The organism is Streptomyces sp. NPDC016309 (assembly GCF_043077235.1).
Lineage (GTDB): Bacteria > Actinomycetota > Actinomycetes > Streptomycetales > Streptomycetaceae > Streptomyces.
Genome location: NZ_JBIBSG010000005.1, coordinates 114,296 through 489,859, shown reverse-complemented (window position 1 = coordinate 489,859; position 375,564 = coordinate 114,296). Strand labels below are relative to the sequence as shown.

The 375,564-nt window shown below is 72.4% G+C and carries 348 protein-coding genes, 8 tRNA genes and 5 pseudogenes (1 of these 361 running past the window's edge); 200 read left to right on the top strand and 161 right to left on the bottom strand.

Annotation, left to right across the window (positions count from 1 at the left end; genetic code table 11):
* From ACF068_RS15825 to ACF068_RS15810, 4 genes and pseudogenes are all read right to left on the bottom strand, one after another.
* Positions 1–598: pseudogene (locus tag ACF068_RS15825) on the bottom strand (ribonuclease E/G); the annotation flags it as partial.
* A 183-nt stretch (positions 599–781) separates the two neighbouring features.
* Complete coding sequence (locus ACF068_RS15820; RefSeq protein ID WP_392274792.1) at positions 782–1,564, bottom strand: TIGR03936 family radical SAM-associated protein; 783 nt, start codon at positions 1,562–1,564, stop codon at positions 782–784.
* 123 nt (positions 1,565–1,687) lie between these two features.
* Entirely contained in the window at positions 1,688–2,740 is a 1,053-nt protein-coding gene (locus tag ACF068_RS15815) for a hypothetical protein (RefSeq protein WP_392274791.1), read from the bottom strand.
* A gap of 126 nt (positions 2,741–2,866) precedes the next feature.
* Positions 2,867–3,694: an SAVMC3_10250 family protein gene (locus tag ACF068_RS15810; RefSeq protein ID WP_392274790.1), complete on the bottom strand. Its 828-nt coding sequence runs from the start codon at positions 3,692–3,694 to the stop codon at positions 2,867–2,869.
* A 174-nt stretch (positions 3,695–3,868) separates the two neighbouring features.
* Here ACF068_RS15810 and ACF068_RS15805 point away from each other — a divergent pair, with 174 nt between their 5' ends.
* The gene (locus ACF068_RS15805; RefSeq protein WP_392274789.1) at positions 3,869–5,443 is read left to right on the top strand and encodes a recombinase family protein; all 1,575 of its coding nucleotides are present in this window, start codon (positions 3,869–3,871) and stop codon (positions 5,441–5,443) included.
* On the opposite strand, the gene ACF068_RS15800 is transcribed toward ACF068_RS15805, so the two are convergent.
* The 14 genes and pseudogenes from ACF068_RS15800 to ACF068_RS15735 all read right to left on the bottom strand — a co-directional run bounded on the left by ACF068_RS15800 (position 5,412) and on the right by ACF068_RS15735 (position 22,346).
* Positions 5,412–5,930 (bottom strand): Scr1 family TA system antitoxin-like transcriptional regulator, encoded by a 519-nt coding sequence (locus ACF068_RS15800; protein ID WP_392274788.1) that lies wholly within the window; start codon positions 5,928–5,930, stop codon positions 5,412–5,414. The genes ACF068_RS15805 and ACF068_RS15800 overlap by 32 nt on opposite strands.
* A gap of 434 nt (positions 5,931–6,364) precedes the next feature.
* Positions 6,365–6,742 (bottom strand): annotated as a pseudogene (locus tag ACF068_RS15795) (DUF6879 family protein); the annotation flags it as partial.
* Between the two features lie 254 nt (positions 6,743–6,996).
* A complete protein-coding gene (locus ACF068_RS15790; protein WP_392274787.1) occupies positions 6,997–7,158 on the bottom strand; it encodes a hypothetical protein in 162 nt (53 codons plus the stop codon).
* 29 nt (positions 7,159–7,187) lie between these two features.
* Positions 7,188–9,113 (bottom strand): TIGR03960 family B12-binding radical SAM protein, encoded by a 1,926-nt coding sequence (locus ACF068_RS15785; protein WP_392274786.1) that lies wholly within the window; start codon positions 9,111–9,113, stop codon positions 7,188–7,190.
* Positions 9,114–9,230: 117 nt separating this feature from the next.
* Positions 9,231–10,736, bottom strand: a complete 1,506-nt coding sequence (locus ACF068_RS15780) for a CHAD domain-containing protein (RefSeq protein ID WP_392274880.1) — start codon at positions 10,734–10,736, stop codon at positions 9,231–9,233.
* Positions 10,737–10,768: 32 nt separating this feature from the next.
* Positions 10,769–11,968 carry a rod shape-determining protein RodA gene (gene rodA, locus ACF068_RS15775; RefSeq protein ID WP_392274785.1) on the bottom strand — a complete coding sequence of 400 codons (1,200 nt, stop codon included), beginning with the start codon at positions 11,966–11,968 and terminating at the stop codon, positions 10,769–10,771.
* 6 nt (positions 11,969–11,974) lie between these two features.
* The gene (gene mrdA / locus ACF068_RS15770; RefSeq protein WP_392274784.1) at positions 11,975–14,161 is read right to left on the bottom strand and encodes a penicillin-binding protein 2; all 2,187 of its coding nucleotides are present in this window, start codon (positions 14,159–14,161) and stop codon (positions 11,975–11,977) included.
* A 19-nt stretch (positions 14,162–14,180) separates the two neighbouring features.
* A complete protein-coding gene (gene mreD / locus ACF068_RS15765) occupies positions 14,181–14,846 on the bottom strand; it encodes a rod shape-determining protein MreD (protein WP_392274783.1) in 666 nt (221 codons plus the stop codon).
* 2 nt (positions 14,847–14,848) lie between these two features.
* On the bottom strand, positions 14,849–15,799 hold the full coding sequence (gene mreC, locus ACF068_RS15760) for a rod shape-determining protein MreC (RefSeq protein ID WP_392274782.1): 951 nt from the start codon (positions 15,797–15,799) through the stop codon (positions 14,849–14,851).
* Positions 15,800–15,931: 132 nt separating this feature from the next.
* Positions 15,932–16,951: a rod shape-determining protein gene (locus tag ACF068_RS15755; protein ID WP_064069523.1), complete on the bottom strand. Its 1,020-nt coding sequence runs from the start codon at positions 16,949–16,951 to the stop codon at positions 15,932–15,934.
* Positions 16,952–17,214: 263 nt separating this feature from the next.
* Positions 17,215–17,628, bottom strand: coding sequence for a nucleoside-diphosphate kinase (ndk, locus tag ACF068_RS15750; RefSeq protein WP_392274781.1), 414 nt, complete (start codon positions 17,626–17,628; stop codon positions 17,215–17,217).
* Between the two features lie 150 nt (positions 17,629–17,778).
* The gene (locus ACF068_RS15745; protein ID WP_392274780.1) at positions 17,779–18,114 is read right to left on the bottom strand and encodes a DUF4233 domain-containing protein; all 336 of its coding nucleotides are present in this window, start codon (positions 18,112–18,114) and stop codon (positions 17,779–17,781) included.
* 8 nt (positions 18,115–18,122) lie between these two features.
* Positions 18,123–19,631 carry a bifunctional folylpolyglutamate synthase/dihydrofolate synthase gene (locus ACF068_RS15740; protein WP_392274779.1) on the bottom strand — a complete coding sequence of 503 codons (1,509 nt, stop codon included), beginning with the start codon at positions 19,629–19,631 and terminating at the stop codon, positions 18,123–18,125.
* A gap of 93 nt (positions 19,632–19,724) precedes the next feature.
* Entirely contained in the window at positions 19,725–22,346 is a 2,622-nt protein-coding gene (locus tag ACF068_RS15735; protein WP_392274778.1) for a valine--tRNA ligase, read from the bottom strand.
* Positions 22,347–22,485: 139 nt separating this feature from the next.
* Between ACF068_RS15735 and ACF068_RS15730 the strand changes: the two genes are divergently transcribed.
* On the top strand, positions 22,486–23,415 hold the full coding sequence (locus ACF068_RS15730; protein ID WP_392274777.1) for a hypothetical protein: 930 nt from the start codon (positions 22,486–22,488) through the stop codon (positions 23,413–23,415).
* A gap of 72 nt (positions 23,416–23,487) precedes the next feature.
* On the opposite strand, the gene clpX is transcribed toward ACF068_RS15730, so the two are convergent.
* From clpX to ACF068_RS15705, 5 genes are all read right to left on the bottom strand, one after another.
* Positions 23,488–24,771: an ATP-dependent Clp protease ATP-binding subunit ClpX gene (clpX, locus tag ACF068_RS15725; RefSeq protein ID WP_073751205.1), complete on the bottom strand. Its 1,284-nt coding sequence runs from the start codon at positions 24,769–24,771 to the stop codon at positions 23,488–23,490.
* Positions 24,772–24,907: 136 nt separating this feature from the next.
* Complete coding sequence (locus ACF068_RS15720) at positions 24,908–25,582, bottom strand: ATP-dependent Clp protease proteolytic subunit (protein ID WP_031070475.1); 675 nt, start codon at positions 25,580–25,582, stop codon at positions 24,908–24,910.
* Positions 25,583–25,626: 44 nt separating this feature from the next.
* On the bottom strand, positions 25,627–26,244 hold the full coding sequence (locus tag ACF068_RS15715; protein ID WP_079137019.1) for an ATP-dependent Clp protease proteolytic subunit: 618 nt from the start codon (positions 26,242–26,244) through the stop codon (positions 25,627–25,629).
* Between the two features lie 251 nt (positions 26,245–26,495).
* Entirely contained in the window at positions 26,496–27,890 is a 1,395-nt protein-coding gene (tig, locus tag ACF068_RS15710; RefSeq protein WP_392274776.1) for a trigger factor, read from the bottom strand.
* Positions 27,891–28,064: 174 nt separating this feature from the next.
* Positions 28,065–28,141, bottom strand: a tRNA-Pro gene (locus ACF068_RS15705).
* Positions 28,142–28,277: 136 nt separating this feature from the next.
* On the opposite strand from ACF068_RS15705, the gene ACF068_RS15700 reads away from it, so the two are divergent.
* Positions 28,278–28,348, top strand: a tRNA-Gly gene (locus tag ACF068_RS15700).
* Between the two features lie 83 nt (positions 28,349–28,431).
* On the opposite strand, the gene ACF068_RS15695 is transcribed toward ACF068_RS15700, so the two are convergent.
* Entirely contained in the window at positions 28,432–28,797 is a 366-nt protein-coding gene (locus ACF068_RS15695; protein ID WP_392274775.1) for a hypothetical protein, read from the bottom strand.
* Between the two features lie 71 nt (positions 28,798–28,868).
* Entirely contained in the window at positions 28,869–29,063 is a 195-nt protein-coding gene (locus ACF068_RS15690; RefSeq protein WP_064069514.1) for a hypothetical protein, read from the bottom strand.
* 420 nt (positions 29,064–29,483) lie between these two features.
* Here ACF068_RS15690 and ACF068_RS15685 point away from each other — a divergent pair, with 420 nt between their 5' ends.
* A complete protein-coding gene (locus ACF068_RS15685) occupies positions 29,484–30,596 on the top strand; it encodes an acyltransferase family protein (protein WP_392274774.1) in 1,113 nt (370 codons plus the stop codon).
* Between the two features lie 13 nt (positions 30,597–30,609).
* Here the strand turns inward: ACF068_RS15685 and ACF068_RS15680 are convergent, their stop codons facing one another.
* Together ACF068_RS15680 and ACF068_RS15675 are read right to left on the bottom strand one after the other, a co-directional pair.
* On the bottom strand, positions 30,610–31,065 hold the full coding sequence (locus ACF068_RS15680) for an HD domain-containing protein (protein WP_392274773.1): 456 nt from the start codon (positions 31,063–31,065) through the stop codon (positions 30,610–30,612).
* A 9-nt stretch (positions 31,066–31,074) separates the two neighbouring features.
* A complete protein-coding gene (locus tag ACF068_RS15675) occupies positions 31,075–32,220 on the bottom strand; it encodes a PP2C family protein-serine/threonine phosphatase (RefSeq protein WP_392274772.1) in 1,146 nt (381 codons plus the stop codon).
* Between the two features lie 106 nt (positions 32,221–32,326).
* Between ACF068_RS15675 and ACF068_RS15670 the strand changes: the two genes are divergently transcribed.
* Entirely contained in the window at positions 32,327–33,556 is a 1,230-nt protein-coding gene (locus ACF068_RS15670) for a GNAT family N-acetyltransferase (RefSeq protein ID WP_392274771.1), read from the top strand.
* Here ACF068_RS15670 and ACF068_RS15665 read toward each other — a convergent pair.
* Positions 33,544–34,353: an Fpg/Nei family DNA glycosylase gene (locus ACF068_RS15665; RefSeq protein WP_392274770.1), complete on the bottom strand. Its 810-nt coding sequence runs from the start codon at positions 34,351–34,353 to the stop codon at positions 33,544–33,546. The genes ACF068_RS15670 and ACF068_RS15665 overlap by 13 nt on opposite strands.
* 229 nt (positions 34,354–34,582) lie before the next feature.
* Complete coding sequence (locus tag ACF068_RS15660) at positions 34,583–35,071, bottom strand: ribose-5-phosphate isomerase (protein ID WP_392274769.1); 489 nt, start codon at positions 35,069–35,071, stop codon at positions 34,583–34,585.
* Between the two features lie 149 nt (positions 35,072–35,220).
* On the opposite strand from ACF068_RS15660, the gene ACF068_RS15655 reads away from it, so the two are divergent.
* Positions 35,221–36,654: an amino acid permease gene (locus tag ACF068_RS15655; RefSeq protein WP_392274768.1), complete on the top strand. Its 1,434-nt coding sequence runs from the start codon at positions 35,221–35,223 to the stop codon at positions 36,652–36,654.
* A 154-nt stretch (positions 36,655–36,808) separates the two neighbouring features.
* Here ACF068_RS15655 and ACF068_RS15650 read toward each other — a convergent pair whose 3' ends face one another.
* Positions 36,809–37,399: a biotin transporter BioY gene (locus tag ACF068_RS15650; RefSeq protein WP_392274767.1), complete on the bottom strand. Its 591-nt coding sequence runs from the start codon at positions 37,397–37,399 to the stop codon at positions 36,809–36,811.
* A 252-nt stretch (positions 37,400–37,651) separates the two neighbouring features.
* Here ACF068_RS15650 and ACF068_RS15645 point away from each other — a divergent pair, with 252 nt between their 5' ends.
* The 4 genes from ACF068_RS15645 (at position 37,652) to ACF068_RS15630 (ending at position 42,550) form a co-directional block, all read left to right on the top strand.
* Positions 37,652–39,037, top strand: coding sequence for an amino acid permease (locus tag ACF068_RS15645; RefSeq protein WP_392274766.1), 1,386 nt, complete (start codon positions 37,652–37,654; stop codon positions 39,035–39,037).
* Between the two features lie 163 nt (positions 39,038–39,200).
* Positions 39,201–40,610, top strand: a complete 1,410-nt coding sequence (locus tag ACF068_RS15640; protein ID WP_392274765.1) for an amino acid permease — start codon at positions 39,201–39,203, stop codon at positions 40,608–40,610.
* A 170-nt stretch (positions 40,611–40,780) separates the two neighbouring features.
* The gene (locus tag ACF068_RS15635) at positions 40,781–41,830 is read left to right on the top strand and encodes a glycerophosphodiester phosphodiesterase family protein (protein ID WP_392274764.1); all 1,050 of its coding nucleotides are present in this window, start codon (positions 40,781–40,783) and stop codon (positions 41,828–41,830) included.
* Positions 41,831–41,905: 75 nt separating this feature from the next.
* Positions 41,906–42,550: a superoxide dismutase gene (locus ACF068_RS15630; protein ID WP_392274879.1), complete on the top strand. Its 645-nt coding sequence runs from the start codon at positions 41,906–41,908 to the stop codon at positions 42,548–42,550.
* Positions 42,551–42,767: 217 nt separating this feature from the next.
* Here ACF068_RS15630 and ACF068_RS15625 read toward each other — a convergent pair whose 3' ends face one another.
* Positions 42,768–43,403 (bottom strand): DsbA family protein, encoded by a 636-nt coding sequence (locus tag ACF068_RS15625; protein WP_392274763.1) that lies wholly within the window; start codon positions 43,401–43,403, stop codon positions 42,768–42,770.
* Between the two features lie 139 nt (positions 43,404–43,542).
* Between ACF068_RS15625 and pepN (ACF068_RS15620) the strand changes: the two genes are divergently transcribed.
* Together pepN (ACF068_RS15620) and ACF068_RS15615 are read left to right on the top strand one after the other, a co-directional pair.
* Positions 43,543–46,092 (top strand): aminopeptidase N, encoded by a 2,550-nt coding sequence (gene pepN, locus ACF068_RS15620; protein WP_392274762.1) that lies wholly within the window; start codon positions 43,543–43,545, stop codon positions 46,090–46,092.
* Positions 46,093–46,390: 298 nt separating this feature from the next.
* A complete protein-coding gene (locus ACF068_RS15615; RefSeq protein ID WP_392274761.1) occupies positions 46,391–47,377 on the top strand; it encodes a hypothetical protein in 987 nt (328 codons plus the stop codon).
* A 32-nt stretch (positions 47,378–47,409) separates the two neighbouring features.
* Here ACF068_RS15615 and ACF068_RS15610 read toward each other — a convergent pair whose 3' ends face one another.
* Positions 47,410–48,561 carry a serine hydrolase domain-containing protein gene (locus ACF068_RS15610; protein WP_392274760.1) on the bottom strand — a complete coding sequence of 384 codons (1,152 nt, stop codon included), beginning with the start codon at positions 48,559–48,561 and terminating at the stop codon, positions 47,410–47,412.
* A 93-nt stretch (positions 48,562–48,654) separates the two neighbouring features.
* Positions 48,655–49,110 carry an NUDIX hydrolase gene (locus ACF068_RS15605; RefSeq protein WP_392274759.1) on the bottom strand — a complete coding sequence of 152 codons (456 nt, stop codon included), beginning with the start codon at positions 49,108–49,110 and terminating at the stop codon, positions 48,655–48,657.
* A 245-nt stretch (positions 49,111–49,355) separates the two neighbouring features.
* On the opposite strand from ACF068_RS15605, the gene ACF068_RS15600 reads away from it, so the two are divergent.
* Positions 49,356–52,676, top strand: coding sequence for a S8 family serine peptidase (locus ACF068_RS15600; RefSeq protein WP_392274758.1), 3,321 nt, complete (start codon positions 49,356–49,358; stop codon positions 52,674–52,676).
* A 176-nt stretch (positions 52,677–52,852) separates the two neighbouring features.
* A complete protein-coding gene (locus tag ACF068_RS15595; protein WP_392274757.1) occupies positions 52,853–53,872 on the top strand; it encodes an aspartate-semialdehyde dehydrogenase in 1,020 nt (339 codons plus the stop codon).
* A gap of 130 nt (positions 53,873–54,002) precedes the next feature.
* On the opposite strand, the gene ACF068_RS15590 is transcribed toward ACF068_RS15595, so the two are convergent.
* A complete protein-coding gene (locus ACF068_RS15590) occupies positions 54,003–54,554 on the bottom strand; it encodes a DUF1203 domain-containing protein (RefSeq protein WP_392274756.1) in 552 nt (183 codons plus the stop codon).
* Positions 54,555–54,666: 112 nt separating this feature from the next.
* Between ACF068_RS15590 and pepN (ACF068_RS15585) the strand changes: the two genes are divergently transcribed.
* From pepN (ACF068_RS15585) to ACF068_RS15565, 5 genes are all read left to right on the top strand, one after another.
* Positions 54,667–57,228, top strand: coding sequence for an aminopeptidase N (gene pepN / locus ACF068_RS15585; RefSeq protein ID WP_392274755.1), 2,562 nt, complete (start codon positions 54,667–54,669; stop codon positions 57,226–57,228).
* A 318-nt stretch (positions 57,229–57,546) separates the two neighbouring features.
* Positions 57,547–59,202 (top strand): sensor histidine kinase, encoded by a 1,656-nt coding sequence (locus ACF068_RS15580; protein ID WP_392274754.1) that lies wholly within the window; start codon positions 57,547–57,549, stop codon positions 59,200–59,202.
* On the top strand, positions 59,199–59,606 hold the full coding sequence (locus ACF068_RS15575; RefSeq protein ID WP_073751149.1) for a roadblock/LC7 domain-containing protein: 408 nt from the start codon (positions 59,199–59,201) through the stop codon (positions 59,604–59,606). The genes ACF068_RS15580 and ACF068_RS15575 overlap by 4 nt, the downstream gene beginning before the upstream one ends.
* Complete coding sequence (locus ACF068_RS15570) at positions 59,603–59,980, top strand: DUF742 domain-containing protein (RefSeq protein WP_392274753.1); 378 nt, start codon at positions 59,603–59,605, stop codon at positions 59,978–59,980. Before ACF068_RS15575 ends, ACF068_RS15570 begins: the two co-directional genes overlap by 4 nt.
* The gene (locus ACF068_RS15565; protein WP_392274752.1) at positions 59,961–60,581 is read left to right on the top strand and encodes an ATP/GTP-binding protein; all 621 of its coding nucleotides are present in this window, start codon (positions 59,961–59,963) and stop codon (positions 60,579–60,581) included. The genes ACF068_RS15570 and ACF068_RS15565 overlap by 20 nt, the downstream gene beginning before the upstream one ends.
* Positions 60,582–60,611: 30 nt before the next feature.
* On the opposite strand, the pseudogene ACF068_RS15560 reads toward ACF068_RS15565, so the two are convergent.
* Both ACF068_RS15560 and wrbA read right to left on the bottom strand, forming a co-directional pair.
* Positions 60,612–60,767 (bottom strand): annotated as a pseudogene (locus ACF068_RS15560) (allantoicase); the annotation flags it as partial.
* A gap of 53 nt (positions 60,768–60,820) precedes the next feature.
* Positions 60,821–61,435 carry an NAD(P)H:quinone oxidoreductase gene (wrbA, locus tag ACF068_RS15555; RefSeq protein WP_392274751.1) on the bottom strand — a complete coding sequence of 205 codons (615 nt, stop codon included), beginning with the start codon at positions 61,433–61,435 and terminating at the stop codon, positions 60,821–60,823.
* 140 nt (positions 61,436–61,575) lie between these two features.
* Between wrbA and ACF068_RS15550 the strand changes: the two genes are divergently transcribed.
* A complete protein-coding gene (locus tag ACF068_RS15550) occupies positions 61,576–62,208 on the top strand; it encodes a TetR/AcrR family transcriptional regulator (protein ID WP_392274750.1) in 633 nt (210 codons plus the stop codon).
* A gap of 41 nt (positions 62,209–62,249) precedes the next feature.
* Here ACF068_RS15550 and ACF068_RS15545 read toward each other — a convergent pair.
* The 3 genes and pseudogenes from ACF068_RS15545 to ACF068_RS15535 all read right to left on the bottom strand — a co-directional run bounded on the left by ACF068_RS15545 (position 62,250) and on the right by ACF068_RS15535 (position 65,082).
* Positions 62,250–63,151: pseudogene (locus ACF068_RS15545) on the bottom strand (LysR substrate-binding domain-containing protein).
* Between the two features lie 26 nt (positions 63,152–63,177).
* The gene (locus ACF068_RS15540; RefSeq protein WP_392274749.1) at positions 63,178–64,107 is read right to left on the bottom strand and encodes a DMT family transporter; all 930 of its coding nucleotides are present in this window, start codon (positions 64,105–64,107) and stop codon (positions 63,178–63,180) included.
* Positions 64,108–64,155: 48 nt separating this feature from the next.
* Positions 64,156–65,082, bottom strand: a complete 927-nt coding sequence (locus tag ACF068_RS15535; RefSeq protein ID WP_392274748.1) for an EamA family transporter — start codon at positions 65,080–65,082, stop codon at positions 64,156–64,158.
* Between the two features lie 105 nt (positions 65,083–65,187).
* On the opposite strand from ACF068_RS15535, the gene ACF068_RS15530 reads away from it, so the two are divergent.
* Positions 65,188–65,703: a MarR family winged helix-turn-helix transcriptional regulator gene (locus tag ACF068_RS15530; protein ID WP_392274747.1), complete on the top strand. Its 516-nt coding sequence runs from the start codon at positions 65,188–65,190 to the stop codon at positions 65,701–65,703.
* Between the two features lie 124 nt (positions 65,704–65,827).
* On the opposite strand, the gene ACF068_RS15525 is transcribed toward ACF068_RS15530, so the two are convergent.
* From ACF068_RS15525 to ACF068_RS15515, 3 genes are read right to left on the bottom strand one after another with little or no spacing between them, the layout of a single operon-like run.
* Entirely contained in the window at positions 65,828–66,055 is a 228-nt protein-coding gene (locus ACF068_RS15525; RefSeq protein ID WP_392274746.1) for a hypothetical protein, read from the bottom strand.
* Between the two features lie 20 nt (positions 66,056–66,075).
* Positions 66,076–68,187: a 4-alpha-glucanotransferase gene (gene malQ / locus ACF068_RS15520; RefSeq protein ID WP_392274745.1), complete on the bottom strand. Its 2,112-nt coding sequence runs from the start codon at positions 68,185–68,187 to the stop codon at positions 66,076–66,078.
* Positions 68,188–68,457, bottom strand: coding sequence for a hypothetical protein (locus tag ACF068_RS15515; protein ID WP_392274744.1), 270 nt, complete (start codon positions 68,455–68,457; stop codon positions 68,188–68,190). It abuts the gene before it with no gap.
* A gap of 269 nt (positions 68,458–68,726) precedes the next feature.
* Here ACF068_RS15515 and ACF068_RS15510 point away from each other — a divergent pair, with 269 nt between their 5' ends.
* On the top strand, positions 68,727–71,678 hold the full coding sequence (locus ACF068_RS15510; protein WP_392274743.1) for a beta-N-acetylglucosaminidase domain-containing protein: 2,952 nt from the start codon (positions 68,727–68,729) through the stop codon (positions 71,676–71,678).
* A 118-nt stretch (positions 71,679–71,796) separates the two neighbouring features.
* Here ACF068_RS15510 and ACF068_RS15505 read toward each other — a convergent pair whose 3' ends face one another.
* Positions 71,797–72,330 (bottom strand): HNH endonuclease, encoded by a 534-nt coding sequence (locus tag ACF068_RS15505; protein ID WP_073751115.1) that lies wholly within the window; start codon positions 72,328–72,330, stop codon positions 71,797–71,799.
* A gap of 234 nt (positions 72,331–72,564) precedes the next feature.
* Between ACF068_RS15505 and ACF068_RS15500 the strand changes: the two genes are divergently transcribed.
* The 19 genes and pseudogenes from ACF068_RS15500 to ACF068_RS15410 form a co-directional block, all read left to right on the top strand.
* On the top strand, positions 72,565–73,629 hold the full coding sequence (locus ACF068_RS15500; RefSeq protein ID WP_392274878.1) for a mechanosensitive ion channel family protein: 1,065 nt from the start codon (positions 72,565–72,567) through the stop codon (positions 73,627–73,629).
* A 306-nt stretch (positions 73,630–73,935) separates the two neighbouring features.
* Positions 73,936–75,105, top strand: coding sequence for an ROK family transcriptional regulator (locus ACF068_RS15495; protein WP_392274877.1), 1,170 nt, complete (start codon positions 73,936–73,938; stop codon positions 75,103–75,105).
* A 183-nt stretch (positions 75,106–75,288) separates the two neighbouring features.
* Entirely contained in the window at positions 75,289–76,617 is a 1,329-nt protein-coding gene (locus ACF068_RS15490) for an ABC transporter substrate-binding protein (protein WP_392274742.1), read from the top strand.
* The gene (locus ACF068_RS15485; RefSeq protein ID WP_392274741.1) at positions 76,614–77,555 is read left to right on the top strand and encodes a carbohydrate ABC transporter permease; all 942 of its coding nucleotides are present in this window, start codon (positions 76,614–76,616) and stop codon (positions 77,553–77,555) included. The genes ACF068_RS15490 and ACF068_RS15485 overlap by 4 nt, the downstream gene beginning before the upstream one ends.
* Positions 77,556–77,560: 5 nt before the next feature.
* On the top strand, positions 77,561–78,487 hold the full coding sequence (locus ACF068_RS15480) for a carbohydrate ABC transporter permease (protein ID WP_392274740.1): 927 nt from the start codon (positions 77,561–77,563) through the stop codon (positions 78,485–78,487).
* A 21-nt stretch (positions 78,488–78,508) separates the two neighbouring features.
* Positions 78,509–79,759, top strand: coding sequence for a 6-phospho-beta-glucosidase (locus ACF068_RS15475; protein ID WP_392274876.1), 1,251 nt, complete (start codon positions 78,509–78,511; stop codon positions 79,757–79,759).
* On the top strand, positions 79,750–80,736 hold the full coding sequence (locus ACF068_RS15470) for an N-acetylglucosamine kinase (RefSeq protein WP_392274739.1): 987 nt from the start codon (positions 79,750–79,752) through the stop codon (positions 80,734–80,736). Before ACF068_RS15475 ends, ACF068_RS15470 begins: the two co-directional genes overlap by 10 nt.
* A 153-nt stretch (positions 80,737–80,889) precedes the next feature.
* Positions 80,890–82,299, top strand: coding sequence for a hypothetical protein (locus tag ACF068_RS15465; protein ID WP_392274738.1), 1,410 nt, complete (start codon positions 80,890–80,892; stop codon positions 82,297–82,299).
* A 206-nt stretch (positions 82,300–82,505) separates the two neighbouring features.
* Positions 82,506–83,453, top strand: a complete 948-nt coding sequence (locus tag ACF068_RS15460) for a glutamate ABC transporter substrate-binding protein (protein ID WP_392274875.1) — start codon at positions 82,506–82,508, stop codon at positions 83,451–83,453.
* A gap of 36 nt (positions 83,454–83,489) precedes the next feature.
* Positions 83,490–84,761, top strand: coding sequence for a hypothetical protein (locus ACF068_RS15455; RefSeq protein WP_392274737.1), 1,272 nt, complete (start codon positions 83,490–83,492; stop codon positions 84,759–84,761).
* A gap of 41 nt (positions 84,762–84,802) precedes the next feature.
* Positions 84,803–87,271: a tetratricopeptide repeat protein gene (locus tag ACF068_RS15450; protein ID WP_392274874.1), complete on the top strand. Its 2,469-nt coding sequence runs from the start codon at positions 84,803–84,805 to the stop codon at positions 87,269–87,271.
* Between the two features lie 3 nt (positions 87,272–87,274).
* Positions 87,275–88,804, top strand: a complete 1,530-nt coding sequence (locus ACF068_RS15445; RefSeq protein WP_392274736.1) for a PP2C family serine/threonine-protein phosphatase — start codon at positions 87,275–87,277, stop codon at positions 88,802–88,804.
* Between the two features lie 80 nt (positions 88,805–88,884).
* Positions 88,885–90,243 (top strand): VWA domain-containing protein, encoded by a 1,359-nt coding sequence (locus ACF068_RS15440; protein WP_392274735.1) that lies wholly within the window; start codon positions 88,885–88,887, stop codon positions 90,241–90,243.
* 53 nt (positions 90,244–90,296) lie between these two features.
* The gene (locus ACF068_RS15435; protein WP_392274734.1) at positions 90,297–91,745 is read left to right on the top strand and encodes an FHA domain-containing protein; all 1,449 of its coding nucleotides are present in this window, start codon (positions 90,297–90,299) and stop codon (positions 91,743–91,745) included.
* 137 nt (positions 91,746–91,882) lie between these two features.
* Positions 91,883–92,287: a globin gene (locus tag ACF068_RS15430; RefSeq protein ID WP_392274733.1), complete on the top strand. Its 405-nt coding sequence runs from the start codon at positions 91,883–91,885 to the stop codon at positions 92,285–92,287.
* 162 nt (positions 92,288–92,449) lie between these two features.
* A complete protein-coding gene (locus ACF068_RS15425; RefSeq protein WP_392274732.1) occupies positions 92,450–92,797 on the top strand; it encodes a hypothetical protein in 348 nt (115 codons plus the stop codon).
* A 5-nt stretch (positions 92,798–92,802) separates the two neighbouring features.
* On the top strand, positions 92,803–92,937 hold the full coding sequence (locus ACF068_RS15420; protein ID WP_392274731.1) for a hypothetical protein: 135 nt from the start codon (positions 92,803–92,805) through the stop codon (positions 92,935–92,937).
* Positions 92,934–95,183, top strand: coding sequence for a hypothetical protein (locus ACF068_RS15415; RefSeq protein WP_392274730.1), 2,250 nt, complete (start codon positions 92,934–92,936; stop codon positions 95,181–95,183). The genes ACF068_RS15420 and ACF068_RS15415 overlap by 4 nt, the downstream gene beginning before the upstream one ends.
* A 105-nt stretch (positions 95,184–95,288) precedes the next feature.
* Positions 95,289–95,500: pseudogene (locus ACF068_RS15410) on the top strand (ATP-binding cassette domain-containing protein); the annotation flags it as partial.
* An 80-nt stretch (positions 95,501–95,580) separates the two neighbouring features.
* Here ACF068_RS15410 and ACF068_RS15405 read toward each other — a convergent pair.
* From ACF068_RS15405 to ACF068_RS15375, 7 genes are all read right to left on the bottom strand, one after another.
* On the bottom strand, positions 95,581–96,240 hold the full coding sequence (locus tag ACF068_RS15405; RefSeq protein ID WP_392274729.1) for a hypothetical protein: 660 nt from the start codon (positions 96,238–96,240) through the stop codon (positions 95,581–95,583).
* Positions 96,237–96,677, bottom strand: a complete 441-nt coding sequence (locus ACF068_RS15400; RefSeq protein WP_189551530.1) for a thioesterase family protein — start codon at positions 96,675–96,677, stop codon at positions 96,237–96,239. Before ACF068_RS15400 ends, ACF068_RS15405 begins: the two co-directional genes overlap by 4 nt.
* A 10-nt stretch (positions 96,678–96,687) precedes the next feature.
* Entirely contained in the window at positions 96,688–98,352 is a 1,665-nt protein-coding gene (ettA, locus tag ACF068_RS15395) for an energy-dependent translational throttle protein EttA (protein ID WP_392274728.1), read from the bottom strand.
* Between the two features lie 227 nt (positions 98,353–98,579).
* Positions 98,580–100,004 carry a Cys-Gln thioester bond-forming surface protein gene (locus ACF068_RS15390; protein ID WP_392274727.1) on the bottom strand — a complete coding sequence of 475 codons (1,425 nt, stop codon included), beginning with the start codon at positions 100,002–100,004 and terminating at the stop codon, positions 98,580–98,582.
* 241 nt (positions 100,005–100,245) lie between these two features.
* Entirely contained in the window at positions 100,246–100,749 is a 504-nt protein-coding gene (locus tag ACF068_RS15385; RefSeq protein ID WP_392274726.1) for a single-stranded DNA-binding protein, read from the bottom strand.
* 156 nt (positions 100,750–100,905) lie between these two features.
* Positions 100,906–102,714, bottom strand: coding sequence for a GTPase (locus ACF068_RS15380; protein ID WP_392274725.1), 1,809 nt, complete (start codon positions 102,712–102,714; stop codon positions 100,906–100,908).
* Positions 102,711–104,315: a dynamin family protein gene (locus tag ACF068_RS15375; RefSeq protein ID WP_392274724.1), complete on the bottom strand. Its 1,605-nt coding sequence runs from the start codon at positions 104,313–104,315 to the stop codon at positions 102,711–102,713. The genes ACF068_RS15380 and ACF068_RS15375 overlap by 4 nt, the downstream gene beginning before the upstream one ends.
* A 314-nt stretch (positions 104,316–104,629) precedes the next feature.
* Here ACF068_RS15375 and ACF068_RS15370 point away from each other — a divergent pair.
* Positions 104,630–104,702 (top strand) — tRNA-Arg (locus ACF068_RS15370).
* A gap of 166 nt (positions 104,703–104,868) precedes the next feature.
* Here the strand turns inward: ACF068_RS15370 and ACF068_RS15365 are convergent.
* The 11 genes from ACF068_RS15365 to ACF068_RS15315 all read right to left on the bottom strand — a co-directional run bounded on the left by ACF068_RS15365 (position 104,869) and on the right by ACF068_RS15315 (position 112,190).
* Positions 104,869–106,263 (bottom strand): tyrosine-type recombinase/integrase, encoded by a 1,395-nt coding sequence (locus ACF068_RS15365; RefSeq protein ID WP_392274723.1) that lies wholly within the window; start codon positions 106,261–106,263, stop codon positions 104,869–104,871.
* Positions 106,263–106,460, bottom strand: coding sequence for a helix-turn-helix transcriptional regulator (locus ACF068_RS15360; RefSeq protein ID WP_392274722.1), 198 nt, complete (start codon positions 106,458–106,460; stop codon positions 106,263–106,265). The genes ACF068_RS15365 and ACF068_RS15360 overlap by 1 nt, the downstream gene beginning before the upstream one ends.
* Positions 106,457–107,863, bottom strand: a complete 1,407-nt coding sequence (gene repSA / locus ACF068_RS15355) for a replication initiator protein RepSA (RefSeq protein WP_392274721.1) — start codon at positions 107,861–107,863, stop codon at positions 106,457–106,459. Before repSA ends, ACF068_RS15360 begins: the two co-directional genes overlap by 4 nt.
* A gap of 88 nt (positions 107,864–107,951) precedes the next feature.
* Positions 107,952–108,269 carry a SpdD-like protein gene (locus ACF068_RS15350; RefSeq protein ID WP_392274720.1) on the bottom strand — a complete coding sequence of 106 codons (318 nt, stop codon included), beginning with the start codon at positions 108,267–108,269 and terminating at the stop codon, positions 107,952–107,954.
* 19 nt (positions 108,270–108,288) lie between these two features.
* Positions 108,289–108,444: a hypothetical protein gene (locus ACF068_RS15345; protein ID WP_392274719.1), complete on the bottom strand. Its 156-nt coding sequence runs from the start codon at positions 108,442–108,444 to the stop codon at positions 108,289–108,291.
* A 12-nt stretch (positions 108,445–108,456) separates the two neighbouring features.
* Entirely contained in the window at positions 108,457–108,648 is a 192-nt protein-coding gene (locus ACF068_RS15340; RefSeq protein ID WP_392274718.1) for a mobile element transfer protein, read from the bottom strand.
* Between the two features lie 19 nt (positions 108,649–108,667).
* Complete coding sequence (locus ACF068_RS15335; protein ID WP_392274873.1) at positions 108,668–109,315, bottom strand: DUF2637 domain-containing protein; 648 nt, start codon at positions 109,313–109,315, stop codon at positions 108,668–108,670.
* The gene (locus tag ACF068_RS15330) at positions 109,315–109,479 is read right to left on the bottom strand and encodes a hypothetical protein (protein WP_190219733.1); all 165 of its coding nucleotides are present in this window, start codon (positions 109,477–109,479) and stop codon (positions 109,315–109,317) included. The genes ACF068_RS15335 and ACF068_RS15330 overlap by 1 nt, the downstream gene beginning before the upstream one ends.
* A gap of 83 nt (positions 109,480–109,562) precedes the next feature.
* Complete coding sequence (locus tag ACF068_RS15325; RefSeq protein WP_392274717.1) at positions 109,563–110,918, bottom strand: FtsK/SpoIIIE domain-containing protein; 1,356 nt, start codon at positions 110,916–110,918, stop codon at positions 109,563–109,565.
* 2 nt (positions 110,919–110,920) lie between these two features.
* Positions 110,921–111,271, bottom strand: a complete 351-nt coding sequence (locus ACF068_RS15320; protein WP_392274716.1) for a hypothetical protein — start codon at positions 111,269–111,271, stop codon at positions 110,921–110,923.
* 139 nt (positions 111,272–111,410) lie between these two features.
* Complete coding sequence (locus tag ACF068_RS15315; protein WP_392274715.1) at positions 111,411–112,190, bottom strand: GntR family transcriptional regulator; 780 nt, start codon at positions 112,188–112,190, stop codon at positions 111,411–111,413.
* An 18-nt stretch (positions 112,191–112,208) separates the two neighbouring features.
* Between ACF068_RS15315 and ACF068_RS15310 the strand changes: the two genes are divergently transcribed.
* Positions 112,209–112,670, top strand: a complete 462-nt coding sequence (locus tag ACF068_RS15310) for an NUDIX hydrolase (protein WP_392274714.1) — start codon at positions 112,209–112,211, stop codon at positions 112,668–112,670.
* A gap of 397 nt (positions 112,671–113,067) precedes the next feature.
* On the opposite strand, the gene ACF068_RS15305 is transcribed toward ACF068_RS15310, so the two are convergent.
* From ACF068_RS15305 to ACF068_RS15270, 8 genes are all read right to left on the bottom strand, one after another.
* The gene (locus ACF068_RS15305) at positions 113,068–115,377 is read right to left on the bottom strand and encodes a hypothetical protein (protein ID WP_392274713.1); all 2,310 of its coding nucleotides are present in this window, start codon (positions 115,375–115,377) and stop codon (positions 113,068–113,070) included.
* Between the two features lie 275 nt (positions 115,378–115,652).
* Positions 115,653–116,126 (bottom strand): hypothetical protein, encoded by a 474-nt coding sequence (locus ACF068_RS15300; protein ID WP_392274712.1) that lies wholly within the window; start codon positions 116,124–116,126, stop codon positions 115,653–115,655.
* Positions 116,127–116,185: 59 nt separating this feature from the next.
* The gene (locus ACF068_RS15295) at positions 116,186–116,866 is read right to left on the bottom strand and encodes a hypothetical protein (RefSeq protein ID WP_392274711.1); all 681 of its coding nucleotides are present in this window, start codon (positions 116,864–116,866) and stop codon (positions 116,186–116,188) included.
* Positions 116,867–117,238: 372 nt separating this feature from the next.
* Complete coding sequence (locus ACF068_RS15290; RefSeq protein WP_392274710.1) at positions 117,239–117,541, bottom strand: hypothetical protein; 303 nt, start codon at positions 117,539–117,541, stop codon at positions 117,239–117,241.
* The gene (locus tag ACF068_RS15285) at positions 117,538–118,269 is read right to left on the bottom strand and encodes a GntR family transcriptional regulator (protein WP_392274709.1); all 732 of its coding nucleotides are present in this window, start codon (positions 118,267–118,269) and stop codon (positions 117,538–117,540) included. The genes ACF068_RS15290 and ACF068_RS15285 overlap by 4 nt, the downstream gene beginning before the upstream one ends.
* 6 nt (positions 118,270–118,275) lie before the next feature.
* Positions 118,276–118,500 (bottom strand): hypothetical protein, encoded by a 225-nt coding sequence (locus ACF068_RS15280; protein ID WP_392274708.1) that lies wholly within the window; start codon positions 118,498–118,500, stop codon positions 118,276–118,278.
* Positions 118,501–118,699: 199 nt separating this feature from the next.
* Positions 118,700–119,011 carry a hypothetical protein gene (locus ACF068_RS15275; protein ID WP_392274707.1) on the bottom strand — a complete coding sequence of 104 codons (312 nt, stop codon included), beginning with the start codon at positions 119,009–119,011 and terminating at the stop codon, positions 118,700–118,702.
* A gap of 12 nt (positions 119,012–119,023) precedes the next feature.
* Positions 119,024–119,302 (bottom strand): hypothetical protein, encoded by a 279-nt coding sequence (locus ACF068_RS15270; protein WP_392274706.1) that lies wholly within the window; start codon positions 119,300–119,302, stop codon positions 119,024–119,026.
* A 79-nt stretch (positions 119,303–119,381) separates the two neighbouring features.
* Between ACF068_RS15270 and ACF068_RS15265 the strand changes: the two genes are divergently transcribed.
* The 27 genes from ACF068_RS15265 to ACF068_RS15135 all read left to right on the top strand — a co-directional run bounded on the left by ACF068_RS15265 (position 119,382) and on the right by ACF068_RS15135 (position 160,168).
* Complete coding sequence (locus tag ACF068_RS15265) at positions 119,382–120,140, top strand: GntR family transcriptional regulator (protein ID WP_392274705.1); 759 nt, start codon at positions 119,382–119,384, stop codon at positions 120,138–120,140.
* Between the two features lie 268 nt (positions 120,141–120,408).
* Positions 120,409–120,474 (top strand) — tRNA-Arg (locus ACF068_RS15260).
* A 224-nt stretch (positions 120,475–120,698) separates the two neighbouring features.
* On the top strand, positions 120,699–121,445 hold the full coding sequence (locus ACF068_RS15255) for a hypothetical protein (protein ID WP_392274704.1): 747 nt from the start codon (positions 120,699–120,701) through the stop codon (positions 121,443–121,445).
* Between the two features lie 133 nt (positions 121,446–121,578).
* On the top strand, positions 121,579–121,926 hold the full coding sequence (locus tag ACF068_RS15250) for a VOC family protein (RefSeq protein WP_392274703.1): 348 nt from the start codon (positions 121,579–121,581) through the stop codon (positions 121,924–121,926).
* 150 nt (positions 121,927–122,076) lie between these two features.
* Complete coding sequence (locus ACF068_RS15245) at positions 122,077–125,502, top strand: amino acid adenylation domain-containing protein (RefSeq protein ID WP_392274702.1); 3,426 nt, start codon at positions 122,077–122,079, stop codon at positions 125,500–125,502.
* Between the two features lie 8 nt (positions 125,503–125,510).
* Positions 125,511–127,049, top strand: a complete 1,539-nt coding sequence (locus ACF068_RS15240; RefSeq protein ID WP_392274701.1) for an argininosuccinate lyase — start codon at positions 125,511–125,513, stop codon at positions 127,047–127,049.
* Between the two features lie 71 nt (positions 127,050–127,120).
* The gene (locus tag ACF068_RS15235; RefSeq protein WP_392274700.1) at positions 127,121–127,978 is read left to right on the top strand and encodes a kinase; all 858 of its coding nucleotides are present in this window, start codon (positions 127,121–127,123) and stop codon (positions 127,976–127,978) included.
* Positions 127,979–128,027: 49 nt separating this feature from the next.
* The gene (locus ACF068_RS15230; RefSeq protein ID WP_392274699.1) at positions 128,028–130,283 is read left to right on the top strand and encodes a pyridoxal-phosphate dependent enzyme; all 2,256 of its coding nucleotides are present in this window, start codon (positions 128,028–128,030) and stop codon (positions 130,281–130,283) included.
* 296 nt (positions 130,284–130,579) lie between these two features.
* Positions 130,580–132,826 (top strand): MMPL family transporter, encoded by a 2,247-nt coding sequence (locus ACF068_RS15225; RefSeq protein WP_392274698.1) that lies wholly within the window; start codon positions 130,580–130,582, stop codon positions 132,824–132,826.
* A gap of 281 nt (positions 132,827–133,107) precedes the next feature.
* A complete protein-coding gene (locus ACF068_RS15220; protein WP_392274697.1) occupies positions 133,108–133,839 on the top strand; it encodes a BTAD domain-containing putative transcriptional regulator in 732 nt (243 codons plus the stop codon).
* Between the two features lie 210 nt (positions 133,840–134,049).
* The gene (locus ACF068_RS15215; RefSeq protein WP_392274696.1) at positions 134,050–135,039 is read left to right on the top strand and encodes a LysR family transcriptional regulator; all 990 of its coding nucleotides are present in this window, start codon (positions 134,050–134,052) and stop codon (positions 135,037–135,039) included.
* A gap of 77 nt (positions 135,040–135,116) precedes the next feature.
* Entirely contained in the window at positions 135,117–135,374 is a 258-nt protein-coding gene (locus tag ACF068_RS15210; RefSeq protein ID WP_392274695.1) for an acyl carrier protein, read from the top strand.
* A 55-nt stretch (positions 135,375–135,429) separates the two neighbouring features.
* Positions 135,430–136,662 (top strand): beta-ketoacyl-[acyl-carrier-protein] synthase family protein, encoded by a 1,233-nt coding sequence (locus tag ACF068_RS15205; RefSeq protein WP_392274694.1) that lies wholly within the window; start codon positions 135,430–135,432, stop codon positions 136,660–136,662.
* Positions 136,662–137,762, top strand: a complete 1,101-nt coding sequence (locus ACF068_RS15200) for a beta-ketoacyl synthase N-terminal-like domain-containing protein (RefSeq protein WP_392274693.1) — start codon at positions 136,662–136,664, stop codon at positions 137,760–137,762. The genes ACF068_RS15205 and ACF068_RS15200 overlap by 1 nt, the downstream gene beginning before the upstream one ends.
* Positions 137,763–138,509, top strand: a complete 747-nt coding sequence (fabG, locus tag ACF068_RS15195; protein ID WP_392274692.1) for a 3-oxoacyl-ACP reductase FabG — start codon at positions 137,763–137,765, stop codon at positions 138,507–138,509. It abuts the gene before it with no gap.
* A 31-nt stretch (positions 138,510–138,540) separates the two neighbouring features.
* A complete protein-coding gene (locus ACF068_RS15190) occupies positions 138,541–139,248 on the top strand; it encodes a 2-hydroxychromene-2-carboxylate isomerase (protein ID WP_392274691.1) in 708 nt (235 codons plus the stop codon).
* A gap of 221 nt (positions 139,249–139,469) precedes the next feature.
* Positions 139,470–151,352 carry an amino acid adenylation domain-containing protein gene (locus ACF068_RS15185; protein WP_392274690.1) on the top strand — a complete coding sequence of 3,961 codons (11,883 nt, stop codon included), beginning with the start codon at positions 139,470–139,472 and terminating at the stop codon, positions 151,350–151,352.
* The gene (locus ACF068_RS15180; protein ID WP_392274689.1) at positions 151,349–152,170 is read left to right on the top strand and encodes an ABC transporter permease; all 822 of its coding nucleotides are present in this window, start codon (positions 151,349–151,351) and stop codon (positions 152,168–152,170) included. The genes ACF068_RS15185 and ACF068_RS15180 overlap by 4 nt, the downstream gene beginning before the upstream one ends.
* A 22-nt stretch (positions 152,171–152,192) precedes the next feature.
* A complete protein-coding gene (locus ACF068_RS15175; RefSeq protein WP_392274688.1) occupies positions 152,193–153,443 on the top strand; it encodes a cytochrome P450 in 1,251 nt (416 codons plus the stop codon).
* Positions 153,440–154,414, top strand: coding sequence for a 3-oxoacyl-ACP synthase (locus ACF068_RS15170; RefSeq protein ID WP_392274687.1), 975 nt, complete (start codon positions 153,440–153,442; stop codon positions 154,412–154,414). Before ACF068_RS15175 ends, ACF068_RS15170 begins: the two co-directional genes overlap by 4 nt.
* Positions 154,415–154,460: 46 nt before the next feature.
* Entirely contained in the window at positions 154,461–155,621 is a 1,161-nt protein-coding gene (locus tag ACF068_RS15165) for an acyl-CoA dehydrogenase family protein (protein ID WP_392274686.1), read from the top strand.
* A 15-nt stretch (positions 155,622–155,636) separates the two neighbouring features.
* Positions 155,637–156,848 (top strand): hypothetical protein, encoded by a 1,212-nt coding sequence (locus ACF068_RS15160; protein ID WP_392274685.1) that lies wholly within the window; start codon positions 155,637–155,639, stop codon positions 156,846–156,848.
* A 2-nt stretch (positions 156,849–156,850) separates the two neighbouring features.
* Positions 156,851–157,747, top strand: a complete 897-nt coding sequence (locus tag ACF068_RS15155; protein WP_392274684.1) for a 3-hydroxyacyl-CoA dehydrogenase family protein — start codon at positions 156,851–156,853, stop codon at positions 157,745–157,747.
* Positions 157,747–157,998 carry an acyl carrier protein gene (locus ACF068_RS15150; RefSeq protein WP_392274683.1) on the top strand — a complete coding sequence of 84 codons (252 nt, stop codon included), beginning with the start codon at positions 157,747–157,749 and terminating at the stop codon, positions 157,996–157,998. The genes ACF068_RS15155 and ACF068_RS15150 overlap by 1 nt, the downstream gene beginning before the upstream one ends.
* 110 nt (positions 157,999–158,108) lie before the next feature.
* The gene (locus tag ACF068_RS15145) at positions 158,109–158,327 is read left to right on the top strand and encodes an MbtH family protein (protein ID WP_392274682.1); all 219 of its coding nucleotides are present in this window, start codon (positions 158,109–158,111) and stop codon (positions 158,325–158,327) included.
* Positions 158,328–158,352: 25 nt separating this feature from the next.
* The gene (locus tag ACF068_RS15140) at positions 158,353–159,291 is read left to right on the top strand and encodes an ATP-binding cassette domain-containing protein (RefSeq protein ID WP_392274681.1); all 939 of its coding nucleotides are present in this window, start codon (positions 158,353–158,355) and stop codon (positions 159,289–159,291) included.
* Between the two features lie 34 nt (positions 159,292–159,325).
* Positions 159,326–160,168: an ArsR/SmtB family transcription factor gene (locus ACF068_RS15135; protein ID WP_392274680.1), complete on the top strand. Its 843-nt coding sequence runs from the start codon at positions 159,326–159,328 to the stop codon at positions 160,166–160,168.
* A 323-nt stretch (positions 160,169–160,491) separates the two neighbouring features.
* Here the strand turns inward: ACF068_RS15135 and ACF068_RS15130 are convergent, their stop codons facing one another.
* The 14 genes from ACF068_RS15130 to ACF068_RS15065 all read right to left on the bottom strand — a co-directional run bounded on the left by ACF068_RS15130 (position 160,492) and on the right by ACF068_RS15065 (position 174,424).
* Positions 160,492–161,058, bottom strand: coding sequence for a flavin reductase family protein (locus ACF068_RS15130; RefSeq protein WP_392274679.1), 567 nt, complete (start codon positions 161,056–161,058; stop codon positions 160,492–160,494).
* Positions 161,059–161,129: 71 nt separating this feature from the next.
* The gene (locus ACF068_RS15125) at positions 161,130–162,683 is read right to left on the bottom strand and encodes a tryptophan halogenase family protein (protein WP_392274678.1); all 1,554 of its coding nucleotides are present in this window, start codon (positions 162,681–162,683) and stop codon (positions 161,130–161,132) included.
* A gap of 149 nt (positions 162,684–162,832) precedes the next feature.
* Complete coding sequence (locus tag ACF068_RS15120) at positions 162,833–165,376, bottom strand: ABC transporter permease (RefSeq protein ID WP_392274677.1); 2,544 nt, start codon at positions 165,374–165,376, stop codon at positions 162,833–162,835.
* Positions 165,373–166,170 (bottom strand): ABC transporter ATP-binding protein, encoded by a 798-nt coding sequence (locus ACF068_RS15115; RefSeq protein ID WP_392274676.1) that lies wholly within the window; start codon positions 166,168–166,170, stop codon positions 165,373–165,375. Before ACF068_RS15115 ends, ACF068_RS15120 begins: the two co-directional genes overlap by 4 nt.
* Positions 166,142–166,927 (bottom strand): sensor domain-containing protein, encoded by a 786-nt coding sequence (locus ACF068_RS15110; RefSeq protein WP_392274675.1) that lies wholly within the window; start codon positions 166,925–166,927, stop codon positions 166,142–166,144. The genes ACF068_RS15115 and ACF068_RS15110 overlap by 29 nt, the downstream gene beginning before the upstream one ends.
* Positions 166,924–167,157, bottom strand: coding sequence for a hypothetical protein (locus ACF068_RS15105; protein WP_392274674.1), 234 nt, complete (start codon positions 167,155–167,157; stop codon positions 166,924–166,926). Before ACF068_RS15105 ends, ACF068_RS15110 begins: the two co-directional genes overlap by 4 nt.
* Before the next feature lie 23 nt (positions 167,158–167,180).
* Entirely contained in the window at positions 167,181–167,516 is a 336-nt protein-coding gene (locus tag ACF068_RS15100; protein ID WP_392274673.1) for an ArsR/SmtB family transcription factor, read from the bottom strand.
* 64 nt (positions 167,517–167,580) lie between these two features.
* The gene (locus ACF068_RS15095; protein ID WP_392274672.1) at positions 167,581–168,237 is read right to left on the bottom strand and encodes a 4'-phosphopantetheinyl transferase; all 657 of its coding nucleotides are present in this window, start codon (positions 168,235–168,237) and stop codon (positions 167,581–167,583) included.
* A gap of 28 nt (positions 168,238–168,265) precedes the next feature.
* Complete coding sequence (locus ACF068_RS15090) at positions 168,266–169,732, bottom strand: cation:proton antiporter (RefSeq protein ID WP_392274671.1); 1,467 nt, start codon at positions 169,730–169,732, stop codon at positions 168,266–168,268.
* Between the two features lie 94 nt (positions 169,733–169,826).
* Entirely contained in the window at positions 169,827–170,564 is a 738-nt protein-coding gene (locus ACF068_RS15085; protein WP_392274670.1) for a thioesterase II family protein, read from the bottom strand.
* Positions 170,565–170,794: 230 nt separating this feature from the next.
* Complete coding sequence (locus tag ACF068_RS15080) at positions 170,795–171,433, bottom strand: class F sortase (protein ID WP_392274669.1); 639 nt, start codon at positions 171,431–171,433, stop codon at positions 170,795–170,797.
* A 5-nt stretch (positions 171,434–171,438) separates the two neighbouring features.
* Positions 171,439–172,143 (bottom strand): DUF4142 domain-containing protein, encoded by a 705-nt coding sequence (locus tag ACF068_RS15075; RefSeq protein ID WP_392274668.1) that lies wholly within the window; start codon positions 172,141–172,143, stop codon positions 171,439–171,441.
* 121 nt (positions 172,144–172,264) lie between these two features.
* Positions 172,265–172,729, bottom strand: a complete 465-nt coding sequence (locus tag ACF068_RS15070) for a DUF1772 domain-containing protein (protein WP_392274667.1) — start codon at positions 172,727–172,729, stop codon at positions 172,265–172,267.
* Between the two features lie 45 nt (positions 172,730–172,774).
* Positions 172,775–174,424: a von Willebrand factor type A domain-containing protein gene (locus ACF068_RS15065; protein ID WP_392274666.1), complete on the bottom strand. Its 1,650-nt coding sequence runs from the start codon at positions 174,422–174,424 to the stop codon at positions 172,775–172,777.
* 247 nt (positions 174,425–174,671) lie between these two features.
* On the opposite strand from ACF068_RS15065, the gene ACF068_RS15060 reads away from it, so the two are divergent.
* Positions 174,672–175,412: a DNA-binding response regulator gene (locus tag ACF068_RS15060; RefSeq protein WP_392274665.1), complete on the top strand. Its 741-nt coding sequence runs from the start codon at positions 174,672–174,674 to the stop codon at positions 175,410–175,412.
* A gap of 58 nt (positions 175,413–175,470) precedes the next feature.
* Here the strand turns inward: ACF068_RS15060 and ACF068_RS15055 are convergent, their stop codons facing one another.
* The 8 genes from ACF068_RS15055 to iolC all read right to left on the bottom strand — a co-directional run bounded on the left by ACF068_RS15055 (position 175,471) and on the right by iolC (position 186,084).
* Positions 175,471–176,340, bottom strand: coding sequence for an ABC transporter permease (locus ACF068_RS15055; RefSeq protein ID WP_392274664.1), 870 nt, complete (start codon positions 176,338–176,340; stop codon positions 175,471–175,473).
* Complete coding sequence (locus tag ACF068_RS15050; RefSeq protein WP_392274663.1) at positions 176,337–179,156, bottom strand: alpha/beta fold hydrolase; 2,820 nt, start codon at positions 179,154–179,156, stop codon at positions 176,337–176,339. The genes ACF068_RS15055 and ACF068_RS15050 overlap by 4 nt, the downstream gene beginning before the upstream one ends.
* Before the next feature lie 185 nt (positions 179,157–179,341).
* Positions 179,342–179,938, bottom strand: a complete 597-nt coding sequence (locus tag ACF068_RS15045) for a DUF4291 domain-containing protein (protein WP_392274662.1) — start codon at positions 179,936–179,938, stop codon at positions 179,342–179,344.
* Positions 179,939–179,999: 61 nt separating this feature from the next.
* Positions 180,000–181,502: a CoA-acylating methylmalonate-semialdehyde dehydrogenase gene (locus ACF068_RS15040; protein WP_392274661.1), complete on the bottom strand. Its 1,503-nt coding sequence runs from the start codon at positions 181,500–181,502 to the stop codon at positions 180,000–180,002.
* A gap of 28 nt (positions 181,503–181,530) precedes the next feature.
* Positions 181,531–183,405, bottom strand: a complete 1,875-nt coding sequence (gene iolD, locus ACF068_RS15035) for a 3D-(3,5/4)-trihydroxycyclohexane-1,2-dione acylhydrolase (decyclizing) (protein ID WP_392274660.1) — start codon at positions 183,403–183,405, stop codon at positions 181,531–181,533.
* On the bottom strand, positions 183,402–184,214 hold the full coding sequence (gene iolB, locus ACF068_RS15030) for a 5-deoxy-glucuronate isomerase (protein WP_392274659.1): 813 nt from the start codon (positions 184,212–184,214) through the stop codon (positions 183,402–183,404). The genes iolD and iolB overlap by 4 nt, the downstream gene beginning before the upstream one ends.
* Positions 184,211–185,128: a deoxyribose-phosphate aldolase gene (locus ACF068_RS15025; protein ID WP_392274658.1), complete on the bottom strand. Its 918-nt coding sequence runs from the start codon at positions 185,126–185,128 to the stop codon at positions 184,211–184,213. The genes iolB and ACF068_RS15025 overlap by 4 nt, the downstream gene beginning before the upstream one ends.
* Positions 185,125–186,084: a 5-dehydro-2-deoxygluconokinase gene (gene iolC, locus ACF068_RS15020; protein WP_392274657.1), complete on the bottom strand. Its 960-nt coding sequence runs from the start codon at positions 186,082–186,084 to the stop codon at positions 185,125–185,127. The genes ACF068_RS15025 and iolC overlap by 4 nt, the downstream gene beginning before the upstream one ends.
* Positions 186,085–186,211: 127 nt before the next feature.
* Here iolC and ACF068_RS15015 point away from each other — a divergent pair, with 127 nt between their 5' ends.
* The 5 genes from ACF068_RS15015 (at position 186,212) to ACF068_RS14995 (ending at position 190,131) form a co-directional block, all read left to right on the top strand.
* On the top strand, positions 186,212–187,129 hold the full coding sequence (locus tag ACF068_RS15015) for a sugar phosphate isomerase/epimerase family protein (RefSeq protein WP_392274656.1): 918 nt from the start codon (positions 186,212–186,214) through the stop codon (positions 187,127–187,129).
* 191 nt (positions 187,130–187,320) lie between these two features.
* Positions 187,321–188,487: a serine hydrolase domain-containing protein gene (locus ACF068_RS15010; RefSeq protein WP_392274655.1), complete on the top strand. Its 1,167-nt coding sequence runs from the start codon at positions 187,321–187,323 to the stop codon at positions 188,485–188,487.
* A gap of 309 nt (positions 188,488–188,796) precedes the next feature.
* Positions 188,797–188,994, top strand: coding sequence for a helix-turn-helix transcriptional regulator (locus tag ACF068_RS15005; protein ID WP_392274654.1), 198 nt, complete (start codon positions 188,797–188,799; stop codon positions 188,992–188,994).
* Between the two features lie 117 nt (positions 188,995–189,111).
* Positions 189,112–189,735: a GNAT family N-acetyltransferase gene (locus ACF068_RS15000; RefSeq protein ID WP_392274653.1), complete on the top strand. Its 624-nt coding sequence runs from the start codon at positions 189,112–189,114 to the stop codon at positions 189,733–189,735.
* Between the two features lie 84 nt (positions 189,736–189,819).
* The gene (locus ACF068_RS14995) at positions 189,820–190,131 is read left to right on the top strand and encodes a heavy-metal-associated domain-containing protein (protein WP_392274652.1); all 312 of its coding nucleotides are present in this window, start codon (positions 189,820–189,822) and stop codon (positions 190,129–190,131) included.
* Between the two features lie 508 nt (positions 190,132–190,639).
* On the opposite strand, the gene ACF068_RS14990 is transcribed toward ACF068_RS14995, so the two are convergent.
* The 6 genes from ACF068_RS14990 to ACF068_RS14965 all read right to left on the bottom strand — a co-directional run bounded on the left by ACF068_RS14990 (position 190,640) and on the right by ACF068_RS14965 (position 199,842).
* A complete protein-coding gene (locus ACF068_RS14990) occupies positions 190,640–191,929 on the bottom strand; it encodes a citrate synthase (protein WP_392274651.1) in 1,290 nt (429 codons plus the stop codon).
* A 177-nt stretch (positions 191,930–192,106) separates the two neighbouring features.
* Positions 192,107–194,332 (bottom strand): ATP-dependent RecD-like DNA helicase, encoded by a 2,226-nt coding sequence (locus tag ACF068_RS14985; RefSeq protein WP_392274650.1) that lies wholly within the window; start codon positions 194,330–194,332, stop codon positions 192,107–192,109.
* A 122-nt stretch (positions 194,333–194,454) separates the two neighbouring features.
* Positions 194,455–196,386, bottom strand: coding sequence for a rhamnogalacturonan lyase (locus tag ACF068_RS14980; protein ID WP_392274649.1), 1,932 nt, complete (start codon positions 196,384–196,386; stop codon positions 194,455–194,457).
* 356 nt (positions 196,387–196,742) lie between these two features.
* Positions 196,743–197,555, bottom strand: coding sequence for a sugar phosphate isomerase/epimerase family protein (locus tag ACF068_RS14975; protein WP_392274648.1), 813 nt, complete (start codon positions 197,553–197,555; stop codon positions 196,743–196,745).
* Entirely contained in the window at positions 197,552–198,694 is a 1,143-nt protein-coding gene (locus ACF068_RS14970) for a dihydrodipicolinate synthase family protein (RefSeq protein WP_392274647.1), read from the bottom strand. The genes ACF068_RS14975 and ACF068_RS14970 overlap by 4 nt, the downstream gene beginning before the upstream one ends.
* Positions 198,691–199,842 carry a Gfo/Idh/MocA family protein gene (locus tag ACF068_RS14965; protein WP_392274646.1) on the bottom strand — a complete coding sequence of 384 codons (1,152 nt, stop codon included), beginning with the start codon at positions 199,840–199,842 and terminating at the stop codon, positions 198,691–198,693. Before ACF068_RS14965 ends, ACF068_RS14970 begins: the two co-directional genes overlap by 4 nt.
* A gap of 172 nt (positions 199,843–200,014) precedes the next feature.
* Between ACF068_RS14965 and ACF068_RS14960 the strand changes: the two genes are divergently transcribed.
* A complete protein-coding gene (locus ACF068_RS14960) occupies positions 200,015–201,082 on the top strand; it encodes a LacI family DNA-binding transcriptional regulator (RefSeq protein ID WP_392274645.1) in 1,068 nt (355 codons plus the stop codon).
* A 140-nt stretch (positions 201,083–201,222) separates the two neighbouring features.
* Positions 201,223–202,008 carry a sugar phosphate isomerase/epimerase family protein gene (locus tag ACF068_RS14955; RefSeq protein ID WP_392274644.1) on the top strand — a complete coding sequence of 262 codons (786 nt, stop codon included), beginning with the start codon at positions 201,223–201,225 and terminating at the stop codon, positions 202,006–202,008.
* Here the strand turns inward: ACF068_RS14955 and ACF068_RS14950 are convergent.
* On the bottom strand, positions 202,005–203,012 hold the full coding sequence (locus tag ACF068_RS14950) for an EamA family transporter (protein ID WP_392274643.1): 1,008 nt from the start codon (positions 203,010–203,012) through the stop codon (positions 202,005–202,007). The two genes, ACF068_RS14955 and ACF068_RS14950, sit on opposite strands and share 4 nt — an antisense overlap.
* Positions 203,013–203,101: 89 nt before the next feature.
* On the opposite strand from ACF068_RS14950, the gene ACF068_RS14945 reads away from it, so the two are divergent.
* Together ACF068_RS14945 and ACF068_RS14940 are read left to right on the top strand one after the other, a co-directional pair.
* Positions 203,102–204,010 carry a LysR family transcriptional regulator gene (locus ACF068_RS14945; RefSeq protein WP_392274642.1) on the top strand — a complete coding sequence of 303 codons (909 nt, stop codon included), beginning with the start codon at positions 203,102–203,104 and terminating at the stop codon, positions 204,008–204,010.
* Between the two features lie 327 nt (positions 204,011–204,337).
* A complete protein-coding gene (locus ACF068_RS14940; protein WP_392274641.1) occupies positions 204,338–206,170 on the top strand; it encodes a glycoside hydrolase family 3 protein in 1,833 nt (610 codons plus the stop codon).
* 114 nt (positions 206,171–206,284) lie between these two features.
* Here the strand turns inward: ACF068_RS14940 and ACF068_RS14935 are convergent, their stop codons facing one another.
* The 7 genes from ACF068_RS14935 to speB form a co-directional block, all read right to left on the bottom strand.
* On the bottom strand, positions 206,285–207,703 hold the full coding sequence (locus tag ACF068_RS14935; RefSeq protein ID WP_392274640.1) for a S28 family serine protease: 1,419 nt from the start codon (positions 207,701–207,703) through the stop codon (positions 206,285–206,287).
* Between the two features lie 93 nt (positions 207,704–207,796).
* On the bottom strand, positions 207,797–208,204 hold the full coding sequence (locus ACF068_RS14930) for a hypothetical protein (RefSeq protein ID WP_392274639.1): 408 nt from the start codon (positions 208,202–208,204) through the stop codon (positions 207,797–207,799).
* A 74-nt stretch (positions 208,205–208,278) separates the two neighbouring features.
* Complete coding sequence (locus ACF068_RS14925) at positions 208,279–208,644, bottom strand: hypothetical protein (protein ID WP_392274638.1); 366 nt, start codon at positions 208,642–208,644, stop codon at positions 208,279–208,281.
* Between the two features lie 170 nt (positions 208,645–208,814).
* Complete coding sequence (locus tag ACF068_RS14920) at positions 208,815–212,543, bottom strand: ABC transporter ATP-binding protein (protein ID WP_392274637.1); 3,729 nt, start codon at positions 212,541–212,543, stop codon at positions 208,815–208,817.
* A 147-nt stretch (positions 212,544–212,690) separates the two neighbouring features.
* A complete protein-coding gene (locus tag ACF068_RS14915; protein ID WP_392274872.1) occupies positions 212,691–213,608 on the bottom strand; it encodes a serine hydrolase in 918 nt (305 codons plus the stop codon).
* A gap of 116 nt (positions 213,609–213,724) precedes the next feature.
* Positions 213,725–215,407, bottom strand: coding sequence for a thiamine pyrophosphate-binding protein (locus ACF068_RS14910; RefSeq protein WP_392274636.1), 1,683 nt, complete (start codon positions 215,405–215,407; stop codon positions 213,725–213,727).
* Positions 215,408–215,511: 104 nt separating this feature from the next.
* Entirely contained in the window at positions 215,512–216,492 is a 981-nt protein-coding gene (gene speB, locus ACF068_RS14905; RefSeq protein WP_392274635.1) for an agmatinase, read from the bottom strand.
* A gap of 166 nt (positions 216,493–216,658) precedes the next feature.
* Between speB and ACF068_RS14900 the strand changes: the two genes are divergently transcribed.
* The 4 genes from ACF068_RS14900 (at position 216,659) to ACF068_RS14885 (ending at position 220,728) form a co-directional block, all read left to right on the top strand.
* The gene (locus ACF068_RS14900; RefSeq protein ID WP_392274634.1) at positions 216,659–218,077 is read left to right on the top strand and encodes a PucR family transcriptional regulator; all 1,419 of its coding nucleotides are present in this window, start codon (positions 216,659–216,661) and stop codon (positions 218,075–218,077) included.
* Between the two features lie 107 nt (positions 218,078–218,184).
* Entirely contained in the window at positions 218,185–219,342 is a 1,158-nt protein-coding gene (locus ACF068_RS14895) for an acyl-CoA dehydrogenase family protein (protein ID WP_392274633.1), read from the top strand.
* A complete protein-coding gene (locus tag ACF068_RS14890; protein ID WP_392274632.1) occupies positions 219,343–220,245 on the top strand; it encodes an acyl-CoA thioesterase in 903 nt (300 codons plus the stop codon).
* A gap of 15 nt (positions 220,246–220,260) precedes the next feature.
* Positions 220,261–220,728: a hypothetical protein gene (locus ACF068_RS14885; protein WP_392274631.1), complete on the top strand. Its 468-nt coding sequence runs from the start codon at positions 220,261–220,263 to the stop codon at positions 220,726–220,728.
* A gap of 52 nt (positions 220,729–220,780) precedes the next feature.
* Here the strand turns inward: ACF068_RS14885 and ACF068_RS14880 are convergent, their stop codons facing one another.
* The 3 genes from ACF068_RS14880 to ACF068_RS14870 form a co-directional block, all read right to left on the bottom strand.
* The gene (locus ACF068_RS14880) at positions 220,781–221,548 is read right to left on the bottom strand and encodes a phosphatase (RefSeq protein WP_392274630.1); all 768 of its coding nucleotides are present in this window, start codon (positions 221,546–221,548) and stop codon (positions 220,781–220,783) included.
* A gap of 98 nt (positions 221,549–221,646) precedes the next feature.
* On the bottom strand, positions 221,647–222,756 hold the full coding sequence (locus tag ACF068_RS14875; protein ID WP_392274629.1) for a pentapeptide repeat-containing protein: 1,110 nt from the start codon (positions 222,754–222,756) through the stop codon (positions 221,647–221,649).
* Positions 222,757–222,962: 206 nt separating this feature from the next.
* Positions 222,963–223,553, bottom strand: a complete 591-nt coding sequence (locus ACF068_RS14870) for a TetR/AcrR family transcriptional regulator (protein WP_392274628.1) — start codon at positions 223,551–223,553, stop codon at positions 222,963–222,965.
* Between the two features lie 76 nt (positions 223,554–223,629).
* Between ACF068_RS14870 and ACF068_RS14865 the strand changes: the two genes are divergently transcribed.
* The 10 genes from ACF068_RS14865 to ACF068_RS14820 all read left to right on the top strand — a co-directional run bounded on the left by ACF068_RS14865 (position 223,630) and on the right by ACF068_RS14820 (position 236,936).
* Positions 223,630–225,246 carry a carboxyl transferase domain-containing protein gene (locus tag ACF068_RS14865; RefSeq protein WP_392274871.1) on the top strand — a complete coding sequence of 539 codons (1,617 nt, stop codon included), beginning with the start codon at positions 223,630–223,632 and terminating at the stop codon, positions 225,244–225,246.
* 7 nt (positions 225,247–225,253) lie between these two features.
* The gene (locus tag ACF068_RS14860) at positions 225,254–227,308 is read left to right on the top strand and encodes an acetyl/propionyl/methylcrotonyl-CoA carboxylase subunit alpha (protein WP_392274627.1); all 2,055 of its coding nucleotides are present in this window, start codon (positions 225,254–225,256) and stop codon (positions 227,306–227,308) included.
* On the top strand, positions 227,305–228,258 hold the full coding sequence (locus tag ACF068_RS14855) for a hydroxymethylglutaryl-CoA lyase (RefSeq protein WP_392274626.1): 954 nt from the start codon (positions 227,305–227,307) through the stop codon (positions 228,256–228,258). Before ACF068_RS14860 ends, ACF068_RS14855 begins: the two co-directional genes overlap by 4 nt.
* Before the next feature lie 3 nt (positions 228,259–228,261).
* Entirely contained in the window at positions 228,262–229,422 is a 1,161-nt protein-coding gene (locus ACF068_RS14850) for an acyl-CoA dehydrogenase family protein (RefSeq protein ID WP_392274625.1), read from the top strand.
* A 178-nt stretch (positions 229,423–229,600) separates the two neighbouring features.
* Positions 229,601–230,644 (top strand): ABC transporter substrate-binding protein, encoded by a 1,044-nt coding sequence (locus tag ACF068_RS14845; protein WP_392274624.1) that lies wholly within the window; start codon positions 229,601–229,603, stop codon positions 230,642–230,644.
* A 4-nt stretch (positions 230,645–230,648) separates the two neighbouring features.
* Entirely contained in the window at positions 230,649–231,494 is an 846-nt protein-coding gene (locus ACF068_RS14840) for a siderophore-interacting protein (protein ID WP_392274623.1), read from the top strand.
* A 397-nt stretch (positions 231,495–231,891) separates the two neighbouring features.
* Complete coding sequence (locus ACF068_RS14835; RefSeq protein ID WP_392274622.1) at positions 231,892–233,334, top strand: pyridoxal phosphate-dependent decarboxylase family protein; 1,443 nt, start codon at positions 231,892–231,894, stop codon at positions 233,332–233,334.
* On the top strand, positions 233,318–234,589 hold the full coding sequence (locus ACF068_RS14830) for a lysine N(6)-hydroxylase/L-ornithine N(5)-oxygenase family protein (RefSeq protein WP_392274621.1): 1,272 nt from the start codon (positions 233,318–233,320) through the stop codon (positions 234,587–234,589). Before ACF068_RS14835 ends, ACF068_RS14830 begins: the two co-directional genes overlap by 17 nt.
* Positions 234,586–235,155: a GNAT family N-acetyltransferase gene (locus tag ACF068_RS14825; RefSeq protein WP_392274620.1), complete on the top strand. Its 570-nt coding sequence runs from the start codon at positions 234,586–234,588 to the stop codon at positions 235,153–235,155. The genes ACF068_RS14830 and ACF068_RS14825 overlap by 4 nt, the downstream gene beginning before the upstream one ends.
* A complete protein-coding gene (locus ACF068_RS14820; protein ID WP_392274619.1) occupies positions 235,152–236,936 on the top strand; it encodes an IucA/IucC family protein in 1,785 nt (594 codons plus the stop codon). Before ACF068_RS14825 ends, ACF068_RS14820 begins: the two co-directional genes overlap by 4 nt.
* A gap of 60 nt (positions 236,937–236,996) precedes the next feature.
* On the opposite strand, the gene ACF068_RS14815 is transcribed toward ACF068_RS14820, so the two are convergent.
* Entirely contained in the window at positions 236,997–238,637 is a 1,641-nt protein-coding gene (locus ACF068_RS14815; protein WP_392274618.1) for a beta-N-acetylhexosaminidase, read from the bottom strand.
* A 183-nt stretch (positions 238,638–238,820) separates the two neighbouring features.
* Here ACF068_RS14815 and ACF068_RS14810 point away from each other — a divergent pair, with 183 nt between their 5' ends.
* The 3 genes from ACF068_RS14810 (at position 238,821) to glmS (ending at position 241,908) form a co-directional block, all read left to right on the top strand.
* Positions 238,821–239,687 carry a DUF4429 domain-containing protein gene (locus ACF068_RS14810; protein ID WP_392274617.1) on the top strand — a complete coding sequence of 289 codons (867 nt, stop codon included), beginning with the start codon at positions 238,821–238,823 and terminating at the stop codon, positions 239,685–239,687.
* 75 nt (positions 239,688–239,762) lie between these two features.
* On the top strand, positions 239,763–240,038 hold the full coding sequence (locus ACF068_RS14805) for a hypothetical protein (protein WP_392274616.1): 276 nt from the start codon (positions 239,763–239,765) through the stop codon (positions 240,036–240,038).
* A gap of 52 nt (positions 240,039–240,090) precedes the next feature.
* A complete protein-coding gene (gene glmS / locus ACF068_RS14800) occupies positions 240,091–241,908 on the top strand; it encodes a glutamine--fructose-6-phosphate transaminase (isomerizing) (protein ID WP_392274615.1) in 1,818 nt (605 codons plus the stop codon).
* A gap of 100 nt (positions 241,909–242,008) precedes the next feature.
* On the opposite strand, the gene ACF068_RS14795 is transcribed toward glmS, so the two are convergent.
* Entirely contained in the window at positions 242,009–242,593 is a 585-nt protein-coding gene (locus ACF068_RS14795) for a GPR1/FUN34/YaaH family transporter (protein WP_392274614.1), read from the bottom strand.
* Between the two features lie 285 nt (positions 242,594–242,878).
* Positions 242,879–243,400, bottom strand: coding sequence for a universal stress protein (locus ACF068_RS14790; RefSeq protein ID WP_392274613.1), 522 nt, complete (start codon positions 243,398–243,400; stop codon positions 242,879–242,881).
* 779 nt (positions 243,401–244,179) lie between these two features.
* Here ACF068_RS14790 and ACF068_RS14785 point away from each other — a divergent pair.
* From ACF068_RS14785 to ACF068_RS14765, 5 genes are all read left to right on the top strand, one after another.
* Positions 244,180–244,500 carry a hypothetical protein gene (locus tag ACF068_RS14785; protein WP_392274612.1) on the top strand — a complete coding sequence of 107 codons (321 nt, stop codon included), beginning with the start codon at positions 244,180–244,182 and terminating at the stop codon, positions 244,498–244,500.
* A gap of 377 nt (positions 244,501–244,877) precedes the next feature.
* Positions 244,878–246,098 carry a helix-turn-helix domain-containing protein gene (locus ACF068_RS14780; RefSeq protein ID WP_392274611.1) on the top strand — a complete coding sequence of 407 codons (1,221 nt, stop codon included), beginning with the start codon at positions 244,878–244,880 and terminating at the stop codon, positions 246,096–246,098.
* 107 nt (positions 246,099–246,205) lie between these two features.
* Complete coding sequence (gene orn / locus ACF068_RS14775; protein ID WP_392274610.1) at positions 246,206–246,805, top strand: oligoribonuclease; 600 nt, start codon at positions 246,206–246,208, stop codon at positions 246,803–246,805.
* Positions 246,806–246,889: 84 nt separating this feature from the next.
* Positions 246,890–246,962: transfer RNA gene (locus ACF068_RS14770), tRNA-His, on the top strand.
* Between the two features lie 110 nt (positions 246,963–247,072).
* A complete protein-coding gene (locus ACF068_RS14765) occupies positions 247,073–248,323 on the top strand; it encodes a tyrosine-type recombinase/integrase (protein WP_392274609.1) in 1,251 nt (416 codons plus the stop codon).
* A gap of 1 nt (position 248,324) precedes the next feature.
* On the opposite strand, the gene ACF068_RS14760 is transcribed toward ACF068_RS14765, so the two are convergent.
* From ACF068_RS14760 to ACF068_RS14750, 3 genes are all read right to left on the bottom strand, one after another.
* On the bottom strand, positions 248,325–248,747 hold the full coding sequence (locus ACF068_RS14760) for a hypothetical protein (RefSeq protein ID WP_392274608.1): 423 nt from the start codon (positions 248,745–248,747) through the stop codon (positions 248,325–248,327).
* Positions 248,748–248,756: 9 nt separating this feature from the next.
* Positions 248,757–249,203, bottom strand: a complete 447-nt coding sequence (locus ACF068_RS14755; RefSeq protein ID WP_392274607.1) for a hypothetical protein — start codon at positions 249,201–249,203, stop codon at positions 248,757–248,759.
* 173 nt (positions 249,204–249,376) lie between these two features.
* Positions 249,377–249,811, bottom strand: coding sequence for a hypothetical protein (locus tag ACF068_RS14750; RefSeq protein WP_392274606.1), 435 nt, complete (start codon positions 249,809–249,811; stop codon positions 249,377–249,379).
* A gap of 267 nt (positions 249,812–250,078) precedes the next feature.
* Here ACF068_RS14750 and ACF068_RS14745 point away from each other — a divergent pair, with 267 nt between their 5' ends.
* The 22 genes from ACF068_RS14745 (at position 250,079) to ACF068_RS14640 (ending at position 261,635) form a co-directional block, all read left to right on the top strand.
* Positions 250,079–250,369 carry a helix-turn-helix domain-containing protein gene (locus ACF068_RS14745; protein WP_392274605.1) on the top strand — a complete coding sequence of 97 codons (291 nt, stop codon included), beginning with the start codon at positions 250,079–250,081 and terminating at the stop codon, positions 250,367–250,369.
* Positions 250,369–250,635: a helix-turn-helix domain-containing protein gene (locus ACF068_RS14740; protein ID WP_392274604.1), complete on the top strand. Its 267-nt coding sequence runs from the start codon at positions 250,369–250,371 to the stop codon at positions 250,633–250,635. Before ACF068_RS14745 ends, ACF068_RS14740 begins: the two co-directional genes overlap by 1 nt.
* A gap of 80 nt (positions 250,636–250,715) precedes the next feature.
* On the top strand, positions 250,716–250,991 hold the full coding sequence (locus ACF068_RS14735; protein WP_392274603.1) for a hypothetical protein: 276 nt from the start codon (positions 250,716–250,718) through the stop codon (positions 250,989–250,991).
* Positions 250,988–251,482 carry a hypothetical protein gene (locus ACF068_RS14730; RefSeq protein ID WP_392274602.1) on the top strand — a complete coding sequence of 165 codons (495 nt, stop codon included), beginning with the start codon at positions 250,988–250,990 and terminating at the stop codon, positions 251,480–251,482. Before ACF068_RS14735 ends, ACF068_RS14730 begins: the two co-directional genes overlap by 4 nt.
* Positions 251,483–251,570: 88 nt before the next feature.
* Positions 251,571–251,948, top strand: coding sequence for a hypothetical protein (locus ACF068_RS14725; RefSeq protein WP_392274601.1), 378 nt, complete (start codon positions 251,571–251,573; stop codon positions 251,946–251,948).
* Positions 251,945–252,826 carry a hypothetical protein gene (locus ACF068_RS14720; RefSeq protein ID WP_392274600.1) on the top strand — a complete coding sequence of 294 codons (882 nt, stop codon included), beginning with the start codon at positions 251,945–251,947 and terminating at the stop codon, positions 252,824–252,826. The genes ACF068_RS14725 and ACF068_RS14720 overlap by 4 nt, the downstream gene beginning before the upstream one ends.
* Positions 252,826–253,938: a hypothetical protein gene (locus ACF068_RS14715; RefSeq protein WP_392274599.1), complete on the top strand. Its 1,113-nt coding sequence runs from the start codon at positions 252,826–252,828 to the stop codon at positions 253,936–253,938. The genes ACF068_RS14720 and ACF068_RS14715 overlap by 1 nt, the downstream gene beginning before the upstream one ends.
* Positions 253,935–254,639, top strand: coding sequence for a 3'-5' exonuclease (locus ACF068_RS14710; protein ID WP_392274598.1), 705 nt, complete (start codon positions 253,935–253,937; stop codon positions 254,637–254,639). Before ACF068_RS14715 ends, ACF068_RS14710 begins: the two co-directional genes overlap by 4 nt.
* Entirely contained in the window at positions 254,636–255,226 is a 591-nt protein-coding gene (locus ACF068_RS14705; RefSeq protein WP_392274597.1) for a hypothetical protein, read from the top strand. The genes ACF068_RS14710 and ACF068_RS14705 overlap by 4 nt, the downstream gene beginning before the upstream one ends.
* Positions 255,193–255,450: a WhiB family transcriptional regulator gene (locus ACF068_RS14700; protein WP_392274596.1), complete on the top strand. Its 258-nt coding sequence runs from the start codon at positions 255,193–255,195 to the stop codon at positions 255,448–255,450. Before ACF068_RS14705 ends, ACF068_RS14700 begins: the two co-directional genes overlap by 34 nt.
* A 68-nt stretch (positions 255,451–255,518) precedes the next feature.
* Positions 255,519–256,121: an SAM-dependent methyltransferase gene (locus tag ACF068_RS14695; protein WP_392274870.1), complete on the top strand. Its 603-nt coding sequence runs from the start codon at positions 255,519–255,521 to the stop codon at positions 256,119–256,121.
* Entirely contained in the window at positions 256,118–256,384 is a 267-nt protein-coding gene (locus ACF068_RS14690; protein ID WP_392274595.1) for a hypothetical protein, read from the top strand. The genes ACF068_RS14695 and ACF068_RS14690 overlap by 4 nt, the downstream gene beginning before the upstream one ends.
* Entirely contained in the window at positions 256,384–256,764 is a 381-nt protein-coding gene (locus ACF068_RS14685) for a hypothetical protein (protein ID WP_392274594.1), read from the top strand. The genes ACF068_RS14690 and ACF068_RS14685 overlap by 1 nt, the downstream gene beginning before the upstream one ends.
* Positions 256,764–257,084: a hypothetical protein gene (locus ACF068_RS14680; RefSeq protein ID WP_392274593.1), complete on the top strand. Its 321-nt coding sequence runs from the start codon at positions 256,764–256,766 to the stop codon at positions 257,082–257,084. Before ACF068_RS14685 ends, ACF068_RS14680 begins: the two co-directional genes overlap by 1 nt.
* An 11-nt stretch (positions 257,085–257,095) precedes the next feature.
* Positions 257,096–258,853, top strand: coding sequence for an AAA family ATPase (locus tag ACF068_RS14675; RefSeq protein ID WP_392274592.1), 1,758 nt, complete (start codon positions 257,096–257,098; stop codon positions 258,851–258,853).
* Between the two features lie 49 nt (positions 258,854–258,902).
* On the top strand, positions 258,903–259,055 hold the full coding sequence (locus ACF068_RS14670; protein WP_392274591.1) for a hypothetical protein: 153 nt from the start codon (positions 258,903–258,905) through the stop codon (positions 259,053–259,055).
* On the top strand, positions 259,052–259,321 hold the full coding sequence (locus ACF068_RS14665) for a hypothetical protein (protein ID WP_392274590.1): 270 nt from the start codon (positions 259,052–259,054) through the stop codon (positions 259,319–259,321). Before ACF068_RS14670 ends, ACF068_RS14665 begins: the two co-directional genes overlap by 4 nt.
* On the top strand, positions 259,318–259,620 hold the full coding sequence (locus ACF068_RS14660; RefSeq protein WP_392274589.1) for a hypothetical protein: 303 nt from the start codon (positions 259,318–259,320) through the stop codon (positions 259,618–259,620). Before ACF068_RS14665 ends, ACF068_RS14660 begins: the two co-directional genes overlap by 4 nt.
* On the top strand, positions 259,617–259,904 hold the full coding sequence (locus ACF068_RS14655) for a hypothetical protein (protein ID WP_392274588.1): 288 nt from the start codon (positions 259,617–259,619) through the stop codon (positions 259,902–259,904). The genes ACF068_RS14660 and ACF068_RS14655 overlap by 4 nt, the downstream gene beginning before the upstream one ends.
* The gene (locus ACF068_RS14650; RefSeq protein ID WP_392274587.1) at positions 259,901–260,323 is read left to right on the top strand and encodes a hypothetical protein; all 423 of its coding nucleotides are present in this window, start codon (positions 259,901–259,903) and stop codon (positions 260,321–260,323) included. Before ACF068_RS14655 ends, ACF068_RS14650 begins: the two co-directional genes overlap by 4 nt.
* Positions 260,324–260,426: 103 nt before the next feature.
* Positions 260,427–260,858 (top strand): hypothetical protein, encoded by a 432-nt coding sequence (locus ACF068_RS14645; protein WP_392274586.1) that lies wholly within the window; start codon positions 260,427–260,429, stop codon positions 260,856–260,858.
* A gap of 90 nt (positions 260,859–260,948) precedes the next feature.
* Complete coding sequence (locus tag ACF068_RS14640) at positions 260,949–261,635, top strand: hypothetical protein (protein ID WP_392274585.1); 687 nt, start codon at positions 260,949–260,951, stop codon at positions 261,633–261,635.
* Here the strand turns inward: ACF068_RS14640 and ACF068_RS14635 are convergent.
* On the bottom strand, positions 261,622–261,855 hold the full coding sequence (locus ACF068_RS14635) for a hypothetical protein (RefSeq protein ID WP_392274584.1): 234 nt from the start codon (positions 261,853–261,855) through the stop codon (positions 261,622–261,624). The genes ACF068_RS14640 and ACF068_RS14635 overlap by 14 nt on opposite strands.
* 99 nt (positions 261,856–261,954) lie before the next feature.
* On the bottom strand, positions 261,955–262,209 hold the full coding sequence (locus tag ACF068_RS14630) for a hypothetical protein (protein WP_392274583.1): 255 nt from the start codon (positions 262,207–262,209) through the stop codon (positions 261,955–261,957).
* Positions 262,210–262,353: 144 nt separating this feature from the next.
* Between ACF068_RS14630 and ACF068_RS14625 the strand changes: the two genes are divergently transcribed.
* From ACF068_RS14625 to ACF068_RS14465, 33 genes are all read left to right on the top strand, one after another.
* On the top strand, positions 262,354–262,680 hold the full coding sequence (locus ACF068_RS14625) for a hypothetical protein (RefSeq protein WP_392274582.1): 327 nt from the start codon (positions 262,354–262,356) through the stop codon (positions 262,678–262,680).
* Complete coding sequence (locus tag ACF068_RS14620; RefSeq protein ID WP_392274581.1) at positions 262,680–262,835, top strand: hypothetical protein; 156 nt, start codon at positions 262,680–262,682, stop codon at positions 262,833–262,835. Before ACF068_RS14625 ends, ACF068_RS14620 begins: the two co-directional genes overlap by 1 nt.
* 3 nt (positions 262,836–262,838) lie before the next feature.
* Positions 262,839–262,994, top strand: a complete 156-nt coding sequence (locus ACF068_RS14615; RefSeq protein WP_392274580.1) for a hypothetical protein — start codon at positions 262,839–262,841, stop codon at positions 262,992–262,994.
* A 75-nt stretch (positions 262,995–263,069) separates the two neighbouring features.
* Positions 263,070–263,903, top strand: a complete 834-nt coding sequence (locus tag ACF068_RS14610) for a protein transporter Sec31 (RefSeq protein WP_392274579.1) — start codon at positions 263,070–263,072, stop codon at positions 263,901–263,903.
* Positions 263,903–264,073 (top strand): hypothetical protein, encoded by a 171-nt coding sequence (locus ACF068_RS14605; protein WP_392274578.1) that lies wholly within the window; start codon positions 263,903–263,905, stop codon positions 264,071–264,073. The genes ACF068_RS14610 and ACF068_RS14605 overlap by 1 nt, the downstream gene beginning before the upstream one ends.
* 10 nt (positions 264,074–264,083) lie before the next feature.
* Entirely contained in the window at positions 264,084–264,590 is a 507-nt protein-coding gene (locus ACF068_RS14600) for a hypothetical protein (RefSeq protein WP_392274577.1), read from the top strand.
* Positions 264,587–265,177 (top strand): hypothetical protein, encoded by a 591-nt coding sequence (locus ACF068_RS14595; protein WP_392274576.1) that lies wholly within the window; start codon positions 264,587–264,589, stop codon positions 265,175–265,177. The genes ACF068_RS14600 and ACF068_RS14595 overlap by 4 nt, the downstream gene beginning before the upstream one ends.
* Positions 265,178–265,285: 108 nt before the next feature.
* Positions 265,286–265,423, top strand: coding sequence for a hypothetical protein (locus tag ACF068_RS14590; RefSeq protein ID WP_392274575.1), 138 nt, complete (start codon positions 265,286–265,288; stop codon positions 265,421–265,423).
* Between the two features lie 265 nt (positions 265,424–265,688).
* Positions 265,689–266,258: a DUF4352 domain-containing protein gene (locus ACF068_RS14585; protein ID WP_392274574.1), complete on the top strand. Its 570-nt coding sequence runs from the start codon at positions 265,689–265,691 to the stop codon at positions 266,256–266,258.
* Positions 266,259–266,384: 126 nt separating this feature from the next.
* On the top strand, positions 266,385–266,900 hold the full coding sequence (locus ACF068_RS14580) for a helix-turn-helix domain-containing protein (protein WP_392274573.1): 516 nt from the start codon (positions 266,385–266,387) through the stop codon (positions 266,898–266,900).
* On the top strand, positions 266,890–268,176 hold the full coding sequence (locus ACF068_RS14575) for a PBSX family phage terminase large subunit (RefSeq protein WP_392274572.1): 1,287 nt from the start codon (positions 266,890–266,892) through the stop codon (positions 268,174–268,176). The genes ACF068_RS14580 and ACF068_RS14575 overlap by 11 nt, the downstream gene beginning before the upstream one ends.
* Entirely contained in the window at positions 268,176–268,373 is a 198-nt protein-coding gene (locus tag ACF068_RS14570; RefSeq protein ID WP_392274571.1) for a hypothetical protein, read from the top strand. The genes ACF068_RS14575 and ACF068_RS14570 overlap by 1 nt, the downstream gene beginning before the upstream one ends.
* Positions 268,360–269,886, top strand: a complete 1,527-nt coding sequence (locus ACF068_RS14565; RefSeq protein WP_392274570.1) for a phage capsid protein — start codon at positions 268,360–268,362, stop codon at positions 269,884–269,886. Before ACF068_RS14570 ends, ACF068_RS14565 begins: the two co-directional genes overlap by 14 nt.
* Entirely contained in the window at positions 269,886–271,034 is a 1,149-nt protein-coding gene (locus tag ACF068_RS14560) for a phage minor capsid protein (RefSeq protein ID WP_392274569.1), read from the top strand. Before ACF068_RS14565 ends, ACF068_RS14560 begins: the two co-directional genes overlap by 1 nt.
* A gap of 33 nt (positions 271,035–271,067) precedes the next feature.
* Positions 271,068–271,760 (top strand): hypothetical protein, encoded by a 693-nt coding sequence (locus tag ACF068_RS14555; protein ID WP_392274568.1) that lies wholly within the window; start codon positions 271,068–271,070, stop codon positions 271,758–271,760.
* Between the two features lie 59 nt (positions 271,761–271,819).
* Complete coding sequence (locus ACF068_RS14550) at positions 271,820–272,602, top strand: hypothetical protein (protein WP_392274567.1); 783 nt, start codon at positions 271,820–271,822, stop codon at positions 272,600–272,602.
* 16 nt (positions 272,603–272,618) lie between these two features.
* Complete coding sequence (locus ACF068_RS14545; RefSeq protein ID WP_392274566.1) at positions 272,619–273,623, top strand: major capsid protein; 1,005 nt, start codon at positions 272,619–272,621, stop codon at positions 273,621–273,623.
* Between the two features lie 14 nt (positions 273,624–273,637).
* On the top strand, positions 273,638–274,162 hold the full coding sequence (locus ACF068_RS14540; RefSeq protein WP_392274565.1) for a hypothetical protein: 525 nt from the start codon (positions 273,638–273,640) through the stop codon (positions 274,160–274,162).
* Complete coding sequence (locus ACF068_RS14535; protein WP_392274564.1) at positions 274,162–274,395, top strand: hypothetical protein; 234 nt, start codon at positions 274,162–274,164, stop codon at positions 274,393–274,395. Before ACF068_RS14540 ends, ACF068_RS14535 begins: the two co-directional genes overlap by 1 nt.
* Positions 274,396–274,398: 3 nt before the next feature.
* Entirely contained in the window at positions 274,399–274,806 is a 408-nt protein-coding gene (locus ACF068_RS14530; protein ID WP_392274563.1) for a hypothetical protein, read from the top strand.
* Between the two features lie 2 nt (positions 274,807–274,808).
* Positions 274,809–275,120, top strand: coding sequence for a hypothetical protein (locus tag ACF068_RS14525; RefSeq protein ID WP_392274869.1), 312 nt, complete (start codon positions 274,809–274,811; stop codon positions 275,118–275,120).
* Positions 275,117–275,470, top strand: coding sequence for a minor capsid protein (locus ACF068_RS14520; RefSeq protein WP_392274562.1), 354 nt, complete (start codon positions 275,117–275,119; stop codon positions 275,468–275,470). The genes ACF068_RS14525 and ACF068_RS14520 overlap by 4 nt, the downstream gene beginning before the upstream one ends.
* Positions 275,463–275,885, top strand: a complete 423-nt coding sequence (locus ACF068_RS14515; RefSeq protein ID WP_392274561.1) for a minor capsid protein — start codon at positions 275,463–275,465, stop codon at positions 275,883–275,885. The genes ACF068_RS14520 and ACF068_RS14515 overlap by 8 nt, the downstream gene beginning before the upstream one ends.
* Positions 275,886–275,954: 69 nt before the next feature.
* A complete protein-coding gene (locus ACF068_RS14510) occupies positions 275,955–276,377 on the top strand; it encodes a phage tail tube protein (protein WP_392274560.1) in 423 nt (140 codons plus the stop codon).
* A complete protein-coding gene (locus ACF068_RS14505; protein WP_392274559.1) occupies positions 276,374–276,838 on the top strand; it encodes a hypothetical protein in 465 nt (154 codons plus the stop codon). Before ACF068_RS14510 ends, ACF068_RS14505 begins: the two co-directional genes overlap by 4 nt.
* A 137-nt stretch (positions 276,839–276,975) precedes the next feature.
* Positions 276,976–279,603: a hypothetical protein gene (locus tag ACF068_RS14500; protein WP_392274558.1), complete on the top strand. Its 2,628-nt coding sequence runs from the start codon at positions 276,976–276,978 to the stop codon at positions 279,601–279,603.
* A gap of 11 nt (positions 279,604–279,614) precedes the next feature.
* Positions 279,615–282,986 (top strand): hypothetical protein, encoded by a 3,372-nt coding sequence (locus ACF068_RS14495; RefSeq protein ID WP_392274557.1) that lies wholly within the window; start codon positions 279,615–279,617, stop codon positions 282,984–282,986.
* A gap of 9 nt (positions 282,987–282,995) precedes the next feature.
* Entirely contained in the window at positions 282,996–283,445 is a 450-nt protein-coding gene (locus tag ACF068_RS14490; RefSeq protein ID WP_392274556.1) for a hypothetical protein, read from the top strand.
* Complete coding sequence (locus ACF068_RS14485; RefSeq protein ID WP_392274555.1) at positions 283,446–283,742, top strand: hypothetical protein; 297 nt, start codon at positions 283,446–283,448, stop codon at positions 283,740–283,742.
* A 66-nt stretch (positions 283,743–283,808) separates the two neighbouring features.
* On the top strand, positions 283,809–284,819 hold the full coding sequence (locus tag ACF068_RS14480; protein WP_392274554.1) for an N-acetylmuramoyl-L-alanine amidase: 1,011 nt from the start codon (positions 283,809–283,811) through the stop codon (positions 284,817–284,819).
* A gap of 33 nt (positions 284,820–284,852) precedes the next feature.
* A complete protein-coding gene (locus ACF068_RS14475) occupies positions 284,853–285,080 on the top strand; it encodes a holin (RefSeq protein ID WP_392274553.1) in 228 nt (75 codons plus the stop codon).
* Positions 285,081–285,099: 19 nt separating this feature from the next.
* Positions 285,100–285,396, top strand: a complete 297-nt coding sequence (locus ACF068_RS14470; protein WP_392274552.1) for a hypothetical protein — start codon at positions 285,100–285,102, stop codon at positions 285,394–285,396.
* Between the two features lie 47 nt (positions 285,397–285,443).
* Positions 285,444–286,076, top strand: coding sequence for a collagen-like protein (locus ACF068_RS14465; protein WP_392274551.1), 633 nt, complete (start codon positions 285,444–285,446; stop codon positions 286,074–286,076).
* Positions 286,077–286,137: 61 nt separating this feature from the next.
* Here ACF068_RS14465 and ACF068_RS14460 read toward each other — a convergent pair whose 3' ends face one another.
* Positions 286,138–286,938, bottom strand: a complete 801-nt coding sequence (locus tag ACF068_RS14460) for a GntR family transcriptional regulator (RefSeq protein WP_392274550.1) — start codon at positions 286,936–286,938, stop codon at positions 286,138–286,140.
* A 98-nt stretch (positions 286,939–287,036) separates the two neighbouring features.
* On the opposite strand from ACF068_RS14460, the gene ACF068_RS14455 reads away from it, so the two are divergent.
* The 3 genes from ACF068_RS14455 to ACF068_RS14445 all read left to right on the top strand — a co-directional run bounded on the left by ACF068_RS14455 (position 287,037) and on the right by ACF068_RS14445 (position 288,589).
* Positions 287,037–287,375, top strand: coding sequence for a hypothetical protein (locus ACF068_RS14455; protein ID WP_392274549.1), 339 nt, complete (start codon positions 287,037–287,039; stop codon positions 287,373–287,375).
* Positions 287,375–287,887 (top strand): hypothetical protein, encoded by a 513-nt coding sequence (locus ACF068_RS14450; protein ID WP_392274548.1) that lies wholly within the window; start codon positions 287,375–287,377, stop codon positions 287,885–287,887. The genes ACF068_RS14455 and ACF068_RS14450 overlap by 1 nt, the downstream gene beginning before the upstream one ends.
* A 318-nt stretch (positions 287,888–288,205) precedes the next feature.
* Entirely contained in the window at positions 288,206–288,589 is a 384-nt protein-coding gene (locus ACF068_RS14445) for a hypothetical protein (RefSeq protein WP_392274547.1), read from the top strand.
* A gap of 95 nt (positions 288,590–288,684) precedes the next feature.
* On the opposite strand, the gene ACF068_RS14440 is transcribed toward ACF068_RS14445, so the two are convergent.
* The 3 genes from ACF068_RS14440 to ACF068_RS14430 form a co-directional block, all read right to left on the bottom strand.
* Entirely contained in the window at positions 288,685–288,921 is a 237-nt protein-coding gene (locus ACF068_RS14440; protein ID WP_392274546.1) for a helix-turn-helix domain-containing protein, read from the bottom strand.
* 505 nt (positions 288,922–289,426) lie between these two features.
* Complete coding sequence (locus ACF068_RS14435; RefSeq protein ID WP_392274545.1) at positions 289,427–290,008, bottom strand: HD family hydrolase; 582 nt, start codon at positions 290,006–290,008, stop codon at positions 289,427–289,429.
* 13 nt (positions 290,009–290,021) lie between these two features.
* Positions 290,022–291,137 (bottom strand): helix-turn-helix domain-containing protein, encoded by a 1,116-nt coding sequence (locus ACF068_RS14430; protein ID WP_392274544.1) that lies wholly within the window; start codon positions 291,135–291,137, stop codon positions 290,022–290,024.
* Positions 291,138–291,526: 389 nt separating this feature from the next.
* Here ACF068_RS14430 and ACF068_RS14425 point away from each other — a divergent pair, with 389 nt between their 5' ends.
* Both ACF068_RS14425 and ACF068_RS14420 read left to right on the top strand, forming a co-directional pair.
* Complete coding sequence (locus tag ACF068_RS14425) at positions 291,527–291,658, top strand: hypothetical protein (RefSeq protein ID WP_392274543.1); 132 nt, start codon at positions 291,527–291,529, stop codon at positions 291,656–291,658.
* 1 nt (position 291,659) lies between these two features.
* Complete coding sequence (locus tag ACF068_RS14420) at positions 291,660–292,778, top strand: methyltransferase domain-containing protein (RefSeq protein ID WP_392274542.1); 1,119 nt, start codon at positions 291,660–291,662, stop codon at positions 292,776–292,778.
* A 262-nt stretch (positions 292,779–293,040) separates the two neighbouring features.
* On the opposite strand, the gene ACF068_RS14415 is transcribed toward ACF068_RS14420, so the two are convergent.
* A complete protein-coding gene (locus ACF068_RS14415; RefSeq protein WP_392274541.1) occupies positions 293,041–293,910 on the bottom strand; it encodes an NmrA/HSCARG family protein in 870 nt (289 codons plus the stop codon).
* 793 nt (positions 293,911–294,703) lie between these two features.
* Here ACF068_RS14415 and ACF068_RS14410 point away from each other — a divergent pair.
* The gene (locus ACF068_RS14410) at positions 294,704–296,449 is read left to right on the top strand and encodes a glycoside hydrolase family 6 protein (RefSeq protein ID WP_392274540.1); all 1,746 of its coding nucleotides are present in this window, start codon (positions 294,704–294,706) and stop codon (positions 296,447–296,449) included.
* Positions 296,450–296,516: 67 nt separating this feature from the next.
* Here the strand turns inward: ACF068_RS14410 and ACF068_RS14405 are convergent, their stop codons facing one another.
* On the bottom strand, positions 296,517–297,545 hold the full coding sequence (locus tag ACF068_RS14405) for a LacI family DNA-binding transcriptional regulator (RefSeq protein ID WP_392274539.1): 1,029 nt from the start codon (positions 297,543–297,545) through the stop codon (positions 296,517–296,519).
* A gap of 343 nt (positions 297,546–297,888) precedes the next feature.
* Here ACF068_RS14405 and ACF068_RS14400 point away from each other — a divergent pair, with 343 nt between their 5' ends.
* The 7 genes from ACF068_RS14400 to ACF068_RS14370 all read left to right on the top strand — a co-directional run bounded on the left by ACF068_RS14400 (position 297,889) and on the right by ACF068_RS14370 (position 306,349).
* Positions 297,889–299,232 carry an ABC transporter substrate-binding protein gene (locus ACF068_RS14400; protein ID WP_392274868.1) on the top strand — a complete coding sequence of 448 codons (1,344 nt, stop codon included), beginning with the start codon at positions 297,889–297,891 and terminating at the stop codon, positions 299,230–299,232.
* A gap of 366 nt (positions 299,233–299,598) precedes the next feature.
* On the top strand, positions 299,599–300,678 hold the full coding sequence (locus tag ACF068_RS14395) for a carbohydrate ABC transporter permease (protein ID WP_392274538.1): 1,080 nt from the start codon (positions 299,599–299,601) through the stop codon (positions 300,676–300,678).
* Positions 300,675–301,523: a carbohydrate ABC transporter permease gene (locus ACF068_RS14390; protein ID WP_392274537.1), complete on the top strand. Its 849-nt coding sequence runs from the start codon at positions 300,675–300,677 to the stop codon at positions 301,521–301,523. Before ACF068_RS14395 ends, ACF068_RS14390 begins: the two co-directional genes overlap by 4 nt.
* 65 nt (positions 301,524–301,588) lie before the next feature.
* Positions 301,589–303,031, top strand: a complete 1,443-nt coding sequence (locus ACF068_RS14385; RefSeq protein WP_392274536.1) for a GH1 family beta-glucosidase — start codon at positions 301,589–301,591, stop codon at positions 303,029–303,031.
* Positions 303,032–303,117: 86 nt separating this feature from the next.
* Positions 303,118–304,428 carry an ABC transporter substrate-binding protein gene (locus tag ACF068_RS14380; protein WP_392274535.1) on the top strand — a complete coding sequence of 437 codons (1,311 nt, stop codon included), beginning with the start codon at positions 303,118–303,120 and terminating at the stop codon, positions 304,426–304,428.
* 5 nt (positions 304,429–304,433) lie between these two features.
* A complete protein-coding gene (locus tag ACF068_RS14375) occupies positions 304,434–305,534 on the top strand; it encodes a carbohydrate ABC transporter permease (RefSeq protein WP_392274534.1) in 1,101 nt (366 codons plus the stop codon).
* Complete coding sequence (locus ACF068_RS14370; RefSeq protein ID WP_392274533.1) at positions 305,531–306,349, top strand: carbohydrate ABC transporter permease; 819 nt, start codon at positions 305,531–305,533, stop codon at positions 306,347–306,349. Before ACF068_RS14375 ends, ACF068_RS14370 begins: the two co-directional genes overlap by 4 nt.
* 72 nt (positions 306,350–306,421) lie before the next feature.
* Here ACF068_RS14370 and ACF068_RS14365 read toward each other — a convergent pair whose 3' ends face one another.
* The 3 genes from ACF068_RS14365 to ACF068_RS14355 all read right to left on the bottom strand — a co-directional run bounded on the left by ACF068_RS14365 (position 306,422) and on the right by ACF068_RS14355 (position 310,293).
* Positions 306,422–307,942, bottom strand: a complete 1,521-nt coding sequence (locus ACF068_RS14365; RefSeq protein ID WP_392274532.1) for a cellulose binding domain-containing protein — start codon at positions 307,940–307,942, stop codon at positions 306,422–306,424.
* A gap of 154 nt (positions 307,943–308,096) precedes the next feature.
* Positions 308,097–309,494 (bottom strand): sensor histidine kinase, encoded by a 1,398-nt coding sequence (locus ACF068_RS14360; RefSeq protein WP_392274531.1) that lies wholly within the window; start codon positions 309,492–309,494, stop codon positions 308,097–308,099.
* Between the two features lie 109 nt (positions 309,495–309,603).
* Complete coding sequence (locus ACF068_RS14355; protein WP_392274530.1) at positions 309,604–310,293, bottom strand: response regulator transcription factor; 690 nt, start codon at positions 310,291–310,293, stop codon at positions 309,604–309,606.
* A gap of 69 nt (positions 310,294–310,362) precedes the next feature.
* On the opposite strand from ACF068_RS14355, the gene ACF068_RS14350 reads away from it, so the two are divergent.
* Positions 310,363–310,923 (top strand): hypothetical protein, encoded by a 561-nt coding sequence (locus tag ACF068_RS14350; protein ID WP_392274529.1) that lies wholly within the window; start codon positions 310,363–310,365, stop codon positions 310,921–310,923.
* On the opposite strand, the gene ACF068_RS14345 is transcribed toward ACF068_RS14350, so the two are convergent.
* The 3 genes from ACF068_RS14345 to ACF068_RS14335 all read right to left on the bottom strand — a co-directional run bounded on the left by ACF068_RS14345 (position 310,920) and on the right by ACF068_RS14335 (position 312,534).
* Positions 310,920–311,054, bottom strand: coding sequence for a hypothetical protein (locus ACF068_RS14345; RefSeq protein WP_392274528.1), 135 nt, complete (start codon positions 311,052–311,054; stop codon positions 310,920–310,922). The two genes, ACF068_RS14350 and ACF068_RS14345, sit on opposite strands and share 4 nt — an antisense overlap.
* 103 nt (positions 311,055–311,157) lie before the next feature.
* Positions 311,158–312,024 carry a spermidine synthase gene (locus tag ACF068_RS14340; RefSeq protein WP_392274527.1) on the bottom strand — a complete coding sequence of 289 codons (867 nt, stop codon included), beginning with the start codon at positions 312,022–312,024 and terminating at the stop codon, positions 311,158–311,160.
* 57 nt (positions 312,025–312,081) lie between these two features.
* Entirely contained in the window at positions 312,082–312,534 is a 453-nt protein-coding gene (locus tag ACF068_RS14335; protein ID WP_392274526.1) for a hypothetical protein, read from the bottom strand.
* A gap of 254 nt (positions 312,535–312,788) precedes the next feature.
* Between ACF068_RS14335 and ACF068_RS14330 the strand changes: the two genes are divergently transcribed.
* Complete coding sequence (locus tag ACF068_RS14330; protein ID WP_392274525.1) at positions 312,789–314,129, top strand: tetratricopeptide repeat protein; 1,341 nt, start codon at positions 312,789–312,791, stop codon at positions 314,127–314,129.
* A 64-nt stretch (positions 314,130–314,193) separates the two neighbouring features.
* On the opposite strand, the gene ACF068_RS14325 is transcribed toward ACF068_RS14330, so the two are convergent.
* Positions 314,194–314,790 (bottom strand): histidine phosphatase family protein, encoded by a 597-nt coding sequence (locus ACF068_RS14325; RefSeq protein ID WP_392274524.1) that lies wholly within the window; start codon positions 314,788–314,790, stop codon positions 314,194–314,196.
* A gap of 132 nt (positions 314,791–314,922) precedes the next feature.
* Here ACF068_RS14325 and ACF068_RS14320 point away from each other — a divergent pair, with 132 nt between their 5' ends.
* From ACF068_RS14320 to ACF068_RS14290, 7 genes are all read left to right on the top strand, one after another.
* The gene (locus ACF068_RS14320; protein WP_392274523.1) at positions 314,923–315,750 is read left to right on the top strand and encodes a phosphatase PAP2 family protein; all 828 of its coding nucleotides are present in this window, start codon (positions 314,923–314,925) and stop codon (positions 315,748–315,750) included.
* Positions 315,683–316,807 (top strand): hypothetical protein, encoded by a 1,125-nt coding sequence (locus tag ACF068_RS14315; RefSeq protein WP_392274522.1) that lies wholly within the window; start codon positions 315,683–315,685, stop codon positions 316,805–316,807. The genes ACF068_RS14320 and ACF068_RS14315 overlap by 68 nt, the downstream gene beginning before the upstream one ends.
* On the top strand, positions 316,798–318,387 hold the full coding sequence (locus ACF068_RS14310; protein ID WP_392274521.1) for a hypothetical protein: 1,590 nt from the start codon (positions 316,798–316,800) through the stop codon (positions 318,385–318,387). Before ACF068_RS14315 ends, ACF068_RS14310 begins: the two co-directional genes overlap by 10 nt.
* 5 nt (positions 318,388–318,392) lie before the next feature.
* A complete protein-coding gene (locus ACF068_RS14305) occupies positions 318,393–319,721 on the top strand; it encodes an AAA domain-containing protein (RefSeq protein WP_392274867.1) in 1,329 nt (442 codons plus the stop codon).
* Positions 319,722–319,840: 119 nt separating this feature from the next.
* Positions 319,841–320,194: a hypothetical protein gene (locus ACF068_RS14300; RefSeq protein ID WP_392274520.1), complete on the top strand. Its 354-nt coding sequence runs from the start codon at positions 319,841–319,843 to the stop codon at positions 320,192–320,194.
* A gap of 108 nt (positions 320,195–320,302) precedes the next feature.
* The gene (locus tag ACF068_RS14295) at positions 320,303–320,914 is read left to right on the top strand and encodes a bifunctional DNA primase/polymerase (protein WP_392274519.1); all 612 of its coding nucleotides are present in this window, start codon (positions 320,303–320,305) and stop codon (positions 320,912–320,914) included.
* A tRNA-Lys gene (locus ACF068_RS14290) sits at positions 320,905–320,978 on the top strand. The genes ACF068_RS14295 and ACF068_RS14290 overlap by 10 nt, the downstream gene beginning before the upstream one ends.
* A 134-nt stretch (positions 320,979–321,112) precedes the next feature.
* Here ACF068_RS14290 and ACF068_RS14285 read toward each other — a convergent pair.
* Positions 321,113–322,363, bottom strand: a complete 1,251-nt coding sequence (locus ACF068_RS14285) for a M6 family metalloprotease domain-containing protein (protein ID WP_392274518.1) — start codon at positions 322,361–322,363, stop codon at positions 321,113–321,115.
* A gap of 342 nt (positions 322,364–322,705) precedes the next feature.
* Here ACF068_RS14285 and ACF068_RS14280 point away from each other — a divergent pair, with 342 nt between their 5' ends.
* Positions 322,706–324,571, top strand: a complete 1,866-nt coding sequence (locus ACF068_RS14280; protein WP_392274517.1) for a putative bifunctional diguanylate cyclase/phosphodiesterase — start codon at positions 322,706–322,708, stop codon at positions 324,569–324,571.
* On the opposite strand, the gene ACF068_RS14275 is transcribed toward ACF068_RS14280, so the two are convergent.
* On the bottom strand, positions 324,558–325,478 hold the full coding sequence (locus ACF068_RS14275; protein ID WP_392274516.1) for a LysR family transcriptional regulator: 921 nt from the start codon (positions 325,476–325,478) through the stop codon (positions 324,558–324,560). The two genes, ACF068_RS14280 and ACF068_RS14275, sit on opposite strands and share 14 nt — an antisense overlap.
* A gap of 92 nt (positions 325,479–325,570) precedes the next feature.
* On the opposite strand from ACF068_RS14275, the gene ACF068_RS14270 reads away from it, so the two are divergent.
* Positions 325,571–325,975 (top strand): nuclear transport factor 2 family protein, encoded by a 405-nt coding sequence (locus ACF068_RS14270; RefSeq protein WP_392274515.1) that lies wholly within the window; start codon positions 325,571–325,573, stop codon positions 325,973–325,975.
* Positions 325,976–326,068: 93 nt separating this feature from the next.
* Here ACF068_RS14270 and ACF068_RS14265 read toward each other — a convergent pair whose 3' ends face one another.
* From ACF068_RS14265 to ACF068_RS14255, 3 genes are all read right to left on the bottom strand, one after another.
* Positions 326,069–327,730, bottom strand: coding sequence for a glycosyl hydrolase family 18 protein (locus ACF068_RS14265; RefSeq protein WP_392274514.1), 1,662 nt, complete (start codon positions 327,728–327,730; stop codon positions 326,069–326,071).
* Positions 327,731–327,914: 184 nt separating this feature from the next.
* Positions 327,915–329,012 (bottom strand): LLM class flavin-dependent oxidoreductase, encoded by a 1,098-nt coding sequence (locus ACF068_RS14260; RefSeq protein ID WP_392274513.1) that lies wholly within the window; start codon positions 329,010–329,012, stop codon positions 327,915–327,917.
* A 61-nt stretch (positions 329,013–329,073) separates the two neighbouring features.
* On the bottom strand, positions 329,074–329,796 hold the full coding sequence (locus tag ACF068_RS14255) for a decarboxylase (protein WP_392274512.1): 723 nt from the start codon (positions 329,794–329,796) through the stop codon (positions 329,074–329,076).
* Between the two features lie 224 nt (positions 329,797–330,020).
* On the opposite strand from ACF068_RS14255, the gene ACF068_RS14250 reads away from it, so the two are divergent.
* The 3 genes from ACF068_RS14250 to ACF068_RS14240 all read left to right on the top strand — a co-directional run bounded on the left by ACF068_RS14250 (position 330,021) and on the right by ACF068_RS14240 (position 332,202).
* Complete coding sequence (locus ACF068_RS14250; RefSeq protein ID WP_392274511.1) at positions 330,021–330,971, top strand: D-2-hydroxyacid dehydrogenase; 951 nt, start codon at positions 330,021–330,023, stop codon at positions 330,969–330,971.
* A gap of 277 nt (positions 330,972–331,248) precedes the next feature.
* Positions 331,249–332,007, top strand: a complete 759-nt coding sequence (locus tag ACF068_RS14245) for an IclR family transcriptional regulator (RefSeq protein ID WP_392274510.1) — start codon at positions 331,249–331,251, stop codon at positions 332,005–332,007.
* A gap of 121 nt (positions 332,008–332,128) precedes the next feature.
* Positions 332,129–332,202: transfer RNA gene (locus tag ACF068_RS14240), tRNA-Lys, on the top strand.
* Between the two features lie 90 nt (positions 332,203–332,292).
* Here ACF068_RS14240 and ACF068_RS14235 read toward each other — a convergent pair.
* The 5 genes from ACF068_RS14235 to ACF068_RS14215 all read right to left on the bottom strand — a co-directional run bounded on the left by ACF068_RS14235 (position 332,293) and on the right by ACF068_RS14215 (position 337,542).
* Positions 332,293–332,946, bottom strand: a complete 654-nt coding sequence (locus ACF068_RS14235; protein WP_392274509.1) for a response regulator — start codon at positions 332,944–332,946, stop codon at positions 332,293–332,295.
* The gene (locus ACF068_RS14230) at positions 332,925–334,178 is read right to left on the bottom strand and encodes a sensor domain-containing protein (protein ID WP_392274508.1); all 1,254 of its coding nucleotides are present in this window, start codon (positions 334,176–334,178) and stop codon (positions 332,925–332,927) included. The genes ACF068_RS14235 and ACF068_RS14230 overlap by 22 nt, the downstream gene beginning before the upstream one ends.
* 107 nt (positions 334,179–334,285) lie before the next feature.
* Positions 334,286–334,876, bottom strand: coding sequence for a lytic polysaccharide monooxygenase (locus ACF068_RS14225; RefSeq protein WP_392274507.1), 591 nt, complete (start codon positions 334,874–334,876; stop codon positions 334,286–334,288).
* Between the two features lie 117 nt (positions 334,877–334,993).
* Positions 334,994–336,181, bottom strand: a complete 1,188-nt coding sequence (locus ACF068_RS14220) for an SPFH domain-containing protein (protein ID WP_392274506.1) — start codon at positions 336,179–336,181, stop codon at positions 334,994–334,996.
* 20 nt (positions 336,182–336,201) lie between these two features.
* A complete protein-coding gene (locus ACF068_RS14215) occupies positions 336,202–337,542 on the bottom strand; it encodes a peptidoglycan-binding protein (protein WP_392274505.1) in 1,341 nt (446 codons plus the stop codon).
* Positions 337,543–337,749: 207 nt separating this feature from the next.
* On the opposite strand from ACF068_RS14215, the gene ACF068_RS14210 reads away from it, so the two are divergent.
* The 3 genes from ACF068_RS14210 (at position 337,750) to ACF068_RS14200 (ending at position 342,147) form a co-directional block, all read left to right on the top strand.
* Positions 337,750–337,823 (top strand) — tRNA-Lys (locus tag ACF068_RS14210).
* A gap of 413 nt (positions 337,824–338,236) precedes the next feature.
* Positions 338,237–340,198 (top strand): glycosyltransferase family 2 protein, encoded by a 1,962-nt coding sequence (locus tag ACF068_RS14205; RefSeq protein ID WP_392274504.1) that lies wholly within the window; start codon positions 338,237–338,239, stop codon positions 340,196–340,198.
* Positions 340,195–342,147, top strand: coding sequence for a galactose oxidase-like domain-containing protein (locus ACF068_RS14200; RefSeq protein ID WP_392274503.1), 1,953 nt, complete (start codon positions 340,195–340,197; stop codon positions 342,145–342,147). Before ACF068_RS14205 ends, ACF068_RS14200 begins: the two co-directional genes overlap by 4 nt.
* A gap of 80 nt (positions 342,148–342,227) precedes the next feature.
* Here the strand turns inward: ACF068_RS14200 and ACF068_RS14195 are convergent, their stop codons facing one another.
* The 6 genes from ACF068_RS14195 to ACF068_RS14170 form a co-directional block, all read right to left on the bottom strand.
* Positions 342,228–343,259 (bottom strand): glycoside hydrolase family 6 protein, encoded by a 1,032-nt coding sequence (locus ACF068_RS14195; protein ID WP_392274502.1) that lies wholly within the window; start codon positions 343,257–343,259, stop codon positions 342,228–342,230.
* Positions 343,260–343,480: 221 nt separating this feature from the next.
* A complete protein-coding gene (locus tag ACF068_RS14190; protein ID WP_392274866.1) occupies positions 343,481–344,167 on the bottom strand; it encodes a class F sortase in 687 nt (228 codons plus the stop codon).
* Positions 344,164–344,718: a hypothetical protein gene (locus ACF068_RS14185; RefSeq protein ID WP_392274501.1), complete on the bottom strand. Its 555-nt coding sequence runs from the start codon at positions 344,716–344,718 to the stop codon at positions 344,164–344,166. Before ACF068_RS14185 ends, ACF068_RS14190 begins: the two co-directional genes overlap by 4 nt.
* A 158-nt stretch (positions 344,719–344,876) precedes the next feature.
* Positions 344,877–345,656, bottom strand: coding sequence for an HAD-IIA family hydrolase (locus tag ACF068_RS14180; protein WP_392274500.1), 780 nt, complete (start codon positions 345,654–345,656; stop codon positions 344,877–344,879).
* Between the two features lie 202 nt (positions 345,657–345,858).
* Positions 345,859–346,656 carry a hypothetical protein gene (locus ACF068_RS14175; protein WP_392274499.1) on the bottom strand — a complete coding sequence of 266 codons (798 nt, stop codon included), beginning with the start codon at positions 346,654–346,656 and terminating at the stop codon, positions 345,859–345,861.
* Positions 346,657–346,933: 277 nt separating this feature from the next.
* Positions 346,934–348,001, bottom strand: a complete 1,068-nt coding sequence (locus tag ACF068_RS14170; protein WP_392274498.1) for an ROK family protein — start codon at positions 347,999–348,001, stop codon at positions 346,934–346,936.
* A gap of 56 nt (positions 348,002–348,057) precedes the next feature.
* On the opposite strand from ACF068_RS14170, the gene ACF068_RS14165 reads away from it, so the two are divergent.
* Together ACF068_RS14165 and ACF068_RS14160 are read left to right on the top strand one after the other, a co-directional pair.
* Complete coding sequence (locus ACF068_RS14165; protein ID WP_392274497.1) at positions 348,058–349,125, top strand: Gfo/Idh/MocA family oxidoreductase; 1,068 nt, start codon at positions 348,058–348,060, stop codon at positions 349,123–349,125.
* Entirely contained in the window at positions 349,122–349,610 is a 489-nt protein-coding gene (locus tag ACF068_RS14160; protein ID WP_392274496.1) for a heme-degrading domain-containing protein, read from the top strand. Before ACF068_RS14165 ends, ACF068_RS14160 begins: the two co-directional genes overlap by 4 nt.
* Positions 349,611–349,721: 111 nt before the next feature.
* On the opposite strand, the gene ACF068_RS14155 is transcribed toward ACF068_RS14160, so the two are convergent.
* From ACF068_RS14155 to ACF068_RS14145, 3 genes are all read right to left on the bottom strand, one after another.
* Positions 349,722–350,579, bottom strand: coding sequence for a fumarylacetoacetate hydrolase family protein (locus tag ACF068_RS14155; RefSeq protein WP_392274495.1), 858 nt, complete (start codon positions 350,577–350,579; stop codon positions 349,722–349,724).
* Positions 350,580–350,680: 101 nt separating this feature from the next.
* Positions 350,681–351,373 carry a YidC/Oxa1 family membrane protein insertase gene (locus tag ACF068_RS14150; RefSeq protein ID WP_392274494.1) on the bottom strand — a complete coding sequence of 231 codons (693 nt, stop codon included), beginning with the start codon at positions 351,371–351,373 and terminating at the stop codon, positions 350,681–350,683.
* 117 nt (positions 351,374–351,490) lie between these two features.
* A complete protein-coding gene (locus tag ACF068_RS14145) occupies positions 351,491–351,799 on the bottom strand; it encodes a DUF6412 domain-containing protein (RefSeq protein ID WP_392274493.1) in 309 nt (102 codons plus the stop codon).
* A gap of 274 nt (positions 351,800–352,073) precedes the next feature.
* On the opposite strand from ACF068_RS14145, the gene ACF068_RS14140 reads away from it, so the two are divergent.
* The 4 genes from ACF068_RS14140 to ACF068_RS14125 all read left to right on the top strand — a co-directional run bounded on the left by ACF068_RS14140 (position 352,074) and on the right by ACF068_RS14125 (position 355,303).
* The gene (locus ACF068_RS14140; RefSeq protein ID WP_392274492.1) at positions 352,074–353,087 is read left to right on the top strand and encodes an SEC-C metal-binding domain-containing protein; all 1,014 of its coding nucleotides are present in this window, start codon (positions 352,074–352,076) and stop codon (positions 353,085–353,087) included.
* 237 nt (positions 353,088–353,324) lie between these two features.
* Entirely contained in the window at positions 353,325–353,660 is a 336-nt protein-coding gene (locus tag ACF068_RS14135; RefSeq protein ID WP_392274491.1) for an excalibur calcium-binding domain-containing protein, read from the top strand.
* 171 nt (positions 353,661–353,831) lie between these two features.
* Positions 353,832–354,626: an NgoMIV family type II restriction endonuclease gene (locus ACF068_RS14130; protein WP_392274490.1), complete on the top strand. Its 795-nt coding sequence runs from the start codon at positions 353,832–353,834 to the stop codon at positions 354,624–354,626.
* 203 nt (positions 354,627–354,829) lie between these two features.
* Positions 354,830–355,303, top strand: coding sequence for a very short patch repair endonuclease (locus tag ACF068_RS14125; protein WP_392274489.1), 474 nt, complete (start codon positions 354,830–354,832; stop codon positions 355,301–355,303).
* Here ACF068_RS14125 and ACF068_RS14120 read toward each other — a convergent pair.
* Positions 355,276–356,448 (bottom strand): DNA cytosine methyltransferase, encoded by a 1,173-nt coding sequence (locus ACF068_RS14120; RefSeq protein WP_392274488.1) that lies wholly within the window; start codon positions 356,446–356,448, stop codon positions 355,276–355,278. The genes ACF068_RS14125 and ACF068_RS14120 overlap by 28 nt on opposite strands.
* Positions 356,449–356,576: 128 nt before the next feature.
* Positions 356,577–357,284, bottom strand: a complete 708-nt coding sequence (locus tag ACF068_RS14115; RefSeq protein WP_392274487.1) for an HNH endonuclease — start codon at positions 357,282–357,284, stop codon at positions 356,577–356,579.
* A gap of 130 nt (positions 357,285–357,414) precedes the next feature.
* Here ACF068_RS14115 and ACF068_RS14110 point away from each other — a divergent pair, with 130 nt between their 5' ends.
* A complete protein-coding gene (locus ACF068_RS14110; protein ID WP_392274486.1) occupies positions 357,415–358,464 on the top strand; it encodes a DNA cytosine methyltransferase in 1,050 nt (349 codons plus the stop codon).
* On the opposite strand, the gene ACF068_RS14105 is transcribed toward ACF068_RS14110, so the two are convergent.
* The 3 genes from ACF068_RS14105 to ACF068_RS14095 are packed head-to-tail and all read right to left on the bottom strand — an operon-like array spanning position 358,434 to position 362,282.
* Positions 358,434–360,263, bottom strand: coding sequence for a DEAD/DEAH box helicase (locus tag ACF068_RS14105; protein WP_392274485.1), 1,830 nt, complete (start codon positions 360,261–360,263; stop codon positions 358,434–358,436). The two genes, ACF068_RS14110 and ACF068_RS14105, sit on opposite strands and share 31 nt — an antisense overlap.
* On the bottom strand, positions 360,263–361,687 hold the full coding sequence (locus ACF068_RS14100) for a hypothetical protein (RefSeq protein ID WP_392274484.1): 1,425 nt from the start codon (positions 361,685–361,687) through the stop codon (positions 360,263–360,265). The genes ACF068_RS14105 and ACF068_RS14100 overlap by 1 nt, the downstream gene beginning before the upstream one ends.
* Before the next feature lie 19 nt (positions 361,688–361,706).
* Complete coding sequence (locus tag ACF068_RS14095; RefSeq protein WP_392274483.1) at positions 361,707–362,282, bottom strand: hypothetical protein; 576 nt, start codon at positions 362,280–362,282, stop codon at positions 361,707–361,709.
* A 327-nt stretch (positions 362,283–362,609) separates the two neighbouring features.
* Between ACF068_RS14095 and ACF068_RS14090 the strand changes: the two genes are divergently transcribed.
* A complete protein-coding gene (locus ACF068_RS14090; RefSeq protein ID WP_392274482.1) occupies positions 362,610–363,386 on the top strand; it encodes a hypothetical protein in 777 nt (258 codons plus the stop codon).
* Positions 363,387–363,524: 138 nt separating this feature from the next.
* On the opposite strand, the gene ACF068_RS14085 is transcribed toward ACF068_RS14090, so the two are convergent.
* The gene (locus ACF068_RS14085) at positions 363,525–364,055 is read right to left on the bottom strand and encodes an ATP-binding protein (protein ID WP_392274481.1); all 531 of its coding nucleotides are present in this window, start codon (positions 364,053–364,055) and stop codon (positions 363,525–363,527) included.
* A 213-nt stretch (positions 364,056–364,268) separates the two neighbouring features.
* Here ACF068_RS14085 and ACF068_RS14080 point away from each other — a divergent pair, with 213 nt between their 5' ends.
* On the top strand, positions 364,269–365,114 hold the full coding sequence (locus ACF068_RS14080; protein WP_392274480.1) for a helix-turn-helix domain-containing protein: 846 nt from the start codon (positions 364,269–364,271) through the stop codon (positions 365,112–365,114).
* A complete protein-coding gene (locus ACF068_RS14075) occupies positions 365,114–365,314 on the top strand; it encodes a DUF397 domain-containing protein (protein ID WP_392274479.1) in 201 nt (66 codons plus the stop codon). Before ACF068_RS14080 ends, ACF068_RS14075 begins: the two co-directional genes overlap by 1 nt.
* Before the next feature lie 555 nt (positions 365,315–365,869).
* On the opposite strand, the gene ACF068_RS14070 is transcribed toward ACF068_RS14075, so the two are convergent.
* Both ACF068_RS14070 and ACF068_RS14065 read right to left on the bottom strand, forming a co-directional pair.
* Positions 365,870–366,907 carry a hypothetical protein gene (locus ACF068_RS14070; protein ID WP_392274478.1) on the bottom strand — a complete coding sequence of 346 codons (1,038 nt, stop codon included), beginning with the start codon at positions 366,905–366,907 and terminating at the stop codon, positions 365,870–365,872.
* A 70-nt stretch (positions 366,908–366,977) separates the two neighbouring features.
* Complete coding sequence (locus ACF068_RS14065; protein WP_392274477.1) at positions 366,978–367,574, bottom strand: hypothetical protein; 597 nt, start codon at positions 367,572–367,574, stop codon at positions 366,978–366,980.
* A 207-nt stretch (positions 367,575–367,781) separates the two neighbouring features.
* On the opposite strand from ACF068_RS14065, the gene ACF068_RS14060 reads away from it, so the two are divergent.
* Together ACF068_RS14060 and ACF068_RS14055 are read left to right on the top strand one after the other, a co-directional pair.
* A complete protein-coding gene (locus tag ACF068_RS14060; protein WP_392274476.1) occupies positions 367,782–367,979 on the top strand; it encodes a hypothetical protein in 198 nt (65 codons plus the stop codon).
* A 44-nt stretch (positions 367,980–368,023) separates the two neighbouring features.
* Positions 368,024–368,326: a hypothetical protein gene (locus tag ACF068_RS14055; RefSeq protein WP_392274865.1), complete on the top strand. Its 303-nt coding sequence runs from the start codon at positions 368,024–368,026 to the stop codon at positions 368,324–368,326.
* A gap of 143 nt (positions 368,327–368,469) precedes the next feature.
* On the opposite strand, the gene ACF068_RS14050 is transcribed toward ACF068_RS14055, so the two are convergent.
* The 5 genes from ACF068_RS14050 to ACF068_RS14030 all read right to left on the bottom strand — a co-directional run bounded on the left by ACF068_RS14050 (position 368,470) and on the right by ACF068_RS14030 (position 373,323).
* The gene (locus ACF068_RS14050) at positions 368,470–369,759 is read right to left on the bottom strand and encodes a DUF445 domain-containing protein (protein WP_392274475.1); all 1,290 of its coding nucleotides are present in this window, start codon (positions 369,757–369,759) and stop codon (positions 368,470–368,472) included.
* Positions 369,760–370,099: 340 nt separating this feature from the next.
* On the bottom strand, positions 370,100–370,720 hold the full coding sequence (locus ACF068_RS14045) for a DUF1707 domain-containing protein (RefSeq protein ID WP_392274474.1): 621 nt from the start codon (positions 370,718–370,720) through the stop codon (positions 370,100–370,102).
* Between the two features lie 25 nt (positions 370,721–370,745).
* The gene (locus ACF068_RS14040) at positions 370,746–371,711 is read right to left on the bottom strand and encodes an ATP-binding cassette domain-containing protein (protein ID WP_392274473.1); all 966 of its coding nucleotides are present in this window, start codon (positions 371,709–371,711) and stop codon (positions 370,746–370,748) included.
* 6 nt (positions 371,712–371,717) lie between these two features.
* Entirely contained in the window at positions 371,718–372,482 is a 765-nt protein-coding gene (locus ACF068_RS14035) for an ABC transporter permease (protein ID WP_392274864.1), read from the bottom strand.
* A 40-nt stretch (positions 372,483–372,522) separates the two neighbouring features.
* The gene (locus ACF068_RS14030; protein WP_392274472.1) at positions 372,523–373,323 is read right to left on the bottom strand and encodes an ABC transporter permease; all 801 of its coding nucleotides are present in this window, start codon (positions 373,321–373,323) and stop codon (positions 372,523–372,525) included.
* Between the two features lie 261 nt (positions 373,324–373,584).
* Here ACF068_RS14030 and ACF068_RS14025 point away from each other — a divergent pair, with 261 nt between their 5' ends.
* A protein-coding gene (locus ACF068_RS14025; protein ID WP_392274471.1) for a transglycosylase domain-containing protein crosses the window boundary here: on the top strand, positions 373,585–375,564 show its 5' portion. The gene runs 714 nt beyond the window's last position; only the first 1,980 of its 2,694 coding nucleotides appear in the window; it begins with the start codon at positions 373,585–373,587; the stop codon falls past the right edge of the window.

Sequence of the window (375,564 nt, the reverse complement as noted above, 5' to 3'; positions counted from 1 at the left end):
CCTCGGCGGTCTGCGGGGCACCCGCCGGGGCGGTCGCCTTACGGGTCGCACGACGACGCGGACGCGCCGGAGCGGCCTCCGGCTCCTCGACCGCGGGCGCCTCCACAGCCGGCGCCTCGGCGCCCTGCGGCTCCTCGACGACGGGCGTCTCGGCGGTCTGCGGGGCACCCGCCGGGGCGGTCGCCTTACGGGTCGCACGACGACGCGGACGCGCCGGAGCGGCCTCCGGCTCCTCGACCGCGGGGGCCTCGGCGACCGGTGCCTCCACGGCCTGCGGCTCCTCGACGACGGGCGTCTCGGCGGTCTGCGGGGCACCCGCCGGAGCGGTCGCCTTACGGGTCGCACGACGACGCGGACGCGCCGGGGCCGGCTCGGGCGCCTCGTTCGGCGCCTCGGCGAGGGACGCGACGTCGGCCACCTCGGCGGTGGCCGTCTCGACGACGACCTCGCCGGCCGGAGCGTCGGCGGCGGCCGTGACCGGGGGCCCGGCCGGCCGGGACGCGGCACGGCGACGGCGGCGCGGCGGCAGCGTGTCGCTGGGCGAGTCGTTCTCTTCGTTGTGGTGACCGGCGGTGCCGGATTCGTTCGGCTCGAGCATGCGGGCGGTTCTCCCGTCACGCTCCCGGGCGCCGCGTCTGGCGCGGCGCCGCACGGGAGCTGTTATGTCTGGCTCGCCGGTTCCGTACGCGTGGTACGCACGGCCTGGCGAAAGTCTCCTGTGGGTGCACGCGGCCCGACCCAGGTGGCTCCCGAGTGCCAGGGCCGCGTTACAACGACCGCCCTACGCGGAACCTGCACCTGTCGGCTCCGGGGCGGCGGCGGGTCCGGCGGCCCTTTGTGGGGCGGCCGTGACTGCCTCGCGGTCGGGCGCGAGCGGGTCGGTCACCGTGCCGGACTCCTCGTCGAAGAGCCCCTGCGCCAGCCTGGTCACCGCTGCGGGGACCGGCGGCGCCAGGTCGGCCACAGCTCGGAGACCGGACAGGACGTCGTCGGGTCGCACGGCAGGTGTCACGTGCCGAACAACCAGCCGCAGTATCGCACAGGGGGCCTGCCCGCTCCTATCAGACGGCGCGGGAACGGCTTCAAGCCCCGCCACGGCGCCCCGTGCGTCGAAGGTGCGCATCCCGTTCTTGGTCTTGCGCCGCACCTCGACGGCCTCGGCGGCGAGGAAGGCGGCGACGGCGCGTTCGGCGTCCTCGACCGCCACTCCCTCCAGGCGCAGCTCCCAGACGGAGGCGGTGAGCCGGTCGGCGAGACCCGAGGTACGGGCCTCGACGGCGTCGATGATGTCGAGCCCGTCCGGCAGCGACTCGTCGAGCAGCTCGCGCAGCGTCGCCGGGTCGCGGTGAGCGGTGAGCGCGATCTCCAGGTACTCGGCCTCGGAGCCCGTGCCGGTGGGTGCGGCATTGGCGTACGAGACCTTCGGGTGCGGGGTGAAGCCCGCCGAGTACGCCATGGGCACCTCGGCGCGCCGCAGCGCTCGCTCGAACGCGCGCTGGAAGTCGCGGTGGCTGGTGAACCGGAGGCGGCCGCGCTTGGTGTAGCGCAGGCGGATGCGCTGCACTGCCGGTGCGGGCGGCGGGCCTTCGGGCTGTCGCTTGCCCAGTGGTTCTTCTCCTCGGTGCGGGGCGGGCGCGGTGGCGCTCCGCCCACGAAATTCGGGCGGCTCCCGGGGGTCCCGCCCGGCTCACCCCCGCTGTCGCGGGGAGATCTCGGGTGCGGGCGCCACGCCAGGTGCGGTCGTTGTACTACCCAGACTACGCGCCGCGACGCCGGCCGGTTCCCCGGCCCGGCCCGCCGAAGGTCCGCCGACCAGCGCCCGCCACGCCTCCCGGCGGGCCCGGCGCACGGTCTCGCGCGCGGAGGCGAGCGCCGCCGCGGTGGCGCGCCCCGCTCCGGCGACCGCGGCGCGCACCGGCCGCCACAGGTGGTCGCGCAGCGCGTGGCCGACCGGCGTGCACACGTTCCGGTAGCACCACGCCACCGGCCGCCCGAGCAGGTTCCATCCGAGCCACTTCAGTCCGCGCCCCACGGCCCGCGACAGGTACCCGGCGACCCGCCACGCCACCACGACCGCGTCCCGGAGCTCCCGGGCCACCACGACCAGCGCCCGCCCCACCGGTGCGAGCACCCACCGGTACAGCCACCCGAGCGGGACGACGATCCCGTACCGCACGACGGGAACCATGACGTACCGCCACAGCGCCACCCACGGCCGGACGAACAGCGCCCTCGCCAGCCAGGTGACACCGTGCCCGAGCGGGGTGAGCACCCACCGGTACAGCCACCGCGCCGGGGTCACCACCAGCGTGTCCACCAGCCACACCAGCGCGTGCCCCACCGGAGCGAGCACCCACCGGTACAGGCCGCGGGCCGGGGTCACCACCAGCGTGTCCACCAGCCACACCAGCGCGTGCCCCACCGGAGCGAGCACCCACCGGTACAGGCCGCGGGCCGGCTTCACGAGCCCGTACATCACCAGCGCCCCGGCCAGCCACGCCAGGCCCCGGCCGAAGGGCGCGAGGACGTAGGCGTACAGCCACACCAGCGGGGTGACGAACAGCACGTACAGCAGCCGGCCCAGCGGCCGCAGCACCACTCGGTCGAGTGCCCGGCCGCACGCGGTGAGGGCGTCCCACACCATGCGCACGGGCAGCACGACGAGCAGCACCACGATCCGTACCGGAATCCTGACGGCGGCCGTCAGGCAGCCCTCCGGCTCACGCTTGTCCACGTCCATGCGGGTGAGGACGCGAACGGCCCGGCCAGGGGTTTCTTCCCCGGCCGGGCCGTTGCGCGGACGTTACGCCGATCTGGATGTGGGTGCCCATCTGCGGGCATACCCATGTAGGACTACATCAACTTTTCACCTTCGCGTCTCTCGACGCACGGCCTGCCGTAATCGCTGCCACACGCCGACAGGAGCTGACTGCCCAGCGAGTTCGATGGCTCCGCGCCGGGGACGCGGCACAGCCTCCACATACAAAGGGGTCGCCACGACCAACCTGTGCTGCCACACCCCAGGAGGGAAGTTGCACAGCACTCGGGCGTGGCCGTGAAGGTACGCGGGCCCTTCGTAGTCGGTCACAAGCATGTCGTAGGCAGAACGCGCAGCGAACTCCTTGTCGCGCCGGCTCGTGGAATCAAGGTCATCGGGCAGCGACGTATCTCCTCGCCCTTCCCTCTCGACCAAGGCGGCGGCTAGGTCATGCAGCCAGTCAGATCCAGACCACATTCGCGTCGGTGGAGCCTCAGTCTCGGTCAGGACGTGCTGCCGTGAACCACAGAGGATGACCTGAACACCAGCGCAGCTGTCGTCACCGCGCCTCAGCGCACACGACGGGTCTTCAATCGACATGAACGTGTACACACCGCTGTCGATAAGCCCCCAGTCCCGCACCCTGGGCCCATGCCTGAAGAACCCTGTGAACTCAAGCCAGTCATAGGCGGTGAGCGACTCACAGGAGTCCGGGAAGCTCGTGTGCGCCTCACACTTGGCACTTACGTGATCAAGCACCTGTTGTAAGCGCTCCCCCAGTGACTCTTCAACAGACGGGGATTCACCCACCGCCAGGCGCATGCCCGCGCCGAGCGCCGACACTTCTGCCTCCACTGCCCGACCGGAGAACCCACCGCCCTGCTCGGGCAGGAACTCTGCGAGCTTCGCACTGGACAGGTACAGCAACTCCATCATCCAACCTCCAGGGCCCCAGAATCAGCCCACCAGGCCGACGGGCTTGGTGAGCATTCCCGAACACGCGCCGGGCTCAACCAGTTGGACAGGTGACCACGATCAAATGCCCTGATGCGTGTTTCCATGAGGGAAAGAATGAGACAACTTGACATCCAATCTGTACTCTCCGTGACCATGAAGACGTACGACATCGAGAGCGAATGGACCGCCTCGGACCTGGCTCTCCTGGAGGACCTGAAGCGGGCGGAGGCTCTGCTCCCCGAGGACGCTCCGCGCGCGCTCCTCTCCGTCCGCCTGTCCGTACTTACGGAAGACACGACATCGCCGGTGCGGCAGGAACTCGACCTACGTCTCCTGGCCAGAGAGAAGGGGTATCGCGTCGTCGGCGTCGCCTCCGATCTCAACGTGTCGGCGACGAAGGTTCCACCGTGGAAGCGGAAGGAACTCGGGGAGTGGCTCAACAACCGGGCCCCGGAGTTCGATGCTCTGCTCTTCTGGAAGCTCGACCGCTTCATCCGTCGCATGACGGACCTGTCCACGATGATCGAGTGGTGCGAGCGGTACGGGAAGAACCTCGTGTCGAAGAACGACGCGATCGACCTCAGCACGACCGTGGGCCGGATCATGGTCACGCTCATCGGCGGCATCGCCGAGATCGAGGCGGCGAACACGTCGACCCGCGTCACGTCACTGTGGGACTACGCGCGCACGCAGGACTCATGGCTCGTGGGCAAACCGACATACGGCTACGTCACGACGAAGGTGGACGGCAAGCCGGCGCTCGTCATCGAGCCGAACGCACGCAGGGCGCTGCACTGGGCCCGGCGCATGGCGCTCCGGGGCGTCTCCGCCCGACGCATGGCCCTCTGTCTCGTCCGCTCCGGGCTCATGTCGACGGGGCTCACGACGTCGACTCTCCTTCGCCGCCTTCGCAACCCCGCACTTATGGGCTACCGAGTCGAGGAGAACAAGCAGGGCGGGAAGCGACGGAGCAGGCTCGTCCTCGGCAACGACGGGAAGCCGATACGAGTCGGCCCTCCGATCTTCACCGAGGAGGAGTTCGAGACCCTTCAAGCGGCACTCGATCGCCGGGGCAAGAACCAGCCCACCCGGCAGGCGGGCGGAGCGACACAGTTCCTGGGAGTCCTGATCTGTGTCGACTGCTCGACCAACATGACTGTGCAGAAGAACATGAGCAACGGCCGGAGCTACACCTACCTGCGCTGCGGCAAGTGCAAGGGCGGCGGCCTCGGCGCACCTAACTCGCAGAACGTGTACGACGTCCTCGTGGGCGACGTGCTGCGCGTCCTCGGCGACTTCCCCGTCCAGGTCCGGGAGTACGCGAAGGGAGCCGAGGCACGCGCCGAGGTGAAGCGGCTCGAAGACGCCATCTCCTACTACATGTCGGGGCTCGAACCAGAAGGCCGCTTCTCGAAGACTCGGTTCACTCGCGAGCGGGCAGAGAAGACGCTCGACAAACTCACGGAAGGGCTGAACGCCATCGATCCCGAGACCACGCAAGACCGTTGGGTCCTCGTGCACAACGGCAAGACCTTCCGGGATATGTGGGAAGCGGGCGGCATGGAGGCCATGGCCGAGGACCTCCGCCGCGTGGGCGTCACGTGCGAGGTGACCCGCACGAAGCTCAAAGGGGTGCGCGCCCCATCCGTACACCTGCGGCTGAAAATCCCCCGCGACGTCCACGAACGCCTGGTCATCAAGGGCGACGACTTCGCCGCAAGGGTCTGACGAAGGAGTGGGGACGGACATCTCCGGGCGGCTCGGCCAGCCACGCATGGAGGTGTTCCGGCTTGACGGCCGGCCCGGGCCGGATAGAAAGAACCCTCTTGCTCCTTCTGGGAGCGGACACCGCGGCCGGCTGGCCGCACTGCTCGCCGAAGACTGCGTGCTCGGCATAACCGGCGAATTCGTCGAGGTACATCCGGACGTCTCCCGGGTCGCGGAACACCATCACCCCTGCCGTCGTCTCCACCGTGGCCAGCCGCTCGTCGTACACGGTGAACGTGTTCAACGGACACCCCGGCAGGCGCGGCTCGATCGGGAGCACGCCAAGATGCACGTTGGGCAGCTGGGTCAGCGAAGCCAGCCGGTCGAGCTGGACGGCCACGGCATCCGGGGAGACGAACGGGGAGCGGGCCGCCTGCTCAGTGACGGGGAAGGTGAACTTCTTCCGGCGAACGTACAGGACCTCTTGCCGCTCCAGCTTCCTCGCCACGGCCTTGCCGCGGTCTCCGGGCGGGGATGTGGGCGAGGCTGGCCCCGATGTACTCCGGGGTGGAGAGCAAGGCCGTGAGCATCGAGAGCAGGAGGAACCGGAACTCCGTCGAAGACGCTTCGAGCCCGGCCAGCTCAAGCTGCTTCTTGTCCAGACCCTTCCGCCGCATCGACCATGCGTCCTGCCACTCCGTGGCGGCGATGCGGGCCAGCGTGGACACCTCCGCGACCAAGGCCGGCGGGGCGTCCAAGGCCCTGAGGATGCGTTCTATGTCCACCAGAGACGAGCGCGCCTTCCCGCTCTCCTCGCCTTCGACTGCGACATGTTGCAGCGCGCGGCAAGCCGGTCCCCGGAGAGACCCGCCTGCTTCCGCAGCTTGCGCAGTGTCGCGACGAGTTTCCGGGAGGACTGGCTGAGCTGCTCGGGCTCGAACGTCACTCGGTCACGTACTCCAGGAACGGGACCGATTCCGCAACAGCGATGCGCTGGCATTCTAGGAACGGGGCGGGGTCGCCCTCGTACAGCTCCCGCTCGATCTGCGTACCGTCGGCCTCGTACTTCATGAGGACGACCGTCGAGCGGTCGAACATCCAGAAGTCCTGAACGTCGGGGAGCGGGTTCGGCCTGTCGGTGATGTCGAGGATGCGGACGTCCTCCCCCGCCGGGGCCTGGTGCCATTAGCACCGCTCGAACTCGAACCGCAGGTAGTCCGTGAGGGGTCGGGTGACGATGTGGACGCGGCCGACGTTGCGGGTGCGGACCATGGCCATCCACGCGTCCTCATACGGCCCCGGGAAGCGAGCCCCCACCTTGGTGCGGCAGACGTTCGGGCAGTCGCCCTGCCCGCAGTTGCCGCCCTCCGTGTTGCCGGTGAGCCGTGTGAGTTCTTCGCGCGCCATGCTGAACCCCCTCGTGCGAGCCCTCTGCCGACCCGTCGCCACGACGGTAGGAGCGGGGTCGGCACGCCGTCTATGCGGAAACGCGACTATGCGCGTTGTCACATAAACCGGACCCCCGTGAACGCCGAAAGGCGCCCGGACCGGATCGTCCGAACGCCTCTCACGCCCTACACCCACTCGACCGCCGAGTCGATGCCCGAGTCCTGCCGAGGGGCGGGAAGCGGTGTGCGCCGCTGGTGGCGGGGAGCCTGCTCGCGCTCCTTGGCGCCGAGCCCTCGCAGGGCTTCGGCGCGGTCCGCCTCGGGGATGTCGGCAAGCGCCTCAGTCATCCGCTGGATGGCATCGCCGCTGGTCACGGCTACTTCTTGACCGTGAGCGGGAGCAGCTTCTTGCCGGTGGGGCCGATTTGTATGGCCGTGTCCATCTGCGGGCAGACACCGCAGTCGAAGCACGGCGTCCAGCGGCAGTCCTCGACCTCGGTCTCGTCGAGCGCGTCCTGCCAGTCCTCCCAGAGCCAGTCCTTGTCGAGACCGGAGTCCAGGTGGTCCCAGGGCAGGACCTCCTCGTAGGTGCGCTCGCGGGTGGTGTACCAGTCGACGTCCACGCCGAACCGGGGAAGCGTCTTCTCCGCGCAGGCCATCCAGCGGTCGTAGCTGAAGTGCTCGCGCCAGCCGTCGAAGCGGCCGCCGTCGTCGTAGACGGCGCGGATGACGGCGCCCACGCGGCGGTCGCCGCGCGAGAGCAGGCCCTCGACGATGCCGGGCTTGCCGTCGTGGTAGCGGAAGCCGATGGAGCGGCCGTACTTCTTGTCGCCGCGGATCTTGTCGCGGAGCTTCTCCAGCCGGGCGTCGGTCTCCTCGGCGCCGAGCTGCGGAGCCCACTGGAAGGGGGTGTGCGGCTTGGGCACGAAGCCGCCGATGGAGACCGTGCAGCGGATGTCGTTCTGGCCGGAGACCTCGCGGCCCTTCTGGATGACGTTCATCGCCATGTCGGCGATCTGGAGGACGTCGTCGTCGGTCTCGGTGGGCAGGCCGCACATGAAGTACAGCTTCACCTGGCGCCAGCCGTTGCCGTAGGCGGTGGCGACGGTCCGGATCAGGTCCTCCTCCGAGACCATCTTGTTGATGACCTTGCGCATGCGCTCGGAGCCGCCCTCGGGGGCGAAGGTCAGGCCGGAGCGGCGGCCGTTCCTGGTGAGCTCGTTGGCGAGGTCGACGTTGAACGCGTCGACGCGGGTGGAGGGCAGCGACAGGCCGATCTTGTCGTCCTCGTACCGGTCGGCGAGGCCCTTGGCGATGTCACCGATCTCGGAGTGGTCGGCGGAGGAGAGCGAGAGCAGGCCGACCTCCTCGAAGCCGGTCGCCTTGAGGCCCTTCTCGACCATCTCGCCGATGCCGGTGATGCTTCGCTCCCGCACGGGGCGCGTGATCATGCCGGCCTGGCAGAAACGGCAGCCGCGGGTGCAGCCGCGGAAGATCTCGACGGACATCCGCTCGTGGACGGTCTCGGCGAGGGGCACGAGCGGCTGCTTGGGGTAGGGCCACTCGTCGAGGTCCATCACGGTGTGCTTGGACACGCGCCACGGGACGCCCGACCTGTTGGGGACGACACGGCCGATGCGGCCGTCCGGGAGGTACTCCACGTCGTAGAACGCCGGGATGTACACGCTGCCGGTCTTGGCGAGGCGGAGGAGCACCTCTTCGCGGCCGCCGGGGCGGCCCTCCGCCTTCCAGGCGCGGATGATCTCGGTCATGTCGAGCACGGCCTGCTCGCCGTCACCGATGATCGCGGCGTCGATGAAGTCGGCGATCGGCTCGGGGTTGAAGGCCGCGTGGCCGCCCGCGAGCACGATCGGGTCGTCGATCGTGCGGTCCTTGGACTCCAGCGGGATGCCCGCGAGGTCCAGGGCCGTGAGCATGTTGGTGTAGCCGAGCTCGGTGGAGAAGCTGAGCCCGAAGACGTCGAAGGCCTTCACGGGGCGGTGGCTGTCCACGGTGAACTGCGGCACCCGGTGCTCGCGCATCAGCGCCTCGAGGTCGGGCCACACGCTGTACGTGCGCTCGGCCAGGACGCCCTCGCGCTCGTTCAGTACCTCGTAGAGGATCATGACGCCCTGGTTGGGCAGGCCCACCTCGTAGGCGTCCGGGTACATGAGCGCCCAGCGCACGTCGCAGCTGTCCCACTCCTTGACGGTGGAGTTGAGTTCACCGCCGACGTACTGGATCGGCTTCTGCACATGCGGAAGCAGAGCTTCGAGCTGAGGGAAGACGGACTCGGCAGGCATCTCGCGAACCTTCGTGAGCTGGCAGGGCGACTCTCAAGCGTAACCCGCTCGGAGTCGCCCTCCTCACGGCGATCACCACGCCCCCGCCCGGCACGGCGGGCGGGGCGCCCCGCCCGGTCAGGTGCGCAGCCGTCCGGGCCGGGCGGCCTTCGCCCACACCGCCGGCAGCTCGCGCTCCCGTTCGGCCGCGCTCGCCTCCTCCTGGCCGTGGAGCAGCCCCCAGGTGAAGGCGGTCTCGCCGGCCGCGTGGGCGTGGACGGCGATGTCGCGGAGGGTGGCGCGCGCGACGACGCTGTCCTGGTGGTCGCCCAGGACCTTCTGGACGGCCTTCACCCGCTTGCCGAGGCGTTTCGCGGGCTTGCCCAGGACGGGCGTGGCGCTCTCGGCGGCGTACCGGACGCGCTTGGCGGTCTTGCGGGCCTGGTGCATGGCGACGTCCCGGTCGTGGCCGGCGGGCAGGGCGAGGGCGCGGTCGACGCGGCCGGCGAGCCGCCGGTGCTCCTTGAGGAGTGCCTTGGCCAGCACCGTTCCGGCGTCCTCACCGGCCGCGGGGCGCAGCGGTGGGTCGGCGAGCAGGGCGTCGAGGGAGTCCAGGAGGGTGGCGTAGCGCTCGCTGTCGAGGACGGACAGGGTGCGGTGGCGGGCGGTCGCGCGGCCGGTGGCGGCCCAGGCGCGCAGCCGCCCCCGGACCGGGCCCAGGAGCAGGGTGACGGGCACGGTGTCGATGCGGGCGGTGAGCCGCTCGGCGAGGACCTCCTGGTCGCGGTCGACGCCGAGTTCGTGGGCCAGCCAGCGCAGCTCGTCGCCGACGGGGCCGGTGACGGCCGGGTCCAGGACCTTGCGGTACGTGCGGAAGGCGCTGCGCAGGCGGCGGGTGGCGACCCGCATGCTGTGCACCGAGTCGGGCAGGTCCCGGCGTACGGCGGCGTCGTAGGTGAGCAGCTTGCGCACCTGGTCGCGCAGGTGGGCGAGGACGCGGCCGCCGGCGGTGCCGTCCTCCCGGGGGTCCGGCGCGGGCCGCCATCCGGTCTCGCGGAGCGCCTTCTCCAGCTTGGACGGCGCGCTGGAGGGGGTGAGGCCCTTCTTGCGCAGCCGCTTGTCCACGGCTTCGAGGAAGGCCGGGTCGCCGCCGTCCGCCAGCTCCACCTCGATCTCGGTCCACTCCGCGGTGCCGCCGCGCCCGCCGGTGAGGCGTTCGGCGCGGACGGTGTCGGTACTGGCCTCCGCGAGCGGCGTGCCGCCGGCGTCCCGGAGGTGGCGTACGTCCCGGCGGGAGCGGAGCCGTACCTGCGGGACGAGCTCGGCGCCCCGGGTCCTGGCGCGGACCAGTGCGGCGAGGAAGGGTGGTACGCCGTCCTCGAGCGGGGCGCGTATCTCGTCCCGGGTCCCGGGGGCGACCGGCAGTTTCAGGTGCCAGCCGGCGTCGGCGCCTCCGGTGCGGCGGCGCAGCGTGATGGACGCCGCGGCGAGGCGGAGGTCCTCGGTGTCGTAGTAGACGGCGTCCAGTTCGGTGACGCCCTCGTCGGTGACGGCCGCGGTGCCGCGCACCCCGGTGAGGTCCGGCAGCCGGGCGCCGGGGCCGGCTTCGTACTTGCGCTCGATCTCACGCTTCGTGTCCGCCATCATTCGATACCGGCTACCCCGCGAGGCCCGGTCTATGCGGCCAGGGGCCGTTGCACCCTGATCGACTGGAGCAGTCCGATCGCCACCCACACGGCGAACATCGACGATCCTCCGTAGGAGACGAACGGCAGGGGCAGACCGGCGACCGGCATGATGCCGAGGGTCATGCCGATGTTCTCGAAGGCCTGGAAGGCGAACCAGGCGATGATGCCGGCGGCGACGACCGTGCCGTACAGCTCGGTGGTCTCGCGGGCGATCCGGCAGGCGCGCCACAGGACCACGCCGAGGAGCGCGATGATGGCGCCCGCTCCGATGAAGCCGAGTTCCTCGCCGGCGACGGTGAAGATGAAGTCGGTCTGCTGTTCGGGGACGAACTGCCCGGTGGTCTGGTGGCCGTTGAACAGCCCGGCTCCGTACAGTCCGCCGGAGCCGATGGCGATGCGGGCCTGATTGGTGTTGTAGCCCGCGCCGGCCGGGTCGAGTTCGGGGTTGGCGAAGGCCGCGAAGCGGTTGATCTGGTACTGGTCGAGCACGCCGAGCGCGGCGACCAGGACCGCGCCGATGACGCCGGCGCCGATGAGCCCGAAGATCCACCGGTTGGACGCGCCGGAGGCGAGCAGGACGCCCAGCACGATCACGACCATCACCATCACCGAGCCCAGGTCGGGCATCAGCATCACGATGGCCATCGGTACGACGGCCAGGCCCAGGGACTTGGCCACCGTGCGGTGGTCGGGGTGCACCTGGTCGCCCGCGTCGACCTTGGCGGCCAGCAGCATCGCCATGCCCAGGATGATCGTGATCTTCACGAATTCGGAGGGCTGGAGCGAGAAGCCGCCGCCGATGACGATCCAGGCGTGCGCCCCGTTGATGGTGGCGCCGAGCGGGGTGAGGACGAGCAGCACCAGGACCACGGAGATGCCGTACAGCACGGGCACCGCGCCGCGCAGGGTGCGGTGGCCGAGCCAGACGGTGCCGACCATCAGGGCGAAGCCGATGCCGGTGTTGAGGACATGGCGGAAGAGGAAGGCGTACGGGTCGCCGTGGGTCAGTTCGGTGCGGTTGCGGGTGGCGGACCACACCAGCAGCGAGCCGACGGCGGACAGGGCGATCGCCGAGAACAGCAGCGGCCAGTCGAGCCTGCGCATCATCGAGTCGCGGGAGGTGAGCTTGGTCCAGGCGCCCCGGTCGGGGGCGTAGCGCGCGACGGAGAAGTTGTTGGTTCCGGCCATCGTGGGTCAGTCCCTCCGGTGCGGGGGCGGTCCCGCGAGCTGCGGCTCCCCGTCGCCCTCGCCCGGGTCGACCTTCTGGGCGTCGGGGTCGTAGGGCGTGACGACCGGCGCGTCGATGGAGCCGTCGGGCTGGATCTTGGGCAGGGCCGACTGCGGCCGGGGCAGCAGGGCCCGCTTGATGTCCTGGTTGCCCGCGTCGTCCAGACCGTAGAGGGCGTCGTAGATGTTGCGCACGGCGGGGCCGGAGGCACCGGAGCCGGTGCCGCCCTGGGAGATGGTCATGACGATGGTGAAGTCGTCGGTGTAGGTGGCGAACCAGGACGTGGTCTGCTTGCCGTAGACCTGGGCGGTGCCGGTCTTGGCATGCATCGGGATCTTGTCCTGCGGCCAGCCGCCGAACCGCCAGGCGGCGGTGCCGCCGGGCTCGACGACCGACTTCAGGCCCTTGTCGAGGTTGCTGATGGTCTCCGCGTCGACCGGGAGCCTGCCGCCGGCCCTGGGCTTGATCTCCTCGACCTTCTTGCCGTCGGGGCTGATCACGGCCTTGCCGATGGTGGGGTCGAAGAGGGTGCCGCCGTTGCTGATGGCGGCGTAGGCGGTGGCGAGCTGGATGGGGGTGATGAGCACATCGCCCTGGCCGATGGCGAAGTTGATGCTGTCGAACGCCTTGAGCTGGTTGCCTTCGAGGCAGCTCTCGTAGGCGATCTGCTCGACATAGCTGCCGCCCTTCTTGCCCTGCTTGCACCAGGAGTCCTTGTTGGCATCCCAGAACGCCTGCTTCCAGTGGCGGTCCGGAATACGGCCCTTGACCTCGTTGGGCAGGTCGATGCCGGTCTCGGAGCCGAAGCCGAAGTCGCGGGCGGTCCGGTAGAACCAGTCGTTGGGCTTCTTCGCCGGCTTGAGGCCGCCGTCGCGCTGCCACTCCTGGTGGCCGAGGCGGTAGAAGACGGTGTTGCAGGAGAACTTGAGGGCGTCTCCGAGGGTGATGGGGCCGTGCCCCTTGGACTCGAAGTTGGCGAAGCTCCGGCCGCCCATGCTGTAGGAGCTGCTGCAGTTGTAGCGGTCGTTGAAGTCGTAGCCGGCCCGTACGGCCGCGCTCGCCGACACCACCTTGAAGACCGAGCCGGCGGGTGCCTGGCCCTGGATGGCCCGGTTGAGCAGCGGGTAGTTGGAGTTCTTGCCGGTGAGCTGGGCGTACTCCTTGCCGGAGATGCCGCCGACCCAGGCGTTGGGGTCGTAGTCGGGCTGGGAGGCCATGGCGACGACACGGCCGGTCTTGGACTCCATGACGACGACGGCGCCCGAGTCGGCCTCGTAGGGGCGGCCGGTGACCCGGTCGGTCTCCTTGCGGACCGTTTCCATCGCCTGGTGCAGCTCGTACTCGGCGACCGCCTGGACGCGGGCGTCGATGCTGGTGACGACGGTGGAGCCGGGCCGGCCGGGGTCGCTCTCCGCCTCGCCGAGGACCCGGCCCAGGTTGTCGACCTCGTAGCGGGTGACGCCGGCCTTGCCGCGCAGCGCCTTGTCGTACGTGCGCTCCAGACCGGAGCGGCCGACCATGTCGGAGCGGAGGAACGGCGAGTCGCTGTCCTTGGCCTTCTCGATCTCCTCGTCGGTGACGGGAGAGAGGTAGCCGAGGACCTGCGCGGTGCGGGCGCCGCCCGGCGCGGTGTAGCGGCGCACGGCGGTGGGTTCGGCGGTGATGCCGGGGAAGTCCTCGGCGCGTTCGCGGATCTGGAGGGCCTGCTGGGTGGTGGCCTCGTCGGTGACGGGGATGGGCTGGAAGGGCGAGCCGTTCCAGCAGGGCTGGGGCGTCTTGGAGTCGCAGAGGCGGATCTTGTCCATGACCTCCTTGGGCTTCATGCCCAGGACGCCGGCCAGCCGGGTGAGGACGCCCTTGCCGTCGTCCTTCATCTTCAGCAGTTCGGTGCGGGACGCGGAGACCACCAGGCGGGTCTCGTTGTCGGCGAGGGGGACGCCGCGCGCGTCGAGGATGGCACCGCGTACGGCGGGCTGGACGACCTGCTGCACGTGGTTGTTCTTCGCCTCGTCGGTGTACTCCTTGCCCTGCCGGATCTGGAGGTACCAGAGGCGGCCGCCGAGGGTGAGGAGCAGGGAGAAGACCAGGACCTGGATGACGATGAGCCGGATCTGGACCCGGGGGGTCCGTCCGGTCTCGGGGATGTTGCTCATGACGCGGTGGCCCCCTCGGTCACAGTCGCTTGACGCCCTTGATGCGTCCGGCCCGCGCCGCCCGGTTGCGGGCGGCCTTCATGCGCAGTACGCCGCGCTGCTCGCCGATCCGCAGACCGGTGCCGTTCGCCAGGAAGCCGGAGGCGACATCGGTGCCCGCGCCGGTGTTCTCGGCGAGGGGGTCGTTCTCGGCCCGTCTGGCGAGGGCCATGATCAGCGGCACGGTGAAGGGGGCGAGCAGCAGGTCGTAGATCACGGCGGTGATCAGCAGGGAGACCAGGCCGACGTGGCGGGCGGCGGTGTCGCCGACGAGGGCGCCGACGCCCGCGTACAGCAGCGTCGAGCCGACGGCGGCGACCACGACCATGACCATCGGGCCGGTGGCGGAGCGGAGCTGGCCGTTCTCGGGCTTGGCCAGGCCGACCAGGTAGCCGATGACGCACAGCACCAGGGCGTACCGCCCGGCGGCGTGGTCGGCGGGCGGCGCGAGGTCGGTGAGGAGGCCGGCGCCGAAGCCGATGAGGGCGCCACTGACGTGCCCGTACACCAGCGCGAGGCCGACGACGACGAGCAGGACGATGTCGGGGACGGCGCCGGGGAGCTGGAGGCGGGCCAGGATCGACACCTGGAGGACGAGGGCGACGACCAGCAGGGTCGTCGAGAGCAGGATCCGGTTGAAACGCATGGTCACTCCCCCTCCGGCTGCCCGCTCGGGGCTCCGCTGGGCGCCCCGGTCGGGGACGGGGTCACCGTGACCGTGACGGTCGGCTCGGGCGTGGGCTTGGGCGGCAGAACGGTGTCACGCGGGTCGGCGCGCGGGGCCTGGACGACGACGCCGACGATGTCGAGCTTGCTGAAGCCGACGTACGGGCGCACGTAGATGTTCCGGGTGAGGCTGCCGGTGGACGGGTCCACACGGACCACCTCGCCGACCGGGACGCCGGGCACGAACGGCCGGTCGGCCCGGGAGCCGAAGGTGACCAGCCGGTCGCCGGGCTTGACCTTGGCCTTGCCGTTGAGGAGCTGCACGGACAGCGGGCGGTCGCCCTGGCCGGTGGCGAAGCCGAGTTCGTCGGAGCGCTCCATGCGGGTGCCCACGGTGAAGTCCGGGTCGCTGGCGAGGAGCACGGTGGAGGTGCCGGGGCCGACGGTGGTGACGCGGCCGACGAGCCCGTCCCCGTTGATGACCGTCATGTCCCGCTTGATGCCGTCGTCGGAGCCCACGTCGATGGTCACCGTCCAGGAGAAGCCCTGGGCGGCTCCTATGGCGACGACCTCGGCCGCCTTGATGCCGTACTGGCCGGCGCCGGCCTTCTTCAGCAGGTTGTCGAGCTCGCGCACCCGGCTGCGGTTGCGGTCGTCGCTGCCGAGCTTCGCCTTCAGCGCGGCGTTCTCCCGTTCCAGCTCCGCTATGCGGTTGTGGCGCTCGCCGGAGTCCCGTACGGCCGCGATGGCGTTGCCGACCGGGTTGACGGCGGACGCGACGCTGTTCTCGACCGGGCCGAAGACAGTGGCGGCCGCCCGTCTGGCGCCGTCGACGGGTGACTCCTCGCCGCCGCGGATGTCCACCGTGATCAGCGCGAACGCGATGGCGACCAGCAGCACCAGGAGCAGCCGGCTCTCTCGTGTGTCCCTCACGTGGGGCGGCCGTGCCTTCCTCGTAGGAATCTCGTAGGAAATGTTTGTGCCGTTATACCAACCGGAGCAACCGGATCAACGATCAGCCGTACGGGTCCGGCAGCACCCGTACGGCTGACCTGTGGGGCCGCGCTATCTGCGCGGCTGGGCGTCCAGCACCTGCTGGAGCGCCTCGAACTCCTCGACGCACTTGCCGGAGCCGAGCGCCACCGAGTCCAGCGGGTCCTCCGCGATGTGGATCGGCATGCCGGTCTCCCGGCGGAGCCGCTCGTCGAGGCCGCGCAGCAGGGCGCCGCCGCCGGTGAGGACGATGCCCCGGTCCATGACGTCGCCGGACAGCTCCGGCGGGCACTTGTCGAGGGTCGTCTTCACCGCGTCGACGATGGCGTTGACCGGCTCCTCGATGGCCTTGCGGACCTCGGCGGCGGAGATGACCACCGTCTTGGGGAGCCCGGAGACGAGGTCACGGCCGCGGATCTCGGTGTGCTCGTCGGTGTCCAGGTCGTACGCCGAACCGATGGTGATCTTGATCTGTTCGGCGGTCCGCTCGCCGAGGAGGAGGCTGTACTCCTTCTTGACGTGCTGGATGATCGCGTTGTCCAGCTCGTCACCGGCCACCCGGATGGACTGTGCCGTGACGATTCCGCCGAGCGAGATGACCGCGACCTCGGTGGTGCCGCCACCGATGTCGACGACCATGTTGCCGGTGGCCTCGTGGACCGGGAGCCCGGAGCCGATGGCGGCGGCCATGGGCTCCTCGATGATGTGCACCTGGCGGGCGCCCGCCTGGGTGGACGCCTCGATGACGGCGCGGCGCTCGACGCCCGTGATGCCGGACGGCACACAGACGACGACCCGCGGGCGGGCCAGGTAGCGGCGCTTGTGGATCTTGAGGATGAAGTAGCGGAGCATGCGCTCCGTGATCTCGAAGTCGGCGATCACGCCGTCCTTCAGCGGACGCACGGCCACGATGTTGCCGGGAGTGCGGCCGATCATTTTCTTGGCTTCGGCCCCGACCGCCAGGATGCCGCCGGTGTTGGTGTTGATCGCGACGACGGACGGCTCGTTGAGGACGATGCCGCGACCCCTCACGTACACCAGCGTGTTGGCGGTCCCGAGGTCGACAGCCATGTCACGGCCGATGAACGACATTGAGTTCCCCTTGTTTCCCATGAGGATGCGTCGGGCCTTCCCAATTAGAGCGTTGACGGCTTCTCAGGTCGGCGAGGTGGGTGGTGTGGCGAGGAGATTCACATCGTAGTCCCGCCTGCGCGGACACGGCGCGGTGGCCCGCCTCTGTATAGGTGACGAAGTGTCGGAGCGATGCGTTCCCGGTCGTGGCGTTCATATGCCGAAGGGCGACCGAAATTCCTTCGGTCGCCCCAGGTCATGAGCGCTGTATGGCTGACAGCGGGTCAGGAAATGCCGGGGAAGAAAATCTTCAGTTCCCGAATGGCGGACTCCTCCGAGTCCGAGGCGTGAATCAGGTTCTCCCGGACGATGGTGCCGAAATCGCCACGGATGGAGCCGGGCCCCGCGGCGATCGGGTCCGTCGGACCCGCGAGCTGGCGTACGCCCTCGATGACCCGCTCGCCCTCGACGACCAGCGCGACGACCGGACCGGAGGACATGAACGCCACGAGCGGCTCGTAGAACGGCTTGCCCTTGTGCTCGCCGTAGTGCTGCTCCAGCGTGTCCTGGTCCAGGTGGCGCAGTTCCATCGCGGTGATGGCCCAGCCGGCCTTGCGCTCGATACGACCGATGATCTCGCCGATCAGGCCGCGGCGAACGGCGTCGGGCTTGAGAAGGACGAGCGTGCGCTGGGTCATGTTGTTACGGCTCCTTGCAGGCATACGTGTGCGGTGAGCCGAGGCTACAGGGGCCCCCGGCCCCCGCGGCACCGGGTCCCCGCCTTCCGCGCGGCTGCGCCGTCCGGGGGACGCCCACCCGCGCGGGGCGGGCCGGGGGCGCGGCGGCCGTCAGGGGGCCTGGGCCGCCCACCTGGCCTTGGCCGCGTCGATCTTGCGGCCGAAGTGGACCGACGCCCACCACAGCCCGCCGAACACCGCGCCCAGGAAGAACATGACCGGCACGATGAAACCGCTCAGGACCAGCGCCACCTGGAGCGCCCAGCCGAGCTGTATCCCACCCGGTCGGGTGATCATGCCGCACAGCAGCACGCTCAGGGCCATCAGGATGCCGCAGACCGTCCAGACGGTGCCCATCGACAGGCTGTCGTCCTTCATGGCCACCAGCCCGGCGAAGCCGATCACGAAGAACTCGCCGATCAGCGTGGACGCACAGAGCGTACGCATCAGAAACCTCAGCCCTTCCCCAGCAGCAGCCGGGCCTCACCGACCGTGATCACCGAACCCGTGACGAGGACGCCCGCCCCCGCGAACTCGGACTCCTCCTCCGCCAGGGTGATCGCCGCCTCCAGCGCGTCGTCCAGACGCGGCTCGACCACCACCCGCTCGTCGCCGAAGACCTCGACGGCGACGGCGGCCAGCTCGTCCGCGTCCATCGCGCGATGGCTGGAGTTCTGCGTGACGACGACCTCGGCGAAGATCGGCTCGAACGCCTCCAGCAGCCCCCGCACGTCCTTGTCGCCGCTCGTGCCGACGACACCGACCAGCCGGGAGAACCCGAACGCCTCGCTGATGCCCTCGGCCGTGGCCCGTGCGCCCGCCGGGTTGTGCGCGGCGTCCAGCACCACGGTCGGGCTGCGCCGCACCACCTCCAGGCGGCCCGGCGAGACCACGGAGGCGAACGCCCCGCGGATCCGGTCCAGGTCCAGCGTCCGCGCCTCCTGGGCGCCGATGCCGAAGAACGCCTCCACGGCCGCCAGCGCCACCGCCGCGTTGTGCGCCTGGTGCGCGCCGTACAGCGGGAGGAAGATCCCTTCGTACTCGCCGCCGAGCCCGCGCAGGGTGAGTAGCTGCCCGCCGACCGCGATCTCGCGCGAGACGACGCCGAACTCCATGCCCTCGCGGGCCACGGTCGCGTCGACCTCGACGGCCTTCTTCAGCATCACCTGCGCCGCGTCCACCGGCTGCTGGGCCAGGATGACGGTGGCGCCCTGCTTGACGATCCCGGACTTCTCCCCGGCGATCTCGGCGTGCGTCGAGCCCAGCCGGTCCGTGTGGTCCAGGTCGATGGGGGTGACCACGGCGACGTCGCCGTCGATCACGTTGGTCGCGTCCCAGGTGCCGCCCATGCCGACCTCGACGACCGCCACGTCCACCGGAGCGTCGGCGAACGCCGCGTACGCCATACCGGTGAGGACCTCGAAGAAGGACAGCCGGTACTCCTGGGAGCCGTCGACCATCTCCACGTACGGCTTGATGTCCCGGTACGTCTCGATGAACCGCTCGTGGCCGATCGGCGCGCCGTCGAGGCTGATCCGCTCGGTGATCGACTGCACGTGCGGCGAGGTGTACCGCCCGGTGCGGAGGTCGAACGCGCCGAGCAGCGCCTCGATCATCCGGGCCGTGGACGTCTTGCCGTTGGTGCCGGTGATGTGGATCGAGGGGTACGCGCGCTGCGGCTCGCCCAGCACGTCCATCAGCGCCGCGATCCGCGTCACCGAGGGCTCCAGCTTGGTCTCGCCCCAGCGGGTGGCGAGCTCCTGCTCCACCTCCCGCAGCGCCTGGTCCACCTCCGGGTCGGCCGGCCGGGAGGGCACCGCCTCGGCGGCCCCGGGGGGACCGGCCTGGGTGCGCAGCGTACGGCTGCCGGCCTCGATCACCGCCAGGTCGGGATCTCGGTGGGTCTCGGCTTCCACGATGTCGTCGAAGTCGTCGCTGTCGCTGGACGGGGGCTGCTCACTCACAGGGCCAGTCTACGGAGCCCCGCCGCCGGCGCCCGGACCGGTGCCGCGACGGCGGGGGTGCGGGGCGGACGCCCCGCGCCCCCGCCGTCCGGGTCACGCCTCGGGAAGGCTCGCCAGCTGGTTCTCGATGCGGGCGATGTCCTCGTCGGCCTTGGCCAGTCGGGTACGGATCTTGTCCACGACGTTGTCCGGCGCCTTGGCGAGGAACGCCTCGTTGCCGAGCTTCGCGGTCGCCTGGGCCTTCTCCTTCTCGGCGGCGGCCAGGTCCTTGGCGAGGCGCTTGCGCTCGGCCGCCACGTCGATGGTGCCCGACAGGTCGAGCGCGACGGTGGCGCCCGCGACCGGCAGGGAGGCGGTGGCGTGGAAGCCCTCGCCCTCCGGCTGGAGGCGCAGCAACTGGCGGATGGCCGCCTCGTGCGGGGCCAGGGCCGTGCCGGTGAGGTCCAGGCGGGCCGGGACCTTCTGGCCGGGCTGGAGGCCCTGGTCGGAGCGGAAGCGGCGGACCTCGGTGACGACCCGCTGGACGAGCTCGATCTCGCGCTCGGCGGCCTCGTCGCGGAAGCCCGAGTCGGCGGGCCAGTCGGCGATGACGAGGGACTCGCCGCCGGTGAGCGAGGTCCACAGGGTCTCGGTGACGAACGGGACCACCGGGTGCAGCAGCCGCAGCGTCACGTCCAGGACCTCGCCCAGGACGCGGGCCGAGACCTTGGCGGGCTCGCCGCCGCCGAAGAAGGTGGTCTTCGACAGCTCGACGTACCAGTCGAAGACCTCGTCCCACGCGAAGTGGTAGAGCGCGTCGGAGAGCTTCGCGAACTGGAAGTCCTCGTAGTACGCGTCGACCTCGGCGACCGTCTTGTTGAGCCGCGACAGGATCCACCGGTCGGTGGCGGACATCTCGGAGGCGTCCGGCAGCGGGCCCTCCACCGTGGCGCCGTTCATCAGCGCGAAGCGGGTGGCGTTCCAGATCTTGTTGGCGAAGTTGCGGGACGCCTGGACCCAGTCCTCGCCGATCGGCACGTCGGTGCCGGGGTTGGCGCCGCGGGCCAGCGTGAACCGCACGGCGTCGGAGCCGTACGCGTCCATCCAGTCCAGCGGGTCGACGACGTTGCCGAAGGACTTGGACATCTTCTTGCCGCGCTCGTCACGGACGAGACCGGTCAGGGCGATGGTCGTGAACGGGACCTCGCCGTCCATCGCGTACAGGCCGAACATCATCATCCGGGCGACCCAGAAGAAGATGATGTCGTGGCCGGTGAGCAGGACGTCGGTGGAGTAGAACTTCTCCAGGTCCGGGGTCCGCTCCGGCCAGCCGAGCGTGGAGAACGGCCACAGGCCGGAGGAGAACCAGGTGTCCAGGACGTCGGTGTCCTGGGTCCAGCCCTCGCCGGTGGGCGCCTCGTCGTCGGGTCCGACGCAGACGACCTCGCCGTCCGGGCCGTACCAGACGGGGATGCGGTGGCCCCACCAGAGCTGGCGCGAGATGCACCAGTCGTGCATGTTGTCGACCCAGTCGAAGTACCGCTTCGACATGTCCTCCGGGTGGATCTTCACCCGGCCGTCGCGGACCGCGTCACCGGCGGCCTGGGCGAGCGGACCGACCTTGACCCACCACTGCATCGACAGGCGCGGCTCGATGGTGGTCTTGCAGCGCGAGCAGTGGCCGACGGAGTGGACGTACGGGCGCTTCTCGGCGACGATCCGGCCCTGCGAGCGCAGCGCGCCGACGACGGCGCTGCGCGCCTCGAAGCGGTCCAGGCCCTGGAACGGACCGTGGACGGTGATGACACCGCGCTCGTCCATGATCGTCATGGACTCCAGGCCGTGGCGCTGGCCGATCGCGAAGTCGTTCGGGTCGTGGGCCGGGGTCACCTTGACGGCGCCGGTGCCGAACTCCGGGTCGACGTGGGTGTCCGCGACGACCGGGATGGTGCGGTCGGTCAGCGGCAGCTTGATGCGCTTGCCGACGAGGTGCTTGTACCGCTCGTCGTCCGGGTGGACGGCGACCGCGGTGTCACCGAGCATCGTCTCGGCGCGGGTGGTGGCGACGACGAGCGTCTCGTCGCCCTCGCCGTACCGGATGGAGACGAGCTCGCCGTCGTCCTCCTGGTACTCCACCTCGATGTCGGAGATGGCGGTGAGGCAGCGCGGGCACCAGTTGATGATGCGCTCGGCGCGGTAGATCAGCTCGTCGTCGAACAGCCGCTTGAAGATGGTCTGGACGGCCTTGGACAGGCCCTCGTCCATGGTGAACCGCTCGCGCGACCAGTCGACGCCGTCACCGAGGCGGCGCATCTGGCCGAGGATCTTGCCGCCGTACTCCTCCTTCCACTGCCAGACGCGCTCGACGAACTCCTCGCGGCCCAGGTCGTGGCGGGACTTGCCCTCCTCGGCGAGCTGCTGCTCGACCTTGTTCTGGGTGGCGATGCCGGCGTGGTCCATGCCGGGCAGCCACAGCGCCTCGTACCCCTGCATCCGCTTGCGGCGGGTGAGGGCGTCCATGAGCGTGTGCTGGAAGGCGTGGCCCAGGTGGAGGCTGCCGGTGACGTTCGGCGGCGGGATGACGATGGTGTACGGCGGCTTCTCGCTCGTCGCGTCCGCCGTGAAGTAACCGCGCTCTACCCAGCGCTCGTACAGCTTCCCCTCTACCTCGGCCGGCGCGTACTGGGTCGGCAGTTCGGGGACGGATGCTGGCTGCTGCTGAGTGTTCTCGGTCACGGGCCACAGTTTAGAGGTGTCACAGGCCCGTACTGAAACGGGAATGTTCGGTAACGGTTGGGCCCCCCGCCGCACCGGTGCCCACGGCTTTCGGCCAGGATGTGAGGAACGCATAAGCATTCGGAGGGGGAACCCCTTAATGAGTTACAACCAGCCGGGCCCGTACGGCGGACAGCCCCAGCAGCCCGGACCGTACGGTCAGCCGGGCCCTTACGGCCAGCAGCCGCAGGCGCCCCAGCCCGGCTACGGCTACCCGCAGCAGGCGCCGCCCCCGCAGGGCGTGCCGCAGCAGGGTTACGGCCACCCTCAGCAGCCCGGCCCCTACGGCCAGCCCCCGCAAGCGCCCTACGGCGCCGGCCCCGGCGCCTACCCCCCGCCCCCGCCGCCGGCCCCCAAGAAGAAGACGGGCCTCATCCTCGGCGCGGTCGCGGTCGTGGCGGCGATCGGCGTGGGCGCGTACTTCGTCCTCGGCGGCTCGGGCGGCGCCGACATCGCGGACGACGGTCCCCACAAGCTGGTGACGCCGGAGACGGTGCTGACGGAGTACAAGAAGGGCAAGGGCGACAGCGGTTCGTCGTCCGACGACGACCTCAAGGACGCCGAGAAGTGGGGCGTGAAGAACGCCAAGGAGGTCGAGGCCGGTTACCAGGCGGGGGACGTCCAGCAGAACCCCTTCACGGCCAAGATGCTCCAGTTCGGTGGCGTGTACGGCGAGATCGAGGACCCCGAGAAGGTCGTCGACGCGTTCTTCGCCCACATGAAGACGGAGTCGGAGAAGGACAGCAGCGAGGACGCCGAGCTGGTCGGCAGCCCCCAGGCGTACACGCCCGAGGGCCTGGAGGGCGCGGTCCTCAAGTGCCAGCAGGTGAAGACCAAGCCGGGCGGCGGCGGGTCCGGGGCTGGCCCCAAGGACTTCACCGTCTCGGTGTGCGTGTGGGGTGACTACAGCACGCTCGGCATGGTGATGCCGGTCGACATGGCCAGCGCCATGTCGGGCAAGAGCAGCAGCGTCGAGGAGGCGGCCGGCATCGCCGCCAAGCTCCGCAAGGAAGTCCGCGTCAAGGCCTGACGCGCCCCGGCGAACGACGAAGGCGCCCGCCCGGTTCGGGGAACCGGGCGGGCGCCTTCGGGGTGTCCGGGGTTACGCCGACTTCTCGTGGCGGCCCGGGTCCTTGACGACCCGGGGGACGAGCGTCGGGTTGACGTTGTTGTGGACGACGTCCTCGGTGATGACGACGCGGGCGACGTCCTTGCGGGACGGAACCTCGTACATCACCGACATCAGGACCTCCTCCATGATGGCGCGCAGGCCGCGCGCGCCGGTGCCGCGGAGGATGGCCTGGTCGGCGATGGCCTCGAGGGCCGGGCGGTCGAAGTCCAGCTCGACGCCGTCGAGTTCGAAGAGGCGCTGGTACTGCTTGACCAGCGCGTTGCGCGGCTCGACGAGGATCTTCAGCAGGGCCTCGCGGTCCAGGTTGTGGACCGAGGTGATGACGGGGAGACGGCCGATGAACTCGGGGATCATCCCGAACTTCACCAGGTCCTCCGGCATGACCTCCTGGAACTGGTCGCTCGCCTCGATCTCGCGCTTGGAGCGGATCGTCGCGCCGAAGCCGATGCCCTTGGCACCCGCCCGGGACTCGATGATCTTCTCCAGGCCGGCGAAGGCGCCGCCCACGATGAACAGCACGTTCGTCGTGTCGATCTGGATGAACTCCTGGTGCGGGTGCTTGCGCCCACCCTGCGGGGGCACCGAGGCCGTGGTGCCTTCCAGGATCTTGAGGAGCGCCTGCTGGACGCCCTCGCCCGACACATCGCGGGTGATCGACGGGTTTTCGCTCTTACGGGCGACCTTGTCGATCTCGTCGATGTAGATGATGCCCGTCTCGGCCTTCTTGACGTCGTAGTCGGCGGCCTGGATGAGCTTCAGGAGGATGTTCTCGACGTCCTCGCCCACGTACCCCGCCTCCGTGAGCGCCGTCGCGTCGGCGATGGCGAACGGGACGTTGAGCATCCGGGCCAGCGTCTGGGCCAGGAGCGTCTTGCCGGAGCCGGTGGGGCCCAGCAACAGGATGTTGGACTTGGCGAGTTCGATCGCGTCGTCCCGGCCCGCGCCCCCGCCGTTCTCACCGGCCTGGACGCGCTTGTAGTGGTTGTACACCGCGACGGAGAGGGCCTTCTTGGCCGGCTCCTGGCCGACGACGTACCCCTCCAGGAACTCGTAGATCTCGCGCGGCTTGGGGAGTTCCTCCCAGCGGACCTCGCTCGTCTCCGCGAGCTCCTCTTCGATGATCTCGTTGCAGAGGTCGATGCACTCGTCGCAGATGTACACACCGGGGCCTGCGATGAGCTTCTTCACCTGCTTCTGGCTCTTTCCGCAGAACGAGCACTTGAGCAGGTCGCCGCCATCACCGATGCGTGCCACGAGGTGCTTCCCCTTCGCCTGGGAGCGGCTTGGTTCAGCCGACTCCTGGTGCCTCATATCCGACGGTACCTTGCCGGGGCCCTGGTTCGGGCCCCCCTTGGCACGGTTCACACCGTGCCAAGGGAAGGCGGGGCCGTCAGGCAGCCGCCGCTGCGGTGCTCTTGCGGGTGGAGACGATCTGGTCCACCAGGCCGTACGCCAGGGCGTCCTCGGCCGTGAGGATCTTGTCGCGCTCGATGTCGTCGCGGATCTTCTCGATCGGCTGGGTGGAGTGCTTGGCCAGCATCTCCTCCAGCTGCGTACGCATGCGCAGGATCTCGTTGGCCGCGATCTCCAGGTCGGAGAGCTGCTCACGGCCGGTGCCGCCGGACGGCTGGTGGATCAGCACACGCGCGTTGGGCAGGGCCATCCGCTTGCCGGGGGTGCCGGCGGCCAGCAGCACGGCCGCGGCGGAGGCCGCCTGGCCCATGCAGACCGTCTGGATGTCCGGCTTCACGAACTGCATCGTGTCGTAGATGGCCGTCAGCGCGGTGAAGGAGCCACCGGGGCTGTTGATGTAGATGGAGATGTCGCGGTCCGGGTCCATCGACTCCAGGCACAGCAGCTGCGCCATGACGTCGTTGGCCGAGGCGTCGTCGATCTGCACGCCGAGGAAGATCACGCGCTCCTCGAAGAGCTTCGCGTACGGGTCGTACTCGCGCACGCCCTGGGAGGTGCGCTCGACGAAGCGGGGGACGACGTACCGGTTGTCCACCTGCGGGCCGGTGTAGAGGCCGCTCGCGGAGAAGTTGCTCATATGGGTGTTCACCATCCTGGTGGCGTTCGGCGGGGCTGGGGGGCGAGGGGCGGGGGCGCTCAGGCGCCGGTGCCGCCACCGCCCGGAACGCCCGCGGCGGCAGACATGATGTCGTCGATCAGGCCGTACTCCTTGGCCTCCCCGGCGGTGAACCAGCGGTCGCGGTCACCGTCGCGGATGATCGTCTCCACGGACTGGCCGGAGTGGCGCGCGGTGATCTCGGCCATGCGCTTCTTCGTGCGGAGGAGGTACTCGGCCTGGATCTTGATGTCCGAGGCGGTGCCGCCGATGCCGGCGGAGCCCTGGTGCATCAGGATGTCCGTGTTCGGCAGCGCGAAGCGCTTGCCGGGGGTGCCGCCGGTGAGCAGGAACTGACCCATCGAGGCCGCCATGCCCATACCGATGGTGACGACGTCGTTCGGGATGTACTGCATGGTGTCGTAGATGGCCATGCCGGCCGTCACCGAGCCACCCGGGCTGTTGATGTACAGGTAGATGTCCTTGTCCGGGTCGGCGGCAAGGAGCAGCATCTGCGAGGTGATCTTGTTCGCGATCTCGTCGTCGACCTGCTGGCCGAGGAAGATGATCCGCTCGCCGAGCAGCCGGTTGTAGACATGGTCGCCGAGGCCACCACCGATGGACGGCTCACCCGCGGCGTAAGGCATCAGATTCGTCACGTATCCACCTGCTCGTCTCTGACGGCTCCGGCCGTCTCAGCGTCGTACGTACTGGGGGCGGGTAATGGCCTGCCCTCGTATTCATGGACCCTAACGCGCAGGTCGGACAACACCATCCCGGTTCCCCAACTGTTCGCTGGGAGCGCAAGGTAGTTGGGCCGGCAGGCCCCGGGGGCTCCCGTACGGCGACGGGCCCGACCGCACGCGGGTGCGGATCGGGCCCGTCGGACCGTTCATACCGGGGCCGTGGCTCAGGCCTCGTTCTTGTCCTCGGACTCCGCGGACTCCTCGGTGGAGGCCTCGGCCGTCTCGGCGGACTCGGCGGACTCGTCCTCGTCGTCGTCGAGCTCGACCGGCTCGCCGTTGGTGTCGACGACCTTGGCGGCCTCGACGACGACCGCGAGGGCCTTGCCGCGGGCGACCTCGCCGACGAGCATCGGCACCTGGCCGCCCTCGACGACGGCCTTGGCGAACTGGTCGGGGCTCATGCCGGAGGAGGCGGCACGCCGCATGAGGTGCTCGGTGAGCTCCTCCTGGTTGACGTTGAGCTTCTCCTTGTTGACCAGCTCGTCGAGGATGAACTGGGTCTTGATGCCCTTGACCGCCTGCTCGCGGGTCTCGGTCTCGAACTCCTCGACCGTCTTGCCCTGGAGCTCCAGGTACTTCTCCAGCGTCAGACCCATCTGGCCGAGCTGGTGGTGCTCCAGGTTGTGCTTGCGGGTGTTGACCTCGTCCTCGAGGAGCTTCTCGGGGATCGGCACCTCGGCCAGCTCGATGAGCTGGTCCAGCACGCGCTCCTGGGCCTGGGTGGCCTGGTCGTACTGCTTCATGTTCTCGAGGCGCTTGCGGCTGTCGGCCTTCAGCTCCTCGAGGGTGTCGAACTCGGACGCCATCTGCGCGAAGTCGTCGTCGAGCTCGGGGAGCTCACGGGCGGCGACCTGGGTGACCTTGACGGTGACCTCGGCCTCCTTGCCCTCGGCGGAGCCGCCCTTGAGCTGGGAGGTGAAGGTGGCCTCGCCACCGGCCTCCAGGCCGGTCACGGCCTCGTCGATGCCGTCGAGGAGCTCACCGGAGCCGATGGTGTACTGCACGCCGGAGGCGACACCGTCCGGCAGGACCTCGCCGTCGACCTTGGCCTCGAGGTCGACCGTCACGACGTCACCCTCGGCGGCGGCGCGCTCGACCGGGTTGGTGGACGCGAAGCGGTCGCGAAGCTGCTCGACGGACTTCTCGACGTCCTCGTCGGTGACCTCGACGGCGTCGACCGTGACCTCGATGCCGGAGTAGTCCGGGATCTCGATCGTCGGGCGGATGTCGACCTCGGCGGTGAAGGCCAGCAGCTCGCCGTCCTTCAGCTCGGTGATGTCGACCTCGGGCTGACCCAGCGGGTTGACCTCGGCCTCGTTGACGGCCTCGGTGTAGAACTTCGGGAGGGCGTCGTTGACGGCCTCCTCCAGCACCGCACCACGGCCGAACCGCTGGTCGATGACACGAGCCGGGATCTTGCCCTTGCGGAAGCCCTTGACCGTGACCTGCTGGTTGATCTTCTTGTACGCCGCGTCGAGGCTGTCCTTGAGCTCCTCGAAGGGCACCTCGACAGTGAGCCGAACCCGGGTCGGGTTCAGGGTCTCCACGGCGCTCTTCACGGTTCGGTCTCCTTGGTGGCTGATTCTTGGATTCTGCCGGTGCCGCTTGCGGCGGTTCCGGCGGATTCGGCCCGGTCAGAGAGACACACGGGCACGCAGCTTGCATAGTAACCGCAAGCGGGATGAGGCCCACAATGTGATCTTGGTTGCGCGCATGATCCGGCGCGTCCGGTGTGGTCGGGGTGGCGGGATTTGAACCCACGGCCTTCCGCTCCCAAAGCGGACGCGCTACCAAGCTGCGCCACACCCCGTCGGTGCGACACGTAGGGTACATGCCCCGCGTCGGTGCGTCGGCACCTTTGTGAGGGGGTGTGCGGCGACCGCACACGACCCGCTACGATGACGATGCGTTCGTGCCGCGGTCCTGTGACCCGCGGCGCGCTGCTCGCGGGCGTAGCTCAATGGTAGAGCCCTAGTCTTCCAAACTAGCTACGCGGGTTCGATTCCCGTCGCCCGCTCCGTCCGGCCGCGGCCCGGGTGAGGGGACCTGTTCCCCCCGCCCGGGCCGCGCCGCGTTCCCCGGGCCGCCGCCGCGGGCCGTTCACCCGAGCTGCGCCTTCACGTGCCCGACCACCTCGGCGAATTCCCGGCTCGGGGAGAAGTCGACGTACTCGCAGTCCTCCAGGGCCTCGGGGGCGTGGCCGGGTTCCCAGTAGAAGGCCTGTCCCGCCTCGTAGGTGCGGTCCCCGTCCGCGGTGCGCATCCTGAGCCGCCCCTTGAACAGGTAGCCCCAGTGGGGGCACTGGCAGAGGTCGCCGGGCAGGCCCTTGAGGGCCGGACCCATGTCCGTACCGCTTGGGAAGCGGACGAAGGCGACGGTCATGTCACCCCCGACTTCCCGCGTCCGCAGTTCCACGCCGCCGCCCTCGATGGCGACGGGGGTGTCCTCGCGTGTCGCTCCCGTCATGTCTCCTCCTCGGCCGGATCCCCCTTCCAGTCTGGGTCGGGGCACGACCGGCTGCGACTCGGAAAGGGAGCTCAGAAACTGATCTGGTTGATCGTCGAGGCGATGGAGTCGAGGAAGCGCTGTATCGAGGGCGCCATGCCGGACGAGGCGAGGAAGAAACCGAAGAGCACGGCTACCACCGCCGGCCCCGCCTTGAGGGAGCCGCCGCGAATCAACACCACCAGGATGATCGCCAACAGCAGCACCACGGACAGTGAAATGGCCACAACTGATCACACACCCTCGGTCGGTCCACCTTGCCGGCCCCGGGGTGCGCGGCCCGGCGCCCCCCGTTGGCTCCATCGTGCCACCAACCTCCCCCCGAATGAGGCCCACTGACACATCGTTCACCTGGGGATCGCGGCCACCGCGCGCCCCCACCGCTGCCGCCGTCTACCCCCGCAGCGCCGGTCCGAAAACCGGTACACGAATTCCCTCTGATCTTTTCGCGTCGCACACAGCGGGGTCACAGATAATTCGCAGCGTGCCCGGCGAGTAATTCTCCGTGGCAGAAGCGGTAACGGTATGCACCATTTAAGGGGGATTAACCAGGGCATAGGGTGCAGTTGCGGGTGGTGTCATAAAGGAATGGACGCGTCGCGCGGCCGGTTTTACGAATTGCCGGAGGCGTGGCTAGGGTGCCTTGGATGTTCCAGGCTCCGCATGGAAATCAGCAGGCCCTGCTCCCGCCGGTCCGGGAGCCCGAGACCACGACGAGCACCCGCGAGCGCGGGACGGACAGACCCGGCCGGGACGCGTTCTTCGACAACGCCAAGTACCTGGCGATCGTGCTCGTCGCCATGGCGCACGCCTGGGAGCCCGTCATGGACGGCAGCCGGGCGACCAGAGCGCTGTACATGTTCGTCTACACCTTCCACATGCCCGCGTTCATCGTGATCTCCGGGTACTTCTCGCGGAGCTTCACCGGGCGCCCGGACCAGCTCAGGCGCCTGGTCTCCGGGCTCGTCGTGCCGTACGTGGTGTTCGAGGTGGCGTACTCGCTCTACCGGCGCTGGGCCGGCCACGTCCCCGACCAGGCCCTGAGCCTGACCGACCCGATCTACCTCACCTGGTTCCTGATCGCGCTGTTCGTCTGGCGGCTGTCCACCCCCCTGTGGCGCAGCCTCCGCCACCCGCTGCCCGTCGCCCTGGTCGTCGCCGCCCTCGGCTCGCTCACCCCCGGCATCGGCCAGGACCTGGACCTCCAGCGGGTGCTCCAGTTCCTGCCGTTCTTCGTGCTGGGCCTGTCGCTGGAGCCCGCGCACTTCGACCTGGTGCGGCGGCGGGCGGTACGGATCGCGGCGGTGCCGGTCGCGCTGGGCGCCCTGGCGTTCACCTACTGGATCGCCCCGGACATCCGGATGAGCTGGTTCTACCGCAGCACCAGCGCCGAGGAGCTGGACGCGCCCTGGTGGGCCGGGCCGGTCATGACCTTCGCGCTGTTCGGCTGCGCCCTGGTGCTCACCGTCGCCTTCCTGTCCTGGGTGCCGCGCCGGCGGACCTGGTTCACCGTCCTCGGGGCGGGCACCATCTGCGGCTACCTGCTGCACGGGTTCCTGGTGAAGGCCATGGAGTACTGGCCGCTCGTCCCCGCCTACCACCTCGGCACCCCCCTCGGGCGGGTCGTCGTCACGGCGGTGGCCGCCCTCGCGGTGACCGCCCTGTGCACCCCGCCGGTGCGGCGGGCGCTGCGATGGGTGACCGAGCCGCGGATGGGGTGGGCGTTCCGGCGGGAGGCCTCCGCCACCGCCCGCCGCTGAGCGACCCCGGCGCTCAGGCCCCGTCGGGCCGGAGCCCCAGCAGCGCGCGGGTCCTCGCGTACTTGGCGGTCAGCCGGGCCCGGGTCACCCCGTCCAGGAGGGCGAGGCGCTCCGGGTCGGCGTTGTGCGCCAGGTCGGCCTCCTTGACGAGCAGGGCGCCCGGCACGGCCAGGATCCGGGCGGTGTACGCCTCCGGTTCCTCGCCCGGCCGCTTGGTGAGCGCCAGCACCATGTCCTTGACGGACGGCGGCAGGGCGGCCCCGCGCAGCCAGGCCTCGGACAGCCGGTCGTCCTCCACGGCGTCGTGCAGCCAGGCCGCGGCCACCTGTTCGTCGCTGCCGCCCCGGGCCCGTACCCCCTCCGCGACCGCCCGGAGGTGCCCGGCGTAGGGGCGGCCCGCCTTGTCGGTCTGGCCGGCGTGGGCCTCCCGCGCGAGCGCCTCGATCTCGGCCAACGACAGGTACCCCATGTCCCCTCCCTAAGCGTCACGGGTGATGAGCAGCAGCGCGCGGTCGTCGTTGACGTCCTTCGCGCACGCCTCGATCAGGTGCCAGGCCGCGCCCTCGAAGCCGGTCGCCACATGGCGGTCCGCCTCGCCGGTGAGCCGGTCGATGCCCTCGGCGATGTCCCGGTCCGCGGCCTCCACCAGGCCGTCGGTGAACAGCATCAGCACGTCCCCGGGCCGCAGCGAGCCCTTGACCGGGTGGAACTCGGCACGGTCGTACACGCCCAGCAGCGGGCCCTCCCCGGACTTCTCCTCCCACCGGCCGCTGCCCGCGTGGAGCTGGAGCGCCGGGAGGTGGCCCGCCGACAGCAGCTCGTAGTCGCCCGAGTCGAGGTCGAGCACCAGGTGGATGGAGGTGGCGAAGCCCTCGTCCCAGTCCTGGCGCAGCAGATAGCCGTTGGCGGCCGGCAGGAAGCCGTGCGGGGGCAGCGAGCCGAGCAGCCCGCCGAAGGCCCCGGACAGCAGCAGGGCGCGGGAGCCCGCGTCCATGCCCTTGCCGGACACGTCGGTCAGGACGACCTCCAGGGTGCGGCCGCCCTGCGTCCTGGCGGCGACCACGAAGTCGCCCGAGAAGGACTGGCCGCCCGCCGGGCGCAGCGCCATCTCGTGGTGCCAGCCCTTGGGCAGCCGGGGCAGGGCGCTCTGCACCCGGATGCGCTCGCGCAGGTCGAACAGCATCGTCCCGCCGCGCCGCCACGGCACCCCCACCCGGGCCCGGAACTGCGCTATCAGCAGCCCGAACAGTCCGCACGCGGCCACCACCAGCACCGTGCCGGGGGTGACCCGGGCGGCGCCCTGGGTGTACGGGCCGAGGAGGGCGGACTCGACGATCAGGGCGCCGGCGGACGCCGCGTACAGGGCCAGCAGGCTCGCCGGGCGCAGCAGCAGGCCGCCCGCGACGATGGGCAGGACCAGTGCGGCCGGGGCGGCCCATACGGGGGTGGTGACGGTGAGGAACGTGATCAGCGGGACGGTGAGCAGGAGGCCCGCCAGGGCGATCCAGTCGGAGCCGTCGCCGCGGAAGTAGTCGACGCCCGACTTGCGCAGGCCGACCTTGACCCGGCGCGCGGACTTCCGCATCCGGGCCAGGTACGCGTCCACTCGTGCGCTACGGGCCATTGGCCTGGACCCTATCCATCCGGCGGCGCCCCGTGCAGGGGGACCCCTGTGACATTGCGTTCGAAATTGGGTCGCCCGGGGGGCGCGTGCCTGCTACCCATGGCATATGACGACGGATTTACGTGTCCTCGGGCCGGCCGAATGGGACGCCTGGTACGGGCAGTTGATGCTGGCGTTCGGCGGGGCGCTCGAAGCCCGGCAGGAACGGGAGCTGTGGGACGCGCTCACCGAGCGTGAGCGTTCCCTCGGCGTCTGGGACGGCGACGTGTGCGTCGGTACGACGGGGGCGTTCTCGTTCCGGTTGTCCGTGCCCGGCGGCTCGCTGGTGCCCGCGGCCGGCGTCACGATGGTGAGCGTGGCCCCGACGCACCGGCGGCGCGGGCTCCTCACCTCGATGATGCGGCGGCAGCTCGACGACGTGTTCGCCGGGGGCGAGCCGCTGGCCGTGCTGACGGCGTCGGAACCGGCTATTTACGGGCGATTCGGGTACGGCATCGCCACCCGGCAGCTGCGCGCGGAGATCGATACGACCCGGGTCCGGCTGTCCGTGCCGGAGGGGACGGATGACGTAGTGCTGCGGCTCGCGGCGCCGGGGGACGCGAGCGCGGAGTGCGAGGCCGTTTACGCGCGGCTGGTCCCGGAGCGGCCGGGGATGCTCGCCCGCAGGCCGGGCTGGGAGCGGCTGCCGCTGCTGGACCCGCCCGGGACGCGGGATGGGGCGTCGCCGCTCCAGTGCGTGCTGGCGCGGCGGGACGGGGCGACGGTCGGGTTCGCGCTCTACAGCACCAAGCCGGACTGGGAGCCGGCCGGTCCCAGGGGGACGGTGCGGCTGCGGAGCATGGGCGCGCTGGACCCGGCGGCTTACGCGGCGGTGTGGCGGTTCCTGTGCGGGATCGACCTGATGTCGACGCTCCAGGTCCCCAACCGCCCGGTGGACGACCCGTGGCAGCACCTGGTGTCCGACGTCCGGCGCTGCAACACGCGCGTCCAGGACGGGCTCCACCTGCGGGTGGTGGACCTGCCCGCGGCACTGGAGGCGCGTACCTACCGGGCGCCGGTGGACGTGGTCCTGGACGTGCGGGACGCCTTCTGCCCCTGGAACACCGGGCGGTGGCGGCTGTCGGGCGACCCCAAGGGCGCGGTGTGCGCGCGGACGGACGACGCGCCGGACCTGGCGCTGTCGGTGCGGGAGCTGGGCGCCGCGTACCTGGGCGGGTACTCGCTGGCGTCGCTGGCGGGCGCGGGCCTGGTGCGGGAGCTGCGGCGGGGCGCCCTGGCCGAGGCGTCCCTCGCCTTCGGCTCGGCGGTGGCGCCCTGGCTGCCTCACGGCTTCTGACAGGCGGGGCACCAGAAGAGGTTGCGGGCGGCGAGGCCGGCGGTGCGGATCTCGCCGCCGCAGACGTGACAGGGCAGGGTGGCGCGGCGGTAGACGTACACCTCGCCGCCGTGGTCGTCCACGCGCGGCGGACGGCCCATGGCCTCGGGGGTGTGCTCGGGGCGGACGGTGTCGATGCGGTTGTTGCGCACGCCCTCGCGCATCAGGGCCACGAGGTCTTCCCAGATCGCGTCCCACTCGTCCCGGCGGAGGTCCTTGCCCGCGCGGTAGGGATCGATGCCGTGCCGGAAGAGGACCTCGGCACGGTAGACGTTGCCGACGCCCGCGACGACCTTCTGGTCCATCAGCAGGGCGGCGACGGTGGTACGGCTGCGGGAGATCCGCCGCCAGGCCCGCTCCGGGTCGTCGCCGTCGCGCAGCGGGTCGGGCCCGAGCCGCTCGTGTATCGCCCGCTTCTCCGGCTCGGTGATCAGGGCGCAGGTGGTGGGGCCGCGGAGGTCCATGTACGCCCCGGCGCCGGCGAGCCTCAGCCGGACGGTGTCGGTGGGCGGCGGGGCGGGCGCGTCGCCGAAGCGGACCTTGCCGAAGAGGCCGAGGTGGATGTGGACCCACTCGTCGCCGCCGAACCCCAGGAAGAGGTGCTTGCCGTGGGCGTCGACGGCGTCGAGCACCCGGCCGTCGAGGAGGGCGGCGCCTTGGGAGAACGTGCCCTGGGGGCTGGTGATGCGGAGGGGGTGACCGCCGAAGCGGGCGAGGTGGTCCTGGGCGAGGCGGTGGATCGTATGCCCCTCGGGCATGGGTGCGGTCTCCTTGTCGGGCCGTGCCCCCACCGTGCCGCGGTCGGCGTCCGGCGCGGGGCGGGGCCGTGGCTCCGCCCCGCGCCGGACCGGTGGTTGCCGTCCCGCCCGCGCCTGGGCGCACCGGTGCAGCGCACCGCCCCAGGGGGAACGGGAAAGGGCACCGCCCCGGTTCCGTCGTGCCCATCCGTTCCGCCCCGGCGGAACGCATGCCCACAACGGGCGGGCGTCAGGGGTGCTGGGGGTGGTGGGAAGGGATCGGGGGGAGGTCGCCGGTGGTCTCGTAGGCCGAGAGCATCTCGATGCGGCGCGTGTGACGCTCCTCACCCGAGTACGGGGTGCTGAGGAAGGTCTCCACGAACTTGGTGGACTCCTCCACGGAGTGCATGCGGCCACCGATCGCCACCACGTTGGCGTTGTTGTGCTCACGGCCGAGGGCGGCCGTCTGCTCGCTCCAGGCGAGCGCGGCCCGCACGCCCTTCACCTTGTTGGCGGCGATCTGCTCGCCGTTGCCGGAGCCGCCGATCACGATGCCCAGGCTGTCCGGGTCCGCGGCGGTCTTCTCGGCCGCGCGGAGGCAGAACGGCGGGTAGTCGTCCTGGGCGTCGTAGATGTGGGGACCGCAGTCGACGGGCTCGTGGCCGTGGGCCTTGAGCCATTCGACGAGGTGGTTCTTGAGTTCGAAGCCGGCATGGTCGGAGCCGAGGTACACGCGCATGGGTCCGAGTGTGGCACGCGCGCGGGGCCGGGCGGGGCGCCGGGGCCCTCGTATCACGATCCGGAATCGGGTCTTTCGGTACGTCCGGGTCTCGTGCTTGCATGCACGGGCTCGTAACCCGAGTACCGCACAGACGTAAGGAATCGTCCATGACGACGCAGTCGACCCTGCCGAAGGAAGGCGGAGCCACCGGGGAACCCGGTACTTCGCAGTCCGCAGACGGTCTGAAGGCCGGCCTCAAGAACCGTCACCTGTCCATGATCGCCATCGGTGGAGTGATCGGCGCCGGCCTGTTCGTCGGCTCCTCCGGCGGCATAGCCAAGGCCGGTCCGGCCATCCTGCTCTCGTACGTCATCGTCGGTGCGATGGTCGTCTTCGTGATGCGGATGCTGGGCGAGATGGCCGCCGCGAGCCCGAACTCCGGCTCGTTCTCCGCGTACGCCGACCGTGCCCTCGGCCGCTGGGCGGGCTTCTCCATCGGCTGGCTGTACTGGTTCTTCTGGGTCGTGGTGCTGGCGGTCGAGGCGACCGCGGGCGCGGTGATCCTGGAGGGCTGGGTCCCGGCCGTGCCGCAGTGGGCCTGGGCGCTGATCGTGATGCTGGTCCTGACCGCCACGAACCTCGTCTCGGTGTCCTCGTACGGCGAGTTCGAGTTCTGGTTCGCGGGCATCAAGGTCGTCGCCATCGGCGCCTTCGTCGTGATCGGCCTGCTGGCCGTGTTCGGCTTCCTGCCGGGCTCGGACAACCCGGGCGCGGGTCTCGCTCACCTCACCGACGCGGGCGGGTTCTTCCCCAACGGCGCCGGCGCGATCCTCACCGGTGTGCTGATGGTCGTCTTCTCCTTCATGGGCAGCGAGATCGTCACGCTCGCCGCCGGTGAGTCCGAGGACCCGCGGCGCGCGGTGACCAAGGCGACCAACAGCGTCATCTGGCGCATCGCCGTGTTCTACCTGGGCTCGATCTTCATCGTGCTCACCCTGCTGCCCTGGAACGACGAGTCGATCGTCAAGAAGGGCTCGTACGTCGCGGCCCTGGACTCCATCGGCATCCCGCACGCCGGCCAGATCATGAACGTGATCGTGCTGACGGCCGTGCTGTCCTGCCTGAACTCGGGCCTCTACACCGCCTCGCGCATGGCGTTCTCGCTCGGTGAGCGCGGTGACGCCCCGAAGGCGTTCGCCAAGGTCAACGCCAAGGGCGTGCCGACCGCCGCGATCCTCGCCTCGGTGGTCTTCGGCTTCGTCGCCGTGTACTTCAACTACGCGTTCAAGGACACGGTCTTCCTCTTCCTGCTGAACTCCTCGGGTGCGGTGGCGCTGTTCGTCTGGCTGGTCATCTGCTTCACCCAGCTGCGGATGCGCGGGATCCTCATGCGTGAGGTGCCGGAGAAGGTCACGGTCAAGATGTGGCTGTTCCCGTACCTGACGTGGGCGACCGCCGCGATGATCTCCTTCGTGCTGGTCTACATGCTGTTCGACGACGCCAACCGCGAGGTCGTGCTGGCGTCGCTGCTGGTCGCCGCCCTCGTGGTGGGCACCGGCGTCCTGCTGGACCGCAAGCGCCGCGCCGCCTCGCTCACCTGACGGCACCCGCCCGACGACGCCCGGCCACGCCTGACCACGCCTGACCACGCCCGACGGCACCTGCCCGACGGCGTCCGGCGAGAACGGCGAAAGGCCCTCCGTGCACCGGTACACCGGTGCGTGGAGGGCCTTTTCCCTGGGGGGACGCGATGCGTCAGCCGCGGTCCTTGCGGCCGATCAGCTTCCAGGCGGTGGGCAGCACGCCCATCGCGAGCGCGGCCTTCAGGGCGTCGCCGACGAGGAACGGCGTCAGGCCCGCGGCCACCGCCTGCGGCAGCGTCATGCCGGTGGCGAGGGCCAGGTAGGGCACGCCGACCGCGTAGACGACGAGGGAGCCGAGCGCCATGGTGCCCGCCATGCGCGCCACCGAGCGGTCGGCGCCGCGCCGGGCCAGGGCGCCGACGACGGTCGCGGCGAGCAGCATGCCGAGGATGTAGCCGAAGGAGGGCATGCCGTACCCGGACGTGGCCTGGGCGAACCACGGCATGCCGGCCATGCCCACCACGGTGTACAGCGCGAGCGACAGGAAGCCGCGGCGGGCGCCGAGGGCCGTGCCGACGAGCAGGGCCGCGAAGGTCTGGCCGGAGACGGGCACCGGTGAGCCGGGCACGGGCACGGCGATCTGGGCGGCGATGCCGGTGAGCACCGCGCCGCCGGCGACGAGCGCGATGTCGCGGGCGCGGGTGGCCGGAAGCAGGTCGGCGAGGACCACTCCGTGACGGATGGGGGCGGCGGCAGTGCTCATCGGAACTCCGGCGGGGGTGAGGGACAGCGGGAACAGCCCGACCGTAGTCGACGAGTGAACGGTCGATCACCGTCAGCCGACCACAAAGCGGTTGACCGGGCATTGGTGGGGTTCGGACAAAGAGCCGGGGATATGCCTCAGCGGGCGTGATGCTCGTCACGGGGAAGGTCGATTGGACGGTCCCTTTTGCGCCAGGAGGGCGTCGCCGGAGAGACTGTGGGGTCCTTCCAAATACGTGAGAGTACGAGCGCCATGCACGACGCCCCACCCCCGCCCCTCGCCCCGGCGCCCGAGCCCTTGTCGCACGGGTTGAAGCAGCGGCACCTGACGATGCTCGGCCTCGGCGGGGTGATCGGCGCCGGGCTGTTCGTCGGTTCGGGGGCCGGGATCGCGGTCGCCGGGCCGGGGATCGTGCTGTCGTACCTGATCGCGGGCGCCCTGGCGATGCTCGTCATGCGGATGCTCGGGGAGATGTCGGCGGCGATGCCCGCGTCGGGCGCCTTCTCGGTGCACGCGGAGCGGGCGCTCGGCCGCTGGGCGGGGTTCTCCGTCGGCTGGCTGTACTGGTTCCTGCTGGTGGTCGTGCTGGCCGTGGAGGCGACGGGCGCGGCGCGGATCGCGAACGGCTGGGTGCCCGGGGTGCCGCAGTGGGCCTGGGTGCTGGTCTTCATGGTGGTGTTCACGGCAGCCAACCTGGCGGCGGTGAAGAACTTCGGCGAGTTCGAGTTCTGGTTCGCCGCGCTGAAGGTCGGCGCGATCGTGCTGTTCCTGGTCCTGGGGGTGCTGGCGATCGGCGGGTGGGTGCCGGACACCGCGCCGGTGGGGCCGGCGAACCTCACCGGTCAGGGCGGTTTCCTGCCCAACGGCTGGGACGGCGTGGTCTCCGGGGTGCTGGCGGTGGTGTTCGCGTTCGGCGGGCTGGAGGTGGTGACCATCGCCGCCGCCGAGTCGGAGGACCCGGCGCGCAACGTGGCGCGGGCGGTGCGCAGCGCGGTGTGGCGGATCCTCTTCTTCTACGTCGGTTCGATGCTGGTCATCGTGACGCTGCTGCCCTGGACGTCGATGGAGCCGGGGCAGAGCCCGTACGTGGCGGTGCTGGACGCGATCGGGGTGCCGGGGGCCGGGCAGATCATGAACGTGGTGGTGTTCGTGGCGCTGCTGTCGGCGCTGAACGCCAACCTGTACGGCTCGTCCCGGATGGTCTTCTCGCTGGCGGAGCGCGGGGAGGCGCCCAGGGGGCTGCTCGCGGTGTCGGGCGGCGGGGTGCCGCGCCGGGCGGTGCTGGCGTCGGTGGCCTTCGGTTTCGTCTCGGTGCTGCTGAACCTGAAGTGGCCCGACTCGGTGTTCCTCTACATGCTGAACGCGGTCGGGGCGGTGCTGCTGTTCGTGTGGGGCCTCATCGCGGTGTCGCAGCTACGGCTGCGGCGGCGCGTCGAGCGGGAGACGCCGGAGTTGCTGACGCTGCGGATGTGGGGCTTCCCGTGGCTGACGTGGACGGCGCTGGCGGCCATGGCGGCGGTGCTGGTGCTGATGCTGCTGGACGACGGTTCCCGGCCGCAGGTGCTGTGGTCGGCGGCGGCGACCGGGGTGGTGCTGCTGGTGGCGTGGGTGCGGGAGTGGCGTACGCGCCGGGTGTGATGGTTGTGTGCGTGTTCCTTCACCTTGTGTGAGCACGGTGTCCGTATAGCGGGCGGATGTTCCCTGTGAACGGTGCCCCCGCCCAGACTGTGTGGCCGCGCCCCGACCCGTTCGGGCGCGACCGCACACCGCACCGGTCTCAGCTACTGAACAGGGCACGCCCATGTCTCGGACCTCCGCGCCCGCCGACTCGACCCCGGTCGAGCAGACGCCGGCCGACGCGCCGCTCCCCCACGGCCTCAAACAACGCCACCTGTCGATGATCGCCCTCGGCGGTGTCATCGGCGCCGGTCTGTTCGTCGGCTCCGGCACCGCCATCGCGGCCGCCGGACCCTCGATCGTCCTCGCGTACGCGCTCTCCGGCGCGCTCGTGATGCTGGTGATGCGCATGCTGGGCGAGATGTCGGCGGCCAACCCGGCGTCCGGCTCCTTCTCCGTGCACGCCGAACGGGCCATCGGGCCATGGGCGGGCTTCACCGCCGGCTGGTCGTTCTGGTTCCTGCTCTGCGTGGCCGTCGGCCTGGAGGGCATCGGCGCGGCGAAGATCATGACGGGCTGGTTCCCCGGCACGGCCGAGTGGGCCTGGGTGGCCCTCTTCATGGTCGTGTTCTGCGTGACCAACCTCGCGGCCGTGAAGAACTTCGGCGAGTTCGAGTTCTGGTTCGCCGCCCTCAAGGTCGCCGCGATCGTGATCTTCCTGGCCATCGGCGCGCTGGCGATCACCGGCCTGCTGCCCGGCACGGAGGCCCCCGGCACGACGAACCTCACCGGTCACGGAGGGTTCCTGCCCAGCGGCTCCGAGGGCCTGATCGTCGGCCTGCTCGCCTCCGTCTTCGCGTACGGCGGCCTGGAGACGGTCACCATCGCGGCGGCCGAGTCCGAGCACCCGGTGCAGGGCGTCGCCAAGGCCGTCCGTACGGCGATGTGGCGGATCGGCGTCTTCTACATCGGCTCGATGGCCGTGGTGGTCACCCTGCTGCCGTGGACCGACAAGGCGGTCGCCGAGAAGGGCCCGTACGTCGCCACGCTGGAGCACCTGGACATCCCCTACGCCGGCCAGATCATGAACGTCGTGGTGCTGGTCGCCCTGCTGTCGGCGATGAACGCCAACATCTACGGCGCCTCCCGGATGGCCCACTCGCTGGTGGCCCGCGGGCAGGGCCCGAAGGCCCTCGGCCGGCTCTCCGGCGGGGTGCCGCGCATCGCGGTCCTGATGTCCTCGGTGATCGGCTTCGTGTGCGTGCTGCTCAGCTACTGGCGCCCCAACGACGTCTTCCTCTGGCTCCTCAACATGATCGGCGCGATCATCCTGGTCGTCTGGATCTTCATCGCGGTCTCGCAGCTCGTGCTGCGCCGCCGGCTGGAACGCGAGACGCCCGAGAAGCTGGTCGTGCGGATGTGGGCCTACCCGTACCTGACGTACGCGGCGCTGGCGGGCATGGCGGCGGTGTTCGTGCTGATGGCCCGCGAGGAGGGCACGCGTGATCAGCTCTACGCCACGGGCGCGCTGACGCTGGCGCTCGCGGTGGCCGGATACGTCGTCCAGGCCCGGAAGGGCGCCGACAAGGCCTGACGGTCATAGAAGCCGACAAGGCCTGACGGTCATAGAAGGGGGAGCCCCGGCGCGTGGCGCGCCGGGGCTCCCCCTTTCGTGCGGTCCCGTGCGGTACCGGGGTGGAATCCGCCCGGCCCGGCCGGAAGTGACCCTGGCGCGCCCCTCCCCCGGGTCTACCGTCCGGGCCCATGAGACGTCGCTCGGTACTCGTGGCGGCGGGCGCGACCGCGGCCGCCGGCCCCCTGTCCTCCCCCGCCCGTGCCTCGGCCGGCGCGGGGCCGCTCGTGATCGGCCACCGGGGCGCGGCGGGCTGGCGCCCCGAGCACACGGCCGCCTCCTACGCGCTCGCCGTCGAGACGGGCGCCGACTGGATCGAGCCGGACCTGGTGGCCACCCGGGACCACCACCTCGTGGTGCGGCACGAGAACGAGGTCTCGGGCACCACGGACGTCGCGCGGCGCCCCGAGTTCGCCGGGCGCCGGACCACCAAAACCGTCGACGGGCGGGCCGTCACCGGCTGGTTCACCGAGGACTTCACGCTCGCGGAGCTGAAGACGCTCCGGGCGGTCGAGCGCCTCCCGCTCGTACGGAACAGGAACACCGTCTTCGACGGGCGCCAGCGGGTGCTGACCTTCCAGGAGGTGATCGGCCTGGCGCGCCGGCTGTCCCGGCGCCACGGCCGGACCGTCACGGTCTTCCCGGAGACCAAGCACCCGTCGTACTTCCGCTCCATCGGCCTGCCTCTGGAGCCGGTCCTCGCCGACGCGGTGCGCCGCAACGGGCTGGGGCCGCACGAGTGCGTGATCCAGTCGTTCGAGCCGTCCAGTCTGCTCCGGCTCGCCCGTGAGCGGCTGGGTGTCCCGCTCTGGCAGGCCCTCGGCACCGTCGGCGGCCCGTACGGGCACCCGACGACGTACCGGGAGATGGCCACCCCGGCGGGGCTGCGCGCGGTCGCCACGTACGCCCGGTGGATCGGCCCCGACAAGTCGTCCCTGGGGCCCCCGTCGACCCTGCTCGCGGACGCCCGCGCGGCGGGGCTGCGGGTGGGCGCGTACACCTTCCGCGCCGAGAACCGCTACCTGCCCGAGGACCTGCGGCGCGGTGACGACCCGAACGCCTTCGGGGACGCGTTCGCCGAGTACGCCCGGCACTTCGCGCTCGGGGTGGACGCGGTGGTGACGGACTTCCCCGATCTGGCGGTGATCGCCAGGGACGCGCGCCCCAGGACGGAGGACTGATCAACGGAACGGCTTGCTGCTGCTAACCTGCACTTGCATATGATTCGCAATAAGCAGCAGTCGGAGGGCTCGGACATGGCGGTCTACACACTTCCTGAACTTCCGTACGACTACGCGGAGCTCGAGCCGGTCATCAACCCGCAGATCATCGAGCTGCACCACGACAAGCACCACGCCGCCTACGTCAAGGGCGCCAACGACACGCTGGAACAGCTCGAAGAGGCACGCGACAAGGACCAGTGGGGCGCGATCAACGGCCTGGAGAAGAACCTCGCGTTCCACCTCTCCGGCCACATCCTGCACTCCATCTACTGGCACAACATGACCGGCAAGAAGAACGGCGGCGGTGGCGAGCCGCTGGCCGCGGACGGCGTGGGGGAGCTCGCCGACGCGATCACCGCCTCCTTCGGCTCCTTCGCCCGGTTCAGGACCCAGCTCTCCAAGGCCGCCGCCACCACCCAGGGCTCCGGCTGGGGCGTGCTGGCGTACGAGCCGGTCAGCGGCCGCCTCATCGTCGAACAGGTCTACGACCACCAGGGCAACGTGGGCCAGGGCTCGGTGCCGATCCTGGTCTTCGACGCCTGGGAGCACGCCTTCTACCTCCAGTACAAGAACCAGAAGGTCGACTTCATCGAGGCCATGTGGGAGGTCGTCAACTGGCAGGACGTCGCCCGCCGCTACGCCCGGGCCAAGGAGCGCACCCCCCTGATCGCCCCCTGACGACGGGCGCGTGAGTCGTCCTGCTCGTGATCGTCTTCTCAACCTTCACCGGGCAGGCGGATGCAGGAAGGCCCCCCGCGAGCACCCCCTCCGGGGGAGTGACTCGCGGGGGGCCTTCTTCGTTAACCGGGGCATGCTCCCCGTGTGTGCGGGGGTGGTCCGTCGGGACCCTGAGTACGGGTGCGCTTGATGTACTGGTCCCCGCCGCCGCGGGGGTTCACTCGAAACTGGGCCCTGCCGTACGGGTGCGCTTGATCTCGTAGAAGCCGGGGACCGACGCCACCAGCAGCGTGCCGTCCCACAGCCGGGCCGCCTCCTCGCCCTTGGGGGCCGGGGTGACGACCGGGCCGAAGAAGGCGATCTGCTCGCCGTCCGCGCCGGGCACCGCGATGACCGGGGTGCCGACCTCCTGGCCCACCTTGCTGATGCCCTCGTGGTGGGAGGCGCGCAGCTCGGCGTCGTAGGTGTCCTTGTCGGCGTACTCGGCCAGGGAGACCGGCAGGCCGACGTCCTCCAGCGCCTCGCGGATCGCCGTCGGCGTCGGGCCCTCGCCCTTGTTGTGGAAACGGGTGCCGAGCGCGGTGTACAGCTTGCCGACCACCTCGTCGCCGTGGAGCTGCTGCGCCGCGACCACGACCCGGACCGGGCCCCACGCCTGGGTCTCCAGCATCTCGCGGTACTCCGGCGGCACCTGGTCCAGCTTGTCCTCGTTCAGGACGGCCAGGCTCATCACGTGCCAGCGCACGTCGACCGGGCGGACCTTCTCCACTTCGAGCATCCAGCGGGAGGTCATCCACGCCCAGGGGCACAGCGGGTCGAACCAGAAGTCGGCGGTGATCCTGCTCTCGGACATGCGTCTCCTCGGTAGGGATGAACGGGTGCGCCTGGAGAGGGCCAACGTCACGAGGGCCCCGGGCATTCCCGCGTTCCGGCCGACAGTGGCGCGTGGGAGGATCGCTGCTGTCGAAACGAGCCACGAAGGAGTGCCGCCCGTGCCCGGTGAGAATCTGTCCCGCGACGAGGCCCGTGAGCGGGCCGAGCTGCTGTCCGTCGACGGGTACGAGGTCGCGCTCGACCTCAGGTCCGCGGTCGGGGAGAGCGAGACGGAGCGGCGGACGTTCCGCTCGGTGACGACCCTCCGGTTCCGGAGTACCGCCCCGGGTGCCACCACGTTCGTGGACCTCATCGCCCCCTCGGTGAACGCCGTGACGCTCAACGGGCAGGCGCTCGACCCGGCGGCCGTGTTCGACGGCTCGCGGATCGCGCTGGACGGCCTCGCGGACGAGAACGTGCTGGTGGTCGACGCGCAGTGCGCCTACAGCCGCACCGGCGAGGGGATGCACCGGTTCGTCGACCCGGAGGACGGCGAGGTCTACCTCTACACGCAGTACGAGCCGGCCGACGCCCGGCGGGTGTTCGCCACCTTCGAGCAGCCCGACCTGAAGGCGCCGTTCCGGTTCGAGGTGACGGCTCCCGAGGGCTGGACCGTGTGGAGCAACGGCGCCGAGGAGTCCCGTGAGGGCGGGGTGTGGCGGTTCGCGGAGACGGCGCCGATCTCGACGTACATCACCTGTGTCGTGGCGGGCCCCTACCACTACGTGACGGACACCTACCGGCGCGGCGAGCTGGAGATCCCGCTGGGCGCGATGTGCCGCCGCAGCCTGGCGAAGCACTTCGACGCGGACGACGTCTTCCTGGTCACCAAGCAGGGCTTCGACTTCTTCCACGACAACTTCGACTACCCGTACCCCTTCGGGAAGTACGACCAGGCGTTCGTGCCCGAGTACAACCTCGGCGCCATGGAGAACCCCGGCATGGTGACCTTCCGGGAGGAGTACATCTACCGGGGCAAGGTGACGCGGGCGGCGTACGAGCGCCGGGCGAACGTCATCCTGCACGAGATGGCGCACATGTGGTTCGGCGACCTGGTCACCATGCGGTGGTGGGACGACCTGTGGCTGAAGGAGTCCTTCGCCGACTTCATGGGCTCCTTCTCGCTCGCCGAGGCGACCCGCTTCACCAATAGCTGGGTGACCTTCGCCAACAGCCGCAAGGCCTGGGCCTACCGGGCGGACCAGCTTCCCTCCACCCACCCCGTCACGGCCGACATCCGTGACCTGGAGGACGCCAAGCTCAACTTCGACGGGATCACCTACGCCAAGGGCGCCGCGGTGCTCAAGCAACTGGTGGCCTACGCGGGCCGGGACGCCTTCATGGAGGGCGCCCGCCGGTACTTCAAGCGGCACGCGTACGGCAACACCCGCCTGGACGACCTGCTGTCGGTGCTGGAGGAGACGTCCGGGCGGGACATGAAGGCCTGGTCCCGGTCGTGGCTGGAGACCTCGGGCGTCAACGTCCTGACGCCGGTGGTGACGTACGGCGCCGACGGCCGGGTGGCGGAGCTCGCCGTACTCCAGGAGGGCGGACTGCCGCGGCCGCACCGGGTGGCGGTGGGCCTGTACCGCCTGTCGCCGGAGGGCGAGCTGGTGCGGTACGCCCGCGCGGAGGTGGACGTCACCGGCGAGCGGACCGTGGTGGCGGAGCTGGCGGGGGCCGAGCGGGCGGCGCTCGTCCTGGTCAACGACGACGACCTCACGTACTGCAAGGTCCGCTTCGACGAGGACTCGCTGGCGACGCTGCGGGAGCACCTGGGCGACCTGACGGACCCGCTGGCGCGGGCGCTGTGCTGGTCGGCGCTGTGGAACCTGACGCGGGACGCGGTGCTGCCGGCCCGGGACTTCATCGCCCTGGTACTGGCCTTCGCCGGGCGCGAGTCGGAGATCGGCGTGCTCCAGATGCTGCACGCCTGGGCGCGGACCGCGCTGGTGCACTACACCGCGCCGGAGCGGCGCGAGGAGGGTGGCCGGCTGCTGGCCGAGGGCGCCCTCGGGGAGCTGCGGGCCGCGGAGCCGGGCAGTGAGCAGCAGCTCACCTGGGCGCGGTTCTTCGCCGCGACGGCGACGACCGAAGCGGACCACCGGCTGCTGGAGGAGCTGCTGGAGGGCACGTCGAAGATCGACGGACTGGACGTGGACCAGGAGCTGCGCTGGTCGTTCCTGGAGGCGCTGGCCGCGCACGGCGGCGCGGACGAGACGGTGATCGCGGCGGAACTGGCGCGCGACGACACCGCCTCGGGCAAGCGCCACCAGGTCCGCTGTCTGGCCGCCCGCCCCTCCGAGGCCGTCAAGGCCCAGGCGTGGGCGCAGGTCGTCGAGTCGGACGCCCTGTCCAACGCGCTGGTGGAGGCGACGATCGCGGGCTTCGGCCAGCCGTCGCAGCGGGCGCTGCTGGCCCCGTACGCGCCGAAGTACTTCGCGGCGATCGAGCGGGTGTGGGCCGAGCGGTCGATCCAGATCGGCATGGACGTGGTACGGGGCCTGTTCCCGTCCCTCCAGGACGACCCGGCGACGCTGGAGGCCGCCGACGCGTGGCTCGCCGCCCACGAGTCGGCCGCCCCGGCGCTGCGGCGCCTGGTCCTGGAGTCCCGCGACGACCTGGCCCGCGCGCTGCGCGCCCAGCGGTGCGACGCCTCGGCCGTCTGACGGCCACGCCGGGCCCGGCGGGCGCGGGATCACCCTCCCGGGTGGCCGCGGGGGTGTTCCGGGGGTGTTCCTGGGGTGCCGGCCGGGAAGGGCCCGCCTCGGGGACGGGCCGGGGCCCGCGCGGGCGTTCCCGGGACGGACATCCGTCCGAGCGGGGGGCGGCGGTGCTGGTCGGGGGCCTGATCGGGGTCCCTGATCGGCAGTCGAACGCCCGTACTTTAGGACGGGGTCGTCCCGAATTGTCGACGGGCGTGTAACAGCGGTTAGGGCGGGGGCGGTTGCCGGGAAACCCCGGGGCATGACCAACACCCCGCTCTCCCCCCGCCCCCTGTCCCACCTGGCCGCCGACCGGCGCCGGGTGCTGTCCGCCGCGCAGTTGCGGGCGCACGGCGTGTCCGCCGCCGAGGCCGGCGCCCAGTGCCGGGCCGGCGGGCCCTGGCAGCAGTTCCTGCCGGGCGTGTACCTGCTGCACCCCGGGCCGCCCACCAGCGAGGAGCGGCTGCACGCGGCCCTGTTGTACGCCCAGCGGGAGCCGCAGCCGTCCGAGGCGATGGTCACCGGCGCGGCCGCGCTCGCGCTGTACCGGTTCGCGGCCGCCCCGCCGCTGCCGGCGCTGGACCGCATCGACGTCCTGGTCCCGCGCACCCGGCGGCTGCGGTCCACCGGGTGCGTACGGATCGTGCGGACGGCCCGGCTGCCCGAGCCGCGGCAGATCACCGGGGTGCCCGTCGCCCCGGTGGCCCGCGCGCTGGCGGACGCCGTCGCGCAGATCGCGGACGCCGCGACCGTACGCCGGCTGCTGACCGAGGCGGTACGGGGCGGCCACTGCGAACCGACGCTGGTCGTCCGGGAGTTGGACCGGGCCCGGCTGCTGACGCGGCCGCATGTGGTGGACGCGGTCGACTCGCTGCTCGCCGAGGGGCGGGCGCTGTCCGAGGGCCGGCTGTACGAGATGGTGCGGGCGCACGGGCTGCCCGGACCGCTGTGGAACGTCGACCTCCGGCTGCCGGGCGGTCCGCACCTCGGCGGGGTGGACGCGTACTGGCCCGACCACGCGGTGGCCGTGGAGCTCGACACCCGCTCACCGCGCCACGACGACGGCGCGCTGTGGACGGAGTACACCCGCAAGCGCGAGCACCTGGAGCGGCTCGGCGTCACCGTCGTCCACATCACGCCCCGGAAGCTGCGGGACGCCGTGGAGCAGCAGGCGGTGGTGGTGCGTACCGCGCTGATGGCGGCCGGGGACCGGGCCCCGGCCGCCTACCTGGTCGTCCTGCCGCGCTGAACGGCGGGCGGGAACGGGAACGGCGGGCGGGATCAGCCGCAGAACTCCGCCTCGACCACCGCGCGCGTGTCCCCCGCCCAGTCGCCGTTGACGTTGGTCGCCAGCGTGTGGCGCCCGTCCCGGGTGGACAGCACCCCCGAAGTGGAGCCGTGGATGCCGCCGTTGTGTCCCCAGACCTCCGTACCGCAGCTCAGCCGGTCCATCATCAGCCCCAGCCCGTAGCGGGCGGTGGGGGCGTCCTCGCCGATCGGGACCGTGGTGGTCATCTCCCGGGTCTCGCGCGGCGGCAGCAGCCGGCCGGTCATCAGGGCCCGGACGAAGCGCTGGAGGTCCGCCGAGTCGGAGATCATCTCGCCGGCGGGTCCGGCGATCGAGGGGTTCAGCTCGGTCATGTCGTGGATCTCGGCGTCCGGACCGGCGAAGAGCCGCGAGTACGCCCGGCCGCTGGGCCGCGGCATCCTGGCGTCGGTACCGGGAAGGCTGGTGGCGCGCAGCTTCAGGGGCTTGAGGATCCGGCGCTCGACCTCCGTGCCGTAGGGCCGGCCGGTGACCTTCTCGATGACCATGCCGGCGAGCAGGTAGTTGGTGTTGGAGTAGCTCCAGTCGGTGCCGGGTGCGAAGTCGGGGCGGTGCCGCATGGCGATGGCCACCATGTCGCGCGGTGTCCGCGTGTCGTAGCGGTGGCGGAGGAAGTCGGGGCTGAAGACCTGCTGCCGGTAGGCCGGGTCGGAGGTGATGTCGAAGATCCCGCTGGTGTGGTTCAGCATCTGGCGCAGGGTGATCCGCCGCCCGTCGTGGCCGTTGCCCCGGACGACGCCCGGCAGCCATCGCTCGACGGGGTCGTCGAGGTCGAGGCGGCCCTCCGCCTGGAGTTGCAGCAGGACGGTCGCGATGAACGGCTTGGTGATGGAGCCGATGCGGTAGCGGTCCTTCGGCAGGCGCGGGCGGCCGGTGGTGCGGTCGGCGACGCCGGCGGAGCCGTTCCAGGTGCCGTGCTCGTCCCGGGCCTGGGCGAGCGCGCCGGGAACGCCCGCCCGGACGAGGGCGTCGACCGCCTCCTGGGTCCGCCGGTGGTCGCCGCCGGGGCGTGCGGGCCGTTCGGCGGCGGTGGCGGGGGCGGTGAAGGCGGTGACGGCGAGTGCCGCCGCCACCATCAGGGCGGGCAGGGTCCTGCGTACCGGCATGTCGGGGTTCCCCTCTGCGCGTTGGTGCGGTCGGGGGGCAGGACCGCGGCGGTGGGCGGAACGGTTGCCGGGCGCCGGAGGGTTGAGCGGGTTTCAGCCGACGTGGCCGAGGTTTCCGGTGGCGGGCCGCTCGCGCCAGAGCCGCAGTCCGGCGTCGACGACCCCCACGCGGGCGAGCGCGGGCACGGCGTCCAGCGGGTGCCAGGCGGCGAGGTCGGTGGAGCCGCCCACCTCGGGCCGCAGCTCCCCGCCCGTTATGCGGCCCTCGTAGAGGATGCGCAGGGCGTGGAAGTCGGTGGCCGGGCCGAGGCGGCGGCCGTAGTGGCGGCGCCGGGAGTCCACGCCGAGGAGGGCCGTCATCTCGGCGAGGTAGCCGGTCTCCTCCTCGACCTCCCGCACGGCGGTGTGCATCGGGTCCTCGCCGTGGTCCATGCCGCCGCCCGGGAGCGACCATTCCTTGCTGCCGTCGGGGGCCGTGCAGCGGGCCAGCAGGAGCTGTCCGTCCCGTACGCACACGGCGTAGGCGGCGACTCTCAACCTCTGGTTCATGGGCCGAGGTTAGACCGGCGGCGGGCGGGTTCGGCGGGGAGCGGCGGCTGAAAGATCAACGCTCAACTAGTTATGGGGGTTTCACCCCGGTTCGCTCCTCATGGCGTACATCCCGCAGTGGCGGATGTACGCCATGACCGCATCCCGACCTCCGGCAACCCTCCACAAACCCCCTCCACTTACGACAGGGTGAGCGGTCATCCGGCTCCGAATTCCGGACTGTCTCTTTCACAACAGGGATGCTGATGACCACCCTCGAATCCCAGGGCTCCATACCAGGGAGCCCGACCCCCGGCCACAGACGCGCGGCCCGCGTGGCCGCCGCCGCCGGCCTGGTGGCCGCGCTCGTCGCGGCCGGCACCGCCCCGGTCTTCGCCGCCGGCCCGGCGGACCCCGCACCCCCCAAGCCCGTCCCCCCGTCCGCCACCGCGGACAAGCTGGGCCAGGCCGACGCCGAGCGGCTCGCCGAGGCCGAGGCCACGGGCAAGAAGACCGTCACCGTCATGGTGGCCACCGCCCCCGGCCAGACCGAGCAGGTCGCCGGACAGCTCGACGGCGTCACCGGCGCCACGGTCGGCACGACCTACGACAAGCTCGGCTACGTCCGCGCCACCCTGCCCACCGCGAAGGCGGAGGCCGCGCTCGCCTCGGCGGCGAAGCTGCCGTCGGTGAAGGGCATCGACCTCCAGTACGAGATACGACTGGACGACCCGTCGCCCGACGCGGGCGCCTCCGCAGCACGGGACGCCGCGGCCGGCGCCCGGGGCGGGACGGCCACCTACCCGGGGCCGGGTGCGAAGACCCCGGCGAAGAACCCGTACAACCCGTCCTTCGAGACGGGCGCGGTCGAGTTCGTGCAGGACCACCCCAAGGCCGACGGGCGGGGGGTGACCATCGGCATCCTGGACTCGGGCGTCGACCTGGACCACCCGGCGCTCCAGAAGACCACCACGGGCGAGCGCAAGATCACCGACTGGGTGACCGCGACCGACCCGGTCGGGGACGCCGACGGCACCTGGCGCCGGATGAACGTGGCCGTGGAGGGGCCCACGTTCACCGCCGACGGGCGCACCTGGAAGGCCCCGGCCGGCAAGCAGGCCTACAGCCGCTTCGCCGAGGCCGTCACCAAGGGTGGCGACATGGCCGGTGACCTCAACCGGGACGGCGACACCACCGACGCGTGGGGCGTGCTCTACGACGCGGCCGCCGGCACCGTCCGGGTCGACCTGAACGACAACGCCGACTTCACCGACGACGTGGCGATGAAGCCGTACAAGGACGGCTTCCAGATCGGCCACTTCGGTACGGACAACCCGGCCACCGAGGTCGCCGAGCGCATCCCGTTCGTGGTCGAGATCCGCAAGGACGTCGAGTACAACGCCAACGGCGACAAGGCCGACTACGTCAACATCGGCGTCATCGAGTCGGACCACGGGTCGCACGTCGCCGGCATCACCGCCGCCCACGGGCTGTTCGGCGGGAAGATGAACGGCGCCGCGCCCGGCGCGAAGCTCGTCTCCTCGCGCGCCTGCACCTGGTCCGGCGGCTGCACCAACACCGCCCTGACCGAGGGCATGGCCGACCTGGTGATCAACCGCGGCGTGGACATCGTCAACATGTCCATCGGCGGCCTGCCGGCGCTCAACTCCGGTGACAACGCGCGTGCCGAGCTGTACGGCCGGCTCATCGACACCTACGGCGTCCAGCTCGTCATCTCGGCCGGCAACGAGGGCCCCGGCATCAACACGATCGGCGACCCCGGCCTGGCCGACAAGGTCGTCTCGGTCGGCGCGGCCATCTCCCGGGAGACCTGGGCGGCGAACTACAACTCGGTCGTCGAGAAGAAGTACGCCATGTTCCCGTTCTCCTCGCGCGGCCCGCGTGAGGACGGCGGCTTCACGCCGACGATCTCCGCGCCCGGCTCGGCGGTCAACACCATCCCGCTGTGGATGGCGGGCGCCGGCGTGCCCGAGACCAGCTACAAGCTGCCCGCCGGGTACGGGATGCTCAACGGCACCTCGATGTCCTCGCCGCAGGCGGCGGGCGCGAGCGCGCTGCTGCTCTCGGCCGCCAAGCAGAAGAAGATCGAGCTGTCGCCGCTGACCCTGCGCACCGCGCTGACCAGCACCGCGCGCCGGATCTCCGGGGTGGCCGCGCACGAGCAGGGCGCCGGTCTGATCGACGTCGTCGAGGCCTGGGAGTCGATCAAGGACGGTGCGACCGCGCACGACTACAAGGTCGCCGCGCCCGTCGACACCGCGCTGGACCAGCACCTGACCAAGCCCGGCACCGGCATCTACGACCGTGAGGGCGGCCTCAAGGTCAAGCAGAAGAAGGTCTACGACGTCACCATCACGCGCACGACCGGTCCGGACCGGCCGGTCGAGCACGAGCTGGACCTGAAGTACAACGACGGCACCTTCCGCATCCTCGGCGACGACGAGGTGGAGCTGCCGCTGAACAAGCCGGTCACCGTCAAGGTGCAGGCCAGGCCCGGTTCCGCCGGTGTGCACAGCGCGATCCTGGAGGCGGACGACGAGGACACCGAGGGCGTGGACAAGCAGATCCTCGCCACCGTGGTCGTCTCGCAGGACCTGGCGAAGGCCCCGTACACCTTCTCGGCGAGCGGCAGCGTGCAGCGCAACAGCCACAGGTCGTACTTCGTGACCGTGCCCGAGGGCGCCAAGGCGCTGGAGGTCGCGATCAGCGGGCTGAAGGAGAAGAGCCAGACCCGGTTCATCTCCATCCACCCGTACGGCGTGGCCGTCGAGGACACCGCGTCCAACCTGTGCTACCCGCACTACAACCCGGCCAACACCTGCCGTCCGGACGTGCGCTCGTACGCCGCCCCGGCGCCGGGCGTGTGGGAGATCGAGGTCGAGTCGCGCCGTACGTCGCCCGACCTGGACAACCCGTACAAGCTGGACGTCACGCTGCTGGGCGCCGCCTTCGACCCGGCCGTGAAGACGGTCCCCGAGGCGAAGGTCGGCACGCCGGCCGCGGTCGACTGGAAGGTCACCAACGCCTTCGCGGCCCTCGACGGCCGGCTGAAGGGCGGACCGCTCGGCTCCGCGAAGGTCGCCGCGCCGACGATTGCGAACCACGAGTCGCAGACCAGCACGGTGACGGTCGGCGAGGGTGTGGAGCGCCTCGACGTGGTGATCGGCAACACCTCCGACAAGGGTGCCGACCTCGACCTGAGCGTCCTGAAGGACGGCAAGGTCGTGGGCTCCTCCGCCGACGGTGACTCGGAGGAGGCGGTCTCGCTGGTCAAGCCCGCCGCGGGCACGTACACGATCGTCGTCGACGGCTACGCGGTCCCGTCCGGCTCGACCACGTACGACTACAAGGACGTGTACTTCTCGTCCTCGCTCGGCACGCTGAAGGTCGACGAGAACAAGCCGGTCGCCCTGGCGAGCGGCGCCTCCGCGCAGGTCTCGGCGGAGGTCCTGGTGAACGGCGCGGCTCCCGAGGGACGGCAGTTCTTCGGCGAGGTGTCGCTGCTGACGGCGCGCGGCACGGCCGCGGGCACGGGCAGCGTCGTGATCGGGAAGGTCACGCCGTGACACCGTCGGTACGGTGAGTGAGGGCGGGCGTCCGGACCGGGCGCCCGCCCTTTCCGTTCCCCGCGTGCTGCTTCTCACGTCGCGGACAATGAATTGGACAAGCCGGGCCAGGTGATACGCATCATGGGTGCGGCACCCAGGCCGCCAGGCCCGCAAGCACGTACGGAGGAGTCCCCGTGAAGGTCGGAATCGTCGGAGCCACCGGTCAGGTCGGCACGGTCATGCGCAAGATCCTCACGGAGCGGAACTTCCCGGTCGACGAGCTGCGGCTGTTCGCCTCCGCCCGCTCCGCGGGCACCGTCCTGGACGGGGTGACCGTCGAGGACGCCTCCACGGCCGACTACACCGGTCTGGACATCGTGCTGTTCTCCGCCGGTGGCGCCACCTCGCGGGCGCTGGCCGAGAAGGTCGCCTCGCAGGGTGCCGTGGTGATCGACAACTCCTCCGCCTGGCGCCGGGACCCCGAGGTGCCGCTGGTGGTCTCCGAGGTGAACCCGCACGCGGTCACGGACCGCCCCAAGGGGATCATCGCCAACCCGAACTGCACGACCATGGCCGCGATGCCGGTGCTCAAGCCGCTGCACCAGGAGGCGGGCCTGACCGCCCTGGTCGCCACCACGTACCAGGCCGTCTCCGGCTCGGGCCTGGCGGGCGTCGCGGAGCTGGACGGCCAGGTCAAGGCCGTGGCCGAGAAGGCCGCCGAGCTCACCCACGACGGTGCGGCCGTGGCGTACCCGGAGCCCGGCGTCTACAAGCGCCCGATCGCCTTCAACGTGCTGCCGCTGGCCGGCTCGATCGTCGACGACGGTTCCTTCGAGACGGACGAGGAGCAGAAGCTCCGCAACGAGTCCCGCAAGATCCTGGAGATCCCGGAGCTGAAGGTGTCCGGCACGTGCGTGCGCGTCCCGGTCTTCTCCGGCCACTCCCTCCAGGTCAACGCCCGCTTCGCGCGTCCGATCAGCGTGGAGCGCGCCCACGAGCTGCTGAAGGACGCCGAGGGCGTCGAGCTGTCCGAGATCCCGACCCCGCTCCAGGCGGCCGGCAAGGACGTCTCCTACGTGGGCCGCATCCGCGTGGACGAGACGGTGGAGAACGGCCTGGCGCTGTTCCTGTCGGGCGACAACCTCCGCAAGGGCGCCGCGCTGAACGCGGTGCAGATCGCGGAGCTGGTGGCCGAGGAGCTCAGGAGCGCCTGACGCCGTCGGTACGGCGGGGAGGGCGGCTCACCCGGGCGGGTGGGCCGCCCTTCGCCGTACCCGCCGCTCCTCCCCCGTGGCCGGGGTCCTCACGCCGTGGCCCGGGTCCTCACGCCCGTGGCCCGCGTCCTCACGCCGGGCGTGCGGCGGGGACGGCGCCGGGTGCGGCGGGGTCGTCGCCGGGGCGGCGTACCTCGAAGTGGAAGCAGCCGTACTCCACGGCCCTGACGTGCACGAGCGCGACGGCCGGGTCGGCGAAGGCGTCGGCGAACGCCCGGTCGAAGGCCTCGGTGGCGTCCTCGGGAACCTCCAGGAGCCGACCGCCGACGATCCGCCCGCCGGCGTCGTAGCGGCGGACGGTGCGCAGCGCGCCGGGGCGTGCGAAGGGGTAGCCGTCGCTCCCGTCCGCTGGCCCGGCGCACGCCTCGGCGTGGATGAAGACCGGGCCCTGTTCGTCGTACGCGCCGGGCGCGGCCCCCGTTTCGGCGGCCCAGCGGCGCAGCGGGGCGTAGGAGACGAGCGCGACACGCTCCCCGGGCTCGGAGAGCCGCAGGCAGCAGCGCAGCGGGGAGCCGCCCTCCTCGTCGGCGCGCGGGGCGAGGGGGCGGCCCGCGTCGTCGGTGCCGCGCAGGTCCCGCACGGTGGCGGGGTCGATGGGGCGTGCGGTGTACGTGGTCGTCATGCGACCAGCGTGGGGGTACGGCACCCGGGGGCGCTGGCGGTAATGGGTCATCGTGTTCCGCACCCGTCGTGGAAGGATGGCCGGAAACGTCACACAACGAGGAGATGACCGGGTGCCTGGCACGAACCTGACCCGTGAAGAGGCCCAGCGGCGGGCGGAGCTGCTGACCGTGGACTCGTACGAGATCGACCTCGATCTCAGTGGCGCGCAGGAGGACGCGACCTACCGGTCCGTGACCACCGTGCGCTTCGATTCCGCCGAGGACGGGGCGGAGTCGTTCATCGACCTGGTGGCGCCGGCCGTGCACCAGGTGGTGCTGAACGGCAAGGCGCTGGACGTGGCCGCCGTGTTCCGGGACTCCCGCATCGCGCTCAAGCACCTGCACCGGGGCCGCAACGAGCTGAAGGTCGTGGCGGACTGCGCGTACACGAACACCGGCGAGGGCCTGCACAAGTTCGTCGACCCGGTCGACGACCAGGTGTACCTGTACACCCAGTTCGAGGTGCCGGACGCGCGGCGGGTCTTCGCCAGCTTCGAGCAGCCGGACCTGAAGGCGACGTTCCGGTTCACCGTGAAGGCCCCGGCCGGCTGGACGGTCATCTCCAACAGCCCGACGCCCGAGCCCGTGGACGACGTCTGGGCCTTCGAGCCGACGCCCCGGATGTCCACCTACGTCACGGCGCTGATCGTCGGCCCGTACCACGCGGTGCACAGCACCTACGAGAACGGCGGCCAGGTGGTGCCGCTGGGCATCTACTGCCGTCCGTCGCTGGCCGAGTACCTGGACGCGGACGCGATCTTCGAGGTGACGCGGCAGGGCTTCGACTGGTTCCAGGAGAAGTTCGACTACGCCTACCCCTTCGCCAAGTACGACCAGCTCTTCGTGCCGGAGTTCAACGCGGGCGCGATGGAGAACGCGGGCGCGGTGACCATCCGCGACCAGTACGTCTTCCGTTCCAAGGTGACGGACGCGGCGTACGAGGTGCGGGCCGAGACCATCCTGCACGAGCTGGCGCACATGTGGTTCGGCGACCTGGTCACCATGGAGTGGTGGAACGACCTGTGGCTGAACGAGTCGTTCGCCACCTACACGTCGATCGCCTGCCAGGCCGCGGCGCCCGGCTCGCGCTGGCCGCACTCGTGGACGACGTTCGCCAACTCGATGAAGACCTGGGCGTACCGGCAGGACCAGCTCCCGTCCACGCACCCGATCATGGCCGAGATCAACGACCTGGACGACGTCCTGGTCAACTTCGACGGCATCACCTACGCCAAGGGCGCCTCGGTGCTCAAGCAGCTCGTGGCGTACGTCGGCGAGGACGCCTTCTTCCGCGGCGTGCAGGCGTACTTCAAGCGCCACGCCTACGGCAACACCCGTCTGTCGGACCTGCTGGGCGCGCTGGAGGAGACCTCCGGGCGCGACCTGCGGACCTGGTCCAAGGCATGGCTGGAAACGGCCGGTATCAATGTGCTGCGCCCGGAGATCGAGGTCGACGGCGACGGGGTGATCACCTCCTTCGCGGTCCGCCAGGAGGTCCCGGCGCTGCCGGCCGGCGCGAAGGGCGAGCCGGTGCTGCGGCCGCACCGGATCGCGATCGGCCTGTACGAGCTCCAGGACGGCAAGCTGGTCCGTACGGACCGGGTGGAGCTGGACGTCACGGCGACCGAGCGGACGGAGGTGTCCCGGCTGGTCGGCACGCGCCGTCCGGCGGTGGTGCTGCTCAACGACGACGACCTGTCGTACGCCAAGGTCCGGCTGGACGAGGTGTCGCTGGAGAACGTCACCGCGCACCTGGGCGACTTCACCGAGTCGCTGCCGCGCGCCCTGTGCTGGGCGTCGGCCTGGGACATGACGCGGGACGGCGAGCTGGCCACGCACGCCTACCTGGAGCTGGTGCTGTCCGGCATCGCCAAGGAGTCGGACATCGGCGTGGTGCAGTCGCTGCACCGGCAGGTGAAGCTGGCGCTGGACCTGTACGCGGCGCCCGAGCGGCGGGAGGCGGCGCTGGGGCGCTGGACCGAGGCCACGCTGGCCCACCTGCGCACCGCGGAGCCGGGCAGCGACCACCAGCTCGCGTGGGCGCGGGCGTTCGCGGCGACCGCCCGCACGCCGCAGCAGCTCGACCTGCTGTCGGGCCTGCTGGAGGGCACGGAGACGATCGACGGCCTGGTCGTCGACACCGAGCTGCGCTGGGCGTTCGTGGAGCGGCTGGCCGCCACGGGTGTGTACGACGAGGCGGAGATCGCCGCGGAGTACGAGCGGGACCGCACCGCGGCGGGCGAGCGGCACGCGGCCACCGCGCGGGCGGCCCGGCCGACCGAGGAGGCCAAGGCCGAGGCGTGGGCGTCGGTGGTCGACTCCGACAAGCTCCCCAACGCCGTGCAGGAGGCGGTGATCGGCGGCTTCGTCCAGACCGACCAGCGCGAGCTGCTGGCCCCGTACGCGGAGCGGTACTTCGCGGTGGTCAAGGACGTGTGGGAGTCCCGGTCGCACGAGATGGCCCAGCAGATCGCGGTGGGGCTGTACCCGGCGCTCCAGGTGTCCCCGGAGACCCTGGAGGCCACGGACGCGTGGCTGGCGAGCGCCGGGCCCAACGCGGCGCTGCGGCGGCTGGTGTCCGAGTCGCGGTCGGGCGTGGAGCGCGCGCTGCGGGCGCAGGCGGCCGACGCGTAACACCACCGGTACGGACGTCCGCCCCGGCCCCGGGTCCACCGGGTCCGGGGCGGCTTCGTGTCCGGGTCCGGGGCGGGCCGGGGGTGCCGTGCCGGGGCGGGTCCGGGTGCCGGGGGCAAGGCGGTCCGGGTCTCGGGGCAAGGCGGTCCGGGTGCCGGGGCAAGGCGCTCCGGGTTCCGGGGCGGGGAGGGGCCAACTCCCGGGCCAGGGCGGGACGTCCGCATGCTGACCCGCTGTCAAGAGGCGTGCACGACAACCGATAAGCTTCCGGGCCGTTGTGTCCTTTGATCTTTCGCTTTCGATCGTTTAAGGGTTCTGATGGTTCGAGAGGGATCGTCGCCCGGTAGTCCAGGGCCCGCCTCACCCGTCATATGGGCGTTGCCCGCCATCGTGATCGCAGCGGGCACCGCCGTCGCCGTGGCCCTCGTCGCCGCACCCGCCCGCACCCCGGTCGGCTGGCTCGGGGCGGCCGCCACCGCGGTGGCCGCGCTCGCCTGCGCCGTGGCCGCCCGGCGCGGCCGGGAACTGGCCTCCCTGCGCGCCGAGGTGGCCGAGCAGCGGACCGCCCTCGCCCGGCAGGAGGCGGAGACGGTACGGCTCGCCGACACCCTGCTGCCGGACGTCGTGCGGCGGCTGCGCGAGGGCGAGTTCCCCGAGGACGTGCTCGCCTCGCTGGAGGCCGCCGACTCCTACGGGCCCGGGCTCACGCCGGAGTTCCGGTCCGTCCACCGGGCGGTGCTGCGCTCGGTGCTGGACGCGGTGGTCGCCGAGGAGGACCTGCGCGAATCGGCGCAGCGGGCCTTCGTGAACATCGCGCGCCGCGTCCAGGCCATCGTGCACCAGCAGGCCCAGGAGCTGCGGGACATGGAGGACCGGCACGGGCAGAGCCCGAGCGTCTTCGGCGACCTGCTGCGGCTCGACCACGGCACCGCGCTGATCGGCCGGCTCGCCGACTCCATCGCCGTGCTCGGCGGCGCGCGCCCGGGCCGCCAGTGGAACAAGGCCGTGCCGCTCTACAGCGTGCTGCGCGGCGCGATGTCCCGGATCATCGACTACCAGCGGGTCGAGCTGCACTCGGTCTCCGAGGTCGCCGTCGTCGGCCCCGCCGTCGAACCCCTCATCCACGCGCTGGCCGAGCTCCTCGACAACGCCACCCGCTACTCGCCGCCGCAGACCAAGGTCCATCTGACCGCGGTGGACGTGAACGCGGGCATCGCCGTCGAGATCGAGGACGGGGGCGTCAGCATGAGCGAGGAGGCCCGGAACAGGGCCGAGCGCATGCTGCGCCAGGCCCAGCAGGGCATCGACCTCAACGATCTGGGCGAGACGCCCCGGCTGGGTCTGGCCGTGGTGGGCCGGCTGTCACAGGCGTACGGCTTCCAGGTCTCGCTGCGGTCGTCCGCGTACGGCGGTGTCCGCGCGGTGCTGGTGGTCCCGCAGGACCTGATCACCACCACCTCGGCCGCCACCGGGCTCGCCCACGGCATCGGCACCTCCTCCGGGCCCCGGCGGGCCCTGGCCCCGGCCGCGCGGGAGGCGGCCGGGCAGCCCTCCGGCCCCGCCCGCCCGGTGACCGGCCCGACCGGCCCCGTCCCCGCACCGCACCCGGCCGGCCCGTCCGACCACGGCGGGCCGCTCGTGACCGAGCGGACGCCCAGCGGTCTGCCCCAGCGGCGGCGCAAGACCCGGGTGACCGCCCCGGCCCGGCCCGACGCACCCGGCGGGACCGCGGAGACCACCGGGACCACCGCGCTTCCCGGGACCGCGGAGACCACCGGGACCACCGCCGTGACCGGCGGGAACACCACCACGACCACCCGGACCGCCACCACCGCGCCGGAGCCCGCGCCCCAGGTGCAGCCCGGCATGTGGCTGGCCGCCTTCCAGAGCGGCCTGGCCGGGGAACGCCAGACCGGCGCAGACCAGAACAGCGACGCCTCGCCGGCCCCGGCGAGCAAGGGGGAACAGCCATGAGTCAGCAGCGGCCCGACATGGACTGGATGCTCAAGGACCTGGCCGAGAGCGTTCCGCAGACCCGCCACGTCATCGTGCTCTCCGCCGACGGCCTGCGCATGGCGCAGTACGGCGCCGAGACCGACACCGCCGACCGGCTGGCCGCCGCCTGCGCCGGCCTCCAGAGCCTCGCGGGCGCCGTCGCCGCCGAACTGCCGCACAGCGAGGGCCGGATGCGGCTCGTGGTGATCGAGATGGACGGCGGCTTCTTCTACCTGATGGCGGCCGGCGCCGGCGCGTACCTCGCCGTCCTGGCCGACGAGGGCGTCGACGCCGGTCTGATGGGCCAGCGGATGCGCGACCTGGTGGCACGGATCGGAGAGCACCTCAGCAGCCCGCCCCGCCGCGACGGGCAGCCCGCGTGAGCGACCCCGACCACCGGCGCGGTGACGACCACGACTGGGAGGACGGCAGCCCCGAGCGGCTGTACGTGATCACCGGTGGCCGCAGCGGCTCATTAGGGTCCGCCCCGCTCGACCTGGTCACGCTGATCGTGGCCAGGTCGGGCCCCAGGCCCGGGATGCAGCCGGAGCACACGGCGATCATGCGGATGTGCCAGGCGCCGCTGTCGGTGGCCGAGATCTCCGCGTACCTCCTGCTGCCGGTGAGTGTGGTGACCGTCCTGGTGGGCGACCTGCTCGCCGACGGGCACGTGCTGGCGCGCGAGCCCGTCGCACCGGCCCGACTCCCCGACCTGGCACTGATTGAGGCAGTGATCGATGGACTTCAGAAGCTCTGAGCCGCCCGCCGGCCCGCGCTCCGCGGACGCCCTCCCGGCGACGGCCGCCGCCGCCGTCAAGGTGGTGGTCGTCGGCGGCTTCGGGGTGGGCAAGACGACCCTGGTCGGCTCGGTGAGCGAGATCCGGCCGCTGACCACCGAGGAGACGATGACCCAGGCCGGGGTCGGCGTCGACGACATCGCGGGCGTGGAGCGCAAGAGCTCCACCACCGTGGCGATGGACTTCGGGCGGATCAGCATCAACGAGGAACTGGTGCTGTATCTCTTCGGCACCCCCGGCCAGGAACGCTTCTGGTTCCTGTGGCGGGGCCTGTTCGAGGGCGCCCTCGGTGCCGTGGTGCTGGTCGACACCCGCCGCCTGGAGGTCAGCTTCGACGTGATCGGCAGGCTGGAGGAGCGTGGCGTGCCGTTCGTCGTGGCCGTCAACTCCTTCCCCGGAGCGCCCGAGCACCCCCTGGAGGAACTGCGCGGCGCCCTCGACCTGCCCGGGTCCGTACCGATCGTCGTGTGCGACGCCCGGCGCCGCGACTCCAGCCGCGACGTCCTGATGACGCTGATGCGCTACCTGCACTCCCTCGCCGTGACCCCGGAGGCCTCGTGACCGGTTGAGCACCGGTGCGGCCGTGGGCCAGCCGGTCAGCCGCGTCCAGCGGGCGCGCGGGGCGGCGGCGCCGCGTTCGGTGAGTGAGCCGTGGAGGCGCATGCGGGCGACGCCGCCGGGGAAGGCGGCGAGGCGGACGTGGGTGGCCCCGGCCGGGGCGGGCAGCGCGAAGCGGAGGCGGGAGTCGAAGGTCATGCACCGACCGTCCCGCAGCCCGACCCGTCAGGCCGGGAGTTCCGTCACTCGCCGCTCGGTCCCGCCGAAAGGAGGCGCCGGGTGATCCCGGCCAGGCGCCGCCCCTGGTGCCGGGCGGCCGCGAGGACCTCGTCGCCGGGCGCTCCCCCGCGGGAGGCGTGGGACGTGCCGTAGGGGTTGCCGCCGGCCGCGTAGACCGCGGGATCGGTGTACCCGGGGGACACGATCAGCGAGCCCCAGTGGTGGAAGGTGTTGTAGAGGGCGAGCAGCGTGGACTCGTTGCCGCCGTGGGTGTTGGCGGCGCTGACGAAGCCCGTGGCCGGCTTGTCGGTGAAGGTGCCCTGCTGCCACAGCCCCCCGGTGGTGTCGAGGAACTGCTTGAGCTGCGAGGAGATGTTGCCGTACCGGGTCGGGGTGCCGAAGGCGTAGGCGTCGGCCCAGGAGAGGTCGTCGAGGGTGGCCACCTCCACATGCCGGGTGGCGTCGGCGTGTTCGCGCCAGGCGGGCAGCGCGTCGATGGCGCTGTCCGGCGCGAGTTCGGGAACCCGGCGGAGGCGGACCTCCGCGCCGGCCTTCTCGGCCCCCTCGGCGACGGCCTCGGCGAGCGTGTGCACGTTGCCGGTGGCGGAGTAGTAGATGACGGCGATCTTGGGAGGCATGGCCGGACCCCTTCGCGAAGTGCTGAGCGGATCGCTATCCGCTTGCTGACACCCCGAGACTAAGCGGATAACTATCCGCACGACAAGGCCCGCCGGGCGAGAAACGGATAGCTTTCCGTTACCGGCGCTATGCTGGAACCATGGACGAGCCGCAGCGTGCCCGCCTCCCGCTCGCGGGCGGATCCCCCGCAGGCCGGGCGGGGCGCGCCGAGCGCGCGGACGCGGCCGACAACCGCCGCCGCATCCTGGAGGCGGCCGCGCGGATCGTCGCCGACAAGGGACCGGACGCCCTGACCATGAACGCGGTCGCCCATGAGACGGGCATCGGCGTGGGGACGGTCTACCGGCGCTTCGGGGACGTCGCCCAACTGCTGTTCGCCCTGCTCGACGAGCGCGAGAAGCGGTTCCAGGAGGCGTTCATGACCGGCCCTCCGCCGCTGGGCCCGGACGCGCCGCCGCTGGAACGGCTGCGCGCCTTCCTGCACGCGCTGGCCGACCGCGTCACCGACCAGCTCGACATGATGCTCGCCGCCGAGACGGCCGCGCCCAGCGCCCGCTACAGCAGCGGGGCGTACGCGACCATGCACACCCATGTGACCGTGCTCGTCACCCGCGTCCGGCCGGAGGCCGACGCCTCCCTGCTGGCCCACATGCTGCTCGCCCCGTTCATGCCGAGCCTGACGCACCATCTGACGCGGGACGCCGGGCGGACGGTGGACGAGATCAAGGCCGCCGCCGACGAGCTGCTCCGGGGCCTGGCCCACCCCCGCTGACCGGCCGCCCGCCGGACTCCGCGACCACGCCCCACCGGCGGCTACCGCCGCGCCGCCACCTCCCGCAGCGCCGCCACGAGCCGGGCCACCGCCGGGGCCGCCTCCGCGCCCCGCCGCACCGCCGCCACGACATGGCGGCGCGGCTGGTCCGCCTCCAGCACCCGCGTCAGCACCCCCGACGCGCGGTCGGCGGCCACCATGCGGGGCACCAGCGCGATGCCCATCCCGGCCTCCACCATCGCCAGGATCGCCGTCCACCCGGCCGCGGAATGCGCCTGCTCCGGCACGAACCCGGCCGCCTCGCAGGCCGCCCTGGTGATCTCCGACCAGGGCCCGCTGCCCCCGAAGATCCACCGCTCCCCCGACAGGTCGGCCAGCCGCAGTCCCGGCGCCCCCGCCAGCGCGTGCCCGGCCGGCAGCGCCACGTCCAGCGGATCGGCAAGCAGCGGCAGACGGCTGAACTCGGGGTCCCGGGCCGTCGGCGCGTGCGCCGCCAGCGACAGGGCCAGGTCCACCTCGCCGGCCGACAGCAGCGCGTACGCCTCGGCCGCCTCGGCCTCCCGCACCCGGACCTCCAGGCCCGGGTGCGCGGCCCGCAGCCGCAGCACGGCCGGCACGACCAGCGCGGGAACGGCGGTGGAGACGCCCCCACCCGGACCTCCCCCGCCTCGCCCTGGAGGTAGCCGGCCAGCTCGGCGTCGGCCCGCTCCAGTTGCGCGAACACCGCCTCGGCGTGCCGCAGCACCAGGTGCGCCGCGTCGGTGAGCCGCACCCGCCGCCCGTGCGCCTCCAGCAGCCGCACCCCGAGCTGCCGGGACAGGTTGGTGAGCTGCTGGGACACGGCCGAGGGGGTCATCAGCAGTGCCTCCGCCGTCGCGGTCACCGTGCCGCGGTCGCGCAGGGTGCGGAGGATCCGGAGCTTCTTGATGTCCCACTCGGTCATGTCCGGCAACCTACCCACGCCCCGGGTCACCTCCCCCGGGCCGTCCCCAGGACCACGCCGCCGAGGATCAGCGCCATGCACAGGAACTGGAGCGGGCCCATCGCCTCACCGAGCAGCGCCCAGGACAGCACCGCCACGCACACCGGCTGGAGGTAGTACACGACCCCCGCGCGGGCGGCCCCGATCAGGCCGACGGCCTTGTTCCACGCGAAGAACGCCACCGCCGAGGAGAAGACCCCGACGTACACCAGCGGCCCGGCCGTACCGGCCGTGGGCGTGAACCCGCCCTGGACGGCGAGGCTCGCCCCGTACGCCGGCAGCAGCATCAGCGCGCCGAGCGCGAAGGTGGCGAACAGGAAGGCGGGGCCGCCGAGTTCGGCGGGCCGCCGCTTCAGCAGGGCGCTGTAGGAGGCGAAGCAGACGGCGGCGGCCACGATCCACAGGTCGCCGGCGGCCAGGTCCGGCACCAGGGAGCCGTTGCCGACCAGGAGCAGCACACCGGCGCAGGCGATCCCCATGCCGGTCACGCGGCGCGGCCCGAGCCGGGCGCCGCCCAGCTTCTCGTACACCGCCATCAGGACCGGGGAGGCGGCCATGACCATGCCCATGGTGCCGGCCGAGGTGGTCAGCCCGGCCTGGTTGACGAGGGTGTTGTAGACGGTGACGCCGAGCAGTGACGCGAGGGTGACGAAGCCCAGGTGGCGCCGTACGGCGTGGCGCTGCCGCCAGGCCTCGCGGGCGGCGAAGGGGGCGACGGCGAGGATCGCCACGATCCAGCGCCAGAAGGCGGCCTGGACGGGCGGCACCGCGTCGTGCAGGGCGCGGGAGGCCACGAAGCTGCCCGACCACACGACCGTCGCGAGGGCCGCGAGCAGGAGGCCGGGCCCGAAGGCCCGGCCGGCAGCGCCCCTCGCGCTCGTCGATCGGCCGGCATGGACGCGGTCCTGTACTGCCACGGTCTCTCCCCCCTCGTCCCCCATGGACGGGGGTGCCGGTTGCGGGAGCTACCGTCGCACCACCGGAGTCGTCAGGTCCATCGAAACTTTTTCACCGGTACGTTCAGCAGAACTGAACGATGAGCGGGGCGTCCACTGTCCGGCGAGCGTCGCCCCGAAGGCGATGGCCATGCCGGCGAGCTGGACGGGGCCCAGCGCCTGCCCGAGCACCGCCCAGCCGATGACGGCCGCGGTGATCGGCGAGAGCGGTCCGAGGAGCGTCACGGAGGTGGCGGGGAGGCGCTCGATGCCCCGCAGCCACAGCCAGTACGAGACGGCGGTGTTGGCCAGCGCGAGGTACGCGTAGCCGGCCACGCCCCGGCCGTCGAGGGCCGGCGGGGCGCCTTCCACCAGGAAGGCCACCGGCGCGATCAGCAGCCCGCCCGCGGTGAGCTGCCAGCCCACCATGGCCAGCGGGCCCACCCCCTTGGGCCGGCCCCAGCGCTTGGTGAGCACCGTGCCCGCCGACATGGACGCCGCGGAGGCGAGCCCCGCGGCCACCCCCACGAGGTCGAAGGCGGCGCCCGCCTTCAGGACCACCAGGCTCACCCCGAAGGCTGCGGCGACGGCCGCCAGCAGGGCCCGGACGGTCGGCCGCTCCCCCAGCAGCAGGGCGGCGAGACCGACGACGAAGAGCGGCCCCACCGACCCGACGACCGCGGCCAGCCCGCCCGGCAGGCGGTAGGCGGCGAGGAACAGCAGCGGGAAGAACGCGCCGATGTTGAGCGCCCCGAGCACCACCGACTTCCCCCACCAGACCCCGCGCGGCAGCGTCCGGGTGAGCGCCAGCAGGGCCAGCCCGGCGGGCAGGGCACGCATCAGACCGGTGAACAGCGGCCGGTCGGCCGGGAGGAACTCGGTGGTGACGGCGTAGGTCGAACCCCAGGAGATGGGCGCGAGCGCGGTGAGGCCGGTGATGGCGGCTCTGCGGGACATGGTCTTCCCCCTTGAAGTAACTCGGCTCTAAGTAGCTTAGCGCTAAGCTACTTAATCGCAAGCATCTTTCTTGCGAACGAGGGAAATCCGGCCCACACTGCGGCCATGACCACATCGGCACCCGCGCCCCAGGACCCCGTCGACGCGATCACCGCACAGTGGGCGGTCGTACGCCCCGACCTGGACACCGCCCCCATGGCGGTCCACGGGCGGATCTACCGGCTGAGCAACGCCATGGCCGCGCGGATGGACAAGGCGTACGCGCCCTTCGGCATCGCCCGCGGTGAGTTCGACGTCCTGGCGACGCTACGGCGCTCGGGTGAGCCGTACACGCTCTCCCCGCGCGAGCTGTCGGCGACGCTCATGCTGACGACGGGCGGCATGACGGGGCGGCTGGACAAGCTGGAGCGGGCCGGGCTGCTGAGCCGCAGCCCCGACCCGCATGACCGGCGCGGCCTGCGCGTCACACTCAGCGAGCGCGGCCGGGCACTGGTGGACGAGGCCGTCGCGGCCGGACTCGCCGTCCAGCGCGAGGCGCTGGAGGCCGCCGGGCTGGACGCGCGGGAGACCGAGCTCCTGTCGGGCCTGCTGCGCAGGCTCCTCCTGGCCACGGGCGCCTGACCCGGGGGAGTCCGGGGGCGGGAACGCCGACGGCCCGGGCGGTACGGGGTACCACCCGGGCGGGCCGGCGAGAGGGCCCCGGGGACGCGCCGAGGCGCCCCGGAGGCCGACGGGCCTTAAGAAGTCACGCCTTCTTGGAGCGGTCGAGCACCATCACCAGACCGGCGATCACCGCGAAGAGCACGATCGGGGCGGCGACGTACAGGCCGAGGGTCTCGGCCACGCTCAGGCCGGAACCCGGGTCGTCACCGTCGTCGCGGGTGAGCGCGAGCGCGGGGGACGACATGAGCAGCATCATCAGCGTCGTACCGGCCGCGACGGCGCCGGTGCGCAGGGCGTTCTTCTTGTCCACGGTGCAAACGTAGCGAACGCCTAGACGCCCCGCGCGTCCGGGGGTGCCGTGGAGGGGCGCAGCACGTCCATCAGGGCGTGCAGCCGCGGGGAGACGGCCAGCTCCTCCAGGGTGACGGGGCGGCCCTCGGCGTCGGCGATCGGCAGCCGCCAGTTCGGGTACTGGTCCCAGGTGCCGGGCAGGTTCTGCGGGCGGCGGTCGCCGACCGCGTCCGGGAGCCACACCCCGGTCATCCGGGCGGGGGTGCGGCGCAGGAAGCGGTGGACGGCGCGGATCTCGGCCTCCTCGTCACGCGGGCCCGGCTCCAGCAGTTCCAGCTCGCGGAGGTACGCGAGCCACTCGGCGATCTCCTCGGCGTCCTCGGCGCGCTCCTCCTCCAGGGGGCGGGTCAGCAGCCCCAGCCGGTGCCGCAGACCGACGTGCTCTCCGGTGAGCCGGGCGGCGGTGGACGGCAGGTCGTGGGTGGTGGCGGTGGCCACGCAGTCGGCCCGCCAGGTCCCGGGCGGCAGCGGCCGCCGGGTGCCCTCCCAGTCGCGTTCGAACCACAGCACGGAGGTGCCGAGGACTCCGCGCCGCTGGAGGGATTCCCGTACGCCCGCCTCGACCGTGCCGAGGTCCTCGCCGATCACGACGGCGCCGGCCCGGTGGGCCTCCAGGGCGAGGACGGCGAGCATGGCGTCGGCGTCGTGACGGACGTACGTCCCCTCGGTGGGCGGACGGCCCTCGGGCACCCACCAGAGCCGGAACAGCCCCATGACGTGGTCGATGCGCAGCGCGCCCGCGTGCCGCAGCAGTCCGCGCAGCAGGTCCCGGTAGGGGGCGTACCCGGCGGCGGCCAGCGCGTCGGGACGCCAGGGCGGCAGACCCCAGTCCTGGCCACGGGCGTTGAAGGCGTCCGGCGGGGCGCCCACGGACATCCCGGTGGCGAACGCGCCGGCCTGGGCCCAGGCGTCGGCGCCGTCCGGGTGCACGCCCACGGCGAGGTCGTGGACGATCCCGACGGAGAGGCCCGCGTCCCGGCCGGCCCGGGCGGCGGCACCGAGCTGTTCGTCGGTGAGCCAGGCGAGCCGGCAGTGGAAGTCGATCCGGTCGGCCAGCTCGTCCCGCTCGCGCGCGGTGGCGGCCGAGCGCGGGTCGCGCAGGCCCTCGGGCCACTGCCGCCGGTCGGCGCCGTACCGCTCGACGAGGGCGCACCAGGTGGCGTGGTCCAGCAGGGCCTGGCCCTGGGCGGCGCGGAACTCCCGGAAGGCGGCCTGCCGCCCGGGGCCGAGCGGCACCCGCCGGAGCAGCTCCAGGGCCCGGCGCTTGAGCACCCACACCGCGTCGCGGTCGATCAGCTCGCCCTTGCGGAGCACCCCTTCGCGCAGTTCCGCCGCCCGCCCGGTGAGCACGTCCAGCTCGGCGCGGTCCTCGCCGCGCACGTACGCGTACTCGGGGACGTCCTCGATCCGCAGGTGCACCGGGTCGGGGAAGCGCCGGGAGGAGGGGCGGTACGGGGACGGGTCGGTGGGCGTGCCGGGCACGGCCGCGTGCAGCGGGTTGACCTGGACGAACCCGGCTCCCAGGTCGCGGCCGGCCCACTCGGCCAGTTCGCGGAGGTCGCCGAGGTCGCCCATGCCCCAGGAGCGGGTGGACAACAGCGAGTAAAGCTGGACGAGCAGCCCGTACGTGCGGCCGGGTGGCTGGGGCACGCGCGCGGGGGCGACGACGAGGGTGCTGTGCGCGGTGCGCCCGTCCCGCGCCCGGACGTCGAGCCGGTGCACACCGAGAGGCAGCCGCTCCCAGCGGGGCGTGCCGGAGATCTCGTCACCGTGCTCGGTGGTGATCCGCAGGTCGGTGCCCGGCGGGAGCGCCGTGAGGGGGCGGGGCAGTTCGTACGGGCGGACCTGGGGCGGGGTGCCCTCGCCCGGGTCGTCCTGCCACAGGACCAGCGTCGGCGGCAGCAGCCGCGCGTCCCGGGCCGCCTCGGTGGCGGCCAGGGACGCGCGCAGCGCCTCGGGCGTGGTGGCGTCGACGTCCAGGGCGGCGAGGACCTGCACCACCGTGGCGTCGGGGACCGGGACGGTGACGCCCGCGGACGGGGAGTACGCGGTGGCGACACCGTGCAGCGCGGCGAGCCGGGCAAGGGTCATTCAGGCTCCTGGGGACTCCGGTCCGCCGGCCGCGCGGTGTGCGGTCGGCTCGCTGGTGAGGGGGGTGAAGTCGGTGAGGGCGGGTTCGCTGGTGAGCGGGGCGGCGCCGGCGAGCGGCGGTTCGCTGGTGAGCGGGGTGCCGACGGCCGGCAGCCCGGTGAGGGCGCAGAAGCCGGGGCCGTGGCCGGTGTCGTGACGGTCGGCGACGGGCGCGGGGCCCGGGACCTGTTTGGAGAGGGCGGAGAGCAGGAGCTGTGCCGAAGCGGCCACGGGGGCCTCCTTGTACGGGTGACGGTGGGACACAGCAGCCCTACCCAGCGGGCGGCCGCACATCCGCACAACGTGGCGTCGGTCACATCGCCCGGCCATGACGGGAGTCGGGCCGCACCCCGCGCCCCGGTAGGCAAATACGACACAACGGCCACGCACATTGACACCTTCGGCGAGTCGGTGGTGGGCTCGAAACCGACCGGTTCGGCCATCGTTCCGGCCACCGGCAAAGCTACTCGCAGAACAACGAAAGACGAGGGGAGACGCGCGTGCAGTTCGGGCGCTTCGGCCGCGGCAAGCGGACCGCGACGGCCGTCGCCGTCGCCGTGATCGGCGGTCTGCTGGGCGGCGCTCCCGGTGCGCTGGCCGCGCCCGGCGAACCCGGCTCCCCCACCACGGCCGTCCCCGGGCGGGACGGCGGCGCCCTGCCCGCGGTGTGGCCGCGCCCGCAGTCGCTCCGGGCGGGCGGGACCGCGGTGCCGCTCGGCGACGAGGTGACGGTCCTGCCGGGCGAGGGCGCCGACCCGTACGCGGTGGGCGCGCTGGAAGACGTCCTGCGGGACGCCGGGGTGCGGACGGTGCACACCGGGCCGGGCGGGCGCGGGCCGGTGGTGCTGCTGGGCGGCACGGCCGCCGGGGCCGCGCTGCGGGCCCTGCGGGCGCCCGAGCGGGGCGACCTGCCGGCGGGGGGCTACCGGATCGCCACGGGCCGGTACGAGGGCCGGGACACGGTCGCGGTGGACGGTGTCGGCGGGGACGGGCTGTTCCACGCGGTCCAGACGCTGCGCCAGCTCATAGCCGCCGGCCGCACGATCCCCGGGGTCCTCGTGCGCGACTGGCCCGGGACCGCGGTGCGCGGCCTGGCGGAAGGTTTCTACGGCCGGCCGTGGAGCCACCAACAGCGGCTGGCGCAGCTCGACTTCATGGGCCGCACCAAGCAGAACCGGTACCTCTACGCGCCCGGCGACGACCCGTACCGCCAGACCCAGTGGCGCGAGCCCTACCCGGCCGCGCAGCGGGCCGAGTTCCGGGAGCTGGCCGAGCGGGCCCGGCGCAACCATGTGACGCTGGCGTGGGCGGTGGCACCCGCCCAGTCGATGTGCCTGGCCTCGGACGAGGACATGACCGCGCTCCGCCGCAAGGTCGACGCGATGTACGCGCTCGGGGTGCGCGCCTTCCAGGTGCAGTTCCAGGACGCCTCCTACGACGAGTGGCACTGCTCCAGGGACGCCGACACGTTCGGTTCGGGACCGGCCTCGGCCGCCCGGGCGCACGCGCGCGTGGCGACGGAGCTGGCCCGGCACCTGGCCGGCCGCCATCCGGACGCCGCGCCGCTGACCCTGATGCCGACCGAGTACTACCAGGACGGCGCCACCGAGTACCGCACGGCGCTGGCCGCGGAGCTGGACGACCGGGTGCAGGTGGCGTGGACGGGGGTCGGCGTGGTGCCCCGTACGATCACCGGCCGGGAACTGGCGGGGGCGCGCGACGCGTTCGGGCACCCGCTGGTGACGCTGGACAACTACCCGGTCAACGACTACGCGCAGGACCGGGTCTTCCTCGGGCCGTACATGGGCCGTGAACCGGCCGTCGCGGCCGGTTCGGCGGCCCTGCTGGCCAACGGGATGGAGCAGCCGGCCGCGTCCCGCATCCCCGTCTTCACCGCCGCCGACTACGCCTGGAACCCCAAGGGCTACCGCCCCGGGGAGTCCTGGCACGCCGCGCTCGATGACCTGGCGGGCGGCGACCCGGCGGCCCGAGCGGCGCTGCACGCGCTGGCCGGGAACGACGCCTCGTCGATCCTCAGCCGCACCGAGTCGGGGTATCTCCGTCCGCTGCTGGCCGACTTCTGGCGGACGCGCGCCAGCACGACGGCCGACGCGAAGGCCCGGGACCGGGCGGCCGGCGAGCTGCGTGCGGCGTTCACCGTGATGCGCCGGGCGCCCGAGCGGCTGGCGGGCACGGCGGACGGGCTGCTGGACGACGAGGTGGGCCCGTGGCTGGAGCAGCTCGCGCGGTACGGCCGCGCGGGCGAGGCGGCCGTGGACATGCTCCAGGCGCAGTCCCGGGGCGACGGGGCGGGCGCCTGGCGGGCCTCGCTGGAGCTGGAGCCGCTGCGCAAGGAGCTGGCGTCCAGCCCGGTCACGGTCGGCGAGGGGGTGCTGGACCCGTTCCTGACCCGGGCGGTCCGGGAGGCGGCCCGGTGGACGGGCGCGTCCCGCGACGCGGGCGGCGTCACGCACGAGGACGGGGCCTACACCGTGCGCCTGGACCGGGCCCGGCCGCTGGACACGGTCACCGCGATGACGGCGCCGGGGCCGGGCCCTGGCCACGGCTCCGTGGAGGCGCACGTCCCGGGCCAGGGGTGGCGGCGGCTGGGCGCCCTGTCGGGCAGCGGCTGGACGCAGGCGGCCGCGCGGGGGCTCACCGCCGACGCGGTACGGATCACCTGGACGGGCCGGTCCCCCGGGGTGCGGGCCCTGGTGCCCTGGTTCGCCGACGAGCCGCAGGCCCGGCTGGACCTGCCGCACGCCGAGACGGACGCGGTGATCGGCGGCGCCCCGCGCCGGGTCGACGCGGTGCTCGCCGCGCAGCGGCCGGGCGAGGTGCACGGCACCCTCACGGCGAAGGCGCCGAAGGGCCTGAAGGTCACCGTCCCGAAGCGGACCACCGTCCCGCGCGGCACGGCGGCCACCGTCCCGGTCGACGTCACCGTGCCGGCGGGCACCCCGGCGGGCGAGTACCGGGTGCCGCTCACCTTCGCGGGGCAGGAGCGCACGCTGACCGTCCGGGCCTACCCGGCGACCGGCGGCCCGGACCTGGCCCGTACGGCGAGGGCGTCCTCGTCGGGCGACGAGACCTCCGACTTCCCGGCGTCGGCCGCCCTCGACGGCGACCCGGCCACCCGCTGGTCGTCCCCGGCCGAGGACGGCGCCTGGTGGCAGCTCGAGCTGCCCGCACCGGTCCGGCTCGGCCAGGTGGTGCTCCACTGGCAGGACGCCCACGCGGCGAAGTACCGCATCCAGGTGTCGCCGGACGGCCGCACCTGGCGCACGGCGGCCACCGTGCGGGACGGCAAGGGCGGCCGCGAGGCGATCCGCATGGACGCCCCCGGCACCCGCTTCGTCCGCGTCCAGGGCGACGCCCGGGCGACCGAGTACGGCTACTCGCTCTTCACGGTCGAGGCCTACGCGGTCACCCCGCCGCCCCCCGGCGAGTGAGGCGAAGGGGCGCGGCGGGTGCCGAGAGGGAGAACGCGCGGAGGCCCCGAGGGACGAGGGGTCGAGCACGATCGACCGTCGGCGCACGCTTGAGCGCCCCGGAGCCGAACCGAGCCCTCTAGGAAACGCGATCGATGCGGGCCATCGCGTCGTCCGCTCCGTACGGCTGGAGGTAGGGCAGCCAGCGGGGGTCGCGGTGGCCGGTGCCGATGATGCGCCAGGCCAGGCCGGTCGGCGGGGCGGGCTGCTGGTGGAGCCGCCAGCCCAGTTCCCGCAGGTGGCGGTCGGCCTTGACGTGGTTGCAGCGGCGGCAGGCCGCCACCACGTTCTCCCAGGCGTGCTGTCCGCCGCGGCTGCGCGGTACGACGTGGTCGACGCTGGTTGCGACGCCACCGCAGTACATGCAACGCCCGCCGTCGCGGGCGAACAGGGCTTTGCGGGTCAGAGGAACGGGCCCCCGGTAGGGGACCCGTACGAACCGTTTGAGGCGCACCACACTGGGCGCGGCGATGGCACGGGTCGCGCTGTGCATGAAGGCGCCGGATTCCTCGAGGCAGATCGCCTTGTTCTCCAGGACGAGGACGAGCGCGCGGCGGAGCGGTACGACGCCGAGGGGTTCGTACGACGCGTTGAGGACCAGGACGTGCGGCACGGGTGCCTCCTTGTACGCCGGCGGCGCGTGGCTCGCGCCGGGACGATCTGCTCTCAGTCTCTCCTCATGCCAGGTCGAAGCGCCACCACGTACCGGTAACGGGCCCGAAGTGTTTTCGACCACACCGGGATCATCCCCAGGTGAGACACAGCTCTCCCTCGAACACGGCAACGAAGCACCCCCGGTGCCCCGTTAATGTAATTGGTTAGTTTGTCCATCCTGGAGGTTCCCGCCGTGCTCTGGTCCGCCGTTCCGGCTGCCGACCCCACACCCGCGCCGGTGTCGCTCGACGAAGCCGCCAAGCAGGCCGGCGAGGCCGCCGGCTGGGTGGAGCAGAACTGGTCCACCTGGTTGAGCACCGGTCTGCGCATCCTGCTGATCCTGGCCGTGGCGGTGGTGCTGCGGCATCTGGTCCGCCGGGCCCTGACCAAGCTGATAGAACGCATGAACCGCAGCGCCCAGGCGGTCGAGGGGTCCGCCCTGGGCGGGCTGCTGGTGAACGCGGAGCGCCGCCGGCAGCGCTCGGAGGCCATCGGTTCGGTGCTGCGCTCGGTCGCCTCGTTCCTGATCATGGGCACCGCCGGGCTGATGATCCTGGGCGCCTTCAACGTGAACCTGGCGCCGCTGCTGGCCTCGGCCGGTGTCGCGGGTGTCGCCATCGGTTTCGGCGCCCGCAACCTGGTCACCGACTTCCTCTCCGGCGTTTTCATGATCCTGGAGGACCAGTACGGGGTCGGGGACTCGATCGACGCGGGGGTCGCCTCCGGCGAGGTGATCGAGGTCGGCCTGCGGGTGACCAAGCTGCGCGGCGACAACGGTGAGATCTGGTACGTCCGCAACGGCGAGATCAAGCGGATCGGCAACCTGAGCCAGGGCTGGTCCACGGCGACGGTCGACGTGACGGTCCGCCCGACGGAGGACCTGGACACCGTCCGTTCCGTGATCTCGGAGGTGGGGGAGTCCCTCGCCAAGGAGGAGCCGTGGAACGAGCGCCTCTGGGGCCCGGTCGAGGTGCTGGGCCTGAACGAGGTGCTGCTGGACTCCATGACGGTCCGGATAGCGGCCAAGACCATGCCGGGCAAGTCGCTGGGCGTGGAGCGGGAGCTGCGCTGGCGGATCAAGCGGGCCTTCGACGAGGTGGGCATCCGTATCGTGGGCGGCCTTCCGGCGGCGGTGACGGAGGACGCCCCGAAGGACCCGACGGCCGGGATGGCGGCGCCGTCCGCCTTCGCCTCGACCACCTCCCCGCAGTCGGTCGCGGCCACCCCGCTGACCCCGCCGGCGAACCTGGCGAAGTAGGACGCGGGGACAGCACCCGTACGAGGACGACGAGGGGCGCCCCGGCTTCACGGCCGGGGCGCCCCTCGTCGTCGTCTCCGTCGTCGTCTCCGTCGTCGTCTCCGTCGACCTCGTCCTCGTCTTCGCCGACCTCGTCTTCGCCGTCGTCCCGGTCGTCGTCCACACCGGGGTCTTGACGCGTCCCTGACGGCCGTCCTACCGTCTCCGCACCCGACAGGAAACTTTCCTAACAGTACGAGGCTGGTGTTCCCCGCCGTGACCGCAACCTCCGGGACCACCCCCGGCACGCCCCGCGTCCTGCGGGCCATGAACGACCGGGCCGCGCTCGACCTGCTGCTGGAGCACGGGCCCCTGTCGCGGACCCGGATCGGGAAGCTGACCGGGCTGTCCAAGCCGACCGCGTCCCAGCTCCTGGCACGGCTGGAGGCGGCGGGGCTGGTCGTGGCGACCGGGGTGACCGAGGGGCGGCCGGGGCCGAACGCGCAGCTCTACTCCGTCAACCCGCGCGCCGCGTACGCCGCCGGCCTGGACGTGAACCCCCGGCGCATCCGCGCGGCCGTCGCCGACGTGACCGGGGCGGTGGCCGGCGAGTTCGAGCTGGCGACCCCGAAGAAGGCGGCCGGGGACGTCGTCCGGCAGGTCACCGAGGCGCTGGACGGTGCCGTGAAGGCGGCCGGGATCACCCGCGGCGAGGTGCGCCGGCTGGTGATCGGCACGCCCGGAGCGTTCGACCCGTCGACCGGCCGGCTCCGGTACGCCTCGCACCTCCCGGGCTGGCACTCCCCCACCCTGCTGGACGAGCTGGCCGCCGCGCTGCCGATGCCGGTCGAGTACGAGAACGACGTGAACCTGGTGGCGGTGGCCGAGCAGCGGCTCGGGGCGGCCCGGGGGCACCAGGACTTCGTCCTGCTGTGGAACGAGAGCGGTCTGGGCGCCGCCCTGGTGCTGGGCGGCCGGCTGCACCGCGGGTTCACCGGCGGCGCCGGCGAGGTCGGCTTCCTGCCGGTGCCGGGCGCCCCGCTGGTGCGGCAGGTCACCAAGGCCAACAGCGGCGGCTTCCAGGAACTGGCCGGCGCCCAGGTGCTGCCCCGGCTGGCCCGCGAGTACGGCGTCGAGGACGTGCCGCGCGCGGAGCGCGGGGAGCACGCGGAGGCCGCCGCCGAGCTCGTCCGCCGGGCGGCGGCGGCCGGCACCGGCCCGTACGCCCGGCTCCTCGACGCCTTCGCGACGGGGCTGGCCACCGGCCTGACCTCGCTGGTCGCCGTCCTCGACCCCGAGCTGGTGGTGCTGTCCGGCGAGGTGATCACCGCCGGGGGCGAGGCGCTGCGCGAGCGGGTGCGGGCCGAGCTCGGCGAGCTGGCCGCTTCCCGGCCGCGGCTCGTCCTCGGCGGCGTACGGCGGCACCCCGTGCTGCGCGGGGCGCTGGAGAGCGCGCTGTCGGCGACGCGCGACGAGGCCTTCGACACCTCCCGCTGAAGGCACCTCCCGCCGAAAGACACCTCCCGCTGAAAGACACCTCCCGCTGAAGGCACCTCCTACTGAAAGGCACCTCCCAGCAGGACCCTCCTCCCTCCATCCCCTCATCTCCAGCCCCCCGGAAACCCGCAAACCTCCGCAAACATCCGCAAGCCCCCGCCGACCCCTCCCAGGAGTCCCGTCATGAACCGCACAGCCCTGGGCGTGCTGGCCTCGGCCGCCGCCATAGCCCTGCTCACCTCCGCCTGTACGGGCTCGTCCGGGCCGGCCGCGAGCGACGATCCGAACGCCCGGGTCACGCTGACCTTCTGGCACGGCTGGTCGGCACCGGGTGAGGTGAAGGCGGTGGAGGCCGCCATCGACCGGTTCGAGGCCGCCCACCCCAACGTCACGGTGAAGGCCGTCCCCAACATCACCGACGACAAGATCCAGCAGGCGCTGCGGGCCGGCGGCTCGAACGCCCCGGACGTCGTGTCGTCGTTCACCACCGACAACGTGGGCAAGTTCTGCTCCTCCGGCGCCTTCGCCGATCTGGCGCCGTTCGTCCAGAAGTCGGGCCTCGACCTGGAGAAGACGTTCGCGCGGCCGCGGCTGGACTACACGCAGTTCGAGGGCAGGCGCTGCACGCTGCCGCTGCTGGGTGACGCGTACGGGCTGTACTACAACAAGGACGCCTTCGAGGAGGCGGGGATCACGGCCCCGCCGAAGACGTGGAGCGCCTTCGACGAGGCCGCCCGGAAGCTGACGAAGACGAAGGGCGACTCCTACGAGCGGCTCGGCTTCATGCCGAACTTCCACGGGTACGAGAGCACCCCGGGCCACCTGGTCGCCCAGTGGAGCCCGGCGTACTTCCACGAGGACGGCACGTCGGCCGTCGCCGACGACCCCGCCTTCGCGGCCATGTTCACCTGGCAGAAGAACCTGGTCGAGAAGCTGGGCGGGTTCCGGAAGCTGGAGGCGTACCGCAGCACCTTCGGTGACGAGTGGGGCGCCAAGCACCCCTTCCACACCGGCCAGGTCGCCATGCAGCTCGACGGCGAGTGGCGTCTGGGCATGACCGCCGACGCCGAGGTGCCCTTCGAGGTGGGCGTGGCGCCGCTGCCGGTCCCCGACGACCAGGCCGCCGACTACGGCAAGGGCTATCTGTCCGGGACGATCGTGGGGATCGCCGCCACCAGCCGGAAGCAGAACGCCGCCTGGGAGTTCGTGAAGTACCTGACCACCGACACGGACGCGGTGGTCGCCTTCGCCAACGAGCTGCGCAACGTGCCCTCCACCAATGCCGCGCTCGCCTCGCCGAAGCTGAAGCTGGACCCGCGCTTCAGGACGTTCCTGGACATCGCCCGGCACCCGAAGTCCAGCACCACCCCGGCGTCCGTCAACGGCGGCGCCTACCAGGTGACGCTCCAGGACTTCGGCTACCGGTACGAGGCGGGGAAGGTGGCCGACCTCAAGGCCGGCCTGGCGGAGACGGCCGCGCGGATCGACACCGACATCGAGAAGGCGAAGTGACGGCCCATCCGCTCCGGGCCAAGCGGGTCCGGGGCAGGCTCCGTACCCTCGCCTTCCTCTCCCCCTGGCTGGTCGGCTTCGGCGTCTTCTTCGCCTATCCGCTGGTCTCGACCGTGTACTTCTCCTTCATGGATTACGACGGTTTCCGGGCGCCGGTCTTCAACGGCCTGGAGAACTGGACGTACGTCCTGACCGACTACCCGGCCTTCTGGCCGTCGATGGCGAACACGCTGTGGCTGGTCCTCGTGATGGTCACCTGCCGGGTCGTGTTCGGGCTCGGCACCGGGCTGCTGGTCACGAAGATCAAGACGGGGGCCGGGGTCTTCCGGACCCTGTTCTACCTGCCGTACCTGGCCCCGCCGGTCGCCGCCACCCTCGGCTTCGTCTTCCTGCTCAACCCCGGTACGGGCCCGGTCGACGCCCTCCTCACCGGCCTGGGACTGCCGTCCCCGGGCTGGTTCAACGACCCCGCCTGGTCCAAGCCGGCGCTGACCGTGCTGGCGGTGTGGGGCGTCGGCGACCTGATGGTCATCTTCATGGCCGCCCTGCTCGACGTGCCCAAGGAGCAGTACGAGGCGGCCGAGCTGGACGGGGCGTCGGCGGTGCAGCGCTTCCGGTACGTGACGCTGCCCGCCATCTCCCCGATCGTGCTGTTCGCGGTGGTCACGGGGGTCATCCAGACGATGCAGTACTACACCCAGCCCCTGGTGGCCGGGAAGGTCGCCTCCGGCGTCATCGGCAACAGCGGCCAGCAGGTCGAACCGGGCTACCCGGAGCAGTCGACGCTGACCCTGCCCCAGCTCGTGTACAACCTCGGCTTCCAGCGCTTCGACTACGGATCGGCCTGTGTCGTCGCCCTGGTGCTGTTCGCCCTCGCCATGGCCTGCACGGCACTGCTGATGCGGCGCCGCGGCGGTCTCGTACAGGTGGGTGACTGACCGCCATGACGCACACGCTCGACACGCCCCCCGGGGTCACGCCGCCGGAGGCCGCACCCCCCGGGGGCGCCCGTCGCGGGGCCTCGCCCGCCGCCCGTACGGCCCGCCGAAGGGCGGTGCTGCACTGGATCGCCGTGCACGCGCTGGGCGTGGCGGCGGCGCTGTTCTTCGTGCTGCCCTTCGTCTTCCTCCTCCTCACCTCGCTGATGAGCGACCAGCAGGCGCTCACCCGCGACCTCACCCCCGACACCTGGGAGTGGGGCAACTACGCCCGGGTGTGGCACACGCCCGGTTTCCTCACCTGGTGGCGGAACACCCTGCTGTACGCCGGGCTGGGCACCCTGCTGACGGTCCTCTCGTCCATCCCCGTGGCGTACGCGCTCGCCAAGTTCCGTTTCCGGGGCCGGCGGGCGGCGCTGATGCTCGTCGTCGCGATGATGATGCTGCCGCCCCAGGTGGTGGTCATCCCGATGTACCTGTTCTGGGCCAAGCAGATGGACCTGTCCGGCTCGCTGTGGCCGCTGATCGTCCCGATGGCGTGCGGGGACGCGTTCTCCGTCTTCCTGCTGCGGCAGTTCCTGCTGACCGTGCCGGACGAGTACCTGGACGCGGCCCGGGTCGACGGCTGCGGCGAACTGCGCACGCTCGTCCGGGTGGTCCTGCCGATGGCCAGGCCGGGCATCGCCGCGGTCGCCCTGTTCCAGTTCTTCTACGCCTGGAACGACTACTTCGGCCCGCAGATCTACGCCTCGGAGAACCCGGCCGCCTGGACCCTGAGTTACGGACTGGAATCCTTCAAGGGCGCGCACCACACCGACTGGAACCTGACCATGGCCGCGACCGTGCTGGTCATGGCCCCCGTGATCCTCGTCTTCTTCTTCGCCCAGAAGGTGTTCGTCGAGGGCGTCACCCTGACCGGAGTGAAGGGCTGAATCGCTGTGAAACTGGCTGTTGTGGGGGGCGGCTCCACCTACACCCCGGAGCTGGCCGACGGGTTCGCGCGGCTGCGCGACACGCTCCCGATCGCCGAACTGGTCCTCGTCGACCCGGCCGCCGACCGCCTGGAGCGGGTCGGCGGGCTGGCCCGGCGGATCTTCGCCCGGCAGGGCCATCCGGGCGTGGTGACCACCACGTCCGACCTGGACGCGGGGATCGACGGCGCCGACGCCGTCCTGTTGCAACTGCGCGTCGGCGGACAGGCCGCCCGGCAGCGGGACGAGACGTGGCCGCTGGAGTGCGGCTGCGTCGGCCAGGAGACGACCGGGGCGGGGGGCCTCGCCAAGGCGCTGCGTACCGTTCCGGTGGTGCTCGACGTCGCCGAGCGCGTCCGGCGGGCCAACCCGGACGCCTGGATCATCGACTTCACCAATCCGGTCGGGATCGTCACCCGGGCGCTGCTGCGGGCGGGTCACCGGGCCGTCGGGCTGTGCAACGTGGCCGTCGGCTTCCAGCGGAAGTTCGCGAAGCTGCTGGACGTCGCCCCGGAGGCGGTGCACCTGGACCACGTGGGGCTCAACCACCTGACGTGGGAGCTGGGCGTGCGGCTAGGCGGGCCGGGCGGCGAGGACGTGCTGCCGAAGCTGCTCGCCGAGCACGGGGACGCCGTCGCCGCCGACCTCCGGCTGCCGCGCGCCCTGCTCGACCGGCTGGGCGTCGTCCCCTCGTACTACCTCAGGTACTTCTACGCCCACGACGAGGTGGTGGCGGAGCTGGCCGGCAAGCCGTCGCGGGCGGCGGAGGTGGCCGCGATGGAGCGGGAGCTGCTGGAGATGTACGCCGATCCGGCGCTGGACGAGAAGCCCGCGCTGCTGGCGCGGCGGGGCGGGGCGTTCTACTCGGAGGCGGCGGTCGACCTGGCGGCGGCCCTGCTGGGCGGCGCGGGGCCGGGGACGCAGGTGGTGAACACCTTCAACCGGGGGACGCTGCCGTTCCTGCCGGACGACGCGGTGATCGAGGTGCAGGCGTCGGTGGGCCCGTCCGGTGCCGTGCCCCTGCCGGTGCCGGAGCTGGACCCGCTGTACGCGGGGCTCGTCGGGCACGTCACGGCGTACGAGGAGCTGGCGCTGGACGCGGCGCTGCGGGGCGGGCGGGACCGGGTCTTCGCCGCGCTGCTGGCGCATCCGCTGGTGGGCCGGTCCGCGACGGCCGAGGGGCTGACCGACCGGCTGATCGCCCACAACCGGGAGTACCTGGCGTGGGCGTGACGGGCGCGGTCCTCGCCATCGACGCGGGCAACAGCAAGTCGGACGTGGCGCTCGTCGGCGAGGACGGCACGGTCCTGGCCGCCGCCCGGGGGGCGGGTTTCCAGCCGCCGAGGGTGGGCGTCGGGGCGGCGCTCGACGTCCTGGCGGCCCTCGTGGAGGAGGTGCTGGCGGGCGCGGGGGCGCCCGCCGGCGGCGTGCGGCACGTGTCGGCCTGTCTGGCCAACGCCGACTTCCCCGCCGAGGAGGCCGAGCTGGCGGACGCGGTGCACGCGCGCGCGTGGGGGCGCACGGCCCGGGTGCGCAACGACACGTTCGCGATCCTGCGGGCGGGCGTGGACGAGCCGCGGGGCGTGGCCGTGGTGTGCGGCGCGGGCATCAACTGCGTGGGCATGCTGCCGGACGGGCGCACCGTCCGGTTCCCGTCGATCGGCCGGATCTCCGGTGACTGGGGCGGGGGTTCGGCGCTCGCGGAGGAGGCGATGTGGTGGGCCGCGCGGGCGGAGGACGGGCGCGGCGAGCCGACGGAGCTGGCCCGGACGCTTCCGGCGCACTTCGGGCTGGATTCGGTGTACGCGCTGGTGGAGGCGCTGCACCTGGGGCGGATCCCGGCCGAGCGCCGGCACGAGCTGACGCCGGTGCTGTTCGCCACGGGGGCGGCGGGCGACCCGGTGGCGCGGTCCGTGGTGGAGCGGCAGGCGGAGGAGGTCGTCGCCATGGCGGCGGTGGCCCTGGACCGGCTCGGTCTGCTGGACGAAGAGGTTCCGGTGCTGCTGGGCGGCAGCGTCCTGGCGGCCCGGCACCCGCTGCTCGACGGGCGGATCACCGGACTGCTGGCGGTGCGGGCGCCGAAGGCCGCCGTCCAGGTGGTCACCGCGCCGCCGGTACTGGGCGCGGCGCTGCTGGGCCTGGACCACGTCGGGGCGTCGGCGCGGGCCCGTGAGCGGCTGCGGGCGCACTACGCGGGGCGTCCGGAGTAGGGAACCGGCGGGGGGCGGCCGGCGTATACAGAGAGGGGATCGAACGGTGGTGCGGACGGGGCGCGGGCACGGGAACAACAAGATCGAGTCAAGCCTGGTGTGAAGACCGGCCCCTCCCGCCATACTGCGAAGAGCGACCGAGGGGGAGGTCACGTGACATACGCACCGGATGCGCCGGCCGCGCCGGGCACCGCACCCGCGCCGGCCGCGCCCGCCGTGCCACCGCCGCCACCGCCGCCACCGGTGGCCCCGCCGGGCCGGGGGGCGTGGGCCACGGGCGCCGCACGGCTGCGTGCCGCGGCGACCACCGAGCCGGGACGGCTCCGGGTCCTGGGTGCCGTACTGGCCGCGCTGGTCGTGACGTTCGGGGCCGTCACGGCGTTCGAGGTCTCCGACCGGGCCGCGGCGGCCGACGACGTGGTGAGCCGCAGCCAGCCGCTGAGCGCGGACGCGGCCGACATCTACCGTTCGCTGGCCGACGCCGACACGGCCGCGGCGAGCGGTTTCCTCGCCGGCGCGCAGGAGCCGGCCGGGGCGCGCGCACGGTACGAGAAGGACGTCACCACCGCGTCGCGGCTGATCGTCAAGGCCGCGGCGAACACGGACGGTTCCTCGCCCTCCGCCCGTGACATCGCCACCCTCAACGAATACCTGCCGCGCTACACGGGCCTGATGGAGCGCGCCCGCGCGGCCAACCGGCAGGGCCTGCCGCTGGGCGGCGCCTACCTGCGGTACGCCAACCAGCAGATGACCACCCGCCTGCTGCCCGCCGCCGAACGGCTGTACGGGGCGGAGACCGCCCGGCTCGACCGGGACGACCGGGACGCGCGGGCCTGGCCGTTCCTGTCGGCGGCCACGGGCCTGGTGGTGCTCGCCGTCCTCCTGTGGGCGCAGCGCCGCACCTACCTGCGGACGAACCGGGTGTTCAACCACGGTCTGCTGGCGGCCACGGCCGCGTCCGCGGTGGTGCTGCTGTGGCTGGTGGCCGGGCACGCGGTGGCGCGCGCGGAGCTGACCGAGGCGCGGGCGCACGGCCAGGAGTCGCTCGAGGTGCTGAACGAGGCGCGGATCAACTCCCTGAAGGCGCGCGCGAACGAGAACCTGACCCTGGTCGCCCGCGGCGCGGTGCTGACCGAGGACGGCAAGGGCGACAAGTACGAGACCGACTACGGCACGGGCATGAAGAGGCTGACCACCGCGCTGGGCGAGGCGGGCCGGCTGGCCGACGACGACGCGGGCGCCACCCCGGTCGCGGAGGCCGCGCACCGCGTGGCCGAGTGGAGGCAACGGCACAGGGCCGCGCGGGAGACGGACGACGCGGGCGACTTCGAGGGCGCCCTGGCCCGGGTGATCGGGGCGGAGGACTCCACCGGGGAGTCCTTCGACCGGGTGGACGCGGCGCTGGACACGGCCCTGGACCATGAGCAGGGCGAGTTCACCCGGGCCGCGCGGGACGGGCGCGGGGCGCTGGCCGGCCTGCCGGCCGGGGCGGCCGTCCTGGCCGTGCTGGGCGCGGCGGGGGCCGTCATGGGTGTCAACCGCCGGCTGTCGGAGTACCGGTGAGGGCGAGGGGAGGCAGGATGAGGGCCAACGACGACACGCCGCCGCGGCCGGCCACCGACGGGGCGGTGACGCCCGGACCGGCCACCGCCGGGCCGGTTCCCGCCCCGGGCCCCGACGGGCCCGGGGCCCCCGGCACGGGCGGGGCCGCCGGCCGGCGCCGGGCCCGGGGGGCCGGGCGGCTGCGCGGCTGGGGCGGGGTCGCGGCCATGGCCGTGGCGTGCGGGCTCACGGCCGCGCTGACCCTGGTGCCGCTGTCCCACGGCCGCCTGGGCGCCGCCCAGGCGTCGGGTGCGGGCGGCGCCCTGCCCGTGCGGGCCGACACCTGCCGGGACCCGGAGGCCTCGCTGCCGCCGTCCACCGCCGGCGGACCTGCCGTCGACGCCATCAAGGCGCGCGGCAAGCTGGTCGTGGGCGTGGACCAGAACAGCTACCGGTGGGGGTACCGCAACCCGGCGACCGGGAAGCTGGAGGGTTTCGACATCGACCTCGCCCGGGCCATCGCCGAGGACATCCTCGGCAGCCGGGACGCCGTCGTCTTCCGTGCCGTCCCCACCAACCAGCGGATCGCCGCGCTGGAGAACGGGACGGTGGACCTGGTGGTGCGAACGATGACGATCAACTGCAAGCGGATCAAGCAGGTCGCCTTCTCGACCGCCTACTTCCAGGCCGGCCAGCAGGTCCTGGCGCCGGCGGACTCCCCGGTCAAGGGCTACGACGCGTCGCTCAGGGGCCGGCGGGTGTGCTCGGCGGAGGGATCGACGGCCTACGAGGCGCTGGAGCGGAACTCGTTCGGCGCCGTCTTCAAGGACGCGCACGACGGCGGGCCGGAGGACGAGGACGTCCACACCGTGCCCAACCAGCTCGACTGCCTGGTGCGGCTCCAGATGGGCGAGGTGGACGCCGTGGTGACGGACAACGCGCTGGCGGCCGGCCAGGCGGCGCAGGACCCGGCCGTCACCCTGAAGGGCAAGCCGTTCACCACGGAGTACTACGGCGTGGCCGCCAAGCTCGGCAACGACGACCTGGTGCGGCGCGTCAACCAAGTGCTCGTCGACTACCGCAAGGGGCCCTGGACGAAGGCGTACGACACCTGGCTGCGCCCCGTCCTGCCCGGCATATCCGGGCCGCCCGCGCCGAAGTACCGCACCAACTGACCTGCTGACCCGCGTGTACGACTGGAGAGGTGATCGATGGGCGTCACGGGACCCCCTGGGCCGGTGATGGACCGGGACGAGGTGGACCGTGCGCTGGCGCGGCTCGGGGCGGAGCACAAGGCGGTCGAGGACTCGCTGCTCGCCCTCCAGGACCACGCGGGCCGCCGGCTCCTCGAAGGCGCCGAGCTGACCGGCACCACCAAGGACCGCTGGGCCGGCACCGAGCGGGCGATCACCCTGCTGTGGACGTACTTCGACGTGTACACGGCCGCGCTGCACGAGGCGCGCGAGGTGCGTGCCCGGCGCCGGTGGCCCGGCCGGGAGGAGCTGGCCGAGCTGACGGAGCGGCTGCGCGGGGAGAGCGTGACGGTCCCGGGCGGGGCGACCCTGCTGGCCGAACGGTTCACCCTGGAGCGGCTGGTGGAGCGGATGAACGAGCTGTACGCGAGCTCGCTCGACATGGTGGTGACGGCCGACGCGGTGTGGTCCGCCCTGCCGGCGCGCATAGACCTGCTGGCCGCCGAGCTGAACCGCACACGGTCGCTGGCCCACTCCGTGGGCGTACGGCCCGGGGAGCACCCGGCCGGTGACGACCTGGAGTCCATCACGCACGAGCTGGTGACCCTGCGGTCCCAGGTGGTGACCGACCCGCTGGCGTTCTGGCGTCCGGCGGCGGGCAGTTCGGCACCCGGTGGCGGGCGGCCGGACACCGACCGGTACGACCGGGCGGCCCGCGCGCTGGAGGACGTGCGCCGCGAGATCGAGGCGGTGCTCCAGGTCCGGCAGGACTCCGAGGCGCGGCTGCTGCGGCTGCGGGACGTCCTGTCGCGCGCCGACCGGACGCTCACCGAGGCGCGCGCGGCCCGGGGCGAGGTGCTGGCGAAGATCGCCGCCTCGGAGGTGCCGGTGGTCAGCGGTCCGCCGACCGCGCTCCAGGAGCGGCTGGCGACGGCGGCCGAGTACCGGCGGCACGCCCGGTGGCACCGGTTGTCGCCGTTGCTGGAGGCGCTGGAGCGGGAGGCCGAGGACGAGTTGCTGCGGGCCCGTGAGCAGTTGACGGCCGTGACCGCGCCGCTCGCGGTGCGGGCGGAGCTGCGCGGCCGGCTCGACGCGTACCGGGCGAAGGTCGCCCGGCACGGCCTGGCGGAGGACCCGCTGCTGATCGAGCGGTACGACGTGGCCCGCCGGATGCTGTGGAGCGCCCCGTGCGACCTGCGGGCCGCCGAGCAGGCGGTGCTGCGCTACCAGCGCGCGGCGGCGGAGGCGCTGTCCGGGGCGGGGCCCGTGGACCGTAGGGGGAGCCAGTGAAGACGTGTCAGCGGCCCGGGTGCGAGGGCTCGTACGAGGACATGGGCGGCGGCGAGCTGTACTGCGACACGTGCGGGCTGGCGCCCGTGGTGTCGCCGTCCGGGATGGTGTCGTCGCCGCCGACGGGCGTCGCGGGCGGGGGCCGGGGGTCGACCGGCAGCTCGCGGTCGTCGTCCCGGTCGTCGCGGTCGTCCCGCGCGTCCCGGCGCTCGGTGTCGGGGCGCCTGTCGCGTGCGCTGTCGGGCGGGTCGGTGTCGTCCCGGTCGGTGTCGGTGCGCAGTTCCGGCGCGTCCAGCGGCCGGTCGGGGCGGGGCAGGCTGGGCGCGGGGCTGGTGTCGGTCCCGTCCGTGCCGCGCCCCGATCCCCGTTCGGTGGTGATGGCGCGGCCGGAGGTGCCCGAGCGGAAGCGATTCTGCTCGCGGTCCGACTGCGGGGCGCCGGTGGGGCGGGCGCGCGGTGACCGGCCGGGGCGTACGGAAGGGTTCTGCACCAAGTGCGGCCATCCGTACTCCTTCGTCCCCAAGCTGCGCGCGGGGGACGTGGTGCACGGCCAGTACGAGGTGGCCGGGTGTCTGGCGCACGGCGGGCTGGGCTGGGTCTACCTCGCCGTGGACCGGGCGGTGTCCGACCGGTGGGTGGTCCTCAAGGGCCTGCTGGACACCGGTGACCAGGACGCGATGGCGGCGGCGATATCGGAGCGGCGGTTCCTCGCCGAGATCGAGCACTCCAACATCGTCCGCATCTACAACTTCGTGGAGCACCTGGACCAGCGGACCGGCTCCCTCGACGGCTACATCGTCATGGAGTACGTCGGCGGCAAGTCGCTGAAGGACATCGCCAACGAGCGGCGCGGGCCGGACGGGCGGCGCGATCCGCTGCCGGTCGAGCAGGCGTGCGCGTACGGCATCGAGGCGCTGGAGGCGCTGGGGCACCTGCACGGCCGGAACCTGCTCTACTGCGACTTCAAGGTCGACAACGCGATCCAGACCGAGGACCAGCTCAAGCTGATCGACATGGGCGCGGTGCGGAGGACGGACGACGACGAGTCGGCCATCTACGGCACGGTCGGCTACCAGGCGCCGGAGGTGGCGGAGGCCGGTCCGTCGGTCGCGTCGGACCTGTACACGGTGGCGCGGACGCTGGCGGTGCTGACGTTCGACTTCCAGGGCTACACGAACGTGTTCGTGGACTCGCTGCCGGACCCGGACGACATCGAGGTGTTCCGGACGTACGAGTCGTTCTACCGGCTGCTGGTGCGGGCGACCGATCCGGACCCGGCGCGCCGGTTCGCCTCGGCCGAGGAGATGGCCGACCAGCTCACGGGCGTGCTGCGGGAGGTGGTGGCCGTCCAGACGGGCCGTCCGCGCCCGGCCCTGTCGACGCTGTTCGGCCCGGAGGTGCGGGTGCCGGACACCGAGCTGTTCGCCGCCGCGGAGGGCGAGGTGTCGGACCTGGGCGCCCGGGAAGCCCCCCGGGGCGGCGGGTTGTTCGCCCGCGCCCGTACGCCCGCGCGGCCGCCCGTTCCGGGCGGGGTTCCCACGCCGCGCACGGAGGCGGCGGGCACCCCTGCCGCCGTCACCCCGCCGCTCGCCCCGCTCGACGCCCGGGCCACCGCGCTGGCGCTGCCGGTGCCGCACGTCGACGCGGGCGACCCCAACGCCGGTTTCCTGGCCGGTCTGATGGCGTCCGCGCCCGCCGAGCTGATCGCCGCCCTGCACACCGCCCCGGCGAGCTCCCCCGAACTGCGCCTCCGCGAGCTGCGCGCCCGCCTGGAGATGGGCGACGCCGGCTCGGCGGGCCGGGCGCTGGACGACCTGGAGGCGCGGCACCCCGACGACTGGCGGGTCGTCTGGTACCGGGGGATCGCGTCCCTGGCGTCGGGCGACGACGCGAACGCGGCGCTGTCCTTCGACGCGGTGTACGACGCCTTCCCCGGCGAGCCGGCGCCCAAGCTCGCCCTGGGCGTCTGCGCCGAGGTGCTGGGCCAGTTGGACAACGCGGCCGAGTACTACCGGCTGGTGTGGACGACGGACCCGAGCTACGTGAGCGCCGCGTTCGGCCTGGCCCGGGTCCGGCTGGCCGCCGGTGACCGGGCGGGTGCCGTGGCCGTGCTGGAGTCGGTGCCGGAGGCGTCGATCCACTACACGGCCGCGCGCGTGGCGGCGGTACGGGCGAGGCTGCGGCGCCGCTCCGCCCGGGAGCCGCTGCTGAGCGACCTGACGGCGGCGGCCGAGCAGGTGTCCGCGCTCCAGCAGTTCGGGCTGGACGCGGTGCGCCGCGAACAGTTGTCCACAGAGGTGCTGGGCAAGGCGCTGGACTGGGTACTCTCCGGTAGTCCCGGAGCGGGGACCGTACGGACCCCGCTGCTGGGAAGCGAACCGGACGAACGCGGCCTGCGCTTCGGACTGGAACGCTCCTACCGGGTGCTCGCCCGGCTCGCTCAGCGCGGCGAGGAGAGGATCGACATGGTGGAGCGGGCCAACCGCTTCCGCCCCCGGACATGGGTGTGAATGATGTCGCAGAGGCACCAGCCGTCCGCCTGCCCCAGCTGCGAGGAGCCGCTGGAGCCGGGTGACCTGTTCTGCGGAGCGTGCGGGTACGACCTGTCGGCCGTACCGCCGCCGCCGGAGGACCGTCCGACGATGGTCATGGGCGCCCCCGCGGGCGGCGCGGCCTGGCCCGCCGTCCCGGCCGCGCCCGGACGGGACCAGCAGGTCGGCGCTCCGCCGGCCGGCCGGCCCGCCCCCGGCCCCTCGGCGGTGCGGTTCGACGCCCGCGCCGCGGACGCGGGCGCCGGTGACTTCGAGTTGCCTGCTCCCGGCCAGGCGGCGCGCCCGGCGCCCGCGCCCGGGACGGCCGCCGGGCCCTGGGGCCCCGCCGCGCCGGCGCCTCCGCCCGCCCCGGTGGCCGGCGCCCCCGCGCCGCCGGTCCCGCCCGCACCGCCCGTCGTCCCTCCCGTCCCTCCCGTCCCTCCCGTCCCGCCGGTCCCGCCCGCGCCCGCGCACTCCGTGGCGCCCGCTCCGGACGACACCCCGGCCCCGGCCGCCCATGCGGGCGGGGCCCCCGATCCGCGGGAGGCCGAGCACACGGCGACGCCGCCCGCCGGGACCAGGCTGTGCGTGGCCTGCCGGGCGGGGCACGTGGATCCGGACGGGTACTGCGAGAACTGCGGGCACGCCCAGCCGCGCGAGCGCGACCACATGGAGGAGGAGCTCGGCGCGGTGGCCGCCGTGAGCGACCGCGGGCTGCGCCACCACCGCAACGAGGACGCGTTCGCGGTGTCCTCGACGGCCCTCCCGGACGGTTCGCCGGCCGTCGTGGCGATCGTCTGCGACGGCGTGTCGTCGGCGACCCGGCCCGACGAGGCGTCGGCGGCCGCCGCGGCCGCCGCCAGCGAGAGCCTGCTGGCCTCCCTCCCGCGCGGTACGCACCCGCAGGCGGCGATGCACGACGCGATCGTGGCCGCCTCGGAGGCGGTCAACGCGCTGGCGGCCGCGGACGGCGGGCAGGACGCGGGCGGGGCCATGGAGCACGACCCGCACCACCACCGCAACGCGCCGGCCTGCACGCTCGTCGGAGCGGTCGTGGCGAACGGCCTGCTGGTGGTCGGCTGGGTCGGCGACAGCCGCGCCTACTGGGTGCCCGACGACCGCGGCGCTGCGCCCGCCCGGCTCACCGAGGACGACTCGTGGGCCGCGCAGATGGTCGCGGCCGGGCTGATGAACGAGGCCGAGGCGTACGCGGACGAGCGCGCCCACGCCATCACGGGCTGGCTGGGGGCGGACGCGTACGAACTGGAGCCGCACACCGCCGCGTTCAAGCCGGACCGTCCCGGTGTGGTGGTGGTCTGCACGGACGGCCTGTGGAACTACGCGGAGGGGGCGGAGGACATGGCGCGGGTGGTGCCGCCCGACGCGGCCGGCCGGCCCCTGCACGGCGCCCAGGTCCTCGTCGGGCACGCGCTCGACGGCGGGGGCCACGACAACGTAACAGTGGCGGTCGTGCCGTTCGCCGTGGCGCCCGGAGGGGCAGGATCGGCCTGACCGTTCCGCCCGACGACCAGCCCCCTACCTCCCTCCGCCCGTCGCGCGGGCGTCCGACCACGTCCTGAGGAGCCGATCAGATGGCGAACTTCTCCAAGCCGAACGCGCCCCGGTTCTCGGTGGACGTCTACCAGAACGAGTTCCTGCCGGAGGGCGGCCGCGAGGTCAACGCGATCGTCACGGTCACCGCCGCGGGCGGCGGCACCGGCGGAGGGGTGGCGCCGGCCGGGGCGTCGGTCTCCCCCGCGCACATACCGGGACAGGCGCCGACCGCCGCCGTGGTGGTCATGGTCGACTGCTCCGGCTCCATGGAGTACCCGCCGACGAAGATGCGCAACGCCCGGGACGCCACGGCGGCCGCGATCGACACCCTCCGCGACGGTGTCGCCTTCGCGGTGGTCGCCGGCACGCACGTCGCCAACGAGGTGTACCCGCGGGGCGGACGGCTGGCCGTCGCCGACGCCCGGACGCGCGCCGAGGCGAAGGAGGCGCTGCGGAAGCTGGGCGCGGGCGGCGGCACCGCCATCGGTACGTGGCTGACGCTCGCCGACCGGCTGCTGGCCACCGCCGACGTACCGATCCGGCACGGCATCCTGCTGACCGACGGCCGCAACGAGCACGAGTCGCCCCAGGACCTGCGGGCCGCCCTGGACGCCTGCGCCGGGCGCTTCACCTGCGACGCCCGCGGGGTGGGGACCGACTGGGAGGTCAAGGAGGTCACCGGGATCGCCTCGGCGCTCCTCGGCACGGCCGACATCGTCGCCGACCCGGCGGGCCTGGCCGCGGACTTCACGCGGATGATGGAGACGGCGATGGGCAAGGAGGTCGCCGACGTCGCCCTGCGCCTGTGGACCCCGGTCGGGGTGGAGATCGTGTTCGTCAAGCAGGTAGCGCCGGCGGTCGAGGACCTGACGGACCGGCGTACGGAGGCGGGGCCGCGGGCCGGGGACTACCCGACGGGTTCATGGGGCGACGAGTCCCGCGACTACCACGTGTGCGTCCGCGTGCCGGAGGCCGGTATCGGCCAGGAGATGCTCGCGGCGCGGGTCTCGCTCGTCCTTCCGGACCCGGCGGGCGGCACGCCCCAGGCCCTGTCGCAGGGCCTGGTACGGGCGGTGTGGACGGACGACATGGTGGCGTCCACCTCCATCAATCCGCAGGTCGCGCACTACACGGGGCAGGCCGAACTGGCGCATGTCATCCAGCAGGGGCTGGATGCCCGCAAGTCGGGCGATTTCGATGGCGCAACGGCGAAGCTCGGCCGGGCCGTGCAGTTGGCCGCCGCCTCCGGCAACGCGGACACCGCGAAACTCCTTTCGAAGGTGGTGGACGTGGTCGACGCGGCGACAGGTACTGTGCGACTGAAGGCGAAGGTCGCGGAAGCGGACGAGATGACGCTCGAAACGCGCTCCACGAAGACCGTTCGCGTCAAGAAATAGGTCACGATCTGCTCGGCCCGCGGGGCCGGACGAGGAGAGGGGGAAGCGCCGACATGCCGACCTGCCCGAACGGACACCAGTCGGGTTCCGACGACTGGTGCGAGGTCTGCGGCCACCGCATGGCCGGGGCGGGCGCGCCTGCGGGTGCCGTTCCGCCGCCGCCTCCCCCGCCGCCCCCCGCCTACGGCTACCCGGGCCCCGGTGGCCCCGGCGCTCCGGGCCGGCCGGGTGGCCCCGGCGGTCCGGGCGGCTTCGCCGGGGGCGACCCGAACGCCACCGCGCAGGCGGAGCTGTGCCCCCAGTGCCGTACGCCCCGTGAGGCCATGGCGCCGTTCTGCGAGGAGTGCCGGTGGAACTTCCTCACCAACACGGCGACCTCGTACACGCCCCTGGCACCGCCCCCGCCCCCCGGCGGCCAGGGACGCCCCGGCGGCCCCGGTGGCCCCGGCGGGCCGCCGCCCGGGCTGAACCTGCCGCCCGGCTTCCAGTCGCAGCAGCAGCCGCAGCCGCCGCGCACCCCGGACCCGTACGAGTACCAGGGCTCCCGCCCGTCCCAGGTCAACCGCCCGGCCGAACCGCTGAACCCGGAGCCGTCCGCGCCCCAGCGCCCGCAGCAGGGGCAGCCGCAGGGCCCGCCGCCGGTTCCCCAGGCCTTCCAGCAGCCGCCCGGCGCGCCGCGGCCTCCGCAGGCGTTCCAGCAGCCCGGCCCGCCGCCCCCGCCGCAGCCCCAGCCGCCGCAGCCGGCCGCGCCGACCGGTGGTGGCGGGGACGACTGGATGCTGCCGCCGCCCTCACAGGCCCAGGCACCCCACGCCCCGGCGCCGCAGGCCCCGGAGCGCCCGGAGCAGCAGGAGGCGCCCCGTGCGCCTCAGCAGCCCCAGCACCCCCAGGCCCCGCAGGCGCCTCACGCACCGCAGGCGCCCCAGGCACTCCACGCACCGCAGAACCCGCACGGCCCGCAGGCGCCCCATGTGCCGCAGAACCCCCACGGGCCGCAGAACACGCATACGCCGCAGAACACGCACGCCCCTCAGGTGTCCCAGGCCCCGCAAGCGCACCAGGCTCCGCAGCCGCCGCAGTACCAGGCGGCGGCTCCGGTGGGCTGGACGGCCGTCGTGGCGCCCGACCGTGAGTACTTCATGGCGATGATGCAGCGCAGCGGCCCCGAGGCCGCGGGGCTCAACCTGCCCGCGTACTCCCCGGAGCAGCGCCTGCCGCTCTCCGGCAACCAGATCAGCATCGGCCGCCGCCGGCACTCCACGGGCGAGTCCCCCGACATCGACCTGTCCGTGCCGCCGGAGGACCCGGGCGTCTCGCACCACCACGCGGTGCTGGTGCAGCAGCCGGACGGTTCCTGGGCGGTGGTCGACCAGAACTCGACCAACGGCACCACGCTCAACGGCGCGGAGGACCCGATCCAGCCGTACGTCCCGGTCCCGCTCAAGGACGGCGACCGGGTGCACGTGGGCGCCTGGACGACGATCACCATCCACCGGGGCTGAGCCGCGGGCGGACCCGAGGCCGGGCGGTTCCGGCCGGCCCGGCCGCGGGTCCGCCGGAACCGCCCGGCGGTTCCCGGCCCCCGGGCCAAGGACCTAGGGCCCGGGTCCTCGGCCGGGGCGTCTGAGACGATGGACCCGTGAATGAGATCCCGCGCGGCACGCTTCAGGAGCAGACCTTCTACGAGCAGGTCGGCGGCGAGCCCACCTTCCGGCGCCTCGTCCACCGTTTCTACGAAGGGGTCGCCGAGGACCCCCTGCTGCGGCCGATGTACCCCGAGGAGGACCTGGGGCCGGCCGAGGAGCGGCTGGTGCTGTTCCTGATGCAGTACTGGGGCGGCCCCCGCACCTACAGCGACCACCGCGGCCATCCGCGCCTGCGGATGCGCCACGCCCCGTTCACCGTGGACCGGGCGGCGCACGACGCGTGGCTGAAGCACATGCGGGCGGCGGTCGACGAGCTCGGCCTGTCCGAGGAGCACGAGCGGACGCTGTGGAACTACCTGACGTACGCCGCCGCGTCGATGGTGAACACCGCCGACTGAGCCGTACGCACGCTGGGTGACCGGTAAGTGACAGAAAAGGTTCCGGCCAACTCTCCCCTACCCGGTCCCCAGCGGCATCGCCGACCACCTAAATTCACAGTCGCAACACATCGAACGGGCATCCGCAGTCGGCGGGTGCCCCTCGTCTTGTGGAGGTGCGGCGTGCGACGGAGGACCGTGCGGCTCGGAGCCGTGGCGATCGCGATGGTGACGGCTCTCCTGGGGGCCGGTACCGCCTTCGGTGACACGTTCTATGTGTACGAGGGCGAGGACTTCGGCTACATCGGCAGTGACCACAAGTACGCGGGCGTCTGCGACCGGGAGTACGACGGCTTCAACGTCTACGTCAACTTCCGGCGGACCACGCCCGACACCGTCGTCCGCATGGAGGAGACGGGCGGTTACTGCAAGCACTCCACGAGCGGGACCTACCCCATCCACACCCTCCAGACGTGCGAGAACCGTCCGCTCGTGTCGGACGCGTGCTCCGCCTGGAAGCGGCACCCCTGAGCACGATGACCGCCCCCACCATGACGGTCACCTGGCCGGCCCGCGAGCCGGGCGGCCGGACCGTGCCGCGCGACGCCGTGACGACCGCCCGCCCCGGCGCCTCCGTCGCCGTCACCGGGCCGAGCGGCGGCAGCGCATGAGCCGCGTACGGGACGCCGACCGCGTCCGGCGCCACGGCACGACCGCGCTCCCGCCCGCCGCCGGCCACCGTGCCCCCGCCGGGGCGGCCCGCCGGCCCGACCCCCGGGCGACCGTCCGGGCGCTGTGCCTGGTGCTCACCGCCATGGCCGCGACGCTGCTGGTGTGGAGCGGGCAGACGGTCCACGCCGGGTACGGCGGGCGGGAGGCGCGCGTCGCCGCCCGGACGCCCGTGCCGGCCGCGCCCGGCACACGGCCGGCCGCCTGGTGGAACCAGAGCGACGACAGCTGGCGGGACCGGCACTTCTCGGTGGTGTACGTCGAGCCCGCCGTCCCGTCCGCCCAGCCGCCGCCCGGTCTGCCCCGCTGGCCGGCCCCGGGCGAGGCCTTCGTGTCACCGGCGCTGCTCGCCGTCATGCCGCCGGCCGCCACCCGGTTCGGCAGGCTCGCGGGCACGGTCGCCGAGGAGGGGCTGGCCGATCGTGGGGAGCTCTTCGTGTACGCCCGCCCGCCGGCCGGCGTGGACGTCCGGGGGCAGGCGGCGACGCTCGGCGTCACCGGGTTCGGCACCGGCCGGCCGGCCGCTCCCGGGCCCTTCCTCAGCCAGTCCTTCGACCGGCCCGAGGGCGATCTGTACGGACTGCTGGCCGCCGGCCTCGGGCTGCCGGTCACCGTCCTGCTGGTGGTCTCCTCCCGCCTCGGGGCCCGGCGGCGGGACAGCCGGCCGGCGGTCCCGCACGCGCCGGGCGCCGGGCGTCCGGTCCGCGCGAGCGCCGCGGCCGGTGGGTCCGCGCGGCCGCTGGCGGCCGGCGTCCTGCTCACGGGGGTGCCGCTGGCGGCGCTCACCTGGACCGGCGTACGGCTGCCGCTGACCGGTCATGAGGTGGCGGCCGGCGATCTGGCGCCGCTGCGGTGGTGGTTCCCGCTCTCGCTGGTCGTCGTGTGGGCGGCCCTGTGCCTGCTGCTCGCCGGGCTGCGCCTGCTGTCCGCCGTGCCCCGCCCACGGGTGCGGCGCGCGCGGCCGGGGCGGGGCGGGGAGGGACGGGCGCTGCCGTCGTCGTGGCCGGGCGTGCTGTGCGGGACCGGTGCGGCGGCCGTGGTCCTCGGGGCGGCGGCCGGGCCCGCGACGGGCACCGGGCTGTTCCTGCTGGGCGCCGGCCTCCTGCTCGTCGGTCTGCCCCCGCTGCTGGGGCGGGCGGCCGCGCGGGTGCCCCTCCGGCTCACCGCGCACGGCACGGCCGACGCGGCCCGGCTGGCCGGCGGGCGCTGGGCGGCCGCGAACCCGGCGGTGATCGCCCGGGCGGGCGCGGGACTGGTGGTCATGCTGGGGCTGGCAGCCCAGGCCGTGGTGATGGTGACCGACCTGTCGAGCGGGGCCAGGAACGCCACCGTGCTCGGCGAGCGCCTGGGCGAGCGGCTCCTGGAGGTGCGCAGCGCGCCGGCGGACGAGCGGGCGCACGCCCGGTTCGTGGCCGCCCTGGCGCCCGGGGACCGGGTGCTGCGGGTGCTGACGGACCCGGGCGCCTCCGGTGGCGAGCCTGTGCTGCGCGGCGACTGCCGGGACCTGGCCGCCCTGGGGGCGATGCGCTCCTGCCCCCGGGAGCGCGCGCTGCCGGTCCGTGAGGTGTACGGCGCTCGTACGCCCCGCACGGAGGCGCTGCGGTGGATGGGCTTCGGACCGGTGCTGGTCCAGGCGTCCGGGTCCCGGGCGCGGTTGCCGGCGGGACGGGGGCCCTTCGTCGTCCTGACGAGCGGCCCCGAGGGGCGTGAGCGGGTGGAGCGGGCGGCCCGCGCCACGCTGCCGCTCCCCCATGTCGGTGTCCCGGGTGAGGGTGACGTCATCGGTGGCCGGGCCCGCGCGCGGCAGGCGGACTGGGTGCTGCTGGTGGCGGCCGCCGGGTTCCCGCTGCTGGCGCTCACCGGCGCGGCCGGGCTGCTGCACGCCTTCCTCGACCGGGCCGACGGACCGCGGCCGCCGGCCGGCCGCACCTCGGGGGCGCGGTTCCACCTGCGGGTCGCGTGGTGGGGCATGGGGGTGCCGATGGCGTACGCGCTGGGCCTTGCCACCCTGTTCGCGGGACTGCTGGCGGGAGTGAACCTCGGTTTCCTGTCCCCGTCGGGGAGTTCACCGCTCGGACTGCTCGGGGCGGGCCTCGGCGTGGCGGTCGCGGTGTGCGCGGCGGCGACCGTGGCCGGCGGGCTGCTGGCGGCCGGGGCCACCCACCGGTGCCTGCCGCGCGGCGACTGACCGCGCCCCCGGGCCGTACGGCCGGGCGGCCCCACGGCCGGGCGGCCCCACGGCCTGGCGGACGTACGGCCGTTGGCCGCGCGGTCGTCATGGCGTGGGTACGGAGGACTCGGCCTGCTGGTGCGGGAGGGCGAGTTGATGGCGCTGGTGGGCGCCTCGGGCAGCGCCGGGTCGACGCTGATGAACATCCTCGCGGGCCTGGACGTGCCGACCGCGGGCGCGGGGAGGGTGGCGGGCCGCGACCTGCTCCCGACGGACGCGAAGGCGCGGCTGCGTCACCGGCGCGAGTGGTGGGCTTCGTCCACCAGCAGACCGCCAATGGAGCAGCGGGTGCCGCTGGAGATGGAGACGGACCACATCGCGGTCCGCCCGGACGACGCGCCCTGACGCGGCCGGGTCAGACCGCGGTGACGGTCAGGCCGGTCCCGATCCCCGCCCCGCGGACGGCGATCGATCCGTACGGGGTGCGCAGCCGCAGCCACGAGCCGGTGGCGAGCAGCGCCACCGGTACGTCGTGCGGCGGCAGGAATCCCAGGGACTGGGCGGCGTGCACCGCGCGCAGCGGCAGTCCGGTGCCGCCGACGGTCCGGGTCCAGATCTCGCGGCCGATCCGGTCGCGCTCGGCGCGCGTACGGTGCTCGGCCGGCAGGGCGCCGTCCCGCTCCCGGAACTCGGTCACCGCCGCGGCGACCGCGCCGCGCAGCTCCGCGGCGCCGGGGAGCCCGGGGACCTCACGCCAGCCGGCGCGCGGGGGCAGGAGCCCGGCCCAGGGCGGGCCGGTGACGGGGGCGGGCACCATGGCCTTGCCCGCCGACTCCTCGATGCCGTCCAGGAGTTGCCCGGCGGACACGGTGACGTCCAGCGGGCTGTCGTCCAGCAGGGCGGCCGTGCGGATGGCCAGTACCTCGAAGCTCGGCGGCCGTCCGAACACGGCCAGCGCCCCGCCGCCCGCCTGGAGGCGGACGGCGGCGGCCCGGTCGTAGTGGATGAGCCGGGCCAGGAAGGCCGCCAGATCGGCCGCCTCCCTGGCGTCGGCGAAGTGCAGCGGCGGAGTCATGCCGCGGCGGCCTCACCCGGGGAGCGCATGCCGTCGTCGACGTACTCCTCCAGGAAGGAGCGCTCCTCCGCCGTGATCCGGCGCGGGCGCTGGGCCTCCAGGTCGAACGGCACGACGACCGTCGAGGCCCGTACGTACACCTGGTCCGGGTCCTTGATCTCGTACGCGATCGTCAGCGACGCCGCGCCGATCTTGGTGACCCACGACTCGATGGTCACCGGCTCGTGCCGGTGGACCAGCGGCCGCAGGTAGTCGATCTCGTGCCGGGCCACGACGGACCCGCCGGAGAACGAGGGGGAACCGTCCCCCGGCGCGAGCCGGAACATGAAGTCGATCCGTGCCTCCTCCAGGTAGCGGAGGAAGACGACGTTGTTGACGTGCCCGAAGGCGTCCATGTCCGACCAGCGCAGGGGACAGCTGTAGAGGTGACGAGCCACTGTCGCTGCCTCAGCCCCGGGTGAGCTTCTTGTACGTGGCGCGGTGCGGGCGTGCCGCGTCCGGGCCGAGGCGCTCGATCTTGTTCTTCTCGTAGGACTCGAAGTTGCCCTCGAACCAGAACCACTTGGAGTCGCCCTCGTACGCCAGGATGTGCGTGGCGACCCGGTCGAGGAACCAGCGGTCGTGGGAGACGACCACGGCCGCGCCGGGGAACTCCAGCAGCGCGTTCTCCAGCGACGACAGGGTCTCGACGTCGAGGTCGTTGGTCGGCTCGTCGAGGAGCAGCAGGTTGCCGCCCTGCTTGAGGGTGAGCGCCAGGTTCAGGCGGTTGCGCTCACCGCCGGACAGGACGCCGGCCGGCTTCTGCTGGTCCGGGCCCTTGAAGCCGAACGCGGAGACGTAGGCGCGGGAGGGCATCTCGACCTGGCCGACGTTGATGTAGTCCAGTTCGTCGGAGACGACGGCCCACAGCGTCTTCTTGGGGTCGATGTTGGCGCGGCTCTGGTCGACGTAGCTGATCTTGACGGTCTCGCCGACGCGGATGGCGCCGGAGTCCGGCTCCTCCAGGCCCTGGATCATCTTGAACAGCGTGGTCTTGCCGGCGCCGTTGGGGCCGATGACGCCGACGATGCCGTTGCGCGGGAGGCTGAAGCTCAGGTTGTCGATGAGGACCTTGTCGCCGAAGGCCTTGTTGAGGTTCTCGACCTCGACGACGACGCTGCCCAGACGCGGGCCCGGCGGGATCTGGATCTCCTCGAAGTCCAGCTTCCGCATCTTGTCGGCCTCGGCGGCCATCTCCTCGTACCGGGCGAGACGGGCCTTGGACTTGGCCTGCCGTCCCTTGGCGTTGGAGCGGACCCACTCCAGCTCTTCCTTGAGCCGCTTCTGGCGCTTGGCGTCCTTCTGGCCCTCGACCTTCAGACGCGAGGCCTTGTTCTCCAGGTAGGTGGAGTAGTTGCCCTCGTAGGGGTGGGCGCGGCCGCGGTCGAGCTCCAGGATCCACTCGGCGACGTTGTCGAGGAAGTACCGGTCGTGGGTGATGGCGACGACGGTGCCGGCGTACTTGGCGAGGTGCTGCTCCAGCCACTGCACGGACTCGGCGTCCAGGTGGTTGGTGGGCTCGTCGAGCAGCAGCAGGTCGGGGGCCTCCAGCAGCAGCTTGCAGAGCGCGACGCGGCGCTTCTCGCCACCGGAGAGGTTGGTCACGGGCCAGTCGCCGGGCGGGCAGCCCAGGGCGTCCATGGCCTGCTCGAGCTGGGCGTCCAGGTCCCACGCGTTGGCGTGGTCCAGCTCCTCCTGGAGCTTGCCCATCTCCTCCATGAGGGCGTCGGTGTAGTTCGTGGCCATCTCCTCGGCGATGGCGTTGAACCGGTCGAGCTTGCCCTTGATCTCGCCCACGCCGTCCTGGACGTTCTCCAGGACCGTCTTGGACTCGTCCAGCGGCGGCTCCTGGAGCAGGATGCCGACGGTGTAGCCGGGCGACAGGAACGCGTCACCGTTGGACGGCTGCTCCAGACCGGCCATGATCTTGAGCACGGTCGACTTACCGGCGCCGTTCGGGCCGACCACACCGATCTTCGCACCGGGCAGGAAGCTCAGCGTCACGTCATCGAGGATGACCTTGTCGCCGTGCGCCTTGCGCGTCTTGCGCATCGTGTAGATGTACTCAGCCAAGAGAAACCGTCCGGCAGTCCGAGAGTGGGCAGATACACCCCATCTTGCCTGACGTCCACCCCGCGAAGGAAACCCGTATGGCGTCGGGCCCGCTTCCCGGACGCCCTCCGGCGGGGCGGGTGGCGGCTCGGGCACGCCGCGTGGCGGCGCGGGCCCGCTCCGGGCGGGGTGGACGCCGCCCGGCCCGCCGGGGGTGTGCCGGGCCGGGCCGGAGCGGGTCGTCCGGGTCAGTCGTCGGCGCCGGGGGTCCGCTTCTTGCGGAGGAGGAAGACCGCGGCCCCGCCGATGACGACCATCGTCAGGGCGATGCCCGCGATCATCGGGGTGGCGCCGGAGGCTCCGGTCTCGGCCAGGTCGGGGCCGTCCACCGGGGTGCCCGGACCGGCCGAGGTGCCGCCGGCGGAGAGGGGGCTGGGCCCCTGCGGGCCGGCCATGGTGACGGCGGCCGAGCCGGTGGTGCGGCAGTCGAGGACGCCGGTGAAGGTGCGGTGGAGGCCGCCCGGCCCGGTGATCGTGAACTCGTACGTCCGGTCCTCGGCGACCGGGACGCTCACCGTGCGCGTCCCGCCGGCCCCGACCGTGTACGTCACGCCCATGAGTTCGAAGCCGAAGGCCGCGTCGCCCTTGTTGGCGACGGTGACGTCCACGGTGCCCTCGGCGCAGTTCTTCTCGGCCGTCAGCGCCGGGATGGCGCCCGCGGTCGCCCAGGTGGCGGTGGCGGTGGCGGAGACGGTCGACTCGCTGGAGCCGGCCAGGATCTGCGTCTGGCTCTTGGTGACGCCGGTGAAGGCGCGGCCGACCGGCACGGACGTGGTGGCCTGCACGGTCAGCGCGGCGGAGCCGTCGGCGGCCTTGGCGGGCACGTCGAAGTAGAGCCGGCTGCCGTCGGCCGCCGACACCACCGGCCTGCCCTTGGCGTCGGTGATCCTGATGCCGCTGGCGGCCGCGTCGGCCGGCGGGGCCACCGAGACCCGGCCCGCGTCGGTGCGGACGGTCACGGGGCCGATCCGGGTGCCGGCCGGGCCCGACACGGCACCCGGCTCCAGGCTGAGCGACGCGCGCGGTTCGGCGGCCGTCCCGGCCTCCTTCTCCAGCCAGTCGGCGAGCTTCTCGGCCGCCGGGTCGAGGGCCTGCACCTGGGCGTTGTCGGAGTACCGCCAGATGGCGACCTGGGTGCCGGCGGCGGCGGTGGCGGCGGTCAGCGGCCCGGTGCCGGCGTCGGAGGCCAGCCCCACCAGGTCGTCGACCTGGGGGTAGGAGTGCTGGAGGATCCACCGGATCCGGCCCGCGTCCCTGTTGGCGCCGAGGGAGGTCTGGTCCCAGGAGGTCTCCAGATAGCGGGCCTTCTCCTGGGTGGGGTTGTGGAGGTCCACGCAGTAGGTCTTGAGGGTGCCGCCGCCGTCGACGGTCATCTCGAACAGGCCGGCCGGGATCTGCTGCCTCTCGCCGTCGACGCGGAGCACCGCCTGGTCGAAGGTGGTCAGCCCGTTGAGGGTGGCGGCGGCTCCGCCCCGGTGCTGTGGCGCCTCGTCGGCCGCGGCGGCGGACGCCCCGGCTATGACTCCCCCGGCGACCAGACCGGAGGTCACGACCGCGGCGAGGAGGCGGGCGGCGCGCCCCCTCCGCCTCCGTACAGAAAACGCAGCAAACACAGACTTCCCCTCCGGGCGAGACCTTTGCGCGCGTGGCGCGTGGGGGGAGTGCCTCGCCAGCCGACTCAAGTGCCCCGTGAGTACCCGGGAATCCTAGAGAGGCGACCCAGCACAGTCCCCTGTCATACCGTCAGACAACCATTCCGAATCGGAATCGTTATCGCGAACACCGAACCACGGGGTCCGTGCTCGCCGAATCTCCACATCACGCACCGCTCGGTGGTCCGGCCCTGACGCACCGTCACGACACCAGTTCCACCGGCCGGTCCACCGCGCCACCCCCTCCCCCGCCCCCGGCCGCGTCCGACACGACGCCCGCGACCGTGTCCGGCACCCCGTCCCCGACCGCCGGCCGGCCGGCGGCACGGTCCGCGGGCCGGGGCTCCCCGCGCGCCGCCCGGCGGAACGCGGACGTGCCGCGCGCCAGGTCGTGCCCCGCCGCCCACGCGTCGACGTCCACGAACGTCCGGCGCTGGCCGTCCCGGTCCTCCTCCCGCACCCGCAGCCGCCCCTGGATCACCAGCGGGTCGCCCACCGACACCGACGCGGCCAGATTGGCACCCAGCGCCCGCCACGCGCTCACCGTGTAGAAACTCGTGGGCCCGTCCACCCAGACCGCCTTCTCCCGGTCCCAGCGCCGCCCGGTCGCGGCGAACCGGAACTTCGCCACGCCTCCGGTCACCGTCTCCCGGTAGTCGACGCTCGTCGCCACATTGCCCACCAGCGTCACCATCGTGTCGTTCATGACACCCACCCTTCGCGGTCGTCCTGCTGACTGCGCCCATGCTGGCCCGCCCGCCGCGAACCCGCCCGGCCCTGTGGACGAACCCCCGCACGTGCACAACCGCACCACCCGCACGGGGGACGCCCAACCGGCCGCCCCGCCGTCACCACGAGCGCCTCACGCCCTCCGCGGACCCACGTGACCCGCCCGCCCCGCCCCGGTCCGCGCGCCCACCGCCACCCCCGCGCCCGGCCCGCCGCCCTCGCCGCCACCGCGCGACACATGGGCGTACCGTTCCCGCACCTCCCGGTACCGCAGCAGCTCCGCGGCGACCGGGTCGAGGACCATCGCCCGCCCGCACCCGGCGGCCGCCTCCCGCAGCCGGCGCTCGGTGTCCTGCCCGTACCGCCGGGCGGGCCCCCGGGCCGCCGCCGCGCAGGCCCACTCGACCAGGGGCCCGCCGAGGATGCCGGCCAGCATGATCAGGGCCGGCGGGACCAGCCCGGGTTCCAGCACCCCGATGATCTGGCCCACCAGCCACAGGGCGCCGTAGAACTGGAGCAGCGTCATCGCCGCCTGGGCCAGCACCGCGGCCGGCCACCACGCGGGCCGGGGCGGCCGCCCGCCCGCCGGGGGCGCCGACACCGGCACCACCAGCTCGTCCAGCGCCTCCGGCAGCCCCCGCGCACCGCGCACCGCCGCCTCGCGCACCGCCTGCGCCCACGGCACCGGCAGCCCGCGCGCGGCCTCCTCCGCCACGATCCGCACCGCCTGCTCGACGCGCTGGCGCGCCGTCAGCTCGTCCTCCGCCGCGGTCGCCTCCGCCTCGGCACCCTCCTCCGGCGCGGCGGCACCCCTGGCGCGCAGCCGCTCGTACCAGCGCCACAGCCGCAGCCACGGCGTGCCGCAGGCCCGTCCCGCGTTGCGCCGCCACTCGCGCTCGGCCGCCTCCCCGGCCGCCCGGGCGCCGACGGCGACCGCCAGCCGGGCGCCGAAGTCCTCCCGGGACCGCTCGCCGAGCCCGGGGTGCCCGTCCGCCAGGTACACCGGGCGCAGCCGGGCCGCGGCCGCGTCCACGTCCGCCGACAGCCGGCGTTCGGCGGCGCCGCGGCACTGGACGAACGCGCCGAGCAGTTCGCGCAGTTCGCCCACGCCCTCGCCGGTGAGCGCGGACACCGCGAGGACCGTGGCCCCCGGCTCCCCGTGCTCGCCGAGGGCCATGCCGTCCTCGTCGAGCAGCCGCCGCAGGTCGTCCAGCACCTGGTGGGCGGCGTCGCCGGGCAGCCGGTCGATCTGGTTGAGGACGACGAAGGTCACCTCGGCGTGCCCGGCGAGCGGGCGCAGGTACCGCTCGTGCAGGGCGGCGTCCGCGTACTTCTCCGGGTCGACCACCCAGATCACCGCGTCCACCAGGGCCAGCACCCGGTCCACCTGGGCGCGGTGCGCGGTGACCGCCGAGTCGTGGTCGGGCAGGTCGACCAGGACCAGGCCCTGCAACGCCTCGTCGCCGACCCCGCCCGCCAGCGGCCGGCGGCGCAGCCGGCCGGGGATGGCGAGCCGGTCCAGGAGCCCGGCCGCCCCCTCGGACCAGGTGCAGGCGATGGGGTTGGCGGTGGTGGGCCGGCGGAGTCCGGTCTCCGAGACCGGTACGCCGGCCAGGGCGTTGATCAGGGCGGACTTGCCGCTCCCGGTGGGCCCGGCGATCGCGACGACGGTGTGCCGGGAGGACAGCCGCTGGCGGGCGGCGGCCTCGTCGAGCACCCGTCCGGCCTCGGCGAGGGTGTCGCCGTCCAGCCGGGTCCTGGACAGGCCCACCAGTTCCCGCAGGGCGTCCAGCCGGGTCCGGAGGGTCCCGTCGTAGGCCTCGCCGATCGGGACGTGCGGCTCGTCGGCCGGCGGTCCTTCCTCCCCGGGGGCCAGTTCCTGTACACGGCGGGCGATCAGCCCGTCGTCCCAGCGTTCGTCAACGGCGCTCACCGCCGTCACCTCTCCTTCTGCAGTCGCGACAGTGCGGCGATGAGTTCGGCCTGGGGCTCGGGGGTGACGTCGAGGGCGCGGAGGGGCGCGAGCCGCCGGGTCCGTTCCTCGTGCAGGACGCGGTCGAGGTACGTGGTGACCAGTTCGCCGCCCCGGTCGCGCAGCCGCAGCGCCCCCTGGGCACCGAGCAGTTCGGCGAGCCGTTCGCCCGCGCCCCGGGCCCGGCGGCCGCCGAGGAGGGCGGCGCCGAGGAGGGCGGCGGCCGTCTCGGGGTCGGGGGCGGAGGCCCGGTCCATGCGCCGGACCTCGTCCTCCGCGAGCTCCTCCAGCACGCGCCGCCAGCGCCGTACGGCCATCCCGATCCGTTCGCCGGTCTCCCGGTCGGGCCCGGGGGGCGCGCCGGTCCCGTCGTCCAGGGCCCGGGCGGCCGGTTCCCGCCGCCAGGACTCCCGTACGTGCTCGTCGGCGGCGGCGACGGCGCACTGGAGCAGGGCGGTGAGGGACTCGGCCAGGGAGTCGAGCAGTTCGGTGGCCGAGCAGTCGCGGGGGTAGCCGCGCCAGCGGGTGCGGGCGTCGCCGGCGAGGACGGCTCCGCGGCGCAGTTCGCGGCGGACCCGTTCGCCCTCCTGCTCGTAGGCGGACTGGACGGCGCCGGTGAGGCGGACGGCGGCGGCGTACTGGGCGGCGACGGCGCCGGCCAGCTCCGGCATCCGGGCGTTCAGCGAGTCGATCACCCCGCCGGCGGTGCGGCCCACGGTCTGCTGCCGGGCGGCGGGGTCCTGGGCGCGGTGGGCGAGCCAGGCGCGCAGCGGCGCGACGGCGGTGTCGGGCAGCAGCCCGCTGCCGCCGCCGGCCGATTCGGGCAGCTCGGGGATGGTGAAGCGGGGGACCTCGCCCAGCCCGGCGCGGACCAGGAGCGCCTCGTACTGCCGTGACACCTCGTTGATGACCTGGTGGGGCACCCGGTCGAGGACGGTGACGAGGGTGGCGTCGTACTCCTTGGCGGTGCGCAGCAGGTGCCAGGGGACGGCGTCGGCGTAGCGGGAGGCGGTGGTCACCATCACCCATACGTCGGCGGCGCAGATGAGTTCGGCGGCCAGCTCGCGGCTCCGGACGACCAGGGAGTCGATGTCGGGCGCGTCGAGGAGGGCGAGCCCGCGCGGCACGGTCTCGGCGGTCTCGACCCGCAGGGCCCGGTCCCCGGCGCCGTCGGGGTCGGTGTCGTCGTCCGGGTCCTCGGGGGCCGCCCGGACCCGGGTGAGCTGCGGGAGCACCCGCATGCCGGAGAACCAGTGGTGGTCGTCGGGGTGGCAGACGAGGACGGGCGTACGGGTGGTGGGCCGGAGCACCCCGGCCTCGCTGACCCGGCGCCCCACGAGGGAGTTGACGAGCGTCGACTTGCCGGCCCCGGTGGATCCGCCGATGACGGCGAGCAGCGGGGCCTCGGGTTCCTTGAGGCGGGGTACCAGGTAGTCGTCGAGCTGGGCGAGCAGCTCCGCCCGGGTCTGCCGCGCCCGTGGCGCCCCCGGGAGGGGGAGTGGAAGACGCACGGCGGCGACACGGTCGCGCAGGGCGGAGAGTGCGTCGATGAGCTGAGGCCGTACGTCCATGGTCACCACATGCGAAGAATGCCCAATTTCGTGACCGTTTTGAAGCGTATGGCGCCCCCTGCGCGCCGATCGGACACAAGGGACAGAGGGGATGAGTGGGACGCAGGCATAACGAGTACACAACACCCGGGCTCCCAGGCGCCAAAAGCGCTGCGGGAATCGCACCTGCCTGCGATTATCGGTTCGCTTCACCGAACCTCCACATCGTGCCACGCAGGCGAAGCGACCGGGTCAAGGCGATCGGAGCCCTATCCTTGTCCCCGGCAAGGTCACGGACCACCCAGCAGGGGCTCCAGGCCACAAGGCCACCACCGGCCCCCGTAGCTCAGTGGATAGAGCAGGCGCCTTCTAAGCGCTTGGCCGCAGGTTCGAGTCCTGCCGGGGGCGCAAGCTTCCGCCCTCCCTTTGGGAGGGCATTTTTGCTGGTCGGAACGGGTGAAGCTCGACACACGTCAGCCCCGGGTCCCCTCTCGACGATCAAGAGCAGACTCCGGGGCTGTCCGGCTGTCGCCGGGTTTTCGCGGGTGGCCGTGTCGAATACGTGTCGAAGTTCTCAGCCGAGGCCAGGTGCCTCCGGCAGGTCGCCCGCAGCTTCCAGGCGCCGCTTAAGATCCGGAAGCTGCCCGTCGATGCATCGGGCGTACGTGGCCAGAAGTACGGCGACGCTGTTCCCGGCCCACTCCGCCACCTGGGCGGGCGGAATCCCGTCGTTCAGCCACTTCGTCAGGCGCGTGTTCCGGTTGTCGTAGACGCGCCGCCCGGTAGGCGACTCGACGACGTGCGGGGGAAGCACAGCCTTACGGGCGCTGCGCCACGCCCGACGGATGACGGAACCGGCGAGGATGCCGCCACCCTCCCCCTGGAAGAGCAGGTCACCCGGCTGGAGCTGTTCGTCCTCGATGTGCTGCCGCAGGATGCGCGTGAGAGCCGGATGCCCCGGCACAGTCCGCGTCTCCCCCTCAGCGCGGCCCTTCAGGTCGCGTCGCTCGTGGATCTCCCCCGTGTCCGTCCACTGCTTCCCTACCTCAGGGGTCGCCGTATGGATCAGCAGCTCGCACCACTGGTCGTCGGCGTCGGGGGCAGGCAGGGTCACGTCCTCCACCCGCATGGCCACGGCTTCCTCAGGGCGGGGGCCGCAGTAGTACAGGGTGGCGAACAAGGCATGGAGCCGCTTGCCACCGCGCGGCCGGCTCCGTATCCAGCCGAGGATCGCAGCGGCCTGCTCGGGGTTCAGCAACGAGCGCTTGTCGACGGCGTTCGAGGTCTTCACGGCAGCCGTCGACTCCTTCCCCTTGGGCAGCGGGTTGGCCCGCAGGATGCGCCGCCGGACCGCGTACTTCATCGCGACGTTGAGAATCCGCCGATTGCGCTTCCGCGACCAGGCCGCCGCCTGCTTGCCGTCGAGGCGGGTGTCGATGGCGCGCAGAACGTCGTCGACCCTCTCCGGGTCCTCCCAGACCGAGACGGGCAAGGAGTTCCGCTCGACCCACCGGAGGATGGCCACCACGTCCCGCGGCGCGTCCGGGCGCCGGTTGGTGTTGAACGCCCATTCCCGCAGAGCGGTGCGCACGGCCGCCGGTTCGAACTGGCTCGGCTTCGCCTTCAACAGGGCGATGGTGGTCGCGGTCAGGGTCTTGGCCATGTTCTTACGGCTGTTGCCACCGAGCTGGGCCCAGCGGGCATCCACGTACTCGACGGCGAACTTGTACCAGCTCATGGCCGCCGCCTTGGAGCGGTGGGACACCGGGAGGCCAGTGGCGACGACAAAGGCCTCGCCCTTTCCCGTCGCCCGGATGAGTTCGGAACGGAAGCCCTCGGCGAGCGCGACGGTGTCGAAGGGCTCACGCCACCGCTTCCCCGCGACGACCCACCGCACGGTGTACGTGGTCTTCCGTGCGCCCTTGTAGGTGAGGATCTTGTAGACCTTGACGTCGTACGTCGTCTCCATCAGGCGGCGTCCTCACGGTCGTCGAGCCAGTGTTCGAGGTCGCTCCGCCGGACCCGGAGATCACCGTTCGGGAGCTTGATGCAGCGCGGGGCCCGACGCTTGGCGCGCCAGTCGTAGAAGGTCGAGCGGGAGATGGCCAGTTCCTCGCAGACCTCCGCGAGGGTGAGCATGCTGCGGGGCCGGACGGCCGTGGTCATTCCTTGCTCCCTTCGCTCAGGAGGGCTTCACGGGCGGTCTCGCGGTTCGTCTGGAGGCCGCGGGCGATGGTCGCGGCGAGTGCGGCCTCGCCAGGTGTGTGGCCGTGGCCGGCGTACTGCCAGTCCGTCAGGACCAGGACCGTGTCCGGCTCGGTGTCGTCCAGACCGAGAGCTTCGCGCTCCTGGGCGGCCCGGTAGTCGGCGCGTTCCTGGCGGAGGGCGCCGAGGGTGGTGGAGTACGTACGCGACTTGGACGAGAAGTGCCCGCGGAAGCCGAGCATGTGGGCCCAGGCCCAGAGGCGCCGGTCCGGGTAGAGGCTGTCCAGGTGACGGCACGCGGTGATGAGCCGGCGCGTGTGGTCGGGGACCTGATGGCGGTCGAGTTCGGCGAGTTCACCGATGCGGCGGTCCAGCGTGCCGGTGTTCTCCGCAGCCTTGGTGGCGTACTTGGCCACGTACGAGGCGACGGCCTGTTCGGTGATGTCGGAGCCGTCCCCGAAAGCCTTGACCGGGCGGACGTCGAGTTGACGGCCCCAACGGAAGGTGCGAGCGGGTTGGTCCCCGGCGGCCGGGACCGAGACGGACGTGTACGAGTGCCCTGCTGCGGCACGTAGGGCATCCGCGAGGAGGCCGACCGTGGCCCAGGCGGGCGGAGGCGTCCCAGGCCCCTCCGGGCCGTCCAGGCGTACGACGGCATGGAAGTGCAGGGCCCCGCGCTTCTGGAACTCGGCGACCTTGCCGTACGAGACGCGAAGGTGCTCGGGGAGCTCCCGGCGGGGCAGGCCGGCGCGGGCGGCGAGTTCGCGGCGGAGCCGAGTGGTGAACCGCTGCCAGAGCTGTCCGGCGTGGTTGTTGAACAGCACGGCGCCCGCGTAGTCGTACGTCTCCGGGTCGAGGGCAGAGCCCAGCTCGGGGGCGTCGGGCGCATGCGAGGCGCCGCAGCGGCAGGCGCCGCGATCGGGACGGTTGTGGACCGGGCCGAACGACGGTGCCGTGAGCGTGGCGAAGACGCGCGGGTGATCGCGGACGGTGGCGGGGACGTCGCGGCGGTCGTCCCCGGCCAGACCGGCGCGGATGAGGTGATACGTGTCGCCCGCGTAGGTCCAGGCGCAGGCGGGGCAACGGGAGGCACGCCGGTTGCCGCAGGCGAGGCGGAGCCGTCCGCCAGGCTCATTCGCGGTGGAGTAGTGGTGCAGGGTCTCGCCGCTGGTCTTGTCCTTGTGAAGGACCCATCCCGTGAGGTGGATCGGGTCGGAGCAGCCACCGGTGCGGCGGATCTGGTCCTCCCACCGGGCGTAGTCGGAGGCCGAGGCGACCCGGAGCACGTCGCCGAGGGTGTTCGGGTCGAGCAAGGTGTCTGGCGTGGGCGCACTCGGTGTCGCGGATGAGGCGCGGTAGGCCATGCTGGGTGTTCCTTCCGGTTGCGAGATCGGACGGGGACGGCGCCCGGGCGGCGGATGCTTGGCGGTATCGAGGCCGCCCGGGGGCCGGTCAGCGTCGCTTGGCGTCCGCGTTGACGAGCGAGCGGATCACCAGGGCGCAGATGGCGACCGAGACGCCGGTGACGGCGACGGCCAGCAGCATCGAAACGAGGACGGCGCCGAGGACCAGGACGACGGCGGTGCCGCCGCCGACGAGGGCGAGGGCGGTGCCGGGGGTGAGCTGGACCGTGGGCCGGGACGGCGCTTCAGGCGTCGCGGAGGCCGGCGGGGTCGCGGCGTTCGGCGTGATGGTGGTCGGCTCGACGACGGCGAGCGGGGTGGTGACGCCCGTCGGCATCGGCATTGTGGGGATCTTCGGACGGAACATCGGGGTCTCCTTTCGCGGGCTACTTGACGACGGTGTTGATCGCGGGAGCCAGGACGCTGTCGGCGAGGAGGAAGCCGCCGAGGAGCAGTACGGCGATGAGCCAGGCGGGCGGGCGGATGAGCTTGACGCCGAGGTAGCCGACGACGAGCAGCGCGAGCCAGAGCGGGACCTGCATGGCGGTGGCCTCCTAGCGGACGCGGCAGCGGTGGGTGCGGGCGGCGAGCTGGGCGGCGGACTGGCTGCTGTAGTCGGCGGACCAGCCGCAGCCGTCCGAGATGCACACGGCGGCGTGCCTGGTCTGGCCCCGGCGGTCGCGGTGAGTGCCGATCTGCACCGGGCCGATGCGGATCACGGAGTGGAAGTGGTCGCGGGCGGGCATGGCCGGTTCTCCTTCCGGATCAGGTGAGCTGGGCGGCGATCGCGTCGGCCAGGTGGGGCGGGACGCCGAGGCGGGCCCGGAGGGTGTCGGTGTCGATCGGCGAGCCGGTGCGGATGCGGTACTCGTCGGCGACCTTGCGGGCGTGGTCGACGAGGACGGGGGGAACCGCGGGGGCCGGGGCCGGAAGGGCCGGTGTCTCGTCGTCCGCGGGGGCTGGCGGCTCCGGTTCGCGCTGCGGAGCCGGGTCGCGCTCGGACGCGGACTCGGGCTCGGGCGCCGGCGGTTCCGGCTGCGTCTGATGCTTGGCGGAGTGAGCGAGGAGGGTGCCGCCGAGGAAGGCGAGTGCGGGCCATCCGGCGATGCCCAGGCGGAGCAGAGCGGGCGGGTCGGCAAGGTCGAGGAACCCGGCGGTGGCGACGTTGGCGCCGAGCGAGGCGAACAGGGCGATGAGGAACCAGGACCAGGCGAGCCGGGACGGTCCCTCGCTACGGAGCCGTCGCCAGGCGGCGACCAGCAGCAGGTCGACGCTGACCGGGTAGGCCCAGGCCTTCCAGCCGTCCTGCCCCGCAGCTGCGGCGAGGTCATGGAGGTGGGCGAAGGACAGGGCTCCGGCGATGACGGCCTGAACCAGGACGGCGTCGACGCGCAGACCGGCGCGGGCAGCCATCATGAGCCCTCCGCGGCGGTGTCAGGCGGCTCGGGCAGCGAGGCGGCCAGTGAGGGGCTGACAGCTTCGACGAAGTCGAGATCTGCGCCGTTCATGTCGGCGTAGAGGGCGAGTTGACCGAGGAGGAGGACGGTGCGGGCGAAGTCCTCGCAGTCGGGGCACATGGCGTCGTTCTCCCTTCATCAGGCATGGCAGGGGTAGGGACTTGGCGCGGAGGTGGTCGCGCCGACCGGGGAGGTGCGGAAGGTCAGGCCGTGACGGCGGCTGTCTTGGACAGCGGCACGGGGGCTGAGGCAGAGCCGGTCAGCGCGGGGCGGAAGGGTGCCAGTTCGGGCAGTTCCGGGGTGCGATCGGCGTGCCGGTTGCAGATGTTGACGGCCTGGCGGAGCGTGGTGTGTGGGGCGCGGATGCGGTGCCAACCACCGGTCGAGTCACCGGCGACGGCGACGCCGCGCAGCTCGGCGGGAATCTGGATGGCAGCCAGGACGGCATCCGGGGAGATGTCCCCGAAGGCCATGTTCGCCGAGGTCTCGTCGTTGACGCGATGGGCGGTGCGGCCGGTGAGCTGGGCGCGGAGCATGGTGATGCCCTTGCCGAGTTCGGAGCCGAAGCGCTGGCCGCAGATTTCGAGGTAGATGCCGGCCGCGCGGCCGAGCTGGGCGAGGCGAGCCAAGGCGGTGATGATGCGGTCGCGCCGCTTCTCTTCTTCCTTGTTGGCGAAGAGGGCGAGTTCGGCGACCTCGTCGACCAGGACGACGATGGGGGTCGGGCGGACGTGGTCGGGCAGGTCCCAGATGTCGGCGGCGATCTCGGCGTCCGGGACGTCGGCGGTGATGCGCTGCTCGGCGCGGATGAGTTGATAGACGCCCTTCATGCGGTTCACGAGCGCGTCGAGGAGTTCGGCGGCCGTGTCGGGGTTGTCGGCGAGCGCGGAGAACCGGCGGGCCAGCGGAAACAGCTCCACACCCTCCTTGCAGTCGATGCCGACAAGGGCGACGTCCATCGGGGCGAGCCCGGCAACGAGGTTGCGCTGGTAGACGGACTTGCCGGACTCCGTGGCCCCGAGGGTGAGCGCGTGGGGTATCGCCCGGTAGTCGCGGTAGTGGACCGAGCCGTCTTCGCGCAGGGCAACCGGGACCCGCATCGGCCGGGTGTCGGTCCTGGAGGGCATCTGCACCCGCTTGAGTACGTCGTAGCCGGTCATCCTCAGCTCGACCACACCCGAGCGCAGCTCGCGGGAGGCGACGCCGTACATCGAGAAGGAGTGGCGGAGTCGGTCGGAGGCGGCGGTGAAGTCGAAGGCGTCCTGTCCGGGCCGGAGTTTAAGCCGTAGGACCAGCCCGGTGCGGGTGGGCCGTAAGCGCAGGATGCGCGGCGGTCGCGACTCGGGCATCGGCCGGTTGGTCATCCGGGCGAAAGCGAGGCGCCAGCGCGAGGGCGGGACGGTCAGTCCGCATGCGTCCATGACCGAGCCGTACCGGATCAGGACGCGCAGCGCGGCCAGGATGACCCCGAAGGTCAGCCAGTACCAGGCGGGGCGCCGCCACCGCAGGAGTCCCGCAGTGGCGACGACCAGCACAAGCGCGACCGTGAAGGCGGTCATGATCAGGCCGCCTTCGCGGCGGTGTCGACGAGCGAGGTCACGGCCACCGCGCGGAAGGCGATGCCGTGCCGCTTCTGGCCGTTGAACTCGTTCTCCCAGGGCCGGGCGATGAGGCCGGTGAGGGCAACGGGGGTGCCCATGCCCAGCTCGCCGGAGATGCCGGTCTCAGGGACGGTGATGGACAGGATCTCGACCTCGTCGTTGGCGGCGAACATCACGTCGACCGTCATGAGCTTGGCGCCGGTGTCGGCGTCCGTGGCGATCTCACCGGTGCGGCGGTCGCGGACCTTCGGCTGCGGGGTCTTGGCGACCATCACGGTGGCGGCGGTGGTGTCGACGGGGATCTGACGCATGGCAAAGCACTCCTCTACAGAGGTGGGACTCCATCACTCATGTATATGAGTGACATGAAGAAGAGTGCATGACTCCTATACATGAGTCAACCCGTCGCGAATCAGAAGTCGCGACGGGCTGCGGGGAGTTGAGGAGCCGTCAGTCTTCGGCAGGGATGCGGTACTCGAAAACGAACTGGTCAGCGGCCATGAGCGTGTCGCAGACCTCGACCACACGCCCGTCGGTCGTACGAGCCTCACGGATCAGATGGACCACCGGCGAACCAGGGCTGAGCGCGAGCTCCGACGCCTCCGCCTTCGAGGCCGGCCGCGCCTGCAACGTCTCGACGAACTCGGCGAACTCGTGCCCGTGGTCCTCCAGTCGGGCGTAGATGCCACCGCCACCAGGGTTCTCGGCGAACAGCTCCGGGATCTCCTTCACCACGTCCCACGGCAGGTAGGAGGTGGCGGTCTCGACCGGGGTGCCGTTGCGGAAGTAGAGGCGGCGCCGGGCGAGCACCTGGGCGCCGGTTTCAACACCCAGCCGTCGAGCAGCATCCTCCGGCGCCTCCATCGGCCCGATGTACAGGACGCTGACCTTGGCGGTAGCACCGGACTGCGCCGACTCGGCGAGGTAGGCAGCCTTGCCACCACGCCGGAGCGAGCGCCGGAAGCGATCAGAGGAGCGGTGCCGCACCGGCGGCCGGTCCTTCACGATCGAGCCCTTACCGTGCCGGGTCTCGACGAGCCCACTCGCCCGCACCTCGACCATGGCCTTACGGATCGTGCCCCCGGACACCCCGTACCGGTCGACCAGCTCAGACTCACTCGGCACCATGTCACCAGGCTTGAGGACACCCGCCCGGATCTGCTGCACGATCTCGTCGGCGATCTGTACATACCGAGGCCCCGACCTGCCCCCACCTGCTTCGGTTCCCATAGTCCTTCCCCGCCTCCTATGCTCCTGTATATGAGTACCCAGGAAGCAACTTTGCCGCCACTCCACTCCGTCTCCGTCGCCGGGGTCGTAGTGCGCGAGGACGGCCGCCTCCTGGCAATCCGCCGAGCCGACAACGGCACCTGGGAACTCCCCGGCGGCGTACTCGAACTCACCGAAACCCCCGAGGCCGGCGTAGCCCGCGAGGTCCTGGAGGAGACGGGCATCCACGTCGAGGTGGACCAACTCACCGGCGTCTACAAGAACACGACCCGCGGCATCGTGGCCCTGGTCTTCCGCTGTAAACCCTCTGGGGGCGTCGAGCGCACGTCGAGCGAGTCGACGGCTGTGGAGTGGCTGACGCCGGACGAGGTCAGCGAACGCATGGCCGAGGTGTTCGCGATCAGACTCTTGGACGCGTTGGACGGCAACGGCCCCCACGTACGAAGCCACGACGGCAAGCGCCTCATCCCAGCGGGATAAGACTTTCCCTACTTCATCAAGCGCCTCATCCCAGCGGGATAAGACTTTCCCTACTTCATCAAGGCGGCTCGCTCCGCTCCCCGCGCGCGGCCCGGCCCCCGGCCGGGCCTGCGCTCCTGTCTCCGCCCCGCTCCAGCCCGGCCGGCGCCCGGGCCGCGCACACAGCAATCAGTCGCCTGATGTCAGAGAAGAGGCACGTCGTGGCTGGGGCAGTCGGCTCCGCGGCTTTACGGAGCCACTTTGGCGCGAGCCTCTAAGATCATGGCCCCAACGTCGTGCTTTACCGGGCAGGTCCACTACCTGCCCGACGCGCCGAAAGCTTACGGGGCCATGATCACTCGCGCCAAAGCAGCGCCACCCCAAAGCCGCTCCACCGACCTCGCACAGTGCTAGCGCCCTACTCCCTCCACCTTGGCACATATCGCGCCTTATCGTCAGCTGATCGATATTCGACATCGATCAGTCCGATGTTTCTCCGGCACGACTCGACTGCCACCTCCGAAAGCCCAGTCCCGGGATTTTGCCACTTCATGGGGTTGTCGTTATGAAACTGAGGAACCGACAAATTCTTCCCAGTGAGAACGATAGGAAACACTGGAAGGATGCGGGAACCAAGGGACTCCGGGGCATCCTCGCACATTGCCCGGAGCGCACCTACCGTTTCATCCGGTAGGTCATTCCGCAAAGTAGCGGCAAGGATATAGCAGTCGATTCCCTTACCTCGAAGGTGCTCCTGCAAAAATCGCAGGTTCTCTAGATCCTCGGCAGTGACCCAATCCATGTAGCTTTTCACTTCACCGATGACAACCAAGGGCGGGTTACTCTCGGCCAACGTCATGACAATGTCGACTTCAAACTTCCTGCCAGGAGCTTTGACAGAAACACCGAGAGCGTACGGGTGGTTTGCGGAGGCGCTACGGTACCCACTCAATAGAGATACGGTGGCCATAACCGGAAGCGTTTCGCTGAGACGGTCAGGCACGATATTGCCAGCGATCTTGTAGGACCAATCATTACGAACATGCATGCCCAACGCCAGACCCAAAGGAAGTTGCGCACCGCACAATTCGCAGCTGTAGTCCGATCGCAGATCCTCTGGCATTACCGCAACCTCTACAGTGCACTCGGGGCAACGCACAGGAAGGACGGGCTGAAGTGCTTTCCTTCCTAGCAAATACCGAATAATCCTCGTCGGGTATTCTTCGAATGGAATTGGCGATAGACTATCCGGCCACGCATCTCGATACTTTTTGGCGAACGACATCAGCGCCGAGAATGGCAGGCCTGCATGAGATGCAGCCGCCTTGGTGAGAGCCGCTCTAATGCCGGGCTGGTTAGCCACGTAACTTGAGCTTCCCCCAAGCTTCTCAATCAGTCGAGTCGAGAACTTCCCATTGTCTGTCTGTTGATAATTCCAACCCGGTCCACTCATCAAGACATCAATGACAGCCATGGAACTCACCGGCCCAATTTCCACACTCGAATCGTCAGCTCTAACTGCTACCGCTCGCCCATCATCAGTGACTCGATGTAGCCGCTGCGTAACTGGATCGCGCATATCGACCAGGGGGCTAAGCTCCCGCAGGCTTGGCAAAACCACGGCCAAGTCGGGTGCCAGCCCAGTCACCGAGGATACGGAGACATCAGCGATCACGAATCCTGGTTCATGCCCCCGACGCCAGCGGCCACCCAAACTCGGCATGGCGATATCGAAAATACTTCGGCGAGATTTTTCAACCTTGAAGAATGCCCCAAACTCTGTGTGGAACGGATGCCGACCCCTCCAGCCGTGAATTTCTACGCCATTTCTCAGAATCCTATACCTTACCTTCCGAGATTTGAGATCTTCCTCAAGTCTCGCTGGCATAGAATCCATTCCCTTGGGCAGGTGAATCGAAAAGGTTGGCCCTAGATCCACCCCATCTCCGCGCATCGAGCGGGGAATCGCGTTTTCGCGTAGGCATACTCCCAGCCACTCAGCCATGCATGATTGCGATACGTCCTCATGGCCGATTACCCACGGAATAACGTGCAGTCCTGAAGCTCGAAGGTTCCAATAGATGGAAATCATTACTGCATCGTCAGGACGCATCACGACGATTCCGGAACCATAACTCTCACCCCTGTAGGAGATTTCCCTGGATGTCAGCTGGATAGGGGAGAAGTCATTGCACTCTGTGGCACGTGGGAGGAATTCTCCATCGCCCAGAACACAGTTCCGCGATTTCGCGCGGAATGAAGACTCGGCTAGAGCGCCGAAGTCATCCTCACTGTACTTGCCGTAGGCAGCTAGAAGTACGTGTGCCAGCGGATGCTTCTCATTCCATTGGAAAAAAGTATGCGTGTAATCCCTGGGGAGGTCTTCGATAAGCCAGTCGATGCCCTGGATGTGGCCTGAGGCGTACCCAACCTTACTTCCGAACGGCCCCCATTCGGCACCCCCCTGCCACGAGTAGCCAACCGAGCGGGCCAGGTTTCGTGAAGCAGGATCCTTATCTACGGCATAAAGCGCATCTACATCGAGTGCGGCCGCGACGGAGAGAGCCTGACGCTCGTTGGTGGGATCGATAAAGGGGAAGTAGATGCCGCCCCACGCCGTTGTTGCCTGCTTGACTGCAAGTGTCAGTGATTCGAGTGTTGGTTTGAATACCAACCCGATCCTGACGGGACGAAGGAATACGTGTCCGGTTACTTCAACTGTATCCATTTGCATCAGTCAGTCCCGTGTTCGTCGTTGGCCTCTTGTTAGGTCAGAATGGCACGGATTCGAGTTCATTGATGCTGTATGGCGCTAACTTCAGACAGCAGGTTTCCACGTCAGCCGTGGGTGCGAGTCATTGGTGACGAGTGCCGGCCTACTTCAGCGGCTCGCGCCTCAGCTGCAGCAGAGGCGATCGAGCAGTGTTGGGGCTGGCGTGCCAGAACCGTTCCATGGCCCCAGCATCGGTGTCCTGGGGGCGCGCCGCGACTGACTAGCAGGCGTCATGACGGGTTCGGATAGTGTTCCCAGACGTCCCTCGGGAAGGACTGGCGACGCAAGACGGTACCCATCACGGTCCGTATGTCTGAGGCGATGACGACATACCTCGGTGGCCAGGGCACAGGGTCCGCAACGTACTCTGGTCGGACGTACATCTCGGCGTGGCAGCGCTCCAGGAAGTCGCGTACATCCTTGTCGTGAAACCGGAGGGCCTGCTCCTCCAGTGCTCGGCACAGCTCCTCACCCATAGAGGCCCACGTGTAATAGGCGCTGCTGTTCCGGTCAGGCACGCCCTCCGCGAAATGCTTGTGCAGCCTGTAGGTGATCTGGATGCACTCGTTGGCCGCCGCCTCTGCGAGGCCGTAAAGGTGTATCCGCTCGGCCTCGTGAGCTGTCTTGTGCTGCTGCCAGACGACAGCCGCCGTGGAGACCACCGCACCCACCAGCGTTCCCCCGAGACCGAACAGGGCGGCCATTGTCTCCGGTTCCACCTTTTCGCTCCCTTACAAGCTGGATGCGCTCGGTCGGACGGGTATCACGACGCGGTGATCTGGCCCTGGTTCTGTGCGAGTTTGTTTCGCTCCCGCTCGATAGCTTCCAAGGCGGCGTCGATCTCCCGAACCCGCTCATGTTCTTCTTCGTCCAGCTCGTACATCTCGGCTCGCATGACCAGCGCCTCCCGTTCGTCCTCCAACCCGCCCTGGCGATGGTCCAAGATCCGTTCGGCAACGATCCGGGTCAGGTCCCGGCGCTCAGGAGGCTCGGAACCACGGGCTAGGGCTACGAGCCATGCAGCCATCTCACCCAAAAAGCTCGTTGTCCGGATCCGGTACTCCTCCCACACCTCCTGTCCGTCCCAGTACTGGACGCCGTCCAAGAGGTCGAGGACCCGGTCCCGGGTGACGCGCTGATCGTCCGGTAGCAGTCCCAGGAGCGCGGTCAGGTTCGACTGGTGGGCCATCAGCTCCCGCCCCCAGCCCTCACGGTCCTCGAACGTGCCGTGCTCCCGGTACGTCTGGCGCTGAATGGTGATCGCGAGCGTGGTTGCCGCTTCCACTCCTCGTTGGGCCGTGGCCCGTGTCAGGGCCAAGTGAGCGGCAGCGTCACCGCTCCTTGACTGGAGCCAGGTACCCAGGAGTGTGAATCCGCCGCCAACGAGCGCACCTATCAACCCTGTACCGAAGTCGGACGTGATCGCATTCCACAGTTCTCTCACGCCGATCATCATGCCGATGGGACCAGTGCCGTGGGGCTGAACCCGTCAACTGCCCGGCAGCCGGCTCACACGACAACGCTGGAGCGCACACTCCTCAACTCGCTTAGGGCCTTCGACCGTGCCGCTTTCCGTCGCCCGTAGCCGAAAGGGATCGTCTGACATCCACGGCTGACATCAACAGCGCCCGACGCGAGCACCTCCGAGCGATCTGCGACGGCAACGTACGCCGACCATCAACGGCAGAAGCCCACATCCGAACTGGTCGGAGGCGTGGGCTTCTTTTGCCCCGCCTGTCAGCGAGACCGGTGATCAGTAGGCCGACAAGTTAGGCCGCGGTGATCGAGCTATAGCCGCCAACCGCAGCACTACCCGTCAGGGTAAGGGCGGTTCGGTCACCGTCAGGAGGAGACCGCGGCTGGTCGCCACGCGGAGCACGGCTCCGAGAGCCCCGGTCAGTTCCTTTGCCAGTCGGCGCAGGTCTTCCGAGTTTGTGTCCTGGTCGTCGAGGGTCTCCGAGGCGTGCTCCAGCAGTTCCGCCGCTGTACCGAGCTGTACCGCCTCGATGTTGTCCGCCAGGCGGGACATGAAGCCGCCCCTCTGGTCGGTGCTCAGGTAGCAGGGCTTGCCCTCCGGTCCCGACCATGGGAGGAGGCGTAGGTCATTGGGTGCCGTCATGGTTGTGTCTGCCTCTCGTCGGTCACGTGGTGGGTGGTGAAGACCGCATCGACCTTGTCTCCCGGGAACACCAGAAGCGCGGCCTCCACCACCCGGCCGGTGGAGTCGGTCGCCACACGGGTGATCGCGAGGACTGGTGCGCTTGAGTGGGTTCGGAGGGTCGATGCTTCGTCCGGTGTCGGTGGGCGGGCGCATGCCGTTTCCTGGACAGCCGCCGGCGGCAGGCCGAGGAGGCCGAATCTCCTGGCTGCTTCCCGGCGCGAGGACTCGTCGTCGAGTACGCCGACCGGCGCCAGGTCGCGCGGGGTGTAGATGCGGGCCAGGCCGTGCGGGGAGTCTCCCGCGTAGGTGACGCAGCGGAGTTCGGCGAGAGGGCTGCCGGTGGGCACCTTCAGCAGCGCCGTCAGGTGCCCGTGTGCCTGGACCGTGGTGCTGCGGACGGTCACGCGGAGGGCCGCTTCAGCGGCCGTCCACGGGTCTAGCGTCCCCCAGCCGCCGATATACACGATCTTGCGGAGTGGGCGGCGAGCGAAGTTGCCCTTGCCGTGGATCTTCTCGACGAGACCCTCTCCCTGGAGGACTGCGAGGGCACGCCGCAGGGTCACTGTGCTGACCCTGTAGCGGTTAGCGAGAGCTGTCTCGGACGGGAGGCGCTCGCCGGGCTTGATGTGACCGTTCGTGATCTGGTGCCGGATGTCGGTGGCGATGGCGTGATGGCGAGGAGGCACAGGCCGTCACCGCCTTCTCAGCATGCGCACGGCGGCCAGCCTGGTTCTCGTGTGTATGGTCAGCAGCTCGCCCGACTCGAAGAGGAGTTGCTTGGCCCCCTGAGGGAGTTGGAAGAGGTCGCGCACCCGGTAGGCCATGCCGCCGAGTTGGATGATGTCGCCGCGCTGCACGGTGGCCGCCGTGACCTCGATGTTGGTGACCAGCGCGCCGTGAGGGGCCCGTTCGCTCACTGCTTCACCTCGCCGGGGGTCGGCCGGTCAGTCGCTGAGTGGCACGGGCAGTCGCACACCTCGTAGACCACGGGGAGGTCGACCAGCACCGAGTCAGGGGTAGCTTCTGCGCACGTGAGATGCGTGCCGATCCTGCATGCAGTCGATCGGTAGGAGGCTGTCGAGATGGCCGTCGTGCGGGGTTGTCGACGAGGAGGCATCAGCGGGCCCCCGCAAGTGTCGACCAGGCCTCAGCCGGTAAATGGGGAGCGACGACCACAGAACGCGGACGCACGCGTTTGTCCCACGCCAGGACGTACGGGCGGACGAGCGCGATGTCCTCGCCAGGGAGTGAGTGCCGGTGAGTTCCGCTCACGGAAGCTTGGGCCAGGACGGCCGGCGCCCCGTCAGCCCCCACACGGCAGGCCGGAACGGTCGGCGGTCTAGAGGGCGTTAAGGAGCGGCGATGCCTGCCCCTCGGGAAGTACCGCGCTCTGGTAAGCGAGGCGGCACGGCGGATACGGTTGAGCATGCTGCTCAGCTCCTATCGCTGATGGCTCGGTCCCCCGACATCGCCCGTCGTGGGGGCCGCTTTGTTGACGACCGCCCAGAGGGTGCGGCCGTTGAGGCTGGTGGCCAGGAGACCGAAGCGGTCGGCGTCGGCCACCGCCTCCAGGACCTCCCGCCATAAGTCGGCCGGGAGTGATTCCGGCAGCTCCACCTCGACCGTCGTGCACCGGTCGCGCTCCTCCACTCGTGCGGCAAGTCCGGCGGCGGACAGCCGGGCAGCGATGGCCGCCGCGCTAACTCCCGAAGCGGGCACAGGGCAGCCTCCGTCAACCGGCGATCACTTTCAGTGAAGCTAGTTAACTAGATTAGAGCTAGTGGACTAGATTTTCCATATGCCTGAGCAGCCGCCCTATCTCCGTGTCGCCGACGAACTCCGGCGGCGGATCGCGGAGCGCGTATGGGAGCCCGGGGATCGCCTGCCGTCCCGCGCCCAGATCGGCCAGGAGTGCGGGGTCGGCGAGAACGTCGTCCGCCGGGCTCAGGAACTGCTGATCTCGCAGGGCGTGTTGGAGGGCCGCGCCGGCTCGGGCACCTACGTCGCCGAGCCCCGGCAGCGGGTACGCATGGTCCGGTCGTCCGCGCGCGAGCATCCCGACGGGTCGCCGTTCCGGGCGGACATGAAGGCCTTGGGCAAGCAAGGGGACTGGGAGAGCCGGACCGACGCCAAGGTCCCGGCGCCTGCCGACATCGCTGCACGGCTCGGTATCGCCGAGGGCGACCTGTGCGTCTGCACGACCTACGAGTTCCTCGCCGACGGCCGGCCGCTGCAACTTTCCACGAGTTGGGAGCCGTACGACCTCACCGCCGGCACACTCGTCGTCCTCCCCGAGGGAGGGCCGCACGCTGGTGCGGGAGTCGTAAACCGTATGGCCGCGATCGGCATCACCGTCAGCCATGCCGTCGAACAGCCCGAGCCACGGCACGCCACCGCCGAGGAGGCCTCACTCCTGGGCATCCAGAAGTCCGCGCTCGTGACGCACATCCGGCGGACGTACTACAGCGACAAAGGGCGGCCGGTCGAGACGGCGGACATCGTCGTGCCCGCCGCTCAGTGCGAGATCGTCTACGAGATCCCGATCAACGGTTCATAGCGCTGCTGTGCCAGACCGACCAGGAGCGGTCGGTCACCTCCGACGTTGGACGTACCAAGCCGCCGCCAACACGATGAGGATCGCGATCACGAACGCCCACACCGTCGTTGCAGCGTGGTACGAGCGGTAAGCCGTCAGAGCAAGCATGTACAGGCGGATACCCGGGTCGGCCGCCTTCAGCCGACAGGCGTCACCCCACCGCTTGTCGAATGCGAGTCGAAGTGGCCTCGCAGCCCCAGCCGTTGCCCGGGGAAGCCCAGGTCACAGGGGGTGCGTTGGTGATCTAACCGAGTTCCTTCTAAGCGCTTGGCCGCAGGTTCGAGTCCTGCCGGGGGCGCACACCGGGCCCTCCCCTTGGGGAGGGCCTTTTCGCTGGTCAGGGCGAGAGTCGTCCGCCACGGCGAAGCCCCGGACGTCCTGATGCCGATCAAGGGCGGGCGGCTCCGGGCTGTCCGGCCGGCACCGGGTTCCCGCGGCCGGCCGTGTCGCATCCACGTCGAGTCCGCGTGGTGAGGTGTGGGCCTCTGACAACTCCGACAGCAGGGAGCTTTTCCCCCGATGACCGCACAGCCCGCACAGCCCGAGCGCAGTGGTCGCGAGACCGCCCCTCCCATGCCGTTCGAGGCTTCTCTCGTCAAAGCGGTGTTCAGGGACGTGACCCCCCTGCACGTCTCCCGGTCGGCGGTGTGGGCCGCCGCGTCGGTGACGCGGACGGTGCTGACGGAGCTCATCGACGGCGCGAGGAGAGCCGCGGCGGCGGAGGCCCGGAGGAAGCTGATCCCCGGGGACCTTCTCTCGGCGCTCGACCGGAACGTCGAGCTCGAGGTGGGGCACACGTGGTACGACCACAGCCCGACGTTCCGCGGCCTGACCGGTGTCCTGTACGACTCCGAGGGTGTCCTGGTGCCTTCTCGTCAGCGCGGCGGGTCGCGCAGACCGAGCGCTGTGGCCGGCGCCCACAGGTTCGAGGCCGGGGTCAAGAGGCTGCTGCGGGGTCGGGGGGCGACGGCCGTTCCGGCGATGGTCCGCGACCTGGACGGCATCGCGAGCGTGTTCCTGACGGACCTCGCCCGGGACGCCGCCATGGTCGTCCGCGAGGGCGGGGGCGGGCGTTCGGGCGCGGTCGCCCCGGTCCCGTTCCTCAAGGATTCCCGCCCGGCCCCGGCCGCTCGCCGGGGGGACGCGCGGACCATCGGCAGGGACGACGTCCTGGCCGCCGCCACGACGCGGTTGTTCGGCGGCAACCTCAGGCAGCGGGCCCTCACCGAAGCACGCGAGGCGACACAGAACCATCCGGCCGGCTGAGCGGGGACGACCGGCATCACCGCCCGCGCCCTCGTCCGCTGTCGCGGCGGGTTCCGGGAGTCGCCGCATGGGACGGCGTGTCGTAGTACTCCTGGGAGGGTCAGAGATCCGTTCCTCCCGTCTGGAGTCACCGATGGCCGTTCGCCGCGTCGTGCCCAACGTTCCTTCCGAAGCCGCACAGGAGAGCCGTGAGTTCTACGGCCTGCTCGGCTTCGAGGAGGTGATGAACCACGGCTGGATCATGACCCTCGCGTCCCCGTCCGACCCGTCGGCGCAGGTGAGTTTCATGGCGCGGGACGCCACGGCGCCGGTCGTCCCGGACATGAGCGTGGAGGTGGACGACGTGGACGCCGCGTACGCGGTGATGCGGGCGCGAGGTGCGGAGATCGTTCACCCGTTGCGGGACGAGGAGTGGGGCGTGCGGCGGTTCTTCGTCCGTGACCCCAACGGCCGGGTGGTCAACGTGCTCGCCCACCGCTGACGTCACCGGCCGCGAGCCGGGCGGCCGCCGCGGCGCCGCCGGGGCGGGGAGGGGCGTCAGTGGGATGTCAGTGCGGGTCGGCAGCATGGCCGTACAAGCGATGCCGAACCACGCATCCCTCCGTCCCTTCCCCGGTAGGTTGGCGATCACGTGTCGAAGACTTTGGGCTGCCCGGCAACGGCCCGGACGACGGACGAGCACGCCCGCGGGCACGGTGCGGCGGGTGCGGCCGTACGTGTCCCTCGGTGGACCGCCGGTGCGGCGGACGCACCGGACGGAGTGGGCGCCGAGCTCGTCCTGCCGCCCGAAGTGACCGTCCGGCTGCGGAAGGTGGCCACCGCGTGCGCCGCCCCGCTGGAGGCGGTGCTGCTGGCCGCGCACCTCCGGGTGGTGGCCGCGCTGACCTCCGAGCAGGACCCCGTCACCGGGTACGTGCCCGCCGGCGGCGACCCGGGCGCGCCGCGCTCCCTCGGGGTCACGGGCGTCCTGCGGGGGAGCTGGCAGGAACTGGTCAGGGAGGCCGCTGAGGGGATGCGCCGGGCCCTCGCGCCGGGCGCGCCCGCCGGGCCCTCGCACGAGTCGGTCCTGGACCTCTCCGGGGCGGCGGAGCCGGACCCCGGGAACGCTCCCCCACTGTGGGTGCGCGTCACCGTGCACGACGACCGGACGACGGTACGGGCCCGGTCGCGGGCGGACGTCATGACCGAGGAGCACCTGGCCCGGATCGCCGGCTACCACGCGAAGGCCCTCCGGCTGCTGGCCGCCCACCCCGACGCGCCGGCCGGAGAGCGGAGCCTGCTCGCGGACGACGAACGGCACTTCCAGATCTACGGACTGGCGGGTGAGGCCGAGCCCTTCGACGGGCGGCTGTTCACCGAGCGGTTCGAGGAGCAGGTGCGGGCCACCCCCGGCGCGGTCGCGGTGACGCACGGCGACCGGTCGTGGACGTACGAGCGGCTCAACACCGCCGCCAACCGGATCGCCCACGCCCTGCTGGCGGAGGGGCTGCGGGACGAGGACGTGGTCGCCGTGGTCATGGAGCGCGGCCCGGAGTGGGCGGCGGCCACGATCGGCGTGCTCAAGGCGGGCGGCTGCTACCTGCCGGTGCAGCCGGACTTCCCGGCCGCCCGGATCGCCGCGCAACTCGACGGCGCGGACTGCCGGTTCGTGCTCGGGTCCGGTGACGCCGCCCGCACCGCCGCCCGGGGCGAGGCCGGCGGGCAGGACGGTACGGACGGGGCGGAGGGCGGTACGGAGGCGGACGGCGGGGGCCACGGACGGCTCCTGGTGGACGCGGTGGCCCTGTGCGCCCCGGCCGGCGCGGGCGCCGGGGACGGCACGGGCGCGGGTGCCGTCGGCGATCCGGGCCGGCCCCTCTCGCCCCGCCTCCGGGCGTACGTCTACTTCACCTCCGGCTCCACCGGCACGCCCAAGGGCGTGATGTGCGAGCACGCGGGGCTGCTCAACCACCTGCTGATGAAGGTGGCGGACCTGGGCCTGGGGCCCGGTGACGTGGTGGCGCAGACCGCCGCCCAGTCGCTGGACATCTCCCTGTGGCAGCTCGTCGCCCCGCTGCTGACGGGCGGCAGTGCCCGCATCGTCGACACCGCCGTCCTGCTGGACGTGGACCGTTTCGTGGCGGAGCTGACCGCGTCGCGGGTGTCCGTCGCCCAGTTCGTGCCGTCCTACTTCGACGCGCTGATCACCGCCCTGGAGCGGCACCGCCGCGACCTGGGCGCGCTGCGCGTCGTCTCCGTGACGGGCGAGGAGCTCAAACCGTCGCTGCTGAACCGGTGGTTCGCCCGCCACCCGGGCATCCCGGTGGTCAACGCGTACGGCGCCACCGAGGTGTCCGACGACACCATGCACGAGATCATCGACCGGGCGCCCGGCGAGGGGCCCGTGACGCTCGGCCGGATGCGGCGCAACGTGCACGGCTACGTGCTGGACGAGCAGGGCGGGCTGGTGCCGCTGGGCTCGTCCGGCGAGATCGTCTTCTCCGGGGTCGCCGTCGGCCGCGGCTATGTCAACGACCCCGCCCGCACCCGGGCCGCGTTCGTGCCCGACCCGTTCCGGCCGGGCCAGCGGATGTACCGGACCGGGGACTTCGGCCGCTGGGAGCCCGGGGGCCGCCTCCAGTTCCTGGGCCGGCGCGACCAGCAGGTCCGGATCCGGGGGTACCGGGTGGAGACCGGCGAGGTCGAGAACCGGCTGCTGGCCCTGGACGACGTGAAGGACGCGGTGGTCGTCGCCTCCGGCGGCGGCGACCGGCACCGGGTCCTGGTGGCCTTCCTGGTGGGCGCCGTCCGCCACGACCCCGACACCGTCCGGGCGGCGCTCGCCCGCCATCTGCCGGACTACATGATCCCCGCGTACTGCCACTGGCTGGACGCGCTGCCGGTCAACGAGAACGGCAAGGTGGACCGCAAGGCGCTGACGGGGCTGGCCGGCACCCTGGGGCACGCGGGCGTGCCCAGCACGGCACCCGTCACGCCCACCGAGCAGCGGCTGGCGATGGCCTGGGCGGAGGCGCTGGGCGTGCCGTTGCAGAGCATCGGGCGGGCCGACGACTTCTTCGCGCTGGGCGGTACGTCGCTGGCGGCGACCTGGCTGGTGGTGAAGCTGGACCGGCTGGTCTCGCTGAGCGCGATCCTGGCCCGTCCGGTGCTGTCCGACCTCGCGGCCGCCGTCGACGCGGGCCGGGACGCGGCCGGCGCCGGACGCGGGGACGCGGCGCCGGACGGCCCGGCGGCCGGCCTGCTCCGTGCGCTGACCGGCGTCCTGCCGGGCCGGACCGCGCCCGGTGGCCGGCTCGTCTGCTTCCCCGGCGCGGGCGGCAACGCCGTCAACTTCCTGGCGCTCGCCCGCGAACTGGCCCCGCACGGCATCGAGGTGTACGGCGTCGAGCTGCCCGGCCACGACTTCGTCCCCGGCGGGCAGGACCTGGCCGGTGTCGCGGAGGTGGCCCGCCGCGTGGCCGGCGAACTGGACCGGCTGCCCGCCGTGCCGCTGACGCTGTGGGGCCAGCGGGAGGGCGCGGCGCCCGCGCTGGCGCTGGCGCGGCTGCTGGAGGCAGGCCCTTCGGCGCCCCGCCGGGTGCTGCTCGGCGGGGCCGGGGCGGACTGGGCGGCCGGGCTGCGGGAGCGGATGGACCGGGCCGGTGCCCTGAGCGACCAGGAGGTCGCGGCCACCCTGCTGAGCGAGGGCGCGTACGTGGAGTTCGACGGGCTCAAGCCCGAGCGGGCCCGGCTGCTGGGCCCCGCCTACCGGCACGACGTACGGTCCGCCGGAGCGTTCCTGCTCGCCGCCCGGCGGGACCCGGCGGCCCACCGGGTGAGGGCCAGCATCGAGCTCGTCGTCGCGGACGACACCCCCGGGGAGCCCGCGGGGCGGCCGGAGGCGGCCGGGCCGGACGGGCCCGGTGGCCGGGCCCCGTGGGACTGGGGGCTCCTCTCCGACGAGGTGACGCACCGCCGGCTGGACGGCGGCGGAGCGCACTTCCCGCGCACCCGGGCGGCCGACGCGAGAGACGCGGTGCTGGCCGCGCTGAACCGAACCGCCCCTTCGTTCCCGTGAGGAAGCGCATGCCCAACGACCATCTGACGACGGCCCCTCCCGGTGACGCCGACGGGCTGACCGGGCGGATAGCCTCCGGCCCCGACGCGCTGCTGCGCGCCGAGGTGCTGGAGCCGCAGCTCCGCTTCGAGACCGACGCCCTGCTGCCCTGGTACGTCCAGGTGGAGAAGGTCCTGCTGCTGGAGTACCGCAGGCTCGGGCTGCTGGACGGCGCCCAGGTCGGCGCCATCGCCGACATCCTCGACCGGGTCACCCCCGCGGCCGTCGCCGAGGAGGCCGCGGAGAGCATGAGCGACATCGCGTTCACCCTGGAGCGCCACGTGGCGCGCCGGCTGGACGCGGTTCCGCCCGCGTGGCACGTCGACCGCAGCCGCAACGACCTCCAGGCCACCGCCCAGTCCATGCAGGGCCGGGCGCGCCTGCTGGAGTGCGCGGACGCGCTGCTGGTGTTCGGCCGCACCGCCCACCGGCTCGCCGGGCGCGGCGCCGGACTGGTCATGCCGGGCTACACCCATATGCAGCCGGCCCAGGTGATCAGCCCCGGTTTCTATTTCGCGGCGCTCGCCGACCAGGTGCTGCACACCCTGGAGCGGCTGGAGTCGGTGTACCGGACGGCCGACGCCTCGCCGCTGGGCGCCGGGGCGATGGCGGGGCAGGAACTGGACTGGGACCGGGACCGGATGGCCGCGCTGCTGGGGTTCGCGGAGGTCCGTACGCACGCGTTGCGGGCGGTGGCGCAGCGGGACTGGGCGCTGGAGGCGTGCGCGGAGTTCTCGCTGCTGGGCGTCGCGCTGAGCCGGTTCGTCACCGACCTGATGACGTGGGGCGGGGCGGGGTACGGCTTCATCGACCTGCCGGACCAGTGGTCGGGCATCTCCTCGGCGATGCCGCAGAAGAAGAACTTCCCGGTGCTGGAGCGGATCCGGGCCCGTACGGCCCACCTCGGCGCGGCCTACGCGGCCGTCTCGGCGGGGCAGCGGTCCACGCCGTACAGCAACTCGGTGGAGGTCTCCAAGGAGGCGGGGGCCGGGGTGCCGGGGGCGTTCGACACGCTCGGGTCGGTGCTGCGGCTGTTCGGGGCGGTGCTGGAGAACCTGCGGTTCCGCGAGGACCGGATGCGCGAGGCGTGCGAGAGCGAGTACCTGGGCGGGTTCACGCTCGCCAACCTGCTGACCCTGCGGGCGGGCGTGCCCTGGCGGACCGCCCAGGTGGCCGCGGGACGCTACATCGTGCGGGCCGTCGCCCGCGGGCTGCCGCCCGCCGAACCCGACGGTGCGCTGCTCGACGCGGTGCTGGCGGCGGAGGGGTACGCGGCCGACGACGCGGCGGGCCTGCTGGCCGAGGCGATGAGCGTGCCGGGCGGCCTGCGGGCCAAGCGCTCGGACGGCTCGGCCAGCCCCGACTCCGTACGGGCGCTGCTGGCGGGGCAGGACGTGGCGTTCGGCGCGCTGGAGGAGCGCTGGCGGAGGCGGCGTACGGCCGTCGAGGCGGCGGCCGCCGAGGTGGACCGGCTGCTCGCCGGGCCGGAGGGACGGCGGGAGTGGTGAAGTCCCCCGACGCCGTCCTGCGGCCGGACGTTCCGCGCCCGGTTCCGGCGCCGTCCGCCGCGGTGACGGGCATGAGCACGGCTTCCGGCACGTTCGGCGAGCTGCTCCAGGGCGTACTGCCCGAGGAGAACGGTGACTTCCTGGTCACCCTGCCCATCGCCCGCTGGTCCCGGGTGACGTTCCACGGCGTGCCCGGCAGCGGGGCGCTGGAGGTCCGGCCGGCCCACAAGCACAAGGCGCTGCGCCTCGCCCGGATGATCGTCGAGTCGTCGTCGGAGCCGATGGGCGGGGTGCTGACCGTGGAGAGCACCCTGACCGAGGGCAAGGGGCTGGCCAGTTCGTCGGCCGATCTGGTGGCGACGGCCCGCGCGGTCGCCAACGCCCTGGGCGAGCCGATGCCGCCCCGGCGGATCGAGTCGCTGCTGGCGCGGATCGAGCCCACCGACGGCGTGCTGTACCCCGGCATCGTGGCGTTCTACCACCGGCGCGTGGCGCTGCACAGCCAGTTGGGGTCGCTGCCGTCGATGACGGTGGTGGGCGGCGACGAGGGCGGCGCGATCGACACGATCGCCTTCAACCGCATCCCCAAGCCCTTCTCCGCCGCGGACCGGGCGGAGTACGCCCGGCTGCTGGAGCGGATGGCGACGGCGGTGGCGGCGGCCGACCTGGCCGAGGTGGGCGCGGTGGCGACCCGCAGCGCGCTGATGAACCAGGTGCTGCGGCCCAAGCGGAAGCTCGACGCCATGATCGGCATCTGCCGGCAGGTGGGCGGGCTGGGTGTGGTCGTCGGCCACAGCGGGACGTGCCTGGGGGTGCTGCTGGACACCGCCGACCCCTCGTACCCCCAGCGGCTGGTGGACGCCGCGAGCGCGTGCTCCGAACTGGTCGGCAACGTCACGGTGTACCGGACCTTGAGCTTCGACCGATGAACTCCGGCGCTTCGCCGGCCCGGCGCACGGATGGGAAGAGAGAGCGCACATGCTGAGCCAGAACGTGATCGAGGCCATCGGCCACACACCGCTGGTACGCCTGCGGCTGGGGGCCGACCGGGACGTCCGGGTCTACGCGAAACTCGAGATGAACAACCTGTTCGCGATGAAGGACAGGGTGGCCAAGCAGATCATCACCGAGGCGCGCCGGACGGGCGCACTGGCCGAGGGCGCCCCGATCGTGGAGAGCTCCTCCGGCACGATGGCCCTCGGGGTGGCCCTGGTGGGCACCGCCCTGGGCCATCCGGTGCACATCGTCACCGACCCGCGGATCGACCGGACGACGCTGGCGAAACTGGAGGCGCTGGGCTGCGAGGTGCACGTGGTGTCCGCGATGGACGACCGCGGCTGGCAGGGGGCCCGGCTGACCCGGCTGCGGGAGATCATGGACCGCAACCCGGGGGCGTTCTGGCCCCGGCAGTACGAGAACCCGCAGAACCCGGCCGCCTACCGGCACCTGGCCCAGGAGCTGCTGGGCGACCTGGACGCGGTGGACGTGCTGGTCGGCGCGGTGGGCAGCGGCGGTTCGCTGTGCGGCACCTCGCGCGTGCTGCGCGAGTCGCTGCCGGAGCTGTACGTGGTGGGCGTGGACTGCGTCGGCAGTGTGCTGTTCGGCCAGCCGGACCGGCCGCAGCGGTTGCAGAGCGGACTGGGCAACAGCCTGCACCCGCCGAACCTGGACCACGCGCTGATCGACGAGGTGCACTGGCTCAACGACCACGAGGCGTTCGCCGCCACCCGGGAACTGGCCCGGGAGGAGAAGCTGTTCGCCGGCAACACCTCCGGGTCGGTGTACCGGGTGCTGGGGGCCCTGGCCGCGCGGTCCGCGCCGGGCTCGACGCTGGTCGGGATCTTCCCGGACCGGGGGGACCGCTACGCGGACACCGTGCACAGCGACGCGCACTGGGCGGAGCAGGACCTCGCCCGGCTGCCGGTCGCCAGGGTGCCCCGTCAGGTCCTCGGCGGCACGGAGGTGCGCACGTGGTCGTATCGCCGCGACCGCCCGGACGCGCCGCGCCCGGCGTTCGTCTTCGTGGAGTCCAACACCACCGGGACGGGCATGCTGGCGCTGCGGATCGCCGCGGAGGCCGGTTACGAACCGGTGCTGGCGACCGGGAACGCCGGCAGGTACGGGGGGCTGGCCGGGACGGGTGCGACGGTCGTGGACTGCGACACCAACGACACCGACGCGCTGGTGCGGGCGGTGACCAAGGCGTTCGAACCCGGCCGGATCGCCGGGGTGTCGACGACCAGCGAGTTCTACCTGGTGGCGGCGGCCGCGCTGGCCACCGCCGTCGGTCTGCCGGCCGAGCGCGCCGAGGCGATAGCCGGCTGCCGGGACAAGGGGCGGCTGCGGGAAACGCTGCGGCGGGCCGGGATCCGGCAGCCGCGCTTCGAGGTGGTCGGGGACGGGCCGGCCGCCGCCGCGGCGGCGGGGCGGCTCGGGCTGCCGGTGGTGGTCAAGCCGGTCGACGACTCCGGTTCCACCCGGGTGCGGCGCTGCGACTCCGGGCGGGAGGCCGCGGAGCTGGCCGGTGAGATCGCGGCCCGGACGACCAACGGGCGCGGGCAGGCCATGGCGGGCCGGGCGCTGGTGGAGGAGTACCTGGACGCGCCCGAGTACAGCGTCGAGATGTTCGGGACCGGCGGGGAGCACCGGCTGATCGGTATCACCGAGAAGACCGTGACCGGCGCGCCGCACTTCGTGGAGTCCCGCCACCTGGTGCCGGCGGACCTGTCCGCCGAGGCGGCGGAGGAGATGGCCGGGACGGTGTCGGCCGCGCTGGCGGCGACCGGGCTCGGCCGGGGCCCGAGCCACACCGAGGTGAAGCGCACGGCGGCCGGGAGTGCCGTGGTCGAGATCAACCCGAGGCTGGCGGGCGGGCTGATCCCCGAGCTCTACCGGCTGGCCACGGGTGTCGACCTGCTGGCCGCCCAGGTGGCCCAGGCCGGCGGGGCCGAGCCCCGGTTGCCGGACGGCGTCGCGCGGCACGCGGGCATCCAGTTCCTCCTGCCCACCGAGCGGGGGGTGCTGGCGGGCGTGGCGGGGCTGGCGGAGGCGCGGGCGGTGCCGGGGGTCGAGCGGGTGACCGTCACGGCGGCCGTGGGCGACGGGGTGGCTCCTCCGACGGACGCGTACGGCCGGATCGGCCACATCGTGGCCGTCGGGGACAGCCGGGCGGCGGTGGTCGAGGCCCTCGACCGGGCCGAGGCCCTGGTGCGTGTCGAACTGCGGGAGCGGTGAACCGGACCTGACCGCGCGGCCGGGGAGGGCCGGTGCCGGGGCGGCGGACGTCCGGAAAGCCCCGGAGCGGCCTGCCGCTCCTTCGCCGGGCCCCCTGGCCGCCCGGCCCCTCCCCGCCCGCCGTGCGCGGGTGGGCGTGCGGACCCCGCCCCGGTGACCCGGGGGCCGGGGTCCGTGCCGTACGGGCCCACTTCCGCCCAACTGCCGTATGGCTGACGGGAGATGGCGCAGAACGATCGTTGACCCGCCCTCTTTCGCATGTAAGCTCAGACTTACACGTAGAAGGGATCGACGACGTGAGTAAGGGGCTGGAGACAGTGGAGAAACCCTCGGTCACCGTCAAGGTGGCGAGCTGGAGCGCGGCCCACCCCTGGCGCGCGATCGTCGGCTGGTTCGTCTTCGTCGCGCTGTGCCTGGCCGCCTCGGCCGCCGTCGGCACCCGCAGCGCCACCACCGAGGACTACCGGGTCGGCAACGCCGGGAAGGCGGAGGCGATCGCGACCGAGGGCGGCCTCCAGCGGCGGCCGGTCGAGCAGATCGTCATCGACTCGCCCTCCGGCGCCCTGGACGGGGCGGCGGCCCGGGCGGCCGCCGCCGACGTCACCGCGCGGATGGAGAAGCTCCCGGAGGTCGACCGGGTGGAGGAGCCGGTCCTCTCCCGGGGCGGCGACGTCCTCATGGTCCAGGTGGTCATGACGGGCGAGGAGCTCGCCGCGCGCAAGAAGGTCGGCCCGCTGGTGGAGCAGACGGAGGCGGTGCAGAAGGCCCACCCGGACGTACGGGTGCGGGAGACCGGCGGCCCCTCGATGAGCAAGGGCCTGGACAAGCAGCGCGGTGACGACCTCGCCTTCTCCGAGATGCTCACCCTGCCGGTCACCCTCATCACCCTGATGATCGCCTTCGGTTCGGTGACCGCGGCCGGTGTGCCCGTGCTGCTGGCGCTCTCCTCGATCGCGGCGGCGATGGGCCTGTCCGCCCTGGCGTCGCACGTCCTGCCGGACGCCGGCGTGGGCAACAACATCATCCTGCTGATCGGCCTGGCCGTCGGCGTCGACTACTCGCTCTTCTACCTCAAGCGGGACCGCGAGGAGCGGGCCCGGGCGGGCGGCCACCTCGGCTCGGAGGCGGTCGTGCAGCTCGCCGCGGCCACCGCCGGCCGGGCCATCGTGGTCTCGGGCTTCGCGGTGATCGTCTCCACCGCGACGCTGTACCTGGCGACCGACGTCATCTTCTCCTCGCTCGCCACCGGCGCCATCATCGTCGTCCTGGTCGCCATGGCCAGTTCGCTGACGGTGCTGCCCGCCCTGCTGGCCAAGCTCGGCGCCCGCGCCGAGCGCCGGGAGGCCCGCCGGGCGGCCCAGGGCAAGCGGGTCCGGGCGCACCACGGGACCAGCCGTACGTGGAACGCGCTGCTGCGGCCCGCGACCCAGCGCCCCGGCCTGACCCTGCTGGTCTCGGTGCTGATCATGCTGGGGCTGGCGGCGCCCGCCCTGGGCCTGAAGCTGAGCGTGCTGGGCCGGGACACCTTCTCCCGCGAGATCCCCGCGGTGCAGACCTACGACCGGCTGACCTCCGCCTTCCCCGAGAAGCTGGTCCAGCACCAGGTGGTGGTGCGCGCCGACGCGGAGCGCTCGGCCGAGGTGACGCGGGCGATGGAGGAACTGCGCCGGCGGGCCCAGGCGGACCCGATGTTCGCCAGGGACTCCGTACCGCCGCCCGTCTCCTCCCCCGACCGGCGGATCACCAGCCTGACCCTGTCCGTACCGTCCAAGCCCAGCTCGCCCCAGGCACTCCGGTCGCTGGACCGCGTCCGTGACGACTTCCTGCCGGCGACGGTCGGCACGGTGCCCGGCGCGGAGGCGTACGTCACCGGGGACATCGCCCGGGACGCCGACTACCTGGACCACCAGAACTCCAAGCTGCCGCTGATCGTGGGCTTCCTGCTGCTGGTGACCTTCGGGGTGACGGTGTTCGCCTTCCGCTCGGTGGTCATCGGACTGCTCGGCACGGCGCTCAACCTGCTGTCGGCGGCGTCCGCGTTCGGCCTGCTGGTCCTGGTCTTCCAGGGCGAATGGGCGGAGGGCGTCCTGGACTTCCACTCCACCGGCGCGATCGGCGCCCGGGTGCCGCTGTTCCTGTTCGTCATCCTCTTCGGGCTGTCGATGGACTACCAGGTGTTCGTGGTGAGCCGGATCAGGGAAGCGGCGCTGCGCGGCCTGGACACCCGGCGGGCCGTGCTGGAGGGCATCGGCAACTCGGCGGGCGTGGTGACCAGCGCGGCGGTCGTGATGGTCACCGTCTTCGCCAGCTTCGTCTTCCTCTCGCTGGTGGAGATGAAGCAGATGGGCTTCGTCCTGGCGGCCGCCGTCCTGCTCGACGCCTTCATCGTGCGGATCATGATCCTTCCGGCGGCGCTGACCCTGCTGGGCGCCGCGAGCTGGTGGCCGTCGCGAGGAATGCGAGCGGCCCGCGCAGAACAGACCGGAGAGACTGGTTCTGGCGGTCATCTCCCCCACCATGCCCGGGAATCCGGGCGAGTTTGAGCCACGGCTGCCGGTCCCGGCAGCCGCGCGAGACGGCCTTCTAATCCCCCGGGAAGGCCAGGTGCTGGGCCGCTCCATGGTTGAGCGGCCCAGCACCCTTTTTACGGACTGTCCGGCTCCGCAGTCATACCAACCAGGTATGGCAAAACCGCGTGGTTGGTATTTCACAGCGGCGTCACGGTGGGTGAGGATGTGGATCACACGAAGACGGGGGTGTCGAAAGCATGGAGATCCACATACTTGGCTCACTGGTACTGACGCGGGGCGCACGGACCTGGGGGGTGACCTCCAAGCGGGTGAGCTCGGTCCTGGCCCTGCTGGCCCTCGCCCCGGGCCAGCCCGTTCCGGTCGACCAGCTCATGGACGAGCTGTGGGGCGACGAGCGCATGGCCAACGCGAAGAACGCCCTCCAGGCCAATGTGACCCGGCTGCGCAGGCTCCTGGCGTCCGTGGCCGGCCGGGACGGCCGGGACCTCGTCCGCACCGTCGGCACCGGTTACGTCCTGGACGTCCCGGCCGAGTCGGTCGACGCCCACCGCTTCGCCGGCCTCGCCGACCGGGGCGCCGCGCTGGTCGGCCCCGACCCCGCGCTGGCGGTGCGGCTGCTGGAGAAGGCGCTGGGCATGTGGCGGGGTTCGGCCCTGCTGGACGTCAGCGAGGGCTTCCGCTGCCGGTCGGCGTCCGTCCGGCTGGAGGAGCGCCGGCTGACCGCGCACGAGGACCTCGTCACCGCCAAGCTCGCGGTCGGCGTGGAGCGCGTACCGGTGCCGGAGCTGCGGCAGCTCGCCGCCGAGCACCCGGGCCGCGAACGCCTCAGCGAGCTGCTGATGCTGGCGCTGTACCGCGACGGAAGACAGACCGAGGCCCTCGACGTGTTCCACCGGGCCCGTCGCCGGCTGGCCGAGGACCTCGGCGTGGAGCCCGGCCGCTCGCTGCACGCGGTGTACGAGGCGATCCTCCACCAGGACGACACCCTCGGGCGTCCCCACGGCGCCCTCGCCCTCACCGGCTGACCGCGCCCCACCCGCGGCCCCGCCGCCCGCCGCGCCCCACCCGCGGCCGCCCGCCGCTCCCGCCGCCTACGCCCCCGGAGAAAATCCCGGGGCACCCCGGCACCCGCGTGATTCAATTACCCTGCTGCACACGGCTCGCGCGTGACCTGACAGGGGGACGGACGCGAGGGCCCATATGTCCGGGGGAAGCGGGGGAGGGCTGGGTCCGCGATGCGCGTCGAGTTACGGCATGCCCGACTCGTAGCCGCCATTGCAAGCGCGGGGAGCATCTCCGCGGCCGCAGCCCAGCTCAACCTTCCGCAGCCTGCCCTCTCCTCCCAACTACGCCGCCTGGAGAGAGAGTTCGGCGGGGACCTGTTCGTCCGTTCGCACAGCGGCGTGGTGCCCACCCCGCTCGGCGAACGGCTGATACCGATGCTCGTCGACCTCGCCCGGCGCGGTGACGCCTTCATCGCCGAGGTGGCCGCGCAGAGCACCACCACCCTGCGCGTCGGCAACGTCGAGTGGACACCGCCCACACTCAGGGACGCCATCGCCGCGTGCCTGCCCGCCGCCGAGGTGCAGACCGAGACGGTGGACCCGGCCGACGCGATGCGGGCGGTCGCCGACGGGCTGCTCACCCTGGCGCTGGTGCCCAGCCCCCCGGAGGGGCAGCCCGCCGAGGGCGGGAACGTACCGCTGAGCACCGCGGTCGTGGTCCGCGAGCCGGTGTGGCTGGCGGTGCCCCCCGGGCACCCGCTGGCCGGACACGGACCGGTGACCGCCGCCGAGGTGCGGTCCCTGGAGTGGGTGCGGTACTCGCGGGGCCACTGGTTCCACGACCACGAGGAGGCGGCGTTCGCCGACCTCGTCGACGGCCGCCCCACCTCGGTGCACCGGGTGCGCGGTCACCACGAGGCGATGAGCTGGGTCCGCGAGGCCGGCGTGGCCGCGCTGACCGTGCCCACCGGTGCCACCAAGGACATCAGCCTGGTCCCGATCGCCGACGCGCACACCTACGAGATGGTGCTGGTGTGGCGTACGGACTCGCTCGGCCAGGCCACCCTGGGGAACCTGGTGGACAGCATCCGCCGCTACTACTGCGCCTACGCCCGCACCATCCCGCGCTACTGGTCCTGGATGACCGAGCACCCCGACGACTTCCGCGAGGTCCGGCGCTTCCTGACCGACCTCCCCGAGGCCACGCCCACCGCGGGCTGACCGACCGCCACGTCCTCGGCGCCGCACGTCAGTTCGCGGTCAGTGCGCTGTCAGCCGCGTACTCCAGCATCGTCTGCATGACTACAGCCACCAGCGCCGAACGGCGCGAAGAGATCAAGGGCATCATCTGCGACATCCTCGAGATCGAGCCGTCCGAGATGACCGGCACCAGCCGGTTCAAGGAGGACCACGAGGCCGACTCGATGGGTGCCATCGAGATCCTCTCCACCCTGGAGCGCGCCTACGGCATCGACCTCGACCAGAGCGTGCTGCCCCGCATGGTCCACCTCGACGCCGTGATCGCCGTCGTCGACGAGGCCGTGGCCGCCAAGTAGCCGGCGCTGCCCGGCCGGGCGCCGCCCGGGCCGGGCGCGAGGACGGGAGTGCAGGGTGTACGACAATGATCAGCGGCCCCGCCAGGTGGTGATCACCGGACTCGGCCTGGTCACCAGCATCGGCCTCGGGGTCGAGCAGTTCCTGGCCGGGCTCCGGGCGGGCCGCAGCGGGGCCAGCCCCATCACGGCCTTCGACACCACCGGTTTCGCGCACGCCAACGGGTGCGAGGTCACCGATTTCGACCCGGCGGAGTGGATCCGCACGGCCCGGCCGGAGGAACTGGGCCGGGCGACCCAGTTCTCCGTGGCGGCGGCCACCATGGCCGTCGCCGACGCGGGCATCGACCCGGACGAGCTCCGCGGCCGGCGGGCCATGGTGTCGGTCGGCACCACCGACGCGGAGTCCCGGGACCTGGACCTGCTGGCCGGCGAGCAGCTCGAACGGGGCCCGGAGCGGCTCAGCCGGCAGGTCGTACGACGGGCCCACGCCGGCCGGCTCTCGTCGGGCATCGTCCGCGAACTCGGGCTGACCGACGTCGAGGCCCTCACCATCCCCACCGCCTGCGCGGCGGGCAACTACGCCATCGGCAGCGCCTACGACGCGATCCGCGCGGGTGACGTCGACGTGGCCCTGGCCGGCGGGGCCGACGCGGTGTGCCGCAAGACCTTCGCCGGCTTCTACCGGCTGGGCACCATCGCCCCCGAGATGTGCCAGCCCTTCGACCGGGACCGCAAGGGCATCCTCACCGGTGAGGGCGCCGGCATCCTCCTGATGGAGAGCCTGGAGTCCGCCCGGGCCCGCGGGGCGCGGATCTACGCCGAGGTCCTCGGGTACGGGCTCACCTGCGACGCCCACCACCCCGTCGCCCCCGACCGGGACAGCCTCGCCCGCTGCATGGCGCTGGCCCACCGGAACGCCGGGATCAGCGCGGCGGACGTCGACTTCATCTCGGCCCACGGCACCGGCACCAAGGCCAACGACGTGACCGAGGCGGGCGCGATCCGCCAGGTCTTCGACGTCCCGCCGCCCACCGTCTCCATCAAGTCGATGGTCGGGCACAGCATGGGCGCGGCGAGCGCGCTCGGCTCGGCCGCCTGCGCCCTGGCCATCGCCGAGGGATTCATCCCGCCGACCATCAACCACCGCGAGACCGACCCGGACTGCGGGCTGGACTGCGTGCCCAACGAGGCACGGCCCGCCGACCTGTCCGTGGTGCAGAACAACGCGCTCGCGTTCGCGGGCAACAACGCCGTGCTCGTCCTGGGCCGGCACCGGGAGGCCGCCTGATGTCCGCACTGGTCTTCTCCACCTGGTCGGCGGTGACCCCGTACGGAGTGGGCGCGGAGCCCTTCCGCGCCGGCGTCCTGGCCGGCCGGAGCGCCGTCACCGCGCTCGACCGGGAGGCCTGGCCGGGGCCGTTCGACGAGGCCGCGCTGATCCCGGACTTCGACGTCACCGAGCACATCGGCCGCAAGGGCACCCGCACCATGGACCGGGTCACCGCCATCGCGGTGACCGCCGTCGGTCTGCTGCTGGCCGACGGCGGGGACGAACTGACGTCCCGGCCCGAGGAGACCGGGCTGGTGCTCGGCACCGGCTCGGGCAGCGTGCAGAGCATCATGGACTTCACCCGCGACTCGCTCGTGGGCGAGCGCCCGTACCACGTCGACCCGGCCCGCTTCCCCAACACGGTGATGAACCGGGCCGCCGGGCAGAGCGCCATCTGGCACGGCATCAAGGGCCCCAACACCACCATCGCCGGCGGCCGGCTGACCGGGCTGACCGCGCTGAGCTACGCCTCCCGGCTGCACCGCGGCGGGCACTGCGCGCGCGTGCTGTGCGGGGCGGCCGAGGAGTACTCCGTCCAGCGCGCCTGGCTGGAGTGGCACGGCCGGGACGGCGACGACCGGGAGACCCCGCTCGGCGAGGGCGGCGCGGTGTTCCTGCTGGAGACCGCCGAGGACGCCCGGGCCGCCGGCCGGCGCGTACGGGCCCGGCTGCTGACCACCCGGTTCCGTGCCTTCACCGAACCGTCCGGCGCCCGGGGCGCGCTGGCCGACTGCGTGCGCGACGCGCTGAAGCAGGCCGGCGCCCGGCCCGAGGACGTGCGGGTGGTGGCCCCGGCGGAGACGGGCGGCGAGCAGGCCGGTGTCGAGGAGGCCGCCGTCGCCGATGTGCTCGGCCCGGCCGGACCCCGCCCGCTCGGCCTGCGCGCGCTGCTGGGCGACACCTCGGCGGTGAGCGCGAACCTCCAGCTCGCGGCCGCGCTGACGGTGCTCGACGACGAAGGAACCCCACCCGGTGCGCTCGCCCTCGTGACGGCGGTCGACCGGGACGGCACGGCCGGCTGCGCACTGCTGGCCGCCGCGACGAACGAGGAGAGCTGAGTGGAGACGAACGCCCGCAGGGTGGCGCTGGTGACCGGGGGCTCCCGGGGGATCGGGCGGCACGTGGTCACCGGCCTCGCGCGGGACGGCTTCGACGTCGCGTTCTGCTACCGGTCCGACGAGGAGGCGGCGCGGTCGGCCGCCGAGGAGGCCGAGAAGGAGGGCGCGGCGGTGTTCACCGCGCGTGCCGACGTCGCCGAGCCGCGGGCGGCGAAGAACTTCGTCCGGGCGGCCGAGGAGGCGCTCGGGCCGCTGCACGCGGCGGTCTCCTGCGCCGGCATCGTCCGCGACAACCCGCTGGTGATGATGCCCGACGCGGACTGGGACGCGGTGCTGCGCACCAATCTGGACGGCACCTACCACCTGTGCAAGGCCGCCGTGTTCTCGATGATGAAGCGCCGGGCGGGCACCGTCGTCACGCTGTCGTCCGTGGCGGGCGTGTACGGCAACGCGACGCAGACCAACTACTCGGCGTCCAAGGCCGGGATCATCGGCTTCACCAAGGCGCTGGCCAAGGAATCGGGGCGCTACGGGGTGCGGGTCAACGCCGTCGCCCCGGGCTTCATCGACACGGACATGCTCTCCGGGCTGGCGCCCGAGCACACCCGGACGATGACCGAGCGGATCCCGCTGGGCCGCCTCGGCCGCCCCGGGGAGGTGGCGGACCTGGTGTCGTTCCTCGTCTCCGACCGCGCCACCTACATCACCGGACAGGTCTTCGGGGTCGACGGCGGCCTCGTCGTCTGACCCCCGTGTCCGATCCCCGTGAAGGAGCTGCATGCCCAGGAACAACACCCCGCGCTTCTACTTCTCGCTGCGCAGCCCGTACTCGTGGCTCGCGTACCGGGAGCTGACGGAGCACCACCAAGATCTGGTCGGCCTGCTGGAATGGCGGCCGTTCTTCGAACCGGACGCCGTCAGCGCGCGGATGCTCCAGGAGCGCGGCGGACGCTTCCCGTACTCGGAGATGTCACGCGAGAAGAACCGGTACGTCCTCCAGGACGTCGGCCGGATCACCAAGGCGCGCGGGATCCCCATCACCTGGCCGGTGGACGTCGACCCGGTGTGGGAGGTCCCGCACCTGGGCTACCTGGTGGCGGCCCGCGAGGGCCTGGGGCACGCGTACATCGCCGCGGTCTACCGGGCCCGGTTCGGTGAGGGCCGGGACGTGTGCGACCCGGCGACCATCGCCGGCATCGGCCGCGAGCTGGGGATCGACCCGGACGTGGTCTCCCGCGCCAAGGACGACCCCGAGCTGCGGGAGCGGGGCGTCGACGCGCTGATGGACGTCTGTACGGACGGCGTCTTCGGAGTGCCGTTCCTCGTCCGCGGCTTCAACCGGTTCTGGGGCCTGGACCGGCTCGGCGACTTCGTGGCCCACCTGCGCGGCACGACGCCCCCGGCGGCGTCCCTGCCCCCCGTCACGGCCGGCGCGGTCGGCATCGGCCGGTCGGCCGACGACGGCCACGCGGGCGGCTGCGGCTGACCCCGGCCGCCCGCGGGCGGACCGTCAGTTTCCGGTCAGTGCGCTGTCAGCGCGCTCGACCACCCTGGGAGACAACGCTGCCCCTGCCGGCCCCGGACGGCCGGCGGGGCGGCGCTCCCGCGTTTTCTGCGTGGCCCCATGCCCGTGAGCGTCGAGCGGTGACCGCGATCCGGCGGCCGGGACGGTGGCATGGACCTGGTGAACTTTCCGAGGGGATTGCAATGACTCGTGTGCCGACGGCCGGCTTGCCGCTCACCGCTGGCCAGAAGGACATCTGGTTCGACGAACGGCTCACCGGCGGCGGGGCCACGTACAACACCGCGATCTACTGGGACATCAGGGGCCCGCTGGACCGGGAGCGGTTCACCGCGGCGCTGGCCCGGCTCGCCGAGGAGTCGGAGTGCCTGCGGGCCCGCTTCTTCGAGGTCGACGGCGAACCCCGCCAGGTCGTCGAGGAGCTCACCGCCCTGCCGCTGACCGTCACCGACGTCAGCGGCGCGGCCGACCCGGAGGCAGCGGCCAACGACGCCATCCGGGCCGACCTGCGGGTGCCCTTCACGGTGGGCGGCGACACCCCGCTGTTCCGGCTGAGCGTCTTCACGCTGGCCGCGGACCGCACCATCTTCTGCCTGCTCAACCACCACCTGGTGTCGGACGGCTTCAGCTACGTCATCTACTGGCAGCGGCTGTCGGCCCTGTACGAGGCGATGACCGCGGGCACCCCGCTCGACGAGGGGCGCTTCGCCCCGCTGAGCACGCTGATCGAGGCGGAGGCGGCCTACGAGGGCTCCCCGCGCCAGGAGCGCGACCGGGCCTACTGGGAGGCGCGCTTCGCCGACGCCCCCGCACCGGTGACGCTGGCCCACCGCGACGCCGCGCCGGCCCAGACGTTCCTCCGGGAGGGGACCGTCCTCGCCGACGACCTCGCCGACCGGCTGCGCGCCGTGGCCTGGGATGCCCGGGTGACCTGGCAGACGGTGCTGGTCGCCGCGCTCGGCGCCTACACCCAGCGCCTGACCGGCACCGACGAGGTCATGCTGTCGCTGCCGGTGACCGCCCGGGTGGGCGGCACCCTCCAGAACATCCCCGGCATGGTCGTCAACTACCTGCCGCTGCGGCTGCGGACGGGCCCCCGCACCACCCGGGGCGAGCTGCTGGCCGCCGCGCACAAGGAGATCACCGGGGCGCTGCGGCACCAGCGGTACCGGGTCAGCAAGGTGCGCCGCGGCATGGGGCTGGCCAGCGACGACCGGCGGCCGTTCGGCCCGTTCCTCAACATGATGCCGCAGATCGAGAAGCTGACCATCGGTCCGTGCGAGGCCGTCCTCCAGAGCCCGTCCACCGGGCTGGTGGACGACCTGGAGTTCACCGTCGCCGACAAGGGCGCGGCCGGCGTGGGCGTGGACCTCAGCGCCAACGAGAGCCGCTACGACCGCGACGAGGCGCGCGGCCACCTGCGGCGGTTCATCGGCTGGCTCAACCGCTTCGTGTCCGCCGGCTCCGACGAGCCGCTCGGCGCGCTGGAGCTGCTGACGCCCGGCGAGCGGGCCGGGCTGACCGCCGTGCTCACCGGCCCCGCGCGGCCCGAGCCGTACGTCGGCGTCGTCGAGCGGGTACGGGCCCGGGCGGCGGAACGCCCGGACGCGGTGGCCGTGACGGACGACACCGGCAGCCTGACCTACGCGCGGCTGGCCGGCCGGGCGGGGGCGCTGTCCCGCCGGCTCGCCGGGACCGGCCTGGTGGCCGTACTGGCGGAGCCCGGGCGGGACTTCGTGGTGACCGAGCTGGGCGTGCTGGGTGCCGGGCGGGCCTTCCTGCCGCTCGACGCCCGCTCGCCGCACGCCCGGCTGACCGCGCTGCTCGCGGACAGCGGGGCGACCTGCCTGGTGGCCGACCCCGTCAACCGGGGCCTGGCCGAGCGGCTGGTCGCGGAGGCGGGCCGGGAGCTGGAGCTGCTGGTCCTGGACGGCGCCGAGGACGCGCCCGGCGACCTGGCGCCCGTCCTGGGCGGTCCGGAGGACCTGGCGTACGTCATCTTCACCTCCGGCTCCACGGGCAAGCCCAAGGGCGCCATGGTGCAGCGCGGCGGCATGGTCAACCACCTGCTCGCCAAGGTGGAGGAGCTCTCCCTCACCCGGGCGGACAGCCTGGTGCACAACGCCCCGGTGACCTTCGACATCACGGTGTGGCAGACGCTGACCACCCTCCTGGTCGGCGGCCGGGTCCGGGTGGTGAGCCGGGAGACCGCGGCCGACCCGGACGCCCTGTTCGGCGTCATCGGCGACGAGGGGCTGACCGTGCTGGAGGTGGTCCCGTCCCTGCTGCGCGCCACCCTCGACGCCTGGGACACCACCGGCGGCGCCCCCCGGCTGCCCGCCCTGCGCTGGATGATCTCCAATGGCGAGGCGCTCGCGCCCGGCCTGTGCGACCGCTGGTTCGCCCGCTACCCGTCCGTCCCGCTGGTCAACATGTACGGCCCCACGGAGTGCTCGGACGACGTGACGCACGCCTACGTCCGCCGCGGCGACGTCATCGACGGGGTGTACGTCCCGATCGGCCGCCCGCTGCGCAACACGCTGCTGTACGTGCTGGGCGACGAGCTGCGGCCGGTGCCGCGCGGGGTGCCGGGCGAGCTCTTCATCGGCGGCGCCGGGGTGGGCCGCGGTTACCTGGGCGACCCGCGCCGCACGGCCACCACCTTCGTGGCCGACCCGTTCGCGGGCCACGGCGCCCGGATGTACCGCACCGGTGACCGGGTGGTGCTGCGGGCGGACGGGCAGCTCGACTTCATCGAGCGCCGTGACCACCAGGTCAAGATCCGCGGCCACCGCATCGAGCTGGGCGAGGTCGAGGCGGCGCTGCGCGCGCTGCCCGGCGTCTCGGACGCGGTGGTGACCGCGAGCGCCGACGCGGCCGGGCAGAAGCGGCTCATCGGCTACTACGTGCCCGGGGCGGACGCCACGGACACGGTGGGCGCCACGGACGCGGTGGACGCCGCCGCCCCGGACGCCGACGCGGTGCGGGACGGTCTCGCCCGGGTCCTGCCCGGCTACATGGTGCCGGCGGCCCTGGTGGCCCTGGACGCGCTGCCGCTGACGGCGCACGGCAAGGTGGACCGCAAGGCCCTGCCCGTGCCGGCCCATGCCGCGCCCGCCGCCGCGCCCGCCGCGGCCGCGCCCGAGGCGCCCCGCGGCCCCGTGGAACGGATCGTCGCCCAGGTGGTGGCCGAGGTGCTCGGACTGCCGTCGGTCGGCCGGGACGACAGCTTCTTCGCCGTCGGCGGCGACAGCATCAGCTCCATCCAGGTGGTCAGCCGGGCCCGCAAGGCCGGGCTGGTCATCACCTCCCGCGACGTCTTCCTGCACCGCACGCCCGCGGCCATCGCGGCGGCCGCGCGGCCCGTCGAGGACGAGGCACCGGCGGCCGCCCGGGACGGCGTCGGCGAGATCGAGCCCACCCCGATCGTGGACCAGCTCCGCGAGGAGCTCGCCGAGCTGCCCGACGCGGCACGGGAGTTCAGCCAGTACGTCACGGTCGCGGTGCCCGCCGGGGCCGGCGGCGCCCCGCTGACGGCGGCCGTACAGGCACTGCTGGACACGCACGACACCCTGCGGACGCGGCTGGCCGTCCCGGCTCCGGGGCTGTGGTCGCTGGAGACGCTGCCCGTCGGGGCGGTGTCCGCCGCGGACGTCCTCACCCGCGTCGACGTCTCCGGCACGGACGCGGGCCCCGGCGACGGCACGGACGCGGCCGCCGGCACCGGGGCGGACCCGCTGGCCGCCGAACTGGCCGCCGCGCGCGGCAGGCTGCGGCCCGAGGACGGCCTGGTGGTGCAGGCCGTGCACCTCGACGCCGGCCCCGGCCGGCCGGGCCGCCTGCTCCTGGTGATCCACCACCTCGCCGTGGACGGGGTGTCCTGGCGCATCCTGCTGCCCGACCTGGAAGCCGCCTGGCACCAGGCGTCCGAGGGCCGCCCGGTGCGGCTCGACCCCGTCCCCACCTCCTTCCGGGGCTGGGCGGGCGCCCTGTCCCAGGAGGCCCGCACCGCCCGGCGCGCCGGTGAACTGGCCTGGTGGACCGCGCAGTCGGACCCCGGCGAACCGCTGCTGGGCACCCGGCCCGTCGACCCGGCCCGCGACACCCGCGCGACCGCCGGACGGGTCACCGTCGAGCTGTCCGCCGAGCGCACCGCCGAGCTGCTCACCACGGTCCCGGCGCTGTTCCACGCCGATGTGGACGAGGTGCTGCTGACCGGCCTTGCCCTCGCCCTGGCGGACCGGAACCGCCGGCGCGGCGTCCCCGCCACCCGCACGGTGGTGGAGCTGGAGGGGCACGGCCGCGAACCGGTCGCGGGCGAGCCGGACCTGTCCCGCACCGTCGGCTGGTTCACCAGCGTGTACCCGGTCGCCCTGGACGTCGGCGACCTCGACCGGCAGGACGTCACCGCGGCCGGCACGAGCTGCGGCACCGCGCTCAAGCGCGTCAAGGAGCAGCTCCGCGCCGTCCCCGGCCACGGCCTCGGGCACGGGCTGCTGCGGCACCTGAACCCGCAGACCGCACGGGTGCTGGCCCGCCGGCCGGTCCCGCAGATCGGCTTCAACTACCTGGGCCGGTTCACCGCCGGTACCGGTGAGGCCTGGCGCATGGAGTCCGGCGCCTCCGGCGAGACCGCCCACCCGGACACCCCGCTGCGCCACCCCGTCGAGGTGGTGTCCGTCACCGAGGACCGCCCCGGCGGCCCGGTGCTGTCGGCGACCTGGACGTACGCCGGCGGGATCCTCACCGAGGAGGACGTCCGCGAGCTCGCCGACGGCTGGTTCCGCGCCCTCGGCCTGCTCGCCGAACACGCCCGGCGCCCCGGGGCGGGCGGCCGCACCCCGTCGGAGTTCCCGCTCGTCGCGATCGGCCAGGACGAGATCGAGGCCTACGAGCGGGAGGTCGAGGACCTGACGGACGTCCTGCCGCTGTCGCCGCTCCAGCGCGGCCTGCTGTTCCAGGCCGAGTTCGACCGGCACGGGATGGACGCGTACACCCTCCAGGTCCTCATGGACATCAGCGGGCCGCTGGACAAGGACGTGCTGCGGCGGGCGGTGGCGGCGCTGCTGGAGCGCAACGACGCCCTGCGCGCCTGCTTCCGCGACCGGGACACCGGCGACCCGGTGCAGCTCGTCCCCGGCTCCGTGGAGCTCCCCTGGCACGAGGTCGACCTGACCGGTGCGGCGGAGGAGGACCGGGAGGCGGAGACGGTCCGGCTGACCGACGATGAGTGGCTGCGCCGGTTCGACGTGGCCGAGGCCCCGCTGACCCGCTTCACCGTCTACACGCTGGGCCCCGACCGGTACCGGGTGGTGTGGACCGCGCACCACATCCTGGTGGACGGCTGGTCCCTGTCGGCCGTCCTCGCCCACGAGCTGGTCACCCTGTGGTCGAACGGCGGCGACGCCTCGGCGCTGCCGCCGGTGGTCCCGGTGCGCGGCTACCTGGAGTGGGCGGGCGCGCAGGACAAGGAGGCCGCGCGGGAGGCGTGGCGCCGGGAGCTGGCCGGGGTGGACGAGCCGACCCGGCTCGGCCCCGCCGACCGGGCCCGGGTCGAGACGCTGCCCGGGACCTGGGTCACCGAGCTGCCCGAGGACCTGACGCGGGCGCTCACCTCGTGGGCCCACGCACGCGGACTGACGATGAACACCGTGGCGCAGGGCGCCTGGGCGGTGGCCCTCGGCCGGCTGACCGGCCGCCGGGACGTCACCTTCGGCGCGGTCGTCTCCGGCCGGCCCGCCGAACTGCCGGGCGTGGAGCAGATGGTCGGCTCGTTCATGCACACCCTGCCCGTGCGGGTGACGCTGAGCCCGGGGACGACCCTGGAGGAGATGCTGACCGACCTCCAGTCGCGGCGGCTCGCCCTCGAACCGTACGAGCACCTGGGCCTGGCCGAGGTGCAGCAACTGGGCGGTGTCGGGGAGCTGTTCGACACGGTGGTGAGCTTCCACAACTACCCGACCGGTGTGCTCGACCGCATCGGCGACCACGTCCCCGGCCTGTCCATGCTCGACTGGAAGGCCCGGGTGATCGCCGAGTACCCGCTGGCGCTCGGGGTGTTCCCCGGCGAGCGCCTGCGGCTGGAGGCGCAGTACCGGCCGGACGTCTTCGACGCCCGGGGCGTGGAGGCGGTCGTGAGCCGCTTCGTCCATGTCCTCCGGGCGCTGGTCGCCGCCCCGGGCGCGCGCCTCGGCGACGTGGACGCGCTCGGCGACGACGAGCGGCGGCTGCTGCTCGGCGCCTGGGCCGGTGAGCCGGCGCCGGTCGCCCCGCGTCCCGCGACGGTGCCTTTCGAGGAGCACGCCGCCCGGACGCCGGACGCCGTCGCGGTCCTCGACGGCGGCGAGGAGGTCACGTACGCGGAGCTCAACGCCCGCGCCAACCGGCTGGCCCGGCTGCTGGTCGACCGCGGGGTCGGCCCCGAGGACCTGGTCGCCGTGGCGCTGCCGCGCTCGGCCGCCATGGTGGTGGCGGCGCTCGCGGTACTCAAGGCGGGTGCCGCGTATCTGCCGGTCGACGCCGCCTACCCGGCGGACCGCATCGCGTACATGCTGGACGACGCCCGCCCGGTGGCCGTGCTGACCAGCGGGGAGATCGCCGAGCGGCTGCCCCTGGGTGCGGCGGCCGTCATCGCCGTCGACACGGCCGCCACGGCGGGCGCGCTCGCCGGGTACGCGGCCGGCGACGTCACCGACGCCGAGCGCCGCGCCCCTCTGGACGCCCGCCACCTCGCCTACGTGATCTACACGTCCGGGTCCACCGGGCGGCCCAAGGGTGTCGCCGTGGCGCACCAGGGGCTGATGACGATGGTCGCGAGCCTGGTCGAGCGCTTCGGCCTGGACGCGGACACCCGGGTGCTCCAGTTCGCCTCGTTCAGCTTCGACGCCTCGGTGTGGGAGCTGATGCTGGCACTGCTCAACGGCGGCACGCTGGTGATCGCCGACGAGGAGTGCCGTACGCCGGGCCGGCCGCTGGTCGACCTGATCCACTCGGCCCGGGTCAATCTGGCCGGTCTGCCGCCGGTGGTGGTGGGCGGACTGCCCGAGGGCAGCACCCTGCCCGCCGACCTGCGCCTCGCGGTCGCCGGCGAGGCGGTGCCCGCCGAGGTCGTGGAGCGCTGGGCGTCGGCCGTGCGGCTGTACAACGGGTACGGTCCGACGGAGGCCGTGGTCAGTTCCACGGTCGCCGGACCGCTGTCCGGGACCGGCCGGCCGCCCATCGGCCGTGCGACCTCCGCGCACCGCGTCTACGTCCTGGACCGGGACCTGGCGCCGGTGGCGGTCGGGGTGACCGGGGAGCTGTACGTCTCCGGCGGCCTGGCCCGCGGCTACCTGCGCCGCCCGGACCTCACCGCCCAGCGGTTCGTGGCCGACCCGTACGGCGCCCCGGGCGAGCGGATGTACCGCACCGGGGACCTGGTGCGGCGGCTGGACGACGGGCAGCTCGACTACGTGGGCCGGGCCGACGACCAGGTGCAGCTCCGCGGTTTCCGCATCGAGCTCGGCGAGGTGTCGTCGGCGCTGCTGGCCCAGGAGGGCGTGGCGCAGGCGGCCGTGACCGTACGGGAGGACGAGAGCGGGGACCGGCGCCTGGTGGCGTACGTGGTCCTCGCCGAGGAGGGCGCCGTCGCCGACGGGCTGCGTGAGCGGCTGGCCGGCGAACTGCCCGACTACATGGTCCCCTCCGCGGTGGTGGCGCTGCCCGAGCTGCCGCTGACCCCGCAGGGCAAGCTCGACCGCAAGGCGCTGCCCGCGCCGAGCGCGCACACGGCGACGACGGGGCGCGAGCCGCGCACTCCCGCCGAGGCGATCCTGTGCGGGCTGTTCGCCGACGTGCTCGGCCTGGACCGGGTGACGATCGACGACGACTTCTTCGACATCGGGGGCCACTCGCTGCTGGCGACCCGGCTGATCAGCCGGGCCCGTACGGCGCTCGGCGTGGAACTGCCCATCCGGGCCCTGTTCGAGGCCCGTACGGTGGCGGCCCTGGCCGGCGGGCTGGACGCGGCCGACACGGCCCGTCCCGCCCTGGTGCCGGCTCCCGCCGGTGCCGCGGGGACGCTGTCCTTCGCGCAGCAGCGGCTGTGGTTCCTCAACCGCCGCGAGGCCCGCTCCACCGGCACGTACAACTCGCCGATGACGTTCCGGCTCACCGGGCGGCTGAACGCGGAGGCCCTCCGGGCCGCGCTGGGGGACCTCGCCGGGCGGCACGAGGTGCTGCGCACGGTGATCCCCGAGGTCGACGGCAGGCCGGTGCCGCGGGTGCTGGACGCCGCGGACGGCGGGCCCGGGCTGAAGGTGCGGGCGCTGTCCGAGGACGGCCTGGCCGCCGCCCTGGACGCCGAGTACGACCTGGGCTTCGACCTGACCCGGGAGACCCCGCTCCGGGCGCGCCTGTTCGGGATCGGCAAGGACGACCACGTCCTGCTGCTGGTCTTCCACCACATCGCCTTCGACGGCTGGTCGATGGCGCCGCTGCTGGGCGACCTGTCCGCCGCCTACCGGGCGCGGTGCGCCGGCCGGGCCCCCGAGTGGGCGCCGCTGCCGGTGCAGTACGCGGACTACGCGGTGTGGGAGCGCGCGCTGCTGGGGTCGCCCGACGACCCGGACAGCCATGTGTCGCGGCAGCTCGCGTACTGGAAGGAGGCGCTGGCGGGGCTCCCGGAGGAGCTGGCGCTGCCGGCGGACTCCGCCCGGCCGGCGGTGAGCGGCAACTCCGGCGGCGAGGTCATGTTCGAGCTCGACGCGGAGCTGTACGCCACCCTGGTGGGCATCGCCCGGCGGGCCGGGGCCACCGAGTTCATGGTGTTGCAAGCGGCGTTCGCGGCGCTGCTCACCCGGCTGGGCGCCGGCACCGACATCCCCGTGGGCACCTCGGTGGCCGGGCGCACCGACGACGCGCTGGGAGACCTGGTCGGCTTCTTCGTCAACTCCCTGGTGCTGCGCACCGACACCTCGGGCGACCCGGTCTTCACCGATCTGCTGGCCCGGGTCCGGGAGGCGGACCTGGCGGCCTACTCCCACCAGGACGTGCCCTTCGAGCAGGTGGTGGACGCGCTCAACCCGCCGCGCTCGCTGGCCCGGCACCCGCTGTTCCAGGTGATGCTGACGTTGCAGAACAACGAGGACGCGCCGCTGGTGCTGCCCGGTCTGACCGTGCGCCCCACGTTCGTGGAGTCCGGCCGGATCAAGGTCGACCTGGCGCTGCAACTGCTGGAGTGGCCCGAGGACGGTTCCATGCGGGGCCTGCTCGGCTTCAGCACCGACCTGTTCACCCGGGACACCGCCGAGCGGATGGTGGCGGGCTTCGTCCGGCTGCTGCGCGCGGTGGCCGCCGACCCGGGGGTCCGGCTGAGCGCGGTGGACGTGCTCGGTGACGACGAGCGCGCCCTGGTGCTCACCGGGTGGAACGACACCGCCCGGGAGGTGCCCGACGCCACGCTGCCCGAGCTGTTCGCGGCGCAGGCGGCCCGCACCCCGGACGCGACGGCGGTCCTGTCCGAGTCCGGTTCGCTCACCTACGCCGAGCTCGACGCCCGCTCCAACCAGCTCGCCCGGCACCTGATCGAGTCCGGTGCCGGCCCGGAGGGGGTCGTGGCGCTCGCGCTGCCCCGGTCGCCGGAGGCGGTCGTCGCGGTGCTCGGCGTGCTGAAGTCCGGCGCGGCCTATCTGCCGGTGGAGGCCGACGAGCCGGTCGCGCGGCTCAAGCGGATGTTCGCCGGGACCGCGCCGCTGCGGGTGGTCACCAGCGGTGACCTCGCCCGGCGGATGCTGGCCACCGGGACGGTGCCGGTGGTGGTGGACGGCCCGGCGGTGAAGGCCGCCGCGGCGACCGCCGTCACGGACGCCGACCGGACGGCCCCGCTGCGCACGGCGCATCCGGCGTACGTGGTGCACACCGCCGGTGCCGGCGGCCGCCCCCGGGGCGTCGTCGTGGAGCACCACGCGGTGGTCAACTACCTGGCCTGGGCCCGGGACGCCTACCGCGGTGCCGGTGAGGACGCGCTGCTGGCCACCCCGCTGTCGTTCGACGTGTCGGTGACGGGACTGTTCCTGCCGCTGGTCACCGGCGGCACGGTGCGCCTGGCCGAACTGGCGGAGGACGACGCCACGGCGTGCGGCGGCGCCGCGTTCCTGAAGGGCACCCCGTCCCACCTGGCGCTGCTGGCCGCGCTGCCCGGCGGCTGCTCGCCGACCGGGGAGCTGGTCCTCGCCGACGAGCCCGTGCCGGCCGAGCGGCTGGCCCCCTGGCGCGAGGCCCACCCGGATGTGCGGGTGGTCACCGAGTTCGGCCCGACGGAGGCCACGGTGGGCGCCCTGTCCGGGACGGTGGAGCCCGGCGAGGACACCGGCGACGGCGTCCTGCCGCTGGGCCGGCCGATCGCCAACGTACGGGCGTACGTGCTCGACCCCTGGCTGAACCCGGTCGGGCCCGGGGTGACCGGGGAGCTGTACCTGGCCGGTGACGGGCTGGCCCGGGGCTACGCGCACGCCCCGGCCGCCACCGCCGAGCGCTTCCTCGCCTGCCCCTACGGGCCGCCCGGCACGCGGATGTTCCGCACCGGGGACCTGGTCAGGCGGGGCGCCGACGGCGCGCTGCGGCACGTGGGCCGCTCGGACGACCAGGTGCGCGTGCGCGGCTTCCGGGTCGCGCTCGGCGAGGTCGAATGGGAGCTGGCGTCCGGGCCCTCGGTCGAGCGGGCCGCGGTGGTGGCCCGCGAGGACCGTCCCGGTGACGTCCGGCTGGTGGCGTACGTGGTGCCCGCCGAGGGTGCGGTGGTGGACACCGCCGCGCTCGCCAAGGCGGCGGGCGCGGCACTGGCCCCGTACATGGTGCCCTCGGTGTTCGTGGTGCTCGACGCGCTGCCGCTGACCCCGGACGGCCGGGTGGACCGGGCCGCGCTGCCCGCGCCCGACGCGGCGCGGGACACGGCCGGGACGGCGCCGCGCGACGAGACCGAGGCGGTGCTGCACGACATCGTCACCGAGGTGCTGGGGCTGCCGGAGATCGGGGTGGAGCAGAGTGTCTTCGACGCCGGCATGGACAGCATGAAGTCCCTGCTCCTGGTCCACGGGGCGCGCAACGCCGGGCTGGAGCTGACCATCGCCGATGTGTTCGTGCACCAGAGCGTGGCGGAGCTCGCCGAGGTCTGCCGCGGCGGCCCGGTCACGGCCCCGGCCGCACCCGGGCGCCTGGGCGGGGCGGAGCTGATGTCCGAGGCGCTGGCCGCCCCGGCGGAGCCCGGCATGGACGATCCGTTCAGCACGATGCTGTGCATCAGGCCGACCGGTGACCGGCCGCCGGTGTTCTGCGTGCACAGCGGCGTCGGCTTCAGCCTGCCGTACCTGCCGCTCGCCCGGCACATCGGCCCCGAGCACCCGATCTACGGCATCCAGGCCCCGTGCGTGGTGGACTTCGCGCCGCTGCCCGGTTCGGTCGAGGAGATCGCCGCCGACTACGTCCGGAGGATGAAGGAGGTCCGGCCGGAAGGCCCGTACCACCTGCTGGGCTGGTCGTTCGGCGGGACGATCGTCTACGAGATGGCCGTGCAGCTACGGGCCGCCGGCGAGGAGGTCGGGGTGCTCACCGTCCTCGACGCCTACCCCCGCACCGGGGTGCCCGACGACCGCGAGGAGCAGTCGCTGTACGCCTGGCTGCTGGAGGGCATCGGGCACCACCGTTCCGAGTACGGCGACCGGGACCTGACCGTCCGGGACGTCTTCGACGCGCTGCGCCGCGACAACAGCCCGCTGGCGCGGATGGGAGAGGACCGGATGGCCCGCATGGTCGATCTGATGAGTCATCACCAGACTCTGAAGTCGAGTTACGCGCCCGGCCGTTACGACGGCAGGATGCAGCTCTTCGTCTCCGAGTCACCGCTCTCCGACGGGGAACGGACGAACAAGGTCGGGCTGTGGAAGCCCGTGTTCGACGGGCCGATGGACGTCCACCACGTCGCCTGCACCCACGACGACATGATGAGCGCCGGACCGCTCCGGGAGATCGGCCCGGCCGTCACCGCCGAACTGGCGCGCTGGCACGCCGCGCACGAGGGCGGTCGGTCATGACGACGGCCGCCTCGATCCCCCGCCCCGCCCCCGCGGCGGCCCTCCTCACGGAGGTCGCCGCGGTGACCGGCCGCCGCCTGCGGCACCTGCGGCGGGCCCCCGCCCGGGTGCTGGGCGTGGCGCTCAGCCCGCTGGTGAGCATGGTGATGCTCGGCTACCTGTTCCGGGACTCCATCACGCTGCCCGCCGGCGGCTCGTACGGGGAGTACGTCTTCGCCGGCGGCGCCGTCCAGGTGGCCCTCGCCTGTGTCGGGCCCACCGCGATCTCGGTGGCGCTGGACCTGCACGGCGGGATGACGGACCGGTTCCGGTCGCTGCCGATCGGCCGGTCGGCGGTGCTCTTCGGGCACACCCTCGCCGACCTGCTGGTCGGGCTGCTGGGGCTGGTCGTCGTGACCGGCGCCGGGCTGCTGCTGGGCTGGCGCCCGAACGCCGGGCCGCTGTCCGTGCTGGCCGGCTTCGCGCTGATCGCCGTGTTCGTCTACGCGATGCTGTGGCTGGGCGTGCTCTTCGCGCTGACCCTGCGCAACGTGGAGACGATCAGTGTGATCACCCCGTTCGTGGTGATCGTGCTGCCGTTCCTGTCCAACGCGTTCCTGGCCCCGCAGAACATCCCGTCGGCGATCCGGCCGGTCGCGGAGTGGAACCCGGTGAGCGCCGTGATCGCCTGCTGCCGCCGGCTGTGGGGCAACCCCGCGACCACCGGCGGCAGTTTCCCCGCCGACCACCCCGGGCTGGTGGCCGCGGTGTCCGTGGGCCTGCTCCTCGCCCTCTGCTCGCTCGTGAGCCTCCGCCGCTACCGCACAGCGGGCGCCTGAACCCCGGAGAGAGAGACCGCACATGACCCCCCGACCACAGCGGACCGTGGACGACCTGGACTCGGTGGACCTCACCGACCCGCAGACCTTCCTGGACGTGGACCTGCCGGACATGTGGCGCAGGTTCCGCACCGAGCGGCCGGTCTTCCGGCACCGGCCCACCGAACGCGGCCCCGGCTTCTGGGTGATCTCCACCTACGAGGACGTGGTGACGCTCTACCGCGACAACAAGCGGTTCACCTCCGAGCGGGGCAACGTCCTGGCGACCCTGCTCCAGGGGGAGGACTCCGCCTCGCGGAAGATGCTCGCCGTCACCGACGGCGCCCGGCACCGCGAGATCCGCAACCTGATGCTGAAGTCCTTCTCGCCCCGGGTGCTGGAGCCCGTGGTGGCGGGCGTGCACCGGCGCACCGGGGAACTGGTCGCCGAGGCCGTCGAGCGGGGCGATCTGGACTTCGTCACGGATGTGGCCGACCACATCCCCATCAACACCATCGGCGACCTCATGGACGTGCCCCAGGAGGACCGCGAGCAGCTCGTGGCCTGGAACACCCAGACGCTCTCCCGGCACAGCGCCGACGACAGCGAGATGGAGGAGCTGCTGGCCCGCAACGAGATCCTGCTGTACTTCTCCGACCTCGCCGCCCGCCGCCGCCGGCACCCGGGCGACGACGTGATCAGCGCGCTGGCGACGGCCACCGTCGACGGCGAGCCGCTGAGCGAGGACGAGATCGTCTTCAACTGCTACAGCCTGATCCTGGGCGGTGACGAGTCCAGCCGGATGTCGTCGGCCGGCGGGCTGATCGCCCTGGCGGAACACCCCGCACAGTGGGAGGCGCTGAAGTCGGGCGCGGTGGGCGTGGACAGCGCCACCGAGGAGGTGCTGCGCTGGACCACCCCCGCCATGCACTTCGGGCGCCGCGCCCTGGTGGACGTACCGCTGCGCGACCGGATCATCGAGGCGGGCGACGTGGTCAGCCTCTGGAACAGCTCGGCCAACTTCGACGAGTCGGTGTTCCCCGACCCGTTCGTCTTCGACCTGGCGCGGACCCCGAACAAGCACGTGGCCTTCGGGCACGGCCCGCACTTCTGCCTGGGTGCCTTCCTCGGCCGCGTCCATGTGAACGCGATGCTGGAGGCGCTGCGCACCCGGGTGGCCGGTGTCCGGCTGGCGGGTCCGCCCCAGCGGCTGTTCTCCAACTTCGTCAACGGCTACAGCGGACTGCCGGTCGCCCTGACGGCCGAGCGGGCACCGGAGGGGAGCGCCGTATGAGCGGCGGTACGGACATCGGCATCGGCGCCATCCACTGCGTGCTGCCCGACACCCGGGTGGCGGTGGAGGACCTCCCCGAGTTCGCGATGCTGGACTCCGCCTCGGCGGACTTCGCGCGGACCAGCGGGGTGCGGACCGTCGGGGTGTTCGAGGAGACCGAGCAGGCGCCGCTCGCCGCCCGGGCCTGCCGGGAGTTGTACGAGGAGCACCCCGGCGAGCCGGACACCCTGCTGCTGGTGGCGCCGCGGGCACCGGACGTGCTGCTGGGGTCGGACGTGGGCCGGGTGCAGAGCGAGGCGAAGCTCGGTGCGGCGTTCCCGTTCACCGTCGAGGGGCTGGGCTGCACCGGCTCCAGTACCGCCTGGGCCCTGGCACGGGACCTGCTGCTGGCCGACCCGGGCCGCGAGCAGGTCGTCATCGCGCACGCCAGCAGGCCCACGGGCGTCGACCGGATCCGCCCCCCGGTGACGGTCGTCGGCGACGGGGCGTACGCCATGACCATGGTCCGCGGCGGCCGGCCGGTGCTGCGGGCCCACCGCCAGCAGGCCGACGGCTCCTTCCACGACCTGTTCCGCGTGGACTACAAGGAGACGCCCTGGTACGAGTGGCGCGAGGTGTGCCAGGACCCGTCGCGCTACCGCTTCCAGCTCGCCACGCTCAGCTCCCGCAGGCTCGGCGCGATGGTGGAGCAGGTCCTGGCCGACGCCGGGGTGGGCCGGGACCGGGTCAGGGCCACGCTGATGCAGAACGTCACCGCCGCCGCCTTCGACTTCTACACCACCCTGATCGGCCTGCCGATCCACCCCGTCTGCGGCGAGCACCTCACCGCGCACGGCCACCTGGGGCCAGCCGACGTGGTGCTGAACCTCGACGCCCTGCTGGCGAGCGGCGAGCTGGACGAGGGCGACCTGGTGCTCGTGCTCAACAACAGCCCGGTGGCCGCCTGGGCGGTGACGTTGTGGGAGGTATGAGCCCCGCACCGCCCCGGACCGCGCCCCACGACCACGGAGAAGACTGATGGATTTCGCACCCACGCCGGACCAACGGGCGCTGCGCGAGCGGGTCGTCCGGTTCGCCCGCGACACCCTGGGCGCCCAGGTGGCGGAGCACGACCGCAACGCCACCTTCGACGAGAGCGGCTGGAAGGCGTGCGCCGACTTCGGCGTCCTCGGCTGGCCGATCGCGAAGGAGTACGGCGGCGGCGGCCTCGACCCGCTCACCGCGATCATGGCCTACGAGGCGCTCGGCGAGGGCTGTGTCGACAACGGCCTGGTCTTCGCGATCAACAACCACCTCTTCGCGTGCGCCGTCTACATCGCCGACCACGGCACCGAGGAGCAGCGCCGCCGCTGGCTGCCGGCCCTCTGCGACGGGTCGCTGGTCGGCGCGCACGCCCTGTCCGAGCCGGAGACCGGCTCCGACATGCTCTCGCTGACCACCACGGCGGTCCGCGACGGTGACGGCTACGTGCTGACCGGGACGAAGAAGTTCATCAGCAACGGCCCCCGCGCCGACCTGTTCGTGGTGTTCGCCCGCACCGGCGGGGACGACGTCGCCCCGCAGCGTTCCCTGTCCGCCTTCGTCGTGCCCGCCACCACCCCGGGGCTGACCGCCCGGGACATCCCCAAGGCGGGCCTGCGCGGCACCCTGATGGGCGAGATCACCTTCGACGGCTGCGTGGTCGGCGAGGACCAGCGGCTGGGCGCCGAGGGCGCGGGCTACCAGTTGTTCACCTCCACCATGGAGTGGGAACGCGGCTTCATGTTCGCCAGCCAGGTCGGCGTGATGAGCCGCCTCACCGACCGCTGTGTCGCGTACGCCGCGGGACGCCGCCAGTTCGGCCGGCCGATCGGCGCGTTCCAGTCCGTGTCGCACCGGATCGCCGACATGCGGGTCCGGCTGGAGCTGGCCCGGCTGATGCTCTACAAGGTGGGCTGGCTGCGCGCCGAGGGCCGGCTGGCGATGCAGGAGGCCTCGATGCTGAAGCTGTACGTCAGCGAGGCGCTGAAGACCACCGCGCTGGACGCCATGCAGATCCACGGCGCCCGCGGCTACACCGAGGAGCTCGGCATCGAGCGGGAGGTGCGGGACGTGCTCGCGGGCACGATCTACGGCGGCACCTCCGACATCCAGCGGTCCATCATCGCCGGCCTCATGGGCCTGCCGACCGCCGCGTAGGGACGAGAGGCCGACATGCACTCCTACCGACTCACCCTCGACGAACCGGTCTCGGGGGCCCACCGCGACGAGCTGAACCGGCGCGTCTACTACCTGTCCGAGGCCATCACCGGCTTCCGGCTGGTCCCCGGCGACGGCGACGCGGTCGCCGCCGTCGAGGTGACCACCGACGCTCCGGCCGACGCCGAGGCGCTCGGCAAGAAGCTGCGGCACGTCGTCGACACGGAGGTGCGCCCCCAACTGGCCACCCCGCCCAAGGTGCTGTGGCGCTCCGCCTCGGCCCGCACCCCGCGCGCCGACGCCTTCGCCGGGCTGCTGGCGGACGGCGTGGTGCACGAGATCGGGCCCGGCCAGGTGGCGCTCGGCTCCCCGGCGCTGGACGCGCTGGAGGCGCTGGACGGCCTGCTGCGCGCCCTGGTGCACGAGGAGTTCGGGGCCCGCGAGTACCGCTATCCGACGCTGCTGCCGGTCACCGCGCTGCACCGCAGCGGTTACCTCTCGTCCTTCCCGCAGCACATGATGTTCGCCGCCCGGCTCGACGGCGACGTCGACACCTACCGGGCCTTCGCGGAGGAGGTCGGGGCGCGGGACACCATCGGCGACCGGGTGCTGCACCGCTGCGCGCCGGTGGACCGCTGCCTCCCGCCCACGATGTGCTACCACACCTTCGACCAGTTCGCCGGGGGCACGCTGCCCCGGGAGAACACGGTGGTGACCGCCCGGGGCGGCTCCTTCCGGCACGAGGCCCGCTACCACCGCACCCTGGAGCGGCTGTCGGACTTCACCATCCGGGAGACGGTCTTCCTGGGCACGGCCGAGTTCGTCCGCGAGGCCCGCGACCGGTTCCGCCGGCGCGCCACCGAGCTGGTCGAGGAGCTCGACCTGGCCGGCCGGTGCGAGGTGGCGAGCGACCCGTTCTTCGCCGGGGCGGCGACCGCGGCGCAGGTGTCCTCGCAGCGGCTGCTGGAGCTCAAGCACGAGCTCCACCTGGACGTGGGCCCCGGGGACAGCATCTCGGTCGGCTCGTTCAACCTGCACGAGAAGCACTTCGGCGACGCCTTCGGCATCAAGGGACCCGACGGCACGACGGTGCACTCCGCCTGCGTCGGCTTCGGGCTGGAGCGGTTCACGTACGCCGTGCTCTGCCAGTACGGCTGGGACGTCGCCGACTGGCCGGCCCCGCTTGCCGAGCGGTGCCGCACCACACCACAACCGGGCAAGGAATAGCGATGACTGAAACCAGCCAGATCCGGCGCGTGGCCGTCCTCGGCGCCGGCACCATGGGCATCGGCGGCGCCCACGCCTTCGCGGCGGCGGGACTGTCGGTGGTGCTCGTGGACACCACGGACGCCGCCCTGGACCGGGCCCGCGGCCTGATAGCGGAGAACGCCCGGCTGTACGCCCTGATCAACCGCGAGCTGGGGAAGAGCACGCCCGACGAGGTGCTCTCCCGGATCGACTTCCGCACCGGTCTCGACGGGCTCGCCGACGCGGACTTCGTCGTGGAGAACGTGACGGAGAACTGGGACATCAAGGAGGCGCTGTACCGGGAGATGGACGCGGTGGCGCCCGAGCACTGCGTGTTCGGGGTGAACACCTCCGCCATCCCCATCACCCGGATGGCGTCGGTCACCGGCCGCGCGGACCGGGTGGTCGGCACCCACCTGATGAACCCGGTGCCGCTGAAGAAGCTCGTCGAGGTGATCCGGGGCTTCCACACCTCCCCGGAGACGATCGAGCGCACCCGCGGGCTGTTCCGTGCCATCGGGCAGGACATCGTCGTGGTCGAGGACTCCTCGGGCTTCGTCACCAACCGGGTCGCCATGCTCAGCGTCAACGAGGCGATCCTGCTGCTCCAGGACAACGTGGCCGAGGCCGGCGACATCGACCGGCTGTTCCGGCAGTGCCTCGGTCACCAGATGGGCCCGCTGGAGACCGCGGACCTGATCGGCCTGGACACCGTCATGTACTCGCTGGAAGTCCTTCTGGACAACTTCAACGACCCCAAGTTCGCCCCCGCGCCGCTGCTGCGCAAGCTGGTCGCCGCGGGCTGCCACGGCCGCAAGAGCGGCCGCGGTTTCTACTCGTACGAGCCGGTCAACACCGGGAACAGGGCAGGTGCCTGATGACTGACGACATCCTCACCACCGTGCGCGCCTTCATCGGCGAGCACGTGCGGGACACCGAACTCGTCGACGACCACGACATCTTCGCGACCGGCAGCGTCAGCTCGCTGTTCGCCGTGCAGCTCGTGATGTGGGTCGAGCGGACCTTCGGCATCACGGTCCACCCCTCGGACCTCGACATCGAGAACTTCCGCACGGTGGACCACGTCGTGCGGTTCGTGGAGTCCCGCCGGGCGGCCGCCCCGGCCTGACGCGCGGTCTCAGGACACGGTCAGTGCCGTGTCAGCGGGCCCCGGCACGATGGTCGTACCGGGGCCCGCCCGGGCCCTTCCTCGAACCCCACCGATTCGGAGAGCGCGACGTGACGAACCCCTTCGACGACCAGGACGGCACGTTCCTCGTACTCGTCAACGACGAGGGCCAGCACAGCCTGTGGCCCGCCTTCGCCGCCGTGCCCGACGGATGGACGGTGTCGCTGGGCGAGAGCACCCGGGATGCGGCCCTGGCGCACGTGGAGGAGCACTGGACCGACATGCGGCCCAGGAGCGTCCGCGAGCCCGCCGCCGGCCTCGGTGCCTGACCCGGCCGCGCGGGTGCGGGCAGACGTGGAGACCGCGATACGGGCCGAGGGCCTGCGCAAGCGCTTCAAGGACCACCAGGCCCTCGCCGGCGTCGACCTCACCGTGCGGGCCGGCACGGTCCTCGGGCTGCTCGGCCCGAACGGCGCGGGCAAGACGACCACCGTACGGGTGCTGAGCACCCTGCTCGCGCCCGACGGCGGCCATGCCGAGGTGGCCGGATTCGACGTGGTCCGCCGGCCCGCGGAGGTCCGCCGCCGGATCGGCCTGGCCGGCCAGTACGCGGCCGTGGACGGGCTGCTCACCGGCCGCGAGAACCTCACCCTCATCGGTGCGCTGCTGCACCTCGGCCGGCGCGGCGCCCGCGACCGCGCCGAGCGGCTGCTGGACCGGTTCGGCCTGGACGCCGCCGGCGACCGGCCCGTCCGGACGTACTCCGGCGGTATGCGCCGCCGGCTGGACCTGGCGGCCTGCCTGGTCGCCTCGCCCTCGGTGCTCTTCCTCGACGAACCCACCACGGGACTCGACCCGGTGAGCCGGATGTCCCTGTGGGACGCCGTGCGCGACCTGGTGGCCGACGGCGTGACCGTGCTGCTCACCACCCAGTACCTGGAGGAGGCCGACTTCCTCGCCGACCGCATCGCCGTCGTCGACGCCGGGCGGGTCATCGCCGAGGGGACCCCGGACGAGCTGAAGCGCTCGGTGGGGCCGGACCGGCTGGAGGTCAGGGTGGCGGAGCGGGACACGGTCGCCGACGCCGTCGAGGCGCTGCGGACCGGTACGCCCGAGGACCTCGCGGTGGACCGCGACGAGGGCGTCATCACCCTGCCGCTCGGGGAGGGAATGGGCAGTATCGCCGCCGCCGCGACGGCGCTGGAAAAGGCGGGCGTGACCGTCGTGGACTTCGCCGTCCGCCGGCCCACGCTCGACGACGCCTTCGCCCGGCTCACCGGTCACGCGCGCTGAACACGCCTTTGCCGGGCACAACACGGGGGAATTCATGCAGAGAATTCATTTCACGACGGCCGATCTCGCCCGCATACGACTCCAGCCCACCGCCGGTCCGGAAATAGAGGGCGGACTGGCCCGCGACCTGTTCTCCCGCGGCGTCGACCATGTGTACGCGCGGTGGCGTCACCAGGTCTATACGAAACTGCGCGCCAGGAGACCGGCCCGCCAGCCGGTGTCCGCCCTGTCCCCCGCCGATTTCTGGCGGGACGCGGTGGCACCGTACTGGAACCGGGTACTGGCCCATTACGAGGCCGAGTGCGACGCCCGCGGCCGGATGGTGATGGCGGGCGGGGTCGAGCAGTTGCTGGCCGGCCTGGGCCGCCGGGCCGTCTGGAACGGCCAGGTGCTGGAGCTCCAGGACGGCCCGGACGGCGACGTGCGGCTCGGCGGCAAGGGCCTGGTGCTCAGCCCGTCGGTGTTCCTCGCCCAGCGGTCGGCCCGGCTCTTCCGGGGTGACGGGCAGCGCGGCCAGGCCGTGCTGGTCTTCGCCGCGCCGCCGAGCGCGGAACAGTCCGCCGTCCTGTGGGACGACACCACCGTCCCCTCCCAGGCCCTGGCCGCGCTGGTCGGCCAGACCCGGGCGGCCGCGCTGCGGGAGCTGCGGGCCTCGTGCACCACCAGCCAGCTCGCCGACCGGCTCGGCGTCTCCGCGCCCTGCGCCAGCCAGCACGCCTCCGTGCTGCGCGAGTCGGGGCTGATCACCACCCGGCGGGTGCGCAACACCGTGCTGCATTCGGTGACCCCGCTCGGCATGGCCCTGCTGGACGGCAGGACGGCCGTACCCACGAGGGCCCTCGGCGCGGGACGCGTCCCGTCCGCGGCCGTGGCCTGACCCACCGCCGCCCACCGGCCACCGGCGGTCAACCGGCCGCCCGCACACCTCCCACCGCACACGCGGCACCCACCGCCCGCGCCGCCCGTCGGCCGGTCGCCCGCGGCCCGCGCGCCGCCCGCCCGGTCCCGGGCACCCGCCCGCCGGTGTCCGCCGCCGGCCCCCACCGCCTGGCCACGCCGGGGAGCCCGAGTGCCCACGCACCCGGGCTCCCCGGCGTCGTCGTCCGCCCCGGTGTGCGGGGCCGCCTGACGTGTCCCGCGCCGCCGGCCGCGCCGCGGGGTCCCGGCGCCACGACGGCGTCCGGGGCCGTGCCCGGGCCGTCACCGGGCCGTGGCCGCCGCGCCGACCGGCCACACCCGGTACTCCCGCCCGCCGTAGACCAGCGGCTGCCGGTCCGGGAAGGGGGTGACGCGCAGGACGCGGCCGAAGACCACCAGGTGGTCCCCGCTGCGGTGCTCGTCGCTGACCACGCAGTCCGCGATGGCGTGCGCGTCGTGGAAGAGGTGCGGGCCGGCCGCGTACGGGTCTGCGGTGTCGTGTTCCCAGCGCACCCGGTCGAACCGGTCGGGCGCGCCCGACGCGAAGAGCTCGGCGACCGGCCGTGCGGCCCCGTGGAGCAGGTTCACCGCGAACCGGCCGGTGGTCAGCACCGAGCGCAGGGTGGGGCTGCCGCTCCGGAGGCAGACCAGCAGCATGGGCGGGTCCAGCGAGACGCTGCACACGGACGAGATGGTCATCCCGCGCGGGGTGCCGTCGTCGTCGGCGGTGGTGAGGACGGCGACCCCGGTGGGGAAGCCGCTCATCATGGCGCGCTGGCCGTCGGCGACGGCCGCCGGCTGCGGGGCGGCCGGCGGCGCGGGTTCGTTGAGTGGAATGGTCTCGGTCACGGGGTGACGCTCCCTGGGGCGGCGGACGCGGCGCCGCGGCGGCCGGTCCGGCCGCCGCGGCGCCTGCGGGGTCAGCGGCGCATGTGCGTGAAGTACTCGTACTGCGTGGGGAGTTCGCCGATGAGGGCTTGCGCCCGCTCGTGCACCCCCTGGAACTCGCGCTGCGCCGCGCTGTCGTCGGCGAGGGAGAGCGCGGGGGACGGCTTGAGCTCGATGCCGCCCATGCCCAGCAGGATGCACTGGTACGAGTACGGCGGCAGCCCGTGGTAGTACGGGAAGACCGACTCGCTGTCCGGGAGCTGGTACTTCCAGTGCTCGATCCGCTCGGCCAGCCCGTCGGGCAGCTCGCGGGTCTTGGTGTCCTTCCAGTACTGGGTGTCGTTGCGCCCGGCGGCGGCGTAGTGCAGCGCGAGGAACTCCCGGACGCCGTCCAGGACGTTGCCGACGGCGCTGTTGTAGCTGTCGCGGTGGACCGGGTTCCAGTCCGCGCCGGGGAAGTTCTTGACGAGCTGCTCGGCCGCGTGGTGGATGAAGAAGATGCCGGTGGACTCCAGCGGCTCGACGAAGCCGCTGGTCAGGCCGATGCCCACGCAGTTGTTGACCCAGGAGCGCCGGCTGCGGCCGATGCGCATCTTGATGTGGTTGGCCTCGGCCTCGGCGGCGCTCGGGCCGACGAACTTGCGCAGGGTGGCCTCGGCCTCGTCGGCGGACAGGTAGTCACTGGCGTACACGTACCCGGTGCCGATGCGGCCGTAGAGCGGGATGGTCCAGATCCAGCCGGCGTCCTGCGCGGTGGCGGTGGTGCAGGGGCGGATGCCCCGCGCCTCCATGTCCTGGGGCACCTGGAGGGCGACCGCGCTGTCGTTGGGCAAATGCTTCTGGAAGGAGATGAAGGGCTCCTCCAGGGCCTTGTTGAGCAGGACGCCGCGGAAGCCGGTGCAGTCGATGAACAGGTCACCGGTCAGCTCGCCGTGCTCGGCGGTGACGACGCTGCTGATCCAGCCGCGCTCGTCGAGCCTGACGTCCTTGACGTCGTCGACGATGTGCTTCGCGCCGCGCTGGACCGTGTAGTCGGTGAGGTACTTCGCCAGCAGCGCGGCCTCGAAGTGGTAGGCGTACGGGAACTGCGTCTTGCCCTGGTGCTCCGACATCGTCAGGCCCTGGGGCTCGTCGGAGTTGTCGCCGTACGGCTGCGACAGCATGGCGCCGCCGAGGTGGCGCGGGCTGCGCTCGGCGTCACAGATGTTCGCCATCACGAAGCAGTCCGAGTCGAACCGGTCGGTGCGGCCGTTCTTGAGCCACCAGTCCGTCAGCGGGAAGCCGTCGACCGACCGCATCTGCTCGAACGGGTGGTAGAAGTGGTGGCCGGGCTTGCGCCAGTTCTCGAAGCGGACCGCGAGCTTGTACGTGGCGTTGCACGCCGGCATCCAGTCCGATTCCTTGAGTCCGAGGAACTCGAAGAAGTGGCGGATGTCGCTGAACGTGGCTTCACCGACGCCGATGGTGCCGACCTTTCCGGATTCGACGAGGGTGATGTCGACCCGGTCCCCGAATGCCGCCTTCAGGTAGGACGCGGTCATCCAGCCGGCCGTACCCCCGCCCACGATCACGACTCTATTCAGCATCGAAAAACTCCAATTCCACGATGAGGTTGTTTCCGATGGGCTGCAACGCCATAACAGTGAGACTAAGTTTGAAAAGGCATCGCCCACCACGTTGTTAAGTGGTGGGCGAAATACCCAGGTGGCCGGGGGTGGTCCGGCAGGCGGCCGGTTCAGTCGCGGCTGCCGATGGCGGCGGACGGCCGGGTGCGCAGCGCCATGCGGGCGGTCAGCAGGGTCGTGCCGACCGTCAGGACCAGCGCGGAGGCCACGACGGCGAGCAGGATCGACGGCGGTCCGGCGGGCAGGGAACGGGCCAGCACGGCCCGGCTGAGCGGTACCAGCGTCGCGACCGCGACCAGCAGCCCGAGACCGAGGCCGGCCAGCGCGGTCAGCAGTGCCTCCACGGTCATCATCCGCATGACCTGGCCGCGGGTGGCGCCGACGAGCCGTTGCAGGGTGAACTCCCGGCGCCGCTCGCCGGTGGCCATGACCAGCGAGTTGACCAGGGCGATGACCGCGTACCCGACGACCATGCCGACGAGCAGGTACGCGACCCAGGTCTGGGTGTCGTTCTGCTCGGCCGAGGCGGTGACCAGGTCCGCCCGGTCGACCGCGCGCAGCCCGGGGGCCGGTGCGTCCGGGCCGGTGAGCGCGGCGGCCAGCCGGGCGGGGTCGGTGCCGGGGGCGGCCGTGACGAGGATCTGCGGCACCACGCCCCCGGTGGTGTGCGCGGCGACCACGGCGGCGGGCATCAGCGCCGAGCCGTACCCGCGCCGGTCGCCGACCGTCGCCACCAGGCGGGGTTCGACCCTGGTGCCGTCGCCCAGGCGCATCGGGATCCGGTCGCCGATGCGGTGGCCGTCGGCGGCGGATTCGGGCAGGGCGACGGTGTCGCCGGCGAGGTCGGCGAGGCTGCCGCCGACCACCCGGATCGCGGTGGTGCGTGCGATGCCCGCGGCGGAGACGCCGGTGATCTGGACGGGGTCGCCCTTCGGCTTGCGGCCCTTTCCGTCGTACGCCTCCATCTCGGCCTTGGACGGGTCGAGGAAGCCGGAGCTCGGTACGTAGGCGGAGGCGGCCGCCACACCGGGAGTCCGGCCGATGCCGTCGACCAGGGAGGCGGGCATGCCGCCGGCCGCGCCGGTGAGCACCAGGTCGGCCCGGAGGTTGTCCTCGAACGCCTGCTGGGCGCCCTGGTTCTGCGTGGTCTGGAGGTAGATCAGGGCGGTGGCCATGCCGGTGGCGAGCATGACCGGCATGACGGCTCCGGCGAGCCTGGCCGCGCCGGCCTTGGCGTTGAGCAGGGCCAGTTGCCCGGAGAAACCGGAGACGGCGCGCAGCGGCCAGTGCAGCAGGGCCGTCATGACCCGGGTGAGCGTGGGGCCCAGGAGGCCGAAGCCGGCGGCCCACAGCATCGCGGCGGGGGTGGCGGTGCTGCCCGCGACGGCGCCGTCGACGTTCATGGTGACGAAGGCGAGGGTGGTGCCGCCGGCCAGGCACAGCACGGCGAACAGGAGCCGGATCCAGTTGAGGCGGCGGCGCTGGAGGGACGCCTCGGCCAGCGCCTCGGTCGGGCGGGTGCGGGCGGCGGCGCGGGCGGCGATCCAGGCGGCGCCGAGCGCGGTGAGCAGCGCGGCGCCGGCGCCCGCGGCCTGCGGGATCCAGCCGGTCCGGTGGATCATCACGTCGGGCACCACCCCGGCGGCGGCGAACCGGCCCAGCAGCCACTCCCCCAGGCGCGGTCCGGGGACGCAGGCCAGCGCGGTGGCGACGACGGCGACGGTGAACGTCTCGGCCAGCACCATGCGCCGGACCTGTCCGGGTGTCGAGCCGATGGCGCGCAGCAGCGCCATCTGCCGCTGCCGCTGCTGGAGCGACAGGCCGAGGGTGCTGGCCACCACGAACACGGTGACCATGGCGGCCAGGCCGCCGAACACGGCCGCCATGGACACCAGGTTCTTGCCCTTGGTGACGACCTCGGGGAATTCGGCGCGGCCCCGCTCGTCGCCGGTGAGCACGGTGACCGGGGCGTCCGCGAAGGCGTCGGCGAGCGCGTCCCGTACCCGGGCGGTGTCGGCGCCGGGGCGGGTGAGGATGCCGATGGAGTCGATCCTGCCGGGCTGCGGGGCGTGCCGGGCCGCGTCGGGGGTGGAGAGGAAGAGCGTGTCGGCGGCGCCCGGTCCGCTCAGCAGACCGGTGACCCGGTAGGGGGCGGTGGTACCGCGCAGACCGAGGGTGACCCGGTCGCCCGCCTTCGCCCCGGCCCGCGCGGCGAGCCGGGCGTCCAGGGCGACTTCGCCCGCGGCGCGCGGGGCGGCGCCCTCGACCAGCCGGTACGGTCCGAGCCGGGCGGCTTCCCAGCCGTGGCCGGTGGCGGGGACGCCGCCCTTTCCGCCGGCGGGGACGACGACGGCGGCGAGGGAGACGTCCGGTACGGCCGCCTCGACGCCGGGTACGGCCGCGGCCTCGGCGACGGCGGCGGCGTCGAGCCGGACCCGCTCGCGGAAGACCTTGTTGGACTCGGGGTAGCGCTGGTCTCCGGTGAGGACGATGGGCGCGCCCCGGAGCCGCTGCGGCTCGGCGAGGCCGCGTAATCCGGTCTCCAGCAGGCCGCCGCAGGCGATCACGATGGCGGCGCCGAAGAACAGCGCGACGAACGAGGCGACGAAGCCGCCCTTGTGGAACTTCAGGGAACGCAGCGCGAGGCCGATCACCGGGCCGCTCCGTACTGTCCGTCGTGTGCCGCGCGCTCGTCGGCCCAGGCGCCGAGGGTGGTCATGCGCTCGGCGACCATGTCGGCGGTCGGGCGCTCCAGCGCGTCGACGATCCGGCCGTCGGCGAGGAAGAGGGTGCGGTCGGCGTGGGCGGCGGCCACCGGGTCGTGGGTGACCATGACGATGGTCTGCCCGGCCCACTGGACGGCTTCGCGCAGCAGGCCGAGGACCTCCCGGGCGGTACGGGTGTCCAGGGCGCCGGTCGGTTCGTCGCCGAAGACCACGGCGGGGCGGGTGACGAGCGCGCGGGCGATGGCCACCCGCTGCTGCTGGCCGCCGGAGAGCTCACCGGGCCGGTGCTTCTGCCGGGAGGCGAGGCCGACGCGCTCGATGACCTCGTCGACCTCGCTGGACTTGGGGCGGCGGCCGGCGAGCCGCAGGGGCAGGGTGACGTTCTCCCGTACGTTCAGCGCGGGCATCAGGTTGAACGCCTGGAAGACGAACCCGACGCGTTCGCGGCGGAGTTTGGTCAGCTCCCGCTCCTTGAGCCCGGACAGTTCCACCCCGTCCAGCCGGACGGAGCCGCTCGTGGGCCGGTCGAGCCCGGCGGCGCAGTGGAGGAAGGTGCTCTTGCCGGAGCCGGAGGGGCCCATCACCGCGGTGAAGCTGCCGCGCCGCAGGCTGATGCTCACTCCGTCGAGTGCGGCCACCTTGTTCTTGCCGCCGCCGTAGAGCTTGTACACGGAGTCCAGGTGGACGACGGCGTCAGCCGGCCCGTCCGGTGTGCGGTTCATGGGCTTCCCTCTTGTCGGTCGGTTCGGTGGGAGTGCGGGTGGGCCGGCCGCCGGCCACGACGGAGAGCGGGCCCGGGCGGTCGAGCACGCTCTTGACGTGCGCCAGCGGGTCGGCGGGCGGCCGGAGCACCACCCGGGCCACGGTGAGGTGGAGCCGGGCGGCCCCCACCAGGAGCCGGGCGGCGAAGGGCAGCAGGACGAGGGCGGCGAGCGCGACGGCCAGTGACCCGGGCAGCGTGTGGGCCCAGCCGAGCGGGCCGTCCGCGCCGAAGGGGCCGCGGGGGGCGTCCACCGCGGGGTACCAGAGCGGCAGCACGAGGCCGCCGAGCGCCACCAGCCAGACGGCCAGGGCGGACAGGTCCAGCACCAGCAGGGGCGGGAAGAGGAGGACGAGGTAGGCGCAGTCGCGGGCGAACGCCGGGTCGGTGCACCGGATCCTGAGGTGGGCGGGCAGTCCGGGTTCGGTGACCTCGTGGTAGCGGTACGGGATCGGCCGGTCGACGAGTGCCGCCCGGCCCCGCTCGACCTGGGCGCAGGCCCTGACGACCCACACCGTGCCGATGATCAGGGGCACGGTCACCGTGAGCTGGCTCAGGACGACGCCGCTGAGGACGGCGGCCGTCGCGACGGCGAACAGGGCGGTGCCGGTGACGACGTAACTGGCGAGGTAGCCGGCGGCGAGCCAGGGGGCGGCCGACAGCGGGGTGCGGGCCAGGGAGGACGGCGGGCGCAGCCGCCCGGGGTGCAGCCGGCTCACTCGATGCTCCGCAGCATGTCGTCGATCGAGCTCAACCGGGCTTTGACTTCGGCCAGTTCGGCCTGTAACGCGTCCTGCCGGGCGACCGCCTCCTCGGCGAGCCGCCGGTACGCGGCCATGGCGACCGCGTCGGCGCGGTGGCGCTGGAGTCTGAAGTGCGAGACCACCGCCGCCGTGATGCCTCCGACGACGATCAGGACGATGGCGATGGTGACAACGGCGCCGGTCATGTCCGGGTCCCCCTCATAACGTTCTAGCCTTCCTCATCGGCGGACCCGTCCGCCGCGCGTGCCCGCTGTTCGTCCGCGCCGAGGGCGTCCAGGACCGTCTGCACGGTGAGGTGCAGCTCGAACGGCACCAGCTCGAAGTACTTCAGAGCCTTGCCGTCGTCGGACAGTTCCAGGTGGCCGACGACCAGGCCGGCCTTCTCCAGGCGCTCCAGGTGCATGTACAGCAGGGGGCGGGACATGCCCAGTTGCCGGGCCAGTTCACTGACGTACATACGGCCGTCGGCGAGGCCCGCTATCGCCCGGAGCCGCTGGGCGTGACCCACGGCGGAGAGGACGGCGAGAAGTTCCTCACTGGTCACCCCGCCACCTCCAGCGAACCGGACTTCATGTGTAAGTCAAAGCTTTCACATGCCAGAGGGGCTGTCAAACAGTGGCCGGCCACACCACCGAGGCCAGCACGAGGCCGTCCCGCACCACCCACCGCCCGGTGAACTGCACCGGCACGCCCGCCGGTTGGGGCCGCTGCGCCAGGACACGGACGTGGAAGGAGCCGTCCGTGGCCGGCACGATCAGCGCTCCGTCGAAGCCGAGCCACTGGTGCGTCGCGGGGAACCAGGCCTTGTAGACGGCCTCCTTGGCGCAGAACAGCAGCCGGTCCCAGCACACGTCGGGCGACCGGCGGGAGAGCCGGGCGACGTGCGACGCCTCCTCGGGCAGCGCGATGTACTCCAGGACGCCCTCGGGCAGCGGCGCGTGGGGCTCGGCGTCGATGCCGAGGGTGCGCACCTCGGCCCGGCGCGCCGCGGCGGCGGCCCGGTAGCCGGCGCAGTGCGTCATGCTGCCGACGACCCCGTCGGGCCAGCGCGGGGCGCCGCGCGTGCCCGGCGGCAGCGGCACCGGGGCGAGGCCCAGCGCGCCGATGGCCCGCCGGGCGCAGTGCCGCACCGTCGTGAACTCCCGTCGGCGCGGCTCGCCCACCTCGCCGAGGGCCGCGCTCTCCTCGGGGAACAGCCAGCCGTCCGGCTCGTCGCCGAAGGTCTCGGCGCCCAGGACGGCCGCGGGAAGTACGTCGTCGATCACACGGGCCGCCAGCGGGTCGGGTCGGGAACTACCGGGACAGGGTGGTGGGTTCAGGCGCGCGCGGGCCGGGGCCGGGTGCGCCGGCCCCCGTCGCGGGCCCGGCCGGTACGGCTCCGGGCGCGGGCTCGGCGGCGTCCGGGCCGAGCAGCCGGAGCAGCGGCCGGGTGACGATCGTGGTGACCAGCGCCACGATGGTGAGGATGCTCAGCAGCCGCTGGTCGATGATGCCGGCCTGGTAGCCGATCTGGAGGATGACCAGTTCGGTCAGGCCCCGGGCGTTGAGCAGCACGCCGAGCATGAGCGCGGGCTTCGGGCGCATGCCGGTGAGGACGGCGCTCAGCGCGGGCCCGCACACCTTGGTGGCGACGGCCAGGAACAGCAGGGTGGCCAGGGCCAGCACGGAGGCGCGGTCGAAGCGCAGTGACCCGAGGTCGATGTTGAGCCCGAACCCGAAGAAGAAGAACGGCAGCAGCACCGTCTTGGACGTGCCGGACAGCCGGTCCGCGACCCGGGCGGCCCGCGCGTTGCCCGTGGGCCAGGCGAGACCGACCAGCAGCGCGCCGATGAGCTGGTGGATGCCGATGACGGTGGTGAGGGTGGCGGTGGCGGCGATACCGGCGGCCAGCAGCACCATGAGCACCGCGTCGCCCCCGGCGCCCTCGCCGGACGCCGACCGGGAGCCGGCCCAGCGGGCCAGTGCCCGGCGCAGCGGTCCGAGGAACACGAGGGTCAGGACGGCCGCGAACACGCCGTTCCACAGCACGCCCATCGGGCCGCCGCCGTGCACGAGGGCCAGCACCGCGGTGAGGACCAGCCACACCGCGCCGTCCCCGACCGCGGAGGCGAAGAGGCTGAGCTGGCCCTGACGCGTGTGGGTCAGCCGGAGGTCGGTGAGGATCCGCGCCAGTACGGGCAGGGCGGTGACGCTCAGCGCGCACCCCACGAACAGGACGAAGGCCATCGGGTCGCCCGACGGCCCCCGGAACTGCGCCACCAGCGGCACCGCCGCCGCCGTGCCCGCGGCGAACGGCACCAGCATGGACGCCTGGCTCACCATCAGCACCTGCGGCCCCACGCCCCGCAGCGGCATCGAGGTCAGCTCGCGGCCCACCCCGAACATGAAGAACACCAGCCCGATCTGGGCCAGTCCGTCCAGCATCGGCAGCGCGTCCGCCGGGAACAGCCAGTCCTTCACCCCGGGCGCGAACCGTCCCAGCGCGGTCGGCCCCATGGCCAGCCCGGCGCAGATCTCACCGATCACCCGGGGCTGCCCCAGCCTGTCGGCCAGCCGTCCGCCCAGCCAGGCGGCGAGCAGGATGGCCGCCACGGCCAGGAAGAAGTGCCCGCCCTTGTCGAGGCGGGCCGTCTCGCGCACCACGGCGGCGCCCGGCTCCCCGGTCGCGACGACCGCCGCCACCGCGCCGCCGGTCACCGCCAGCGGCAGGACGACCAGGGCCACCACCGCCGCCCGCTGCCTCTTGCTTCTGACTGGCACGTCGATTCCCCCTGCTGGTAACGGAAGTCATGGAAGGGACGGACGGACCCCGGGGCGTACGCCGGACGCCCTCAGAGGCGTACGCCGGACGCCCTCAGAGGTGCGTGCCGTCCCGTTCGGCGCAGGCCTCCCGCACCAGGTCGTAGGGCGGCGAGTCGGCCAGGTAGAAGTGCCCGCCGGGCACCATTCGCTGCCGGAACTCCCCCCGGGTCACGTCCGCCCACTGCGCCACCTGGTCCACCGTCACCCGGGAGTCGCTCAGCCCCGCCACGGCCGTGACCGGGCAGTGGAGCAGCGCTCCGGCCCGGTGTTCGTAGGCGCCCAGTAGCTGGAAGTCGGCGCGGATGTAGGGGAGGATCAGCTCGCGGAACATCGGGTGCTCCAGCAGTTCGCTGTCGGTGCCGCCCAGCTCCTGGAGGGTGGCGATGGCGCTCTCGTCGTCCATCCCGGCAGCCCGGGCGTCCGCCCGCAGCAGGTGGCTGGCGCGGGCGCCCGACACGAACAGGTGCGACGGGCGGGCGCCGCCCGCCTCCAGCGCCCTGGCCGTCTCGTACGCCACCACCGCGCCCATGCTGTGCCCGAACAGCACGGTGGGCCGGTCCATCAGCGGCGCGACCGCCTCCGCGATCTCGCCCGCCATGGACACCAGGTCGGTCGCCGTGGGCTCGCCGAACCGGTCCGCCCGGCCCGGGTAGCAGACCGCGTGCACCTCGAACTCGGGCAGCCCCTTGCGCCATTCCCGGAAGAAGTACGACGACCCTCCGGCGTGCGGGAAGCAGACCAGCCGCGCCGCGGCGAACGGCCGGACCTCGCCGCATTCCGTCCAGACCATTCGAGAGCCTCCCGCTCGTCACCACCGGACACTTCGGCCCTCCACGGAGCCGGTCCCATTGCACAGGCGGCCACTGACAGCCGGCTGACAGCGCGGTGCGCCGGCGGGAGGGGCCGGCTTCCGAGTCTCACGCGGGAGGGCGGTGACGGCTCGTGATCCGGTTCGTCTTCGGGAGGTCGGCGTCCTGGCGCGGAGCCTCCCCGGCGGACGGCGTCGCTCGCCGAACGGGCCTAGGCGACCGGCTCCGCGTAGAGGACCAGGTTCCCGGCGTAGGCGTGCGCGTCGGGGTCGAAGTCGCCGGTGCAGGTGACCAGGGCGAGGCGGGCCGGGCCGCGGGGCGTGAACAGGTCCTTGGGCAGTGCTTCCTTGGCGTGGGTGCGCCGGGCGACGATCCGGTACGTGTGGCGCCTGCCGTCCGCGGTGGTGAGCTGGGCGCGGGTGTCCATGGGCACGTCGTGCAGGGCCTCGAAGGGGCCCGCGCCCTCGTCGGCCGAGTCGAGGTGGCCCGCCAGCAGGACGGTGCCCCGCGCGGCGCCGGGCGGGGCGCCGAGGGCCCACCAGCCCATCCGGTGCGGCGACGCGGGGACGGCCATGGCCCCGTCCTCGTCGGCGGTGACGGGGTCGACGGGGGTGGGGCGGAGGTGGCCCGGGATGGTGAGGGAGACGGGCGGGGAGTACGCCGGTTCCCTCCCGGCCGCGGCCCGGGGCGGCGCGGCGGCCGACCCCGGCAGGGTGCCTGTGTCCGGGGCCCGGACGGGGTCGGGGAAGAAGGGGAAGAGGCAGGTCACGACGGCCGTGGCGACCGCCGCGAGCCCGATCCGGACCAGTACGCGGTCCGGACCGGGCTCGTCACGCCGTGAGGCGCGCATCGGCGTCAGCGATTGTCGTTGCGGCGCATACGGGCCGCGGCCCAGAAGGCTCCGCCGGCCACGAGCACGCCGCCGACCGCCACCGCGGGCACGGCGAGCGCGACCGGGACCTCGGCCGCCATCGAGGTGGCGACCTGGCCGCCGTTGCCGGCGTGGATGGCCTTGGGCGCCGCGGCGGCGTGGCACTCGCCACCGCGCACCATGTCCAGGTGCATGACGACGACCGGGCGGGCGGCCTTGGCGGCGGCGGTCACCTGCGCGTTCTTGCCGTGGGCGACCTGGTGGTCGATGCGTGCCAGGGTCTTCTCGTGGGCGGCGGCCTGGGCGTGCAGCCACGCCGCGTCATAGGCCTTGGTGCCCGCCTTGGACATGACGTCCGCGAGGGTGTCCTGCTGTTCCTTGGAGGGCGCGACGGGCAGGTCCACCCCGAGCTTGTCGGCGAGGGCCCTGGTGTCCGCGTCGAGCTTGGTGTGGTCGCGCACGAGGACGTGGCCCACGTGCTTCACACAGTCGGTGGTGGCGTTCTTCCGGGCGTCCTTGCCCGCCGCGATCTCGGTCAGGTTGCCCTGGTGCGAGGCGCGCAGGAAGCCGGCGTCGGTGGGGGTGGGGGAGCCGTCGGCGGGTGCCGCGGCGAGGGCGGGGCCGGCGGCTATGCCGGTCAGGGCGAGGCAGGTGAAGGCCGTGGCGGCCCAGCGGTGCGTGCGGCTCACGATTGGTCGTCCGTTTCTGCTCGGTCGGTGGGCGACCCTCTCCCGTCGAGGGTCACGTGACCATCCGGACACGGCGCGGCGCCGCCCGCCACTCGCGGTACTGCAAACGGCGCACGCCCGGTCACCGGAGCGCGGCGGCGACCAGGAGGGCGAAGGACGCCGTGACGAGCAGGGTGCGGATCCGGTGGAGGGCGTTCCAGCGGGATTCGAACGCCCGTCGTACGGGGCCGGGTCCGTCGTCCCCCGGCGCGGCGGCGAGCGCGTTGTTGAGCGGGACGTTCCCGGCGACGGTCACCAGGTGGCCCAGCACCGCGCACACCAGTCCGGCGGCGATCAGCCACCGGCCGCCGGCCGTCCGGTCCCCGGCCGGTACGGCGAGGGCCAGGGCCGGGAAGACCACGGCCCCGGCGAAGACGGCCAGGAACACCGCGCGGGGCACGCACTCGTTGACGCGGCGCATCGCCGTCACGAACTGCTCGTCGTCCAGCCTCGCCAGCGCGGGCATCACCCCGGTCAGGAAGATCAGCATGAATCCCGCGTAGAGCCCGGTGGAGACGACCGCGAGGGCGAGCAGCAACGTCGGCATGGGCACATCATGGCAGCGGGCCGGCTCCCCGTCAGCCGTCCGCGATCAGTCCCGCAGGCCGTTGGCCTGCCGGATGGACGCGGCCAGCTCGGCCACCACCTTCGACTCGGTCGTCCGGGCCAGACCGTCCGCCCGGGCGGCGAGTTCGGTGGGCGAGGGCGCGCCCGGCAGTTCCCCGCCGCGCAGCGAGTCGGCGAAGTACGCCGCCACGGCGGCGACCCGGAGGCCCGGCCGGGTGTTCTCCTCCCACAGCCGGCCGCCCAGGGCGCCCGCCCGCAGCGTGCCGGACCCCTCGTGCGGGGCCCGGGTGGCGGGGTCGAGCCACCGGACGGTGGCGGTGGCCAGGCGGCCGTCGCGGTCCAGGGCGCCGGGCCGGGTCCTGACCGCGTAGAGGGCGGTCACCTGGTGGCCGGGACCGACCTCGCCGCCGTCCACCCGGTCGTCCCGGAAGTCCTCGTCGGCGACCTCGCGGTTCTCGTAGCCGATGAGCCGGAAGGACTCCACCGCCGCCGGGTCGAACGCGACCTGCGCCTTGGCGTCCCGGGCGCGCAGTTCGAGGTGGGCGGGGAGCTGGTCGACGAAGACCTTGCGGGCCTGCTCGGGGGTGGAGACGTAGGTGGTGTGGCCGTCGCCCCGGTCGGCGAGCCGCTCCATGAGCGCGTCGCCGTACTCGCTGCCGACGCCGACCCCGAAGAGCGTGATGCCGTACGCGCGGCGTTCGTCCCCGATCCGCTCCAGGATCGCCTCGGCCCCGGTCTCACCGGTGTTGGCGAGCGCGTCGGACAGCAGGACGACCCGGTTGGTGGCGCCCTTGCGGTGGCCTTCGACGGCGGCGTCGTAGCCGGTGATGACGCCCGCCTCCACATTGGTGGACGACGTGGTCTCCAGTCCGTCGACGACGTCGTGGACGCGGTCGCGGTTGCCCCCGACCCGGGTCATGGGCAGCCGGGTCTCGGCCTCGTCGCTGAAGGTGACCACGGCGATGGAGTCGTCGTCGCGGAGCTGGTCGGTGAGGAGGCCGAGGGACTCCTTGACCAGGTCGAGGCGGCCCGGTTCGGCCATGGAGCCGGAGACGTCGACGACGAAGGTGAGCGCGGCGGGCGGGCGTGCGCCGTGCCGGTCGGCCGGGCGGGTGGCCAGTCCGACGCGTACGAGGGACCAGTCCCCCGCGCCCGTGCGGGCGCCGTCGACGGTCACGGAGAAGCCGTTGCCCTCCGGCTTCGGGTAGTCCTGGCGGAAGCTGTTGACGAACTCCTCGGGCCGTACGGTGTCCGGCGCGGGCAGCCGGCCCTCGGCGAGGGTACGGCGGGCGTAGCCGTAACCGGCGGTGTCGACGTCCAGGGCGAAGGTGGACAGATGGTCGGCGGGCGGGGTCTCGCGCGCCTGGTCCTCCTCCCGCCCGTCCGCCGCGCCGTCGTGCCGCCGGCCGTCCTGCGCGCCGGGCGCGGGCGCCGGGGCGCCGGGCGCGGGGACACCGGGCGCGCGCTTGCCACTGTCGCCCGTGGCGGCGCGGTCGGTGACGCCGCCGCCGGAGCAGCCGGCGAGCAGCAGGCCCGCGGCCAGCGCCGCGGCCAGCGCGGCCCGGCGCCTCGGCCCGGCCCCGCGGGCCCTGCCGGCCCTCGTCCCGCCGGCCCGGTGCGCCCCGTTCACCCCGCTCGCGTCCCGTCGGTACGCCGCACCTCGGTACGTATCCATCCGAACTCCCCCGGTCTCGCGTCCTCTCGGACTCTCGGCACTGTGAATGGGACGTCGGCCGGCGGCCGGAGGACCGGACGAACCGGTTACGGACGTGTCTCAATGCGGCAACACGAAGCTGTTGGTGAGGCCCGGCGCAGGGCTTGGCTTGGACTCGCCAACCCCGGAACACGCCCTTGTCACGGTACGCAGTCACATGCGTACATGGAGTTGCGTACGTTCCAAGGGATGGCGGGGGTGGTCAGCCGTGGCGGACGTTCCGGGCTCCGTGCTCGGCCGGGCGGCATTACGAGAGACGACACCGGCGCGGGCCGCGCCGCCGCGGACACTGCGGCCGGCCGGGCAGCCGGTGCGCGGCACCAGACAGATCTGCGCGACACTCGCCGCGCTCACCGAGTCCGCCCGCCACGAGGTGCTGACCTTCGACGATCCGTCCGCCTGCACCGGCCTGTCGATCCCCGAACCGTTCCTGGAGCTCGCCGGCGCGTGGGTGCGCACGGCCACCGAGCGGGTGGGGACGGTCCGTCAGATCCTGCCCCGGCACTCCCTGTCCCGGATCACCGCCGCGGACGCCCCGGGGATGGCACGGCTGCCGGGCCGGGCCCGGCTCACCCGGTCCATCCCGTTCAAGATGATCCTGGTGGACCGCACGATCGCCGCCATCCCCCTCGACCTCGAACTGCTCTACAACGGGCTGCTGCTGATCCGCGACCCGGTGGTGGTCCAGGCTCTGGTGCGGGCCCATCACGCCTGGTGGGAAACGGGTGAGGAGGTTCCCTCCCGGCCCGCGCCACCCGGGGCGCTCCCCCCGCACCTGCGGCCGGTGCTGGAGGCCCTGCTGGCGGGGCTCACCGACGAGACGGCCGCCGCGCGGCTGGGCATATCGGGGCGCACGTACAGCCGGCGCGTGGGCGAGCTGCTCACCGCCCTGGGCACGACGAGCCGCTTCCGGGCGGGAGCGGAAGCGGCTCGTCGCGGCTGGCTGTGACCCCGCCCCGGACGGCGGCCCACCCCTCGCGGACGCTCCCCAGGGGGCGTCTCGCCTCCTAGGAGACGATGTCCTTGCGGGCGAAGCCCCGGAAGGCCAGCGCGAACAGCACCAGGGCGTAGCTCACCGACACCGCCGCGCCCTTGAGCATGCCGCCCCACTCGAGCTGGGGCTGGAGCGCGTCGGCCCAGGCGAACTGCCAGTGCGCGGGCAGGAAGTCGCGCCAGGAGCCGAGCGCCGTGACCGCGTCCAGCACATTTCCGATGATCGTCAGACCCACCGCGCCGCCGACCGCGCCGAGCGGGGCGTCGGTCCTGGTGGACAGCCAGAACGCGAGGCCCGCCGTGACCAGTTGGGACACGAAGACGTACGCGACCACCAGCGCCAGCCGGGGCAGGGTGTCGGCCGTGGCGAGGGAGCCGCCCGTGGGCAGCGCCAGCGGCCCCCAGCCGTAGGCCACCGTCCCGGCGGCGAGGGCCACCAGCGGCAGCAGCAGCATCGCGGCCGCGCTGAACCCGAGCGCCACGGCCAGCTTCGACCACAGCAGCCGGGCGCGGGGCACGGGCGCGGCGAGCAGGTAGCGGAGGGAGGACCAACTGGCCTCGGACGCCACCGTGTCCCCGCAGAACAGCGCCACGGGCACCACCAGCAGGAAGCCCGCCGACACGAACAGGCAGGTCGCCGCGAAGTTCGCGCCGGACGCGGTCGCCGTGTCCATCAGGGTGATCCGGTCGTTGCCGCGCCCGTCGGGGCCGCCGCCGATCGCGAAGGCGGCGATCAGCACGAAGGGCAGGGCGGCCAGGACCGCGCCCATGACCAGGGTGCGGCGCCGGGTGAGCTGGCGGACGGCCTCGACGCGCAGCGGCAGGGTATGCCCGGCCCGGTAGCCGGGCGCGGACCGGGCGGCCTCGGTCAGCGGGGCGCTCATGCGGATCCTCCTCCGATCAGGGTGAGGAACGCGTCCTCCAGGCGGCGGTGGGGTCCCACGCCGGTCGACGGGATCTCCAGCCTGACCAGTTCGGTGATCAGGGCGGGGGCGGTCATGCCGTCCAGCCGGACCAGCAGGCCGCCGTCCGCGCGCACCACCGAGGCGACGCCGGGCAGGGCGCCGAGCTTGTCCACCGGCCCGTCCGGCACGTCCCCGTCCGTGGTGACGAGCAGGGTGTCGCCCGCGCCGGTGATCTCGGCGACCGGGCCCGCCTGGACGAGCCGGCCCCGGTCCATGACGACCAGGTGGGTGCAGGACTGCTCGACCTCCGACAGGAGGTGACTGGAGACGATGACGGTCCGGCCCCCGGCCGCGTACCGGATCATCACGTCCCGCATCTCGCGGATCTGCGGCGGGTCCAGCCCGTTGGTCGGCTCGTCCAGGATGAGCAGGTCCGGGAGGCCGAGCATGGCCTGGGCGATGGCGAGCCGCTGGCGCATGCCCTGCGAGTACGTCCGCACGGCACGGGCCAGGGCGTCACCCAGGCCGGCGATCTCCAGCGCCTCGTCGATGTGGGCGTCCCCCGCGGGACGGCCGGTGGCCCGCCAGTACAGCTCCAGGTTCTCGCGGCCCGACAGGTGGGGCAGGAAGCCCGCGCCCTCGACGAAGGCGCCCACCCGGGACAGGACGGGCGCGCCGGGCCGGATCGCGTGCCCGAACACCCGGATCTCCCCCTCGTCGGGGGTGATCAGGCCCATGAGCATGCGCAGGGTGGTGGTCTTGCCGGCGCCGTTCGGCCCGAGGAGGCCGAGGACCTGGCCCCTCTCGACCCGGAAGGACAGCTCGCGCACCGCGTACCGGTCGGCCGACCCGGCGTACCGCTTGGTGAGCCCGGTGATGGTGAGCGGGACGTCCGCGAGGCCGGGGTCGGGCGGTGGCGCGGTGGTGCGGCGGCGGGCGGTGAGCAGCAGGGCCCCGGCGGTCAGGGCGCCGGCGGCCGGCAGGCCCCACACCCACCAGGGCAGGCCGGCGGCCTCGGTGCGCACGGCGGGCGCGGTCGGTACGGACAGCCCGCCGGTCACGGTGACGGTGTACGCGGCGGGGGTCACCGGGGAGGCGTGGCCGAGGTCGGTGGCGGCGAGGACGAGCCGCAGCCGGTGCCCGGCCTCCACCTCGTGGTCGACGGCCGGCAGCGTCAGGTCGACGGTCCTGCCGTTCGCGGCGCCCTCGACGCGGACGGGCGCCACGAGCTGGGCGGGCAGCACCTGCCGGCCGTCGGGGCCGACGTCGTACACCTTCCCGAACAGGACGGCCTCGCCGGTGTCGGAGGTGACGTGCACGCGGACGGTGGGCGAGCCGGTGACGCGCAGGGACCCGGTGAGCGGGGCGGAGTCGAACCGGGCGTGCTGGCCGGGGAAGTCGAGCGAGAGGCCCACCCCGAGCGACGACAGCCGGGCCAGGCCGCCGCCGGTACCGGGGACGGCGGAGATGGCGGGCGGGGTGGCCCCGGCCGGGTTGCGGAAGGCCCGCGGGCCGCCGGCGAGGGAGACGGTGCGGGCGCCGGCCCGCAGACCGGGGTAGGTGTCGGCGGTGGCGCCGCGCAGACGGGCCTGCCCGTCGGTCGAGTCGACCCCGCCGGTGCGGCTGACGCGGAAGGCGGGACCGGTGTCGGCGCCGGTGTCGTCCTTGAGGTACCGGTCGAACCAGGCGCCGATGCGTGCCTGGACGCGCTCGGTCTCCCGGTCGCCGCCGTCGTGCCCGCCGGCGATCCAGTCGACGGCGACGGGCGCGCCGTTCGCGCGGACGGCCCGGGCGGCGGCGTCGGCGTGGGCCAGGGGGAAGAGCGAGTCGGCCTGCCCCTGGACCAGGAGCGTGGGCACCGCGATGCGGTCGCCGACGGCGGACGGGCTGCGCGCGGCGAGCAGCGCGCGGGCCTCGGCGTCCGGCTTCCCGGCGACAGCCACCCGCTGGTACATGGCGCACAGCACGTCCTGGAACTCCCCGCACGCGGCGGAGGCCCGCGGTGGAGCGGGGGCGGGGGCGGGCGAGCCCGCGGCCCGGGAGCCGCCGGCGGAGGAGCCCTGGGCCGAGGAGCCCTTGGAGTCCTGCGCCTGCCCGCCGCCGCCCCGCACCGGGGCGCGCTGCTGGGGCGCGGTGTCCTGGCCCGGGTCGTCGGGGGCGGGGCCCGGGGGCCGGTCCGACGCGGCCGCCGTACCGGTGGTGAAGAAGATCCCGGCCCACAGTTTCTTGAGGACGCCGTCCGGGAAGAGCGCGTCGGCCAGGTTCCAGTACGTGATCTGCGGCGCGATCGCGTCCACCCGCTCGTCGTGCCCGGCCGCCAGCAGCGACACCGCCCCGCCGTACGACGAGCCGGAGACGCCCACCCGGGGGTCGCCGTCACCGTCGAGCCGCACCTCGGGGCGCTGTGCGAGCCAGTCGATGAGCCGCGACACGTCCTTGACCTCGTACGCGGGGTCGTTGAGGCCGATGCGCCCGGTCGACGCGCCGAAGCCGCGCGCGGACCAGGTCAGTACCGCGTAGCCGTCACGGGCCAGTTCCTCGGCCTGGGCGCGCACGTCGTCCTTGCTGCCGCCGAAGCCGTGCGCGAGGAGCACGGCCGGGCGGCGCGCGTCCGTGGGACCGGAGGTGAAGAACGACGTGTCGATCCTCGCTCCCGGCATCGGGAGCACTCGGTCCTCGCGGCGCGGGACGGGCCCGTCGTCCGAGGCGACCGCCGTCCACGTGCCGGCGCCCGCGAGCAGCACGACGGCGGCGGCCGCGGCGGCCGCGGCACGCCGGGGGAATCGGATCTGCATGTCTCGACCCTAAGCGCCGCGCCAGGCCGCCTCCCCTGCCGCACGGCGGAAGTCGGGGGCCTTCCTGAGGTGTACGCACGACCGTCGCCGTACACCAGCCGCGGTACACGGGAGGACCGGAATGCCGCACCCGGACAAGGGCTCGGAGACGTGCCCGTACGAGCTGTCCCGCCCGCCCCGGCCGCTCACGGGACCAGGTGTCCGAGGAGTTCGGCACCCGCCGGGTACGGGCGCTCCTCGGGCATCAGCCGGGCCGCCCCGTCGAGGTCCCCGTCCCGCACCAGGGCGTGGATCTCGCGCGCGAGCGGCGTCACGTCCCGTATCGACACGGTCCACTCGTCGGCGTACCGCGCGGACGCCTCCCCCGCGAGGCCCAGTTGGAGCGAGCGGTACGGCAGGGGCGCCAGGTGCCAGTCCCGCTCGGGGTCCCACTGGACACGGGCCGGGGAGCGGCGCAACTGCCGCTTCCAGGCGTCCTGGTCGGGGTGGAAGCCGCGCACGTAGTGCGAGAGGCAGGCGTGGCGCAGCGCCCACTCGAAGCCCTCACGGGTGATCTCGACGGCCAGGACGGTCTCCTGGTCCGGCTTGGTGGCCCAGCCGCAGCGGTACATCATCCACAGGAAGCTCGGCTTGATCCACGTCATCCGCTCGCGCTTCCAGGAGGCCGGGAAGCGGCCGTCGCGGGCGGCGGGGACGCCGATCCCGGGCGCGTACGCCTGGTAGACGGTGATCGTGTCCTCGGTGTGGAGGGCACGGACGCGGTACTTCGGTTCGTCGTTCATCCCCGCCAGGATCGACGGCCGGCCCCGGTGGGGGCCAGCCGTTTTCTCCGGACCGCGAGGGTCAGTGGTTGCGCGGGAAGCCCAGGTCGACGCCCGCGGGGGCCTCGGACGGGTCGGGCCAGCGGGTGGTGACGACCTTGCCGCGGGTGTAGAAGTGCACGCCGTCGTTGCCGTAGATGTGGTGGTCGCCGAAGAGCGAGTCCTTCCAGCCGCCGAAGGAGTGGTAGCCGACGGGCACCGGGATCGGGACGTTCACGCCGACCATGCCGGCCTGGACCTCCAGTTGGAAGCGTCGGGCCGCGCCGCCGTCGCGGGTGAAGATGGCGGTGCCGTTGCCGAACGGCGAGTCGTTGATGAGCCGGACGCCGTCCTCGTAGGTGTCGGCGCGCAGCACGCACAGCACCGGGCCGAAGATCTCGTCGCGGTAGGCGTCGGAGTCGGTGGACACCTTGTCGAGCAGCGACAGGCCGATCCAGTGGCCGTCCTCGTACCCGTCGACGGTGTGGCCGGTGCCGTCGAGGACGACCTCGGCGCCCTGGGCGGCGGCGCCGGTGACGTAGGAGGCGACCTTGTCGCGGTGGGCGGCGGTGATCAGCGGGCCCATCTCGGAGGTGGGGTCGTCGCCGGGGCCGATCTTGATCTTCTCGGCGCGCTCGCGGATCTTCTGGACGAGTTCGTCGCCGATGGCGCCGACCGCGACGACCGCCGAGATCGCCATGCAGCGCTCGCCCGCCGAGCCGTACGCCGCCGAGACCGCCGCGTCGGCGGCCGCGTCGAGGTCGGCGTCGGGCAGCACCAGCATGTGGTTCTTGGCGCCGCCGAGGGCCTGGACGCGCTTGCCGTTCGCCGAGGCGGTGGTGTGGATGTACTTGGCGATCGGCGTGGAGCCGACGAAGGAGACCGCCGCGACGTCGGGGTGCTCCAGCAGGGCGTCGACCGCGACCTTGTCGCCGTGGACGACGTTGAGGACGCCGTCGGGCAGGCCGGCCTGCGAGGCCAGCTCGGCGAGCAGGTTGGCGGCGGACGGGTCCTTCTCGCTGGGCTTGAGCACGAAGGTGTTGCCGCAGGCGATGGCCAGCGGGAACATCCACATCGGCACCATCGCCGGGAAGTTGAACGGTGTGATGCCGGCGACCACGCCGAGCGGCTGGCGGATGGCGGCGACGTCGACCCGGTTGGACACCTGGGTGGACAGCTCGCCCTTGAGCTGGACGGTGATGCCGCAGGCCAGCTCCACGATCTCCAGGCCGCGCGCGACCTCGCCGAGCGCGTCGGAGTGCACCTTGCCGTGCTCGGCGGTGATCAGGGCGGCGATCTCGTCGCGGTGGGCGTCGAGCAGCGCGCGGTAGGCGAACAGTACGGAGGTGCGCTGGGCCAGCGAGGACGTGCCCCACGTGGCGTACGCGGCCCTGGCGGCGGCGACGGCGTCGTCGACCTCCTCGGCGGAGGCGAGGGCGACCCGGGTGGTGACGGCGCCGGTCGCCGGGTCGGTGACCGGGCCCCAGTTGCCGGACGTGCCCTCGACGGTCTTGCCACCGATCCAGTGGTGAACGGTCTTCGTCATGACGTACGTGCTCCTCTTCGGACCTCTGCTACAGGTGGCGGCGTCGGGCTGCGACGTGGCGGTCGTACTCCTCCCGGGCCTTCACCGCCGGTGGACGTGTCGCGGTCTCGGCCACGGGCACATCCCACCATGCCTCGGCGGCGGGCGCGCCCGACACTGTGTCTGCCGTTGCGGTCTCGGTGTAGACACATGTGGGGACGGTCGCCGAGCGGGCCTCGGCGAGGGCTTCCCGCAGGTCACGGATGGTGTGGGCGCGCAGGACCCGCATGCCGAGGGAGGCGGCGTTGGCGGCCAGGTCCACCGGGAGGGGATCGCCGGTGTACGTGCCGTCGGGGCTCCGGTAGCGGTAGGCGGTGCCGTACCGCTCGGCGCCGACCGACTCGGAGAGGCCGCCGATCGAGGCGTACCCGTGGTTCTGGAGGATGACGACCTTGAGCGGGACGCCCTCCTGGACGGCGGTGACGATCTCGGTGGGATTCATCAGGTACGTACCGTCGCCGACCAGCGCCCAGACGGGGCGGCCGGGGGCGGCGAGGGCGGTGCCGATGGCGGCGGGGATCTCGTATCCCATGCAGGAGTACCCGTATTCGACGTGGTACTGGTCGCGGGAGCGGGTCCGCCAGAGCTTGTGGAGGTCGCCGGGGAGCGAGCCGGCGGCGTTGATCAGGATGTCGTCGTCGCCGGCCAGGGTGTCGAGCAGGCCGAGGACCTGGGTCTGGGTGGGCCGCGCGTCCTCCGCCCCGGGGGCGTACGCGGCGGTGACGCGGGCCTCCCAGCCGGCTTTGAGCCCGGTGTACTCGGCCGTGTAGGCGGCCGGGACGGTGTGGCCCGCCAGGGCCCGGGCGAGGTCCTCCAGCCCCTCGCGGGCGTCGGCGACCAGCGGCAGGGCGGCCATCTTGTGGGCGTCGAAGCCGGTGACGTTCAGGTTGACGAACCGGACGCCGGGGCGGGCGAAGAGGGTGGCCGAGGCGGTGGTGAAGTCCGTGTAGCGGGTGCCGACGCCGATGACCAGGTCGGCGGTGCGGGCCAGGTGGTCGGCGGTGGAGGTGCCGGTGTGGCCGATGCCGCCGACGTCCGCCGGGTGGTCGTGGGGCAGGGAGCCCTTGCCGGCCTGGGTGGAGGCGACGGGGATGCCGGTCGCGTCGGCGAGGGCGCGCAGCGCGTCCTCGGCGCGGCTGTGGTGGACGCCGCCGCCCGCGACGATCAGGGGGCGCCGGGCCGCGCCGACCGCCCGGACGGCGGCGTCGAGTTCGGTGGTGTCGGGCCGTGGGCGGCGCACCCGCCAGACGCGTTCGGCGAAGAACTCCTCGGGCCAGTCGTACGCCTCGGCCTGGACGTCCTGCGGGAGCGCGAGGGTGACCGCGCCGGTGGTGGCGGGGTCGGTGAGGACGCGCATGGCCGCGAGGGCGGCGGGGACCAGCGCCTCGGGGCGGGTGACCCGGTCGAAGTACCGGGACACCGGGCGCAGCGTGTCGTTGACGGAGACGTCCCCCGCGTGGGGCACTTCGAGCTGCTGGAGGACGGGGTCGGCGGGCCGGCCGGCGAAGGTGTCGCCGGGCAGGAGCAGCACCGGGAGGTGGTTGACGGTGGCGAGGGCGGCACCGGTGACCAGGTTGGTGGCGCCGGGGCCGATGGAGGTGGTGACGGCGTGGGCGGAGAGGCGGTTGGACTGGCGGGCGTAGCCGACGGCGGCGTGGACCATGGCCTGTTCGTTGCGGCCCTGGTAGTAGGGCATCTCGTCGGCGTACTCGACGAGGGCCTGGCCGATGCCCGCCACGTTGCCGTGGCCGAAGATGCCCCAGGTGGCGCCGATGAGCCGCCGGCGCCGCCCGTCGCGTTCGGTGTACTGGCGGGCCAGGAAGGCGACGAGCGCCTGGGCGGTGGTGAGTCGTCGGGTGCTCATCGGTATCCCTCCGCGTGATCGGGGTGGAAGCTGATCTTCCACTCCCGTTCGCCGCCGGGCCCGGCCATGACGTTGAGGTAGTACATGGCGTGTCCGGGCTGGGCGATGGACGGCCCGTGCCAGCCGTCGGGTACGAGGACGGCGTCGCCGCCGCGGACCTCGGCGAGGAGATCGGCGCCGCCCGGGCGGGAGGGCGACACGCGCTGGTAGCCCACGCCGTCGCCGTCGATCTCGAAGTAGTAGATCTCCTCCAGCTCCGCCTCCCGGCCGGGGAGGTGCTCGTCGTGCTTGTGCGGCGGGTAGGAGGACCAGTTGCCGCCGGGGGTGACGACCTCCACGGCGATGAGCCGGTCGCACGGGAAGGCGTCGGCGGCGGCGAAGTTGCGCACCTCGCGGGCGCAGGTGCCGCTGCCGCGCGCCTCCACCGGTACCTCCGGCGCGGGGCCGTAGCGAGCGGGGAGTCGTCGCTCGCACTTCGCTCCTGCCAGGGCGAAGCGGCCTCCCGCGCCGGAGGCGATCTGGGCGTGGGCGTCACGCGGTAGGTAGGCGAAGTCGGTGACGCCGCTGAACACGCCGTCCCGGCCGCGCAGTTCGATGGGATCGGCGTCGATCCGCACCGTACAGCCCCCGGTGAGGGGAAGCAGGATCCACTCGCTCTCCCCGGTGTCGAACCGGTGGCTCCCGCCGGGGCCGAGGTCGAGGATCCGGAGCGCGGAGTGGCTCCAGCCGGCCCGTTCGGGGTCGATGTGCAGGGCGTAGGGCCCGCGGGCCGCCTGGCCCCGCGGGAGGTGAAGCTGCCGCTCGGTCATGATCTCTCCGTATCCTCCTGGGCGGTTCCTCGGAGCAGGCCGACGGCCGTGTCGACGGCGGCGGCGACGTCCCCGTCCGCCGGGTAGAGCAGGGTGCGGCCCGCCACCAGCCCCTGGACGGTGGGCAGCCGCAGCGCCGTGCCCCACTTCTCGTACGCCGCGTCCTGGTCGGGACCGACGTCGCCGCCGAGGAGGACGGCCGGCAGGGTGGTGGTCGCCATGACCCGGGCCATGTCGTCGGGGTCGTCGGTGACGGGGACCTTGAGCCAGGTGTACGCGGAGGTGCCGGCGAGCCCGGAGGCGATGGCGAGCGACGTGGTCACCGCCTCGGGGCTCAGGTCGTTGCGCACGCGGCCGTCGGCCGGGTCGCGGCGGGACAGGAACGGCTCGACGAAGACGGGGAGCCGCCGCTCGGCCATGGCGTCGATGGTGCGGGCGGCGGTGGCGAGGGTGCTGAGGGAGCCGGGGTCGGTGCGGTCGATGCGCAGCAGGAGCTTGCCGGCGTCGAAGCCGAGGCGGGCCAGGTCCTCGGGGCGGTGGCCGGTGAACCGGTCGTCGAACTCGAAGGCGGCGCCGGCGAGCCCGCCGCGGTTCATGGAGCCCATGACGACCTTGTCCTCCAGGGCGCCCAGGAGCAGCAGGTCGTCCAGGATGTCGGCGGTGGCGAGGACGCCGTCCACGCCGGGGCGGGAGAGCGCCAGGCAGAGCCGTTCCAGCAGGTCGAGGCGGTTGGCCATGGCGAGCGGCCGGTCGCCCACGGCCAGCGCGCCCCGGGCCGGATGGTCGGCCGCGACGATCATCAGCCGGCCGGAGTCGCCCAGCAGGGCCCGCCGCCTCCGCCGCGCGGCGGCCTCCGCGACGGCCTCGGGGTGCCGGGCGCGGACCGCGACGAGCCGCGCGAGGTCGACGCTCACGGTGTGCCGCCGCCCCGGAGCACCCGCTCCACCTCCTCGGGGAACGGCATCGCGGAGGAGCAGGCCAGGCGGGAGGCGACGATGGCGCCCGCCGCGTTGGCGTACCGCACGGTCCGCTCCAGGTCCCAGCCCGCGAGGAGCCCGTGGCACAGCGCCCCGCCGAACGCGTCGCCCGCGCCCAGGCCGTTGACCACCTCGACGGGCACGGGCGGGACGTCGGCGGTGTCGCCGTCGGCGGTCATGGCCAGGACGCCCTTCGGGCCCCGCTTGACCACGGCGAGGCGGACGCCTGTGGCGAGCAGGGCGCGGGCGGCGGCGTACGGTTCGCGCTCACCGGTGGCGATCTCGCACTCGTCGAGGTTGCCGACGGCGACGGTGGCGTGCCGCAGGGCGGCGCGGTAGTGGGGGCGGGCCGCTTCGGCGCCGGGCCAGAACATCGGCCGCCAGTCGAGGTCGAGGACGGTGGTGCCGTTCCCGGCCCGGTGGGCGAGGGCGGCGAGCGTGGCGCCGCGGCTGGGTTCGGCGGACAGGCCGGTGCCGGTCGTCCAGAGCACCCGGGCGGCGGCGATGGCGGCCAGGTCCAGCTCGTGCTCGTGGATCTCCAGGTCGGGGGCCTTGGGGTGGCGGTAGAAGTACAGCGGGAAGTCGTCGGGCGGGAAGAGTTCGCAGAAGGTGAGCGGCGTCGGGTAGGCCTCGACCGGCGTCACCCACCGGTCGTCCACGCCGAAGTCCCGCAGTTCCTGGTGCAGGTAGGCGCCGAACGGGTCGGCGCCCGTGCGGGTGATCAGCGCGGTGCGCCGGCCGAGCCGGGCGGCCGCCACGGCCACGTTGGCGGCCGAGCCGCCGAGGAACTTGCCGAACGTCTCGACCCGGGCCAGCGGGACCCCGGTCCGGAGCGGGTAGAGGTCCACCCCGATGCGTCCCATGCTGATGAGGTCGTACGGATCGGACACCATCCCTTGTTCCCCTTCGCGTCGGCACCGTGATCAGGTCTAGCCGCCACGGGAGGGCCTGTCAACATTTTGTCCGGACATTCGGACCAATGCTTGACGCTCCTCCGCGTCCGCCACCAAGCTGGGGCCCATGACGCCGCTGTCACCGCCGCCGCCGCTGTCCCGCATCCGGATCGGTTCCGCCCCCGACTCGTGGGGGGTGTGGTTCCCGGACGATCCCCGGCAGGTCCCCTGGCAGCGCTTCCTCGACGAGGTCGCCGCGGCCGGGTACGAGTGGATCGAACTCGGTCCGTACGGCTACCTTCCCACCGACCCGGCCCGGCTCACCGAGGAGACGGCCCGGCGCGGGCTGAAGGTCTCGGCGGGGACCGTCTTCACCGGCCTGCACCACGGCGACGCCGTCTGGGACCGCACCTGGGCGCACGTCGCGGACAACGCCGCGCTCGCCCGCGCGATGGGCGCCGGGCACCTGGTCGTCATCCCGTCCTTCTGGCGGGACGACAAGACCGGCGAGGTGCTGGAGGACCGCCACCTCACCGCCGGACAGTGGCGCGACCTGGCCCGGCTGACCGAGCGCCTCGGCGCCGAGGTGCGCGACCGCTTCGGCCTGCGCGTCGTCGTCCACCCGCACGCCGACACCCATATCGACACCGAGGAGAACGTCAGCCGCTTCCTCGACGCCACCGACCCCGAACTCGTCGCGCTCTGCCTGGACACCGGGCACTACGCGTACTGCGGCGGCGACAGCGTCAAGCTGATCGAGACGTACGGCGAACGCATCGGCTACCTGCACCTCAAGCAGGTCGCCCCCGAGGTCCTCGCCCGGGTCGTCGCCGAGGGCACCCCGTTCGGCCCGGCCGTCGCGCGCGGCGTCATGTGCGAACCCCCCTCCGGCGTCCCGGCCCTGGAACCCGTCCTCGCCGCCGCCCAGGCCCTGGACGTCGACCTGTTCGCCATCGTCGAGCAGGACATGTACCCCTGCCCTCCGGACCAGCCCTACCCCATCGCCGCCCGCACCCGCCGCTTCCTCCGCTCCTGCGGAGCCTGAACGGCACACCCGCGCAGCGGACGCCCCGGGCTCGGCGGCCTCGGGCCTCGTCGCGCACCCAGGTGGCGAAGGACGGGGCTTTGGGGGGGGACAGCCCCCGTATCCATGCGGGCGTCAGCCGGATGGGCAACCGGTGCGGCGACCGGCAGGCTGATGCGGGAAGGCACAGGCAACGGAAACGGGAGCGATCGATGAATGTGCGTGCACGGGCGGCTGCACTGCTGGCGGGGATATGCGCGGTGGCGGTGTCAGGGGTCTTTCCGGCGGCCGCCGGGGAGCGGACGCCGGCCTCGCCGCCCGCCGGGCTCGCCGAGGCCCTCGAGCAGACGGTCGCGGACGGATTCCCGGGTGCCGTGGCGTATGCCAGACGCGGTGAGTGGGAGTCCCGCTCGGCGGCCGGACTCGCGGACACGGCGAGCGGCGAGCGAGCCCGGCCGGACCAGCGGTTCCGGATCGCCAGTAACACCAAGTCGTTCGTGTCGACGGTGCTTCTGCAACTGGAGGGCGAGGGAAGGCTCTCGCTCGACGACAGCGTGGAGAAGTGGCTGCCCGGCGTGGTCCGGGGGAATGGCAACGACGGCCGGGCCGTCACCGTCCGGCAACTGCTCAACCACACCTCGGGCATCTACGACCCCACCACCGAGCCGGAGTTCTTCGCGCCCTATCTGGAGCGCCATGAGTGGGACCACGTGTACACCCCCCGGGAGGTGATCGACCGCGCCGTCCGGCACAAGCCGCTGTTCGCGCCCGGCGGCGGCTGGTCGTACTCCAACACCAACTACCTGCTCGCCGGTCTGGTGATCGAGGCGGTCACGCATCACAGCGCGCCCTCGGAAATCCACCGGCGGATTCTCGCCCCGCTGGGACTGAAGGACACCTCCTTTCCGCTGACCGACCCGTCCATTCACGGTCCCCATCTGCACGGTTACGACCTCACGGGCCGGGATGTGACCCGGTTCAGCCCGTCGTACGACTGGACCGCGGGTGCCATGATCTCCACGGTCGGCGACCTGGCCCGGTTCCACCGGGCCCTGTTCAGCGGCAAGCTGCTGCGCCCCGCCCAGCAGCGGGAACTCCTGACCACGGTGCGGTTCCCCCGGAAGCCGGCGTACGGACTCGGCGTGCAACGCATGAACATGCCGTGCGGCTCGGAGCCGGGCACCAAGCCGGTCAGCGCCTGGGGGACCGACGGCGGTGGACCTGGCTTCACCAGCGTGTCCCTCACCACCACGGACGGCGAGCGACAGCTCGTCCTCGCCGTCAATGTCTACGACCTCGGCGCGGACCTGAGAGGCAAGTCGCCCCTCCCGGGGAACAAGGGGCTGATGAAGGCCCAGACGGCAGCCCTGTGCGACTGAGGCGGCGCCAGGTCGTCGCGGTCACGCCCCACGGCCGGACCCGCCGCCGGCGCACATCTCCCCGTTCCGGTCCGGGACTCGGGCGCGTACCGGCGGAAGCGGCCACGTCCTTGTCACAGTGATCTCCTCCGTGTCACGCATATCTCCATTACGCGGGTCTTCGGTCACAAGCGTTCAACAGCCCCTTCCCGCCGGTCACTCGCTGTCGTTCAACGGGCACAGGCTGAGTTGATCGCCAGCGCCGACGCCGTGGCTCCCCCGCCGGTCCTCCCGGACCGCCACCGCGGCGCGCGCAAGGAGGTGCCACAGATGACGGACAGCAGGCTCTGGTCCTACAAGGAGATCGCCGCGCACATCCGGGTGCAGCCGGACACGGTCCGCTCGTACCGGAAGCACGGCCTGCTCCCCAAGCCCGACCACGTGGAGGGCGGCAAGCCCTACTGGCACCCGGACACGATCCGCGTCTGGGTGGCCAACCGCCCCGGCAACCGGGGCCGCGGGGACTGACGGCCCCGCCGTGGAGCACGGCCCCGTCCGGGGGCCCGGCCCCGCGCCGGCCCCGGCGCGGGGCCGGCCGCACATATCGCCTTGCCCGTCCCCGGCGGCGGGCCGGAGGATCGCCGGATGAACGACTTCTCCGTCAAACCCACCCTCACCGGCGAGCACGTGGTGCTGCGGCCGGTCACCGAGGACGACGCCGCGGTGATCGCGGAGATCCTTTCGGACCCGGAGGTACTGACCTTCACCGGCACCCCCGAGGGCGCGCCGCCGCCCTCCCCCGCCTCCCTGCGCGCCTGGTACGGCTCGCGCGGCGAGCGGACCGACCGTCTGGACCTCGCCCTGGTCGACCGGGCCTCCGGAGAGACGGTGGGCGAGCTCGTCCTCAACGAGTGGGACGAACCGAACCGTAGCTGCAACTTCCGCACCCTGGTCGGCCCCCGTGGACGTGACCGGGGCCTGGGGACCGAGGCGATCCGGCTCCTGCTCGCCCACGGCTTCGGCGAGCTGGGGCTGAACCGGATCTCGCTGGGCGTCTTCGCCTTCAACCCGCGCGCGATCCGGGTCTACGAGAAGGTCGGCTTCGTCCGGGAAGGTGTCGAGCGCGAGGCGCTGCGGCACCGCGGCCGGTGGGTCGACTCGGTGTGGATGTCGGTCCTGGCCCGGGAGTGGGCCGTCCACCGCGGGCACCCGGAGAGGGCGGCCGGTGCGGCGCGCGGGAGCGACCCCACTGGAATTCATACCCCCTAGGGGTATACAGTGAGGAACGTCAGGACGTCACGGCATGCCCGTACGCCCCTGCCGCACCAGACTGCGACCGAACAGGAGAACACCATGACCTCCGAGACGAGGACCGAGCTTCCCCAGGCCACCGGGTCCTGCTGCTCCCCCGCCGGCTCCTGCCACGACGGCGCGGAGGCGGCCGCCACCGGCGGCGTCACCACCGTCTACGAGGTCCGGGGCATGACCTGCGGCCACTGCGAGGGCGCCGTGACCGAGGAGGTCTCCGGAATCGCTGGCGTCACCTCCGTGCAGGCGGTCGCCTCGACCGGCCTGGTCACCGTGGTCTCGGAAGCCGCGCTGGACGAGGCCGCGGTGCGCGCCGCGGTCGACGAGGCGGGATACGAGCTCGTCGGCCGCGCCTGACGCCACGGCCGGCCGGCGGACCCGCCGGCCGAGCACGCCACCCCGGCCGGGCCGGGCCGCACCGCGACGGCGGGCGGCCGGCCCGGCCGCGGCTTTTCCTCCCCCTTTGGTGGTGACTGTCGGTCTTCCGGGCCACTGCTCCACGTGATTTCACCTTCACGTGACTCACAGGACCTTCACAAAGAGACCTAGATCACAGATATTTGGGGGTAACCATTCGGACCGCTCGCGAGTCTGAATGGGCGATGCCAAGAACGTCTTGGGGGACGTTCATGGGATGTCTTGGGGGACGTCCCAGGCAAGCGTTGGCCGGGGCACGTGCACCGGGGAGCTTTGAGCGGCCCTCCCGTACGTACCCCGGCAGATCGCATCGCGAGCTTCTGCTGCAACCCGGCAGACGCCCGGACCCGGATCCCGTGGGGGGAATCCGTTCCGGGGATATGGGAAGCGCCCCGCTCGCCGACCCGTGGGGGGATCGGCGGCGGGGCGCTTCTCGATGAGCGTGGCGTCAGCGGCTCTCGACCGGGACGAAGTCACGCAGGACCTCGCCGGTGTAGATCTGGCGCGGGCGGCCGATGCGGGAACCCGGCTCCTTGATCATCTCGTGCCACTGGGCGATCCAGCCCGGCAGCCGGCCCAGCGCGAAGAGCACCGTGAACATCTCGGTCGGGAAGCCCATCGCCCGGTAGATCAGACCCGTGTAGAAGTCGACGTTCGGGTAGAGGTTGCGCGAGACGAAGTAGTCGTCGGCGAGCGCGTGCTCCTCCAGCTTCAGCGCGATGTCCAGCAGCTCGTCGGACTTGCCGAGCGCCGAGAGGACGTCGTGCGCCGCCGCCTTGATGATCTTCGCCCGGGGGTCGAAGTTCTTGTAGACGCGGTGGCCGAAGCCCATCAGACGGACGCCGTCCTCCTTGTTCTTCACCTTGCGGATGAAGGAGTCGACGTCGCCGCCGCTGGCCTGGATGCCCTGGAGCATCTCCAGCACCGACTGGTTGGCGCCACCGTGCAGGGGGCCCCACAGGGCCGAGATGCCGGCGGAGATGGAGGCGAACATGTTCGCCTGCGACGAGCCGACCAGGCGCACGGTGGAGGTGGAGCAGTTCTGCTCGTGGTCCGCGTGCAGGATGAGCAGCTTGTCGAGCGCGGAGACCACGACCGGGTCCAGCTCGTACTCCTGGGCGGGGACCGAGAAGGTCATGCGCAGGAAGTTCTCGACGTAGGACAGGTCGTTGCGCGGGTAGACGAACGGGTGGCCGATCGACTTCTTGTACGCGTAGGCCGCGATCGTGGGCAGCTTGGCCAGCAGCCGGATCGTGGAGAGGTGACGCTGCTTCTCGTCGAACGGGTTGTGGCTGTCCTGGTAGAACGTCGACAGCGCGCTGACCACGGAGGAGAGCATCGCCATCGGGTGGGCGTCGCGCGGGAAGCCGTCGAAGAACCGCTTGACGTCCTCGTGCAGCAGGGTGTGCTGCGTGATCTCGTTGCGGAAGGCCGCCAGCTCGTCGACCTTGGGCAGCTCACCGTTGATCAGCAGGTACGCCACCTCGAGGAAGGTGGAGCGCTCGGCAAGCTGCTCGATGGGGTAGCCGCGGTACCGCAGAATGCCCTGCTCGCCGTCCAGGTAGGTGATCGCGGATTTATAGGCGGCGGTGTTGCCGTATCCACTGTCCAGGGTCACCAGACCGGTCTGGGCTCGGAGCTTCCCGATGTCGAAGCCCTTGTCACCGACGGTGCTCTCGACCACCGGGTAGGTGTATTCACCGTCCGCGTACCGCAGTACTACAGAGTTGTCGCTCACGTCATCCCTCACCGACGTAGTGCCTCTTCTTCGAGGTGCCCTGACTGTCTCTACCATCCCCCACTTGGCCCAGCAGAGTGCACTCGGGGTCGACCATTCGGCCAATTGGCGGCACTCAGTGCCGTCAACCTGCTCATCCTGCCCCCTTCGCCCCGCTTGCGAAAGTCCGGATGATCCTCAGGTGATGTTTCCCACCCCTACCTCACCTTTCAGCCGATAATGCAGTGAGGTAAAGCGCCGCCCGGCGGACACCGTCCGGACGGCCTGACCGATCGCCTTGCGTGATCCCACGAGGACGACGAGTTTCCGGGCCCGCGTCACGGCCGTGTAGAGCAGGTTCCGCTGGAGCATCATCCACGCCCCGGTGGTGACCGGGATCACCACCGCCGGGTACTCGCTGCCCTGCGAGCGGTGGATCGTGACGGCGTAGGCGTGGGCCAGCTCGTCCAGCTCGTCGAAGTCGTACGGCACCTCCTCGTCCTCGTCGGTCAGCACCGTCAGCCGCTGCTCGTCCACGTCGAGCGAGGTGACCACGCCGACCGTGCCGTTGAAGACGCCGTTCGCCCCCTTCTCGTAGTTGTTGCGCACCTGTGTGACCTTGTCGCCGACGCGGAAGACCCTGCCGCCGAACCTCTTCTCCGGCACGTCGGGCCGCGCCGGGGTGATCGCCTGCTGAAGGAGCCCGTTCAGGGTGCCCGCGCCGGCCGGGCCCCGGTGCATCGGCGCCAGGACCTGCACGTCCCGGCGCGGGTCGAGACCGAACCTCGCCGGGAGGCGGCGGGCGGCCACGTCCACGGTGAGCCGGCCGGCCTCCTCGGTCTCCTCGGCGACGAACAGGAAGAAGTCCGGCAGCCCCGTGGTGACCGGCTGCTGACCGGAGTTGATGCGGTGGGCGTTGGTGACCACCCCGGACTGCTGGGCCTGCCGGAAGATCCGCGTGAGCCGCACCGCCGGGACGGGGCCGCCCGGCGCCAGCAGGTCCCCGAGCACCTCCCCCGCGCCCACGCTGGGCAACTGGTCGACGTCCCCCACCAGCAGCAGGTGCGCCCCCGGCGCCACCGCCTTGACCAGCTTGTTCGCCAGCAGCAGGTCCAGCATGGACGCCTCGTCGACGACGACCAGGTCGGCGTCGAGCGGCCGGTCCCGGTCGTACGCCGCGTCCCCGCCCGGCTTCAGCTCCAGCAGCCGGTGCACGGTGGACGCCTCCGCGCCGGTCAGCTCCGCCAGCCGCTTCGCCGCGCGACCGGTGGGTGCCGCGAGGACGACCTTGGCCTTCTTGGCGCGGGCCAGCTCCACCACCGACCGGACCGTGAAGGACTTGCCGCAGCCGGGACCCCCGGTCAGCACGGCCACCTTCTCGGTCAGGGCCAGGCGCACGGCCTGCTCCTGCTCCGGCGCCAGGTCCGCCCCCGTACGGTCGGCGAGCCACGCCAGCGCCTTGTCCCAGGCCACGTCCCGGAAGGCCGGCATCCGGTCCTCGCCGGTGCGCAGCAGCCGCTGGAGCTGCGCGGCCAGGGAGACCTCGGCCCGGTGGAACGGGATCAGGTAGACCGCCGTCAGCGGCTGCCCGTCCGGGCCCGGCACCCGCTCCCGCACGACGCCCTCCTCGTCGGCCACCAGGGCGGCCAGGCACTCGATCACCAGGCCCGTGTCGACCTGGAGCAGCTTCACGGCGTCGGAGATGAGCTGCTCCTCGGGCAGGAAGCAGTGCCCCTGGTCGGTGGACTGCGACAGGGCGTACTGCAACCCGGCCTTCACCCGCTCCGGGCTGTCGTGCGGTATCCCCACGGCCCGGGCGATCCGGTCGGCGGTGAGGAACCCGATGCCCCACACGTCGGCCGCCAGCCGGTAGGGCTGGTTCCGCACGACGGAGATCGAGGCGTCCCCGTACTTCTTGTAGATCCGCACCGCGAGGGAGGTGGAGACACCCACCCCCTGGAGGAAGACCATCACCTCCTTGATCGCCTTCTGCTCCTCCCACGCGGCGCCGATCATCTTCGTCCGCTTGGGACCCAGCCCGGGCACCTCGACGAGCCGCTTCGGCTCCCGCTCGATGACGTCGAGCGTCTCGACCCCGAAGTGCTCCACGATCCGGTCGGCGATGCGCGGTCCGATGCCCTTGATCAGCCCGGACCCCAGGTAGCGCCGGATGCCCTGGACGGTGGCGGGCAGCACGGTCGTGTAGTTCTCCACCGTGAACTGCTTGCCGTACTGCGGGTGCGACCCCCAGCGCCCCTCCATGCGCAGCGACTCCCCCGGCTGCGCGCCGAGCAGCGACCCGACCACCGTGAGCAGTTCCCCGCCCCCGCGCCCGGTGTCGACCCGGGCCACCGTGTAGCCGTTCTCCTCATTGGCGTACGTGATCCGCTCCAGGACCCCTTCGACCACTGCCAGACTGGACATGCCCCGACGCTACCCGCCGGGTCCGACAGCCCGTACGGCCTGTGGACAACTCCCGCCCACGGCCCGCGCCCGGACGCGGGTGAGCCCCCGCCTCATGCGGCGGGGGCTCACCCGTCCCCGGTCTACTTCGTCCCGAGGTAGTAACTGACCTGCGGCGGCTGGTTGTAACCGGTGTTCTGCCAGGCCACGCCCGTGCGGTACACCCGGTCGTGCATCAGCGTCGGGAGCCGGTACTCCGTCGGGTGCGGAGTGCTGTAGAGCCGCAGCGCCGTGGAGTCGGCGTTCCGCCAGATCATCTCCTCGCGCCAGTCGCCGAGCAGATCCGCGGAGAGCGCCGGGCTGCCCTTCGTCCAGTTGTTGGACTTGGCGTCCTGGTCGTACCAGATGCGGGAGAGTTCGCTGTCGCCGTCGTACTTGAGGACCTGGCCGGAGCCCGCCCTCGCCGAGCCCGACCAGCGGTGATCGAGCAGCTCACGGTTGGCGTCACCGTCCCACCAGATCGCGGAGTTGTACGAGGGGCCGCCGCCGAACGCCGGAACGCTGTCGCTGATCTTCCTGCCGGCCGCCGTATAGAGCCCGCCGCCACTGGACCAGCACTCGGCGCCCGCGTACTGCCTCGTCAGGTCCGCGCAGATGCCGCGGCCGACGTCCGTGCCGGTCTTCCGGCCCCACAGGACCCGGCCGGTCTTCGCATCGTGCATCTCGAAGCCGTACGCGGAGTCCTTGTGCTCGTGCACGTTGAAGGACTCCAGGCCGGGGCGCGCCGGGTCCAGGTCGCCGACGTGCAGGGCGTCGCCGTGGCCCAGTCGCGTGGTCCACAGGCCGGAGCCGTTGTCGTCGACGGCCATCGCGCCGTACAGGATCTCGTCCCTGCCGTCACCGTCGACGTCGGCCACCGCGAGGTTGTGATTGCCCTGCTGGTCGTAACCCTTGCCGCGGTTGGCCGAGCTGTTGCTGTCGAACTTCCAGCGCCGGGTCAGCTCCGACCCGTTCCAGTCGTACGCGGCGAGCGCGGTACGTGCGTAGATACCGCGCGTGAAGACCATGCTGGGCCTGGTTCCGTCGAGGTAGGCGGTGGCGGAGAGCAGCCTGCCCTCGCGGTTGCCCCAGGTGTCGCCCCAGTCGGCGACGGAGCCGCGAGCGGGCTCGAACGGCACGGAGTCCATCACCTTGCCGCTCGCACCGTTGAAGACGGACAGGTACTCGGCTCCGCGGAGGACCGCGCAATTGTCCCCGAGGTGCGAAGCGTTCCTGTCGCCGATGACGGTGCCCGCCGCGTCCTTCGACCCGTCGGAGGTGCGGACGGCCATCTCGGCCTTGCCGTCGCGGTCGTAGTCGAAGACCTGGAAAGAGTCGTAGTGGGAGCCGCTGCGGACGTTGGTGCCGAGATCGATCCGCCAGAGCCGCTTGCCGCTCAGCTTGTAGGCGTCGTAGATCGTGGGCCCGGTGCAGGCACCGGAGTTGGCCACGTCGGTGGCGTTCGAGGGCACCCATTTGACGACCAGCTCGTACCGGCCGTCGCCGTCCAGGTCGCCCGCCGAGGTGTCGTTGGCGGAGTAGGTGTAGGCGACGCCGTCGCGGGTGGTGCCGCCGGCGGGCTTCTGCAGGGGGATGTCGAGGCGTCCCGACCCCCACACGCCGGCCTTCTCGCCGGGCCCTTCCCTGCCGTCGACGACGGCACGGATCTCGTACACCGACGAGGTGTTGCCCCCGGTGTCCAGGTAGTTGGTCTTCCGGGTCTCCTCGATGAGTCTGCCGCCCCGGTAGAGCTTGAAGGAGACGCCGTCCGGGTCGTCGCCGAGCATCCGCCAGGTGACGAGCGTTCCCCCGTTCGCGGGCACCGCGACCAGGCCGCGGTCGAGGCGCTCCGCGATCCGGGCGGCGGCCAGGGCCTTCGTCGCTCTGTCGGCGGGCGCGGGCAGGGCGTCGGCGGCGTCCGCGAACCGGTTCAGGGCCAGGGAACCGCCGGTGCCGACGAGGACGGCGGCGAGAGCCGCCGCGAGGAGCCGGCCTCTGCGGCTGCGGCGGTGTGTTGCGGGAGGGGCAAGGGACATGGGGACCTCACGTGCAGGGGCATTGACACCCACCAGTCGCCGCCGCCACCCAAAAGGTTTCCCTTTCAACGGTCAGATTCCGGACCAGGTGGCACGCGGGTGGTCGCGCCACTCGCCCGGGGGCGGTCCCCGGGCACCCGGCCTCGCCCGTCACGCCGGGACCAGGGCGTCGTCTGCCCCTGCACGTCCGGCGGCGACCGGTGCGCCATGTCGCACGGAAGGGGCCCGGTCCTTGGACCGGGCCCCGAGCGCTCCCCCGTCAGGGCTTCCTGAATCCCCCCGGATCCCCCCGAAGCCCTGACGCCACGTATGACACGCGTCGCCGCCCAAGGGTTGTACGGATACGGCGGCGATTCTCAGAGCACGTGCTCGACGTACCGCCGAGCCGTCTCCTCCAGGACCTCGGTGCCGTCCCGGGCCCACAGGTCGTCGTTGAAGAGCTCCACCTCGACGGGGCCCGTGTAGCCGGACGCGTCGACCAGTTCGCGCCAGGCACGCAGGTCGATGGCGCCGTCGCCGAGCCGGCCGCGCCCGGTGAGGACGCCGGCGGGGAGGGGGGTGGTCCAGTCGGCGAGCTGGAAGGCGTGGAGGCGGCCCTGGGCGCCGGCTCGGGCGACGGCGGCGGGGGCGCGGTCGTCCCACCAGACGTGGTACGTGTCGACCACGACGCCGACCTGGGAGGCGGGGAAGGGCTCCGCGAGGGCGAGGGCCTGGTCGAGGGTGGAGACCGCGCACCGGTCCGCCGCGTACATGGGATGCAGGGGTTCGATGGCCAGGCGGACGCCCCGGGAGGCGGCGTAGGGGGCGAGTTCGGCCAGGGCGTCGGCGATGCGGGACCGGGCCGAGGCCAGGTCCTTGCTCCCGGGCGGGAGGCCGCCGGAGACCAGGACCAGGGTGTCGGTGCCGAGGACCGCCGCCTCGTCGACGGCCGCGCGGTTGTCGTCCAGGTTCGGCGCGGTGGTGAAGAACCCGCCCCGGCACAGGGTGGTGACGGCGAGCCCCGCGTCGCGGACGAGCGTGGCGGTGGCCTCCAGGCCGTACGCGGCGACCGGTTCGCGCCACAGGCCGACGCCGGGGATGCCGAGGCGCACGCAGGCCGCCGTGAGCTCGGGCAGCGGGAGCTGCCGCACGGTCATCTGGTTGACGCTGAGGCGGGCCAGGCCGCTCATCGCCCGGCTCCGTGGACCGCCAGGTAGGACCGCATACGGGACTCGGCCAGCGCCGGGTCCGGGAACAGCCCGAGCCGGTCGGCCAGTTCGTAGGCCCGCGCCAGGTGCGGGGCGGAGCGGGCCGACTGGAGGCCGCCGACCATGGTGAAGTGGTCCTGGTGGCCCGCCAGCCAGGCCAGGAACACCACACCCGTCTTGTAGAAGCGGGTCGGCGCCCCGAACAGATGGCGGGAGAGGGCGACGGTCGGGTCCAGGAGCGCCCGGAAGCCCTCCGTGTCGCCGGTGTCCAGAGCCCGTACCGCCCGGGCCGCCAGCGGGCCGAGCGGGTCGAGGACACCGAGCAGGGCGTGGCTGAAGCCCTGGCCGTCGCCCTCGATCAGCTCGGGGTAGTGGAAGTCGTCGCCGGTGTAGCAGCGCACGCCCTCGGGCAGGCGGCGGCGCAGGTCGACCTCGCGGCGGGCGTCCAGCAGGGACACCTTGACCCCGTCGACCTTGTCCGGGTGCTCGGCGACGACCTTCAGGAGGGTGTCGGTGGCGGCGTCCGGGTCGGCCGAGCCCCAGTAACCCTCCAGGGCCGGGTCGAACACCGGGCCGAGCCAGTGCAGGATGACGGGTCCGCGCGCCTGGCGCAGCAGGTGGGTGTAGACGCTCAGGTAGTCCTCGGACGACCGCGCGGCCGCCGCGAGGGCGCGGGAGGCCATGAGGACGGGCTGGGCGCCGGCGTCCTCGACGAGGGCCAGTTGCTCCTCGTACGCGCCGCGGACGGTGGCGAGGTCCGCCGGGGCGGTGAGCTGGTCCGTGCCCGCGCCCGCCGCGATCCGGCCGTCGGCCGCCCTCGCCTCGGCGGCGGAGCGGCGGATCAGTTCGGCGGCGCACGCCCAGTCCAGACCCATGCCGCGCTGGGCGGTGTCCATGGCTTCGGCGACGCCCAGGCCGTGGGACCACAGGTGGCGGCGGAAGGCGAGGGTGGCGTCCCAGTCGACGGCCGCCGGGGAGCCGGGGGAGACGTCCGCGTACGGATCGGCCACCACATGGGCGGCGGCGAGGACCGTACGGGAGGTGAGGGGGGCGCCACCGGGGCGGAGGTCCGCGGGCGTGGCGCGCGGCTCGTACGTGCCGTGCGGGAGCCGGATCGTCACAGCACCAGCTCCGGCACGTCGTGACGGCGGCCCTCCGCCGAGGACTTCAGGCCCAGCTCGGCGAGCTGCACGCCGCGCGCGCCGGCCAGCAGGTCCCAGTGGTACGGCTCGTCGAGCACGACGTGGCGGAGGAACAGCTCCCACTGGGCCTTGAAGCCGTTGTCGAACACGGTGTTGTCCGGGACCTCCTGCCACTGGTCGCGGAACGCCTCCGTGGCGGGGACGTCCGGGTCCCAGACGGGCCGGGGGGTGGTGGAGCGGTGCTGGACGCGGCAGCCGCGCAGTCCGGCGACGGCCGAGCCGTGGGTGCCGTCGACCTGGAACTCGACCAGTTCGTCGCGGTGGACGCGTACCGCCCAGGAGGAGTTGATCTGGGCGACGGCGCCGCTCTCCAGCTCGAAGATGCCGTAGGCGGCGTCGGCGGCGGTGGCGGCGTACGGTTTGCCGTCCTCGTCCCAGCGCCACGGGACGTGCGTGGTGACGTGGGCGGTGACGCCGGTGACCCGGCCGAACAGCTCGCGCAGCACGTACTCCCAGTGCGGGAACATGTCGACGACGATGCCGCCGCCGTCCTCCGCGCGGTAGTTCCAGGACGGCCGCTGGGCCTCCTGCCAGTCGCCCTCGAAGACCCAGTAGCCGAACTCCCCGCGTACGGAGAGGATCTCGCCGAAGAAGCCGCCGTCGACGAGGCGCTTCAGCTTCCGCAGGCCCGGCAGGAAGATCTTGTCCTGGACGACGCCGTGCTTGACGCCTGCGGCGCGGGCGAGGCGGGCGAGTGCGAGGGCGCCGGCGGTGTCGGTGGCCGTCGGCTTCTCGGCGTAGACGTGCTTGCCGGCGGCGATGGCCCGGGTGAGGGCGTCGACGCGGGCGGAGGTCACCTGGGCGTCGAAGTAGACGTCGGTGGTGTCGTCGGCGAGGACCGCGTCGAGGTCGGTGGACCACTCGGTCAGTCCGTGGCGGCCGGCGATCTCGCGCAGGGCGTGCTCGCGGCGGCCGACGAGGACGGGCTCCGGCCACAGCACCCGCCCGTCGCCGAGGTCCAGGCCGCCCTGGCCGCGGATCGCGAGGACGGACCGCACCAGGTGCTGCCGGTAACCCATCCGCCCCGTGACGCCGTTCATGGCGATGCGCACGGTTCTGCGTGTCACGAAGGTCCTCCCAGTGTCCTCGGCGCGCGGGACCGGTCGGCCCGCGGGCGGGGTGCCCGGGGAAGACATGCCCGTACACCAGGACAGCAAGCGCTTTCTACACCCAATGACGCTAGCCTGCCGACGGCAGCCCGTACAAGGGGGCCGGTCCGACTCTCCTCGGAGGAACGCGATGACAGTCACCCTGGCCGATGTGGCGGCACGCGCCCGGGTGTCCCCGGCCACCGTCTCCCGGGTCCTGAACGGCAACTACCCGGTGGCCGCCCCCACCCGGGAGCGGGTGCTGCGCGCGGTCGACGAGCTGGACTACGTGCTGAACGGCCCCGCCAGCGCGCTGGCCGCCGCCACCTCCGACCTGGTCGGCATCCTCGTCAACGACATCGCCGACCCCTTCTTCGGGATCATGGCCGGGGCGGCGCAGCAGGCGATCGGCGAGGGCGCGCGGGGCCGGGCGGGCGGCGAGAAGCTGGCCGTCGTCTGCAACACGGGCGGCTCCCCCGAGCGGGAGCTCACCTATCTGACCCTCCTTCAGCGCCAGCGGGCCGCCGCCGTCGTGCTGACCGGGGGCGCGGTGGAGGACCCCGGGCACGGCGCGGCCATGGCGGCGAAGCTGGCCAGGCTCGCGGACGCCGGTACGCGGGTGGTGCTGTGCGGCCGGCCGCCGGTGCCGGCGGCGGGCGGGGCGGTCGTGGCGGCGCTGGCGTTCGACAACCGGGGCGGGGCGCGGCGGCTGACGGAGCATCTGCTGGAGCTCGGCCACCGGCGGATCGGGTACGTCGCCGGCCCGGCCGAGCGCACCACCACCCGCCACCGCCTGGAGGGCCACCGCGCGGCGACGGCCGCGGCGGGGCCGGGCGGCGGGGACCCGGACCGGCTCACCGTGCACGGGCCGTACGACCGGCGCTCCGGGTACGACGCCGCGCTGGAGCTGCTGGACCGCGAGCCGGGCCTGACGGCGATCGTCGCCGCCAACGACACGGTCGCGCTCGGCGTCTGTGCCGCGCTGCGCGACCGGGGCCTGCGGGTCCCGGACGACGTCTCCGTGGCGGGCTTCGACGACCTGCCGTTCTCGGTGGACGCGGTGCCCGCGCTCACCACCGTACGGCTGCCGCTGCACGAGGCGGGCGCGCGGGCCGGGCGGCTGGCGACGGGCACGGAGGCCCCGCCGCCGGGCGGTGTGGCGACGGTCGACGGCGAGCTGGTCATCCGCTCCTCCACCGGCCGCCCCCGCCGCGGCTGACCTCGCGCCGGCCGCGCGGGCCGCGCGGCCGGCGCCGACACGGGGCGGGCGCCGCGCCGGGGGCCGGTCATGACGGGGGGTCCTGCGGGTACGTTCCACGGAGTCGGACCGGACCGCGCCCCACGAAGGAGCTCCAGACCGTGAAGTACGCCTTCTCCACCCTCGGTGTCCCCGGGATGCCGGTGCCCGATGTCGTCCGTCTCGCCGCGGAGAGCGGCTACCAGGGCGTGGAGCTGCGCGCCCACCCCGAGGAACCGGTGCATCCGGGGCTCGTGGGGCACGAGCGGCGCGCCGTGGTGGAGGAGTTCGCCCGGCACGGGGTGGAGGTCCTGACGGTCGCCGGGTACGCGCGGGTGGCGGAGGCCGGTGACGACGAGCCGGTGTACGAGGAGCTGCACCGGCTCCTGTACCTGGCGGCCGACCTGGGCGCGTCGTACGTCCGGGTGTTCCCCGGCGGCGGTGAGCAGGACCCGGCGGAGGCGGACGCGACGGCGGCCCGGCGGCTGGGCGCGGCGGCGGAGGTCGCGGCGGACCTGGGCGTGCGGATCCTGGTGGAGACCCACGACTCGCACCGGACGGGCGCCGATCTGGCCCGGATCGTCGGGGCGGTCGGGCACAAGAACGTGGGCGCCCTGTGGGACGTGATGCACCCCTGGTCGGCCGGCGAGGCCCCGGCGGCGACGCACGCGGTGCTGGCCCCGTACCTCGGGTACGTCCAGGTGAAGGACATCGCCTCGGTGGAGGATCCCGCGCCGCTCCCGCTGGGCGCCGGGGTGCTGCCGCTCGCCGAGTGCCTGGCGCTGGTGGACGACGGGGCCGGTGAGCCCTGGGTGTGCTGGGAGTACGAGAAGCGGTGGTACCCCGGGGCGGCCGGCCTCCCGCCGCTGCTGGCCGCGGGGCGGGAGCACCTGGCCCGCATCGTCTAGCGGGGCCGTGGGGCGGGCCGGCCGGCGGACGTCCCGGAGGCGGGCCGGCCGGTGACGGGCGCGGCCGCCGCGGGCACGGGCACCGGCACGGGCGCGGCCTGGGGCTCAGCCGCGGGCAGGGGCGCCGGCCCGGGCGCGGACGCGGCGGCCCGCCGCCCCGGCCATGACGTCAGCGCCACGCCGCCCACCAGCAGGGCCGCCGCGCACCAGCGGAGGGGGCTCACGGTCTCGCCGAGGAACAGGGCGGCCGAGGACATGCCGAAGACGGGCACCAGCAGCGAGAAGGGGGCGACCGAGGAGGCGGGGTGACGGCGCAGCAGCCAGCCCCAGGCGCCGAAGCCGAACACGGTGGTGATCCAGGCGACGTAGACGATGACGCCCGCGCCGGTCCAGTCGAGCGCGCGCAGCGCGGCCCAGTCCCGCGAGGGGCCCTCCAGCAGCAGGGAGAGGGCGAGGAGCGGGAGGACCGGCACGGTGCTGACCCACACCATGAAGTTCAGTGCGTCGGGCGGGGCCGCCTTGCGGGTCATCACGTTCGACACGCCCCAGAAGGCGGCGGCCGCGACGCACAGCGCGAAGCCGAGCAGGGGCCCGGCGGTGCCCTCGTCGACGGCGGCGACCACGATCCCGCCGAGCGCCACGCCCATGCCGGCCAGCCGGACGCGGCCGGGCCGTTCGCCGAGCGCGGCGAAGGCGAACAGCGCGGTGAAGACCGCCTGGACCTGGAGGACCAGCGAGGACAGGCCCGCCGGGGCGCCCCGGTCCATGCCGGTGAAGAGCAGGCCGAACTTCGCGACGCCGAGCGTCAGTCCGACCCCGACGATCCACTTCCACGCCACCTTCGGCCGGCCCACGAGGAAGACAGCGGGCAGCGCGGCGACCAGGAAGCGGAGGGCGGAGAAGAGCAGGGGCGGGAAGTGGTCGAGGCCGATCTCGATGACGACGAAGTTGACCCCCCAGACGGCGGCGACGAGGGCGGCGAGGGCGAGGTGTGCTGGGCGCATGCGTCGAGCATCGCGAGTGATGACCATGTAGCACCAGCGCGGATCTCTTCATGGTTGGATGAAGCATCGCTAACGGGAGGGGGGCTGTCGTGCTCGATCTCGGACGGCTGCGGGCGCTCCACGCCGTCTCGGTGTACGGGACGGTCGGCGCCGCCGCGGCCGCGCTCGGGTACACCCCGTCCGCCGTGTCGCAGCAGATCGCCAAGCTGGAGCGGGAGACCCGCACCACGCTGCTGGAGCGGCAGGGCCGGGGCGTGCGGCTCACGGACGAGGCGCGCCATCTGGCGGCGACGGCGCGGCAGTTGCTGGCGCTGGTCGAGGAGGCGGAGGTGCGTCTGGAGGAGCGCCGCGGCCTGCCGGCCGGGCGGCTGTCGATCGGGTGCTTCGCCAGCGCGGCCCGGGGGCTGATGCCCCGGGCGCTCGGGGAGCTGGCCCGGCGGCACCCGGCGCTGGACGCCCGGCTGACGGAGGTGGACCCGCACCTGTCGGTCGACCTGGTGGCGCGGGGCGTGATCGACCTGGCCGTGGCGCACGACTGGGACATCGCGCCGATGCCCGCGCCGCCGGGCGTGGAGCAGGCCCTGATCGGCGAGGACCTGTGCGACGTCCTCGTACCGCTGGGGCACCCGCTGGCCGGGCGGGAGGCGGTGCGGCGCGAGGAGCTGACGGGCGAGCGGTGGATCTCGCAGCCGCCGGGCACGGTGTGCCACGACTGGCTGATGCGGACGCTGCGGGCGGCGGGCGGCGAGCCGCACATCGCCCATCTGGCCGAGGAGAACCACACCCAGGTGGCCCTGGTGGCGGCCGGCCTCGGGGTGGCGCTGGTCCCCCGTCTGGGCCGCGGCAGGCTGCCGGACGAGGTCGCCACCGTACGCCTCGATCCGGTGCCCAGGCGGAGGCTGGCGGCGTTGTGGCGCGCGGGGGCGGCGCGGCGGCCGGCGATCACCGAGACGGTACGCACGCTCCAGGACCTGTGGCCGTCCGTCGCGGCCGCGTAACGCCCGTCCCATCGGCACCACTTCGCCGGGAATCGGGCGTTCCGGGAACCTGCCGTCGTCGCCCTCCGTCCAACGGGACGTGCCGCCACCGAGTAGCCGCGGGGCGGTGTGCCGGCCTCGCTTCTGGCGGCGACCGCCGGCTCCCCCTCTCCAGCCGCCCCGCGGCCGGCGGCACGCACCGCCACCGGCGCACCCCTTCCGCGGCGCCGGTGGCGGCCCCGCCCCTTTCCGGCGCGGTGCGTCCAGGTCCTTGACCTGGCAGTTACTTTCCGGCTATCCGTGACTCCTTGGAAGTTTCCTTCATCCGCATGGCCGGAAGGAGCACCGATGCACCACCGCGCCACCGCCGCCTCCCCCTCCTCCCCCTCCAGACGCACCCTCCTCACCGTCACCGCCGCCGCCGCGGCGGCCGCCGCCACCGGGGCCACCACCCCCGCCCGGGCCGACGCGGACGACCGCCGCCTCGCGCGGCTCGTCTCCCGGATGAGCCTGGAGGAGAAGGTCGGCCAGCTCTTCGTCATGCGGGTGTACGGGCACTCCGCCACCGCCCCCGACCAGGCCGACGTCGACGCCAACCTCAAGGAGATCGGCGTCCGCACCGCGGCCGAGCTGATCGCCAGGTACCACGTCGGCGGCGTCATCTACTTCTCCTGGGCGCACAACACCCGCGACCCGCACCAGATCGCCGACCTGTCCAACGGCATCCAGCGCGCCGCGCTCGACCGGTCCGTGCCCGTCCCGGTGCTGATCTCCACCGACCAGGAACACGGCATCGTCGCCCGGATAGGGGAACCCGCCACCCTCATGCCCGGGGCCATGGCGCTCGGCGCCGGCGGCTCCCGCTCCGACGCACGCCGGGCCGCCCGGATCGCGGGCGCCGAGCTGGCCGCGCTGGGCGTCCGCCAGAACTACGCCCCGGTCGCCGACGTCAACGTCAACCCGGCCAACCCGGTCATCGGCGTACGGTCCTTCGGCTCCGACCCGCGGGCCGTCGCGGGCCTGGTCGCCGCCCAGGTCGGCGGGTACCGGCGGGCGGGCGTCGCCGCCACGTCCAAGCACTTCCCCGGACACGGCGACACGTCCGTCGACAGCCACTACGGCCTGCCGACCATCACCCACACCCGTGAGCAGTGGCAGGCCCTCGACGCGCCGCCGTTCCGGGCCGCCATCGCCGCCGGCATCGACTCGATCATGACGGCGCACATCGTGGTCCCCGCCCTCGACCCGGCCGAGGACCCCGCCACCCTCTCCCGCCCCATCGTCACCGGCATCCTCCGGGAGGAACTCGGGTACGACGGCGTCGTCGTGACCGACTCGCTCGGCATGGAGGGCGTCCGCACCAAGTACGGCGACGACCGGGTGCCCGTCCTCGCCCTCAAGGCGGGCTGCGACCAGTTGCTCAACCCGCCGAAGCTGTCCGTGGCCTACGAGGCCGTCCTGGCGGCCGTACGGAGCGGCGAACTCGGCGAGGACCGGATCGATGAATCGATTCTCCGCATCCTCCGCCTCAAGGCGCGGCTGGGCCTCTTCCACCAGCCGTACGTCACCCACGCCGCCGTCGACCGCACCGTCGGCAGCCGCTCGCACCTGGCCGCCGCCGACCGGATCGCCGAGCGGACCACCACCCTGCTGCTCAACGAGGGCGGCCTGCTCCCGCTGGACAGCACCGAGCGGCCGAACCTCCTGGTGGTCGGCGCCGACGTCGCCTCCCCCACCGGCACGACCGGCCCGCCGACCGCCACCCTGGCCGCCGCGCTCACCGAACTCGGCTTCACGACCACGGTCCTGCCCACCGGCACCGCGCCCGGCGGCGCGAAGATCGACGAGGCGGTGGCGGCCGCGGCCGGCAAGGACGCCGTGGTCGTGGGGACGTACAACGTCTCGGCGACGAGCGGCCAGCGCACACTGGTGTCCCGGCTGGCCGCCACCGGCGTCCCCGTCGTCACGGTCGCCATCCGCAACCCGTACGACATCGCCCGCCTCAGCGGCCAGCGGGCCACGCTCGCGACCTACTCCTGGACCGACGTCGAACTCCGCGCCGCCGCCCGGGTCATCGCCGGCCGGGCCCGCCCGGAAGGGCGGCTGCCGGTCCCGGTGCAGCGCGCGGACGATCCGGCCCAGGTGCTGTACCCGGTGGGGTACGGCCTGACGTACCGGTAGCGGGAGGTCCCCCGACCGGTCCGCCCCGGAGCCGGCGCCGCCGGGGGGCGGCGGTGGGCCGCGCGCGCCGCCGGCGAGCGGCGCGCGCGGCCCGGGGCCCGGGGGCCCGCCGGTTCACGGGCGCAGGGCCGGCTCCCGCTCCAGGTCCCGCTTGTCCAGGCGCGGGTCGTACGAGCTCAGCGGCGCGGCGCGCTGCGGGTCGGCCGGGGCGACGCCCGCCCAGGCCAGGATCCGGGCGGTGGCCTTGGTGCGCTCGTCCTCGGTCAGGCCCGCCACGTTGGCACCGTGGTTGGCGCCCGGCGCGGTGAGGACGTAGGAGTCCCGGGCGCCCTTGTCGACGCGGAACCGCTCGGAGCCCCACGGGTCGTTGCCGCCGTACACGAAGAGCATGCCGCGCGCCCGGGTCCGCACCCAGGTGTCGACGTCCCGCATCACCCACGGCTCGAACCGCACCGGGATCTCACGCGGCACGAAGTTCCGGGCCGGCTGGTAGCCGTACCGGGTCAAGCCCTTGAGGTGGGGCTGGCGCAGGCTGGGCGAGCCGAGCTGGGTGGCCGCCTGGTAGTAGTACGGGGTGTACGGCTCCAGGCCCTGGTCGCTGTAGGCGGACCAGCCCGAGTAGGTGTCGATCGTGTCGTACACGGCCTGGTCGGTGGCGGTGGCGGCGTCCGGGACCGAGGCGCAGTCGGCCTCGGTGTGGTACTGCCAGAAGCCCCAGACGAAGTCGAGGACGACCGCCTCGTACGCCTTGTCCAGGCCGCCGACGGTGGTGAAGGTCGCGCCCTCGGCCTCGGCCCAGGCGCGGTACTTCTCCTGGAGCGGCGCGCGGCGGACCAGCGCCTCGCGCTGGAGGGCGTCGAGCCGGTCCCGGCACTCCTTGGTGGACACGGTCGCGAAGAACCGGTCGTACGCCGAATCCTCCTTCTCCACCACGTCGTTGGGGGCGACGTACGCGACGACGCCGTCCATGTCACGGGGGTAGAAGCGCTCGTAGTACGTGGCGGTCATGCCGCCCTTGGACGCGCCGGTGGCGAGCCACTTGCGGTCGTAGACCTTCTTCAGCGCGGTGAAGATCCGGTGCTGGTCGGAGGCCGCCTGCCAGATGTCCAGCTTCGACCAGTCGGCCGGCTGGGGGCGGGAGGGGGTGAAGAAGCGGTACTCCAGGGAGACCTGGTTGCCGTCCACGATGCGGGTCGGCTCGGAGCGCCCGGGGCGGGTGCTGACGGCGTACCCGCTGGTGTGGAACACGGTGGGGCGGGCGGTGTCCTTGTGCAGCAGGGTGAGGCGCTGCTCGAAGGTGCCCTTGGAGCGGTCGCGGTGGTCGACCGGCTGGGTGTAGGTCAGGACGAAGTAGCGGTAACCGGGGTAGGGCTTCTCCTCGACGAGGGTCATCCCGGGGATGGCCAGGATGCGGTCCTTGATATCGGTGGCCGTACCGCTGTCGGCGGTACCGGCGGCGGTGGCCGTGCCGGCCGCGCTCACGGTGCCTATGAGCACCATGAGTGACAGCAGCCATCTGAGCGCCTTGCGCATGCACCCTCCACGTGGGTTCGCTGTGGTCGCCGCGAACCTAGTGGGACCAACGCGCCTGCCGCCAGCCCCTGTTGCGCCGGGCCGGCGGGCGGGTCAGCAGAGGATCCAGCCCGTGGAGGCGCCCTTGCCGGCGACGGCGCCGGACGCGCGGACGCAGCGGTTGAGGGCGTGGACGGTCACGGGACCGGCCTGCCGGGTGAAGGAGCCCGCGTCGACGGCGGCCCGCCCGCCGCGCGGCTGGATGGACACCGACATCACGCGGCGGGCGCCCGGCTTGGCGGCGAGGGTGACGGCGCACGCGTACTGGCGGTTCTTGTACACCCGCAGCTCGCCCGTGCGGAAGGTCATGGTCTTGACGAGGCGTCCGGTGCAGGCGGTGGCCGCCGCGTCGGCGCGCGGGGTCCCTGGTCCGGCCAGGACGAGGAGCCCCGCGGCGACCAGCACCGCGAGTATGTGCACGAGCAGTCGCCCTGTCCCGGCCGTGACCGTCCCATCGAACACGTTCGCTCCTCTTCGCCGTACGTGCGTACGTGCGTACGACGCACCGGGGGGCCGAACGGTTGCCCCGTCCCGGGTCACGCGTGGCTCAGGATCACCATCAGCGCCAGCGCCTCACTGCCGAGCTGGGCACGGAAGGCGCCCTTGCGCACGGTGTCCGTCCACCCGCCCCGGTCGGGCGTGCACAGCGCCACCGCCCACAGCACGGCCGCGGCCAGCGCCCCGTACGCCCACACCTGCCCCGGTACGCCCACGCACTGGTCCCCGCCCTGGAGGACACACCCGGACGCCCGCTCGGAGAACAGCGTGAGGAACCCGACCAGCGCACAGGCGGGCAGGAACGCCACGGCGGCGATGGTGGCGCGCACCCGCACACGGACGGCGGGGCGGGAGGGCGCGGAAGGGCGGGAGGGGACGGAGGGGCGGGCCGGTTCGGTGTTCATGCCCCCATCCCACCGCCCCCGGCCACCGCCCGGATGGGCCCCGCTACTCAGTCCCCCGGGCGCGGGTACTCAACGTCCCGGTCTCCGGCCCCGGCGTCGCGGGGCCGGGGCGGGCGTCGCGGGGCCGGGCGTCCCGGGCCGGCCGGGACCAGGCGTCCCGGGCCCCGGGGTCAGGCGGTGGGGGCCGGGGCCTCGGCGGGGGCCTCGCCGATGAAGGTGCGCCACAGCTCGGCGTACCGGCCGCCACGGGCCAGCAGCTCGTCGTGCGTGCCGTCCTCGGCGACCCGGCCGTGGTCCATCACGACCACCCGGTCCGCGCGGGCCGCCGTGGTGAGCCGGTGGGCGACCACCAGGGTGGTGCGGCGCCCGGCGAGGCGGTCGGTCGCGGCGTTGACCTGCGCCTCCGTGGCCAGGTCCAGCGCGGCGGTGGCCTCGTCGAGCAGCAGCACGTCCGGGTCGACCAGCTCGGCGCGGGCCAGGGCGATCAGCTGCCGCTGGCCCGCCGAGAGGTTCCGGCCGCGCTCGGCGACCTCGTGGAGGTACCCGCCGTCCAGCGTGGCGATCATGTCGTGGGCCCCGACCGCCCGCGCGGCCGCCTCCACCTCCGCGTCGGTGGCCTCCGGCCGCCCGTAGGCGATGGCGTCCCGGACCGTACCGGCGAAGAGGTACGCCTCCTGGGGCACGACCCCCAGCCGGTGCCGGTACGCGGTGAGGTCCAGCTCCCGGAGGTCGGTGCCGTCGGCGGTGACCCGGCCGGAGGTGGGGTCGTAGAACCGCGCGACCAGCTTGACCAGCGTCGACTTGCCGGCGCCCGTCTCGCCGACGAAGGCGACGGTCTGCCCGGCCGGGATGCGCAGGTCCACCCCGCTCAGGGCGTCGCCTTCCCCGTCGCCGACGGCATTCCCGTACCCGAACGACACCTTCTCGAAGGCGATCTCGCCCCGCAGCGAGGGCACCGGCAGGGGCTCGGCGGGGGCCGCCGTGGACGTCTTCTCGCGCAGCAGCTCCTGCATCCGCCCCAGCGAGACGGACGCCTGCTGGTAGCCGTCGAAGACCTGCGAGAGCTGCTGCACCGGGGCGAAGAACAGGTCGATGTAGAGCAGGTAGGCGACCAGCGCGCCGGTGGTCAGCGTCCCGGCCTCCACCCGCCCGGCGCCCACGATCAGCACGGCGGCCGCCGCCACCGACGACAGGAACTGGACGAAGGGGAAGTAGACGGAGATCAGCCACTGGCCGCGCACCCGGGCCGCCCGGTACTCGGCGCTGCGCGCCGCGAACCGCTCCGCACCGGACCGCTCGCGGCGGAACGCCTGCACGATCCGCAGCCCCGACACCGACTCCTGGAGGTCGGCGTTGACGACGCTGATGCGCTCCCGCGCCAGCTCGTACGCCTTCACGCTGGACCGGCGGAAGAAGACCGTGCCGACCACCAGCACGGGCAGCGTGGCGAAGACGACCAGCGCGAGCTGCACGTCGATCACGACGAGCGCGACCATGATGCCGAAGAAGGTCACCAGTGACACGAACGCGGTGACGAGCCCGGTCTGGAGGAACGTCGACAGGGCGTCGACGTCCGTCGTCATCCGGGTCATGATCCGGCCGGTCAGTTCCCGCTCGTAGTAGTCGAGCCCGAGGCGCTGGAGCTGCGCGAAGATCTTCAGGCGCAGCGCGTACAGCACCCGCTCACCGGTCCGGCCGGTCATCCGGATCTCACCGGTCTGCGCCGCCCACTGCACCACCACCGTCGCCAGGGCCAGCCCGGACGCCGCCCACACCGCGCCCAGCGCGGCCTGCTCGACGCCGTCGTCGATGCCGTGCCGGATCAGGATCGGCAGCAGCAGGCCCATGCCGGCGTCGGCTGCCACCAGGAGCAGGCTCACCAGCAGCGCGGCGCCGAAGCCGCGCAGCAGCCGGCGCAGTCCGTACGACTCCTCGGGCGTGACCGCCCGCGCCTCGTCGACCTCCGGGGTGTCCGTCGCCGGCGGCAGCGCCTCGACCTGGGCGAGGAGCTCGGGCGTGGCGCCCGGGGCGGCCGATTCGGCGGCCGGCTCGTTCCGCTCCCACAGCGCGGGCGTGATGCCCCGCTCCGCGTCGAACTCGGCGTCCAGCTCCTCGCGGACCGTGCGGTCCTCGGGCATCTCCAGGGCCGGGGCGTGGCCGGGCGAGACGCCGCCCAGCTCGTCCGGGTCGGTCAGCAGCCGCCGGTAGAGGGCCGAGCGCCGCTCCAGCTCCTCGTGGGTGCCGATGTCGGACAGCCGCCCGTCGTCCAGGACGGCGATCCGGTCGGCGAGGTTCAGGGTGGAGCGCCGGTGGGCGACGAGCAGGGTGGTGCGCCCGGCCATGACGGACCGCAGCGCCTCGTGGATCTCGTGTTCGACGCGGGCGTCGACCGCGGAGGTGGCGTCGTCGAGGACCAGCAGCCGCGGGTCGGTGAGGATGGCGCGGGCGAGGGCGATGCGCTGGCGCTGGCCGCCGGAGAGGGTCAGGCCGTGCTCGCCGACCGTGGTGTCGTAGCCGTCGGGCAGGTCGCCGATGAAGCCGTCCGCCTGGGCGGCCCGGGCGGCGGCGCGGATCTCCTCGTCGGTCGCCTCCGGCCGGCCGTAGGCGATGTTGGCCCGGACGGTGTCGGAGAAGAGGAAGCTGTCCTCCGGTACGAGGCCGATGGCGGCCCGCAGCGAGTCCAGGGTCAGCTCCCGCACGTCGTGGCCGCCGATGAGGACGGCGCCGCGCGTCACGTCGTAGAACCGCGGCAGGAGCAGCGAGACGGTGGACTTGCCGCTGCCCGAGGAGCCGACGACGGCGACGGTCTCGCCGGGGCGGATCTCCAGCGAGAAGCCGTCGAGGACCGGGCGTCCGTCCTCGTACGCGAAGGAGACGTCGTCGAACTCGACGCTCGCGGGGGCGCCGGCGGGCAGCTCCTTGGTGCCGTCGTCGATCACCGGCTCGGTGTCGATGAGCTCCAGGACCCGCTCGACGCCGGCGCGGGCCTGCTGGCCGACGGTGAGGACCATGGCGAGCATCCGGACCGGGCCGACGAGCTGGGCGAGGTAGGTGGAGAAGGCGACGAACGTGCCGAGGGTGATCTGGCCGCGGGTGGCCAGCCAGCCGCCGAGAGCCAGCATGGCCACCTGCCCGAGCGCGGGGACGGCCTGGAGGGCGGGGGTGTAGCGGCTGTTCAGTCTGATGGTGCGCATCCGGCCGGCGAACAGCTTGCGGCTGGCCCGGCGGATCTTGCCGGTCTCCTGCTCCTCCTGGCCGAAGCCCTTGACCACGCGTACGCCGGTGACGGCCCCGTCGACCACGCCCGCGACCTGCGCGGCCTGTGCCTGGGCGTACCAGGTCGCGGGGTGCAGGCGGGTGCGGCTGCGCTTGGCGACGACCCACAGGGCGGGGGCGACGGCGAGCGCGACGAGAGTGAGCGGCAGCGACAGCCACGCCATGACGACGAGGGAGATCAGGAAGAGCAGGAAGTTCCCGATGGTCATCGGGAGCATGAAGAGCAGGCCCTGGATGAGCTGGAGGTCGCTGGTGGCGCGGCCGACGACCTGCCCGGTGGACAGCTCGTCCTGGCGGCGGCCGTCGAGCCGGGTGATGGTCCGGTACATGTCGGTGCGCAGGTCGTGCTGTACGTCGAGGGCGAGGCGGCCGCCGTAGTAGCGGCGGACGTACGTCATCACGTACACGGCGACGGCGGCGGCGATCAGCAGTCCGGTCCAGACGGCGAGGGAGCGGGTCCCGTCGCCGATGACGTCGTCGATGACGACCTTGGTGATCAGCGGGACCAGCGCCATGACGGCCATGCCCCCGAGGGACGAGCCGAGCGCGAGCACCACATTGCGCCGGTACCGCCAGGCGTACCCGGACAGCCGTCGTGCCCATCCTTGCTCTGCCGCCACCACGTGGTGCCTCCCGTTCCGACCTCTGGTCAGATGACCTGATCTTCCGGAAGGCACCAACGCGGGCGCGGACGGATTTCATCCCTCCGCAATGATCGGCCCTTGGTCCTAGGACCGCGGCCGGAGCCGCGGCGGTGACGCGGCCGGGGGTCAGCGGGTGGCGGTCACCAGGTCCTGGGCGGCGCGGCCGGGCACGGCCGGGACGGCCTCCTGCGGGGCGGCGGGCGGGACGAAGGAGTCGCTCCGGGCGGCCGTCGGGTTGAGGTCGGCGTGGACCACCCGGGCGACGGCCTGGATGGTGTTGATGCCGTCCTGCATCGCCGCGTTGTCGTGCGTGAGCACGGTGAGCTGGTAGTTGTGCGCGGTGCCGGTGAAGGCGCCGATGGAGTGCACCCGCCAGCCGTGGGTGGCCCGCGGCAGCCAGCCGTTCTTCACGTGGACCTTCGCGGTGGCGGGCGCTCCGGCGGGGGTGCCCCAGCGCTGCGAGGGGATGACGGCGTTCATGAGCTGGAGGATGTAGCCGCGGGAGGCGTCGGTGAGGACGGTGTTCTTCGCGGTGATCAGCGCCAGCAGCTTCTGCTGGTCACGGGCGGTGATCTGGGTGAGCCCCCAGTAGCCGCCGGACCCGGGGACGGTCCTGGTCATGCCGGCCGCGGTCAGGAAGCCCTTGACCTTGGTGACGCCGAGCTGCTTCCACAGCGCGGTGGTGGCGTCGTTGTCCGACTTTGTGATCATGGCGGTGGCGCGGGACTTCTCGGTCGCCGTCAGCGCCCGCTTCGTCTTCTGCGCGTCCCACAGGAGGGTGGCGAGCACGGTCGTCTTGACCACGCTGGCGGAGTCGAACTGGGTGTCGGGCCGCAGGACGCAGCTCGTCCTGGTGATCCGGTCGTTCACCAGGATCGCGGTGGTGGACTTGCGGCCGGCGAGGGCGGCGTTGATGTCCTTGACCAGCTTGGCGGCGAGACCCGCCTTCTGGGACGTGCACGCCACGGCCGGCGTCACGGCGGCGGCCGGGGTGGCGGTGGCGGCGGTCGGCAGCAGTACCCCGAGGGCGACCGCGGCGCACACGGCCCCGCGCCGGCGGCGGGATATGGAGAGTCGGTTCACGCATCAGATGACCCGGCAGCGCGCGAAAAGTTGTACGTGCGGGGACCATCGGTTCGACGGGACCCGCGCGACGTCCGTCACAGGTGCGTCGGCGCGAACATCCTGAGCCGGGCCGGCAGCACGACCACCGAAGGCCCGGGCGCGGCAAGGGCCTTGGCGAGGTCGCCGGCCAGCGCCTCCGGAGTGGTCCGCACCGCCGGGACGCCGAACGACCCGGCGAGCGCGACGAAGTCCGGACCGGTCAGCTCGGTGCCGGTGGCCTCGCCGAAGGCGTCCGTCATGTACTCGCGGAGGATCCCGTAGCCGCCGTCGTCGACGATCAGCCAGGTGACGTCCAGCCCGTACTGCCGGGCCGTGGCCAGCTCGGCGATCGAGTACATGGCGCCCCCGTCGCCGGAGACCGCCAGCACCGGACGGGTGGGGTCGGCCGCCGCCGCGCCGAGCGCCGCCGGGAAGCCGTAGCCCAGGCCGCCGGCGCCCTGCGCGGAGTGCATGGTGTTCGGGCGGCGGGCGTCGAAGGCGGACCAGGCCCAGTAGGCGAGGATCGTCATGTCCCAGAAGCTGGGCGCGTCGTCCGGGAGCGCGGCACGAACGGCGGCCAGCACCTCCCGCTCCAGGGCCAGGTCCTGGCCGTCGATCCGGTCCCGCACCCGGTCCAGCACCGTACGGACCCGGACGGCGGCCGTGTCGTCCCGCCGCTCCTCCACGGTCTCCAGCAGCGCGGACAGCGCGAGGCGGGCGTCGGCGTGGATACCCAGGGCCGGATGGTTGGCCTCCAGCTTGCCGGCGTCCGCCTCGATCTGGATCACCCGGCCGCGCGGGGCGAACGTGTGGTAGTTCGACGACAGCTCGCCGAGTCCGGAGCCGACCACCAGCAGGACGTCGGCGTCCTCCAGGAAGTCGGTGGTGTGCCGGTCCTCCAGCCACGACTGGAGGGACAGCGGATGTTCCCAGGGGAAGGCCCCCTTGCCGCCGAAGGTCGTCACGACGGGCGCGGCGATCCGCTCGGCCAGGGCCCGGAGCTTGCCCGAGGCGTCGGCGCGCACGACACCACCGCCCGCGACGATCGCCGGCCGCTCCGCGTTCGCCAGCAGGTGGGCGGCGAGCGCGGTGAGCTCCGGACGGGGCGGCAGCTCCTCGGGGGTGGCGTCCACGCCGGTGACCACCGGCAGGACGGTCTCCGCCACCAGCACGTCCTGCGGGATCTCCACCCAGACCGGGCCGTGCGGCGCGGTCAGCGCCGACTCCCAGGCGGCGGCGATCGCCGAGGGGATCTGCGACTGCGCCCGCACCGTGTGCACCGACTTGACGACGTCCCGGAACGAGGCCTGCTGGTCGCGCAGCTCGTGCAGGTACCCCCGGCGCCCGCCGCCCAGCCCGGCGACCGGGACCTGGCTGCCGATGGCGAGCACCGGCGCGCTCGCGGCCGCCGCCTCCTGGAGCGCCGCCAGCGACATCAGGGCGCCGGGGCCGGTCGACAGCAGCAGCGGCGCGGCCTCACCGGTGATCCTGCCGTACGCGTCCGCCGCGAAGCCCGCGTTGTTCTCGACGCGCAACCCCACGTACCGCAGCGTCGAACGGCGCAGCGCGTCGAACACGCCGAGCGCGTGCTGGCCCGGCAGCCCGAACACCGTGGTGGCCCCCAGCCCGGCCAGCGTCTCGACGACGAGGTCCCCGCCGGTGCGGCCGGCCGGCGGGTTCAGCGCGGCCGCGGTCTGCGCGGGGGTGGGCCGCAGCACGAGGTCGTGGTCGTGGGTCACGGTGTTCCTTTCGGGCTCGGTTCTCCTCCGGGGCGCGCCGGGCGTGCGGGCCGAGGGGCTGGACCTCATGGTTCCGTACCCGCGGAGCCCGGCGCGCCGGGGGCCTACTCCGCGGCGGAGGCGCGCTGCGCGGCGATCTGGCGGGACATGATCGTCGTGAGCTCGTACGCCGTGTGGGAGGCGGCGACCGAGGTGATCTCGGCGTGGTCGTACGCCGGGGCGACCTCGACGACGTCCGCCGAGACCAGGTTGCAGGAGGCCAGGCCGCGCAGGATCTCCAGCAGCTCGCGGGAGGTCATGCCGCCCGCCTCGGGGGTGCCGGTGCCGGGGGCGTGGGCCGGGTCGAGGCAGTCGATGTCGATGGAGATGTACAGCGGGCGGTCGCCGATCCGCTGGCGGAGCTGGTCGGCGATCTCGTCGGCGCCGCGCCGGTAGACGTCGGCCGAGGTGACGATGCCGAAGCCCATCTTCTCGTCGTCGGTGAGGTCCTGCTTGCCGTACAGCGGGCCGCGCGTACCGACGTGGGAGAGCGCCTCGGTGTCGAGGATGCCCTCCTCGACGGCCCGGCGGAACGGGGTGCCGTGGGTGTACTCGGCGCCGAAGTAGGTGTCCCAGGTGTCGAGGTGGGCGTCGAAGTGGAGCAGGGCGACCGGGCCGTGCTTCTTGGCGACCGACCGCAGCAGGGGCAGGGCGATGGTGTGGTCGCCGCCCAGCGTCATCAGGCGGGCGCCGGTGCCGAGGAGGTCGTCGGCGGCGGCCTCGACGGTCTCGACCGCCTCGTTGATGTTGAACGGGTTCACGGCGATGTCGCCGCCGTCCGCGACCTGGGCGAGCGCGAAGGGCGAGGCGTCCTGCGCCGGGTTGTAGGGGCGCAGCAGGCGGGACGCCTCGCGGATGGCGTTGCCGCCGAAGCGGGCGCCGGGGCGGTAGGAGACGCCGGAGTCGAAGGGCACGCCGATGACGGCGACGTCGGCGGTGCCCACCTCGTCGAGCCGCGGCAGCCGGGCGAACGTCGCGGGACCGGCGTACCGCGGGACGCGGGACGAGTCGATGGGGCCGCGCGGCGTCTCGGGGGTGCTGCTCATGATCGGTTGGCCTTCTTTCGGTCGTCTCGTACTGCTGGTGCCGGTATGCACGGGTGTGCACTGCTTCGAGTGTGCATGGCCGGTCGGAAAGACCGTAGGTGGCCGGGACGCGACGCTGAAGTGTACGTTTCCTCCATTGTTCGCCCGCTGTATGGAGGAAGCGTCCATGACGGACCCCGTCGCCGGGCCGGCGCCCGCCCCACCGGCGCCGACCGTCCCGCTGAGCGCGCTGCTCGCGCGGGAGGACCTGGGCCTGCGGCTGATCGCCGGTCCGGCGGAGGCCGAGGTCCACTGGGTGCACGCCTCGGAGATGGCCGACCCCTTCCCGTACCTGCTGGGCGGCGAGCTGCTGATGACGGCGGGGATGCAGTTGTCCGACCCCGAGCGGTACGTGCGGCGGGTCGTCGAGGCGGGTGCGGCGGCGCTCGGTTTCGGCGTGACGCCGGTGTACGACACGGTGCCCGGGGAGCTGGTCGCGGCCTGCGCCCGGCACGGGCTGCCGCTGCTGGAGGTGCCGCCGAGGACGCCGTTCGCGGCGGTGGGGCGCGCGGTGTGGCGGCTGATGGCGCAGGCCCGCCACCGGGAGCTGCGCCGGGTGACGGAGGCCCAGCAGTCGCTGGCCACCGCGGCGGCACGGCCCGACCCGGTGCCCGCCGTGCTGCACGCGCTGGCGTCCCGGCTGGCGGGGCGGGCGGTGCTGTACGCGCCGGACGGGGCGGAGTACGCGGCGGCCGGCCGGCCCCCGGAGCCCCGGGTCGCGGCGGCCCTCGCCCGCCTGGCCCGGGTGCCGCACACGGGCTCGCGCCCCGCGTCGGCGGCGGACACCGTGGGCGGGGCCCATCTCGCCGCGTACGCCCTGGGGGGCGGCCAGGGCCTCACCCTGGGCCTCGCCACGGGGCGCCGGGAGGCGGGCGACCACACGATCGCGGGCGTGGCGGTGGTCCTGCTGTCGCTGCTCACCGCCCCGCACCAGGGCGCCGACGAGGCCACGCGGTCCACCGCCCTGGTACGCCTGCTGCTGGGCGCGGCTCCCGGCGAGGTCGCCCCGCTGCTGGGTGACGCCCCGTGGACCGTGGTGCACGCGCGCGGTGAGGGCGCCCCGCCGCACGTCCCGCCGCCGCTGGGCACGCCCCTGGTGGACGTCCGGGAGGGGACCGTACGGGCGCTGTTGCCGGCCGGGCGGGAGGTCGCCCCGCACCCGGGCTGGACCCTGGGGGTGAGCGCCCCGGTGGAGCCCGCGCAGCTTGGAGCAGCCGACGTCCAGGCGGCCCGCGCCCTCGGCCGGGCCCGGGCGGCGCACCTGCCGCTGGCCCGGCACCGCGCCGGCGGCCTCGGCGCCCTGCTGGACCCGGACGAGGCGGCCGCGTACGCGCGCGGGCTGCTGGCCCCGCTGACCGAGCCTCTGCCGGAGACGCTGCGGGCGTGGCTGTCGCTGCACGGCAACTGGGACCGCACGGCCACCGCCCTCGGGGTGCACCGCAACACGGTCCGGCAGCGGATCGCCCGGTGCGCGGCGCTGCTGGACGCGGACCTGGACGACCCGGAGGTGCGCATGGAGCTGTGGTTCGCGCTGCGGTGGTTGTGACGTGAACGACCCTGGACAGCCGCGGTGACTGCCCGGTAACTTCGTCTGAGCAAGCGCTTAGCCAGATCCAGCGCGACCGTAGCCAGCGACACCACGAGGAGGCGTCCGTGCGCCGTACCGTATTCGACGAGGACCACGAGGCGTTCCGGGAGACCATTCGCGCCTTCATCGAGGCCGAGGTCGTCCCCGTCTACGACGAGTGGTTCGCGGCGGGCCAGGCGCCGCGCGACTTCTACTACAAGCTCGGCGAGCTGGGCGTCTTCGGCATCAACGTGCCGGAGGAGTTCGGCGGCGCGGGTCTGGACACGCACAAGTTCGAGGCCGTCCTGTACGAGGAGACCTCGCGCGCGGGCGTCCAGTTCGGCGGCTCCGGCGTGCACGTGCTGCTCGCCCTGCCGTACATCAAGATGCTCGCCACCGACGAGCAGAAGAAGCGCTACCTGCCGAACTTCGTCTCCGGCGAGGAGATGTGGGCGCTGGCGATGACCGAGCCGGGCACCGGCTCCGACGTCGCGGGCATGAAGACCACGGCCAAGCTCTCCGAGGACGGCACGCACTACGTCCTCAACGGCGCCAAGACCTTCATCACCGGTGGCGTCCACGCCGACCGCGTGATCGTGTGCGCCCGTACGTCCGCCCCCAGCGAGCAGGACCGCCGCTTCGGCATCTCGCTCTTCGCGGTGGACACCAAGTCCGAGGGCTACTCCATCGGCCGCAAGCTCGACAAGCTGGGCCTGAAGACCTCCGACACCGCCGAGCTGGCCTTCGTCGACGTCAAGGTCCCGGTCGAGGACCTGCTCGGCGAGGAGGGCAAGGGCTTCTACTACCTCGGCCACAACCTGGCCTCCGAGCGCTGGGGCATCGCCTTCGGCGCGTACGCGCAGGCCAAGGCCGCGGTGCGGTTCGCCCAGCAGTACGTGACCGAGCGCACGGTCTTCGGCAAGCCGGTCGCCCACTTCCAGAACACCAAGTTCGAGCTGGCCGCCTGCCAGGCCGAGGTGGACGCCGCCGAGGCCGTCGCCGACCGCGCCCTGGAGGCCCTGGACGCGGGCGAGCTGACCCCGGCCGAGGCCGCCAGCGCCAAGCTCTTCTGCACCGAGGTCGCCCACCGCGTCATCGACCGCTGCCTCCAGCTCCACGGCGGCTACGGCTACATGAACGAGTACCCGATCGCCCGCCTGTACGCGGACAACCGTGTCAACCGGATCTACGGCGGCACCAGCGAGATCATGAAGTCGATCATCGCCAAGTCGATGGGTCTGTAAGTGCCCGAGGCTCTGGACGCCCTGCTCGATCTGCTCGACCTGGAGCGGATCGAGCAGGACATCTTCCGGGGCGTGTCCCGGTCGGCCCTCGTCCCGCGCGTCTTCGGCGGCCAGGTGGCCGCGCAGGCGCTGGTCGCGGCCGGCCGGACCGTACCCGAGGACCGTCCCCCAAGCTCTCGGCTTCGCTCGAGCAGGGGGGTCCCCCACGCCCACTCCCTGCACGCGTACTTCCTGCGCGCCGGGGACCCGGGCGCGCCGATCGTCTACACCGTCGACCGCATCCGGGACGGCCGGTCCTTCACCACCCGCCGGGTCGTCGCCGTCCAGCACGGGCAGCCGATCTTCCACCTCTCGGCGTCGTTCCAGACGTACGAGGAGGGGCTGGAGCACCAGGCGGAGATGCCGGCCGCGCCCGACCCCGAGAGCCTGCCGACGGCCGCCGAGATGCTGCCGCGCCACCTGCCCGCGGACGTCGCCGACCGGCTGATCGAGGCGCGGGCGGCGGTGGACCTGCGGTACGCGGAGGTGCCGCCGTGGGGCAGCGTCGGCGAGCCGCGCGAGCCGCGCTCCCAGGTGTGGTTCCGGACCAACGGCAAGCTCGCCGACGACCCGCTGCTGCACGTGTGCCTGGCGACCTACGTCTCCGACATGACGCTGCTCGACTCGGTCCTCCTCGCCCACGGGCGCGGCGGCTGGGCGGTCGGTGACGTCGTCGGCGCGTCACTGGACCACGCCATGTGGTTCCACCGCCCCTTCCGGGCGGACGAGTGGCTCCTGTACGACCAGGAGTCCCCCTCCGCCTCGGGCGGCCGCGGCCTGGGCCAGGCCCGCATCTACACCCAGGACGGCCGGCTGGCCATCTCCGTCATCCAGGAGGGCGTGGTGCGCGTCCCGCGCGGGTGAGGTTTCCTTGGCGTCATGGAGACACTGACGGGGGGAACGGCCCTGGCCCTGGCGGGAGTTCTGCTCGGCACCCTGGGCACGCTGGTGGGCCAGCATCTGGCGACCCGGGTCGAGAACCGCCGCCACCAGTGGGAGCGGGCCGCCACCGACCGCGCGGAGCGCAAGGCGGCCATCATGGACTTCCTCGGCTCGGCGCAGCGGATCGAGCTGGTCCTCGACAGCAGGAGCCTCGGCCTGTCGGACGCGTGCGGCACCGACGAGGAGGCGCTGCACGACCTCTGGCTGGCGACGAAGGCCGTCGAACTGGTCTGCGCTGACGGGACGGCACTGGCCGCCCAGGAGTACGCCGAGGCGCTCCACGCGCGCGTGCGGGGCGGCACCGGGAGCCCGGCGGTGCCCGCCAAGCGGGAGCGGCGGGCCGCGTTCATGGAGGCCGCCCGCGGTGAGCTGAGCGGCCGCCGGAAGCGGGCGGTCACCGGCTGAGCGGCCGCCGGAAGCGGGCGCTCACCCGCTGAGCGCCCGGCGCCGCCCCGTCTCAGAGCAGCCCGGCCGCGTCCAGCAGGTACGCCGTCATCGGCTCGTAGTAGCGCGGGTCGACGACGTGGTCGTCGAGCGGCACGGTGACCTGCATGGTGCCCTCGGCCTCGCCGATGAACAGGGCGGGGTCGTTGCAGTCGGCGTACCCGACCGAGTCGATGCCCCGCTGGCCGGCGCGGCCCGCCCAGCCGTGGTCGGCCACGACCAGGTCCGGCTGGACGTCCAGGTGGTCGAGGATGGCGTTCATCGGCTCCGGCGAGTGGGTGTGCCACAGGCTGGCGCCCCGCTCGAAGACCGCGACGCCGGCGAACTGCACCACGTACCCCTCGTCGGCGACGAGCCCGCCGGGGATCCGCACGATGTCGCAGCCGGCCGCCCGCAGCGCGGCGGCGGTGCTGCTGTGCACGTCCAGCAGCGCGCCGGGGTGCCCGGTGGCGAACAGCACCCGCTGCCGGCCGGCGGCGGCCTTGCGCAGCCGCGCGGCCATCCGCTCCAGGCCGTCGACGGTCAGCTCCGGGTCGATGGTGTCCTGCCCGGCCCGGTGCGCCGGATCGTCGTTCACCCCGCACCGCTCGGCCATCACGGCGAGCACGTCCTGCTCGTCGGTCCACCGGTCGCCCAGCTCCAGGCCGAGCCAGTAGTGGCGGTCGCCGTTCGCGAGCTTGCGGTAGTGGGAGAGGTTGTTGTCGCGGGGCGTGGCGACGTCTCCGGCGATCCGGGTGCGGACGAGGTGCTCGACGAGGGCGGCGCGGCTGGGTATCGGCATGGCCCCATTGTGCCGCGCCGCCACCGTCGGTGGCCGCGTCATTCCGCCCCGTGGACGTGGCGCGCGCCTCAGGCCCGCCGGGGGCTCGCACCTGTCGGTCAGCGAAGGGACGCCGGGAGGCCCTTGGCGCCGGTGAGCTTCGCTCCCGCGAGGCGGGCTCCGGACAGCTTCGCCCCGGTGAAGTCGGCCTTCCTGAGGTCGGCCTTCCGGAGATCGGCTTTGGCGAGGTTCGCCTTCGTGAGGTCGGCGCCGGTCAGGATGGCACTGCGAAGGTCCGCCCCCGCGAGGTCGAGCCCGGTGAGCTGCGCCCGGGAGAGGTCCGCACCCCGCAAGGTGGCGCACGATCGCACGACGCGCTCGGTGGCCGGGCTGGCCGGCGCGTCGACGCTCCCGATGAACATCGTGCCTGTCCAGCACAGGATGGCCTTGGTCAGATTCGCCTCCGCGGCAACCGCCCCGGCCAGATTGGCGCCGGTCAGGTCCGTGCCGGTCAGATTCGCGCACGTGATGCCGCACACCCAGCTCTTGCTGAGGTTCGCGTACGTCAGATTGGTTTGGCGCAGGTCCGCCCCGTCCAGGGAAGCGCCGCCGAGATCCGCCTGGTTCACAGACGCCTCGCGCAGGTCGGCTCCGTCCAGAGTCGACTCACGGAGATCTGCCCCGTCCAACGGTGTGCCGCGCAGAGTCGCACCGCCCAGAACGGCCCCGCGCAGTTTCCCGGAGGAAAGGTTCACGCCGCTGAGGTTCGCTCCCGCCAGCATCGCTCCGCCCCAGCGGACGGCCTCGGCGCCCTGGTGCGCGGGCTTCCACCCCCTCAGGTCCGCACGGCTCAGGTCCACGATCGCCTGCCGTCCCGCCACGGACGGGCGCCTGAGCAGGACCGCCATCGCGGCATCGACGTCTGTGGAGACGGGCTTCTGCGCCGCGCCGGCCCTCACCGGGGCGTGCCGGCGCACGTACGCGGAGACGACCGAGACCACCGTGGGGTGGTCACGAGCGGAGTCGTGCATGAGGCGCTCCAGCGCGTAGAGCCCGCCCAGGCGCACGTCCTCGGAGTCCGAGCCCAGGTTGCTGATGGCCGCGTTGAACCTGCTGGTGACCTGGCCCTGCTCGCCGAGCCGGAGTTCCTTGTTCGCCTGCCCCACCTGCATCCAGGTGAACAGGAGCGCCGCCAGCGCCGCGAACCCCGGCAGGCTGAGGAGCAGCAACGAGATCCAGGCGGTCCCGTCACGGCCCGCCGGGCGCTCCGCACCGGTGGGGTGCCGGCGCCGCTTCCGGCGCCGGCTCGCAGCCCGCCGGTGAGCGATCCGGGCGAGCCTGCCATGGGCCGGTCCTCTCTGCACCCGGCCCATGCCACACCCCTGGCGCGGGGTACGGGAGGCGCCACACCGTGCGGACCCCCGGCCGTTCCCCCTCAGGCCGCCGGGGGCTCACCCAGGGAGCCGAACGCACCGTGGGCAAGGCGGCGCAGCAGGGCCTCCATGGCGGTGCGGCCGAGAAGGCCGATGTGGGGGGTGGAGTTGAGCAGGCCGAACACGGCGTGGACGGTGGCCCTGGCCTCCGCCTCGGGGGGCGCCGGGTACAGCTCGCGGACCACCGTGACCCACAGCTCCAGGTACTGCCGCTGGAGCTGGCGGACCCTCTTGCGGTCGCTCTCCCGGAGGCGGTCCAGCTCGCGGTCGTGCAGGGTGATCAGGGGGCGGTCGTCGAGCGCGAAGTCGATGTGCCCGTCGATGAGCGACCCGAGGAGCGCCCCGGGGTCGCCCGCCGCCTCCCGTACGCGTCGCCGGCCGCCGTCGAGGAGCCGCTCGCTGATGCCGACCAGCAGCTCGGCCAGCATGGCGTCCTTGCCGGGGAAGTGCCGGTAGAGGCCGGGACCGCTGATGCCGACGGCGGCGCCTATCTCGTCGACGCCCACACCGTGGAAGCCGCGCTCGGCGAAGAGGCGTGCGGCCTCCTTGAGGATCTGTTCGCGGCGCGTCGGGGCGTCGGTCCTGGTGCTCATGGATTGATTCTAGACAAGGCGGTTAGCGGTCGTTAACCTGATGGACACACGTTAACGGTCATTAACTGGGGGCATGATGCAGCAGGCGCCCGTGCTGACCAGCACGGCAGATCCGGCCTCCGCCGCCTGGCAGGCAAACGAGGCGGCGCACCACGAGCTGGCCGAGGGGCTGCGCGCCCGGCTGGCCGCCGCCCGGCTGGGGGGCGGTGAGAAGGCCCGCGCCCGGCACACCGCGCGCGGGAAGCTGCTGCCGCGCGACCGCGTCGACACCCTCCTGGACCCCGGCTCCCCGTTCCTGGAGCTCGCCCCGCTGGCGGCCGAGGGGATGTACGACGGCCAGGCACCGGCCGCCGGGGTGATCGCCGGAGTGGGCCGGGTCGCCGGCCGCGAGGTGGTCGTCGTGGCGAACGACGCGACCGTCAAGGGCGGCACGTACTACCCGATGACGGTCAAGAAGCACCTGCGCGCCCAGGAGGTGGCCCTGGAGAACCGCCTCCCGTGCGTCTACCTGGTGGACTCGGGCGGCGCCTTCCTCCCCAAGCAGGACGAGGTCTTCCCCGACCGGGAGCACTTCGGGCGGATCTTCTACAACCAGGCCCGTATGTCGGGCGCGGGCATCCCGCAGATCGCCGCCGTCCTCGGCTCGTGCACGGCCGGCGGGGCGTACGTCCCGGCGATGAGCGACGAGGCCGTGATCGTCCGCAACCAGGGCACGATCTTCCTGGGCGGCCCGCCGCTGGTGAAGGCCGCGACCGGTGAGGTCGTCACCGCCGAGGAGCTGGGCGGCGGCGAGGTCCACTCCCGGACCTCCGGCGTCACCGACCACCTCGCGGAGGACGACGCGCACGCGCTGCGGATCGTGCGGAACATCGTGGCGACGCTGCCCGAGCGCGGTCCGCTGCCCTGGCCGGTGGAGCCGGTCGAGGAGCCCAAGGTCGACCCCGCGGGGCTGTACGGGGCGGTGCCGGTCGACTCGCGCACGCCGTACGACGCGCGGGAGATCATCGCGCGGATCGTGGACGGCTCGCGGTTCCAGGAGTTCAAGTCCGAGTTCGGGCAGACGCTGGTCACCGGCTTCGCCCGGATCCACGGCCACCCGGTGGGGATCGTCGCCAACAACGGCATCCTGTTCGCCGAGTCCGCCCAGAAGGGCGCCCACTTCATCGAGCTGTGCGACCAGCGCGGCATTCCGCTGCTGTTCCTCCAGAACATCTCCGGCTTCATGGTCGGCCGGGACTACGAGGCGGGCGGCATCGCCAAGCACGGCGCCAAGATGGTCACCGCCGTCGCCTGCACGCGCGTGCCGAAGCTGACGGTCGTCGTCGGCGGTTCGTACGGCGCCGGCAACTACTCGATGTGCGGCCGGGCCTACAGCCCCCGCTTCCTGTGGATGTGGCCCAACGCCAAGATCTCCGTGATGGGCGGCGAGCAGGCCGCCTCCGTCCTGGCCACGGTCAAGCGCGACCAGATCGAGGCGCGCGGCGAGTCCTGGTCCGCCGACGAGGAGGAGGCGTTCAAGGACCCGATCCGCGCGCAGTACGAGCAGCAGGGGAACGCCTACTACGCCACGGCCCGGCTCTGGGACGACGGTGTGATCGACCCGCTGGAGACCCGCCAGGTGCTGGGTCTGGCCCTGACCGCGTGTGCCAACGCCCCGCTGGGTGAGCCCGGCTTCGGCGTCTTCCGGATGTGAGGGACTGATGTTCACGACTGTTCTTGTCGCCAACCGGGGCGAGATCGCGGTCCGCGTCATCCGTACGCTGCGGACGCTCGGCATCCGCTCGGTCGCGGTCTTCAGCGACGCGGACGCCGACGCCCGGCACGTACGGGAGGCGGACACGGCGGTGCGGATCGGGCCGCCGCCCGCCGGCGAGAGCTACCTGCGGGTGGACCGGCTGCTGGAGGCGGCCGCCCGCACCGGCGCGGAGGCCGTCCACCCGGGATACGGCTTCCTGGCGGAGAACGCCGCCTTCGCGCAGGCCTGCGAGGACGCCGGTCTGGTCTTCATCGGGCCGCCGGCCTCCGCGATCGCCCTCATGGGCGACAAGATCCGCGCCAAGGAGACCGTGAAGGCCGCCGGCGTGCCGGTGGTGCCCGGCTCCTCGGGAAGCGGGCTGAGCGACGACGAACTGGCGGCGGCCGCCCGTGAGATCGGCATGCCGGTGCTGCTGAAGCCCTCGGCGGGCGGCGGCGGCAAGGGCATGCGCCTCACCCGGGTCGAGTCGGCCCTGATGGACGAGATCGCGGCCGCGCGCCGCGAGGCGCGGGCGTCGTTCGGCGACGACACGCTGCTCGTCGAGCGGTGGATCGACCGGCCCCGGCACATCGAGATCCAGGTGCTGGCGGACGGGCACGGCAACGTCGTGCACCTCGGCGAGCGCGAGTGCTCCCTCCAGCGCCGGCACCAGAAGATCATCGAGGAGGCCCCCTCCGTCCTGCTGGACGAGAAGACCCGGGCCGCGATGGGCGAGGCCGCCGTCCAGGCGGCCCGCTCCTGCGGCTACCGGGGCGCGGGCACCGTGGAGTTCATCGTCCCGGGCGGCGACCCGTCCGCCCACTACTTCATGGAGATGAACACCCGGCTCCAGGTCGAGCACCCGGTCACCGAACTGGTCACGGGCCTGGACCTGGTGGAGTGGCAGTTGCGCGTGGCCGCCGGCGAGCCGCTCGGCTTCACCCAGGACGACATCGCGCTCACCGGCCACTCCATCGAGGCCCGCCTCTGCGCGGAGGACCCCTCCCGGGGCTTCCTGCCCTCGGGCGGCACGGTGCTGGCGCTGGCCGAGCCCTCGGGCGACGGGGTGCGGACCGACTCGGGCCTGAGCGAGGGCACCGAGGTGTCCAGCCTGTACGACCCGATGCTGGCGAAGGTCATCGTCCACGGGCCCGACCGCCCCACCGCGCTCCGCAAGCTCCGGGCGGCCCTCGCGGACACGGTCACCCTCGGCGTCCCGACCAACGCCGGTTTCCTGCGCCGGCTCCTCGCCCACCCGGACGTCGTGTCCGGCGACCTGGACACCGGGCTGGTGGAGCGGGACGCCGAGGGGCTGGTCCCCGGGGGCGTACCGGAGGAGGTGTACGCGGCGGCCGCGCTGGTGCGGCAGGCGGAGCTGGCCCCGCCCGCCGGCCCCGGCTGGACGGACCCGTTCTCGGTGCCGAGCGCCTGGCGCCTCGGCGGCGCCCCCGCCTGGACGGCCCACCACCTCCGGATCCCGGGCCACGAGCCCGTGACCGTGCGGGTGCGGGGCACCGCCGGGGACGCGGAGCTGCTGCTGCCGTCCGGCGACGGCGGGGCGGCGGACGAGGGAGCGGGAACCACCGGCGCCCCGGCGGCCGGGGCGCCGGCGTCCGCCGGGCGGCGGGCCCGGCTGGTGGCGCTCACCGCGAGCACCGCCACCGTCGAGGTGGACGGCCTCACGCACGCCTTCCACCGCGCCGGGAGCTGGCTGGGCCGGGACGGGGACGCCTGGAACGTCCTGGACCACGACCCGGTGGAGGCCTCCCTCGGCCGGTCGGCGCACGCCGGGGCCGAATCGCTGACCGCGCCCATGCCCGGGACGGTCACGGTCGTGAAGGTCGCCGTGGGCGACGAGGTGACGGCCGGACAGGGGCTGGTGGTGGTCGAGGCCATGAAGATGGAGCACGTCATCTCCGCCCCGCACGACGGCACCGTCGCCGAGCTGGACGTCACGCCCGGGACCACCGTCGCCATGGACCAGGTGCTCGCCGTGGTGGTTCCCAAGGAGGAGCGATGACCACCGGACTGCCCATGACCGTGCCCGCGCCGGGGCTGCCCGCCCGTGTGCGGATCCATGAGGTCGGTGCGCGCGACGGCCTCCAGAACGAGCAGGGTGTCGTCCCGACCGAGGTGAAGGCCGAGTTCATCCGGCGCCTCGCCGGCGCCGGACTGACCACCATCGAGGCGACCAGCTTCGTCCATCCCAAGTGGGTGCCCCAGCTCGCCGACGCCGAGCGGCTGTTCCCGCTCGTCAGCGACCTCGAAGGGGTGCGGCTGCCGGTCCTCGTGCCGAACGAGCGCGGTCTCGACCGGGCGCTGGCGCTCGGGGCGCGGGAGGTGGCCGTGTTCGCCAGCGCCACCGAGTCGTTCGCGAAGGCCAACCTCAACCGCACGGTCGACGAGGCGCTCGCCATGTTCGACCCGGTCGTCACCCGCGCCGTCGAGCACGGCCTCACCGTGCGCGGCTACCTCTCCATGTGCTTCGGCGACCCCTGGGAGGGCCCCGTCCCGGTCGACGAGGTCGTCCGGGTCTGCCGGCGGTTGCGGGACATGGGCTGCGACGAGCTGAGCCTGGGCGACACGATCGGCGTGGCCACCCCCGGCCACGTCACCCGGCTGCTGACCGCGCTCAACGAGGCGGGCGTCCCGACGGACGCGCTGGCCGTGCACTTCCACGACACCTACGGCCAGGCGCTCGCCAACACCCTCGCCGCCCTCCAGCACGGCGTCACCACGGTCGACGCCTCCGCCGGCGGCCTCGGCGGCTGCCCGTACGCCAAGTCCGCCACCGGGAACCTCGCCACCGAAGACCTCGTGTGGATGCTCCACGGCCTCGGCATCGACACCGGGGTCGACCTCGGCCTGCTCACCGCCACGAGCGTGTGGCTGGCCGGACAACTGGGCCGTCCCAGCCCGTCCCGCACCGTCCGCGCCCTCGGCGGCGCGGCCTCCCACAAGGAGTCCTGAGTCATGTCCCTGGACCACCGGCTCTCCCAGGAGCACGAGGAACTGCGCCGCACCGTGGAGGAGTTCGCCCACGAGGTCGTCGCCCCGAAGATCGGGGACTTCTACGAGCGCCATGAGTTCCCGTACGAGATCGTCCGCGAGATGGGGCGGATGGGCCTGTTCGGCCTGCCCTTCCCCGAGGAGTACGGCGGCATGGGCGGCGACTACCTCGCCCTGGGCATCGCCCTGGAGGAGCTGGCCCGGGTCGACTCGTCCGTCGCCATCACCCTGGAGGCGGGCGTCTCCCTCGGCGCGATGCCGGTGTACCGGTTCGGCACCGAGGAGCAGAAGCGGGAGTGGCTGCCGCGCATGTGCTCCGGCGAGATCCTGGGCGCGTTCGGGCTGACCGAGCCGGAGTGCGGCTCGGACGCCGGCGGCACCCGCACCACGGCCGTGCGGGACGGCGACGAGTGGGTCATCAACGGCTCGAAGTGCTTCATCACCAACTCGGGCACGGACATCACGGGCCTGGTCACGGTCACCGCCGTCACCGGCCACAAGGACGACGGCCGCCCGCTCATCTCCTCCATCATCGTCCCCTCCGGCACCCCCGGCTTCACGGTCGCCGCGCCCTACTCCAAGGTCGGCTGGAACGCCTCCGACACCCGCGAGCTGTCCTTCTCGGACGTGCGCGTCCCGGTGTCCCACCTGCTGGGCGAGGAGGGGCGCGGGTACGCCCAGTTCCTCCGCATCCTCGACGAGGGCCGCATCGCCATCTCGGCGCTGGCGACGGGCCTGGCCCAGGGCTGCGTGGACGAGTCGGTGAAGTACGCCAAGGAGCGGCACGCCTTCGGGCGGCCCATCGGCGACAACCAGGCCATCCAGTTCAAGATCGCCGACATGGAGATGCGGGCGCACATGGCGCGCATCGGCTGGCGGGACGCCGCCTCCCGGCTGGTGAGCGGAGAGCCGTTCAAGAAGGAGGCGGCGCTGGCGAAGCTGTACTCCTCCACGGTCGCGGTCGACAACGCCCGTGAGGCCACGCAGATCCACGGCGGCTACGGCTTCATGAACGAGTACCCGGTGGCCCGGATGTGGCGGGATTCCAAGATCCTGGAGATCGGCGAGGGCACCAGTGAGGTCCAGCGCATGCTGATCGCCCGGGAGTTGGGCCTGTCCGCCTGACCTCCCGTACGTCAGGCGGGGCCGCCGTCACCCGGTGACGGCGGCCTCGCCGCGTCCGGCCTCCGGTCGCGTGCTCCATCCCACACGGGGGCACCCTCTGGACATCGCGTGAGGTTAGGCTAACCTACCCTCGAACTTGCCCAGTGGCCGAATACGGCCGTACGAAAGCGACTCCGCCATGTCCAGCAACGCCCGAGCCACCTCCCTCACCCGTCGCGGTCTGCTCGCCGCTGGCGGCGCCGTCGGGCTCGGCGCCGCGCTCGTCGCGTGCGGTGGCGGAAAAGACGACAAGGGCTCGGCCAAGGCCGAGGGGAAGTCCGGCCCCTGGAAGTTCACGGACGACCGCAACAAGGCGGTGGAGCTGAAGTCCACCCCGAAGAACATCGTCGCCTTCATCGGTACCGCCGCCGCGCTGTACGACTACGGCATCGAGGTCAAGGGTGTTTTCGGTCCGACGACCGTCAAGGACCCGAAGACGGGCAAGGAGAAGGCCGACATCCAGGCCGGCGACCTCGACGTCACCAAGGTGAAGAACCTCGGCAACGTCTGGGGCACCTTCAACATCGAGGAGTACCTGAAGCTCGAGCCCGAGCTGCTGGTCTCGGCGATGTGGGACAAGGACGTCCTGTGGTACCTGCCCCCGCAGTCCCACGACAAGATCGTCAAGCTGGCGCCGACCGTCGCGCTGTGGGCCGCCAACACCACGATGCCGAAGGCCCTGGCGCGCCACGCCGAGCTGGCCGAGTCGCTGGGCGCGGACCTGAAGGACAAGAAGACGGTCGACGCCAAGGCCCGCTTCGAGAAGGCCGCCGCCGCGCTGCGCGCCGCCGCCAAGTCGCGGCCCGAGATCCGCGTGATGATCGGTTCGGCCAGCGCCGAGCTGTTCTACGTCTCGCTCGCCAAGATGTCCGCGGACACCGCGTACTTCGAGGAGCTGGGCGTGAAGTTCGTGAAGCCGAAGGTCAACGCGCAGGGCTACTTCGAGGAACTGAGCTGGGAGAACCTCGACAAGTACCCGGCCGACATCATCATGATGGACAACCGCAGCCAGGCCATCCAGCCGGCCGACCTGAAGTCCAAGCCGACCTGGACGCGACTGCCCGCCGTCAAGGCCGGCCAGGTCGTCCCGCGCTTCACCGAGCCGATCTACTCCTACGACAAGTGCGCCGTCCTGCTGGAGGACCTCGCCAAGGCGATCCAGAACGCCAAGAAGGTGGCCTGACCCGGTGTTCGCCTTCTTCTCCCTCCAGGTGGCGCGGACGCGGCGGCTCGGCCCGTCGCTGGTGCGGGTCACGTTCACCGGGGCCGGCGGCGAGGAGCTGAAAGGTTTCGTCTCCGGCGGCCGCGACCAGAGCCTGTCGCTGTTCCTGCCCCACCCGGGCCAGCCCCAGCCGGTGATGCCGCCGGTGGTGGACGGGGACCTGTACGGCGCGCTCGGCGCGTGGCGGGCCATGCCCGACGACGTACGGGCGGTGATGCGCTCGTACACCGTGCGCGGGCAGCGCACGGCCGGTGACGGGGGCGCCGAGGTGGACATCGACTTCGCCCTGCACGAGGACGGCGGGCCGGCCTGCCGCTGGGCCGCCGGAGCGGCACCGGGGGACCGGGTGGTCGCCCTCGGGCCGACGGCGGCCGACAACACCGGTGTGCGCTTCCGGCTGCCGGAGGACGCCGACGAGGTGCTGATCTGGGGCGACGAGACGGCGCTGCCCGCCGCCTCGGCGATCCTGGAGGAGCTGCCGGCCGGGACGAGGGCACGGGTGTGGCTCGAAGTCCCGTACACCGCCGACCGCCTGGAGCTCGCCACGGAGGCGGACGCGACCGTCACCTGGCTGGTCCGGGAGGAGGGCGCGCCCGCCGCGGTCGACGCGGTACGGGCCGCCGAGCTGTCGGGCTCGGCCCCGTACGCCTGGATCGCGGGCGAGGCCGGCTCGGTGAAGGCGCTGCGCCGGCACCTGGTCAACGAGCGCGGCATCGACCGCCGGCGGGTCACCTTCGTCGGCTACTGGCGCAAGGGCCTGAGCGAGGACGCCCTTCGCGAGGTCCCCGACACGACCGAGGACGAGTCCTAGGCAGTACGCCGGAACCGGCGCCGTCCGCCCGGAGGGCGGGCACAGGAGCGGTCCACCCGCGACCGTGACGGCCGCGGTACCGCGATCCCGCGGTCCGTCGGCCGGAGCACCCGTCCGGAACGGCCCCGTGGCACCGCGCCACGGGGCCGCCCGGACGTCCGTGCCCGCCCGTACCGCGGGCACCCCGGCTCCGGGACCCGGCGCGCCGTCGCCCCGCGACGGCGGTGGTACGGCGGAAGGTCGGGAGCAACGGCCGTGCCGTACGGGGCTGGTGAGGCACCTGGGGCCGTTGCGGTTTCAAATTAGGTTAGGCTAACCTTACTTACGCCACGGCGCCTCAACCCCCTTCCTGTCCCCTGAGGGCCGTTCAAGTCCCCGTACCCGGGAGGACAACCGCATGCGCTCGCACCTGCTCAATGACGCGACAGCCGATCAGTACCGGCGTTCCGTCACCGAAGGAGTGGAGCGGGTGGCGAACCGGCTCGCCTCCACCCGGCGGCCGTTCACCGGCGTCACGCCGGACGAGCTGGCGCCCCTCGTCTCCGCCGTCGACCTCGACAAGCCGCTCGGCGACGCCTCCGCCGCCCTCGACGAGCTGGAGCAGGTCTACCTCCGCGACGCGGTCTACTTCCACCACCCGCGCTACCTGGGCCACCTCAACTGCCCGGTCGTCATCCCCGCCGTCCTCGGCGAGGCCGTCCTCTCGGCCGTCAACTCCTCGCTGGACACCTGGGACCAGAGCGCCGGCGGCACCCTCATCGAGCGCAAGCTGATCGACTGGACCACCGGCCGCATCGGCCTCGGGCCGGCCGCCGACGGCGTGTTCACCAGCGGCGGCACCCAGTCCAACCTCCAGGCCCTGCTCCTGGCCCGTGAGGAGGCCAAGACGGACGACCTGGCGAAACTGCGCATCTTCTCCTCCGAGTGCAGCCACTTCAGCGTCCAGAAGTCGGCCAAACTCCTCGGCCTGTCCCCGGACGCCGTGATCGCCGTCCCCACCGACCGCGACAAGCGGATGCAGTCCGTCGCCCTCGCCGCCGAGCTGGAGCTGTGCGCCGCCCAGGGGCTCACCCCGATGGCGATCGTCGCCACCGCCGGCACCACCGACTTCGGCTCCATCGACCCGCTCCCGGAGATCGCCGAGCTCGCCGGCCAGTACGGCGCCTGGATGCACGTCGACGCCGCCTACGGCTGCGGACTGCTCGCCTCCCCCACCCGCCGTCACCTCCTCGACGGCATCGAGCGGGCCGACTCCGTCACCGTCGACTACCACAAGTCCTTCTTCCAGCCGGTGAGTTCCTCCGCCGTGCTGGTCCGTGACGGCGCCACGCTGCGGCACGCCACCTACCACGCGGACTACCTCAACCCCCGGCGCACGGTGGAGGAGCGGATCCCGAACCAGGTCGACAAGTCGCTCCAGACCACCCGCCGCTTCGACGCGCTCAAGCTGTGGATGACCCTGCGCGTCATGGGCGCCGACGGCGTCGGGCAGCTCTTCGACGAGGTGTGCGATCTGGCCGCCGCCGGCTGGGACGTGCTCGCCGCCGACCCGCGCTACGACGTGGTCGTCCGGCCGTCGCTGTCCACCCTGGTCTTCCGCTACATCCCGGCCGCCGTCACCTCCCCCACAGAGATCGACCGCGCCAACCTCCACGCCCGCAAGGCGCTGTTCGCGTCGGGCGAGGCGGTCGTCGCCGGTACGAAGGTGGACGGCCGCCAGTACCTGAAGTTCACCCTGCTCAACCCCGAGACGACCGTGCACGACATCACCGCCGTCCTCGACCTGATCGCCGGCCACGCCGAGCAGTACCTTGGAGAAAACCTTGTCCACGCCTCGTGACGTCCACGATTTCATCGGTATCGGACTGGGTCCGTTCAACCTCGGTCTCGCCTGCCTGACCGAGCCGATCGAGGAGCTCGACGGCCTCTTCCTCGAGTCCAAGCCCGGATTCGAGTGGCACTCCGGGATGTTCCTGGAGGGCGCCCACCTCCAGACGCCGTTCATGTCGGACCTGGTCACCCTCGCCGACCCGACGTCGCCGTACTCGTTCCTCCAGTACCTCAAGGAGAACGGCCGGCTCTACTCGTTCTACATCCGCGAGAACTTCTACCCGCTGCGGACCGAGTACAACGACTACTGCCGCTGGGCCGCCGGCAAGCTGAGCAGCGTCCGCTACAACACCACGGTCGAGACGGTCGAGTACGACGCCGCCGAGGAGCTGTACGCGGTCCGCACGACCGCCGGCGACACCTTCCGCGCCCGCCACCTCGTCCTGGGCACCGGCACCCCGCCGTACATCCCGGAGGCCTGCGAGGGGCTGGAGGGCGACTTCCTCCACAACTCGCGCTACCTGCCGAACAAGGAAGCGCTCCAGAAGAAGAAGTCGATCACCCTCGTGGGCAGCGGCCAGAGCGCCGCCGAGATCTACTACGACCTGCTGAGCGAGATCGACGTCCACGGCTACCGCCTCAACTGGGTCACCCGCTCCCCCCGCTTCTTCCCGCTGGAGTACACCAAGCTCACGCTGGAGATGACCTCCCCGGAGTACGTGGACTACTTCCACGCCCTCCCCGAGGCCACCCGCTACCGCCTGGAGACCCAGCAGAAGGGCCTGTTCAAGGGCATCGACGGCGAGCTGATCGACGCGATCTTCGACCTGCTGTACCAGAAGAACCTCGGCGGCCCCGTCCCCACACGGCTGCTCACGAACGCGTCGCTCAACAGCGCGACGTACGAGAACGGCACGTACACGCTCGGCCTCCGCCAGGAGGAGCAGGGCAAGGACTTCGAGATCGAGACCGAGGGCCTGGTCCTGGCCACCGGCTACAAGTACGTGACCCCCGCGTTCCTGGAGCCCGTGCGCGACCGGATCCGCTGGGACGGCCAGGGCCGCTTCGACGTCGCCCGCAACTACTCCATCGACACCACCGGCCGGGGCATCTTCCTCCAGAACGCCGGTGTGCACACCCACTCGATCACCAGTCCCGACCTGGGCATGGGCGCCTACCGCAACGCGTACATCATCGGTGAGCTGCTGGGCTCCGAGTACTACCCCGTCGAGAAGTCCATCGCGTTCCAGGAGTTCGCAGTATGAGCACCACCAGCACCACCGGTACCGCCACCGCCGTCGGGACCTTCACCTTCCGCCCGCTCGACCCGCTCGTGGACGGCGAGCTGGTCCACTCCTGGGTCACCCACCCCAAGGCCGGGTTCTGGATGATGCAGAACCACACCGTCGCCGACGTCGAGCGCGAGTACATGGCCATCGCGGCCGACGAGCACCACGACGCCTTCATCGGCCTGCGCGACGGTGAGCCCGCGTTCCTCATGGAGCGGTACGACCCGGCGAAGGCGGAGCTGGTCGGGCTGTACGAGGCGCGCCCCGGCGACGTGGGCATGCACTTCCTGGTCGCCCCGACCGACACCCCCGTCCACGGCTTCACCCGCGCCGTGATCACCGCCGTGATGGAGGAGCTGTTCCGGGACCCGGCGACCGCACGGGTCGTCGTCGAGCCCGACGTCCGCAACACGGCCGTCCACGCGCTGAACGCGGCCGTCGGCTTCGAGATAGCCGAGCGGATCGCCAAGCCGGAGAAGGACGCCTACCTGAGCTTCTGCACCCGGGAGCAGTTCCGCGCCGCCGTGGGGGCCGCCCGATGAGCGCCGCCCACCCCATGGACCCCGTCGCCCACCTCACCCCCGAGCGCTGGGCGCACGCCAACCGCCTCCTGGTCCGCAAGGGCCTCGCCGAGTTCGCCCACGAGCGGCTGCTCACCCCCGAGCCCCTGGGCGAGGACCGCTACCGCGTGCTCAGCGACGACCGCACGACCGAGTACCGCTTCACCGCCGAGCGGTTCGCCCTCGACCACTGGCAGGTGGACGCCGGCTCCATCAGCCGCCACCAGGGCGGGGAGGAACTGCCGCTCGACGCGCTGCGGTTCATCATCGAGCTGCGCGGCTCCCTGGGCCTGAGCGACGAGATCCTCCCGGTCTACCTGGAGGAGATCTCCTCCACCCTCTCCGGTACGGCGTACAAGTCGGCCAAGCCGCCGGTGCCGGCCGCCGAGCTGGCGAAGGCCGGTTTCCAGGACGTCGAGACGGGCATGACCGAGGGCCACCCGTGCTTCGTCGCCAACAACGGGCGGCTCGGCTTCGGCATCGACGAGTACCACGCGTACGCGCCGGAGGCGGCGAACCCGCTGCGGCTCATCTGGCTGGCCGCCCACCGCGACCGCACCACCTTCACCGCGGGCGCGGGCATCGACTACGACGCCTTCATCCGCGCCGAGCTGGGCGACGCGGCCGTCGACGGCTTCGCCAAGACCCTGGCCGGCCTCGGCCTGGACTTCGCCGACTACCTCCTGGTGCCGGTGCACCCCTGGCAGTGGTGGAACAAGCTGTCCGTCACCTTCGCCGCCGAGATCGCCCAGCGGCGGCTGGTGTTCCTCGGCGAGGGCGACGACCGCTACCTGGCGCAGCAGTCGATCCGGACGTTCTTCAACACCGACGACCCGGCCAAGCACTACGTCAAGACGGCCATCTCGGTCCTCAACATGGGCTTCATGCGCGGCCTCTCCGCCGCGTACATGGAGGCCACCCCGGCCATCAACGACTGGCTGGCGAACCTGATCGACGGCGACGACGTCCTGAAGGCGGCCCGCTTCTCGATCATCCGCGAGCGGGCCGCGGTCGGTTACCGCCACCTGGAGTACGAGGCCGCCACCGACCGGTACTCCCCGTACCGCAAGATGCTCGCCGCGCTGTGGCGCGAGAGCCCGGTGCCGACGATCGAGGACGGCCAGCGCCTCGCCACCATGGCGTCGCTGCTGCACACCGACCACGAGGGCGCGTCGTTCGCCGGCGCGCTGATCGCCGAGTCGGGGCTGGCGCCCACCGAGTGGCTGCGCCGCTACCTGGACGCGTACCTGCTGCCGATCCTGCACACCTTCTACGCCTACGACCTGGTGTGGATGCCGCACGGCGAGAACGTGATCCTGGTGATCGAGGACGGTGCGGTCCGGCGCGCGATCTTCAAGGACATCGCCGAGGAGATCGCGGTGATGGACCCGGACGCGGTGCTGCCGCCGGCCGTGGAGCGCATCCGGGTGGACGTGCCCGAGGACACCAAGCTGCTGTCCGTCTTCACGGACGTCTTCGACTGCTTCTTCCGCTTCCTGGGCGCGACGCTCGCCGCCGAGGGGGTCCTGGACGAGGACGACTTCTGGCGGACGGTCGCCGAGTGCGTCAGGTCCTACCAGGAGTCCAAGCCCGAGCTGGCGGACAAGTTCGCGCAGTACGACATGTTCGCCGGGGAGTTCGCGCTCTCCTGCCTCAACCGCCTCCAGCTCCGCAACAACAAGCAGATGGTGGACCTGGCGGACCCCTCCGGCGCGCTCCAGTTCATGGGCACGCTGGTGAACCCGATCGCGCGTTTCGCGTGACCCACGGGCCGGCCGGGGCGCCGGACGGAGTACGGTCCTCCGTCCGGCGCCCCGGCTTTTTCACCGGGTCCGCCACGGCACCTGCGGCGACCGGTGGAAGCCGACGCCCAGCGCCTCCAGGCGCGGGCCCTGGCCCGCGAGCCGCTGCCGGTACGCCTCCCAGTCGTGCGAGGCGGCCGGGGACCAGCCCAGCTCCGCCGCCCCGAGCAGCCGGGGGAAGGCCATCGTGTCGAGGTGGGCGTCGGTGGAGAGGGTCTCCGTCCACAGCGGCGCCTCGACGCCCCTGACGGCGGCCGCGGGGACGCCCGGAAGGTAGGAGCCCGGGTCCCAGTCGTAGGCCCGCCGCACCTCCACGTACCCGGCCCAGGACAGGCCGAGCGGGGTGTCCTTGGTGTACTTCATGTCCAGGTAGAGCCGGTCGGCGGGCGACAGGACCAGCCCGGTGCCGTTGCGCGCGGCGCTCGCCACCCGTGCCTTCTCGGCACCGGACGTGCCGTCCAGGCCCCAGTACTGGGCGAGGGCGCCGTCGGCGGGACGTGCGCCGGTGAGCTGGTGCCAGCCGATGACGGTCTTGCCGTACGCGGCGACGACCGCCTGGACCCGGTCCATGAAGGCGACGTAGTCCTCGTGGCCGGTCGAGTGCGCCTCGTCGCCGCCGATGTGGAGGTACCGGCCGGGAGTGAGGGCGGCCAGCTCGCGGACGACGTCGTCGACGAAGTCGTACGTGACGTCCTTGCCCACGCACAGGCTGCTGAAGCCGACCTCGGTGCCCGTGTAGAGGGGCGGGGCGACGCCGTCGCAGTTGAGCTCCGCGTACGAGGCGAGCGCGGCGTTGGTGTGGCCGGGCATGTCGATCTCGGGCACGACCTCCAGGTGGCGCGAGGCGGCGTACGCGACGATGTCGCGGTACTGGTCCTTGGTGTAGTGGCCGCCCGGCCCGCCGCCGACCTGGGTGGAGCCGCCGTGTCGGGCCAGGCGCGGCCAGGAGTCGATGGCGATGCGCCAGCCCTGGTCGTCGCTGAGGTGCAGGTGCAGCTTGTTGATCTTGTACAGGGCCAGGTTGTCGATATAGCGCTTGACCTGCCCGACCGTGAAGAAGTGCCGGGACACGTCGAGCATCGCGCCCCGGTAGCCGTAGCGGGGGGTGTCGGTGATCGTGCCGCCCGCCACCTGCCAGGGGCCGGGTTGCCAGGTGTCCTTCTCCACGGCGGCGGGGAACTGCTGGCGCAGCGTCTGGACGCCGTGGAAGAGCCCGGCGGGCTCGCGGGCGGTGAGGGTGACGCCCCTCGGGCCGGACTCCAGCCGGTAGCCCTCGTCGCCGAGCGCGGTCTCGCGGCCGCTGAGCCGCAGCCGGATGCCGCCGGTGCCGTCGTCGTCGGTGACCGGCAGGGCGTAGCCGGTGGAGGGCCGCAGCACCTCGGCGAGGTAGGTCGCGACACGGCGGGCGCCGGCCGCGCCCGCGTCCACCCGGATCCGGGTGCGGGCGGTGAGGGTGTACGGGCCGCCGCCGGGGCGTACGGAGGCGGGCACGGGCACGACGTCGCCGAGCGGCCGCACGCCGGGCGCGGCGGCGGGTGCGGCGGGGGCCTCGCCGGGCGGGGTCCCGCCGGGCGCGGCGCCGGTCCCGGCGATCCCGGTGGCGATCACGAGCAGCAGCGGGCCGAGGAGGCGGAGGCGGGAGGACGTCGCGTGCTGTCTCACTCTCACAGGCTGGATCCCTTCACGGGGCGTCGCGACTGTGGGGCCGGTGCAACGTAACGGTCCCCATCCGTACCGCGCGCCCCGGTGCCGGTCAAGGCGCGGACCGTTTCCGGGGCGGCCTCCCGGGCCGGTACCGGGTGCCCTCGGGACGGGTCGTCGTCGCGCGGTGCCAGAATCCTCGGCATGACGGAAATCATCCAGAAGGACGGGACCTGGAGTTTCGACGGGGACGTCATACGCGTCGTGCCGGGCGGCGACAAGAGCGTGGGTCTGCTGCGCCGGACGCTCGGCGAAGTCGTGGTGCCCCTGGAGGCACTGGCCGGGATCTCGTTCGAACCGGGCAAGAAGGCGGGGCGCCTGCGGCTGCGGCTGCGGGACGGCGCCGATCCCCTGCTCCAGGTCGCCGGGGGCAGGCTGCCGGAGGGGTCCGACCCGTACCGGCTGGCGGTGGCCAACGACCGCAGCGGAGTGGCGGAGTACTTCGTGGACGAGGTGCGGCACGCGCTGCTGCTGGAGCAGGTGGGGACCGGTCCGGTGGACACGTACCTGCTCCCCGGTCCCGCCCTGCCGATCACCGTGGGCGCGGGGGACGGCACGGTGACCTTCGACGGGGAGCGCGTCCGGCTGGAGTGGAACTGGAAGACGGAGGAGTCCAAGTCCTCCGCGGGCGACCGCACCCTGGCCCTGGCCGACGTGCGGGGCGTGGAGTGGCTGCCGGCCTCGGGGCTGGAGAACGGCTACCTGCGCTTCCGGGTGGGGGCCGGGACGGCGGCCTCCCTCCCGGCGCCCAAGTACGACCCGCACGCCGTGGAGCTGTTCGGCTTCCGCAAGGACCCGCTGATGGCGCTGGCCGGGGCGGCCGTGGTGGCCCGGCTGCCGCACCCGAACGCCCCGGCGGTGCCGGCGGCGCCGGCGGCGGAACCGACGGCCGCCGCCGACCATGACGTCCTGCTGCGGCGGCTGCGGGAGCTGGGCGATCTGCACCGGACCGGCGTCCTCACCGAGGAGGAGTTCACCGCCGCCAAACAGGCCGTTCTCAAGCAACTCTGACCAAAAAGGACAACAGCCTGCCCGATATCGGGCAGGAATGTTGCCATCCGTATGCCCGTCCTTCAATATCTACGAGTGCTCGAACACCGCCCGTCGCACGACGACCTCATCGACCACCTGGTCCGCAGCACCGCGCTCCAGCGCGGTGAGGCCGCCCGGGTGGTGCTCGACGTGCTGGCGTACTTCGACGAGACGACGGAGGAGTTCGTCCGCCGCCGCCACCGCGAGCTCCAGTCCGGCGGCGAGGTGAACTCCACGATCTTCGAGCGCATCGCGGCCGAACTGCCGCACCGCGCCGTGGCGCCACCGGAGCTCTCGCTCCGGCAGCTGCGCCGCATCGTCTACGGCTGAGAGCGCCCGGGACCGGGCACACACCCGCAATCATTCGGAGGGGCAACACTTTATGTGCGGAATCGTCGGTTACATCGGTAAGCGTGACGTGGCTCCGCTGCTGCTGGAGGGTCTGGCACGGCTGGAGTACCGGGGGTACGACTCGGCGGGCATGGTGATCACCAGCCCGAAGTCCACCGGTCTGAAGATGGTCAAGGCCAAGGGCCGGGTCCGTGACCTGGAGGCCCGTGTCCCCAAGCGCTTCACCGGCACCACCGGCATCGCCCACACCCGCTGGGCCACCCACGGCGCCCCCAGCGATGTGAACTCGCACCCGCACATGGACCCCGAGAACAAGGTCGCGGTCGTCCACAACGGCATCGTGGACAACGCCCTCGAGCTGCGCGCCAAGCTGGAGGCGGAGGGCGTGGTCTTCGCCTCGGAGACCGACACCGAGGTCCTCACCCACCTGATCGCCCGCTCCCAGGCCGAGACCCTGGAGGAGAAGGTCCGCGAGGCGCTCAAGGTCGTCGAGGGCACGTACGGCATCGCCGTCATGCACGCCGACTTCAACGACCGCATCGTCGTCGCCCGCAACGGCTCCCCGGTCGTCCTCGGCATCGGCGAGAAGGAGATGCTCGTCGCCTCCGACATCGCCGCGCTGATCGCCCACACCCGCCAGATCGTCACCCTCGACGACGGCGAGATGGCCACCCTCAAGGCCGACGAGTTCCGCACCTACACCACGTCGGGCACGCTGACCACCGCCACGCCCGAGACCGTGGAGTGGGAGGCCGCCTCGTTCGACATGGGCGGCCACGACACGTACATGCACAAGGAGATCTCGGAGCAGCCCGACGCCGTCGACCGCGTCCTGCGCGGCCGCATCGACGACAAGTTCTCCACCGTCCACCTCGGCGGCCTCAACCTGGACGCCCGCGAGGCCCGGGGCATCCGCCGGGTGAAGATCCTCGGCTGCGGCACCTCGTACCACGCCGGCCTGATCGGTGCCTCGCTGATCGAGGGCCTGGCCCGCATCCCGGCCGACTCCGAGCCGGCCTCCGAGTTCCGCTACCGCAACCCGGTCGTGGACCCCGACACCCTGTACATCGCCGTCTCGCAGTCCGGCGAGACGTACGACGTGCTGGCCGCCGTGCAGGAGCTGAAGCGCAAGGGCGCCCGCGTCCTGGGCGTCGTGAACGTGGTGGGCTCCGCCATCGCCCGCGAGGCCGACGGCGGCGTGTACGTGCACGCCGGCCCGGAGGTCTGTGTGGTGTCCACCAAGTGCTTCACCAACACGGTCGTCGCCTTCGCGCTGCTCGCCCTGCACCTGGGCCGTATCCGCGACCTGTCGGTCGCCGACGGCAAGCGGATCATCGAGGGCCTGCGCAAGCTGCCCGCGCAGATCCAGGAGATCCTCCAGGGCGAGGAGGACATCAAGAAGCTCGCCGCCGAGTACGCCGACGCCAAGTCGATGATGTTCATCGGCCGCGTCCGTGGCTACCCGGTCGCCCTGGAGGCCTCCCTGAAGCTCAAGGAGATCTCCTACATCCACGCCGAGGCGTACCCCGCCTCCGAGCTCAAGCACGGCCCGCTGGCGCTCATCGAGCCGGCCATGCCGACCGTCGCGATCGTCCCGAGCGACTCCCTGCTGGAGAAGAACCGGGCCGCGATGGAGGAGATCAAGGCCCGCAGCGGCAGGATCCTCGCGGTCGCGCACCAGGAGCAGGAGAAGGCCGACCACACGATCATCGTCCCGAAGAACGAGGACGAGCTGGACCCGATCCTCATGGGCATCCCGCTCCAGCTCCTCGCCTACCACACGGCCCTGGCCCTGGGCCGGGACATCGACAAGCCGCGCAACCTGGCCAAGTCCGTCACCGTGGAGTAGTCCCGGACGCGGGCGACCCCCGGCGCGTGCCATCAACGCGCCGGGGGTCGCCCCTTTCCGTACGGCCGGTGCCGCCCCCGCACCGGCCCCTGTGGCCGCTTCAGCCGGTGGCCGTCACACCCCGGCCCGCGGCGCGCCCCGCGAACGTCGGCCACTTCGCCAGCGACGCGGTGGCGCCGTACCAGGCGGCGAGACCCGCGACCGCGGCGGTCCAGCCGCCGATCCGCCCGAGCACGGAGGCGTCGGCGAAGGCGCCGATGCCGGAGAGCAGCAGGGAGACGGTCAGCAGCCCGTACACGCCCTGCCCGAGCGGCCCGCCGCCGGAGGCGGCCGCCGTCATGCTCAGCGCCAGCAGCGCCCACAGGACCAGGAACAGCCCGCCGGCCTTCGCCGATGTCCCGGCACCCACGCCGGTGCCCCAGGCGAACCAGAAGGCGCCGAGGCCCGCGAAGGCGGTGCCGGTGCGGCCGTCGCCCTCGCGCAGGGCGAACAGTCCGGCGGCGAACAGGGCGACTCCGCCGACCCAGGTCGCCAGTGCCGCGGCGTCCGCGGCCGTGACGCCGTCGATCACACCGGCGCCGCCGATGCCGAACGCCAGCAGCGTCAGGCCGAGTGCGAGGTGGCCGAGAGTGGAGGCGGTGGAGCCGGTGCTTCCGGCGCTTCCCGCGGAGACGTCGTTGTCCACGGCGGGCTCCCTTCAAGCTCATGTGCGGTCGTACTGCTTCCCAGCCCTCCGGATATACCCTTCACAAGCGCGCAATCCACCTCCCGAGGGCCTTTATCCGGCCTGGCGCAAGGGGATTTGACGCCGTATCACCGCCGGAAGACGGCGGAGCCGCGGACCAACGGCGGAGCCGAGGGACGACGGGGGCCCGAGGTACGAAGGGGGCCTGAGGGGCGAAGGGGTCCCGAGGGGCGACGGGGTCCGGGGGGTACGGCGGACTGCCGACTGCGGACCGCGGACCGCGGACTAGGGGATGACGACGACCGGCCGCTGGGCCCGCCGCGCCAGCCGTCCGGCGACCGAGCCGAAGACACGGCCGACGAGGCCGTGCGTCGAGCCGACCACGATGGCGTCGGCCGAGTACTCCCGGCCGACCTCCTCCAGCTCGTGGCAGATGTCACCGCCGCGCTCCACGAGGATCCACGGCACCTCGGAGAGGTAGTCCGCGCAGGCCAGCTCCAGGCCGAGCACCTCGGTGCGGTGGTCGGGCACGTCGACGAAGACGGGCGGCTCGCAGCCGGCCCAGACGGTGGTGGGCAGCCGGTTCGCCACGTGCACGATGATCAGGCCGGAGCCGGAGCGCCGGGCCATGCCGATGGCGTACGCGAGCGCCCGCTCGCTGGAGGTCGAGCCGTCGAAGCCGACGACCACTCCGTGCCGGAACGCGGGATCGCAGGAGTGGCGTGTCTCGTCCGCCGCGAGGGGGTCGACCGGGGAGTCGGCGACCTGCCTGCGGTCCGCGGGTTCAGGGATTTCGTGACCGGCCATCGGTGTCTCGGCGAAGAAGGTCCTCTTGGGAGGGAGCAGGGGTACGACGGTTCGCGGGGGAGCTCTGTCCGGGAAACCTCTTCCCCACCCCATACCCCCAAGGGTACGGCGACACTCCTCCACTGCCCAGTGCCCGCCACCCTGCCGCGGCGGTCACACGGCGTTCCAGGGAGCATGCACGAGCCCGCCCGGTATGGCAATGCCGGATGCCCCTTACAGCGGTCCGCCCCCGCCGCGCCCGAGCCTGGGCCCCGCCCGGGTGCGCCGGGGCGGGAGCCGGGGCGGGAGCCGGGGCGGGAGCCGGGGGCGGCTGCCCCCCGCGCCGGTGCGGGCCCACCCGCCGTACCCCGACCGCCACCGCGCCACCGCCCCGGCCGCCATGCCACCGGCCCGGCCCCGGCCCCACCGCCCTCGCCTCCATCGCACCGTCCTCGCCCCGTCGCGCACCCCTCGCCTCCGGCCCGGCCGCTCACGTGCGGGAACGGCGACCTGCCGGGGGCCCGGCAGCGGGAGGGGCGCGCGGCCGGAACCTTCCGGGGGGCTCGACAGGGGCGTTTATCATGCCGACCGACCGGTACCCGGTGGAGCCCGTCCGCGCCCCTGTGCGCCCCTGCGCGCCGGCCCGCGCCCGCGCACCCCCGGCCTCCGCGTACCGGCGAGCGACCCCGGCCGGGCCGCCCCGGGGCCCGCCATCCGGGCGCGGGGGGCAGTGACCGGGGCGGCCGGTTGTCGTTGGCCACTCGGTCCGACCGGTCATACCGCAGCCCCAGGGAGCATCCGTGCCCGTACGCCCGCCCGCGCCCGCCCCGTCCTCCGCGTCCGAGTCGGCGAGCGACGTGGTGCGCTGGGCCGCCTTCAGCTGCGCCCTGGTACCGGTGGTGCTCCTGGTGTACGGCACCTCCGTCGGGGGCTCGGCGGGCACCGCCGTGGGGCTGGCCGCCGTGACCGCCGCGTGCCGGATGCTGCTGCGCCGCCCGGAACGGGCGGCCGAGGAGAACCGGCGGCGGACCGTCCCACAGCGGGGCGGCCGGCACTCACGATCCGGGGCCGGGGCGTACCGCGGAGGCCGTCACGACGGGAGGCGCACGTCCGGAGACTGACGTGTTCGCACATCCGCACCCGTATGTTTTCAGCCAACTTCGGCGACCTGGCCATTCCTTGCCAGAATGGCCTGCCAACCCCCTTGTCACCAGGAAAGAAAGGACCGCGAGGGCGGCTCGCACCCTACGCGGATGGGCCATGCGCGTGAGGCGCACTTCCCTGCGGGCCCCGCGAGTGGAACGCTTCGTGATCGAATGCTTCGCGCCAAGTTGCCTTGTCGACATAGTGCCGGATGCGGAACTTGTCACTCCGGCGCCACGGGACACAGTAGATTCGATCATGACTATCGAAGACTGGGGACTCGTGCAAAACCGAGGGGAAACGTGCAGGAGCGACAGGACCTAGGAGACGCGAACACCGAGGGGGGCTTAGCGTCATGAGCCAGGACTCCGCCGCACCGGAGACCGGACGCAAACTGTCCGGACGGCGCCGCCGCGAGGTCGTCGCAGTACTGCTGTTCAGCGGCGGCCCCATCTTCGAGAGTTCGATTCCACTTTCGGTGTTCGGGATTGACCGCCAGGACGCCGGAGTTCCGCGCTACAGGCTGCTCGTCTGCGCGGGAGAGGACGGACCGCTGCGGACCACCGGCGGACTCGAACTCAGCGCGCCGTACGGGCTGGAGGCCATCAGCCGGGCCGGCACCGTCGTCGTACCGGCCTGGCGGTCGATCACCTCGCCGCCACCGGCCGAGGCGCTCGACGCGCTGCGCCGCGCGCACGAGGAAGGGGCCCGCATCGTCGGCCTGTGCACCGGGGCGTTCGTGCTCGCGGCCGCCGGTTTACTCGACGGGCGGCCCGCCACCACGCACTGGATGTACGCGCCGACGCTCGCCAAGCGCTACCCGTCGGTCCACGTGGACCCGCGGGAGCTGTTCGTCGACGACGGAGACGTACTGACCTCCGCCGGAACGGCGGCCGGCATCGACCTCTGCCTGCACATCGTGCGCACGGACCACGGCACCGAGGCGGCCGGGGCACTGGCCCGCCGGCTCGTCGTGCCGCCCCGGCGCAGCGGCGGGCAGGAGCGGTACCTCGACAGGTCGCTGCCGGAGGAGATCGGCGCCGACCCACTGGCCGAGGTCGTCGCGTGGGCGCTGGAACACCTCCACGAGCAGTTCGACGTGGAGACGCTCGCGGCCCGCGCGTACATGAGCAGGCGGACGTTCGACCGGCGCTTCCGCTCGCTCACCGGGTCGGCCCCGCTCCAGTGGCTGATCACGCAGCGGGTGCTCCAGGCCCAGCGGCTGCTGGAGACGTCGGACTACTCGGTCGACGAGGTGGCGGGCCGCTGCGGCTTCCGCTCCCCCGTCGCGCTGCGCGGGCACTTCCGCCGCCAGCTCGGCTCGTCGCCCGCCGCGTACCGGGCCGCCTACCGGGCCCGTCGTCCCCAGAGCGACCCGTCGGGTCCGTCGGGGCCGCCGGCCGTCGTGGAGTCGCTGGTGCCGTCCCAGGTGGCGTCGGCGGCGAGGCGGGCGGCCGCGGCCTCCGCCGCGACCGGCCCGTCGGCGACGTCCGCCGTCCCGGCGGAGCACGGCAAGCCGCACGCGGACGCGTTCGGCGGCAGGGCGGCCCTGCCGGGCCAGCGCAGCGCACCGTAGCGACCACGTCACGAACACGGCGTACCGCCTTTTGAGAGGGGCGGCCGCCCGGGGGGCGCCCGTACGAGGCGCGTCCCCCGGGCGGCCGCCCCTCTAAGGTAGGACGCATGAACGATCGCATGGTGTGGATCGACTGCGAGATGACCGGGCTCTCGCTGACGGACGACGCACTCATCGAGGTGGCCGCGCTGGTCACCGACTCGGAACTGAACGTACTCGGTCAAGGGGTGGACATCGTGATCCGCCCGCCGGACGCGGCGCTGGAGACCATGCCGGACGTGGTGCGCCAGATGCACACCGCCTCCGGCCTCCTGGACGAGCTCGCCGCCGGCACGACCCTCGCCGACGCCGAGGAGCAGGTCCTCGCCTATGTGCGCGAGCACGTCAAGGAACCCGGCAAGGCCCCGCTGTGCGGGAACTCGGTCTCCACCGACCGCGGGTTCCTGCTGCGCGACATGCCGACGCTGGAGGACTACCTCCACTACCGGATCGTCGATGTCTCCTCGGTCAAGGAGCTGGCTCGCCGCTGGTACCCGAGGGCGTACTTCAACAGTCCGGAGAAGGCCGGCAACCACCGCGCGCTCGCCGACATCCGCGAGTCCATCGCCGAGCTGCGCTACTACCGCGAGGCGATCTTCGTCCCGCAGCCCGGCCCGGACTCCGACACCGCCAAGCGCATCGCCGCGCGCCACGTCCTGCCCGAGTAACCCGCCCGCCCGAAAGGCGGGAGCGAGCACCCTCTCGGACCCTGTACACTTTTTCTCGGCCGGTCGGGAAAAAGACCGGTCGTGGTGGGTATAGCTCAGCTGGTAGAGCACCTGGTTGTGGTCCAGGATGTCGCGGGTTCGAGTCCCGTTACTCACCCTGAACGATCAAGGGCTGACCTGTGAAAACAGGTCAGCCCTTCGTCGTGCCCAGAAGTTTGGGAACACCGTGGGAACACAGACCGGCTGAACCGGTCGTATCGTCTGCCCATGGCGAGCATCGTGGAGCGGCCCAAGAAGGACGGCACCAGCACTTTCCAGGTGCGGTGGCGCCAGGATGGGCGGGTACAGACGGAGAACTTCAGCGAGGGCCCCGCGGCCGAGACGTTCAAAGGTCTCGTTGAGGCGCACGGCAACCGGTGGCCGCATGGGTGGGTGCGCGGCAAGGGGTTCGTGGACGAGCCGCAGATCCCTGGGGACGTGCCGTTCACGGACTACGCGACGCGCTACGTCGACCGGCTCACGGGCATCGATGAGCGGACCCGCGAGGACTACCACCGCGAGGTCCGTATCCACCTGGCGCTCCTCAAGCACACCGACGCCGCCGGGCGCGAGCACGAGGCGACGATCTGCAACCTCACCCAGGACGACGTCACCGACTGGGTCCGAATCGAGGAAGCAGGCGAAGCGGACCCAGCCGACCCGGAGAAGTGGCTGCGGCGGCCGGCGGACCCGAAGAGCATCGCGAACCGCCACGGGCTGATGTTCTGCATCGTCCAGGCCGCCATCGACTCCGAGCCGCAGCTGAGGACAGCCAACTGCTGCAAGCGCACCAAGCTGCCTCGAGTGGACGACCACACCGACGAGGAGATGACGTTTCTCGAGCGCGACGAGTACCAGCGCATCGCCGCCGAGATCAAAGATCCCGATGCGCGGGACCTGGCGGACTGGCTCGTCGGCACAGGGATGCGCTGGGGCGAGGCAACGGCGCTGAAGGTGAGCGACCTCAACCTGACCACGGAACGGCCGTCAGTCAGCGTCCAGCGGGCCTGGAAGAAGGCCAAGAAGGGCGCGCCCGGCGGCGCGTTCTACCTGGGGCCGCCCAAGACGAAGAAGGCTCGCCGGGTGCTCCGCCTGTCCCCCGCGCAGGTTGAGGTAGCGCGGCGCCAGTCGACCGGTCGGCGGCCTGATGACTTCCTGTTCCGGGCGGCGATGGGCGGGGAGTGGCGCCACGCGAATTTCTACAACCGGAAGTGGATGCCGGCGGTGGCAGCGGCGGTCGCGAAGGGGCTGCCGAAGAAGCCGCGTATCCATGATCTGCGTCACACTCACGCCTCATGGTTGATCGCATCTCGGATCCCGCTGCCGGCGATTCAGATCCGGCTGGGTCACGAGAGCATTCAGACCACGGTCGACCGGTACGGCCACCTCGAGCAGGGCCTTGATGACGACATCGCTGCCGCCGTGGAGGCCGCCATGGGGGCCCCTTCGCCCCGCTCGAGGCTGCGGTCGGTCGGGTAGGTCAGGCGACCGCGTGGCCGGCGTCTCCACCGGCCTCGCGTGGCACCCACACCTGGGTACGCACCATGCGGGTCAGCAGCAGGGTCAGCTCGGCAACGAGGAGCGGTGTGGCGTGTCCCTCGCGGATGACCCACTCGGCCCGGCCGGGCTTCTCGAGCGGCACGCACACGGCGCCGCCGGGGAGTGCCTCGGGGGGCATCAACTGCCAGCCCGCGTGGACGATGCGGCAGGGATGGGCGCGGTCGGAGTCGGGCAGGTGCTGCCACCGGCTGTGCCCCGTGCGCTGTATCTCCTCCATGAGGATGCGGGAGGCGTGGCCCGGACGGATGATCACGACGGGGAGGTCGGAGTTCGCCCCTGGGCAGAGGCTGGCGACTTGCTCGGGGGCGAGGTAGTCGCTGCTGGCCGCGAAACGGTAGCGCATTGGCCCCCCTCAGATGCCGGTACGAGTGTCGCTGTCGGTCCAGCGCTGGACCCAGACCCCGGAGCGCACGAGTTGCGTGAGCATGTCGCTCATTTCCCGCACCAGGTCCTCGCTGGCCTCTCCGGGCCGGATCAGCCAGGTGTGTCGGCCCGGCTCTTCGAGCGGCATGCACAGGATGCCGGTGGGCAGGTCCGGCTCGAGGCGCCAAGTGGCCTCGATCAGGCGCTCGGGGTGGTGTGTGGCCTCTGCGGTGTCCTCCAGCCGCACCCACTCAGCGAGGGCGAGCATGGACGTCTGTTCTCGTTGGATGGCGGCGAGGAACGCCGAGGTGGCATGGCCAGGGCGTACGACCACGGTGGTGACGCCCGGTTCATCGATGATGGTCACCACACGGCCCGGCGGTATCTCGCCATCCTCGGCGAAGCGGTAGCGAGCCTCGGTCACCTTGTAGGTCATGCGTACAACCCTCCCGTGCCTGTGGCGCTCACCGCAAAAGGCATGCCAGTTCGAATGGCGTGCCAGCGGAGCGCCAGGTTCCGCCCCCCAGGCGGAGCACCATCATGCACAAGCGGCAGGCGTTTTTCACTAAGCGGAAGCGAAAGATTACAGCCGACCGGTTTTCGGCCAGGCTACGTGTTCTTCCAACTCTCCATCAGGCGTAGAACTTTGACCTGATCCTCTTCGCTGAGTTCCTCAAAGTGATAGATCATCGTCCGCACGCGCTCATCGGGGGTATACACCGCATCGCGGTCGAAATACTGTGCAGCAGCTGCATCTTGAAGCAAGCGGACATTCAGGCGTAGGCCGGCCGCGAGCGCGCGCAACTCGGCGGCCCCGGGGGCCTTGACCCGCTCACCGTTGATCAGGTTCTGGAGGGTTCCCCGCGTCCAGAGCGGCCCATGGTTGCGCTCCTCTGCGGGTTGCAGCTCGGGCTCCGGGTCGATGCAGCGAGCGGCGAGCGCCCGCACGCTGACACCCAGCTCATCTACGCGCGCCCTTACGAGGTCGGCGAGGTCGGTGCGCCTCCCCGACGAGCCGGTTGGTCGGGTCGTCTCGTCGGTCATGATCGTGTCCCCGTCTCCAGGTCCTGTATGGCGAGGTGGCCATGTGGCCACTGTGGCACTAGTGAGGTACCCCCAGCTCAGCGTGCCACCGTGGCCTACTTCATGGTCACAGTGTCTAGGTACTTAGCCAACCCTCGCCACCCCACGCTCCCACCTTGACCGAATCATCACGAAAACTCGTTGACCAAAAAACTGGACACACTGACCAAGTCGCTGGCAGTGTGTGAGTGACCAAGAATTTGGCCAACGCGTCAAGGGGCTGCACTCATGGACCCTGCACAGCGATACCTGCTGTTCAAGCCGGAACGACTGGCGCTCATCATGGAGCGCACCGGGGCCGGCGTCGAGATTTCCGGGCGTGAGCTGGCCGCCCGCGTGGGTGTCTCCCACGGCACCATCCAGAACCTGCTCAACGGCACGACCCGCACCACGTCCGAACGGGTAGCGCAGCGCATCTGCCAGGTCACAGGCGTGGATCTGCTCGTTCTCTGGGCGCCCACCGGCCGCTCCGTCCCGGCTGACGAGCCCAACGAGAACAAGACAGGGGCGGGGGCGTGATGCGCCGCTACACCTACCCCGAGGCCGCCGAGGCGCTGCGAGTCGAAGAACGCTGGCTGCGCCGCAACATCAAGCGGCTGCCGCACTCCAAGCGCGGCCGATGCGTCGTCTTCACCGAGGCGGACCTGGAGCGCATCGACCAGCTGACCCATCACGAGCCGACGACGGGGCCCTTGTCCATCGCCTCGGCGCCGGCCTCCGGCGCCCACCCCCTGGCGCACCTGCGCCCCCTGCCGTCGCGCGGCATGGCCGTACGCACCGGCTGATCAAACGCCGCGGGGCCGCTCCGACTTCCCGGCCTGAGCGACCCCCGGATCACCTCATCACACGAGAAATGAGGCTCACCGTGAGCATCACTGTACCCACGAACATTCCGACCGGGGACCGGCGAACGCGCGCCGTCACCGGCATCATCATCCCCGCGCAGCCGGTCCCGCTCGTCGACCGTGACGGCGACGTGTGGCACCCGACCGGCGAGACGACGGCGGACGGGGAGCAGGTGCTCCACTGCCCGGCGCCGGCCGCACCAGAGGACCAGGGCGACGGCCCGTCGTTCCCCTGGACGCTGCGGGCGCTGGAGCTGGCGTTCGGCCCGCTGCGCCCGATGGGCGGTGCGGCATGACGATGTCCCGGGGCGCGATGGCCGCGAAGCGCGTGATTGACGAGGCGTGGCAGCACGGTACGGCGTACGACCTGTCCTCCCAGGCCGCGTTCGCGCTGGAGTCGGCGGGGCTGCTCCAGTCCCCGGAGGCGGCGGTGGAGACCGCGCGGCTGCGGGCCCGGGTTGCGGAGCTGGACGGCCTGTTGGTCCGCGTGCGGGACCTGCTGCCGCGTGACCGGTGCATCACCGAGGGCCTGCCGAACGATCTGGCGGCGGCGCGGGCGGAGTACGGGGCGTGGGAGCTGGTGGCCGAGGTGCTCGGCGTGCCGCTGCCGTACATGCCGGCTCCGGAGCCGATCCCGTACGCGCTGACGGGGGCCGCCGCGCTGGTTGCGCCGCTGGAGGACCCGCACGAGTCGCCCCTCCACCACGACTACCGGACGCCCCGCGACCTGCCGCAGATGGCCGCGGAGATGCTCGCCGATCGCTACCCGACCAAGGGGGCGTCGTGATGTGGCTCTGGCTCTACCCCTTCACCGCCGTTGTCGGCCTGGTCCTGGTGTGGCTGGCCATCAACCTCGACTCCGACCTGGAGACCCGATGAGCACCGACCGTACGCCCGTCGACGGGCCGTTCCGCATCCACGTCGACGCCACCCCCGGCGGCGCCCGACTCGACGTGTCGCACTACCTGGCCACCGTGATCCTCGGCATCGCGTCGGCCGCCGAGGAGGACCCGGAGGGGCTGCTCGGCGAGCTGACCGACCTGGCCGGTCTCGCCCGGCAGGCCGCGCACCAGGGCCCGGACTCCCACGCCGCGCACGAGCGGGACGCCCGCGTCGAGGAGCTGCTCGCCGAGGTGGCGGGTGAGGGGCACCTGCCGGTGTACGAGGAGCAGGTCAACCGGCTGGCTCACGCTCTGCTGCTGACGGTCCGGCCCCGGCCGGTGCCGCACCAGCGGGAAGCGGGTGCCGCATGACGACGACCGCGCCGGCCGGGGCTCAAGCCCCGGCCGCCGGCCCAGACCGCATCCCCCGCCCCTCACAGGGCTGGTACCGCGATCCCGAGACCGGCCAGAAGCTTCGCCGCGTCACCACCATCCTCGGCCAGGGCTACCCGAAACCGGAGCTGGTGTTCTGGGCGGCGAACCTCACCGCCGCCGACGCCTTCGCCACGCTTCCTTCGCTCGTCTCCGCTTCCCTGCGGCCCGCCGAGCGGGAGGCCGCATACGACTGGCTCCGCAAGGGCCACATCCGCAAGAAGGACGAGCGCGGCGACATCGGCAGCGCTGTGCACGACCTGGTGGAAGCCCACGTCCTGGGCGAGCCCCTGCCCGAGGCTCTGCTCAACGACCCCGACATGGCGCCGTACCTGGAGAACTTCCTCCAGTTCGTCGCCGAGTGGGACGTCGTGTTCGAGGCGTCGGAGATGACCGTAGGGAACTTCGCCGACGGGTGGGCCGGGAAGCTCGACTACCTGTTCCGCTCGGCCCCGATCGCCGACCGGCTGCGGGTGCCCGCCGACACGCTGTTCATCGGCGACACCAAGACGGGCGGCGAGCTCGACGAGAAGGGTGTGTACCCCGAGGCCGGGCTCCAGATGTCGGCGTACCGCCGCGCCGAGGTGGCGTGGCTGCGGGACGGCTCGAAGGTCCCGATGCCGGCCGTGCACTCCACCGGCATCGTGCTCCACCTGCGGCCCGAGGGGTATCGGCCGCACCCGCTTCTGTGCGGTGACGACGTGTACGAGGCGTTCCTCCACGTTCAGCAGGTCGCCGAGTTCAAGCGGGTCTTGTCCAAGTCCGTTGTCGGCGAGGCCCTCGCGCTGCCCGCCACCACCGAAGAGAGGGCCGCCTGATGCCCATCATCGACCTCCAGCGCCGCATGCGTCAGCTCGGCGAGATCCGCATCGGGCACGTCGTGTCCGGCGTGTCCAAGAAGGGCACCGCCTACACCCGTCCGGCGAAGCTGAACCACTTCCGCTTCACCTCCCCCTCGCGGGAGATCCTCGCGTCGGTCGCCGCCCTGTACGGCGGGGAGGTGCAGCCCTGGACCCCCGCGAACGGCGGGCCGTCCGAGTTCGAGGTGTACTCCACCACCAACCGCCTCCCCGTCCTCATCCCGCCGCAGAACGCCGTGTCCCAGTGGTACGAGCTGTACGCCGGATCGAAGTGCCAGCGGCGATGCGACGGCGTCACCGAGCACAAGGCCGACCGGCCGTGCATGTGCAACCCCGAGCGGCGGGACTGCTCCATCACCACCCGCGTGAACGTGATGCTCCGCGACGTCCCCGCGCTCGGGCAGTGGCTCCTGGTGTCCAAGGGCTACTACGCCGCCGTGGAACTGCCGCCAGCCGCCGAGCTGCTGGCTCAGGCCGGTGGGTACGTCGCCGGGTGGCTTGGGATGGAGGAGAAGCTCGTTCAGCGGGTGGAGGGCCCGGCCCGGTTCATGGTGCCGACGCTGGACGTGGAGATCACCCCGGCCGCGCTGATGGAGGGGCAGATCACCGGCGCCCCGGCCGCCGTCACGGCTGGCGAGCGCCCCGCGATCGAGGCCGCCGCGGCCCCGGCGGGCCCTCCGAGGGACTACCTGCTGGAAGCGAAGCAGGCGGCCACTCAGGGCGAGGTGCTGGCCATCTTCCAGGCAGCCAAGAACGCTGGCGCTCCGGTCGCCTACCAAGAGCAGATCAAGGCCATCGGACTGAGCAAGCCGGCCGCTGCGCAGAACACGCCACCTGCTCACCACGACTCAGTGCCGGACGAGGACGGCGCCGTCGACGCGGAGATCGTCGGGGACGACGACGTCGAGGACATCTGGTTCCAGATCATCGCGGCCGCTGGCCCGCTGGGGCTGACCACCGAGCAGGTGGAAGCGCAGTTCGCCGAGCAGAACAGCGGGCAGCGCCCGGCGACGGCGAGCGCGGCCCGGCTGCGGGAGTTCCTCGCCGCGCTGAAGGCGGTGCGCTCGTGAGCTGGCACACCGACCGCCTGTGCGGGTTCGACCTGGAAACCACCGGCGTGGACGTCGAGCGGGACCGCATCGTCACCGCGTGCGTCGTCCAGTGCGGTGGCGGCCAGCCGACGGCGTCCGCCACGTGGCTCGTCGACCCGGGCGTCGACATCCCCGAGCAGGCCGCGAAGGTCCACGGCATCACCACCGAGCGGGCCCGCGCTGAGGGCCAGCCGGCGGCCGAGGCGGTCGGCGAGATCCTCGCCGCGCTCGGGCAGGTCATCGCCAGCGGTGTCCCGGTCGTGGCGATGAACGCCCGGTATGACCTGACGCTGCTGGACCGCGAGGCCCGCCGCCACGGCCTCGACCCGCTGCCCGCCGACTTCCCGGTCGTCGACCCGTACGTCCTCGACAAGGCATACGACCGGTACCGGCGCGGCTCCCGCAAGTTGGTCGACCTCTGCGCCCACTACCAAGTGCCGATCGGTGACGCGCACTCGGCCGACGCCGACGCCATCGCGGCGTGCCGCGTCGCCTGGCGCATGGGCCAGCGGTTCCCGCAACTCGCCCAGTACGAGCTGCACGAGCTGCACAGCGCGCAGCGCGGGTGGGCCGCCGAGCAGGCCGCCAGCCTCCAGGAGTACCTGCGCCGGAAGGACCCGGCCGCGCACTGCCCCACCGAGTGGCCCCTCATCCCGCACCAGCGAGAGGACGCGTCATGACGCAACTCACCCTCCAGACCCCCGCGGCCGGGCTGACCACCCGCCCGGCCGCGGCCGGGGCCAGGCCCCTCGTCATCGGCCTGGACCTGTCCCTCACCTCCACCGGCGTTGCCGGCGTCGACTGGGCCGAAGCGCTGAAGTCGCGCCACAAGGGACACCGGCGCCTGTCCTGGCTGCGCTGTGAGATCGCCGACCGCGTCCGGAGCGCTGACCTCGTCGTCGTCGAGGGCCCGTCGTTCGGGCACGGCGCACAGGCCGGACACCACGAACTCGGCGGGCTGTGGTGGATGATCACCCACGATCTGTGGCGCCGTGACCTGCCTTACGCGGTGTGCCCGCCGAAGGTCCGCGCGGTGTACGCCACCGGCAACGGCAGCGCCAGCAAGGGCGAAGTTCGCGACGGGGTCCGCCGCCTGTTCGGTGTCGAGTGCGATGGGGCCAGCCGGTACGACAAGGCCGACGCCGTCACCATGGCGTGCCTCGGCGCCCACTGGCTCGGCTACCCGGTCGCCGACGTCCCGGCGACGCACGCCCGCGCACTGACGAGCGTTCAGTGGCCCGAGACCATCCCGGCGGTGGCCCGGTGACCGGCTTTCCCCTCGACCAGGCCCTCTGCGCCCAGACCGACCCGGACGCCTTCTTCCCGGAGAAGGGCGAGTCCACCCGGACCGCCAAGGAGACGTGCATGGCGTGTGAGGTGCGCGTCCAGTGCCTCGACTACGCGCTGAGCCACGGCGAGCAGTACGGCGTGTGGGGCGGCCTGTCGGAGAAGGAGCGGCGCCCGCTCCGCCAGCGGAGGGCCGCCGCGTGAACCTCCCCGACCGCCCGGCCAACGGGCTCCGCCTCCTCGACGCGTTCTGCTGCCAGGGCGGCGCGTCCATGGGCTACCACCTCGCCGGGTTCGACGTGACCGGCGTGGACCTGTCCCCCCAGCCGCGCTACCCGTTCCCCTTCATCCAGGGCGACGCCCTCGCGTACATCCTGGCCCACGGCGACGAGTACGACATGATCGCCACCTCCCCGCCGTGCCAGGGCTACACCGACGCCCAGGTCTTGCAGGGCCGGGAGCACCCCATGTTGATCGCGCCGACCCGGGACGCTCTCAACGCCACCGGCCGGCCGTGGGTCATCGAGAACGTGCCCGGCGCCCGCCCGCACCTCCTCGACCCGGTCGTCTTGTGCGGCCTCATGTTCGGGCTGAACACCTACCGGGACCGGTACTTCGAGACCGGCGGCGGCCTGGCCCTGGAGCAGCCGCACCACCCGCGGCATGACCGGCCCATCACGAAGATGGGGCGCCCCCGCCGCGAGGGAGAGATGGCGCACTACGTCGGGAACTTCTCCGGCGTCCAGGCCGCCCGGGATGACCTCGGCGTTCCGTGGATGAACCGGGACGGGATCCGCGAGTGCATCCCGCCCGCGTACACGCGGTGGATCGGCGAGCAGGCCGCCCTACAGCTCGCCCCGGCGGTGGCCCGGTGACCGCCCGCATCATCGGCGCCCTGTTCGTCGACCTCGGCGAGGGCCGCGAGATCAAACACGGCGACCGCGCCGGACACATCCGCTGGCGCCGCCTGCCCAGCGCCCGGTTCGAGTGCCTCCTCTGCGGCACCGCCGAGTTCCCCACCGTCCGCCCCAAGGAGCCCGTGCCGGCGGCCGTCCGCCGGTTCATCGCCTCCATCCGCGAAGACCACCGGGCCCAGTGCCCGGCCACCACCACCCACACCGAAAGGCAGGCCGCCTGATGCCCCGACTCCCCAAGGACCAGGTCCCCGAGATCAAGCTCGACGGATTCGGCGGAGCGATCGAGGAGAGCCTCACCCGCGACCAGCGCCGCGAACTGTTCGAGAACCCCGACAGCACCGTCATGGCGATCGTCGAACTGACCGCCAAGCAGTACACCGGGTCCGCGACCAGCGAGGACAAGGCCCCGTCCGTCAAGGTCCGCGTCACGTTCGCCGAGGCCGCCCGCGGCGCCGACATGGAGAACGTCCTCCGCGACGTCCAGCGCCGCATGTACCAGGCCCGCACCGCCGACGGCACCCTCGACGAAACCGACCCGCGTGACCCCGAGTACGCGCTCCGCGCCGGTGCCGGCGTGTACCTCGGCGAGGACGAGGACTGATGGCCGGGCGCGCGGCACGGCGAGGCGGCGACGACTCCCGTTGCCCCGCCTGCCGCGCGCCCATCCTCCGCCAGCTCGTCGGCACCGTCGCCGCCCTCACCGTCACGGCCGAACTCCGGCCCCTTACCCCCGACGAGCAGGCGGCCGCCCGCACCCCCAACCGGCTCATCTGGTGCCTCTACCGCGCCGGCCCCCACACCCCGCCCCGCCTCCGCTGGACCGGGCCCTCCCACCCCGCCCAGTGCCCACACCCCCACGTCACCGACCACCACTGCCCCGGCCCCACACCGGCAGAGCCCGACCCCTTGACCCTGTTCTGAGGAGCCCGCCCGTGGAGAACGTCCGCCCCTTCCCGCACCAGGCGGATCACGACGGTCTCACCCGACGCGCACCCCACGACGCCGAGGCCGAGAACCTCGTGGGCGGCGTCATCATGCACGACGCCTCCGCCTACCTGGAGTGCGCCAAGGTCATCAACCGGGACGACATCTACCAGCCCGCCATCCGCCTCATCTGGGACACCGTCGGCGGGATGATCGCCGAAGGGAAAGCACTCCACCCCGTCACCGTCCGCGCCGAGATCGAGAAAGCCGGACGGCTCCGCGAAGTCGACGGCGGCAACCTCATCACCCACCTCGGGGCCGACTACATCCCCGGCAGCATGGCCCCGCACTTCGCCGACCAGATCGCCAAGAAAGCCCGGCTGCGCCGACACTTCGAGCACGCCACCGCCAAGCAAGCCGCGATCCTCACCGGCGCCGCCGACCCCGAGGTCCTCGACGAGCTCGACGACAAGCACCGCGAGTACGAGACCAGCCGCACCAGCGCCACCGGCCCCACTCACCTCACCGGAGCCCTCCTCGACTGGGGCCCGTTCTTCGCCACCGACTTCGGCGCCGTCGAGCTGATGCCCGGCCGGCTCCTCGCCCCCGGCCAGCAAATCGCCATCGTCGGCGACGGGAAGGCCGGCAAGTCCCTGTTCACCCAGGAGTGGCTGTGGCGCATGGCGTCCGGCCAGCCGTTCCTCGGCGACCGCGCCCAGAACCCGATCCCGCTGCTGTACGTCGACGCCGAGAACGGACACCAGGACATCCAGGACCGGTTCACCAGCTACGGCGCCGGGCCCGGCCGCATGGGACTGCTCTCGTACGCCTCGTTCCCGCCCATCCGGCCCCTCGACACCGCCGGCGGCGGCCAAGACCTCCTCGCCCTGGTCCGCGAGTGCGAGGCCCGCCTCGTCTGCCTCGACACCGTCAGCCGGTTCATCAGCGGCCCGGAGAACGACTCCGACACGTGGCTGAACCTCTACCGGCACACCCTCCTGCCACTCAAGCGCGCCGGCATCAGCAGCGTCCGACTCGACCACACCGGCAAGGACGCCGACCGCGGCGCCCGCGGCTCCTCCGCCAAGACCCAAGACGTCGACCACGTATGGGAACTCCGCGCCCAAGGCGGCGGGGACCTCCTCCTCCGCCGCACCTACACCCGCACCGGCATCGGCCCCGACACCTTCCACATCGTCCGCCAGGCCCGCAAGGACGGCGACCGCTACCTCCCCGGCCAGACCCGCCACGTCATCGCCACCTACGACACCGCGGAGCAGGCCCCGCCCGGCTCCGACCAGGACATCATCAGCCGCCTCGACGCCGCCGGCGTCCCCCTCGACGCGGGCAACCGCATCGTCCGCGCCAAGCTCACCGAACTCCAGATCCCGGCCGGCTCCGACAAGGTCTCCCGCATCGTCAAAGCCCGCCAGGCGAGGGCCGCGAAGCGTTCCCCGGAACGTTCCCCCGACCCCGTCCAGGAGACGTTCCCCGGGAACGTTCCCCGGAACGGGTCAAGGGACGGTAAAACCGCAGGTCAAACGTTCCCCGGTAACACGGAGGGAACGCCCGGAACGCCCCCCGTTCCCCCGTCACCCCCCTCTAGGAGGGGGGACGGGGAGGGAACGGCGCCCACAGGAACAGAAACAACCCCCCTCTGCACCGTCTGCGAAACCCCCCTCAACACCGACTGGGCCAACCGCGGATACGACACCCACCTCGGCTGCGACCCCACCACCGGCAGCCACCCCACCGACGCCGCCTGACCGCCCGCCACATCCGGATACCGCCCGCCACGCGCACAAGGAGCAGCACATGCCCGAGCAGACCACCGCCGTCGGCAACTGCCCATGCGGGTCCTGCCGAACGCCCTGCTTCGCACAGCCGGCCACCTGCCCGACGCACGGGCCCAAGTGTGAGCCGGACGACCACATCGAGCCGCCCACGGTCCACGGGGAGGCGTCGTGACCGCCGTCCTGCTGCTCGCCGCGCTGGCCGTCGGGTACACCGTCGGCCGGCTCCGCCCCTGGGACCGCCTCGACACATGGGTCTGGCGCCGCATGACGTTCATGGGCGAGTGGACCAAGTCCCGGCCGCAGCAACTGCTCACGGTCGCCGTGCACGTCCTCGTCCGGCCGCGCCTGTCCTGGAATATCTGGCGGCACCGGCACGATCCGCTGCCGCCCAAGTCCCCGCCCGTTCGGATCCGCCGCGCTCCCGAGGACGAGTCGTGACCGCCGCCCGGTGGGCGACCGCCGCGCCCCCGCTGCTCATGCTCGCCGCCGCGGTCGTCCTCATGGCGCTCCTCGCCTCCGAGGCGCGCCGCGACCGCCGCCGTGCCGCCAGGGCCGCCGAGCGCCGCGCCAGGCCCCACAGCGCCCACGTAGCCACCCGCCAGCAGGACGACGAGGAGTTGGCCGTCCGAGACCTCCGGGCCGCCCTGGACGCCCCGTGCTGCCCGTTCTGGCACGCCTCGCAGGGCATCGTCCACGGGCCCACCCGCTGCCACGCCGACAGGAGTCACCGGCCATGACCAGCCGCGCCGTTCAACGCCGCAAGGCCGCGTACCTGGCCGTCGGTGACGCCGTCACCACGGCCGGCCTGTGGATCCCGCCCGAGACCCGCGACGCCATCGCCCGCGCCGTCCTCGCCGCCATCGCACCCCACACCGAGCACTGCGTGCACGACGTCGCTGTACACCGCGCCCACCACGACCGGCCCGCGCCCGGCTGCCCCTGGTGCGCCCGCACCCCGCCCGGCGCCCGCCCGGACGCCCTGGCCGACACCACCACCGTCCCGACGGGAGACCTCCTGTGACCCGCCAGCCGATCCTCACCCTGTCCACGCGGTGCGCCGCTTGCCCCCACCCCTACAACTGGCACCGCCCCGGCAGCGGGTGCCAGGCGGGTGACGAGGAGAAGCACTGCGGCTGCATCGGGTTCGCCTCCCCCGCGCCGGCCGCGCCCCGGCACACCGCCGACACCATCACCGACGATGCCCTCGACGCCCTGTACCGCCGCATCGAGACGCTCGAACACGTCGCGGCGGGCAACAAGCGGCACGTCCAGCGCCTCATCCCGGAGTTGCAGCGCGCCGAGGCCGCCCTCGACCGCGTGCGTGCCGCCCTCGACGAGTTCTGCCACGAGCCCCACCCCGACCACGACCACGTCTGCCCCGACGACGTCCGCCGCCACGTCCTCGCCGCCCTCGACGAGCCCAAGGAGCCCCGACCGTGACCGGCTACACCCTCGCCGCAGTGATCGCCCTCTGCGTCACCGCGCTCCTCCTCGCCCTCATCTGGGCCGCCGTCCGCATCAACCAGACCAAGGGGAAATGACCATGTCGTACCTGCCGCGCCGCTTTTACCTCCAGCGTCACACCGACGTCACGGGCGTCTCCGGTACCGGACGCGTAGCCGATGGTGTCCTGTGGCCCGACGGCAGCGCCGATGTCCGCTGGCGCGGCGAACGCCCCAGCGCCGTGCACTGGGACCGCTTCGCCGACGCGGAGGCCGTACACGGCCACGGAGGCGCCACCCAGATCGTGTGGCTCGACAACGTGTCAACCGAGATCGAGGCCGACCTCCCATGCCTGCACTGCATCGACGGACACGGCAGCCCGTCACGCTGCGCTTGGGGTGTCCGCGTCGGTGACGAGCGAGACAGCGACGGCCAGCCCGTGTACCTGATCGTGCAGCCGACGGCCGGGCAGCACGTCGCGCCCGAGGACGCGGCTTGGCTGCACCGGTTGATCCAAACCGATCTGGCCTGAGCACGACGAAGGGGCGCGCCCAGACCTCCCCAGGACCATGGCGCGCCCCACCCGGTGCGATCACCGTACCGCCCCACCACCGGAGCCACGATGACCACCACACGCGCCGCCCTCCACCTCCTCACCCTCCGCTGGCACGACCTCACCGACACCCTCGGCGCCCCCACCGCCCGCGCCTGGTACGGCACCGGAATCCGCCACCACCTCGCCACCGACGAGCAGCCCGAGCCCGCCCTGTCGCTGCGGGCACTGGAGCGCGACCCGGCCCAGATCGGCGAACGCCCCATCCCCATCCGCCTCGACGTGTACGAGACCATGCGCGCCATCACCACCGACATGCGCGACACCGCCGACGTCATCGCCTCCCGGATCCAGGTCGCCCCCATGGTCGCCGAGCCCCACGGCATCACCCTCCCGCCGGCCAAGGCCGCCCGCCGGCGCGCGGCCGCCGCCCGGGACGCCGCCGACCCCCGCCGCTGGCCCATCGGCGCCGCCCTCCCCCTGGAGACCGCCGTCGACTGGCTCGTCGCGCGGGTGGAGGGCGCGCCAGGGCCGTTCCGGCTCCTCAACACCGCCGACCACGACACCATCCGGGCCAGCGTGCGCACCGCCCTGTGGCGCGCCGAGCAGGCCCTCGACCGCGGCGCGCACGCGGAACTCACCCTCGCCCTGCCGTGCCCGCGCTGCGGCGGGCAGGTCACCATGCGCGGCGGAGCAGCAGCGTGCGGCGGGTGCCGCTCCCGCTGGACCGTCGGCGGGGAGCTCACCGCCGCGTAGGTCCGGCCGGCGGCTCGGGCCACAGCCACGGGCCGCCGCCCCGCCACTCGATCAGCGGTGACTCGGCCGCCTCGTCCTCGTCCAGGTCGAGCCCGGCGCGGCGGAGGAACTCGACGACATCCCGGAGCGAGTGGGCCAGGCCGAGGATCTCCCCGTCGGCGCGCACCCGCCGGCCGCCCGTCGGCGACGGCGGGTAGACGATCACGGGCGGTCCGGCCATGGGCCCATCGTCGATCCGGACCAATCCGGACGCATCCGGACGGGGTCCGGACAGCAGCGTGCCCCCACCCACACGGGCGGGGGCACGGGCGTGCGCGGGCTACTCGGCGGGCGGGCCGTGCAGGTCCGTGCGCGCCCCGGGGCGCAGCTCCCGCCCCTCGTAGTAGGCGCGCGCCTCGCTCAGGTCCCAGACCTCGCGGGTACTGCCGGGCTGCCGCCGCGACGGGGGGAACTGGGGGTCGGTCGTCCGGAGCTTGTGCAGCCACTGCCGGGTGACGCCCAGCTCAGAGGCTAGCTGCGACAGGTTCACCAGCCTGCTCCCTTCCGTCTGGCCCGACTCTTCCTTGTCCGGCATGGGTCCCATCCTGCCTAACCTTGTTGACACTGTAAAGCAGGTTCCCTACGGTGGAGCCTGCAACGCAAAGTGGCCCCGGCCGGCGCTCGCAACGCCACATGGCCGGGGCCAGCCACCACCCTGCTGCTACCAGGAGTGATGACCATGGCAGAGCGTACCTACCTCACCCAGGCGGATGAAGCCCTCCGCCGCGCACAGGCCAACGCCAGCGAGCTGCCCCGGCTCCTCACCGGCATCGCCACCTACCTCACCCAGCACCACGCCTGGACCGACGTCGACGAGCAGACCCTCACCTGGCTCGCCAGCCACCACGCCTGGCAGCACGTCGACATCGCCACCGAGGGGATCAGCGACCAGCCCCGCGTGAACGCCCTCCGCGGCGCCCTCCTTCTCTCCATGCCCGCCCCCCGCCGGGGCGAGACCCGTGGCGAGTACGCCATCCGCCTCCGTGCCGTCGCCCGGAGCCTGTGATGGCGCCCGAGCACGACGCCCCCGAGGCGACCCAGCACACCGTCACCACGCCGCAGCCGTCGCGCCTGTTCGAGGAGCCCGCGACCGTCGCCGCCTGCCGCGCCGACTACGACGACGCCGAAGACGTCCGCGACCGCCTCGACCAGCAGGGCTGACCCATGGACGAAGAGCAGCCGGAGCAGCTCCGCGGCGGGTTCGTCACCAGCCGGCGCGACGGAGACGCCGTCGAAACCGTGGTCGTAACCGCTGATCGGGTCATCGTCCACCGGATGACCGGCCCCGGCGCCATCACCGACGACGAACTCCTCGACTGACCACCCGACCGGCCGGGCCCCGGACCACCCCCACCGGGGCCCGGCCACCACATCCGCTCCCGGAGGAGCAGCACCGTGCGCTACCGCACCGAGACTCATCACCGCTGGGTCCCCCACACCATCGACGGAATCACCGAACTGGTCCCCGAGGAGTACACCGAGCGGATCCCCATCCCGCCCCGGGACTGGGACCACATCGTTCTGACCACCGTCACCGCCGCCGTGACCGTGATCCTCGGCGCGTGCATCGTCTGGTCCACCGCCTCGATCGGCGACCTCCTCGCCCGCGCCGTGTACGCCCCCATCGCGTACACCGCCGCCGTGACGTGCAGCCTCGCCTGGGTCACGTGCATGGCACTGGAGTGGCTCGCCCGCTACGAGCCGGACCGCGCCCGCGGCCCCCGCCGTGCCGGGCACGTCGCCCTCGCCCTCGACATGGCCGCCGTGTGCGTCCACGGGCAGATGGCCGACTCCCTCCGTGTCGGGATCGCCGGCGCCGTCATCTCCGGTATCGCCAAGGGCCTGTGGAGCCTCGTCCTCGCCTTCACCGCCCGGCCACTCGACCCGCGCACCCGCGCGTGGCTCGTCCAGCGGCAAAGCGGCATCGGGGCGCGCCTCGCGCTCGCCGCCCAGCTCCGACACCTGGAGCGCATGGAGATCCGGGCCGGGGTCCGGACCGCCCCGGACACCGGTCCGGACCGGTCCACGGACGACCCGGACCGCCCGGACGACGAGCAGCCGTCCCCGATCGCCAAGCCCATGACCGTCAAGGACGCAGTCCGGACCGCCCTGGACTCTGGCACCACGGATCCGGACGCCGTCCTCCGCTACGTCCGGACCCGGGCCGACGCCAACGCCAAGCCAGCGACCGTCGACCGGTACATCCGTCTCGCGAAGCTGGCCGGCTGATGGCCGCCCTCGCCGTCATCGCCTTCGGTGTGGTCGCCATGCTCGCCGGCCTCGCCCTCGTCGCCCTGGCGCCGCCCACCGCGCGCCACGCGTACGTGCTGCCCACTGTGCGCACCGTCGCGTTCATCACCGCTGCCACGGCCGCCGTCGTCGGCCTCTTCCACCTGTAGGGACCTCTTCATGCCGTACATGGCCATCAACCTCGGCGGCGTCGCCATCGGCGTCGGCATCGTGGTCGTCTTCCTGATCCGCTGGCACCTCCGCGAGAAGCGCCGGTTCGGCGCCCTCGTACCGTTCGTGCTCTCCATGCTCTACGGGATGCTGCTCGCCCTGGCCGCGCTCGGCGCCTGGTCGCTCCTCGGCGTCACAACCTGGGTCGCCCTCTGGGCAGGCAACCTGGCCGGCTACGTGGGGCTGGTGTGGGGAGTCGGCGGCACCGCGCCCGACGTCACCCGCGCCCAGCAACTCGCCCTGACGCCCGGCGGGTACGTGATCGTCTTCCTGATCACCCTCGCGCTGGCGGCCTTCCTCTACTGGGGCCCCCGCACGTCATCCACCAAGATCCTGTTCGGGTGCCTGGCCGGGATCCTCATGGCCCTGTCCGGCAGCGTCGCCGGTGTCGCGGCCATCCCGCTCGGCAGCGGGGTGAACCTCGCTGGCAGCGCGTTCACCGAGGTGTTCGGATGACCCAGACCGACCAGACCGCCGAGCCGGAGCCGCCCGGGGGACTGAGCGAGCGGACCGCCCGCCTCATCCTGGCTGCCGTCGCGCTGCTGGCTGTGTGGGGGATCGTGACCGCCTTCCCCTGGGTCGCGTACGTCGTTCTCGGCGCACTCGGCACGGTCGGCACCCAGCGGGCCCGCGCGTGGCGCGGCCGTCGCCGCCAGGGCCCGCCCGAGAACGAGCCGACAGAGCCCGTGGACATCACCGATCACCTGCGGGCCCTCTCCGACGGCGGAACGTCCGGCGTGCTCCTCACCCAGATCCAGAAAGCCGCCGACCTCCCCGACACCCGGAACGTCCGCAACCTCCTGCACGCGGCCGACATCCGCGTCCGCGAGGGTGTCCGTACGCCCGCGGGCAACGGGCCCGGCGTCCACAAGGACGACATCCCGGCCCCTCCCCCCTCCGCCACCGACGCGGACGCCGATGGTTGTTGTTGCAGGTCAGGAGCCAACACCAACGCCAACAACGACGCCGCACCACCTCCCGGGGAGAGGTTGCGTGTAGAGGCCATCGGCCATGCGGGCACCGTCGTGCATGACCCCGCCTAGGCGCACCGGCACGAGACCATTCGCGCCCATTAGCACCCCGGGGCGGCCGCCGCCTGGCAGCTACCGGCCGCCCCGGTCCCATCCCGATCACGAGACGAGGACGCCATCATGGCACCCCTGAAGCAGCCCAAGCCCGCCGCCGACGACCCCCGCCTGAAGGGCCACGAGACCACCTACTCGGCCTCGCGCGGCGGGCACTACCCGAGCACGCCCAAGCCCGTCCCGGGCGCCCCGAAGCAACGCTGACGCTCCCCCGAGACCGGCCCCGCCGCGCGTCCCCCCGACGCGGCGGGGCCCCCGCATGTCCGACCCCCGCCGTACCGTGGAAACCGTCCCTACCCGCGCTGCTGGCTGCTGCGCGGCTGCTCGAACCCGCCCCGCCGGAACAGCGCCCGACGGGGCGGGACACTGTCCGGCCACAGATCACCCGAACCCCGCACGCCCGCACGCGCCCTGGCGGTACGGTCACCCTCCCCCACACCACAGCCACCACCACCCACGGGGAGACGCCGTGAACCAGCCCTACCCGCCCCCGCAGCAGCCCGGTTGGGGCGCCCCGTACCCGCCCCCACAGCCCCCCAAGAGGAGCCTCAGCGCGGGCGCGATCGTCGCCATCACCCTCGGGTCCGTGGTTGCCGTCCTCGTCGTCCTCGGGCTCCTCGTCGGCGACACCGACACGGACACCGGGCGACGCGACCCAGTAGCGGTACGCCCGCCCGCGCCCGACGGGAAGGCCAGCACCCGGCCGGCCGCGGCGCCGGTGACGGTGACCGCCAAGAAGACCACGTTCACGCCGAGCGTGCTCCACCGCGGCGGCGCCTACACGAGCGTGCTCGTCACGGTCACCAACCGCGGCCAGAAGACGATCGGCATCAACCCGCTCTACTTCACGATCACCGACACGGGCGGCGGCAAGCACGAGTCCGAGCTGGGCGTCGAGGAGCAGCAGATCGGCACGGTGGACCTGGCGCCCGGGGAGAAGGTCACCGGCGCGGTGACCGGGGCGGGCGCGTTCACCCCGGCGTACGTGACGTACACCGACGGGCTGATCGGTGACGGGGTCCGCGGCGACGTGTCCTGACCCTGCACTACAGCCGTAGTTGCGTTCGGTGCGATCATGCCCCATCATGGGCGCAGATCCGGCATGCCCGGACGCAGACACCAAGGCCCCGCCACGTGCGGGGCCTTCGTCATGCCGGAGGTGACCATGGCCGCGCCTCGCCCCGTCACCGACGAGGACCGCGACGAAGTACGCCGCCTGCACGGCGAGGGCCTCGGCCGCAACGAGATCGCCCGCCGCATCAATCGGTCACCCCGCACGGTGTCGCTCATCGCCGAAGACCTCCGCTTGACCTTCGACCGCACCATGACCGCAGTCGCCACTCAGGCCCGCGTCATCGACTCCAAGGCCCGCCGGGCGATCCTGGTCCAGCGCTACCTGGACCAGGCCGAGAAAATCCTCGACCGGCTCGACCGCACCGAGCACAACATGACCGAGGTCAGCCTCGGGAAGGTCGTCCGGTACAAGGCCGCCGATCTTCCCACCCAGGACGTCCGCAACCTCATCCAAGCGTCCTCCGCTGCCTCCAGCCAGGCCGCCAAGCTCGAAGCGCTCGACACCGGTAATGGCGTCGACGAGGCCAAGAGCATGCTCGGCCAGCTCGCCGCCGGCCTCACCGCCGCGTACAACGCCATGAACGAGGGGGACGGTGATGCTTCGTGACGTCCCATTGCCCCTGTCGCGGAAGCAGATCGCTTCGGTAGTCGAGTCGCGTGACGCGCCCCTGGCCCTGTGGTCGGGGGCGGTGTCGTCCGGCAAGACCATCGCCAGTCTCCTCGCGTTCCTGATCGCGCTGACAGTCGCCCCGGACCACGGGCTGATCGTCGTGGTGGGCAGGACCCTCCAGACGGTCGAGCGCAACCTCATCGATCCGTTGCAGTCCCGGCACCTGTTCGGGCCGCTCTCCGCGCACGTCCACCACACCACCGGGTCCACCACCGCGACCATCCTCGGCCGCACGGTGCACCTCGTCGGCGCGAGCGACGCCCGCGCGGAGGGCCGTATCCGAGGCGCCACCATCGCCCTGGCGTACGTGGACGAGGCGACCCTCGTCCCGCACTCGTTCTGGATGATGCTCCTGTCCCGGCTCCGCGTCGGCTCGGCGTCCCGGCTGCTGGCCACGACGAACCCGGACGGCCCGTTCCACTGGCTGCGGAAAGACTTCATCCTCCGCGGCGCCGACGTGGGCCTGGTCAACTGGCACTTCACCCTCGACGACAATCCGTCCCTTGACCCCGGGTTCGTCCGCCGCCTGAAAGCCCAATACACCGGGCTCTGGTACCGGCGGTTCATCCTCGGCGAGTGGTGCCTCGCGTCCGGGGCCGTCTACGACATGTTCGACGAGGACCGCCACGTCGTGGACCTCCTGCCGTACATGCGGCGCTGGACGTGCGTGGGCATCGACTACGGCACCGTCAACCCGTTCTCCGCCGTCCTGATCGGCGAGGGCGAGGACCGGCACCTGTACGCCGTGTCCGAGTACCGGCACGACTCGAAGACGGCGCTCCGCCAGCTCACGGACGCCGAATACAGCCATGGCGTGCGGCAGTGGCTCGCGGGGGTCCGCCGGCCGGGCGAGCAAGGCGCGGCGCGCGGCGTCCGCCCAGAATGGATCTTCGTTGATCCGTCGGCCGCCAGCTTCATGAACCAGCTCTGGACCGAGCGCGTCCCGGGCATCGCGCCGGCCGTGAACGACGTCCTCGACGGCATCCGCTCCGTATCCGTGGCGCTCGGCTCCGGACTGCTACGGATCCACCGCTCCTGCACCGGGCTCCTCGGCGAACTCCCCGGCTACGCGTGGGACGAGAAGGCCGCCGAGCGCGGCGAGGACAAGCCGCTGAAGATGGACGACCACTCGGCGGACGCCTTGCGGTACGCCCTGCACTCCACCGCGCACGAGTGGCGCGGGCTCATCGACTACGAGGAGGTGGCCGCCTGATGGCCGCAACCCTGGGCATCCCCGTCTACCTCCGCGTCGGCAACGGGGCGGAAACCCAGATCGGCGAGGTGGTCGTCTCGGTCGAACGGGACGGCACGGCAACACTCACGCTCACGGACATCGCGTCCGCGCTGCGGGCTACGGCGAACGAGATGGACGCGAGGATGCAGGAGGCCAAGCCCGATGCCTCTGCCTGAGAACAACACGCCCTGGCCGCCGAAGCAGTACGCCGACCAGCTCGCCGACATGGCCATCGAGGACGCCTGGTACAGCGGCGACCGCAAGAAGCTCGCCCGCGTGTACGGCTCCCCGGCCGGCCGGCGCGACGAGAACGGCCGTGCCTGGAGGTTCTGGGAGCGCCCGAAGCCACTCGGCATGCGGGACGGCCGGCTGCACGTTCCCCTCGCCGAGGACATCGCTGCCACGTCGGCCGCGCTGCTGTACTCCGAACCGCCCACGCTGACGTTCGAGAGCGCCGAGACGCAGACGCGGTGGGAAGAGATCGCCGAGGAGGGCGGGCTCCACAACGTGCTCCGGGAGGCCGCCGAGGTCACGTCGGCGCTCGGCGGGTCGGTGCTGCGCGCGACGTGGAACCTCGACCTGGCGTCCCGCCCGCTCATCACCGCCGCGCACGCCGACGGCGCGCTGCCGGACTTCTCGTACGGCATCCTGACCGGCGTCACCCTGTGGCGGGAGGTGCAGAACGACGGGGCGATCGTCGTCCGTCACCTGGAGCGGCACGAGCCGGGGCGGGTTCTGCACGGCCTCTACCAGGGAACCCCCGGCAACCTCGGGAGCCGCATCCCGCTGAGCGAGGCTGCCGAGCTGGAGCCGATCGCCGAGTCGCTCGACACGGACGGCCCCGGCGACATGATCACCACCGGTATCAAGGGGCTGACCGCGGTCTACATCCCGAACATCAGGCCCAACCGGAAGTGGCGCGGCTCGATGCTCGGCCGCTCCGACTGGCAGTCGGACGGCGTGCGTGACCACTTCATGAGCCTGGACCAGACGTACACGTCGTGGATGCGGGACATCCGCCTGGCGAAGTCGCGGATCATCGCCCCGGAGGGGTTTCTGACCAACCTCGGGCCGGGGGAGGGCGCGTTCTTCGACGACGATCGGGAGGTCTGGCACGGCATCAAGGCCCCGCCGACCCTCGGCGAGGGCCTGACGCTGAACCAGTTCGAGATCCGCGTCGAGCAGCACGAGCAGACGTGGAACGCGCTGACCCGGCAGGCCGTTCAGGCGTGCGGGTACTCGGCGCAGTCGTTCGGGCTCGGCGACGCGACGGCCGTCACAGCGACCGAGGTGGTTGCCCGTGAGCGGAAAAGCATGATCACGCGGGACCAGAAAGCCGGGTACCAGAAACCGGCTCTTGCGGATCTTGCCTATGCGGTGCTGGAGCTGGACCGGGCCTTGGGCTTGTCCAGGGTGGAACCGCAGCGCCCGCAGATCGAGTTCGGGGACTCCGTCAGCGAGGACCCGAAGAGTGTCGCCGAGACCATCGAGCTCCTCGCCCGCGCGCAAGCGGTGTCGACGGAGACGAAGGTGCGCCTGCGGTGGCCGGACTGGGACGACACGGCCGTCCGCGAGGAGACCGAACGCATTCTGAAGGAGACCGGTCAGCTTGTCGCCGACCCGGCGATGACCGGCGCTGAGGGGCCCGGGGCGCCCGGGTTCGGGCAGGGCGGTAGGGAGGCGGTCTGATGCCGGTCTCCCCCGCCATGGCCGAGGATCTGGCCCGGGCGGTGACGATGCTGTACGAGGACGCCGAGCTGGCCATCCTCGACCGGCTGCGGGCCGCGCTGGAGCAGGGCATCGACTCTCCCCTCTGGGCCGAGATCAAGTTGCGGTCGATCGGGGACCTCCGCGCCGCAGTCGAGCAGATCACCGACGCCCTCCAGACCGACGTGAACGGCGCCCTTGCGGAGGCGCTCGCGGAGGCGTACGGGCGCGGCCGGCAGGCGGCGGTCGCCGAGCTGGGCGCGCTGGACGTCGGCCGGGAGCTCCAGGCCCGGCGGGTCCTCCCCGGCGCGCCCGCGGTCGACCGGCTCGCGGCGTCGTTCGTCGAGGACACCCGGCCGCTGTACGTACGGATCACTCGCGCGGTGCTGGACGTCTACCGGTCGGTGGTCGCGCGGGCGTCGTCGTCGGTGCTGCTCGGCGGCCTCACCCGCCGCCAGGCATCCCAGCGGGCGCTGGACCAGTTCGCCGCCCGGGGCGTCACCGGGTTCGTCGACTCCGCCAGCCGGTCGTGGGAGCTCGCGGCCTACGCGGAGATGGCCGTTCGCAGCGTCACCGCCCGCGCGGCCGTAGAGGGGCACATCGACGCGCTCGCGGAGATCCGCGTGGGGCTGGTCATCGTGTCGGACGCGCCGCTGGAGTGCCCGCTCTGCCGCCCGTGGGAGGGGGAGGTGCTCACCCTCGGCGCCCAGTCGGGGCCGCACACGATCCGGGCCGAGCACACGATCCAACCGACCGGCCTGGCGGCCGTGTTCCGGCCGCCCGTCACGGTGGCTGTGCACGTCGCCGGCAGCCTCACCGAGGCCCGCGCAGCCGGCCTGTTCCATCCGAACTGCCGCCACTCCCTGGCCGCGTACCTGCCGGGGGTGACGACCCGGCCGCCGCACCACGCCACACCGGGCACGTCGTACGAGGACACGCAGCGTCAGCGTGCGATCGAGCGGCACATCCGCCGCTGGAAGCGGACGGCATCGGTGGCCATGGACGAGCAGGCCCGGCGCCGCGCGAACGCGAAGGTGCGCGCCTGGCAGGCGCGGCAGCGCGAGCACGTTGCCGCGCACCCGCACCTCCGCCGCAAGCCGCAGCGTGAGCAGATCGGCACGGCCCGCTGAACCGACGGGAGGAGCCCCATGGGAAAGGCGTTTGTGAACAAGCTCGCCAAGGAAGGCGCCCGCGACCCCGAGGCCCTCGCGGCGTGGATCGGGCGGAAGAAGCACGGGGCGAAGGCGTTCAAGCAACTCGCCGCAGCAGGACGCGGCAAGGCGGAGGGAACGGGCACGAGCACCGCGGCGAAACCCGGGCGCAAGCCCGATCCGCAGCCAGCCTCCCCCGCGCGTGCCACGGATGAGGGGCCCTCTCAGGAAGCCGGGTCCGGCTTCTCGGAGGCTGAGGAGCGGCAACTCGCTGCGACCACGCAGCAGACGGCCAAGATGGACATGGGCCAGCTCCAAGCCTATGAGGAAGCGTTCCGGCCGGGCAGCAGCACCAGCACTGGTCGCACGCGGGCGGACGATCTGCGACACGAAGCGGTCCGGCGAGAGATCGAGCGTCGACACGAAGCGGTCCGGAAGGGCATGGACGAGGTCCGGAAGCTGAACCAGGGAGCCCGCCAGGGCTCTTTCATGATGGGGACGCGCAACGAGGGCGTTGACGGCATGCGCCTACGTCGCATGAGCGACGAGAAGGTGAACCGGAACCTACAGCTCGTGGTCGCCCTGGCGAAGGCCGCGGAGGCGAACGGCACGCCGATGAGCAGGACCGACAGGAGCCTGCTCTACGACGTAGCGAGCGCCCTACGACGCGAGAACGACCGCCGCAAACTGCCCCCGGTCCGCTGACCGAGTTCCCACCCCGGCCCGCCTGGCGCGGGCCCTTCGTTGCCCCTGGAGGGCGCAGCATGCACAAGCACACCCTTGCCCGTCAGCGTCTCGACGGCGCCGGCTGGGCGCACCCCTACGGTCACGGCCCTTTCTCCCCCATCGTCTACGCCGACGGAGGGGACGGCGGCGGATCCGGATCCGGCAGCGGCGCGGCCGGTGACGGGGCCGGACAGTCCGGAGCGGGCGGCGCTGGCCAGGGCGGACAGCAGTCCGGACAGCCCGGACCGGCGTCCGGATCGGATCCGTGGACCGGGTTCCAGTGGGACGGCAAGGTCGACTCTCTGCCGCCCGACGTCGCCAGGGCCATCCGGGACGCCCGCGCGGAAGCAGGCAAGGAACGCACCACCGCGAAGGCGAACGCCGCCAACGAAGCGCGCGCCGAGCTGCTCACCACGATCAGCAAGGCCCTCGGCGTGGAGGGCGACAAGCCGCCGACCGCGGAGGAGCTCACCCACCAGCTCACCCAGTCGCAGAGCGCCCTGACCGCGGCGCAGGAGCAGGCGGCCTCTGCCGCCATCGAGCTGCACGTCTACAAGACCGCCCACCGACTCGGCGCGGACGCTGATGCGCTGCTCGACTCCCGCTCGTTCTGCGACAAGATCGACAACATTGACGTCTCGAAGCCCGAGGCGTTCACCAGGGAAGTCGAGGCCGCCATCACGGAGGCCCTCGACGCGAACCCGAAGCTCCGCACGGGCCAGGCGCCGCGGCGGGGCGGGGGCGACTTCGCCGGCGGGCCCGGCACCCAGCAGCGCCCCACCTCTCTGCACGCAGCCATCGCCGCCAAGCTCGGCGGCTGACCCCTAGGAGCACCACATGCCCGTCACCCTTGCGGAGGCGAAGCTGAACGCGACGGATGACGTCGACGTCCAGGTCATCGACGAGTTCGCCAAGTCCAGCGACATCCTGAACCGGATGACGTTCGACGACGTCGTCAGCCCGACCGGCGGCGACACCCTCACCTACGGATACCGGCGCCTGATCACGCAGGTGTCCGCGGACTTCCGCGCGATCAACTCCGAGTACACGCCGACCGAGGTCACGACGCAGCGGTACACCGTCGACCTGAAGCCCCTGGGTGGCTCGTTCCAGGTGGACCGCGTCGTGTCCCGGCTCGGGCCGGCCGCGTCGGGTGTCGTCGCGCTGAACATGTCCCAAAAGATCAAGGCTGCCAGGGCGAAGTTCGCCGACGCGGTGATCAACGGGGACACCGCCGTCGACTCGAACGGTTTCGACGGCCTCAGCAAGATTTTGACCGGCACGACCACCGAATACCTGCCGCTGGCCAACGGTGTCTCCACCGGCTACGTCGACTGGACGACCGTCGCCGACAAGGCCGCCGCGCTCGCCGCAATGCGTCACATCGACTCGTGGCTCGCCACCCTCGACGACACCCCGGACGTCATCTACGGCAACCGCAAGACACTCGCCCTGTTCAAGAGCCTCGCCGTGTGGACGGACCAGTACGAGAAGAGTGAGGACGCGTTCGGCCGCCCGATCCTCCGCTACAACGGGATCGACCTCGTCGACCTGAAGACGAAGGCGGGCAGCAACAACGACGTGATCCCGCTCGTGACCCGCGACACCGACGCGGGCGGCGCCGGCGGCAACATCACCAACCTCGGGGACCTGTACGCGGTCCGCTACGGGCTCGATGGTTTCCACGGCGCGTCCGTGAACGGGCCGCTCGTCGAGACGTGGCTCCCCGACTTTGCCCGCGCCGGTGCCGTCAAGACCGGCGAGGTCGAAATGGGGCCCCTGGCCGTCGTCCTGAAGGCGACCAAGGCGGCCGGGGTCTTCCGGAACATCAAGAGCGCCTGAGAGGGGCACTGACCATGGCACGCATCGAGAGCCCCGACCCGACGTACACCGGGCCCGGCCCGGCCGGCGTCCACTTCCAGGACGGCGTAGCCGAGACCGACAACCCCGCCGTCATCTCCTACTGCCAGGGCGCCGGGTACAAGGTCGACGGTCAGACCTACACCGACACCCCGCCGGCCGCCCGCGTCACCGACGTGCCCGACCCGCGGTTCGTCCAGGACGTCACCCCGCCCGCCCCGCTGCGGGACGCGGCGGTCGACCCGCGGCCGGGCGACGTCCCGCCGTCGAACGCCGGCCTGGCCAACCCCCACGGCCCGTACGTGGTGGCGCCCGGGATCGGCGCGCCGCCCGTGATGGCCGACCCGGACGGTGATGGCCTCGTCCCGGTGACCGAGGTCCAGGCGGAGCCGCCCGCGCGGTCGGCGTCCAAGTCGGCGTGGGTGGACTACGCGGTGAGCCAGGGCACGGCGCGTGAGGACGCCGAGGCGGCCACGCGTGACGAGCTCGCCGAGCGCTACACCCGGAAGGACAACGCCTGATGCCGCTGTACGAGCACACCTCGGGTGAGCGTGAGCAGACCGTCCCGGACTCCCGCCGGGACAAGACGCTGGCCGCGTCCGAAGCGTGGACGGTGGTGGAGGAGTCGGCGCCCGCCGACGAGCCGCAGCCGGCCGAGGAGGCGGCGGCCGTCGAGGCGCAGCCGGTCCGGGTCACGAAGCGGACCGCGAAGCCAGCGGCCGCCGAGGAGCCGGCCGCGCCGGCGGAGGGCTGACCGGTGGCCCGCGTCTACGCCACTCCGGAGGAGCTGGCGGCGTTCACCGGCGAGCCCGCCCCGGCGGGCGCTGCCCGGCTCCTGGCGCGGGCCTCCCGGCTGGTGGACCGCCGGATGCGGGCGGCCCTGTACGACGTGGACGCCTCCGGCTACCCGTCCGACCCGGACATCCGCGAGGGCTTCCGGGATGCGACGTGCGTCCAGGTGGAGCGGTGGGTCGACCGGGATGCGGCGGCGGCCGGCGGGGACGATCCGGCGGCGAGCCCGTGGACGTCGGTCAGCGCGGGCGGCCTGTCGTTCTCCCGCCCGGCCGAGTCGGTGCCCGTCCCGGTCCCGGACGACACCGCCCTGACGGCGGAGGCCGTCGAGATCCTGGAGGGTCTCGCGCTGGACGAGGTGGTGTGGACGTGAAGATGCCGGGGTTCCTGCTGCGGCACACGGTGGTGGTGGAGCCGTATCTCGGGTCGTCGGCGTACGGCCCGAGGTACGGCGCGCCGGTGGAGGTGCGGGGGCTGCTGGAGCAACAGACCCGCACGGTACGGGACCAGGACGGCGCCGAGGTGACGTCCACCTCGACGTTCCGGACCCGGCTGGACGGGCCGGCGATCGCGCCCGAGTCCCGCGTCACCCTGCCCGACGAGGACACCACGGTCGTCATCGCCGCGCTCCGCCACGACGGGGCGGGCCTGCCCGTGCCCGATCATCTGGAGGTGCAGCTCAGATGACGCAGTACACGAGGTTCCGGCCCGGCGAGGTGCGGCGGTTCCGCACCAGCCGCGGGCAGCGTCTCGCGGAGGAGGGCCTCCAGCGCGGCCTGGAGCACGTCCTCGGCGTCTCCAACCGGCACGTACCGCTGGAGGAGGGAACCCTCGAACGCTCCGGCCGGATCGACCGAGACGGCCTCAACGGGGCCATCTTGTACGACACCGTGTACGCCCGCCGCCAGCACGAGGAACTGACCTGGAAGCACCTCCCGGGCCGGACGGCGAAGTACCTGGAGAACGCCATGAACAGCGAGCGGGACGTGGTACTCCGGCTCATGGCGGTGCCGCTCAGGAGGTGGCTAAGTGGCTGACCTCCTCGACGGCCTCGCCCGGCACCTGGAGGCCCGCGGGCTCCTCTCGTACGACGAGACCGGCGTCACCGGCGACACGTTCATCGAGACCATGCCGTCCGGACCCGACGCGGCGGTCGTGCTGACGATCTACGGCGGCCCCGAGTCGGACTCCAAGCTGGGCTATGACGAGCCATCTGTTCAGGTCCGGGTGCGCGGCGGGACCGACCCGCGCACCTCCCGGCAGCGCTGCGCGGCGATCCGGGACGAACTCCATGGCCTCGGCCCGGTCACCCTGCCGGACGGCACCGAGCTCCTGTCGTGCATCGCCATTCAGGCCGCGCCCGCGTATCTGGCGGCCGACGAGTCCGGCCGTCACGAGCACGTCTGCAACTTCCGCACGGAGGTCCGCGCCGTGACCACGCACCGCGTGTAACCCCCCCCTCTCCCCCCTGCCCGGCGTCACGCGCGTACGGGCTCTCACCCATGCCCGAAGGAGCGCCCCATGGCGAAGTACAACGCGAGGGACTGCGTGTTCGAGATCGAATCGGCGACCCCGGCCACCTGGGTCGAGATCGGCAACATCAACACGTTCTCGAAGAGTCACGAGGAGGAGACCACCGACACCACCACGTTCGGCAGCGACGGCAACGCCGAGTCGCAGAAAATGCAGAAGGGTAAGACGCTCACCCTGGAGGGCTTCCACGACCCGACCGACGCCGGCCAGACCCGCGTAGCGGTCGTCAACGAGCTTCTCGGCGACGCCTCCCTCATCAAGATCCGGTTCCACGCCCCCGCGGACACCAACTGGGAGGTGTGGAACGCCCACGTCAACTTGGGCGACCAGGGCGGCGGCAACAACGACAAGGTCAGTTGGTCGGCGACGTTCACCCGCTCCGGCGCGAGCACCACGGCGGTGATCTCGTGAGCCAGTCGTGGGAGGCGTTCAAGCGCCAGCACCTGGAGCGCGAGACCGTCGACGTCGAGGGCGTGGCGGTCCCGGTCCCGGTGGACTTGCCGTTCGGCTTCCAGCACCGCGCGGAGCAGCTCTCCGCGTCGTCCTCGGAGGACGACGTCGCCGAGCTGGTCGGCATGCTGTTCGGCCCGGACATCTACGACCAGCTCGTCGAGGCCGGGCTCGGCGCGATCGGATTCCTGACGCTCCTCATGTGGGGCATGGCGCAGGGCTCCGGCCGGGACATGACCTTCAGCGAGGCGTACGAGATCGTCACCAGCGACGACCCGGGAAAAGCGGTGGCGCGCGCGGTGCCGCAGAACCGGGCCGCTCGCCGAGCCGCCTCGAAGCCGCGGTCTACGAGCACTGGGGCGCGGTCGTCGCGGACCTCCGCCGCGAGTACGGGATCAGCCCGGAAGACATCCCGCGCCTGACAGAGCGCACCTTCTGGGACTACGTCCTCCACCTGTCCGCAGAGGCCGTGTTCTGGCGTCTCGCGGGCGACGAGGTCCGCATCATCGACGACCCCGACCGGATCCACAACGCGCTCCACGGCTGACGAGGGGGTCTCATGGCGCTGACCATCGGCGAGCTCGTCGGCTACATCCGCGCCGACGGCCGCGACTTCGAGCAGGGCATTGCCCGGTCGCAGCTCCGGATGGCCGGTTTCCAGCTCGACACGGATGGCCGTCTGCGGGACCTCGCCGGCAACTTCGCGGACGAGGCCGCCACGATGGGCCGCGCGCTGGAGGACGGCTTCACCGACGCGGAGCGGGCCGGCACGCGGATCGTCACCGTGTACGACTCCGTCGCGGACGCCCAGTCCCGGAGCGTCCGGGCGCGGTTCCAGCGGATCGCGGAGGAGGGCCGCCGCCTCGGCGACCACCTCGGGAACGCGTTCGGCAGGGCACGGCAGGCTTTCGACAGGCTGAACTTCGACCGGCTCCGGGGCGCCGCAGGTGCCATCGGCAGCGTGGGCATGGCCGTGGGCCGGATGGGCGCCACGGTCGGCGCTGCGGTACCGGTGGTGGCCGGTCTGGGGGCGGCGGCTGCGCAGATGGCCCCGGCGGCGGGTGTGGCCGTCACCGGCATGATCGCCATGCGGCTGGCGGCGGTCGCGCTCAAGCTTGGCCTGGTCGGCGTTGAGGACGCCATATCCAGCGCCCTGGACCCGTCGAAGGCGGCCGAGTTCGAAGAGGCCGTCAAGAAGCTCGCCCCGGAGGCGCAGAAGGTCGCCAGGGGTATCAAGGCGATGGCCCCGGCGCTGAAAGAGGTCCAGCAGACCGTCCAGAACAGATTGTTCATGGGCCTGGACGGCGTGCTGAAGGGGATGGCGAAGGACACCCTGCCGGTCCTCCGCACGGGCGTTATGGACGCCGCGGACTCCCTGAACCTGATGGCCAAGGGCGTCGGGCACAGCGCGCAGAGCCTGGCCCGGAACGGGACGCTCGGCAAGGCACTGGCCGGGGCAAACGCGGGGCTGAGGAACCTCAGCCGCGTTCCGGGGCAGTTCGTCACCGCGCTGACCCAAGTCGGTGCCGCCGCCGCGCCCGCGTTCGGCCGCCTCACGGCGTCAGCGGGCAAGACCTTCGACAAGCTCTCCCAGCGCCTCACGAAGGCTTTCAAGTCCGGCGCGATGGAGAAGGCCATCGAGCAGGCCATCTCCCTGATCAAGGATCTCGCGGAGGTCGCGGGCAACGTCTTCAGCGTCATCGGTTCGATCTTCAAGGCCGCGCAGATGGAGGGCGGCGGCTTCATCGGCGTCCTGAAGGAGATCACCGGGGCACTGGCGGACGCGTTCGCGTCGCCGGAGGTTCAGGGCGGTCTCCGGGCCATCTTCTCCACCATGGCGCAGCTCGCCCGTTCGGCGGCGCCGATCCTCGTGTCGGTCCTGAAGACCGTAGCGGGCGTTTTCCAGCAGCTTGGGCCGCCAATCCAGCAGCTCATTCAGCACCTGGGCGCAGGCCTGCTGAAGATCGTTGAAGCGCTGGGCCCGGTGCTGGTGGTGGCGGCCAAGGCGGTCGGCGAGCTGGTCATCGCGGCCCTGCCGCTGATCGACGTGGCGGCAGCACTGGTGTCGGCTCTGCTGCCCGCGCTGGTGCCGCTGTTCGAGGCCCTGTCGAAGATCATTCAGGCGGCGGCCCCGTTCATCGCCGAGCTCGCGGAGGCCGCCTCGGCTCTCCTCATGCCGATCTTGAAGGCGCTCGCGGAGGAGGTCCTCCCCCGGCTGCTGCCGCCCTTCGTGGAGCTCGCCGAGAAGCTGTTTCCGCTGCTCACCGAGGTTCTCGTCGCCCTGGCGCCCGGCCTGGCGGATCTCGGCGTGGCCCTGGCGGAGATCCTCGTTGCCGCCGCGCCGCTGATCGTTCAGGTCCTCGAACTCGCCCTCGTCCTGCTGGACAAGCTGCTCCCGGCCATCCGGGTCGTGACGGTCGGTCTGGCGTACCTCGTGTCCGGCGGACTGACCGTCGTCTCGGGCGCGGTGACCCGCTACGTGATCCCGTCGCTGAAGCTCATGGCCGCGCTGATGCGCGGGGACTGGTCGGCGGCCGTCGAGCACGGCAAGACCGTGTCGGCGAACTTCTCCCGGGACGTGGGCAGGCACTTCTCGGACCTCAAGGCGTTCGTCATGCCGACGCTGCGCACCATGGGCCAGGACGTGGCGCGGCGCTGCAACGAGATGGGGGCGTCGATCTTCCGGGGATTCAACGGCGGGATCATCCGGCTGGTGGAGTACCTACGGGGCGTCCCGGCCCGGATCCGGGCCGCGTTCGGCAACGCGGCCGGGATGCTGTACAACACCGGCCAGTCCATCATCCGGGGCCTCATCCGAGGCATCGAGTCGATGCTCGGCGGCCTGGCCAACACCCTCGGCGGGATCACCGCCCGCCTGCCGGACTGGAAAGGGCCGGCCGACGTGGACGCCCGCATCCTCACCCCGGCCGGCCGCAGCGTGATCGAGGGGTTCCAGCGCGGCATTGCCGCTCAGGTCCCCGCGCTCCGCAGCCAGTTGCAGGGCCTCACCGGCGGCATGCCGGGGATGGCCCTCGGGGGTGTCGGCGGGTACCGGCCGGGCGGAGCCGGCGGCGTGCAGACCGTGCGAGTCGTCGTCGACGGCCCGGAGGCGGTGAAGAGCCTCATCCGGACGATCGTCATCGAGGACGGCGGCGGCGACGTCGCCCGTGCGTTCAACACCGTGTGAGAGGAGGGCCCGTGGCCATCCCCAAACCGTCGGTCGCCATGTACCTAGGCGGGCAGTGGGTCGACGTGAGCGCCGACCTGCTGCGCCGCGATGGCGGGATCAACCTGTCGCGCGGACGGCGGGCACGGGGCGCCCGCACCGACCCGGCCCGGGCCACGTTCACGCTGAAAGGGGAGCGGTACTCCACCCGCAACCCGTACAGCGACCTGTACGGCACTTTCGGGCGCCTGTCCCCCACCCGCATCACCGTCCCGGGCACCGAGGCGTACCTCGACCTGCCCGGCACCGCCACGGGCATGGCCACCACCCCCGACCATGCCGCGCTGGACATCGTCGGGGACCTGGACATCCGGGCGGAGGTCACCGTCGACTGGGCGGAGCCCGGCCCCCAGACACTCATCGGGAAGTGGGGCGCCGCAGGGGGCCGGTCCTACCTGCTGATGCTCGACAGCGGCTCCCTCGCGTTCCGCTGGTCCCCGGATGGGGCGACCACGCATTTCGCGTCGCTGCCCCTGCCGACGATGCCCCGGCGGGCGGCCGTACGCGCGACTCTCGACGTCGACAACGGCGCGGCGGGCCGGACGGTGCGCCTGTACTGGGCGACGTCCCTGGCGGGCCCGTGGACGCAGATCGGCGCGGACATCGTCACCGCCAGCGTGACGAGCGTCTTCAACTCGTCCTCGGCGCTGGCGCTCGGCCCGGCGGACACCACCACCAGCCCGCAGCGTCTCGCCGCCCGTGGCCGGATCCACCGGGCGGAGGTCCGCTCCGGCATCGGCGGGACGGTCGTCGCCGCGCCGGACCTCCGCGCGCTCGCCGAGGGCACCACCGGGTGGACGGACTCCGCCGGCCGGGCGTGGACGGTCGTGGACGGGGCGGAGGTGACCCGCCGGGAGTACCGGGCAGCGCTGGAGTCGACCGCGTCGTCCACCCGGTCGCACGCCTCGGGGCACGACGTGCACACCCCGGTCACCGCGTCGGGGATCCTTCAGCGGCTCAGCGAGGGGTCCCGGCCGGTGCAGTCGACGCTCCGGCGACGGATCCCGTCCGAGCCGACGCTCGTGGCGTACTGGCCGATGGAGGAGGGCGAGGACGCGGACCGGATCGTCAGCCCCCTGGCGGGTGTGCCGGACCTCCGGGTGACCGGGATGGACCTCGGTTCGGACGACTCGATGCCCGGCTCCGATGCCCTGCCGCGGCTGCGGACCCCGTCGTCGCTGCGCGGCCTGATGCCGGCGGTCGTGTCGGCCGGCTGGCAACTGGAACTGGTGTACTACCTGGACCAGATGCCCGCCTCGTCCACCGAGCTCATCCGCGTGCACGTCGCCGGTAGCGAGATGTGGCGCGCCGAGGTGCTCGTGTCGACGGCGGAGGTCCGGGTCCGGGTGGTCGCCCCGGACGGCACGATCATCGGGAACGCCGCCTACACGAACGCCGCGGCGCTCACCGATTTCGTCGGCCGCTGGAACAGATTGCAGTTGTTCACCGCGATCAGCGGCGGTACGGCGGAGGTCACCGCCTCATGGCGGGACGTCACCGGCACCACCCGCCACTACGCGACCGCCGGCTACACCGGCACCAGCGCGGGCCGGCCGACGTTCGTGGCCGGGGACTGGTCCACCAGCGCGCTGGACGGGCTCCGCCTCGGGCACGTAGCGATGTTCCAGGGCGTGAACGGCACGTTGTTCCCGGCCGCCTCCGCGCCGGTCACGATCTTCGAGGGCGCTGACGACGGGTTCGCCCGGGAGACGGCCATCAACCGGCTCGCCCGGCTGGCCGGCGAGGAGTCCGCCACGCTCGATGTGACGTGGCGCGACGGGGACGCTTCCCGGGCCTCGGAGGCCATGGGCCCGCAGCGTGTCGACACGCTCGTATCGCTGCTGGAGCAGGTCCCGGAGACCGACGGCGGGATCCTGTACGAGCGGCGTGACCGGCTCGGGCTGGAGTACCGCGACCGGGCCACCCTCTACAACCAGACGCCCACGCTCGTCCTGGACTACACGGCCAGGCACATCGCGCCGCCGCTGGAGCCTGCCGAGCGGGCCGTCGACGTCGTCAACGACGTTACCGTCCAGCGGATCGGCGGATCGGCGGGCCGGGCGGTGATCGGGACCGGCCCCCTGTCGGTACAGCCTCCGCCGGACGGCGTGGGCGTGAAAGACCAGCAGGTGTCGGTGTCGGCCGGGTCGGACGGGCAACTGGAGCAACTCGCCGCCTGGCGCGCCAGTCTGGGCACGTACGACGGGGCGCACTTCGTCCAGGTCAAAGTCCTGCTGCACGCGGCACCGGAGCTCATCCCGAGCGTCCTGGCCACGGACGTCGGGGACGTCATCCGGCTCACCAGCTTGCCGTACTACCAGTCCCCCGACTCGGTGGACCTCATCGTCGAGGGCTACACGGAGCGCTGGCCGTCTCCGCTGGAGTGGGAGATCACCTATACCTGCTCGCCGGGCGGGCCTTGGGTGGTCGGCGTGCTGGAGGATCCCGTCCTCGGGCGGCTGGACACTGACGGCGCGGTCCTCGGCGCGGCGGCGACGCAGTCGGCGACGACGCTGGAGGTGCACACTGACACGGCGGTCGGGCCCCGCTGGATCGACTCGGCGACGTACCCGACGCAGTTCCCGTTCTCGGTGCAGTTCGGCGGGGAGCGGGCGACGTGCACGGCGGTCGTCAACCGGGCCGATTCGTTCACCCGCACCCAGTCCAACGGCTGGGGCACCGCATCCAGCGGCCAGGCGTGGGCGGAGACCGCCGGTACGGCGGCGGACCGCAGCGTGAACGGCTCCCGGGGCGTGATCGTCCTCAGCCCGGCCGTCAGCACGGTGCGCTTCCAGCGGCTCGTCACGGCGGCCGTAGCTGACGCTGAGGTCCGTGTCCGCATGTCCGTGTCGGCCGTCGCCACGGGCGCCTCGGCGATCCCGGCCGTCCTGCTGCGCTACGTCGACGCCGCGACGTTCTACCGGGCGCGGGTCCATTTCGGGACCGGCGGCGGGATGTTCGTCTCGATCAGCCGCGACACCACGCAGATCGGCGGCTCGCCGGCCCTGCCGTACACGTACACGGCGGGCGCCGAGTACGAGGTGCGGGTGCGGCTGGTGGGCCACACGATCCAGATGCGGGTGTGGCCGGTCGGGCAGGCGGAGCCGCCGGTGTGGCACCACACCGAGACGGTGGTGACGAACCCGATCACCGCGGGCGGCATCGGGGTGACCGGCTCCGCGTTCGCGGGCCTGACGAACGTGGGCATGGAGCTCCGGTTCGATCAGTTCGAGGTGGTCACCCCGCAGTTGATGACCGTCACCCGCAGCGTGAACGGCATCGTCAAGCCGCACGCGGCCGGTACGCCTCTGTCTCTGTCCAACCCCATGCGCCTGGCGCTGTAGGAGGTCCCCATGCCGATCCTCGCCGGGCAGATCCTCACCGCCGGGCAGGTCGCCCGGCTCCAGCCGGTGCCGTACATCGCGCCCGCGTCGTCGCCGCTGGCGGTCGCGGGGGCGACGTACGCGGACATCCCCGGGTGCTCGATCACGCTCAACACCACGGCTGCGAACGCCAAGTACGTCGCGCAGGCCACGTTTGACTGCAACGTCCAGAACACATCGCCGACGATCCTCATGGTGGGCCGAATGTTGGTCGACGGGAACGCCGACAGCGGCATCGCCATCAAGGGGATGGTCGTCGCCGACCGCGCAACGGTGCATATGCAGTGGCAGGGCACCCTGGCCGCCACCGGCTCCCACACCCTGAAACTGCAAGGCGCGCTCACGGCCACCCTCGCCAGCGGCGGGACGTTCCAGCAGACCGACACAAAGTTGCAGGTCACGATCACGGAGGTGCCCTAGATGGCCCTGTCCACCGTCCCCGTCGTCCACCGCATCGACGCCACCGTCTACGACGGCACGAACGGCGCCGAGATCGCCGAGTGGCTGGAGGACGCCGAGCTGGTCAGCGACGACGGGACCGAGCTCGTCATCCGCACGTCGGGGTGGCCTGAGCCGGTGGAGCGCCGGATCCCGGCCGGCTGGCACGTGCTGCGGCACTGGTGCGGCATCTACAAGGAGTCGCTTGAGCCGGCCCAGTTCGCCGGCATCTGGCGGGAGGCTCCGGAGCTGGCGGCCGCGCCCGACCCGTCCGCCTGACCCCGTCCCCGACCATCCCGCCCCGCGCCGCCTGGCCGGGGCGTTTCTCATGCCCTGGAGGGCCCCATGGCCTGGTACCCCGCTGCGACCCGGATGGAGTTGCAGCCCGAGTCGGACGCCCAACCGGCGATCCGGCCCACGCAGTTCATCCTGCACAGCATCGCCGCCCCGTGGACCGCGCGCCGCATGTACGAGTACTGGCGCGACAGCTCGGCGCTGGAGTCGCATTTCGGGCTCGGGTACGCCGGCGACCTTGGGCAGTACATCGGCACCGAGACCCGCGCGGACGCCAACTACCAGGCCAACCGGCGACCGGACGGCACCGGCGCAATCAGCATCGAGACCGCGTCCAACCTTCAGCACACCGACCCCTGGACCGAGCAGCAGATCGAGGCGCTGATCCAGCTCGGCGTCTGGCTGCACCAGCGGCACGGCATCCCGCTACGGATCTGCCGAACCCACGACGACCCCGGATACGGCTACCACCGGCTCCACTCCGCATGGTCGAGCGGCGGCACGGCCTGCCCTGGGGACGCCCGGGTCCGGCAGTTCAGGGAGGTCGTCTTCCCGGAGATCGTCCGCCGGGCGACCGGCGCCGCCACCGAGCCGGACGCCGAGCAGCCCACCACCCCGACGACGCCCGCCCAGGAGGAATCCGTGGCCGTCTCCATTTCCGAATCCAACCCGCGCGCCGCGCAGCTCCCCGCCGATGGATCGTGGCTGGACATCGCCATGGCGGACGCCATCCTGGTCGGCCCCGGCGAGACGTTCAGCCTGGTGGCCGCGGTGCAGATCGACGGGCTCCAGCAGCACGCGACGGTAGCGACCCGTTTCTACTACCGCAACCAGCAGGCCGGCGACAGGTCGTACTTCCTGCCGATGACGCACGAGGTGGTGGCCGAGGCCGGCGACGACGGCGAGATCGTCGAGTTCAACACGCTCGTCGCCCACCACCCGCTCACCCACCGCGTGCCGGACGGGCACGACCTCCGGATGCAGGTCTCCGCGAAGAACCCGCGCGGCACCGCCGCGGCGTACATCCGCCACCGCACCCTTCACGGGCTGCGCGGCATCTGACCACCGCCCCTCTCACAGAACTGGAGTTCCGTCATGGCTGCACCCGTAGAGAAGAAGGTCACCGCCGCCACCACGGCCGCCTACCTGGCCAGCACCGGCCTACTGGCCGCGCTGACCGCCGTCCAGGACAACGCGGGCCTGCTCGGATGGCTGCCCAACCCGCTGGAGCCGTTCGCCCTCGCGCTCGTTCCGGCGGCCATCACGTTCGTCGGCGGCTGGGCCGCCCGGCACACACCGCGCGGGCCGGTCACGACCCGCTGACTGATCGGAGCCACCCCCCATGTCCGACGAGCCGACCCTCGGTGAGGTCGTCCGCCGGTTCGAGGACCGGTTCACGGACATCCGTGACGACATCCAGCAACTCGGCCGCCGCATGGACGAGAAGGTAGACCAACGGATCTACGACCTCCGCCATGAGGCGCTCGGCGCCCGGGTCACCGCGCTGGAGACGCTGCGAGAGAAGGACGCCGAGCGGATCGTAGCGACCAGGAGGTGGCTCATCGGGGCCATCGTGATCCCGGTCATCGGCATCCTGCTGCCGCTGATCCTGCTGCTGGTACAGGGGGCTGGCTCATGAGCCGCGCCACGTTGCGGGCGGAAGAACGACGGTGGCGCCGAGGGGACATGTTCGCTCTCCTCGGCGCCGTGCTGCTGGGCGTCGTGCTGGCCGGCGTCCTGTTCAGCATCCGCTCGCTGCAAGTCGAACTCCACAACGCCAACATCGCGCGCGACCAGCTAGCCGAGCAGGTGGAGCGGCTCGGCGCCGAGCCGGTGGCCGGCCCGCCCGGGAGCCGCGGGGAACCGACCGCGGGCGAGCCCGGCCCGCCGGGACCCTCGGGCCCCCCTGGCGAGCCGGGCCCCCCCGGGCCGCCGGGCACCGCGGGCGCGACCGGCCCGCCCGGCACTCCTGGGACGCCCGGCAAAACCGGTGCCGCTGGCCCGACCGGACCGGCCGTCACGGGCCCGCCGGGCGCGGACGGATCGGCGGGGAGCGACGGCGCCGACGGCGAGCCCGGCCCGGCCGGACCACAGGGCGAGCCAGGTCAGGCCGGTCCGCCGGGCGAGCAGGGCCCACCAGGGCCCGCCGGCCCGCCGGGCGAGGCCGGCCAGGACGGACAGAGTTGCCCGCCCGGCTACTCCTGGCAGGCGCCCCCCGGCGACCCGGACGCGCTGATCTGCCGCCGCGACGGGGCGCCGTCCCCGTCGCCCTCGCCGGGGCCGCTCGCGCTCGACCCCGCACGCCGCCAGTACCCCTGAACGATGACGCCCCCTGTCTGGCCTACGGGCCGGGCAGGGGGCGGCTTCGTCGTGTCCGAGGTCAGTCGTCCAGGTCGATGACGAATTCGACGACCGTGGTGTCTCCGCGTCGCACGATCGGGTGAGCCACCTCGACGATCCGGCCGGTGTCGGCGATGTGCCGCCGCGTGTACCGAAGGACGGGAACCCCCTGGCCGACGCGCAGCGTGGCCGCTTCCACCTCGGTGGGCATGGCAGTGGTGAACGACTCGGTGATGCGGGTGACGCGGATGCCCAGGGACGCGAGTTGTGCCCGAGTGCCGCCTGGCCATGGCTCGTTGATCGGGTCAGCCACGGGCGTGCCGGCCACGTCGGTCCAGCGGACGTAGCTGGTGCTCATCTGGGTGGGCTGGTCGTTGTCGTAGAACACGAAGTGCCTGGCCAGCAGCCGCTCGCCGGGCTCGCACTCGAACAGGCCAGCCAGCTCGGTGTCGGCGCGCACCTTCTCGAACCGCTTGTCCAGCCGGTACTCCGACCAGCTGATGCCCTGGTCTCGGGTGTACGGAGTCGACTTGGCGCCCGGCGTGGTGCGGTATCGGTCGGCGGCCATCCGGTGAATGGGCGGCCGGGGCCGGACGCGCGTTCCTGCGCGGGCCCGTGTTTCCAGCAGGCCCTCGGATGCAAGGAGACGAACCGCGCTGCGGACCGTGGTCTCTGAGACCCGGTAGTGCTCGCAGAGGGCCGGCAGCGTCGGCAGGCGGTCGCCAGGGCCGAACTCGCCGCTGGAGATGCGTCGACGGAGGTCGGCGGCGATCCGGAGGTACTCGGGTCCTGCCACTGCAACACCGCCTGTCGGGAAGATCGCGTCAATCTGAGTACACATAGTCGCTGCCCCTCTTGACCGCTGCCAACTTCGCCGACAATCTGAGTACAGATAACCACTATCCGTACTCAGATAGCTACGGGAGTCGGGGGAGAGTCATGCCTGAAACGGGTCAATCCTGGCAGCAGGCCTTCAAGGCGCTGCCCGAGGAAGCCGCCCAGGTCCGGGCATGGGTCGGCAGTCGCGTGCAGCACATCGACGCAGTGGTGGTCGCACACGAGCTGTTCGTGGCGATCCTCGGCACCCGGCCCGACGTCATCGAGATGACGCTCTCCACTGCCGGAGCACGTGCCCGCATCACTGCAAGCGGGCCCGCCGAGCTGCACGCTCTGCACACTCACGGGCCGGGCCTGGCCATCATCGCCGGGCTGTCCCGCTACTCCGGCGTTACCACCGACACACGCGGAATGTGGGCCCAGATGCAGGTAGGGCCCTGATGGACCAGCGGAGGGACGACATGCACGCGCCCGACCTGTGGGCCCCCACTCTTCAGCCCGCCATGCCCAGCCTTGAGAGCCCCGGGGCGCAGTGGCTCGCGTCGGTCATGAACCCGCCGTCCGCCGCCCTCGCGGACTGGGCGGACAGCCCCGACCACCTCGCTGAGATTCCGCTCGGCCTGCGGTTCGACGTACTGCGGGTGTCCGAGGGCCTCGCGGTGCCCGTGCTCGACGACCTGGCCAACTCCGACGTCACCCTGGGCCCGGTGCTCCATTGCCAGCGCCGCCGCTGCCTGGAGTTTCTCGTCCCCGTGGGAACCGCCGCGTCATGGGCGCCGCTGCGCGGCACGGTGTGCGCGGGCCGTGGTGGGGCCCTGTGCTGCCCGGCGCCCGGCGCGACGAGTAGGGGCCGGACGTGGCTGTACCCGCCGCTCGGTACCGGCGTGCTGACTGACCCGGGTCTGCTGCGGGCCCGGCTGGAACCGCTGACGATGCGCGGCTACCGCCTCTAAGACTCCCGCCCCGGCCGCCGATTCCCTGCAAGGACACGGCCGGAGCGGGCCGGGCCACCCACAGGACGGGACGGCCCACCGCAAGTGCACACGACGCGGAGAAGGACTCCACGTCCACAGCACCTGGAGGTCACCATGCGATACCGACTCGACGTGGTCAAGAACGGCGGCGGCGACGAGGACGACGGCCAGGGCGGCAACCCGCCCACCGGCGACTCGGACGACGGCCGCCAGTACAACCACTGACGCCCGCTGAGTGACGCAATACTGGCCCGGCACCCGGTCGTGGTGCCGGGCCACCACCCGAAGGGACCGCCGATGACCGACCTGCCGCCCCACTGGCACGCGTACTCCTGGACCGGGCACGAACGGCCGGCCGACAGCGACCGCAACAACATGGCCAGCGCCACCCCTCCGCTGGAAACGGCACACTGGCTGCGCAAGAGCGTCAAGCCCGAGGCCACCTGGCCCGTCCCGGAGGGCGCTGAACAGGCGTACGCCTGGCTGCGGGCGCAGCTCGAGGAGCACCCGCGCGCCGCGCATGACCTGCCGTACGAGCCGCAGATGGAGTACGCGGCGGACTGCCTGGCTCGCGGGGCGGACGTCGTCTGGGGGTACTACTCCGAGCGCGGTCGGTACATCTCGCGCACCCTGGTGGCCTGCCCCCGCGCTGGCGAGCGCTGCCCAGCCCCGCCGGCCTGAGCCGGCCCCTGCCTCATCCGTTGCCCTGGAAGTGCCCGGCGCTCCGCCGTTCGGGTGGGCTACCCGCCTTCGTGGCGTCCAGGTGGGGCAGGGGTCTACCTCACCAGCTCGGCGAGGGGGACCCCAATCGCGTCGGCGATCAGGATGAGGGTGTCGAGCGTGGCGGACTGATGGCCCTGCTCGATCCGGTTGTACCCCGGCCGCTCCATCTGGCAGATGTTCGCGACGGCCTCTTGCGTGAGGTTCGCGTGTAGGCGAGCGGCACGAATCTGGTCCCCGATCTGGCGCCGACGGGCAACGACCCAGTCAGGCGAGGAGGACGAGCGCGGCACCTCTCCACGCTCGCGGTCTCAAGATCGAAAAGCTGTGCAGTCAAGAATACATTGCGCGATCACATGGGTGGAGTGTACAAAGATCCGGAACCCTCCACTCCGCAGTCCGGCCACCCCGGAACCAGCCCCCCAGGCGAAACAGGGGTGGCCAACAACGCCCCCGCTCCGGCGGGGGCGTTGCCATGCGCGCGTTGCGGTAAGGGGGTTTTCTACTCAGGCCAGGCAGGGCAGCACGATCTTTCCCAGGCCTGTTCCCGCGGGAACACAACCCCACCGGCACTGGCATTCAGTGGTTCGTACTGGCATCGAAAGAGCCCCATTTGGACCTATTTTCAGCATCAGGCCAGGTCAAAGGTAGGTAACAAAACTGGTTCGAGTCCCGTTACTCACCCTTGTGGATCAGCCGGTGGCCCGTGTGACGGGTCACCGGCTGTTTCGTTGTACGCGGAAGCCCGTGAAGCCCCCTTTCGCCACCGGGCGGGAGGGGGCTTTGCTCATGGCCCGCTCAGCCGCGCGTCTCCCCCAGGGCGGTACGCAGCCAGTCGAGCCCGTTCTGGTCCAGGAGCTCGTCGGCCAGGCTCTTGGCGGTCCCGGTGACGAGCCGGCCCCGGCTGTTGTCGATCCACCGCTGGGCGTTGCCGTAGCCCTGTTCCTTGTACTCGATTCCTTGGAGCAGGCACTCCAGCTTGTCCGCGTCGCGGGCGCACACCGCCTCGGGGGATTCCTTGTCCTCGTACTCGGCAACCAGATCCCGGATCACCGAGGCCAGCGGCTCGGGCATCCCCACCGTCTGGTCCTCGGTCACCGCGCGCGGATCGGCTGCGCCGCCGTACTTCTTGCCCAGGTGGTTGACATCCCCGGTACGGGTCTCCTGTGAGTCGTGCCACACGGCCATCAGGGCCGCCCTGGCCGGGTCGGCACCTTCGAGCTGCGCGATGACCGACGCGATCAGGGACGTACGCCACGCATGCTCGGCCACACTCTCGGGATCGCGCACCCCCGCCATCCACCACCCGGTGCGGCGGGCGTGCTTGAGCGTCCCCGCCTCGAACAGGAAGCGCGCTACCGCGGACAGGTCTTCAGCCACCGTCCGTCTCCTCTCACGCCTCGGCGAGGCGGATCGCGTACCGGATGCTCTCCAGCTCTCGGCGAGCCAGCGGCGAGAGCTCCCGGCCATCCAACATCATCGGGAGGCGGGCGCGTAGGGCCTCGGCCGGTGCCGACTGCTTTCGCAACAGGTTCGGCCGGACCGTGAGCAGGGCCCACATGGTGTGCACATTGAGGTCGAAAAAGCCGTGCTCGGGCGTCAGACCGCGCACCAGGTGCTGCATGAGCCGGTCCCCGGTCCAGGGGCCGGGCCGGGACTCGGCGATGAAGTCGTCGCTCAGCTCGACGTGCGTGGTCTCGCCGACCCAGTACGCCCAGTAGTTCAGGTTGGCCGCCTCACTCGCATCGTCGTCCAGCAGCCCGCCGATGAAGTGCCCCAGACGCTCACGGTCCCCCTGTCGGGCGGCGACCGCCGCGACCGAGCGGCTGTTCAGCCAGCCGGTCAGCCAGTCGTCGGGCCGCTCGCTCCGCTGCTGGTGGTCCAGCCAGTCGGAGGTGTCCGTGGCCGTGTCGTAGCCGGCCAGGTACAGGGCCTGACGACGCAGCAGGAAGTGCTCCGCCCCTCGGGACCGTTCAGCTGTGCGGCGCATGCGGTCGAAGAAGCGGCGGCGGTCCGTGGAGCACATCTCCGGGGCGGTCGGCACCGGGCCCCGACGGGGCCGAGGCGGGGCAGGCAGCTTGCGGAGGGGCGATGGGGCGATGCCGTTCAGTGGCCAGGCGATGACTTCGACCAGGTCGCGTTGCATGACCCATGCCCCGAGTGTGCTGTCCTCCGGCGGCGTGTCCTCGTCCAGGACACCGGCCAGGAGGACGTCCGCCTCCATGGCCCGATCAAGGGCCAGCAACAGAGAGGACGCGGCACCGAGCCGCAACAAACGGTGCCGCTGCACGAGCATGTGTCCGGCCGGCACCGACGTCAACGGGCGTCGGCCCGATTCCCACCCGGCGATGGTGTCGACGGAAACCTGAAGCCGACCGGCCAGCGATTCCTGCGTCTGCCCCAGCTGCTCTCGAATCAGCCGGAACGTGTACCCCGACACCAGGCCGCCGCGCCCACGAGGGTGACTTCCCTGACCGTTGGTCAGGGTGGATCGCTGGCTGCCGAGCATGGCGCCCCCTTGCTCGCGATGGTGCGACGTCAACCGGTACCCACGGTCGGTTCAGGCCGACGCCGCCACTCTCTACCGTCGTCGTCAGTGATGAGCAGCAACTCAGCGTAGCGAAAGGGGTCTCACCATGGAGGCCATCGACCGGGCCGGGGGAACGGCGGCCGAGCGAGGACCTGCCGGGCTGCCCTTGTGCTGGGCACCCATGCCGGGGCAACCCTGCCGCTGCTGCACGCTCCGGCCGGGTCACGAGGGCGACCACTTCCACGAGTACTCCGGAGCGGGGTGGCCCCGGCTGCCGGGCAGGGCGCCCCGGCCGGGTTCGCCCCGCGCATCCTTCCGCAACCGCTGAGCCCCGTCACATCCGACGACCACTCACCCAGGAGGTAGACATGAGCGACACCACGAACGCCGACGGCGGCAAGCACGGCGGCCGGCCGTCCGACAAGCCATGGACCCCGCCCACTCCGCCGTCCCCCGGCGGCTCCGGCCCGCACAAGTACGCCGACACCGACGGGAGCTGATGTGACCGCCGCCCCACTGGGCGAGCACGCCGCGCTCGTGGAGAACCTCTACGGGCGCGGCCTGCTCGACGAGACATGGCGCGCCGTCTGGCACGCCGTCCCCCGCGCACCGTTCATCCCCCGCCAGGCCTGGCGCCAGGGCACCACGGCGTGCGAGCCGCTCATGACCGAGGACGAACGCCTGGGCCTCGTCCACTCCGACGAGCCGGTCGTCATCCAGGTCGACGACGGCGCGCCCGACGGGCCCGGCGTCGCCACCTCGTCCAACAGCCAGCCGTCGATGGTCGCCCGTATGCTCCGCCTGCTCCTGGTCGAGTCCGGGCACCGGGTGCTGGAGATCGGCACCGCGTCCGGCTACGTCGCGGCACTGCTCTGCCGCCGGGTCGGTGACTCACGGGTGTACAGCGTCGAGATCGACCCCGGCCTCGCCCACCACGCAACCGCCGTTCTCCGTGCGGCCGGGTACCGGCCGAACCTGGCGTGCGGGGACGGGGCGGGGGGCTGGCCCGACCAGGCCCCGTTCGACCGCGTCCTCGTCACCTGCGCGCTGCGGACGGTCCCGCACCGGCTCGTACGGCAACTCGTCCTGGGCGGCGTCCTCGTCGCGCCCCTGGCCCGGGACTTCTGGAGCGGCGCGGTCATCCAGCTCACCGCCGACGGCAACGGCGGCGCCGCGGGCCGGTTCCAGGGAGGCGCCTCGTACATGCCGATGCGCTCCCACCGGCCACCCGCCCTGAAGCAGGTCGACACCACCACCTGCCGGACGGCGGCCGCGCGCCTCGATCCCCGCGCGCTGCTGACGCTCGGGTTCGCGCTGTACGCCGGGACTCGGCTCCCCCGGGTGCGCATGGTCCACGCAGACCGGGCCGACGGCGCACAGGTGTGGTTGCAGGACGAGGACGGCTGCGCGGCGACGGCCGTGACCGGTGAGGACGCCTACGAGTACGGCGTACGGAGTCTCTGGCAGGAGGTCGAGCGGGTGCACGAGGAGTACCTCGCCCTCGGCTCGCTCGAGGCCCGCGACTTCGGGGTGACGGTCACGGCCCGCGGACAGCAGGTGTGGCTGCACCACCCCGAACGGATCATCGAGCCCGCGCCGGTCCACGGCCCCGCCGCATGAGACGTCCCGGCCGGCCGCTTCCCCCGTCGCGGCCGACCGGGCCCACCGCAGCGTGATCACGTAGGCGAGGAATGCAACCAGACCCGTGTCCCGTCAGGTGCCCGTACGGACCCCCTGCCCACCCGGGCGGGCAAGGCGAACCAGGCCGCCACGCCCGAAGCTCAACGGCCGCCCGCGCGGGGCGCTCGGCCGGAATACCCCGGCCGAGCGCTCGCATGAACCGCTACCGGTCCGAGGCGAGCCACGTGCCGGCCACGTGCGCTCAGTCGACCGGCCAGGTGCGCTCGGCCGCCCAGGCGCCGAAGCGCTGCCAGCCGATCTCCGGAAAGTCGCGCCGCAGCGCGTCCACGTCCACGTCGAGGCCGACCTCGGTGAAGTACCGGAACATCGCGGCGAGATCGGCGGAGAACGCCTCGACGCGGGCGATCGGCAGCCGCTCGAAGACGATCGGCCTGCCGCACACCCCGGTCAGCGCCTCCGCGATCTCGGGACAGGTCAGCTCGTCGGAGGCGATGTCGATGCGCCGGCCCGCGAACTCCTCGGGCCGCGCGAGCACATGGGCGGCAAAGGCTCCGATGTCCCGCGCGGGAATCAGTGTCAGCGGCCGGTCGGCCGGCATCGGCAGGACGAATCGGCCTTCACGCAGACCTTCCAGCGACCACTCGACCGTGTAGTTGTCCATGAACGCGGCCGGACCGAGGATCGTCCACGGCACACCCAGCCCGCGCAGGTGCCGCTCGATGCGGTACTTGCTGTCGAAGTGCGGGATGCCCGTGTCCCGGTCGGCGTGCGCGGCCGAGGTGAACACGATGTGCCCGATGCCGCGGGCGGCCTCCAGCAGGCCGATGCCCTGCCGGACTTCGGTCTCCGGGTCGGAGCCGAACGGCGTGGACATCGCGAACAACCTGTCGGCGCCCTTCAGGGCGGCCTCCAGCGACTCGCGGTCGTCGAAGTCGGCGGCGAGCACCTCGGCGCCGAGGACCCGCAGCGCCTTGGCGGCGGCCGAGTCGGGATCGCGGGTCAGGGCGCGGACCTCGAAGCCCTGGTCGAGCAGCGAGCGGGCGGCCGCGCCGCCCTGGGCACCGGTCGCTCCGGTAACGGCCACCACGGGCCGAAAGGATTCCTTCGTCATGCCTCCACTGTACGACACATTCACTGCGTGGCGCAGATATTTAGAGGTTCCATCGCCGAGCGCCGATCTCCCGCAGGAGTCCCGCCACGTGTCCGCCCGCCTCGGCCACCGGGTGTGGCTGCACTACCCGGAGCGCGTCATCGAAGCGGCCCCGGCGCCCGGCCCAGCCGTGTGACACCGCCCCGGCCGGCCGCCGCGCGCTCGCCGGTGACGGGCCGGCGCCCCGGGTGCGGCAACCTTTCCGCGCGTGGCGGCGACCTGGGGGTGACGGGTTCACGGGGGCCGGCCGGGGCGGCGACGAGGTGGGCACGGTGGCTTCCTTTCGACGGGGGGTCCGCCGTCGGACCGGGGGCAGCGCGGTCCGGGCGGGGTGACGCGTCGTGCACAAGCCTTGTACCAGTGGAAGGCCAGTGGGAGCGCTCCCACTATGGGGAGAGGGAGACGGAGGGTCAAGGGGGTTGAAGAGTCGAAGAAAATCGAAGGAGAAAATTGACGGCCCCTCTGTTCCTTGGCGGAACTTGCCGCTACGGTCTGCTCCACCAGTGGGAGCGGTTCCATTTCGGTCGGCGCACGGTCAGGTGCCCGCCCGGGTCGTACGCGGCACGGGCCAGCCGGGTTCGCTCCTCCCCCGCCCGCCCCGTCAGGGGTGGCAGCGGCGCGGAACCGTACCGCATCCCCGTTCCCCGTACGCCATTGCTCTGCGACGTCGGCACGTACCGCACATATCCGCACCATTCGTCACCGGGCCGCGCCTCCATCGAAGCGCGCCCACGACCGAGAGGTAGTACCGGACATGAGCCGCACCAGAACCGCCGCACCCCCCTCCCGCCGCCGGACCGCCCTCCTGGCCGCCTGCACCCTGCTCGCGGCGACCGGGGCCACCGCCACCGCGCTGACCACCACGGCCGGCGCCGCCGCCCCCGGCTGCCGGGTCGACTACCGGGTCACCAACCAGTGGAGCACCGGCTTCGGCGCCGACGTCACGGTCACCAACACCGGTGACCCGGTGGCGTCCTGGACGCTGGAGTGGACCTACGCGGGCAACCAGCGCGTCACCCAGGCCTGGAACGCCACGACCACCCAGTCCGGTGCCGCGGTCACCGCCAGGAACGCCCCGTACAACGGCAGCCTGGCCACCGGAGGATCGACATCCTTCGGCTTCAACGCCTCGTACAGCGGCACCAACGCCGTCCCCACGGCCTTCAAGCTCAACGGCGTCACCTGCAACGGCGGCCCCACGGACCCGACCGACCCCACGGACCCGCCCACCGACCCGCCGCCCTCCGGCAGCCGCGTCGACAACCCCTACGCGGGCGCCAAGGTGTACGTGAACCCCGAATGGTCCGCGAAGGCCGCCGCCGAGCCGGGCGGCAGCCGGGTCTCCCAGCAGCCGACCGGCGTCTGGCTCGACCGGATCGCCGCCATCGACGGCGTGAACGGCGGCATGGGCCTCCGCGACCACCTCGACGAGGCACTGCGCCAGAAGGGCACCGGCGAACTCGCCGTCCAGCTCGTCATCTACAACCTGCCGGGCCGCGACTGCGCCGCCCTCGCCTCCAACGGCGAGCTGGGCCCGACGGAGATCGACAAGTACAAGACCCGGTACATCGACCCGATCGCCGCGATCCTCGCCGACCCCAAGTACGCGGGCCTGCGGATCGTCACCACCGTGGAGATCGACTCCCTGCCCAACCTGGTCACCAATGTGACCCCCCGCCCGACCGCCACGCCCAACTGCGACGTGATGAAGGCGAACGGCAACTACATCAAGGGCGTCGGGTACGCGCTGAACAAGCTCGGCGCGATCGGCAACGTCTACAACTACGTGGACGCCGGCCACCACGGCTGGCTCGGCTGGGACGACAACTTCGGCGCGTCCGCCGAACTGTTCAAGCAGGCCGCGACCGCCGAGGGCTCGACGGTCTCCAACGTGCACGGCTTCATCGTCAACACGGCCAACTACAGCGCGCTGAAGGAGGACCACTTCAGGATCGAGGACTCCGTCAACGGCGTGTCCGTGCGCCAGTCGAAGTGGGTCGACTGGAACCGGTACACCGACGAGCTGTCGTACGCCCAGGCCATGCGCGCCAAGCTGGTGTCGCTCGGCTTCGACCAGAACGTCGGCATGCTGATCGACACCTCCCGCAACGGCTGGGGCGGTACCGCGCGCCCGGCCGGTCCGGGCGCGACGACCAGCGTCGACACGTACGTCAACGGCGGCCGCTACGACCGGCGCATCCACCTCGGCAACTGGTGCAACCAGGCCGGAGCCGGTCTCGGTGAGCGCCCGAAGGCGGCCCCGGCGGCGGGCATCGACGCGTACGTGTGGATGAAGCCGCCGGGCGAGTCGGACGGGGCGAGCCGCGAGATCCCGAACGACGAGGGCAAGGGCTTCGACCGGATGTGCGACCCCACGTACACGGGCAACCCCCGGAACAACAACAACATGTCGGGCGCTCTGCCGAACGCCCCGCTGTCGGGCCGGTGGTTCTCGGCCCAGTTCCAGGAGCTGATGAAGAACGCCCATCCGGCGCTCTGACCCCGCCCCGGACCCCGCCCCCGGTGACCGCACGGCGGCCGCCGGGGGCGGACGGGCGCGCGGGGCGTCACGTCGAGTCGCGGACCACCAGTTCGGTGGGCAGGACGACCCGGCAGGGTTCCGGGCCGGCGCCGGTGATCTCCTGGAGCAGGGCGCGGGCCATGCGGCGGCCCATCTCCTCGATCGGCTGGCGCACGCTGGTCAGCGGCGGGTCCATCAGCCGGGCCACGGCCGAGTCGTCGACCCCGATGAGGGCCACGTCGTCCGGGACGCGCCGGCCCGCCTCGCGCAGCACCCCGCGGGCACCCGCCGCCATCACGTCCGAGGCGGCGAAGACGCCGTCCACGTCCGGGCAGCGGTCCAGCAGCTCGCGCATGGCGCGGCGGCCGCCCTCCTCGGTGAAGTCGGCGGCGGCCACCAGCCGGTCGTCGGCCGGCAGCCCGGCCGCCTCGACGCCCTGGCGGTAGCCGTCGAGCCGGCAGCGCGCCACGTACATGTCCAGCGGCCCGGTGATGGTCGCGATCCGGCGGCGGCCCCGGCCGGCGAGGTGGCCGACGGCGGAGCGGCCGGCGCCCACGTTGTCGGAGTCGACGTAGGCCACGGGTTCGCCGGCGGAACGGCGGCCGTTGAGCACGGCGGGCAGGCCCAGTTCGCGCGCCAGGTCGGGCAGCGGATCGTCCGCGTGGACGGAGACGAGCAGTACGCCGTCCACCCGCTGGGCGGACAGGTACTGCTCGAACCGCTGCCGCTCCTTGCTGGACCGGATCAGGGTGAGCAGAAGCTGCATGTCCGCGTCGGCGAGCTCGGTGCTGACGCCCCGGATGATGTCGAGGAAGTACGGCTCGGCGAACAGGCGGGCCTCGGTCTCGGGGATCACCAGGGCGATGGCGTCCGTACGGGCACCGGCCAGCGCGCGGGCGGCGCGGTTGGGGACGTACCCCAGCTCGGCGATGGCCTGGCCGACCGCCTCCTTCGCCCGGTCGCTGACCCGGGGCGAGCCGTTGATCACCCGCGACACGGTGCCGCGTCCGACCCCCGCCCGGGCCGCGACCTCCTCCAGCGTGGGTCTGCCGGTCTGCCGTCCGCTCACCGCCATCGGTCTCCCATCGAACGCCGAACCCCGCAACGGGGTGGTGACTGTCGTCACCGTCAACCTAGAGGGTGCCCCTGCGCCGGGGCCAGCGGGAGTACCGGTGCGGAGAACCGGGGTGGGAGCGCTCCCACCGTAGAGGAAAGCCGCCCGCGCCGCCAGCGGCGACGATTTCCCGCCCATGTCTTGACACCCGCCCCCGCCAGGCAGCAACCTTCCGGGCATGGCGGTGTGGGAGCGCTCCCACCGCCCGGCACCGCTGTCCGACCCGGCCGCCGCCGAGCCGCTGAACGCCGACCCGGACCCCTTTTCGCGCGCACACCGGCACCACCTGGACGAGGAGAGTGGAATGCGCACTACCAGCAGTACGGGCAGACCCCGCCGCCCCGGATCCGCGGCCCTCGCGGCGCTCGTGGCCGGCGCGGCCCTGATGGCCGGATGCAGCACCGACGACGGCACCGCCGACGGAGCCGCGGGCGGCGGCAAGATCACCCTGCGCGTCGGGACCTTCGGCTCCTTCGGCTACGACGACAAGAACGGCGCCAAGCTGTACGCCGAGTACGAGCGGCTCCACCCGAACATCACGATCGTCGAGTCCAACGTCGCCGACGGCCAGAAGTACTGGGACACGCTGAAGCTGCGTCTCTCCCGCAACAGCGGCCTCGCCGACATCCAGGCCATCGAGGTCGGGTACATCGCCGAGGCGACCGGCCCCGCCATGGCGAACAAGTGGGTGGACCTGTCCAAGACCGGTGGCGCCGACACCTCCGCCTACCTGGACTGGAAGGTCAAGCAGGCGACGACCGGCAACGGCTCGGTCATCGGCCTCGGCACCGACATCGGCCCGATGGCCATCTGCTACAACAAGGACCTCTTCGCCAAGGCCAAGCTGCCCACGGACCGCGCGAAGGTCGCCGAGCTGTGGGCGGGCGACTGGGCGAAGTTCGTCGCGACCGGCAAGACGTACCAGAAGAACGCCCCGGCGGGGACGGCCTTCCACGACTCGGCCAGCGGGCTGTTCAACGCGGTGCTCTCCAGCCAGCCGCAGCAGTACGCCGACGAGGAGGGGGAGCTGGCCTACGAGGACAGCCCCGGCGTCCGCAAGGCCTGGGACCTCGCCGTCGAGGCCGCGCGGAGCGGCATCACCGCCAAGCTGCGGCAGTTCGACGAGAAGGGCACGTGGAACGCCGGGTTCAAGAACTCCCGGTTCGCCACCGTCGCCTGCCCGAGCTGGATGACGGGCATCATCAAGGACCAGGCCGGCCCCGCCAACAAGGGCAAGTGGGACATCGCCGCCCCTCCGGTCGCCGGCAACTGGGGCGGCTCCTTCCTCGCGGTGCCGAAGGCCGGCAAGCACGCCGAGGAGGCCGCGAAGCTCGCCGCGTGGCTGACGGCACCGGAGCAGCACGCCAAGGTGTTCGGGGTCAACGGCAACATCCCCTCCACCAAGGAGACGCTCGCCTCGGCGACGGTCCAGACGGCCAGGATCCCGTACTTCGGTGACACCCCCGTCGGCCGGATCTACTCGGAGGCGGCGGCCGGGATCCGCCCCGCGCCGGTCAGCCGCTATGACGGCCAGGTGAAGACCTTCATCACCGACAACGGCATCCTCGACATCGAGCAGCGCGGGACGGCGCCGGACACGGCATGGCAGAACGTCAGGAAGCTGGTCGCCGACAAGATCGACCAGTAGCCCCGGTACGCCGCCGGCCGGGCCCCGGCCCGTGGACGGAGCCCGCCATCGCCCCCGGCGGCGAGGGGACGTGGAGGGTCGTCCCCGCGGCGGACCGGCGGCGCCGGGCGTCCACCGAACCGGGTGGGCGCGCCCGCCGGCCGCGTGGGGCGACCCCGGCGGGAGACGGGCCCGGAGGGCCCCGCCCCGGCCCGCGCACCGCGCCCACCCCACCGTCCTCGCCCGTGCCCGTGCCCGTGCCCCCGCCGCGGCCCACGCACCCGCGACCACCCCACCAACCTCGCCCTCGCCCGTGCCCGCGCCTTCGCCTTCGCCTTCGCGCACGCCTCCCCCGCATCCCCGCACCCACCTGGAAGGACGCCCCCCGTGGCCACCTCCCCCCGCGCGACGGCCAACGGCACGTCGCCGCCAGGCCCCCCGGGGCCACCCGCGCCCGAGGCCGCCGGCCCGGCGGACCCGCCCGGCCCGGCGGACCCGCCCGCGACCGGGGGCCCGGGCTACCGGGACACCGGGGTCCCGGGGGCCGAGGCCCCCGCGGGCACCGGCTGGCGCAGCCGCCTCTACCGATGGGACCTGAAGGCGACCCCGTACGTCTTCGTCTCCCCCTTCTTCCTCTGCTTCGCCGCCTTCGGGCTCTTCCCCCTGATTTACACCGGCTGGCTGTCGCTGCACCGCGTGGAGCTGGGCGGGGAGGCGCAGTGGCGCGGGTTCGGCAACTACACGGGGCTGTGGGACAGCGACTTCTTCTGGAACGCGCTGGCGAACACCTTCACCATCGGGGTCATCTCCACCGTCCCGCAGCTCCTGATGGCTCTGGGCCTGGCGCACCTGCTCAACTACAAGCTGCGTGGCCGGGGGTTCTTCCGGGTCGCGGTGCTGGCCCCGTACGCGACGTCCATCGCCGCCGCGACGCTCGTCTTCGCCCAGTTGTTCAACAGCGACTACGGGCTGGTCAACACCGTCCTGGGGTGGGCCGGCGCCGGTCCGGTCGACTGGGAGTCGTCCAAGTGGCCCGCGCAGATCGCGATCTCCGTCATCGTCATCTGGCGGTGGACCGGCTACAACGCGCTGATCTACCTGGCCGCGATGCAGGCCGTCCCCCAGGACCTGTACGAGGCCGCGTCGCTGGACGGGGCGTCCCGCTGGCGCCAGTTCGTCAGCGTGACGATCCCGTCGATCCGGCCGACGATCCTGTTCACCATCGTGGTGTCGACGATCGGCGCCACCCAGCTCTTCGGTGAGCCGATGCTGTTCGGCGGCAGCCTCGGGGTGAGCGGGGGCAGCGGCAACCAGTTCCAGACGCTGAGCCTGCTGATGTACGAGAAGGGCTGGATCACCGGGGCGCTGGGACAGGCGTCCGCGATCGCCTGGGTGATGCTGCTGATCCTGCTGCTGATCGGCGGGGTGCGGCTGCTCGTCGCCCGTCTGAACAGGGAGACCACGTGAAGTTCACGCAGACGGCGGGGCGCCAGCAGCACGCGGGCCCGCTGACGTACGTCCTGCTGGGCCTGGCCGCCCTGGTCTCGCTCTTCCCGTTGTACTGGAACCTCGTCGCCGCCTCGCACACCGGCGAGCGGGTCGTGGAGGCCCCGGCGCCGCTGCTGCCCGGCCCGCGCCTGCTGGACAACCTGACGTTCGCCTGGAACCAGGTGGACATGGGCGAGGCGCTGGTGAACACCACGGTCGTGGCCGGCCTGGTGGCGGTGTCGACGGTGGTGTTCTCCACGCTCGCCGGCTTCGCCTTCGCCAAGCTGCCGTTCCGGGGCCGCAACGTCCTGCTGGCGCTCGTCGTGGCGACGATGACGATCCCGCCGCAGCTCAGCGTGATCCCGCTGTACCGGATCATCACGGACCTGGGCTGGGTGGACCAGCTCCAGTCGGTCGTGCTGCCGTCGCTGGTGGCCGCGTTCGGGGTGTTCTTCATGCGCCAGTACCTGATCGAGGCGCTGCCCGTGGAGCTGGTGGAAGCCGCCCGGATGGACGGCGCGCACAGCCTGCGGATCATCTGGCACGTGGTCTTCCCGGTCGCCCGGCCCGCCATGGCCGTCCTGGGCATGCTGGTCTTCGTCCAGGCCTGGAACGACTTCTTCTGGCCGTTCATCGCGCTCACGCCGGACGGCGACCCGACCCTCCAGGTGGCGCTCGCCGGCCTCGGGTCGGGGAACCACACCGTCGACCAGGCGGTCGTGCTGACCGGCGCGCTCATCTCCACCGTGCCGCTGCTGCTGGTGTTCGCGCTGCTCGGCAAGCACATCGTGGGCGGCATCACCTCGGGCGCGGTCAAGAGCTGACCGCCGGCACCCGATCCCTGTCTCATGACACCTCGCATCCTCCTCAGCGTTGGGAGCGCTCCCGTATGACCGCGTCCGATTCCCTGCCGCTCACCGCGACCCGCCGGTTCCCGCCCGGCTTCCTGTGGGGCGCCGCCACCGCCGCGTACCAGATCGAGGGGGCGGCGGCCGAGGACGGCCGGACCCCGTCCATCTGGGACACCTTCGCCCGCACTCCCGGGAAGGTCTTCGAGGGCCACACCGGGGACGTGGCGGTCGACCACTACCACCGGTCCGCCGACGACGTACGGCTCATGGCGGACCTGGGGCTGACCGCGTACCGCTTCTCGGTGTCCTGGTCGCGCGTGCAGCCGACCGGGCGCGGACCGGCCGTGCAGAAGGGCCTGGACTTCTACCGCCGGCTGGTGGACGACCTGCTGGCGCACGGCATCGAGCCGGTGCTGACGCTGTACCACTGGGACCTGCCGCAGGAGCTGGAGGACGCCGGGGGCTGGCCGCACCGGTCGACCGCCGGGCGGTTCGCCGAGTACGCCGCCCTCGTCGCGGAGGCGCTCGGCGACCGGGTCGGGCGCTGGACCACGCTCAACGAGCCCTGGTGCACGGCCTTCCTGGGGTACGGCTCCGGGGTGCACGCCCCCGGGCGCACCGATCCCGTCGCCGCCCTGCGGGCCGCGCACCACCTGAACCTGGGGCACGGGCTGGCGGTCCAGGCGCTGCGCGCCGCGCTGCCGCCGCGCGCGCAGGCGTCCGTGTCGCTGAACCTGCACGAGCTGCGGCCGCACACCTCGGCGCCGGAGGACCTGGACGCGGTGCGCCGGATCGACGCGGTGGGCAACCGGATCTGGCTGGGCCCCATGCTGGGCGGCGCCTATCCGGACGATTTGCTGCGGGACACCGCGCACCTCACCGACTGGTCGTTCGTCCGCCCCGGCGACCTCACCGACATCGGCCGGCCCCTGGACACCCTGGGCATCAACTACTACACGCCCACCGTGGTGGGGGCGGCCCGCGAGGGCGACGACGCCCCGCGCGCCGACGGGCACGGCGCCAGTGACCACTCGCCCTGGCCGGGGTCGGAGGACGTCGCCTTCCACCAGCCGCCCGGCGAGCGGACCGCGATGGGCTGGGCGGTCGACCCGACGGGCCTGTACGACCTGCTGCTGCGGGTGACGGGTGAGTACCCCGGCCTGCCGCTGCTGGTCACCGAGAACGGGGCGGCATTCGAGGACGAGGTCGCGGCCGACGGTTCGGTGCACGACCCCCGGCGCCTGGCGTACGTGCACGGCCATCTGGAGGCGGTGCACCGGGCCATCGAGGACGGGGCGGACGTGCGGGGCTACTGCCTCTGGTCGCTGCTGGACAATTTCGAGTGGGCGTACGGCTACGCCAAGCGGTTCGGCGCGGTGCACGTCGACTACGGGACGCAGCGGCGTACCCCCAAGTCGACCGCCCACTGGTACGCCCGGGTGGCCCGTTCCGGTGAACTGCCGCCCCTCGACGGGGCCTGACCGGCACCGGCGGGATCAGGCCGGGGCCCTGGTCCGGCGCCGGGGCCCGGGCGTGTCGGGCGGCCGCCCGCGTACACAATCGCCTCATGCGCGCACTCTTCCGCGGGTTCCGGCGACGGGTCCGGGCCCTGCTCCTCGCGGCCGTCGTGGTGCTCGTCGCCGTCCCCGCCGCCGGGTGCGGCGGGGACGGCGACGGGGTGGCCGGCCGGACCGTCCTGACGGTGGGCCTCTTCGGCTCGTTCGGTTACGCGGAGGCGGGTCTGTACGACGAGTACAGCCGGCTGCACCCGGACGTCGTCGTCCGGCAGACCTCCATCCAGCGCAACGAGAACTACTACCCGCAGCTCCTGACCCACCTGGTCAGCGACAGCGGCCTCGCCGACGTCCAGGCCGTCGAGGCCATCAACATCGCGGAGGTGACCGCCACCCAGGCGGACCGGCTGGTGGACCTGGGCGGCGTGGAGGGGGTGCGCCGGCAGGACTTCCTGCCGTGGAAGTGGCGGCAGGCGACCACCCGCGACGGCCGCACGGTCGGGCTCGGCACCGACATCGGGCCCCAGGCGGTCTGTTACCGCAAGGATCTCTTCGCGCGGGCGGGGCTGCCCACGGACCGGGAGGCGGTCGGCCGGCTGTGGGCCGGCGACTGGCGCCGGTACCTGGAGACCGGCGAGCGGTACCGGGCGAAGGCACCGGCGGGCACGGCGTTCACGGACTCGGCGTCCGGCGTCCTGTCGGCCATCACCGGCAGCAGCGCGCGGCGGTACTACGACGAGGACGGCACGGTGGTCTACCGGACGAACCCGGCCGTGCGGGAGGCGTGGGACATCGCCGCCGCGTTCGCCACCGAGGGCCTGACCGCCCGGCTCCAGCAGTTCACGCCCTCGTGGGACCAGGCGTTCGCCAACGGCACGTTCGCCACCGTCTCCTGCCCCGCCTGGATGCTCGGCTACATCGAGGACAAGGCGGGCCCGGCGGGCGAGGACCTGTGGGACGTGGCGGCCGCGCCGAAGCCGGGCAACTGGGGCGGCTCCTTCCTCGTCGTACCGAAGTCCGGGCGGCACCGCGTGGCGGCGGCCCGGCTGGCTGCCTGGCTGACGGCGCCCGCGCAGCAGGCGAGGCTGTTCCAGCGGCGCGGCAGCTTCCCCAGCGCGTCCGCCGCGCACACGCTCCCGGCCGTCGCCGGCGCCCGGCACCCGTACTTCGGCGACGCCCCCATCGGGCGGATCTACACCCGTGCCGCCCGGGACGTCCCGGTGACGATCCTCGGCCCGAAGGACCTGGTCATCGCGCAGAACCTGGCCGACGTCGGCATGCTGCGGGTGGACCAGAAGGGCCGGCGGCCCAAGGACGGCTGGGACGCGGCGGTGCGGACCATCGACAACGCACTGGACCTGTGACCGCCATGGCGAGCGACACGACGACGGCACCGGACGACGACACCCCGGACCGGCCCCGCGCCCCCCGCCCGGACCCGGCACCGCCCGGGCCGGGGTCAGGGACCGGGCCACGGAAGACGGGGGCACGGGGGAAGGGGACGCGCGGGCCGGGTCCACGGAGAACGGGGGCACGCGGATCGGGGCGACGGGGGACGGCGTCACGGGGGCCGGGGGCGCGGCGGGCGGCGCGGTGGGCCCCGTACGCCTACGTCGCGCCCTTCTTCGCCCTCTTCGGCGCCTTCGGGCTCTTCCCGCTCCTCTACACCGGCTGGGCCTCGCTGCACCGGGTGGAGCTGACGGCGCCGTCCGACATGGAGTGGGTGGGGCTGCGGAACTACTCCCGGCTGCTGACGGACGAGTTCTTCCACAACGCCCTGGGGAACACGGTGACGATCGGGGTGCTCTCCACCGTGCCGCAGCTCCTGATGGCGCTCGGCATCGCGCACCTGCTCCACCACCGGCTGCGCGGTTCGCTGTTCTTCCGGGTCGTCGCCCTCACCCCGTACGCCACGTCCGTCGCCGCCGCCACGCTGGTGTTCGTGCTGCTCTTCGGCCGGGACTACGGGCTCGTCAACTGGGTGCTGGGGCTCGCCGGCGTCGGGCCGGTCGACTGGCAGAACGGGACCTGGGCCTCGCGGATCGCCGTGTCGACGATCGTCGTCTGGCGGTGGACCGGGTACAACGCGCTGATCTACCTCGCCGCCCTCCAGGCGGTCCCCGGGGAGCTGTACGAGGCGGCGGCGCTGGACGGGGCGTCGCGGTGGCGGCAGTTCGCGCACGTCACCGTGCCGTCGCTGCGGCCGACGATCCTCTTCACGTGCGTGGTGTCGACGATCGGCGCCACCCAACTGTTCGGCGAACCGCTGCTGTACAACGGCAGCGCGGGCGCGACGGGCGGTTCGGAGCACCAGTTCCAGACGCTGGGGCTGTACCTGTACGAGCAGGGGTGGGTGAACCTGCACCTGGGCCGCGCCTCGGCCATCGCGTGGACCATGTTCCTGATCCTGGTCCTGCTCGGGACCGCCGTCGCGCTGACCGGCGCCTACCGGAGGAGGAGGGCGGGGTGACCGCTCGTGCGGGCCGGCTGACGTACGCCGCGCTCATCGTCTTCACCGTGCTGTCCCTGTTCCCGCTGGTGTGGACGGCGGTGGCGGCGTCCGGCACCGGCGGCCGGCTCGCGGCGACACCGCCGCCCCTGTGGTTCGGCGACCGCCTCGCCGGCAACCTGGCCGTCGCCTGGACGGACGGCGGGCTGGGCCTGGCGCTGGTCAACACGACGATCGTGGCGGGCAGCGTCGCGGCGGGGACGGTGCTGTTCTCCACGCTCGCCGGCTTCGCCTTCGCCAAGCTGCGGTTCCGTCTCCGGGAGCCCCTGATGCTGCTGGTGATCGGCACGATGATGGTGCCGCCGCAGCTCAGCGCGGTGCCGCTGTTCATGCTGATCGCCGAACTGTCCTGGACGGACCGGCTCCAGGCCGTCGTCCTGCCGGCGCTGGTGAGCGGCTTCGGGGTGTTCTTCATGCGCCAGTACCTGGTGACGGCGCTTCCCACCGAGCTGGTCGAGGCGGCCCGGGTGGACGGGGCGAGCGGCCCGCGGCTCGTGTGGCACGTGGTGTTCCCGGCCGCCCGGCCGGCGATGGCGGTCCTCGGCATGCTGACGTTCGTGATGGCCTGGAACGACTTCTTCTGGCCGGTCATCGCCCTCACCCAGAGCAATCCGACCGTGCAGGTGGCGCTGACGAACCTGGGCCGCGGCTACGTCCCGGACCAGGCGGTCGTCATGGCGGGCGCGCTGCTGGGCACGCTGCCGCTGCTGCTGGTGTTCGTGGTCTTCGGCCGGCAGATCGTCGGCGGCATCATGCGGGGCGCGGTGAAGGGCTGAGGACGCGCGGGGGAAACGGGGCGCGCTCCGGCCGGGTGGGGGGCGAGCCCGGCCGGAGCGCTGGAGGGGTGGCTACTTGTAGGCGGCGAACGCCTTGGTGAAGGCCAGCGGTTGCTGGAGGATCGAGCTGCACGTGGCGTCCGCGTGGTTCACGGCACCGGCCGCGCACTGCTTGTCACGGGTCGAGGACCACATGGCCAGCCATCCGAGCCCCTTGGACTTCGCGAAGTCGACGAGCTGGGTGGCGTCCTCGACCGTGAAGACCTCGGTGGTGACGTCGTTGACGCCGATCATGGGGGTGACGGCGACGGTCTTCCAGGCGGCCGCGTCCGAGAGTCCGAGCACGCCCTTGACCTGGGCCTGGGTGGCGGTCGCGGCCTGGATGGCGTACTGGCCCATGTCGCCGCTGTACGCCGGGCCGTAGTCCATCGCCATGATGTTGACGGCGTCGGTGCGTACGCCGTTCTTCCTGGCGTCGGCGAGCAGGTCCACGCCGGGCTGGGTCAGGCCTTCGGGCATGACGGGCAGCGTGAAGGAGACGTCCAGGCCGGGGTGCGACTTCTGGAGCTGCGCGATGGCCTGGGAGCGGCGGGTGTTGGCGGCGGTGTCTGGGAGGGCCGCGCCCTCGATGTCGAAGTCGACCTTGGTGAGGGCGTACTGGTCGACGACCTTGCCGTACGCCTTGGCGAGGTCGGTGGCCGTGGCGCAGTTGAGGGCCAGTTCGTGGCCGGCGGCGCCGCCGAAGGAGACGCGCACGTCACCGCCCTTGGCGCGCAGGGCGCCGATCTGGGCGGCGACCTTGTCGTCGGCCAGGGCGGTGACGCCGCCCCACAGGGGGGCGCAGGAGCCGCCGGAGGTGATGAAGGCGAGGGTGAACTCCTTGACGCCGGTCTTGGCGGCGGTGTCGAGCAGGTCGTACGCGGGGTACAGCGAGGTGTCGACGTAGGGGGCGAACCGGGCGGCCGTGCCCTGCGCGGGCGGTGGGGTGGAGGCGGTGGGGGTGGGGGTGGGGGTGGGGGTGGGGGTGGAGGCGGTGGGGGTCGGGGTGCTCGCGGTCGGGGTGGGCTTGGCGGTGGCCGTGGGGGTGGGGGTGGGCTGCTCGGTGGGGCGGCCGCTGGGCTGCGGTGTGGTGCCGCCGCCGGGCGCGCAGGCCAGGTCGTCGATCCGGCACCCGGCGGGGTCGCCCGCGGTGCCCGACGCGCCGGCGACGAAGCCGACCGTGACGGAGGCGCCGGGGGCGAGCTGCTTGTTCCAGCTCGCGGGCTTCACGGTGACGTGCTGTCCGTCGACGGTGTGGTCGCCGTTCCACAGGGAGCCGAGCTTCGTCCCGGCGGGCAGGTCGAATTCGAGGGTCCAGCCGGACCGGGTCTCGCCGGTCTCGTTGGTGACGACGTACTGACCGGTGTAGCCGCCGTTCCAGGAGCTGGTCCTGGTGTACACGGCACCCACGGCGGCCGCCTGGGCGGTGCCGGTGAGGGCGAACGCCGCGCCGCCGGCCACCGCGGCCGCCAGGAGCGCGCCGATCGCCTTGTTCCTGCCGCTGACCCTGCGCCGGTGCGTCGCCCTGCCGCCCGTGGTGTCCGTGCTGCCCATCGCGTGCCTGCCTCTGTGTTACTGGGGGGTTTGGTGGTGCGGCAGCACGCTAGCGAGACGGAAACGGACAAATGTCCACTACGGGGCGGCGGTTGGAGAACTTAGGTTCCGCTTAAGGAAGGCATGGGGGCGGATTAATGCTGGGCCGGTCCGGTCAGTGCGGGGCCCGCCGGCGGCGCCGCATCCGGTGGCCGCGGCCCCTCCCCCGCCGCTCGACCGTCCCGCCCCGGCCGTCCAGCCCGATCCAGACGCGGACCTCCGTACCGCCGAGCACCGAGCGGCCGATGCGGACGTCCCCGCCGGTCGACTCGGCGACCCGCCGCACGATGTCCAGGCCGAGCCCCGTCGACCCGTCCCGCGCCCCGCTGTTGCCGCGCTCCAGGGCGGCCTCGGGATCGGCGATGCCGGGTCCCGCGTCCGAGACCAGGATGATGACGGCGTCGTCCCCGTTGTGGACGTCGACCGAGAAGGCGGTGCCCTCCGGGGTGTGGCGGAAGACGTTCCCGAGCAGGGCGTCCAGCGCGGCGACCAGTTCGGGGCGCGCGACGGGGATGCGTACGGGCCGGTCGACGCCCGCGAGGCGGACCTTGCGGCCCTCGTCCTCGGCGAGCGCGGACCAGAAGTCCATCCGTTCCCGTACGACCCCGGAGGCGTCGCACCCGGCGCCCGGGCCGGCCGCCTGGGTCTGCGGCTTGGCCTGCCGTGCCGTTCGGATGATGGTGTCGACCTCCCGTTCGAGCTGCTCGACCGCCGCCCGGGTCTGGTCGGCGGCCGGCCCGTCGCCGAGCGAGGCGGCGTTGAGGCGCAGCACGGTCAGGGGCGTGCGCAGCCGGTGGGAGAGGTCGGCGGCCAGCTCCCGTTCGTTGGCGAGGAGCTGGACGACCTGGTCGGCCATCGAATTGAAGGCGACGGCGGCGGACTTGAGCTCCGGGGGGCCCTCCTCCGGCACCCGGGCGCCGAGCCTGCCCTCGCCCAGGTCGTGGGCGGCACGGGCGAGCCGCTGGGCGGGCTGCACCATGCGGACGCCGAGCCGGTCGGCGACGGCGACGGAGCCGATGACCAGCGCGAGGCCCACGCCGGCGAGGATCAGCCAGGCGGTGGTGAGGCCGTTGGAGACCTCCCCCTCGGGGACGTACACCTCGACGATCGCGATCTGGCCGGTGCTGATGGCGGTCGGCTGAAGGAGGGCGTAGCCGCCGGGGACCTCGGTGGTGGAGGCGCGCGGCACCCGGCGGACGGTGTCGAGGTCCTCCTCTGTGGCCCGGCCGGTGCCGATCTCCATGGCGCGGGCTCCCGGCCGGCCGGGCGGCGCCGGGATGTGGACGGCGAGCCGCCCCGCGGCGCCGGCCTGCGTGGAGGCGACGGCCCGGTCGAGCTGGCCGCGGTCGGTGGTGATGGACAGGGAGGTGCCGATGGCGGCGGCCTGCCGTTCGGCGTTGGTGAAGGCCCGGTCACGGGCCATCTCCTTGATGACGAGCCCCAGCGGCACGGCGAACGCGGCCACCACCATCACCGTGACGGCCAGCGCCACCTTGACGAGCGCCCACCTCACCGCACTCGGCTCGCTTCTCCGCCCGCGCGGCGCAGAGGTGCGGCTTTCGCGGTCGTCCGCGGCCCGGCGGCCGCCCCGCCGCGGCAGCGGCTGAGGTCACGGTCGACGCTCACTGCGGCGGCTCCAGTTTGACGCCGACACCCCGGAGGGTGTGCAGGTAGCGGGGTTTGGCGGCGGTCTCGCCCAGTTTCCGCCGCAGCCAGGAGAGGTGGACGTCGATGGTCTGGTCGTCCCCGTACGACTGCTGCCACACCTCGGCGAGCAGTTCCTTGCGCGGGACGACCACGCCGGGCCGGCCGGCGAGGAAGGCCAGCAGGTCGAACTCCCGGCGCGTCAGGTCCAGGCGTACGCCGTCCAGTTCGGCCTGGCGCCGCAGCGGGTCGACGGTCAGGCCGCCGACCTGGAGGACGCTGCTCGGCGGGGCCTCGCCGGCGGTGGCGCGGGACCGGCGCAGCACGGCGGCCATCCGCGCGGACAGGTGCTCCACGGAGAACGGTTTGGTGAGGTAGTCGTCGGCGCCGTCGTTGAGGAGCCGGACGATCTCGGTCTCGTCGTCCCGGGCGGTCGCGATGATCACCGGTACGTCGGTGATGCCGCGCAGCATCTTCAGCGCCTCCGACCCGTCCAGATCGGGCAGTCCGAGGTCGAGGATGACCACGTCGAACCGGAAATGGGCGACCTCGCGCAGCGCCTCCAGTGCCGTGCCGACGCTCCGTACGGTGTGGGAGGCCTCGGTCAGGTGCCGGATGAGGGCGGAGCGCACGAACTGGTCGTCCTCGACCACGAGCACACTTGCCATGGGCGGCACCGTACGCCATACGGCGGAATGAGGGGGACCGGTGTTGACCTCTGGGGCGTGTGGTGCAGGATGGCCCGGATGCGTAGAGGACTGGTACACGCGGTGGCGTGGTCGCTCGCCACGGGCGCGGCGGTCACCCTGTCGTGGTGGGGCGTCCACACGGTGATGGCCGGTACGGCGTACGACCCGCCGCGCGCCCTGCCGATCACGGCCGACCGTCCCGCGGCGAGCCCGAGCGGGTCGCCCCGGGTCTCGTCCACGCGCCGCCCGCAGGCATCCCCCGCCCCGAGCCGCACACCGGCCCCGGTGTCCTCCGCCGCTCCGAGCCGCCGCACGCCGCCGGTCTCGTCCTCGCCCCCGCCCCGGCGCCCGCCGTCACCGGCACCGAGCACCCCGCCCGCGAGCACGGGTGCCGTGAAGAGCTACACGGTCGACGGCGGCCGGGTGGCCTTCGACATCGGTGCCGCCTCGGCGGAGCTGGTCTCGGCGACGCCGGCGCCCGGCTGGCAGATGCAGGTGTGGAAGCAGCCGACCTACATCCGGGTGACGTTCAGCCGGGACGGCCGGGAGAACGACGTGTTCTGCACCTGGCACGACCACGCGCCGATGGTGCAGATCGACGAGCGCTAGTCCAGTCGGCCGTCGGCCCGGTACGACTTCGTCCAGGTGGCGCCGCAGCGGCAGCGGTAGTGCTCGACGAGTGCGCCGCTCCTGGTGACGCCCATGCCCTGGTGGACGCGGACGTGGACGTGCGCGGCCATGACCGTCCCCTTTCCGCCGGTGTGTTCCTCTTGGCCGATTCTCGGCTCGGCGTCCGGTTCCCGGCAAGAAGCTGTCCGATAGGCGGACGGGACCGGCCGTCGGTCACTCGAACACCGCGGCGGGCGGTACGGGTGAGTCCTTGGCGCTCGCGTCGGTGACGGCGGCCGCCCCGCCCGTGAAGTCGGCCAGCCCCCGGCCGTGCTCGACGCGCCCGGGGTGCGGGTCGGTGGCGACCCGCCGGGTCAGCTCGGCGACGGGCAGCGGTACGGCGGAGGCGAGGAGCACGGCGTTGCCGAACCGGCGGCCGCGCAGCACGGCCGGGTCGGCGGCGAGCGCCAGCTCGGGGAAGACGGCGGCGGCGGTGGCGACCTGGCCGCGCAGATGGGCCAGCGGCGGCCCGTCGGCCAGGTTCGCGGCGTAGTGCCCGCCGGGTGCGAGGACGCGCCGGACCTCCTCCAGGAACTCCGTGCTGGTGAGGTGCGCGGGGGTGCGGGCGCCGCTGAAGACGTCCGCGACGACCAGGTCCGCCCAGCCGTCCGGCACCTTGCCGAGCCCGGCGCGGGCGTCGGCGCCGCGCACCCGGACGCGGGCGCCGGGGTCGAGCGGCAGTTCGCGGCGGACGAGCTGGACGAGGGGCGCGTCCACCTCGACGACCTGCTGGGTGGAGCGGGGCCGGGTGGCGGCCACGTACCGGGCGAGGGTGAACGCACCGCCGCCGAGATGCACCACCTGGAGCGGCCTGCCGGGCGGGGCGACGAGGTCGGCGACATGACCGAGCCGCCGCTGGTACGGGAAGCTCAGCCGGGCCGGTTCGTCGAGGTCCACGTGCGACTGGGGCGCCCCGTCGATGAGCAGCGTCCAGGCCCGCGGGTGGTCCGGGTCGGGTATGAGCTCCGCGACGCCGCCGGCCACGGTCTCGACGACGGCCTCGGCCGCCGCCGCCCGCCCGCGCCGCTTGTTCCTTGCCATCCCCCCATTATCGGCGCCCGGGATCCCGCCCGACCCCGCCCCGGGACGTGTGCGCCGTCACCGGCAGTTGTCGGCGGCCTCGATCAGACGGGCGGCCTCGCCCAGCGCCTCACGGAGCACCACCGGGTCGGTGACCGGCCCGGTGTCCGCCGGCGGGAGCAGCCAGCCGGAACCGGAGACCGGGGGCTCCGGGTGGTCGCCGGCCGGCGCCGGGATCCGCAGGCCGCGCCCGTCCGTGCGCGTACAGGCACTGCCGGGCACGTCCCAGCCCGCTGCGGTGCCGGGGGGCACCAGGAAGCCCAGGGTGTCGCACGACCCGTCGTGCAGCACCGGCCCGACCGCCGGGGCGCCGCCGCGCCGCAGGATGTCGACGGCCTCGAGGCCCTGGCGGGCCGGAACGGTCACCAGGTCCCAGGGCTCGCCCTGTTCGGGCGCGGCGCTCGCGTCCGGCGCCGGCCAGTGCGGCGCGGCGCTCCGTGGCGCGCCGTCGGACCGCGGATTCACCTGCATGCCGACCTCCAACAAGGGATCCCCTCCTCGCTCGAGTCCCCGTGTGGAGACACCTGGCGTCTCTCCACATGGTTCAACGCGCATGCCCGTCAACGGCTACGGCGGCTCGCCGCCGCAAAGGATGGCAGTTCATGGCGGATCGTGGGTGAGATATCCGGTTTGTAGGCAAACACTGTGTGTCCGGCCCGTCACAGCAGGTACGTTCTTGCTCCGCCGGAACAGCGGCTGTGCGGTACGCGGGAGAGGGCTCGGCCATGGCGACGTCACGGACGGTTCCCAACCTCGCCTTCCGCCGGCTGCGCGGGCAGCGCTCCCCGGGGGAGTTCGCGGCCGCGGTCCGCCGGGCCGCCCGGGAGATCGGTGAGCAGGTGGCGTGCGACGCCCGCTACATCGGGCGCGTGGAGTCGGGCGAGATCCGCTGCCCCAACTACGCGTACGAACGGGTGTTCCTGCACATGTTCCCCGGACTGTCCCTGACCGACCTGGGGTTCGCCGCCCGGGAGCAGGTGCGCGGCCGGGCAGCGCGTGCCGCGGCCGCGCACCCGCCGGCGCCGGACACCGACACCACCATCCGGAACGATGAGGAGAGCGACGTGCTGCGTCGCGCATTCATGACGAGCGGCACCGCCACCGTGGCGGCCGCCTCGCTCGGCCTCGGCGGCATCGTCCCCGCGCCGCGCGCCGGCGGCAGGTACGGCGAGACCGAGGTGGGCGCCGTCGAGGAGGCGGTCCGGCGGATCCGGCTGCTCGACGACCGGCACGGCGCCGACCGGCTCTACCGCACGGCCGCCGAGCCGCTCCGTACCGCGTACGCGCTGCTGGACGCGGGGACCGCCGTACGGCAGTCGACCGCCGACCGGATGCACGCGGGCGCGGGCGAACTGGCGCTGTCCGTGGGCTGGCTGGCCCACGACTCGGGCCGGCCGGAGGACGCCCGCTCGCACTACGCCGAAGCCCTGGCCACCGCGCGCGTGGCGGGCGACCACGCGCTGGAGGCGCACGCGTTCTCCAACGCGTCGTTCCTGGCCAGGGACGCGGGCCGGTACCGGGAGGCGGTACGCGCCGCCCAGGCCGGCCAGCGGGCGGCCCGCCACCTGTCCTCGCCGCGGCTGCTGGCGCTGCTGTCCCTGCGGGAGGCGGGCGGCCGGGCCGGGCTGGGCGACCGGGCCGGGTGCGAGGAGGCCCTGGGGCGGGCCCACACGCTGTTCGGGCGCGGCCCGGGCGGCGCCGACCCGGAGTGGATGTCCTTCTTCGGCGAGCCGGAGCTGGAGGCGCTGGAGGCCCAGTGCTGGTCGGCGCTGGGCGACTGGGCGCGCGCCGCCCGGCACGCCCACCGGGCGACGGTCCTCCAGGACCCGCACTTCACCCGCAACCTGGCCCTGTACCGGGCCCAGCTCGCCACCGACCTGGCGCGCGCCGGCGCCCCCGAGGAGGCCGCGTCGGCCGGCGGACGGGTGCTGGACCTGCTGGACCAGGTCCAGTCGAGCCGCATCCGCGCCCTGCTGGACGAGACGGTACGGCTGCTCGCCCCGTACCCGGCCGGCGACGCGGTGTCGGCGTTCGTCGCCCGCCACGCCGCGCTCGGAGCACGCTAGGTCGTGTCCGCGAAGTCCCGCCCGGCCCGCGGTGCCCCAAACGCTCCCCAGGGGTCCGGCCCCGTCAGCCCTCCAGGTGGCCCGTGTCGTTCCAGCGCTCGATCGCGGGGTCGCCGTAGGCCCAGCCCAGGGCGGACAGGCTCGTGGGGTCGAGGCGGATCCGGGCCGCGAACGACACCGGCTCGCCCAGCCAGCGCGCGGCGATGGAGCGCAGGATGTGGCCGTGGGCGAAGACCAGGACGTCCCGGTCGGCCGAGCGGGCCCAGTCGACGATCGTGTCCGCGCGGTCGGAGAGCTGCGCCAGGGTCTCCCCCTCCGGCACGCCGTCGCGCCAGATGAACCAGTCCGGCCGGCCCGCCTTGATCTCGGCCGGCGTCATGCCCTCGTAGGCGCCGTAGTCCCACTCCATCAGCGCGTCCCAGGGCTCGGCGCGGTCGCCGAAGCCGGCCAGTTCGCAGGTCTCCCGCGCGCGCACCAGCGGGCTCGTACGGATCTCCGTGCCGTCCAGACCGTCCCAGGCCCCGCGCTGGAGCCGTTCGCCGAGCAGCTTCGCGCCCCGGCGGCCCTCCTCGAGCAGCGGTATGTCCGTCCTGCCGGTGTGCTTGCCCAGCAGTGACCACTCGGTCTGGCCGTGCCGGGCGAGCAGGATCCGCGGTGCCATGAGGGCTCTCCTGAAGTCTCGCGAGGGGTGTCCCTCCATCATCGCGCACCTGGACTCCGGGTTACGAGGCGGGCAACCCGCGCGGTACGCGGGGCGTCCCTGTGGGGGGAGCGCACAGGGGGGAGCGTCCGTATGCCGTACGCCGCGGGGGGACACCGGCCGCGCTGGTGGGCCGAGACCGCGCTGCTCGCGGTGGTGTACGCCGCCTACTCGGGGGGCCGGCTGCTCGCCCGGGGCGACGAGCGGGACGCGGTCGGGCACGGGCTGGCGATCCTGCGGCTGGAGGAGGCCCTGCACCTGGACGCGGAGCATCCGCTGAATCGTCTCTTCACCGGTACGCCGGCCCTGGGGATACCCGCGGACTTCGCGTACGCCTCGCTGCACTACCTGGTCACGCCGGCCGTCCTCGTGTGGCTGTTCCGCCGCCGCCCGGCGCACTACCGGGCCGCCCGGACCTGGCTGATGGTCTCCACCCTGCTGGGGCTGGTCGGCTTCACGCTGCTGCCGACCTGCCCGCCCCGGCTGCTCGGCGCCGGCGAGGGGTTCACGGACACGATGGCGTACTACAGCGCGTACGGCTGGTGGGGCGGCGAGGCGAGCGCCCCGCGCGGGCTGGGCGGGATGACCAACCAGTTCGCGGCGATGCCCAGCCTGCACGTCGGCTGGGCGCTGTGGTGCGGGGTGGTGCTGTTCCGGTACGGGCGGGCGCCGCTGCTGAGGGTCCTCGCCGTCGCGTACCCGGCCCTCACCGTCCTCGTCGTCATGGGCACGGCGAACCACTACCTCCTGGACGCGGTGGCGGGCGTCGCGGTCATGGGACTCGGGTGGTGGCTGACGCGGACGCCGGGCGTCCGGGCCCCGGTTGTCAGTGACGGATGCGAGACTTCCGCGGGTGAGCGAATCCCTGGGCAGCGGACCCGTCCCGCGTCCGCAGACGACACTGCGACAGCAGCTGGCTGAGCTGCGCGGTCCGACCGCCGCGCCGCGTCCGCTGGACGCCCGTGCGCTGGCGGCGCTGGCCGCCAACCCCGGCTGCCGGCGCCGGGCGCTGCTGGACGGCGCCGGTGTCGACAAGGCCGCGCTGGCCTCCGCGCTGGGCGCGCCGTCGGGCTTCGGCCAGTCGCAGTTCGCGTTCATGCGGGGCAATGCCTTCGAGGCCCGGGTGAAGGCCGACGGCGGGCGGGAGCTGATGCGGCTGCTGGGCGTGGCCGAGCCGGCGGAGGTGCGGGTGCCGGACCTGGCGGCGGCCGGGCCGGAGGGCCGTGCGGCGCGCACCGCGCTGGCGCTGCGGGAGGCGACGGAGGCCGGGGCGTGGTCGCTGCTCGACCATCCGATGCTGGCCCTGGAGGTGGCCGGTTCGCCCGCGTATCTGGAGCCGGACGCGGTGGTGGTGGGTCCGGACGGGCGGTGGACGGTCGTCGAGATCAAGTCGTTCCCGATGATCGACGGTTCCGCGGACGCGGCGAAGGTGGGCGCGGCGGCCCGGCAGGCCGCGGTGTACGTGCTGGCGCTGGAGCGGGTCGCGGCGGTGACCGGGGACGCGGAGGTGGCGCACTCGGTGCTGCTGGTGTGCCCCAGGGACTTCTCCAACGAGCCGGCCGCCTCGGCCGTCGACGTGCGCAAGCAGTTGTCGGTGACCCGGCGGCAGCTCGCCCGGCTGACCCGGATCGAGGACATCGCGGCGGCCCTGCCCGAGGGGGTCACCTTCGACATGGCGGCCTGCTCGGCGGAGCAGTTGGCGGCGGCGGTGGAGGCGGTGCCGCACGCGTACGCGCCGGAGTGCCTGGCGGCGTGCGAGCTGGCGTTCCACTGCCGCGACCGGGCCCGGGCGGCAGGGGCGGTGGAGACGCTGGGCCGTTCGGTGCGCGGTGAGCTGGGCGGGCTGACGACGGTGGGCGGGGTGCTGGCGGCGGCGCGGGGCGAGGCGGGTGATCCCGCCGATCCGGCGGTGGCGGCGCTGCGGCAGGCGGCGGCCCTGCGGGCCCAGTCCCTGGAGGCGGTGCGGGCATGTCGCTGATCTCCACGCTCGCCCGGCTGGAGGCCGTCGAGTCGGGCCGCGCCCAGCCGCTGGCGACGGTGCGGCACCGGCACGTGTCCGGGCGGCCGCTCGTCCTCGTACCGCTGACGACCGCCGGTGAGGCGGGCGCGCCGCTGGGGGCGCTGGTCGGCACCGATCCGGAGGAGCCGCGGCTGCTGGTGGTGGCCCAGCCGCGCGACCGGGACCTGCGGTTCGCGTTCCTGGCGGACCTGGCCGAGGCGGTCCTGCCGTACGTCGACGGGTTCGCGGACGACGTCGAGGCGGCCGAGCGCAACGAGACCGATCCGGAGACCGGCAGGAAGGTCAAGGTCGAGGTGGAGCTGTGCGCGGACGCGCCGCAGCTCATCGTGCCGAGCCGGGCCGGCGTGGAGTACGTGCGGCTGCTGGGCCGGTCGATGCGGTTCCGGCGCACCGCCGAGCAGGACCCGGAGACGCCGTTCCCGGCGCCGCCGCGCGTGCCGCTGCTGGGGCGGTGGCTGACGCACTACGGGGAGCGGGCCCGGGTGCCGGGCTCGTCGCTGCTGCTGGCGGCGACCGATCTGCTGAACCGGCACTGGGCGACCGGCCAGTCGTCGCTGGAGGACCAGCACCTGGGGGCGCTGCTCGCCTGGATCGACGCGCCGGAGGGCGGTTCCGGCGCCGAGGCGGCCCTGCGCGCGGAGCTGGGGCGGGACCGGGACGGTCAGCTCCTGTGCCCGCCGGCCGGTCCGGCGACCGACCCGGCGTTCGACAACCGGCTGCTGGCCCCGGCGATCGAGCGGTTCGACCGGGCCCGGCAGGCCCTGGCGTCGGCCGAGGACGGGGAGGCGGCCGACGAGCGGCTGGGCGAGCTGCACCGCGCCGAGCGCGAGGTCCGGCGGCTGGTCCTGACCCAGCTACGGCCGACGTGGCACGCCGTGTGGCGGGCGGTCGAGCTGGTGCGCGCGCTGCCGCCGGGCTCCCGGGTGACGGACCGGTGGACCCGCGACCGCTGGTCGTTCACCGGCCACCGGGACCGGGTGCGGGCGGGCGAGCCGCCGCAGCCGCGCCGGGACGACGCGGTGACGGCGGCGAACAAGCTGGCCGCCCGGGAGGGCGCCCAGGCGCAGTTGGAGGCGCAGGAGGCGCTCGACGACCCGCTGGTGATGGCGGCCCGGCGGCTGGCGGGTGAGGCGTTCGCGGCCGAGGTGGTGGACGTGACGATGGCCTGGTCGGAGTCGAAGCGGCCGGCACCGCGCCCGCTGCTGACCGTGCGGACGGACGACCGGCCGCACCTGGGCGAGGGCGTGAAGGCGTACCGGTCGCTGGACGGCAAGCCGCAGGCGGCCCAGTTCGTGCGGTACGAGGAGGACGGGTCGCTGGTGCTGCGGGTGCTGGACCGGATGGGGCGGGGCAAGGAGCCGGCCGGGGGGTCGGTGCCGGAGAAGGGCGACCGCCTGGTGTGGACGCTGTTCGAGCACGACCAGCGGGTGGGCCCGAAGCTGCCCGACCCGGAGGAGACGCCCTGGACGCACGGGGGTCCTCCCCGGGTGGACGCGGCGGAGGCCCCTGATCCCGTGACGCCGGAGGACCTGCTGTGACGTCCCTGCCCTTCGACCCTTCCGCCGAGGCGGCCCGGGCGACCCGGGGGATCCTCGCCGACACGCTGCACGGGGACGCGCGCGGCGTCGTCGTGGACTCGCCGCCCGGGGCGGGGAAGTCCACCCTCGTGGTGCGCGCCGCGCTGGAGCTCGCGGCGGCCGGCCGGCCGCTGATGGTGGTGGCGCAGACGAACGCCCAGGTGGACGACCTGGTGCTGCGGCTCGCCGAGAAGGAGCCGGAGCTGCCGGTGGGCCGGCTGCACAGCAACGACCCCGACCCGTACGACAAGGCGCTCGACGACCTGGGGAACGTGCGGAAGTCGGCCAGGGCGGCGGACCTGGCCGGGCTGGACGTGGTGATCTCGACGGCCGCGAAGTGGGCGCACGTCAAGGGCGTCGAGCCGTGGGGGCACGCCATCGTCGACGAGGCGTACCAGATGCGGTCGGACGCGCTGCTTGCGGTGGCGGGGCTGTTCGAGCGGGCGTTGTTCGTGGGCGACCCGGGGCAGCTCGACCCGTTCTCGGTGGTCGGCGCGGACCAGTGGGCGGGCCTGTCGTACGACCCGTCCGCGAGCGCGGTGTCGACGCTGCTGGCGCACAACCCGGACCTGCCGCAGCACCGGCTGCCGGTGTCCTGGCGGCTCCCGGCGTCGGCCGCGCCGCTGGTGTCGGACGCGTTCTACCCGTACACGCCGTTCCGCAGCGGCACCGGGCCGGGTGACCGGCGGCTGTCCTTCGGGGTGCCGTCGGACGGTTCGGGGCCGGACCGGGTGCTGGACGAGGCGGCCGCGTCGGGCTGGGGCCTGCTGGAGCTGCCGGCCCGGCACACCCCGCGCACGGACCCGGAGGCGGTCCGGGCGGTGGCGCTGGTGGTGCGGCGGGTGCTGGACCGGGGCGGGGCGGCCGTGTCGGAGCGGTCGGCGGACCCGGTGCCGCTCACGCCGGACCGGGTCGCGGTCGGCACCGCCCATCGCGACCAGGCGGCCGCGGTGCGGGCGGCGCTGGCCGAGCTGGGGGTGGCGGGCGTCACGGTCGACACGGCGAACCGCCTCCAGGGGCGTGAGTACGACGTGACGGTGGTCCTGCACCCGCTGTCGGGCCGCCCGGACGCCACGGCGTTCCACCTGGAGACGGGCCGGCTCTGCGTCCTGGCCTCCCGCCACCGGCACGCGTGCGTGGTGGTGTGCCGGGCGGGCGTCGCCGACCTGCTGGACGAGCACCCCTCGACGGAGCCGGTGCAGCTAGGAGTGACGGTGAAGTTCCCGGACGGCTGGGAGGCCAACCACGCGGTCCTCTCCCACCTGGCCGAACACCGCGTGACCTGGGTGCCGTAGGGCCGGGGCGGCGCGGGGAGGGGGCGTACTTGCGCCGGGCGGGAGAATGGAGGGTGGTCCATCACGACGGGGGCGTCCCCGCGGGTGGGGGAAGCGCGTCGTGCGAAGAGGAGACGTTCATGGCGGAGACCGAGCGGAGCGAGCAGCGGCGGCTGAGGCCCGCACCCCTGCTCTTCGAGCCTGCGGAGGCCGCCTCCGACCCCGAGCACTTCTTCGACCTGGAGTCGATGGAGGACCCGCGGGAGCTGCTCGCCCGGTCCACGGAGCTGGCGCTGGCTTTCCGCGCGGCGACCGACCGGGCGGTGGAGTTCCAGGCGGTGGCGGCCGCGCAGCTCGCCGATCCGCGGCGGTTCGACCGGCTGACGGCCGGGGACATCGCCGAGCGCGCCGAGTGGACCGAGGACTACGCCAAGAAGATGATCGAGTTCGGGCGTGACCTGCTGCGTGGCGGAGGCCGTCCCGGCGACGAGTAGCCGGGTGGCATATGACCGGGGCGCAAGATACTCCTCCCGGCGGAGGCCTGTCCCGGTTTCCGCCAACTCCCCGGAACCGGACCGTCACGGGCGGTACACCTTGGTGTCATGAGCGCTTGGCTGCGAAACGAATCGCCCCTGGACCACGCCACCGAGGTCACGGCGCCCGGAGCCGCCTGGCTGGCGTCGGCCGCCGCGTACCCGCGTTCCACGCTCGCCCTGTGGGAGTCCCGGCCGGCCGCGCCGGCGGTGCTGCCCTGCGGCTCCGTCTTCGACGTGGTGAGCGTCGAGTCCGTCTTCGGGCGCCGCATGCTCGACCGGCTGTGGGCGGAGGGGCCCGGTTCCGGTCCGGTCGCCGTTCACCGGGGGCGGATGCTGTTGTTCACCGCGCCCGGCACCGCCCACCGGCTGCCCTCGCTGCTCCGCTGGGAGGAGTGGGGCGAGGCCGTACCGCCCCTGCTCTGCCACAGCACCGGGGACGCGGTCACCGTCCCCGCGCTGACGCCCTCGGACGCGGCGGTGGGCGGCGCGCGGACCGGCGGCGCGCCGCGCTGGCTGGTGGCGCCGGACACCCGTCATCCCTGGCTGCCGGGGCCGGAGGTGATCCTCTGGGCCTGTGTGCGGGCGGTGCGGGCGGGGGCCGCGGCGGGCGTGCGGGTTTCGATTTTTCCTCCCGCCGATCAGGGTGCTAAGGTCTACGACGTCAGCAGGCGCCGCTAGCTCAGTTGGTTAGAGCAGCTGACTCTTAATCAGCGGGTCCGGGGTTCGAGTCCCTGGCGGCGCACAGACGGAAGAAGCCCCTCGCGAAAGCGAGGGGCTTCTTCGTTCCCGGCGCTTCTTCGTTCCCGGCGCTTCTTCGTTCCCGGCGCCTCTTCGTCCCGGCGCCTCTTCGTTTCCGGCGCTCCCCGGCCCCCGCCGCTACGGGACCGTGACCCGCACCGTCCAGGTGCCCGTCCGGGTCCGGTCGGCGACCTCGACGCGGGCGTTCTCCCCCGGCACCGTGAAGGTCTCGCCGACGCGCAGCGGCGCGTCCGCCAGTGGCGGGTAGACCGACCGGTCGTGGCAGGCGCCGGTCGAGGGGTGGGTGTCGACCACCTCGACGGGGCCGCCGCCCGACACCGCGTCCGTACGGACCCGGTAGATCAGCACACCCTCGGTGCAGGTGCCCTGGTCGTTGCCGGTCGCCCCGCGCGCCTCGATCGCCAGCGCGCTGGTGCTGCTGGTCCTGACGACGGCCAGCCGGGTGCCCACCGAGGCACCGCGCGGGGGCGCGGCCGCCAGCGGTTCCAGGGTGAAGCGGCTGTCGCCGGACTCGCCGGGCGCGCCCACGCAGTACACCTGGCGCCGGTCCAGCCAGCCCAGTTTCCACTTGTGCCAGCCGAAGGGTTCGGGCGCGAGGGCGAACTGGCTTCCCATCACGTCCCAGTCCCCCACATGGGTGTCCCAGTCGCCCTTGCCGTCCATCGGCCGGTGGTAGAGGTCCGGCAGGTCGAATACGTGTCCGGTTTCATGGGCGAGGACGTTGCGGTCCGGCGGGTGCCGTTCGAAGACGGTGACCACCCGCTTGATCGCCGTACCGTCGGCGTACAGCGGGGTGCTGAAGTTGACGACCTTCGTCGCGTCGGAGTCCACGCCGGGCGCGTCCGGGTCGGCGACCAGGTAGACGATGTCGTACCGGGAGAAGTCGACCACCGGGTCCGCGGCGGCGAGGGCGTCGCGCAGGTAGGCGGCGCGGCGCCCCGGCTCCCAGTCGCGCCGTATGGCGTACGAGGTGGAGGCGTGCGGCATCCGGAGCCACTCGGCGCGCGGGTGGGGGCGCAAGGTGAACCTGCCGTAGGAGGCCCGCTGGAAGAAGTGGCTGGTCGCGGGGAAGTAGTCGGCCGCGAGCGCGGCGGGGTCGGTCAGCGGCCGGGAGTCGGGGAACGACAGGAAGACCATCAGGGCGTCCAGCGTCCGCACGGGCCGCGGGTAGGCGGTGTTCCAGGTGTCCAGGCCGAGCGAGTGATGGGCGTCGGTGCGCGGCAGGGCGCAGGGGCCGGCCGCGGGGGCGGCGTTCGCGGGACCGGCGACGAGACCGGTGGCCGCGAGCGAAAGGAGGGCGAAGAGGCCCGCCGCGGTGGCACGCAGGCGGCGGCGCTCCACTCCGTCGGGTGGCTGCTGACCCTCCACGTCGACCTCCGGTGCGGCAATCGGGACGTCTCACTACCCTGTGACGTTTTGTGCCGTTACGCCCTGTTCCGCTGCCCCACCCGGGTGACTGGGCGACGCGCCGCACCGGTCCGCGAAGTTCACCGACAGTCACAACCGATCACGGCAGAACCGGGCGGGGCCACACCCGTGCAGAAACGATCGGCCGCCCGCGGAGGGCGGATTCCTCACAGGAACCCCACCCGTCTCATGCGGTGGCGGCGCTGGAACGGCCGCCGTTGAAGCCTCTATGATCGGCACACTTTCCTGGCCGACCCATCCCGACCACATCTGTGCGTCACAACTGCCTTGCGGGAGCGAGCCGTGAACGGAACCTCCGAAGGACCGGGAGCTGCGGCGGTCTCACCGACCGGAACCGCCCCGCGGCCGGTCACCGAGAGTAATGAAACGGCCGAGGGGCCGCGCCACCCGGCCGCCGTCGTCCGCGTCCCGGCGGAAGCGCCCGGACCGCGCGCCACGAACCTCCCGGACGACTACCGCGCCGCCTTCAACGCCGCCCACCTCGCCATGGCGGTCGTCGACCCCGAGGGGCTGGTGGTCACCGCGAACGAGTCCCTGGCCGCCCTGCTCGGCACCGACACCGCCTCCTTGCGCGAACAGGCCGCCGCCGACCTCGTCGACCTGGCCTCCGACACCCGCACCTGGCACGCGTACCGCGAGGTGCTGCGGGGCCGGCGCTCCCGCTTCCGCTGCACGCGCCGCCTCAAACACCCCGACGGGCGCTCCCTGTGGGCCGAGGTGACCGTCGCCCCGGTCACCGCCGGCCGGGGCGTCCTGCTGTCCATCGCGGACATCAGCGACCGGCGCCAGCTCCAGGCCCGGCTGCGGCACCTCCAGATGCACGACCCCGTGACCCGGCTGCCCAACCGCACCCTGTTCTTCGAGCGCCTGACCTCGGCGCTGGAGAACTCCTCGTACGACGACGGCGGCACCGGCCGCATCGGGCTGTGCTACCTGGACCTCGACGGGTTCAAGGCGGTCAACGACACCCTCGGGCACCGCGTCGGCGACCGGCTGCTGGCCGCCGTCGCCACCCGGCTCACCGAGTGCGCCGACGGCGACGGCCACACGCGCGGCGGCGGGCACCTGGTGGCCCGGCTCGGCGGGGACGAGTTCGCCATCCTGGTCGAGGACTCCACCGGTACGGAACACCTCGCCGACCTCGCCCGGTCGGTGCTCGCCGCCGTACAGAAGCCGTTCGACCTGGCCGGGCAGCGGCTGTCGGTCTCGGCGTCCATCGGGGTCGTCGAGCGGACCGCGGCCGGCACCACCGTCAACGGCCTGATGCAGGCCGCCGACACCACGCTGTACTGGGCCAAGGCCGACGGCAAGGCCCGCTGGACGCTGTTCGACCCCGAGCGCAACGCCCACCGGATGACCCGGCAGTCGCTCTCCTCCACCCTCCGCCGGGCCGTCGAGCGGGGCGAGTTCGCGCTGGAGTACCAGCCGCTGGTGGGCATGGCGGACGGGACGGTGCGGGGCGTGGAGGCCCTGGTCCGCTGGAACCACCCGCAGTTCGGCACCCTGGCGCCGAATCGGTTCATCGGAATTGCTGAAGAAGACGGCTCGATCGTGCAGCTCGGCCGCTGGGTGCTGCGCACCGCGTGCCGCCAGGCCCGGCGGTGGCAGGTCGACCACCCCGGCGAGCGCCCGCTGTTCGTGAGCGTCAACGTGGCCGTGCGCCAGGTGTGGGACTCCGACCTGGTCGCGGACGTGGCCGAGATCCTCGCGGAGACCGGCCTCGCCCCCCACCTGCTCCAGCTCGAGCTGACCGAGTCGGCGGTGATGGGCTCGGCCGGACGGCCGCTGCAAGCCCTCCAGGCGCTCAGCGACATGGGCGTACGGATCGCCATCGACGACTTCGGCACGGGCTACTCCAACCTCGCCTACCTCAGCCGCCTCCCCGTCAAGGTGCTGAAGCTGGACGGCTCCTTCGTGCGCGGGTTCCAGGACGAGGAGCACCCCAACCCGGCCGACGAGGTGATCGTCGAGGCGCTGGTGCAGCTCGCGCACCGGCTCGGGCTGACCGTCACCGCGGAGTGCGTGGAGACCTCGGGCCAGGCCGCCCGGCTGCGCCGCATCGGCTGCGACACCGGCCAGGGCTGGCTGTACTCCCGGGCGGTCGCCGCCGAGCGGATCGCCGAGCTGATCGGCGTCACCCCGGGCTGACCGGACCGGGGTCCTCCCCGCGGCTCACGGTCAGCGCGCTGCGGACGAAGTCCCGCACCACGGGCGGCACCTCGCCGCCGGACCGCCAGACGACGCCCACCTGGCTGTGGCTGACCCCGCGCACCGGCCGGTAGACCACGTCGGGGCGCTGGTAGAAGCGGGCGGTGGCCTCCGGGGTGAGGCCGATGCCGTAGCCGCTCGCGATGGCGCCCAGCCACTCGTCCGGGTTGTTCGCCACCGCGCCGACCGTCACGGGGTGCCCGTCGCGCTCGTCGACGGCCAGCCAGTAGTCGCGCCACCAGCCGGAGGCGTCCGGCGTGGTGACGAACGGCTCGTCGAGGACCTCCCGGAAGTCGATCACCTCGCGGTCCGCCAGCCGGTGCGCGGCCGGCAGGGCCAGCCAGCGGTCCTCGGTGAGCAGCACCTCCACGCCGTGCTCGTCCTGGCCGGGGAACGGCAGCCGCAGCAGCGCCACATCGGTCCCGCCGCCGGCCAGTCCGGCCGTCGGGTCCTCCCAGCCCGTCTGGACCAGCCGCACCCGCCAGCCGGGGCGGCGCCGGGCGAACTCGGCGATGATCTGCTGGGTCAGCTCGTTGGCGGCCGACGCCACGAAGCCGACCCGCAGCACCCGCTGCGCCCGCTCGGCCGCCGACTTGGTCGTGAGCAGCGCCGTCCTCCAGGCGTCGAGGACGGGGGGTACGGCGGCGGCGAGCGCGGTACCCGCGTCGGTGAGGGCCATGCCGTTGCGCGAGCGGACGAACAGCTCCACGCCCAGTTGGGCCTCCAGTTGCCTGACCTGCTTGGTCAGTGCGGGCTGGGAGATGAACAACCGCTCGGCGGCACGGGTGAGATGGCCCTCTTCGGCGACGGCGGCGAAGTAACGCAGCAGCCGGGTGTCGATGTCCATGCCACAAGGTTATGGATTCAAGCATTGGACCGGAGTGGTCGGGCGGAGGGAGGCTCGACCACACAAGGAGCCGCACACGGGGAAGGGTTGAGATGAGCAACCCCAACATCGACCTGATCAAACGTTTCTGGGCCGGGTACGCCACCGGGGACCTGGAAGGACTGCGCGAGACGGTGCTCGCGCCGGACGCGGTGTGGCACGTGCCGGGCAACCATCCGCTGGCCGGCAGCCACCGCGGGGCGGAGGGCATCACCACGTACCTGGAGGGACTGGCGACCGGGGACTTCACCGCCGACGTCTGGTACGCGGGGGCGGACGAGAGCCATGTGGTGGAGGTCCACCACTGCGTGAGCCACCGGGGGGACGGCACGGACATCGACATGGACTGGGTGCTGGTGTTCCGGATGGAGAAGGGCCGCATCGCCGAGATACGGCACTTCCCGGCGGACCAGGCCGCCGTGGACGAGTTCTTCAACGTCCTCGTCGACAACGGCTGAACGACGGGCCGCCGCCCCCCGTCGGGACGCGGGGGGCGGCGGTCGTGCGGGGGCGGCGGTGGTGTGGGAGGGCCGCCCCGGAGGGGGGTGGGATCAGCAGGCGCCGAGGTCCTGCCAGACGCCCCACTCACCGGTGGTGCCGGGCTCCTCGCCCTTCGTCCACCACTTGGCCTTCCAGGTGTGCCCCTTGTGCGCGACCTGCGCGCCACCGGTGTACTCGGTGGCCGGCGCCCAGGCCGCCGCGGAGCAGCCGGCCGGCGGGTCGGTCGGCGTCGGAGTCGGGGTGGGGGTCGGGGTGGGCGTGGGGGTCGGGGTCGTCGGGGACGAGCCGACCGCGGCCACGATGTCGTTCAGCAGCGTGGTCCGCTCGTCCAGTCCGAGCAGCGAGTACATCATCGCGCCCGCCAGGCCCCGGCTGTGGGCGTAGTCCGCGCGGGCCTGGACGGCACGCTTGTCCAGCCCGGTGAAGAACTCGCCGTCCTTGTAGAAGTACGCGGCCTTCGCCTCGTCGTCCCAGAAGGTGGTCGCCGGGTTGTCGACGATGCCGCCGAGCTCCTTGTAGTGGGCGATGCCCGCCTGCTGGCTGACCGGCCGGGCGGCGGAGGCGCCGGTCGCGGGCTGCCCGAGACCGTTCCTGGCGCCCGCCGGGACGCCCTTCCAGCCGCGGTAGTAGAACTCGTAGCCCAGGGTCAGCTTGTTCGCCGGGAAGCCGCCCGCGATGCCGTACGCCGGCTTGCCGTCGATCCAGGAGTCGATGGCGTTGTCGATCGAGTACTTCTCGGTGCCGGGCTTGACCGGGTCGGTCGGGTCACCGGCGCCGGAGTACAGCGGGGACTGGTGGTACGCGGGCCCGTCGCCGTCCCAGGCGCCGTGCATGTCGTACGTCATGATGTTCGCGTAGTCGAGATACGCGCCGATCTTGTCCGTCTCGATGTTCTTGATCTTGTCCTGGCCGGCCGGCAGCGCGGCGGTCAGCAGGTACTTCTTGCCGCCGTGGGCGGCCCCGTAGGCGTCGAGCTGCTTGCGGAACTCGGCGAGCAGCAGCGTGAAGTTCTGCTTGTCCTCGGGTCCGTAGTGGTTGCCGAGGTGGCCGTCGGGCGAGCCCGGGTACTCCCAGTCGATGTCGATGCCGTCGAAGATCCCGGCGGCGGTGCCGGGGCCGCCGTACCCGCCCTCGACGGGCAGGTCGCCGGCGATGTACTGCTTGACGCAGGAGGCCACGAACTTCTTGCGGCTCGCGTCGGTCTTCGCCGCGTCGTGGAAGTACTCGGAGTAGGTCCAGCCACCCAGCGAGATGTTGATCCTGAGCTTGGGGTACTTCGCCTTCAGCTCCTTGAACTGGTTGAAGACGCCCACGATCGGCTGGTCCCACTTGTCGGCGACCCCGTCGACGCTGTCGGCCGCCGAGAAGGAGCGCTGGTAGTCGGCGTACGAGTCGCCCGCGCCGTCACCGGCGTTGGGGTTGTTGTCGTCGCCCGCCGCCTTGTTGGCCTCGAAGCAGGTCAGCTCGGTGGGGTGGATGTTGCCGAACGAGTAGTTGATGACGTCCAGCTTGCCGGCGATCCCCCGGGTGTCCAGGTGCTTGGGGTAGAAGGCGTTGCCGTACACGCTCCACTGGTCGTAGTACGCGATCTTCACCCCGCCGGTGGAGGCGGCTGCGGGCTGGGCGGTGGCCGTGCCGCCGGCGGTGGCCAGCACACCGGCGGCGAGCGCCACGCCGGTGAGCGCGGCGATGAGGGGTTTGCGGTGGTGCACGTGCGGCCTCCGGGGTTGTACGCGGCGGTAGTTGACGAAGTGATAACCGCCGCGCGAACACCGCGTCAATGGTCCGGACCAAATGAGGACTAGACCAATCTCCGGGCAAAACCGCTCGTCACGGCCCGCGTCCGCACAGGAAGAACCGCTCGCCACCACAGGTGACGAGCGGTTTAAGCCTGCCTTAGGAACCTTGTGCGCCCGTTCCCGAGGGAGAACCATCCGGCAGGTCGTAGACGTCCGCGATCAGCTCGTACGAGCGCAGCCGCGCCTCCGCGCCGTGCGCGTTGGCCGTGATCATCAGCTCGTCGGCACCGGTCCGCTTCCGCAGGCCGTCCAGGCCGTCGCGGACCGCGTCCGGCGTGCCGTGCACGACGTTTGCCAGCCAGCCGTCGACGAAGTCCCGCTCGGCGGCGCTGAACGCGTACGCCTCCGCCTCCTCCGGCGTGGGGATCAGGCCGGGGCGCCCGGTGCGCAGCCGGACCATGGACAGGGCGCCGGTGAGCACCTGCCGCCGCGCCTCCTTCTCGTCGTCCGAGGCCAGCGCGGAGACGCCGATGAGGGTGTACGGCTCGTCGAGCACCGCGGACGGGCGGAACGAGTCCCGGTACAGCTCCAGCGCCGGGACCGTGTTGTGCGCCGAGAAGTGGTGGGCGAACGCGAACGGCAGCCCCAGCATCCCCGCGAGCCGCGCACTGAAGCCCGAGGAGCCCAGCAGCCACACGGGCGGCCGGCCCGCAGGGCCCTGCACCGGGCCCGGCACGGCGTGGATCCGGGCGTAGGGGTGGCCGTCGGGGAAGTCGTCGTCGAGGAACCGGGTGAGCTCGGCGAGCTGCTCGGGGAACTCGTCGGCGCCCTCGCTCAGCCGGTCGGTGCGGCGCAGCGCCGCGGCGGTGGCGCCGTCCGTGCCGGGGGCGCGGCCGAGGCCGAGGTCGATGCGGCCCGGGGCCATGGCCTCCAGGGTGCCGAACTGCTCGGCGATGACGAGCGGGGCGTGGTTGGGCAGCATGACGCCGCCCGAGCCGAGCCGGATGCGCTCGGTGTGGGCGGCGAGGTGCGCGAGGATCACGGCCGGGGAGGAGGAGGCCACGCCGGGCATGGAGTGGTGCTCGGCGACCCAGTGGCGGTGGTAGCCGCGGTGCTCGGCCAGCCGGGCGAGGGCGACGCTGGTACCCAGGGCCTGGGTGGCGGTGCGGCCGCTGCCCACCGTGACCAGGTCCAGTACGGACAGGGGTACGGGCGCGGTCCCCCGCGCCGTGCCTCGAATGGCGTCGTGACTCACCGGTGGGACCCTCCTGCGCGGAACGTGCGGACGACCACCGTCAACAGGAGGGCCTCTCCGGTTATTCCCCCTTGCGGGCGAACAGCGTCCCCAGGTCCGCCGACCACGCCCCGCGCCGCTCCGCCAGCCGCAGCCCTTCCCACACGGTCACCTGGTTGGCCGTGAGCACCGGTTTGCCCACCGCCGCCTCCAGTTCCGGCAGGCACGCCACCGTGTGCAGCGCCGTGCCGGGTACGAGGACGGCCTCGGCGTCCGGACGGTCGGCCGCCCGGACCAGCTCCAGCACCCGCTCCGGCCCCCAGGCGGCGGCCTCGGCGGCCGTGGCGACCCCGCTCGACCGGGCCCCGGTGACCTCGATGCCCGCCGCCCCGAGGAAGCGGACGAACAGCCGAGTGACGTCCTCCGGGTACGCGGCGGCCACCGCCACCCGCCCGGCCCCCACCTCGCGCGCCGCGTGGACGAAGCCGAACGAGGTGCTCGACGCCGGCAGCCCGGCCGTCACCGCCAGGGTGCGGATCTGCTCCTGGGCCCCGTCCCAGCCGTGCACGAACGAGCCGCTGGTGCTCGCCCACACCACGGACTCGGCGCCGGACAGCCGCAGCTCCTCCGTCCCGGCCGCCAGCCGCTCCGCGGAACCGCGGTCCAGCAGCGCGTCGACGCGGTGGGCGTCCTCACCGGGGCCGGTGTGGACGATCGGCACGTTCACGCCCGTCAGCAGCGTCTCGATCCGGGGATAGTCGTCCTCGGCGGAGTGCCCGGGATGGAGCAGGCCCACCGTCGTCATGTCACGCCCTCCTGTCCTTCGGGTCCGCCGGCACCGGGCCCGGGGCCCGCCGCCGCCCGCCGCGCCGGGTCCGCCGGCGCACGGCACGGCACCTCCCGCAGGGGGCCGGTGCGCCCCGGGGAGGCCCGCCCGTGACGGCTGCCCCCGCTCCCCGCGGATAGTCCTGCGCCGCGCCCGGCCGTCTTGTTGACGACGGTGGGTCCGGGTGCCACCGTGGTCGACCGATGACGCCGCCGACCCTGCTCGTCCTCCGGGCCGACCCGCCGCCCCGCCTCGGCCGGCTGACCGGGCGGGTCCACGTCCGATACGCCGACGGGCGCACCCTCGCCGAGGCGCTGCCCTCCGCCGACGTCCTGCTGGTGTGGGACTTCACCTCCGACGCGGTCCGCGCGGCCTGGCCCGGCGGCGGGCCCCGGCCCCGGTGGGTGCACACGCCGAGCGCGGGGGTCGACCGGCTGCTGTGTCCGGAACTGGTCGCCTCGGACACGGTGGTGACGAACGCGCGGGGCGTGTTCGAGGAGCCGATCGCCGAGTACGTGGCGGGGCTGGTTCTCGCCATGGCCAAGGACCTGCCCGGCACCCTGGAGCTGCAACGGCGCCACCACTGGCGGCACCGCGAGAGCCTGCCGGTCGCCCGGAGCCGGGCGGTGGTGGTCGGGTCCGGGCCGATCGGCCGGACGGTCGCCGGCACCCTGCGGGCGCTGGGGGTGCGGACCGCGGTCGTGGGGCGGACGGCACGGCCGCGCGTCCACGGGGCCGACGAGCTGGACCTGCTGCTGACGCGGGCGGACTGGGTGGTGTGCGCGGCACCGCTGACCGAGGAGACCCGGGGCATGTTCGACGCGCGGCGCTTCGGGCTGATGCAGCCGTCGGCCCGGTTCGTCAACGTGGGGCGCGGCGCGCTGGTGGTGGAGGACGACCTCGTGGCGGCGGTCACCAGGCGGTGGATCGCGGGGGCGGCGCTGGACGTGTTCGCCGAGGAGCCGCTGGCCGAGGACAGCCCCCTGTGGGACGTGCCCGGGCTGATCGTCTCGCCGCACATGAGCGGGGACACGGTGGGCTGGCGGGACCGTGTGGGGGAGCAGTTCGTCGACATGTTCGAGCTGTGGGCGGCCGGGCGGCCGCTGCCGAACGTGGTGGACAAGGAACGCGGGTACGTGCCCGGGCGCGACTGAGCCGGCGGCGCACGGGCGCGTGACGGCCGCTCCCCGGCCGGGGGCCGGGTGAAAATCTTCTCGAACCCGGCGCCCGCACGGGCCCGTGACCCCGTCGACGCGGTGCCCTGACCTCTCGTTACCGCCCGGAAGTTTGCCGTGGGCATATGCCCCGGTGTCCCGCCCCAGCGTATGCGCGTGGGGTGGAACAGATTCTTGTCAACAGGAGCCCACGAAACGGCTCTTGGCCGCTATCGTGGTACGGAAGCTTGCGGTCACAACCTGGTAGGGGGAAACCGTGGCGCTGAAGCCCGAGCCGACCGCGCCGTTCCATTCGGTGCAGTACGCCCTGCGTGTTCTCGAAACGATCTCCAGGCACGGTGGCGGGGTGACCGACGTCCAGATCGCACGCGAGACCGGGCTCCCGGCGGGCCACCTGACCCCGCTGCTGCTCATGCTGCGCCGCGAGGGGTACGTCGAGCAGGTCAGCGACGGCGCCTACGTCGTGGGCGACTCCCTGGTACTGGTGGGCTCCGGCGCCACCCGCCGCGAGGCCCTGGAGAGCAAGCTCCAGGAGACGCTCACCGAGCTGCGCGACTCGGTCGGCGCCGCCGTCTACATCAGCCGGTACATCGACGGCGAAGTCAAGATCACACAGATGGCGGACGGCCCGCACACCCCCAAGGTGAACGAGTGGGTGGACTTCCGTTCCGCCGCCCACGCCAGCGCCGTCGGCAAGTGCCTGCTGACCCAGCTCGATCAGAACGGCCGCCGCGACCACCTCTCCCGTCACAAGATCGCCCGGCTCACCTCCCGGACGATCACCAGCGAGAAGGTGCTGTTCTCCAAGCTGGACAGCCAGCCGCCGACCGTCCCCGTGCTCGACCTCCAGGAGTACGCGGTGGGCACGGTCTGCGCGGCGGTTCCGCTGACCGCCGGATCGGCCGTCGGCTGCCTCGCCCTCTCGCTCCCGATCGAGCACGCGCACCGGCTGCGCTCGGCGGCGGACACGCTGAACCGCAGAGCCGCGCCGGTGGTGCTCTCCCTGGCGCTCTAGGGAGTGGACACGACCCAGGGCGAAACACGCCGCTAAACCTTTCGGGCGCCGATGTGAGCCAGCTCACGGCCGAGTGGTCGGGAGCGCCGTGCGGACCGGGTAGTATTAACTCTGTCAGCAGGCGCCGCTAGCTCAGTTGGTTAGAGCAGCTGACTCTTAATCAGCGGGTCCGGGGTTCGAGTCCCTGGCGGCGCACAGACGGAAGAAGCCCCTCGCGGAAGCGGGGGGTTTCTTCGTGTCACGGCGCGCGGCGGCCGGAGCGGGATCGCCCCCGCTCGTGCCTGCTCAGGCGCGGAGGAAGGCCAGGACGGCGAGGACCCGCCGGTGGGTGTCCCCGGCCGGAGGCAGGTCCAGCTTCCCGAGGATGTTGCCGATGTGCTTGCCGACGGCCGCCTCCGTCACCGACAACCGGCGGGCGATGGCGCCGTTCGAGTGGCCTTCCGCCACCAGGGCGAGCACCTCGCGCTCCCGGGGGGTCAGCGCCGCCAGTGGATCGCGGTGACGGCGCAGGAGCTGGCGGACCACTTCGGGGTCGACGACCGTGCCGCCCGACGCGACCCGGGTCAGGGCGTCCAGGAACTCCTCGACCTGCCCGATCCGGTCCTTGAGCAGGTAGCCGACCCCGGTGCCGTCGCCGGACTCCAGCAGCTCGGCCGCGTACGCCCGCTGGACGTACTGGCTGAGGACCAGCACCGGCAGGGCGGGGCGCTCGGACCGCAGCGCCACGGCCGCCCGCAGCCCCTCGTCCCGGAAGCCGGGCGGCATCCGGACGTCGGTGACCACGACGTCCGGATCGTGCTCGACGACCGCGCCCTGCATGGCGGCGGCGTCACCGACCGCCGCGACGACCTCGTGGCCGAAGCGCTCCAGGAGCCCGGTCAGCCCCTCGCGCAGCAGCACGCCGTCCTCGGCCAGGACTATTCGCAGAGGGCTCGGCACGGGATCTCCACTCGCAGCACGGTCGGCCCGCCCGGCGGGCTGTCGAGCGCCAGTGTGCCACCGAGGACGGCGACGCGGTCGGCCAAGCCGGTCAGGCCGGTGCCCCGGGAGGCGTCGGCGCCGCCCCGGCCGTCGTCCCCGACCTCCATGCGCAGCAGGGCGCCGGAGTGCCGGGCGGTGAGCCGGGCGCGGGCCGCGCCGCTGTGCCTGCCGACGTTGGCGAGCGCCTCGCGGGCCGCGAAGTAGGCGGCGCTCTCGACGGGCGGCGGCAGGCGCGGCAGGTCCACCTCGGTGGCGACGGGGACGGCCGACCGGTCGGCGGCGTCGGTCAGGGCGGCGCCCAGGCCGTAGTCGGTGAGGACCTGCGGATGGATGCCGTGGATCAGTTCGCGCAGCTCGGTCAGGACCTGTCCCGCCTCGTCGTGCGCCCGGGCGAGCCGGTCGGCGAGCGGACCGGGCGGGGCGTCGAGCCGGGCGAGGCCCAGCGTCATGGTGAGGGCGACCAGCCGCTGCTGGGCCCCGTCGTGGAGGTCGCGCTCGATGCGGCGGCGCTCGGCCTCGAAGGCGGCGACCAGGCGGGCGCGGGAGCGGGTGACCTCGCCCACGCGGCGGCTCAGCTCGGCGTCGCGGGGCGCCAGGAGCAGCCGGGTCAGGGCGGCGCGGGCACCGGCCAGGGCGCCCAGCGGGTACAGCAGGGCGGGCAGCAGGAGCAGCCCGCACAGGGCGGCCGCGAAGGCGGCCGGGTAGGTGGTGACGAGCGGCCCCTTCAGCACCCGTACCTCCTGGCCGTCCAGCGCGAGCAGCGCCGGGGTGGCCATCAGGGCGAGCGGCGCGCCCAGGGCCACGGCGAGCGCGAGGAGTTCCAGCGGCCACAGGACGCAGCCGTGCAGCAGCGCGTACGCCAGTTCCCGCCAGGTGGCCTGCTCGCCCGCCCGCACCCGCAGCCAGGCCCGCAGGCCCGGTTCCCCGGGTGTCCGGTGCGGGTCCTCGGCCGGTTCGGTGTCGACGAGCCGCAGCCGCCGCCGCTCGACGCCGCCGAGGGCGACCCCGGCGAGCAGCAGCGGCGGCAGGCCGACGAGCACCGGCGAGGAGGCGGCCGACACCAGCAGGACGGCGGCCAGCGGGAGGCCGACGAGCACGCCGCCCGCCAGGTAGCCGGCCGACCGCCAGGGCCAGCCGCCGAGCAGGTAGTCGCCCCTGGTCAGGGCCTGCCAGGGCGTACGGGGATCCATGGGGACCACGGTAGGCGCCGGGCTCACGGCGCCACCATGGCCCCAGCGGGTGTACGCGGGGTGGGGCAGGCCCTACCGGGGGCGGAAGGAGCGTTCCTGTCCGGCCGTCAGAACTGCACGTCGGAGCAGGCGTAGAAGGCGTTCGCCGTGTCCGCGACGGTCCAGACGGCCAGGATCAGGTGCTTGCCGGTCTTCCCGGCCGGGATGGTGCCCTGGTGGCTGAGCGTGGACGGCGGCTGCTGGGCGTTGTAGGGGACGGTCAGGAACGGCTGGGGGTCCAGGGCGGCGCGGGTGAGCGGCGCCGTCCGGTTCCAGCCGTCCTTGGTGATGTAGTACCTGAAGTCGGTGGTGCGGTGCCGGGCGGTGAACTGCCAGCGGAAGGTGAAGGACTGACCGCCGGTCACCCTGGTGGCGGGCCAGTTGCCGCCGCGCGGGTCGTCGAGCTCGGCGAACTGCCCGTTGCCGCCGGCGCAGATCCGGCCGTCGGCGGGGCCGCCGGCCGGGAAGCCCTTGGGCCCCTCGACGGACTGGGGCTCCCACTGGATGTTGCCGCAGTTGGTGACGGTGCCGTTGGCACAGAGCTTCTGGCGGCTGATGGGCGAGTCGGTGTAGCCGTGGCTGCTGGCGCTGCCGGCGGTCAGCAGGGAGGCCCCGGTCACACCGAGGGCCACCACGGCCGTACCTATCTTGTGTCGCATGCTGTCGCTCCAGGTGGAGGTGGGGGACGTTCCATGAGCCGTGCTGCACGCGTGCGCGGGGATCCGGTCTAGACCAAGTCCCAATGTATGGACGCCACTTGAACATGTCCATACCAATCACGGGCCTTCGACCGGACCACTCCGCCCCGTGTAGAAGGCCACCGTCAGGTCCTTGACCAGCGCCTTGCGGTCGTAGTCGTCCAGCTCGACCAGACCACGCGTGGTCAGCCGGTGGACCATGTCGTCCACCGCGTCCACCACCGAGGTGAGCACCGTGTCCCGGTGCTTGGCGTCGATCGCCGCCACCCGGCGCCGCTGCATCGCGGCGGCGATCTCCGGCGCGTACTCGATCCGGGTCGGCTGCGCCGAGAAGACGTCGATCCCGACCGGGGCGCACTCCGCCGACAGCATCCGCGTCAGCGCCTCCCCCACCACCTCCGCGTCCCGCAGCGTCATCGGGGCGTCCTCCGGCACGGGGTTGCCCCCACCCGTGGCGGGGTCGGAGGCGGCGTCGGCGGGGAGCCGGGACAGCACCCGGGCCAGCGCCGACTCCACCTGCTCGCGCAGGTACCGCTCGTGGTCCGCCACCCCGAGCGCCGCCCGCACCGTGTCCCGGATCCGCCACACCACCAGCACCACCACCCGCAGCGCCGTGCCGTGCGCGTCGACCGCCGGGAGCGGCTCGCTGCGCCAGTGCCGCAGCCGTACGTCGACACGGCGGCGCAGCAGCAGCGGGCTCACCCACATGAGCCCCGTGCGCCGCACGCTGCCCCGGTAGTCCCCGAAGAGGGTGAGGACCCAGGCGTACCCCACCCTGCCCCGGACGAGCCCGCCGAACGCGAAGAGCACCACCAGCACGCCCAGCGCGAGCACCGCCCAGACCCCGAGCGGGATCCCGTGGTACGGGCGGGACGGCAGCCCCAGCATGCCGGTCACCGCCGGCGGCACCGCCCCCGTCCACCAGGGCACCGCCGCGCACCCGGCCAGCGCGACCGTCCCGGCCGCCACCCCGGCCCACCCGGGCAGCACCGGCCCGGGCCGCTCGGCCAGCTCGGGGTCGGCCGCCGGGGCGGACCGCCGGGCCGGCGCGGGCACCCGCACCGGGACCCGGCCGGCGGGCCGCGCCCCGGAGGCGGCCCGGTCCCGTACGACCGTGACCGGCCCGGTGGTCACCGTCCCCGGGTCCGCCTCGGTGTCGTCCCGGAACAGCAGGTGCACCGGGATCGGCCCGGTGGTCTCGTTCCCGATCACCGGGACCCGCCGCCCGGCCGTCGTCCCGCCGCCCTCCGGCGTCGCCGTACTCAACCCTGCCTCCTCGTGATCCGTCATCGGAACAGCCGCCGCCAGGTCTCGGGCCCCGGGTAGCCGTTGGCGGCGGCTCCGCGCCAGCCCTGGGCCCGCTGGAACGCCTCGACGTTCCGCCGGTCCGCCTCGCCCCAGCGCGGCCCGGGGCCGGAGCGGTAGTGGGCGCCGAAGCCGCGCTTCACCAACTGGCGCCCGAGCCGCTCGACGTGGTCGCTCGACCGCCCGGGCCTGAAGTGCGCCCGCCCCGGGAAGGGCGGCGCCGGGGCCCCCGCGCCGGAGCCGGCCGGGATGTCCCGGCCTTCCCCGGTGACCAGCAGCCGCCAGGTGTGCGGCCCGGGCAGCCCGTCCGCGTCCCGCCCGATCCAGCCCTGCGCCCGCTGGAAGGCCCGGGTCGCCCTCCGGTCGGCCTCGCTCCACCGCGGTCCCGGCCCGGACCGGTAGAACCGCTTGCCGCCCCGCTCCACGAGCATCCGTCCGAGCCGGGTGACGTAGCGGTTGTCCGCCCCCGGCCCGAAGGAGCCCGGGCCCGGGTAGGCGACCGACGCGCCGGGGCTGCCCGGGTTGCCGAGGGCGCCGCCGCTCAGGCCCTTGTAGCGGTAGGCGACGTACCGGCCGGCGTTCGTCCAGTACGCCATGGGGGTGGCCAGCCGGCGGGCGTGCGGCCGGGTCTGCTCGTAGGCCGTGTAGGAGGTGTGCGTGTAGTCGGTCCAGCCGCCGAAGAGGGTGACGTGCGAGCCCCGGTTGGGGTCGGCCGGGTTGTGGAAGAGCAGGATGTCGCCGGGCTGGAGTTCGGAGTGGTCCAGCCGGACGCCGAACCGGTCGAGGGAGCCGGTCCATTCGTTGCCGGCGAGGTTCCAGGCCATCGAGACGAAGCCCGAGCAGTCCTGGCGGTACCCGTCCGTCCAGTACTTCTCCATCGAGTACGGGACCTTCGCGGCGACCCAGCGCTTGGCGCGGTTGATGATCTCGGTCCGGGTGGACGCGCGCAGGGCGGGGGCGGAGACGTGCCCGCTCGCCGGCCCCGCGTGCGGTCTCCCGTGCAGCGGCCCGGCGCCGCCCTGCGGGGTCGGGGTGTCCGGTTCGTCCCGGTCTCGCACGGGCCCGGCGGCACCGGCCCCCAGGGGTCCCGCGGGACCGGCCGGGTGGGTGACGGCGGCCGCGCCGCCCGCCCCGGCCCCGCCGCCCAGGGCCACCCCGGCGGCGGTGAACAGGACCAGGGCGCGGCGGGCACCGTGTGCGGCGGGGTGGCCGCCGGCCCGCACGGCCAGGCGGAGGGCCGTCTCGCGGCGCTGCCGGGCGCAGCCGGCGCAGGGACAGTCGGCGGCGGGTTCGTACTCCTCGAAGACCGGTACGGCTGCCATGCAGGTCCCCTCCAGGTTCTTCCGGTACTGCGGTACGGGCGCCAGTGTCGCAACTGTCCCGACATGTCGCATTTTGACGGTTGAAAGGGAAAAAGCTGCCAGCCGACAGGCCGGGCGCGGCCCGGCGATCGGGCCCCGCCGGGGCCCGCCGGGACCCGGCGGTCCGGACCACCCCCGGACATCGGGTAAAGTTGTGCAGGTCAGCAGGCGCCGCTAGCTCAGTTGGTTAGAGCAGCTGACTCTTAATCAGCGGGTCCGGGGTTCGAGTCCCTGGCGGCGCACGCGAGGCCGAGGCCCCCTCACCACGAGTGAGGGGGCCTCAGTCGTGCTCTCGCTGCCATACGGCACCCGAAGCACGCATATGCCCGGTAAGCGGTCCTTTTCACCCTTGCGATCAAGCGGGGCGGCCGTAGACCCTATCCTGGAACCGGTGCGCCTCAATGGGGCATGTGGTTCGTGCAGTTGGCGGCAGTCGCGGGGGGATGCCCCGGTTGCGGGGACCGCAGGGCGGGGGCCCCGTTCACGCACGCGGTGCCGTGACAGGCATCATGCAACCGGAAGGTCGTCGTTCCATGTCTTCACGGACGGCGGCCTGCCACTGACACGTCAGGACGCGCCGGTCCAGGGGGGACCGCGCTCCGGACGAAGGAACACGACCAAACACGCAGCCAGTATGCGTGCGGGGGGAAGACTCATGACGTCGACGCCGAGCGGCGCCCGGCAGGACAACGACCCGTCCCACACCACCCAGCTCCGGGTTCCCCCGCAGCTCCGGAGCGGCGGGGCCCGGCAGCGCGCCGCCGCCAAGCCGCTGCCGCGCTACGACTACGAGCACTACAGCCGGCTCGCCGGACCCCTCACCCAGCCGGACCCGAACAAGCCGTACACGGTGCAGTACCGCTCCCTGATCTCGCAGGAGCCGCACCGCATACGCGTCGCGCTGATGCTCGCCGCCGCCCCGGTGCTGTCGCTGGTCCTGCTGGTCTGGCTGCTCCAGCCGTCGCACTGGACCGAGCGCGACTACCCCGCGTTCGACTGGCTGCCGGCCCTCGACATCGTGATGCTCGTCTCGATCGGCCTGATCGAGTTCTTCCGGTGCATGAACGTCCTGTCGAACGCGCACGCGACGCTGGTCGCCCGCGACCCCGTCCCGGTCGTGCCGGAGTCCGGCACCCGGGTCGCCTTCCTCACCTCCTTCGTCCCGGGCAAGGAGCCCCTGGAGATGGTGACGAAGACGCTGGAGGCCGCCGTCAGGATCCGGCACCGCGGCCTGATGCACGTCTGGCTGCTCGACGAGGGCAACGACCCGGAGGTCAAGGCCGTCTGCGAGCGCCTGGGCGTGCACCACTTCTCCCGCAAGGGCATCGACAAGTGGAACCAGCCCACCGGCCCCCACCGCGCCAAGACCAAGCACGGCAACTACAACGCCTGGCTGGACGCGCACGGTGACAAGTACGACTTCTTCGCCTCCGTCGACACCGACCACGTGCCGCTGCCCAACTACCTGGAGCGCATGCTGGGCTTCTTCCGGGACCCGGACATCGGCTTCGTCATCGGCCCGCAGGTCTACGGCAACTACGACAACTTCGTCACCAAGGCCGCCGAGTCGCAGCAGTTCCTCTTCCACGCCCTGATCCAGCGCGCCGGCAACCGCTACGGCGCGCCCATGTTCGTCGGCACGTCGAACGCGGTGCGCATCACGGCGCTCAAGCAGATCGGCGGCCTGTACGACTCGATCACCGAGGACATGGCGACCGGCTTCGAGATCCACCGCCACAAGAACCCGGCGACGGGCAACAAGTGGCGCTCGGTCTACACCCCGGACGTGCTCGCGGTCGGCGAGGGCCCCAGCGCCTGGACGGACTTCTTCACCCAGCAGATGCGCTGGTCGCGGGGTACGTACGAGACGATCCTCAAGCAGTACTGGAAGGGCTGGTACTCGCTGCCGCCGAGCAAGCTCTTCAACTACACGATGATGATCATCTTCTATCCGATGTCCGCCCTGAACTGGATCCTCGCCGCTCTCAGTTGCGCGCTGTTCCTGGGCCTGGGCGCCTCCGGCGTGAACATCGACCCCACCGTGTGGCTGATGCTCTACGGCAACGCCTCCGCGCTCCAGATCGGCCTCTACGTCTGGAACCGCCGGCACAACGTCTCCCCGCACGAGCCGGAGGGCTCCGGCGGTGTCGCGGGCATGCTCATGTCCGCGCTGTCCGCGCCCCTCTACGCCAAGGCGCTGATCGACTCCGCCCTCCGCCGCAAGAGCAAGTTCGTGGTCACCCCCAAGGGCGACTCGGCGAGCCCCGACAGGTGGTTCGGGACCTTCCGCTACCACTGGTACTTCATCGGGATCTTCGGCGCCTCCATCACCGCCGGCTTCGTCTTCGGGCACTCCCACCCCGCGATGATCATCTGGGCGACCTTCGCCACCCTGATCACCGCGACGCCGATCTTCGTCTGGCGGCACATGCTGCGACAGGAGAAGAAGAAGCGCCCCGCCCGGCACGGAGCGGGCCGGCCGCCGCAGCCGCCCACCCCGGCCGTGGACCCCGCGCAGCCGCCCACCCCGGCCGTGGACCCCGCGCAGCCGGCCGGCCCGAGCTGGGCCGAGCAGAACGACACCATGCAGATCGCCCTTGGGGGACGTAACAAATGAGCAGCCTGCCCGTCCGGCCGAACCACCGGAGGAACCGCGCCCGTCGCATCCTGATAGGCACGGCGGTGGTTGCGGTGGTCGCCGGGTTCAACGGGCCGGCCCTGTACCGGTACGGCTCGGAGAAGTACCACGACTACACGATCAACAAGCCGGAGTACAAAGCGGCCAACGGCCACTGGGACTTCCTCGACGTCCCCTCCGAGTTCCGGATCAACACCATCCACGCGGCACTGCTGCACACCGGCAAGGTGCTGCTCGTGGCGGGCTCCGGCAACAACCAGAAGAACTTCGACGCGAACAAGTTCGAGTCGGTCCTGTGGGACCCGAAGACCAACGGGTTCAAGAAGATCCCCACGCCCAAGGACATGTTCTGCTCCGGGCACACCCAGCTCCCCGACGGCAAGCTGCTGATCGCCGGCGGCACCAAGCGGTACGAGAAGCTCCAGGGCGACGTGACGAAGGCCGGCGGCCTGATGATCGTCCACAACGAGGACCCGGACAAGCCGATCACCCTGCCCGCCGGTACCCGGTTCACCGGCAAGGCCAACGGCAAGACGTTCGTCTCCAAGGACCCGGTCCTGGTGGAGAAGGCCGAGAAGATCTTCGACAAGACCACCGGCCGCTTCCAGCGCACCCAGCCCGGACTGGGCCGGATCTACGTCGAGGCCGAGGAGTCCGGCAAGGAGTTCGAGACCGGCACCGAGGACAACTACAAGGTCGAGGGCCTGACCGGCAAGGACGCCCGCAACGTCTACGGCATGGCGCAGAAGCTCGCCCTCGACAAGAAGGACTTCCAGGGCATCCGCGACGCCTTCGAGTTCGACCCGGTCGCCGAGAAGTACGTCAAGGTCGACCCGATGAACGAGGCGCGCTGGTACCCGACGCTGACCACGCTCAAGGACGGCAAGGTCCTCGCCCTGTCCGGCCTCGACGAGATCGGGCAGATCGTCCCCGGCAAGGACGAGATCTACGACCCGAAGACCAAGACGTGGAAGTACACCGGCTTCGAGCGCCGCTTCCCCACCTACCCGGCCATCTTCCTGATGGACAACGGCAAGCTGTTCTACTCCGGCTCCAACGCCGGGTACGGCCCGGCCGACATCGGCCGTGACCCGGGCGTCTGGGACCTGGGGAAGAACACGTTCGAGAAGATCCCCGGCCTGAGCGACGCCGACAAGATGGAGACCTCGGCCACCGTCATGCTGCCGCCCGCCCAGGACCAGCGGTTCATGGTCATCGGCGGCGGCGGGGTCGGCGAGTCGGAGAAGTCCAGCGAGAAGTCCCGCCTGGTCGACCTCAAGGACCCGAAGCCGCGCTTCAAGGACGGCGCCTCCCTCGACCGGGGCACCCGCTACCCGAGCGCCTCGCTGATGCCGGACGACACCGTCCTGGTCACCGGCGGGTCGGAGGACTACCGGGGCCGCGGCGACTCCAACGTGCTGGAGGCCCGCACCTACGACCCGAAGTCGGGGACGTACACGCGGGTCGCCGACCCGCGGGTCGGGCGCAACTACCACTCCGGCTCCGTGCTGCTGCCCGACGGCCGGGTGATGATCTTCGGTTCGGACTCGCTCTTCGCCGACAAGGCCAACACCAAGCCGGGCGTCTTCGAGCAGCGCATCGAGATCTACACCCCGCCCTACCTCTACCGGGACGCCAAGCCCAAGGTCACCGGCGGCCCGGCGAAGATCAAGCGCGGCGGCAGCGGGGTCTTCACCACCCCGGACGCCGCCAGGATCAAGACGGCCAAGCTGATGCGGCCCAGCGCCGTCACCCACGTCACCGACGTGGACCAGCGCTCCATAGCCCTGGAGGTGAAGAAGACCGCCGGCGGCATCGAGGTCAAGGTCCCCAAGAACCGCGCCCTGGTCCCCTCCGGCTGGTACATGCTCTTCGTCACCGACGACAAGGGCACGCCGTCCGAGGCGGTCTGGGTCGAGGTCCCGTAGGTCCCCGGGTCCCGGCGGGACCCGCGGCAGGCATGAGGAAGGGGCGCCCCCGGCGGGGGCGCCCCTTCCTCATGCGGGTCCTACTTGGTGTTGCGGGCCAGTTCGAGGGCGTACTCCGGGAACCAGTCGCCCGCCTTCGGGCCGCCCTTGCAGTCGCCGTCCGACTCGCCGGGGCGCTTGATCCACAGGTACGCGTCGACCAGCGGGTCGCCCGTTTCGGTGGTGGGCGTCTCGCCGAGGGCCCGGCCCGGCGGGTTGCACCAGTTCTCGGCGGGGTCGCCCTTGGTGTAGGGGCCGTTGCCGTTGCGGCTGGTGTCGATGACGAACGGCTTGCCGCCGACCTTCGCCGACACCTTCTTGCCGTACACCTTGCTGGCCTCGGTCGTCTGGAAGTTGGCCACGTTCACCGCGAAGCCGTCGGCCTTCTCGACGCCCGCCCACTTCAACGGCTCGAATATCTGGTCGGGCTTGCCCCAGCCGGCGTTGCCCGCGTCCAGGTACACCTTGGTGTTCGGCAGCTTCTTCAGCCGCTGGACGGCGCCCTTGAGCAGGTCGTACCGCTCCTCGTGGTACTGGTCCTCGGTGCAGCCGTCCACCATGTGCATCACCGCGTCCGGCTCCACGATCACCGTGGCCCGCCGGTCGCCGATGCCGTCGGCGACCTTGTCCAGCCAGGCCCGGTACGCGTCACCGTCGGCGGCACCGCCCGCGGAGTGCTGCCCGCAGTCGCGGTGCGGGATGTTGTAGAGGACCAGCACGGCGTCCCGGTCGGCCTTCGTGGCGGCCTCGGTGAAGCCGCGGGCGTCCTCCTCCGGCTGCTCCGTACCGACCCACTCGCCCACCGGCTGGGACGCTATCTTCTTGATGAGCTCGGCGTCCGCCTTCTTGCCGTCCCGCAGGTAACTGCCCACCTGCTGGGCCGCCTTGCTGCCGGGGTTGACCCAGAACGGGTCGGTCGCCTTCGGCTGCTGCCCCAGGCTGGGCCCCGCCTCCGGCTCCTTGCCGGCGCCGGCGTCGGGGGAGGTGCAGCCCGCCAGCAGCAACGCCGCCGCCGCGCCCACCCCCAGCGCGACCGCCCTCACGCGGGCACGCCCGGTGCAACTGCCGTACATCCACTCCCCCTCGGGTGCGCTCTGCGCGGGGCCACCCCCCAGGCGCCCCTCTCCCGGACAACCCGGTCCAATCCATCCTGACACACCGGTCCTGACGGCTACGAGGGCGGCCGCCCCCGGTCGCTCCCGGTGCGCGGGCGGCCGCCCCCGGGTGGTGCCCGGTGTGGGGGTGCCCGGTGCGGGGGCGCCCGGTGCGGGGGCGCCCGGTGCGGGGGCGCCCGTCATCCGCGGCGGGGTGCGTCACCCGCGCCCGTCAGGTACGCGGAGACCACGACGTTCGCCGTGTAGGCGCCGGCCTCCTGGTCGAAGGTGCCGCCGCAGGTGATCAGGCGCAGTTCGGCGCGGCCCTCCCGGCGCTGCCCGTAGGCCTTCCTCGGGTCGAACTCGTGGCGGGCGAAGACCTGGACGTCGTCGATGGTGAACTCGGCGACCGAGCCGTCCGCCCGGGTCACCTCGACCCGCTCGCCCGGCCGGGCGGAGCTCAGCCCGTAGAAGACGGCCGGCTCGGTCTCGGTGTCGACGTGCCCGACGAGGAGCGCGGCCCCGTCGCTGCCCGGCTTCGTACCGTCGCGGTACCAGCCGACGGTGTCCGCCGTCCCGTACGGCGGCGGGTCTATCGCGCCGGCCCCGTCCAGGCCCCTCGGGACGACGGGCGCGGTGATGCCCAGCGACGGGATCTCCAGGCGCTCGGGCTCGGCCGGCGCCAGCGGCGGGCGGGCCGGCGGCAACGGCACGCCCAGGGGGCGGCCGACGGCGGCGACGTCACCGGTGGTCGGGGCGGACAGGCCGCCGGGGCCGGCCGCGATGTCCTTGCCCCACAGCCACAGGCCCAGCAGCAACAGGGCCCAGGCCACGCCGGTGAGCAGCCGCCCGTGACCGGCGGCGCGCGGTGCGGTGGACACGGTCAGTCCGCGCCGCTGCGGCGACGGCGGCGGGTGCTGCGGAACGCGACGGCGACCGCCGCGACCCCCGCCAGCACCAGGCCGACCACGGTGTGCGAGGTGCTCGGCCCCTGCTCCCCGGTGACGCCCCGGGGCGCGTCGGCGGCCATGACCGCGGCGCCCCCGCCGCCGGCCCGGACCGGGGCGATCGGGCTGGGCGGGGCGTGCCGGGCGACGTGGATGGTGCCGACGTCGTGGTGGTCGCGCCCGTCGCAGTGCACGGTGACCGGGTACGTACCGGAGTCGAGGTGGGACTTGACGGTGGCGCCGCCCTTCAGCGGCCGGCCCTTGCCCTCGTGTCCGGACAGCTCGGCGTCCGCGACGAACGCCCGGGACCTGACCCAGCCGTGTCCGCCGTGGCAGCCGTGGACCTGGACGTCCACGTCCCCGCCGGGCTCGCTGGTGGCCGGGACGACCAGGACCGTCACCCTCTCCCGGTGCTTCCCGCCGTCCCGGTGCTCGTCGCCGTCACCTGCGTGGGCGGGCCCCGCGGCCAGCGTCAGGACGGTGGCCGTCACGGCGGCCGTCCCCGCGGCACGGAGAGCAAACAAAGCTGAACGCATCGTGAACCTCCTGCACAGAAGATTCACCCGGTTCGGTACTTCCCGCATCCGCAGGGATCGGCGTTCACCCGGTCAGACGGCTGGTGACCTGGGCCGATGGGCGCGGACGAGGCTCAGACACGATCGACCAGATCGGCGATCGAGTCGACGATCGTGGAGGGCCGGAAGGGATAGCGGTCCACGTCGGCGGGGGTGGTGAGGCCGGTGAGGACGAGGAACGTCTCCATACCCGCTTCGAGGCCCGCCAGCACGTCCGTGTCCATCCGGTCGCCGATCATGGCGCTGGTCTCGGAGTGGGCGCCGATGGCGTTCAGCCCGGTGCGCATCATCAGGGGGTTCGGCTTGCCCGCGAAGTAGGGGTCCTTGCCGGTGGCCTTGGTGATCAGCGCGGCGACCGAGCCGGTGGCGGGCAGCGGGCCCTCGGTGGACGGGCCGGTCTCGTCGGGGTTGGTGCAGATGAACCGGGCACCTGCGTTGATGAGGCGGATCGCCTTGGTGAGGGACTCGAAGCTGTAGGTGCGGGTCTCGCCCAGGACCACGTAGTCGGGGTCGTGGTCGGTGAGGATGTAGCCGATGTCGTGCAGGGCGGTGGTGAGCCCCGCCTCACCGATCACGTACGCCGTGCCGCCGGGCCGCTGGTCGTCGAGGAAGCGGGCGGTGGCCAGGGCGGAGGTCCAGATGTTCTCCACCGGCACGTCCAGGCCCATCCGGGCGAGGCGCGCGTGCAGGTCGCGCGCGGTGTAGATGGAGTTGTTGGTGAGGACCAGGAAGGGCCTCCCCTCGTCCCGCAGCCTCTTGATGAAGGCGTCGGCGCCGGGGATCGGTACGCCCTCGTGGATGAGGACGCCGTCCATGTCGGTGAGCCAGGATTCGATCGGCTTGCGCTCTGCCATGGGGCGGGACTCCTGCCGTACAGGTACATGCATGCGTGCTGGGGACGCCGCGACAGCGCTGTGGCGACGCCCCCAGCCTAATCAGGATGTCGCCGTCTTCACCCGGTCGATCATGCGGTACCGGTCGCCGGGCGGCGCGGGGCCGGGTCGGGTGCCGCGTATGACCCGCCGTCAGCCGCACGGGCGGGGTCCTGGCGGCCCGTCAGTCCTTGCGGTCGCGGAGACGGCCCGCCAGGGCGAGGGTGCCGGCGCCGAGGAGGAAGGCGAGCACCGAGGCGCCGGCGACGATCAGGACGTTGCGTCCGGTGCGGGGCAGTTCCTCGGCGAACTCGCTGGCGGGCTCCTCGTCCACGAGGGAGAACCGGTAGTCGGCGGAGTCGCCCACCCAGTCGCCGTCGCCGCCGCGCCGCTGGACGATCGCGGCGTTGACGGTGATGGTGTCGGGCCGGGCGTCGGAGGTGAAGGCGAGCCGGACGGGCACGGTGACGGTCCGGCCGGGCGGCACGGCGAACCCGCGGAAGGGGGCGGCCCCGCCGCGCGCCGGGGGCCGGGCGGGGCCGCGGGTGCCGTCGTCGAGGACGCCGACGAGTTCGCTCTCGTCGGTCCGCTCGACGGTCACGGGGTACTGGCGGCCGCTTCCGCCGTCCTCGTAGAACTCGAGCTGGATCTGACCGGGCTCAAGGGTGCGGGCGCGGTCGGTGAAGACGATGACGGGGTGGATGTTGGCGCAGGGCTCGGCGGTGGTGTTGGTCAGCTCCACGTTCCAGGTCCGGAACCCGCCGCCGGGCCGGTAGGCGGCGGGGCCGCCGGTGATGCGGGTGCGGATGGGGAAGTCGGCGGCGGTGGGGCTGCCGCAGGTCGGCTGCCGGTCGGGAACGGCGGCCTCGAAGGTCACGGTGCCGTCCCTCCAGGGAGCCGTCCGGGCCGGTGCCGCCGCGGTGAGCGCGAGGACGGCGACGGCGACGGCGGCGACGGGGGCGGAGACGTTGCGCAGTCGCATGGGGAACCTCTGGCGGCCGGCGGACGGTCGTACGCCGAGAACCTCCCACGCCGCCCCGCCGCCGCACCCCTGCCCGGGCAACGTCCCGCCGTACGGCGGCAGCCATGCCCCCGATCGGCCCAGCGCCCGCGCCCGGCACGGGGCGGGCGGTGCCGGCGGACGGGGCCGGGAGTCCCCCACCCGCCGGGCAGGCCGGACCGGGAGTCCCGCGCATCCGCCGGGTGTGACCGACCGGGGGTGGCGGCCGGACCGGGCCGCGACGACGCGTCGGCGGGGGTCAGCGGCCGAAGAGGGGGGCCAGGACGAGCTGGGCCGCGCCCTCGGCGACCGGGTGGGCCGAGCCGTCGGCCAGGGCCACCGGGACCACCGGTTCGCCGGCGCGCTCGCCGAGCTCCGCCAGCACCGCGCTCACGCCCCGGACGAACGGTTCCGCCGCCCCCGTCACCACCCGGCCGCCCAGCAGGACGCGGTCGATGTCCAGGAGCTTGACGAGGTTGGCGGCCCCGGCGCCCAGCACCCGGGCGGCCCTGGCGTGGTCGCCCCGGGCGACGGCGGCCAGGCACAGGGCCTCCAGGCAGCCGCGCCCGCCGCAGCCGCAGGCCGGGCCGTCGAGCTGGATGGTCTGGTGCCCGAACTCGCCCGCCCCGGTCCGCGCCCCCCGGTACACGGTGCCGCCGAGCACCAGGCCGGCGCCCAGCCCCGTACCGAGGTGGAGGTACGCGAACGAGTCCCCGCCCGCCCCGTCCAGCGCGATGCCCAGGGCGGCGGCGTTGGTGTCCTTGTCGAGCACCACGGGCAGCCCGAGCCGCCGGGCGAGCGCGGCGCGCAGCGGGAAGCCGTCCCATTCGGGGAAGCCGGTCACGCGGTGCGGGACGCCCGCGGCGTGGTCCAGCGGCCCGGGCATGGCGACGCCGACGCCCAGCAGCGGCCGGGAGGTGAGCGCGGCGACCTCGCCGGCGGCGACCTCGATGACCACCTCCGCCCCCGACCCCAGGTCCAGCGGGACGACGCTCGACGCCACGACGACGCCCGACAGGTCGACCAGGACCGCGGTGAGCTCGTCCCGGTCCAGGTGCAGGCCCACGGCGTGGGCGGCGCCGGGGACGAGCCGCAGCACGGAGGCCGGCTTGCCGCCCGTGGAGGCGCGGCGCCCCGCGTCGGCGGCGAGCCCCTCGTCCCGCAGCCTCGCGGTGATCTTGCTGACCGCCTGCGGGGTGAGCCCGGTCCGCTCGGCGAGCTCCGGGCGGCTGGCTCCCCGCTCGCCGGCCGTGCGCAGCAGGTCGAGCACGAGCGCGGCGTTGTGGCTCCGGAGGGCCGGCAGGTTCACACCCGTATCGCTGTTCACCGGTCCATTGTCGCGCCCGCTTGCACTTTGGCAACAGCGTTGCTTAAGTGGCGGGCATGACTGGTCGACCGCTGCGCGTCGGACTCGTCGGCTACGGCCTGGCGGGGTCCGTCTTCCACGCCCCGCTGATCGCCGCGACCGAGGGCCTCGTGCTCGACACGGTCGTCACCTCCAGCCAGGAGCGGCGGCAGCAGGCCCGTGACGCGTACCCGGACGTCCGGTTCGCCGCGTCGCCGGACGAGCTGTGGGCGCGGGCCGGCGAGCTGGACCTGATCGTCATCGCCTCCCCCAACAAGACGCACGTCCCGCTGGCCACCGCCGCGCTCCGGGCCGGGCTGCCGGTCGTCGTCGACAAGCCGGTGGCGGGCACGGCGGCGGAGGCCCGCGACCTCGCCGCCCTCGCCGAGGAGCGCGGACTGCTCCTCTCCGTCTTCCAGAACCGCCGCTGGGACAGCGACTTCCTGACCCTCCGCGGCCTGATCGAGCGCGGCGAGCTCGGCGACGTACAGCGCTTCGAGTCCCGCTTCGAGCGGTGGCGGCCCCGGCTCAAGGGCGGCTGGCGCGAGTCGGGGGCGCCGGAGGAGTTCGGCGGACTGCTGTACGACCTGGGCAGTCACGTCGTCGACCAGGCGCTGGTGCTGTTCGGCCCGGCCACGCGGGTGTACGCCGAGGCGGACGTGCGCCGTGAGGGCGCCGAGGCGGACGACGACACGTTCATCGCGCTCACCCACGCCGGGGGCGTCCGCTCCCACCTGTACGTGAGCGCCACCGCCGCCCAGCTCGGCCCCCGCTTCCGGGTGCTGGGCTCGCGGGCCGGGTTCGTCACCCACGGCCTGGACCCGCAGGAGGCGGCGCTGCGCGAGGGCCGGCGCCCCGGCCCCGGCTGGGGCGCGGAACCCGAGGCGCTGTGGGGCCGGATCGGCGCGGGCGAGTCCCCGCCGACCGGCGGCGGCACCCCGGTGCCGAGCGTCCCCGGCGACTACCCGGCCTACTACGCCGCCGTCGCCGCCGCGCTGCGCGACGGTACGCCCCCGCCGGTCACCGCCCGGGAGGCCGCGGCCGCGCTGGACGTCCTGGAGGCCGCGCGCCGGTCGGCCCGCGACGGTGTGACGGTGACCCTGTGAGCGCCGGCACCCCCGCACCGGACTCCCCCACCGTGGCGGAGCTGGAGGCCGAACAGGCCCGCCTGACGCTGCCGCGCTTCACGTACGACGACGCCTGGACGCTCGGCACGCTGCTGGTCGACCTCGCCCGCGAGCGCCGCGCCCCGGTCGCGGTCGACGTCCGGCGCGGCGGGCAGCAGTTGTTCCACGCCGCCCTGCCGGGTTCGAGCGCGGACAACGACGCCTGGATCGACCGCAAGCGCCGGGTGGTCGAGCGGTACGCCGAGAGCTCCCTGCTCGTCGGCACCCGCTTCCGCGCCAGGGGCAAGTCCTTCGACACGGACTCGCGCCTGGACCCGGACCGCTACGCGGCCCACGGCGGCTCGTTCCCGATCACGGTCGCGGGCGCGGGCGTCATCGGCACGGTCACCGTCTCGGGCCTGCCGCAGCTTGAGGACCACGCGCTGGTGGTCGAGGCACTGGAACGCCTCACCGGCGCCCGATGAACCGGCCGGTCACCCCCGCCCCATGAGCCGGCGGGCCACCCCCCTCCCCCGAGGGGTGGCCCGCCTTCCCTTTCCGTACGGCCCCGTACGCCCCTCCTGGGGCGGCCGCGGTCAGGCGTCCTTGAGTTGCTGCCGCTGCCGCCCGAGCCCCTCGATCTCCAGCTCCACGACGTCCCCGGCCCGCAGGTACGGCTTCGGCTCCGGCTGCCCCATGGCCACCCCGGCGGGCGTGCCGGTGTTGATGACGTCACCCGGGTACAGGGTCATGAACCGGCTGACGTAGCGCACGACCTCCGCCACGGGGAAGATCTGGTCGGACGTCGAACCGTCCTGCCGCAGCTCGCCGTTGACCCACAGCCTCAGCGACAGCGCCTGCGGGTCGGGCACCTCGTCCGCCGTCACCAGCCAGGGGCCGAGCGGGTTGAACGTCTCGCAGTTCTTGCCCTTGTCCCAGGTGCCGCCGCGCTCGATCTGGAACTCCCGCTCCGAGACGTCGTGCGCGACCGCGTACCCGGCGACATGGGCGAGCGCGGACTCCGCGGAGTCCAGGTAGCGGGCGGTACGTCCGATGACCACCGCGAGCTCGACCTCCCAGTCGGTCTTGCGGCTGCCGCGCGGCACGAGCACGGTGTCGTCCGGCCCGACGACCGTGTCGGCCGCCTTGAGGAACACCACCGGCTCGGCGGGGGTGGCCTGGCCGGTCTCGGCGGCGTGGTCGTGGTAGTTCAGCCCGATGCACACGACCTTGCCGACGCGCGCCACCGGCGGACCGATCCGCAGCCCCGTCGGGTCCAGCGCGGGCAGCATTCCCGCACCCGCCGCGGCCCGGACCCGGTCGAGCGCGGACGCGTCGGAGAGCAGGGCTCCGTCGATGTCCGGGACGATCGCGGACAGGTCCCGGAGGACCCCGTCCCGGTCGAGCAGCGCGGGACGCTCGGCCCCCGCCGTACCGACGCGCAGCAGCTTCATGGTCTTCTCCCTGTGGTCGAGGTAGGCCCCGGCCGATGGGGTGCGGCCATCGGAGGATTGGCCGATCCTCCAAGACATCGGATCACCCCGCAAGACCCCGTTCACCCACTGGACGCGTCACGGAACAGGTAGGCCCGCTCGGCGGCGGTCCACGCGGTGCTCGTGACGACGTAGAGCGCGGCGGCGAGCGGCACGACGGCGACCGTGATGAGCGTGCCGAAGGACAGCAGCGGCATGACCTTCCCCAGCCCGGCCCCCATGCCCCCGGCCATGCCCTCGCCGAGCTCCACCATCTGCCCCTTGGCCCGCCGGTAGCCGTACGTGGCGATGGCGGCGACGATCACGAACAGGGCCACGTACACGAGCCCGGCGGGGCCGAGGACGCCGCCGTCCCGGAGGGCGTCCGCCCAGCGGCCGCCGAGCGGTGCGGCCAGCAGGGTGTGCCCGCTCATGCCGCCGCCCGAGAAAAGGTGGTACATCAGCAGGAACGCGGGCGCCTGGAGCAGGCTCGGCAGGCAGCCGGCCAGCGGCGACACCTTCTCCTCGGCGTGCAGCTCCAGCACCGCCCGCTGGAGCCGCTCGGGGTCCTTGCCGTGCTTCTTGCGCAGCTCGGCGACCCGCGGGGCCAGCCGCGTCCGCGCCTTCTGCCCGCGCGCGGCGGCCCGGGACAGCGGGTGCACGGCGAGCCGTACGAGCAGGGTGAAGACGACGATGGCGGCGGCGGTGGCGGAACCGTGGAACAGGGGCTGGAGCAGCGCCGCGAGCTGCTCGACCAGCGAGGCGAAAACGGACATGGGAAGGAGCCCTCCGGGGGTCTCGTCGTACCGGGGATCTGGATCTCGGCATGACGGAACCGCGCGGGGAGGTAGCGCGAAGCGCCCGGAGTACCGGGGAGTCGGTGGTGCGTACCCCTACGCGGCCGTCGGGAGGGGACGGCCGGGTGCTCGGGGCCGCCGGCGCCCGGAGGCGTCGGGATCGCGCTGGGGAAGGAACGCGGTGCGTTGCTCACGGTCGCGGATGGCCGTGCGCACCCGGGTCGGGGGCACGGCGGGCACGGACCGGGCGGCGAGGACGGCGCACGCGACCAGCCCGGAGGCCACGGCGGCGAGCGCGACGGCCGCGGAGAGGGTGCCGCCCTCGGCGTACAGACCCTCGGCGCAGAGGAACAGCAGGAAGCCGAGCAGACCGCAGCGGGCCAGCCGTGCGACGAGACCGCTCATGACCGCTCCCCCCTTCCTCTCCTGCCTCTCCTGCTGACGCATCGGCGGGAGTTTCCCCCACACGACGAGCCGGTACGCAGCACTGTACTCGGGAGTGCACGAGGTGAGGGTCCGACCGTGACCACGGTCTCGGCCGCGACCCGCAGCCCCCGGGACCACCGTCACGCCCCGTCGTCGCCGTACCACCACCGGTGTCCGCCCGCGTGCGGCGGCACCCTGGGTGGTCGCCCGTCAACCCACCGGAGCCGCGCCGCACGGCAGTACGGTGTCACCCATGCGCCCCGACACGCCTGCCGATCACATCACCGAAGCCGAGCGTCTGCTGCGCACCGCGGCGCAGTACCCCGAGGACCGCGAACCGCTGCTCCTCCGGGCGGCCGCCCATCTGGAGCTGGCCGGCGACCGCGCTCGGGCGACGACGCTGTACGACGACCTCCTGGCCGCGACGCCGCCGCCGGAGGACCCGCACCTGGTGAAGGCCCTGAAGGCGGCCAACCTCTGGGAGTACGGGCACGAGGCCGAGGCCCGGGCCATCATCGACGGCCTCCGGGCGACCCCCGTGAGCGACGCCGCCGCGTGGGAGATCGTCGCCGAGACGCTGGAGGCCCACGACGAGCTGCCGGCCTCCGAGGCGACCTTCACCACGGCGGTGACGGCGCTCATCCCGTCCCCGGACGACGAGGTGCCGTACGCGCACCAGTCGCTCCTCATGGGCCGCCACCGCGTGCGCCGCCTGCTCGGGCTGCGCCACGACGACTGGGACGTCCTGGCGGACCGCCTGCACACCGGCTCGGTGCCGCTGGACGAGCTCCACGACCCCAAGCGCCTGTGGTCCCTCGGCTCCTCGGACCCGGCCGAGCTCCAGGCCGAGATCGCCCGTCTGCGCAGTGAGCTCGGCTCGTACCGCACGGCCCTGTCGCGCCCCTTCCCGGTCGCGGTCCTCCTCTGGCCGGCCGACGAGCTGGACGAGCTGCTGGCCGCCTACCCGGAGCTGGAGTCGGAGTACCCGACCCACGAGGCCCACCTCACCGATCTGGAGGCCTCCCTCCGCGAACTCGCGGCGGCGGGCACCCCGAACCTGGGCGTGGTGCAGGGCACGGTCCCCTCGTACGAGGCTTTCGCCGCCTCCGAGTCCACGTCCCCTTCCAACGCCGCGCTCCTCCCCCAGTACGCCACCACCCTCGCCGCCCGCGGCCGCGCCACCCCCTGGCCCCCCTCCCGCACGGCCCCGTGCTGGTGCGGCTCGGGCACGAAGTACGGCGACTGCCACGGGACGGCGCGGATCTGACCGGCAGGCAATCGGACCGTTCCCCTCCGCCGGTCCCTGTCCATGCAGTAATTTCGCCCTCAACTACTGCATCGACTGGCCCCTGTTCCCCCACACAGCTCCAGTCCCTGTGTGCGAGGGAGACGTGTCCCATGACCAACGCGTACCAGCAGCCCGCCGCCCGCCCCCTGTCCCGCATGAAGCGCGTCTGGGGGGGGCGGCCTCCTGCTCCTCCTGATCGGCACCGGCTGCGGCGCCGTGACCGCCGAGGACGCCGCCAAGCCCACCACCAAGGCCGCCCCCGCCCCCACGGTCACCATCACCGCCACGACCACCGCGACACCGGCCCCCGCCCCGGCGGTCACCGTCACCGAAACGGTCACGGCGACGGCGACGATCACCCACCAGGCCCCGGCAGCCACCCAGGACGACCCCGCCACCACCGACTCGGGCTCCGACAGCGGGGGCGACGTCTACTACGCCAACTGCGCCGCCGCCCGCGCCGTCGGCGCCACCCCCGTCCACCGCGGCGACCCGGGCTACGCCCGCCACCTCGACCGCGACAACGACGGCGTCGGCTGCGACAACGGCTGAACTGATCCGATGCGAACGGCTGGCGATCGCCGCGGCGTCGGTGCTTACGCCTGGGAGGCCGAGCCGGGGCCAGCCGCGAGCGAACGGTGATCACAGGGCCTCGGTCACCCCTTACGATCAGTCAGCGAAGGACTATGGCATCAAGCGATCACCCCCGAAAGGCAGGCGTACATGCCAGCACCGGAGTGGTTCCACAACCTGCTTGCGTGGAAGGCCGCCTCTAATCAAAAGGTGCAAGAGGTCTGCGGGGAGAGCTGGGCTCCGAACATCTCCGACGTGGACAACAAGACCAGCATCCGCATAGCAAAGGCCGTCCTCGATGAGCTGGGCATCACGCGGAAGGTGTCGGCAAATTCGGCCGACGCAAAGGAGGAAAGCCGGGGCGCGGCGCTGGAGAACGCCATTACGGCTGAACTAATCTCAAAGCTTCCACTCCTGCGGCCCGAACTGCAGTGGCTGGTTGAACGCGGCGAAGATGTGCGCAGCTTTGAGCAGTACAAACACTTGGCTGGCCTGCGTGAACTTCTTTCCGCAAATCCGAGCCTACGGGTCACACTCGGGACGGATTACCAGATTGCCCCTGACGTCACGGTCTCCCTCGGGGCACCCGGCAACCCGCTGCACGCAGTAGTGTCCTGCAAGTGGACGTTGCGTTCAGACCGGGCTCAGAATGTTAGGCATGAGTTCAACCTGCTCGTTCGCTCCCGTCGAGGCCGCGCTCCGCACTTGGTAGCTGTAACAGCAGAACCATTGCCCAGCCGACTAGCGTCACTTACCCGCGGGACTGGCGAAATTGATGCCGTCTATCACCTTGCCTTTGAGGAAACCGGGGCTGCGGTACAGGAGCACGGAGCAATCCGGCACAGGAAGAGCGAGCCCTCCCAACTGGAATTGTGGCAAGAGATGACCGAGCAGAACCGGCTCAAGGATTATAACGAATTGCCGAAGGACCTCGTAAGGTACTGACATTGAGTTTCAATAACCAAACAGAGAATGCAACCTTTGCCCCGGACCGCGACACGAAGATTGACGGCTGTCCGTCTGCCGCCCGTGAGTGCATCCGGCTTCTGGAGAGGCAGTGAGCCCGGGGCGGCCGTGAAGGACGATGAAGTGATAGACACGCCGGGACTACGAAGTACCCAGGCGCAAGAGCACCATGAGGCGAGCTGATGTCAGACGAGTGGCACCCTCCTGCCGGGTCATGGGCGTCGTCTGCCGCACGACGTCGCAACATGCAGGCGATCCGCAGCAGAGACACGAAACCTGAGCAGCTGATCCGGCGGCTGGTCCATGCTCAGGGACTGCGGTACAGGGTCGCAGCCAAGCCCCTGCCAGACCTTCGCCGGACGGCTGACATGGTCTTCCGCCCGGCGAAGGTAGCTGTCTTCATCGATGGCTGCTATTGGCACGGGTGCCCTGAGCACTACGTCCCGCCTCGAACGAACCCTGGTTACTGGTCAGACAAAGTGGCTCGCAACATTGCGCGCGACCGCGACACTGACAGGCGCCTCCAGGAAGCAGGGTGGCTTGTCCTGCGATTCTGGGAACACATGCCGGCTGGCGAGTGCGTAACTGAAATCACCCGCGTCGTGAAAGAGCGGCGACGCGATGGCACTCAGAGCAGCGTCGGCAGGACAGCCTGAGATGCCTCCCAGGTCGTCCCATCCGGCTCAAGGTCACCGATGGGGGGCTCGAGTACGTCGCCGTCTCTCTGCAGCGCCTCTGCAATGGCTCGGCCAACAGCCTCAGCCACCGGCGGGGGAAAGGCATTACCGACCTGTCGGTAGCGGGCCGTCTTTCGGCCGGAGAACTTCCAGTTCTGACTGTCGGGAAATCCCTGGATAATAGCAGCCTGCTCAACCGTGAGCATGGGCCACTTTCCATCCCCTGGGTTGCCTAGATCCCGGGCAAGGTCGACTTCATGCTCGTCATTGGCAACACCCATGCCATTCACACCGAGCGCCGCCCAGGCCCTCTTAGCCCGCGTGGGACCCAGGTCTGCTCCGCCGTGCTTCTTTGAGCCTCCCACCAGGGTGGGCGCAACGCCGCCCTTGAGGGCCTCTTCCCACCAGCGTTCAAACCAGTCGGCTCGCCCTGCCTCCACAAAGCGGCGCTTCATCGTCTCTTCCAGGGCTTCCGCCACACTGCGCCGCCGACCATTCGGAGCAGGCCACGTGAATCCCCGGTAATGCTCCTTCTTGATAGCCACGAGAATAGCGCGCGGCCGCAATTGAGGGACCCCATAGTCTGCGGCCTCCAGGAGTCTCCAGCCGCAAATCACGTAACCAGAATCCCGAAGCTCCTGCTTAATTTCTTCCCGGTACCCGAAGAACTTGTCGCGGGGCTTAACCAGTCCCGCCACGTTCTCAATCATGACGGCACGAGGCTTTAGCGCATCAGCCAGCTCAAGCATAGTGGGGAAAAGGTCACGTTCGTCATCACGCCCCAGCTGCTTTCCAGCCACGGAGAAAGGAGGGCATGGGACGCCCCCTGCGAGAAGGTCGAGATCACCCTCCTCGATAGGGCGCTTCATCCGGGAATTGAATTTCGTCAGGTGTTCGACGGGATCGAAGTCTTTGACATCCATGTGAAGGACATCGCATTCTTCAGCAGCGGTCTTCCCCCACCGCTTTTCCTCAAGGACATTCAGTTCCAGCGTCGCGGCCGCATGTGCGTCGATCTCCACAAGCGCGAGATGGCGGAAACCGGCGTTGTGAAGACCGACGGCCTGCCCTCCCGCGCCTGCGCAGATCTCAATCGAGGTCAGCGGCTGACCGCTGGAACCCATGAGGACCCTCCTGGTGGTGCGACTACGCATGGCGATGAATCAGTCACAGAGAACCGCGACTGACAGCAGATATGCAAGTGTCGCATCTGACCGCCGTCTAGACCTCCACACCCACCGCATCCCCTGAATCAGCTGCGCATGAGGGCTTCCAGGTCGTGCTCCAGCTCTTCGCGGACGGCAGCAGACATCTGCCGGTACATGCCCCACGCCTTCTCCGCGGCACTTAGCGGTCGGCGGTCGGCTTTCATCCAGGCCAGCAGCTCACGCTTGCCCTGGACCGGCAGCTCCTTCATCTGGTCCCAGACCTGCTCCTTGGTCATCTGCACACCCGTAAGATGCCTCACCGTCTCATTGCAGCGGGCGCACTCGGTGATCAGGTCCTCTGCGTTCGCCCCGCTGCCCGACTTGTGCGGATTCACGTGACCGAGGGTCAGCCGCGCCCGAGTACCCGGCTCGTCTGCGTACCCCTCACCTGCAGTGACCCCGCAGCGTCGGCACATATGACCATCGCGCTCGTACACATAACGCCGGATCTTGGCACTGATCTGACGAAGGCCTGCCGCCCGGTGTTCGGGCTCCCAGACCGGGAGTCCGATCTTCTCCAGATAGAGCTGGTCAGGCAGGAGGCTCGGCTTGTCCCGATACGTCGAGATCACCCAACCTGCCGGACGCAGGTCCCGCATGCGGCGGTCCACTTGCTCAGCACCCTTGATCGCCTCACGGAGCCGGGCCTTGGAGAAGGTTCCGCCCTCACCCACTTCCTCGCGCAACCACAGGGCCACGCGGATGCGAGCACCAAGCGACTCATTTCTCCAGGTCATCCCCAGTTCGGACACAGTCCCGCCAATCGCTCACTTATTCGCAAGCTAGCCTCTTCGGGTGAAAAGACTAGCTTGCCGCCACTTGCCGCGGCAAGTGGCGGCAAGCTCCTGAGCATTCATCCGGCCTGTGAACGGAGCCCCTCGCATGCCCATTCCTCACCCCTCTCCTGGCCTCAGCGCCCCGGCCTGCGTGGAGCTCTGTGCTGGCGCCGGAGGTCAAGCTCTCGGCCTGGAAAGGGCTGGCTTCGCTCACACGCTGCTCGTCGAACTGGATGCTGACGCCTGCTGCACTCTCCTCATAAACCGGCCTGCCTGGAACGTCCTGCGGGCAGATATCCGGGCCGTGCGGCCAGAAGCCCTGCTTACCGACAGGCTGGAGGCCCCGGACCTCCTTGCCGCCGGCGTGCCCTGCCCACCGTTCTCGCTAGCGGGCAAGCAACTGGGTTGCGATGACGAGCGGGACCTCTTCCCCGCCGCGCTTGCACTCGCCCAGGAGCTCAAGCCGCGGGCAATCCTCATCGAAAACGTGAAGGGACTGATGCAGGAGAAGTTCCGGGAGTACCGGTCCGGCATCCTTCAGCAACTGAGAGACTGCGGTTACACCGCTGAATGGCGCTTGCTGAACGCCTGCGACTTCGGCGTGGCCCAGCTCCGCCCCCGTGCCGTGCTCGTCGCACTGCCGCCGAACACCTTCCCCCATTTCAGGTGGCCCGAGCCGAGCCCGCCTGCGGGCACCGCCCCGCTTGTCGGTGACGTCCTCCGCGCATCCATGGCGTCTGGCGGCTGGGAGCTCGCAGAATCGTGGGCTGTACAGGCACAACGGATCGCCCCCACACTGTGCGGCGGTTCCAGGAAGCATGGCGGGCCTGACCTCGGGCCATCCCGCGCGAGGCGTGTCTGGGCCGAGATGGGGGTGAACGGTGCCGGCGTCGCGGACGCCCCGCCGTCACCTGGGGATGCGCTGCCAGTCAAGCTCACCATTGCCCAGATGGCCCTGCTCCAGGGGTTCCCTCCGGACTGGGTCTTCGAGGGCCGCAAGACATCCGCCTACCGGCAAGTGGGCAACGCTTTCCCGCCGCCTGTGGCCCAGGCCGTAGGCAGAAGCATCATGGAGGCGTTGCTGCGGGCAGACGGTGTCCCCTCCGCCCGCACATCAGAGCATGCTCAACTCAGCGACGCAGGTGTCCCTATGTGACTAAGCAGCGCCTCCATGTCACTCGGCGCCAGTCCAGCCGCTACCGACGGCTCTTCCTCGAGGTCTGCGAGCTGCTGCACCGACGGATCATCGAGAATTTTTCCCATGAACTCGAGCTTCTGCTCTAGCCGGACCTTGACCACCTCGTCAATGGTGTTCCGGGCGACGAGCACAGTGGCCGTAGTATCCGTATCCGGAGCAAGTCCCAAGCGATGAATACGGTCCATGCTCTGGAGGAATCGACCAGCCATAAAGTCACGATCCACGTAGACCGCGTCATGGCACACCTGGTGGAGACTGATTCCCTCACCCAGGGTGGCAGGGTTGGAAATCAGCACCATGCAGTCGGGGTCTTCACGGAAGCGGCGCAACTGCTCTTCCCTATCCGGTGTCCCCCCGTAGACAACTGCGGGGCCAAACTTGCCGAACAGCTTCTCCAGAGTGGTAAGGCTTCTCACGAACGTGGTCCAGACGAGCGTTTTGCGGCCCCGCCCCGCGTTCTCCGCAACGATCAGGGCTGCCTCTTGGTATTTCGGAGACATCTCATGATCTGGCAGATTCTGCATGAGCGTGTACAGCGAGTTTCCCTCGGGGACATCCAGCGGCGGTAGCTGGTAGGCCAGCGGGTCGTGCCGGTTCGCTCCCTCAACGAGGAGCGCCGGACACACCGCAGCCATCAACAAGCGCAGGGCGGTCCTGCCCAGGGAACTGAGGTCCTCCCGGGCCGTACCGCTGCCTTCGCCACCGACCAACGAGGTGTAGATCTCCTCATGCAGGGGCGGCAGATCCACATAGCGCATCTGGATCGACATCGGCGGCAGTCCCAGTTCTTGCTTGGTGGTCCGCGTGAACAACGGCCGCAAGACGGAGCTGGCGTAGGCGAGGTCACCGCCAGCCACAGCCCTGGAGACGGTCCTCTGGCCGTGCCCAGGCCAGACGAAGCCGAGGAGATTCTCCAGGTCTTTGGCTCCGTTCGGGGCAGGCGTCCCTGTAAGAATCAGGCGTCGCCTTGCGAGTGGTCCGAGCGCCATACACGCGGCACCGTACGTCCCACGCGCACCGAGCTTCATACGGTGAGCCTCATCAAGGATGATCATCGATGTGCCGGCCTGGAGCCAGGCCGACAGCATTGTGAGCGACCGGTCCAACCGCTCATAGTTGACGATCAGGACCTCGGCCCACTGATCGTATGACCTATCCAGAACATCTGGCCGCAGAGGGTGCCTGAAGCACACAGCGCTCTCGTACTGCCACGACTCGTAGGCCGACTTGGGGCACACAACGAGCAGTCGGCTGACCTCTCCCCTCGCTTTCTGCGCGGCATAGAGCGCCAGGCCCACGCGAGTTTTGCCCGCACCGGGGACGCTGAAGTTGGCTCCATGCCGAAGTGACAGCAGTTTGGCGAGGTCTCGCCTCTGGAAGTCGCTGAGGTCGCCCTTCCACTCCTCGCCGAGCAAGAAGGGCACATCGTCAGGCGAAATCTCTCCGTGGTGCTCTGGTGAGCTCAGTCGCTGCTCAACAACCTGAGCGTCCTGTGACACACCCATGACGAGCTCTTGCAGCGACGCAGACCACTCCACGCTCTGTGGTTGCGGCCAGGCCAGGAGGGCACTCAGCCCGCCTAGCAGGTCGTTCAGCTCAACGACTGCAACAAGACGGCCAAGCTGCCCGCCCGAACGGAACCGGGCGGCCAACTGCACGAGGTCGTTGCTGTACCTATCCGTTGTCCGAAGGACCACCTTCGTACGCGTCTCGTCGAAGTCCAGGCGAAGCGAGGGCTCCTGGTACGCCTCTGTCATCAGGACGCCTCCAGGGCGACGGCCTCAAGCAGCCAGGCAACGCCGTCGCCATGGTGCGCCGATCCACGGCCAGCCTGCTGAGCAAGCCGGCGAAGGCTCTCCCGGAGCTTCAGCACAGCCTCGTCAAAGGTCTCCTCGTCAAGGCTCCGCGATGCACGGGCCTGCACGAGCTCGACAACACACTGGTCGATGTCGGCACATGCGTCAGCGAGCCGGGCAGGTGCCATCTGCTTGCGCTTCCTCAGACGGGCGTCACGACCAGCAGCGTCGATCGCCTTGTCAAACGCCTCCTTAGCGCCATGGAAGACGTTCTGGGCCTCGCGCTTGTCCTGCTCTGCAACCGCTGGGCCGACGGCTACGGCCGTAGCTTTGGCCCGGAGCACTCGGTCGTTGAGTGCGCGAGCAGCCGCTACGGATGACGTGGTCCCTGGGATCGTCACCCCTACGAGTCCCGGCACAGCTACAACCTCTGGCTCCACCGTCGGCGCACTCAGGCCCTCGGGAAGGCTGCGTGCCAGGTACTCGTCATGGAAGCCTTCGTCGACGTGACGAACGTCAGTCTTTGAAAAGCCGAGGACGATCGCGGCCATGCGAAGCTCCTTCAGCACGTCCGCCCGGTCGGGCTCGACAGCTGCGAGTTTCTCGTACGCCCGGTGCAGTTCCTTGAGCTTCTCCTGGTGGTCCTCAAAGTCCACCAGTCGGAGCTCGACACCTCCGCCGCTCTTGCTGCGATTGATCTGATCGCGGATCGTGCTGAGAATCCAGCGCTCCTGGTGATACGTCGCCTCCCGGATGCGGAAGTCCTTCGCGATGGCGGCAGGAGTGCGTCCGAGAGCCGCTTGCTCTTCCATGGCGAGCAGACGGTTGATGTACGAGTAGCCACGGCGATGGTCGAGGCGAAGCTGAAGGGCAAGCTCAACTGCGTTGATGTCCGACCACGTGAACGACTCGGGCAGGACAGCCACACGCATCGTCTGCTGGCCGAGCTCGCGAAAGGCTGCCCGCCGCGTGTTCCCGTTCACCAGGATCCCCTGATGAGTGATCAGCCCTGGATCGTTCTGCCCGAACTGGTGCAGGCTTTCCTTCAGCTTGTCGAAGGCCGGATCCCGCCGATCGGGGTTGGCTGGGTCGCCCTGGAGCAGATGCTGAAGGTACTCCTGGCTCTCGCTATCCCACGGGTCCTTGCTGAGGATCTCGTCCTTGGCGGGGTTGAGGCTGCGCTGCGCTCTGACGCGATGGGTTCCCGGGTTGTAGTAGAGAGACGCGACTGGGAAGTCGATCACTTCGCAGTGGAGCGGCTGGCCGTTCCAGTCAACAGTCACGGTCTCCCTGGTGCCACCAGAGGTCCTCACGTCATCCAGGCGCCGCTTCACCAGCTCGCTGAACTCGTCAGCGCGCGGCGGAGGTGGGTACTCCTGCATCATCGGTCTCTGCATCTCCTCGTCAGCTGCTGGGTTGCTGGTTCTCGCCGTACACGGCGTCCCGGATGGTGCTGCGGCTTTCCTCGGGCAGCGTGCGGTACAGACCCCAGAGCCTTTCGAGTGGGCTCGGCTCACGGCGATCAGCCTTCAGCCAGCCGGCGAACACCTCGCGCTCCAGGTCCGAGAGCTTCTCGAGAGTGCTCAGAAATCCGGCCAGGTCAACGGTGTGTCCCTTGCTGCCATTCCGGCACCGGCTGCACTCGGTGACGAGCTTGGTCTGCGTCGTACCATCAGGCATGAGGACCTGGCGCCGCGCCACCTCAAGCTGGGCGCCCTGACCGCCGTCTGCGTATGACTCGCCGGCGCCGACACCACACGACCGGCAGAGAAAACCGTCGTCGAACATCACCTTGCTGCGTTGGGCATCGGTGAGGCTCGCCTTCTCCTTGGGAGCCTTCGAATGGCCAGGAATCCACACCGGGGCGCCGATCTTCACGAGCCGCTGTTCATCTGCGTTGAGCGTCGGGTCGTGGCGGTTGGTGTCGATCTGCCAGCCGCGGTCACGAAGATCTCGTACGCGCCGGTCGATCTGTGCCACGTTGGGGAAGGCTGCACGCAGTTCTGCCTTCGTGAACTTGCCCCCTACGCCCACGTTGTCTCGCAGCCACAGCCCTGCCCGGACCATACTCCCCGGCTCCCTTGCCACCGTGTGACCTCCACTCAATGCATGCAGTACACGCCATGGACAACGCGTACGGGAGCCGCGCGAAGGCACCCGCCGCATGGCACGCCCCGGTGATTCCGGGGGTGGTGATCCATTGAGCGCAGGTGAGGTGGCTGGGGTCTACCCGAATCGCATCTTGCGCACGATGTAGTCAACCGCCCATGAGGCACAATGATGTGACTGCACATCACAGGAGCGGTCATGACAGCAAAGGCCCTGGAAGGGCGGATCAGCGCGGAGCTTCCACCAGGGCGGCGTGACCTTGCCGTCGCGCTCTCGACGCTCTACCGGCTCGTGTCCGTGGCTACGCTCGAGGAGGCTGCAGAGCTCCTCGCCAGCAAGGAATGGCGCAAGGATCCAAGCGAAATCTCTCGGTACTGCCGGGGCAGGCGGGTGCCGCCCTGGGGCTTCATCGAGGCGCTTCACTCTCTGGCCGTCGAAAGGGCGGGGTCTCAGGCAGTCGCGTACACGCTGGTGCAACTGCGAGCGCTTCATCATGCCGCGGAGCCAAGGATCTGCGGCACATGCACTCCCATGAGGCGGGAACTCGAACGGCTACGGCACGAGAACAGCCGGCTCCTTGCCAGCGTGCCGTCCCCATTAGGTCGAGCGGCGGGCGGCACCGGAGCGAGTGCGCCTCTGTTGCCGGTCCCCCTCCCGGCGGGGGACCGGCAACAGACTGCGCGAGACATAGCTGCGGCCCGGCAGCTTGCCGCCACGGCCCTTGACCTTCTCGGCAAAGGCCAGATCAGCCACGCACTCTCGTGGCTCCAGGACGCATCATCGGCATTAAGCCCTCTGGAGAGCGCGGCTTCCATCGCGCTTCTCCGCGAGGAGCAGGAGCAACTCGCCAATGCGGCCATCAGCATTCACGGGCGTCGACGGAACACTGAAGAGATCATCCGCATAGCGCTGCAGCTGCACGAGTACGGCCTGCCTGATGACGCCGGCGCTCTGTTGCGTGCGGCAGCCGGATAGGCGCCGACGAGGCCCCCACCAGGCCTCGTCGGCTATGCCGCCTCGTTCTCTGCGTCGAAGTGCATCTGCGCGCGGTCGAGGATGTCGTCCGGGTCGCCGCCTTGCGCCGCCAGCCAGTGAAGAAGGTCCGCAATGATGTCAGTAGCCGACTCCTCCAGTACGGCATAGGTGGGGACGACCGCTGAGCCCGGTACCCGCAACCCTCCGGTATTCATCCAGCAGCACTGCGGCCCGCTGAACCCTGAGGCATTGGCGAGCCTGCACCAGGGAGATCTCACACCACACCGCCTTGCCTGTGGCCGTGAGCAGCGTGCCCCAGTCGAGGCTCATTTCCGACAGCAGGTGAAGGCCGCGACCACACTCTGCGAGACCACCGCCCAGCTCAGTCGTGAGAGTGGGCACCGCGTGGCTCGTGTCATGGAGTTCCACGCGCAGCCGGTCATTACGCGGCTCCAGGATGAGGGTCGCCGGCACACCTAGGCCCACATGTTTGAGCACGTTGGTCGCGAGTTCCGTCACAACTAGTTCCGCCTCTTCAGCCACCGCGGGCACTCCCCAGTGTTCAAGCATCGTGCGCACACTGCGCCGCAGCGGCGGCAGTTCCGCGGGCACAGCCTCGAAGGGCAGTACGCAGCGAAGCCCAGTTCCGCTGTCCTCGTAGAAGGTCATAGCGAGACTCCTCCCCTGGCCACGACAGCGCTTGACTCACCGTTTCCGAACGGCCACGCTGCGTAGCGTCCTGTGAAGCGAGTATGGCGTGAGAACTCTCACCGTGTAACTTCTCAGAGCGAACCGTTCGGGTGAACCCGTCGAGACACTGCCGAGTGGCTGCATAGCCTGGTGCCATCGCCGTTAGCGACTACGAAACGGAGCGCCGCCGCCTTGCCATCGAGGACCACCACCCGTCGTCGGCAACTCGGTGTCACGATGCGCAAGTTGCGCGCTCGCGCCGGGATGACCTTGGAAGACGCTGGCCGACTGGTCGGTGTATCGAAGGCCACCGTCAGCCGATACGAGACACAAGCTGGGCCAGTGAAGTGGCCTATCGTGGATGCCCTATGCCGCGAGTACGGAGCAAATGAGGCGGAACGGCACGCCGTTGTATCGCTGGCCAAGGACGCTAAGCAGCAAGGCTGGTGGAGTTCCTTCGCCGATTCCATCCCGGAGACCATGAACCTGCTGCTTACGCTGGAGGACGAGGCCGTACGGGAGGACCACTTCGCATGTGTGTACGTACCCGGCCTTCTCCAGACTCGTAGCTACAGCACCGCGCTGCAGCAGGCCAACGAGCTGAGACTGGAACAAGATGAGGTCAACCGGCTCGTCAACATCCGGATGAAGCGCCAGGAACTCCTGACAGGCCCCAGGCCTCCGCACCTGTGGGCAATTCTCGATGAGTCGGTCCTACGCCGCGTCGTCGGCTCAGCCGAAATCATGAAGGACCAGCTCGGCCGTCTCCTAGAGGCCAACGAGTCACCGCACATCACCCTGCAGGTGCTGCCCTTCTCCAAGGGCGCACACGCAGCGGCTCTCGGTAGCTTTGTGATCCTCGGCGCCTCTGAGCCGTCGCTCGATGTCGTGTACGTCGACCTCCATACGGGCTCACTGCTCATGGAAACTGAGGAGGAACTGAGCCGATACCGACTTGCGTTCGACTACCTTCGCGCTCAAGCGTTGGATATGGAGACCTCTTCTTCCGTGATCCGCCGCATCCGCAAGGAGCTTTAATGCCTGCATACCGGCCGCTCGCCTCGGACGACGCCTGGTTCAAGTCGTCGTACAGCGGTGCCAACACCACTGAGTGCGTCGAGTGCGCCCGAGCAATCGACGCCACTCTCGTCCGCGACTCGACGCGTCCGGACGGTCCCGTTATTTCCATAAGCAACAGCACATGGCGGGAGTTTTTGGGCGTCCTCAAAGACCACTGAAGCGCATCGGCGACGGCAGAGGCAGCCGCACGGAGTCCGCTGAGTCACGTGTTCCAGCGAGAGTGCTTGACCTGGGGGAAAGTCACTCCTCGTGAGGGTTCAAGTGCATCCAGCGGCCTCCGCCCTGACTCCTCATCTCCGCACCCTCATAGGGTTGCTGGCGAGGAGGTGCTTCGGCCGAGCGAGTTTTGATACTGGTCACCACAACAGCTTGAGGGTGCACCTCGTAGCTGACAGCTAGCCGGTACCGATCATCGGACCGCCAGACCCCGTGCCGAACGGCGTCTTGGGCCACGCTCAGCATGGCGCTGCCCACTTGGGCCTTGCAGCCTTTGGACAGGGCATCGAACTGGGCACGAGCGGTCTCTTTAAAAATCAGATCTCGGATCACGCAATCCCCCACACACGCGGCATGCGCCCAGTGAAGGGCGCAAGTGAACGATAATGCAAGAAACCTCCCTATGTGGCCGAATGGCTCAGGACGTCTGGGAATGCGCGCCGTCAGGGCAAGAGCCCGAAACTCGCTGCATGAGACTTTAGAGAGCGTCAGGGACTTCAGAGACACCCCACCCTCACCCAAGCCGCAGCTCCCACCGCCGCCTGAACGTCGGTCGGCCCGGGTGACGAAGGGCATCGGCCGGCCAGTGAGGGTGGGCGGCGGCGAGCTTGGTGGCGAGTTCGTGGGACAGGGTGGCGCGCTTGGCCGCACCCCGGCCCAGCTCCGGCTGGTCCAGCTGGAACGCGCGGAGCCAGGCTGGCCGGCATCGGGAGTCCGTCGATCCGGGTCGTGCGGATCACGGCCTCCCAGTCCTTGTCGTACGCCGCCCAGGACAAAGGCTCCCGGCTGGCCAAAACGGTCAGTCCGCCGTGGAGCTGGCCCAACAGGTCGCGCAGCCAGACGTCGGACCCGTAGCCGCGACCGCCCGGCAAGGGGGTGGTGAGCATGGCCTCGTAGGCGTCGACGAAGAGGACGTAGGGTCGCTCCTCGGCCGATTGGCGCAACTCCTCCGCGAACAGGTACGACACCGCGTGCCCCAGCTCGGCGTTCGACAGGCCGTCCAGCTCTTGGAGCGTGGGGTCGGTCTCGATCCGCTGGCGGCGCCGGCGGTTGGCCACCGCCCGGCCGGTGAGCCGGACCAGCCCGGCGGCCGTCCCGAAGACCGGTACCCCCATGGCCTCGTCGAGGATCTTCGACAGCACCTCGCTGTCCTCGGCGAAGGGCGTGTTCTTCCGGTCCATCTGGAGTTGTGGGTGGACGCGCTGCCAGAGGACGGCGTAGGCGATGTCGAACCGGTCGAACCGCACACCCTGCGCCCCGAACTCCGTACGGAGGACGGCCAATGCGTCCTCCTGCTGCCGCAGCGTGGGGAGTTGCAGGTCGAGGCGGGCGGTGCGGCACGTGTCCGGGGTACGGTCGCGCAGTTCCTGGAGAAGGCGCGACTTGCCGATGCCCCCGACCCCGACGACGTTCAGGATCCTCAGCCGGTCCGTGATGTCGCGTAATTCCTCGTCGTACAGGGCGAGTAACCCTTCACGATTGAAGAACTGCCGCTGCAACGCGGACACTCGCCGGTATCGCGGCCTGATCGGCATGGCGGCTCCCCCTGGTACCCCGACGCCACGAGCCGAGGCTGCCCATCGGGACGGCGGGCCGCGAGGGGGATCAGTCGGCGGCGGCTTGTAAGAGGGCGAGTACGACCGGGGTGTGGGGGAGTTGGGCCGCGGTGATTTCGGTGCGGAGGTCGGCGGGGCGGCAGAGGGCGTGGTGGGCGAGGTCGGTGACCAGGGTGGTGGCGGTGTCGGGGGTGAGGTGCGGGACGGCGTCGGTGACGGCTCGGGCCGGGGGTGCGCAGGCCAGGCCGTCGACGGGGACGCGGCGGGTGGGGCGGTGGGTGGGGCGGACGCGGGTGTAGGCGTGGCCCCGGGGGGCCGTGCGGTGGGTGACCAGGACGTCGACCTCGGCGGTGGCGGGGGCCGACGGCAGGCCGTACAGGGCGAGGGCGGCCGGGCCGGTGAGGAGGGCGTCGGGGCCGGCGTACAGGAGGGCGCCGCGGAGGCGTTGGCGGGGGGTGGGGGCGGTGGTCTGGAGCGTGACCACCCGGGGCAGGAGGCGGCGCCAGGGGCCGGCGGGGCGGCAGTGGGCGGCGATCACGGAGGAGGCGCAGCCCAGGTCCATGAGCTGGTGGACGGTGGCGACGCCGTCCTGGGCGACCACGAGCGGGTCGGTGGCGAGGAGCTGCGGCGGGATGGGGGTCGGCATGCGCGGTTCGTGCCCGCGGGGGGCGGGTGGCTACCCGCGGGACGGCCGTCCGTTACGGGATGGTGGCAGGAAGGGTCCTGCACATCCGGCGGTACGCCGGCCCCGCGGCCGTGTCGGCGGGGCGGCGCGCGCGTTGGAGCACGGCGGCGGGGTGTGCGTGCGCCGCCCCGCAGCCACGAACATCACCGAACGACAGGTGGACACCCCATGATCCGTCCGACGGGCCCGCTGCTGATCGGCCTCCTGTGCTCCGTCGCCGGGGCGCTGCTCGTGAGGGGCGTGACGCTGCTCCTCCCCGACGTACCGGAAGGGGCCGCCCTCGGCATGGTGCTCGGGGTCTCCGTCGCCCTGGGCTGCGGGGTGTACGCGCGCACCCGCCGCGGCCGTCCCCGGCCGCCGCGTTAGCCTCGGGCGGAGGCATGTCGTACGACGAAGGGCAGGCGACGGAGATGGCAAGGGTTCCGGCAACGGTGGTGGCGGCGGGCGGGCTCGTCGGCGGGTACGCCGTGGCGCGGTGGACGAAGAAGCGGCCGCTCGGCGGGGTGGCGCTGGCGGCGGCCGGCGCCGTGGCCGCGCGGGAGTGGAAGCAGCGCAGCGGCGGGAAGGCCGCGGCGGGGCTCACCGCGGCGTACGTGGCGGCCTTCGCCGGCTCGCACCCGCTGGCCAAGAAGGTGGGGGCGTGGCCCGCGGTGTTCTCGGTGGCCGGGGGCATGGCGGCGGCGTCCTGGGCGGTCAGCCGGAAGAGCGGTTGAACACCCGCGCCCCGGCGCACGTATAGAACAGCACCTCCCCACAGTGGCTGGGCGGGTGACCGGTCGGGCAGGGGCCGGTCCCCCGCCCGGCACGTCCCCCACGAGCGGGGGAGGGACGCGCCCGGGCCGGACGGCCGGCGGGGTCAGCCGCCCAGGGCGTGCGACACGGTGTAGATCAGCAGGCCGGCCAGGGCGCCGACGACCGTGCCGTTGATGCGGATGAACTGGAGGTCGCGGCCGATGTGCGCCTCGATCTTCTTCGACGTCTGGTCGGCGTCCCAGCTCGCGACCGTGTCGCTGATCAGCGAGGTGATCTCGGCGCGGTAGGTGGTGACCACGTACACCGCCGCGTCCTCGACCCAGCCGTCGACCTTGGCCTGGAGGCGGCCGTCGGTGGCCAGCCGGTTGCCGAGCTTGAGGAGGGAGGCGCGGGCGCGCAGGCGCAGCTCGCTGCGCTCGTCCTCGGCCGCCGAGATGATCATGGCGCGTACGGAGGCCCACGCCGAGGCGATGATGTCCTGCACCTCCGGCCGGGCCACCAGGTCGGACTTGAGGCGCTCCACCCGGCTCCGGGTGTCCGTGTCGCCCTGGAGGTCGGCCGAGAAGTCCGTGAGGAACCGGTCGAGGGCGCCGCGCGCCGGGTGGCCGGGCATGTCCCGCATCTCGGTGACGAACCGCAGCAGCTCCTTGTAGACGCGCTCGCCGACTTTCCGGTCCACGAACCGTGGCGTCCAGCCGGGCGCCCCGCCCTGCACCGCCTCCATGATCGAGTCGGCGTGCAGGACGAGCCAGTCGTGGGCCCGGTTGCAGACCAGGTCGACCGCCCCGCGGTGGGCCCCGTCGGCGACGACCCGTTCCAGGGCCTTGCCGAGCCCGGGGGCGATCTCCGCCGCCTCGGCCCTCCGGGTGACGGCCTCGCCCACCACCGCCTGGACGTCCGCGTCCCGGAGGACGGTCAGCGCGCCGCGCAGCGCTGTCGACAGCTCGGCGGTGACCCGGTCGGCGTGTTCGGGCTCGGCCAGCCAGGCGCCGAGGCGGCTGCTGATGCCGAGGGCGTGGAGCCGGCCGCGGACGACGCCCTCGGAGAGGAAGTTCTCGCCGACGAAGGAGCCGAGCGAGGCGCCGAGCTGGTCCTTCTTGGTGGGGATGATCGCCGTGTGCGGGATGGGCAGGCCCATGGGGCGGCGGAACAGCGCGGTCACCGCGAACCAGTCCGCCAGCGCGCCCACCATGCCGGCCTCCGCGGCGGCGGCGACGTAACCGGGCCAGCCGGTGACGCCGGAGTTCCCGGCCCAGGTGGCCAGGACGTAGATCAGCGCGACCAGCAGCAGCAGGCTGGTCGCCGTGATCTTCATCCGGCGCACGCCCCTGCGCTTCTCCTCGTCCGCGGCCGTGTACGAGAAGGCGACCAGCGGCGTCTTCGTATGGTTCATCCGGTTCCACCCGTCCCCGCGCATGCGTACCTCAGTCCCTACCTCAGGTACTCCTCAGCCGCACGGCGAGTTCCCGCCCGCACGGGCCGGCACACCCGGACGGTCACGCCCCTGACGACACACCGGGCCCTGGAGGGCGGGTGGCCGGGCCGCTGCGGGCGGGTTGGCTGGGCGGCCTGCCGGGCCGCTGCGGGCGGGGGCCGGGGCCGCTGGCGGAAGCCGGGCCCCGGCCGGGATGCGGGCCGAGACCGGCGGGAGCCCGGCGCGCCGGGCCGAGACCCGCCGGGACCCCGGCGCGGCGGGTGGACCGGCCAGGAGCCCGGCCATGAGCCCCCGCCGGTCACTTCCCGAGCTGCTTGCGGGCCGCCTTCCGCTCCTTGCGCTTCACGTCCACCCCGCCCATCAGCGCGAACCCGGTGACCCGGACGCGCGGCGAGCCGGGCGTGCCCCCGCCCGAGCCCCGGTCGTCGAAGCCGCCCATGAAGCCGAAGCCGGTGACCTCCACGTGCAGCTCGGGCGGGACGACCACCTGGATGCCCCCCATGACGGCGAAGCAGCGGATGACGACCTCCCGGTCCTCGAAGTCCGCCTCCCGCAGGTCGATGTCGCCGCCGGCCTGGAGGACGGCCGCGGTGAAGCGGCGCGCGACGGTCCACCTGCCGCGGCGCCCGAAGCCGCTCCAGAAGGCGAAGGCACCCCTGGAGGTGGCGGGCTTCCCGATCCGGGCCGGCCAGTTCCCGTCCGAGGCCCCGGCACGGGTCGCCCCGTCCCCGACCGCCTGCGGCAGGTCGCGCACGAGCGGGACCAACTCGCCGTGCGTACGCGCCTTGTACGCCAGGTCGAGACGCTCCTCGAACTCCGCCATGTCCAGGCGGCCCTCCGCCACCGCGTCCCGCAGCCGCTCCGCGATCCGCTCGCGGTCGGCGTCCGAGGCCCGCATCTCGGGCAGTTCGCTCGTCATACGAACAGACTAGTGCGGGGTGCGGTCACCGGCCCGTTGATCGTTCGGCATACATCTTGGCGATCACCGTCTCGATGTCCGGCTCCCGCACCGACAGGTCCACCAGCGGGTACTCGGCGGCGATCCGCGCCACCAGCGGGGCGGCCGAGCGGGCGGCGGGGAAGGCCAGCCACTGACGCGGGCCGTCCACCCTCACCACCCGGGCGCCGTCGGCGGAGATGGGGGGCAGCTCCCGCTCCAGGTCCACGACCAGGGTGCGCTCGCTCTCGCCCACCTCGTGCAGCCCGCCCAGGGGCCCGTCGTACATCAGCCGCCCGTGGTCGATGACCATCACGCGCTTGCAGAGCTGCTCGATGTCGGTGAGGTCGTGCGTGGTGAGGAGCACCGTCGTGCCGCGCTCGGCGTTCAGGTCCCGGAGGAAGTCACGCACCTTGGCCTTGGAGATGACGTCCAGGCCGATCGTCGGCTCGTCCAGGTAGAGGACCTCGGGGTCGTGCAGCAGCGCGGCCGCGATGTCGCCCCGCATCCGCTGCCCCAGGGAGAGCTGACGGACCGGCACCTCCAGCAGGTCGGCCAGGTCGAGCAGTTCGACGCACCGCTCCAGGTTCTCCCGGAAGCGGGCGTCGGGGATCTGGTACATCCGGTGGACCAGACGGTACGAGTCCCGCAGCGGCAGGTCCCACCACAGCGTCGTCCGCTGCCCGAACACCACCCCGATGCGGCGCGCCAGCCGGGTCCTGTCCCGGGAGGGGTCGATGCCGGCCACCCGCAGCCGGCCGCCGCTGGGGGTGAGGATGCCGGTCAGCATCTTGATGGTGGTCGACTTGCCGGCCCCGTTGGGCCCGATGTAGCCCACCATCTCGCCGCGCGGCACCCGGAAGCTGATTCCGTCGACCGCGCGGACCCGGTGCCGCTCCCGTCGGAAGCGGCCGGCCTTGCGGCGTACGTCGAAGACCTTCTCGACGCCGTCCAGTGCGATGAAGTCCTGCATCCCTGCTCAGCTCCCCGTGCTCCGGTACGAACGAACCCCCACCCGCCACGCCAGCCCCGCCACCACCCAGAACACCGCCGCCACCAGCGGCGAGGCGAACACCGCCCACACCGGCAGGCCCGCCGGTGCCTCGCGCCCCAGCACGTACAGTGCCGGGACCCAGTTCACGAAGGCGAGCGGCACCACGTACACCACGCCCCGGACCAGGTCCTGGGCGAAGATCACCGGCGGGAACTGGAGCAGGTTGTTGCCCCCGTAGGTGAAGGCGTTGGCGACCTCCGAGGCGTCCTGCGCCCAGAACTGGAACGCCGCGCCCATCACCATCACCGCCGAGAAGATCAGCCATCCGCTCAGCACCATCAGGGGCACCAGGGCCACCCGTGCCGGGGTCCAGGCCACGTCGAGGAGGACCAGCGACCACACCAGCACCATCAGCCCCTGCGCCACCCGCCCCAGGCGCCGCAGCGCGAACCGGTCCGCCGCCACCTGCGCCAGCACGGGCGCCGGCCGCACCAGCAGCGTGTCCAGCGTCCCGTCCCGCACCCGCCGCCCCAGCCGCTGCACCTGACCGAGCACCAGATCCGCCAGTCCGAAGGCCGTGCCGGTCGTCCCGTACAGGAAGGCCACCTCGGCGAACGAGAAGCCGCCCAGCCCGCGGACCTGGCTGAACATCAGCAGGATGACCACGAAGTCGAAGCCGGTGGCCACGAAGTTCGACAGCAGCGTCATCGCGAAGGAGAAGCGGTACGTCATGGTGGACCGCACCCACATCGCGGCGATCAGCCCGTACGCGCGCAGCCCCGCGCCCGCCTCAGCCACCCTGGACCACCACCCGCCGGGTCGCCGCCGCCTGGAGCACCCGGCCCGCCGCCAGCAGCACCAGCGCCCAGCCGGCCTGGAACGCGTACGCCCCCATCAGCCCCCATCCCGTCCGCTTCTCCAGGAACACGTCCGCCGGGACCTGGAGAAGCGACGCCCACGGCAGCGCCCGCGCCACCTCGCCCAGTGCCCCGGGGAAAACCGTCAGCGGCAGCAGCATCCCCGAGAAGAACATCCCCGACAGCCAGGCCACCTGCACCACCCCGGCCCCGTCCATCAGCCAGAACGCGCTCAGCGCCACCAGGAACCAGACGGCGAAGCTCACCACCACACCCAGCGCCACCGACACCAGGAAGGCGAGCCAGGTCCACGGGTGTTCCGGCAGGGCCAGGTCGAAGACGAGCGCGCCGACCGCCATCGGCGCCACCCCCCGGCCCAGCAGTTGGAAGCCGGCCCGGCCCAGGGAGACCGACAGCCACCAGAGCTGGAGGTCCGCCGGGCGGTAGAGGTCGACGGCGATGTCGCCCGTCTTGACCCGCTCCATCAGCTCGTCCTCGAACCCGCCGCCCATCAGCCCGCAGGTCGCCAGCAGGGCCTGGCCGATCCACACGTAGGCCAGCGCCTCGGCCATGTCGTACCCGCCGAGACCGGGTCGCTCGTCCCACAGGGCGATGTAGGTGTACGTCAGGATGAAGCCGAAGACGGTGTTGGTGAACACCCCGGCGGCGGTCGCCACCCGGTACGTCGCGTAGCGCCGGAACCCGCCCGCCGCCACGGCCGCGTACAGCCGCATCCCCTGCTCCCTCCCGCGTCCCCGGTACGGCCGCGTCCGGTACGCGTGCGTCGGGTCCGCCCCCGTCCGGTACGCGCCGCGTACGCGTCCGGCACATACCTGCCCACGTCCCGGCACGCGCCAAAGCCGAGGAGCCTAATGGGCCCCGATGCATGTCCGCGAGCGGTTTTCGGCTGCCGTTGCCGGGGTTGGGCGGGTGGGCCGTGCACTATGAAGGGACTGCGCAAATCGCCCCATAATCGACTAAACAGGCCGGAGACCATGAGCGACGAGCCACCGCAGCCGGGCTGGGAGCCCCGCGACCCGACCGTTCCCGGGCGAGGCCCCGACACCCCCGCCCGGCCGGCCGGGCAGACCGACCACGGCGACGGGAGCACCCCGGACGCGCGGAACGCCCGGAAAGCCACGGGCTCAGCAGGACCCACCGGGGCGGCGGGAGCCGACGACACGCAGGGGGCCGAGGGTGCCCGGGCGGCCGAGGCGGCCGGCACCAGGAGCGCCGCGAGGGACGGGAAGCCCGGCACCAAGGGCGCCGCGCGGTCCGGCAGAACCGCGCGATCCGGCAGAACCGCGCGGTCCGGGAAGAACGCACCGGACGGGAAGGCCGGCACCGCCGCACCGGGCGGCAGGACCGCACCGGACGGGAAGCCCGGGAAGACCGCGCCGGGCGGGAAGCCGGGGAAGAACGGGAAGGCGGCGCGGAGGAAGCGCACCGGCTGGCGCCGCCTCCTGCCGACCTGGCGGATGGTCCTGGGCGCCTCGCTCATCACCGCCGTCCTGCTGCTCGGCGGCTTCTTCGCCGGCTACCACCTCGTCGACATCCCGCCCGCCAACGCCGCCGCCACGGCCCAGTCGAACGTGTTCCTCTACCGCGACGGCACCCCGCTCGCCCAGAAGGGTGACGTGAACCGCGAGAACGTACGCCTCTCGCAGGTCCCCGCCACCGTGCGGCACGCCGTACTCGCCGCCGAGGACCGCGACTTCTACTCCCAGCCCGGCGTCGACCCCGAGGCGATGCTCCGCGCCGCCTGGAACACCCTCACCGGCAAGGGCACCCAGGGCGGTTCCACCATCACCCAGCAGTACGTCAAGAACTACTACCTCGGCCAGGAACAGACCCTCGTCCGGAAGGTGAAGGAGTTCTTCATCTCCATCAAGCTCGACCGGGAGAAGAGCAAGGACGCCATCTTCCAGGGCTACCTCAACACCAGCTTCTACGGCCGCAACGCCTACGGGATCCAGGCCGCCGCCCGCGCCTACTACGGCAAGGACGCCCAGGAACTGACGACCGCCCAGGGCGCGTACCTCGCCGTCCTGCTCAACGCGCCCAGCGCCTACGACGTCGACGGCCGGCCCGAGAACCGCGCCAAGGCGGTCCGCCGCTGGAACTACGTCCTGGACGCCATGGTCGAGGAGAAGTGGCTCAGCCCCGCCGCGCGCGGCGCCACCGACTTCCCCGACCCGGAGGAGGTCACCGCCACGACCGGCCTGTCCGGCCAGCGCGGCTACATCGTGCAGGCCGTCGAGGACTACCTCACCGCCCGCCACGTCATCGACCGCAAGACCCTGGCCCAGGGCGGCTACCGCATCACCACCACCCTGGAGCAGGACAAGCAGGAGTCCCTCGCGGCGGCCGTCGACGAACAGGTCGTGGCCCGCCTCGACACCTCCAACGAGACGGACCGCTACGTACGGGTCGGCGGGGTGTCCATCGAGCCCGCCGCCGGCGAGGTCGTCGCCATGTACGGCGGCATCGACTACACCCAGCAGTTCGTGAACAACGCGACCCGCCGCGACTACCAGGTCGGCTCCACCTTCAAGCCGTTCGTCTTCGCCGCCGCCGTCGACCACTCCTCCGTCACCCAGGACGGCGACCCCATCACCCCCAACACCCGGTACGACGGCACCAACAAACGCCGGGTGCAGGGCTGGAGCGGCGGCCCGTACGCGCCGGCCAACGAGGACGACGTCGACTACGGTCCCATCAGCGTCCGCACCGCCACCGACAAGTCCGTCAACGCCGTCTACGCGCAGCTCGCCGTGGACGTCGGCCCGGCCAAGGTGGAACAGACCGCCATCGACCTGGGCCTGCCCGCCGACACGCCCGACCTCAACCCGTCCCCCTCCATCGCGCTCGGCCCCGCCACCGCGAGCGTGCTGGACATGGCGCAGGCGTACGCGACCCTCGCCAACCACGGCAAGCACGGCGCGTACGTGCTCGTGCGGAAGATCGAGAAGGAC

Excerpts from the sequence above, each read along its gene's own strand:
- ACF068_RS14375 (WP_392274534.1), top strand. The coding sequence starts at position 304,434 with ATGGCGAGCGACACGACGACGGCACCGGACGACGACACCCCGGACCGG.
- ACF068_RS15325 (WP_392274717.1), bottom strand. The coding sequence starts at position 110,918 with ATGACCGCCTTCACGGTCGCGCTTGTGCTGGTCGTCGCCACTGCGGGA.
- ACF068_RS14340 (WP_392274527.1), bottom strand. The coding sequence starts at position 312,024 with ATGGCAAGGAACAAGCGGCGCGGGCGGGCGGCGGCGGCCGAGGCCGTC.
- wrbA (WP_392274751.1), bottom strand. The coding sequence starts at position 61,435 with ATGCCTCCCAAGATCGCCGTCATCTACTACTCCGCCACCGGCAACGTG.
- ACF068_RS14345 (WP_392274528.1), bottom strand. The coding sequence starts at position 311,054 with ATGGCCGCGCACGTCCACGTCCGCGTCCACCAGGGCATGGGCGTCACC.
- ACF068_RS14090 (WP_392274482.1), top strand. The coding sequence starts at position 362,610 with ATGACAGCAAAGGCCCTGGAAGGGCGGATCAGCGCGGAGCTTCCACCA.
- ACF068_RS14510 (WP_392274560.1), top strand. The coding sequence starts at position 275,955 with ATGGCGAAGTACAACGCGAGGGACTGCGTGTTCGAGATCGAATCGGCG.
- ACF068_RS14070 (WP_392274478.1), bottom strand. The coding sequence starts at position 366,907 with ATGCCGATCAGGCCGCGATACCGGCGAGTGTCCGCGTTGCAGCGGCAG.
- ACF068_RS14605 (WP_392274578.1), top strand. The coding sequence starts at position 263,903 with ATGGCCGCCCTCGCCGTCATCGCCTTCGGTGTGGTCGCCATGCTCGCC.
- ACF068_RS14580 (WP_392274573.1), top strand. The coding sequence starts at position 266,385 with ATGGCCGCGCCTCGCCCCGTCACCGACGAGGACCGCGACGAAGTACGC.
- ACF068_RS14295 (WP_392274519.1), top strand. The coding sequence starts at position 320,303 with ATGAGCGCTTGGCTGCGAAACGAATCGCCCCTGGACCACGCCACCGAG.
- ACF068_RS14730 (WP_392274602.1), top strand. The coding sequence starts at position 250,988 with ATGACGATGTCCCGGGGCGCGATGGCCGCGAAGCGCGTGATTGACGAG.
- rodA (WP_392274785.1), bottom strand. The coding sequence starts at position 11,968 with ATGGCCGGAACCAACAACTTCTCCGTCGCGCGCTACGCCCCCGACCGG.
- ACF068_RS14065 (WP_392274477.1), bottom strand. The coding sequence starts at position 367,574 with ATGCCGACCCCCATCCCGCCGCAGCTCCTCGCCACCGACCCGCTCGTG.
- ACF068_RS14055 (WP_392274865.1), top strand. The coding sequence starts at position 368,024 with ATGGCAAGGGTTCCGGCAACGGTGGTGGCGGCGGGCGGGCTCGTCGGC.
- ACF068_RS14760 (WP_392274608.1), bottom strand. The coding sequence starts at position 248,747 with ATGCGCTACCGTTTCGCGGCCAGCAGCGACTACCTCGCCCCCGAGCAA.
- ACF068_RS15650 (WP_392274767.1), bottom strand. The coding sequence starts at position 37,399 with ATGAGCACTGCCGCCGCCCCCATCCGTCACGGAGTGGTCCTCGCCGAC.
- ACF068_RS15615 (WP_392274761.1), top strand. The coding sequence starts at position 46,391 with ATGACCAACACCCCGCTCTCCCCCCGCCCCCTGTCCCACCTGGCCGCC.
- ACF068_RS15780 (WP_392274880.1), bottom strand. The coding sequence starts at position 10,736 with ATGGCGGACACGAAGCGTGAGATCGAGCGCAAGTACGAAGCCGGCCCC.
- ACF068_RS14635 (WP_392274584.1), bottom strand. The coding sequence starts at position 261,855 with ATGGCCGGACCGCCCGTGATCGTCTACCCGCCGTCGCCGACGGGCGGC.
- ACF068_RS15115 (WP_392274676.1), bottom strand. The coding sequence starts at position 166,170 with ATGAACCGCACACCGGACGGGCCGGCTGACGCCGTCGTCCACCTGGAC.
- ACF068_RS15015 (WP_392274656.1), top strand. The coding sequence starts at position 186,212 with ATGACGCCGCTGTCACCGCCGCCGCCGCTGTCCCGCATCCGGATCGGT.
- ACF068_RS14780 (WP_392274611.1), top strand. The coding sequence starts at position 244,878 with ATGAGCCAGGACTCCGCCGCACCGGAGACCGGACGCAAACTGTCCGGA.
- ACF068_RS14325 (WP_392274524.1), bottom strand. The coding sequence starts at position 314,790 with ATGGCACCGCGGATCCTGCTCGCCCGGCACGGCCAGACCGAGTGGTCA.
- ACF068_RS14045 (WP_392274474.1), bottom strand. The coding sequence starts at position 370,720 with ATGACGAGCGAACTGCCCGAGATGCGGGCCTCGGACGCCGACCGCGAG.
- ACF068_RS14040 (WP_392274473.1), bottom strand. The coding sequence starts at position 371,711 with ATGCAGGACTTCATCGCACTGGACGGCGTCGAGAAGGTCTTCGACGTA.
- ACF068_RS14275 (WP_392274516.1), bottom strand. The coding sequence starts at position 325,478 with ATGGACATCGACACCCGGCTGCTGCGTTACTTCGCCGCCGTCGCCGAA.
- ACF068_RS14125 (WP_392274489.1), top strand. The coding sequence starts at position 354,830 with ATGTCAGACGAGTGGCACCCTCCTGCCGGGTCATGGGCGTCGTCTGCC.
- ACF068_RS15660 (WP_392274769.1), bottom strand. The coding sequence starts at position 35,071 with ATGCGCGTGTACCTCGGCTCCGACCATGCCGGCTTCGAACTCAAGAAC.
- ACF068_RS15580 (WP_392274754.1), top strand. The coding sequence starts at position 57,547 with ATGGTTCGAGAGGGATCGTCGCCCGGTAGTCCAGGGCCCGCCTCACCC.
- ACF068_RS15535 (WP_392274748.1), bottom strand. The coding sequence starts at position 65,082 with ATGTCCCGCAGAGCCGCCATCACCGGCCTCACCGCGCTCGCGCCCATC.
- ACF068_RS14680 (WP_392274593.1), top strand. The coding sequence starts at position 256,764 with ATGGCCGGGCGCGCGGCACGGCGAGGCGGCGACGACTCCCGTTGCCCC.
- ACF068_RS14935 (WP_392274640.1), bottom strand. The coding sequence starts at position 207,703 with ATGCGCAAGGCGCTCAGATGGCTGCTGTCACTCATGGTGCTCATAGGC.
- ACF068_RS14490 (WP_392274556.1), top strand. The coding sequence starts at position 282,996 with ATGCCGATCCTCGCCGGGCAGATCCTCACCGCCGGGCAGGTCGCCCGG.
- ACF068_RS14620 (WP_392274581.1), top strand. The coding sequence starts at position 262,680 with ATGGCGCCCGAGCACGACGCCCCCGAGGCGACCCAGCACACCGTCACC.
- iolC (WP_392274657.1), bottom strand. The coding sequence starts at position 186,084 with ATGGTGTCCGATCCGTACGACCTCATCAGCATGGGACGCATCGGGGTG.
- ACF068_RS14560 (WP_392274569.1), top strand. The coding sequence starts at position 269,886 with ATGCCGGTCTCCCCCGCCATGGCCGAGGATCTGGCCCGGGCGGTGACG.
- ACF068_RS15315 (WP_392274715.1), bottom strand. The coding sequence starts at position 112,190 with ATGGGAACCGAAGCAGGTGGGGGCAGGTCGGGGCCTCGGTATGTACAG.
- ACF068_RS14365 (WP_392274532.1), bottom strand. The coding sequence starts at position 307,942 with ATGGGCAGCACGGACACCACGGGCGGCAGGGCGACGCACCGGCGCAGG.
- ACF068_RS14740 (WP_392274604.1), top strand. The coding sequence starts at position 250,369 with ATGCGCCGCTACACCTACCCCGAGGCCGCCGAGGCGCTGCGAGTCGAA.
- ACF068_RS15190 (WP_392274691.1), top strand. The coding sequence starts at position 138,541 with ATGCCCAGGAACAACACCCCGCGCTTCTACTTCTCGCTGCGCAGCCCG.
- ACF068_RS15050 (WP_392274663.1), bottom strand. The coding sequence starts at position 179,156 with ATGCAGATCCGATTCCCCCGGCGTGCCGCGGCCGCCGCGGCCGCCGCC.
- ACF068_RS14140 (WP_392274492.1), top strand. The coding sequence starts at position 352,074 with ATGCGCCCCGACACGCCTGCCGATCACATCACCGAAGCCGAGCGTCTG.
- ACF068_RS15590 (WP_392274756.1), bottom strand. The coding sequence starts at position 54,554 with ATGACGACCACGTACACCGCACGCCCCATCGACCCCGCCACCGTGCGG.
- ACF068_RS15040 (WP_392274661.1), bottom strand. The coding sequence starts at position 181,502 with ATGACGAAGACCGTTCACCACTGGATCGGTGGCAAGACCGTCGAGGGC.
- ACF068_RS15680 (WP_392274773.1), bottom strand. The coding sequence starts at position 31,065 with ATGGGGTACCTGTCGTTGGCCGAGATCGAGGCGCTCGCGCGGGAGGCC.
- ACF068_RS15255 (WP_392274704.1), top strand. The coding sequence starts at position 120,699 with ATGACCGCACAGCCCGCACAGCCCGAGCGCAGTGGTCGCGAGACCGCC.
- ACF068_RS15530 (WP_392274747.1), top strand. The coding sequence starts at position 65,188 with ATGACCACATCGGCACCCGCGCCCCAGGACCCCGTCGACGCGATCACC.
- ACF068_RS14475 (WP_392274553.1), top strand. The coding sequence starts at position 284,853 with ATGGCTGCACCCGTAGAGAAGAAGGTCACCGCCGCCACCACGGCCGCC.
- malQ (WP_392274745.1), bottom strand. The coding sequence starts at position 68,187 with ATGACCCTTGCCCGGCTCGCCGCGCTGCACGGTGTCGCCACCGCGTAC.
- ACF068_RS14985 (WP_392274650.1), bottom strand. The coding sequence starts at position 194,332 with ATGTCCAGTCTGGCAGTGGTCGAAGGGGTCCTGGAGCGGATCACGTAC.
- ACF068_RS14180 (WP_392274500.1), bottom strand. The coding sequence starts at position 345,656 with ATGGCAGAGCGCAAGCCGATCGAATCCTGGCTCACCGACATGGACGGC.
- ACF068_RS14110 (WP_392274486.1), top strand. The coding sequence starts at position 357,415 with ATGCCCATTCCTCACCCCTCTCCTGGCCTCAGCGCCCCGGCCTGCGTG.
- ACF068_RS14350 (WP_392274529.1), top strand. The coding sequence starts at position 310,363 with ATGGCCCGGATGCGTAGAGGACTGGTACACGCGGTGGCGTGGTCGCTC.
- ACF068_RS14050 (WP_392274475.1), bottom strand. The coding sequence starts at position 369,759 with ATGAACCATACGAAGACGCCGCTGGTCGCCTTCTCGTACACGGCCGCG.
- ACF068_RS15490 (WP_392274742.1), top strand. The coding sequence starts at position 75,289 with ATGAACCGCACAGCCCTGGGCGTGCTGGCCTCGGCCGCCGCCATAGCC.
- ACF068_RS15730 (WP_392274777.1), top strand. The coding sequence starts at position 22,486 with ATGAGTTACAACCAGCCGGGCCCGTACGGCGGACAGCCCCAGCAGCCC.
- ACF068_RS15635 (WP_392274764.1), top strand. The coding sequence starts at position 40,781 with ATGAGACGTCGCTCGGTACTCGTGGCGGCGGGCGCGACCGCGGCCGCC.
- ACF068_RS14400 (WP_392274868.1), top strand. The coding sequence starts at position 297,889 with ATGCGCACTACCAGCAGTACGGGCAGACCCCGCCGCCCCGGATCCGCG.
- ACF068_RS14485 (WP_392274555.1), top strand. The coding sequence starts at position 283,446 with ATGGCCCTGTCCACCGTCCCCGTCGTCCACCGCATCGACGCCACCGTC.
- ACF068_RS14130 (WP_392274490.1), top strand. The coding sequence starts at position 353,832 with ATGCCAGCACCGGAGTGGTTCCACAACCTGCTTGCGTGGAAGGCCGCC.
- ACF068_RS14445 (WP_392274547.1), top strand. The coding sequence starts at position 288,206 with ATGACCGACCTGCCGCCCCACTGGCACGCGTACTCCTGGACCGGGCAC.
- ACF068_RS14865 (WP_392274871.1), top strand. The coding sequence starts at position 223,630 with ATGCAGCAGGCGCCCGTGCTGACCAGCACGGCAGATCCGGCCTCCGCC.
- ACF068_RS14790 (WP_392274613.1), bottom strand. The coding sequence starts at position 243,400 with ATGGCCGGTCACGAAATCCCTGAACCCGCGGACCGCAGGCAGGTCGCC.
- ACF068_RS15175 (WP_392274688.1), top strand. The coding sequence starts at position 152,193 with ATGACCCCCCGACCACAGCGGACCGTGGACGACCTGGACTCGGTGGAC.
- ACF068_RS15630 (WP_392274879.1), top strand. The coding sequence starts at position 41,906 with ATGGCGGTCTACACACTTCCTGAACTTCCGTACGACTACGCGGAGCTC.
- ACF068_RS14410 (WP_392274540.1), top strand. The coding sequence starts at position 294,704 with ATGAGCCGCACCAGAACCGCCGCACCCCCCTCCCGCCGCCGGACCGCC.
- ACF068_RS15235 (WP_392274700.1), top strand. The coding sequence starts at position 127,121 with ATGAGCACGGCTTCCGGCACGTTCGGCGAGCTGCTCCAGGGCGTACTG.
- ACF068_RS14575 (WP_392274572.1), top strand. The coding sequence starts at position 266,890 with ATGCTTCGTGACGTCCCATTGCCCCTGTCGCGGAAGCAGATCGCTTCG.
- ACF068_RS14355 (WP_392274530.1), bottom strand. The coding sequence starts at position 310,293 with ATGGCAAGTGTGCTCGTGGTCGAGGACGACCAGTTCGTGCGCTCCGCC.
- speB (WP_392274635.1), bottom strand. The coding sequence starts at position 216,492 with ATGAGCAGCACCCCCGAGACGCCGCGCGGCCCCATCGACTCGTCCCGC.
- ACF068_RS15610 (WP_392274760.1), bottom strand. The coding sequence starts at position 48,561 with ATGCCGGTACGCAGGACCCTGCCCGCCCTGATGGTGGCGGCGGCACTC.
- ACF068_RS15480 (WP_392274740.1), top strand. The coding sequence starts at position 77,561 with ATGACGCACACGCTCGACACGCCCCCCGGGGTCACGCCGCCGGAGGCC.
- ACF068_RS14820 (WP_392274619.1), top strand. The coding sequence starts at position 235,152 with ATGAGCGCCGCCCACCCCATGGACCCCGTCGCCCACCTCACCCCCGAG.
- ACF068_RS15155 (WP_392274684.1), top strand. The coding sequence starts at position 156,851 with ATGACTGAAACCAGCCAGATCCGGCGCGTGGCCGTCCTCGGCGCCGGC.
- ACF068_RS14335 (WP_392274526.1), bottom strand. The coding sequence starts at position 312,534 with ATGCAGGTGAATCCGCGGTCCGACGGCGCGCCACGGAGCGCCGCGCCG.
- ACF068_RS14030 (WP_392274472.1), bottom strand. The coding sequence starts at position 373,323 with ATGCGGCTGTACGCGGCCGTGGCGGCGGGCGGGTTCCGGCGCTACGCG.
- ACF068_RS14270 (WP_392274515.1), top strand. The coding sequence starts at position 325,571 with ATGAGCAACCCCAACATCGACCTGATCAAACGTTTCTGGGCCGGGTAC.
- ACF068_RS15240 (WP_392274701.1), top strand. The coding sequence starts at position 125,511 with ATGCCCAACGACCATCTGACGACGGCCCCTCCCGGTGACGCCGACGGG.
- ACF068_RS15695 (WP_392274775.1), bottom strand. The coding sequence starts at position 28,797 with ATGACGGGAGCGACACGCGAGGACACCCCCGTCGCCATCGAGGGCGGC.
- ACF068_RS15450 (WP_392274874.1), top strand. The coding sequence starts at position 84,803 with ATGGGCGGCGGCGAGCTGTACTGCGACACGTGCGGGCTGGCGCCCGTG.
- ACF068_RS14630 (WP_392274583.1), bottom strand. The coding sequence starts at position 262,209 with ATGCCGGACAAGGAAGAGTCGGGCCAGACGGAAGGGAGCAGGCTGGTG.
- ACF068_RS14150 (WP_392274494.1), bottom strand. The coding sequence starts at position 351,373 with ATGTCCGTTTTCGCCTCGCTGGTCGAGCAGCTCGCGGCGCTGCTCCAG.
- mreD (WP_392274783.1), bottom strand. The coding sequence starts at position 14,846 with ATGCGTTTCAACCGGATCCTGCTCTCGACGACCCTGCTGGTCGTCGCC.
- ACF068_RS15605 (WP_392274759.1), bottom strand. The coding sequence starts at position 49,110 with ATGAACCAGAGGTTGAGAGTCGCCGCCTACGCCGTGTGCGTACGGGAC.
- ACF068_RS15335 (WP_392274873.1), bottom strand. The coding sequence starts at position 109,315 with ATGGCTGCCCGCGCCGGTCTGCGCGTCGACGCCGTCCTGGTTCAGGCC.
- ACF068_RS15215 (WP_392274696.1), top strand. The coding sequence starts at position 134,050 with ATGCGCGTCGAGTTACGGCATGCCCGACTCGTAGCCGCCATTGCAAGC.
- ACF068_RS14250 (WP_392274511.1), top strand. The coding sequence starts at position 330,021 with ATGACGCCGCCGACCCTGCTCGTCCTCCGGGCCGACCCGCCGCCCCGC.
- ACF068_RS15310 (WP_392274714.1), top strand. The coding sequence starts at position 112,209 with ATGCTCCTGTATATGAGTACCCAGGAAGCAACTTTGCCGCCACTCCAC.
- ACF068_RS14855 (WP_392274626.1), top strand. The coding sequence starts at position 227,305 with ATGACCACCGGACTGCCCATGACCGTGCCCGCGCCGGGGCTGCCCGCC.
- ACF068_RS14330 (WP_392274525.1), top strand. The coding sequence starts at position 312,789 with ATGGCGACGTCACGGACGGTTCCCAACCTCGCCTTCCGCCGGCTGCGC.
- ACF068_RS15265 (WP_392274705.1), top strand. The coding sequence starts at position 119,382 with ATGCCTGAGCAGCCGCCCTATCTCCGTGTCGCCGACGAACTCCGGCGG.
- ACF068_RS15185 (WP_392274690.1), top strand. The coding sequence starts at position 139,470 with ATGACTCGTGTGCCGACGGCCGGCTTGCCGCTCACCGCTGGCCAGAAG.
- ACF068_RS15755 (WP_064069523.1), bottom strand. The coding sequence starts at position 16,951 with ATGTCGTTCATCGGCCGTGACATGGCTGTCGACCTCGGGACCGCCAAC.
- ACF068_RS15655 (WP_392274768.1), top strand. The coding sequence starts at position 35,221 with ATGACGACGCAGTCGACCCTGCCGAAGGAAGGCGGAGCCACCGGGGAA.
- ACF068_RS14465 (WP_392274551.1), top strand. The coding sequence starts at position 285,444 with ATGTTCGCTCTCCTCGGCGCCGTGCTGCTGGGCGTCGTGCTGGCCGGC.
- ACF068_RS14745 (WP_392274605.1), top strand. The coding sequence starts at position 250,079 with ATGGACCCTGCACAGCGATACCTGCTGTTCAAGCCGGAACGACTGGCG.
- ACF068_RS14500 (WP_392274558.1), top strand. The coding sequence starts at position 276,976 with ATGGCGCTGACCATCGGCGAGCTCGTCGGCTACATCCGCGCCGACGGC.
- ACF068_RS15070 (WP_392274667.1), bottom strand. The coding sequence starts at position 172,729 with ATGCCGACGTTGCTGCTCGCCCTCGCGGTCGTCTCCACCGGGCTCTAC.
- ACF068_RS14425 (WP_392274543.1), top strand. The coding sequence starts at position 291,527 with ATGAGCGACACCACGAACGCCGACGGCGGCAAGCACGGCGGCCGGCCG.
- ACF068_RS14520 (WP_392274562.1), top strand. The coding sequence starts at position 275,117 with ATGACGCAGTACACGAGGTTCCGGCCCGGCGAGGTGCGGCGGTTCCGC.
- ACF068_RS15005 (WP_392274654.1), top strand. The coding sequence starts at position 188,797 with ATGACGGACAGCAGGCTCTGGTCCTACAAGGAGATCGCCGCGCACATC.
- ACF068_RS14625 (WP_392274582.1), top strand. The coding sequence starts at position 262,354 with ATGGCAGAGCGTACCTACCTCACCCAGGCGGATGAAGCCCTCCGCCGC.
- iolB (WP_392274659.1), bottom strand. The coding sequence starts at position 184,214 with ATGACCGAGCGGCAGCTTCACCTCCCGCGGGGCCAGGCGGCCCGCGGG.
- ACF068_RS14155 (WP_392274495.1), bottom strand. The coding sequence starts at position 350,579 with ATGAAGCTGCTGCGCGTCGGTACGGCGGGGGCCGAGCGTCCCGCGCTG.
- ACF068_RS14755 (WP_392274607.1), bottom strand. The coding sequence starts at position 249,203 with ATGACCTACAAGGTGACCGAGGCTCGCTACCGCTTCGCCGAGGATGGC.
- ACF068_RS14655 (WP_392274588.1), top strand. The coding sequence starts at position 259,617 with ATGACCAGCCGCGCCGTTCAACGCCGCAAGGCCGCGTACCTGGCCGTC.
- ACF068_RS14105 (WP_392274485.1), bottom strand. The coding sequence starts at position 360,263 with ATGACAGAGGCGTACCAGGAGCCCTCGCTTCGCCTGGACTTCGACGAG.
- ACF068_RS14300 (WP_392274520.1), top strand. The coding sequence starts at position 319,841 with ATGGCGGAGACCGAGCGGAGCGAGCAGCGGCGGCTGAGGCCCGCACCC.
- ACF068_RS14835 (WP_392274622.1), top strand. The coding sequence starts at position 231,892 with ATGCGCTCGCACCTGCTCAATGACGCGACAGCCGATCAGTACCGGCGT.
- ACF068_RS14720 (WP_392274600.1), top strand. The coding sequence starts at position 251,945 with ATGACGACGACCGCGCCGGCCGGGGCTCAAGCCCCGGCCGCCGGCCCA.
- ACF068_RS14310 (WP_392274521.1), top strand. The coding sequence starts at position 316,798 with ATGTCGCTGATCTCCACGCTCGCCCGGCTGGAGGCCGTCGAGTCGGGC.
- ACF068_RS14230 (WP_392274508.1), bottom strand. The coding sequence starts at position 334,178 with ATGGATCCCCGTACGCCCTGGCAGGCCCTGACCAGGGGCGACTACCTG.
- ACF068_RS15805 (WP_392274789.1), top strand. The coding sequence starts at position 3,869 with ATGAAGACGTACGACATCGAGAGCGAATGGACCGCCTCGGACCTGGCT.
- ACF068_RS15010 (WP_392274655.1), top strand. The coding sequence starts at position 187,321 with ATGAATGTGCGTGCACGGGCGGCTGCACTGCTGGCGGGGATATGCGCG.
- ACF068_RS14880 (WP_392274630.1), bottom strand. The coding sequence starts at position 221,548 with ATGCCGATACCCAGCCGCGCCGCCCTCGTCGAGCACCTCGTCCGCACC.
- ACF068_RS14995 (WP_392274652.1), top strand. The coding sequence starts at position 189,820 with ATGACCTCCGAGACGAGGACCGAGCTTCCCCAGGCCACCGGGTCCTGC.
- ACF068_RS15685 (WP_392274774.1), top strand. The coding sequence starts at position 29,484 with ATGTTCCAGGCTCCGCATGGAAATCAGCAGGCCCTGCTCCCGCCGGTC.
- ACF068_RS14165 (WP_392274497.1), top strand. The coding sequence starts at position 348,058 with ATGACTGGTCGACCGCTGCGCGTCGGACTCGTCGGCTACGGCCTGGCG.
- ACF068_RS15350 (WP_392274720.1), bottom strand. The coding sequence starts at position 108,269 with ATGTTCCGTCCGAAGATCCCCACAATGCCGATGCCGACGGGCGTCACC.
- ACF068_RS14940 (WP_392274641.1), top strand. The coding sequence starts at position 204,338 with ATGCACCACCGCGCCACCGCCGCCTCCCCCTCCTCCCCCTCCAGACGC.
- ACF068_RS14460 (WP_392274550.1), bottom strand. The coding sequence starts at position 286,938 with ATGTGTACTCAGATTGACGCGATCTTCCCGACAGGCGGTGTTGCAGTG.
- ACF068_RS14470 (WP_392274552.1), top strand. The coding sequence starts at position 285,100 with ATGTCCGACGAGCCGACCCTCGGTGAGGTCGTCCGCCGGTTCGAGGAC.
- ACF068_RS15675 (WP_392274772.1), bottom strand. The coding sequence starts at position 32,220 with ATGGCCCGTAGCGCACGAGTGGACGCGTACCTGGCCCGGATGCGGAAG.
- ACF068_RS14205 (WP_392274504.1), top strand. The coding sequence starts at position 338,237 with ATGACGTCGACGCCGAGCGGCGCCCGGCAGGACAACGACCCGTCCCAC.
- ACF068_RS15445 (WP_392274736.1), top strand. The coding sequence starts at position 87,275 with ATGTCGCAGAGGCACCAGCCGTCCGCCTGCCCCAGCTGCGAGGAGCCG.
- mrdA (WP_392274784.1), bottom strand. The coding sequence starts at position 14,161 with ATGAGCAACATCCCCGAGACCGGACGGACCCCCCGGGTCCAGATCCGG.
- ACF068_RS14600 (WP_392274577.1), top strand. The coding sequence starts at position 264,084 with ATGCCGTACATGGCCATCAACCTCGGCGGCGTCGCCATCGGCGTCGGC.
- ACF068_RS15815 (WP_392274791.1), bottom strand. The coding sequence starts at position 2,740 with ATGGACGTGGACAAGCGTGAGCCGGAGGGCTGCCTGACGGCCGCCGTC.
- ACF068_RS14850 (WP_392274625.1), top strand. The coding sequence starts at position 228,262 with ATGTCCCTGGACCACCGGCTCTCCCAGGAGCACGAGGAACTGCGCCGC.
- ACF068_RS14725 (WP_392274601.1), top strand. The coding sequence starts at position 251,571 with ATGAGCACCGACCGTACGCCCGTCGACGGGCCGTTCCGCATCCACGTC.
- ACF068_RS15340 (WP_392274718.1), bottom strand. The coding sequence starts at position 108,648 with ATGCCCGCCCGCGACCACTTCCACTCCGTGATCCGCATCGGCCCGGTG.
- ACF068_RS14225 (WP_392274507.1), bottom strand. The coding sequence starts at position 334,876 with ATGCGACACAAGATAGGTACGGCCGTGGTGGCCCTCGGTGTGACCGGG.
- ACF068_RS15600 (WP_392274758.1), top strand. The coding sequence starts at position 49,356 with ATGACCACCCTCGAATCCCAGGGCTCCATACCAGGGAGCCCGACCCCC.
- ACF068_RS14480 (WP_392274554.1), top strand. The coding sequence starts at position 283,809 with ATGGCCTGGTACCCCGCTGCGACCCGGATGGAGTTGCAGCCCGAGTCG.
- ACF068_RS14195 (WP_392274502.1), bottom strand. The coding sequence starts at position 343,259 with ATGTACGGCAGTTGCACCGGGCGTGCCCGCGTGAGGGCGGTCGCGCTG.
- ACF068_RS14615 (WP_392274580.1), top strand. The coding sequence starts at position 262,839 with ATGGACGAAGAGCAGCCGGAGCAGCTCCGCGGCGGGTTCGTCACCAGC.
- ACF068_RS15105 (WP_392274674.1), bottom strand. The coding sequence starts at position 167,157 with ATGACCGGCGCCGTTGTCACCATCGCCATCGTCCTGATCGTCGTCGGA.
- ACF068_RS14980 (WP_392274649.1), bottom strand. The coding sequence starts at position 196,386 with ATGTCCCTTGCCCCTCCCGCAACACACCGCCGCAGCCGCAGAGGCCGG.
- ACF068_RS14525 (WP_392274869.1), top strand. The coding sequence starts at position 274,809 with ATGCCGGGGTTCCTGCTGCGGCACACGGTGGTGGTGGAGCCGTATCTC.
- ACF068_RS15440 (WP_392274735.1), top strand. The coding sequence starts at position 88,885 with ATGGCGAACTTCTCCAAGCCGAACGCGCCCCGGTTCTCGGTGGACGTC.
- ACF068_RS14175 (WP_392274499.1), bottom strand. The coding sequence starts at position 346,656 with ATGCGACTGCGCAACGTCTCCGCCCCCGTCGCCGCCGTCGCCGTCGCC.
- ACF068_RS15085 (WP_392274670.1), bottom strand. The coding sequence starts at position 170,564 with ATGGTCTGGACGGAATGCGGCGAGGTCCGGCCGTTCGCCGCGGCGCGG.
- glmS (WP_392274615.1), top strand. The coding sequence starts at position 240,091 with ATGTGCGGAATCGTCGGTTACATCGGTAAGCGTGACGTGGCTCCGCTG.
- ACF068_RS14825 (WP_392274620.1), top strand. The coding sequence starts at position 234,586 with ATGAGCACCACCAGCACCACCGGTACCGCCACCGCCGTCGGGACCTTC.
- ACF068_RS14810 (WP_392274617.1), top strand. The coding sequence starts at position 238,821 with ATGACGGAAATCATCCAGAAGGACGGGACCTGGAGTTTCGACGGGGAC.
- ACF068_RS14385 (WP_392274536.1), top strand. The coding sequence starts at position 301,589 with ATGACCGCGTCCGATTCCCTGCCGCTCACCGCGACCCGCCGGTTCCCG.
- ACF068_RS14950 (WP_392274643.1), bottom strand. The coding sequence starts at position 203,012 with ATGCGCCCAGCACACCTCGCCCTCGCCGCCCTCGTCGCCGCCGTCTGG.
- ACF068_RS15785 (WP_392274786.1), bottom strand. The coding sequence starts at position 9,113 with ATGCCTGCCGAGTCCGTCTTCCCTCAGCTCGAAGCTCTGCTTCCGCAT.
- ACF068_RS15745 (WP_392274780.1), bottom strand. The coding sequence starts at position 18,114 with ATGCGTACGCTCTGTGCGTCCACGCTGATCGGCGAGTTCTTCGTGATC.
- ACF068_RS15460 (WP_392274875.1), top strand. The coding sequence starts at position 82,506 with ATGGCCGTGGCGTGCGGGCTCACGGCCGCGCTGACCCTGGTGCCGCTG.
- ACF068_RS14565 (WP_392274570.1), top strand. The coding sequence starts at position 268,360 with ATGCCTCTGCCTGAGAACAACACGCCCTGGCCGCCGAAGCAGTACGCC.
- ACF068_RS15125 (WP_392274678.1), bottom strand. The coding sequence starts at position 162,683 with ATGCTGAATAGAGTCGTGATCGTGGGCGGGGGTACGGCCGGCTGGATG.
- ACF068_RS15300 (WP_392274712.1), bottom strand. The coding sequence starts at position 116,126 with ATGGCCGCCCTGTTCGGTCTCGGGGGAACGCTGGTGGGTGCGGTGGTC.
- ACF068_RS14415 (WP_392274541.1), bottom strand. The coding sequence starts at position 293,910 with ATGACGAAGGAATCCTTTCGGCCCGTGGTGGCCGTTACCGGAGCGACC.
- ACF068_RS14100 (WP_392274484.1), bottom strand. The coding sequence starts at position 361,687 with ATGATGCAGGAGTACCCACCTCCGCCGCGCGCTGACGAGTTCAGCGAG.
- ACF068_RS15135 (WP_392274680.1), top strand. The coding sequence starts at position 159,326 with ATGCAGAGAATTCATTTCACGACGGCCGATCTCGCCCGCATACGACTC.
- ACF068_RS15375 (WP_392274724.1), bottom strand. The coding sequence starts at position 104,315 with ATGGACGTACGGCCTCAGCTCATCGACGCACTCTCCGCCCTGCGCGAC.
- ACF068_RS14455 (WP_392274549.1), top strand. The coding sequence starts at position 287,037 with ATGCCTGAAACGGGTCAATCCTGGCAGCAGGCCTTCAAGGCGCTGCCC.
- ACF068_RS15415 (WP_392274730.1), top strand. The coding sequence starts at position 92,934 with ATGAGCCGCGTACGGGACGCCGACCGCGTCCGGCGCCACGGCACGACC.
- ACF068_RS14035 (WP_392274864.1), bottom strand. The coding sequence starts at position 372,482 with ATGTGGGTGCGGTCCACCATGACGTACCGCTTCTCCTTCGCGATGACG.
- ACF068_RS15080 (WP_392274669.1), bottom strand. The coding sequence starts at position 171,433 with ATGCGCGCCTCACGGCGTGACGAGCCCGGTCCGGACCGCGTACTGGTC.
- ACF068_RS14860 (WP_392274627.1), top strand. The coding sequence starts at position 225,254 with ATGTTCACGACTGTTCTTGTCGCCAACCGGGGCGAGATCGCGGTCCGC.
- ACF068_RS14885 (WP_392274631.1), top strand. The coding sequence starts at position 220,261 with ATGGAGACACTGACGGGGGGAACGGCCCTGGCCCTGGCGGGAGTTCTG.
- ACF068_RS14695 (WP_392274870.1), top strand. The coding sequence starts at position 255,519 with ATGGGCTACCACCTCGCCGGGTTCGACGTGACCGGCGTGGACCTGTCC.
- ACF068_RS15200 (WP_392274693.1), top strand. The coding sequence starts at position 136,662 with ATGTCCGCACTGGTCTTCTCCACCTGGTCGGCGGTGACCCCGTACGGA.
- ACF068_RS14750 (WP_392274606.1), bottom strand. The coding sequence starts at position 249,811 with ATGACCGACGAGACGACCCGACCAACCGGCTCGTCGGGGAGGCGCACC.
- ACF068_RS15180 (WP_392274689.1), top strand. The coding sequence starts at position 151,349 with ATGACGACGGCCGCCTCGATCCCCCGCCCCGCCCCCGCGGCGGCCCTC.
- ACF068_RS15230 (WP_392274699.1), top strand. The coding sequence starts at position 128,028 with ATGCTGAGCCAGAACGTGATCGAGGCCATCGGCCACACACCGCTGGTA.
- ACF068_RS14590 (WP_392274575.1), top strand. The coding sequence starts at position 265,286 with ATGGCACCCCTGAAGCAGCCCAAGCCCGCCGCCGACGACCCCCGCCTG.
- ACF068_RS14705 (WP_392274597.1), top strand. The coding sequence starts at position 254,636 with ATGACGCAACTCACCCTCCAGACCCCCGCGGCCGGGCTGACCACCCGC.
- ACF068_RS15250 (WP_392274703.1), top strand. The coding sequence starts at position 121,579 with ATGGCCGTTCGCCGCGTCGTGCCCAACGTTCCTTCCGAAGCCGCACAG.
- ACF068_RS14405 (WP_392274539.1), bottom strand. The coding sequence starts at position 297,545 with ATGGCGGTGAGCGGACGGCAGACCGGCAGACCCACGCTGGAGGAGGTC.
- ACF068_RS14645 (WP_392274586.1), top strand. The coding sequence starts at position 260,427 with ATGTCGTACCTGCCGCGCCGCTTTTACCTCCAGCGTCACACCGACGTC.
- ACF068_RS14870 (WP_392274628.1), bottom strand. The coding sequence starts at position 223,553 with ATGAGCACCAGGACCGACGCCCCGACGCGCCGCGAACAGATCCTCAAG.
- ACF068_RS15290 (WP_392274710.1), bottom strand. The coding sequence starts at position 117,541 with ATGACGGCACCCAATGACCTACGCCTCCTCCCATGGTCGGGACCGGAG.
- ACF068_RS15165 (WP_392274686.1), top strand. The coding sequence starts at position 154,461 with ATGGATTTCGCACCCACGCCGGACCAACGGGCGCTGCGCGAGCGGGTC.
- ACF068_RS15565 (WP_392274752.1), top strand. The coding sequence starts at position 59,961 with ATGGACTTCAGAAGCTCTGAGCCGCCCGCCGGCCCGCGCTCCGCGGAC.
- ACF068_RS15790 (WP_392274787.1), bottom strand. The coding sequence starts at position 7,158 with ATGACTGAGGCGCTTGCCGACATCCCCGAGGCGGACCGCGCCGAAGCC.
- ACF068_RS15345 (WP_392274719.1), bottom strand. The coding sequence starts at position 108,444 with ATGCAGGTCCCGCTCTGGCTCGCGCTGCTCGTCGTCGGCTACCTCGGC.
- ACF068_RS14380 (WP_392274535.1), top strand. The coding sequence starts at position 303,118 with ATGCGCGCACTCTTCCGCGGGTTCCGGCGACGGGTCCGGGCCCTGCTC.
- ACF068_RS14685 (WP_392274594.1), top strand. The coding sequence starts at position 256,384 with ATGCCCCGACTCCCCAAGGACCAGGTCCCCGAGATCAAGCTCGACGGA.
- ACF068_RS14900 (WP_392274634.1), top strand. The coding sequence starts at position 216,659 with ATGACGGACCCCGTCGCCGGGCCGGCGCCCGCCCCACCGGCGCCGACC.
- ACF068_RS15810 (WP_392274790.1), bottom strand. The coding sequence starts at position 3,694 with ATGATGGAGTTGCTGTACCTGTCCAGTGCGAAGCTCGCAGAGTTCCTG.
- ACF068_RS14540 (WP_392274565.1), top strand. The coding sequence starts at position 273,638 with ATGGCACGCATCGAGAGCCCCGACCCGACGTACACCGGGCCCGGCCCG.
- orn (WP_392274610.1), top strand. The coding sequence starts at position 246,206 with ATGAACGATCGCATGGTGTGGATCGACTGCGAGATGACCGGGCTCTCG.
- ACF068_RS14765 (WP_392274609.1), top strand. The coding sequence starts at position 247,073 with ATGGCGAGCATCGTGGAGCGGCCCAAGAAGGACGGCACCAGCACTTTC.
- ndk (WP_392274781.1), bottom strand. The coding sequence starts at position 17,628 with ATGACCCAGCGCACGCTCGTCCTTCTCAAGCCCGACGCCGTTCGCCGC.
- ACF068_RS15000 (WP_392274653.1), top strand. The coding sequence starts at position 189,112 with ATGAACGACTTCTCCGTCAAACCCACCCTCACCGGCGAGCACGTGGTG.
- iolD (WP_392274660.1), bottom strand. The coding sequence starts at position 183,405 with ATGAGCACCCGACGACTCACCACCGCCCAGGCGCTCGTCGCCTTCCTG.
- ACF068_RS15275 (WP_392274707.1), bottom strand. The coding sequence starts at position 119,011 with ATGCTCAACCGTATCCGCCGTGCCGCCTCGCTTACCAGAGCGCGGTAC.
- ACF068_RS14215 (WP_392274505.1), bottom strand. The coding sequence starts at position 337,542 with ATGGCAGCCGTACCGGTCTTCGAGGAGTACGAACCCGCCGCCGACTGT.
- ACF068_RS15330 (WP_190219733.1), bottom strand. The coding sequence starts at position 109,479 with ATGTGCCCCGACTGCGAGGACTTCGCCCGCACCGTCCTCCTCCTCGGT.
- ACF068_RS14145 (WP_392274493.1), bottom strand. The coding sequence starts at position 351,799 with ATGAGCGGTCTCGTCGCACGGCTGGCCCGCTGCGGTCTGCTCGGCTTC.
- ACF068_RS15055 (WP_392274664.1), bottom strand. The coding sequence starts at position 176,340 with ATGAGCGCCCCGCTGACCGAGGCCGCCCGGTCCGCGCCCGGCTACCGG.
- ACF068_RS14670 (WP_392274591.1), top strand. The coding sequence starts at position 258,903 with ATGCCCGAGCAGACCACCGCCGTCGGCAACTGCCCATGCGGGTCCTGC.
- ACF068_RS15360 (WP_392274722.1), bottom strand. The coding sequence starts at position 106,460 with ATGACCACGGCCGTCCGGCCCCGCAGCATGCTCACCCTCGCGGAGGTC.
- ACF068_RS15305 (WP_392274713.1), bottom strand. The coding sequence starts at position 115,377 with ATGGATACAGTTGAAGTAACCGGACACGTATTCCTTCGTCCCGTCAGG.
- ACF068_RS14845 (WP_392274624.1), top strand. The coding sequence starts at position 229,601 with ATGTCCAGCAACGCCCGAGCCACCTCCCTCACCCGTCGCGGTCTGCTC.
- ACF068_RS14200 (WP_392274503.1), top strand. The coding sequence starts at position 340,195 with ATGAGCAGCCTGCCCGTCCGGCCGAACCACCGGAGGAACCGCGCCCGT.
- ACF068_RS15320 (WP_392274716.1), bottom strand. The coding sequence starts at position 111,271 with ATGCGTCAGATCCCCGTCGACACCACCGCCGCCACCGTGATGGTCGCC.
- ACF068_RS14960 (WP_392274645.1), top strand. The coding sequence starts at position 200,015 with ATGACAGTCACCCTGGCCGATGTGGCGGCACGCGCCCGGGTGTCCCCG.
- ACF068_RS15210 (WP_392274695.1), top strand. The coding sequence starts at position 135,117 with ATGACTACAGCCACCAGCGCCGAACGGCGCGAAGAGATCAAGGGCATC.
- ACF068_RS14085 (WP_392274481.1), bottom strand. The coding sequence starts at position 364,055 with ATGACCTTCTACGAGGACAGCGGAACTGGGCTTCGCTGCGTACTGCCC.
- ACF068_RS15065 (WP_392274666.1), bottom strand. The coding sequence starts at position 174,424 with ATGGATACGTACCGAGGTGCGGCGTACCGACGGGACGCGAGCGGGGTG.
- ACF068_RS15720 (WP_031070475.1), bottom strand. The coding sequence starts at position 25,582 with ATGGTGAACACCCATATGAGCAACTTCTCCGCGAGCGGCCTCTACACC.
- ACF068_RS15670 (WP_392274771.1), top strand. The coding sequence starts at position 32,327 with ATGACGACGGATTTACGTGTCCTCGGGCCGGCCGAATGGGACGCCTGG.
- ACF068_RS15150 (WP_392274683.1), top strand. The coding sequence starts at position 157,747 with ATGACTGACGACATCCTCACCACCGTGCGCGCCTTCATCGGCGAGCAC.
- ACF068_RS14060 (WP_392274476.1), top strand. The coding sequence starts at position 367,782 with ATGATCCGTCCGACGGGCCCGCTGCTGATCGGCCTCCTGTGCTCCGTC.
- ACF068_RS15550 (WP_392274750.1), top strand. The coding sequence starts at position 61,576 with ATGGACGAGCCGCAGCGTGCCCGCCTCCCGCTCGCGGGCGGATCCCCC.
- ACF068_RS15625 (WP_392274763.1), bottom strand. The coding sequence starts at position 43,403 with ATGTCCGAGAGCAGGATCACCGCCGACTTCTGGTTCGACCCGCTGTGC.
- ACF068_RS15420 (WP_392274731.1), top strand. The coding sequence starts at position 92,803 with ATGACCGCCCCCACCATGACGGTCACCTGGCCGGCCCGCGAGCCGGGC.
- ACF068_RS14120 (WP_392274488.1), bottom strand. The coding sequence starts at position 356,448 with ATGGGTTCCAGCGGTCAGCCGCTGACCTCGATTGAGATCTGCGCAGGC.
- ACF068_RS14595 (WP_392274576.1), top strand. The coding sequence starts at position 264,587 with ATGACCCAGACCGACCAGACCGCCGAGCCGGAGCCGCCCGGGGGACTG.
- ACF068_RS14545 (WP_392274566.1), top strand. The coding sequence starts at position 272,619 with ATGCCCGTCACCCTTGCGGAGGCGAAGCTGAACGCGACGGATGACGTC.
- ACF068_RS15045 (WP_392274662.1), bottom strand. The coding sequence starts at position 179,938 with ATGAACGACGAACCGAAGTACCGCGTCCGTGCCCTCCACACCGAGGAC.
- ACF068_RS15665 (WP_392274770.1), bottom strand. The coding sequence starts at position 34,353 with ATGCCCGAGGGGCATACGATCCACCGCCTCGCCCAGGACCACCTCGCC.
- ACF068_RS15405 (WP_392274729.1), bottom strand. The coding sequence starts at position 96,240 with ATGACTCCGCCGCTGCACTTCGCCGACGCCAGGGAGGCGGCCGATCTG.
- ACF068_RS15160 (WP_392274685.1), top strand. The coding sequence starts at position 155,637 with ATGCACTCCTACCGACTCACCCTCGACGAACCGGTCTCGGGGGCCCAC.
- ACF068_RS15640 (WP_392274765.1), top strand. The coding sequence starts at position 39,201 with ATGTCTCGGACCTCCGCGCCCGCCGACTCGACCCCGGTCGAGCAGACG.
- ACF068_RS14975 (WP_392274648.1), bottom strand. The coding sequence starts at position 197,555 with ATGAGCGGCCTGGCCCGCCTCAGCGTCAACCAGATGACCGTGCGGCAG.
- ACF068_RS15385 (WP_392274726.1), bottom strand. The coding sequence starts at position 100,749 with ATGAACGACACGATGGTGACGCTGGTGGGCAATGTGGCGACGAGCGTC.
- ACF068_RS15455 (WP_392274737.1), top strand. The coding sequence starts at position 83,490 with ATGGGCGTCACGGGACCCCCTGGGCCGGTGATGGACCGGGACGAGGTG.
- ACF068_RS14570 (WP_392274571.1), top strand. The coding sequence starts at position 268,176 with ATGGCCGCAACCCTGGGCATCCCCGTCTACCTCCGCGTCGGCAACGGG.
- ACF068_RS14550 (WP_392274567.1), top strand. The coding sequence starts at position 271,820 with ATGCACAAGCACACCCTTGCCCGTCAGCGTCTCGACGGCGCCGGCTGG.
- ACF068_RS14640 (WP_392274585.1), top strand. The coding sequence starts at position 260,949 with ATGACCACCACACGCGCCGCCCTCCACCTCCTCACCCTCCGCTGGCAC.
- ACF068_RS14255 (WP_392274512.1), bottom strand. The coding sequence starts at position 329,796 with ATGACGACGGTGGGCCTGCTCCATCCCGGGCACTCCGCCGAGGACGAC.
- ACF068_RS15495 (WP_392274877.1), top strand. The coding sequence starts at position 73,936 with ATGAACGACCGGGCCGCGCTCGACCTGCTGCTGGAGCACGGGCCCCTG.
- ACF068_RS15365 (WP_392274723.1), bottom strand. The coding sequence starts at position 106,263 with ATGGAGACGACGTACGACGTCAAGGTCTACAAGATCCTCACCTACAAG.
- ACF068_RS15435 (WP_392274734.1), top strand. The coding sequence starts at position 90,297 with ATGCCGACCTGCCCGAACGGACACCAGTCGGGTTCCGACGACTGGTGC.
- ACF068_RS14535 (WP_392274564.1), top strand. The coding sequence starts at position 274,162 with ATGCCGCTGTACGAGCACACCTCGGGTGAGCGTGAGCAGACCGTCCCG.
- ACF068_RS15645 (WP_392274766.1), top strand. The coding sequence starts at position 37,652 with ATGCACGACGCCCCACCCCCGCCCCTCGCCCCGGCGCCCGAGCCCTTG.
- ACF068_RS14925 (WP_392274638.1), bottom strand. The coding sequence starts at position 208,644 with ATGAACACCGAACCGGCCCGCCCCTCCGTCCCCTCCCGCCCTTCCGCG.
- ACF068_RS14320 (WP_392274523.1), top strand. The coding sequence starts at position 314,923 with ATGCCGTACGCCGCGGGGGGACACCGGCCGCGCTGGTGGGCCGAGACC.
- ACF068_RS14075 (WP_392274479.1), top strand. The coding sequence starts at position 365,114 with ATGCCTGCATACCGGCCGCTCGCCTCGGACGACGCCTGGTTCAAGTCG.
- ACF068_RS15170 (WP_392274687.1), top strand. The coding sequence starts at position 153,440 with ATGAGCGGCGGTACGGACATCGGCATCGGCGCCATCCACTGCGTGCTG.
- ACF068_RS14430 (WP_392274544.1), bottom strand. The coding sequence starts at position 291,137 with ATGCTCGGCAGCCAGCGATCCACCCTGACCAACGGTCAGGGAAGTCAC.
- repSA (WP_392274721.1), bottom strand. The coding sequence starts at position 107,863 with ATGGCCTACCGCGCCTCATCCGCGACACCGAGTGCGCCCACGCCAGAC.
- ACF068_RS14715 (WP_392274599.1), top strand. The coding sequence starts at position 252,826 with ATGCCCATCATCGACCTCCAGCGCCGCATGCGTCAGCTCGGCGAGATC.
- ACF068_RS15575 (WP_073751149.1), top strand. The coding sequence starts at position 59,199 with ATGAGTCAGCAGCGGCCCGACATGGACTGGATGCTCAAGGACCTGGCC.
- ACF068_RS14450 (WP_392274548.1), top strand. The coding sequence starts at position 287,375 with ATGGACCAGCGGAGGGACGACATGCACGCGCCCGACCTGTGGGCCCCC.